The sequence below is a fragment of the Glycomyces amatae genome, assembly GCF_020991375.1.
GTDB classification, from domain to species: Bacteria; Actinomycetota; Actinomycetes; order Mycobacteriales; family Micromonosporaceae; genus Glycomyces; species Glycomyces amatae.
In genome coordinates, this window is record NZ_JAJLQZ010000004.1 from 1 (window position 1) to 448,002 (window position 448,002).

General features: G+C 72.2%; 401 protein-coding genes, 3 tRNA genes, 3 pseudogenes and 2 riboswitches. Of the genes and pseudogenes, 200 read left to right on the forward strand and 207 right to left on the reverse strand.

The annotated features are described in order from the left end of the window. Positions 1-116: 116 nt before the first annotated feature. The 6 genes from msrA to LO763_RS07250 all read left to right on the forward strand — a co-directional run bounded on the left by msrA (position 117) and on the right by LO763_RS07250 (position 5,796). Positions 117-722 (forward strand): peptide-methionine (S)-S-oxide reductase MsrA, encoded by a 606-nt coding sequence (gene msrA, locus LO763_RS07225; RefSeq protein ID WP_230601298.1) that lies wholly within the window; start codon positions 117-119, stop codon positions 720-722. A 102-nt stretch (positions 723-824) separates the two neighbouring features. Beyond that, a complete protein-coding gene (gene sigK, locus LO763_RS07230; protein WP_439650274.1) occupies positions 825-1,442 on the forward strand; it encodes an ECF RNA polymerase sigma factor SigK in 618 nt (205 codons plus the stop codon). After that, positions 1,439-2,206 (forward strand): anti-sigma factor, encoded by a 768-nt coding sequence (locus LO763_RS07235; RefSeq protein WP_230601300.1) that lies wholly within the window; start codon positions 1,439-1,441, stop codon positions 2,204-2,206. Before sigK ends, LO763_RS07235 begins: the two co-directional genes overlap by 4 nt. Positions 2,207-2,339: 133 nt before the next feature. Then, positions 2,340-3,836, forward strand: coding sequence for a molybdopterin-dependent oxidoreductase (locus LO763_RS07240; RefSeq protein ID WP_230601301.1), 1,497 nt, complete (start codon positions 2,340-2,342; stop codon positions 3,834-3,836). A gap of 57 nt (positions 3,837-3,893) precedes the next feature. Further along, positions 3,894-4,532: a fasciclin domain-containing protein gene (locus LO763_RS07245; RefSeq protein WP_230601302.1), complete on the forward strand. Its 639-nt coding sequence runs from the start codon at positions 3,894-3,896 to the stop codon at positions 4,530-4,532. Between the two features lie 76 nt (positions 4,533-4,608). Continuing rightward, on the forward strand, positions 4,609-5,796 hold the full coding sequence (locus tag LO763_RS07250; RefSeq protein WP_230601303.1) for a cryptochrome/photolyase family protein: 1,188 nt from the start codon (positions 4,609-4,611) through the stop codon (positions 5,794-5,796). On the opposite strand, the gene LO763_RS07255 is transcribed toward LO763_RS07250, so the two are convergent. Further along, entirely contained in the window at positions 5,772-6,278 is a 507-nt protein-coding gene (locus LO763_RS07255) for a MarR family winged helix-turn-helix transcriptional regulator (RefSeq protein ID WP_230601304.1), read from the reverse strand. The genes LO763_RS07250 and LO763_RS07255 overlap by 25 nt on opposite strands. A gap of 108 nt (positions 6,279-6,386) precedes the next feature. Between LO763_RS07255 and LO763_RS07260 the strand changes: the two genes are divergently transcribed. From LO763_RS07260 to LO763_RS07280, 4 genes are all read left to right on the forward strand, one after another. Next, entirely contained in the window at positions 6,387-8,465 is a 2,079-nt protein-coding gene (locus LO763_RS07260) for an MMPL family transporter (RefSeq protein WP_230601305.1), read from the forward strand. Between the two features lie 140 nt (positions 8,466-8,605). Next, entirely contained in the window at positions 8,606-8,854 is a 249-nt protein-coding gene (locus LO763_RS07265) for a hypothetical protein (RefSeq protein WP_230601306.1), read from the forward strand. A 21-nt stretch (positions 8,855-8,875) separates the two neighbouring features. Then, positions 8,876-12,028 carry an AAA family ATPase gene (locus LO763_RS29360; RefSeq protein WP_304608799.1) on the forward strand — a complete coding sequence of 1,051 codons (3,153 nt, stop codon included), beginning with the start codon at positions 8,876-8,878 and terminating at the stop codon, positions 12,026-12,028. A gap of 785 nt (positions 12,029-12,813) precedes the next feature. Next, positions 12,814-14,337, forward strand: coding sequence for a multicopper oxidase family protein (locus tag LO763_RS07280; RefSeq protein WP_230601307.1), 1,524 nt, complete (start codon positions 12,814-12,816; stop codon positions 14,335-14,337). A 115-nt stretch (positions 14,338-14,452) separates the two neighbouring features. Here LO763_RS07280 and LO763_RS07285 read toward each other — a convergent pair whose 3' ends face one another. From LO763_RS07285 to larB, 4 genes are all read right to left on the reverse strand, one after another. Further along, on the reverse strand, positions 14,453-14,827 hold the full coding sequence (locus LO763_RS07285; RefSeq protein ID WP_230601308.1) for a PH domain-containing protein: 375 nt from the start codon (positions 14,825-14,827) through the stop codon (positions 14,453-14,455). Between the two features lie 141 nt (positions 14,828-14,968). Beyond that, positions 14,969-15,343 carry a PH domain-containing protein gene (locus tag LO763_RS07290; RefSeq protein WP_230601309.1) on the reverse strand — a complete coding sequence of 125 codons (375 nt, stop codon included), beginning with the start codon at positions 15,341-15,343 and terminating at the stop codon, positions 14,969-14,971. A 40-nt stretch (positions 15,344-15,383) separates the two neighbouring features. Continuing rightward, complete coding sequence (gene larC / locus LO763_RS07295) at positions 15,384-16,772, reverse strand: nickel pincer cofactor biosynthesis protein LarC (protein WP_230601310.1); 1,389 nt, start codon at positions 16,770-16,772, stop codon at positions 15,384-15,386. Then, on the reverse strand, positions 16,769-17,485 hold the full coding sequence (larB, locus tag LO763_RS07300) for a nickel pincer cofactor biosynthesis protein LarB (RefSeq protein ID WP_230601311.1): 717 nt from the start codon (positions 17,483-17,485) through the stop codon (positions 16,769-16,771). Before larB ends, larC begins: the two co-directional genes overlap by 4 nt. A 152-nt stretch (positions 17,486-17,637) precedes the next feature. Here larB and LO763_RS07305 point away from each other — a divergent pair, with 152 nt between their 5' ends. From LO763_RS07305 to LO763_RS07315, 3 genes are all read left to right on the forward strand, one after another. Beyond that, a complete protein-coding gene (locus LO763_RS07305) occupies positions 17,638-18,369 on the forward strand; it encodes a glycerophosphodiester phosphodiesterase (RefSeq protein WP_230601312.1) in 732 nt (243 codons plus the stop codon). Between the two features lie 115 nt (positions 18,370-18,484). Beyond that, positions 18,485-18,886, forward strand: coding sequence for an ATP-binding protein (locus LO763_RS07310; RefSeq protein ID WP_230601313.1), 402 nt, complete (start codon positions 18,485-18,487; stop codon positions 18,884-18,886). A gap of 270 nt (positions 18,887-19,156) precedes the next feature. Then, on the forward strand, positions 19,157-20,464 hold the full coding sequence (locus tag LO763_RS07315; protein ID WP_230601314.1) for a glycosyltransferase family 87 protein: 1,308 nt from the start codon (positions 19,157-19,159) through the stop codon (positions 20,462-20,464). Positions 20,465-20,578: 114 nt separating this feature from the next. On the opposite strand, the gene dnaB is transcribed toward LO763_RS07315, so the two are convergent. Next, on the reverse strand, positions 20,579-22,015 hold the full coding sequence (gene dnaB, locus LO763_RS07320; protein WP_230601315.1) for a replicative DNA helicase: 1,437 nt from the start codon (positions 22,013-22,015) through the stop codon (positions 20,579-20,581). A gap of 324 nt (positions 22,016-22,339) precedes the next feature. On the opposite strand from dnaB, the gene LO763_RS07325 reads away from it, so the two are divergent. Then, positions 22,340-22,729 carry a hypothetical protein gene (locus LO763_RS07325; protein ID WP_230601316.1) on the forward strand — a complete coding sequence of 130 codons (390 nt, stop codon included), beginning with the start codon at positions 22,340-22,342 and terminating at the stop codon, positions 22,727-22,729. 267 nt (positions 22,730-22,996) lie between these two features. Here LO763_RS07325 and rplI read toward each other — a convergent pair whose 3' ends face one another. The 4 genes from rplI to rpsF form a co-directional block, all read right to left on the reverse strand. Next, positions 22,997-23,458 carry a 50S ribosomal protein L9 gene (gene rplI, locus LO763_RS07330; RefSeq protein WP_230601317.1) on the reverse strand — a complete coding sequence of 154 codons (462 nt, stop codon included), beginning with the start codon at positions 23,456-23,458 and terminating at the stop codon, positions 22,997-22,999. 15 nt (positions 23,459-23,473) lie between these two features. Then, on the reverse strand, positions 23,474-23,719 hold the full coding sequence (rpsR, locus tag LO763_RS07335) for a 30S ribosomal protein S18 (RefSeq protein ID WP_030160643.1): 246 nt from the start codon (positions 23,717-23,719) through the stop codon (positions 23,474-23,476). Positions 23,720-23,780: 61 nt separating this feature from the next. Beyond that, entirely contained in the window at positions 23,781-24,293 is a 513-nt protein-coding gene (locus LO763_RS07340) for a single-stranded DNA-binding protein (protein ID WP_230601318.1), read from the reverse strand. A gap of 38 nt (positions 24,294-24,331) precedes the next feature. Further along, complete coding sequence (gene rpsF, locus LO763_RS07345; protein ID WP_230601319.1) at positions 24,332-24,622, reverse strand: 30S ribosomal protein S6; 291 nt, start codon at positions 24,620-24,622, stop codon at positions 24,332-24,334. Between the two features lie 284 nt (positions 24,623-24,906). Here rpsF and LO763_RS07350 point away from each other — a divergent pair, with 284 nt between their 5' ends. Further along, on the forward strand, positions 24,907-26,568 hold the full coding sequence (locus tag LO763_RS07350; RefSeq protein ID WP_230601320.1) for a fumarate hydratase: 1,662 nt from the start codon (positions 24,907-24,909) through the stop codon (positions 26,566-26,568). 67 nt (positions 26,569-26,635) lie between these two features. Then, complete coding sequence (locus tag LO763_RS07355) at positions 26,636-27,037, forward strand: hypothetical protein (protein ID WP_230601321.1); 402 nt, start codon at positions 26,636-26,638, stop codon at positions 27,035-27,037. 494 nt (positions 27,038-27,531) lie between these two features. Here LO763_RS07355 and LO763_RS07360 read toward each other — a convergent pair whose 3' ends face one another. After that, positions 27,532-27,987, reverse strand: coding sequence for a MarR family winged helix-turn-helix transcriptional regulator (locus tag LO763_RS07360; RefSeq protein WP_230601322.1), 456 nt, complete (start codon positions 27,985-27,987; stop codon positions 27,532-27,534). A gap of 363 nt (positions 27,988-28,350) precedes the next feature. Between LO763_RS07360 and LO763_RS07365 the strand changes: the two genes are divergently transcribed. The 3 genes from LO763_RS07365 to LO763_RS07375 all read left to right on the forward strand — a co-directional run bounded on the left by LO763_RS07365 (position 28,351) and on the right by LO763_RS07375 (position 31,697). Continuing rightward, positions 28,351-28,752 (forward strand): hypothetical protein, encoded by a 402-nt coding sequence (locus LO763_RS07365; protein WP_230601323.1) that lies wholly within the window; start codon positions 28,351-28,353, stop codon positions 28,750-28,752. Between the two features lie 783 nt (positions 28,753-29,535). Continuing rightward, positions 29,536-30,585, forward strand: coding sequence for a serine hydrolase domain-containing protein (locus LO763_RS07370; RefSeq protein ID WP_230601324.1), 1,050 nt, complete (start codon positions 29,536-29,538; stop codon positions 30,583-30,585). Positions 30,586-30,905: 320 nt separating this feature from the next. Continuing rightward, a complete protein-coding gene (locus LO763_RS07375; RefSeq protein WP_230601325.1) occupies positions 30,906-31,697 on the forward strand; it encodes an MHYT domain-containing protein in 792 nt (263 codons plus the stop codon). Between the two features lies 1 nt (position 31,698). On the opposite strand, the gene LO763_RS07380 is transcribed toward LO763_RS07375, so the two are convergent. Continuing rightward, entirely contained in the window at positions 31,699-32,910 is a 1,212-nt protein-coding gene (locus tag LO763_RS07380; RefSeq protein WP_230601326.1) for a DUF418 domain-containing protein, read from the reverse strand. 125 nt (positions 32,911-33,035) lie between these two features. On the opposite strand from LO763_RS07380, the gene LO763_RS07385 reads away from it, so the two are divergent. Beyond that, positions 33,036-33,776: a TetR/AcrR family transcriptional regulator gene (locus tag LO763_RS07385; RefSeq protein WP_230601327.1), complete on the forward strand. Its 741-nt coding sequence runs from the start codon at positions 33,036-33,038 to the stop codon at positions 33,774-33,776. A gap of 66 nt (positions 33,777-33,842) precedes the next feature. Here LO763_RS07385 and LO763_RS07390 read toward each other — a convergent pair whose 3' ends face one another. From LO763_RS07390 to LO763_RS07415, 6 genes are all read right to left on the reverse strand, one after another. Then, complete coding sequence (locus tag LO763_RS07390; RefSeq protein ID WP_230601328.1) at positions 33,843-35,039, reverse strand: glycosyl hydrolase family 18 protein; 1,197 nt, start codon at positions 35,037-35,039, stop codon at positions 33,843-33,845. A gap of 172 nt (positions 35,040-35,211) precedes the next feature. Next, positions 35,212-35,619: an ArsR/SmtB family transcription factor gene (locus tag LO763_RS07395; RefSeq protein WP_230601329.1), complete on the reverse strand. Its 408-nt coding sequence runs from the start codon at positions 35,617-35,619 to the stop codon at positions 35,212-35,214. Continuing rightward, positions 35,616-36,260, reverse strand: a complete 645-nt coding sequence (locus LO763_RS07400) for an SRPBCC family protein (RefSeq protein WP_230601330.1) — start codon at positions 36,258-36,260, stop codon at positions 35,616-35,618. The genes LO763_RS07395 and LO763_RS07400 overlap by 4 nt, the downstream gene beginning before the upstream one ends. A gap of 64 nt (positions 36,261-36,324) precedes the next feature. Continuing rightward, positions 36,325-37,689 (reverse strand): cystathionine beta-synthase, encoded by a 1,365-nt coding sequence (locus tag LO763_RS07405; protein WP_230601331.1) that lies wholly within the window; start codon positions 37,687-37,689, stop codon positions 36,325-36,327. A 74-nt stretch (positions 37,690-37,763) separates the two neighbouring features. Next, a complete protein-coding gene (locus LO763_RS07410) occupies positions 37,764-38,003 on the reverse strand; it encodes a DUF397 domain-containing protein (protein ID WP_230601332.1) in 240 nt (79 codons plus the stop codon). After that, positions 38,000-38,860, reverse strand: a complete 861-nt coding sequence (locus LO763_RS07415) for a helix-turn-helix domain-containing protein (RefSeq protein WP_230601333.1) — start codon at positions 38,858-38,860, stop codon at positions 38,000-38,002. Before LO763_RS07415 ends, LO763_RS07410 begins: the two co-directional genes overlap by 4 nt. A 228-nt stretch (positions 38,861-39,088) precedes the next feature. Between LO763_RS07415 and LO763_RS07420 the strand changes: the two genes are divergently transcribed. From LO763_RS07420 to LO763_RS07440, 5 genes are all read left to right on the forward strand, one after another. After that, entirely contained in the window at positions 39,089-39,406 is a 318-nt protein-coding gene (locus LO763_RS07420) for a hypothetical protein (RefSeq protein WP_230601334.1), read from the forward strand. A gap of 210 nt (positions 39,407-39,616) precedes the next feature. Next, positions 39,617-40,075: a GNAT family N-acetyltransferase gene (locus LO763_RS07425; RefSeq protein ID WP_230601335.1), complete on the forward strand. Its 459-nt coding sequence runs from the start codon at positions 39,617-39,619 to the stop codon at positions 40,073-40,075. A 175-nt stretch (positions 40,076-40,250) separates the two neighbouring features. Continuing rightward, positions 40,251-41,681: an NADP-dependent phosphogluconate dehydrogenase gene (gene gnd / locus LO763_RS07430; RefSeq protein WP_230601336.1), complete on the forward strand. Its 1,431-nt coding sequence runs from the start codon at positions 40,251-40,253 to the stop codon at positions 41,679-41,681. Between the two features lie 185 nt (positions 41,682-41,866). Beyond that, complete coding sequence (locus tag LO763_RS07435) at positions 41,867-42,643, forward strand: alpha/beta fold hydrolase (protein WP_230601337.1); 777 nt, start codon at positions 41,867-41,869, stop codon at positions 42,641-42,643. A 60-nt stretch (positions 42,644-42,703) separates the two neighbouring features. Beyond that, entirely contained in the window at positions 42,704-43,366 is a 663-nt protein-coding gene (locus LO763_RS07440) for a TetR/AcrR family transcriptional regulator (protein WP_230601338.1), read from the forward strand. Here LO763_RS07440 and LO763_RS07445 read toward each other — a convergent pair. From LO763_RS07445 to LO763_RS07480, 8 genes are all read right to left on the reverse strand, one after another. After that, complete coding sequence (locus LO763_RS07445; RefSeq protein WP_230601339.1) at positions 43,342-43,860, reverse strand: NUDIX hydrolase; 519 nt, start codon at positions 43,858-43,860, stop codon at positions 43,342-43,344. The genes LO763_RS07440 and LO763_RS07445 overlap by 25 nt on opposite strands. Next, the gene (locus LO763_RS07450) at positions 43,857-44,378 is read right to left on the reverse strand and encodes an NUDIX domain-containing protein (RefSeq protein WP_230601340.1); all 522 of its coding nucleotides are present in this window, start codon (positions 44,376-44,378) and stop codon (positions 43,857-43,859) included. The genes LO763_RS07445 and LO763_RS07450 overlap by 4 nt, the downstream gene beginning before the upstream one ends. Next, positions 44,375-44,941: an NUDIX hydrolase gene (locus LO763_RS07455; protein ID WP_230601341.1), complete on the reverse strand. Its 567-nt coding sequence runs from the start codon at positions 44,939-44,941 to the stop codon at positions 44,375-44,377. The genes LO763_RS07450 and LO763_RS07455 overlap by 4 nt, the downstream gene beginning before the upstream one ends. Before the next feature lie 58 nt (positions 44,942-44,999). Continuing rightward, positions 45,000-45,251 carry a hypothetical protein gene (locus LO763_RS07460; protein ID WP_230601342.1) on the reverse strand — a complete coding sequence of 84 codons (252 nt, stop codon included), beginning with the start codon at positions 45,249-45,251 and terminating at the stop codon, positions 45,000-45,002. Positions 45,252-45,298: 47 nt separating this feature from the next. Next, positions 45,299-45,835, reverse strand: coding sequence for a hypothetical protein (locus LO763_RS07465; RefSeq protein WP_230601343.1), 537 nt, complete (start codon positions 45,833-45,835; stop codon positions 45,299-45,301). A 313-nt stretch (positions 45,836-46,148) separates the two neighbouring features. Next, positions 46,149-46,394 carry an NUDIX hydrolase gene (locus LO763_RS07470; RefSeq protein ID WP_230601344.1) on the reverse strand — a complete coding sequence of 82 codons (246 nt, stop codon included), beginning with the start codon at positions 46,392-46,394 and terminating at the stop codon, positions 46,149-46,151. Between the two features lie 87 nt (positions 46,395-46,481). Further along, on the reverse strand, positions 46,482-46,901 hold the full coding sequence (locus tag LO763_RS07475; RefSeq protein WP_230601345.1) for a DUF6220 domain-containing protein: 420 nt from the start codon (positions 46,899-46,901) through the stop codon (positions 46,482-46,484). Beyond that, complete coding sequence (locus LO763_RS07480) at positions 46,894-47,847, reverse strand: carboxymuconolactone decarboxylase family protein (protein WP_230601346.1); 954 nt, start codon at positions 47,845-47,847, stop codon at positions 46,894-46,896. The genes LO763_RS07475 and LO763_RS07480 overlap by 8 nt, the downstream gene beginning before the upstream one ends. Positions 47,848-48,139: 292 nt before the next feature. Here LO763_RS07480 and LO763_RS07485 point away from each other — a divergent pair, with 292 nt between their 5' ends. Together LO763_RS07485 and LO763_RS07490 are read left to right on the forward strand one after the other, a co-directional pair. Continuing rightward, positions 48,140-49,288 carry a sensor histidine kinase gene (locus LO763_RS07485; protein ID WP_230601347.1) on the forward strand — a complete coding sequence of 383 codons (1,149 nt, stop codon included), beginning with the start codon at positions 48,140-48,142 and terminating at the stop codon, positions 49,286-49,288. Next, the gene (locus tag LO763_RS07490) at positions 49,285-49,947 is read left to right on the forward strand and encodes a response regulator (RefSeq protein ID WP_230601348.1); all 663 of its coding nucleotides are present in this window, start codon (positions 49,285-49,287) and stop codon (positions 49,945-49,947) included. Before LO763_RS07485 ends, LO763_RS07490 begins: the two co-directional genes overlap by 4 nt. 110 nt (positions 49,948-50,057) lie before the next feature. Here LO763_RS07490 and LO763_RS07495 read toward each other — a convergent pair whose 3' ends face one another. From LO763_RS07495 to LO763_RS29650, 5 genes are all read right to left on the reverse strand, one after another. Beyond that, positions 50,058-51,062: a YihY/virulence factor BrkB family protein gene (locus tag LO763_RS07495; protein WP_230601349.1), complete on the reverse strand. Its 1,005-nt coding sequence runs from the start codon at positions 51,060-51,062 to the stop codon at positions 50,058-50,060. Between the two features lie 59 nt (positions 51,063-51,121). Further along, entirely contained in the window at positions 51,122-51,562 is a 441-nt protein-coding gene (locus LO763_RS07500; RefSeq protein ID WP_230601350.1) for a DUF7144 family membrane protein, read from the reverse strand. 117 nt (positions 51,563-51,679) lie between these two features. Beyond that, complete coding sequence (locus tag LO763_RS07505) at positions 51,680-52,270, reverse strand: anthranilate synthase component II (protein ID WP_230601351.1); 591 nt, start codon at positions 52,268-52,270, stop codon at positions 51,680-51,682. A gap of 27 nt (positions 52,271-52,297) precedes the next feature. Next, positions 52,298-52,603, reverse strand: a complete 306-nt coding sequence (locus LO763_RS07510) for a hypothetical protein (RefSeq protein WP_230601352.1) — start codon at positions 52,601-52,603, stop codon at positions 52,298-52,300. A 1-nt stretch (position 52,604) separates the two neighbouring features. After that, on the reverse strand, positions 52,605-53,843 hold the full coding sequence (locus LO763_RS29650; RefSeq protein WP_230601353.1) for a class E sortase: 1,239 nt from the start codon (positions 53,841-53,843) through the stop codon (positions 52,605-52,607). Positions 53,844-54,244: 401 nt separating this feature from the next. On the opposite strand from LO763_RS29650, the gene LO763_RS07520 reads away from it, so the two are divergent. Beyond that, complete coding sequence (locus LO763_RS07520) at positions 54,245-54,505, forward strand: cell division protein CrgA (protein ID WP_230601354.1); 261 nt, start codon at positions 54,245-54,247, stop codon at positions 54,503-54,505. 139 nt (positions 54,506-54,644) lie between these two features. Here LO763_RS07520 and LO763_RS07525 read toward each other — a convergent pair whose 3' ends face one another. Together LO763_RS07525 and LO763_RS07530 are read right to left on the reverse strand one after the other, a co-directional pair. After that, positions 54,645-55,802: a thiolase family protein gene (locus tag LO763_RS07525; protein ID WP_230601355.1), complete on the reverse strand. Its 1,158-nt coding sequence runs from the start codon at positions 55,800-55,802 to the stop codon at positions 54,645-54,647. After that, complete coding sequence (locus LO763_RS07530; protein WP_230601356.1) at positions 55,795-56,313, reverse strand: YbhB/YbcL family Raf kinase inhibitor-like protein; 519 nt, start codon at positions 56,311-56,313, stop codon at positions 55,795-55,797. Before LO763_RS07530 ends, LO763_RS07525 begins: the two co-directional genes overlap by 8 nt. A 360-nt stretch (positions 56,314-56,673) precedes the next feature. Between LO763_RS07530 and LO763_RS07535 the strand changes: the two genes are divergently transcribed. Continuing rightward, entirely contained in the window at positions 56,674-57,768 is a 1,095-nt protein-coding gene (locus tag LO763_RS07535; RefSeq protein WP_230601357.1) for an aminotransferase-like domain-containing protein, read from the forward strand. Positions 57,769-58,150: 382 nt separating this feature from the next. Here LO763_RS07535 and LO763_RS07540 read toward each other — a convergent pair whose 3' ends face one another. Continuing rightward, positions 58,151-58,513: a hypothetical protein gene (locus LO763_RS07540; RefSeq protein WP_230601358.1), complete on the reverse strand. Its 363-nt coding sequence runs from the start codon at positions 58,511-58,513 to the stop codon at positions 58,151-58,153. A gap of 116 nt (positions 58,514-58,629) precedes the next feature. Here LO763_RS07540 and LO763_RS07545 point away from each other — a divergent pair, with 116 nt between their 5' ends. Together LO763_RS07545 and LO763_RS07550 are read left to right on the forward strand one after the other, a co-directional pair. Continuing rightward, positions 58,630-59,142 (forward strand): peptidylprolyl isomerase, encoded by a 513-nt coding sequence (locus tag LO763_RS07545; protein WP_230601359.1) that lies wholly within the window; start codon positions 58,630-58,632, stop codon positions 59,140-59,142. Positions 59,143-59,152: 10 nt separating this feature from the next. Next, complete coding sequence (locus LO763_RS07550; RefSeq protein WP_230601360.1) at positions 59,153-60,076, forward strand: rhomboid family intramembrane serine protease; 924 nt, start codon at positions 59,153-59,155, stop codon at positions 60,074-60,076. Between the two features lie 340 nt (positions 60,077-60,416). On the opposite strand, the gene mobA is transcribed toward LO763_RS07550, so the two are convergent. Beyond that, a complete protein-coding gene (gene mobA / locus LO763_RS07555) occupies positions 60,417-61,031 on the reverse strand; it encodes a molybdenum cofactor guanylyltransferase (RefSeq protein WP_230601361.1) in 615 nt (204 codons plus the stop codon). A 151-nt stretch (positions 61,032-61,182) separates the two neighbouring features. Further along, positions 61,183-62,163 carry a DUF4192 domain-containing protein gene (locus tag LO763_RS07560; protein WP_230601362.1) on the reverse strand — a complete coding sequence of 327 codons (981 nt, stop codon included), beginning with the start codon at positions 62,161-62,163 and terminating at the stop codon, positions 61,183-61,185. A 117-nt stretch (positions 62,164-62,280) separates the two neighbouring features. Here LO763_RS07560 and LO763_RS07565 point away from each other — a divergent pair, with 117 nt between their 5' ends. Both LO763_RS07565 and dnaE read left to right on the forward strand, forming a co-directional pair. After that, positions 62,281-62,481 (forward strand): hypothetical protein, encoded by a 201-nt coding sequence (locus tag LO763_RS07565; protein WP_230601363.1) that lies wholly within the window; start codon positions 62,281-62,283, stop codon positions 62,479-62,481. 95 nt (positions 62,482-62,576) lie between these two features. Next, entirely contained in the window at positions 62,577-66,119 is a 3,543-nt protein-coding gene (gene dnaE, locus LO763_RS07570; RefSeq protein ID WP_230601364.1) for a DNA polymerase III subunit alpha, read from the forward strand. A 237-nt stretch (positions 66,120-66,356) separates the two neighbouring features. Here the strand turns inward: dnaE and LO763_RS07575 are convergent, their stop codons facing one another. Next, positions 66,357-67,214, reverse strand: a complete 858-nt coding sequence (locus LO763_RS07575; protein ID WP_230601365.1) for an oxidoreductase — start codon at positions 67,212-67,214, stop codon at positions 66,357-66,359. Between the two features lie 105 nt (positions 67,215-67,319). Between LO763_RS07575 and LO763_RS07580 the strand changes: the two genes are divergently transcribed. Together LO763_RS07580 and LO763_RS07585 are read left to right on the forward strand one after the other, a co-directional pair. Beyond that, the gene (locus LO763_RS07580; RefSeq protein ID WP_230601366.1) at positions 67,320-68,201 is read left to right on the forward strand and encodes a LysR family transcriptional regulator; all 882 of its coding nucleotides are present in this window, start codon (positions 67,320-67,322) and stop codon (positions 68,199-68,201) included. A gap of 92 nt (positions 68,202-68,293) precedes the next feature. Beyond that, positions 68,294-68,764, forward strand: coding sequence for a carboxymuconolactone decarboxylase family protein (locus LO763_RS07585; protein ID WP_230601367.1), 471 nt, complete (start codon positions 68,294-68,296; stop codon positions 68,762-68,764). Between the two features lie 49 nt (positions 68,765-68,813). On the opposite strand, the gene LO763_RS07590 is transcribed toward LO763_RS07585, so the two are convergent. Continuing rightward, positions 68,814-69,161, reverse strand: a complete 348-nt coding sequence (locus tag LO763_RS07590; RefSeq protein WP_230601368.1) for a DoxX family protein — start codon at positions 69,159-69,161, stop codon at positions 68,814-68,816. 145 nt (positions 69,162-69,306) lie between these two features. On the opposite strand from LO763_RS07590, the gene LO763_RS07595 reads away from it, so the two are divergent. Further along, positions 69,307-69,951 (forward strand): formylglycine-generating enzyme family protein, encoded by a 645-nt coding sequence (locus LO763_RS07595; RefSeq protein WP_369431945.1) that lies wholly within the window; start codon positions 69,307-69,309, stop codon positions 69,949-69,951. 72 nt (positions 69,952-70,023) lie between these two features. On the opposite strand, the gene LO763_RS07600 is transcribed toward LO763_RS07595, so the two are convergent. From LO763_RS07600 to LO763_RS07620, 5 genes are all read right to left on the reverse strand, one after another. Then, positions 70,024-70,824, reverse strand: a complete 801-nt coding sequence (locus LO763_RS07600; protein WP_230601370.1) for an ECF transporter S component family protein — start codon at positions 70,822-70,824, stop codon at positions 70,024-70,026. Continuing rightward, positions 70,808-72,436: an ABC transporter ATP-binding protein gene (locus tag LO763_RS07605; protein WP_230601371.1), complete on the reverse strand. Its 1,629-nt coding sequence runs from the start codon at positions 72,434-72,436 to the stop codon at positions 70,808-70,810. Before LO763_RS07605 ends, LO763_RS07600 begins: the two co-directional genes overlap by 17 nt. Further along, complete coding sequence (locus tag LO763_RS07610) at positions 72,433-73,581, reverse strand: CbiQ family ECF transporter T component (protein WP_230601685.1); 1,149 nt, start codon at positions 73,579-73,581, stop codon at positions 72,433-72,435. Before LO763_RS07610 ends, LO763_RS07605 begins: the two co-directional genes overlap by 4 nt. Before the next feature lie 2 nt (positions 73,582-73,583). Continuing rightward, positions 73,584-74,237: a hypothetical protein gene (locus tag LO763_RS07615; protein ID WP_230601372.1), complete on the reverse strand. Its 654-nt coding sequence runs from the start codon at positions 74,235-74,237 to the stop codon at positions 73,584-73,586. 353 nt (positions 74,238-74,590) lie between these two features. After that, on the reverse strand, positions 74,591-75,964 hold the full coding sequence (locus tag LO763_RS07620; protein WP_230601373.1) for a prenyltransferase/squalene oxidase repeat-containing protein: 1,374 nt from the start codon (positions 75,962-75,964) through the stop codon (positions 74,591-74,593). An 81-nt stretch (positions 75,965-76,045) separates the two neighbouring features. Further along, positions 76,046-76,252, reverse strand: a riboswitch (cobalamin riboswitch). A gap of 126 nt (positions 76,253-76,378) precedes the next feature. Between LO763_RS07620 and LO763_RS07625 the strand changes: the two genes are divergently transcribed. Continuing rightward, on the forward strand, positions 76,379-77,014 hold the full coding sequence (locus LO763_RS07625) for a TetR/AcrR family transcriptional regulator (RefSeq protein ID WP_230601374.1): 636 nt from the start codon (positions 76,379-76,381) through the stop codon (positions 77,012-77,014). Here the strand turns inward: LO763_RS07625 and LO763_RS07630 are convergent. From LO763_RS07630 to LO763_RS07650, 5 genes and pseudogenes are all read right to left on the reverse strand, one after another. Beyond that, a pseudogene (locus LO763_RS07630) lies at positions 76,942-78,201 on the reverse strand (MinD/ParA family ATP-binding protein); the annotation flags it as partial. The gene LO763_RS07625 and the pseudogene LO763_RS07630 overlap by 73 nt on opposite strands. 192 nt (positions 78,202-78,393) lie before the next feature. Then, positions 78,394-79,605 carry a UvrD-helicase domain-containing protein gene (locus LO763_RS07635; RefSeq protein ID WP_230601376.1) on the reverse strand — a complete coding sequence of 404 codons (1,212 nt, stop codon included), beginning with the start codon at positions 79,603-79,605 and terminating at the stop codon, positions 78,394-78,396. Positions 79,606-79,856: 251 nt separating this feature from the next. Beyond that, positions 79,857-80,096, reverse strand: coding sequence for a MoaD/ThiS family protein (locus LO763_RS07640; protein WP_230601377.1), 240 nt, complete (start codon positions 80,094-80,096; stop codon positions 79,857-79,859). Between the two features lie 2 nt (positions 80,097-80,098). After that, positions 80,099-81,124 (reverse strand): GTP 3',8-cyclase MoaA, encoded by a 1,026-nt coding sequence (moaA, locus tag LO763_RS07645; protein ID WP_230601378.1) that lies wholly within the window; start codon positions 81,122-81,124, stop codon positions 80,099-80,101. Between the two features lie 17 nt (positions 81,125-81,141). Next, positions 81,142-82,047, reverse strand: a complete 906-nt coding sequence (locus LO763_RS07650) for a fructosamine kinase family protein (RefSeq protein WP_230601379.1) — start codon at positions 82,045-82,047, stop codon at positions 81,142-81,144. A 79-nt stretch (positions 82,048-82,126) separates the two neighbouring features. On the opposite strand from LO763_RS07650, the gene LO763_RS07655 reads away from it, so the two are divergent. After that, positions 82,127-83,320, forward strand: a complete 1,194-nt coding sequence (locus tag LO763_RS07655; protein WP_304608800.1) for a sulfotransferase family protein — start codon at positions 82,127-82,129, stop codon at positions 83,318-83,320. 146 nt (positions 83,321-83,466) lie between these two features. Here LO763_RS07655 and serC read toward each other — a convergent pair whose 3' ends face one another. The 3 genes from serC to LO763_RS07670 form a co-directional block, all read right to left on the reverse strand. Continuing rightward, positions 83,467-84,582, reverse strand: a complete 1,116-nt coding sequence (gene serC / locus LO763_RS07660; RefSeq protein WP_230601380.1) for a phosphoserine transaminase — start codon at positions 84,580-84,582, stop codon at positions 83,467-83,469. Between the two features lie 100 nt (positions 84,583-84,682). After that, positions 84,683-86,713, reverse strand: coding sequence for a PIG-L family deacetylase (locus LO763_RS07665; RefSeq protein WP_230601381.1), 2,031 nt, complete (start codon positions 86,711-86,713; stop codon positions 84,683-84,685). A gap of 141 nt (positions 86,714-86,854) precedes the next feature. After that, a complete protein-coding gene (locus LO763_RS07670; RefSeq protein WP_230601382.1) occupies positions 86,855-87,943 on the reverse strand; it encodes a citrate synthase 2 in 1,089 nt (362 codons plus the stop codon). 341 nt (positions 87,944-88,284) lie between these two features. Between LO763_RS07670 and LO763_RS07675 the strand changes: the two genes are divergently transcribed. The 9 genes from LO763_RS07675 to ddaH all read left to right on the forward strand — a co-directional run bounded on the left by LO763_RS07675 (position 88,285) and on the right by ddaH (position 96,789). Then, positions 88,285-89,196: an aldose 1-epimerase family protein gene (locus tag LO763_RS07675; protein ID WP_230601383.1), complete on the forward strand. Its 912-nt coding sequence runs from the start codon at positions 88,285-88,287 to the stop codon at positions 89,194-89,196. 230 nt (positions 89,197-89,426) lie between these two features. Beyond that, positions 89,427-90,638 carry a septum site-determining protein Ssd gene (gene ssd, locus LO763_RS07680; protein WP_230601384.1) on the forward strand — a complete coding sequence of 404 codons (1,212 nt, stop codon included), beginning with the start codon at positions 89,427-89,429 and terminating at the stop codon, positions 90,636-90,638. Continuing rightward, complete coding sequence (locus LO763_RS07685; RefSeq protein WP_230601385.1) at positions 90,635-91,798, forward strand: TadA family conjugal transfer-associated ATPase; 1,164 nt, start codon at positions 90,635-90,637, stop codon at positions 91,796-91,798. The genes ssd and LO763_RS07685 overlap by 4 nt, the downstream gene beginning before the upstream one ends. 262 nt (positions 91,799-92,060) lie before the next feature. Then, positions 92,061-92,738: a type II secretion system F family protein gene (locus tag LO763_RS07690; RefSeq protein WP_230601386.1), complete on the forward strand. Its 678-nt coding sequence runs from the start codon at positions 92,061-92,063 to the stop codon at positions 92,736-92,738. Then, positions 92,738-93,337, forward strand: a complete 600-nt coding sequence (locus tag LO763_RS07695) for a type II secretion system F family protein (RefSeq protein WP_230601387.1) — start codon at positions 92,738-92,740, stop codon at positions 93,335-93,337. Before LO763_RS07690 ends, LO763_RS07695 begins: the two co-directional genes overlap by 1 nt. 414 nt (positions 93,338-93,751) lie before the next feature. Then, positions 93,752-93,946 carry a DUF4244 domain-containing protein gene (locus LO763_RS29655; protein WP_369431946.1) on the forward strand — a complete coding sequence of 65 codons (195 nt, stop codon included), beginning with the start codon at positions 93,752-93,754 and terminating at the stop codon, positions 93,944-93,946. Positions 93,947-94,428: 482 nt separating this feature from the next. Continuing rightward, on the forward strand, positions 94,429-94,746 hold the full coding sequence (locus LO763_RS07705) for a TadE family type IV pilus minor pilin (RefSeq protein WP_230601389.1): 318 nt from the start codon (positions 94,429-94,431) through the stop codon (positions 94,744-94,746). 116 nt (positions 94,747-94,862) lie between these two features. Then, on the forward strand, positions 94,863-95,219 hold the full coding sequence (locus LO763_RS07710) for an Rv3654c family TadE-like protein (RefSeq protein ID WP_230601390.1): 357 nt from the start codon (positions 94,863-94,865) through the stop codon (positions 95,217-95,219). Between the two features lie 721 nt (positions 95,220-95,940). Then, positions 95,941-96,789 (forward strand): dimethylargininase, encoded by an 849-nt coding sequence (gene ddaH, locus LO763_RS07715; protein WP_230601391.1) that lies wholly within the window; start codon positions 95,941-95,943, stop codon positions 96,787-96,789. Between the two features lie 221 nt (positions 96,790-97,010). Here ddaH and LO763_RS07720 read toward each other — a convergent pair whose 3' ends face one another. Then, the gene (locus LO763_RS07720; protein WP_230601392.1) at positions 97,011-97,784 is read right to left on the reverse strand and encodes a hypothetical protein; all 774 of its coding nucleotides are present in this window, start codon (positions 97,782-97,784) and stop codon (positions 97,011-97,013) included. A 184-nt stretch (positions 97,785-97,968) separates the two neighbouring features. Further along, positions 97,969-98,514, reverse strand: coding sequence for a hypothetical protein (locus tag LO763_RS07725; RefSeq protein WP_230601393.1), 546 nt, complete (start codon positions 98,512-98,514; stop codon positions 97,969-97,971). A gap of 224 nt (positions 98,515-98,738) precedes the next feature. Between LO763_RS07725 and LO763_RS07730 the strand changes: the two genes are divergently transcribed. From LO763_RS07730 to pstB, 8 genes are all read left to right on the forward strand, one after another. Further along, positions 98,739-99,905 (forward strand): thiamine pyrophosphate-dependent dehydrogenase E1 component subunit alpha, encoded by a 1,167-nt coding sequence (locus LO763_RS07730; protein ID WP_369431938.1) that lies wholly within the window; start codon positions 98,739-98,741, stop codon positions 99,903-99,905. Beyond that, on the forward strand, positions 99,902-100,876 hold the full coding sequence (locus LO763_RS07735) for an alpha-ketoacid dehydrogenase subunit beta (protein ID WP_230601395.1): 975 nt from the start codon (positions 99,902-99,904) through the stop codon (positions 100,874-100,876). Before LO763_RS07730 ends, LO763_RS07735 begins: the two co-directional genes overlap by 4 nt. A gap of 10 nt (positions 100,877-100,886) precedes the next feature. Further along, positions 100,887-102,203, forward strand: a complete 1,317-nt coding sequence (locus LO763_RS07740) for a dihydrolipoamide acetyltransferase family protein (protein ID WP_230601396.1) — start codon at positions 100,887-100,889, stop codon at positions 102,201-102,203. A 451-nt stretch (positions 102,204-102,654) separates the two neighbouring features. After that, positions 102,655-104,049, forward strand: coding sequence for a hypothetical protein (locus LO763_RS07745; protein ID WP_230601397.1), 1,395 nt, complete (start codon positions 102,655-102,657; stop codon positions 104,047-104,049). A gap of 219 nt (positions 104,050-104,268) precedes the next feature. Then, positions 104,269-106,071: an NHL domain-containing thioredoxin family protein gene (locus LO763_RS07750; protein WP_230601398.1), complete on the forward strand. Its 1,803-nt coding sequence runs from the start codon at positions 104,269-104,271 to the stop codon at positions 106,069-106,071. A gap of 118 nt (positions 106,072-106,189) precedes the next feature. Continuing rightward, positions 106,190-106,387: a hypothetical protein gene (locus LO763_RS07755; protein ID WP_230601399.1), complete on the forward strand. Its 198-nt coding sequence runs from the start codon at positions 106,190-106,192 to the stop codon at positions 106,385-106,387. Positions 106,388-106,737: 350 nt separating this feature from the next. Continuing rightward, positions 106,738-107,589 carry a DUF6042 family protein gene (locus tag LO763_RS07760; protein ID WP_230601400.1) on the forward strand — a complete coding sequence of 284 codons (852 nt, stop codon included), beginning with the start codon at positions 106,738-106,740 and terminating at the stop codon, positions 107,587-107,589. 190 nt (positions 107,590-107,779) lie between these two features. Then, the gene (gene pstB, locus LO763_RS07765; protein WP_369431947.1) at positions 107,780-108,598 is read left to right on the forward strand and encodes a phosphate ABC transporter ATP-binding protein PstB; all 819 of its coding nucleotides are present in this window, start codon (positions 107,780-107,782) and stop codon (positions 108,596-108,598) included. A 61-nt stretch (positions 108,599-108,659) separates the two neighbouring features. Here the strand turns inward: pstB and LO763_RS07770 are convergent, their stop codons facing one another. Then, positions 108,660-109,601, reverse strand: a complete 942-nt coding sequence (locus LO763_RS07770; RefSeq protein ID WP_230601401.1) for a resistance to Congo red protein — start codon at positions 109,599-109,601, stop codon at positions 108,660-108,662. Between the two features lie 178 nt (positions 109,602-109,779). Then, a complete protein-coding gene (locus LO763_RS07775) occupies positions 109,780-111,225 on the reverse strand; it encodes an aldehyde dehydrogenase family protein (RefSeq protein ID WP_255671992.1) in 1,446 nt (481 codons plus the stop codon). A 159-nt stretch (positions 111,226-111,384) separates the two neighbouring features. Between LO763_RS07775 and LO763_RS07780 the strand changes: the two genes are divergently transcribed. Continuing rightward, complete coding sequence (locus tag LO763_RS07780; protein WP_230601403.1) at positions 111,385-112,050, forward strand: hypothetical protein; 666 nt, start codon at positions 111,385-111,387, stop codon at positions 112,048-112,050. A 248-nt stretch (positions 112,051-112,298) separates the two neighbouring features. Here the strand turns inward: LO763_RS07780 and LO763_RS07785 are convergent, their stop codons facing one another. Both LO763_RS07785 and LO763_RS07790 read right to left on the reverse strand, forming a co-directional pair. After that, complete coding sequence (locus LO763_RS07785; protein WP_255671994.1) at positions 112,299-112,571, reverse strand: DUF3073 domain-containing protein; 273 nt, start codon at positions 112,569-112,571, stop codon at positions 112,299-112,301. A gap of 298 nt (positions 112,572-112,869) precedes the next feature. Next, a complete protein-coding gene (locus LO763_RS07790; RefSeq protein WP_230601405.1) occupies positions 112,870-113,940 on the reverse strand; it encodes a Glu/Leu/Phe/Val dehydrogenase dimerization domain-containing protein in 1,071 nt (356 codons plus the stop codon). Between the two features lie 150 nt (positions 113,941-114,090). On the opposite strand from LO763_RS07790, the gene LO763_RS07795 reads away from it, so the two are divergent. The 4 genes from LO763_RS07795 to LO763_RS07810 all read left to right on the forward strand — a co-directional run bounded on the left by LO763_RS07795 (position 114,091) and on the right by LO763_RS07810 (position 117,200). Next, entirely contained in the window at positions 114,091-114,927 is an 837-nt protein-coding gene (locus LO763_RS07795) for a DUF8083 family protein (protein ID WP_230601406.1), read from the forward strand. Between the two features lie 205 nt (positions 114,928-115,132). Continuing rightward, positions 115,133-115,354: a BldC family transcriptional regulator gene (locus tag LO763_RS07800; protein WP_230601407.1), complete on the forward strand. Its 222-nt coding sequence runs from the start codon at positions 115,133-115,135 to the stop codon at positions 115,352-115,354. Positions 115,355-115,830: 476 nt separating this feature from the next. After that, on the forward strand, positions 115,831-116,334 hold the full coding sequence (locus tag LO763_RS07805) for a hypothetical protein (RefSeq protein WP_230601408.1): 504 nt from the start codon (positions 115,831-115,833) through the stop codon (positions 116,332-116,334). After that, positions 116,334-117,200 carry a PrsW family intramembrane metalloprotease gene (locus LO763_RS07810; protein WP_230601409.1) on the forward strand — a complete coding sequence of 289 codons (867 nt, stop codon included), beginning with the start codon at positions 116,334-116,336 and terminating at the stop codon, positions 117,198-117,200. The genes LO763_RS07805 and LO763_RS07810 overlap by 1 nt, the downstream gene beginning before the upstream one ends. 527 nt (positions 117,201-117,727) lie before the next feature. On the opposite strand, the gene LO763_RS07815 is transcribed toward LO763_RS07810, so the two are convergent. Continuing rightward, positions 117,728-118,630: an iron-sulfur binding domain-containing protein gene (locus LO763_RS07815; RefSeq protein WP_230601410.1), complete on the reverse strand. Its 903-nt coding sequence runs from the start codon at positions 118,628-118,630 to the stop codon at positions 117,728-117,730. A gap of 283 nt (positions 118,631-118,913) precedes the next feature. On the opposite strand from LO763_RS07815, the gene LO763_RS07820 reads away from it, so the two are divergent. Continuing rightward, positions 118,914-119,585 (forward strand): hypothetical protein, encoded by a 672-nt coding sequence (locus LO763_RS07820; protein WP_230601411.1) that lies wholly within the window; start codon positions 118,914-118,916, stop codon positions 119,583-119,585. An 88-nt stretch (positions 119,586-119,673) separates the two neighbouring features. Here the strand turns inward: LO763_RS07820 and disA are convergent, their stop codons facing one another. Continuing rightward, positions 119,674-120,696 (reverse strand): DNA integrity scanning diadenylate cyclase DisA, encoded by a 1,023-nt coding sequence (gene disA, locus LO763_RS07825; RefSeq protein ID WP_369431948.1) that lies wholly within the window; start codon positions 120,694-120,696, stop codon positions 119,674-119,676. Positions 120,697-120,975: 279 nt separating this feature from the next. Next, positions 120,976-121,569, reverse strand: a complete 594-nt coding sequence (locus LO763_RS07830) for a hypothetical protein (protein WP_230601413.1) — start codon at positions 121,567-121,569, stop codon at positions 120,976-120,978. Between the two features lie 461 nt (positions 121,570-122,030). On the opposite strand from LO763_RS07830, the gene LO763_RS07835 reads away from it, so the two are divergent. Continuing rightward, the gene (locus LO763_RS07835; RefSeq protein ID WP_439650275.1) at positions 122,031-122,693 is read left to right on the forward strand and encodes a hypothetical protein; all 663 of its coding nucleotides are present in this window, start codon (positions 122,031-122,033) and stop codon (positions 122,691-122,693) included. Between the two features lie 339 nt (positions 122,694-123,032). Here the strand turns inward: LO763_RS07835 and LO763_RS07840 are convergent, their stop codons facing one another. From LO763_RS07840 to LO763_RS07865, 6 genes are all read right to left on the reverse strand, one after another. After that, positions 123,033-124,628: a glycoside hydrolase family 13 protein gene (locus LO763_RS07840; RefSeq protein WP_230601415.1), complete on the reverse strand. Its 1,596-nt coding sequence runs from the start codon at positions 124,626-124,628 to the stop codon at positions 123,033-123,035. Continuing rightward, a complete protein-coding gene (locus LO763_RS07845) occupies positions 124,625-125,962 on the reverse strand; it encodes a Gfo/Idh/MocA family protein (protein WP_230601416.1) in 1,338 nt (445 codons plus the stop codon). The genes LO763_RS07840 and LO763_RS07845 overlap by 4 nt, the downstream gene beginning before the upstream one ends. 5 nt (positions 125,963-125,967) lie before the next feature. After that, positions 125,968-126,843 (reverse strand): carbohydrate ABC transporter permease, encoded by an 876-nt coding sequence (locus LO763_RS07850; protein ID WP_230601417.1) that lies wholly within the window; start codon positions 126,841-126,843, stop codon positions 125,968-125,970. A 280-nt stretch (positions 126,844-127,123) separates the two neighbouring features. After that, positions 127,124-128,107, reverse strand: coding sequence for a carbohydrate ABC transporter permease (locus tag LO763_RS07855; RefSeq protein ID WP_230601418.1), 984 nt, complete (start codon positions 128,105-128,107; stop codon positions 127,124-127,126). After that, a complete protein-coding gene (locus LO763_RS07860; RefSeq protein WP_230601419.1) occupies positions 128,104-129,480 on the reverse strand; it encodes an ABC transporter substrate-binding protein in 1,377 nt (458 codons plus the stop codon). Before LO763_RS07860 ends, LO763_RS07855 begins: the two co-directional genes overlap by 4 nt. Positions 129,481-129,645: 165 nt before the next feature. Next, on the reverse strand, positions 129,646-129,996 hold the full coding sequence (locus LO763_RS07865; RefSeq protein ID WP_230601420.1) for a hypothetical protein: 351 nt from the start codon (positions 129,994-129,996) through the stop codon (positions 129,646-129,648). 254 nt (positions 129,997-130,250) lie between these two features. Between LO763_RS07865 and LO763_RS07870 the strand changes: the two genes are divergently transcribed. Then, positions 130,251-130,583 carry a YnfA family protein gene (locus tag LO763_RS07870; RefSeq protein ID WP_230601421.1) on the forward strand — a complete coding sequence of 111 codons (333 nt, stop codon included), beginning with the start codon at positions 130,251-130,253 and terminating at the stop codon, positions 130,581-130,583. Between the two features lie 77 nt (positions 130,584-130,660). Here the strand turns inward: LO763_RS07870 and LO763_RS07875 are convergent, their stop codons facing one another. The 4 genes from LO763_RS07875 to LO763_RS07890 form a co-directional block, all read right to left on the reverse strand. After that, complete coding sequence (locus LO763_RS07875) at positions 130,661-130,990, reverse strand: nucleoside triphosphate pyrophosphohydrolase family protein (protein WP_230601422.1); 330 nt, start codon at positions 130,988-130,990, stop codon at positions 130,661-130,663. A gap of 139 nt (positions 130,991-131,129) precedes the next feature. Further along, positions 131,130-133,364 (reverse strand): hypothetical protein, encoded by a 2,235-nt coding sequence (locus LO763_RS07880; RefSeq protein WP_230601423.1) that lies wholly within the window; start codon positions 133,362-133,364, stop codon positions 131,130-131,132. Continuing rightward, positions 133,361-134,053, reverse strand: a complete 693-nt coding sequence (locus LO763_RS07885) for an ABC transporter ATP-binding protein (RefSeq protein ID WP_230601424.1) — start codon at positions 134,051-134,053, stop codon at positions 133,361-133,363. The genes LO763_RS07880 and LO763_RS07885 overlap by 4 nt, the downstream gene beginning before the upstream one ends. Positions 134,054-134,184: 131 nt before the next feature. After that, positions 134,185-134,541 carry a hypothetical protein gene (locus LO763_RS07890; RefSeq protein WP_230601425.1) on the reverse strand — a complete coding sequence of 119 codons (357 nt, stop codon included), beginning with the start codon at positions 134,539-134,541 and terminating at the stop codon, positions 134,185-134,187. 274 nt (positions 134,542-134,815) lie between these two features. On the opposite strand from LO763_RS07890, the gene LO763_RS07895 reads away from it, so the two are divergent. Further along, complete coding sequence (locus LO763_RS07895) at positions 134,816-136,489, forward strand: hypothetical protein (RefSeq protein ID WP_230601426.1); 1,674 nt, start codon at positions 134,816-134,818, stop codon at positions 136,487-136,489. A 134-nt stretch (positions 136,490-136,623) separates the two neighbouring features. On the opposite strand, the gene LO763_RS07900 is transcribed toward LO763_RS07895, so the two are convergent. After that, positions 136,624-137,910, reverse strand: a complete 1,287-nt coding sequence (locus tag LO763_RS07900; protein ID WP_230601427.1) for an adenylosuccinate synthase — start codon at positions 137,908-137,910, stop codon at positions 136,624-136,626. 126 nt (positions 137,911-138,036) lie between these two features. On the opposite strand from LO763_RS07900, the gene LO763_RS07905 reads away from it, so the two are divergent. From LO763_RS07905 to LO763_RS29660, 4 genes are all read left to right on the forward strand, one after another. Then, entirely contained in the window at positions 138,037-138,864 is an 828-nt protein-coding gene (locus LO763_RS07905) for a diacylglycerol kinase family protein (protein ID WP_230601428.1), read from the forward strand. 117 nt (positions 138,865-138,981) lie between these two features. After that, a complete protein-coding gene (locus LO763_RS07910; protein ID WP_230601429.1) occupies positions 138,982-140,943 on the forward strand; it encodes a beta-galactosidase in 1,962 nt (653 codons plus the stop codon). 385 nt (positions 140,944-141,328) lie between these two features. Continuing rightward, positions 141,329-142,090, forward strand: coding sequence for an SGNH/GDSL hydrolase family protein (locus LO763_RS07915; protein ID WP_230601430.1), 762 nt, complete (start codon positions 141,329-141,331; stop codon positions 142,088-142,090). Positions 142,091-142,423: 333 nt separating this feature from the next. Further along, a complete protein-coding gene (locus LO763_RS29660; protein ID WP_230601431.1) occupies positions 142,424-143,503 on the forward strand; it encodes a DUF4253 domain-containing protein in 1,080 nt (359 codons plus the stop codon). Positions 143,504-143,513: 10 nt separating this feature from the next. On the opposite strand, the gene LO763_RS07925 is transcribed toward LO763_RS29660, so the two are convergent. After that, the gene (locus LO763_RS07925; protein ID WP_230601432.1) at positions 143,514-144,305 is read right to left on the reverse strand and encodes a TetR/AcrR family transcriptional regulator; all 792 of its coding nucleotides are present in this window, start codon (positions 144,303-144,305) and stop codon (positions 143,514-143,516) included. 81 nt (positions 144,306-144,386) lie between these two features. On the opposite strand from LO763_RS07925, the gene LO763_RS07930 reads away from it, so the two are divergent. Both LO763_RS07930 and LO763_RS07935 read left to right on the forward strand, forming a co-directional pair. After that, positions 144,387-145,343: an ATP-binding cassette domain-containing protein gene (locus tag LO763_RS07930; protein WP_230601433.1), complete on the forward strand. Its 957-nt coding sequence runs from the start codon at positions 144,387-144,389 to the stop codon at positions 145,341-145,343. Continuing rightward, positions 145,340-146,176, forward strand: coding sequence for an ABC transporter permease (locus tag LO763_RS07935; RefSeq protein ID WP_230601434.1), 837 nt, complete (start codon positions 145,340-145,342; stop codon positions 146,174-146,176). The genes LO763_RS07930 and LO763_RS07935 overlap by 4 nt, the downstream gene beginning before the upstream one ends. Here the strand turns inward: LO763_RS07935 and LO763_RS07940 are convergent. From LO763_RS07940 to LO763_RS07950, 3 genes are read right to left on the reverse strand one after another with little or no spacing between them, the layout of a single operon-like run. Continuing rightward, positions 146,173-146,532 (reverse strand): hypothetical protein, encoded by a 360-nt coding sequence (locus LO763_RS07940; protein WP_230601435.1) that lies wholly within the window; start codon positions 146,530-146,532, stop codon positions 146,173-146,175. The two genes, LO763_RS07935 and LO763_RS07940, sit on opposite strands and share 4 nt — an antisense overlap. Beyond that, the gene (locus tag LO763_RS07945) at positions 146,525-146,791 is read right to left on the reverse strand and encodes a hypothetical protein (protein ID WP_230601436.1); all 267 of its coding nucleotides are present in this window, start codon (positions 146,789-146,791) and stop codon (positions 146,525-146,527) included. The genes LO763_RS07940 and LO763_RS07945 overlap by 8 nt, the downstream gene beginning before the upstream one ends. Further along, on the reverse strand, positions 146,791-147,153 hold the full coding sequence (locus LO763_RS07950) for a hypothetical protein (RefSeq protein WP_230601437.1): 363 nt from the start codon (positions 147,151-147,153) through the stop codon (positions 146,791-146,793). Before LO763_RS07950 ends, LO763_RS07945 begins: the two co-directional genes overlap by 1 nt. Before the next feature lie 389 nt (positions 147,154-147,542). On the opposite strand from LO763_RS07950, the gene LO763_RS07955 reads away from it, so the two are divergent. Together LO763_RS07955 and LO763_RS07960 are read left to right on the forward strand one after the other, a co-directional pair. Beyond that, positions 147,543-148,448 carry a helix-turn-helix domain-containing protein gene (locus tag LO763_RS07955; RefSeq protein ID WP_230601438.1) on the forward strand — a complete coding sequence of 302 codons (906 nt, stop codon included), beginning with the start codon at positions 147,543-147,545 and terminating at the stop codon, positions 148,446-148,448. Then, the gene (locus tag LO763_RS07960) at positions 148,445-148,675 is read left to right on the forward strand and encodes a DUF397 domain-containing protein (protein ID WP_230601439.1); all 231 of its coding nucleotides are present in this window, start codon (positions 148,445-148,447) and stop codon (positions 148,673-148,675) included. The genes LO763_RS07955 and LO763_RS07960 overlap by 4 nt, the downstream gene beginning before the upstream one ends. Positions 148,676-148,750: 75 nt before the next feature. Here LO763_RS07960 and LO763_RS07965 read toward each other — a convergent pair whose 3' ends face one another. From LO763_RS07965 to LO763_RS08005, 9 genes are all read right to left on the reverse strand, one after another. Continuing rightward, positions 148,751-148,987, reverse strand: a complete 237-nt coding sequence (locus LO763_RS07965; protein WP_230601440.1) for a hypothetical protein — start codon at positions 148,985-148,987, stop codon at positions 148,751-148,753. Continuing rightward, positions 148,984-149,805: a DddA-like double-stranded DNA deaminase toxin gene (locus LO763_RS07970; RefSeq protein ID WP_230601441.1), complete on the reverse strand. Its 822-nt coding sequence runs from the start codon at positions 149,803-149,805 to the stop codon at positions 148,984-148,986. Before LO763_RS07970 ends, LO763_RS07965 begins: the two co-directional genes overlap by 4 nt. Before the next feature lie 206 nt (positions 149,806-150,011). Continuing rightward, a complete protein-coding gene (locus tag LO763_RS07975; RefSeq protein WP_230601442.1) occupies positions 150,012-151,910 on the reverse strand; it encodes a beta-propeller domain-containing protein in 1,899 nt (632 codons plus the stop codon). 100 nt (positions 151,911-152,010) lie between these two features. Then, a complete protein-coding gene (locus tag LO763_RS07980; RefSeq protein WP_230601443.1) occupies positions 152,011-152,853 on the reverse strand; it encodes a carbohydrate ABC transporter permease in 843 nt (280 codons plus the stop codon). Further along, positions 152,850-153,854, reverse strand: a complete 1,005-nt coding sequence (locus tag LO763_RS07985) for a carbohydrate ABC transporter permease (RefSeq protein ID WP_255672000.1) — start codon at positions 153,852-153,854, stop codon at positions 152,850-152,852. Before LO763_RS07985 ends, LO763_RS07980 begins: the two co-directional genes overlap by 4 nt. Then, a complete protein-coding gene (locus LO763_RS07990; RefSeq protein ID WP_230601445.1) occupies positions 153,836-155,116 on the reverse strand; it encodes an extracellular solute-binding protein in 1,281 nt (426 codons plus the stop codon). Before LO763_RS07990 ends, LO763_RS07985 begins: the two co-directional genes overlap by 19 nt. A gap of 328 nt (positions 155,117-155,444) precedes the next feature. Continuing rightward, a tRNA-Gly gene (locus LO763_RS07995) sits at positions 155,445-155,515 on the reverse strand. A gap of 88 nt (positions 155,516-155,603) precedes the next feature. Next, positions 155,604-156,413, reverse strand: coding sequence for a S1 family peptidase (locus LO763_RS08000; protein ID WP_230601446.1), 810 nt, complete (start codon positions 156,411-156,413; stop codon positions 155,604-155,606). Positions 156,414-156,678: 265 nt separating this feature from the next. Continuing rightward, positions 156,679-157,155: a GNAT family N-acetyltransferase gene (locus tag LO763_RS08005; RefSeq protein ID WP_230601447.1), complete on the reverse strand. Its 477-nt coding sequence runs from the start codon at positions 157,153-157,155 to the stop codon at positions 156,679-156,681. Between the two features lie 470 nt (positions 157,156-157,625). Here LO763_RS08005 and LO763_RS08010 point away from each other — a divergent pair, with 470 nt between their 5' ends. Further along, positions 157,626-158,729, forward strand: coding sequence for a PP2C family protein-serine/threonine phosphatase (locus tag LO763_RS08010; protein WP_230601448.1), 1,104 nt, complete (start codon positions 157,626-157,628; stop codon positions 158,727-158,729). A gap of 152 nt (positions 158,730-158,881) precedes the next feature. Here the strand turns inward: LO763_RS08010 and LO763_RS08015 are convergent, their stop codons facing one another. Then, positions 158,882-159,022: a hypothetical protein gene (locus tag LO763_RS08015; protein ID WP_230601449.1), complete on the reverse strand. Its 141-nt coding sequence runs from the start codon at positions 159,020-159,022 to the stop codon at positions 158,882-158,884. A 331-nt stretch (positions 159,023-159,353) separates the two neighbouring features. On the opposite strand from LO763_RS08015, the gene LO763_RS08020 reads away from it, so the two are divergent. Then, positions 159,354-161,192, forward strand: a complete 1,839-nt coding sequence (locus tag LO763_RS08020) for an acyl-CoA dehydrogenase (RefSeq protein WP_230601450.1) — start codon at positions 159,354-159,356, stop codon at positions 161,190-161,192. 471 nt (positions 161,193-161,663) lie between these two features. Here LO763_RS08020 and LO763_RS08025 read toward each other — a convergent pair whose 3' ends face one another. Beyond that, positions 161,664-161,996, reverse strand: coding sequence for a hypothetical protein (locus LO763_RS08025; RefSeq protein ID WP_230601451.1), 333 nt, complete (start codon positions 161,994-161,996; stop codon positions 161,664-161,666). Between the two features lie 34 nt (positions 161,997-162,030). Continuing rightward, a complete protein-coding gene (locus tag LO763_RS08030) occupies positions 162,031-163,587 on the reverse strand; it encodes a hypothetical protein (RefSeq protein WP_230601452.1) in 1,557 nt (518 codons plus the stop codon). A 215-nt stretch (positions 163,588-163,802) separates the two neighbouring features. Between LO763_RS08030 and LO763_RS08035 the strand changes: the two genes are divergently transcribed. The 5 genes from LO763_RS08035 (at position 163,803) to LO763_RS08055 (ending at position 166,749) form a co-directional block, all read left to right on the forward strand. Beyond that, the gene (locus LO763_RS08035; protein WP_230601453.1) at positions 163,803-164,126 is read left to right on the forward strand and encodes a hypothetical protein; all 324 of its coding nucleotides are present in this window, start codon (positions 163,803-163,805) and stop codon (positions 164,124-164,126) included. A gap of 10 nt (positions 164,127-164,136) precedes the next feature. Further along, positions 164,137-165,327, forward strand: a complete 1,191-nt coding sequence (locus LO763_RS08040; protein ID WP_230601455.1) for a hypothetical protein — start codon at positions 164,137-164,139, stop codon at positions 165,325-165,327. 357 nt (positions 165,328-165,684) lie between these two features. Then, complete coding sequence (locus LO763_RS08045; protein WP_230601456.1) at positions 165,685-165,990, forward strand: putative antibiotic biosynthesis monooxygenase; 306 nt, start codon at positions 165,685-165,687, stop codon at positions 165,988-165,990. 49 nt (positions 165,991-166,039) lie between these two features. Further along, positions 166,040-166,540 carry a DUF2975 domain-containing protein gene (locus tag LO763_RS08050; protein ID WP_230601457.1) on the forward strand — a complete coding sequence of 167 codons (501 nt, stop codon included), beginning with the start codon at positions 166,040-166,042 and terminating at the stop codon, positions 166,538-166,540. Beyond that, complete coding sequence (locus LO763_RS08055; RefSeq protein ID WP_230601458.1) at positions 166,540-166,749, forward strand: helix-turn-helix domain-containing protein; 210 nt, start codon at positions 166,540-166,542, stop codon at positions 166,747-166,749. Before LO763_RS08050 ends, LO763_RS08055 begins: the two co-directional genes overlap by 1 nt. Positions 166,750-166,802: 53 nt before the next feature. Here LO763_RS08055 and LO763_RS08060 read toward each other — a convergent pair whose 3' ends face one another. After that, on the reverse strand, positions 166,803-167,474 hold the full coding sequence (locus tag LO763_RS08060; RefSeq protein ID WP_230601460.1) for a hypothetical protein: 672 nt from the start codon (positions 167,472-167,474) through the stop codon (positions 166,803-166,805). Positions 167,475-167,613: 139 nt separating this feature from the next. Here LO763_RS08060 and LO763_RS08065 point away from each other — a divergent pair, with 139 nt between their 5' ends. Beyond that, positions 167,614-170,388, forward strand: a complete 2,775-nt coding sequence (locus tag LO763_RS08065; protein ID WP_230601461.1) for an AfsR/SARP family transcriptional regulator — start codon at positions 167,614-167,616, stop codon at positions 170,386-170,388. Between the two features lie 68 nt (positions 170,389-170,456). On the opposite strand, the gene LO763_RS08070 is transcribed toward LO763_RS08065, so the two are convergent. The 7 genes from LO763_RS08070 to mqnB form a co-directional block, all read right to left on the reverse strand. Beyond that, positions 170,457-171,461 carry a hypothetical protein gene (locus LO763_RS08070; protein ID WP_230601462.1) on the reverse strand — a complete coding sequence of 335 codons (1,005 nt, stop codon included), beginning with the start codon at positions 171,459-171,461 and terminating at the stop codon, positions 170,457-170,459. A gap of 292 nt (positions 171,462-171,753) precedes the next feature. Next, positions 171,754-171,996, reverse strand: a complete 243-nt coding sequence (locus LO763_RS08075; RefSeq protein ID WP_230601463.1) for a hypothetical protein — start codon at positions 171,994-171,996, stop codon at positions 171,754-171,756. A gap of 22 nt (positions 171,997-172,018) precedes the next feature. Further along, positions 172,019-172,465: a membrane protein insertion efficiency factor YidD gene (gene yidD, locus LO763_RS29665; protein WP_369431939.1), complete on the reverse strand. Its 447-nt coding sequence runs from the start codon at positions 172,463-172,465 to the stop codon at positions 172,019-172,021. A gap of 556 nt (positions 172,466-173,021) precedes the next feature. Continuing rightward, complete coding sequence (gene larE, locus LO763_RS08090) at positions 173,022-173,903, reverse strand: ATP-dependent sacrificial sulfur transferase LarE (RefSeq protein ID WP_230601464.1); 882 nt, start codon at positions 173,901-173,903, stop codon at positions 173,022-173,024. Positions 173,904-174,077: 174 nt separating this feature from the next. Beyond that, positions 174,078-174,476 carry a cold-shock protein gene (locus LO763_RS29365; RefSeq protein ID WP_369431940.1) on the reverse strand — a complete coding sequence of 133 codons (399 nt, stop codon included), beginning with the start codon at positions 174,474-174,476 and terminating at the stop codon, positions 174,078-174,080. 126 nt (positions 174,477-174,602) lie between these two features. After that, positions 174,603-175,412 carry a 1,4-dihydroxy-6-naphtoate synthase gene (locus tag LO763_RS08100; RefSeq protein WP_255672070.1) on the reverse strand — a complete coding sequence of 270 codons (810 nt, stop codon included), beginning with the start codon at positions 175,410-175,412 and terminating at the stop codon, positions 174,603-174,605. Between the two features lie 14 nt (positions 175,413-175,426). Then, positions 175,427-176,041, reverse strand: a complete 615-nt coding sequence (mqnB, locus tag LO763_RS08105) for a futalosine hydrolase (RefSeq protein WP_230601466.1) — start codon at positions 176,039-176,041, stop codon at positions 175,427-175,429. A gap of 154 nt (positions 176,042-176,195) precedes the next feature. On the opposite strand from mqnB, the gene LO763_RS08110 reads away from it, so the two are divergent. Then, positions 176,196-176,975: a DUF3027 domain-containing protein gene (locus tag LO763_RS08110; RefSeq protein WP_230601467.1), complete on the forward strand. Its 780-nt coding sequence runs from the start codon at positions 176,196-176,198 to the stop codon at positions 176,973-176,975. Between the two features lie 186 nt (positions 176,976-177,161). Here LO763_RS08110 and LO763_RS08115 read toward each other — a convergent pair whose 3' ends face one another. Then, positions 177,162-177,491 (reverse strand): DUF2530 domain-containing protein, encoded by a 330-nt coding sequence (locus tag LO763_RS08115; RefSeq protein ID WP_230601468.1) that lies wholly within the window; start codon positions 177,489-177,491, stop codon positions 177,162-177,164. Between the two features lie 221 nt (positions 177,492-177,712). On the opposite strand from LO763_RS08115, the gene sepH reads away from it, so the two are divergent. From sepH to dacB, 6 genes are all read left to right on the forward strand, one after another. After that, complete coding sequence (gene sepH / locus LO763_RS08120) at positions 177,713-178,732, forward strand: septation protein SepH (protein WP_255672003.1); 1,020 nt, start codon at positions 177,713-177,715, stop codon at positions 178,730-178,732. A gap of 426 nt (positions 178,733-179,158) precedes the next feature. Continuing rightward, positions 179,159-180,421 carry an MFS transporter gene (locus tag LO763_RS08125; protein ID WP_230601470.1) on the forward strand — a complete coding sequence of 421 codons (1,263 nt, stop codon included), beginning with the start codon at positions 179,159-179,161 and terminating at the stop codon, positions 180,419-180,421. Between the two features lie 300 nt (positions 180,422-180,721). Further along, complete coding sequence (thpR, locus tag LO763_RS08130; RefSeq protein ID WP_230601471.1) at positions 180,722-181,387, forward strand: RNA 2',3'-cyclic phosphodiesterase; 666 nt, start codon at positions 180,722-180,724, stop codon at positions 181,385-181,387. Positions 181,388-181,475: 88 nt separating this feature from the next. Further along, the gene (locus LO763_RS08135; protein ID WP_230601472.1) at positions 181,476-183,392 is read left to right on the forward strand and encodes an outer membrane protein assembly factor BamB family protein; all 1,917 of its coding nucleotides are present in this window, start codon (positions 181,476-181,478) and stop codon (positions 183,390-183,392) included. 136 nt (positions 183,393-183,528) lie between these two features. Further along, entirely contained in the window at positions 183,529-185,397 is a 1,869-nt protein-coding gene (glmS, locus tag LO763_RS08140) for a glutamine--fructose-6-phosphate transaminase (isomerizing) (protein ID WP_230601473.1), read from the forward strand. A gap of 368 nt (positions 185,398-185,765) precedes the next feature. Continuing rightward, the gene (gene dacB / locus LO763_RS08145) at positions 185,766-187,331 is read left to right on the forward strand and encodes a D-alanyl-D-alanine carboxypeptidase/D-alanyl-D-alanine endopeptidase (RefSeq protein ID WP_230601474.1); all 1,566 of its coding nucleotides are present in this window, start codon (positions 185,766-185,768) and stop codon (positions 187,329-187,331) included. A gap of 73 nt (positions 187,332-187,404) precedes the next feature. Here dacB and LO763_RS08150 read toward each other — a convergent pair whose 3' ends face one another. Further along, positions 187,405-188,571: a DUF418 domain-containing protein gene (locus LO763_RS08150; protein ID WP_230601476.1), complete on the reverse strand. Its 1,167-nt coding sequence runs from the start codon at positions 188,569-188,571 to the stop codon at positions 187,405-187,407. Positions 188,572-188,647: 76 nt separating this feature from the next. On the opposite strand from LO763_RS08150, the gene LO763_RS08155 reads away from it, so the two are divergent. The 3 genes from LO763_RS08155 to LO763_RS08165 all read left to right on the forward strand — a co-directional run bounded on the left by LO763_RS08155 (position 188,648) and on the right by LO763_RS08165 (position 191,221). Then, positions 188,648-189,256, forward strand: coding sequence for a TetR/AcrR family transcriptional regulator (locus LO763_RS08155; protein WP_230601477.1), 609 nt, complete (start codon positions 188,648-188,650; stop codon positions 189,254-189,256). 95 nt (positions 189,257-189,351) lie between these two features. Beyond that, a complete protein-coding gene (locus LO763_RS08160) occupies positions 189,352-189,723 on the forward strand; it encodes a holo-ACP synthase (RefSeq protein WP_369431941.1) in 372 nt (123 codons plus the stop codon). 28 nt (positions 189,724-189,751) lie between these two features. Next, positions 189,752-191,221 (forward strand): NAD(P)H-hydrate dehydratase, encoded by a 1,470-nt coding sequence (locus tag LO763_RS08165; RefSeq protein WP_230601480.1) that lies wholly within the window; start codon positions 189,752-189,754, stop codon positions 191,219-191,221. Between the two features lie 1,804 nt (positions 191,222-193,025). On the opposite strand, the gene LO763_RS08175 is transcribed toward LO763_RS08165, so the two are convergent. Further along, the gene (locus tag LO763_RS08175; RefSeq protein WP_230601481.1) at positions 193,026-193,616 is read right to left on the reverse strand and encodes a cysteine dioxygenase; all 591 of its coding nucleotides are present in this window, start codon (positions 193,614-193,616) and stop codon (positions 193,026-193,028) included. Between LO763_RS08175 and LO763_RS28805 the strand changes: the two genes are divergently transcribed. Next, positions 193,600-193,722: a hypothetical protein gene (locus LO763_RS28805; RefSeq protein WP_255672005.1), complete on the forward strand. Its 123-nt coding sequence runs from the start codon at positions 193,600-193,602 to the stop codon at positions 193,720-193,722. The genes LO763_RS08175 and LO763_RS28805 overlap by 17 nt on opposite strands. A gap of 267 nt (positions 193,723-193,989) precedes the next feature. Continuing rightward, a complete protein-coding gene (locus LO763_RS29670; protein WP_230601483.1) occupies positions 193,990-194,949 on the forward strand; it encodes a C40 family peptidase in 960 nt (319 codons plus the stop codon). Positions 194,950-195,042: 93 nt separating this feature from the next. Here LO763_RS29670 and LO763_RS08185 read toward each other — a convergent pair whose 3' ends face one another. Together LO763_RS08185 and LO763_RS29370 are read right to left on the reverse strand one after the other, a co-directional pair. Further along, positions 195,043-197,070, reverse strand: a complete 2,028-nt coding sequence (locus LO763_RS08185; protein ID WP_230601484.1) for a SpoIIE family protein phosphatase — start codon at positions 197,068-197,070, stop codon at positions 195,043-195,045. 187 nt (positions 197,071-197,257) lie between these two features. After that, the gene (locus tag LO763_RS29370) at positions 197,258-198,511 is read right to left on the reverse strand and encodes an LPXTG cell wall anchor domain-containing protein (RefSeq protein ID WP_304608802.1); all 1,254 of its coding nucleotides are present in this window, start codon (positions 198,509-198,511) and stop codon (positions 197,258-197,260) included. 248 nt (positions 198,512-198,759) lie between these two features. On the opposite strand from LO763_RS29370, the gene LO763_RS08195 reads away from it, so the two are divergent. The 6 genes from LO763_RS08195 (at position 198,760) to LO763_RS08220 (ending at position 207,440) form a co-directional block, all read left to right on the forward strand. Then, on the forward strand, positions 198,760-203,205 hold the full coding sequence (locus LO763_RS08195) for a HAMP domain-containing protein (protein WP_230601485.1): 4,446 nt from the start codon (positions 198,760-198,762) through the stop codon (positions 203,203-203,205). After that, the gene (locus tag LO763_RS08200) at positions 203,202-203,756 is read left to right on the forward strand and encodes a response regulator (protein ID WP_230601486.1); all 555 of its coding nucleotides are present in this window, start codon (positions 203,202-203,204) and stop codon (positions 203,754-203,756) included. The genes LO763_RS08195 and LO763_RS08200 overlap by 4 nt, the downstream gene beginning before the upstream one ends. Before the next feature lie 303 nt (positions 203,757-204,059). Then, on the forward strand, positions 204,060-204,509 hold the full coding sequence (locus LO763_RS08205) for an STAS domain-containing protein (RefSeq protein WP_230601487.1): 450 nt from the start codon (positions 204,060-204,062) through the stop codon (positions 204,507-204,509). Then, positions 204,506-205,861: a PrsW family intramembrane metalloprotease gene (locus LO763_RS08210; protein WP_230601488.1), complete on the forward strand. Its 1,356-nt coding sequence runs from the start codon at positions 204,506-204,508 to the stop codon at positions 205,859-205,861. Before LO763_RS08205 ends, LO763_RS08210 begins: the two co-directional genes overlap by 4 nt. 471 nt (positions 205,862-206,332) lie before the next feature. Further along, positions 206,333-206,839, forward strand: coding sequence for a tRNA adenosine deaminase-associated protein (locus tag LO763_RS08215; RefSeq protein ID WP_230601489.1), 507 nt, complete (start codon positions 206,333-206,335; stop codon positions 206,837-206,839). 16 nt (positions 206,840-206,855) lie between these two features. Further along, positions 206,856-207,440 (forward strand): nucleoside deaminase, encoded by a 585-nt coding sequence (locus LO763_RS08220; protein ID WP_230601490.1) that lies wholly within the window; start codon positions 206,856-206,858, stop codon positions 207,438-207,440. Between the two features lie 282 nt (positions 207,441-207,722). Here the strand turns inward: LO763_RS08220 and LO763_RS08225 are convergent, their stop codons facing one another. Continuing rightward, a complete protein-coding gene (locus LO763_RS08225; RefSeq protein WP_230601491.1) occupies positions 207,723-209,882 on the reverse strand; it encodes a (Fe-S)-binding protein in 2,160 nt (719 codons plus the stop codon). Between the two features lie 211 nt (positions 209,883-210,093). On the opposite strand from LO763_RS08225, the gene LO763_RS08230 reads away from it, so the two are divergent. Next, positions 210,094-213,108 (forward strand): FG-GAP repeat domain-containing protein, encoded by a 3,015-nt coding sequence (locus LO763_RS08230; protein WP_230601492.1) that lies wholly within the window; start codon positions 210,094-210,096, stop codon positions 213,106-213,108. Positions 213,109-213,198: 90 nt separating this feature from the next. On the opposite strand, the gene LO763_RS08235 is transcribed toward LO763_RS08230, so the two are convergent. From LO763_RS08235 to LO763_RS08255, 5 genes are all read right to left on the reverse strand, one after another. Then, complete coding sequence (locus LO763_RS08235) at positions 213,199-214,281, reverse strand: LacI family DNA-binding transcriptional regulator (RefSeq protein WP_230601493.1); 1,083 nt, start codon at positions 214,279-214,281, stop codon at positions 213,199-213,201. Between the two features lie 32 nt (positions 214,282-214,313). Then, positions 214,314-215,795: a GH1 family beta-glucosidase gene (locus LO763_RS08240; RefSeq protein ID WP_230601494.1), complete on the reverse strand. Its 1,482-nt coding sequence runs from the start codon at positions 215,793-215,795 to the stop codon at positions 214,314-214,316. After that, the gene (locus LO763_RS08245) at positions 215,795-216,727 is read right to left on the reverse strand and encodes a carbohydrate ABC transporter permease (protein WP_230601495.1); all 933 of its coding nucleotides are present in this window, start codon (positions 216,725-216,727) and stop codon (positions 215,795-215,797) included. The genes LO763_RS08240 and LO763_RS08245 overlap by 1 nt, the downstream gene beginning before the upstream one ends. Continuing rightward, the gene (locus LO763_RS08250; RefSeq protein ID WP_230601496.1) at positions 216,724-217,656 is read right to left on the reverse strand and encodes a carbohydrate ABC transporter permease; all 933 of its coding nucleotides are present in this window, start codon (positions 217,654-217,656) and stop codon (positions 216,724-216,726) included. Before LO763_RS08250 ends, LO763_RS08245 begins: the two co-directional genes overlap by 4 nt. Positions 217,657-218,005: 349 nt before the next feature. After that, complete coding sequence (locus LO763_RS08255; RefSeq protein ID WP_230601497.1) at positions 218,006-219,349, reverse strand: ABC transporter substrate-binding protein; 1,344 nt, start codon at positions 219,347-219,349, stop codon at positions 218,006-218,008. A gap of 519 nt (positions 219,350-219,868) precedes the next feature. Here LO763_RS08255 and LO763_RS08260 point away from each other — a divergent pair. Further along, a complete protein-coding gene (locus LO763_RS08260; RefSeq protein WP_230601498.1) occupies positions 219,869-222,481 on the forward strand; it encodes a glycoside hydrolase family 48 protein in 2,613 nt (870 codons plus the stop codon). 219 nt (positions 222,482-222,700) lie between these two features. Here the strand turns inward: LO763_RS08260 and LO763_RS30250 are convergent, their stop codons facing one another. Next, positions 222,701-223,702: a DUF1349 domain-containing protein gene (locus LO763_RS30250; protein ID WP_439650273.1), complete on the reverse strand. Its 1,002-nt coding sequence runs from the start codon at positions 223,700-223,702 to the stop codon at positions 222,701-222,703. On the opposite strand from LO763_RS30250, the gene LO763_RS08270 reads away from it, so the two are divergent. The 9 genes from LO763_RS08270 to LO763_RS08310 all read left to right on the forward strand — a co-directional run bounded on the left by LO763_RS08270 (position 223,688) and on the right by LO763_RS08310 (position 234,645). After that, entirely contained in the window at positions 223,688-224,122 is a 435-nt protein-coding gene (locus LO763_RS08270; RefSeq protein ID WP_230601500.1) for a hypothetical protein, read from the forward strand. The two genes, LO763_RS30250 and LO763_RS08270, sit on opposite strands and share 15 nt — an antisense overlap. A 208-nt stretch (positions 224,123-224,330) precedes the next feature. Continuing rightward, positions 224,331-226,169 (forward strand): molecular chaperone DnaK, encoded by a 1,839-nt coding sequence (gene dnaK / locus LO763_RS08275; protein ID WP_230601501.1) that lies wholly within the window; start codon positions 224,331-224,333, stop codon positions 226,167-226,169. Next, on the forward strand, positions 226,166-226,996 hold the full coding sequence (locus LO763_RS08280; RefSeq protein ID WP_230601502.1) for a nucleotide exchange factor GrpE: 831 nt from the start codon (positions 226,166-226,168) through the stop codon (positions 226,994-226,996). Before dnaK ends, LO763_RS08280 begins: the two co-directional genes overlap by 4 nt. Positions 226,997-227,056: 60 nt before the next feature. Further along, positions 227,057-228,172 carry a molecular chaperone DnaJ gene (gene dnaJ, locus LO763_RS08285; RefSeq protein WP_230601503.1) on the forward strand — a complete coding sequence of 372 codons (1,116 nt, stop codon included), beginning with the start codon at positions 227,057-227,059 and terminating at the stop codon, positions 228,170-228,172. 151 nt (positions 228,173-228,323) lie between these two features. Continuing rightward, positions 228,324-228,776, forward strand: a complete 453-nt coding sequence (locus tag LO763_RS08290; RefSeq protein ID WP_304608808.1) for a heat shock protein transcriptional repressor HspR — start codon at positions 228,324-228,326, stop codon at positions 228,774-228,776. Between the two features lie 128 nt (positions 228,777-228,904). After that, the gene (locus tag LO763_RS08295; protein WP_230601504.1) at positions 228,905-230,275 is read left to right on the forward strand and encodes a hemolysin family protein; all 1,371 of its coding nucleotides are present in this window, start codon (positions 228,905-228,907) and stop codon (positions 230,273-230,275) included. Further along, a complete protein-coding gene (locus LO763_RS08300) occupies positions 230,272-231,294 on the forward strand; it encodes a hemolysin family protein (RefSeq protein WP_230601505.1) in 1,023 nt (340 codons plus the stop codon). The genes LO763_RS08295 and LO763_RS08300 overlap by 4 nt, the downstream gene beginning before the upstream one ends. A 138-nt stretch (positions 231,295-231,432) precedes the next feature. Next, positions 231,433-232,755 carry a coiled-coil domain-containing protein gene (locus LO763_RS08305; protein WP_230601506.1) on the forward strand — a complete coding sequence of 441 codons (1,323 nt, stop codon included), beginning with the start codon at positions 231,433-231,435 and terminating at the stop codon, positions 232,753-232,755. Positions 232,756-233,028: 273 nt separating this feature from the next. Continuing rightward, the gene (locus LO763_RS08310; protein WP_230601507.1) at positions 233,029-234,645 is read left to right on the forward strand and encodes a beta-N-acetylhexosaminidase; all 1,617 of its coding nucleotides are present in this window, start codon (positions 233,029-233,031) and stop codon (positions 234,643-234,645) included. A 189-nt stretch (positions 234,646-234,834) separates the two neighbouring features. Here LO763_RS08310 and LO763_RS29675 read toward each other — a convergent pair whose 3' ends face one another. Beyond that, positions 234,835-235,776 carry a C40 family peptidase gene (locus LO763_RS29675; RefSeq protein WP_230601508.1) on the reverse strand — a complete coding sequence of 314 codons (942 nt, stop codon included), beginning with the start codon at positions 235,774-235,776 and terminating at the stop codon, positions 234,835-234,837. A gap of 9 nt (positions 235,777-235,785) precedes the next feature. Further along, positions 235,786-235,952, reverse strand: a riboswitch (cyclic di-AMP (ydaO/yuaA leader). Between the two features lie 190 nt (positions 235,953-236,142). Between LO763_RS29675 and LO763_RS28820 the strand changes: the two genes are divergently transcribed. From LO763_RS28820 to LO763_RS08335, 4 genes are all read left to right on the forward strand, one after another. Further along, entirely contained in the window at positions 236,143-236,484 is a 342-nt protein-coding gene (locus LO763_RS28820) for a metal-sensitive transcriptional regulator (protein WP_255672006.1), read from the forward strand. A gap of 15 nt (positions 236,485-236,499) precedes the next feature. Next, complete coding sequence (locus LO763_RS08325) at positions 236,500-236,712, forward strand: heavy-metal-associated domain-containing protein (protein ID WP_230601509.1); 213 nt, start codon at positions 236,500-236,502, stop codon at positions 236,710-236,712. Positions 236,713-236,799: 87 nt separating this feature from the next. Beyond that, positions 236,800-236,982, forward strand: coding sequence for a hypothetical protein (locus LO763_RS08330; RefSeq protein WP_230601510.1), 183 nt, complete (start codon positions 236,800-236,802; stop codon positions 236,980-236,982). 39 nt (positions 236,983-237,021) lie between these two features. Then, positions 237,022-237,624 (forward strand): hypothetical protein, encoded by a 603-nt coding sequence (locus LO763_RS08335; RefSeq protein ID WP_230601511.1) that lies wholly within the window; start codon positions 237,022-237,024, stop codon positions 237,622-237,624. Here LO763_RS08335 and LO763_RS08340 read toward each other — a convergent pair. Genes LO763_RS08340 through LO763_RS08350 form a run of 3 tightly spaced genes read right to left on the reverse strand, consistent with a single transcriptional unit; the run spans position 237,582 to position 241,293 of the window. Then, positions 237,582-238,472 carry a sugar ABC transporter permease gene (locus tag LO763_RS08340; protein WP_230601512.1) on the reverse strand — a complete coding sequence of 297 codons (891 nt, stop codon included), beginning with the start codon at positions 238,470-238,472 and terminating at the stop codon, positions 237,582-237,584. The genes LO763_RS08335 and LO763_RS08340 overlap by 43 nt on opposite strands. After that, positions 238,469-240,010, reverse strand: coding sequence for an ABC transporter permease subunit (locus LO763_RS08345; RefSeq protein ID WP_230601513.1), 1,542 nt, complete (start codon positions 240,008-240,010; stop codon positions 238,469-238,471). The genes LO763_RS08340 and LO763_RS08345 overlap by 4 nt, the downstream gene beginning before the upstream one ends. Positions 240,011-240,051: 41 nt before the next feature. Further along, positions 240,052-241,293 (reverse strand): sugar ABC transporter substrate-binding protein, encoded by a 1,242-nt coding sequence (locus LO763_RS08350; RefSeq protein WP_230601514.1) that lies wholly within the window; start codon positions 241,291-241,293, stop codon positions 240,052-240,054. A 153-nt stretch (positions 241,294-241,446) separates the two neighbouring features. On the opposite strand from LO763_RS08350, the gene LO763_RS08355 reads away from it, so the two are divergent. From LO763_RS08355 to LO763_RS08370, 4 genes are all read left to right on the forward strand, one after another. Further along, positions 241,447-242,445, forward strand: a complete 999-nt coding sequence (locus LO763_RS08355) for a LacI family DNA-binding transcriptional regulator (protein WP_230601515.1) — start codon at positions 241,447-241,449, stop codon at positions 242,443-242,445. A gap of 14 nt (positions 242,446-242,459) precedes the next feature. Next, a complete protein-coding gene (locus tag LO763_RS08360) occupies positions 242,460-244,022 on the forward strand; it encodes a glycoside hydrolase family 13 protein (RefSeq protein ID WP_230601516.1) in 1,563 nt (520 codons plus the stop codon). 120 nt (positions 244,023-244,142) lie between these two features. Next, positions 244,143-244,379, forward strand: a complete 237-nt coding sequence (locus LO763_RS08365; protein ID WP_230601517.1) for a FitA-like ribbon-helix-helix domain-containing protein — start codon at positions 244,143-244,145, stop codon at positions 244,377-244,379. 30 nt (positions 244,380-244,409) lie between these two features. After that, positions 244,410-244,766, forward strand: coding sequence for a type II toxin-antitoxin system VapC family toxin (locus tag LO763_RS08370; protein ID WP_230601518.1), 357 nt, complete (start codon positions 244,410-244,412; stop codon positions 244,764-244,766). Positions 244,767-244,822: 56 nt separating this feature from the next. Here LO763_RS08370 and fbaA read toward each other — a convergent pair whose 3' ends face one another. Continuing rightward, positions 244,823-245,845: a class II fructose-bisphosphate aldolase gene (gene fbaA, locus LO763_RS08375; RefSeq protein ID WP_230601519.1), complete on the reverse strand. Its 1,023-nt coding sequence runs from the start codon at positions 245,843-245,845 to the stop codon at positions 244,823-244,825. Positions 245,846-246,031: 186 nt separating this feature from the next. Between fbaA and LO763_RS08380 the strand changes: the two genes are divergently transcribed. Beyond that, positions 246,032-246,232, forward strand: a complete 201-nt coding sequence (locus tag LO763_RS08380) for a hypothetical protein (protein ID WP_230601520.1) — start codon at positions 246,032-246,034, stop codon at positions 246,230-246,232. Positions 246,233-246,360: 128 nt separating this feature from the next. Here the strand turns inward: LO763_RS08380 and LO763_RS08385 are convergent, their stop codons facing one another. After that, entirely contained in the window at positions 246,361-248,433 is a 2,073-nt protein-coding gene (locus LO763_RS08385; protein WP_255672008.1) for a S9 family peptidase, read from the reverse strand. A gap of 150 nt (positions 248,434-248,583) precedes the next feature. Here LO763_RS08385 and LO763_RS08390 point away from each other — a divergent pair, with 150 nt between their 5' ends. After that, the gene (locus LO763_RS08390; protein WP_230601522.1) at positions 248,584-249,726 is read left to right on the forward strand and encodes an ATP-binding cassette domain-containing protein; all 1,143 of its coding nucleotides are present in this window, start codon (positions 248,584-248,586) and stop codon (positions 249,724-249,726) included. Next, on the forward strand, positions 249,723-251,582 hold the full coding sequence (locus LO763_RS08395; protein ID WP_230601523.1) for a YhgE/Pip family protein: 1,860 nt from the start codon (positions 249,723-249,725) through the stop codon (positions 251,580-251,582). Before LO763_RS08390 ends, LO763_RS08395 begins: the two co-directional genes overlap by 4 nt. 198 nt (positions 251,583-251,780) lie before the next feature. On the opposite strand, the gene LO763_RS08400 is transcribed toward LO763_RS08395, so the two are convergent. After that, the gene (locus LO763_RS08400) at positions 251,781-252,530 is read right to left on the reverse strand and encodes a TetR/AcrR family transcriptional regulator C-terminal domain-containing protein (RefSeq protein ID WP_230601524.1); all 750 of its coding nucleotides are present in this window, start codon (positions 252,528-252,530) and stop codon (positions 251,781-251,783) included. 81 nt (positions 252,531-252,611) lie between these two features. Here LO763_RS08400 and LO763_RS08405 point away from each other — a divergent pair, with 81 nt between their 5' ends. Then, a complete protein-coding gene (locus LO763_RS08405; protein WP_230601525.1) occupies positions 252,612-253,025 on the forward strand; it encodes a VOC family protein in 414 nt (137 codons plus the stop codon). 375 nt (positions 253,026-253,400) lie between these two features. Here the strand turns inward: LO763_RS08405 and LO763_RS08410 are convergent, their stop codons facing one another. Next, a complete protein-coding gene (locus LO763_RS08410; protein WP_230601526.1) occupies positions 253,401-254,648 on the reverse strand; it encodes a glycoside hydrolase family 27 protein in 1,248 nt (415 codons plus the stop codon). A gap of 239 nt (positions 254,649-254,887) precedes the next feature. Here LO763_RS08410 and LO763_RS08415 point away from each other — a divergent pair. From LO763_RS08415 to LO763_RS08425, 3 genes are all read left to right on the forward strand, one after another. Further along, positions 254,888-254,964, forward strand: a tRNA-Phe gene (locus tag LO763_RS08415). A gap of 1,030 nt (positions 254,965-255,994) precedes the next feature. Further along, on the forward strand, positions 255,995-257,485 hold the full coding sequence (locus tag LO763_RS08420) for an AAA family ATPase (protein WP_230601527.1): 1,491 nt from the start codon (positions 255,995-255,997) through the stop codon (positions 257,483-257,485). 414 nt (positions 257,486-257,899) lie between these two features. Then, a tRNA-Phe gene (locus LO763_RS08425) sits at positions 257,900-257,967 on the forward strand. A gap of 153 nt (positions 257,968-258,120) precedes the next feature. On the opposite strand, the gene LO763_RS08430 is transcribed toward LO763_RS08425, so the two are convergent. Beyond that, entirely contained in the window at positions 258,121-259,047 is a 927-nt protein-coding gene (locus tag LO763_RS08430; protein ID WP_230601528.1) for a hypothetical protein, read from the reverse strand. A gap of 214 nt (positions 259,048-259,261) precedes the next feature. Continuing rightward, positions 259,262-260,215, reverse strand: a complete 954-nt coding sequence (locus tag LO763_RS08435; RefSeq protein WP_230601529.1) for a DMT family transporter — start codon at positions 260,213-260,215, stop codon at positions 259,262-259,264. A gap of 72 nt (positions 260,216-260,287) precedes the next feature. Between LO763_RS08435 and LO763_RS08440 the strand changes: the two genes are divergently transcribed. Then, on the forward strand, positions 260,288-261,202 hold the full coding sequence (locus LO763_RS08440; RefSeq protein ID WP_230601530.1) for a LysR family transcriptional regulator: 915 nt from the start codon (positions 260,288-260,290) through the stop codon (positions 261,200-261,202). A gap of 348 nt (positions 261,203-261,550) precedes the next feature. Here LO763_RS08440 and LO763_RS08445 read toward each other — a convergent pair whose 3' ends face one another. Next, a complete protein-coding gene (locus LO763_RS08445; RefSeq protein WP_230601531.1) occupies positions 261,551-262,540 on the reverse strand; it encodes an NADP-dependent oxidoreductase in 990 nt (329 codons plus the stop codon). A gap of 139 nt (positions 262,541-262,679) precedes the next feature. On the opposite strand from LO763_RS08445, the gene LO763_RS08450 reads away from it, so the two are divergent. The 3 genes from LO763_RS08450 (at position 262,680) to LO763_RS08460 (ending at position 264,126) form a co-directional block, all read left to right on the forward strand. Further along, complete coding sequence (locus tag LO763_RS08450; RefSeq protein ID WP_230601532.1) at positions 262,680-263,390, forward strand: LysR family transcriptional regulator; 711 nt, start codon at positions 262,680-262,682, stop codon at positions 263,388-263,390. Continuing rightward, the gene (locus LO763_RS08455) at positions 263,390-263,554 is read left to right on the forward strand and encodes a hypothetical protein (protein WP_230601533.1); all 165 of its coding nucleotides are present in this window, start codon (positions 263,390-263,392) and stop codon (positions 263,552-263,554) included. Before LO763_RS08450 ends, LO763_RS08455 begins: the two co-directional genes overlap by 1 nt. A gap of 266 nt (positions 263,555-263,820) precedes the next feature. Then, positions 263,821-264,126 carry a hypothetical protein gene (locus LO763_RS08460; protein ID WP_230601534.1) on the forward strand — a complete coding sequence of 102 codons (306 nt, stop codon included), beginning with the start codon at positions 263,821-263,823 and terminating at the stop codon, positions 264,124-264,126. 463 nt (positions 264,127-264,589) lie between these two features. Here the strand turns inward: LO763_RS08460 and LO763_RS08465 are convergent, their stop codons facing one another. The 3 genes from LO763_RS08465 to LO763_RS08475 form a co-directional block, all read right to left on the reverse strand. Further along, positions 264,590-267,481, reverse strand: a complete 2,892-nt coding sequence (locus LO763_RS08465; protein WP_230601535.1) for a DEAD/DEAH box helicase — start codon at positions 267,479-267,481, stop codon at positions 264,590-264,592. Between the two features lie 574 nt (positions 267,482-268,055). Continuing rightward, a complete protein-coding gene (locus LO763_RS08470; RefSeq protein WP_230601536.1) occupies positions 268,056-268,946 on the reverse strand; it encodes a hypothetical protein in 891 nt (296 codons plus the stop codon). A gap of 287 nt (positions 268,947-269,233) precedes the next feature. Further along, positions 269,234-270,196 (reverse strand): toll/interleukin-1 receptor domain-containing protein, encoded by a 963-nt coding sequence (locus LO763_RS08475; protein ID WP_230601537.1) that lies wholly within the window; start codon positions 270,194-270,196, stop codon positions 269,234-269,236. A gap of 406 nt (positions 270,197-270,602) precedes the next feature. Here LO763_RS08475 and LO763_RS08480 point away from each other — a divergent pair, with 406 nt between their 5' ends. Beyond that, on the forward strand, positions 270,603-270,908 hold the full coding sequence (locus LO763_RS08480; protein ID WP_230601538.1) for a hypothetical protein: 306 nt from the start codon (positions 270,603-270,605) through the stop codon (positions 270,906-270,908). Between the two features lie 78 nt (positions 270,909-270,986). On the opposite strand, the gene LO763_RS08485 is transcribed toward LO763_RS08480, so the two are convergent. The 6 genes from LO763_RS08485 to LO763_RS08510 form a co-directional block, all read right to left on the reverse strand. Then, entirely contained in the window at positions 270,987-274,172 is a 3,186-nt protein-coding gene (locus tag LO763_RS08485) for a tetratricopeptide repeat-containing S1 family peptidase (RefSeq protein ID WP_230601691.1), read from the reverse strand. Positions 274,173-274,198: 26 nt separating this feature from the next. Continuing rightward, positions 274,199-274,513 (reverse strand): trypco2 family protein, encoded by a 315-nt coding sequence (locus tag LO763_RS08490; RefSeq protein WP_230601539.1) that lies wholly within the window; start codon positions 274,511-274,513, stop codon positions 274,199-274,201. Positions 274,514-275,223: 710 nt separating this feature from the next. Then, the gene (locus tag LO763_RS08495) at positions 275,224-275,643 is read right to left on the reverse strand and encodes an arsenate reductase ArsC (protein ID WP_230601540.1); all 420 of its coding nucleotides are present in this window, start codon (positions 275,641-275,643) and stop codon (positions 275,224-275,226) included. A gap of 23 nt (positions 275,644-275,666) precedes the next feature. Next, positions 275,667-276,773, reverse strand: coding sequence for an ACR3 family arsenite efflux transporter (gene arsB, locus LO763_RS08500; protein WP_230601541.1), 1,107 nt, complete (start codon positions 276,771-276,773; stop codon positions 275,667-275,669). Further along, a complete protein-coding gene (locus tag LO763_RS08505; protein ID WP_230601542.1) occupies positions 276,770-277,141 on the reverse strand; it encodes an ArsR/SmtB family transcription factor in 372 nt (123 codons plus the stop codon). The genes arsB and LO763_RS08505 overlap by 4 nt, the downstream gene beginning before the upstream one ends. Positions 277,142-277,251: 110 nt before the next feature. Next, the gene (locus tag LO763_RS08510; protein ID WP_369431949.1) at positions 277,252-278,745 is read right to left on the reverse strand and encodes an FAD-dependent oxidoreductase; all 1,494 of its coding nucleotides are present in this window, start codon (positions 278,743-278,745) and stop codon (positions 277,252-277,254) included. A gap of 116 nt (positions 278,746-278,861) precedes the next feature. Between LO763_RS08510 and LO763_RS08515 the strand changes: the two genes are divergently transcribed. Beyond that, positions 278,862-279,221, forward strand: a complete 360-nt coding sequence (locus LO763_RS08515) for an ArsR/SmtB family transcription factor (protein ID WP_230601544.1) — start codon at positions 278,862-278,864, stop codon at positions 279,219-279,221. Between the two features lie 159 nt (positions 279,222-279,380). Here LO763_RS08515 and LO763_RS08520 read toward each other — a convergent pair whose 3' ends face one another. Continuing rightward, positions 279,381-279,695 (reverse strand): ArsR/SmtB family transcription factor, encoded by a 315-nt coding sequence (locus LO763_RS08520; protein ID WP_230601545.1) that lies wholly within the window; start codon positions 279,693-279,695, stop codon positions 279,381-279,383. 63 nt (positions 279,696-279,758) lie between these two features. On the opposite strand from LO763_RS08520, the gene LO763_RS08525 reads away from it, so the two are divergent. Then, positions 279,759-280,835, forward strand: a complete 1,077-nt coding sequence (locus tag LO763_RS08525; protein WP_230601546.1) for a flavin-containing monooxygenase — start codon at positions 279,759-279,761, stop codon at positions 280,833-280,835. Positions 280,836-280,839: 4 nt separating this feature from the next. Then, the gene (locus LO763_RS08530) at positions 280,840-282,084 is read left to right on the forward strand and encodes an MFS transporter (RefSeq protein ID WP_304608803.1); all 1,245 of its coding nucleotides are present in this window, start codon (positions 280,840-280,842) and stop codon (positions 282,082-282,084) included. Between the two features lie 170 nt (positions 282,085-282,254). On the opposite strand, the gene LO763_RS08535 is transcribed toward LO763_RS08530, so the two are convergent. Further along, positions 282,255-282,818: a MarR family winged helix-turn-helix transcriptional regulator gene (locus tag LO763_RS08535; protein WP_230601547.1), complete on the reverse strand. Its 564-nt coding sequence runs from the start codon at positions 282,816-282,818 to the stop codon at positions 282,255-282,257. A gap of 17 nt (positions 282,819-282,835) precedes the next feature. Here LO763_RS08535 and LO763_RS08540 point away from each other — a divergent pair, with 17 nt between their 5' ends. From LO763_RS08540 to LO763_RS29685, 3 genes and pseudogenes are all read left to right on the forward strand, one after another. Continuing rightward, positions 282,836-283,243 carry a VOC family protein gene (locus LO763_RS08540; RefSeq protein WP_230601548.1) on the forward strand — a complete coding sequence of 136 codons (408 nt, stop codon included), beginning with the start codon at positions 282,836-282,838 and terminating at the stop codon, positions 283,241-283,243. Positions 283,244-283,250: 7 nt separating this feature from the next. Then, the gene (locus LO763_RS29680; RefSeq protein ID WP_230601549.1) at positions 283,251-283,847 is read left to right on the forward strand and encodes a YdeI/OmpD-associated family protein; all 597 of its coding nucleotides are present in this window, start codon (positions 283,251-283,253) and stop codon (positions 283,845-283,847) included. 216 nt (positions 283,848-284,063) lie between these two features. Beyond that, a pseudogene (locus tag LO763_RS29685) lies at positions 284,064-284,279 on the forward strand (ATP-binding cassette domain-containing protein); the annotation flags it as partial. Positions 284,280-284,495: 216 nt separating this feature from the next. Here the strand turns inward: LO763_RS29685 and LO763_RS08555 are convergent. Genes LO763_RS08555 through LO763_RS08565 form a run of 3 tightly spaced genes read right to left on the reverse strand, consistent with a single transcriptional unit; the run spans position 284,496 to position 289,131 of the window. Then, positions 284,496-286,409, reverse strand: coding sequence for a serine hydrolase domain-containing protein (locus tag LO763_RS08555; protein ID WP_230601550.1), 1,914 nt, complete (start codon positions 286,407-286,409; stop codon positions 284,496-284,498). Between the two features lie 47 nt (positions 286,410-286,456). Next, complete coding sequence (locus LO763_RS08560; protein WP_230601551.1) at positions 286,457-288,391, reverse strand: FtsX-like permease family protein; 1,935 nt, start codon at positions 288,389-288,391, stop codon at positions 286,457-286,459. Beyond that, on the reverse strand, positions 288,391-289,131 hold the full coding sequence (locus tag LO763_RS08565) for an ABC transporter ATP-binding protein (RefSeq protein WP_230601552.1): 741 nt from the start codon (positions 289,129-289,131) through the stop codon (positions 288,391-288,393). Before LO763_RS08565 ends, LO763_RS08560 begins: the two co-directional genes overlap by 1 nt. Positions 289,132-289,236: 105 nt before the next feature. Between LO763_RS08565 and LO763_RS08570 the strand changes: the two genes are divergently transcribed. The 7 genes from LO763_RS08570 (at position 289,237) to LO763_RS08600 (ending at position 294,830) form a co-directional block, all read left to right on the forward strand. Then, positions 289,237-289,818 carry a helix-turn-helix transcriptional regulator gene (locus tag LO763_RS08570; RefSeq protein ID WP_230601553.1) on the forward strand — a complete coding sequence of 194 codons (582 nt, stop codon included), beginning with the start codon at positions 289,237-289,239 and terminating at the stop codon, positions 289,816-289,818. 342 nt (positions 289,819-290,160) lie between these two features. Further along, positions 290,161-290,688 carry a hypothetical protein gene (locus tag LO763_RS08575; RefSeq protein ID WP_230601554.1) on the forward strand — a complete coding sequence of 176 codons (528 nt, stop codon included), beginning with the start codon at positions 290,161-290,163 and terminating at the stop codon, positions 290,686-290,688. 167 nt (positions 290,689-290,855) lie between these two features. Then, positions 290,856-291,587, forward strand: a complete 732-nt coding sequence (locus LO763_RS08580; RefSeq protein WP_230601555.1) for a DsbA family protein — start codon at positions 290,856-290,858, stop codon at positions 291,585-291,587. A 106-nt stretch (positions 291,588-291,693) separates the two neighbouring features. Further along, the gene (locus LO763_RS08585; RefSeq protein ID WP_230601556.1) at positions 291,694-292,230 is read left to right on the forward strand and encodes a hypothetical protein; all 537 of its coding nucleotides are present in this window, start codon (positions 291,694-291,696) and stop codon (positions 292,228-292,230) included. A 118-nt stretch (positions 292,231-292,348) separates the two neighbouring features. Next, on the forward strand, positions 292,349-292,885 hold the full coding sequence (locus tag LO763_RS08590) for a copper chaperone PCu(A)C (protein WP_230601557.1): 537 nt from the start codon (positions 292,349-292,351) through the stop codon (positions 292,883-292,885). 5 nt (positions 292,886-292,890) lie between these two features. Further along, positions 292,891-294,075, forward strand: a complete 1,185-nt coding sequence (locus LO763_RS08595) for a Dyp-type peroxidase (RefSeq protein ID WP_230601558.1) — start codon at positions 292,891-292,893, stop codon at positions 294,073-294,075. Between the two features lie 518 nt (positions 294,076-294,593). Continuing rightward, a complete protein-coding gene (locus tag LO763_RS08600) occupies positions 294,594-294,830 on the forward strand; it encodes a hypothetical protein (RefSeq protein WP_230601559.1) in 237 nt (78 codons plus the stop codon). A gap of 44 nt (positions 294,831-294,874) precedes the next feature. Here the strand turns inward: LO763_RS08600 and LO763_RS08605 are convergent, their stop codons facing one another. The 9 genes from LO763_RS08605 to LO763_RS08645 all read right to left on the reverse strand — a co-directional run bounded on the left by LO763_RS08605 (position 294,875) and on the right by LO763_RS08645 (position 303,830). After that, entirely contained in the window at positions 294,875-295,417 is a 543-nt protein-coding gene (locus LO763_RS08605; RefSeq protein WP_230601560.1) for a hypothetical protein, read from the reverse strand. A 24-nt stretch (positions 295,418-295,441) separates the two neighbouring features. After that, positions 295,442-296,074, reverse strand: coding sequence for a MarC family protein (locus LO763_RS08610; RefSeq protein WP_230601561.1), 633 nt, complete (start codon positions 296,072-296,074; stop codon positions 295,442-295,444). Between the two features lie 64 nt (positions 296,075-296,138). Next, the gene (locus LO763_RS08615) at positions 296,139-297,338 is read right to left on the reverse strand and encodes a hypothetical protein (protein WP_230601562.1); all 1,200 of its coding nucleotides are present in this window, start codon (positions 297,336-297,338) and stop codon (positions 296,139-296,141) included. After that, positions 297,335-297,880: a SigE family RNA polymerase sigma factor gene (locus LO763_RS08620; RefSeq protein WP_230601563.1), complete on the reverse strand. Its 546-nt coding sequence runs from the start codon at positions 297,878-297,880 to the stop codon at positions 297,335-297,337. The genes LO763_RS08615 and LO763_RS08620 overlap by 4 nt, the downstream gene beginning before the upstream one ends. A gap of 255 nt (positions 297,881-298,135) precedes the next feature. After that, positions 298,136-298,951: a PH domain-containing protein gene (locus LO763_RS08625; RefSeq protein WP_230601564.1), complete on the reverse strand. Its 816-nt coding sequence runs from the start codon at positions 298,949-298,951 to the stop codon at positions 298,136-298,138. 13 nt (positions 298,952-298,964) lie between these two features. Then, on the reverse strand, positions 298,965-299,129 hold the full coding sequence (locus tag LO763_RS08630; protein WP_230601565.1) for a hypothetical protein: 165 nt from the start codon (positions 299,127-299,129) through the stop codon (positions 298,965-298,967). 441 nt (positions 299,130-299,570) lie between these two features. After that, the gene (locus LO763_RS08635; RefSeq protein WP_369431942.1) at positions 299,571-300,230 is read right to left on the reverse strand and encodes a TrmH family RNA methyltransferase; all 660 of its coding nucleotides are present in this window, start codon (positions 300,228-300,230) and stop codon (positions 299,571-299,573) included. A gap of 252 nt (positions 300,231-300,482) precedes the next feature. Next, entirely contained in the window at positions 300,483-302,405 is a 1,923-nt protein-coding gene (locus tag LO763_RS08640; protein ID WP_230601567.1) for an acetoacetate--CoA ligase, read from the reverse strand. 117 nt (positions 302,406-302,522) lie between these two features. Then, complete coding sequence (locus tag LO763_RS08645; RefSeq protein WP_230601568.1) at positions 302,523-303,830, reverse strand: MFS transporter; 1,308 nt, start codon at positions 303,828-303,830, stop codon at positions 302,523-302,525. Between the two features lie 252 nt (positions 303,831-304,082). Here LO763_RS08645 and LO763_RS08650 point away from each other — a divergent pair, with 252 nt between their 5' ends. Further along, a complete protein-coding gene (locus LO763_RS08650; RefSeq protein WP_230601569.1) occupies positions 304,083-304,751 on the forward strand; it encodes a FadR/GntR family transcriptional regulator in 669 nt (222 codons plus the stop codon). An 80-nt stretch (positions 304,752-304,831) separates the two neighbouring features. Continuing rightward, complete coding sequence (locus LO763_RS08655; RefSeq protein ID WP_230601570.1) at positions 304,832-305,293, forward strand: RrF2 family transcriptional regulator; 462 nt, start codon at positions 304,832-304,834, stop codon at positions 305,291-305,293. 12 nt (positions 305,294-305,305) lie between these two features. Here the strand turns inward: LO763_RS08655 and LO763_RS08660 are convergent, their stop codons facing one another. Together LO763_RS08660 and LO763_RS08665 are read right to left on the reverse strand one after the other, a co-directional pair. Continuing rightward, positions 305,306-305,758: a type II toxin-antitoxin system VapC family toxin gene (locus LO763_RS08660; protein ID WP_230601571.1), complete on the reverse strand. Its 453-nt coding sequence runs from the start codon at positions 305,756-305,758 to the stop codon at positions 305,306-305,308. Further along, positions 305,755-305,991, reverse strand: a complete 237-nt coding sequence (locus LO763_RS08665; RefSeq protein WP_230601572.1) for a ribbon-helix-helix protein, CopG family — start codon at positions 305,989-305,991, stop codon at positions 305,755-305,757. The genes LO763_RS08660 and LO763_RS08665 overlap by 4 nt, the downstream gene beginning before the upstream one ends. 78 nt (positions 305,992-306,069) lie before the next feature. Here LO763_RS08665 and LO763_RS08670 point away from each other — a divergent pair, with 78 nt between their 5' ends. Next, complete coding sequence (locus LO763_RS08670) at positions 306,070-307,005, forward strand: YihY/virulence factor BrkB family protein (protein ID WP_230601573.1); 936 nt, start codon at positions 306,070-306,072, stop codon at positions 307,003-307,005. A 61-nt stretch (positions 307,006-307,066) separates the two neighbouring features. Here the strand turns inward: LO763_RS08670 and LO763_RS29375 are convergent, their stop codons facing one another. The 3 genes from LO763_RS29375 to LO763_RS08690 all read right to left on the reverse strand — a co-directional run bounded on the left by LO763_RS29375 (position 307,067) and on the right by LO763_RS08690 (position 312,487). Further along, the gene (locus LO763_RS29375) at positions 307,067-310,792 is read right to left on the reverse strand and encodes a rhamnogalacturonan lyase family protein (protein ID WP_304608804.1); all 3,726 of its coding nucleotides are present in this window, start codon (positions 310,790-310,792) and stop codon (positions 307,067-307,069) included. Positions 310,793-310,946: 154 nt separating this feature from the next. After that, on the reverse strand, positions 310,947-312,014 hold the full coding sequence (gene cds1 / locus LO763_RS08685; RefSeq protein ID WP_230601574.1) for an L-cysteine desulfhydrase Cds1: 1,068 nt from the start codon (positions 312,012-312,014) through the stop codon (positions 310,947-310,949). Next, entirely contained in the window at positions 312,014-312,487 is a 474-nt protein-coding gene (locus tag LO763_RS08690; protein ID WP_230601575.1) for an Lrp/AsnC family transcriptional regulator, read from the reverse strand. Before LO763_RS08690 ends, cds1 begins: the two co-directional genes overlap by 1 nt. Positions 312,488-312,714: 227 nt before the next feature. Here LO763_RS08690 and LO763_RS08695 point away from each other — a divergent pair, with 227 nt between their 5' ends. The 3 genes from LO763_RS08695 to LO763_RS08705 all read left to right on the forward strand — a co-directional run bounded on the left by LO763_RS08695 (position 312,715) and on the right by LO763_RS08705 (position 317,006). After that, complete coding sequence (locus LO763_RS08695) at positions 312,715-312,930, forward strand: BldC family transcriptional regulator (protein ID WP_035748422.1); 216 nt, start codon at positions 312,715-312,717, stop codon at positions 312,928-312,930. Between the two features lie 503 nt (positions 312,931-313,433). Continuing rightward, positions 313,434-314,870, forward strand: a complete 1,437-nt coding sequence (locus LO763_RS08700) for a glycoside hydrolase family 6 protein (protein ID WP_304608805.1) — start codon at positions 313,434-313,436, stop codon at positions 314,868-314,870. Positions 314,871-315,236: 366 nt separating this feature from the next. After that, positions 315,237-317,006, forward strand: coding sequence for a glycoside hydrolase family 6 protein (locus LO763_RS08705; protein ID WP_230601576.1), 1,770 nt, complete (start codon positions 315,237-315,239; stop codon positions 317,004-317,006). A gap of 197 nt (positions 317,007-317,203) precedes the next feature. Here the strand turns inward: LO763_RS08705 and LO763_RS08710 are convergent, their stop codons facing one another. Then, on the reverse strand, positions 317,204-317,860 hold the full coding sequence (locus LO763_RS08710) for a TetR/AcrR family transcriptional regulator (RefSeq protein WP_230601577.1): 657 nt from the start codon (positions 317,858-317,860) through the stop codon (positions 317,204-317,206). A 14-nt stretch (positions 317,861-317,874) separates the two neighbouring features. Next, the gene (locus LO763_RS08715) at positions 317,875-319,473 is read right to left on the reverse strand and encodes an MFS transporter (protein ID WP_230601578.1); all 1,599 of its coding nucleotides are present in this window, start codon (positions 319,471-319,473) and stop codon (positions 317,875-317,877) included. A 395-nt stretch (positions 319,474-319,868) separates the two neighbouring features. Here LO763_RS08715 and LO763_RS08720 point away from each other — a divergent pair, with 395 nt between their 5' ends. Next, a complete protein-coding gene (locus LO763_RS08720) occupies positions 319,869-321,338 on the forward strand; it encodes a menaquinone biosynthesis decarboxylase (RefSeq protein WP_369431943.1) in 1,470 nt (489 codons plus the stop codon). A gap of 51 nt (positions 321,339-321,389) precedes the next feature. Then, complete coding sequence (gene mqnP, locus LO763_RS08725) at positions 321,390-322,274, forward strand: menaquinone biosynthesis prenyltransferase MqnP (RefSeq protein WP_230601580.1); 885 nt, start codon at positions 321,390-321,392, stop codon at positions 322,272-322,274. Positions 322,275-322,334: 60 nt separating this feature from the next. Here the strand turns inward: mqnP and LO763_RS08730 are convergent, their stop codons facing one another. Next, the gene (locus LO763_RS08730) at positions 322,335-323,051 is read right to left on the reverse strand and encodes an NAD(P)-dependent oxidoreductase (RefSeq protein ID WP_230601581.1); all 717 of its coding nucleotides are present in this window, start codon (positions 323,049-323,051) and stop codon (positions 322,335-322,337) included. Between the two features lie 102 nt (positions 323,052-323,153). On the opposite strand from LO763_RS08730, the gene LO763_RS08735 reads away from it, so the two are divergent. Together LO763_RS08735 and LO763_RS08740 are read left to right on the forward strand one after the other, a co-directional pair. Beyond that, complete coding sequence (locus LO763_RS08735) at positions 323,154-323,819, forward strand: TetR/AcrR family transcriptional regulator C-terminal domain-containing protein (RefSeq protein ID WP_230601582.1); 666 nt, start codon at positions 323,154-323,156, stop codon at positions 323,817-323,819. A gap of 159 nt (positions 323,820-323,978) precedes the next feature. Then, positions 323,979-325,427: an AAA family ATPase gene (locus LO763_RS08740; RefSeq protein WP_230601583.1), complete on the forward strand. Its 1,449-nt coding sequence runs from the start codon at positions 323,979-323,981 to the stop codon at positions 325,425-325,427. Positions 325,428-325,509: 82 nt separating this feature from the next. Here the strand turns inward: LO763_RS08740 and LO763_RS08745 are convergent, their stop codons facing one another. Further along, entirely contained in the window at positions 325,510-326,250 is a 741-nt protein-coding gene (locus LO763_RS08745; protein ID WP_230601584.1) for a GntR family transcriptional regulator, read from the reverse strand. A 356-nt stretch (positions 326,251-326,606) separates the two neighbouring features. Between LO763_RS08745 and LO763_RS08750 the strand changes: the two genes are divergently transcribed. Together LO763_RS08750 and LO763_RS08755 are read left to right on the forward strand one after the other, a co-directional pair. Next, positions 326,607-326,957, forward strand: a complete 351-nt coding sequence (locus LO763_RS08750) for a hypothetical protein (RefSeq protein WP_230601585.1) — start codon at positions 326,607-326,609, stop codon at positions 326,955-326,957. A 2-nt stretch (positions 326,958-326,959) separates the two neighbouring features. Continuing rightward, positions 326,960-327,277: a hypothetical protein gene (locus LO763_RS08755; RefSeq protein ID WP_230601586.1), complete on the forward strand. Its 318-nt coding sequence runs from the start codon at positions 326,960-326,962 to the stop codon at positions 327,275-327,277. Here LO763_RS08755 and LO763_RS08760 read toward each other — a convergent pair. Beyond that, a complete protein-coding gene (locus LO763_RS08760; RefSeq protein WP_230601587.1) occupies positions 327,216-329,207 on the reverse strand; it encodes a serine hydrolase domain-containing protein in 1,992 nt (663 codons plus the stop codon). The genes LO763_RS08755 and LO763_RS08760 overlap by 62 nt on opposite strands. A 438-nt stretch (positions 329,208-329,645) precedes the next feature. Between LO763_RS08760 and nuoK the strand changes: the two genes are divergently transcribed. The 5 genes and pseudogenes from nuoK (at position 329,646) to htpX (ending at position 336,704) form a co-directional block, all read left to right on the forward strand. Continuing rightward, positions 329,646-330,083, forward strand: coding sequence for an NADH-quinone oxidoreductase subunit NuoK (nuoK, locus tag LO763_RS08765; RefSeq protein ID WP_230601588.1), 438 nt, complete (start codon positions 329,646-329,648; stop codon positions 330,081-330,083). Positions 330,084-330,265: 182 nt separating this feature from the next. Then, a pseudogene (locus LO763_RS30255) lies at positions 330,266-331,228 on the forward strand (NADH-quinone oxidoreductase subunit 5 family protein); the annotation flags it as partial. A gap of 1,063 nt (positions 331,229-332,291) precedes the next feature. Then, positions 332,292-333,821: a complex I subunit 4 family protein gene (locus LO763_RS08775; RefSeq protein WP_439650276.1), complete on the forward strand. Its 1,530-nt coding sequence runs from the start codon at positions 332,292-332,294 to the stop codon at positions 333,819-333,821. 54 nt (positions 333,822-333,875) lie between these two features. Next, positions 333,876-335,495 carry a proton-conducting transporter transmembrane domain-containing protein gene (locus LO763_RS08780; RefSeq protein WP_230601591.1) on the forward strand — a complete coding sequence of 540 codons (1,620 nt, stop codon included), beginning with the start codon at positions 333,876-333,878 and terminating at the stop codon, positions 335,493-335,495. Between the two features lie 345 nt (positions 335,496-335,840). Further along, the gene (htpX, locus tag LO763_RS08785) at positions 335,841-336,704 is read left to right on the forward strand and encodes a zinc metalloprotease HtpX (protein WP_230601592.1); all 864 of its coding nucleotides are present in this window, start codon (positions 335,841-335,843) and stop codon (positions 336,702-336,704) included. 88 nt (positions 336,705-336,792) lie between these two features. On the opposite strand, the gene LO763_RS08790 is transcribed toward htpX, so the two are convergent. The 10 genes from LO763_RS08790 to LO763_RS08835 form a co-directional block, all read right to left on the reverse strand. After that, positions 336,793-337,104, reverse strand: a complete 312-nt coding sequence (locus LO763_RS08790) for a DUF2516 family protein (RefSeq protein WP_230601593.1) — start codon at positions 337,102-337,104, stop codon at positions 336,793-336,795. Positions 337,105-337,148: 44 nt separating this feature from the next. Beyond that, positions 337,149-337,250 carry a 30S ribosomal protein bS22 gene (locus LO763_RS08795; RefSeq protein ID WP_081687713.1) on the reverse strand — a complete coding sequence of 34 codons (102 nt, stop codon included), beginning with the start codon at positions 337,248-337,250 and terminating at the stop codon, positions 337,149-337,151. A 144-nt stretch (positions 337,251-337,394) separates the two neighbouring features. Then, positions 337,395-337,598, reverse strand: a complete 204-nt coding sequence (locus LO763_RS08800) for a helix-turn-helix domain-containing protein (protein ID WP_091031906.1) — start codon at positions 337,596-337,598, stop codon at positions 337,395-337,397. A 198-nt stretch (positions 337,599-337,796) separates the two neighbouring features. Beyond that, positions 337,797-339,509: a hypothetical protein gene (locus LO763_RS08805; RefSeq protein WP_230601594.1), complete on the reverse strand. Its 1,713-nt coding sequence runs from the start codon at positions 339,507-339,509 to the stop codon at positions 337,797-337,799. Between the two features lie 118 nt (positions 339,510-339,627). Next, entirely contained in the window at positions 339,628-340,548 is a 921-nt protein-coding gene (locus LO763_RS08810) for a proline dehydrogenase family protein (protein ID WP_230601595.1), read from the reverse strand. Positions 340,549-340,731: 183 nt separating this feature from the next. Then, complete coding sequence (locus LO763_RS08815; protein WP_230601596.1) at positions 340,732-341,346, reverse strand: hypothetical protein; 615 nt, start codon at positions 341,344-341,346, stop codon at positions 340,732-340,734. Further along, the gene (locus tag LO763_RS08820; protein ID WP_230601597.1) at positions 341,343-342,680 is read right to left on the reverse strand and encodes a glycosyltransferase; all 1,338 of its coding nucleotides are present in this window, start codon (positions 342,678-342,680) and stop codon (positions 341,343-341,345) included. Before LO763_RS08820 ends, LO763_RS08815 begins: the two co-directional genes overlap by 4 nt. Further along, the gene (locus LO763_RS08825) at positions 342,670-343,209 is read right to left on the reverse strand and encodes a hypothetical protein (protein ID WP_230601598.1); all 540 of its coding nucleotides are present in this window, start codon (positions 343,207-343,209) and stop codon (positions 342,670-342,672) included. The genes LO763_RS08820 and LO763_RS08825 overlap by 11 nt, the downstream gene beginning before the upstream one ends. Further along, positions 343,206-344,402 (reverse strand): glycosyltransferase family 4 protein, encoded by a 1,197-nt coding sequence (locus LO763_RS29690; protein ID WP_230601599.1) that lies wholly within the window; start codon positions 344,400-344,402, stop codon positions 343,206-343,208. Before LO763_RS29690 ends, LO763_RS08825 begins: the two co-directional genes overlap by 4 nt. Continuing rightward, positions 344,399-345,943 carry a glycosyltransferase family 4 protein gene (locus tag LO763_RS08835; protein ID WP_230601600.1) on the reverse strand — a complete coding sequence of 515 codons (1,545 nt, stop codon included), beginning with the start codon at positions 345,941-345,943 and terminating at the stop codon, positions 344,399-344,401. The genes LO763_RS29690 and LO763_RS08835 overlap by 4 nt, the downstream gene beginning before the upstream one ends. Before the next feature lie 222 nt (positions 345,944-346,165). Between LO763_RS08835 and LO763_RS08840 the strand changes: the two genes are divergently transcribed. Further along, positions 346,166-346,774 (forward strand): acyltransferase, encoded by a 609-nt coding sequence (locus LO763_RS08840; protein WP_255672038.1) that lies wholly within the window; start codon positions 346,166-346,168, stop codon positions 346,772-346,774. Continuing rightward, positions 346,771-347,859 (forward strand): non-hydrolyzing UDP-N-acetylglucosamine 2-epimerase, encoded by a 1,089-nt coding sequence (gene wecB, locus LO763_RS08845; RefSeq protein WP_230601602.1) that lies wholly within the window; start codon positions 346,771-346,773, stop codon positions 347,857-347,859. The genes LO763_RS08840 and wecB overlap by 4 nt, the downstream gene beginning before the upstream one ends. A 103-nt stretch (positions 347,860-347,962) precedes the next feature. Here the strand turns inward: wecB and LO763_RS08850 are convergent, their stop codons facing one another. From LO763_RS08850 to LO763_RS08865, 4 genes are all read right to left on the reverse strand, one after another. Beyond that, positions 347,963-349,246 (reverse strand): nucleotide sugar dehydrogenase, encoded by a 1,284-nt coding sequence (locus LO763_RS08850; protein ID WP_230601603.1) that lies wholly within the window; start codon positions 349,244-349,246, stop codon positions 347,963-347,965. Between the two features lie 34 nt (positions 349,247-349,280). Then, complete coding sequence (locus LO763_RS29695; RefSeq protein WP_230601604.1) at positions 349,281-350,297, reverse strand: Gfo/Idh/MocA family protein; 1,017 nt, start codon at positions 350,295-350,297, stop codon at positions 349,281-349,283. Next, positions 350,294-351,397, reverse strand: a complete 1,104-nt coding sequence (locus tag LO763_RS08860; RefSeq protein ID WP_230601605.1) for a DegT/DnrJ/EryC1/StrS family aminotransferase — start codon at positions 351,395-351,397, stop codon at positions 350,294-350,296. The genes LO763_RS29695 and LO763_RS08860 overlap by 4 nt, the downstream gene beginning before the upstream one ends. A 120-nt stretch (positions 351,398-351,517) precedes the next feature. After that, positions 351,518-352,318, reverse strand: a complete 801-nt coding sequence (locus LO763_RS08865; RefSeq protein WP_230601606.1) for a sugar phosphate isomerase/epimerase family protein — start codon at positions 352,316-352,318, stop codon at positions 351,518-351,520. Positions 352,319-352,405: 87 nt separating this feature from the next. Between LO763_RS08865 and LO763_RS08870 the strand changes: the two genes are divergently transcribed. Further along, complete coding sequence (locus LO763_RS08870) at positions 352,406-353,239, forward strand: DUF3109 family protein (protein ID WP_230601607.1); 834 nt, start codon at positions 352,406-352,408, stop codon at positions 353,237-353,239. Between the two features lie 49 nt (positions 353,240-353,288). Here the strand turns inward: LO763_RS08870 and LO763_RS08875 are convergent, their stop codons facing one another. From LO763_RS08875 to LO763_RS08925, 11 genes are all read right to left on the reverse strand, one after another. Next, positions 353,289-355,001, reverse strand: a complete 1,713-nt coding sequence (locus tag LO763_RS08875) for a CDP-glycerol glycerophosphotransferase family protein (RefSeq protein WP_230601608.1) — start codon at positions 354,999-355,001, stop codon at positions 353,289-353,291. A 35-nt stretch (positions 355,002-355,036) separates the two neighbouring features. Next, entirely contained in the window at positions 355,037-355,732 is a 696-nt protein-coding gene (locus LO763_RS08880) for a phosphocholine cytidylyltransferase family protein (protein WP_230601609.1), read from the reverse strand. 104 nt (positions 355,733-355,836) lie between these two features. Further along, positions 355,837-356,994 (reverse strand): glycosyltransferase family 4 protein, encoded by a 1,158-nt coding sequence (locus tag LO763_RS08885; RefSeq protein ID WP_230601610.1) that lies wholly within the window; start codon positions 356,992-356,994, stop codon positions 355,837-355,839. Between the two features lie 16 nt (positions 356,995-357,010). Next, positions 357,011-358,141 carry a glycosyltransferase gene (locus tag LO763_RS08890; RefSeq protein WP_230601611.1) on the reverse strand — a complete coding sequence of 377 codons (1,131 nt, stop codon included), beginning with the start codon at positions 358,139-358,141 and terminating at the stop codon, positions 357,011-357,013. A gap of 136 nt (positions 358,142-358,277) precedes the next feature. Then, the gene (gene ispD, locus LO763_RS08895; protein WP_230601612.1) at positions 358,278-358,991 is read right to left on the reverse strand and encodes a 2-C-methyl-D-erythritol 4-phosphate cytidylyltransferase; all 714 of its coding nucleotides are present in this window, start codon (positions 358,989-358,991) and stop codon (positions 358,278-358,280) included. Positions 358,992-359,063: 72 nt separating this feature from the next. Beyond that, entirely contained in the window at positions 359,064-360,740 is a 1,677-nt protein-coding gene (locus LO763_RS08900) for a glycosyltransferase family 2 protein (RefSeq protein ID WP_230601613.1), read from the reverse strand. Further along, entirely contained in the window at positions 360,737-362,032 is a 1,296-nt protein-coding gene (locus tag LO763_RS08905; RefSeq protein ID WP_230601614.1) for a glycosyltransferase, read from the reverse strand. Before LO763_RS08905 ends, LO763_RS08900 begins: the two co-directional genes overlap by 4 nt. A 97-nt stretch (positions 362,033-362,129) precedes the next feature. After that, positions 362,130-364,895, reverse strand: a complete 2,766-nt coding sequence (gene topA / locus LO763_RS08910) for a type I DNA topoisomerase (protein ID WP_230601615.1) — start codon at positions 364,893-364,895, stop codon at positions 362,130-362,132. Between the two features lie 165 nt (positions 364,896-365,060). Continuing rightward, positions 365,061-367,385, reverse strand: a complete 2,325-nt coding sequence (locus LO763_RS08915; RefSeq protein ID WP_230601616.1) for a sodium-translocating pyrophosphatase — start codon at positions 367,383-367,385, stop codon at positions 365,061-365,063. A 200-nt stretch (positions 367,386-367,585) separates the two neighbouring features. Then, positions 367,586-368,104: an ATP-binding protein gene (locus LO763_RS08920; RefSeq protein ID WP_230601617.1), complete on the reverse strand. Its 519-nt coding sequence runs from the start codon at positions 368,102-368,104 to the stop codon at positions 367,586-367,588. Beyond that, positions 368,101-368,460 (reverse strand): STAS domain-containing protein, encoded by a 360-nt coding sequence (locus LO763_RS08925; RefSeq protein ID WP_230601618.1) that lies wholly within the window; start codon positions 368,458-368,460, stop codon positions 368,101-368,103. Before LO763_RS08925 ends, LO763_RS08920 begins: the two co-directional genes overlap by 4 nt. A gap of 193 nt (positions 368,461-368,653) precedes the next feature. Here LO763_RS08925 and LO763_RS08930 point away from each other — a divergent pair, with 193 nt between their 5' ends. Further along, the gene (locus LO763_RS08930) at positions 368,654-370,984 is read left to right on the forward strand and encodes a DEAD/DEAH box helicase (protein WP_230601619.1); all 2,331 of its coding nucleotides are present in this window, start codon (positions 368,654-368,656) and stop codon (positions 370,982-370,984) included. A gap of 97 nt (positions 370,985-371,081) precedes the next feature. Continuing rightward, positions 371,082-371,660 carry a hypothetical protein gene (locus tag LO763_RS08935; RefSeq protein ID WP_230601620.1) on the forward strand — a complete coding sequence of 193 codons (579 nt, stop codon included), beginning with the start codon at positions 371,082-371,084 and terminating at the stop codon, positions 371,658-371,660. 120 nt (positions 371,661-371,780) lie between these two features. On the opposite strand, the gene LO763_RS08940 is transcribed toward LO763_RS08935, so the two are convergent. Then, entirely contained in the window at positions 371,781-372,371 is a 591-nt protein-coding gene (locus LO763_RS08940; protein ID WP_230601621.1) for a nitrobindin family protein, read from the reverse strand. Positions 372,372-372,522: 151 nt separating this feature from the next. On the opposite strand from LO763_RS08940, the gene LO763_RS08945 reads away from it, so the two are divergent. Beyond that, positions 372,523-373,308 carry an HAD-IIA family hydrolase gene (locus LO763_RS08945; protein ID WP_230601622.1) on the forward strand — a complete coding sequence of 262 codons (786 nt, stop codon included), beginning with the start codon at positions 372,523-372,525 and terminating at the stop codon, positions 373,306-373,308. 10 nt (positions 373,309-373,318) lie between these two features. Beyond that, positions 373,319-373,720 carry a DUF3263 domain-containing protein gene (locus LO763_RS08950; protein WP_230601623.1) on the forward strand — a complete coding sequence of 134 codons (402 nt, stop codon included), beginning with the start codon at positions 373,319-373,321 and terminating at the stop codon, positions 373,718-373,720. Here LO763_RS08950 and LO763_RS08955 read toward each other — a convergent pair. The 3 genes from LO763_RS08955 to mdh all read right to left on the reverse strand — a co-directional run bounded on the left by LO763_RS08955 (position 373,717) and on the right by mdh (position 376,805). Continuing rightward, entirely contained in the window at positions 373,717-374,952 is a 1,236-nt protein-coding gene (locus LO763_RS08955) for an APC family permease (protein ID WP_230601624.1), read from the reverse strand. The two genes, LO763_RS08950 and LO763_RS08955, sit on opposite strands and share 4 nt — an antisense overlap. A 36-nt stretch (positions 374,953-374,988) precedes the next feature. Beyond that, a complete protein-coding gene (locus LO763_RS08960; protein WP_230601625.1) occupies positions 374,989-375,735 on the reverse strand; it encodes a phosphatase PAP2 family protein in 747 nt (248 codons plus the stop codon). A 119-nt stretch (positions 375,736-375,854) separates the two neighbouring features. Beyond that, positions 375,855-376,805 carry a malate dehydrogenase gene (mdh, locus tag LO763_RS08965; protein WP_230601626.1) on the reverse strand — a complete coding sequence of 317 codons (951 nt, stop codon included), beginning with the start codon at positions 376,803-376,805 and terminating at the stop codon, positions 375,855-375,857. Positions 376,806-377,174: 369 nt separating this feature from the next. Between mdh and LO763_RS08970 the strand changes: the two genes are divergently transcribed. The 8 genes from LO763_RS08970 (at position 377,175) to LO763_RS29700 (ending at position 383,472) form a co-directional block, all read left to right on the forward strand. Further along, positions 377,175-378,080, forward strand: coding sequence for a sulfite exporter TauE/SafE family protein (locus LO763_RS08970; RefSeq protein WP_230601627.1), 906 nt, complete (start codon positions 377,175-377,177; stop codon positions 378,078-378,080). A 479-nt stretch (positions 378,081-378,559) separates the two neighbouring features. Then, a complete protein-coding gene (locus LO763_RS08975; protein WP_230601628.1) occupies positions 378,560-379,237 on the forward strand; it encodes a hypothetical protein in 678 nt (225 codons plus the stop codon). Between the two features lie 534 nt (positions 379,238-379,771). Continuing rightward, on the forward strand, positions 379,772-381,007 hold the full coding sequence (locus LO763_RS08980; protein ID WP_230601629.1) for an NsdA family TPR-like regulatory protein: 1,236 nt from the start codon (positions 379,772-379,774) through the stop codon (positions 381,005-381,007). Beyond that, positions 381,004-381,366: a hypothetical protein gene (locus LO763_RS08985; protein WP_230601630.1), complete on the forward strand. Its 363-nt coding sequence runs from the start codon at positions 381,004-381,006 to the stop codon at positions 381,364-381,366. Before LO763_RS08980 ends, LO763_RS08985 begins: the two co-directional genes overlap by 4 nt. 106 nt (positions 381,367-381,472) lie before the next feature. After that, on the forward strand, positions 381,473-381,946 hold the full coding sequence (locus tag LO763_RS08990) for an NUDIX domain-containing protein (RefSeq protein WP_230601631.1): 474 nt from the start codon (positions 381,473-381,475) through the stop codon (positions 381,944-381,946). Positions 381,947-382,041: 95 nt separating this feature from the next. After that, positions 382,042-382,902: a DddA-like double-stranded DNA deaminase toxin gene (locus LO763_RS08995; RefSeq protein WP_230601632.1), complete on the forward strand. Its 861-nt coding sequence runs from the start codon at positions 382,042-382,044 to the stop codon at positions 382,900-382,902. Then, the gene (locus LO763_RS09000; protein WP_230601633.1) at positions 382,899-383,141 is read left to right on the forward strand and encodes a hypothetical protein; all 243 of its coding nucleotides are present in this window, start codon (positions 382,899-382,901) and stop codon (positions 383,139-383,141) included. Before LO763_RS08995 ends, LO763_RS09000 begins: the two co-directional genes overlap by 4 nt. A gap of 103 nt (positions 383,142-383,244) precedes the next feature. Then, positions 383,245-383,472: a tyrosine-type recombinase/integrase gene (locus LO763_RS29700; RefSeq protein ID WP_369431950.1), complete on the forward strand. Its 228-nt coding sequence runs from the start codon at positions 383,245-383,247 to the stop codon at positions 383,470-383,472. Between the two features lie 121 nt (positions 383,473-383,593). On the opposite strand, the gene LO763_RS09005 is transcribed toward LO763_RS29700, so the two are convergent. Beyond that, positions 383,594-384,760, reverse strand: coding sequence for an acyl-CoA dehydrogenase family protein (locus LO763_RS09005; RefSeq protein WP_230601634.1), 1,167 nt, complete (start codon positions 384,758-384,760; stop codon positions 383,594-383,596). Positions 384,761-385,105: 345 nt separating this feature from the next. Between LO763_RS09005 and LO763_RS09010 the strand changes: the two genes are divergently transcribed. After that, positions 385,106-386,500 (forward strand): UDP-glucose dehydrogenase family protein, encoded by a 1,395-nt coding sequence (locus LO763_RS09010; RefSeq protein WP_230601635.1) that lies wholly within the window; start codon positions 385,106-385,108, stop codon positions 386,498-386,500. A 228-nt stretch (positions 386,501-386,728) separates the two neighbouring features. Here the strand turns inward: LO763_RS09010 and LO763_RS09015 are convergent, their stop codons facing one another. Both LO763_RS09015 and LO763_RS09020 read right to left on the reverse strand, forming a co-directional pair. Continuing rightward, a complete protein-coding gene (locus LO763_RS09015; protein ID WP_230601636.1) occupies positions 386,729-386,980 on the reverse strand; it encodes a hypothetical protein in 252 nt (83 codons plus the stop codon). 18 nt (positions 386,981-386,998) lie between these two features. After that, positions 386,999-387,619, reverse strand: coding sequence for a UbiX family flavin prenyltransferase (locus tag LO763_RS09020; protein ID WP_230601637.1), 621 nt, complete (start codon positions 387,617-387,619; stop codon positions 386,999-387,001). Positions 387,620-387,671: 52 nt separating this feature from the next. On the opposite strand from LO763_RS09020, the gene LO763_RS09025 reads away from it, so the two are divergent. Next, the gene (locus LO763_RS09025; protein WP_230601638.1) at positions 387,672-388,559 is read left to right on the forward strand and encodes a polysaccharide deacetylase family protein; all 888 of its coding nucleotides are present in this window, start codon (positions 387,672-387,674) and stop codon (positions 388,557-388,559) included. A 4-nt stretch (positions 388,560-388,563) separates the two neighbouring features. Here LO763_RS09025 and LO763_RS09030 read toward each other — a convergent pair whose 3' ends face one another. The 5 genes from LO763_RS09030 to LO763_RS09050 form a co-directional block, all read right to left on the reverse strand. Next, positions 388,564-389,013: a hypothetical protein gene (locus LO763_RS09030; protein WP_230601639.1), complete on the reverse strand. Its 450-nt coding sequence runs from the start codon at positions 389,011-389,013 to the stop codon at positions 388,564-388,566. A gap of 105 nt (positions 389,014-389,118) precedes the next feature. Next, a complete protein-coding gene (locus tag LO763_RS09035; RefSeq protein WP_230601640.1) occupies positions 389,119-391,104 on the reverse strand; it encodes a CDP-alcohol phosphatidyltransferase family protein in 1,986 nt (661 codons plus the stop codon). Further along, positions 391,101-391,961 carry an ABC transporter ATP-binding protein gene (locus tag LO763_RS09040; protein WP_230601641.1) on the reverse strand — a complete coding sequence of 287 codons (861 nt, stop codon included), beginning with the start codon at positions 391,959-391,961 and terminating at the stop codon, positions 391,101-391,103. The genes LO763_RS09035 and LO763_RS09040 overlap by 4 nt, the downstream gene beginning before the upstream one ends. Before the next feature lie 143 nt (positions 391,962-392,104). Then, positions 392,105-392,437: a hypothetical protein gene (locus LO763_RS09045; protein WP_230601642.1), complete on the reverse strand. Its 333-nt coding sequence runs from the start codon at positions 392,435-392,437 to the stop codon at positions 392,105-392,107. After that, positions 392,434-394,947, reverse strand: coding sequence for a glycosyltransferase (locus LO763_RS09050; protein ID WP_230601643.1), 2,514 nt, complete (start codon positions 394,945-394,947; stop codon positions 392,434-392,436). Before LO763_RS09050 ends, LO763_RS09045 begins: the two co-directional genes overlap by 4 nt. Before the next feature lie 163 nt (positions 394,948-395,110). Between LO763_RS09050 and LO763_RS09055 the strand changes: the two genes are divergently transcribed. Together LO763_RS09055 and LO763_RS09060 are read left to right on the forward strand one after the other, a co-directional pair. Beyond that, positions 395,111-396,610, forward strand: a complete 1,500-nt coding sequence (locus tag LO763_RS09055) for a glycosyltransferase family 2 protein (protein ID WP_230601644.1) — start codon at positions 395,111-395,113, stop codon at positions 396,608-396,610. A 7-nt stretch (positions 396,611-396,617) separates the two neighbouring features. Further along, complete coding sequence (locus LO763_RS09060) at positions 396,618-398,066, forward strand: glycosyltransferase family 2 protein (RefSeq protein WP_230601645.1); 1,449 nt, start codon at positions 396,618-396,620, stop codon at positions 398,064-398,066. On the opposite strand, the gene LO763_RS09065 is transcribed toward LO763_RS09060, so the two are convergent. Beyond that, positions 397,980-399,101: a glycosyltransferase family 2 protein gene (locus LO763_RS09065; RefSeq protein WP_230601646.1), complete on the reverse strand. Its 1,122-nt coding sequence runs from the start codon at positions 399,099-399,101 to the stop codon at positions 397,980-397,982. The genes LO763_RS09060 and LO763_RS09065 overlap by 87 nt on opposite strands. A 340-nt stretch (positions 399,102-399,441) precedes the next feature. Here LO763_RS09065 and LO763_RS09070 point away from each other — a divergent pair, with 340 nt between their 5' ends. Then, positions 399,442-400,749, forward strand: a complete 1,308-nt coding sequence (locus tag LO763_RS09070) for a nucleotide sugar dehydrogenase (RefSeq protein WP_230601647.1) — start codon at positions 399,442-399,444, stop codon at positions 400,747-400,749. Positions 400,750-400,930: 181 nt separating this feature from the next. On the opposite strand, the gene LO763_RS09075 is transcribed toward LO763_RS09070, so the two are convergent. Together LO763_RS09075 and LO763_RS09080 are read right to left on the reverse strand one after the other, a co-directional pair. Continuing rightward, a complete protein-coding gene (locus tag LO763_RS09075; RefSeq protein WP_230601648.1) occupies positions 400,931-401,692 on the reverse strand; it encodes an ABC transporter permease in 762 nt (253 codons plus the stop codon). 2 nt (positions 401,693-401,694) lie between these two features. After that, positions 401,695-402,663: an ATP-binding cassette domain-containing protein gene (locus tag LO763_RS09080; RefSeq protein WP_230601649.1), complete on the reverse strand. Its 969-nt coding sequence runs from the start codon at positions 402,661-402,663 to the stop codon at positions 401,695-401,697. Positions 402,664-402,836: 173 nt separating this feature from the next. Here LO763_RS09080 and LO763_RS09085 point away from each other — a divergent pair, with 173 nt between their 5' ends. The 3 genes from LO763_RS09085 (at position 402,837) to LO763_RS09095 (ending at position 407,002) form a co-directional block, all read left to right on the forward strand. Further along, entirely contained in the window at positions 402,837-403,508 is a 672-nt protein-coding gene (locus LO763_RS09085; protein ID WP_230601650.1) for a PadR family transcriptional regulator, read from the forward strand. Between the two features lie 172 nt (positions 403,509-403,680). Beyond that, the gene (locus LO763_RS09090; protein WP_230601651.1) at positions 403,681-405,495 is read left to right on the forward strand and encodes an ATP-binding protein; all 1,815 of its coding nucleotides are present in this window, start codon (positions 403,681-403,683) and stop codon (positions 405,493-405,495) included. A 70-nt stretch (positions 405,496-405,565) separates the two neighbouring features. Beyond that, positions 405,566-407,002: a GuaB1 family IMP dehydrogenase-related protein gene (locus tag LO763_RS09095; protein WP_230601652.1), complete on the forward strand. Its 1,437-nt coding sequence runs from the start codon at positions 405,566-405,568 to the stop codon at positions 407,000-407,002. A 444-nt stretch (positions 407,003-407,446) separates the two neighbouring features. On the opposite strand, the gene LO763_RS09100 is transcribed toward LO763_RS09095, so the two are convergent. Continuing rightward, positions 407,447-408,088 (reverse strand): response regulator, encoded by a 642-nt coding sequence (locus LO763_RS09100; RefSeq protein WP_230601653.1) that lies wholly within the window; start codon positions 408,086-408,088, stop codon positions 407,447-407,449. Further along, a complete protein-coding gene (locus LO763_RS09105) occupies positions 408,085-408,975 on the reverse strand; it encodes a sensor histidine kinase (protein WP_230601654.1) in 891 nt (296 codons plus the stop codon). Before LO763_RS09105 ends, LO763_RS09100 begins: the two co-directional genes overlap by 4 nt. A 118-nt stretch (positions 408,976-409,093) precedes the next feature. On the opposite strand from LO763_RS09105, the gene LO763_RS09110 reads away from it, so the two are divergent. The 3 genes from LO763_RS09110 (at position 409,094) to LO763_RS09120 (ending at position 411,843) form a co-directional block, all read left to right on the forward strand. After that, positions 409,094-409,837, forward strand: a complete 744-nt coding sequence (locus tag LO763_RS09110; protein WP_230601655.1) for an ABC transporter ATP-binding protein — start codon at positions 409,094-409,096, stop codon at positions 409,835-409,837. After that, positions 409,834-410,586, forward strand: a complete 753-nt coding sequence (locus LO763_RS09115; protein ID WP_230601656.1) for an ABC transporter permease — start codon at positions 409,834-409,836, stop codon at positions 410,584-410,586. Before LO763_RS09110 ends, LO763_RS09115 begins: the two co-directional genes overlap by 4 nt. Positions 410,587-410,832: 246 nt before the next feature. Next, positions 410,833-411,843 carry an L-type lectin family protein gene (locus LO763_RS09120; protein ID WP_230601657.1) on the forward strand — a complete coding sequence of 337 codons (1,011 nt, stop codon included), beginning with the start codon at positions 410,833-410,835 and terminating at the stop codon, positions 411,841-411,843. Positions 411,844-411,895: 52 nt separating this feature from the next. Here LO763_RS09120 and LO763_RS09125 read toward each other — a convergent pair whose 3' ends face one another. Next, positions 411,896-413,281 carry an NAD(P)H-quinone dehydrogenase gene (locus LO763_RS09125; protein WP_230601658.1) on the reverse strand — a complete coding sequence of 462 codons (1,386 nt, stop codon included), beginning with the start codon at positions 413,279-413,281 and terminating at the stop codon, positions 411,896-411,898. 61 nt (positions 413,282-413,342) lie between these two features. Here LO763_RS09125 and LO763_RS09130 point away from each other — a divergent pair, with 61 nt between their 5' ends. Beyond that, on the forward strand, positions 413,343-413,786 hold the full coding sequence (locus LO763_RS09130; protein ID WP_369431944.1) for a gamma-glutamylcyclotransferase family protein: 444 nt from the start codon (positions 413,343-413,345) through the stop codon (positions 413,784-413,786). A 157-nt stretch (positions 413,787-413,943) separates the two neighbouring features. Here LO763_RS09130 and LO763_RS09135 read toward each other — a convergent pair whose 3' ends face one another. Together LO763_RS09135 and LO763_RS09140 are read right to left on the reverse strand one after the other, a co-directional pair. Further along, the gene (locus LO763_RS09135) at positions 413,944-415,134 is read right to left on the reverse strand and encodes an amidohydrolase (protein ID WP_439650277.1); all 1,191 of its coding nucleotides are present in this window, start codon (positions 415,132-415,134) and stop codon (positions 413,944-413,946) included. A gap of 554 nt (positions 415,135-415,688) precedes the next feature. Further along, positions 415,689-417,275 (reverse strand): acyl-CoA mutase large subunit family protein, encoded by a 1,587-nt coding sequence (locus LO763_RS09140; RefSeq protein WP_230601661.1) that lies wholly within the window; start codon positions 417,273-417,275, stop codon positions 415,689-415,691. Between the two features lie 180 nt (positions 417,276-417,455). Here LO763_RS09140 and LO763_RS09145 point away from each other — a divergent pair, with 180 nt between their 5' ends. Both LO763_RS09145 and LO763_RS09150 read left to right on the forward strand, forming a co-directional pair. Next, entirely contained in the window at positions 417,456-419,432 is a 1,977-nt protein-coding gene (locus LO763_RS09145) for a serine/threonine-protein kinase (protein WP_230601662.1), read from the forward strand. Positions 419,433-419,488: 56 nt separating this feature from the next. Beyond that, entirely contained in the window at positions 419,489-421,162 is a 1,674-nt protein-coding gene (locus LO763_RS09150) for a phospho-sugar mutase (RefSeq protein WP_230601663.1), read from the forward strand. Positions 421,163-421,214: 52 nt separating this feature from the next. On the opposite strand, the gene LO763_RS09155 is transcribed toward LO763_RS09150, so the two are convergent. Together LO763_RS09155 and upp are read right to left on the reverse strand one after the other, a co-directional pair. Further along, entirely contained in the window at positions 421,215-422,177 is a 963-nt protein-coding gene (locus tag LO763_RS09155; RefSeq protein WP_230601664.1) for an RpnC/YadD family protein, read from the reverse strand. A 179-nt stretch (positions 422,178-422,356) separates the two neighbouring features. After that, positions 422,357-422,989: a uracil phosphoribosyltransferase gene (upp, locus tag LO763_RS09160; RefSeq protein WP_230601665.1), complete on the reverse strand. Its 633-nt coding sequence runs from the start codon at positions 422,987-422,989 to the stop codon at positions 422,357-422,359. A 94-nt stretch (positions 422,990-423,083) separates the two neighbouring features. On the opposite strand from upp, the gene deoC reads away from it, so the two are divergent. The 6 genes from deoC (at position 423,084) to LO763_RS09190 (ending at position 429,613) form a co-directional block, all read left to right on the forward strand. Next, positions 423,084-423,998 carry a deoxyribose-phosphate aldolase gene (gene deoC, locus LO763_RS09165; RefSeq protein WP_230601666.1) on the forward strand — a complete coding sequence of 305 codons (915 nt, stop codon included), beginning with the start codon at positions 423,084-423,086 and terminating at the stop codon, positions 423,996-423,998. Continuing rightward, complete coding sequence (locus tag LO763_RS09170) at positions 423,999-425,417, forward strand: aldehyde dehydrogenase family protein (RefSeq protein ID WP_230601667.1); 1,419 nt, start codon at positions 423,999-424,001, stop codon at positions 425,415-425,417. Then, positions 425,410-426,285: an aldehyde dehydrogenase family protein gene (locus LO763_RS09175; RefSeq protein WP_230601668.1), complete on the forward strand. Its 876-nt coding sequence runs from the start codon at positions 425,410-425,412 to the stop codon at positions 426,283-426,285. The genes LO763_RS09170 and LO763_RS09175 overlap by 8 nt, the downstream gene beginning before the upstream one ends. Positions 426,286-426,426: 141 nt before the next feature. After that, positions 426,427-427,263 carry a SatS C-terminal domain-containing protein gene (locus LO763_RS09180; RefSeq protein ID WP_230601669.1) on the forward strand — a complete coding sequence of 279 codons (837 nt, stop codon included), beginning with the start codon at positions 426,427-426,429 and terminating at the stop codon, positions 427,261-427,263. A gap of 314 nt (positions 427,264-427,577) precedes the next feature. Then, positions 427,578-429,128 carry a hypothetical protein gene (locus tag LO763_RS09185; RefSeq protein WP_230601670.1) on the forward strand — a complete coding sequence of 517 codons (1,551 nt, stop codon included), beginning with the start codon at positions 427,578-427,580 and terminating at the stop codon, positions 429,126-429,128. Then, positions 429,125-429,613, forward strand: coding sequence for a roadblock/LC7 domain-containing protein (locus tag LO763_RS09190; RefSeq protein WP_230601671.1), 489 nt, complete (start codon positions 429,125-429,127; stop codon positions 429,611-429,613). Before LO763_RS09185 ends, LO763_RS09190 begins: the two co-directional genes overlap by 4 nt. On the opposite strand, the gene LO763_RS09195 is transcribed toward LO763_RS09190, so the two are convergent. Genes LO763_RS09195 through LO763_RS09205 form a run of 3 tightly spaced genes read right to left on the reverse strand, consistent with a single transcriptional unit; the run spans position 429,597 to position 432,426 of the window. After that, positions 429,597-430,946, reverse strand: coding sequence for a hypothetical protein (locus LO763_RS09195; RefSeq protein ID WP_230601672.1), 1,350 nt, complete (start codon positions 430,944-430,946; stop codon positions 429,597-429,599). The genes LO763_RS09190 and LO763_RS09195 overlap by 17 nt on opposite strands. Further along, positions 430,943-432,100, reverse strand: coding sequence for a hypothetical protein (locus LO763_RS09200; RefSeq protein WP_230601673.1), 1,158 nt, complete (start codon positions 432,098-432,100; stop codon positions 430,943-430,945). Before LO763_RS09200 ends, LO763_RS09195 begins: the two co-directional genes overlap by 4 nt. Beyond that, entirely contained in the window at positions 432,100-432,426 is a 327-nt protein-coding gene (locus LO763_RS09205) for a type VII secretion target (RefSeq protein ID WP_230601674.1), read from the reverse strand. The genes LO763_RS09200 and LO763_RS09205 overlap by 1 nt, the downstream gene beginning before the upstream one ends. Before the next feature lie 644 nt (positions 432,427-433,070). Between LO763_RS09205 and LO763_RS09210 the strand changes: the two genes are divergently transcribed. Further along, on the forward strand, positions 433,071-434,948 hold the full coding sequence (locus tag LO763_RS09210; protein WP_230601675.1) for an HNH endonuclease signature motif containing protein: 1,878 nt from the start codon (positions 433,071-433,073) through the stop codon (positions 434,946-434,948). Between the two features lie 467 nt (positions 434,949-435,415). On the opposite strand, the gene LO763_RS09215 is transcribed toward LO763_RS09210, so the two are convergent. The 6 genes from LO763_RS09215 to LO763_RS09240 form a co-directional block, all read right to left on the reverse strand. Beyond that, positions 435,416-436,582, reverse strand: a complete 1,167-nt coding sequence (locus LO763_RS09215; RefSeq protein ID WP_230601676.1) for an FAD-dependent monooxygenase — start codon at positions 436,580-436,582, stop codon at positions 435,416-435,418. Between the two features lie 17 nt (positions 436,583-436,599). Further along, positions 436,600-437,166, reverse strand: coding sequence for a TetR/AcrR family transcriptional regulator (locus LO763_RS09220; RefSeq protein ID WP_230601677.1), 567 nt, complete (start codon positions 437,164-437,166; stop codon positions 436,600-436,602). 211 nt (positions 437,167-437,377) lie between these two features. Beyond that, positions 437,378-437,965, reverse strand: a complete 588-nt coding sequence (locus LO763_RS09225; RefSeq protein ID WP_255672043.1) for a GTP-binding protein — start codon at positions 437,963-437,965, stop codon at positions 437,378-437,380. Between the two features lie 6 nt (positions 437,966-437,971). Further along, positions 437,972-438,349 (reverse strand): DUF742 domain-containing protein, encoded by a 378-nt coding sequence (locus tag LO763_RS09230; RefSeq protein ID WP_125249874.1) that lies wholly within the window; start codon positions 438,347-438,349, stop codon positions 437,972-437,974. Positions 438,350-438,567: 218 nt separating this feature from the next. Continuing rightward, entirely contained in the window at positions 438,568-438,966 is a 399-nt protein-coding gene (locus LO763_RS09235; protein ID WP_030161947.1) for a roadblock/LC7 domain-containing protein, read from the reverse strand. 45 nt (positions 438,967-439,011) lie between these two features. Beyond that, on the reverse strand, positions 439,012-442,179 hold the full coding sequence (locus tag LO763_RS09240; protein WP_230601679.1) for a sensor histidine kinase: 3,168 nt from the start codon (positions 442,177-442,179) through the stop codon (positions 439,012-439,014). Positions 442,180-442,812: 633 nt separating this feature from the next. Here LO763_RS09240 and LO763_RS09245 point away from each other — a divergent pair. From LO763_RS09245 to LO763_RS09265, 5 genes are all read left to right on the forward strand, one after another. After that, positions 442,813-443,622 (forward strand): MHYT domain-containing protein, encoded by an 810-nt coding sequence (locus LO763_RS09245; RefSeq protein WP_230601680.1) that lies wholly within the window; start codon positions 442,813-442,815, stop codon positions 443,620-443,622. Between the two features lie 80 nt (positions 443,623-443,702). After that, entirely contained in the window at positions 443,703-444,767 is a 1,065-nt protein-coding gene (locus LO763_RS09250) for an MHYT domain-containing protein (protein WP_230601681.1), read from the forward strand. 350 nt (positions 444,768-445,117) lie between these two features. Beyond that, positions 445,118-445,441, forward strand: a complete 324-nt coding sequence (locus tag LO763_RS09255) for a hypothetical protein (protein ID WP_230601682.1) — start codon at positions 445,118-445,120, stop codon at positions 445,439-445,441. Between the two features lie 20 nt (positions 445,442-445,461). Continuing rightward, positions 445,462-446,169, forward strand: coding sequence for a hypothetical protein (locus LO763_RS09260; RefSeq protein WP_230601683.1), 708 nt, complete (start codon positions 445,462-445,464; stop codon positions 446,167-446,169). 2 nt (positions 446,170-446,171) lie between these two features. Continuing rightward, positions 446,172-447,815: a WXG100 family type VII secretion target gene (locus LO763_RS09265; protein ID WP_230601684.1), complete on the forward strand. Its 1,644-nt coding sequence runs from the start codon at positions 446,172-446,174 to the stop codon at positions 447,813-447,815. Positions 447,816-448,002 lie beyond the last annotated feature (187 nt).

Sequence of the window (448,002 nt, forward strand, 5' to 3'; positions counted from 1 at the left end):
CCGCCGCCGGGGGGGGGGGGGGCGCCGCGGGGGCGCCCTGGGGGCCCCCCCCGCCGCGGCCGCGCGGCCCGCCTCGTCGCGTGGACGGGGCGGGCCGCGCGTGACAGACTGGCCCGATGAGCATCACGCACCCGGTCCTCAAGCACCCCATCGAAGGCTCCCCCGGCCCCGGCGCCGGCATCGCGTACTTCGGCATGGGCTGCTTCTGGGGCGCCGAGCGGCTGTTCTGGCGCGTCCCCGGCGTCTGGACCACCTCCGTGGGCTACATGGGAGGCAAGACCGAGAACCCCTCCTACGAGGAGGTCTGCACCGGACTGACCGGCCACGCCGAGGTCGTCCGGGTCGTCTACGAACCCGAGAAGGCCGCCTACGAGGACCTGCTGAAGGTCTTCTGGGAGAACCACGACCCGACGCAGGGCATGCGGCAGGGCAACGACATCGGCACCCAGTACCGGTCGGTCGTCTTCACCACCACCCCCGAACAGCAGGTCGCCGCCGAGGAGGGCAAGGCCGCGTTCGCGCCCGCCGTCACCGCGGCCGGGCTCGGCGCCATCACCACCGCGATCGTCCCGGCCGGCGCCTACTGGCTCGCCGAGGACTACCACCAGCAGTACCTGCACCGCAACCCGAACGGCTACTGCAACCACGGACCCAACGGCCTGACCTGCCCCGTCGGGGTCGCCAAGGCCCAGGTCGAGGTCGAACGGCCCAGCGCCGGCTGACCCCTCGCGACGGGTGAAAAACCCCGCCGCCGCGACCCATCCGCTCCCCCTGCGGCTCCGAACCCATGTCGAGAACGCCGTTCGATCGCCGGGAGCGCGATGATGTTTGACCAGGGCGCCGAAGCCCATCGCCGACAGGACCAGCCGCGCCTGTCCGTCGTGGCGGGCGCCGACCCCGCCACGCCCGAAGCGCTGCTGCACCGCACCGCGCTGGGCGAGGACGACGCCTTCGCCGCGCTCTACGACCTCGTGTCCGGGCGGGTCTACGGGCTGTGCCTGCGCATCGTCCGCGACCCGGCCCAGGCCGAGGAGGTCGCCCAGGAGGTCCTCGTCGAGGTGTGGCGCACCGCCACCCGCTTCGACGAGCGCCGCGGGTCCGCCACCGCCTGGATCACCACCATCGCCCACCGCCGGGCCGTGGACCGGGTCCGGTCCGCGCAGGCCGCGGGGGAGCGGGAGCGGCGCGCCGCCGCCGAGTCCGCCGAACCCGAGTACGACCAGGTCGCCGAGGCCGCCGCCGGGCGCCTGGAGCACCGCCAGGTCCGCCGCTGCCTCAAGACCCTCACCGAGCTCCAGCGGCAGGCGGTCACGCTCGCCTACTACGGCGGCCACACCTACCGGCAGGTCGCGTCCCTGCTGGATGCGGCGGTGCCCACCGTCAAGTCGCGCATCCGCGACGGGCTCATCAAGCTGCGCGACTGCCTGGAGGTGTCCCGATGACCACGGACGAGCACACCCTGATCGGCGCCTGGGCCCTCGACGCGGTCGACGCGGGCGAGCGCGAGCTGGTCGAGCGCCACCTCGACTCGTGCGCCTCGTGCGCCCAGGAGGCCGCCGAACTGCGCGAGGCCGTCGCCCGCCTCGCCGACGTCACCATCGCCGAGCCGCCGCCGCGCCTGCGCGACAGCGTCCTGGCCGAAGTGCGCCGCACCCGCCAGGAGGCGCCGGTCGCGGCCCCCGGCGAGGCGCCCGAATCCGCCCGGGACCGGCGCCGCCGGGCGCCGCGGTCCCGGTCCGGGACGCACCGGGCGCACCGCCTGCGCCTGGCCCTCGGCGCCGCCGCCCTGGCCGTGGTCGCGGCCTTCGCGGGGGTCTTCGCGACCTGGTCGGTCATGCAGCAGCCCGGCGGCGAAGGGGACGGCAGCCCCATCGCGGCCGTGCTCGAGGCCCCCGACGCCGAGGTCGCCTACAAGGAGGCCGACGGCGGAGGCCGGGTCACCGTGATCTCCTCGGACTCGCTCGACGACGCCGTCGTGGTCGTCTCCGACCTCGCCGCCGTCGGCGACGACCGCTCCTACCAGGTGTGGATGGTCGACGAGGCCGGACAGGTCTCGGCCGGGGTCATGGACCCCGGCGACTCCTCCGCCACGATGCTCGTCGAAGGCCTCGGCGACACCCAGGTCATCGGCGTCACCAACGAGCCCGCGGGGGGCTCCGCGGCGCCGACCCTGCCGATGGTCGCCGACGTCGCACTGGACGCGTAGGCCGCCGCTGAGGACACGGCGCGGACCGGGCGAAAGCCCAGTCCGCGCCGTGTTTCATGCCCGTCCACGAAATTCCTCCTGATTTTTTCGCCACCGGACCCATCCGCACGCGGCCCGGCCCCGAATCAGGGGCATGAACGGCAGACCGATCGCAGCCCTCGCCGGGCTCGCCTGCGCAGGCGCCGCCCTCGCCGCGGCCCAGCTGGCGGCCGCGGCAGTGGCCCCCGGCAGCGCCCCGGTCGCGGCCGTGGGCGCCGTCGTCGTGGACGCCGTGCCCGAACCGGTCAAGGCCTTCGCGATCCGCACCTTCGGGGCCTACGACAAGCTCGTCCTGTTCATCGGCATCGGGCTCGTGCTCGCGGCCGCCGCGGCCGTCGTCGGCGTGCTCTCGCGCCGGCGGGTCGCGGTCGGCTACACGGCCCTGGCGCTGCTCGGCGCGGCGGGAGCGGCAGCCGCCCTCTCCCGGCCCGCGGCCGGGCCCGCCTGGGCCCTGCCCTCCCTGGTCGGCGCCGCTGCGGGGGCGCTCGTCCTGTGGCTGCTGTACCGGCGACCGGCCGCCGCGGAGCCCCCGGTGCCCGGCAGGGTCGTCGACCGGCGGGGGGTGCTGCTCGCCCTGGCAGGGGCGGGCGCGGTGGGAGCGGCCGGATGGCGCCTGGGCGGCACGGGGGAAGTGGAGACCGCCCGGGACGCCGTCCGGCTGCCCGAACCCGTCGACGCCGGCCCCGCCGGGGAGGGCCTCGACGTCGAGGGGATCACCTCCTACCTGACGCCCAACGCCGACTTCTACCGCGTCGACACCGCCCTGGTGCTCCCGCAGGTGCTCCCCGACGACTACGTCCTGCGCGTCACCGGCCGCGTCGACCGGCCCCTCGAGTTCAGCTACCGGGACCTGCTCGAACGCGACCTGGTCGAACGCGAGATCACCCTCTCGTGCGTCTCCAACGAAGTGGGCGGAACCCTCGCCGGGAACGCCCGCTGGCTCGGCGTCCCGCTCGCCGAGCTCCTCGAGGAGGCCGGCGTCCAGGACGGCGCCGGCCAGGTCGTCGGGCGCTCCTCCGATGGCTGGACCGCCGGGACGCCCACCAGCGCGTGCACCGACGGGCGCGACGCCCTCGTCGCGGTCGGCATGAACGGCGAGCCGCTCCCCATCGAGCACGGCTTCCCCGTCCGCATGATCGTCCCCGGCCTGTACGGGTACGTGTCCGCGACCAAGTGGCTCGTCGAGATCGAGCTGTCCTCCTTCGCCGACTTCGACCCCTACTGGGTCCGCCGCGACTGGGAGGCCGAGGCCCCGATCAAGACGTTCTCCCGCATCGACACGCCGCGGCCCCTCAAGACCGTCCCGGCGGGGACGACCCCGGTCGCCGGGGTCGCCTGGGCCCAGCGGCGCGGCATCGAGCGCGTCGAGGTCCGCGTCGACGAGGGCCCGTGGGAGGAGGCCGAGCTCGCCCCCGTGATCGGCCCCGACACCTGGCGCCAGTGGCTGTGGCAGTGGGACGCCGCGCCCGGGCGCCACAAGTTGGAGGTCCGCGCCACCGACGCGGACGGCGAGACCCAGACCGAGGAGCGGGTCACCCCGTTCCCCGACGGTGCGACCGGATGGCATTCCGTGATCGTCACCGCCGAATGAACCGAAGCGAGACCCCGGGGGCGACCGCCCCCGGAACCGAATGAGAGAGGCACGACCATGCAGAACCGACTCCTGACCCGCGCCGGGGCCATCGCCGTGGCCGCCGGATGCGCCATCGCCCTGGCCGCCTGCTCCTCCGACGAGGGCGGCGGCGACGACTCGACCGAAGAGGACGCGCAGTCGTCGGAGACGACCGAAGAGGAGACCACCGAGGCCGAGATGGCCTCGGGCGAGTTCGGCGCCGCGTGTTCGGCCGTCCCGGCCGACGGCGAGGGCAGCTTCACCGGCATGGCCGACGACCCGGTCGCCACCGCCGCGAGCAACAACCCGGTGCTGACCACGCTGGTCGCCGCCGTGGGCGAGGCCGACCTGGTCGACACCCTGAACTCCGCTGAGAACATCACCGTGTTCGCGCCGGTCGACGACGCGTTCGCCGCGATCCCCGAGGCCGACCTCGAGGCCGTCATGGCCGACCAGGAGATGCTCACCGGCATCCTCACCTACCATGTCGTGGGCGAGCGGCTCGCTCCCGAGGACCTGGCCGGCGAGCACACGACCCTCCAGGGCGACACCCTCGAGGTGACCGGCTCCGGCGAGGAGTTCATGGTCAACGACGCCGCGACCGTCGTCTGCGGGAACGTCCAGACCGCCAACGCGACCGTCTACATCATCGACACGGTGCTCATGCCCGCCTAAGGCCGAGCCCGCTCCGGCCGGGGCCGCCCGCGCATCCGCGGGCGGCCCCGGCCGCACGCACGAGGAGGAACCACCGGTGGGAACCGCCGTCATGCTGTTCACGCGCGACCTGCGCGTCCACGACAACCCGGCGCTGGCCGCGGCCTGCGGGGCCGAGGCGGTCGTGCCGCTGTACGTGGACGACCCGGCCCGGGCGGCGTCCCCGGTGCGGCGGCGCTTCCTCGCCGAGTCGCTCGCGGACCTGCGCGGGTCGCTGCGCGGCCTCGGCGGGGACCTGCTGGTGCGCCGCGGCGACACCGTCCGGGAGGTCGTGCGGGCCTGCGCGGACGCCGGCGCGGCGAGCGTGCACTGCGCCGACGACTTCGGGCGCTTCGAGTCCGGGCTGCGCGAGCGGCTCCGGGAGGCCTGCGATGCGGCGGGCGTCGTGCTGCGGACCGCGCCCGGCGTCACGGCCCTGGCGCCCGGGGCCGTGCTCCCCAGCACCGGCGGCGACCACTACAAGGTCTTCACCCCGTACTGGAGGGCCTGGTCGCGGGCTCCCCGGCGCCCGGTCGAACCGGCGCCCGAACGCGTGCGCCTCCCCGAGGGGGTCACCGGGGGCGACCCCGCCGCGGTCCTCGGGCCCGTGCCCGGGGCGAACCCGGCCTTCCCCGGCGGCGAGGCGGCCGCGGCCGACCGGCTCGACCAGTGGGCCCCGCGCGCCGAGGACTACCCCGAGCTGAGCGACGACCTCGCCGCCGACGCCACCTCCCGGCTGAGCCCCTACCTGAGCTTCGGGTGCCTCTCGCCGCGCGTGCTCGCCGCCGACCCGCGCCTGCCCGACGCCTTCGTCCGGCAGCTGTGCTGGCGCGACTTCCACCACCAGGTCCTGGCGGCCTTCCCCGACCTGGCGCGCGACGCCTACCGCGGCGACGGGGACTGGGCCGAGGACCCCGCCGCGCTCGACGCCTGGCGGCGCGGCGAGACGGGGATCGCCATCGTGGACGCGGGGATGCGCCAGCTGCTGGCCGAGGCCTGGATGCCCGGCCGCGCCCGCCTCGTCTGCGCCGCGTACCTCACCAAGACCCTCGGGCTCGACTGGCGGCACGGCGCCGCCTGGTTCGCCGAGCGCCTCGTGGACCTCGACGAGGCCAACAACGCCGGGAACTGGCAGTGGACCGCCGGGACCGGCAACGACACCAAGCCCTACCGGCGCTTCAGCCACGAGCGGCAGGCCGCCCGGTTCGACCCCGACGGGGCCTACCGGCGGCGCTGGGCCCCGTGAGGCGGCTCCCACTCGGCGCTGACGGCCCGCATCGCCTCGGTGCTGACTTCGAGGAACCGGGCGACGACCTCGCGTTCGGCGGCGCCGAACCCCTCCCATGAGGCGGCGAAGGCCTGCGCCAGCGGGATGAACATCTGCCGCCCCTCCTCCAGTCCCGCCTCGGGGACGGTGAGGGCGACGCGGCGCCGGTCGCCCGCGGAGCGCTCGCGCTCCACGTGCCCGACCGCCTCGAGGCGGTCGATGAGCGCGGTCGTCGCCGAGGGGCTGAGGCCCAGCTCCCTGGCGAGGACGGACGGCGACATGGGCTCGCCGCGGCGGGCCGCGGCGAGGATGAGCGCGAGCGCGTTGGCGTCGGTGCGGTGGAGGCCGTGGCGGGCCCCGAACCGCTCGGCGTACCGGTCCGACTCGACCGTCAGCGTCTGGAGCAGCCGGGTGAGGTCGCGGTCGGTGGGCGCGGCCTCGCCCTCGGTGTCGCGGGTCATACGCGCCTTTCTCTCCACGGGCAAGGTCGGTCTGTAGTCTACTGTTTCGATCATCGAATTATCCGCCGATGGAACCATCGGTCGCCGCGACGCGAGGAGACCCGCACCATGGCCCCCGAACGACCGCACACCGTACCCCGCCGGCGCTGGCTGCTCCCTGCGCTCCTGGCCCTCGCCTGGCTCGCCCTGGGCGCCTTCGCGGGGCCGTTCGCCGGGAAGCTCAGCGAGGTCGCCGTCAACGACGGCTCGGCGTTCCTGCCGTCCTCCGCCGAGTCCACCGAGGTGAACGAGGCGCGCGCCGCCTTTGACGAGACCGACGCGGTCCCGGCGATCGTCGTCGCCGAACGCCCCGGCGGGCTCGAGGCGGCCGACCTCGCCTACCTGGAGGACGCGGCCGCGGCCCTGGCGGCGCTGCCGTTCAACGCCGGCCCGGCGATCCCGCCGCAGCCCTCCGAGGACGCCGAGGCCGCGCAGCTGATCGTCCTCATCGGCGCGGACGCCGACGAGTCGGACGCGGTCGCCGAGATCCGCTCCGTCCTCGAGGACGGCAGCCCCGACGGCCTCCAAGTGCTCGTCACCGGCCAGGCCGCGCTCGGCGCCGACCTCGGCGAGGCCTTCGGCGGCGTCGACGGCCTGCTGCTGCTCGTGGCCGCCGCGGTCGTCGCGGTGATCCTCGTGCTCGTCTACCGCTCCCCGCTGCTGCCGCTGCTGGTGCTCCTGTCCTGCGGGTTCGCCCTCGCCGCCGCCAGCGCGGCCGTCTACTTCCTGGCCGACGCGGGCCTCATCGACCTCAACGGCCAGAGCCAGGGCATCCTGTTCATCCTCGTGTTCGGCGCCGCCACCGACTACGCGCTGCTGCTGGTCGCCCGCTACCGCGAAGAGCTCGGCGCCGGCCTCGACCGCTTCGCCGCCGTCCGCCGGGCCCTGCGCGCCACGATCGAGCCGATCGCCGCCTCCGCCGGGACCGTGATCCTCGGCGTGCTGTGCCTGCTGTTCAGCCAGCTCGAGTCGAACCGCGGCCTCGGCCCGGTCGCGGCCATCGGCATCGCCGCGTCGTTCCTGGCCGCCACGACGTTCCTGCCCGCCGTCCTCGCCCTGTTCGGGCGGGCCGCGTTCTGGCCCCGGCGCACCCGCACCGGCCCGTCGCGCTCGCGGCTGTGGTCCGGCACCGCCGGGCTCATCGCCCGCCGCCCCCGCGCGGTGTGGCTGGTCACCGCCGCGGGCCTGGTCGTCGCGGCCGCGTTCATGACGCAGCTGAAGGCCGACGGCACGACGCAGACGGACGTGTTCCTCACCGACGTCGACTCCGTCGCGGGCCAGGAGGTCCTGGCCGCGCACTTCGACGCCGGGTCCGGCGCGCCCGCCGTGATCGTCGCCGACGCCGACTCGCTCGACGCGGTGCTCGCCGCGGCCGAGGTCGAGGGCGTCGCCGAGGTCGCGGCGAAGACCGACGCCTCCGGGCAGGTCGTGGAGGCCGAGGGCCTGGTCGAGATCGAGGCGGTCCTGGAGGACGCGCCCGACAGCGACGCCGCGATGGCCGCCGTGGAGCGCCTGCGCGAGGCCGTGCACGCCGTCGACGGCGCGGACGCCCTGGTCGGCGGGCCCACCGCGATCCAGCTCGACACGCTCCACGTCTCCGAACGCGACCGCGCGGTCATCATCCCGATCGTGCTCGCGGTGATCCTCGGCGTGCTCATGCTCCTGCTCCGGTCGATCCTGGCGCCGCTGCTGCTGACCGCCACGGTGGTCCTGTCCTTCGGCGCGACCATGGGCGTCTCGGCGCTCGTGTTCAACCACCTCTTCGGATTCCCCGGCGCCGACCCCACTGTGGTCCTGTTCGGCTTCGTCTTCCTGGTGGCCTTGGGGATCGACTACAACATCTTCCTGATGACGCGCGTCCGCGAGGAGTCCGCGCGACTGGGCACCCGGGCGGGCACGCTGCGGGGGCTGGTCGCCACCGGCGGGGTCATCACCTCGGCCGGGGTGGTCCTCGCGGCCACGTTCTCGGCCCTCGCGGTCCTGCCGATCCTGTTCCTGGCGCAGATCGCGTTCGTGGTGGCCTTCGGGGTGCTGCTCGACACCGTCATCGTCCGGTCCCTGCTGGTCCCGGCGCTCACCTTCGACCTCGGGAAGGCCGTCTGGTGGCCCTCGCGCCTGTCGCGGGTAAGGCCCCTCAGCCGTGAGTAAGGGGTTTCGGCGGCGAAGGCCCGAGAACTAAGGCGGGCGAGGCCCGGCCCGACGCGGACTCCCGATGCGTCGGGCCGGGCCTCAGCACGAGCATTGATGTCAGGCCGGAGACACCGGCCGGCGACATCGAAGGAACCGCGATGACCATGAACGACTTCGACTTCCACTACATGCACTACGCCCGCTCCGAGGAGCTCCTCCGGGACGCCGAGAACGAGCGGCTCGCCCGCAGCCTCATCAAGGCCGCCAAGGAGACCCGCCGCGCCCGCGCGCAGGTCCGCCACGACGGCGTCGCCCGTCGCGTCGCCCGCGCCCTCGGCCGCAGGGACCGCTCCGAGGCGGACCGGGCCGAGCCCCGCACCCGAAATGAACACACCGCCGCGTCATAGGGGCATGTCATGATTGCTGACATGCCGCGCCTAGGTTCCGATCTCCCCCTCTTCGCCCGCGACGGCGAGTTCGCCGCGCTCCGCGACGCGCTCGCCGCCGCGAAGAGGGGGCGACCGGCCACGGTGCTCGTCTCCGGCGACGCGGGGGTCGGGAAGACCCGGCTCCTCCACGAGTTCAACGACGGCGCCGGTGACGGTGTCCTCACCGTCACCGGCCACTGCCTCGACACCGCCGACTCCGCCCTCCCCTACCTGCCCTTCGCCGAGATCATCGGCGCCCTCGCCCGCGACCACCCCGGACTCGCCGCCGACCACCCGGGCCTCGGCCCCCTCCTCCCCGGCCACCCCGTCGCCGCCGACGGCGACCTCGGCCGCCTCGGCCTCTTCGAGGCCCTCCACGCCGCCCTCGCCGACCTCGCCGCCACCCGGCCGGTCGTCCTCACCCTCGAAGACCTCCACTGGGCCGACCGCTCCAGCCGCGACCTCCTCGCCTTCCTCACCTCCCGCCTCACCGGCCAGCGCCTCCTCATCCTCGGCAGCTACCGGTCCGACGCCCTGCACCGCGGCCACCCCCTGCGCCCGCTCCTGGCCGAGCTCGTGCGCCTCCCCGCCGTCCAGCGCCTCCACCTCGACCCCTTCGACGCCCAGCACGCCACCGTCTTCGTGCGCGAGCTCAACGCCGGGCTCGACGAGGAGACCGTCGCCAAGATCGCCGCCGCCTCCGAGGGCAACGCGTTCCTCGCCGAAGAGCTCGCCGCCGCCGAGACCCACACGGTCACCTTCGAACTCGCCGAGGTCCTCCTCGCCCGGCTCGAGCGCCTCCCCGACGCCGCCAAGCAGGTCGTGCAGCTCGCCTCCGTCCTCGGCAGGCGCTTCACCCACCGGCGCCTCAACGCCGCCGCCTGGTCCCTGCTCGACGAGACCGGCCTGCGGCACGAGCGCGAACTCGACCAGGCCCTGCGGGCCGCGATCTCCCACGGCATCATCGTCCAGAAGAGCGCCGACACCTACGCCTTCCGCCACGCCCTCCTCAGCGAGGCCGTCTACAACGACCTCCTCCCCGGCGAGCGCATCCGCTACCACCAGAAGATCGCCGAGTCCCTCGCCGACGACCACGGCAAGGGCGCCGAAGCCGAACTCGCCCACCACGCCCACGAGTCCGGCGACCTCCCCTGCGCCCTCGCCGCCTCCGTGCGCGCCGCCGACGAGGCGGTCGAACTCGCCGCCCCCGCCGAGGCCCTCCTCCACCTCGAACGGGCCCTCACCCTCTTCGGCCGCGTCCCCGCCGCGCGGCGGCCCGAAGGCCTCACCGAGCTGCGCCTGACGCTCCGGGCCGCCGCCAACGCCGAGGCCTCCGGCGAGATCAAACGCGCCCAGTCCTACTCGGGCGACGCGGTGCGCCTCGCCGACGCCTCCGGCGACAGCGTCCAGGGCGCCTACACCCGCCGCAAGTACGCCAAGAACCTGCTCATCATCGAGGGCAACGAACAGGAGGCCCACCGGATCGCCTGGGAGGCGTGGGAGCTGGTCAAGGACGAGGAGCCCCGCGCCGTCAAGGCCTGGGCCCAGGCCATGGTCGCCCGCACCACCAACGGCCTCTGGCAGTACGAGGAGGCCGCCCGCTGGTGCGCCCGGGCCATCGCCACCGCCGACGCGGTCACCGCCGCCGGCACCGCCGAAGCGGACGAGGGCCACCTCGCCGCCAAGGCCGACGCGATGCTCACCGACGGCATCGCCGCGTTCCGCCGCGGCGCCCTGTCCTTCGAGGAGGTCGTCGCCCGCAACGAAGCGGCGCTCGACCTCATCCGCGGCAAGGGCTGGCACGAGGTCGAGCTGCGCGCCCACTTCAACAAGGGCCTGGCGCTCACCGAGGCCGCCCGGCTCCCCGAGGCCCTCGTGCACTTCGACCGCGGCGCCGAGCGGGCCCGGCGCACCGGCGACAAATGGAGCGCCTTCGGCCTGGAGATCGCCGTCCGCCAGGTCATCTGCAACTACATGCTCGGCCGCTGGGACGCGGTCGACGCCAACGGGGAGATGGCCTCCAGCGTCCTGCCCGGCGTCGTGCTCACGCGCCTCGCCGCCGCGGTGCTCCTCGTCGACGTCGCGCGCGGGCGCTTCGAGGCCGCCGACCGTCGCCTCGACTACCTCGCCGACCGCTGGCAGCTCGACGGCCAGGTCCTCGCCCTGGCCTCCCTGTGCGGGGCCGAACTCGACCGCTGGCGCGGCCGCCCGGCCGAGGCGCTCAAGCGCGTCGAGCGCGCCACCGCGAAGATGACGCGCCAGCGCGGCTACTACCTCGCGGGCATCTCCGTGTGCGCCGCCGGGATCGGCGCCGCCGCCGACCTCGCCCAGCAGGCGCGCCACGGCGGCGACGCCGCCGCCGCGAAGGACGCGGTGGCCGCGGGCGAGCGCCTGGCCGAGCGGGCCCGGTTCTTCCTCGAACACGGCCGGCCCCTGTCCGGGACGCTCGGCCCCGAAGGCCGCGCCTGGGTCGCCGAGCTCGACGCCGAGGAGTCCCGCCTCTACGGCGAGGGCGACCCCGAACTGTGGCGCGCCGCCGCCGAGGCCTTCGACTACCGCAACGCCGGCGATGGGGTCGGCGCCGAGAACACCACGGCCGCAAGCGAGGTCGCGGCCCTCGGTGAGCAGGACCGGCTCGAGCTGGCCCTGCGGGACCCGGTCGCCTCCGAGGCCTTGGCGCTGCTGGAGCGCACCGGCAGGAGCGACACCGGCGCGATCCCGGTCGGCGCGATGGCCGGCGGGGACTGGGCCGAGCCGTACCGGCAGGCGTACGCGCAATGGCGCCTCGCCGAGGCGCTGCTGGCCGCGCCGGGCGGCGAGTCCCGGACTGAGGCGGCCGAGGTGCTGACCGAGGCGAAGACCACCGCGATCCGCCTGGGCGCGGCCCCGCTCGCCGAGGCGCTGTGCGAACTGGCCGAACGGGCCCGGCTCGACGCGGCGGTGCCCACCACCACGCCGCTGACCCCGCGCGAGCTGGCGGTCCTGCGGCTGGTGGCCCGGGGCCTGACGAACCGGCAGATCGGCGCCGAGCTGTACATCTCGGAGAAGACGGTGAGCGTGCACCTGTCGCGGGCGATGGCGAAACTCGAGGTGGCGGGCCGCGCCGCAGCGGTCAACGCCGCCCACCTCCGCGGCTACCTCACCGAGGACTGACCGGCACCGAGAAAAAAGCAGGCCTCCTCTGCTGCTGGTCGCCGCTCGAGAGACAGTGGTTGGCTGGGCCGGAGCGGCTGATGCCCGCCTCCGCGGTTACCTCACTGAGCACTGACCGGCGCCGAGGCGGGGGAGCGGGCCTCCTCTGTTGCTGGTCGCCGATCAGGAGACAGCGGTTGGCCGGGACGAGGCAGGGCGGGGTGGCTGATGCTGTCCGTCTCCGCGGTTACCTCACCAAGGACTGACCGGTGCCGAGTTGGGTGCGGGCCTCCCCGTTGCCGGTCGCCGCTCGAGACGGCGATTCGCCAGGGCCGCGGCGGCCGATGCCCCCCCCGCCTCCGCGGCCACCGCACGGGCATCGACCGGCTCGATCGGTCGTGAGCCGCGGCGCTCGTGGTTGCAGTGACCGTTCAGGTTGCGGTGCGGGTACTGCTGTTTCCAATGGGCGATCGGCTCAGGCGTGCCGCCTCCCAACGGCCTGTCCGCCTTCATCGGAGGCCGTCCGCCACCGGCATACCGGCCCGGTCGGGGCGGCGTGCGCTCGTGCGGCGACCGCCGTGAGCGGGGTCGCATGCCCGTGCGCTGCCGCTCCGCGCCCCGCTCGCCGAGGACCGCCCCCGGGCCCGGCGCCGCCCCGGCGGCCCGACCTGGGCCCTCGCCCCCGCGCCCCCAGCTTCACCGCTACCCGGGGTTGACGCCTCAGACCTGCGTAATCCCGCAGTGGTACGCCGATTGCCTTCCTGCGCCCGATGTACGGGCCCCGCCTCCGCACGAACATTGCCCCCATGAAGCGGCGAACAGCACTCAAGTGGTCCCTCATCGGTGCCGGGGGCGCCGGCGCGCTCGTGCTCGGCGGCGCCGGCACCGTCGCCTACTTCTGGGCCGACGCGCGGCTCGACACCGTCGGCAAGGTCGCCTTCGACACCCCCCTCGCCGTCCCCCCGCTCGCCGAGTCGACGCGGGACGCCTCCGGCGCGCGCCGGTTCGACCTCGAGATCCAGTCGGGCACCGTCGCGTTCAAGGACGGCCGCGAGACCGAGACCTGGGGCCTCAACGGCGCCTTCCTCGGCCCCACCATCCGCGCCGAGCGCGGCGAGGAGGTCGCGTTCGCCGTCCGCAACGGCCTCGACGAGGGCACCTCCATCCACTGGCACGGGATGCACCTGCCCGCCGTCATGGACGGCGGCCCCCACCAGGAGGTCGCCCCCGGCGGCGACTGGGCTCCCCAGTGGACTATCGATCAGCCCGCCGCGACCCTCTGGTACCACCCGCACCCCCACGGGCGCACCGCCACACACGTCTACCGGGGCCTGGCCGGGATGTTCATCATCGACGACGACGCGGACCTGAACCTGCCGCGGACCTACGGCGTGGACGACGTGCCGATGATCGTCCAGGACCGGAAGTTCAACGACGACAACCAGTTCGACGACACCAACACCTTCCTGAGCAGCCAGGGCCTCCTCGGCGACGAGATCATGGTCAACGGCACGCTCGGCCCCTACTTCGACGTCACCACCCGCCTGGTGCGCCTGCGCCTGCTCAACGGCTCGCTCTCGCGCCTCTACAACTTCGGCTTCGGCGACGGCCGGCCCTTCTCGCTCATCGCCACCGACGGCGGCCTGCTGCCGTCCGCGTGGGAGACCGACCGCCTCCAGCTCTCACCTGGTGAGCGGGTCGAGATCGTCGTCGCCTTCGAACCCGGCGAGACCGCCGTCCTCCGCTCCCACGCGGCCGACGAGGGCTACACGGGCCCGCTCGGGCGCCTCAACGGCGGCGACGACACCCTCGACATCTGCGAGTTCCGCGCCGCCGCGAGCCTGGACGACGCGACCGAGGTCCCTGAGACCATGGGCGCCGCACCGGACCTGGCGGACGCCGAGCCCGCCGAGGAGCGCTCGTTCACGCTCACGGGCTTCAACCAGATCAACGGCGAGTCGATGGACATGCAGCGCATCGACTTCGGCGTCCGCGAGGGCACCGTTGAGGTCTGGGAGGTGAAGAACGGCGACGGCTACCTGCACAACTTCCATGTCCACGACGTCCAGTACCAGGTCATCAGCGTCGACGGCGAGGAGCCGCCCCCGCGCCTGCGCGGCTGGAAGGACACCGTCCAGCTCGTCCCGCAGCGCCGGTACCGGCTGGCCATGCGGTTCACCGACTACACCGACCCCAACCTGCCGTACATGTACCACTGCCACATCCTCGCCCACGAGGACTCGGGGATGATGGGCCAGTTCGTGGTCCTCGGCGAAGGCGAGTCGATCGGGGAGGTCCCGGTCGTCGACTCGGCGCACTCCCACGGCTGACGCCGCGGGGGAGCGCCGTCCCCCCGGACCCCCTGTCCGGGAAACGGCGCGGCACCGGGCGGGCCCGCCCGTAGGCACCACGTGAGGGCCCGTCCGGTGCCGTGTTGCCGAAGTCCTAGAGCACGTACACGCCGATGAGGTTGGAGAGGGTCCTGATGTCCACTTTGCCCTTGAACTCGAAGCGCACCTTCCCGAGGCCGCTGTACCACAGGTCCAGTTCCGCGTCGAGGTCGAAGTGGCCGGACGTCTCGACCGAGAACGCCTGGACCTTGCTGTAGGGCAGGGAGGTGTAGTCGCGCTTCTTGCCGGTGATGCCCTGGGCGTTGACGGCGATCACGCGCTTGTTGGTGAAGGCCACGTAGTCGCGCACCCCTTTGAAGGCCGACACCAGCTGCTCGCCCTGCACCAGCAGCGGCTGCAGTTCGGCGGCGATGCTCCCGGGGTCGATCTGCTGGAGTTTGAAGAGTGAGCCGTTCGAGAAGTCGATCATCCGCTCATCGTAATGACCCGCGGGGGACCGGTGGGTGCACTGTGGAGTCGGCGGGGCGGGAGGGGTGCGGCGCCGGGCGCCTCGATCGGTCCTCGCCGCCCCGCGCGACGCAGTCGCCTTGCGGGGGAGGCGGATCCGGGGTCAGAGGGTGCTGTTGGCGATGTGCTTGGCGATCGCGGGGAGGTCGACGTTCTCCTTGAACTCGAAGCGCACCCTGCCGAGCCCGGAGAACCACATGTCCAGTTCGCCGTCGTTGTCCATGAGGCCGTCGGTCTCCACCGAGTAGGCCTGGATCTTGCTGTAGGGCAAGGACGCGTAGTCCTTCTTGCGGCCGGTCATGCCCTGGACGTTCACCGCGATGACCCGCTTGTTGGTGAAGACCACGAAGTCGCGCACGCCCTCGAAGGTCATCGCGACCACTTCGCCGTCGGCGAGCAGCGGCTGCACCTCGTCGCGGAAGCCGGGGTCGTCGGTGAGCTTGAGCTTGAAAACCGAGCCGTTCTTGAAATCGATCATGCGGGCAGGATATCGGTACCGCACCCGCGCCGCGGTCCGCCTAATACCGTTCGGCCGCAATCGCGGTCGCCTGCGCCATGACCACTTTGAGCGGCCGGCCCAGGGCCGCCGCGGCGGCGGCCGCGTCCTCGTACTCGACCGAGGCGTTCACGACCTCGCCGCCCTCCAGGGCGAGCTTCACCCCGATCGCATGACCGTCCACAGTGATGTGAACGTACTGCCGTTCCAGGGCGTACTTGTCGATCGCGTAGGAGCGCATGCCGATCGTCGTCGTGTGCCGCACCAGCGCCGAACGCACCGCCTCGACCGCCTCGCCGCGGCACAGCACGTGCACCGTGTGGGCCGGGCGGCCCTTCTTCATGAGGATCGGCGTCAGCCACGCGTCCGAGGCCCCCGCGTCCAGGAGCGCCGCGAGCGCCGCGGGCCACAGGCGCGGGTCGAGGTCGTCCACGTTCGTCTCGACGACGACCGGCGTCCCCGTGCCGCGGGCCGCCGCTTCATGTCGGTGCCCGTGGGGTTCCGCGCCCGCACCGGGAGCGCCGTGCGCGTGGGACCCGTCGGGGCCGCCCCGGGGCTGCTCGCCGCCCGTCCGGTCGGCGCCCTCGTGATGGCGGGCGCCGCCCGGCTCAGCGGCGTGGCGGTGAGGCCCACCGCCCGCAGCCGCGGCGTCCCCCTGGTGGTGGTGCGGACGGGGCGCTGGCCGGACCGCGCGCCCGACGACGATCCGCAGCAGGTTCGCCCGCTCCTGCGGGTCCCGCCCGCCCGCGCCGACGCCGACCCGCTCGACCACCATCTCCGGCAGGGGACCGTAGTCCGCGGCGGCCGCCGCGACGAGCGCCGCGCCCGTGGGCGTGCACGCCTCGTACGGCACCGCCCCCGCGACCGGGGCCTCCGCGTCCGCGAGCACCCGCAGCACGGCCGGGGCCGGCAGCGGGATCGACCCGTGCGAGCCCCGTGTGGCGCCCCCGCCGACGGTCACCGTCGACGCCGTCCACTGCTCCACCCCCAGGGACGCCAGCCCGGCCGCCGCCCCCACGATGTCCGCGATCGAGTCGAGCGCCCCCACCTCGTGGAAGTGCACCTCCTCGACGTCGATCCCGTGCGCGGCCGCCTCGGCCGCCGCCAGGCGCCCGAACGCCCCCAGCGACAGCGCCCGCACCCCCTCGTCCAGGTCCGCGCCCTCGAGCATGGCCCGGATCGACCGCCAGCGCCGGTCCGTCGCCACCTCCGGCGCCTCCACGGCGACCAGCGTCGCGGCCAGGCCGTGCCGCGCGACCCTGCCGGCGCGCAAGCGGACCGGCTCGGTCCCGAGCGCGTCCACCGCCGCCTGCATCACGTCGAGGCCGACCCCCGCGTCCGCCAGGGCGCCCAGGAACATGTCGCCGCTCGCGCCCGCCCCGCAGTCCAGCCACCCGATCGACGCCGTCACCGCTCCGCCTTCACGCCGAGGATCCGCACCGCGGCCATCGCCGCGCCGAACCCGTTGTCGATGTTCACCACGGTCACCCCCGGCGAGCAGGAGTTCAGCATCGTCAGCAGCGGCGCGAGCCCGCCGAACGCCGCCCCGTACCCCACCGAGGTCGGCACCGCCACGACCGGGGCCGACACCAGGCCGGCCACCACGCTCGGCAGCGCCCCGTCCATCCCCGCCACCACGACCACGCACGCCGCCTCCCGCAGCTCGGCGACCTTGTCGAGCAGCCGGTGCAGCCCCGCCACGCCCACGTCCGCGACCAGGCGCGCGTCGATCCCGTTCGCCCGGGCCACCAGCTGCGCCTCGAGCGCCACCGGCAGGTCCGAGGTCCCCGCGCACACCACCGCCAGCGGCCCGGCCTCCGCCTCCGGGAACGCCCCGACCGCGCACACGCCCGACTCGACCAGCACCGGGTCGGCGCCCTCGAACGCCTCCCGCACCGCCGCGGCGCACGCCTCGCCGCAGCGGGTCGCGACCGCTACCCGCCCCGGGTGGGCCTGGCGCAGCGCTTGCAGCGCCCCGACGACCTGCTCGGGGGTCTTGCCCGCCGCGTACACGGCCTCGGCCGTCCCGGTCCGGGCCGGGCGGCCGGTGTCGATCTTGGCCCACCCCAGGTCCCGGTAGGCGTCCCCGGACCCGGCGAGCCCCGCTTCGCGCTGGTATTCCACGGTCCGATCCTTTCACCCGCGGCGCCCCGGCGACCACTCGAACCGGGCCCGTCCCAGTCCGCGACGGCCCTCCTCGGGCCCTCCGCGCCCACCGTCCGGACCGGATGCCGCGGTGCGGCCGCGGCGTCGGCCCCACCGTCTAAGGTCAAGGGGTGTCCCAGCCGCTGATCGCCGCCCACCGCGGCGCCAACGAGTTCCTCCCCGAGCACTCCATCGCCGCGTTCAGGCAGGCCATCGTCGAGGGCGCCGACGCGTTCGAGTTCGACATCCGCCTCACCGCCGACGGGCACCTCGTCCTCCACCACGACCGCACCGTCAAGCGCACCGCGGGCGCCAAGGGCGCAGTGGCGGACCTCACGCTCGACCAGCTCCGCGAACTCGACTTCGCCCACCTCTACCCCGCGTGCGCCGGCAACCCCGAGGCCGAGCGCATCCCCACCCTCGAGGACCTCTTCGCGCTCGTCGTCGACTCCGGCAAGGACATCAAGCTCCTCGTCGAGGCCAAGCACCCCTGCAAGTTCGGGCCGCGGCTGGAGCTGCGGCTGTGGGAGACGCTGAAGCGCTGGCCGGGACTGGACGTGACCGTCATGTCGTTCTCGCGCGCCGCGCTGAAGACCTGGCGCGGCCTGGACCAGGACACGCCGCTGGTGTGGATCTTCGAGTACCCGTTCCGGCGCCCGCCCGAGGGCGTCCAGGTGCTCAGCTCGCGGGTCGACTACGTCGACTCGACGCCCGATTTCGTCGAACGCAGCCACGACGCGGGCTACGAGGTGTACACCTGGACCGTCAACGACGCCGACACCGCGCACCGTATGGCGGGGCTGGGGGTCGACCTCGTCTTCACCGACCGGCCCGCCGCGATCCGCCAGACCCTGGCGGGGTGAAACTCCCCACTTTACGACGGACTCGGGGTCCGACGGTAAAGCTGGCGTTGCGACTTTTGAACAGGTAGGTTGCTGTATAGCCTCCCCACGGCACGTCGGAAGGAAGGGGAACGCCATGCCTGCCGCGATACCGGCACCAGAGCGACTGCGCGTCCCCCACCAGTCCGGGGCGCCCGGCCAGGTGCGCCGGTGGCTGCGCGACCTGCTTCCCGACCTCCCCGAGGAAGTGCGCGACGACCTGCTGGTGTGCGCCACCGAGCTGGTCTCCAACGCGGTGCGCCACGCCCGGCCGCTGCCGGGCGGGGACCTGTGCGTGGTCTACACGATGGGCCCGGGGGACGTGGAGGTCCGCGTGGTCGACGGCGGCTCGCGGACGCACCCGCACGTGGTCGCGGTCAACCTCGACTCGGCCCACGGGCGGGGCATGTTCATAGTGTCCAAACTGTCCCTCGACTGGGGAGCGCGGACCCTCGGCGACGGCACGCAGGAAGTCTGGGCCCGCATACCGGTCCGCTGAGGCGCCGCCGCCGGTCCCCGAATGTCGGACCCCCGTGTCACCCTTCTATCGGGGGCGCTGCGATACGAGCCTCTGGCGAGTCACCCCTGCCCTGCAACGGGGACCGCCTCTTTCGACCGAAACCGCCCCGATGCCGCGCCGGCCCCGGCACCGCCCGCCTGGATTGTCGGACCCCCGTGCCACCCTCGTATCAGGGGCTCGCGGTACGCGCCCTCGGCGCTTCGACCCTGCCCTCAGGTCCGGGTCGACCGGTCACCGTACGCTGTCCGGGTGTCCAACCGTCCGCTCATCATCGACGTCGCCCTCTACACCCTGGCCGCGCTCTTCGCGGGCGCGACCGCGCTGTGGACGACCCTCGACTCGCACGCCCATTGGGGCGCGATCGCGTTCGGCGGCTACCTCCCCGCGGCCGTCTGCGCCGGCATCCTGCTGACCCAGCCGGGCGCGGTCTGGCGCCGCCGGGCCATCGTCGCCGGGGCCACCGCGGTCGCCGTCGCCGCGATGCCCTTGGCGTTCATGGCGGTCGACCGCGCCGCCGACCTCCCCGGCCGCGCCCAGGAGGAGGTCCTCGTGGTCGAGGCCTCCGGCGCGCGGCTGCTCGAGACCGGCAGCCCCTACCTCCACGCGGACGCGATCACCGCCCTCTCCGAGCCCCTGCTCGGCTACAACCCCTACCAGCCGGGCATGGCCGTCTTCGGCGTCCCGGCCGCGCTCTTCGGCCAGCACTGGTGGACCGACGCCCGCTGGTACTTCCTCATCGCCGCGGCCGCCTGCGTCCTCGGCGCCCTCCGGCTCCTGCGCGGCGGCGCCGCGGACGACCTCCGCGCCGGCAAGGGCCCGCTGCTGCGGGCCGTGCAGGCCACGTTCGTCTTCCCGGTGTGCGCGTTGACGTTCGCGACCGGCGGTGACGACATGCCCGTGGTCGCGCTCATGGTCCTCGCACTCGCCTTCGCCCACCGCGAGCGGTCGCTCGCCGCGGGCCTGGCGGTCGGCGCGGCGGCGTCGCTCAAGCTCTTCGCCTGGCCCGTCGCCGTGGTCCTCGCGTTCCTGCTGTGGCGGGGTGGAGGCCTGCGCCGCTACCTCGCCGGGTTCGCCCTGCCGGTGGCGGTGACGATGCTGCCGGTCCTGGCGACCGACGCCCGCGGTTTCTTCGACAACGTGGTCGCGTTCGGCCTCGGGCACGGCGTCGTCACCTCGCCCGCGCAGTCGCCGCTGCCCGGATACCTTGTGGCGCAGCACCTCCCGGGCGGCGACCTGATCGCCCCGGCGCTGCTCGGCCTGGCCGCCGTGGTGATCGCGTGGCTGCTGTGGACGCGCCCCCCGGCCTCCGCCGCGTCGGCGGCGCTGTGGTGCGCCGCCGGGCTCTCGACGGCGTTCATGCTCATGCCCGCGACCCGCTTCGGGTACCTGCTGTACCCCGTGGTGCTGCTGGGCTGGTGGCTGCCGCTGCGCGACGCGATCGCGGGCTCGGCCGTGGGCACCCTGTTCGCGGGGCTCCCCGAGGACGACGAACTGGTCGACGACCTCGAGCACGAGACCGGCCCCGGCCCGTCGCTGGTCGTGGAGTGGTGGCGCTAGCGGTGCGAGCGTGGTGCTGCGGCCGCCGATGATGCGATCGGGGCTCGCGTGCGGTGTCGCCCCCGGTTCGATGATGACGCGGGGTGCGACATCGCCGCGGCGGTGCGCTTCGCGCTAGACCGCCATGTCCACGAAGCGCGAGAGGTGCAGCTGGGCCGCGACGGTGATCGTGTCCGTCGCGCCGTTGCGGTGCTTGGCGACGATGAAGTCGGCCTCGCCCGCGCGCGGCGACTCCTTGTCGTAGTAGTCCTCGCGGTGCAGCAGGATCACCACGTCCGCGTCCTGCTCCAGCGAACCCGACTCGCGCAGGTCCGACAGCTGCGGGCGCTTGTCGGTGCGCTGCTCGGGCCCGCGGTTGAGCTGGGCGACCGCGATCACCGGGCACTGCACCTCCTTCGCGAGGAGCTTGAGCCCGCGGGAGATCTCCGAGACCTCCTGCTGGCGCGACTCGACCTTCTTGGGCGAGGTCATCAGCTGGAGGTAGTCGACCACGATGAGCTTGAGGTCGTGGCGCTGCTTGAGGCGCCGGGCCTTGGCCCGGATCTCCATCATGGTCATCGACGCGGTGTCGTCCACGAACAGCGGCGCCTCGGAGATGTCGCCCATGCGCTTGGCCAGGCGCGTCCAGTCGTCGTCGGACAGGTCGCCCGAGCGCAGGACGTGCATCGGCACCCGCGTCTCGGCGCTCAGGAGCCGCATCACGATCTCGAGCTTGCTCATCTCGAGGCTGAACAGCGCGGCGGCGTGGCGGTGGTGCAGCGAGGCGTGCCGCATGAAGTCCATCGCGGCGGTGGACTTGCCCGCGCCCGGGCGCCCCGCGACGATGATGAGCTGCCCGGCCTGGAGGCCCGAGAGCAGCCGGTCGAGGTCGGCGAAGCCGGTGGGGATGCCGGTCATGACGCCCTGGTTCGCGCCGATCGCCTCGATCTCGTCCATCGCGGGCTGGAGGAGGTCGGACAGGACCGCGAAGTCCTCGCTCTGGCGGTTGTCGGTGACCTCGTAGACGGCCTGCTGGGCGAGGTCGACGAGGTCGTCGATGTCGCGGCCGCCCTGGCCGCCGCCGTAGCCGTACTGGACGACCTTGGTGCCGGCCTCGATGAGGCGGCGCAGGATCGCCTTCTCCTTGACGATCTTCGCGTAGTACCCGGCGTTCGCGGCCGTGGGCACGGCGTTGAGCAGGTCGTGGAGGTACGGGCCGCCGCCGATCTTGCCGAGGTCGCCGGTGTCGGCGAGGGCCGCGGCGATGGTGACGGCGTCGGCGGGCTCGCCGTTGCCGAACTTCTCGATGACCGCGTCGAAGATCATGCCGTGCGAGGGCTTGTAGAAGTCGCCGGGGCCGAGGACCTCGATGACGTCGGCGATGGCGTCCTTGCTCATGAGCATGCCGCCGAGGACCGACATCTCGGCCTGGAGGTCCTGGGGCGGGGTCCGCTCGAAGGTGCGGGCGCCGCCGCCCCCGCCGAAGGGGTCCTCCGGGGGGCTGTCGAAGTAGGAGTTGTTCGCGCCGTTCGCCCCTCGCGAGTAGGCGCCGTCCGTCGACAAGTCGGTCATGCCGTCCACCCCCTCGGTCACCGTACGTTCATGGAGAATGTACCGCCCGCATACGACAGAACAGCGGCCTCAATGACGCTATGTCGCGCCGGGCACGGTTGCAAACGGGCCTGTGGACAACCTGTGGACAAGGCTGTGGATAACCTGTGGATAACCGGGTCCGAGCCTGTGGACAACCTGTGGACAAGAACGTGATTCGGGCTCGGATCAGGGCCGTCAGCAGCGCCGACGCCGTCCACTGCCTGTGGACGGAAATTCGTTCGTGCCAACTTGGCACTACAGTGATGGGCGACCCCCGGCACACGTCAGAGGAGAGAACGGCTCATGACCGCTCCCCAGCGCCCCGAGCGCAGGCCCCGGCTCGACCCCGAAGGAGACGACCGCCCCGGCGAGCGCGCGTTCACGCCGACGCTCCTGGTCACCCTCGCCTGGTACGCGGTGCCCGCGCTGGCCTACCTGGCGTGGGTGCTGTCGCAGGCCCCGGTGGACGCGAAGTGCGCCGAGACGGGGTGCACGGCGGCGGCGCGGATCGGCACCGCGGTCTCGGGCGGCTGGGCCTGGACGCTGTCGTCGCTGACGGCGAGCCTGCTGGTGGCGGTGCTGCTGCGGCTGCCGCGGGCCGGGTGGCGCGCGGGCGTGGCCGGCTCGGCCGCGGCGATCCTCGGCGCGGGCCTGGTGACGGTGGTGCTGCGGACCGCCGGCTGGGTGATCTGAGCGCCGGCGCGAAGCGGAGGCACGGGCGCGGCCCCGAAGACGTACGGGCGGCCCCGAGTGCCCGCCCACCCGTCACCCGCCGCCACCCGAACCGGACTGAAGGCCGCTCGCAGAGAACCCACTGCGCCGCTACCGAATGAAAAAGACCACCCCGTCACACGGGTACGACACCGCCTTGTTCCAGGAGAGCGGCAACCGCCCCGACGGGGGCACGGCGAAGGCCCGCGACCGGTGACGGTCGCGGGCCTCGTCGCTTGGCGCGGCCTACTACTTCTTGCGGCGCTTGGCCGGGGTGACCTGAAGCTTGAACTTCGCGGTCACCTCCGGGTGCAGCTTCACGGAGATGTCGTAGGTGCCGACCGACTTGATCGCCGAGGCCAGCTCGACGCGGCGGCGGTCGATCTTCGGACCCCCGGCCTCGTCGACGGCCTTGACGACGTCCGCGGCGGTGATCGAACCGAAGAGGCGGTCCCCGTCGCCGGTGCGGGCGACGATGTGGGCGTCCGTCTGCTTCAGCTGGTCGGCCACCGAGCGGGCCTTGTCCAGGTCGTGGATCTGGCGGGACGCGCGCGCCCGCTGGATCGCGTCGACTTCCTTCTGACCGCCCTTGGTCCAGGCGATCGCCAGGCCCTGCGGCAGGAGGTAGTTGCGCCCGTAGCCGGGCTTGACCTCGACCACGTCACCGGCCGAGCCGAGGTTGGGCACCTCATGAGTCAGGATGATCTTCATAAGCGCGCTCCTTCCTTATCGGGTCTGGCTGGTGTACGGGAGCAGGGCCATCTCGCGGGCGTTCTTGACGGCCGCGGCGATCTGGCGCTGCTGCTGGGTGGTCACGCCGGTCACTCGGCGGGCACGGATCTTGCCGCGGTCGGAGATGAACTTCCGCAGCAGCGCCGTGTCCTTGTAGTCGACGTACTCGATACCCTCTTTTTCAAGCGGGTTCGGCTTCTTCTTCGGCTTCCGCAGGGGAGCCGATTTCGGGTTGGCCATGTCTTGCCTTGCCTCTTACTCGAGATCGTTCCGGGCCGTGCTGTTCAAGAACAGTTCCCGGTTAGAACGGCGGGTCCTCGTCGAAGCCGCCCTGGCCCGCTCCGGAGGAGCTGGCCGGCGCTGCCGAGGCCCAAGGGTCGTCGGGCGCGGAACCGCCGGAGTTGCCGCCGCCGCCGCCGAAGGAACGACCGCCGCCACCGCCGGAACCGCCGCCGGTCTTGTTGAGCTTCGCGGTGGAAAAGCGCAGCGCGGGGCCGACCTCCTCGACGTCCAGCTCGAAGACAGTGCGCTTCTCGCCCTCGCGGGTCTCGTAGCTGCGCTGCTTGAGCCTGCCCTGCACGATCACGCGGGTGCCGCGCGACAGGGACTCGGCGACGTTCTCGGCGTACTGGCGCCAGACGCTGCAGGTGAGGAACAGGGCCTCACCGTCTTTCCACTGGTTCGACTCGCGGTCGAACGTCCGCGGAGTCGATGCGATACGGAACTTCGCGACGGCGGCACCGGACGGCGTGTAACGCAGTTCGGGGTCGTCGACGAGGTTGCCGATAACCGTGATGACTGTCTCTCCTGCCATGACCTGTTCTCCTAAGGTCTCGCAGTTGCTAGGTCGGGTTACCGAAGCTCCGGTCGCAGCACCTTGGTCCGCAGCACCGACTCGCTGAGCCGCAGCTGACGGTCCATCTCCGCGACGGGACCGGGCTCGGACTGCAGGTCGACGACGGCGTAGATGCCCTCGTTGCTCTTGTTGATCTCGTAGGCGAGACGGCGCCGGCCCCAGACGTCGATCTTGTCGACGGCTCCCCCGGCGTCCTTGACGCCCTTCAGGAACTTCTCCAGCGTCGGGCTGACCTGGGCTTCCTCGAGGTTGGGTTCGAGGATGACCATCAGTTCGTAATGCCGCAAGATCGCTCCACCTCCTTTGGTCTCGATCGGCTGCGGTCTCTCCGCAGCAGGAGGAATCACTTGCGCGTGCCGCCCCGGGACCCGAGCGGGGCTCGGAGCGGACAACCGCGCAATCGTACCTGCTTGCGGGCGGTGCGGCCGCGCCGCGCCACCCGGATGTGACGCTACCGCCCGGGTCCGACACTCCGGTGTTCGACTCCCGCCCGCCGCGGCGGCGCCCGCGGGCGGCGACTGAGCTCCGCCTCACATCGGGGCCGACCGCGCCCCGCGCTAAGTTGGAACGCGTGACATCGGAGTTCCACTACACCGACCTGCTTCCCATCGGACCGGACGACACCGAGTACCGCCTGCTCACGAAGGACGGGGTGAGCACGGTCGAGGCCGCCGGGAGGCGCTTCCTCACCGTGGAGCCCGAGGTCCTCACGCGGCTCGCGGCCGAGGCGATCAAGGACATCTCCCACTACCTGCGCCCCGCGCACCTCGCCCAGCTGCGGTCGATCCTGGACGACCCCGAGGCCAGCGGCAACGACCGCTTCGTGGCGATGGACCTGCTCAAGAACGCGAACATCGCCTCCGGGATGGTCCTGCCGATGTGCCAGGACACCGGCACCGCGATCGTCATGGGCAAGCGCGGCCGCCACGTCCTGACCGACGGCCGCGACGAGGAGCACCTCTCCCGCGGCGTCTGGCAGGCCTACCGCGACCTCAACCTGCGCTACTCGCAGATGGCGCCGGTGACCATGTGGGACGAGAGGAACACCGGCTCCAACCTGCCGGCCCAGATCGAGCTGTACGCCGAGGGCGACGACGCCTACAAGTTCCAGTTCATCGCCAAGGGCGGCGGCAGCGCCAACAAGTCGTTCCTGTTCCAGGAGACCAAGGCGATCCTCAACCCCGACGCGATGATGCGGTTCCTGGAGGAGAAGCTCCGCCAGATCGGCACCGCCGCCTGCCCGCCCTACCACCTGGCGGTCGTCATCGGCGGCACCAGCGCCGAGTTCGCGCTCAAGACCGCGAAGTACGCCTCCACGAAGTACCTCGACACGATGCCCACCGAGGGCTCGGCGCTCGGGCACGGCTTCCGCGACGTCGAACTCGAGCAGCACGTGCTGGAGCTGACCCGCCAGTTCGGGATCGGCGCCCAGTTCGGCGGCAAGTACTTCTGCCACGACGTGCGCGTCATCCGCCTGCCGCGCCACGGCGCCTCCCTGCCGGTGGCGATCGCGGTGTCCTGCTCGGCCGACCGGCAGGCGAAGGCCAAGATCACCGCCGAGGGCGTGTTCCTCGAGCAGCTCGAGACCGACCCGAGCCGCTACGTCCCGGACGTCCAGGAGGACGACCTCGACGAGGACGTGGTCCGCGTCGACCTGAACCGGCCCATGGACGAGATCCGCGCCGAGCTCTCCAAGCACCCGGTGAAGACCCGCGTGTCCCTCACCGGGACGCTCGTGGTCGCCCGCGACATCGCGCACGCGAAGATCCGGGAGCGCCTCGACGCGGGCGAGCCCATGCCGCAGTACCTGCGGGACCACGCGGTCTACTACGCGGGCCCGGCCAAGACCCCCGAGGGGTACGCCTCCGGCTCGTTCGGGCCGACCACCGCCGGGCGCATGGACACCTATGTGGACCGGTTCCAGGAGGCGGGCGGCTCGTTCGTCATGCTCGCCAAGGGGAACCGCTCGCAGCAGGTGACCGACGCGTGCCAGAGGCACGGCGGGTTCTACCTCGGCTCCATCGGCGGCCCGGCCGCCAAGCTCGCCCAGGACAACATCAAGTCGATGGAGGTCCTGGAATACCCCGAGCTGGGCATGGAGGCGGTCTGGAAGATCGAGGTCGAGGACTTTCCGGCGTTCATCGTCGTGGACGACAAGGGCAACGACTTCTACGCCGACACCCGCAAGCCCGTGCTCACCGTGGGCCGCAAGCCGAAGATCAGCATCGGCTAGCGGGCGCCGCCTACGCTCGGTGCCGGGGCCGGACGTCCGGCCCCGGCACCGTCCGCGAAAGGCCCGCATGAAGATCCGAACGCCGCTCTGGATGCCGCCGGCCATCGCTCCCGTCGGCGTCGTGGGCGTGCTGCCGATACCGCTGGTCGAGCCGGACGCGGGCTACGCCGAGCCCGGACTGTGGCTCCTGGGCGCCCTCGTCTCGGTCCTCGTCATGGTCGCCGGCTTCATCGTCGCCTGCTTCCCCGGCATGAAGTTCGAAGACGAGCGGTTCCTCGTCCGCGGCAAGTACGGCTGGGACGTGAAGCAGGTGCGCGAGGAGGGCGAGCGCTGGGTCATCGCAGGCGACCGGCTCTGCCTCCAGCGGCAGGACGGCTCACTGGTGAGCCTGGGCGCCCCCAGGTGGATGGTCCGCCGGGGCGACTGGCGACGCCTCGAGGCGTCGCTTCCGGTCGTCGACGCGGCCTGACCGCTTACGCAGTACGGAGCGGGCGGGCCCCGGTGGCATCGTCACCGCGGGCCGGCCCTGTCGTCGTGGCGGGAAGGCGACTCGGCCACCGCAGTCGCGTCGGACGGCGTCCCAGACGCGGACGGCTTCGGCGACGATGAGCTCGTCGTCGGCGGCGGCCCGCCCTGTCGTAGTAGCCGTCGGACTGTTCGGTCAGGTCGGGTTCACCTGGACGGGGTCGGGGTGATCGCGCGTTTCGGCCTACCGGCTCGGGCTGGTTTCGGCGTACGCTGACTGAGACCATAGGAGGGTTTCCTTCCTCGGTTGGAAGGCGGGTCGTTTCTGGAGGCCGATCGAGAGAGCGACGTATCGGTTCATTGAGTTGTGCTGAAGTCCGCCCACTGAGCGGCTCTTCAAGGCTGGCACGGCCGTACGACGGTTTCCACTCGCGACACTCTGAACGTGCAGCACCGTCTAGTACCGAGGCAGTCGACTTTCGACCCTCCTCCGCTTCCTCATTCGCCTCGCTGCGACGAAGGCCCGAACCCGGTCATCACGGACAGGGCGTGACGCAGGGCGGCCACTTCGGCGGGACCGAGATCGGAGGTGAGGGTCGCGTCGATCCGTTCGGCGACCTGGTCGCAGGACTCGAGGAGCGCCGTGCCCTCAGCGGTGAGGGCGAGCTCCTGGCGACGGCGATCGCCGGGATCGCGCTCGCGGGTGATGGCGCCGAGGTCCTGGAGCTGGTCGGCGAGGCGGACGAGAAGGCTCGGCGCGACCCCCATGGTCTCGGCGGCTTCCGCTTGCGAGCGTGCGCCCTCTCTCGCGAGGAGCGCAAGGAGGCCCGCGTGCTTCGGTTTCAGGCCCAGCGGGGCGATCCGGGTGGCGAACAGGTCGGTGACGGTGGCGCCGAGGACGCCGATCTGGAACGACAGGGCCGAGGTCAGCGCAGCGGACGGGTGTTCAGTCATGGCCGCAATGATACATCACGTAAATGATTCAAGGTGTGAATTACTTGGTCTGCCCATCAAGCGGGCTGGCGGGCGTTCGACCGCGGCGCGAGCGAGCGGTTCCTCCGCTGCGGCGATGAAAGCGCTGTGCGCTGCTTGCGCGACCGCTCGCGGAAGCGGACTCCGTCAAGGCCCGGTTAATCCCAATACTGTTTATTTAGGAGGGTTGGTCTTGGGCCTTCGGTCGGTGTCAGGCACTCGGTGGCGGAATGGTGAGAGGTCTTCGTAAGGGTTCGCCGGGCCGGGGCAGTCTGCCGGGGTCGGGTCGGTGCTCGCGTGGGGTGCAGGCGGCGGCGACGGTGTGGCGGAGGGGTCGGTCCTGCGGTGGTCGCCGGGGCCGGGACGGTGTGGGTGGCGCCGGGATCGAGCGACGGTGTTCCGGCGGCGGTGGTGGTGGGGCCGGTGGTTGCCGGTGCGGTGGCGGCTCGGCCGGTCGTCGGTGGTGCGGTGGAGTTGCTGCCGGTCGTCGCTGCGGTGGCGGTGGTGTCGGTGGCTGCCGGGTTCGGCCGGGCAGTCTGCCGCTGGGCGGCCTGGTGTGCGGCGGGTGTCGCAGGAGTCGCGGTGCAGGGCATCGTGGTGGTTGTGGTGGTCGTGGTGGTCATGGTGGGTTCACCTCCTCCCGGGGGTGTGGTCGCGCACGCATGGGCGCGCGGTGGTGGTCGCGATGGTGGTCGCGTCGCCTGGCGGCGCCGTCTCGCAGCGGGGTCTCGCATCGCTGTCGAGTAGTCGCCGCCGTGCGGCCGTGGCCTGCCGGCCCCGCCGGTTCTCACTGGCGTGTGGACCTATCGTCCTGTCGGGCCTGCCGGTCTTGTTCCTCCGGCTCGTCCTGTCCTTCCTGCCGGTGGTGGTGGTCGGGTGGGTGTGCTGGATACGCCCGGGGTGTGTGCGGGACTCCGACTGTGCTGGCCGGCGGTACCTCCTCAAGGAGGCCGCACTCCCGTCACATGCCCGTAGACCGCGGTGACGGTGGTACCAGCGCAGGACCGAAACGCGGGACAAACAATCCCCGTCCTAGCTGCGAGGGCGGCCCCGACACCAGTGGGCGGTACGAGCGGCCAGAGGCTGTCGTAGTCTGCATTAATTGAACACATCTCGTTCGCTTGCACTGATTCCGTAACCCTGTACGTACCACCAATCATCCCCCCACCAGCCCCAGGCCGGCAACACCCACACGGGTAGAGAACCCTCATGTTTCCACCGGTGCCCCTGTCCCGCAACGACACCGCCCACCGGATCCACAATGGCGCCCCGCCCGCCCGACCCTCCACTACCTCGGGCCCGCCAACCGACCCCAGCCCTCCACACACCTCTTCGTCGCTGCCGCCTTTATGGACCTTGACCGTCCACCAACCCCGGGCCCGCCGACCGACCCCAGCCCTCCACCCTCCCCACCGTCGCCGCCGTCTGAAGCCGGACCCCGCCCCCTACCGCTACCGCCACCGATTTGACTGAACGGCATTGCGGTTAATCCGGTTGCCCGCGCCGCGATCCCGCACCGATACTCCCAGGATGCGAACCGACCGACTCGACGCCGAGCTCTCCCGCCTCCACGCCGAACAGGACTTCTCCGGGACCGTCCTCGTCACCGCCTCCGGCCGACCGGTCTTCGAAGCCCATGTCGGCCTGGCCGACCGCGCTTGCGGCGTTCCGATCGGGTCCCGCCACCGCTTCGCGCTCGGATCGGTCACCAAGGTCTTCACCGCCGCCGCGGTCCTCTCCCTCGTCGCCGAAGGCGCCTTCACGCTCGACGACCCCCTCGCGCCGATCCTCCCGCCCGACCGCCGCCCCGGCACCCTCCGCCCCGACGTCACGGTCCGCCACCTCCTCGCCCACACCTCCGGCATCGCCGACTACTTCGAGGAGGAGACGGCCACCGAGGCGTGGGCCGAGGAGTTCGCCGCGCTCTGGCACGACCGGCCCGTCTACCGGATGCGCGAGCCCGCCGACTTCCTCGGCCTCTTCGGCGACCTGCCGCCCTACCGCGGTCCCGGCGAGCGCTTCCAGTACTCGAACGCCGGCTACATCCTGCTGGGCCTGCTCATCGAGGAGGCCGCCGGGACCGGGTACGCGGCGGCCGTCGACGCCCGCGTGTTCGCGCCCGCGGGCATGGACGCCAGCGGCTGCTTCGCCGCCGACGAGGTCCGCCCGGACGTCGCCGTCGGGTACCTGCGGCCGAGCGCGCCGGGGGAGCCGTGGCGCACGAACGTCTTCGCCGTCCCGGCCGCGAGCGGACCGGACGGCGGCTCGTTCGCCACCGCCGCCGACCTCGACCGCTTCCTCACCGCCTACGCCTCGGGCGGACTCGTGCCGCCGCCGCTCCTGGACGAGGCCCTGCGCCCGCACGGGGACATCGACGAGGACGCGGCCATGGGCCTGGGCGTCTACCTCCTCGGCGCGGGCGAGGACCGCGCGATCGGCGCGGAGGGCGCCGACCCCGGCGCCGAGGCGCTCATCCGCCACTACCCCGCCAAGGGCGTCAACACCGTCGTCCTGTCGAACGTGAACGACTCGGCGTGGACGGTCGACGCGGTACTGCGCGACATGGTCACCGGGTCCTGACGCAGCGGTGCCGCCGCCGGGCGACAAGTCGCCTCGGGCCCGCGGCGCGGTGATTGTCCGGATCGGTGCGCGCGGCCATTTCTCACCCGCCGCACGGGGTAGCACCGCGCAGCGGTGTGACCGGTAATGCGGGCGTTCGTCTGCTTTCGACACTGCCCCTCGGGTCCGCGAAGGACGGTGCCGATGCGGCATCGGTGCAGGTAAACGGCAATTCAGGAAAATCGCGAGGCCCCCCGGGGACACCTGGCGCGGATACGATTCGCGGACCCGTACCGACAGGTACGCCGGCTCCCGTCCCGCCTCCTACCCGGAGCCCCGCCATGATCGAACACTTCACCCAGGCCTACGTCACCCTGCCGGTCGCCTTCCTCGTCTCCATGACCGGCTCGGCCCTCGGGCTCCTCATGGCGCGCCACGCGCGCCGCCACGACCGGCCCGGGCGGCGCGCCCTGTGGCTGGCCGTCGCCGCGTTCGCCATCGGCGGCACCGGCATCTGGGTCATGCACTTCGTCGCCATGCTCGGCTTCGCCGTCACCGACGTGGAGCTCCTGTACGACCCGGCGCTGACCGCGCTCAGCGCCCTCGTCGCCGTCGCGGCGGTCGCCTGCGGCCTGGTCTTCATCGGACTCGGCCGCTACTCGCGGGTGAAGCTCGCGTTCGCCGGGCTGTTCACCGGCGCGGGCATCGCCGGCATGCACTACATGGGCATGGCGGCCCTCAGCGCCGAGGTCGAGCTCACCCACCGGACCGGCTACGTGGTCGCGGCCACCGCGATCGCCGTCGGCGCCGCCACTACCGCGCTGTGGCTCTCGTGGCGCCTCGAGCGCACCTCCGCGATCTGGCTCGCGGCGGTCGTGATGGCCCTGGCCGTCAACCTCATGCACTACACGGCCATGTTCGGCGTCCAGGTCGGCGGCGACGCCGCCGAGGACGCCCACGGCGCCCACTCGATGGACCTCATCTTCCCGATGGCCACGCTCACCGCGATCGTGCTCCTGGTCCTCATCTTCGCCGTGGTCACCGTGCCCACCGACGAGGAGATGCAGACCGAGGCGCGCATGACGACGATCGAGCGGGAGCTGCGCCCCGGCGTGGAGCGCAGCACCCGCTGACCTAGCGGCGGCCGTACACCAGGCGCCGCAGCAGGGTCTCGGCCGGACCGCGGAGGCCCTTGCGGCGCATCAGCTCCGCCCCGGCCACGCTCACCAGCCACACCGCGGCGGCGCAGGCGCCCGAGACCAGCAGCGGCGAGCCGACGCGCTCGTCGAGCGCGAGCGTGAACGGCATCGCCAGGAACAGCCAGGCCACCGACTGGAACAGGTAGCCCGTCAGCGAGCGCTGCCCGAGCGCGGACACGGCCTTCGCCACCGGGCCCGGCCCCGCGCCGCGGCGGGTCAGGGCGTGCGCGAGCAGCCCGAACAGCGCCACGTAGCCGACGCCGCCGAAGAACCCGGAGGTCTCGTACAGCATCCGGACCGGGCCGGCCGCGTCCGCGCCCACCGCGACGAACCCGCCCGCGTGCAGCGCCATCGGCAGCCCGGCCGTCACCGCGATCGCGAGCCCGCCCGCCGCGGCCCAGCCCAGCAGCCGCAGGTGCCGCGCGGGCTCCTCCAGGACGCGGTGCCGCGCGGCCCACGAGCCGACCCACACCATGAGGATCATCGCCAGCAGCGTCAGCGTGTGGGCCGGCCACTCGGCGAGGCGCTCCCGCACGGAGTCCGCATAGGTCGCGGCCTCGACCGACGGGAACGGCGTCACCGAGACCGCCGCGCCGCCCGCGCCCGACCCGAGGGCGGCGAGGGCCATGGCGGCGAGCACCAGCACGTAGACGAGGCCGACCGCGAGGTACCACGGCGCGAAGCGGTGCACCTTGTCCGAGCGCTGGAGCAGCAGCAGCGTGAACGCGATCCCGATGAGGCCGTAGGCGCCCAGGAAGTCGCCCGAGTACAGCAGGAGGCCGTGGACGGCGCCGAACGCGAGCAGCCAGGCGTTGCGGCGCAGCAGCACCGACCGCACCTGCCGCGGCGCCGCCCCGGCGCGCTCCTGGCGGCGGGCGAGCTGGACGAGGCCGTAGCCGAACATGATCGCGAACAGCGGGAACGCCCGGGCGTGCACGAACTCGACCATGAGGAAGTTGTAGTAGCGCTCGAGGCCGCGCGGGTCGGTCGCGACGCCGGGGGCGCTCGCCAGGAAGTACCCGGCGGCGTTGGCGAGCGCGATGAACAGGAGCATCGCGCCGCGGGCGAGGTCGGGCGCGAGGGCCCGCTCGGCGGCTTGGACGGGCCCCCGCGCGACGCGGGGCGGGGATTGCAGGTCGGCGGTCATGCCGGCACCTCCGGTGACATCAGGGAATATTTAATATCCCAAGGATAGTATCCTAGAGATACTAACTGGGTGTGCGATGATGTGCCCGCCGGGAGTCGGCCGGGGTGCGGAGGTGGCGGGACGAGATGGACGAGGCGGAAGTGCCGGTCGAACTGGCGCGCCTGTGGCGCATCGCACCGGAGTCGCGGCTCGGGCGTCCCGCCCGGCTCGACGTCGGCGCCGTCGTGGACGCCGCGGTCGCGCTCGCCGACCGCGACGGCCTCGCGGCCGCGACCCTCCCGAAGGTCGCCGAAGCCCTCGAGGTCACCAAGATGTCCCTCTACCGCCACGTCGGCTCCAAGGACGAGCTGCTGGTCCTCATGCGCGACGCGGCGCAGGGGCCACCGCCCGCGTCGCTGGAGGGGACCGGGCCCTGGCGCGAGCGCCTGCGCGGCTGGGCCGAGGCGCAGGCCGCGGTCCTGGAGCGCCATCCGTGGCTCGTCCGGATGCCGGTCACCGGCCCGCCGAGCGGCCCCAACGGGATCGCCTGGTTCGACGCGGGCCTGCGGGCGCTGCGGGAGACCGGCCTCGACTGGGGGGCGAAAGTGGGCGTGGTGATGCTGGTGAGCCAGTACGTGGGCGGCGCCGCCGAACTGGCGCAGGGCCTGGCGGCCGGCCGCGGCACGGGCCTCGACCAGGCGGCGGCCGAGCAGTCCTACGGCCGCGCGATGGCGGCGCTGGTCGACCCCGGGCGCTTCCCCGACGCGGCGGCCCTGTTCGGCTCGGCGACCTTCGAGGCGACCGGGCCCGACACCGGCGGGCACGACTTCCGCTTCGGCCTGGAGCTCGTCCTCGACGGCGTGGCCGCCGCCGTCGAACGGGCCTGAGACGCGGGACCGGCCCCGCTCGAGGCGAGCGGGGCCGGTCCACCTGCGGGGAGAGGGAAGCCGGGGTCAGCCGACGGTGTTCGCGAAGTTATAGCCGTTCGTGGCGTCCCAGTTGATCGACCAGGTCATGGCCCCGCCGATGCCCGGGTAGGCCTGGTCGGGGACGAAGTCGCCGCAGCCCTGGAGGGTCTCCAGGCAGCGGATCGCGTCGTTGACCATCGACGGGTCCACATAGCCCGACCCGGCGGCGCTCGGCACGGCCGGCAGGCCCAGGCCCACCTGGCTCGGGTCGAGCCCGGCCTCCAGCTGGATGCAGGCCAGGCCGGTCAGGAAGTCGATGTCGCCCTGGCCGTACACCTGGCCGTCGCAGCCGAGCATGGTGCCCGAGTTGTAGTACTGCATGTTGACGATCGTCAGGATGTCCTTGGTGTTCACCGCGAGCTGCGCGTAGCTGCCCTGCGCGGACTGGAAGTCGATCGTCTGCGGCGCCATGGTGTAGGTGAAGCCCGGCTTCGCGCCGCTCACCGAGCGCAGCGCGGTCTCCATGGGGCCGGGGTTGATGCCGTGCTCGAGGTCGATGTCGACCCCGTCGAAGCCGTACTCGTCCATCAGGCCGATGATCGAGTTCGCGAAGGCCGCGGCGGTGGCGCCGTCGTTGACGGTGACGGTGCCGCGCTCGCCGCCGACCGAGATGACGACCTTCCGGCCCTGGGCCTGGATCGCGTCGATGTCGGCCTTGAAGGCGGCCTCGGTGTAGCCGGCGTTGGTGAGGCTCGAGTCCAGGGCGAAGTCGACCTGGCCGGGGGTGGCGGTGGACTCGGCGAAGGCCACCGCGACGATGTCGTACGCGGCGGGGATCTCGCCCAGCTCCATGACGCCCGAGCCGTTGTCGAAGTTGTGCCAGTAGCCGGTGAGGAGCACGTCCTCCTGGCCGGGGCCGCCGGTGGGCGGGTCGGTGGGCTCCTCGGTCGTGGGCGGGTCGGTCGGGCCGGTGCCGTCGCAGGCACCGAGGTCCTCCCAGACGCCCCACTCGCCGGTGGTGCCGGGGGTCTCGCCGGTGGTCCACCACTTGGCGCGGTACTCGTGGCCCTGGTGGCTGACGCGGTCGCCGCCGACGTAGATCGCGCCGGACTCCCAGGCCGCGCTGGCGCAGGCGGCCTGGGCGGAGGCGTTGTAGGCGAACGTCATCGGCACGGCGACGGCGGCGCCCGCCGTCGCGAGTGCGGCGGCGGCGATGATCGCGGCTCTGCGGGTGGATCGCACGGGACCTCCAATATATTTAAGGATTCTTAAATGTATCTCCCTCATGTTGTCCTCGGGTCGCGCGAATGTCAAGACCGCCGGACATGAAAAAATCCGACTCGTCCGGTTTGCGGGCGGACTTCGCCACTCCCGCAACCGAACGAGTCGGTGTCCTTACTATTGGTGCCGCGCCTCAGGCGGCCCCGCGGCGCCCGGTCCCCTCGCGGCCCCGGCCCGGCCGCTCCGCGAGGCGCCGCTCGCGCCTGCCGCGGGCGAGCTCGGTCTCGAGCGCGTCCAGCGGCCCCGCGAACGCGTCCGCGAACCGCTCCAGCCAGGCCCGGACGGCGGCCAGGCCCTCCTCGTCCACGCCGTAGACGCGCCTGGTCCCCTCGGCGCGCACCGTCACCAGCCCGGCCTCGCGCAGGACCTTCAGGTGCTGGGAGACGGCGGGCTGGGAGATCCCGCCGCGCCCCTGGGCGGCGAGCCGCTCGCCCAGCGCCGCGGCCACCGCCCCGGCGGGGCGCTCGCCCTCGCCGAGCAGCTCCATGATCCGGCGGCGCACCGGGTCGCCGAGGGCGTCGAAGGCCGCCTCGGCGCTCACTCCTGCGGCGGGACGGTGTAGAACGCGACGACCGCGTCCCGCGCGGCCCGGGCCTGCCCGGGGTCGTCGCCGTCGGCGACGGCGGCCTCGGCCCAGGCGTCGGCGAGGACCCCGGCGTACTCGACACCGGCGGGGCTGGTCATGAACGCCTCGAACTCGGCCGCGTCGAGGGGCTCGCCGGTCTCGAGGTAGACGCCGAGGCCGTGCACGCTGCCGTCCCAGCCGACGCCGACCGCGCCGGGCCCGTACTGGCGCCACATCTCGGGGTCCACGGGCGCCTCGTGCACGAGCTCGAGGACGGTGCCGCCCTCGCTCTTGCTCAAGCGCACTTCGACCCAGGACATGCCGCCGCCGAACTCCCAGGTCACCGCCAGGGAGTCGGGGGCGTCGCAGCGCTCGACGAGGCCGCCGGCGTTGCCCTCGAACTGGTACCGGCCGCCGACGGCGAGGTCGCCGCTGACGGGCAGGAACCAGCGCGGCAGCCGCTCGGCGCTGGTGAGCGCGTCCCAGACGTCGGCCTGCTCGGCGCGGTAGGTCCGGCGCGCGACGAGGACCTTCGTGGCGGCCCCGTCGCGCTCGCCGGTGCGGATCGAGCGCGCCACCAGCCCGGCGGTCGCGATCGGGTCCTTGGGATCGGTCATGACACCCTCCTAATATAAGTCAAAACTTATATTAGGAGGGTGCGGCGCCGATGTCAAACGGGCGTCAGCGCTCCACGTAGCCCAGCAGGTCCTGCCTGGTCAGCACCCCCACGGGCTTCCCCTCGGCGAAGACCATGAGCGCGTCCCGGTCCCGCAGGGCCGCGACGGCCCGCTCGACCTGCTCGCCCGAGCCGATGGTCGGCAGCGCCTCGCCGACGTGCCGCTCGACCGGGTCGTGCAGCGTCGCCTCCCCCGAGAACAAGGCGTCCATGAGGTCCCGCTCGGCCACCGCCCCGGCGACCTCGCCGCTGGTCACCGGCGGCTCGGCCTTGAGCACCGGCATCTGGCTCACCCCGTACTGGCGCATGATGTCGATCGCCTCGCGCACCGTGTCCTGCGGGTGCACGTGGACCAGCTCGGGGATGTCGCCGCCCTTGCCCGCGAGGACCTCGCCCACAGTGGTCTCGCCCGAGCCGCCCATGAAGCCGTACTCGGTCATCCACGCGTCGTTGAAGATCTTCGACAGGTAGCCGCGCCCGCCGTCGGGCAGGATCACCACGACCACGTCGCCCGGGTCGGCGTCCCGGGCCACCGCGAGCGCCCCGACCACGGCCATCCCGGCCGAGCCGCCGACCAGGAGCCCCTCCTCGCGCGCCAGGCGCCGCGTCATCGCGAACGACTCCGCGTCCGTGACCTCCACGATCCGGTCGGCGAGCGTGCGGTCGTAGTTCGCGGGCCAGAAGTCCTCGCCCACGCCCTCCACGAGGTAGGGCCTGCCGGTCCCTCCCGAGTAGACGGACCCCTCGGGGTCGGCGCCCACGACCTGGACCCTGCCGCCGGAGACCTCCTTGAGGTACCTGCCGATCCCGGTGATGGTCCCGCCGGTGCCGACGCCCGCGACCAGGTGCGTGATCCGCCCGTCGGTCTGGCGCCACAGCTCGGGGCCGGTCTGGTGGTAGTGGGAGGCGGGGTTCGCCGGGTTCGAGTACTGGTCGGGCTTCCACGCCTTGTCGATCTCGCTGATGAGGCGGTCGGAGACCTTGTAGTAGGAGCGCGGGTCCTCCGGGTCCACGGCGGTCGGACACACCACGACCTCCGCGCCGTAGGCCTTGAGGACGTTCCGCTTGTCCTCGGAGACCTTGTCGGGGCACACGAACACGCACTTGTAGCCGCGCTGCTGGGCGACCATCGCGAGGCCGACGCCGGTGTTGCCGCTGGTGGGCTCCACGATCGTGCCGCCCGGCTTCAGGGCGCCGGAGGCCTCGGCCTCGTCGATCATGCGCTGGGCGATGCGGTCCTTGATGGACCCGCCGGGGTTGAGGTACTCGATCTTGGCGAGCACGGTCGCCTGGGCGCCGTCGGTGACCGAGTTGAGCTTCACCAGCGGGGTGTCGCCGATGAGGTCGAGGACCGAATCGTAGTACTGCATACGTCCAGCCTAGGCCCGCAGATCGCGGGGAGGCTGGAGTCCCGGCCGCGTGGCCGGGAGCCGGTGCCCGAGGGTTAGTCGGAGAAGTCGAACTCGCCGTCTCTGGCGCCGGCGAGGAAGGCGTCCCATTCGGCGCGGGTGTAGACGATGACGGAGCCCTCGGGGTGGTGGGAGTGGCGGACGGCGACGCGCCCGGAGCCGTCCGCGAGGGGACCCGCTTCGACGCACTGGCCGCCGCCGCTGCTGCTGCGGCTGCTGACGCGCCAGCGGATCCCAGCCAGCTCGCCTTCAGTGAGCTGCTGTTCGGTGCTCATCGAATCTCCTTCAGACGCTTGGCGATCAGGTCGACCGAGCGCTTTTCGGCGAGGGCCGCCCGATCAAGATCATCCCACACGACCTCGAAGTTGCTCACCTTCGGTGCTTCGAGGTAGAGCGACCCTCCTGTGGTCTCGACATAGGCGACGGCAGGGTACGGCTCCGGCATCGAGAACAGTTCGAAGCTGCCGTTGAGTCCCGCGTGCGGCCCGTGCTCGGTGGGGATGATCCGGATGGTGATACCGGGCCGGTCGCTGGTGTCGAGGAGCCGCTGAAGCTGCCCGCGCATGACCTGAGCGGAGCCGACGGTCCGGTGCAGTACCGCTTCTTCAAGTACGAGATCGATTCGCGGTGCGCTGTCCGCTTCGAGGATCTGCTGGCGCTCTATCCGCAGATCGATCCAGCGGTCGATCTGCGCCGCCGATGCGCGGTCGTGCTCCAACCGGTTGATCACCGCCTCGGCATAGGGCCGGGTCTGGAGCAGGCCGTAAACCAAGAGGTGCTGGTAAGTGCAGATCCGCTCAGCGCGGCTCTCCAGCCAGGGCACATCGATGAACTCCGTGCCAAGATCCTTCCGGTGCTCGTCCCACCAGTCCTTGCGCCAGGCCTCATCGCAGATTTCCAGAAGACCGTCTCGAAGCTTCTCGTCATCGACTCCGTAGAGCGTGAGCAGGCCGAGCACATCGACACGGCGAAAGGGAAAGATGCCGTTCTCGTAGCGGCCCAGCATCGTGGCGTCGCGTTGGATGTAGTCGGCGGCATCGGCTTGCGACACCCCGCAGGCCTTTCGCAGGTCGCGCATCTTCTCGCCGAGCCACTGCGAGCGGAGGTTCGGTTCGGTCTTCGTCTTCGCCATGCCATCCTCCACGGTTCGCCCGAAAGATCCAACTCAGGATTAGTGCAGACTTGCACTGATCCTGACCGTATGCCATGATACCAACAAGGCGTGAGAGTTCCATCACGGGATTCCGGGGAGAATGTCCGCTCGGGCGGATATTTCGCGCCATCGCATAAGCCGACCGGGGCGGGGCCGAAGTTTGGAAGCCCAGGCCCGCCCCGGTCTTGAGACATCGGAGGTAACACCGTGTCCGGACCCATTGTCGCCGAATCGGCCGGGAAGGCCAACCTCGATCCGCCGACCGAGCCGCAGTCGTTCACGATCCGCTGCGCCGAGTGCGCCGACGAGCGCAACTCGCATCTGCCCCACTGCCCCGGCGTCGTCGCCGCCGGGTACGACTCGCCCGGCCTCGGCGCGTTCTCCAGCACCGTCTACCCCAGCGTGGGCGGGAACTTCTGCAAGCACGAGAGCGCCTTCGGCGCCCTCCGCTTCTACGCGATCTGGGGGCCGGTGGAACTCCACCTCGAAGACGGCAGGGTGATCGCCTTCGACGACCTCCACTGAGCGCATCGAAACGATCAAGGCCGACCGGGCTTTCGCCGTCGCGCTCGACCCGGAGCCGAAGCGGTCGGAGTGCCGCAGTCGCATTGCGGCGCAGCCACTCCGACTGCTTCGGATGAGCGCAGCACATGTCGGGCGACGAGCGAAGTCACAGCGTCCCTTCGCAATCCTGGTAATGTCCGCGGCAAGAACGGCCTGATCGATCGGAGCGGCATGACGGCGACCATTGCGGACGAATCGTGGGACGGCGAGGACGGTCTGCGCCTACGCGGCGCCATGGAGGCCGAACTGGCCGCCCGCTACAACATTCCCGACCAGGAGACCGACAAGCCCACCGCGGAGACCGTCACCGCCTTCGTGGTCGCCCGTGATGCGAACGGCGCCGCCACCGGCTGCGGCGCCCTGCGCCTGCTCGACGACGGCACGGCGGAGGTCAAGCGGATGTACGTGGTGCCGGAGGCGCGCGGCACCGGCGTGGCGACCGGCGTCCTGCGCGCGCTGGAGGACCACGCCCGGCGGCTCGGGGTGGACGCCATAGTGCTGTCGACCGGCGTGAAGCAGCCCGACGCGATCCGGTTCTACGAGCGCGAGGGGTACCAGCGGACCGACGGGTACGGCCCGTACGTCGGCCACCCGATGGCCAGGTGCTTCACCCTGCGGCTCGACCGGTGACCCGGAGCCGCTGAACGGCCCGAGGCAGGACCGCCCGCGGAGGGCGGTCCGCGCGGCGGCCGCGATCGCGAACGCCGGTCCCGCTGCGTGGATACGATCGGCGGTGGTGCCTCCCGTGCCGGGCCGACCGGCGAGAATCGGGGGCGCAACCGCTATCGCAACGTTGGGAGACCGTATGAGCACCGCCGACATCGGCGTGGTCGGGCTGGCCGTCATGGGCTCGAACCTCGCCCGGAACTTCGCCCGCAACGGCTTCACCGTCGCGGTCTACAACCGCACGTACGCCAAGACGACGGAGCTCATCGAAGAGCACGGCGGCGACGGCGACTTCGTCCCCTCCGAGGAGCTGGCGGACTTCGTCGCCTCCCTCAAGCGGCCCCGCAAGGCCATGATCATGGTCCAGGCCGGCCCCGCCACCGACGCCGTCATCGACCAGCTCGCCGCCCTCATGGAACCGGGCGACATGATCATCGACGGCGGCAACGCCCACTTCGAGAACACCCGCCGCCGCGAAGCGGCCCTGCGCGACAAGGGCCTCCACTTCGTCGGCACCGGCGTCTCCGGCGGCGAGGAGGGGGCCCTCCTCGGCCCCGCGATCATGCCCGGCGGCTCCGAGGAGTCCTACGAGTCCCTCGGCCCGATCCTGGAGGCCATCAGCGCCAAGGCCCCCGACGGCACCCCCTGCTGCACCCGCCTGGGCCCCGACGGCGCCGGGCACTTCGTCAAGATGGTGCACAACGGCATCGAGTACTCCGACATGCAGCTCATCGGCGAGGCCTACGACCTGCTGCGCCGCGGCGTCGGCATCGAGCCGGCCGAGCTCGCGCGGATCTTCTCCGAGTGGAACGCCGGCGACCTCGACTCCTACCTCATCGAGGTGACCGCCGAGGTCCTCGGCCACACCGACGCCGTCACCGGCAAGCCCCTCGTGGACGTCATCGTGGACCAGGCCGGGCAGAAGGGCACCGGGCGCTGGACCGTCCAGAACGCCCTCGACCTGGGCGTCCCGGTCACCGGCATCGCCGAGGCCACCTTCGCCCGCGCCCTCTCCTCGGGCGTCAAGCAGCGCGAAGGCGCCGTCGACCTGCTCACCGGCCCCTCGGAGAAGGCCGAGATCCCCGAGGGCTTCGTCGAGGACGTCCGCCAGGCGCTCTACGCCTCCAAGATCGTCGCGTACGCGCAGGGCTTCGACCAGATCGCCGCCGCCAGCGCCGAGTACGACTGGGGCATCGACCTGGGCTCGTGCTCGGCCCTGTGGCGCGCGGGCTGCATCATCCGGGCGCGCTTCCTCGACCGCATCACCGAGGCGTGGCGCTCCGACCCCGACCTGCCGACGCTGCTGGCGGCCCCGGAGTTCACCAAGATCGTGACCGACGCACAGGACGCGTGGCGCCGCGTCGTGGCCACCGCGGCGTACGCGGGCATCCCGACCCCGGGCTTCTCGTCGGCGCTCGCCTACTACGACGGGCTGCGCTCGCGGCGCCTCCCGGCCGCCCTCATCCAGGGGCAGCGGGACTTCTTCGGCGCGCACACCTACAAGCGCGTCGACCGCGAGGGCACCTTCCACACCGACTGGTCGGGCGACCGCACCGAGCAGGAACTGTAAGGGCCGCAAGGCCGTCGAACGGCGCCGCCCCCGCTCGTCTCGAGCGGGGGCGGCGCCGTCTCGCGTGCGGGAGGCCACACTCTTGAATACACTCCTTGGTTTCCTTTGGGGCCGGGTCGGTGTACCCTCAAATTACACCGACTGGTTTCTATAGGAAACCAATGAGTTTCTACAAGGAGGCACCCATGCCCGCCATCACCGTCGGCGCCGCCAAGGTCCACTACGACACCGCCGGATCCGGGCCGCGCCTCGTCCTCGTCCACGGCACCGGCTCCGGCGGCGCCGAGATGGTCTGGGGCGGCATGCTCGACCACTTCGCCACCACGCGCACCGTCGTGCTCCCCGAGCTGTCCGGATCGCTCAAGACCGTCGACGACGGCGCCCCGCTCACCGTCGAAGGCCTCGTCGCGCAGGTCGCCGCCGTCATCGAGGCGACCGGGGACGGGCCGGTCGACGTCGCCGGGTTCTCCCTGGGCGGCACGGTGGCCGCCGCGCTCGCCGCGCTCCGCCCCGAGCTGGTGGCCCGCGTCGTCCCCATCGCGGGCTGGGCCCGCAGCGACCACCCGGCCTTCCAGCAGACGTTCGCGCTGTGGCGCTCCCTCGCCGACGACCCGCGGCGCTTCGGCGAGTTCGCGACGACCACCGTGTTCAGCTCGACGTTCCTCGGCCGCTTCGACGACGCCTCCCTCGCCACGGTCAACGCCACGATGGTTCCTGACGAGGGCACCCTGCGCCACATCGACCTCGACGTGCGCGTGGACATCCGCGCGCTCCTGCCGAAGATCCAGGCGTCGGCGCTGGTCATCGGCAACGCCCACGACGCGTGCGTCCCGGTCGGCCTCCACCGTGAGCTCGCCGCCGGCATCGCGGGCGCCCAGTACCGCGAGCTCGACAGCGGCCACATCGGCTTCGCCGAGCAGCCCGAGGCGTTCCTCGACGCCATCGACCGCTTCCTGGCGTGAGCGGCGGGACCCCCTCCCGCCACTAGACTGGCCCCCGACACCGGCACGGGAAGGGGCACCATGGGCTCGGAGGCCACGGCGGCGCGGCGCGGCCGCCCCGACAAGCGCGAGGCGATCCTCCGCGCCGCGAGCCGCGTGTTCGGCCGCGAGGGCTACGCGCGGGCCACGGTCGACGCCATCGCCGCCGAGGCCGGCGTGTCCAAGAAGACCATCTACAACCACTTCGAGGACAAGGCCGAGCTGTTCCGCACGGCCGCGATCGAAGGCGTCCGCGACGTCTCGGAGCGCATCAGCGTCCTCGTCGACCGGCACCTGTCGAAGATCCTCGACCTCCAGACCGACCTGACCGACTTCGCGGTCGACCGGGCCGAGGCGATCCTGGACGCGCCCGACGAGCACACCGCGTTCAGCCGCACCATCCGCGCCGAGGTCACGAGCCTGCCGAGGCCCGTGATCGACGAGTGGCTGCGGGAGGGGCCGCTGCGGTCGCAGCGCGAGATCGCCGCGAAGTTCCGGGCGATGGCCGACCGGGGCCTATTGGCGCTCGACGACGCCGACAAGGCCGCCGAGCACTACACGCTGCTGAGCTTCACCCCGATCAGCGACCGCACCTTCTTCGGGGCGCTGCCGATCGGCGGGGACGAAGTGGCGGCCCTGGCTGCCGAGGGCGTGCGGATGTTTCTGCGCCTCTACGGCGCTCAGTCGCCGAACCGCGGGGAGTAGGCCCCGCCGAGGTCGACCGGCTCGGCGGGCCGGTCGCCGTCGCGCAGGCGCTTGACGAGGGCGACGAACCGCTCGGGGCCGATGGAGCCGTCGGAGGCGCCGCACCGCTCGGCGGGGAGCCATCCGAAGCCGAGCCGCTGCTCGTAGGCGATGCCGCTGGACATGCGGGGTGCGAAGCGGTCGACGCGGTGGAAGAAGTACCAGTTCTTCTGGACCAGCAGGCGGCCGTGCGGGAACGCGGCGAAGACGCCGTAGGCGACCGGCGCCCCCAGCGCCCCGGGCTCGAGCTCGAGCCCGGTCTCCTCGGCGACCTCGCGGACGGCGCCCTCCGCCGGGGACTCGCCGGGGTCGAGGCCGCCGCCGGGGACGAACCAGCGGACGACCCCGTCCAGGCACGGGTTGCCGCCGATGTGGAGGACCGCGCCGTGCTGGTCGAGGAGGAGGACGCGGGCGGCGACGCGCAGGACCGCGCCGGTCTCGGCTTCGATGCTCATCGCAGGCTCGCGCGGTTCCCGGCGGGCTCGAGCTGCACCGGCTCGGTCGGCACGTCGCCGCCGATGAGACGTTTCACCAGGTCCACGAGCGAGTCGATGGGGCGGTCGAACCCGTCGGCGGCGTCGAAGGCGTCGGCGGCGATCCAGGTGAACTCGAAGTCCTGCTCGTAGGCGTCGCCGCCGCTGACGCGCGGCTCGAAGTGCTCGACGCGGACGAAGAAGAAGTGGTTCTCCTGCGTGAACGGGCCCTGCGCCCGCAGCGCGTGGTAGTGCTGGCGGGCGACGGGGCCGGTGAGGTCGGACGGGTGCAGGCGCAGCCCGGTCTCCTCGAACAGCTCGCGCGCGGCGGCCTCGGCCATGGCCTCGCCCTGGTCGATGCCGCCGCCGGGGAGGAACCAGCGGGCGGGGCGCTCGGCGGTGGCGTTGCGGCCGGTGAACAGGACGCGGTCCTGCTCGTCGATCACGATGCAGCGCGCGCCGTGCCGGTCGATTCGGGTGGTTTCGTTCTCCGCGGTCACCGGTCAAGTATGGCGGCACGCTCTGTAGGCGTCCAGTCTCTATCCGCGTCCCACAGCCAGGCGCCCCACGGAAGCCGAACGGGCGGAACGGGTTCGGCGCCGGCCCGCACTCCTTTGAGCAGGCAGGCGATCGGCGCGGGGAAGACCAGGCCGTCGGCGGCGGCCAGCTCGGCGGGACCGAGCCAGCGCGCCGCGGTGAACTCCTGCCGCTCGACCTCCTCGAGCCGGTCCCGGACCGGCTCGAAGTGCGGCACGCGCAGGAAGAAGTAGGCGTCCCGGGAGTGGACGACCAGGTCGGGGGCGTCAGACCAGGCCCCTTCGGTCTCGGCCACCACAGGGCCGAGCGAATCGGGCGCGACCTCGAGGCCGGTCTCCTCGAACACTTCGCGGACGGCGCCCGCCTCGAGGGTCTCGCCCGGGTCGAGGCCGCCGCCGGGGGTCACGTAGTACTCGACGCCGGGGCCCATGTAGTCCCTGCTGTGGAACAGCAGCACCCGGTCGTCCTCGTCCACCAGCAGCACCCGCGCGCACCGGCGGCGCACGATGCGGGGTTCGATGCTCATGGCCCCGAGTATGGTCCCGCCGCGGGGCGCCGGCAAGGCGCCGGCGCCCCGCCGGCGTTCAACCCAGGATGTCGGCGACGGTCGGCGCCACGCCGCCGCGTTTGAGCCAGACCGCGAGCTGCGCGGGGTCCTGGCACTGCTCGATGCGGCGGCGCTGGTTCTCGGTGAGGTGCAGCCCGCGCCCCTCGATGACGAGGATCAGCGCCCGGGCCTCGCCCCGGGCCTCACCGCGGGCCTCGCCGCGGGCCTCGCCGCGGGCTTCGCGCTCGGCGAGGAGCTTGCTCTGGTACGGGTACGTCTCGCTGCTCATCAGCGCCTCCAAGATCGTGGCCCCGAGGTGGTGCGGGCCCGCTCGATTCAGGCGACCGCGCGCGTGAGCGCTTCCCGCTCGCTCTCGGGCAGCCGCCGCTGCAGCCGCCGCGCACGGAGTGTCGCGTCAGCGACCTCGCAGATCCGGGCGATCTCCACATCGGCGGGCGACACCTCGGCCAGGCCGTGCTGCTCCAGCCACATGGACACCTCAGCCCACGAGTACAGGCTCACGCGCGGCCGCGGGATCCGCGGCTCGGGGAACCCGCCGGGACCGCGGCGGCCAGTGGTCCAGTGGTCGACGGCTGCGAAGGTCCTGTTGGTCCGCTCGGCTATCTCGGGCAGGGCGACCAGGTCTTCAGAGACGCCGAGGAGGTCGACACCGGCCTTCCGGCCCTGCCGGATGGCCGACGCGACAGCCTGGACCGCCGAGGGGGCCTCCCGATCGAAGACCGCCGACCCTTCGCCGCCTGTGGCCGGTTCGAAGGCGACCAGGGCGTCGCCCCAGCCCGCTTCATACAGCGCGTCGATGACATGGTCGCCGGGCGGAGCAGAAAAGTGCAGTTCGAACGCGTAGACAGTCACCGTTTCATGGTCCCTTCTCGATATCTGTGCCCAAACCGTGGGAACACCGGTCGGCCAGTTTCCGCAGTCGCTTGGCGAAGTCTTCCGGTGATGTCGGTGTCGACCAGATCGATCTCGGTGGTCGACAACCTTCCTCGCCGCCGGGGCAGTACGCCTTCCCCCATGCGTGTCCTGCCGGTACTGCGATCTTCCAGCCCTTCGCCTCCATGTACTCGACCGCCGCGCGGATGTGCTTGTCGGGATGTCTCGGCATGTATCAATAACACTACATCCTCGACGTGAAGCCCGGCAGCGACACGCGGGGCGCCTTGCGTCAGCGTGCGCTCCGGTCCGCCCAGGGCGGCTCGATCGGGCCGTCCGGGCGCTCTCCGGCGAGGAGCCGCTCGAGGACTCCGGCCAGGCCGACCGGGAAGACGACCGCGTCCGTCGCGGCCAGGTCCGCCTGCGAGAGCCACTCGTAGCGGCTGATCTCGCGGTCCTCGCCGTCCTCCAACCCGCTGAAGTCGGGTTCGCAATGGGCCGTGCGCCGGAAGATCAGGCCCTCAGGGGTGGTCGCCATGCGCGCCGGCGTAACCCGCCGCAGCGGCGGCGCCCCGGGCGCAGAGCGGGCCCGCGGCGCTGCGCCGCGGGCCCGGGTTCCCTCGGTTCAGGCCGCGGCCGGCTCCACCGCCTTCTCGGCTGTCCCGCGGTCGGCGATGAGCCGCTTGGCGAGCCGCCCCGACGCCTCCGCGACGCCCATGATCATCAGGGCGTTGATCGCGTGGAAGCCGAAGACGATCTGGCCCGGCACCGTCCCGGCCACGCTCACCACCGCGATCAGCGACTGGAGCACGACCAGGCCGAACGTCGCCGCGGCCAGGCCCGTGAGCTTCCCGCCGGAGCGGGCCAGCGCCGCGAACAGGATGCCCAGCAGCGCCACGGCCGCGATGAGGCGCCCGTTCATGATGTGCAGCGAGAACGACTCGTCGGGCGAACCGGTCCCGAGCGAGCCGTACCCGGCGAGGAAGAACTGGACGCCGATCAGCACGTGCAGCAGCATCGTCCAGACCCGGTAGACCTTAAGCATCGATGCCCCCCGTTGCCGCGCTCTCCGACGCGATCTCGTCCTGGACCGCGTCGACAGCGGTCATCGCCCCGTACGCCAGCAGGTAGACCACGCAGTGGTCCGAGAACACCTCGCCGCGCCACTCCTCCACATCGGACTCCTCTACCGCGTCGGGGGCCAGCGCCGCCGACACCGCCAGCCGCGCCCCCAGCGCCGCCTGCGACGGCAGGTCCGCCGCGCCCGCCAGCGCCGGCGGCCGCGCCCCCAGCGCCGAGGCGCCCGCGCCCACCGTGCGCGCCACCGCGTCCGCGGCCTGGTCGCTCAGCAGCATCGACCCGTACCCGGCCATCGCCCGCACCGTCCCGTACGCCCGGCCCACCGGCGAGCCCGCGGCCCACGCCGGCTCCCGCACCTCCAGCTCCCGCACCCAGTCCGGCAGGTCCTCCAGCAGCGGCAGGCTCGCCCCCGGCGCCAGGTCCGCGGCCACCGCCTCCCGCACCAGCCGCGACGCCACCTGGCGCCCCAGCCGCGTCCGCGTCACCGGGCTCGGCGACTCGTTGTCCGCCAACGCCTTCACCAGGCGCGTGATCAGCTCGAACACCAGCGCCGTCCCGATGAACCGCGCCGCCGCCTCCGCTGGGAACGGCCCCTCCGGGCCCGGCTCCAGCGCCCACTCGGCCAGCGCCGCCCACTGGGGCGGCATCCGGCCCGAGCGCACCGCCTCCGCCGCCTCCGACTCGCCCGCCGCGTGCAGCATCATCGCGTGCGCGTCCGTGCAGAACCGGCACTCGTTGCGCACCGCGATCACCATCGCCACCACCTCCTTCGCCTTCCGCTCCTCGGGCCCGCCGACCAGCAGCGACTCGCGCAGCAGCGCCCACACCGGCGCCAGCAGCTCCGGCGCGGGCGACAGCATCGTGATCGCCGGGCCGATCACGCCCAGCTCGGACTCGACCTGCCGGTACACCGCGGCCAGCAGGCCATCGGCGTGCTTCGGAGCGACAGGGGTGACATGTCTGACTCCAGGGACTGTGCCTGTCAAGGCCATGGGGGTCGCCTCTCCTCGATTCGGTCCGGCGGCAGCGGCCGCCGCACGCCTCCAGGCTCCCCGCCGCCGGGCCGCGCGTCGTCGTCCCGCCGCCGACATTCGCGGCGGCGCCGAGCGCAGCACCGGGCCTCCCCGCGTACACCCTGGGCGGTACGCCCGGCCTGCACCGCGAGCCGACGCCGCCGCGGCCGGGCCGCCATAGGATGGGGGCATGTCGGCTCCCCCCACGTCCCGCCTCACCGGCCCGCGCCTCGACCTGGCCGTCGCCGCCCTCCTCCTGGCCGACACCCTGCTCTCGGGGGTGTTCAAGGCCATGGGGGACGGCCTGCCCCTCTACGCCTGGCCGCTGCTGGTGGCCGGCCCGGCCCTGTTCCCGCTGTGGCGCCGCCACCCGCGCGCGGTCATGCTCCTCAACGTCGTGGTCCTCGTCGTCATCGGCCACCTCCACCTCGGCCCGCTCAGCGCCCTCCCGGCCCTGGTCGCCGTGGCCGTGTGCATGTACGCCGGGCACCGCCGCCTCACCATCGCCATGGTGCTGATCCTGTCGACGTTCACCTTCCTCGGGAACTGGCAGACCGCCGGCTTCCGGCTCACCGGCAACGTCCTGGAGCAGTCCATGCTCGTCATCGGCTGGCTCCACGTCGCCCTCATCTCCGGCGAGTCGCGCCGCCAGCGGGACGCCTACATGGCCGAGGCCGAGCACACCCGCGAGGAGGCGGTCAAGCGCAAGGCCGCCGACGAGCGCGTCCGCATCGCCCGCGAGCTGCACGACTCCCTCACCCACTCGATCTCGGTGATCCGCGTCCAGGCCGGCGTCGCCCTCCACCTGGCGCGCAAGCGCGGCGAGGAGCCGCCGCCCGCGCTCGTCGCCGTCGAGGAGGCCGCCAAGGACGCCACCCGCGAGCTGCGCGAGACCCTCACCATGCTGCGCGACGACGACGGCCACCGGCTCTCCCGCGTCACCGACCTCGTCGACCGCTACCGGGGCCTGGGCTTCGCCATCGAGATCGCGTGCGCCATCGACGACCACGCCGAGGTCGGCGAGGAGGCCGACCACGCCGCGTACCGGATCGTCCAGGAGGCGCTGACGAACGCCGTCCGCCACTCCGGCGGCGACCGCGTCCGGGTCCGCGTCGCCCGCACCGAGGAGGCGCTCGTCGTCGAGGTCGCCGACAACGGCGGGACCGCCGCCGTCGTGCCCGGCCGGGGCCTCACCGGGATGCGCGAGCGCGTCGACGCCCTCGGCGGCACCCTCGACGTCGGACCCGGCGAGTACGGTTTCACCGTCCGCGCCGAACTGCCCGACGCGGCGCCCGCGCCGACGGCCGAGGCCGCGGCGGCCCAGGAGGCCGCGCGGTGATCCGGGTGCTGCTCGCCGACGACCAGCCGCTCATGCGCGGCGGCTTCCGCGCCCTCATCGACGCCGAGGACGACATGACCGTCGTGGCCGAGGCCGCCGACGGCCCCACCGCCGTGCGCCTCGCCGCCCAGGTCCGGCCCGACGTGGCCCTCCTCGACGTGGAGATGCCCGGCGGGGACGGCATCAGCGCCGTGCGCGCCATCGCCGCCGACGCCGCGCTGGACGACCTCCGCGTCGTCATGCTCACCAACTACTCCTTCGACGCGTACGTCTTCGACGCGCTGCGGGCCGGCGCCGCCGGGTACCTCGTGAAGGACACCGAACCCGAGGAGCTGCTGCGGTGCGTGCGCGCCGCGGCGGCGGGGGAGACGCTCCTGTCGCCGCAGATCGCGGCGAAGCTCGTCGCCGAGTACGTCGCCCACCCGCCCGCGCGCCTGGCCGGACGCGTCGAGGGCCTCACCTCCCGCGAGACCGAGATCGTGGCGCTGGTGGCGCGGGGCCTGACCAACGGGGAGATCGCCGAGCGCCTGTTCATCAGTCCGGCGACGGCCAAGACCCACGTGCACCGGGCCATGATGAAGCTCGCCGTCCGCGACCGCGCGGGCCTGGTCGTCTTCGCCTACGAGTCGGGCCTGGTGCAGCCCAAGGGCGGCGCGTGAGCGGCCGCCGCCGTCACGCTTCCGGGTGACACGGGCGCCGCGGGGCCGCGTTCTTGTCGGACCCGAGCGGGAGAGTGGGCCCTACCTTTCCCCTCTCGGGAGGGCGGGGGCTAGGGATGGCCGCGGCGGTCCCCGGCACCGGTGCCACCGCCGCCCCCGAGGCCCCTGCCGCCGTCGTCGTCCTCGACTTCGACTTCGCCGTCGCCGTCGCTCCCGTCACCACCGGCACCGTCACGGCCCTCCCCGCCGTCCCCGGCCGCGCTCGGCTCCCCCGCCTCGCCCTCGGCGGTGCCCGCCGTGCCGGCCGCCGGTTCGGCGGTCGCGTTGAACTCCGCCCCGAACAGCAGGACCGCGTTGGTGATCCACAGCCACACCAGGAACACGATCATGCCGCCGAGCGCGCCGTACGTCTTGTCGTAGTTCCCGAAGTTCGCCACATACAGTCCGAACAGGACCGACACCGCGATCCACAGCACCACCGCCAGCGCCGCCCCCGCGGCCCGCTCGCCGAACCGCGAGCGCCTCGACGGCGCCAGCCAGTACAGCAGCGCCACGATCGCGATGACCAGTACGACGATCACGGGCCACTTCACCCACGCCCACACCGCCACGGCCGTGCCGCCCGCACCGAGCGCGCCGCCGATCGCCCGCGCCACCGACCCCCCGGTCGCCGCCACCACCGCGCACACCGCCGTCAGCGCCCCGACCACCACTGTGAGCACCACCCGCACGATGAGCACCGTCCACCACTTGCGCGTCTCCCCGGTCCCGTTGACCTCGTTCAGCGCCCGCGAGAACGCCGCCACGTAGTTCGAGGCCGCCCACAGCGCCGCCACCAGGCCCACCAGGGCCATGAAGCCCGCCGTGGCCGGGTTCATCTGGAGGCGCGCCACGGCGTCCTCGATGATCCGCATGGTGTCCTCGGGGGCCACCGAGGCGATCCCGTCCAGCAATGAAGCGGTCGCGTCCTCGTCGAGCAGCCCGATGAGCGAGGTGCCCACCAGGATCGCAGGGAACAGCGACAGCACCGAGTAGTACGTGAGGGCCGCCGCGTCGTCGCCGCGGCTCTCCGAGCCGTACCGCTTAGCGGCCTTGATGATCGATCGTCCGCTCATCACTCCACCGTGCCAGGTCCGGCCGCCCCGCGGGGGCGAACGACCGACCCGGTTGCGGGCTAACGGGTGTAGCGCTGCTCCTCGCCGCCGCCGGTGGGGCGCGGGCGCGTGGTGAGGTCCCAGATGACGAAGACGTCCACCGCGATCACCAGCGCCGCCCACAGCGGGTACTGGGGCGCGAGGAAGAACTGGTTCATCGCCGAGACCACCGCGACCAGGAGCGCGGGGGCGACGCTGCGCCGCAGCCGCCCCAAGACCCGGCCCGGGCCCAGCTGCGCGAAACCGATCACGATGGCGGCCAAGCCGATCGCGATGTTCACCCAACCCCACCCGGTGTTGTCGGCCCGGTACCAGTAGCCGCCGCCGGTGAAGGCGAACACCTCGCCGCCCGCCACGGCGTACCCGATGAACACCTGCCAGGCGCCGACCAGCAGCAGCAGGACCCCGGCGAACGCGGAGCCGCCGGGCTCTCGGCGAGGATTCCAGTCCTCTTGCGTCATGTGGGGTCCCCCGGATGCCGGACGGCTTCGGTACCGCCGTGCGCGAGCCTCAGCTTAAGCGACGGGCCGCCGGGCCCTCGGCTTCGACGCCCGCCCAACGGCCGCGAACCCTCACCGCTAGGCGCCCTTGGCGTCCCCGACGCGGCGCAGCCAGTTCCCCAGCAGGGCGCTGCCGTCCTCGGTGAGGATCGACTCGGGATGGAACTGCACGCCCTCGACGTCGACCGCCCGGTGCCGCAGGCCCATCACGGTCCCGTCCTCGCTGGTGGCGCTCACCTCCAGCGGGTCGCGCACGCTCGCGGGCTCGACCGCCAGCGAGTGGTACCTGGTGGCGGTGAACGGGTTCGCGAGCCCCGCGAACACGCCCGAGCCGTCGTGGCGGATCGGGGAGGTCTCGCCGTGGCGCAGCTCGGCCGCCCGCGAGACGACCGCCCCCCAGTGCTCGGCGATCACCTGGTGCCCCAGGCACACCCCGAGGACCGGGACCGCGCCCGCGAAGCGGTCGAGCAGCTCGTGGCCGAGCCGGGCCTCGTCGGGGCGGCCCGGCCCCGGCGACAGCAGCAGCCCGGCCGGGCGCAGGCGCGCCGCCTCGTCCACGTCCGTCCGGTCGGAGCGGCGCACGTCGACCCTGGCGCCCAGCGCCCGCAGATAGGAGACGATGGTGTGGACGAACGAGTCGCGGAAGTCGACGACCAGCACGCTACCCATCGGGGTGTTCCACGGTGTCGGGCGGGCTCAACCGTCGTCCTCGTCCGACTCGCCGCCGGGGGACTCCGCGGTCTGCCAGTCCTCGGGGTCGAACCCGGTGCCCTGGCAGTCCACGCCGGGCGTGCACGTGGGCGACTCGGCGTCGCCGCCCTCCTCGGGCTGCTCGACGTTCACCCCGCCCGCGGGGTCGACGTTGCTCCAGGGCATGTGCGGGCGGACCGCCGGGAAGAGCACGAACCACAGCAGGGCGACGGCGCCGGCGCCGAGGGCGAGCGAACCGGCGATCTTGCCGGGCACGCCCCCGGGGAGCCTGCTCCAGATCCACGAGTACACGTCAGACCTCCGGGTCGATGGCCGCGTCGGGCAGGTCGCCCTCGGGGTCGCGCGGGACGGTGTCCACCAGCTGGCTGTAGACGACGTACCGCTCGTAGTTGTCCCACAGCGGATGGCAGGTGAACAGGGTCAGCCAGTAGTCCTCGTCGCCCGGCTCGGTGCCCGGCTCGCCGGGCACCGGCGCGGTGATGTCCACTTGGGTCTCGTTGACGACCTCGTGCTCCTGGACCTCGTAGACGTAGAAGTTCTCCTTGGTCTCGATCACGACCTTGTCGCCGGGTTCGAGGTCGCGGATCTTCTGGAAGATCGCGGGCACGTTGTGGCCCGCGAGGGTGAAGTTCCCCTGGTCGCCGGGGTAGGCGCCGTCGAGGTACCGGCCGGGGGCGTACTCGATGTCGGCCGGCTCGGTGCCCTCGACGAGGGTCCAGGACTCGGCCCGGATGTCGGGCGCCCACATGCGCGCGAAGGCGTCGCCGAGCTCGGGGACGGGCGCGCCGTCGACGCCCTCGTCCGCGACCTCGCCGCTCCAGATGGTGTCGAGGTCGCCCGAGAGGGTCTCCTGCTCGTTGTTGATCTCGCCGGAGACGCCGAAGACCTCGTACCCGGCGTAGAGCAGGACGACCGCGCCGAGGGTGATGAGCGCTTCGCCCAGGCCGCGGACGGTGCCGCGCAGGCCCCCTTCGCCGCGGTGGCGCTTGACCGAGCGGTTCTTGCGGGCGGCGCTGTCGGCGCCGGGCGGGGCGGGCGTGTCGTCGGCGGGGATCACCGGGAGGATCGCGGTCCCGTCGGGCTCGGGCACGAGGGAGGCGCGCTCGGCCCGGGCGAGGGAGGGCGGGCGCAGCGCGGTGGTGGTGTCGAAGTCCGGTTCGGCCGGGGGCGGGGCGGTCGCGGCGGCGGGGGGCGGGGAGGACTGCCGGGGCGGGGAGTAGGGGGGCGCGGGGGTGCGCGGGCCGGGGGAGGGCCGGGCACTGTTGGAGCGGGCACTGTTGGAGCGGGCACTGTCGGGCCGGGGCGGGAGCGAGCCCGGCGGCGAGGGCGCGGCAGGGGGCCCGCCCCCCGCGTCGGGGCCGGGAGCGGGGACCTTCGCCTGCCCGCTCGAACCGGGGACGCCGGCGCGGCCGGGGCCGGGCGCGGCGGGGGGCCGCGGCGGCGACGCGGGCGGCGGCCCGCCCTCGCCGGGCCCTTGCGGCGGCCCCGATCGCGGCTCGTTCGCGAAGGGGGACCAGTCCTGATCGCTCACCTGGAACTTCCCCTCCGTCGTGCCGGTGTACTCAACGCCTGGATGATGTCGTAACCATAACGCGCGAGGCCATCCTAGAGATGCACCGCGAACGCGAGTATCGCCCGAACGGGCACCGCCCCGACCTGTTCGAACACCCGCCCGCCCGGAATGTCGCACCCGCAGGGCGCCATGGTCGACCGGGGGCCCGTCCCCAGGGCCCGTGAGCCGCACGCCCCTGCCCGCCGCACCGGTCCCTCCGCGGCCCCGCCACCGCGGCCGCCGCGCTCCCGCCGGGCGCGCAGGGGAGCGCTCCAGCAGCTCACCCGCGGAGTGTGAGCTACGCGATGCCGCGCGGACGGCGCGTCACCGGCGGACGGTACCCTGGAAGCCGGACATGTCCCTCAGTTGGAGAGTCGTCGATGCCGAAGTCACGCGTGCGCAAGAAGAAGGTCTACTCGAGCTCCACGGGCGCGAGCTCGACCTCGGGCGAGAGTTACGAGCCGAGCCCGACATGGGTGCCCATCACCGCCGTCGCCCTCATCGTGATCGGCATCGGCTGGCTGACCCTGTTCTACCTCTCGGGCATGGCCTACCCGGTCGCCGCCTGGGGCTACTGGAACCTGGCCGTCGGCTTCTCCTGCATGGTCGCCGCCCTCCTCGTCCTCTCGAAGTGGCGCTGACCCGGCTCCCCCGCACCTGAGAACCCCTCGCGTCTCCCTGCGCGAAGCAAAAATGTCGGACCCCCGGCGTATCCTTCACACCAGGGGTCCCTAAGGGCGGATTTATCAGGATATTTCCTGATTCATCCGCTTTCTCGGTTCACAGGAGCTCGAAGACCGTCGCGTTCGCCATCCCGCCGCCCTCGCACATCACCTGCAGGCCGCGCCGCGACCCGGTGTCGCGCATGTAGTGCAGCATCGTCGCGGCCAGCCGCGCCCCCGACGCGCCCAGCGGATGCCCCAGCGCGATCGCCCCGCCCCGCGGGTTGAGCCGGTCCTCGTCCGCGCCCGTCTCGGCCAGCCACGCCAGCGGGATCGCCGCGAACGCCTCGTTCACCTCGAACACGTCGATCTCGTCCAGATCGAGCCCCGTGCGCCGCAGGATCCTCGCCGTCGCCGGAATCGGCCCGTCCAGCATGAGCACCGGATCCGACCCGACCGCGCACGCGCCCGCGATCCGCGCCAGCGGCTGCACGCCCAGCCGCTTCGCGTGCTCGTCCGTCGTGACCACCAGCGCCGCGGCCCCGTCCGAGATCTGCGACGACGACCCGGCCGTCACCGCCCCCTCCGCCGTGAACGCCGGCCGCAACCCGGCCAGCTTCCCGATGCTCGTGTCCCGCCGGATCCCCTCGTCGACCGAGGCCCCCGCGACCGGCGCGATCTCGGCCGCGAACAGGCCCTCGTCACTCGCCGCCGCCGCCTTCTCATGGCTCGCCAGCGAGAACGCGTCCATCGCCTCCCGGCCGATCCCGTACCGACCCGCCACCAGCTCCGCGGCCACACCCTGGTTGAACGGCACCGCCGCCTCCGCGTCGACGCTCGCCGCGTACCGCAGCCGCACCGCCGGACCGTACGGCTCCCCCGCGCCCGCACCGACGCTCGACCCCATCGGGACGCGCGTCATCGACTCCACCCCGCCCGCCACGATCACATCGGCGTGCCCCGCCAGGACCGCCGCGGCCGCGAACGCGACCGCCTGCTGACCCGACCCGCACTGCCGGTCCACCGTGGTCCCCGGGATCGCCTCGGGCCAGCCCGCGGCCAGCACCGCGTTGCGCGCCACGTTCCAGGACTGCTCCCCGACCTGCGAGACGCAGCCGAGCACCACGTCGTCGACCGCGTCGGGACCGATCCCCGACCGCAGCAGCGCCGCGTTCATCGCATGCGCGGCCAGATCCACGGCGTGGACGCCCGCGAGCACCCCGCCGCGGCGCCCCAGCGGCGTCCGGGCCGCGGCGAGCACCACCGCCTCAGTCATTGCGGTACACCGGCGCGATGACCGCCCGCGCGATCGCGTTGAACGTCAGATGGAACGCCCCCAACGCCATCGACGACGCCGGATCGACCGCCACCGGCTCCCGCAGCGCGTGGACGGCGAACAGGTAGCGGTGGTCGGGATCCCCCGGCGGCGGCGCGGCGCCCGCGAACCCGACCGAACCGGAGTCGTTGCGCAGCTGCACGGCACCGCCCGGCGGGGCGTCGGCCGCCCCGGTCGCCAGCTCGGTCACCGACGCGTCCAGGTTCAGCAGCATCCAATGCCACCAGCCCGAACCGGTCGGCGCGTCGGGGTCGAAGCAGGTCACCGCGAACGCCGCCGTCTCGTCGGGAAACCCCGACCAGGTCAGGTGCGGGGACACGTCCTGCCCGGCGACCTGGGCCGGGTCCAGCGCCGCGCCGTCGGCGACATCGTCCGAGGCCACCGTGAACGACGGCAGCGGGGGAAGGAAATCGTAAGGCCACGGGGCCCTCGTGCGGTCGAGCGACGTCATCGTCCTCCTCCTTCAGGGCCCGCCGGCGGCGCGCGGGGCGCGGCCGCCGCCCGTCCTCAGGGCGGACGCGGCGGCTCTCCGCTTGCGGGACCGCATGTGCTACAGAACCTCAAGAACTCATCGCGGGCCCGGAAGCCCACCCGTGCACCGTATCGCGGCGCCCGCCCCGGCGGCGGCCAGGATCGCGGACGCGCACCGCCCCGAGGCCCCGCGCACCCCGCCGGCGAACACAGCCGGGACCGGCCGCCGCACCGTGCCGGCACGTGACCGCCCCTCACCCGCAGTGCCGCCGGATCGGCGCGGCCGACACCGCGCTCATACCGCTCGACGCCCGCTCCCCGGGCCGCTTACGCTGGTGTCATGCCGAACACCGACGTCATCTCTTTCTCCCGGGGCGCCCCGTCGCTCGACATCGTCGACACCGAAGGCCTCAAGGCCGCCGCCGTCGCGGCCCTCGACGCCGATCCGGCCGGGGTCACCGGCTACGGCACCTCCGTGGGCTACGGCCCGCTGCGCGAGTGGATCGCCGCCAAGCACGGCGTCCAGACCGAGAACGTGCTCATCACCAACGGCTCGATGCAGGCCGACGCGTTCCTCTTCGACGAGCTCGTCAAGCCCGACTCGCCCGTGATCGTCGAACGCCCCACCTACGACCGGACCCTCCTGGGCCTGCGCAACCGCCGCGGCGAACTGCACCCCGTCCGCGTCCAGGCCGACGGCCTCGACGTCGACGAACTCGAAGCCCTCCTCAAGAGCGGCGTGCGGCCGACCCTCGCCCACATCATCCCGAACTTCCAGAACCCGGCGGGCGTGTCCCTCTCCGGCGAGAAGCGCACCCGGCTGCTCCAGCTCGCCGGCGAGTACGACTTCACGATCTTCGAAGACGACCCGTACTACGACATCCGCTTCCGCGGCGAGCAGCACCCGACCATGCTCGCGCAGGACGACGACGACCGCGTGGTCTACGCCTGCTCGTTCTCCAAGACCGTCTGCCCCGGCCTGCGCACCGGCTACCTCGTCGGCCCCGCCGACCTCATCAAGACCATCGCCGCCGCCGCCACCAACACCTACATCGCGCCGAACATGTTCGCCCAGGCCACGATCCACCAGTTCGCGGCCTCCGGGGCGCTCGACCGGTCCATCGCCACGGTGAAGGCCGCGCTCGAGGAGCGCGTCGACCAGCTCGCCGCCTCCCTGCGCGCCCACCTGCCCGGCAGCGAGTTCGTCGTCCCCGACGGCGGCTACTTCCTGTGGGTCGACCTCGGCGAGGGCGTCGACTGCGCGAAGGTCGCCCCGGCCGCCGCCGAAGAAGGCGTCCAGGTCGTCAAGGGCACCGACTTCGTGCTCGAAGGCGGCGAATCCTGCCTGCGCCTGGCCTACTCCGCCGTCAAGGCCGACCGGATCGACGAAGGCGTGCGCCGCCTCGCCAGGGCCGTCGAGGCCACCCGCGCCTGAACGATCCACAATCCGTCACCACCGGGGAACGGAACGTCGACATCGGATGGCGGTTATGCGACATGGCGTATAACCGCCACCGCGGCGCCCTTCCCAGAACCCGCATGGGACGCGAGAATCGTTCCGTGACCGCGGCACCGCCGCGGACAGGTCGTTATCCCGCCCCCATGAACGCCGGATCGGTGAACTCGCCCACTCCCCCCGAGGCGAGGCACCGGTCCGGCGTCGCGTTACCCACGATCACAGGGGCCCGCGCCACGCGCGGACCCCCGATGCGCAAACGACCTGACGTGCGATCGCACCGCCAGGCCGTACTGCCGGCCCCGGACGGCGCGGACGCCGACCGGAGACCCGATATCCACTTCGCCGAAGGAGCGGGCCCCTACCGCGAGACGCTGTCGACCAGCTCCTCAGAGAGCGCCCGGTCCTCGATCCCCGGGTCGTCGAGCAGCTCGTCCGCCAAGAGCGCCTCACCGATCGACTCGGTGCGCTGCCGGTACCACATGTAGAACGCCGCCCCGCCCAGCGCGAGCCCCGCCCCGATCGCCCCCGCCACCCACGGCCACTTGCGCGCCGGGGGCTTCTTGAGCCCGACCTTGGCCAGGACGACGTTGACCCGCGGCGCCGCGGCGTCCCGCGTACCGCGCGCGGCCACGGCCCCCGCATGCTTGAGCGAGGTCACACCCTGCGTGAAATGGTCCGCGGCCTCCCGGGCGGGAGTCGTGGAATGTCGGCTGAAGCCCATCGTGAATGCCTCCTCTAGGTGCCTGTCCCCATCATCGTGCACCGACCCGTGACACCGGTCGAGGGAAACGGGGGAGAAAGTTGGACTAACCTCAGCCGTCTGGCACCATTGACGCCATGACGAAGGCGACGCTGAAGACCAATGCCGGCGACATCACGATCGAACTGCTCGACAACCACGCGCCCAAGACGGTGGCGAACTTCGTGGGTCTGGCCGAGGGCACCAAGGAGTACACCGACCCCGAGACCGGCGCCCCCGGCTCCGGCCCGTACTACGACGGCGTCATCTTCCACCGGGTCATCGGCGGCTTCATGATCCAGGGCGGCGACCCCACCGGCACCGGCCGCGGCGGCCCCGGCTACAAGTTCGCCGACGAGTTCCACCCCGACCTCCACTTCGGCGAGCCCTACCTCCTCGCCATGGCCAACGCCGGACCCGGCACCAACGGCTCCCAGTTCTTCATCACCCTGGGCCCGACCCCGCACCTGAACTTCAAGCACACCATCTTCGGCAAGGTCGCCGACGAGGACTCCAAGTCCGTCGTCGACCGCATCGGCAAGACCGCGACCGGCCCGATGGACCGCCCGGTCAACGAGATCGTCATCAAGTCCGTCGTCATCGAGAAGTAACGACGCCTCGATGAGCGAAGAGCAGTCGGCCCCGGTCTGCTATCGCCACCGGAACCGCCAGACCTATCTGCGCTGCGTCCGCTGCGACAAACCGATCTGCGCCGACTGCCGCATCGACGCACCCGTCGGGTTCCAATGCCCCGACTGCGTGGCCGAAGGCCGCCGGACGATGCGCCGACCGCGCTCCTCGTTCGGCGGCGGGGCCCGGGCGGGCGCGGCCGGCACGGTCACCAAGGTGCTCATCGGCGCGAACATCGCGGTGTTCGCGCTGGCCATCATCTCGGGCGGCAGCATCGACGCCCTGATGTCGTCGGTGCTGACCCCCATGCACGCCCTCGGTGCCGAGATCGGTTACCTCCCGGGCTACTCGAGTGTGCGGGTGGACCTGTTCGGCATCGAGATCGTGGCTCCGATGATCGCCGCGGGCGGGTACTACCGCATGGTCACGGCCATGTTCCTGCACTACGGCCTCATCCACCTGCTGTTCAACATGGTGGTGCTGTGGATGCTCGGCCGCGTCCTCGAGCGCGACCTCGGCCCGGCGAGGTTCCTCACCGTGTACATGCTGTCGGGCCTGGCGGGTTCGGTCGCGGTGTACCTGTTCTCGCCCGAGGTCTGGACGGCCGGCGCCTCCGGCGCCGTCTACGGCCTGTTCGGCCTGCTGATCATGGTGAACCGGAAGCTCCGGCGCGACAACCAGGGCATCTACGTGCTGCTGGGGTTGAACCTGGTGCTGACGATCATCTCGGGGTTCAGCCTCGCCGGACACGTCGGCGGCCTCATCGGCGGCCTGATCTGCGGTGCGATCCTCACCTTCACGCCGCGCGAGCGGCGCTCGATCCACTGGGTCGGCTTCGCCGTGTTCCTGGTGGTGCTGGCGGCGATCACGTTCTTCCAGACCGGGGCGATCGACAACCGGTACGACGTCGTCTAGGCCCGGGCCGCCGCCAGGCGGCCCGGACGCATCGATTCCGCCCGCCGCTCGCGGCGGCCATCGGCCCGAGCGGCTTCCGCTCGGGCCGCCCGGTGTCCAGGGCTTGACATCCGGAGGCCGGGAGGATTCGCTCGGTGCTCGGTGCCGGACTTGTTGGCGCTTGGGATGCTGCGGTTTTCGTTTTTGGAGCCTCGTTGGGGGCCTCCCCCTCCCCCCCCGCCCCACCCACCCCGCGCCCGCCCGGTTGTTGTCGGTGTGCATCGTCGTGAGGGCCGTCGCCTCGGCGACTGGCCGGCGGTCGGCGTTGACCGTCCTTGCGGACCGGCCTTCGCCGGTGCCGCTATTTCATGTCGGCGGCCCAGGTGCGGGCCTGTTCGAGATCGGCCGGAGTGTCGCAGTCGAACCACGGGGGCGGACCCGCCGCGTCCCAGTGGACCGTCTCGACCTCGATCCCGGTGAACAGGCGCCTCGCCGGCGCCCCCGGCTCGACCCCTGCCGCGTTGCGGCGGATCAGGGCCGTCGGCCACAGGCCGCACAACCACTGCCGGCGCCCCGCATCGTCGCAGAAGACCGCGCCGGCCTCCGCACCCGCGGCATCGGCCTTGCCGCGCAGCAGCTCCAGCGCCTCCGCGGAGAGGAACGGCAGGTCGCCGCCCAGGATCGCCACCCGCTCGCACTCGTCCGGCACGATCGCCAGACCCGCCGCGACCGACCTGGCCGGGCCCGAGCGCGGCGGATCCTCCAGCACCTGGAGCACCCCCGCCGGCAGGGGCTTCGCGTCGGCGGGCCGCGCGCCCACGACCACCCGCGCCGCCGCGTCCCCGGCGGCGGACAGTATCCGCTCCAGGATCGTCTCGTTCTCGACGACCAACTCGCTCTTCGCGCACCCGGCGAACCGTCGGGCCCTGCCGCCGACCAAGAAGATCGCGGCGTAACTGCTCGGTAGGTCAGCCATGCCCCCAGACTAGCGATCACTCCGCGATCACGGGGTGCCGCTGCGCGACCGGCCGCATCTCGTCCCCTGGTTCTCCGGCTGGTCATCTCGCTCCTTTCCCTTCGGCTTCATCGGTGTTCTTTGCTCGCGGCGGGTATTCGGCGGGCGGGGCTCAGCCGTTGACCTCCGAGGCCTCCCGGTCTCCGTAGCCGATCCGCGACAGCGCGCCCGGCGGGATGCCCGCCTGCAGCGCCGCCATGAGCATCTGCGCCAAGCGGTAGTGCGGACTCACCCGCAGCGCCAGCTCCAGCGCCTCGAGCGCGAGCACGCCGTTGCCGAAGCGGTAGGCGGCGAAGCCCGCCACCGCGGCGGCCGGGGCCACCAGGTCCTCCTCCATGTGCCTGGCCACCCAGATCCACAGATCGACCCGGTTGCCCTCGAACTGGCCGGAGTTGATGCGCCGCAAGGCGTAGTCCCGGATGTCCAGATCACCGAGCGCCAGGCCCACCGCGGCGATGTCGCCCGTTCCCGGCAGCGCGCCCGCGCTCATCCAGTGGTCGATCGCGTGGAGGTCGCGCGAGCGCTGCGACGCCCAGTCCATGTCCGCTTCGGCGGTGAGGATCTCGACCACCGCCGAGGCCACCGCCGCCCGTTTGCCGATCGGGGCCGGGGTCAGCTGGTCGGCGACCGCGGACCGGTCGGTCAGCGCGTACCCGCCCGCGACCGCGACCTCGCAGGACGCCGCCGTGGTCTCGGGGACCGGCAGGCCCTCGGGCGGGCAGCAGGGCTCGTCGCAGGTGAGGCTGAACCAGCGGCCCGCCGCCACGCGCAGCCGGTCGATCGGCGTGATCCCCGCGGCGTCGAGGCGCGCCGCCGCGCGTTCGATCGCCGCTTCCCCGACCTCCTTGTCGCCGTAGGCGATGATCACGCACTCGTCGCATTCGCTGTTGCTGAGCTGGGCCGTGAGGTCCACCAGGTGCTCCATGTGGTCGGCCGAGCCGGGAAGGTCGACGCGGAACGTGCACTGGAGTTCGCCGCGGAGGAGGCCCACCGTCACGAGGCTGTGCTCCGGATGGAAACCCAGGAGCAGCGGAGTGGTGGTGATGAGGTCTACGGGCCCGTTGATGCGGATTCTTGCTTGTGTCATGTTCATACGTCAACTGTCCGTGACATGCCCATTACCCGCAAGAATTATTTTTTGGCCTGTGGATAACCGAATCGGGCCTGTGGATTATCGGGTGCCGAATGTCCGTTGTGGTAATGGGTTTCGGTGCGGACGCCTTCCGGCGACCCCACCTTCTTCACGCGGCCGCGAGGCGGCGCGCCGCGCGACGTCTCCGAGTCGGCCGTGGAGCTGTTCTTCCCGCTCGACGAGGCGACCGCCGCGGTGTTCGGCGAGGCCGCCGCGGGGGGCGAGACGGACGGCATCGCGGGTGCGGAGTCGGCGCGGCCGCCGGGCCCGGGGGACTAGTCTTGAAAGTCTGGACCCGGCCGCCCGCGCCCGTGTCGCGCGGGCCCGCGCCGGGCTCGCCCGGGAACAAAACCACAGGTCAGCGGGAGTAAAGCGTGTCGAATCAGTACGTCCACCTGCACGTGCACACCGAATATTCGATGCTGGACGGGGCCGCGAAGCTCAAACCCCTGTTCGCCGAGGCGGAGCGGCTCGGGCAGCCCGCGATCGCGATGACCGACCACGGGAACATGTACGGCGGGTACGCGTTCTACCAGGAGTCGAAGAAGACCGGGATCAAGCCGATCATCGGCATCGAGGCGTACATCGCGCCGCAGGACCGGTTCCACAAGAAGCCCGTCTTCTGGGGCGAGCCGAGCCAGCGCGGCGACGACCTCTCCGGCGGCGGCTCCTACACCCACATGACGATGGTCGCCAAGAACTCCACGGGCCTGCGGAACCTGTTCAAGCTCTCCAGCACCGCCTCGTTCGAGGGCTACTACTACAAGCCCCGCATGGACCGCGAGCTCATCGCCCAGCACGCGGAGGGGATCGTCGCCACCACCGGCTGCCCCTCCGGCGAGGTCCAGACCCGGTTCCGCCTGGGGCAGACGAAGGAGGCCTACCAGGCCGCCTCGGACTACCGCGACATCTTCGGGCCGGAGAACTTCTTCCTGGAGATCATGGACCACGACAACCAGATCGACATGCGCGTCAAGGACGAGCTGTACGAGCTGGGCCGGAAGATGGGCATCCCGCCGCTGGTCACCAACGACTCCCACTTCGTGACCGAGGACCAGAAGTCCACGCACGCGGCGCTGCTGTGCGTCCAGTCGGGCACGACCCTGGACGACCCGAAGCGGTTCAAGTTCGACGGGGAGGGCTACTTCCTGCGCTCGGCCGAGCAGATGTACGGCATCAAGAGCGACGACCTGTGGCAGGAGGGCTGCGCGAACACGCTGCTCGTCGCCGAGATGGTCGAGTCGTACGACGAGATCTTCGCCGTCCAGGACCGGATGCCGGTCATCGAGGTCCCCGAGGGCCACGACCAGGGCACGTGGCTGCGCGAGCAGGTCGCGGCCGGCCTCAAGGAGCGGTTCCCGGGCCGGGACGTCCCGGCCGAGTACCTCGAGCGGGCCGAGCTCGAGCTGAACGTCATCATCAACGCCGGGTACCCCTCGTACTTCCTGGTCGTCGCCGACCTCATCTCCCACGCCCGGTCCGTGGGGATCTACGTCGGCCCCGGCCGCGGCTCGGCCGCGGGCTCCCTGGTCGCGTACGCCATGAAGATCACGAACATCGACCCGCTCGAGCACGGCCTGCTGTTCGAGCGGTTCCTCAACCCTGAGCGCGTCTCGATGCCCGACATCGACATCGACTTCGACGACCGCCGCCGCGGCGAGATGATCACGTACGCGACCGAGAAGTACGGCAAGGAGTTCGTCGCCCAGGTCATCACGTTCGGCACCATCAAGACCAAGGCCGCGATCAAGGACGCCGCGCGCGTCCACCACGGCCAGCCCGGCTTCTCGATCGCCGAGCGCATCACCAAGGCGCTGCCGCCGCCGGTCGCGGCCACCGACATCCCCCTGTCGGGGATCATGGACCCCGAGCACCCGCGCTTCAAGGAGGCGGGCGAGGTCCGGGGCCTGATCGAGAACGACGGCGAGGTCCGCCAGATCTTCGACACCGCGCTCGGCCTGGAGGGCCTGATCCGGAACGCGGGCGTCCACGCCTGCGCGGTCATCCTCTCCTCGCAGCCGCTGGTGGACTGCATCCCCATGTGGGCCAGGCCCGACGGGTCGATCATCACCGGCTGGGACTACCCGTCCTGCGAGGACATCGGCCTGCTGAAGATGGACTTCCTGGGGCTGCGGAACCTCACCGTCATCGGTGACGCGATCGAGGCGATCAAGCTCAACAGAGGCATCGACCTCGACCTGGACACGCTCGCCACCGACGACGCGAAGACGTACGAGCTGCTCTCCCGCGGCGACAGCCTCGGCGTGTTCCAGCTCGACGGCGGGGCCATGCGCGAGCTCCTCAAGCGCATGCAGCCCACCGAGTTCAACGACATCATCGCCGTGAACGCCCTGTACCGGCCGGGCCCGATGGCCGCGAACTCGCACAACAACTACGCCGACCGCAAGAACAAGCGCCAGGACGTCGTGCCGCTGCACCCCGAGCTCGCGGAGGCCCTGGAGGAGATCCTCTCCGAGACGTACGGCCTCATCGTCTACCAGGAGCAGATCATGCGCATCGCGCAGAAGCTCGCCGGTTTCACGATGGGCCAGGCCGACATGCTCCGCAAGGCCATGGGCAAGAAGAAGCTCGACGTCCTGGAGAAGCAGTTCGCGTCGTTCGAAGCGGGCATGCAGTCGAACGGGTTCTCCAAGGAGTCCATCAAGACCCTGTGGGACATCATGCTCCCGTTCGCCGGGTACGCGTTCAACAAGTCGCACGCCGCCGGCTACGCCCTCGTCGGGTACTGGACGGCCTACCTGAAGGCGAACTACCCCGCCGAGTACATGGCGGCGCTGCTCACCTCGGTGGGCGACTCGAAGGACAAGGCCGCGGTGTACCTGTCGGAGTGCCGCCGCATGGGCATCACCGTCATGCCGCCGGACGTCAACGAATCGCGGCACGTGTTCCACCCGGTCGGCAAGGACATCCGCTACGGCATGGGCGCGGTCCGCAACGTCGGCGCGAACGTGGTCGCCGGGATCATCGAGGCGCGCGAGGAGAAGGGCGCCTACACCGACTTCAAGGACTTCCTCCAGAAGGTGCCGGCGCCGGTGTGCAACAAGCGCACCGTCGAGTCGCTCATCAAGGCGGGCGCGTTCGACTCCCTCGGGCACGCGCGGCGCAGCCTCGCCGAGGTGCACGAGAAGGCCATCGACGCGATGGTGTCCATCAAGAAGGAGGAGGCCCGCGGCCAGTTCGACCTGTTCGGCGGGATGATGGCCGATACGAGCGAGACGCTCGGGGTGGACCTGACCATCGGCGACGACGAGTGGGAGCGGCGCGACAAGCTCGCGTTCGAACGCGAGATGCTCGGCCTGTACGTCTCCGACCACCCGCTCAACGGCTTCGAGCGGCTCCTGTCGTCGAACGCGGACCGGCCCGTCGCGGCCCTGCACGGCGAGGAGCTGCCCGACGGCGCGAACGTGCGCGTCGCCGGGATCCTCCAGAACGTCGCCAAGCGGGTCACCAAGCAGGGCAAGCTGTGGGCGTCGGCCACACTGGAGGACCTGGCCGGGTCCATCGAGGTCCGGTTCTTCCCCAACACGTACGAGCTGGTGTCGGAGTCGCTCGCCGACGACCTCGTGTGCTGCGTCAAGGGCAAGCTCGACCGGCGCGACGGCACCGCCCAGCTCATCGCCCAGGACCTCGCCGTCCTCGACACCTCCAGCGGGCCGGAGGCGAACTCGGCGCCGATCACCCTCGCGCTGCGGGCCGCGTCGGTCAACCCGGCGCTCATCGAGAAGCTCTCCGACACGTTCAGGACCCACCGCGGCGAGGCGCAGGTGCGCGTCCAGCTCGGCAACGGGCCCAAGACGACGCTGCTGGCGTTGGGCGACGCGTGGCGGGTGCGGCCCTCCATCGAGCTGTCGGCCGACCTGAAGGCGCTGCTGGGGGCCGGCGCCCTCATCGGATAGGCGCCCGCACCGGCACCGGGCCCGGCCGCTGTACAGCGGCCGGGCCCGGTTTCGCCTCCCCGCAGCGGATCCGGCCGCCGGATCCGCTGCGTCTGGACTGCCCCGCCTGGACTGCCCCGCCCGTGCGGGCCTCGGCCGCGCTGCGCGCCCTGACGGCCGCCTCCGGGTCCGCTGCTCACGGGCGCCGATGCCGCCCGGCCGCGACGGGGGTATGACGGCATTGCCGCCGTACCACCGTCACGCGTCGAAGTCGGTGCCCCGCGCGACCGGCTCCCACGCGGTGAACTCGGCCTGCTGCGCCGCGAGCTCCGCGCCGATCGCGTCCGCCGCGTCGGCGCCGAGCACCAGGCGCAGCGGCACCTCCTCGGCCGCGAGCGCCTCGAGGATCGCCGTGGCCGCCTTCGCCGGGTCGCCCGGCTGGGTCCCGTCCGAGTCGGGGAACGCGGTCCTGAACGGCCCCACCGTGTCCTCGTATCCGGGGACCGGCGCCGACTGGGAGTGGCCGGTCCCGTTCAGGCCGGTGCGGAACGCGCCCGGTTCGACCACGAGCACGTCCACGCCGTGCGGCCGGACCTCCGCGGCGAGCGCCGCGCTCAGCCCCTCCAAGGCGTGCTTGCTCGCCGAGTAGGCGCCCACGCCCGGGAAGGACATGCGCCCGCCCATGCTGCTGATCTGCACGATCGCGCCCGACCCTCGGGCCCGCATGTGCGGCAGGACCGCCCGGACCAGCGCGGCCGGGCCGAAGAAGTGCAGGTCCATCAGGGACCGCAGTTCGGCGTCGGTCGACTCCTCGACCGCGCCGACATGGCCGCGCCCGGCATTGTTGACCAGGACGTCGATGCGGCCGTACCAGAGCACGGCCTCGGCCACGACCGCGCCCGCCCGGTCGGGGTCGGTGACGTCCAGGGCCACCGGGACCGCCCGGCCCGGGTGGGCGGCGGCCAGGTCCTCCAGGGCCTCGGGCCTGCGGGCCGTCGCGATCACGGTGTCGCCCGCCTCCAGCGCGGCCTCGGCGACGGCGCGGCCGAAGCCCGAGGAGGCGCCGGTGACGAGCCAGACGCGGCCCTGGGCGGTGCGAACGGGGTTGTCGCTCATGGTGTTCCCTTCAGCAGTGGTGTCCGCTCCTTTATCCCCCGGGCGCCGCGGGGCCGTCCAATACCGTTCTTCGACCGCGCCATAAACGCGACTTATGATCGCTGCATGGAACTGCGGCAGCTCCGGTACCTGGCGGCGATCGGCGAGCACGGGAACCTCGGCAGGGCCGCGAAGGCCCTGTACGTGAGCCAGCCGGCGCTCTCGTACGCGCTGGGGCGCCTCGAGTCCGAACTGGGGGTGCGCCTGTTCGACCGCATCCCGGCCGGGGTCGCCGCGACCGAGGCCGGGCGGGAGGTCCTGCGCGCCGCCCGGGAGGCGGTCGCGGCCGCCGACCGGGTCCGGGCGGTCGCCGAGCGGCACCGCCGCAGCGAGGACGGGGTGCTGCGCGTCGGCTTCGAGGCCAGCGGCGCCGGGGACCTGACGCGGCGGGCCCGCGCCGAGTTCTCCCGCCGGCACCCGCGCGTCCGCGTGGAGCCCAAGCGGTTCGACTGGGGCGGCGAGGCCGCCGCCGTGCGCGAGGGCCGGGTCGACGTCGCGTTCGTGTGGCTCCCGGCCGACCTCGACGGGTGCCGCAGCGTCCCGGTCCACACCGAGCCGCGCGTCGTCGGCCTCCCCGTCGGGCACCGCCTCGCGGACCGGCCGAGCGTCAGCGTCCTCGACACCAACGAGGAGCCGCTCATGTGGACGACCGCGGCGCCGCGCGCATGGGTCGACTGGTGGGCCGTCAACCCCCGCCCCGACGGGTCCGAACCGCGGTGGGGGCCCGAGAACGGCAACGTCGAGGAGATGCTCGAACAGGTCGCCGAGGGCGCCGCCGTGTGCTTCGCCCCGCAGAGCATGGCCGCCTACTACGCCCGGCCCGACCTGGTGTGGGTGCCGATGCACGACGTCGAGCCGCTGCGCGTGGTCCTCGCCTGGCCCCTCGACGCCGAGACGCCGCTGGTGCGCGGCTTCGCCGAGGTCGTCCAAGAACTCGCCGACCTGTGACCGAGGACGCAGCCGATGCCGGTCCGGGGCGGTCACACCCGTGGCGCGGGGCCCGTCATGACGGTGAAGCACCAATCGAAGGGAACACCGCCATGAGCACCTACCCCCGCATCGAGAACCCCGGTCGGCACCTGCCCGTCGTCAACGAGATCGCCGCGGCCGTCAACAAGGTGAACGCCGAGGGCGTCCTCCCCAAGACGCTCGTGACCCTCGTGCAGCTGCGCGTCGGCCAGATCCTCGGCTCCAGCTACTTCACCGCCCGCCAGCTCGGCGACGCCGAGGACACCCCCGAGCGGCTCGGCGCCGTCGCCACCTGGCGGACCTCGCCGTACTTCACCGACGCCGAGAAGGCCGCGCTCGCGCTGGCCGAGGCCGTCCACACCCCGAACCCGAGCGGCGAGCGTGTCAGCGACGAGCTGTTCGACGAGGCCGGGAAGCACTTCAGCGACCAGGAGATCGTGGCGCTCATCGGGGTCCTCGGGCAGATCGGGTTCTTCATCCCGCTGGCCCTCATCGGCAACCCCAAGGTCGGCGTCTCCTTCGCCGAGCAGTGGAGCCGGTAGCGGCGTGACCGAGGGGCCCGCGCCCGGCGCGGGCCCCTCGGCCGCGGTCTCAGGCGAGGACGCCGAGGACGAGCGCGGCGGCGGCCGGGACCAGGTACATGACCGGGTAGGCCACGGTCTTGTACGAGCGGGCCCGCAGGACCGTGACGACCGCGCCGGTGAAGTAGAGGACGACGCCGATCGCGGCGGCCACGCCGACGACCGGGACGAACAGGCCGACCAGGAGGCCCAGGGCCCCGGCCGCCTTCGCGGCGCCGAGCCAGGGCCACCACGACCGCGGCACGCCGTACTCGGTGAGCGGTTCGACCACGAACGCGGCCCTGGTCAGGATCGAGTAGGCCGAGAAGCCCACCCAGAGCGCGGCGGCGACGGTGACGATGATGTGGGCGAGGGCCATGGGAGTGCTCCGGTTCGTTTCGCGGTGAGGCTGACATCCGGTTGAACCGCGGGCCGCCGGGAGTGTGACGGCCGGACCGCGAACGTGTCCGCAGTCACGGGGCTCCGGTCGGGGCGGCCCCGCCTAGGATGCGGTCATGGAGACGATGCGGGCGATCGAGGCCGGGAGCGCGACGCTCACCGACCGGCGCACCGAACGGAGCTGGACCGTCGAGGTCGCGCCGTTCCGGCTGTCCGCCTTGCAGGTCACGCGCCGCGCCGTCGCCGAGGCCGCCGGGGCCGCCGCGGACGGCGACGAGCTGCTGCCGGCGGTGGACCTCTCCTGGTTCGACGCCGTCCGCCACTGCAACCGGGTCTCCGAACTGGAGGGCCTGCGCCCCGCCTACGGCCTTCCCGAGACGGACGACGGCGACGCGGTCGTGTGGGACCGGGCCGCCGACGGCTACCGGCTCCCCACCGAGGCCGAGTGGGAGTACGCGTGCCGAGCCGGGACGACCGGCCCTCGCTACGGCGACCTCGACGCGATCGCCTGGCACCGCGGCAACTCCGGGGAGCGCCCCCACCGCGGCGGCGGGAGGCTCCCGAACGCCTGGGGCCTGCACGACATGATCGGCAACGTCTGGGAGTGGTGCTGGGACGTCTACGACGCCGAGGTCTACCGGGACTACCGGGTCATCAAGGGCGGCGGCTGGTTCGACGAGCACTGGTCGTGCCGGGCCGGGGTGCGCCGCCGCACCATGCCGTCCCTGGCGATCGACGACCTCGGGTTCCGGCTGGCGCGCAACGCGTGAGCGCGGGCCGGCCCCGAGGTGATCGCCGCCGGGCTCCGGGACGTCGTCGCCACCCTCGAGGAGTGAGCGGCCTCAGGCCCAGTTCGCGCGCCGCGCCGCCCGCCGCAGCACCCGCAGCAGCAGCGGCCCGGTCAGCAGCACCAGCGCCACCGTGGTCGCCGCCCGCCCGACGTCCCAGCCCAGCGAGGTGGCGAGCGTGTACGCCAGCAGCCGCGACAGGTTCTCCTCCACGCCCCCGCCCGGGACGTACGACAGGTTCCCCTGCGTGATCGCGAACGGCCAGAACGACAGGTTCAGCAGCAGCCCGTACGCCAGGGACGACACCGCGCCGTAGGCCGCCAGCAGCGCCAGCTCGGCGGCGCGGCCCGCCCGGGAGCCCCCCGTGCGCGGCAGCAGGCCCGCGCCCAGGCCCACGAACGCCGCCGCGAACATCTGGTACGGCATCCACGGGCCCACCCCGCCCGTGAGCAGCGCCGACGCGAACAGCCCCGTGCAGCCCAGGAGGAACCCGAACCCCGCCCCGAACACCCTGCCCGCCAAGACGATCAGGAAGAACACCGTCTCCACCCCGGCCGCGCCCGCCCCGAACGGGCGCACCGCCGCGACCACCGCCGACATGACGCCGAGCATCGCCACCGCCCGCGCGTCCAGGCCGCCGTCCGCGAGCTGGACCAGCACCGACGCCGTCACCAGCGGCAGCAGCAGCGCGAACAGCCAAGGGCCCGACGTGGTCTCGGTGAGCGCCCCGCCCGGCGCCGCCAGCAGCGGCCACGCCATGGCGACCAGCCCGAACCCCGCCGCCAGCGCCAGCGCGAGCGCCGCCCGCCACCGCACCGGCGGCCGCGGCCGCACCGCCTCAACCTCCCGCGGCATCGCCGGTCCCGTCCGCTTCGCGTTCGAGCGCCGCGGCGACCTCGCCCACGGTGAGCCGCCCCGGCAGGACCTTCGCGACCTGCGGGGCGAACATCGGCGACGCCGCCACGATCTGCCGGGCCGGGCCGTCCGCCACCACCGCCCCGTCGGAGAGGATCACGACCCGGCTCGCGAACTCGGCGCAGAACTCGACGTCGTGGGTCGACACGACCACGGCGTGCCCGGCCGCCGCCAGCGCGGCGAGGCGCGCGGCGAGCGCGGCCTTGCCCGGGTGGTCCAGGCCCCGCGTCGGCTCGTCGAGCAGCAGCAGCGGCGGCGCGGCCGTGAGGGTCACGGCCAGCGCGAGCGCGAGGCGCTGCCCCTCGGACAGGTCCCGCGGATGCGTCCCGGCGCCGAGCCCGTCCACCAGGTCGGCGAGGATCTTCGCGCAGGTGCCGCGCGGCGCGCCCCCGTCCTCGTCCGCGCCCTCGCACTCGGCCTCCCACGTCTCCGCGTACAGCAGGTCGGCGGGCTCGGCCGGGACCAGCCCGGCGAGCCGGCGCCGCTCGCCCGGCTTGAGCGACGCGGGGTCGGTCCCGCCGATCGCGACCCGCCCGCCCGAGCGCCGCCCGGTGCCCTGGAGCGCCCACAGCAGGCTCGACTTGCCCGAACCGTTGCGGCCCATGAGGGCGATGCGCTCGCCGCGCCCGGCCGCGAGGTCGACGCCGTCGACGGCGCGCACCCCTGGGTGGTCGACGGTGACGCCGCGGGCCTCCAGCAGCGGCGGCCCGGCGGCCTCGACGGGGGCCGCCGGCTCCAGCCCGGCGAGCCGGTCCCGCAGCCCCGCGGCGTGCCTGCGGGCCTCGCGGATGGTCACGGGCGGGCCCGGCCACCCGGCGAGGCGGCCCAGCTCGACCACCGGCGGGGCGACCGGGGAGGCCGCGAGGACCTCCGCGACCGGCCCCCACACCGCCCTGCCGCCGTTCAGGAGCAGCGCCGAGTCGGCGTACTGGGCGACGCGCTCGAGCCGGTGCTCGGCCAGGAGCACCGTGACGCCGAGGTCGTGGACGAGGCGGTGGAGCGCCGACAACACCTCGTCGGCGGCGGTCGGGTCGAGCGCCGAGGTCGGCTCGTCGAGCACCAGCGCCGCGGGCCCGGCGACCAGGGCCGCGCCGATCGCGACCCGCTGCCGCTGCCCCGAGGAGAGCCGGGCGAGCGCGCGCCCGCGCACGTCGGCGAGCCCGAGGAGGTCCACGATCTCGGTGACGCGCTTGCGCATCGCCGCCGGATCGACCCCGAGCTGCTCGGCGGTGTAGGCGAGCTCGAGCTCGACCTCGTCGGTCACGAAGCCCGCCAGCGGGTCCTGCCCGACGTAGCCGACGACGTCGGCCAGGTCGGCGGGGGCGGCGCCGCGGACCTCGCGTCCGGCGACGCGCACCCGGCCGCTCATGGTCCCGCCGGTGAAGTGCGGGACGAGCCCGTTGACCATCTTCAGCAGCGTCGACTTGCCCGCGCCCGTGGGGCCCACGAGCAGGCAGAACTCGCCTTCGGGAAGGTCGAACGACACGTCGTCGAGGACGTTCGCGCCCGCGTAGGCGAAGGAGACGTGCTCGAAGGCGATCCCGCTGCTCATGGTGTTCCCTTCGGCGGCAGTGGTGTTGGCGAGGGGCCTGACGGGGCGAGGAGCGCGGGGGCGGCGGCGAGGACGATCCCGGCCGCCGCCCACAGCGGCAGCTCAGGGACGCCGAGCGGGTTCGTCGCGGGCCACAGCGCGGCGGGCTCGAGGACGCCCGAGAGGACGGTCCCGGCCGTCGCCGCCGCCCCCGAGGCGAGCACCGCCCAGTCCAGGGCCCGGAAGCGGTCGGGCCGGTAGCGGGTGTGCGGGACCCGCTTCGAGGCGAACGCGATCCCGAAGACCGCCGCGGCGGCGCCCACCGCGAGCAGCGACCAGGCCAGCGGGGCCGGTGTCGCGGTGCCGAGCAGCGCGTACGCGCCCGCGCACAACCCCAGGAGCCCGATGAGGAGGGACGCGCCGGTGGCGCGGCGGGCCGGGGCCGGGACGCCCGCGGCGCGGCCGTACCCGCGCGAGGCCATCGCGGCGGCGAGCGCGAGCGACCGGTCGAGCGCGTCGTGCAGGACCGGCGCGACGACGGTGCGCATGAGGTTCGCGGGACTGCGGCCCGTGTTGCCGCGCAGGGCCCGGGCCCTGCGGACCCGGCCGACGCTCTCGACCAGCTGCGGCGCCACCGACAGCGCGACGACGACCGCGACGCTCACCTCGTACAGGGCGGCCGGGACCGACCGCAGGAGGCGCCGCGGGCTCGCGAGCGCGTTCGCGGCGCCGACGCAGACCAGCAGCGTCGCCAGGCGCAGGCCGTCGTAGGCGGCCGCCAGGGCGCCCTCGGCGGTGACGGCCCCGCCGAGCCGGAATCCCGCCGCCCAGTCCGGGAGCGTCACCGACGGGAGCGTGAACAGCACCGTGGGGCCGTCGGACCCGCCGAAGACGACATAGAAGGCCATGCGGACCGCGACCGCGCTGAGCCCGATGAACAGGAAGACCCGGTAGGCCCCCGACCACGGCTCGTCGCCGCGGCACCAGGTCACGACCAGGCCGGCGACGGCGGCCACGAGGAGCAGCAGCCACGGGTTCGCGGTGCGCCCGGCCGCGGTGGCGAGCAGGAGCGCCCAGCCCCACCAGGCGGCGGGGTGGACCGCGGCCCGGACGGGCGCGCGGCGCGGGAGGACCCGCGGGGCTTCGCTCGGCGCGGCGGGAGGCATGGTCACGCGCGCCGGCCGCGGCGGCGCCAGACGACGAGCCCGGCGATGACGGCGAGGACCGCGACGGCGGCGAGCCAGGTGAGGGAGCCGCCGGAACCGTCGTCGGCGTTCGCGTCGGCGGCGGGGGCGGCCGCGTCGGCGGGGGCGATCGCGGGCGGCGAGGCGCCGTCGCCGAAGACCCAGCCTTCGACGTCGCCCGCGCCGGGGGAGGCGTAGGCGCCGCCGACGGGCGAGTAGGTCCACTCGGCGTCGCCGGTCTCGGCGTGCCAGTACGACCAGTACTCGTCGGCGGGCGGCGCGCCGCCGCAGTCGGTCTCGGGGAGCTCGTCGATCCGGCAGACCATGCCGCGGATCGCGGCGACCTCGGTGACCGCGAAGCCCGCCTGGGCGAGCGCGTCGAGGCCGTCGGCCGGATCGGCGGCGCACCCGGTCGCGGGCTCGGGGGCGAGCGGGCCGAAGTCGACCACCACGGTGACGCCGGAGCAGGACTCCTGGGCCGAGGCCGGAGCGGCGGACAGCGGGACGAGGGCGAAGGCCGCCAGGAGCGCGGCGGCCAGGGCGATGCGCCGGGACCGGATCGCGGCGGGCAGCCCGGAAGCCCTGAGGAGCCGGTGCCGAGCGCCCCCAGTCGCAAGGGTGACACGGGGGTGCGACATGGCTCGGCTGCTCGGCCGCGGTTCACGGGCCGCCGTGATCGCGGGGGTGCGCGGAACGGCTCGGAGCAGTCCGAGCGGCGATCGCGGATGCGCGCGGCCATCGAAGCGGCGGGAAGGCGCGGCACCGACGCGCCGCGCCTCCGCCGGCGCACCCGGTCGCCGCGCGTTTCGGACAGCCCGGAAGCCTTGAGGTGCCGGTGTCGAGCGCCCCCGATCGCAAGGGTGACACCCGGGTACGACATCGTCCGGGGACCGGCGCCCCGTTCGGCCGCCGGTCCCCGCGAGGCGCGCGCAGCGCCCGCCGTTCGGGCGGGCGCTGCGCGGGAAGTGCTCGGCGCGGGTCATGCGCGGGGCTACCGCTGTTCCCGGTCGTCGCCGGACCCGTCGTCGCCCTTCGGCTCCGCATTCGGCCCGGCGTCCGCCTCAGCGTTGTCCGATTCGGCGTCCGCCGCAGTGCTCTTCGATTCGGCGTCCGCCGCAGTGCTCTTTGATTCGGCGTCCGCCTCGGCGCCCGCGGCCGGGGCCGAGCCGACGACGGCGCCGTCCCGGTCGCCGCCGCGGCGGCTCCGCAGCGCGAACGCGACGACGAGCGCGGCCAGCACGAGCACCGCCGCGCCGATCGCCCACGGCAGCCACGACGCCGAGTCCTCGTCGGACTCCTCGGCCGCGGTCGTCCCGGCGACTTCGCCCTCGCCGTTCGCCGCGCAGGCGTCGCCCGGCACCTCGGCCGCGATGTTCGAGGCGTCCAGGTCGGCCAGGTTCTGGCCCGCTACGGGGACCATGGCCTGCGCCGTCGCCAGCAGGCGCGTCGCCTCGCCGAACTCGGGGTCCTCGGGGTCGGTGTACATGAACGCGCCCGGAGCCGCTTCGGTGCAGTCGAACTGGAGCTCCAGGAGGAACGCCACGGCCCCCTCGGCCGCGTCGTCCCGCCCCGCCGCCAGGAGGGCCTGCGCGGCCATCGCCGTCGAGTTCGCGTTCTCGCCGAAGCCGTTGTCGAAACCGCCGCCCTCGGTCTGCGCCGACTCCAGCCAGGACACGGCCGAGTCCAGCGAAGCCGCCGCGGCCTCGCCCGGCAGCGTCGCCAGCGCCGAGACGACCAGGCCCGTCGAGTCCGGGTCGGAGAGGCAGTCCTCGCCGCCGTCGACGTCGCCGAAGCTGAAACCGCCGTCGGGGCACTGGATAGCCGCGAACCCCGCCGCCGCCTCCTCGCCCGCGGGGGCGTCGGTGCGCGAGAGCCCGAGCACGGCCCACGCCGTGGTCAGCGCCGTCCCGTCGCCGTACGTGCCGTTCTCGGCCTGCGCGGACCCCACCTCGTCGGCGAGCCTGATCCCCGCGAAGTCGGTCGGGTCGCCGCCCGCGGTCGCGACCGCGTACATGGTCTTCCCCGCCGCGCCCGCGCTCAGGACCGGCTCGGTCACGCCCTCGGCCGTGGGGTACACGTACGGTGTGAGCGTCTCGGTGTCGTTGAGCCACTCGAGCGCGGCCTTGACCTGGTCGCCGCCGACGCCGGCGGCCTGGAGGGCGATGACCGCGTCCAGGGAGGTCGACACGTCGCCGGCCGACCAGAAGGGGCCCTCGGACTGGGCGACGAGCCAGCCGGCGGCGGCCTGGGCGGGCGCCTCGAACGACTCGGATTGGGCCTGGGCCGGTGCGGCCGAGGCGAAGACGGAGATGGAAACGGGCACGACCGCGGCGGCGGCCAGCAGTCGACCGGACAGGTGGCGCATTGCCTGACCTTTCCTAGAGCGAGTGGGTCTTCGGGCAGGCGGCGGCGCCGCAAGCGCCTGTAGACCACGACAGGCGTTGACAAGACGGGTTCGGCGCAGACGGGTATTCGGGCTCACGCGGGTGGGCCGAGCTTCGGAAGGGTGCTCGGCATTCGTTCGACCGTGTCTACTGCAAACGTCGAACCGCGACTACCGTTGCGGGTCAGCGCCGGCCTCTCACCGGACTTCCCCCGCCTCGCGCCTGTTCAGTTTGGGCTCATTCTCGCGGTCGGCTCCGCCGGGTGTCAAGGCGGGAGCGCACCCAGTGCGACCGTTCACTCGCGTCCCGCGAGTGAACTCCCGCCTTCCGGTTATTGACCCGTAGCACCGGGTATCGATACGGTGCACAACGTGAGCAGAAATAAGAACGCCGATTTGGACAGAGTCCTTCGGGCTGCGACACGGGTCTTCCTGGAGCGCGGGTTCTCCGCGACGTCCATGTCGGACCTCGTGGCCGCCACCGGCATGAACCGGGCCGGACTCTACGCCGCCTTCGGCTCCAAGCACCAGCTCTACATCACGGCCCTGGGCCGCTACCGAGAGGACACCGAACCGGAACTGCGCGCGATCACCCGCCGGGCCCTCGACCGGGCGGAGGGCGAGCGGGTGGACGCCCCCCGGGTCGTCGCCGACCTCCTCGACGTGGTGGCGCGCCACTCCAAGGAGGGCGGCTTCGTCGTCCGCGCCGCCGTGGAACTGGCCGACGACCCGGCCACGATGCGCCGCGTCCAGGAGGCCTGGACCGAGCTCGAACGCGACCTGGCCGCGATCCTGGCACGGGCGGTCGAGCGGGGCGAGATGGACGCCGCGGCCGACACCGACCGCCTGGCCCGCACCGCCCTCGTGTTCGTCCAGGGCGCGCTCGTCACCGGCCACGCCGACGAGGACGACCGCCGCCTCGCCGACGCCGCGGCGGGCCTGGTCGACCTCCTGTCGGCTCACAGGCCCTCGGCGACCGCCGAGGAGATCCGCAGCCAGGCCCCCGACGACGCCTTGCTCAACGAGTCGTAGCGGATCGGCTCCCCCGAGTCGAGGAGCTTCTCGTAGGGCGCCAGCAGCACCGCCCTCGTGCGGGCCGCGAAGTGCCGCTGCACCGCGGGCAGGTCGACGTCCTTGCGGTGGGCGGGCATCGAGACCACCGACACCGCCCCGCGCACCAGGTCCCGCCTGCCGGTCTGCTCCAGGTGGTCGAGCATCCTCGCCGCCGTCTCGGCCGAGTCGTTCCGGGCCGACATCGTCACCACCAGCTGGTCGGTCGCGTCGATCGCCGCCTGCCAGTTCGCCGCCCGCACGTTGTTGCCGGTGTCGACCACGATGAGCTTGTAGAACCGCGAGACGGCCTCGCGCAGGTCCCCGAAGGACTGCGAGGTGAGCATCTCCCCGGCCGTCGCGGACTCGTCGGAGGCGAGCACGTCGAACATCGCCCCGCCCTGGGCCCGCACGTACTGCGACAGGTCGCCGATGCGCCCGGTCGGGCCCCGGAAGTGGTCGAGGTCGCGCAGGAGGTCGCGGACGGTGCGGACGTGGAAGTCCTGCTGGGCCCGCATCCCCAGCGTCCCCTGGGTCTCGTTGTTGTCCCAGGCCAGGACGTAGCCGCCGCGGTGGCGGCCGAAGGTCATGGCGAGCATGAGGACCGCGACGGTCTTGCCCGCCCCGCCCTTGGGGTTGACGACGGTGATCTGGCGCAGGCCCCCGAAGTTGCGGCGCACGGTCTCGACCGCGCGCTGGCGGGCGCGCTCGCGCGGGCCGGGCGGCAGGGCGACGATGCCGAGGCTGAGGCGGTGGAGCGCCCCGCGCAGACCGGTCTCGGCCACGGGCGGGCGCGGCGGGACGACGCGGCGGGAGGCGAAGTCGTCGGCGGTGACGCCGACGCGCTCGAGGGCCCCGGCGTGGTCGGGAAAGGCGGGGACGGGCAGGTGCCCCGCCTGAGGCGGCCCCTGCGGCTGCTGACCGGGCGAGTGCTGCGCCGGCGGGTACTGCTCCGCGGGTGCGGCGGGCGGCGGGGCGGGCCAGCCGTCGTCGACCGGCTCGAACGGCGCGGCCGGTGGTGCGAGCGACGCCGCATCGGGCTCGGCCGGGGCCGCCTCGGGGCCGGGCATCGGCGTCCCCGGGGGCGGCGGCTCGCTGGGCACGTGGTCGCCGCTGCGCGGATGGCGCACCGGCTCCGGCCCCGCCGGATACGGCTGCGGCTCCTGCGGGGCGGCGTACTGCCGGTTCAGTTCCGGCGGCGCGAACGGTGACCAACCTGGAGCGTCGGGCCGGTGCAGAGGCATGGTGTCCTCTTCGGTGTGCTCCATCGGGACTCCCAGCGTGAGACGTCGGTTACCCGCCTATTGTGTCCCATCCCTCCGCGGTCGCGTGGGAACTCCGCGTGGCCGGTGCGCGCCGCGCTACAGCAGTCGCGGCTGCTCAGGACCCGAACGCGGACACGGGACCATCCCGAAAGGACTGAACAGTCCTTGGTCCACATCGGCCAGCAGGGGCGAACCCGCACCGGTGTGGCTGACGTAGGCCAGGTCCCTGGTGCGTCCGAGCGCGACGTAGAGCTCGCGGCGAGCGGCGGGCGTGTTCGGCCAGTCCTCGGCGGTCACCCCGGTGAGGCACACCACGCGGAACTCGCCGTCGGCGGCCTCGGCGACCGACATGCCGTCGGGGCCGACGACCGCCAGGTCCTCGGCGGCGACGCCCAGGTCGGCGAGCCGCTCGGTCAGGTCGGCCACGAAGCGCTTCTCGTCGTCGGCGTCCACGGCGAAGTAGCGGCCTATCCCCGAGCCCTCGAGCGCGGGCCGCTCGGGCTGCACGAGCCGCCCCGGGACGCGGCTGATCGGCTCGATCACCTGGGAGGCGGCGACCAGGACCGCGGCGGGGCTGCGGTGGTTGCGCGACAGGCGCATGACGTGGGCCTGCGTGAACTGCTCGCCGAACGCGCCGAACGCGGCCGGGTCGCCCTGGCACAGCGCCGAGTCGGGGTCGCCCGTGGCGGTGACGTCCGCTTCGGGTCCGCGGTGCTCGGTGAGCCGGCGGAACAGCCGCAGCGGCATGCGCGGGAGGTCGTCGATGAAGAGGTGGCCCAGTTCGAGCAGGTGGCCCGGTTCGGACGCCGCCGTGAAGTCGTCGAACTCGGCGACGGTGATCGCGGCGGCCTCGCGGCCCATGATCGCCCCCAGCTCGCGGCGGATGCGGGCGGCGCCCGGCGCGGCCGCGGCCAGGACCAGGCACTGCCCGGCGGGCACGCCCAGCTCCTGCACGAGGTAGGCCACGCGGCGGATGAGCAGATGCGTCTTGCCGGTGCCGGGGGAGGCGTTGATGAGCAGCGGGCCCGTCCCGGCGGAGGCGGCGACGCGCTGCATCGCGTCCAGGGAGTCGAGCAGTCCCGCGCCGACCTCGTCCATGCCGGTCAGCAGGGGGGCGGAGTCCAGCCACGGGTCGGGCGTCCGCGTCGTCAGCGCCGGTTCGGGCATGGGCACCGCTTCGCGGTCGTACTTGGAGTGGGTCCGGCCCGACGACCGGCGGCGCCGCTCGGCGGTGGCCCGCATGTCGTCGGAGAGTTCGAACAGCGGGGACGCCACCTGTGGTTGCTTGCGTTCATCAGGACGGCGCACCCCTGCATCCTCGCAGATCGGCGACGCCCGCGAGCCAGCGGCTCCCGCATCTGCGGACGCTCCCGCCGAACCCGAGTCGCTCTCGCATCGCGCCGGAGGCGAACCCCGCCCGCCGCCGCATCGCGTCGGACCCCCGACGTACGGTCACGGCAAGGGGATCGCTCGAGGGACATATCCGGAATATCAGGATTGCAGGGGCTTCTCGCGGCCCTCGTCCCGCTCGCGCGCCGCCGGGCCGCGCCCCGGCGGGTTCAGCCGCCCGCGAACGGCGGCAGCACCTCGACCGTGGACCCCGCCGGGAGCGCGGTCTCCGGGTCCTTCGCCGCCAGGCCGTCCACCAGCAGCGTCGCCACCGACAGGACCTTGTCCAGCGCCGGGCCGTGCCGCCGCGCCAGGACCGCCCGCAGCTCGGCGACGTCCGCGGCGCGCACCTGCTCCTCGCCGCGCCCGGCGGCGGCCTTCGCGCCGGCGAAGTACCTCACGGTCACCACGGTCAGCCTCCGATCGCCGACATCGGCCGGGCGGGTTGCAGGAACGACGGGTCGTCGATGCCGTGCCCGGGCAGCTTGCCCCACATGGCCTCGCGCCAGCGGTCGGCGAGCTCGGCGTCGGACGCGCCCGAGCGGGCGAGATCGCGCAGATCGGTCTCGCCGCGCGCGAACAGGCAGTTGCGGACCTGCCCGTCGGCGGTCAGCCGGGTCCGGTCGCACTCGCCGCAGAAGGGGCGCGTGACCGAGCCGATCACGCCCACCGTGGCGGGGCCGCCGTCGACCAGCCAGGTCTCGGCCGGGGCCGAGCCGCGGTGGGCCGGGTCGGGGGCCAGGTCGAACTCGGCGCGCAGCGCCGCGAGGATCTCGGCGGCGGTGACCATCTCCTCGCGCCGCCACACGCCGGCGGCGTCGAGCGGCATCTGCTCGATGAACCGCAGCTGGTACCCGTGCTCGAGCGCGAAGCGCAGCAGTTCGGGCGCCTCGCCGTCGTTGACGCCGCGCATGAGCACGGTGTTGATCTTGACGGGGGCGAGCCCGGCCTCGGCGGCGCCCGCGATGCCGCGCAGGGTCGCGTCGAGCCGGTCCCGTTTGGCCAGGTCCTTGAAGGTCCCCGGGCGCAGCGTGTCGAGCGAGACGTTGACGCGGTCGAGCCCGGCGGCCACGAGCGGGCCCGCCAGGCGCTCCAGGCCGATGGCGTTGGTGGTCAGGGAGATCTCCGGGCGCGGCTCCAAGGCGGCCGCGGCCTCGACGATGCCGACCAGCCCCGGGCGCAGCAGCGGCTCGCCGCCGGTGAAGCGGACCTCCCGGACGCCGAGGTCGCGCACGGCGATCCCGACCAGCCTGACGACCTCCTCGTCGGTCAGCAGGGTGGGTCTGGGCAGCCACGGCAGTCCAGCCTCGGGCATGCAGTAGGTGCAGCGCAGGTTGCAGCGGTCGGTGAGCGAGACGCGCAGGTCGGTCGCGGTGCGACCGTGGCGGTCCCGCAGCCCGGCCGACGCCCCCGCGGCAGAGGAGGTCGGTGCCAGCATGGTTCGAGCGTAGTTCGTCAATATGACAGTTTCGTAAAGTGGGACACGATTCCCATCAATTGGTCACGGAAGGCGCGGCCGTAGAGGGTGGTGTGGACCAGCAGCGGGAACAGCTGATGGAGCCCCGTGCGCTCCTCCCAGCCCGCCGCGGGCGGGCCGACCTCGGCGTACCCGTCGAAGATCGCCGCCAGCAGCGGCGTCCCGCCCCACAGCCGCAGGTTCGCCAGGTCGGTCTCGCGATGCCCGCCGTGCGCGGCCGGGTCGATCAGCCACGCCCGCTCGGCGCCCCACAGCACGTTCCCCCACCACAGGTCGCCGTGCGTCCGCGCGGGCGGCTCCTCGGGCCCGGCCAGCTCCGGCAGCCGCGCCGCCAGCCGCTCGACCGCGGCGGCGTCGGCCGCGTCGAGGGCCCCGTTGTCGCGCGAGGGCCCCAGGTAGGGCGCGATCCGCCTGGCCGCGTACCACTCGGCCCAGGTCCCGCCGGACGGCTCGTTGTCCATGAACGCCTCGCCGATGTGGCCGCGCCAGGGCGCGCCGAACCGCTCGGCCCCGGCACGGTGCATGAACGCGAGCTGGCGGCCCAGCTCCCGGGCGTGCTCGGGGGTCGGCCCGGTCGGCTCGATCCAGGGCTCGACCAGGAGCCGGTCGTCGGCGTAGCGGACCTCGACCACGGCCTCGCAGGCCTCGCCGAGCCACCGCAGCCCGTTCGCCTCGGCGGCGAGGTGGCCGGGCCGCGGGTCCTCCGCGATCTTCGCGAACAGGCTCGAGCCGTCGTCGAACGTCAGGCGCTGCGCGGTGGCCGAGCCGGCGCTCGCCGAGGCGAGCGGCATCGCGAAGTCGTTCGCCTTCACCGGCGTCGTGCGCACCCGCTGGTGCTCGATGAGCTCGGGCAGCAGCCGCAGCCGCTCGTGGACGTCGTTCACCGCTCCAATGTAGCGGAGCGCGCCCGGCCCGCCCGACGTGAAAAACTCTTCGTGTTCACCCCCGCGCCGAGGAGGCCCCATGCGCCGCACCGCCCGCTGGCTCACCGCCGTCAACGCCCTCGGCGCCCCCAGGGTCGCGGCGCAGCGCGCCCGCGCCGACCGGGTGTTCGACCGCATGGTCGACCGGGCCCAGCACCGGGCCGAGGCCGACGCCGCGCTCGCGTCCGAGCTCATCGACTCCTATCGCTTCCTGTTCAAGGAGGTCGCCAAGGAGGAGACCCTCTCGATGGTCGGCTGGCAGGGCTTCGTCGACGACCTCTCCCGCCGCATGACCAACCACCTGCGGGTCGAGCGGCTCATCGCCGAGCACCCCGAGATCGCCGCCGAACCGGTCGAGCGCCCCGTCGTCGTGGTCGGCCTGCCGCGCACCGCCACCACCCTCACCCACAAGCTCCTCGTCCAGCCCGAGGGCAACCGCGCCCCCCTCATGTGGGAGCTCATGAACACCCACCGCGGCGACATCGACCCGAAACTGCGCGACGCGCTCGTCAAGGACGCCCAGACGATGGCCGACCTCGCCGCCAGGGCCTCGCCCGTGTGGGACCTCATCCACCCGATGAACGCGCTCCAACCCGAGGAGTGCGTGTTCGCCCTGCCCCACGGCTACCAGTTCATAACCCGCGCTCGGATGCCCGCCTACCGCCGCTGGGTCGACGAGCGCGACTGCACCGGCGACTACCGCCACCTCAAGCGCGTCCTCCAAGTGCTCCAGTGGAACCGGCCCCGGCGCCGGTGGGTCCTCAAGTCGCCGTTCCACCTGTTCAACCTCGACGTGCTCCTCAAGGTCTTCGAGGACGCGACGATCGTGTGGACGCACCGCGACCCGGCCGCGGTCATGGGCTCGTGGTGCTCCCTCGTGGAGACCGGCCGGGCCCTCCACCACCGCGCCTACGACGCCGCGGCGATCGGCCCCGAGTGGCTCGACCTCTTCGGGAAGGGCGTCGCGGCCGCGCGCGCCGTCCGCTCGACCGCCCCGCGCGAGCGGTTCGTCGACGTGCCCTACCGCTCGCTGACGGCCGACCCGCGCGCCTGCCTGCCGGAGCTCTTCGCGCGACTCGGCATGGAGTGGACCGCGAAGGAGGAGGGGAACCTCGAGCACGTCCTGGCCCGGCCCCGCACGCGCCGCGGCCACGAGTACCGCCTGTCGCGCTACGGGATCGGACCCGACGACGTCGAGGAGGCCTTCGGCGACTACGGCCGCCCGGGGCGCTGAGACGCGACGGGCCCCGGCCGAACGGCCGGGGCCCGTGTGGATTGTCGGTGGGCGGCGCTACGTTGGTCTCGGTCGGGCGGCGCGGCATGCGGGTGCCGCACCGCCCGACCGGCCGAAGTCCACAAGCGCCGATCGAGAGGGGGTGGTCAGGAGAGCCGCTCCACCACGTAGTCGATCGCCTCGGTCAGCTTGGCCGCGTCCGAGGGGTCCACGGCCGGGTACGTCGCGACGCGCAGCTGGTTGCGGCCCAGCTTGCGGTACGGCTCGGTGTCCACGACCCCGTTGGCGCGCAGCACCTTCGCGATCTCGGCCGCGTCCACGCCCTCGAAGTCGACGGTGGCGACCACGTTCGAGCGCAGGGCCGGGTCCGACACGAACGGATTCGCGAACGGGCGCGACTCCGCCCACGAGTACAGGGCCCCGGCCGACTCGGCGCAGCGCTTCGCCGCCGCGTCCAGGCCGCCCGCGGCGTTGAGCGCGTCCACCTGCTCGGCGGCGAGGACCACGGTGGCCACCGCCGGGGTGTTGTACGTCTGGTCCTTGCGCGAGTTGTCGATCGCGGTCTTCAGGTCCAGGAACGCCGGGATGTAGCGGCCCGAGGCGGCGATCCGCTCGGCGCGCTCGATCGCGGCGGGGCTCATGACCGCGATCCACAGGCCGCCGTCCGAGGCCAGGCCCTTCTGCGGCGCGAAGTAGTAGCAGTCGCTCTCGCGCAGGTCCACCGGCAGGCCCGCGGCGGCCGAGGTCGCGTCGTGCAGCATGAGCGCGCCCTCGTGGGCGACGCGCCTGACCTCCACGGCCACACCGGTCGAGGTCTCGTTGTGCGGGGTGGCGTAGGCGTCGACGCCGTCCTCGAAGGACAGCTCCGCGGCCGAGCCGGGCTCGGCGGTCACCACGGTCGGCTCGCCCAGGTGCGGGGCGGCCTTGATCGCCTTGGCGAACTTCGAGCCGAACTCGCCGAAGCTGGCCGCCTGCGCCCGGTCCTCGATGAGGCCGAACACGGCGACCTCCCAGAACGCGGTCGCGCCGCCGACGCCCAGCACCACCTCGTAGCCCTCGGGCAGCGAGAAGAACTCGGCCAGGCCGGCGCGCAACCGCCCGACCTGCGACTTGACGGCCTTCTGGCGGTGGGAGGTGCCCATGACGGACCCGCCCAGACCGGCGAGTGCGCTCATCGCCTCGGACGGCACTTTGGAGGGGCCTGCGCCGAAGCGCCCGTCGGCGGGCAGCAGCGCTGCGGGGATGGTGATCGGGTCGGCCACGTTCGGCTCCGTTCTCGTCGGTCCTCGGGGCCACTGTAAACCCGGCGTCTCCGAACGTGACGGCGCGGGCCCGGGACGGCCGCCGAGTGGGATCGGCGGCTCAGACCGCGGGCTCCCAGCCGGTCGGCGCCGCCGCGCCCGGCTCGGCCGCGGCCGTCCACACCTCGCCGTCGGCGGCCACCGCCCACAGCCGCAGGGCCCCGTCGGACCCGAACGCGGCGGCCGGGCGCTTGACCACGGTGACGTCGCCCCGCGACCACGGCCGCGACAGCAGCGCGATCTCGCCCGCGGCGGCCGCGAGGTCGGCGAGGCCGAGGACCAGCACGGCGGGGGCGCCGGTGCCGTCGTCGCAGGCCACCGCCAGCGCTCCGTCGGGTCCGAGCGCGAGCGCGGGGGCGAGGACCCCGCCTTCGAGCGGCACGAGCACCCCCGTCCACGTCTCGCCCCGGCCTATGTGGAGTACCACGTCGCTGGTCCCGGCGGCGCGCGAGCCGATCACGAGGCGCCCGTCGGGGGTCTGGACGGCGGTGACGGCGCCGGCGGGCACGTGGGTCTGGCCGCCGGGCCCGGGCAGGCCGAGGGTGCGGTTCGTCCATGTGCCGCCGTCGCCCTCCCACACGGCGGTGTCGACGGGGGTGGCGGCGACGACGGTGAAGGCGCCGTCGGCGGCGAGCGCGACGGGGGCCGCGTGCACGGCGGGCCCGTCGAGGGCCGTCCACTCGCCCCACGGGCCGCCTTCGGGGCGGGTGCGCGCGGACAGGCCGCCTTCGGGCCCGCGGACGCAGACGAGGGCGGTGCGCCCGTCGTCGGCGGCCGCGACCTGCCCGACGGTGCGGGCGGCCGGGCCGGCCCCGGCGGGGTTCCCCAGGGACCGCCACTGGCCCGAGACCAGGTCGAAGCAGTGCACGTCCCGTTCGTGGGCGGCGGGGTCGTGGGTGTGGCGGGCGCTCACGGTGTAGAGCCCGGTCCCGGCGCGGACCAGGTGCGGCAGGGCGTCGGGCCCGCCGAGGCCCTCCCAGCCGTCGTCGCCGAGCGCCTCGATCCGGGTGCCGCGCACGGCGACGGGGCGCAGGTGCCCGTCGACCTCGGCGGCGGCGAGCGCCGCGGTGTAGCGCGGATGGGTGGCGTGGCCGTACGTGGTCCCCGCGCCGGGGCCGCTGATGAGGCGGTCGCCGCAGCCGCTGCGGGTGGCGCAGTCGGCGCCGTCGACGCCGTCGGCCCAGGAGTAGACGTCGATGGCGCCGCCCTTGGTCTCCAGGTCGGCGGGGCCGAGGTTCCCGGGCCAGCGGCGGTTGTAGTAGCCGCGCCAGGACTCGACGGCGAGGGCCCCGCCCCAGGCGGCGACGGCCTCCCAGGCGAAGAGGGCGGCGGCGGTGTGGTCGATGTGGTCGGAGTAGCCGGCCTGCTCGGCGCCGAGCCGCTCGCCGACCACCGGGTCGGGGTCGGGGTCGAGGGTGTTGACCACGGCGGGCCGGTAGCGGCCGAGGAGCTCGAGGAGCGTGGCCCGCACCATGTCCTGGTCCACGGTGGACTGCGAGGTGAGGGGCGAGCCGGTCGGGGGGAGGACCGCGGCGGCCTCCAGGCGGCCCTCCCACAGGGCGAGCAGGCGCGTGAAGTCGCCGGTGAGGCGCCCGAGGTTCGTCCACAGCGAGCAGAACACGAGGTGGACCTCGGGCTTGTCGCGCAGGACGCACAGTTCGACGTCCTGCCCCGAGTCGAGGGCGGCGGTGTACCGGTCCCAGGGCGCGTCGGGGTCGCCGAGGGCCATGTGGGCGTAGGCGCGCCGCAGGCCGCTGTCGCGGGCGGCGGCGTACCCGGCGTAGTCGGCGGGGGCGGCCCCGTCCCAGGTGTTCTGCCCGCCGGCCTCGCCGGCGGTGAGCACGACCGTGCAGATCCCGGCCCCGTCGTGCAGGACGCGGGCGACGCGGGGGTTGACGAAGTAGAGGCAGTCGTCGGGGTGGGCGACGATCTGCATGTGGACCGGGCCGGCGCCCGTCGGGCCGGGGAAGTCGCCGCCGGCGGCGGCCTCCCGCAGGGACCAGGCGCTCTCGGCGACCGCGGCGGTCACGGCCAGTCCGGCGAGGCCGCCGACCAGGAGGTCGCGGCGGCGCAGCGGCGCGTGGGAGGGCATGGCGGTCTCGTTCGGGTGGTGCGGGTTCCGGTCCCAGATCCTATCGGGGGCCCGCCGGTTCGCGACGGCCCCTCGTGTCGAGGCCGGACGCGAAGCGGCCCGCGTCGGTGACGCGGGCCGCCGTCGGCGTGTGCGGGGCGCCTACTGCCAGCCCTCGACCTCGTCGAGGCCGCGCGGGCCCGGGCCCACGTAGGTGGCCGAGGGGCGCACGATCCGGCCGAGCTTCTTCTGCTCGAGGATGTGGGCGCTCCAGCCGGCCACGCGGGCGCAGGTGAAGATCGGGGTGAACAGGTCGGCGGGGACCTCGGCGAAGTCGAGGAGCACCGCGGACCAGAACTCGACGTTGGTGGCGAGCACGCGGTCGGGCTTGCGGGCCTTGAGCTCGGCCAGCGCGGCCTGCTCGAGGGCCTCGGCGACCTGGTAGCGGGGGGCGCCCAGCTCCTTGGCGGCGGCGCGCAGCACGCGCGAGCGGGGGTCCTCGGCGCGGTAGACGCGGTGGCCGAAGCCCATGAGGCGCTCGCCGGAGTCGAGGAGGTTCTTGACGTAGGCGTCGGCGTCGCCGGACTTCTCGACCCCTTCGATCATGTGGAGGACGCGCGAGGGGGCGCCGCCGTGGAGCGGGCCGGAGAGCGCGCCGATGCCGGAGGAGATCGCGGCGGCGGCGTCGGCCCCGGTGGAGGCGACGACGCGCGAGGTGAAGGTGGAGGCGTTCATGCCGTGCTCGGCGGCGGACATGAGATAGGTGTCGACGGCCTTGACGTGGGCGGGGTCGGGCTCGCCCCTCCAGCGCCGCATGAACCGCTCGGTGATGGTGCCGGCCTTGTCGATCTCCGACTGCGGGACGGCGGGGCGGCCGGATCCGCGGGCGGACTGGGCGATGAACGACAGGGTGGTGACCGAGACGCGGGCGAGATCGTCCCGGGCGGTCTCGTCGTCGATGTCGAGCAGCGGCCGGAGGCCCCAGAAGGGGGCGAGCATGGCGACCGCGGCCTGGGCGTCGACGCGGGTGTCGCCGGAGGAGACGGGCACCGGCACGGGCTCGGCCGCGGGCAGGCCGTTGCCGAATCTGCCGTCGACGAGGAGGCCCCATACGTCGCCGTAGGTGCTCTGGCCGACCAGGTCCTGGATATCGACGCCGCGGTAGCGGAGCGATCCACCCTCTTTGTCAGGCTCGGCGATCTCGGTTTCGAAGGCGACGACGCCTTCGAGGCCGGGCTTGAACTCAGACATCGTTGTACTCCTGAGTGTGTTGTCCCTGTGGTTGCCGACCGGGGGCTTCCGGGAGGCGACGGTTCGTAGTTATCTGGAAATGGTGCCTCAACCCCGCGGCGGACGGAAGTGCCCTCGGGGCGGGGGTGATCCTGAATGCCGGTACTCCAGCCGCGCAAAATATGAGACAACCGACGTGAGCCTAGTTATTTGTCCAATTTTGCACTTTTTGATGGGAGGGTTTCGATAATGGGTCTTGTTGGTTTCAACGGTTTCCTGCGATCTCGCCCACATCGACACGCGTGCCGCAGGTCATCCGACATGAGCTAACGTCAAAGCACATCCCGCCCAGCGATAACGACATGGAGGTACCCCCTATGGCGCTGTCCGGCGAGCAATGGGTGATCGCCTACAACGACCACGAGGCCACCATCGTCGCTGTCGGCGGCGGCGTGCGCTCGTACACCTACCGCGGCCGCCCGGTCGTCATGACCTACGCCGACGAGGAACTCGCCCCCGGCTGGTCGGGCCACGTGCTGGCCCCCTGGCCGAACCGGGTCCGCGACGGCAAGTACGCCTACGACGGCACCGAGTACCAGCTGCCGGTCAACGAGATCGAGACGAACACCTCCCTCCACGGCTTCGTGGCCTGGGCCGAGTGGAACGCCGTCGACGTGACCGACACCTCGGTCACGCTCGAGTGCCGGCTGCCCGCGCGCCTGGGCTACCCCTGGACCCTGCAGCTGCGCACCCGCTGGTCGGTCGGGCCCGGCGGCCTGCGCGCCGCCCACACCGTCTCCAACCCCGGCCACAAGACCGCCCCCTTCGGCCTGGGCACCCACTCCTACCTCATGCCCGGCTCCCTGGAGCGGATCGACGAGGCGACCCTGCACGTCCCGGCGGGCAAGAAGCTCAAGCTCGACAAGCAGAGCATCCCCGTCGGCTCCGGCCCGGCCGACTTCGGCGACCCCACGGTCCTCAAGGACATGGTCATCGACGACTGCTACGGGGACCTCGAGCGCGGCTCCGACGGGACGGCCGAAGTGCGGCTGGCCGACCCGGTCTCGGGGCAGGCGGTGACCGTGTGGATGGACGACTCCTTCGGGTGGGTCCACATCTACACCTCGGACGGCCTCGAGGGCGAGCGCAAGCGCGGCGCGGTGGCGATCGAGCCGACCACGTGCCCCCCGAACGCCCTCGCCACCGGCGAGGACCTGATCGAGCTCTCGCCGAGCGAGGCGTGGTTCGGCGTCTGGGGCATCCGCCCCGAGTAGGCCGGCAGACTCGCGCGAGGGACCGCCCCGACGGGGCGGTCCCTCGCCGCGTCCGCGCCCGAACACCGCTCGCCTTCACTGCGCCGGGTCGTCCACACGCCGCCCACCAGGCAATGTGTCCACTCCTCACGGAGTTATCCACAGGCGCAAAAGTTCTCCTTGCCGACTTCCCCCGCCGTCGGTCACGGTTACTCCTAGGCACGTGAACACCACGCAACGTAGGAGCAGCCATGGCAGCGACACTCGACCGCACCACCTCGACCCGCGGCGCCGCGAGCGGCCGCGGCGACCGGGCCCCGGCCGCCACGGCGGCCGAATCCCTGCTCATCACCGGCGACGACGCCCTCGCCGAGGTGATCGCGCCGCTCGCCGCCGCGGCCGGGCACCCGCTCCACCGCGTCACCCACCCGCTCGACGCCGCCGCCCTCTGGCAGCGGGCCCCGATGGTCCTCGTCGGACCCGACCTCGCACCCGACTGCGTCGCCTGCGACTTCCCCTCCAGGGACCACCTCGTCCTGTGCACCACCATGGCCTGGCTCGGCGCCGACCCCGCCGACACCTCGATGCTGTGGCCCCTCGCGATCCAGATGCGCGCCACCGGCGTGGTCGCCCTCCCGGACGCACGCGACTGGCTCATCGACCTGTTCACCCGGACCGTCCGCGACGTCGCACCGGCGCCCGTCATCGCCCACGTCGCCGGGCACGGCGGCGCCGGGGCCTCCACACTGGCCCTCGCCTCGGCCGCCGACGCCGCACGGGACGGCGGCAGGACCGTCCTCATCGACCTCGACCACACCGGCGGCGGCATCGACGCCGCCGCCGGGCTCGCCGCCCAACCGGGCTGGCGGTGGCCCTCCCTGGCGAACGCCGGCCTGCTCGAACCCGAGGGGCTGCTCGCCGGCCTCCCCCGGCGCGGCGGCCTCCACGTCGTCGGCCCCGACCCGCGCAACCCGGCCGAAGTGGACGCCGAAGCGTTCGAGCAGGTGCTGCGCGCGGCCCGCCTCGCCGCCGACCTCGTCGTGATCGACCTGCCGCGCACCCGCACCCCGGCCGCCGCCCGGGCCGCCGCGGCCGCCCGCGCCGTCGCGGTCACCCTCGGGCCCGGCCCGCGCTCCTGGGAGGCCGCCCGCAGCGTCACCGCCGCCTACGGCCTCCACAACCCCAACCTCGGCGTGGTCCTGCGCGGCGAGGCCGACGCGCCCCCCGCCTCCGCCTGGGACGGCCCGCGCGAGGCCGACTGGACCGACCCGCCGGTGTGGGGCGCGGTCCCGACCGACCGCAGGCTCCCGGCCCTGCTGCGCCAGGGCCGGATCCCCCGCGGCCGCCTCGGCCGCGGCCTCCGCGAACTCGCGGCCGAGCTGGGCCGCGTCCGGCCGCGCGGCCAGCTCATCGGAGCCGGCGCCGGCGGCGACCGCTTCGACCGGGCCGGTGGGGCCCGATGAGCCTCGAACTGCTCGACAAGGTCCGCCGCCAGCTCGCGGCCCAGGCCCGGCCCGGCACCGCCCGCGAAGGCGGCTCGGTGAAGGCGGACATCGTGCGGGCCCTCCGGGCCGCCGGGGCCGCACCGCCCGACCAGGACTCGCTGCTGCGGCTCTCCGGGGCCCTGCGCGACGACCTCATCGGGGCCGGGCCGCTCCAGCCGCTGCTGGACGACCCCGCCGTCACCGACGTGGTCGTCAACGGCGCGGCAGGCGCCTGGGCCGACCGCGGCGAAGGCCTGCGGCCCGCCGACGTCCGCCTCGGCGGGCCCGACGCGATCCGCTCGCTCGCCTGCCGCCTCGCCGCGGCGGCGGGACGGCGCCTCGACGCGGGCAGCCCGTACGCCGACGTGCGACTGCCGGACGGCACCCGGTTCCACGCGGTCCTGCCGCCGGTCGCCGCCGCGGGACCCTACCTCTCCTTCCGCACCCACCGGTCGCAGGCGTTCACGCTCACCCAGCTGGTCGAGGTCGACACGCTCACCGCCGACATGGCCGACCTGCTGCTGCGCATCGTCAAAGCCCGGCTCGCCTATCTCGTGACGGGCGGCACCGGCACCGGGAAGACCACGCTCCTGGCGAGCCTCCTGTCCACCGCGCCCGCCCAGGAGCGGATCGTCATCGTCGAGGACGCCGCCGAACTCGCGCCCGACCATCCGCACGCCCTCACGCTCGAATCGCGCCCGGCGAACATCGAAGGCGCGGGCGAGGTCGACCTCGCCGCGCTGGTGCGCCAGGCCCTGCGGATGCGCCCCGACCGGATCATCGTCGGCGAATGCCGCGGCGCCGAGGTGATCGAACTGCTCGGCGCGCTCAACACCGGCCACGAGGGCGGCGCGGGCACGCTCCACTGCAACGCGGCCGCCGACGCGCCCGCCAGGCTCGAAGCGCTCGCGCTCCCGCACGGACTGCCGAGGGCCGGGCTCCACGCCCAGCTCGTGGCGGCCCTGCGCGTCATCGTCCACCTGCGGCGCACCGGCACCGGACGGCAGGTGACGGAGATAGCCCTGATCGGACCCGGCCCCGGCGAATCGGGACTGCGGGTGTCCACCGCCTGGACCCGCCAGGGCCCCGGCTCCGCCGCAGGCCTCCTCGAACGCCTCCTCCGGGAGCGATCCGCATGAGCAGCGCCGCCGCCTCCGCCCTGCCGCCGCCGCGCCGCTGCCGCACCTCCAACCGCCTCCGGCGCCCGCCCGCAGCCCGCCGGCCTCTGCACACCGCCCCGCCCGCGGACACCCGCCGCACCGGGAACCGCCGGACACGCGCGACCGCCGACCGGAGGGAACGCCTCCGCATGCGCCCCAACGCGACCGACCGGCCGATGGCCGCCGAGTCCACCGGCCGGCGACCGACCCGGCCCGACCACCACCGGAAAGGAGCCCGAACATGACCGCCGTAACCCGAGCCCTCGTCGCCCACCGGCCGAAGACCGCGGCCGCCTGCGCCGCACTCATCGCGGCAGCAGCCGCCGCCTGGCTCGCCGGGTACCGCCACAACGGCGGACTCGGCCTCCTCGCGGCGGCCGGAGCCGGAGCCGTCGCCGCCGTCTACACCGCGGCCGCCGTGACCGCATGGCATCGCGCCCTGCACCGCAAGCGGCACCGCGAAGCAGGCCGCGCCGCCGCCGACACGATCGCCTACCTGGCGGCCGACCTCGCCGCGGGCACCGACCCGGCCCGCGCCGTCGCCGCGGCCGAACCCGACTGGCCCACCGAGGCCGCCGCCACCGCGAAGCGCCTCAGGGCGGCACTGCGGATCGCCGCCGAACTCGGCGCCCCCGCGGCCGAACTGTGCCGGCGCCTCGCCGAGCACCTCCGCGAGGACGAGCAGGCCGCCGCCCGGACCCGGGCCCAGACCGCCTCGATCCGCGCCACCGCCGCGCTCCTCATCGCACTGCCCGCGGCCGGTGTCGCCCTCGGCGAAGCGCTCGGCGTCGACGCCGTCGCCTTCCTCTTCGCCGGCCCCGCGGGGCTCGGCGCGGCCGCCGCCGCGATGGGCCTCCAGGGCATGGGGCTCGCCTGGACGGGCCTGCTCATCCGATCCGTCGACGCGGGAGGTGCGTGATGGCGCGCCGACTCCTGGGCCCGCTCGCGGGCGTCGCGGCCGCCTTCGCGATCGGCGGCCCCACCGGGATCGTCCTCGGCTTCGGCACCTGGTGGCTGGTCGCCCGGCTCCTGCGGTCCGATCCCGACCGCACCGAGCGGACCGCCGCCGGGCGCCTCGCCCCGGCATGGCCCTGGACGCTCGACCTGCTCGCCGCCGGGATGCGCGCCGGGGCGCCGTTCCCGCAGGCCGCGTTCGCGGTCGCCGACGCCGACGACCCGCGGATCGGCGAACGGCTGCGCCGCTTCGCCGGAGCGATCCACCTGGGCGCCACCGCGACCGAGGCGCTGCCTGAACTCGGGCGCCTGCCGGGCGCCGCCCGCCTGGCCCGGCAGCTCGACCGGTCCGGCGACTCGGGGGCGGCGATCGCGGGGGGCCTCGAGCAGCTGGCGGCCTCGCTCCGGTCGGAGCTGCGCACCCGGGCCGAGGAGCGCGCCGGACGCGCCGCCGTGGCGCTGGTCGGACCGCTGTGCCTGTGCTTCCTGCCCGCCTTCGTGATCGCCGGGATCGGCCCGGTCGTGTTCGGCATCGTCGCCGACACCCTGACCGCCGGCCTGTGACCGCGACCTTGAACCACTCTGTCCGACAACCGAAGAGAGGAAACCGCAATGAACGCGAACACCGAGACGACCATCGCCCTCCCGACCCGCCGGGCCCGCCGGGCCCCCGGCAGGCCCGACCCGCGACCGGCCTCCTGCCGCCCCGGCGACCGGCAGCGGCCCGGCTGCAGGGCCGCCAGCGCCTGCCGGAGGCCCTCGTGCGACCAGGCGCGGGCCCCGCGCAGCGAACCGGCCGAGCAGCCGGCCGCCGACCGGCGGACCGCCGGGGCCGCCCTCGAATCCCGCTGGTCGCCGGGCGCCAACCGGTCCAGGCCGCCGATCACCGCGGGCCCGCCGGCGGTGCCCGACGACCGCCCGGCCCCGGCGAAGCCGAGTCCGAACCCCCGGCAGGAGGACGAGTGGAGTCCGGGCCGGATGCGGGGCGTGACCCGACCGGGCTGGGGCGGGAGGTTCGCCGCGAAGATGCGCGGCGAGAGCGGCATGAGCACCGCCGAGTACGCGGTCGGCACCCTCGCGGCGGTCGCCTTCGCCGGGGTCCTGCTGAAGGTGGTCACGTCGGGGCCGGTCCAGAGCGCGCTGAGCGCCCTGATCGAGAAGGCCCTGGGATGACCGCGTCGATCCGGCAGGCCCGGAAGCCCCGTCGCCGCCGATCACCGGAACCGGGCACCGCTCTGGACGAGTGGGCCGTGAACCGCCTGGTGGCGACCGGCATCGCACCGCGCTCCGCTCAGGGAGGCCGGGCTCCGGCCTGGCGGGCCGCTGCGGGCGACACCGCACCGGACACGGTCCCGAACAGGCAGGCCCCGGCCCGGTCGGCGACGAGCAGCGCTGCACCGCACCGCGCTCGAGGAAGTAGGGTCCCGGTCCGGGCCGCGACCGCGGACGGCACCTCGCCGAAGACCGTCCCCCGGGGTCGGGCTCCGGCCCGGTGGGCGGTGGCGAGGCGCATCTCGCCGTACACCGCCACCGGGAAACGGGTCCTGTCGCGACAGGGAGCGGATCCGCCGGCGAGCCCCGGCACGGGGGAACGCGCGCCGCGGCGGCGGTTCGGCCGCCGGGCGCACCCCGGCGACCGGGGCCAGGGCGGGTTCGTGACCGCCGAGATGGCGGCGGCGCTCCCGGCCGTGGTCGCGGTGCTGGCGCTGGGCCTGTGGGCGGTGGCGGCGGTGGGCATGAAGGTCCGCGCGATCGACGCGGCGAACAGCGCCGCGATCGCCGCCGCCAGAGGGGAGGACGCGCAGGCGGTCGCTGCGGCCTATCTTCCCGAGGGCGCCTCGGTCGCCGTCTCGACCGACGGCGAGGTGGCGCGGGCGAGGGTCACGGCCCCGACCCGGCCGCTGGGTCCGCTGACGCCGCCGCTGTCGATCACCGCCGAGGCCGCGGCGCCGCTGGAACCGGGTCTGCCGTGATGCGGCCGCCGAAGCCGGTCGGGCGGGCCGCGGCCGCGAGCGGACGGTCCGTGGGCGGTGCGGCAGGTCGCCGTCAGGCCGGTGGCGGAGCGGACCGCGGGCGGCCCGGCCGGGTCGTGAAGAGCGACCGGGAGCGGGGCTCGGCGACGGTGCTGGCGGCCGGGGTGGCGGCGGCGCTGGTGGTGATGGCGGTGGCGTTCACCGCGGTCGGCCAGGCGAGCGCCGCCCGCCACCGGGCCCAGGGTGCGGCGGACGCCGCCGCGCTGGCGGGCGCCGCGAGGGTCCTGTTCGGAGACGGGGAGGCCTGCGGCGCGGCGAGGGCGATGGTGGAGGAGGCGGGCTCTGCGTTGGAGGGCTGCGAGGTGGACGGCGTGGAGGTGACGGTCGCCGTGAGCGAGGTCCCGGCGGGCATACCGGCAGCCTTCGGTCCGGCCCGAGCGGTCTCCCGGGCGGGCCCGGTCATGGTGGAGTAGGACGAGCGAACACCGGTCCCGGCGGCCGAGGCCAGGCCGCCGGGAACCGAAAACAGCAAGACAGGTCTTCAGCGTTGCTATTAGGTGTGCTGGTAGGCGGAGGGTGGGCACGGGGGAGGGGGAGGGGCCCCGGAAGATCTCCGGCCGATCCGGCTGAAGGCCCCGGCAGGCCCGGTTCTCGCACCGCCCGCGGCTCTTGCGCTATCGCAAGCCGTGTTGGATCATCTGGCCCGCCGCCCGCCGATGCGGGGCACCGGCCTTCGAGGGCTGACTGCCGACCGCTGAGGTTCGAACACCGTTAGCCGCTCGCCGAACGGCCCGGTCTTCGCGGCGTCGACCCGCGGCGGCTCGCGCTGGACGGTCGGTGTGGGCCGCCCGCAGCGTGCACCAGTCTTCCCGCTCGGCCGCCTCGAGAGGCGAACCGACCGATGCGGCGTCCGCCGCCGGGCACTCGCGCGCCGAATCGCCGTGCGCCCTTTCGCAATTCCCGGCCGACGACCGCGGCCCGATGCGGCGCCCCGCCCACCGCTGACCGCTGCCGGACGCCCGCGCGTCAGCTCGCCGCAGGGCGCCTCGCGGCTCGCGCGAGGCGTGCTGGCCGCTTCCTCGCCACCCCCATCTCTCCCTGGTCGACCCCCGGCCGAGGCGGCTCGGTCACACTCCGGGGTGTCGCGGGCCCGCGGATGATGCGCGCGGGCCCCGGGCTGTCTACACTCGCGACATGGAGAAACACCGTTCTTCACCTGACTCGGCGCCCGCGACCCGGTCGCCGGGCCGCCGCACATTCCTCATGTGCCGCCCCGCCTACTACGCGGTCGAGTACGCCATCAACCCTTGGATGGACACGACCGCGCCCGTCGACACCGAACTCGCCTGCGCCCAGTGGGACGAGCTCGTCGACGTCTACACCCGCCTCGGTCACGACGTCATCCGCATCGAGCCCGAGCCCGGCCTGCCCGACATGGTCTACGCCGCCAACGGCGCCTTCGTGGTCGACGGCATCGCGTACGGCGCGAGCTTCCGCCACCCCCAGCGCCGCCCCGAAGCCGACGCCCACGAGAAGTGGTACCGCACCGGCGGCTGGACGTACGCCGAGCCCGAGTTCGTCAACGAAGGCGAAGGCGACTTCACCTACCTGCCCGGCCGCGAGCTCATCCTCGCCGGCTGGGGCTTCCGCACCGACGCCCGCGCGCACGCCGAGGCCGCCGACGTGTTCGGCCGCCAAGTCGTCTCGCTGCGCCTGGTCGACCCCTGCTACTACCACCTCGACACCGCGCTCGCGCCCCTCGACGACGAGCGCATCGCCTACTACCCGGAGGCCTTCGCCCCCGGCAGCCGCCTGCTGCTCGAACGGCTCTTCCCCGACGCGGTGATCGCCGACGCCGAGGACGCCGCCGCGTTCGGCCTCAACTTCGTCTCCGACGGCCGCAACGTCGTCGTCAACGCCGAGGCGACCGGCATGGCCCGCAAGCTCCGCGACGCCGGGTACGAGCCCGTCCCGGTCGACCTCTCCGAGCTCAAGAAGGGCGGCGGCTCCGTCAAATGCTGCACCGCCGAACTGCGCCGGTGACCGCCGACCGGTGAACCTCCGGTCTCGGACGCCTTGATCGGACGCCCTGAGACGCAAGGGGGGCGGGTACTCCGGCTTCGCCGGGGCACCCGCCCCCCTTCATCGACCGCGGGTCGTTCTCGAGGATGCGGGCCGCGTCCTGCCAAGGCGCCCCCGCGGCGCCCGCGCGGTCCGCATCCCGGCCGGTCGCGCCGGTCGGCGGCGCGGCCGGGCTCAGGGCCTCAGGCCGCGGCCAGCGTCGGCCCGAATCCCTGCGGCTGGGCCGCCGACCGCGCCTGCGGGTACGGCGCGGGCCGCGGCGGCGCCGGCGGGCGCGCCCGGTCCGCCTCCTGCGTGGGCCGCGGCGCGGGCACCGCCACGTGGTCGAGGGCCATGGTCGGCTCCTCCACGACCGCGGGGCGGGTGCGGTCGGCCACCACCGACGCCGGATGGCCGGTCCCGGCGGTGAACACCGCCGCCAGCGGCGCGGTGAAGGCGCCGCCCGCGCCCTCGAGCGGGCTCTGGAGGACCTCGGGGCGCGCGGGCCGGGGCGCGTTCACAGGCCTGGCCACCGCCTTCGGGCGGCGGAACGCCCGGGCCAGGAGGGCGTCGATCCGCCAGACGCGCTTGGCGTGGCTGGCCGGCAGCCAGAAGTGCCAGCGGTGCGGCTCGGCCGCGTCCGGTCCCTCCAGGGCGGTGAAGTTCAGTTCGACCCCGGGCCCGGCCGGGTCGGCCGACCACCGGAGGTTCTCGACCGCCGCCACCGGCGCGTCGAGGCACAGGCGCACCCGGCCGAGCAGCCGCGACTGGCGCGTCACGACCAGCCGCTCGCCGGTGAGCATGAGGACGTGGTCGCCGCTGCCGAGGCCGTCGGAGCCGACGCACCTGCTCAGCAGGGACACCTGGTCGCCGGCGCGGATGTTGCGGCGAAGGATCGGGACGTGCCGGGACAGGGCCGTCGTGGTCAGGCCGGCTTCTGCCGAACAGGCGAGCATCGTGCGTGAGAAAAGATCCATCTGCGTGTACCCCACCAGGTATCCGTGTGCGTCCGTCACTGTGCGACGCGCTCTCACTAGGGGTAACGGCAATCCGCATGTGCAGGTTACGGCTGCGGCGTGTCCTTGCCCACAACTCACCCCTTCGGGCGAGCATCCGTCGGAACCGCCCGCGGTCCGGGGCCGGGTCGGCGGGGGAGCGGGGTCAGTCCCACTCCGGCAGTTCGATCGCGTCGAACTCCGGGCGCAGCCGCGGGTCCTCGCCGTCCGGCCGCCACTCGTAGTCCCAGTCCGGGACGCCGGCCTCCGCGTCGGGCGGGCACCAGCTGCCGTCCTCCTCGACCGGGACGAGCTCCGGGTCGCCCCCGCCGTCCTCGGCCTCGCCCTGCTCGACCGGGGCCGCGGGCTCCTCGGGGGCCTCCTCGGCCGGCTCGGGCTCGGCGTCGCCCCTCGGTTCCGCCTGCGGCTCGGCCGGGCTGGAGTCGACCTCGGCGGGGCCCCCCGGCTCGCCGGTCCCCTCCGCCCCGGGGTCCTCACCGGACTCCTCGGCGGGGTCCTCCTCGGCCTCGATGACCACCGTCCCGGACTCGAACTCCAAGGGCTCGGCGGCCTCCACGCCGCCGTACAGGCTCCTGGTGAAGGTCCACCCGATCAGGGCGAAGGACGTCACGGTCCCCGCGCTCACCCCCACCAGGGCGAACCACACCCCCGCCGGCCAGTGTCCCCCCTGGTCGCCGCCAGTGCCGTGCACCGCGCCCCCTTCCCGCCACCCCCGTGCGACGAAACGGCCGTTCAGGACCGATGATGTCGAGGATCCGGCGCCCTCGGCGCCGCTCGCGAACCGCAGACCAGTCCAGTTCAACTACTCAGTGTCAGACTTCAACCCCGAATGGTAATCGGGGACCGGCTGTGACGCGCACCGCCCAGGACTTTGGGATGCTAGGAGCACCGGAACACGAATATGAGGAGGCAACAATGGGCGGCCAACCGCGTCCAGCCAAGAAGACGGCCAAGAACCGTCCGAAACCCGCCTCAACGAACGAACCAGAGTTCGTGCAGCTGCTGACCCCCGAGGGCCGGCGGATCGACCATCCCGACTACGACCTGAACCTCACCGACGACGAGTACCGCGGCCTCTACCGCGACCTCGTCGTCACCCGCGAACTGGACGCCCAGGGCACCGCCCTGCAGCGCCAGGGCCAGCTCGGCCTGTGGCCGAGCCTGCTCGGCCAGGAGGCCGCCCAGGTCGGCTCCGGCCGCGCCCTGCGCCCCCAGGACACCGTCTTCCCTGCCTACCGGGAGCTCGGCGTCCAGTGGTGCCGGGGGCTCGACCTGATCTCGTCGTTCGCGCTCTTCCGCGGGACCGACCTCGGCGGCCGCGACGTGGCCGCCGACCGCTTCAACATGTACGCGATCGTCATCGCCTCCCAGACCCTCCACGCCGCCGGCTACGCCATGGGCGTGGCCATGGACGGCGCGGTCGGCACCGACGACGGCGAGGCCGTCGTCGTCTACCACGGCGACGGCGCGACCAGCGAGGGCGACTTCAACGAGGCCCTCGTCTGGGCGGGCGTGTTCAACGCCCCGCTGGTGCTGTTCTGCCAGAACAACCAGTACGCGATCTCCGAGACCAACGCCCGCCAGTTCCGGCTCCCGCCGTACCGCCGGGCCGAGGGCTTCGGCGTCCCCGGGACCCTCGTCGACGGCAACGACGTCCTCGCGACCTACGCCGTCACCCAGGGGGCGCTCGACCGCGCCCGCCGCGGCGAGGGCCCGAGCCTCATCGAGGCCTACACCTACCGGATGCAGCCGCACACCACCTCCGACGACGCCACCCGCTACCGGGACGAGGCCGAGCTCGACTTCTGGCGCGCCAAGGACCCGATCGTCCGCTACCGCAAGTGGCTGGCGGCCGAGCAGCTCGCCGACGAGTCCTACTTCGCGGGCGTGGACACCGAGGCGGGCGAGCTCGTCCGCGAGCTGCGCGCCCGCGTCATGGCCCTGACCGACCCGGAGATCGCCGAGATGTTCGACAACGTGTACGCCGAGATGCCCCCGGGCATCGCGGCCCAGCGGGCGGAGGCCCTCGAGTTCCAGGCCTCGCTCGACGACGCCACGACCGAGGGGAGCGAGGCCCGATGACGACCATGACCATGGTGAAGGCGCTCAACGAAGGCCTGCGCCGCGTCCTCGAGGACCAGCCGAAGTCCCTCGTGATGGGCGAGGACGTGGGCCGCCTCGGCGGCGTCTTCCGCGTCACCGACGGCCTCCACAAGGACTTCGGGTCCGACCGCATCATCGACACCCCGCTCGCGGAGTCCGGCATCATCGGCACCGCGATCGGCCTCGCGCTGCGCGGCTACCGGCCGATCTGCGAGATCCAGTTCGACGGCTTCGTCTACCCCGCCTTCGACCAGCTCGTCTCGCAGCTCGCGAAGATCCCGAACCGCTCCGGCGGGCGCGTGCGCCTGCCCGTCGTGGTCCGCATCCCCTACGGCGGCGGCATCGGCGCGATCGAGCACCACTCGGAGTCCCCCGAGGCGTACTTCGCGCACACCGCCGGCCTCAAGGTCGTCACCTGCTCCGACCCGGCCGACGCCTACTGGATGATCCAGCAGGCCGCCGCCGGCGACGACCCGGTGATCTTCTTCGAGCCCAAGCGCCGCTACCACGCCAAGGCCGAGGTCGATACCGGCGCCGCCGGACTGGACCTCTACCGGGCCCGGACCGTCCGCGAAGGCCGCACCGCGACCCTCATCGCCTACGGCCCCACCGTGGACGTGGCCGTGAACGCCGCCGCCGCGGCCGCCGAGGAGGGCCTCGACCTCGAGGTGATCGACCTGCGCGCCCTCTCCCCGATCGACTGGGAGCCGCTGTTCGCCTCGGTCCGCAAGACCGGCCGGGCCGTCGTCGTCCACGAGGCCCCCGGCAACGTGGGCATCGGCGCCGAGGTCGCCGCCCGGGTCACCGAGGAGTGCTTCTACTCCCTGGAGGCGCCCGTGCTGCGGGTGACCGGCTACGACGTCCCTTATCCGGCGAGCCGCCTCGAAGACGACTACCTTCCGAACCTGGACCGGGTGCTCGACGCCGTCGACCGGTCCCTCGAGCACTGAGGAGCCGGACATGGGTCAGAAGATCACGTTCAACCTGCCCGACCTCGGCGAAGGGCTCACCGAGGGCGAAGTCGCCGCCTGGCTCGTCGAGCCGGGCGGGGAGGTCAAGCTCAACCAGCCGTTCGTGGAGGTCGAGACCGCCAAGGCCCTCGTCGAGGTGCCCAGCCCCTACGACGGGGTTCTCGCCGAGCACCACGCCGAGGCCGGGGCCACCGTGGACGTCGGCAAGCCGCTCGCGACCTTCGAGGTCGAGGGCGCCGAGGCGCCCGCCGCCCCGAAGAAGGAGGAGCGCACGCCCAACCTCGTCGGGTACGGCGCGCGCGAGGCCGGGTCCAAGCGGCGCAAGCGCCGCCCGGGCGCCGCGGCCCCCGAGGCCGCGCCGACGCCGCCTCCCCCGCCGCCCGCGGTCGCCCCCGAGCCGCAGGCCGAGGAGCCGCCCCCGGCCGCGCCGGCCGGCCCGGTGCTCGCCAAGCCGCCGGTCCGCAAGCTCGCCAAGGACCTCGGCGTCGACCTCGCGCAGGTCGCGGCGACCGGCCCGAACGGCACGGTCTCCCGCGCCGACGTGGAGGCCGCCGCGGGCCGCGGCTCCGGCGGGTCCGCACCGGTCCGCGTCCAGGCCGCCGCCGAGGACCAGCGCCTCCCCATCAAGGGCGTGCGCAAGCTGACCGCGCAGAACATGGTCGCCTCGGCGTTCACCGCGCCGCACGCCACCGTGTTCCTCACCTGCGACGTCACCGGCATGATGGAGACGGTCAAGGAGTTCAAGGGCCGCAAGGAGTTCGCCGACGTCAAGGTGACCCCCCTGCTGTTCGTGGCCAAGGCGGTCCTGCTGGCCGCCCGCCGCCACCCGATGATCAACGCCCAGTGGGACGAGGCCGCCCAGGAGATCGTCGTCAAGCACGACGTCAACCTCGGCATCGCCGCCGCCACCCCGCGCGGCCTGGTCGTCCCGAACGTCAAGGCCGCCCAGGACCTGAGCCTGGTCGACCTGGCCGAGGCCCTCACCGCGCTGGCCCGCACGGCCCGCGAGGGGAGGACCTCGCCGGCCGACATGGCCGGGGGCACGATCTCGATCACCAACGTCGGCGTCTTCGGCATGGACACGGGCACGCCCATCCTCCCGCCGGGGGAGTCGGCGATCCTCGTGTTCGGCGCGGTCCGGCCGCAGCCGTGGGTGCACGAGGGCGAGATCACCGTCCGGCAGGTGACCACGCTCGGGCTGTCCTTCGACCACCGGCTCATCGACGGGGAGCTCGGCTCGCGGTTCCTCGCCGACGTGGGCGCGTTCCTCCAGCACCCGGGGGAGACGCTCCTCGCCTGGACGTGATCAAGGGCACCGACGATTCGTTGGCGGAACTCGGCGTTCGGTGTTGTAATTGAGGCACGGAAACAACGGGGAAACATGACTTCGAAGTTTCCGAACGTCTCGGATAACTGAGACCGCGAACTTTATCTCCTCCCAACTGGTGCGGCGGACAGCGCCGAGTCCCCGCACCGCGGAGACCCTCTCCAGGGGGTTCTCACACCGGCCGGTCGCCGCGTTTGCCATGAGGGGTGGGCAACCGCTGGCGGCCGGCCTTTCTCATGCCCTCGATCGCCGCCCCGCCTCCCCTGCCGCTGACGCTCTGTCGCGGGTTCCTCGCCGCACCGCCGCCCGCCGCGGCGCGCTGCCCTGCCGCTTAACCCTGTCGAGTGACCGTGAGCGCCGCTGCGGTACCGTGTTGCCGTCTGGCGTGCCCCCAAGACGCCAGGCCGGAAAGCAGCATTGAGGAGCAGCCGTGACCTCCGAGCAAGGCAACACGCCAGCCAAGGGCGAGAACCCCGACGACCGGGCCGCCGAGACCGACGCCGCCGAGGCCCCGAGTCCCGCCCCCGAACCGGCGAGCCCCGACGCTGCCGACGACAGCGCCCCCTCGACCGCGCCCGCGGACGAGCGCGCGCCCGAGGCCGCCCCGGCCGAGGACCCGGAGGCCCCCGCGGCGACCGCTCCCGAACCCGAGGCGCCGGCCGCTCCCGCCGAGCCCGAGGCACCCGCCGCGGACGAGGGCGCGACCGAGTCGGTCCCGGCCGCCGCGGCCCCCGACGTCCCCCCGGCGCCCATGGCCGACGGCGCGCCCGAGGCCCCGCCGGCCCCCGCCGTCGAGGAGGGCGCCACCCAGTCCCTGCCGACCACCGCGGCCAACGAGATCGAGATCCCGGTCGCCCCCGCCGCGGACGCCGCGCCCGAGCAGGTCGCGCCCGCCGCTCCCGAGGCCCCCGCCGCGCCGCAGGCGTCCCCGCCGGGCCCGCAGTTCGACGAGGACGGCACGCAGATCCTGCGCCTGGGCCCCTCGTCCCCGCCCGCCGCGCCGCCCGCTCCCGACGTGGCCGAGGAGCGCACCGAGGTCCTCCCGCCCCAGGGCGTCTCGGGCTTCAACGCGCCGCCGCCCCACGGCGACCAGCCCCCGGCCCCGGCCCCCTCGCCGGCCTCGGCCTGGCCCTCGCCGCCGCCGAACCCGCTCGCGAACCAGCAGCAGCCCGTGAACCCGGCCGCGGCGCCGCCGCCCCCGCCCGCCGCGCCGTACGCGCCGCCCGCCTCGGCCTACCAGCCGCCGCAGGGCGCGCCGCAGCAGCCGGCCCAGTCGGACGACACCCAGAAGCTCATCATCGGCCCGCACAACCCGCACAGCGAGCCGCCGCCCGCGCCGGCCTCGGCCTACGCGCCGTCCGCGCAGCCGGGCCAGTCGCAGCCGCAGATGGCGCCGCAGTACACGCAGCCGGGCATGCCGCCCGGCTCGGTCCCGCCCGGCCAGTACCCGCCCCAGCCGGCCCCCGGCGCCTCGGGCGGCGGCCGCAAGAAGGCGCTCGTGCCGATCCTGGCGGGCGTGGCGGCCCTGGTCGTGATCGCCGCGGCCGTGGGCGTCTACTTCCTGCTGTTCGCCGCGCCGAAGTTCGAGGAGGGCGGCTGCGTCCGCCACACCAGCGGCGACCAGGCCGAGGCGATCGACTGCGCCGACGCCAAGGACGGCGAGGACTACGAGATCGTGCAGCAGGTCGGCGACGGCCAGGAGTGCGCCGACGCGGGCCGCGAGACCCTCACCGTCGGCGAGGACGTCTACTGCCTGAGCCTCCTCGGCGCCCCCGACGAGGGCGAGGGCGGCGAGGACGCCGCCGAGTCCCCCTCCGAGGAGTAGTCGAACCCCCTCAAAGGCTGATAAATCACGATATATCCGGCCTTAAGGGACCCCTGGCTCAAAAATATACCCAAGGTACGACATGCCTCCCGGGGCCGACGGACACGCGCCGTCGGCCCCGGACCACTATGCGAGACCTCCTCGGAAACGGGGGTCGCGCTCGTCTCCTCCGAGCCCGCCGCGCCGCCCCTGACCTCGGGTCCGGGCTAGGCTCGCCCGATGGCACAGTCTCGCGTGCGCGCGGCCCCGCTCACCGGCCGCGGCTGGCTCAACACCGGCGACCGGCGGCTCGACCTCGCGAGCCTGCGCGGCAAGGTCGTCGTCCTCGACTTCTGGACCTTCTGCTGCATCAACTGCCTCCACGTCCTCGACGAGCTGCGCCCCCTCGAGGCCAAGTACGGCGACGCACTCGTCATCGTCGGCGTCCACTCCCCGAAGTTCGAGCACGAGCGCGACCCCCGGGCTCTCGCCGCGGCCGTCGAGCGCTACGGCGTCGAGCACCCCGTGCTCGACGACCCCGACCTCAAGACCTGGGACGCCTACGCCGCCCGGGCCTGGCCCACCCTCGCCGTCATCGACCCCGAGGGCTACGTCGTGTCCACGATGGCCGGCGAGGGCCACCTCGAGGCCCTCGACGCCGTGATCGGCGACCTCGTGGCGACCCACGCCGCCCGCGGGACCATCGACCCCGAGGGCAGCCCCTACGTGGCCGTACCGCCCGCCGAGACCCTCCTCCGCTTCCCCGGCAAGGCCGTCGAGCTGCCCGGCGGCGACGTCCTCGTCACCGACTCGGCCCGCCACCGCCTGGTCCGCCTCGCCCCCGACCTGGCCACCGTCACCGCCGTCATCGGCACCGGCGAGCGCGGTCGCACCGACGGCCCCGAGCCGCGCTTCAACGAACCCCAGGGCCTCGTCCTGCTCCCCGAGGCGGTCGCCGCGGCGGTCGGCTACGACGTCGTCGTCGCCGACACCGCGGGCCACCTCCTGCGCGGCGTCGACCTCGCCGCCGGCACCGCCGTCACCGTCGCCGGGACCGGGCGGCAGTGGCGCATGGACCGCGGCTCGGACGCGGCCCTCGACGTCGACCTCTCCTCGCCCTGGGACCTCGCCTGGTTCGAGGACCGCGTCGTCGTCGCCATGGCCGGCATCCACCAGCTGTGGTCCTTCGACCCGGTCGCGGCGACCGCGGGCCCCTACGCCGGGACCACCGTCGAGAGCCTCAAGGACGGCCCCCTCGACCAGGTCTGGATGGCCCAGCCCTCCGGCCTCGCCGTCGGCCCCGCCGCGAACGGCGGCGAGCGCCTGTGGCTGGTCGACGCGGAGACCTCCGCGCTCCGCTGGGTCGAGGGCGGCGAGATGCGCACCGCCGTCGGCCAGGGCCTGTTCGACTTCGGCCACGTCGACGGCCCCGCCGCCGAGGCGCTCATGCAGCACCCGCTCGGCCTCGCGGTCCTCCCCGACGGGCGGATAGCCGTGGCCGACACCTACAACGGGGCCCTGCGCGTCTTCGACCCGGAGACCGGGCGCGTCGCCACCCTGGCGTCGGGCCTGGCCGAACCCAGCGACGTCGTCGTCCTGGGCGGCCGCGTGCACGTGGTCGAGTCCGCCGCGCACCGCCTGACCGCCCCCGACCTGGACGAGGCCGCCGTCGGCGGGCGGCACCACCGGGTCGCCCGCAAGCGCACCAAGGTCGCGCCGGGCCCGCTGCGCCTCGAAGTGCTCTTCGAGCCGGCCGCGGGCCAGAAGCTCGACCACACGTACGGCTCGCCGATCCGGGTCGCCGTCGCCGCCGACCCGCCCCAGCTCCTCGCCGAGGGCGCGGGCGCGGGCGAGGAGCTCGGCCGCGGCCTCGTCCTCGCGGACGGGATCGACCGCGGCGTCCTCCAGGTGGTGGCCCAGGCCGCGACCTGCGACGCCGAGGCCGAGCACCCGGCGTGCCACCTCACCCGCCAGGACTGGGGCGTACCGGTCGAGGTCGCCGAGGACGGGGCGCGGACGCTGCGGCTGGTGCTGCGGTCCTGAACCGGCCCGGCTATTTCACCCGCCGGGCGCGTGTCACGGATCGGCGCCGCGCCCGCCGCGCATTACGTTGTCCCGAGCAGACCGCATTCCGAAGCACGGCATACAGGGAGGACCCGTTGTGACCCCAGAGGCGCAGGTCGAAGGACGCTACGCGGACTACGAGCACTGGCTGGTGCTCAACGCCGCCGACCAGATCGTCACCGTCGGCAGGCTGCTGGAGCAGCAGGTCCGCACCCTCGAGTACCTCACCCCCGACGCCGCGGCCGGCCTCGCCGCGTTCGAACCGGACCTCACCGGTATCCGGCTGAACGGCTAGCCGAACCCGGCCGGACAGCCGAGCCCCGGCCGTCCTCATCGGAGTAACGTCGGCCCCCACGCGAGGGGCGCGTCCCCCCGCCCGGCGGCGCCCCGCCTCCACCCCGGAGGCGCGAGCGGCCCGCGGCGGGGCCGGCGAGCCCCGACGCGCGACGGCCGTCCCGGGGCCGGCCCGCGCCGCGCACCGGGTCCTCGACCCGGGCGGGCGGGCCGTCGATCGGGCACTCAACGGGCACTGAGCGATTCCCGGCATCACCGGCGCCGGGACGGCCTTCCCCGCACCGCTACGCTGACAGCGAAGTCGCGGCACAGCGGCGCTGGGGCGTCGCCCCGCGCTGATACCGTCGATGGGTGGAATCTTTCGAGAGGCCCTTCGGCGACGAGTCCGGCCCCGTCCAAGCCCCGATGCACCCCGCGTGGATCCGCATCATGCCGTGCAGCATCGAGTTGTTCCGCACCGTCCCCTCCGTGAACCCGTTCCCGGCCGGCTGGTGGGCCGAGGCCTTCCCCGACGACGACATCTGGAACGAGCCGGTCTGGTGCGACCCCGGCGACGTCGACGACTGGATCGCCGAGGCCTCCGAGCACCACCTGGGCGCCTCCCCCGAGGTCATCGAGAAGGAGGCCCGCGAGGAGTACGACCGGGCCACCGCCGAGCGCAGCGAGCGCATCGACACCTTCACCACCCACTGCCGCCGCGCGGGCCTGCCCGTCCCGCACACCGTCCGCGACCTGCTCGAGTTCCTGCTCGCCCTCGGCCTGTACCGCTCCGAGATGCGCGACGGGAAGCTCCTGGTCGCCCCGCAGCTGTACATCAACCCGTTCGACGTGCTCGCGTTCGACAAGGTCGAGGCCGTCGAGGAGGCCGCCGACCAGCGCGGCGACCTCGAGGAGCTGACGGCGATCGCGATCCGCCGGGTCGGCGGGGTCGACTACGAGTTCGACGAGGAGGGCCAGTTCACGCTGCCGGGCAACGCCAAGTCCGCCACGGTCACCGTGAGCCTGGCCGCGCTCGCCGAGGACGCGGGCGTCCCGGCGCCGGTGATCCGCGGGATGCTCATGGAGCTGGCCGAGGACGGCGACGTCGCCGGGTCGGTCGACCTGGGAGCGGTGCCGGTGTCCGAGGAGTTCACGCTCACCGCCTCCGACGACCTGCTCGGCGGCTACCCGAACGACGAGCTGCTGCCGCCCGAGCACGCCTGACCGCCGGTCACGGGGCCGCGTGAGCGGGCCCGCACCCCATTCACCCCCAGTTCACCTCCGCGTCCACTGCCGTGCACCTCGATGGCGTTCCATGAGGGCAGGACACGTTAACGGCGGTTGACATTCGGTGATTGGAGTTCGCGTGAGCGTGAACGAGACTGGTACCCGCGCCAAGGCGCCCTTCACGGGCATCGCCCCCCAGGCCCGCGCGGGCGCGGCCGCGCCGGCCGCGACCGAGACGGTCATCGAGCTCAAGGGCGTCGACATCCACTACGGGAAGGCCCACGCGGTCCGCGGCGTCTCCCTGCCGGTGGCGCGCAACCAGATCACCGCGATGATCGGCCCCTCCGGCTGCGGCAAGTCGACCGTGCTGCGCTCGATCAACCGCATGAACGACCTCATCCCCGGCGCGAGGGTCACCGGCGAGGTCACCTACCACGGCCAGGACATCTACGGCCCGGGCGTGGACCCGATCGCGGTGCGCCGCCACATCGGCATGGTCTTCCAGAAGGCCAACCCGTTCCCCAAGTCGATCTTCGACAACGTCGCCTACGGCCTGCGCATCAACGGCATGAAGGACGACCTGGCCGACCGGGTCGAGCGGGCCCTGCGCGGCGCGGCCCTGTGGGACGAGGTGAAGGACAACCTCAAGAAGAGCGCCCTGGCGCTCTCGGGCGGCCAGCAGCAGCGCCTGTGCATCGCCCGCGCGATCGCGGTCCAGCCGGAGGTCCTGCTCATGGACGAGCCGTGCTCGGCGCTCGACCCGATCGCGACCGCGCGCATCGAGGAGCTCATGAACGAGCTGGTGCGCGAGTACACGATCGTGATCGTCACCCACAACATGCAGCAGGCCGCGCGCGTCTCGGACGCGACCGCGTTCTACTCGGCGGCGATCGACGACGCGGGCGAGCGGTACGGCTTCCTCGTCGAGTTCGACGAGACGCAGCGGCTGTTCTCCAACCCCTCGGACAAGCGCACCGAGGACTACATCACGGGCCGCTTCGGCTAGCGCGGACACGGCGAAGGGGGGCGGCCTCGGGCCGCCCCCCTTCGCCGTGTCCGCCGCCCGGCTACAGGTCGTTGGCGCACAGCAGCGCCAGCACGTTGTCCTCGAAGTCGACGATGGAGAAGTACCAGTCGGTGCCGCAGCTCAGGCCCTCGGCGTCGAGCTCCTCCTTGCTCATCGGGACCGGGTCGTCGTAGGTGACGGTGCTCTGGACCTCGTAGAGGGCCGAGCCCGAGCCGCAGTCGACGGTCCACCACGAGTCGCTGTCGTCGAAGCAGTCGCCGGTGTCGGGGATGACCGGCGTCTTGTCCGGGTCCTCCGGGTCGGCGGCGCCGGTCGCCTCGTAGCAGTACAGGGAGTCCAGGACGCCCGAGGAGTACACGGTGTGCCAGGTCTGCCAGGCGCCGCCGGGGTAGACCGCGCCCCATCCGGCGCCGCACAGGTCGTAGGCGACCTGCGAGTCGACGAGGTTGCCTTCGGCGTCGACCTCGGCGTCGACGTCGTAGGACTGCGCGGTGATGGTCCAGAACGCGGTGGCGTCCGAGCAGTCGACGAGCGCGAGGCCGTCGCCGGCGATGGTCGGCGAGTACGGCAGGCACTGGCCGACCTCGGAGCCGGCCGCCTCCTCGGTGGTCGGGTCCTCCTGCGGGGAGGTCGCCTCCTCCGAGGCCTCTGCCGACGAGGTCTTCTCGCCGCCGTCGGCGATGTCCTCGCCGTCGCCGCGCAGGTTCAGCGTCACCAGCAGGACCGCGCCGAGCACGAGCACCGTGGCGCCGACGACGATGCCGCCGATGAGGCCGAGGTTGCGCCCCGGCGGCTCGGGCGGCAGGACCGGCCCGCCCCCGTAGGGCGAGGTCGGCTGCCCGTACGGCTGGCCGCCGCCGTAGGACGGCTGCTGCGGCTGGCTCCCGTACGGGGTCTGCCCGCCGCCGTAGGGCGACTGGTATCCGTAGCCGGGCGTCTGCGGCTGGTCCGGCGAGGGACCGTAGTTGGGAGGGACAGTCATAGGGCCACGCTATAGCGCCGCGTCAACATCGCCCACCCGCAGGACCGGTCGATCGTAAGCGACATCGCAGCTCAGGGCGGTGTTCGCGGCCGGTGTGCGCCGCATGTCGCGAGTGCGCCGGGACACGCCGCCCGGCGGGTTCGGGCCCGGTCGCGGCCCCTGGGCCCGCCTGCCCGGATCAGAGCGTGTCGGGCAGGACCAGGACGCGCTCGACCGTGTAGTCGTCCATGGCCGAGCGCACGCCCTCGCGTCCGACGCCGGAGGCCTTGACGCCGCCGTAGGGCATCTGCTCGGCCCGGAACGAGGGCACGTCGCCGATGACGACGCCGCCGACGTCGAGGGTGCGGTGGGCGAGCATCGCCTGCGGCAGGCTCTCGGTGAACACGCCGGCCTGGAGGCCGTACCGGGAGTCGTTGACCGCGTCGAGGCCCTCCTCGAAGCCGTCGACGCTGGCGAGCACCAGCACCGGCCCGAAGACCTCCTCGCGCAGGACCTTCGCGTCGGGGCGGACGTTCGCCAGGACCGTGGGCTCGACGAGCGCGCCCGAGCGGGGGCCGCCGCCGCACAGGACCTTCGCGCCCTCGTCGACGGCCTCCTCGATCCAGGAGGCGACGCGCGCCGCCGCCGCCTCGCTGATGAGCGGCCCCACCTTGCAGGAGGGGTCGTTCGGGTCGCCGGAGGGCAGGGCCTTGACGCGCTCGACGATGCGCCCGGCCATGTCCGCGAACGCGGGCGCCTCGATGAAGACCCGCTGCACCGCGATGCAGGACTGCCCGGCCTGGTAGTTGCCGAACATCGCGATCCGCTCGGCCGCCCAGTCGCGCCGGGAGTAGTCGGCGGCGACCAGGGCCGCCGCGTTGCCGCCCAGTTCGAGCGTCACGTGCTTGTCGGGGACGCGCCGCAGGATCCGCCTGCCGACGGGCCCGGACCCGGTGAAGGAGACGACGGGCAGCCGCGGGTCGTCCACGAGCTGCTCGGCCCGGTGGTCGGGGACCGGCAGCACCGACAGCATCGCGGGCGGCAGGTCGGTCTCGGAGAACAGGGCTCCCAGGTGCAGGGCCGACAGCGGCGTGGCCGGGGCGGGCTTGAGCACGATGGGGCAGCCCGCCGCGATCGCTGGGGCGACCTTGTGCGCCACGAGGTTCAGCGGGAAGTTGAACGGGGCGATGCCCAGGACCGGTCCGCGCGGGAAGCGGCGGATGAGGGCCATGCGGCCCTCGGCGGCCGGGTCGGTGTCCAGGCGCTGCGCCTCGCCGCCGAAGCGGCGGGCCTCCTCGGCGGCCCACCGGAACGTCGAGACGGCCCGGTGCACCTCCGTGCGGGCCCACGCGATCGGCTTGCCCGACTCGGCGGTGATGAGCTCGGCGCACGTCTCGGCCTCCTCGTCGAGGCGCCGGCGCACGTGCTCGAGCGCCTCGGCCCGCACGTGCGCGGGCAGGCCCGCGCATTCGCGCGCGGCGCCGGCGGCGGCCGCCACGGCGGCCTCGACCTGCCCGGAGGTGGCCCAGGAGGTGGCGCCGACGGGCGACCCGTCGAAGGGGTGGGTGACGAAGAACTCCTCCTCGCCGTGCTGCGGACGGCCTGCCACCCAAATGGGCGAAACGGGACGGAGACGTTGGGACATGCCTCCAGCCTACGGGTTCGCGCGCCTGCGCCGCTGCGGTTGGGGCCCGCGAATCCTCCCGTTCCGCCCGGCGCGCCGAGGGGCCCGCGGCCGCTCGCGCCGCGCACCGGTTTCACCACCCGGATGCGTTCATTTGCCTGCCCAAGGCATGATGAGGGCATGAGTGAACAGCAATCAGGTGCGGGCTATCCGCAGCAGCCCACTTCCGGCCAGCCACAGCAGGCCTACCAGCAGGCGTACGCCTCCCCGCAGGCCCAGTACCAGGCGCAGCAGCAGTACGCGGCCTACGCCCCGCCGGCCCCGTCGCTGTTCGACAAGCTCGGCGTGCCGTCCATGCCCGCGATCCTCGGCCTCTCCGGCCTGGGCGCCCTGGCCCTGTCCGGCCTCATCACCGGCACCAGCGACGGCACCGACCTCCAGGGCGACGTGGCGGGGAACCTGTACGGCTTCCCCTCGGTCCTGACGGCCGTCATCGTCGTGTTCGCGTTGGCGCTGTTCACCGGTGAGAAGCTGCGGTCGCTGTGGAAGGCGCTGACCGTGGCGGGCGCCGGCGTGTTCCTGGCGACGTTCCTGTACGAGCTCCTGTCGCTGCCGGACGGCAGCTCCGCCTCGGACGCCTCGGCCTGGATCGGCGCGCTCCTGCTCCTGGGCGCGTACGCCCTGTTCGTCGCGGGCGCGCTCCTGGTCCCCGGCACGGCCGCCGCCGCGCCCGCCGCCCCGGCCTACCCGACCGGGCAGCAGCCCGCCGCGCAGCCGCAGGCGCCGCAGGCCCAGCAGGCGCCCCAGACGCAGCAGAACCCGTGGCCGCAGGCGCCGCAGCAGTAGACGACCTGTCGCAGACGGCGAAAGCGGCGGCGAGACCGAGGTCTCGCCGCCGCTTCACTGCTGTCGGTTGTGGATGTCGTGTCCGCGCCGTGTCCGAAGTCCTCGCTCCAGAGAGCCGCGCCCGCGGCGCGCCCTCGGTCGAGGGGGAGCGGTTGCGGATACGGGGTCGCCGAGGCGCCGTCGCAGGCGCCTGCTCGCACTGGATATGGAGATCGCGGGTATCGGTCGGTCGGGCCCGCCGGGTCGGTTCACGGCCGTGGGCCGCGAGGCCGTCCGGTTAACTGCTTCTTCGGCGGGAGCCAGTCATCTTCACGGAGGTCGTCTTCGTCTCCGTCGTACCGATCGTCGGCGTAAGCGTCGTACGGGTCCGGCTCCTCTTCAGGAGTGTCGGGCTCGACGTCCACGTCCTCGCGACCACTTCCCAGCTCGCGCTCGAGCGCGCGCAGGTCGGTGTTCGGAGCATGGTACTTGAGCTTCCGGGCCACTTTGGTCTGCTTCGCCTTAGCTCGGCCGCGCCCCATATGGCTCGACCCCCTCGCACAGAAATCATCGGGGCAGCCGTTAAGGCGCCCCGGAATGCTTGCAATCTCTTCGTGGCTCCTACGGTACAACCTCGCGGCGCCCGACTGCATCCCGGCCCATGAGTTGGATGCCACAGATTACCGGCGATGACCACCAGATCGGCACGAACATCCGCCCGAAAAATGAGACTCATTCTCACTATGCGGAGCCGTAAGGCCACGTAGCGCCCCTCCCGGCATGCGGGACCCGGCCCCCGCGGCGGCCGCCGCGGCAGACCGGGCCCGAAGCGGGGACCGCCTAGCGGAACACGCGCAGCCGCTGGAGGCGACCCACGGCCGCCATCCGCTCCTCGGCGAGCGCGTCCGCGGCAGCGACGGGGGTCGTGCCCTCGCCCTTGGCGCGCTCCAGGATCCGCGCCGTGGTCGCGAAGATCCCGGTGGTGCGGCGCTCGGCCCGCTTGAAGTCGAACGCCCCGTCGTACTCGTCGGCGACCTGGATGACCCCGCCGGAGTTCACCACGTAGTCGGGGCAGTAGAGGACGCCGGCCCGCTCGAGCTCGTCGGCGATGCCCGGCTCGGCCAGCTGGTTGTTCGCGGCCCCGCAGACGATCTCGGCGTCGAGGGTCTTCAGCGACCGCTCATTGAGGACCCCGCCGAGCGCGCACGGCGCGTACACGTGCACGCCGGAGGCGACCAGCTCCTCGGCGTCGGCGACCAGGCGCACCCGCGGGAAGTGCTCGGCGGTCCAGGCGAGCGCCGCCGGGTCCACGTCGCAGGCGACGACCTCGGCGCCGGCCTCGAGCAGGTGCGGGACGAGGTGGCGCCCGACCTTCCCGAGCCCGGCCACGCCCACCGTCCGCCCGGTGAGGTCGACCGCGCCCCAGCGGTGCTGCGCGGCCGCGCGCATCGCCTGGAACACGCCGAACGCGGTGAGGATCGAGGAGTCGCCGGCGCCCCCGGCCTCGGGGCTGCGCCCGCTCACGTGGCGGGTCTCGCGGGCGATGTGGTCCATGTCCTCGACGTAGGTGCCGACGTCGCACGCGGTCACGTAGCGCCCGCCCAGCGACTCGACGAAGCGGCCGTAGGCCCGCAGGAGCGCCTCGCTCTTGTCGACGCCCGGGTCGCCCCAGATGACGGCCTTGCCGCCGCCGTGGTCGAGCCCCGCGATCGCGTTCTTGTAGGCCATCCCCTCCGACAGGTGCAGCACGTCGGTGAGGGCCTCCTCCTCGGACGCGTAGGGGTAGAAGCGGGTGCCGCCCAGGGCCGGGCCGAGCGCGGTGGAGTAGATCGCGATGATCGCCCGCAGTCCCGACTCGGGGTCGTGGCAGAACACGACCTGCTCGTGGCCGCTGGCGTCGAAGATGCTCATGGCTTGGTCTCCAGTTCTTCTTCAGGGGTCGGGCCCGGGCGCGGGGCGCCGCGAGGCCCCGCCCCGGGGGCGGCCGGGTCTCGGCCGACTCACTCTCGTAGCGCGGGTATGCCTACGCCCCCAGCATATGACTATGGAAGTATCTGCCTCGTGTACGCACCGAACGCGTCCTATCTGCGCGTCTACGAGCCGGCGGGCGCCTTCGTCGACGCCGACTACTGGCGCGCGTACGCCGCTTCGGGACGCGCGGTCGACGCCCTCGAGGGCCCGCGCCTGCGCCGCGAGGCGCTGTACGAGCGCATCGGCTGGCCCTGGCGCGGCGTCCCCGCGTTCGGGCGGGACGCGTACGTCATCGACCGGGGCCGCGAGGCCGATCCTCTCGTATGCCCCTGGAACCTGCGCTACCGGATCGCCGCCTCCGCGCTCGAGGTGAAGCGCCTGACGCCCGAGGCGGTCGCCGAGGCGCTGTTCCCGCCGGAGTTCCTGGCCTCGGCCGCCGAGGTGGTCGCGCTCGACGACGGGGCCGACCGCCACGACGCCCCCGCGGACGCGCACGAGCACGTCGCGTCCTGGTCGGTGCCGCTGCGCTGGTTCGCGTGCGTGCGGCCCGAGGACCGCGAGCTGGTGATCCAGCCCGGCCACGCGCAGCTGCGGTACCGGACGCCGATCGCCAAGTCCCGCACCGGCCTCGTGGTGGCCCGCAACCTGGTGCGGGCCGAGTTCGGGGAGGGCGCCGACCTGGGCGAGGCCCTCGCGGAGACGGGGCGGTGGCTCGACGGGTTCCACCGCGACTCGGTGGTCGAGCTCGACTACGGCGGCCTGGTCTCCAGGATGGACGCCGCGGAGCTGCGGGACGAGGACTCGGTCGACCTGACCTGGCAGGCCCTGGACCACCTGGGCGCCTCCGAGCCGGAGGACGCGCAGGAGTGCTATGCGCGCCTTGTCGACCGATGGCGTGATCATCGTCTCGCCGAACGGCTGAACTGAGCACTCTTCGGATCCCTTCGCAAGCCCGCTGCCAGGTAGTTCGCTTGTGGACTGATCACTCGGCTGAGTGAACCGAGCGGAAAGTCCAAGCAAAATCGGCCGTTCGGCCTATGTCGGACATCTACGACAGGCCGGACGATTGCAGAAGGAACGAATCAAGGCTCGGCGCCGGTGATTCGCAGCCCGTCTGTGGAGGAGAAGAACGATGACGACAGAGCTGAACCTTCCGGTGGAGTCCGAAGCCCTGCTCACCCCGTCCGAGGTCGCCGCGATGTTCCGCGTCGACCCCAAGACGGTCACCCGCTGGGCGAAGGCCGGGAAGATCTCGGCGATCCGGACCCTCGGCGGCCACCGCCGCTACCGCGAGTCCGAGATCCGCGCCCTCATCAACGGCGAGATCCCGGCCCAGCGCGTCGCCGCGGAGTAGCCGCGGCGCAGGCGCCCCCGACCAGGCGCCGACGCAGCAGTGACACGACGGCGTCGCCACCGCCCCAGCGCGGCGGCGGCGCGAGGAACCGAGGCCGGACCACCCTTCCGGCCGCACCGCCCATGGGAACCGCGGATGTCGGCGCCGCGGGCCCTGCGACGACGAGGCAGCGGGCCCTCCCTCAGGGCCCGCGCCCCCGAACGCCCACCGGTGCTCCGGCCCCGACCTTGAAGACCCGCTGCAAGGCGGGTCTTTCTCGTGTCCGCGGCGATGTCGGACCCCTGTGCCGGGGTTGTCGAACAGGGGGCCCGCCGTTCCGGGTCTCGCTTCACGCCGCCCTCACCGCGGTCCGGCGACCGCGGCTCCCGGCGACCGCGCCCCGGCGGCCCCGTCCCGGTCCCCAGGCGCGCATTCCCGATGCGCCGCCGGGGAGCACGTGCCACGCTTGAGGCGTGTCGCGCAGGAGGAGCCTCGCCGTGGCCACCGCCGTCGCCGCGGTGGTCCTCGCCTTCGCCCTCGCCGTGCCCCTGATCAACAAGGCCGTCTCCCCCACGGTCGACGTCGGCGGCGACACCTTCGTCCTCGAAGGCGTCACCGTCACCGCCCCCGACGAGGTCCGCATGCGCCCCGGCTACTACCAGCCCGAGTCCGGCAGGGCCGCGTTCCTCGTGGGCGACGCCGAGGTCGACATCGCCGTGGCCGGGCCGTACGACTTCGACGCCGAGTACCTGGCCGACGAGATGGCGCGCCTCCTGGAGGTCCAGCCCGGCGTCCGGCTCACCGAGCCGCGCGACTGCGCCGCCGACGGCGTCGAGGGCGCCGGCCGCAGCTTCGTCACCGAGACCGGGGCCGGCTTCGCCTGCGCGTTCGTCCACGACGAGATCCGCGCCGAGGTCACGGCCACCGGCGCCTCGCTCGACAACGCCACTGTGGACAGGATCGACGCGCTCATCGCCCAGCTGTCCTTCGGGGCCGCCTGATGCGGCCCGACCCCGCCTCCCCCGTCCAGTGGACGGCCGCGCTGCTCATCGGCGCGGCCGCGATCCTGCTGCTGCACAGCACCCTCCCGGTCGCGCTGGCCTACCCGAGGGCGGGGACGACCGCGCTGGTCCTGTTCTCGCTCTTCGCCGTCCCGTTCGCGATCATGCGGCGGCGCCTCGCCGCGTGGCTCGCGCTGCCGGTCCCGGCGCTCGCCCTCGGCCTGGCGTGGGGCGCGACGGTGGCGGTCATGACCTCGCTGTACGGCTCGCGGGCCCTGCACGGGCTCATGGCGACCGCGTGGGGGCCGGCGTGGGCCGAGCGGTGGGCGCCGGTGCTGGCCGCGCCGGTGGTCGAGGAGGTCGTCAAGGCGGCCGGGGTGGTCCTCGTGGTCGCCGTCGCCTGGGGGCGCGTCCACGGCGTGCTCGACGGGATCGTGCTGGGCGCGTTCTGCGGGGCGGGGTTCCAGATCGTGGAGGGCTACGCCTTCGCCATGTCGAGCACGGTCCTGAACCGGGCGGGCGACGTGGTGGAGCCGGTGGTCGCGGTGTTCATCGTGCGCGGGGTGCTCGCCGGGCTGTGGAGCCACGCGATCTTCACGGCGATCGTGGGCGCGGGGGTCGCGTACGCGGCGACGCGGCGGACGCGCCGCTCGGTGTGGGCGGCGGCCGGATCGCTGGCGGCGGTGATCGCCCTGCACGCGCTGTGGAACTCGCCGCTGCTGCGTGACGGCCTCGGGCTGGGCGCCGCGGCGGTGCTCGCCGGGGTGATGGTGAAGGGCCTGCCCGCGGTGCTCATCGTGTGGTGGCTGGTCCGCTGGGCCAAACGCGAGGAGGACCCGGTGGGGCGGCCGCTCGAGGCGGCCTGAACGGCCCGGGCGGGAGCCGGACCAAGACGAGGGCAGCGCGAAGCGAAACCCGGAACGGCGGGCCCCCCGTTCGACAACCCTGGCACGGGGGTCCGACATTTCGGCGGGCGGCGGCAGACGCGAGGAAGGCCCGCTTCTCGGCGGGCCTTCCGGGGTGGTCGGGGAACGCGTAGCAATGCCGCCCGGGTCTGAGCGCGCGGCACCCCGGCGGCATTGCAGTTGCCCGGTTGCGACCGCCGTGAGGCGTCCGCTCCCGCCTGGGCCCCTTGTCGTGCGTCCGGTCCGCGGTCGACGCGACGGTGGTTGGCGCGAGCCGCGTCGTCGTGTTCCTGGCCGGCCGCTCGGGGCGGCCCTGCGGTAGGCGATTCGGCCCTGGCACCGGTGGTGAGTCGGACTCTGGAGTCCGTCCGGTGCCTCACTTGGTGACCAGTGAGGTTCGACCCAGGGCCGCCGATTTTCGGTATCGGCGCCGACCGAGCATCGTGAAGTTCTCTCAATTCAGACGCTACCAGCGGCCGATGGGTTTGTCACCGACTCGGCAGTTCGAATCGCCCGGCTTCGTCGGTCTCGACCAGGCCTTCGGCGATGAGCTGCGCGACGGCCTCGCCGAGCATCCTCGCGTCCGGCCACACCGCGTCGACCCGGTCCCGCTCGACGGGGCCGTCGGCGTCCCTGAGCAGCGCCATCACCTCGCCGCGCACATGCCGGTTGGTGCCTTTGTACCGCTGGCGCTTGCGGCTGGGCCCGGCCGGGACCTCCTGGCCGGAGAACCCGCACGCGTCGCTCACCGGGCAGGTCCCGCACTCGGGCTTGCGGGCGGTGCACACCAGCGCCCCGAGCTCCATGAGCGCCAGGGACAGGCGGGCGGCGGTCGGCGCGTCCGGCGGCAGGAGCGCCTCGGCGGCGGCCAGGTCGGCCCTGGTCGTGGCGGTGCCGGCGTCGCTGCGCCCGCCGAAGCGGGCCACGACGCGGCGGACGTTCGTGTCCACGACCGCGTGCCGCCCGCCGTAGTGGAAGACCGCGACCGCGGCGGCCGTGTAGACGCCGATGCCGGGCAGGCGCTCGAGCTCGGCGGGGTCGGAGGGGACGACGCCGCCGTGGTCGGTCGCGACGATCCGCGCGCACTCCTGGAGGCGCAGGGCCCGCCGCGGGTAGCCCATGCGGCCCCATTCGCGCAGGACGTCGGCGGCGGGTGCGGCGGCGAGGTCGGCGGGTTCGGGCCAGCGCGCCATCCAGGCCTCCCAGACGGGGGCGACGCGGGCGACCTGGGTCTGCTGGCTCATGACCTCGGAGACGAGCACGCCCCAGGCGGTGGTGCCGGGGCGGCGCCAGGGGAGCTCGGTGCGGTTGTGCGCGTCGAACCAGGGGAGGAGCCGTTCGGCGAGCAGGTCGGGCGAGGGGAGGGCCTCGGGTGTTTCCACGGCGCGCATCCTCTCATTGTGGGCGCGGGGCCGGACGGCCGGCGGGGAGGGCCCCGCCGGTGTGCGGCGAGCGCTTGCGGATCGGGTCGAGGGCAGCGCGAAGCGGACGGCGGATCGCTGGGCCCCCGGTTCGACAACCCTGCCACGGGGCTCCGACATTTCGGTGGGCGGCGGTCGACGCGAGGAAGGCGCACTTCTCTGCGGGTCCTGCGGGGCGGGCTTCGGCCCGGCCGCGGGACGCAGGGGCGTGTAATTCCGCTGGTGCGGCGCTCGGCTGCGTTAGCGTCCCGGCGTGGAGGGTTTCAAGGGCAGGTTCGTGAAGGGGTCGGAGCCGGAGTCGGTCTACTGGCGGCGGCGGGCGATCGTGGCCGGGGCGGTGCTCGCGCTCGTGCTCCTGGTCGTGTTCGGCCTCAGCGCACTCGGCGGCGACGGGGACGAGCGGGAGGCCGCGGCCGACGCGTCCCCCGGCGAGTGGCAGCCGCCCTCGCCGTCGGGCACCTTGCAGCGCCCCTACTTCCCCGAGACGCCCACCGCCGAGGCGTCCGCCGAGCCCACGGAGGCCGAGACCTCGACCGCCCCGCCGGTCGCCGCGTGCCCGGCCGAGGACCTCATGCTCCAGGTGGTCGCCGCCTTCGGCGAGGCCCGCTCGGGCTCGGAGGTCCCGGTGAGCGTGCTGGTCGCCAGCGGCGCCGACACCGCGTGCACGGCCGACCTGCGCGAGGTCGCCGTCGAGCTCGCCTCGGGCGCCGACGTCGTCTACTCCACCGCGCACTGCGAGACCTCGAAGGGCGAGGAGGTCGAGCTGAGCGGCGGCCAAGGCCAGACGGTCGAGTTCGCCGTCGACGGCCTGGCGTCCGAGGAGGGCTGCCGCGGCGCCCGCCGCGAACTGCCCGCCGGGGAGTACGAGCTGCGCGCCCGCCTGGGCGAGGCCGTCTCGGCCCCGACGGTCCTCCGGCTGACCTGAGGCTCGTGCGACCGGCCTGGACCTCGCGACCGGAGCGTGCGCGAGTGCCGGGCGACCGGCGCGGAGGCGGTCCCGGGCCGTGCCGGCCTCAGATGTAGCGGTCGAGGATGGAGACCTCGGCGAGCCGCGTGAGCGACTCGCGGATGCTCTGGGCCCGGCCGGGGCCGACCCCGTCCACGTCCTGGAGCTCCTCGACGGTGACGCCGAGCAGCTCCGGCAGCGCCCCGAAGTGCCCCACGACCCGCTCGATCACGGCCTCGGGGAGCCGGGGGACCTTCGCGAGCATCCGGTACCCGCGCGGGCTGACGCGCCGGTCCAGCACGTCCGGCGAGTTCGGGTAGCCCAGGGACCGGGCCACCGCGGTGAGGTCGAGGAGCTCGGGGGAGCCCATCCCGTCGACGACGCTCATGGCCTTGGGGTAGTCGCCGCCCTCGGGCAGGTAGTCGCGGACGATCAGCTCCCGGTCGGCCTCGACCCCGGCCATGAGCTCGTCGAGCTGGAGCGCCAGCAGCCGCCCGTCGGTGCCGAGCTCGATGACGTGCCCCTCGACCTCGTCGGCGATGTGGCGGGCCATCTCCAGGCGCTGGAGCACGGTCACCGCGTCCCGCACGGTCACGAGGTCCTCGATCTCCAGGCTGGAGAGGTTCCCGGCGACCTCGTCGAGGCGCAGCTTGTACCGCTCGAGCGTGGCCAGGGCCTGGTTGGCGCGCGAGAGGATCTGCGTGGACGGCTCCAGCAGGTGGTGGATGGCGCCCATGTACAGCCCGATGGTGTGCATCGACTGGCTGACGGAGATCACGGGGAAGCCGGTCTGGATCGCGACGCGCTCGGCGGTGCGGTGGCGGGTGCCCGACTCGTTGGAGTGGATCGAGGGGTCGGGCATGAGGTGGACGCCGGCGCGGACGATCCGCGAGCCGTCGGTGGTCAGCACCACCGCGCCGTCCATCTTGCACAGCTCGCGCAGGCGCGTGGCGGAGAACTCGATGTCGAGCTCGAACCCGCCGGTGCACAGCTCCTCGACGAGGCCGTCGCAGCCGACGACGATGAGGGCTCCGGTGCGGCCCCGCAGGATGCGCTCCAGGCCGTCGCGCAGTGCGGTGCCGGGCGCCATGGTGGCCAGTGTGGCCCGCAGGCCCTCGTCAGGTTTCGACACCACTGGTACCCCCCAATGCTGGATGGTCCGCCGGCGTGCCTGCCGGGCGGTGGACGCGACCTCGCGCCAGGGGCTTGGGCGCCGGGTCGCCTCCAGTGTACGGATCGACTGCGGGAGGCAGGGGGCGGCATTTGGGGCAAGCCGTGCATCCCGTGCGGTGAGACCGAGGTCATGCCCCGGGCGGTGTGCGGAGAGTGGACGTTCGCTCACGGCGCCGCCCGCGGCGGGCGGGCGCGCTCAGAGCCGGTCGACGACCTGGACGTGGCCGGGCGCGTACGAGGTGAGTCGCGCCAGGAGCTGCTGCGCCTCGGGTGCGAAGTCCTTGCAGCGCACGGCCAGGTCGAACCCGGCGACGAGGCCCTCGGTGGCGCGGTTGGCCTCGCGCAGGACCGAGCGGCCGATGAACCCGGGCCGGTCGGAGCCGCCGCGCCCGAGGTAGACGTCGGCGGCGAAGAGGAGGTACGAGGTGCCGCGGCGGCGGGACCCGACGTGGATGGCGGCGAGCTCCTCGACGTTGCTCCAGGGGATGAGCAGGCTCTTGCCGAAGCTGGGGCGCACGCGCAGCCCGAAGTGGTTGACCATGAGCCGCGGCGGGCGCACGAGCGGGACGAGGAAGCAGGCCGCCCCGAGCAGGGCGATGACCGTGAAGAACCCGGGCAGGGCGGCGACGGGGTTCGGCTCGCCGGAGTCGAGGGTGCCCGGCTCGGTGCGGACGAGGCCCACGAGCGCGCCGATCACGGCGGCGCACGCGAGCGAGTAGAGGACGAGGGAGGAGATGCGACGGGTGGGTGAACTGCGCTCGACGACGACCCATTCTGAGCTCCTGCGCACTGCTCACCTCCGACACGCAACTGTAGTCAGCTCCGCCGCGTCCCGCTACGCCTGAGGACGAGTCGCGGCGGCCGGGGGCGGCGGAGTGCGCCGCCCCGTCCGTTGCGACCGAGGCGGACGCCCGCGTGATCATGTCGTGCCCGGTACCCGGTACCCGGTGCCCGGTGCCCGGTGCCCGGTGCAGCGGTCGGTGCTGCGGCCTGCGGCCGCGCGATCGCCCCGCGCCCGAGAACCGGTCCTGCGGGCGGCCGGGCGCCCCGCGACCGAGCCGTCGCGTGTGAGGCGGACGAACCCCGCGCCAGAAGCGGGCTCGCGATGCGGCGCCCGCGGAGCCCGCCGGACCGCGATCCGCCTGGCGGCCGCGAAGCGCCCGAGGCAGTATGGACGGCGGCCGGTGCGCCCCGCTCCGCCGCTCCCGCGGCACCGCCGCGGCCATGGAGGCACACGACGTGAACGAGCCCATGACCTCAGCGCCGCACTGGCCGGACGCCGCGACGCTGCGCGAACGCCTGCGGCACGTCTACTGGATCGGCGGCGGCAGCGGCGCCGGGAAGTCCACCGTCGCCGCCCGGCTCGCCGACCGGCACGGCCTGCGCCTGTACTCGACCGACGCGACGATGGCCGACCACGCCCGCCGCACCACGCCCGAGCACGCCCCGCACCTGCACGAGTTCATCGCCATGGACATGGACGAGCGCTGGGTGCACCGCTCCCCTGAGACGATGCTCGGGACCTTCCACTGGTTCCGCGGCGAAGGCTCCCACCTCATCGTCGAGGACCTGCTCGCGCTGCCCGAGGGGACCGGCGTGGTCGCCGAGGGCTTCCGGCTCTTGCCGTCGCTCGTCCGGCCCCTCCTGGCGGACCCGGCCCGGGCCGTCTGGCTCCTGCCGACGCCGCGCTTCCGCGAGGCCGCCATCCGCAGCCGCGCCTCCCCGGACGACGGCTTCCTCCAGCGCACCAGCGATCCCGAGCGGGCCGCCCGGAACCTCGCCGAACGGGAGCGGATGTTCACCGAACACCTGCGACGCGTGACCCGGGACCTCGGACTGTCGGTGGTCGACGTGGACGGCACCGCGACCGAGGACGAGTCGGTCGAGCGCGTGAGCGCGATGTTCGGACTCTGACGGCCCGTCCGCACCTCCGGTGGCGGGGCCCATGACGTGGGCGACGACTTCGGCGGTGAGCGCTCCCCGGCCGAGTGCGAGGGCGGGCGGCCACAGCGCGCGAAGGCCTCGACGCCGAGCGGCCCCCGGTCCAATGCGGAGGCGGGCACCCGGGTCCCGCCCGAAGGCGCTGCGGCCCTGAAGCGGGCGGGATCGCAGAGGCCGGCGGGGCCGGGTTCCGGGGCAGCGCGAACACCCGCCGCGCCGCTGGGAAAGGGCCCCCGGTTGCAAGCGTGCCCCAGGGGTCCGACAAAACGGCGCCCGCTGTGGTCTGCGGCACGAGCGCCTTCCCGGCGCCGGTCAGTTCCCGGTGCGCAGCCAGACCGCCGCGTCCGGCGGGAGCCTCGCCGGCCCCGCCGCCGCCTCGCCCAGCTCCGCGCTGGCCACCAGCGGCGCGCCCTCGGGGAGGTCGACCTCGCGGCGGGACAGGTTCACCACGCACGTGAAGCCCGGGTCCCGCTCGAAGGCGAGCACCCCCTCCCCGCTCTCCAGCCAGCGCATCCCCCCGTCCCCCAGCGCCTCCTCGTCCCGCCTGACGCGCAGCGCCAGCCGGTACAGCGACAGCATCGAGTCCGCGTCGCCCAGCTGCCTCGCCGCCGTCAGCTCCCGCCACTCCCGCGGTTGCGGCAGCCACGCGCCGCCCGCCCCGAACTCGAACGGCGGCGCCTCCCCGCCCCACGGCAGCGGCACCCGGCACCCGTCCCGGCCCAGGTCCAGCCCGGCCGTGCGCCGGAACACCGGGTCCTGCCGCGCCTCCTCCGGCAGGTCGAACACCTCCGGCAGCCCCAGCTCGTCCCCCTGGTACACGTACACCCCGCCCGGCAGGGCCATGCTCAGCAGCGCCGCCGCCCGCGCCCGCCGCGTCCCCAGCCCCAGGTCGGACGGCACGCGGTGCAGCCGCCCCGTGAACGCGGTGTCCTCGCGCCCGTACCGGGTCGCGTGCCGGGTCACGTCGTGGTTCGACAGCACCCACGTCGGCGGCGCGGCCACCTTCGCGTGCGTCGCCAGGGTCCGGTCGATCACGTCCCGGAGCGCCCCGGCCTCCCACGCGCACTTGAGGAACGCGAAGTTGAACGCCGTGTGCAGCTCGTCCGGGCGCAGGTACCGCGCGAACCGCTCGGGATCGTCGAGCCAGATCTCGCCCACGAAGCACCGCTCGCCCCCGTACGAGTCGAGCACCCGCCGCCAGTCGCGGTAGATCTCGTGCACCTCGGGGCGGTCCTTGTCGGCGGCGGGCTTCCCGTCGGCGAAGGACGGCAGGTCCGGGTGCTCCTCGGGCTTGTCCGGCAGGCCCTGCTGCTTGACGAGCCTGGCGGCCACGTCGATGCGGAAGCCGTCCACGCCGCGGTCCAGCCAGAACCGCAGGATCGAGGTGAACTCGGCCCGCACCTCGGGGTGGTCCCAGTTCAGGTCCGGCTGGGTCGAGTCGAACAGGTGCAGGTACCACTGCCCGTCGTCCACTTGGGACCAGGCCGGGCCGCCGAAGCGGGACTGCCAGTTGTTGGGCCAGTTCCGGAAGTGGAACCGCTCGCGCTCGGGGGAGCCCGCGCCCGCGCGCAGCGCCTCCTGGAACCAGGGGTGCCGGTCGGAGGTGTGGTTCGGCACGATGTCGACGATGACCTTCAACCCGTGCTGGTGCGCGGCGCCGATGACCCGCTCGGCGTCCTGAAGGGTCCCGAACGACGGGTCGATCGCCCGGTAGTCGGCCACGTCGTAGCCGCCGTCGGCCATCGGCGAGTCGTACCAGGGGCTGAGCCACAGCGCGTCCACGCCGAGGTCGCGCAGGTACGGCAGCCGCGCCTCGAGCCCGGCGAGGTCGCCGACCCCGTCGCCGTCGCCGTCCGCGAAACTGCGCAGGTACACCTGGTAGATCGCCGCGTCCCGCCACCAGCTCATGCCGCCTCCCAAGCGATCGTGCGTCCTTCGAGCCGCGACCGCTCGGCCGCGAACGCCATCCGGTGGCCGTCCAGAGAGGACTCCAGGCTCGTGCCCGGGTCGCCCCCCGGCGCGGTCAGCGCCGTGATGAACGCGTCCACCAGCGCCTCGTCGCCGCCCGAGTGCCCCCGGTGGTCCGGCTCCCCCTCGGCGTCGACGGGGCCCGAGCGCACCTCCACCGCCTGGTGCCCCATCGGCGCCCGCGCGAAACGCCGGACGACCCGCGCCTCGGTCAGCACCGGCAGCACCGCCGCGGGGGAGAACAGGTCCACTTCGAGCGCGCCGGTCCGCAGGTTCCCCGCGATCTCCCCCGCCGTGCCCGTCAACCGCACCGTCCGGGTGTTCTGCCCGGTGAACGCCGAGGTCGAGAGGGTCGCGGTGAGGCCGCCGGGGAAGGCGACCACGGTCTGCTGGTGGTCGACGACGTCGTTGTCCGAGCGGAACACGCACCGCCCGTACGGCCCCTCCCGCAGCGCCGCCATGCGGCCCTCGGGCGTCAGGTCGTCGCCCAGCAGCGCCACCGGCCACGCGTCCGTGTCCGCCAGGGCCTCGACGTAGTAGCGCGGCGCGTAGAACGGGCACGAGTCGGCCGCCGGGCACCCGTCGAGGCAGCGGTCCGGGGCGCCCTCGGGCGCGTGCTCGGGCCGGAAGTACCGCAGCGAGCCCGCGCTCGCCACCGACGCGGGGGCCTCGCCGGCGAACCAGCGGATGACGTCGAGGTCGTGGCAGGTCTTGGCGAGCACCATCGGGCTGGCGGTCGCGAGATTGCGCCAGTTCCCGCGCACGTAGGAGTGCGCGTAGTGCCAGAAGCCGATGTTCTCCTCGACGCGCATGGTCACGAGGCGCCCGATCGCGCCGGAGTCCACCACGGCCCGGATGGTGCGCCAGAACGGCTGGTACCGCATGACGTGGCTGATCCATATACGCGCCTTGGACTCCCGTGCGGCGGCGGCGAGGGCCTCCAGGTCCTCGGGGGTGGTCGCGGCGGGCTTCTCGAGCAGGATCGGCAGCCCGGTCCCCACGGCGGCCAGCGCGGCGTCGAGGTGGAGCCGGTCGGGCAGGGCGATCACGAGGGCGTCCAGGCCGATCGACGCGGCGTCGGCGACGAGGTCCCGCCAGTCGGGGTAGCGGTGCGCCGCGGCGACACCGGCCTCGTCGGCGAGCCGGTCCCGGCGGCGGCGCAGCGGGTCGGCGACCGCGGCGACCGCCGCGCGGTCGGGGTGCTCGAGCGCCCAGCGCCCGTACGCGCTGGAGCCGCGCGCCCCGGTTCCCATGATGCCCAGTCGGATCGCCATGCGCCTCAGCCTTTCTCCGCGCCCGACGTCAGGCCCGTGACCAGGAGCCGCTGCGCCAGGAAGAATCCCGCGACCACCGGGACGGTGATCGCGATCGAGCCGGCCATGAGCACCGTGGTCGGGACCGAGAACTCGGTGAGCTGCGCGATGCCGAGCGAGACCGTCCAGCGGTCGCGGTCGGCGACGAGGAACAGCAGCGCGAACAGGTACTCGTTCCAGGCGATCATGAACACGTACAGGGCGGTCGCGGCCACGCCGGGGAGGGCGAGGGGGAGCACGACGCGGCGGATGAGCCCGAGGCGCCCGCACCCGTCGATCATCGCCGCCTCCTCCACTGAGGATGGTACGGCGACGAGGTAGGTGCGCAGCATGTACAGCGCGACCGGGACGGTCTGCGCGACGTAGACGAAGACGAGGCCCACCAGGCTCCCGGTGAGGCCGACGCGGCTGAGCAGCACGAACAGCGGCACGGCGAGCACGATGCCGGGGAGGAGGTAGACGCCGAGGAAGACGACGTTCACGGTGCCGCGGCCGAGGAAGCGCAGGCGCACCGCGGCGTAGGCGCCGAGGACGCTGAGCACGATCGCGAGGGCGGCGGTGGCGAGCGCGACCTGGAGGGAGTTCCCCATGTTGCCGCCGAGGCCGTACTCGGCCATGGCGGTGGGGTACGCGTCGAAGGTGATCTCGTCGGGCGAGGGGAGGAGGCGCAGCGGTTCTGAGACCACGGACTGGAAGGGGCGCAACGAGAGGAGGACGCCGTAGAGGAGCGGTCCGGCGGTGGCGACGACGGCGCCGGCGATGACGACCAGGCGGAGGACCCCGAGGACGCGGTCCTCGCCGCTGCGGCGGGTCCGGCGGCGGGCCTGCGGGCGGGCGCTCATGACGGCACCTGCTCGGCGGTGCGGCGGGCACGCCGGCGGTCGATCGGGGCGTCGGGGAAGGGCCCCCGGTTTCCACGATGCCAGGGGGGTGCGACATTTTCGGTCGGAGGGTGGTGCGGGCCACGCCGGGGGCGGGCTGGAGGGCGGGCCGGGGGGCGGGCCGGGGGGCGGGTTCCGGATCGAGGGCAGCGCGAAGCGGATCCCAGAACGCTGGGCCCCCGGTCAAAACCCTGACACGGGGGTACGACATTTTCGGGACGGACTCGATTGCGAGTAGTGCTCATGCCTGCTCCCGCTTGATCATCCGGGCGTAGACGGCCACCACGACCAGCAGCATCGCGGTCATGAGCAGGCCGGTCGCGCTGGCGGTGCCGATGTTCGCCCGCACCACCAGTTCGGAGTAGACGCGCACCGCCAGGACCTCGGTGCCGCCCGCGCCCCCGGTGAGCAGGTAGATGTCGTTGAAGTTCTGGAAGGACCACAGGAACCGCAGCACCGCCAGCAGCGCCATCACCCCGGCCAGCTGCGGCAGCAGCAGGTGCCGGAACACCCGCGTCTTCCCGGCGCCGTCGATCTGGGCCGCCTCCTCGATGTCGCCCGGCACCACCTGGAGCCTGGCCGTGATGAACAGGAACGCCAGCGGGAACGTCTTCCACACCTCGAACGCGATCACGCACAGCAGCGCCACCGGCACCTCGAGCGGCCCGAACTCCCGGCTCGTGGTGGTCAGGAACGCGATCGGCTCCGCCCACCCCAGCCACTCGACCCCGACCGCGTTCACCAGGCCGTACCCGGGGTTCAGGAGGGTCTTCCAGATCGTGGTCGCGGCGACGACGGGGAGCACGTACGGCACCAGCACCAGCGCGCGGACCAGGCCCCGGCCGCGGAACGGCCGCCGCAGCGCGAGCGCCACCGCGAGCCCGACCAGCACCGCCCCGGCCGACGACGCGCCCGCGTAGACGACGGTGGTCCCCGCCGCCGACCAGAACCGGGGCGAGCCCCACACGGTCGCGAGGTTCTGCCCGGTGAACTCGAGCTCGTCGAGGTAGAGGCGGGGGATGTCGACCAGGCGGACGTCGAGGAACGCGAAGAGGACGACCGCGAGGAACGGCAGCACCGCGAACCCCAGCACCACGAGCACCGTGGGCGCCACCAGGAGCCGGCCCTGGAGGTCCTCCCGGCGCGACAGCGTGAGCGGCCTGCGCCGCCGCGGGCGGGGCGCGCCGGCGGGGGCGTCGCGGGGATCGGGGCCGGGCGGTCTCATCCGCCCAGGTCCTGCTGCGCCGACTCGACCGCCGCCGCCATCGCGGCGGCCACCTCGGACGGCGGCGCGCCCTCGAACAGCGCCTCCGCCTCGGTCGCCAGCAGCGTCTGCGAGAACACGATCCCGGCCAGCTCGGCGTCGTCCGTGCCCCAGCCCCAGCGCGTGAACTCCTCCGCCCCGGCCGCCAGCCGGTCCACCAGCTCGGGCCCGTAGACCTCCGCGATGGACCGGTCCTGGGACTCGTCGTTGCCGAACCGCAGCTCGGACCAGTCGTCCAGGTACTCGGTCGACCCCGCCTCGGGCCCCGGCCGCACCGGGATGCGCCCCTCCGTCGCCGAGGCCAGATTGTCCACATAGCCCTCTGAGAGCATGAACGTCACGAACGCCTCGGCGTCCTCGGTGTTCGCGCCCACCGGGATCCCGTAGTTCGTGGTCTGCCCGTACTCGACGGGCGCCTCGCTCCCGGTGCCGGTGAACGTGGTCAGGTACGCCGTGTTCTCGGCCAGGAAGCGCGGATCCTCGGCGCACTCGGGGCAGGTCACCGGGTTGTCGACGTCGAGCCCGGCCACCTCGTCCACGATGTGCGAGGAGAACAGCACCATCGCCGCCGCGCCTGAGAGGTACGCGGCGCGGGCCGCCTCGACGTCCATCTGCGCGGGCCCGGCCGCGGCCGCGAGCCGCTGGTAGTGGGCGAGCCCGTCGACGCACTCGGGCGAGTCGAGGGCCACCTCCCCGTCTACGGCGAGCTCGCACCCGAACGGCAGGAGCATCGACTCGATGCCCTCCTGCGTGTACACGTCGCCGGGGGTCGTGCCGATCGCCATGCCCGCCAAGCCGTCCGCTTCGAGCGCCTCGGCGGCGGCCGCGAGGTCGGCCACCGACTCGGGCGCCTCGACGCCGGCGTCCGCGAACAGGTCGGTGCGGTAGGCGACGGTGTGTCCCCAGCCGTCGGAGGGGACGGCGTGCAGCGCGCCGTCCACGGTCACCATGTCGAGCGCGCCCCGGCTGAACGTGTCCGCCCCGAGCTCGTCCACGATCGCCTGCGGCGCTTCGTCGTCGAGCAGCCCCTGCGAGGCCCACGCGGCCGTGGAGGAGGGGTTGTGCGCGATGACGTCGGGGACCTCGCCGGAGGCGGCGGCGGTGACGAGGGTCTGCCCGGCCTGCTCGGGTTCGAGCGGGACCATCTCGACCTCGATGCCGGTGGCCTCGGTGAACGCGTCGATCACCGGCTGCTGCAAGGCGATGCGCTCGGGAGTGGTGTAGGGGGTCCAGAAGACGATCGAGCCGTCGCCCTCCTCGGACTCGTCCGGGCTACAGGCGGATGCGGTGATCAGCAGCATCGCGGCCGCTGCGCAGGTCGTCATTGTCCTCATAGCCGCTCCTAAGGGGCGAATCGGCGCGAACAGCGTCCAACCCGCACTATAGCGGCCTTGTGTGGTCGAACGGTACCCCTGCGTCGCGGCGAACCGGCGGCCCGCACCGCAGGCCCGGGGAGCGGGCCGCCCGCGGTCAGCCGGTGCGGGCCGGAACCGGCCCGGTCAGACCCACCTGAAGCTCAGGAAGAGGACCGCGGTGTCGGAGGAGAGGACCAGCGCGCCGACCGCGATCGCGACCGCGGCGAAGCAGGCCGCGGTGGCCTTCCTGCCGAACCGCCATGCCAGCCAGGCGATCACGACGGGCCCGGCCATGAAGGCGGCCACGCCCGCCAGGGCGAGCAGCGAGACGGCCCGGCCCTGCGCGACGGTGATGTGGTGGTCGTAGGAGGAGAAGAGCCGCATGCTCGTGAACCAGCAGGCCGCCGAGACCGCGAGCCAGACGATGAGGCCCAGCGGGACCAGCTCGGCCCGCCACGGGCTCACGCGGTCCGCGTCCTGAGAGGGGTGGCTCATGCGCCGGATGCTACTCGAGCCCGTCGGCGGCGGACGGGACCGGCCCGCTCGCCTCGGGGACGGCCGCCCGCCGGTCCGCCGCGAGCCGACGGGCCATGCGAGGGCCCCGGGGCACGGGTTCGCGGTGGGGCCGCTCCGAGCGAGGGCGGCCGGGAGGCGGACGCGCACCCGGGCGGGCCCGCGCGGAGCGCCCGCCGCCCCGCCCCGCGGTTTCGGCCGGGTCGCGGCCGGGCCCGATTGCTAAGGTCGCGCGCATGGACCTCGCCCGCTCGATCCTCCTGTTCGCCCTCGCCGCGCTCGCCGAGATCGGCGGCGCCTGGCTCGTCTGGCAGGGCGTCCGCGAGCACCGGGGGGTGCTGTGGATCGCCGCCGGGATCATGGCCCTGGGCGCCTACGGCTTCGTCGCCACCCTCCAACCGGACGCGGACTTCGGGCGCATCCTCGCCGCGTACGGCGGCGTCTTCGTCGCCGGGTCCCTCGCCTGGGGCATGGTCGTGGACGGCTTCCGCCCCGACCGCTGGGACGTCGCCGGCGCCGCGATCTGCCTCGTCGGCGTCGCCGTGATCATGTACGCCCCGCGCGACTGAGGGCCGCGCCGGGGCCCGCCCGCGAACGAACCGGGCCCGCCGGGGCGCCCATGCGGGCGCCCCGGCGGTCGGGCGCCCTAGCGGTCGTCGCCGCTGCCGCCGAGCACCCCTCGCCGCTGCCGGTCGGCGAGCTTCGCGATGTTGTGCTTGGCGACGTCGTCGAGCGACAGGTCGAAGTGGTCCGCGATGACGGCGAGGTACCAGAGCGTGTCGCCGAGCTCCTTCTCGACGTCCTCGGTGTCCCACCGGGAGAAGTCGCTGTCCTGGTCGCGGACGATCTTCTTCGCCTTCTCGGCGATCTCGCCGGTCTCGCCCACGAGGCCGAGCAGGAGGTGGAACAGCTCGTTGCGCTTGTCCCGCGGGGCGGCGGTGCGCAGCGCCGCCTGCTGGTACTCGTCCATGTTCATGGCCCCGATCATATGGGCCGCCGCGGCGCGGGCCTCCGAGCGGACGCGGACGGCGCGGCGGCCGCGCCCGCACCGGGCCCGGGCCGGAGTACCGGGCGCCTGCGGGGCCGGGCCGCGAGCCGTCCCGGCGCAGGCCCGGTCAATCGCCCCGCCCCGGCCGCCACCGCGACGCCTCCGCGACCATCGCGGCGGCCGCCCACCACCACATGAGGGCGCCCACGACCAGGACCAGCCCGCCGCACACCAGGACCAGTTCCGGCGTGACCAGGTTGAGGCTCATCGCGGTCATCGGCCGCGTCACCCACACGCCCACCGCGAAACCGCCTACGGCCGCGACGAGCAGCGGCGTCCAGACCGCGAGCCCGGCCATGCCCCGGAACACGGCGAACCCGCCCGTCACGGCCGCCAGCGGCGACAGCGCCCGGCTGTGCCGGATGAACTCGCCGGCCCCTCCCACCGCGGCGACGCCCGCCAGCAGCACCAGCCCGGCCGCCCCGAACAGCCCGGCCCAGCGGGACTGGTCGCGCAGCGGCACGCCCGCCGACAGCGAGCGGCCGCCCGGCGCCGAGACGATGACGCCCATCGTGAACGCCTTCCCGGCGGACTTGACCTCGGCGACCGGCACGTCTCCGCCGCCGGGGTCGAAGACCAGCAGCATCGTCTCCTGGTCGGCCGCCGCGAACACGGCCGAGGGGGAGGCGTTCGCCACCGTCACCGTCGCGTCGCCGTACCAGGACTCGTCCAGCCAGTGCGCGAGCCGATCGTCGGCGACGGCCCCCGACAGCTCGGTCGCCGCTCCCGGCGCGGGGCACGGCAGGCCGAGGGCTTCGAGGTCGCGGCACTCCCCCGCGATCTCGACCGAGGCGGCCTCGGGGCCGATGGGAGCCTCCACGGACACGACGTCGACCTTGCCGCTCAAGGCGTCGAGGAAGTCCGCCGTCTGCGCTTCGGTCGCGGTGCCGTTCGCGCCGACCTGGGCCACCCGGTACCCGTACCGGTCCAGGTACCGCTCCGCCTCCACCGCCTGCTGGGAGAAGGCCCCCTGGTAGGCGAGGGTGAGGCAGAGGAGGACCGCACCCGTGGCCACGCCGGTGATCTGCCTGGCGACCGCGCGCGGATGTGCGGCGATGCGGCGCCCGACGACCAGCAGGGCGGGCCTGCCCCGGCGGCGGCCGAAGCGCTCGATTCGCCGCGCGCACCAGGCCGTGGCGACCGCGACGGCCGCGGGGAGCGTCACGACCACGCCGACCACGCCGACCAGGTTCGACAGCGGATACCCGGGCGTGTGCGCGAAGAACCGCGGCACGACCGCCCCGACGAAGAGGAACACCGGGCACAGCGCCGCCCACGCCAGGAGCACGCGCGGACGCCATGCCGGTCGCGGCCGTGTCGAGCGCCGCCCGGTCGCCCGCGCGCCCAGCAGCGCGGAGGCCAGCAGGACCGCCGCTCCGGCCGCCGCGGGGCAGGCCGCGAGCAGCCACCATCCACTGAGGAGGTCGCCGTGCGCGATGACGAAGCCGGTGTAGGGCACGTGGAACTCGGTGAGGCTCGCGGCCCCGATCGCGACGGCGGCCAGGGCGGCCCCGGTCGCGGCGGGGAGCGCCGACTCGCCGAGCGAGATCAGGAACCGGCTGCGCCGACCGCCGCCGAGCACGGTGACCAGGTGCTCCCGGCGGTCGCGCAGCTCGGCGCCGGTGCGCACGGCGACGACGGTCAGCAGGACCGCGGGGAGCAGGAGCATGGCGAGCGCGATCGCGACCAGCCCGCCGACGGAGAAGTCGTGTTCGACGGCGAGCCAGTGCACGCCCCGCGCGTGGGCGGGGTCGCCGCCGGTCGCGAAGCCGGTCACGTGCATGGCGCTCGCGCGCTCGGCGTCCAGCGCCGTGTCCGACCGGACGTACGCCAACTGCTCGCCCGGGTCGGCCAGCGAGTCGGGGTCGATCAGGCCCGCGAACTCGCCGTACCGCTCGGCGATCCCCTCGTCCGCGCCCTTCTCGGCCAGCCGGGGCGAGAGGTAGACCTGCCCGGGCTCGGGCCACCGGTCGAGGCCCGGCGGCAGCGGCGCGCCGGGTCCGAGGGGCTCGAGGTAGAACACCTGGAACTGGCGGCCGTCCCGCAGGTCGTCGAACGCGGGGCTCATGAGCAGCGTGTCCGATCGGGGGGCTTCGGTGTCCGCGAGGACGGGGACGCCCGCGCCCGCGCGGTCGAGCCTCGCGCTCTGGGCGAGGCCGATCGCCGCCACGGCCGCCAGCGCGAGCGACAGCGCCGCCGCGGCGGCGGCGAGCGACGCGAACCGTATCCGCCCGGCCTCGGCGCGGCGCCCGGCGGTGAAGCCGACGGCCAGCAGCCGCCGGGCGAGCCCGGGCGCGCTCACCGGCCGGTCCCGCCGCGGGCCGCGGGCCGGAGCGAACCGCCGGTGATGGCGAGGACGCGGTCGGCGCGGTAGGCGACGGACCGGTCGTGGGTGACGACCAGCAGCGCGCAGTCGCGTTCGGCGGGAAGGGCGAACAGGAGCTCGGCGACCTTGTCGCGGTTCTCCTCGTCCAGGGCGCCGGTGGGCTCGTCGGCCAGCAGCAGGCGGGGCTCGTTGACGAGGGCCCTGGCCACGGCGACGCGCTGCCGCTCCCCGCCGGACAGCGTCTCGACGGTGGCGGCCTCGGGGACGCCGAGGCGCCGCAGGAGGCCGGCGGCGCGGTCGTGGACGCCGGTCGTGTCGGCGCCCGCCAGCATCGCGGCCAGGGCCACGTTGTCCCGCGGGCTCAGTTCCGGGAGCAGCTCGCCGAACTGGAAGACCATGCCGACGGCGCGGGCCCGCAGCCGGGCGCGGGCACCCGCCCCCAGCCCGCCGAGGTCCTCGCCGTCCACCGACACGGTGCCCGAGTCCGCTTGGAGCAGGCCGAGGATCATCGAGAGCAGTGTGGACTTGCCGGAGCCGCTGGAGCCCAGGATCGACACCGACTCGCCCGCGGCGAGCGCGAGGTCGAGCCCGTCGAAGAGCACGCGGTCGCCGATCGCGTACGACAGGCCGCTGATCGCGAGGGCGGGGGGCGGAGGTTCGGGCATGGGGGTCTCTTCCCGTCGGGGCCGCCGTCCGGTTCGGACGGCGCCGGTCTCAGTGTGCCATCGGCTCGGCGCGCCCGCGGGCCCGCGGAGGCCCCGGTCCCCGGTGCCGCAGCGGCGCAACGCGACGGGCTTCAGCCGAGCCAGTCGCCGATGCCGTCCCAGGCCCTGTCCACGCGGCGCTCGATGCTGCGGTCCGCGTACTCCTCGTACGCGCCCCTGCCCGTCGCGATCGCCTCGGCGCGGCCGAGCACCGCCTGCATCAGGGGCACGCCGCCCCGCCGGTCGAGCTCCCCGCCGATCTCGCGGACGGCCGCCTCGCCCGCCCCGAGCGCGTCGGGGCCGAGGTCGGCCAGCCGCCGCGCCACGGCCTCGAGGTCCGGCGGCAGCGGCGGGTTCCGCGCCTGGACCGCGCCCGCGCGGGCCCGCATCGCCTTGTGGACGAGCTTGAAGTCGCGGCGCCCACGGCGCCGTTCGAACCACTCCCGCATGATCGCCTCCCCATTCGTGGACGCCGTCGGCGTCGGTCCGCACGCGGCACCAGGCGTCGCAGGAGCACCGCTCGTCGCTTCGGGAAGCCGACGGGACGAGAGGGGTGCTCGAATACCTGCCCGAACGCCGTGGTCCGAGTGTCAAGGACGCGGCCCGGGACCGGTCCCGGGCCGGGCGCGGGGCCCCGCGGTCGGTGGCGACGCCTCGTTATCGTGAGATGACCCAGGCCGCTTCGCCCGGCGGCCGCGTCCCCGAGAGAACCGGAACTCTTCCATGACCGCGTCCCCCGAGCCGCCGTCCACGCCCGACGGCGGCCCCGCACCGTCCTCCCGACCCTTCGCCGCGCCCGCCCCGCCTCCCGGCGGCGGCCAGGCCGCGCTCGGCTGGGGCCTGCTCGCGGTGGCCTTCATCGCGCTGCTGTTCGCGTACGTCCTCCCGACCGTCCGCACCGCCGCCGCGAGCACCAGCTCCGCGACCTTCCTGAGCGCGGGCGAGTTCGTCGGCGGCGAGAACTACGCGAACCTGCTCGGCGACAGGGCGTTCACCGAGGGCTTCGCTGCGGCCGCGCTGCTCGCGCTGGGCTGGGCGGTCGGCGGCGGGGCCGTGGCCTTCCTCGTCGCCTGGTGCGTGCACCTCGCCGGGCGCGGCGTCCGCCTGGCCGCGCGGATCACCGCCGTGCTCGCGGCGGTCGCCTTCGCGCCCGCCGCCTGGTCCATCGCGTCGCAGGCGGCGCACATGGAGAGCTGGAGCACCGGGGGCGCCGCGTCGCAGCCGAGCTGGTCGGCGTGGACCGCGATCGCTTCCGGGACCGTGTTCGGCATCGGCCTCCTCGTCGGCCTCGCCGCCTTCCGCGGCGGCGCCGAGACCGGCCGCCGCGCCCGCACCGTGCTCGCCGCCGCCGGGCTGACCGCGCTCGCGCTGCTCGCGGCGGGCCTCCAGTCGTTCGCGTACGGCGTGGCCACGGCCGTCCAGCCCGCGAGCCCGAACACGCACCTCTACCGGATCGCGTTCCTGATGGCCGACTCCGGCACCGCCGCCGCGGCCTCCGTGATGCTGCTGGCCCCCTTGGCGCTCCTGGGCATCGGCGCGGGGCTGGTGGTCGCGCTGGCGCGGGTGCGGATCGACGTCCCCCTGGGCGCGTCCCGGTCCGGGCCGCTCCAGGCCGACCTGCGGTCCGGCTCCCGCGAGCCGCACGGCTTCCGGCCCGGGCCCGGCGTCGGCGCGATCGCGCTGCTCGGGCTGTTCGCCGCCGGGGCGCTCATCAACCTGGAGCCGTGGCTGTCCCGCGTCGCGGACGGCCCGGGGGCGTCCTCCGGCGCCGTCGCGGCCGTGGCGAACACGTGGGGGTCGGCGCTGGTGACCACCGCGGTCGCCCTGGCCTCGGCCTTCGCGGGGGCCTTCGCGATCGGGGTGGTCCGGCCGCTCGGCGACCGGTCGCTGTGGCTGCTGCTGCCGTTCTCGCCGTGGCTGTTCGTCGGCACCGGGCCGCTCGTGCTCGAGCACTACGAGGCGCTGATCGAGGCCGAGGGCCACGGGACCTTCCTGGGCATGGCGCCGCGCGCGTGGATCGCCGTGCCCGCGCTGTTCCTGCTCACCGCGCTGCTGTGGGGCGTGGAGTCGCGGCGGCGCGAGGCGGTCGCCTCCGGCCTGAGCCCCGAGGCGGCCCGCGGGGCCGCGGTGCGGGCCGCGTGGCCGCTCGCCGCGCTGATCGGGCTCGGCGTGCTGATCGCCAACGCGCAGGACACCTACTGGCAGTTGGTGACGGGCACCCCGGACCGCGCGAGCGCCTGGAGCGCGATGGCCGCGCCGCTCACCCAGTACGGCGCCGACGCGCAGGTGGACGTGGGCATCGGGTACCCGCTGTGGCTGCTGGTCCCGTTCGCTGCGGCCGCGGTGTGCGCGGCGGTCTGGTCCCTGCCGAAGGCCGGCATCCGCACCGGGCGTTGAGACCGCGCTGCACCGCCGTCGACGTCGCCGCAGGCCGCACCGGCGCCCCGCGAAGGACCCGGCCGCCGCGACCGCCGACATGAGACGAGGAGGGGCCCGCCGGTAGGCGGGCCCCTCCTCGTTCGCTTGTGCCGCTAGACCATCGGGTGGCGGATGATGTTCTCCTCGCGGCCCGGGCCCACGCCCACGACGCTCACCTGGGCGCCGCACAGCTCCTCGAGCCGCTCGATGTAGCGCTGCGCGTTCAGCGGCAGCTCGTCGAACTTGCGGCAGTGGGAGATGTCCTCGAACCAGCCGTCGTGGTACTCGTAGACCGGCTTGGCGTGGTGCACGTCGGTCTGCGTCATCGGCATCTCCTCGACGCGCTCGCCATCGACCTCGTACGCCACGCAGATCGGGACCCGCTCCAGCTCCGAGAGCACGTCCAGCTTGGTCACGAACAGGTCGGTGATCCCGTTGACCCGCACCGCGTACCGGCCCAGGACCGCGTCGAACCAGCCGCAGCGGCGCCGGCGCCCCGTGGTCACCCCGTACTCCCCGCCCTTCTTCAGCAGGAACTCGCCGAACTCGTCGAACAGCTCGGTCGGGAACGGGCCCGACCCGACGCGCGTCGTGTACGCCTTGATGATGCCGATCGAGGTGGTGATCTTGTTCGGCGCGATGCCGGTGCCGACGCAGGCGCCGCCCGTGGTCGGGTTCGAGGAGGTCACGAACGGGTAGGTGCCGTGGTCCACGTCGAGCATGGTCGCCTGGGCGCCCTCCAGGAGCACGTTCTTGCCCGCGTCGAGCGCCCGGTTGAGGAGCAGGCGCGTGTCGGCGATGTACGGCTTGAGGCGCTCGGCGTAGGCCAGGTACTCCTCGACCACGGCCGCCGGGTCGATCGCCTTGCGGTTGTAGACCTTCACGAGGATCTGGTTCTTCTCGCGGAGGATCTGCTCCAGCTTGATCGAGAGGATCTTCGGGTCGAGCAGGTCCTGCACGCGGATGCCCTGGCGGGCCACCTTGTCGGCGTAGGCCGGGCCGATGCCGCGGCCGGTGGTGCCGATGCGGGCGCCGCCCAGGTAGCGCTCGACCACGCGGTCGAGGGCCCGGTGGTGGGGCATGATGAGGTGCGCGTCGGCCGAGAGCTTGAGGTTCGAGACGTCCACGCCGCCGGCGGTGAGCTCGTCCAGCTCCGAGATGAGGAACTTCGGGTCCACGACCACGCCGTTGGCGATCACCGGGACCACGCCCGGGGTCAGGATGCCCACGGGCACCAGGTGGATGGCGTACTTGGTGCCGTCAGGGGTCACCACCGTGTGGCCCGCGTTGTTGCCGCCCTGGTAGCGGACGACGTAGTCCATCTCGGCGCCGAGCAGGTCGGTGACCTTGCCCTTGCCCTCGTCGCCCCACTGCGTTCCGACGACCGCGATCGCTGGCATCTGCCCATCCTCCCGGGAAGTTGATCACCCGATTACCTGGTAAGCCTACTTGCATTCATTTATCAGGGGTCTCAGCAGGGCTGAGCACCATGAATCGGGTCTCCGTCACACCGTATGGTGGCGGCTGTGAACGTTGTCGTGTTGACACTCGTCGAAGCGGGCTGCGCCAACCCCGGACCGCGCACCCAGACGCTGCACCTGGTGGACGAGCTCAAGTCGCGGGGCGCCGCCGTGCGCACCGTGGAGGCGGCCGCCGCCGACGAGATCGACCCGGTGCTCGACGACCCGGACGAGCGGATCGTGCTCGCCGCGGACACGGACGAGCAGGTCAACGCCGTGGTGGCGCGGTTGCTGCGGCGCACCCTCCCGGCGGCGAGCAAGCGCCCCGACGACCTCCCCGCCGGGCGCACGGTCGCGGACCTGCCCGCGCTCGCGGTGCTGCCGCTGAGCGGGACGCCCGGGATCGTGCGGCGGCTGGGCCTGCCCGAGAAGCCGGCCGAGGTCGCCGAGGCGGTGGCCTCCGGCGCGGTGCGCCGGACCGACCTGATGCGCCACGACGGCGGCGGCGTCGCCGTCGACGGCGTGCGCCTCGGCGGCGGCGACCGGCCCTGGCGCGGGGTGGTGAACCTCGACGACGTGGTGCTGGCGGACGGGAGCGAGCAGATCCTCGCGTGCGTGGTCGCGAACGCGGACGGGTACGCGGCCGCGGACGACATGGTGCTGGCCGAGCCGGACCCCGCGGACGGGAAGATCGACGTCGCGGTGGCGGTGCCGGTGACGGTGGGCCGCCTGCGCAAGCGCCTGCGCATCGAGGTGCGGCGGGCGCGGGGCCGGGCGGTCGCGGTGCACCCGGACGACTCGGTGACGTTCGTCCAGGACGGCCTGGTGGGGGAGCTGGGCCGCAAGCGCACCTGGTGGGTCGAGCCGGGCGCGGCCGGCTGGTACGCGGCCTGAGCCGAGACCCGCGCCACTTATGCGAACGGTGTGAAGAAGCGGGTCGCGAGGGTCGACGTGGCAAACGCTTTACCGTAGCCTTGGGGCCCCGATCCCCGTTCGAGAAGGAGCTCCCCCATGGCCATCGTCTACGGCGGCGACTACAACCCCGAGCAGTGGCCCCGCGAGACGTGGGCCGAGGACATGCGGCTCATGCGCGAGGCGGGCGTCAACCGCGTCAGCGTCGGCATCTTCTCCTGGGCGAAGCTCGAACCCGAGGAGGGCCGCTACGACTTCGGCTGGTTCGACGAGGTCATGGACCTCCTCGCCGCCAACGGCGTCGAGGCGTGCCTGGCCACCCCCACCGCCTCCCCGCCGCCGTGGTTCGCCGCGACCTACCCCGAGGCCGTCATGGTCGACGCCGGCGGCCGCCAGCTCACCCACGGCTCCCGCCAGGGCTTCGACCCCTCCTCGGACGTGTACCTCGCCAAGGCCCTGAACATCACCGAGCAGATCGCCCGCCGCTACGCCGAGCACCCCGCGCTCGCCCTCTGGCACGTCCACAACGAGTACGGCTGCCACAACGCCCGCTCCCACACCAAGGCCGCGGCCGCGAAGTTCCGCGTGTGGCTGCGCGACCGCTACGGCGACCTCGACGGCCTCAACGCCGCCTGGGGGACCGCGTTCTGGTCCCAGTCCTACTCCGCGTGGGACCAGGTCCAGGCCCCGCTGCCGACGCCGACGATCCCGAACCCGGGCCAGGTGCTCGACTGGAAGCGGTTCTCCTCCTGGCAGCTGAAGCAGAACTACCTCGCCGAGGCCGCCGTCATCGGGAAGTACTCCGACAAGCCGATGACCACCAACTTCATGACCGGCTCGCACCCCGACATCGACCTGTGGGAGTTCAGCGACGTGGTCGACGTCGTCGCCACCGACCACTACCTGGTCGGCGAGGACCCGCACGTCAACCTCGGCTTCGCCGCCGACTACGCCCGCTCGCTCGGCGCCGGGAGGCCGTGGATCCTCATGGAGCACTCCACCTCCGCCGTCAACTGGCAGGGCCGCAACCGCGCCAAGGCCCCGCGCGAGATGATCCGCAACTCGTTCCAGCACTTCGCGCGCGGCGCCGACGCGATCATGTACTTCCAGTGGCGCGCCTCCCGCCAGGGCGCCGAGAAGTGGCACTCGGGGATGGTGCCGCACGCGGGCACCGACTCCAAGATCTGGCGGGAGGTCTGCGAGCTCGGCGCCCGCCTCAAGGAGCTCGCCGAGGTCGAGGGCTCGCGCGTCCACGCCGACACCGCGATCCTGTGGGACTTCCCGAACCGCTGGGCCCAGGAGCACGAGGCGCGCCCCACCACCGACCTGGAGGCGCAGGCGGTCTTCGACGAGTACTACGCGGCGCTGTGGCGCGCCGGGATCACCGCCGACGTGGCCGAGCCCGAAGGGGACCTCTCGGGGTACCGGCTCGTGGTCGTGCCCGCGGTCTACCTGCTGTCGCGCAAGGGTGCGGCGAACCTGCGGCAGTTCGTGCACGGCGGCGGCACGGTGCTCGTGACCCCGTACTCAGGTGTAGCCGACGAGACCGACACGGTCTACCTCGGCGGCTACCCGGGCGCGATCCGCGACGTCCTCGGAGTGCGGACCGAGGAGTTCCACCCCCTCCTCGACGACACGGTGGCGCTGGCCTCGGGCGGGACCGGCCGGATCTGGAGCGAGGCCGCCGAGTCCACCGGCGCCGAGGTGCGCGACACGTACGTCCTCCCGTCGACCGCCGCCCGGACCGGAGCGGACGCCCCGGCGGGGACGGCGACCCCGGCCTGGCTGGTCAACCGCTTCGGCGAGGGCACCGCGCACTACCTGACGACGTTCCCCGACGACGCCACGCTCGACCGGATCGTCGCCGCCGCGGCCGAGGACGCCGGGGTCGCCCCGGCGGCCGAGGCGCCGGTCGGCGTCGAGGTCGTGCGCCGCGCGCACGAGGACGGCCGCAGCTGGCTGTTCTGCATCAACCACACCGGCGCCGACGCGAAGGTCAAGACCGCCGACGCCGTGGTCGACGTCCCCGCCGGAGAGGTCGTGGTCCACCGCGAGCACTAGCCCGCGGCGACGCCGAAACCGTCGCACCCCGCGCGCGGCGTCGCAGACGGGGGTCCCCCGATATCCGATTCGCCGGGACCCTCCGTTCATCTTTCGGCCCGGGGCGCCGTGTCGGACCCCGGCCGTAATGTTGTGAACGGGGGGTCCCCGGGTGTCCGATTCGCCGGGAACCTCCGTTCACATTTTCACACCGCGAACCTTGAAGCGGCCGAAGGGAAAACCCTCCTTCGGCCGCCCCTGCGTCCCATGTCACCGGACGTCTGTGGCCATGCTCGCCACCTGATCGAAATCGGATCGTTATCTAGGTGAGGCATGCTGGTCAGCGCCCACGCGGAAGTCCGGCGCGGGCGCATCGCAGCGGAACGGCGACATGGAGGGGCGGGGCATGGCGGCGGAGTACTCGAGTTTCGTGGCCATCGGCGACAGTTTCACCGAAGGGGTCGGCGACCCGGACCCCGACAGCGACCGCGACCGCGGCTGGGCCGACCTGTTCGCCCACCGCGCCGCCGAGCAGTGGCCCGGCTTCGCCTACGCCAACCTCGCCATCCGCGGGCGCCTGTTCGACCGCGTCGTCGACGAGCAGGTCGTCCCCGCCATCCGGCAGCGCCCCGACCTCGTCTCCTTCGCGGCGGGCGTCAACGACGCCCTGCGCCCCAGCTACAACCACGTGCAGCTCGCCACCCGCGCCCACGAGGTGGTGCGCCTCCTCAAGGCCTCCGGCGCCGAGGTCCTCCTCTTCACCTGCTGCGACATCTCGCCGCACATCCCGGGCATGGCGATGATCCGCAAGCGGTTCATCGCCAGCAACGAGGACTACCGGCGCATCGCCAAGCGGCACGACGCGATCCTGGTCGACCTGTGGGCCGACCGGGCCTTCGAGGACCCGCGGCTGTGGGCCGAGGACCGGCTGCACCTCAACACCCTCGGGCACCAGCGCGTCGCCTACGACGTGTGCAAGGCGCTCGACGTCGAACCCGACCCCGCCTGGCTCGACCCGCTCCCCGACCTGCCGCGCCCGCGCCGCGAGATGAACGGCGTCAAGTGGGCCGGGAAGCACCTCGCGCCGTGGGTCAAGCGCCGCCTCACCGGCAAGTCCAGCGGCGACGCCCTCAACCCCAAGCGCCCTGAGCTCACCAAGGTGAAGTGATGCGCCGCCCGAACCCTACCGAGGAGCGCTGTTGATGCTCGTGTTCAAACTCCTGGCCGTCCTGGTCATCATCCTGACCTGCGCCTTCTTCTTCGGCATCCTCTTCCGCAAGGGCCGCGGCCGCTAGCGGGCCGTCAACTCCGACCCGTCGCGCCGCGCCCCCGGGCCGCGGCGCCCTGCGCGCATTCCTCAGTGGGAAGTCGTCCCAGGTGTTCCGGATCCTCCGGAAACGAAACGCCGGGGCGGGGTTTGATCTGTCGCAGGGACAGGGCATCATGGAGAACTGTGGGACTTCTCCAGCGTCTGTTGGGGCGCCGGGACACACCTGATTCAGTGCCAGATCCCGCCGCCCAACCCCAACCTGCCACCGAGCCCGACACGCCAGCCGACAGCGGCGCCTCCTCGGGCGCCCTCGACGATGCCGCCCCCGAGACCAGCCCGGCACCCTCACCGGAGGCTGAGGAGGAGGACAGCATCGCTACCCGAGTGACCGGCCTGCGACTCGTGCCCGAGCTCGAACCCGAGCCCGAGCCCGACGGCGACGACCCCGTCGACGCCGCGGCGCCCGAGCCCGCCCCGCCGGACGAGATCTTCGTGCCCGAGCGCCCCCGCCGCGAGCTGCTCAGCCTCGACAAGCCCGAGCCGCCCCGCCCGGCCGGCACCGGCCGCGACGAGATGATGCCCCGCATCGACGGCGAGGAGCTCGACATCGCCGGCTCGCCCCGCGCCGACCTGCGCGCCGCCGGGCTCGCCGTCCCCAAGATGCACCGGCTCGTGCGCCGCGGCGACACCGCCATGTGGGCCTTCGGCGTCCGCGCCTCCGAGGCCCTGCGCTGGTGGCTCGACATCCGCCAGTCCGCCGAGTCCACCGGTTGGATGCCCGTCCTCCTCGGCGCGCCCGAGGAGTGGCGCGACAACGGCGAGGCGATCATCCACGAGGGCGACGACGAGCTCGCCCGCGCCGACGAGATCGACGCCGCCGCGCTCCTGCACGACAAGGCCGCCGAAGCGGGCGAGCCCGCCCGCGGCGTCCCGATCCTGCCCCGCCGCGGCGACTCCGACTTCGCCACGCCCCAGCGCGAGGGCCTGCTCGGGCTCGTCGCGGTCGACGCGGGCTGGAAGATCCCGGCCATGTTCCCCTGGAAGGGCTCCACCAACTGGGAGCTGTACGGCGCCGAGCACGCCGCCGTCCTGCACAGCTGGAACCGCCGCTTCGAGGCCGAGCTGGTCGCCATGACCTACGACGTCATCGAGCTGTACGTCCCCCGCCCGCCCACGCCGGAGGAGGCCATCGCGGTCGCCTCCGAGGCGTACGCGTACTGCCCGGACCTGCTCGACTCGGGCGTGCCGACCTTGGAGGACCTGGCCGAGCACATGATCCGGTCCAAGGCCTGGTACTTCCGCTGGACGTAGGCCCGGGGGGCTACTCCGGCCGGAGCCTGGCCCCCCGCCGGCGGCTGGCCTCCATGCGCGGGGCGATCCCCTCCAGGTAGGCGTCGAGGGCGTGCCGCACCGCGTCCTCGGCGGTCAGGTTCCACGCGTCCTCGTGCTCCATCCGCGCCATGCGCGGGTACCGGCCCGACTCCATGGCGCGCTGGAGGTACGGCAGCTGCACCTCCCACCACTCCTCCTCGGTGCTGACAGGCCCGCCCTGGTCGGCCGGGGCGTCCTGGATGAGGTAGGACAGCGCGATGCCGGTGGCGATCCCCCACACGGCCGTGATGATCAGGATGGCCTCGCGGTCGGTGACGTCGTGGTCGTCGAAGGCCCCCAGCGCGAAGTCGAGGCTCCACAGGGACCCGGGGCCCATCACGGGCCGACGCTGGTTGACCTCGAGCATCCACGGGTGCTCGCCGTAGAACGCCAGGCTGCCCGTCGCGATGTGCTCCAGGACCTCCCGCCAGTCCATGCCCGCGGGGTCGGGCTCGTCCTCGCCCGGGGAGCTCACGGCGTCGACCATGAGGTCGAGCAGCTCGCCCTTGCCGGGCACGTACCGGTAGAGGGTCATGGTGCCCACGTCGAGCTCGGCGGCGACGTTGCGCATGTTCACCGCGCCGAGCCCCTCCCGGTCGGCCAGGGCGATCGCGGCCGCGACGATCTGCTCGACGGTGAGTCTGGGCTTGGGTCCCGGTCGGCTCTGCGCGGGCTCGAACTCCCGCCACAGCAGCTCTGAACTGCGCTTGGGGTCGCCCGCCCCCGTCTGTGATGTCGCCATATCGGCCTCATGATACGCGCTTGCTAACCGGGTACGCCGTATGCTATTACTGGGTACAACGTACCCGATTAAGGGAGACCCATGACCACCACGACCGTCGAGGCCGTGAACCTCGGCAAGCGATTCAAGGACACCGCCGCGCTGGACGGCTTCGACCTCAGCGCCCGGTCCGGCACCGTCCTGGGGCTCCTCGGCCCCAACGGCGCGGGCAAGACCACCACCGTCCGCATCCTCACCACCCTGCTGCGCTTCGACACCGGCAGCGCCACCGTCGCCGGGTTCGACGTCGCCCGCGACGCCCGCCAGGTGCGCCGCCGCATCGGCCTCACCGGGCAGCAGACCGCCGTCGACGAGGTCCTCACCGCCAGGCAGAACCTCGTCCTGTTCGGACGGCTCTTCCGCCTCACCAAGGCCCGCGCCCGCGAGCGGGCCGACCGGCTGCTCGACCAGTTCGGACTCCAGGACGCCGCCGACCGCCAGGCCAAGGGCTTCTCCGGCGGCATGAAGCGCCGCCTCGACCTGGCCGCCAGCATGATCCTGGCCCCGCAGGTCCTCTTCCTCGACGAGCCCACCACCGGCCTCGACCCCGCCGGGCGCCGCGAGGTCTGGGACGCCGTCTCCGGCCTCGCCGCCGACGGCACCACCGTCGTCCTCACCACCCACTACCTCGACGAGGCCGACCGGCTCTGCGACCGCATCGCCGTGATCGACCACGGCCGCAACCTCGTCGACGACACCCCCTCGGGCCTCAAGCGCCGCATGGGCGCCGACCGGCTGGAGATCGTCGCCGCCGACCCCGCCGACCTGCCCGCCCTGCACGCGATCGTCGCCGCCGTCGCCGACGGCGAGACCGTCACCGACGAGGCCGCCTCCAGCGTCTCGGCCCCGGTGAAGGAATCGGTGGCCGCCCTGACCGCCGCCGCGACCAGCGTGCGGGACCAGGACCTCACCGTCGCCGACATCGGTCTGCGGCGCCCGACCCTCGACGAGGCCTTCCTCGAACTCATCGGCACCGACACCAAGGAGGAACGGCGATGACCGCCCTTGCCCCGCTTCCGGACGAGACCTTCGCGGGCCGCGTGAAATGGACGCTCCACGACTACCGGACCATCGTCGGCCAGGAGTTCACCCACCTGTGGCGCCAGCCCGTCAACTTCCTGTGGCAGCTCGGCTTCCCGATCGTCATGGTCCTGCTGTTCGTGTACGTCTTCGGGTCCGCGATGGACGTCACCGGCCAGGGCGCGGGCGTCGACTACGTCGCCTACGCCATGCCCGGCCTGTTCGCCATGACCATGGCCTTCGGGTTCATGAACACCGCCTGGGCCGTCGCCGAGGCGAAGGAGAAGGGCTTCGTCGACCGGGTCCGCTCCATGCCCATGGCCTCCTCGGCGGTCGTGGTGGGGCGCAACATCGCCGACACCCTCCACGCCGCGATCGACCTGCTCGTGCTGTTCCTCATCGCCCTGGCCATCGGCTGGCGCAGCGAGGGCACCTTCTGGGAGACGCTGGGCGCCTTCGTGCTCCTGCTGTGGCTGCGGTTCGCCCTCATCTGGGTCGGCGTCTGGATCGGCCTGCTGGTCAAGAACGTCGAGCAGGCCGGGAGCCTCTTCGCCCTCGCGTTCCCGTTCGGGATGGTCTCCTCGGTGTTCACCCCGCCCGAGCTCATGCCCGGCTGGCTCGGCGCGATCGCGGCGTGGAACCCGGTCTCGGCCACCGCGACCGCGATCCGGGAGCTGTTCGGCAACCCGGTCGCCGCCGGGAACTCCTGGCCTGAGCAGCACGCGCTCATGGCGGCCCTGATCTGGCCGGTGGTCATCACCGCGATCTTCCTGCCGCTGGCGGTCCGCCGGTTCCGCAACCTCGGCCGTTAGGACCTGAAGGAAACAGGGACGGGCCCGCACCGCCACCCGAATTGCGGTGCGGGCCCGGTTTTCCCCTGCGAAGGGCCGACCTCCGGTAATCTGCCTCGGGCGATGGCGCGGGCTTCGGTTTCGATGCCGGGGCTCATCCGGTCGCCTGCCCAGGCGGGTCGCCACACGGTCGGGTCGGCGGCGGGTTCGGTGAAGACGGCGACGAGGTAGGGACCGTTGCCAAGGTCCTCGTCGCAGCGGATGCGGTGCACGGCGTGGTCGGTGAGCGAGCGCTCGACGAGGAACCGGATATGGGCGCCCATGCCGATGCCGCGGGTGAACTCGCCGAGGTGCGTCCAGGACGTGGTGTCATCCATGCCCGCGCTCCAGGTACCGCGGAAGGAAGAAGGCGGCGAGGGCGGCGCGGTCGTGCTCGGTCCATTCGCCGTGGTGGGACGGGTGGATGGTGACCTGGCCGGTGGCGCTCGCGATGACGCCGATGTTGGCGGGGCGGCCGGGGTAGAGCTGGCGCAGGATGATGGTGCCGGGTTCGGCCGCGTGCAGGTAGCCGCTGATGGCGCGTACGCCGACGACTTCGGTGCCGATCTTGGTGATCGGGTCGGTGTCGGTGGCCATCAGAGGGCCGCCACGAGGTCGGTGAAGCCGAGGGCCGTGAGCGGGTTGGCGGGCGATCGGTGACGCGGGTGCGGGCGGGGTCTGCGGCGGTGGCGGGCCGGGACGGACCGGCGCAGCCGGAGGTCGTCGGCGGTGAGGTCGTCGGAGTCGAGCGCGGCCTGGCGCTGGGCGGGGCTGGCGGTGTAGAGGAAGACTCGGGCAGCCGATTCCCGGGAGGAGCAGCCGTGACGGCCCCACGCCTCGCCGCACCAGTCGCAGCGCAAGCGACCGAAACCGAGCCAAGTTCGGTAAGGCTGGTGGAGTTGCAGGTCGATCTTGGCCCAGGCGGGCACGGGATCGGCAGGTACGCTCAGAAGACCCATGAGAAGCCTCGCTTTCTCTAGGTAGCGCGGCCCGCCGGTGAACTCGCCAAAGTTTCTAGTCCGGCGGGCCGCTGTCTGTGTGCGGCCGTATGAAGTTGGTGTGTGGTGGTAAACGCCCGCCCGGCCCGGCTGCGCCGGTGATGTGACATCACCGGACCGGGCGGGCCGGTTCGGAGAGGCGGCTGGGATCTTGCCCCACCGCAGGACCCCAGCCCTGCAAGTCAGCCCCACCCGAACCCGAGGATCAAGCATTCGTGACTGTCTGCCGCTGTTTCGGTCACTTCATGAGTATCAACATTGCGCAATGCTGTGTCAAGCTTCTCAAGTGAGAATATTCTCGTGGCGATGAGATTATGTCACCGTGAAGGACATTCTGAAGGTGCCGTAGGATGTGGGCAACCGACTCGGAGCAGGAGGGCAGGATCGAGATGGCGGAGCCGAAACGACCGACTTGGCGAGCTCGTTGGCTCGGGCAAAAGCTCCGTGAGCTGCGAAAGAACAAAGACCTCTCGATCAGCGAAGTCGCAGAGCGACTCGGGAACAGCCCTGCGACAGTCAATCGGTTCGAGTCGGGGGTGTACCCGATCGAGAACGATGAGCTTCGACTGCTCATGACCATGTACGGGGTTTCGGATCAAGCCGACCGCTCGCAGCTCATGCAACTGGCCCAGGATGTCGCCCAGCGCGGCTGGTGGGAAGGCCTCGTCTCGAACCAGAACTTCGCCGACTATGTCTGGGCCGAGAGCAACGCCAGCGAAATCGACAGCTTCCAGCTCACGATCTACCCCGGACAGATTCAGGCCCCGGAGTTCGCCGAGACCCTGATCAGACAAGGTCCGGAGAGCCGAAGCAAGGTGGAGATGGAGAAGCTCCTCGAGGTGCGCTTGACACGCGGGCAGATGCTCCGAAAGTCCAACGCCCCAATCGCCAGGTTTCTGCTCTACGAGGGGGTTCTCCGGCAGCGCCTCAATACCTTCGAAGCTCGTCACTACGCGGCGCAGTTCCGGCACTTGCTCGATGTGGTCGAGTATCCGAATGTCGAGCTTCGGTACCTGCCGTTGGACACGAGTGTCCAGGCGCTCGGTGATGTCAACGCCGGGTTCACAGTCCTCAAGATGAAGGATGAGTGGCCGACCCTGGTGCAGGTGGAAACCCCTGTCGGCGCAGTGGTCGCGGAAACCCCAGACATAGACTGGGCGGTAGCCGCCTTCGAAACCCTCTGGAATGAGGGTGCTCAAGGGGAGCGGCAGACTGTCGACTTTGTGGTGAAAATGTTGAAGGAAGTGGAGAAATGACGCACGAAGCCTACAACCGTGGCGTGTGGGCTCGCGCCCGGTTCCGCAAGAGCAGCCGCAGCAACGGCGGCTCAAGCGGCAACTGTGTTGCGGTCGCCGTCTCCGGCGGCGAAGCCGCAGTGGGCGACACGAAGTCCCCTGTCGCCGACAGCTACGCGAATCTCCGCGTGAGCGTCGCCGACCTCGGCGGCCTGCTCGCCGGGATCAAGTCCGGCTCGATCGCCTAGCCCACCCGGCCCACAAGACCCGGCGCGTTCCCCACTGCAAGGGGGAGCGCGCCTTTCTCCTTCACGCCCAGCCCGTCAGTCCTCGTCGGAACGCAGATCCCACACCAGCAGCCCTTCGGAGTCGAAATCCTCGCCAGGCGGCCAAGTGAGCACCAGCGGCGGATCGAAGTCCTCGCCGTACCCAGGCGGATAGAGACCGAGCGAGTGCGCGAACTCGGTAAGCTCACGGCTTGACAGCTCATCGGCGCGTTCACGCAGCCGCGCTTCTAGGGCGGAATCGGTCGTTGCCACCGGCATGTCGGGGTTGCTCACTTGATCGCCTCTCCGTTGCCTCGGTAGATGTACCTGGTTCGCGAACCGTTCTCGCTGATCTCCCACACGTACAGGGTCGTGTTCGTGGGGAGGATCTTCTCCAGGTTAGCGTCGCACCGTTTGGGGTCCCTGTTGGACCGCCCGCACGGCGGGATGTTGATGTACAGGGCGTGCTCGCCGCCGCCCATGCTGCGGATGTCGGCCGCGGCGTCGGATTCGGCGTGCCAGGTGGACGTCAACTCCGGGTCGGACGCCCACGGTGCTCTGAGGTCTGACCGCACAGGGGCCTCACCTCTCTTGTAGGCGCGGTAAGGGGTCTCGCGGACCCGTCGCCCCTGCTGGTCGTACAGGTGACCTCGGGCCGAGGTCTTTCCTTCGGCGTTGGTGGGCCACCCTTCGCGCCTGAGCTGGTCGACAGGTTCCCGATGGAGTCGCTGCGGCGAGAATCCGTCGATCGGAGGTCCGAACGGCTGCAACGGCTCGGGCTCCGGAGTTGAAGGCGGCGTTGCGCCGGGCGGTTTCCTGCCAACGCCACCTCCTGAAGACCCGCCGCCGAGCAGTGGGCCCGCGATGTACCTTTCCCAAGACTGATTGCCGGCCTCCAGGAGCGCTGCGGCTTCGTCGATCTTGCCCAGTGCGGCCTGCAACTGCCCGTCGCCCTCGGCAACCAGCGGGCTGTCGGATCCCACAGTTGCCGCACGCACTTGTTCAAGTGAGCCCTCGACCTGGTCTCGCGCGGCCCGGATCGCGCCTGCGGATTCGCGGGCGGCGTCGACGAGCGCGCGCAGGGACGCGATCAGCTCAGCGAGCAATGACACGCCATGAGCTCCGTATCAGCGGGGGCAAGGGCTGAATGAGCCTACTTTGTCCCAGGCCCCCATGGGGTCCGCGAATACAGGTGAGATCGCCTGGCCTGTCCGGCCTGCAAGACACGGCGCGCTCCCCCTTGCAGTGAGGAGCGCGCCCTCGCATGAGCGGGCCCGCACCGCCACCCGAATTGCGGTGCGGGCCCGGTTTTCCCCTTCTACCAGGCCGTCCAGGCGGCGACCGCGTAGTCGCCGCCCAGCTCGTTGGCCTGGAGCCCCTGGTCCGAGACCGTCCACAACTGATCGCCGATGACGAGGCTGCGCAGGATCTGGCCCGTGTACGGGTCCCCGGTCGCCTCGGACTGGGTGATCCAGGCCGCCTCGCTCAGCGAGTCCTCGCCGACCTCCAGTACCACCGCACCGGTCTCGAACTCGTCGCCGTACTCGCCCCACTCGGTCGCCGGCACCACCGCGATACCGCTGTCCTCCCAGTACAGGAACGCGTGCGGCTCCCACTCGACGCTCGACTGCGCCCCCTCCCGCTGATACTGGTCCACCACGGTCGCCTCGGCTGCGCCCGTGTCGAACAGGCTCACTTGAAGGCCCGTGGTCCGCCCCTCGCCAGTGGCCTCCTGGCCGACACCCAGGAGCCGACCGGGGCCGACCGGATGCAGGTACGCCGAGTACCCGGTGATCTTCAGCTCCCCGGTGACCACCGGGTTCGCTGGGTCGGACAGGTCCAGCGTGTACAGCGGGTCGGTCTGGCGGAACGTCACCACGTAGCCGGTCTCGCCGATGAACCTGACCGCGTAGATCTGCTCGTCCACCCCGAGGTCGCTCACCGACCCGGTCTCCTCCAGCGCGTCCTCGCCGACCGAGAACACCGTGACCGTGGACTTCGAGGGCTCGGCGACCTCCCCGGACCCGCCGCCCCAGACGCACATCGCGTCCATCGGGCAGCCCCAGCCGGGCGTCTCGGTCGTCGCCACCCGCAGGTGCCCGTCGTACTCGCTCAGCGAGTACTGGTTCAGCAGGGTGCCGGGGACGGCCGCCTCGCCCGCGAGGCGCGGCGCTCCGTCCGCGAACGCGAACCGGTAGATCTCCGTCTCGGCCTCGGCCTCCCCGCCGGTCCACGCGTGGTCGTAGTGCGCCAGGTAGAGGCTGTCGGCGGTGCCGTGCACCGTGGTGCCGTCGGCCATCACCACGTGGGGCTCGACCATGGGCCACGCGCCCTCGGCCGGGAGGGCGAACACGCTCACCGAGGAGCCGCTGAAGCGCTCGGGGTGGGCCACGTCCCCGCAGTCCACCCGCCCCGCTTCGCCGTTGACGCTGTACTCGGGCAGCCAGTCCTCGATCTCGGTGTCGCGCACGGCCGCCGCGAGGTCGCCCTCGTCGGCCTCGCCGGTCCACAGCAGGTCCCACACCGGCTGCATCCGCGGCTGGGAGGACACCGCCAGGCGCACCTCGCCGTCCACCATGCGAGCGTCGACCATGGCGCCCTCCATGGTGAACCGGTCGAGCACCTCCAGGGTCGCGGGGTCGAGGCGCTCCAGCGTGAACTCGCTGTAGTAGTCGTCCTCGGTCTGCACGTCCTGCGCGTACATCAGCAGGAGCGCGTCCTCGGCGAGGAACAGCCGCTGGTCCCAGGCGTACTCGTCCAGGTCGCGCTCGGCGACCACCTCGGCCGTGCGGGTGTCCACCGCCCGCACGGCCCCGCCCGCGGCACTGTAGACGAAGGTCCCGTCGGTCTTGACCAGGTCCGGCTCGTCCACGCCCGCGACGGCGTTGTTGGTCTCGGAGTGGGCGCCGGCGTCGGCGGTGGCGCCCGCGGCGCCCGAGAACTCCTCGGCGGCGACGGCGCCCTCGTCCGCCCGGGCGAACTCCTCGGCACCGCCGTAGAAGCCATGATCGTTCCAGCCGCTCAAGACGGTGATCGCGGCGTCCTGGATGCTCTCGAGGGCCTCGTCGCAGGACTGGTAGGACGCGAGCTGCGCCGAGACCGGCACCCACGGGACAGAACCGGGTGCCACATCGACGTTGGTGGAAGGGGAGGTGCACGCGCCCGCGCCTATGAGGGCGGCGGCCGCGGCGAGCGCGGTGAGGAGTCGGGGTCTCATGCCTCATCGGACGCCGGGGCCCCGCGTCCGGTTCCCTCCGCACGAGGACGGGCCCGGGGCGTCCCAATGCGCTCCCCGGGCCCGTCCGTCGTCCGGGCGGCTACCCCTTGGTGCCGCCCGAGGTCAGGCCGCTGATGAGGTGGCGTTCGGCGAACGCGTAGAACACCAGCGCGGGGAGCATCGCGAGCATGACGAACGCGAGCACCTTCGCGGTGTCCGAGGCGTACTGGCCGCTGAACTGGGTGACGCCGAGCGGCAGCGTCCACCAGGTCGACTTCTGGAGCACCACCAGCGGCAGCAGGAACGAGTTCCAGGAGCCCACCAGCGCGAGCACCGAGACGGTGGCGAGCACCGGCCGCGCCATCGGCAGCAGGATGCGCACGAAGAACAGCCACGGGCCCGCGCCGTCGATGGTCGCGGCCTCCTCCACCTCGCCGGGGATCGAGCGGAAGAACGTGCGCAGGATGATGATCGTCAGCGGCAGGCCGAACGCGGCCTGCGGCAGGATCACCCCGAGCGGGCTGTTGAGCAGCTCGAAGGTGCGCAGGATGATGAACAGCGGCAGCACCGCCACCGCGAACGGGAACATCATGCCGGCCGCGAAGAGCGTGAACAGGCCCTCGCGCCCCCGGAAGGCGAAGCGGGCGAACACGAACGCGACCATCGCCGAGCAGGCCACGACGATGAACGTGGTGATGAGCGCGATGAAGATGGAGCTGAACGTCTGCTGCCAGAACGCGCCCGAGGAGAGCACGTCGGTGTAGTTCTCGACGTTCCACGGGCTCGGCAGGCCCAGGGCGTTCTCGCGCAGCTGCTGGTTGTCCTTGAAGCCGCCGAGGAGCGCGAACAGGATCGGCGTGGCCACGAACGCCGTGGTGAGGAACGCGGCGATGTAGAAGCCGGTGTGGCGCAGCAGGTGCGCCCGGCGCGTGATGACGCTCATGACCGGTTCCCTCCGGCGTTGGTCAGCGAGCCCTGCAGGTCGCGTTTGAGGACGAGCCGCTGGTAGAACAGCGCGAAGACGAGGCTGATGAGGAACATCGCGATCGACAGCGCCGAGGCGTACCCGATCTGGTTGCGCTGGAAGCCCTGCTCGTACATGGTGATCGCGAGGGTCTCGGAGGCGTGGAACGGCCCGCCGCCGGTGAGCACGTACACCAGGTCGAACAGCTGCACGGTGCCGATGACGGACAGGAACACGATCATCCGCAGGGTCGGGCCCATGAGCGGCAGCGTGATGTTGCGGAACGCCTGGGACCTGGTGGCGCCGTCGATCTCGGCGGCCTCGTACAGCTCGTCGGGGATGTTCTGGCGCCCGGCCAGGAACAGGATCATGTGGAAGCCGAAGAACTTCCAGGTCAGGATCCCGAAGATGACGAACATGATGATGTCGCGGTCGGACAGCCAGCCGATCTGGGCGTCGATGCCCAGGTTCGCCAGGAACGAGTCGGCGAAGCCGCGCCGGGGCGAGAACACCAGGCGGAACAGGACCGCCGTGACCGCCTCGGTGAGGACGTAGGGCACGAAGAACAGCAGCCGGAACGCGGTGCGCCCCGGGAAGCGCTGGTGCAGCAGCATGGCGAGCCCGAACGAGAGGGGCAGCTGCACCACGAGGGAGAGGACCACGATCAGGCCCAGGCGCCACAGGTCGCCGAGGAAGACGTCGTCCTGGAGCAGGTTCCGGAAGTTCTCGAGACCGACGAAGTCGGTCGGCACGCCGCCGAGGCCGTTCCACCGGAAGAACGCCACGTACGCGGCGAATAGGACCGGCAGGATCACGAACAGCAGGAACAGCACCAGGCCGGGCGCGATGAACGAGGCGAGGACCCCCGCGCCGGGGCGCCCGGACCGCCGGCGGGGGTTGCCCCCCGCGCGACGGTCCGGGCGCCCCACGGCAGGGGAGCCCTGCGGCGATGCCTTGACGGTCACGCCTCGGCCGCCCATGCCTCGTTGACCATCGCCACGAAGTCCTCGGCCGTCAGCTGGCCCAGCAGGAGGCCTTCGGTGGCCTCGTTGATGACGCCGCCGATGGCGGGCGGGTACGCCTGGTCGAGGTAGAGCTGCGTGCCGGTGGCCGTCGCGAGCGCGTCGACGACCTTCTGGCTGTCGGCGTTCAGGTCCGGCGCGACCGCCGCGGTGTCCACGGCGACCGGGGTCAGGTTGCCCTCGGTGATGGCGCGGGCGTAGTTCTCGGGCTCCATGAAGTTGCACAGGAAGTCCAGCGCCTCGTCGGGGGCGTCCGCGGCGACCGCGTAGCCGTTGCCGCCGCCGAGCCACTCGGTGGTCGTGCCGACGCCGCCCTCGACCGTGGGGAAGGGGAAGAACCCGAGGTTCTCGGGCCCGTCGGTGCCGGAGTTGTCGCGCTGGGCCTGCGGGGCCCACTGGCCCATCAGCTCCATGGCGGCCAGGCCCTCGCCCATGACCGCGGACTGGCCGTCGGCCTCGCCGTAGGTCGCGGACTCGAAGCCGGGCTGGAACGGCTCCATGGCGGCCAGTTCGGCGACCATGTCGCCGGCCTGGAGGAAGCCCTCGCCGGAGAAGTCGCCGGCCTCGGCCGCGGCCTCGAGGCCGTCGAGGCCCACGATGCGCATCACCAGGTAGGTCCAGTAGTAGTGGCCGGGCCACTGGTCGGCCCCGGCGAGGGCGATCGGGGCGATGCCCTCGTCCTTGAGCGCCTGGACGGCGGTGAGGAACTCGTCCCAGGTGGCCGGGGGCTGGTCGATGCCCGCCTGGGCGAAGAGGTCCATGTTGTACCAGAACCCGACCACGCCGGCGTCGAACGGCATCCCGTAGAGCTTGCCGTCGATCGTGTACGGCTCCAGGGCGATCGGGTTGATCTGGTCGATGCAGTCGAGCTTGCCGGTGAGGTCCTGCACGAGGCCGGCCTCCACCTGCTGGGCGAGGACGCCGCCGCCCCAGGTGTGGAAGATGTCGGGGACGTCGCCGGACTGCGAGGCGGTGGCCATGCGGTCCTTGAACGCCTGGTTCTCGATGGGCTGGACGTCGAAGGTGAGGTCGTTCGCTTCTCCGAAGTCGTCGGCGTACTCCTGCCAGGTGGACATGAGGGGGTCCTGGTTCTGGATGTGCCACCAGGTGATGTCGGCGTCGCTCTCGCCGCTGTCGCCGCAGGCGGCGGCGGTCAGCGCGAGGGAGGCGGCGGCACCGGCGGCGAGGGCCGCCCGGAGCCGCCTCAGGGGTTTGCGCATCGGAGTCGTCCTTTCGAGGGATGTGGTGTCCGAAGTGGCCGGTAGCGCCGGGTCCGCTCGCTGGTCGCGAGGTTCGCCCAAGGGAGGCAGCGCAGCCGAAACTTTCGGAACAAGTATCGGAAACTTTCGATGCGGTCATAGTACCTGTGACCTCTGGGAAAGTGAAGAGGGTCTCTATTTCCACCTGGCGCGCGCGAGTGACCGAGAACATAGGCAGGTCATGGGGGAGCGGTGCGGTGCGGAGCGGGCCCGGGGACGCCGAAACGGCCGCCCCGGAGCCGGGACGGCCGTGCAAGGTGTTGTGGAACCGCAACATAAGCGGTGTCGGAGCGGGTGACGGGAATCGAACCCGCTTCTCAACCTTGGGAAGGTCGCATTCTACCAGTGAACTACACCCGCGGACTCCGACGAACGGAGACGCACGAAGTATACAAGGCCGCGGCGGCGGGGCCCGGCGGCCCCGCCGCCGGGCCCCGCCGCGCGGTCCCTACAGCGCGGCCAGAGCGGCCTCGATGTCGTCGTGCAGGAGTCCGACGTTGGCGTAGACGCCGGGTTTGCCCGCCTCGGCGCAGCCGTAGCCCCAGCTGACGATGCCGACCAGGACGCCGTCGGCCGAGACGAGCGGGCCGCCCGAGTCGCCCTGGCACGAGTCGACCCCGCCGTTCTCCAGGTCGCCGGCGCAGATCATGGTGGCCGCGTCGAACTCGGAGCCGTAGGCGCCGGAGCAGTCGGCGTCGGCGATGTACGGGACGTCGACGTACAGCAGCGCGTCGGAGAGCGAGCCGCTCTCGGTGGTGCCCCAGCCGGCGACGGTCAGGGTGCCCCCCTCGGTGTCGGCGTCGGCCAGCGGGACGGTCGGGGCCCCGGCGATCGGCTCGGCGAGCCGCACGAGCGCCCAGTCGTTCGCCATCGTGGCGCCGTCGAAGCCCTCGGCGACGTGGACGGCGGCGACCTCGTGGACGTCGGTCTCGGCGATGTCGGTGCCGCCGTGGCGGACCACCACGTCCGAGGCGGCCGAGCCCTCGGTGCAGTGGGCGGCGGTGAGGACGACGTCCGGCTCGATGAGCTGGCCGCCGCAGTAGTTGTAGGACGGGTCGTTCGCGTCGGCGAGGGCGACGATCCAGGGGAACTGGCCCTCCGCGGCGGGCTGTCCGCCGATGATCTGGGCGTCGAAGTCGCCGCCGGGGGCGGCCTCCTCGGCGTTCGCGCCGGTGGTGCCGAGGGCCAGGGCCGCGGCGCCGAGGCCGGCGGCGGCGACGGCGCCGAGGCGGGTGAGGGTCTTGTTTCGGTCGTGCACGCGCGTGTTCCTTCCGTAAGGGTGGTCAGGAAGCGGCGGTGTGTTGCCTGCCGTTCAGGAGCCTACGGTAAAAACACTCATATTTAAATAATCCCGGCGCAAGCGGTATTTCACTGAATAACGCCGAATAACTTACTTATCCCCACCAATAAGGACGGACCGCCTGCAAGCGTCCATTTCGATCGGGCCATTGGGGACGGGAGACCGGTCCTGTGCGGACGAAAGGGCCGGGCGGCACCGCCGCCCGGCCCCGCCGCTTCATGGCCTACACGCCCGCGGTGCGCTCGCTGCGCAGCTCCTTGCCCAGGTGGATCGAGCCGTCGGCCGCCGCGTAGTGCCCGAAGGGCGTCACCGGCAGGTACCCCATCGCCCCGTACATCGCGACCGCCTCGGGCTGCCGGGGCCCGGTCTCGAGGATGACCCGCCGGCGCCCGGCCGCGGCCGCCGAGGCCTCCACCGCCGCCACGAGGCGCCGGGCCAGGCCCCGCCGCCGGGCGTGCTCGCGCACGTAGACGCGCTTCATCTCGGCGTCCTCCTCGTGCGCGCGCCAGCCGCCGCAGCCGAGCGGCTCGCCCGACTCGTCGTAGGCCACCAGGAAGTCCCCGTTCGGCGGGTCGAAGTCGCCCGCCTCCAGCACCGTCTGGTCGCCGTCGCCGTAGCGGCGGACGTACTCGGCCTGGATCTCGGCGCAGAGCAGTTGCGCCACAGGGCTGTCGAAGGGGGTGCGCGAGAGCTTTTCCACGTCCTCAACTCTGGCACGGCGCCCGGCCGCGGCGCCAGCGCGATGCGTCACGCCGGGCCCGCCCGGGGCCTTGCCGCCGCGCCTCCCCGCACTGCTCGGGACGGTCCGGCACCGGCCGAACAGCTGAGACCGGGGCAGTCCTTTCGGCGTCACGGACCGGCCGAACGCACAGACTTCGCCGTCACCCGTCCGACAGGCTCCTCCACGCCCGGTAGCGCCGCGCGGACCATTACGATCTTCACATCGGCGATGCGCGAGTCGGGTCCGGCGCTCCGGGCATATCCATCGACGACGGTCGAAGTCCGGTGCCCTGATCCCCGCGCCGCTTCGCCCGGACCGCTCGCGGGCGAGACGCTCCCTACCAGCCACGGCAGGGCGCGCCCGCGCCCGAACGGGGCCCGCCCCCGCGGTCCGTCTCGACACGCACGGGGACCCGGCCGCGATCCGGCAGGAAGGAGGCACGCAACCACATGCGCGCGACGATGCACCGCAGGCCCGCCGCGGCCCGCGCCGACCGGTGGCACGGCTGGTCGGCACCGTCGGTGCGGTCGGCGTTCACCGCCGCCTTCGCCGTCGTGGTCGTCCTGGTCGGGCTCCGCCTGACCGTGCGGGACGACTCGCACGCCGTCTCGTGGCTCGCGCTGCCCCCGCTGGCGGCCTCGGCGTTCCTGCCCTGGCGCTGGGTGGCCGGGGTCGGCCTGGCGAGCATGGCCGGGGCCTTCGTCTACCTGTGGATCCTCTACGACTTCGCGATGGGCGACGTCGCCGACCACGGCGTGGACTTCCTGGTCGTGGCCGTGGCCGTGGTGATCTCGGCGGCCGTGTCGATCGTGCGCGAACGCGACGACGAGCGCCTGCGGCGCCTGACGCAGCTGGCCTCGGTGGTGCAGCAGGCGATCCTGCGGCCCATCGGGGAGCGCATGGGGCCGTTCGACATCGCGGCCCGCTACGTCTCGGCGCGATCGGGAGCGGAGATCGGCGGCGACCTCTACGAGGCCCTCGACACCGACTTCGGGGTGCGGATCATCATCGGCGACGTGCGCGGCAAGGGCCTGGACGCGGTGCGCCTGTCCTCGACCGTGCTCGGCTCCTACCGCCACGTGGCGTTCGAGCGGGCCGACCAGCGGTGCATGATCACCGACCTCGACCACGCGGTGGCCCGCAACGCCGGCGACGAGGACTTCGTGACCGCGATCCTGCTCCAGGAGCGGGGCGGGACGCTCGAGATCGTCAACTGCGGGCACCCGCCGCCGATGCTGGTGCGCGACGGCGTCGCGACCTACCTGGAGCCCGAGTCGATGGCGCCGCCGCTCGGCCTCAACCCCTCGGCGCGGGAGCTGACGCTCCGGCTCCAGCCGGGGGACCGGATCTTCCTGTACACCGACGGCCTGGCCGAGGCCCGCAAGGACGGCGAGTTCTTCCCGATCCGCGAGCGGGCCTGGAGCCTCATCGGCCACGGGAACGTGGGCGACGGCCTGGCCTCGCTCGAGTCGGCGCTGCGGCGCTGGGTGGGCGGGCCGCTGACCGACGACATCGCCCTGCTGCTCCTGGACTACCGGCCCGACTCGGACTGACCCGCGGGCCCGCTCACCGGCGGCGCCCGGCGCGGCAGCGCCGCAGGGACCGCAGCCGCGGGAACGCGCGGCGGCGCTTGGTGAGCCGCGCCGGCGCGGACCGGCCGGGGCTCACGACGCGGCCTCCGTGACGCGGCCTTCGTGACGCGGGCTCACGACGCGGCCTCCTCGACCGGGACGGCGGGCACGGGCGCCCCGAAGACGCGCTGGAGGACGGGTCTGGCGCGGCGGTGGCGGCCGACGTACGCCGGGCGGGCGCGGGCGGCGAGGCGGTCGGCGACGGCTCGGATCATGGGGGCGCTCCTGGTGTGATCGCACAGGCGGTCTGTCTCCCGGTTCAACGAGACACGGGTGCGCCGGTTACGGCGCCGCGGGCGAACCCGTCCGCCGCTCACCCGATCGAAGGACGCGCCGGGGCGGCCCGGGCGCCGGATCCCGGGGCGCCGCGGCGGCCGGCGTCCGCCGGCCGCCCGCTCTGAGGTCTAGAGTCGGTTTCGCGGCTTTCGACGAACGGCGGCGGCGACGGAAATCCGACACGCGCCCCGGCTCGCCAGGCGGGACGCTCGACGTACCTACTCGCGGGTAATATGATGGGGGTTACCACCGAGTAATGGAGGACCCGCAATGACGCACTTCCGCCACAACCTCCGAGACCTGGAGTTCAATCTCTTCGAGGTCTTCGGAGCGGACGAGATCCTCAAGCACGAGGCCTTCGCGGACCTGGACGAGGCCACCGCCCGCGAGGTCCTGCGCGAGCTCGCGCGCCTGTCCGAGGAGGAGCTCGCCGCCAGCTACGTCGAGGGCGACCGCAACCCGCCCGCGTTCGACGCCGCCACCGCCTCGGTGACGCTCCCCGAGGCCTTCAAGAAGTCCTACAAGGCGTTCATCGACGCCGAGTACTGGCGCCTCGACCTGCCCGAGGTCCTCGGCGGCACCGTCGCCCCCCGCATGCTCTGGTGGTCCCTCGCCGAACTCGTGCTCGGCGCCAACCCGGCACTGTGGATGTACGCCGCCGGCTCCTCGTTCGCGCACACCGCGCACCTCGAGGGCACCGACGAGCAGAAGGAGTGGGCCAAGCTCTTCGTCGAGAAGGGCTGGGGCGCCACCATGGTCCTCACCGAGCCCGACGCGGGCTCCGACGTCGGCGCGGGCACCACCAAGGCCTACAAGCAGCCCGACGGCTCCTGGCACATCGAGGGCGTCAAGCGGTTCATCACCTCGGGCGACCAGGACATGACCGACAACATCATCCACTACGTGCTCGCGCGCCCCGTGGGCGAGGAGGGCGCCGGCGGGCCCGGCACCAAGGGCCTCAGCCTCTTCATCGTCCCCAAGTACGAGTTCGACCCGGCCACCGGGGAGCTCGGGGAGCGCAACGGCGTCAAGGTCACCAACATCGAGCACAAGATGGGCCTGAAGGTCTCGGCCACCGCCGAGCTCACCTTCGGCGAGAAGGCCCCCGCGAAGGGCTGGCTCCTCGGCGAGAAGCACGAGGGCATCCGCCAGATGTTCCTCATCATCGAGTACGCGCGGATGATGGTGGGCACCAAGGCGATCGCCACCCTCTCCACCGGGTACCTCAACGCGCTCGACTACGCCAAGAGCCGCATCCAGGGCCCGGACCTGCTCCAGTCCGCCGACAAGGCCTCGCCGCGGGTCCCGATCATCAAGCACCCGGACGTGCGCCGCTCGCTGCTGATGCAGAAGAGCTACGCCGAGGGCCTGCGGGCGCTCGTGGCGTACACCGCGTCGTGGCAGGACAAGGCGCGCCTGGCCGAGCTCGAGGGCGACGAGGAGGCGGCCGAGACCGCCAAGAAGATCAACGACCTGCTGCTGCCGCTGGTCAAGGGCTGCGGCTCGGAGCGGGCGTACGAGCTGCTGAGCGCCGAGTCGCTCCAGACGTTCGGCGGCTCGGGGTACCTCCAGGACTACCCGCTCGAGCAGTACGTGCGGGACGCGAAGATCGACACGCTCTACGAGGGCACCACCGCGATCCAGAGCCTGGACTTCCTGTTCCGCAAGATCATCAAGGACAACGGCGAGTCGCTCATGGCCGTCGCCGCGGAGATCATGGCGGCGACGCAGGACGGGCACGCGGAGCTGGAGGAGACGCGCGGGAAGGTGCTGCGCGCGCTCGGCGACGTGCAGGGCGTCATCGAGGCGCTCCAGCCGGCGCTCATGGGCCCGATGTCGGGCGAGCCGCGCGAGCTGTACAAGGCCGGGCTGCACTCGCGGCGGCTGCTGCTGGCGGTCGGCGACCTGATGGTCGGGTGGCTGCTGCTGCGCCAGGCCGAGGTCGCGCAGCGCCGGCTCGACGAGGGCGCGGACGACGACTTCTACCGCGGGAAGGTCGCCTCGGCGAAGTTCTTCGCCAAGGAGGTGCTGCCGCGGCTGACGGCCGACCGCAAGGTCGTCGAGGCCGCCGACCTGACCGCGATGGACCTCCCGGACGAGGCGTTCTAGCCGGCGCGGCCGGGCCCGCGGCGCGATCCCGCCTCGGCGGCGCGCCCGGCCCCCGGCGGTGACGCGGCCGGCGCCGCGGCGTCCGCGCCCCGGCCGCGACACGATCGGGTGAAAACGAGCGACCCGGGCCCGAAACGGCCCGGGTCTTGTCGTACCCGACCGGAACGATCGAGCGGCGCGACAGTGTCTTCCCCTCCAGTGGCGGGTGGGGGTTGGGGACGGCCGGTGCGATGCGGGCCGGTGCGGCGCGGGCCGGTGCGACCGGGTCGGCCTCCGGTCTCCCGGCGCCCTGGCCCGCCCTCGGCAGGCCTCCTGACCCGGGCGGTCCCGAGGCCTCCCGGTACGCGAGCCGCCGGCCCGCGCGTCGGCGGCCGGGCCGCCCGGACCCGGACTCGAACGCGTCGCCGCTCAGGTGCGTGCCGCACGCGCCGCCGCGCCTCGCGGATCCTCCGACCGAACCCTCCGGTCCGCTCAATCGCCCGGTTCCGTCGCGGCCTCGCCCGGGGTGCCGAACCGGAAGTAGAACCCGACCTCCTCCTCACCGCTGGTGGCCGCGCCCAGCGCCGCCTCCATGCCGTGCAGGGTCCCCCGCAGGTACTGGAGGTTCCGCCAGGCGGCGGCGTGGAACTCCAGGTACCGCCCCGCCGCGTCGGCCGCGCCCGGCGCGGTCCCGAACGCCGGGGCCCGGCTCAGCGTCCCCGTGCCCAGCACCGGGATCACCTCGCCCTCCAACTCGTCCAGCAGCTCCAGCACCAGCTGCCGGTACTCCTCGACCGCCTCGGGGTCGAACACGCGCTCGCCCATGCGCCCTCCTTCGCTCGTGAACGGCCTGCGCCGGTCAGTTGTACAGGTCCTCGTTCGGTTTGACGTAGCCCCAGACGTTCCCGGTCTCGCGCCGGGCGAGGTCCTGCGGGCCCTCGTCCTCCTCCGCCTCGTCCTCGTCGTCGGTCTTGCCGCCCTTGCCCGACGCGCCGCCCTGCTGCACCGGCGCCATGCCCGGCCGGGCGCCGCCCGCGCCGCCCCCGGCCCCGCCGGTCGCCCCGGCGGGCCCCGCGGCCGGCACCGGCGCCGTCACCGCCGGACCGAACAGCCCCTGCGGCACGCCCCCCGCCCCGCCCGGCCCCGGGAGGCCGCCCGCGCGCGTCGTCCCGCCGCTCGCGCCGAACACGCCGCCCGGGCCGCCGCCGGGCCCGCCGGAGGCGAGGCCGCCCGAGACCTCGCCCTCCTCCTCGTCCTCCCCGTCCGCTCCGTCCTCCCACGCGGTCTCGTCCTCGGCGCGCGAGGTCCCGTCGCCGCCGGGCGGGACCGGGGTCGGGTCCTGCGTCGCCTGCGGCGCGACCGGCGGTGACGGCTGCTCCGCCTCGGGCGCCGCCAGGTCCATGTGCGCCGCGTCGGCACCGCCGGGCAGCGGCCGGTCCCCGCCGGTGGGGCGCAGCGCCGTCAGCTCCTGGCTCTGCCCGTCCCGCTTCGCCGCGATCGCCTCGTCGACCGCCGCCTGCCGCTCGCGGTAGGCCGCCAGCTCGGCCGCGACCCGGTCCGCGAAGACCTCCTTGGCCTCCTCGCCCGCGAGCGCCCGCACGTCCGCGACCAGCGCCCCGAGCCCCGACAGGCCCGCGCCGACCCGCTCCTCGACGAACTCGCGCACGTCGGTCGCCAGCCGCGGGTCCGCCCCGGCCAGCTCGAGCGCCCGCTCGGCCTCCTCGCAGCTCATCCGGATGCAGTCGCCGTGCCACCAGGCGGGCCGCAGGTGCAGCGAGACCAGGTTCGACCACTCGCCCTCCACGCCGACCATCGGCGCGGGGTAGGGGATCTCGCCCGAGTCGCCGCCCTGGAGCGTGTAGATCGCCGCCTCCCGGCCCTCCAGTTCGGCGACGGTCGCCTCGATGTCGTCGGCCAGGCCCTCCACGAGCGCGCGCGCCTGGTCGGCCTGCTCCGCGAACGCCTCGAAGTCCTCCCCGGCCCAGCCCTCCGCGAGCGACGACAGCCGCGACTTCAACCGGTCCGACCACGACCCGATCCGCGCGCCCACCTCCTCGGTCCAGCCGGTCCGCAGGCGCTGCATCGCGAACGCGTCGGCGTCCTCGGGCCTGACCGCGGCGATCGCCGCCCGGAAGTCGTCCTCGGTCGGGTAGGCCATGCCCTCGCAGCGGGGCTTGAACCGGCCCGGCTGCCCCTCGACCGGCACCGCCGACGCCAGCTGCACCCAGTCCTCCTCGGCGGGGTGCGCGACCGGGTGCGGGCAGGCCGCCGAGGAGCACCCGGCGCGCTCGCCGCCGGAGGCCGCGGTGTCGCCGAAGGCGAGGGTGAACTCGAACGTCGGCACCTCCACCGTGAAGTGGAGGCCGCCGTCCTCCTCGGCCGCGTCGCCGTCGCTCGCGAACAGGCTGTCGGTCATCGCCAGCGTCCTCCTCCGGCCCGGGCCCGCGGCCCGCGCCCTCTGCTCCGTGTACGCCGTTGCGCGTGCCGCCCATGGAAGACCGCATCGTCACGAATCCGTCATGGCCCGGTCCCCTCTGGAGCGGGACCGTCCCGTGACGGCGGGCGCGACAGTATGCGGGACGCCGCCGGGCGTCCGCCCTGACGGGCGCAGGCACCTCGAAGGAGGACCCCATGACCGTGCACATGGACGTCGACGGTGTGCGAGCGGGCGGCTCCGGCCTCCGCGACTTCGCCCCCGTCGCGCGGAACGCGTCGCAGCGGACCGAGCTGCCGGCGCAGACCGCCGCCGACCGCAACCCCGGTTTCGCCACCGGCGGCGCGGGGCGCCGGTGGCAGACCGCGCTCGCGGCCGTGACCGACGGGGTCGAGCGGCGCCTGGCCTGGCAGGGCGAGCAGGTCGTCGGCGCCGCCGACGACCTCGACACCGCCGACCAGGAGGCGGGCGACCGCTTCGGCGGCATTCAATCGGACGTCCCCGCCGGCGCGACGCGATAGGAGAGCACCCATGCCCAGCTACCAGGAAGCGCTGTCGGCGGACGCCACGGCCTTCACCGACCTCGCCGCGGAGATCACCGAGGCCTCCATCGAGCTGACGGCGTACCAGATCGACTACGGCTCCAAGGTCACCGAGATCAACACCCACTGGGAGGACACCGCGAACGAGGCGTTCAACGGCGAGGTCGGCTCGGTGAACGACCACCTCTCCCAGGTGATCGCCGAACTGGACGCCGCGGCCGCGGGCCTCAAGGCGGCCGGCGACCGGATGTTCATCGACTGCAACATGATGACGCTCGTGGACGCCTCGTGGAAGGCGGCCGGCTTCGACGTCCTGCCCACGCCCATGGTCGTGCTGAGCGCCGCGCAGCGGGCCATGATCGCCTCGGCGGGCCCCCTCGCGGGCCTCCTGGAGGCCTCGCTCCAGATGCAGGCGGGGGAGGGGACGCTGCGGCTGGAGACGCTCCTGGGGCTGATCAACTCGTCGGACGCGACGGGGAGCACCGCCCTCGACCAGTCCTCGGCGCTGCTGCGGCCCCTGGACGACAAGACCGGCGGGACGCCGGCGCCCCCCGCCCCCGAGGAGGAGGGCGGGGCGCCGGGCCAGGAGGAGGGCTCGGCCGAGGAGGAGCAGCCGGAAGAGGAGCCCGCCGAAGAAGAGTCCACTGAGGAGGAGGATTCGGAGGAGCCGCCGCAGGAGGACGGGGAGGACCCCGCGGCGTCCGACCGGCAGCAGCCCGAGACGCCGCAGGCACCGCAGATGCCGCAGTCGCCGCAGACTCCTCCGGGCCTGGAGGACCTCGCGCAGCCCGACCTCCCCGAGGTCCCCGAGCGTCCCTGGGACGCTCCGGCCGACCCCGACGACCTCACCGGGGGCCTCGCCTCCGGCGGCGGTCTCGGCTCGGGAGGCGGGCCCGGCGCCGGCGGCCTGGGCGGCGGACTCGGCTCCGGCGTCCCGGGGGCCGGCGCGGGCGCGGTGCCGACGGGCGGCATGGGCGGCGCGATGACCGCCCCGGTGGCGGCGGCGAACGCGGCCGGTGCGGGCGCCAGGCCGGGCGCGCCCGGCATGATGGGCGCCGGGGCGGGCGGCCGGGGCGCCGGAGCCGGGGACGACGAGGACGGCGGCCGCGAGTCGAACCTGACGGAGGACGACGAGGACGTCTGGGGCATCGTCAAGGCCGCCGACGACCCCTACGAGTAGTGCGGCGGGGTCGCATCGGCGGACGGGCGGGCCGCGGTGCCCGCTGCGGACGGGGCGCCTCATCGCCGCCCGGACCGGACGGCGCCTGACGCGGGCGAGGTGCCGGGCTCCGCGGAAGGCGTCATGCCTCGGTCTCGTCTGACTCGTCGCCGCGGAACGCGCCGGCCCCGCGGAAGGCGCCCATGCCCTCCCGCATCCCGCGCCCGGCGCGAGCAAGGTGCGGGGGCCGTACCGGGACCGGGGACGTCGGTCCGCTGCGCGGCGCGGGGGCGCCTCGCAGCGGGAGCGCCGGGTGCGACGGGGGGATCGCGCCCGCCGCCGCGGCGGCGCCTTGCGCCGCTCTGCGATCATGGAGCCATGCCAGCAGCGAATCCCCCGATCGAACTGTGCTGCCTGCTCCGGGCGCGCCCCGGGGCCGAGCAGGCGATGACCGCCTACGAGGACCAGGTGCTCGCGCTGGTCCCCGGGCACGGCGGCGAGGTCGTCTCGCGCGCGATCGGCGACGGCGCCGAGGGCCGCCCCCACGAGGTCCAGCTCTTCCGCTTCCCCGGCCAGGCCGCGCTCGACGCCTACATGGCCGACCCCCGCCGCCTCGCCCTCGCCGGGGAGCGCGACCGCACCGTCGCCGACACGATCCTCTTCCCGGTGGCCGTCGTGAGATAACTCTGCAAGACCTATTGACTTTCGATAGATATCTATCGAGAATCGATGCATGCATCGTTTCTTCATCGCCGTGCTGCGCCTCGGCATCATCGCGGTCCTCCTGGTCGGCCTCTTCGGCCAGGTCCTCGTCATCCCCAACACGGCGGCCAACGAGGTCGAGAACTTCCCGCCCTACGAGCCCTTCGCCGTCCCCTACGCGACCGCGGCGATCCTCGGCGTCGCCTGCGTCCAGGTCGCGCTCGTCGCGATGTGGATGCTGCTGGGCATGATCGGCCGCAAGGCGATCTTCACCCCGCGGGCCTTCCGGTGGGTCGACGTCGTCATCGGCGCCACCGTCGTCGCGACCCTCATCGCGCTCGGCGTCGTCGGCCACCTCATGTTCTGGCACGTCCCCGAGCCCCCCGGCCAGGACATGGCCCTGCTCGGCGCCTTCGGCGCGGCCGTCGTGTGCGCCGGCGCCGGAGCCGCGTTCGCCATGGCCGTGGTCATCCTGCGCGGCCTGCTGCGCAAGGCGGCCGACCTCGAGGCCGAGATGGCCGAGGTCGTCTGATGGGGATCGTCGTCGACCTCGACGTCCAGCTCGCCCGCAGCGGCATGTCCGTGGGGGAGTTCGCCGTGGCCGTGGGCATCACGCCCGCCAACGTCGCCGTCCTCAAGAACGGGCGCGCCAAGGCCGTCCGCTTCACCACCCTCGACGCGATCTGCCGCGTCCTCGACTGCCAGCCCGGGGACGTCCTGCGCCGCGTCCCCGACGAGTAGCGGCGGGCCCTGCCCGAGCGGCGCCGCCCGCGGTGCCGCTCCGGCCCGCCGCCCTACCCGAGCGCCTCCGACAGCAAGGTGTGCAAGCGCGCCGCGGCCCGCTCCTGGGCCGTCCGGATCGTCGCCGCCGCCCGCTCCGACAGCTCCCCGCACTCGGTGTCGAGCGTCGCGTTCGGCACCAGGAACCGGAACCCCGTCAGCCGGCCCTCCAGGTTCACCTCCGCCGAGCACAGGTCGTCCTCCGTGGTGTGCTCGAACCGCTCCGCGCTCTCGGCGACCAGGTCCCGGAGCTCGTCGCCGCGCCGGTCCGGCACGCGGGCGGCCACCAGGTCGGCATGGCTGCGCTCCAGGCGCAGCACGTGCTCCGAGCGGGCCGCCTCGGCCGCCGTCCACGCCGCCCCGACGGCGTCGGCCACGGCCCGGTTGCTCAACCGGTCCACGGTGGGGCTCAACGCGAGCGACACCAGCTTGCCGGTGTAGTCCAGGCGCAGCCACGCGACCCGGCCGGCGTCCGTGCCGTCGAACCCGCGGCGCGTCAGGTCCTCGATCAGCGCCCCGGCCCGCTCGGCGAGCGCCGCCGCCCGCTCGTACCGCTCCCTGGAGGGGGCCGCCTCCAGCGCCCGGTGCACCGCGTCGCGCACCGGCCCCGCCGGGAGCCGCGCCGCCGCCCGCCGCCCCTGGGCCACACGGTCCTCGTAGTCCTCGGGGAACTCCATCCGCTCCATCGGTCCGCCTTCCACTCCGCTGGGGGACCGATCCTCGGCGCGCCGCTCACGGATCGGTCACCGATCGGTCATGTTCGCGTCGAGCGCCCCGCACCACCTTGTGGGACACTGGAAACCCCTAGTACCGAAGGCGGAGGACATGCCCGGTCTCGACGTGCGGCTGCTCGGCCCCCTCACGGTCCTGGTCGACGGCCGGCCCGCCGCGATCCCCCGCGGCAACGCCGCCGCCATCCTGGCGATCCTCCTCGACGAGGCCAACAACGTCGTGCCGCTGAAGGACCTCGTCCGCGCCGTCTACGGCGTCGACGTCCCCCAGGACCCCGAGACGCAGATCCAGAACACCGTCGGCGTCCTCCGCCGCCGACTCGGACCCGCCCGCGGCCGCCTCGACACCGTCGGCAGCGCCTACCAGTTCATCATCGACACCGGGGAGCTCGACCTCCTGCGCTGCAAGGCGAAGGACAACGAGGCCCGGCGCCTGCGGGCCGAAGGCGACCTCGCCGGGGCCGCCGCCGCCCTACGCGAGGCCCTCGACGAGTGGCGCGGCCCCGCCCTCGCCGACCTCTCCGGCGACGCCGTGGACGCGATCCGCCGCCGCCACGACGACTACCGGCTCGCGCTCCTGGAGCGGCGCGTCGACCTCGACCTCGGACTCGGCCGCCACACCGAGGTCGTCGAGGAGCTGCGCCAGATCGTCGCCGTCCACGACACCCGGCAGCGCTTCACCGCCCTCCTCATGCGCGCCCTCCACGCCTCCGGCCGCGCCACCGAGGCCCTGGAGGCCTACGAGGCCCTCCGTGTCCGGCTCGTCGACGCCCTCGGCGCCGACCCCAACCGGGAGCTCCTCGAACTCCACCTGAAGATCCTGCGCGACGACGAGCCGCCCGCCGCCCCCGCCGTCGAACCCGCCCCGCCCCGCCGCGTCCCCACCACCCTCCCGCGCGCCAACACCCGCTTCACCGGCCGCGAGCAGGAGACCCGCCTCCTCGACGGCCACCTCGACGCCGCCGACGGCGAGGCCGGGCTCGCCGTCGTCACCGGCATGGGCGGCGTCGGCAAGACCGCGCTCGCCGTCCGCTGGGCCCACCGGGTCGCCCACCGCTTCCCCGACGGGCAGCTGTACGTCAACCTGCGCGGCTTCGACCCCGCCGCGCCCGCCGCCGACCCGGCCGCGGTCCTCGGCGAGGCCCTGGCCGCCTTCGGCGTCGAGGCGCACCAGCTCCCGGCCGGACTGGACGAGCGCGTCGGCCTGTACCGGACGGTCCTGGCCCACCGGAAGGTCCTCCTGGTGCTCGACAACGCCCGGGACGCCGCCCACGTCCGGCCGCTCCTGCCGGTCGCGCCCGGCAGCTTCACCCTCGTCACCAGCCGCGACCGCCTCGCAGGGCTCGACGCGGCCGAAGGCGCCGACGTGGTCCGCCTCGGCGTGCTGCCCGAGTCCGAGGCGTGGGCGCTGCTGGTGCGGCGCATCGGCATGGAGCGGGCGCTGGCCGAGGAGGAGCCGGTGCGCCGGATCGTGGCCGCCTGCGACCGGCTCCCGCTCGCGCTGACCCTCATCGGCGCCTGGGCCGCCGCCAACCCCAACCTGCCGCTCGCCGTCCTCAGTGAGCGGCTCGAGCGGGCCACCAACGTCTTCAAGGTCCTCGCCCACATCGACCTCGCCTCCGACCCGCGCTCGGTGTTCGCCTGCTCCTACCAGGCGCTCGGCAGCCGCGCGGCGCAGGCGTTCCGGCTCTTCGGCCTCCACCCCGGGCACGAGCTGACCACCGCGGCCATGGCCAGCCTCATGGGCGTGCCCCCCGGCGACGCCGAGACGGCCCTGGCCGAACTGGTGGGCGTGAACCTCGTCGAGCAGCCCGCGCCGGGCCGCTACACCATGCACGACATGCTGCGCGCCTACGCGAAGGAGCGCTTCGCCGAGGAGGTCGCCCCCGAGCGGCACCGCGCCGCCGAGGAGCGGATGCTCGACTACTTCGTCCACTCCGCGCAGGCCGCCAACCGGCTGCTCACCGTGCACGGCGGCAACCCGCCCCTCGAGGGGCCGGCCCCGGGCGTCACCCCCGAGCCCGTCCGCGACCTGCGCGCGGCCATGGCGTGGTTCGCCGCCGAGTACGACGTGGTCCTCGGTCTGATGCGCCGCGGGCCCGCGCTCGGCGACGACCGGGCCTGGCGCCTGGGCTGGTGCCTCGCCGACTACATGCTCGGCCGCAGCCGCGACCTGCGCGAGGTCCAGACCGCGGCCCTGGCCGCCGCCGAGCGCAGCGGCGACGAGTTCGGGCAGGTCGTCTCCCTCGGGTACCTCTCGGCGGCGCTCCTGCTCACCGGCGACGGCGACGCGAGCGCCGCCTACCTCGACCGCGCGGTGGCGCTCGCCGAGGCGACCGGCCAGCCCTGGGCCGGCGGATTCGTCCATTTCGGCCTGACGGTGCAGGCGGGCCGGCAGGACCGCCACGCCGAGGCGCACGCGGCCGCCCGCGAGGCCCGGCGGCTCTTCGCCGAGGTCGGGGACCTGGTGTGGGAGCTCCGGTCGGTGTGGGCCGTCGGATGGCACGCCGCCCACCTCGGCGCGTTCGCGGAGGCCCGGGCCTGCTTCGACGAGCTGCTCACGGCCTCCGAGCGGATCGACGCGGCGATCGGCCTCGCCAACGTGCACCTGGGGCACGGCCTCCTCGCCCGGCTGGAGGGGCGGTTCGACGAGTCCCTCGACCGGTTCGAGCGGTCCCGGCGCCTGTTCGCCGAGCTCGGGATGGAGCCCACGGTCGCGTTCGTGCACGAGCAGACCGGCGACGTCCTGGAGGACCGCGGCGAGAGGGCGCGGGCCGCGGCCGAGTGGCGCACCGCCGAGCGCGGCTACGAGGAGTTCGGCAACCTCCTCGAGCTCTCCCGGGTCCGCGCCAAGCTCGGCGCCCGCTGAACGGCGAAGGGCCGCGCCCCGGGAGGCGCGGCCCTGACGTCTTCGCGGCTAGCGGTCCTCGAGCACCCCTAGGCGGTCTCGGCGTCGAAGTCGGTCGCCAGGAGCGCGTCGACCGCCGGGGCGTACGAGGCCGTGGCCGACTCCGAGACGCTCGCGACCCCGATGAAGCCGTTCACGCCGTCGACGTCGACCACCAGGATCGCCGTGTCCTCGTACAGGTCGGTCGTGTACTCGCCCGCCGACGTCCACGAGTTGCGCCACTCGGCCAGCACGCCGGGGCGCCCGTCCACCTCCACCTCGGTGTAGGCGATCTCGCCCTGCTCGTAGCCCTCCGTGGAGTCGAACGCGCCGTCGAGCCACACCGCGGCGGCGCTCTCGGCGCTCGCGTTCAGGTCGGCCGGGTCGAAGGCGGCCGCGGCGCTCGAGTAGAGGCCCACGCCCAGGTAGGAGATCCAGTACTCGGTGTGCTGGATGGTGTAGATCTCGGCGTCGGCCATCAGCTCGTCGCTGGCGCCGGGCCCGGCCGTGTAGACCCACTCCTCGCCGGGGATCGGCGTGAGCGAGCCGATCGACGGCACCGTGAGCGAGGTCCCGGACGGGGCGGGCGCAGACTCCTCCTCGGGCGCCTCCTCGCCGTCGGACCCCTCCTCGGGCGCGGCCTCCTCGGAGGTCGCGGTCTCGTCGGAGGCAAGCGAGCCCTCATCGTCGTTGCCGAGCAGGAAGTAGCCGCCGACCCCGCCGGCCGCCATGAGCAGGACCACCACGATCACCAGGACCGCGGTCCCGCCGCCGCCCCTGCTGGTGGCCTGCACCGGCGGCGGGCCGTACTGCCCGTACCCCGCCGGGCCGACCGAGGGGTCGTAGGGCTGCTGGTGGTAGGCCGCGTTCGGGTCGGGCTGGTACTGGTAGGCGGGCTGGGTGTAGCCGCCGGGCTGGTACTGCGGGGCCTGGTACTGCGCGTCGGCGCCGACCTGCCCGGGGGCGTAGCCCCCCGCCGGGGGCTGCGGGCCCGGCTGGGACTGCCCGTACTGGCCGCCGCCGGGGGCGCCGGGGTCTTGCGGGGGGTACGTCATGGACCGATCGTAACCGGCGGGAACGACCCCCGTCCCCCTCGCGCTCCCTCAGAAAACGCTAAACCGGGACGGGTGCCGCACCCGCCCCGGTTTCAGGGATCCGAAACTAATCCCTAGTATTGCGGCCCTGTCAAGGCTGGATTCGTGAGCGAATCGATACCGTTCAGCCGACGAGCGCGGCGACGGCCCGGCCAGGCGCCGCGGGCGACCGCGGCCGCCTCGAACGCGCCCTCCGGGCCCGCCGGGCCGAGCCGCACCGTGATCGCGCCAGGCGCCGCCGCGGCCGGTCGTCCTAGTGGCGCTCGTCCTCCAGGATGCGCGTGGCGATCGGCTTCGAGGGCTCGTAGTAGACGGCGCTGACCGGCAGCGGGAAGACCGCGCCGCCGAACGGGGAGGAGGCGCCGATGTGCCCGGAGGTGAACTCGCCGATCTCCAGGTGTCCCGGCTTGACCTGGCGGGAGCGGGTCTTGACCGCCTTGCCGTCGCGGGCGGGTTCGTCGTCGGACTGCCATTCGGCCGTGTTCACGTCACTCATGCCCCGGATTTTATCGGTCGCCTCAGGGGCCGGGAACGGGATCACGGGTGCCGGGTGTCACGCCCGGGCGGCAGCGCAGGACGCGGCCGAGCGCCAGGCGGCCGCCCACCCACAGGCCGTACCGGGACACCGCGCGGTAGCCGAAGCCCGAGCAGGTCGGCGTGAACCGGCACTGCACCTGGACGCGGGAGGAGAGGTGCCGCCGGTACCAGGCGATGAGGCGCAATCCCAGGCGCCGGGGCCCGGGCCGGTGGTGCGCCCGGGCGCGGGCGAGCCGCTCGGGGGTCAACCGTCCGAACCCGAAGGCCGCCGAGGCGAACGTGTGGAAGGGGCCGGGGTCGGTGGCCCCGCCGCAGGCCGCTGCGCAGGTGTTGCAGGGCCCGCCGGGGTTGCAGGCGGCGGCGAGGGGCGCGCCGCACCCGGCCGAGCACCCCGGCTGATAGGCGCCGGCGCAGCCTGAAACGTCCACAGGACTGTTCTACACGCCGGCCGCGGCCGCGGTGAGCGCCCGGCGGGCGTCCACCGCTCCCCAATACTGTCGATTGGGGATGGTTGATGCCGAACAATGACCAATTTGTACACACTTCCCGTTATGAGTCGAACACCCCTGTATCAGGGAATTGCCAGGAACGGCTCAGGACCCGCTCAGGCTCATGTCCCACGGTGGGGGCCTCGGGGAATGAGGGGTTCCCGAGGGGTTATGGACCCGGTGAGGCGGTTCTTCGGACTCATCCTCCACTGACGATCGCCGCTGGCCCGTCTCACCGGGCACTCTCGACCGAGCGCGGCCGTGAGCAGCCCCCGAGAACACCACGGGTCCACCGACCGCGACGCCGACCGACGCCCGCGCGAACCCTCCACCCGACCCCGCAAGGCCGCACCCCCGCCACGGCACGCCCCGCGAAGCGGCCATTGCCGAGCCCCACTCGCGAACCCCGACATGTCGGACCCTTAGGGCAGGGTTGTTGAACCGGGGGCCCATCGTGCGGAACATATCCGGAATATCCGGATAAAAGGCTGCGCTCTCAGCGGTACCGCTCCGGATCCGGCAGCAGCTCGTTCATCGAACCCGACCGGAAGCCCCGCTCGTCGAGCCGCACCTCCGCGAAGCCCTCCACCGCCGCGAGCACGCCCGGGCGGCCGGCGACCGCCGCCACGGACTCGGCGTCGAGCTCCACCTTCGCGGTGTCGTCGCCCATGTCCCGCACCCGCAGGTTCCGCACCGGGATCGCGGCCGCGGCGAGCGCGCCGCGCAGCGCCTGCTCGGCGGCGGCGACCCGCTCGAGCCCGGCCGCGGTCACCTCGACGCCGTAGGCGATGCGGCTGGCGAGGCACGCCGCCGCAGGCTTGTCCCAAGTGGCCAGTCCCCAGGCCTTGGAGGCCGCGCGGATCTCGGCCTTGGCGAGCCCGGCGTCGGCCAGGGGCGTGATCGCCCCCGCGTCGGCGGCGGCGCGGATGCCGGGCCGGAACCCGGCCACGATGTCGTCGGCGTTGGTGCCGGTGGCGACCGCGGCGATGCCGCGCTCGGCGGCGAGCGGGCCGACGACGCCCATGAGCTCGGTCTTGCAGAAGAAGCAGCGGTCCCCGGCGTTGGCGCGGTAGCCCTCGCGGGAGAGCTCGTCGGTCGCGGGCGCGTGGTGCGCGACGCCGAGCCCGGCCGCGAACTCGCGGGCGCGGTCCAGTTCGCTGCGCGGCAGCGACGGCGAGACGGCGGTGGCCGCCTCGACGCGCCCGGGGCCGAGCGCGCGGACGGCGGCGGCGAGCAGGAACGCCGAGTCGGCGCCGCCGGAGAACGCCACCATGAGCGACGGGAGCGAGGAGAGCCGGTCGAGCAGGGCGCCGACCCGGTCGCCGGGGGTGCTGACGGTGTCGATCGCCTGGGGAGCCGCCTGGGCCTGGGAGGTCACGCACCGAGCCTATCCCGGCCCGGGCGACCGACCTTTTTCGACGGACATTCCGGATATGTCCCTACCGATGGGCCCCCGGTTCAACAACCCTGCCCTGAGGGTCCGACATGCCGGGGATCGCGAGCGAACCTCACTCGGAGGGGTGCCGGGCTGCCCGGGGTCGCTCGCGACGGGCTATTCGAGGTCGCTCGCGACCGCGCGGAGCATCTCGGCGATCTTCGCGCCCGTCTTGCGGTCCGGGCGGCGGCCCCGTGAGAGCGGCGGCATGATCTGCTGCTCGAGCACGCCGATCATGTCCTGCAGCAGGCTGTTGAGCTCCTCGGGCGAGCGCTTCGCCGTCTCGGCGGCCGGGACGGCGCCGGTCTGCGGCGCGGCGATCACGTGCAGGCCCATCGCCTGCACGCCGCGGCGGGTGTCGATGATGCTGTACTCGACCTTCGTGCCCTTGGCGAGTTCTTCGACGCCCTCGGGCAGCGCGTCGCGGTGCACGAAGACGTCCTTGCCGCCGTCGTCGCGGGAGACGAATCCGAATCCCTTCTCGGCGTCGAACCATTTCACTCGACCACTGGGCACCGCTGAACCTCGAACTTCTCGTCTGCTGGGAACTGATGAGTCCGTCAAGCCTAGCCTGGCACGGCCCGAACGGCTCCGATCGCCCGGGTGACGGGACGGCCACGCACCGCCGCCTCGGCGCGCCCCCTAAGGGATCGGGACGGTGAGCCTCGGGACCAGGCCCAGTTCGGCCGCGCCGCCCAGGAGCCGCTCGACCGCCGAGCGGCCCTCCTCGCCCAGATCGCGCGAGAACTCGTTCACGTACAGCTCGATGTGCTGGCGGCACACCGCCTCCGACATCTCCTGGGCGTGCTCGGCCACATAGGTGCGGCTCGCCTCGGGATGCGCCCACGCGTAGTCGAGCGACGCGCGGATCGCGTCGGTGATCCCGTCCGTGTCGAGGTGCGCCTTGGCGACGATCGCGCCGAGCGGGATCGGGCAGCCGGTGCTCGACTCCCACCACTCGCCCAAGTCCACCATGCTGTCGAGGCCGTACTCGCCGTACGTGAACCGGGCCTCGTGGATGACCAGCCCCGCGTCGAAGCGCCCTTCCCGCACCGCTGGCATGATCTGGTCGAACGGGACGACCTCCCACGTCACGTCCGGTCCGCCGAGATCGCGCAGCCACAGGTTGAACAGCAGGAACGCGGTGCTCCTGTCGGAGGGGACCGCCACGCGCCTCCCCGCCAGGTCGCCGAGCCCCCCGCGGGTGAGGACGAGCGGCCCGCAGCCGCGCCCGAGTGCCCCGCCCGCGGGCAGCAGCCGCCACTCGTCGCCCAGGTGCGGCAGGGCCGCGTACGAGACCTTCGCGACGTCGAACTCGCCTCGCGCGCAAGCGGTGTTGGTGACGTCGATGTCGGCGAACGTCAACCGCGTGGCCGGTCCGGCGGTGAGGCCCGAGGTCCACGCGTGGTAGATGAAGGTGTCGTTCGGGCACGGCGAGTGCGCCAGGTGCAGGGTCTCCACGGGCCTCACAGCTCCCGGACCGCGGCGGTCAGGGACTTCAGGGCCGCGTCCCAGTCCCAGTTGCCGACCTCGCGGTCGCCGATGTAGTTGGACACGGTGCGGATCTCGGCGAACGGCAGGCCCGCCTGCTGCGCGGCCGTGGCCACGCCGAAGCCCTCCATGGCCTCCCCGACCGCGTCGGGGTAGCGGTGGGCGAGGTTCGCGGCCAGGCCGTCGGAGCCGGTGATCGACGCGAGCGTGAGGATCTCGCCGCGCACCCCCTCGACGGCGACGGTCAGGACCGTGTTGCAGCCGATCCGGTTGGTGCCGAAGCCGATCTCGTCGATCGGCTGGAACCGCCACGGCAGGGCGACCCCGAGTTCGGCGTGGACCGAGTCGGTGGCGATGAGCACGTCGCCGATCCGGGCGCGGCCCTGGAAGGCGCCGCAGATGCCGGCGTTGACGACCACGTCGTAGGCGCGGCCCATGTGGCTGTTGTCGGCGATGGTCCGGGCGGTCGCCGCGGCCGCGGCCGCGGGGCCCACGCCGCACACGAGGACGTCCAGCTCATGGCGGAGGGAACGCCCGGCCTCGACCGCCTGGGCCTCCTCGGCGACCGCGCACACGACCAGTATTCGCATGGCGTCGAATCTACCGGGTGCGGCGCGGCCCCGGCCGCTGGAGGACGGTGGCGTGCGACTCGCGACCCGGGCCGGCCGGGGTGTGGCGCATCCCGCTCTCGTCGCGGCGCACCGACCGGCGGGCGCGCACCGGCGCTGACCTATGCTTGAGAGCGTGCCTGACAGCTCTACCGCCACCGCCAAGACCCGCACCCGCAAGCCGAAACTGGACCGGGTCCTCGCCGACGCCCTCGACCTGGCCCGGGAGGCCGCCGAGGAGGCCGGCGACGGGATCGGCGAGCACCTGAGCGTCGAAGCCGAGACCGACCGGGTCGTCACCCACTACTTCGAGTGCACCCTGCCGGGCTACCGCGGCTGGCGCTGGGCCGTCGTGCTCACCCGCGCCCCGCGCGCCCGCGTCGCCACCGTCTCCGAGTCCGCGCTGCTGCCCGGGCCCGACGCGCTCCGCTCCCCCGCCTGGGTGCCGTGGGCCGACCGGCTCCAGGGCGGCGAGGTCGGCACCGGCGAGGTCCTCCCCACCGAGGACGACGACGACCGCCTCATGCCCGCCTACCAGCTCTCCGACGACGACGCGGTCGAGGACATCGCCTTCGAGCTCGGACTCGGGCGCGAACGGGTCATGAACCGCGAGGGCCGCGCCGAGGCCGCGCAGCGCTGGTACGACGGCGACCGGGGCCCGACGGCGCCGATCGCCGAGGCCGCCCCCGCGCCGGCCCGCTGCGGCACCTGCGGGTTCTTCCTGCCGCTGGCCGGCTCGATGCGCCTCGCCTTCGGCGCCTGCGCGAACCTCTACTCCTCGGAGGACGCCCGCGTCGTCTCCGCCGACCACGGCTGCGGCGCCCACTCCCAGATCAGCGAGTTCGTGGACACCACCCCGCAGGGCGTGGACAAGTCCGAGATCGTCTACGACGACGAAGGCTCCGAACTCCTCTAGGAGTTCGCGGACCCCCGGTCTCGAGAGCCCCGACCCGCAGGCCCCGAATCGCCGGACCCCGGTGCCGGGGTTGTCGCCTCTGCCGAATTGCGGCTCGCAAGCATCGCCGCGACCGGGGCCCGTCGACTAGTCGGGCGACCCGAGGAAAAAGTCCCGCTTTGCCCTGCGCTGCAACAGGACCGCGCTTCAGTCGCGGTCGCGCGCGCCTTTCCCGAAGTGCCGCTTGTCGGCCAGCGCCATGGCGGCCGTGCCGACCACGCCGAGGATCACACCCGTCAGCGCGCACGCGGCCCACCACTCGCGGCCCGCGGCCGCCAGGTCGTCCTTGAACAGCTGCGTCAGGATCAGCGCGATCGCCCACAGCACTGTTCCGGCGACGGCGATCGGCGTCATCCGCAGCTTCACCGAGTCGGGGGCGGGGAGCTCGGGGGACCGCTTGACCCGCTGGTACGCCTCGCGCGGGGTCGCCGACGAGCCGGACGCGGCCGGGGGCTGGGAAGTTCCGTCGGTGGACACGCTGCCAATGTACGCTGCGTCAGTCGCCGCGACAATCGGTCACGCCGATCCTGAGTACGGGTCGCGTCACTGGGAACAGGGTGCGGGAGGCCGCTCTCTTGTTCGGGCGGGGGCGATCCGCTATAGGCACCCCGCCGGTTGTGGCTCGCCGGTAGGGTTGGGCGTACGCTCGGATGAGCTGGCGATGCGGCGCTGACGACGACACGCGAGGGGTGGTAGGCATGAGGCCGGTACGGTTCGTAGCCCTCTCAGAGGACGGTCATGCGCTGGTGCTCGCCGACGAACTCGGGAGGCTGCTGGCGCTGCCGCTCGACGAGCGCGTCGCGGCGGTGGTCGACGTCCCCGAGAGCGGCAAGGCCCTCAGGGCCAAAGGCGAAGGCGCGCAAGGCAAGGCCGAGGCGCCCCGGCGCCCGGTCCCGCAGCGGCCCGCCGCCGTCAACCTGTCCCCGCGCGACATCCAGACCCGCATCCGCGCCGGCGAGAGCGCCGAGGACATCGCCGCCTCCGCGCAGGTCGCGGTCGACCGCGTCCTGCGCTACGCCGGGCCGGTGCTCCAGGAGCGCGCCATGCTCGCCCAGGCCGCCCGCCGCTCGCGGCTGGCGACCTCCGAGCGCGGCGAGCGCATGTCCAATGTGGTGGACGTGAAGCTCGGCACGCACGGGGTCGACCCCGAGGCGGTCTCGTGGGACGCGTGGCGCACCGAGGACGGCTCGTGGCTCGTGCAGGCGTCGTGGTCCTCGGGCAAGACGACCGCCAGGGCGCGCTGGAAGCTCGACCGGGCCCGCCAGACGGTGACGCCGGACGACGAGATGGCCCAGTTCCTCTCGACGCCGCTGCCGCAGCAGGTCCCCGGCCCCAAGGAGGCGGTCCCCGACACGGGGATGCGCCCGGGCGACCCGGTGCGGCCCTCGCGCGACCCGATGCACGGCCTGCTCGAGCAGGACGAGTCGGGCCGCCCCGACCCGCTGCGGCGCGACCGCCTGCGGGAGGTCCTCGAGCGCCCGCTCGACGACATGCAGGGCCGCGGGAAGCGGACCTCGCAGCTGGGGCTGCCGGGCACGTCCGCGCCGGAGCAGCGCGAGACCCCCGAGGTCCCGTCGCTGGCGGTGCTGCGACCGGGCAAGCGCTCGGTGGCCGACGACGACCTGAACGGCCCGCCGCTCGCCGCGGCCGGGTCGAAGCCGCGCAACCAGCTCCCGGGCTGGGACGACGTCCTGTTCGGGAGCGCCGGCAAGGATTGAGCGATGCCTTCGCGGCGGGGCGGGCCTTCGGGCCCGCCCCGCTTCGCATTCGGGTCCGGTGCGCCGCGGGGCGGCGGGGGTCCGAGGGCAGCGCGAAGCGGGCGGCGGATCGATGGGCCCCCGTTCAACAACCCTGACACGGGGGTCCGACAGTCCGGCGGACCCGAGACCGGCTCGCGCTCAGGGGGAGGGCCGGTGGAGGTGTGGCGGGGGTTCGGGGCAGGGCAAAGCCGGACTTTTTTCTCGGGTCGCCCGACTAATCTGCGGGCCCCCGGTTCAACAACCCTGGCATGGGGGTCCGACGATTCGGATTGTTGCGAGGGGTGTTCGGGTTCGGAGGGGCGGGGGTGAGAGGGTTCGGTTTCGGGAGAGAAGTCGGTCATAATCACTGGCTTGCCGACCGGTAAGTAAATATGATTGCATGCGATGTCCCCGGTCATTGCCTCCCAGCTGCAGCGCACGTTCCGTGCCCTCGCCTATCCCGGATTCCGCGTGTACGCCGCCGGGCAGCTCGTGGGCACCCTCGCCTTCTGGCTCCAGACCACCGCCGTCAGCTGGCTCGTGCTCGAGCTCTCGGGGAACTCCGGCACCGCCCTCGGCCTGACCCTCGCCCTCCAGTTCGGGCCCTACCTCCTCTTCGGCCTCCAGGGCGGCAAGATCGCCGACAGCTTCGACAAGCGCCGCATCCTGCTCCTGTGCTCCCTCGGCTCGGCCAGCGTGACCGCCGTGCTCGGCGCGGTCGTCCTCACCGGACACATCGAGCTGTGGATGGTCTACCTCGGCATGTTCGCCTTCGGCTCCGTCGCCGTCGTCGAGGGCCCGGCCCGCCAGGCCTTCTACTCCGAGCTCGTCGACCTCGAGGCCCTCCCCAACGCCGTGGGCCTCGGCAGCGCCATCTTCAACACCAGCCGCATCGCCGGCCCCGCCCTCGCCGGGGTGCTCATCGCGCTCACCTCCACCGGCGCGGTCATCATCTCCTGCGCCGCGGTCTTCCTCGGCCCCGCGATCTCCTGCGCCGTGCTCCTGCGCCGCCGGCTCACCAACCCCGTGCGCCGCGCCGCCGACGCCGGCGGCATCCGCGAGGCCCTGCGCTACACCGCCGCCCGCCCCGACATCATCGCCGTCCTCGTCGTCTCGCTCCTGGTCTCGGGCTTCACCTTCAACTTCGCGCTGACCCTCTCGATGCTCGCCCGCACCGAGTTCGACACCGGCGCCGACAGCTACGGCCTGCTCCTGACCGCCCTCGCGGTCGGTGCGCTCGCCGGGTCGCTCGCCTCCGGCCGCCGCTCCGGGCGCCCGGGCCTGAACACCATGCTCGTCGCCTCGGGCCTGCTCGGCGTCGGCACCCTGCTCGTCGGCCTCGCCCCCACCCTGTGGGGCGCCATGCTCCTGCTCGGCCCCACCGGCTTCGCGATGGTCTACTACGCCCAGGCCGCCAACCAGCGCGTCCAGATGGGCGTCCGCGCCGACTACCGCGGCCGGGTCCTCAGCCTCTACATGCTGGTCTTCCTCGGCTCCACCGCGATCTTCGCGCCCCTGGTCGGCTGGTTCATGGAGCAGTACGGCGCCCGCTCGGGCCTGTGGCTCGGCGGCCTCGTCGCCATCGTCACGCCCGCCGCCGTGGCCCTCGCCAAGCGCGCCCAGATCCGCCGCCGCGCCGCCGCCCTCACCGGCAAGGCCATGCCCTGACCCGGCCCCGCCGGACCCCGCATCCCACTGGTTGAACCCCGCCTCACGGGCGGTCCCCACGTGTCGCCCGAGTCCTCCCGGACTGCCGGGAAACTCCTGCGTCCCCCCTGTCTCCCCAGTGCACACGAGCGTTACTTCCACGAAATTACTGTCCCGTCCCTTGGGATTTCACTGAATTAACTCCAGGTGTTGCTGCGAGGATAGGTCACATCGTGACAGCCCCCGACCACGCCGCGACGACACACCACTCGCCGCGGGCGCGTGTCACTCACCCCGAGTAGAGCCCCTGGAGGGAATCCAGTGAGCGCCTCCGCCACCGCAGTCCAGCACGCCGCACCCCAGGTGCGGACCGAGCGCCTCTTCGCCGCGCTCCCGCTCCCCGACAACGCCGTCGCCGACCTCGCCGAGGTCGTCTCCGACCTCAACATCGCGCGGCGCGGCACCCCCAGCAGACCGGGAGCGGTGGGCCGCAGGCCCGCCTCCGGGCGGCTCGTCCGCTCCGAGAACTGGCACCTGACCCTCGCCTTCCTCGGCGAGGTCCCCGTCGACCGGTGCGCCGACACCGCCGAGGCCATCGCGGCCGCCGCCCGCGAGGCCGGGCCGATGCGGCTGTGCGTCTCCGGCGGCGGCAGGTTCGGCCGCGGCCGTTACTCGGTGGTCTACGCCGGGCTCGACGGCGACGTCGCCGCCCTCGTCGACCTCGTCCACCGCATCAGGGCCGGGCTCATCGCGGGCGGGCTGCCCGTCGACCAGAAGCAGTACCGGCCGCACGTGACCCTCGCCCGCCCCGGCGACCGCGTCACCAACCAGCAGGCCGCGCAGGACCTGCTGGTCCTGCGCCGCTACTACGGCCCCAGCTGGACCGCGAACGAGGTCGTGCTCTACAAGTCCGACTTCGGCAAGGGCCCGGTCGGCGCGCAGCCCGACTACACGCCCGTCGCGACCGCCCCGCTCGGCGGCCCCTGAGCGCCCGACCGCCCCCGAGGGCGAGAAACCGGCTCGCGATCTGCGCGAAAGCCCGGAAGGCGGCCGTGGCGACCGGTAAAAAGAGTGCATGTCCCACAGCGCCTCCGGCACCGGCCGCCACCACATCGACGCGGTCGGGGCGCCTCCGGGCCGCCCCGGGACGCCCGCGAAGCGCCCGCTCGCCCGGGTGTTCCTGCGCACCTCGGGCCTCACCGCCCTCGTCTGCTGGGCGGTGCTGCTCGTCTGGGCCGCCTTCGGCACGGACGCGGGCACCGGCTCCTCCGGCGTCTACATGATCATCGGGACCGTCGCCTCGGTCCTCATCGTCGCCGCGCTCATCGCGACCGCCGTCTCCCGCGCCGGGCTGCGCACCATCGTCGCCGCGCTCCTGGCCGCGGTCTTCGCCGCCGCGGCCGGCTGGGCCGTCTTCTCCTCCATGCCCGAGGCCGGGCCCGGCCAGTTCATCACCCACCGGGCGGGGATCGCGACCCTCGCCTACGGCTTCGGCGTCGTCGGCGGCGGCCTCCTGGCCCTGTCGGAGTTCGTCGTCGAGGGCTACGCGGGCGCGCGCACCCCGGCCCCCAGGCGGCTGCGCCGCAAGGTCGCGGTGTTCGCCGCCGCGGTCACCGTGTTCGCGGCCGCCGCGCTCGCCCCCGCCATGTCGCTGTGGGCCGAACTGGCGAACCAGGACGTGCGGGTCAGCGACGCCGCCTCCGAGACCGGGCTCGACGGCCTCGCCGACCTCGCCGGCGTCGAGCGCTTCACCGTCACCCCCTACGGGTTCCTGCGCACCGACCACCCCACCGAGCGGACGCCGCAGGCGGTCACCATGCTCGACGCGACCACCGGGGCCGCGATCTGGTACCACCGCCGCTGGAACTGGATCGCCGCGCAGCAACCGGTCCTGTCGCACGCCCAGGACCTCGTGGCCCTCTCGGGCCCGCGCGCCGACCACGCCGCCGACTACCAGACCCGCGTCCTGCGCGCGCGCGACGGCGAGGAGGTCGCCACCGCCGACTTCGACGGCAGCCCCGGGCGCCTGCTCGCCCTCACCGAGGACCGGCTGCTCTACGCCGAGCCGGACCGCGCGGTCTTCCACGTCCACGACTTCGACGGCGAGCTGCTGTGGGACGCCGCGCTGCCCGACGGGTGCGCGGGCACCGCCGCCCAGGTCGCCGGCTCGCGGGTGCTCCTGCTCGCCGACTGCATGCCCGCCCCGGACCGGCTGGTCGCCCGCGACCTGGTGCTCGCCTTCGACCTCGACGACGGCGACGCCGCCTGGAGCCGCGAACTCGACCGCCGCGCCGAGGTCGTCCCCGAGTCCTTCCTGGTCGCCGAGAACGCCGTGGTCTTCGACAGCCGGATCGAGCACCGCGTCAGCGACGGGCCGTTCTCGGCGCGCCGCTTCGAGCACGAGCTCATCGCCCTCGACGTCGCGGACGGCGACGAGCGCTGGCACGTGCGCGACCAGAGCTTCGGGTCCACGAACTCCTCGGCCTGCGGTGGGACGCTGCACCTGTCGCGGCCGACCACCGAGCCGACCGCGGGGGTCGCGGCCACCGGCGACGCGAAGCCGCAGGCGCCCGAGGCGCAGCGGCGCACCGTCCAGGTCATCGAGTGCTTCACCGCCGAGGACCGCGAGGGCTCCTCGCTGGGGGTCATGGCCTACGACGCGGACTCGGGGAAGCTCCTCCACAGCGCCGCGGTGGAACTGGGCTACACGCCGCTCGACCCCGAGGCCGTGCGCGGCTGGGGCACGGTCCTGCCCGACAACCGGGCGCTGCTGGCCGCCGACCGCTCGCAGGACCCGAACCAGCCCGACTGCCGGCTCTACCAGGTCGAGGGCGACGAGGCCGCGCCCCTCGAGTTCGCGGCCGAGCGCGCCGACGGGACGCCGATCCCCGCGGACTGGTGCCACGAGGCCCAGCTGAGCGCCGTCGGCACCGGCGGGGCCGTCAGCTACGTCAACGACGACGGGACGCGCGGCATCGCCGTCGTCTCCTGACCGCCGCGCGAGCACCGGGAACGCGCGGCGTCCGGGAGGTGGACGGCGCCCGAACCCCGAGAATGATCAATCACTGTGATCGATTACCTGGACTCTGCGCATGAGTGATGCGCAAAACTAGGGTAGGGTGCTTCGCATGTGTGGAATCGTTGGATACGTCGGCCGCCGCGGCGCCGTCGACGTCGTGCTGGACGGCCTGCGCCGTCTCGAATACCGCGGCTACGACTCGGCGGGCGTCGCCCTCGTGCACGGCGGCGGGCTCGAAGTCGACAAGCGCGCCGGGAAGCTCGCGAACCTCGAGGCGGCCCTGGCCGACCACCCGCTCCCCGAGTCGTCCTGCGGCATCGGGCACACCCGCTGGGCCACCCACGGCGTGCCCTCCGACCGCAACGCGCACCCGCACCGGTCCGCCGACGGGAGCATCGCGCTCATCCACAACGGCATCATCGAGAACTTCGGGCAGCTGCGCACCGAGCTCGAGGCCGCCGGGATCGAGTTCGCCTCCGATACCGACACCGAGGTGGCCGCCCACCTCCTGGGCCGCGAGTACGCCGTGGACGGCGACCTCACCGAGGCCATGACGCGCGTGTGCGCGCGCCTCGAAGGCGCGTTCACGCTCCTGGCCGTCGCCGCCGACGACCCCGACACCGTGGTCGGCGCCCGCCGCAACTCCCCGCTCGTGGTCGGCCTCGGCGAGGACGAGTACTTCCTCGCCTCCGACGTGGCGGCCTTCATCGCCTACACCACCGACGCGATCGAGCTGGGCCAGGACCAGATCGTGACCATCTCCCGCGAGGGCGCGGCGATCCGCGGCTTCGACGGCGCCCCCCGCGAGGGCAAGCACTTCAGCGTCGACTGGGACATCGCCGCCGCCGAGAAGGGCGGCTTCGAGACGTTCATGCGCAAGGAGATCCACGAGCAGCCCGCCGCGGTCGCCGACACCCTGCGCGGGCGCATCGACGAGGCCGGGCAGATCGTCCTCGACGAGGTCCGCATGTCCGACCAGGACTTCCGCGACATCGACAAGGTCTTCATCATCGCCTGCGGCACCTCCTACCACGCGGGGCTGGTCACCAAGTACGCCATCGAGCACTGGACGCGCATCCCCTGCGAGGTCGAGCTCGCCAGCGAGTTCCGCTACCGCGACCCCGTGCTCGACCGCTCCACGCTGGTCGTCGCCATCTCGCAGTCCGGCGAGACCATGGACACGCTCATGGCGGTGCGCCACGCCAAGGACCAGAAGGCCCGCGTCCTGTCCATCTCGAACACCGTCGGGTCCACCATCCCGCGCGAGTCCGACGCGGTGCTCTACACCCGCGCCGGCATCGAGGTCGCCGTCGCCTCCACGAAGGCGTTCCTCACCCAGCTGGCCGCCTGCTACCTGGTGGGCCTGCACCTCGCGCAGGTGCGCGGCATCAAGTACGCCGACGAGGTCTCGGCCGTGCTCGACGAGCTCGTGGCCGCGCCCGGCAAGATCGCCAAGGTCATCGAGCACCTCGAGCCCGTCCGCCAGATGGCCCGCGACATCGCCGCGAAGATCGGCGCGGCCGCCGGGACCGACCGGGTCCTGTTCATCGGCCGCCACGTCGGCTACCCCGTCGCCCTCGAAGGCGCCCTCAAGCTCAAGGAGCTCGCGTACCTGCACGCGGAGGGCTTCGCGGCCGGGGAGCTCAAGCACGGCCCGATCTCGCTCATCGAGGACGGCACGCCGGTGATCGCGATCGTGCCGAGCCCGCGCGGGCGCTCGCTCCTGCACGACAAGATCGTCTCCAACATCCAGGAGGTCAAGGCCCGCGGCGCCCGGGTCATCGCGGTGTGCGAGGAGGGCGACCGGATCACCTCGGCGCACGCCGACCTCGTCATCGAGACGCCCGCGTCGCCGACGCTGCTCGCGCCGCTGCTGACCGCGGTCCCGCTCCAGGAGTTCGCGGCCGAGCTCGCCACGGCCCTGGGCCGCGACATCGACCAGCCGCGCAACCTCGCCAAGTCCGTCACGGTCGAATAGGCACGGTCGAATAGGCACGGCTGCATAAGCACGGCCGGAGAGGCACGCTTGGAGAGGCACTCTTGAAGCGGCACGGCCGAATAAGCGCCGCCGAATAAGCGCGGCCGGTCGTCGCCGCCGAGCAGCGATGCCGACCGGACCCGTTGCGGCGCAGACGCACCGCGTGCGCCGCTCGGCCGGCCGCCGCCCACTCGCCCGACCGCTTCGCCGCGCCCCCTTCGGGAGGCGCGGCGAAGTCGCGTCCGGGCCCGGACCGGCGGGTTCGCCGCGCTCGTCCCTTCCGCGCCGATCGCACTGCGCCGCTGGATATCCGGTGCTTCATGTCCTATGAGTGGAATGTTCGGGCCCGGTGTGCCTACACTCGCGCGGTGAAGCAACGCACCCTGATTTCGAGCGCCGTCGCGGTCACCGCGGCGGGCGCGATCACCCTCGCGGGCACCATGGTCGCCCAGGCCGAGGAGACCGGCGACGCCGCCCTGGCCGCCGCCATCGACGCCATCCTCAAGGACAACCGCCTCACCGACTCCCAGGCCGGCGTCGTCGTGGCCGACGCGGAGACCGGTGAGGTCCTCTACGACCGGGGCGGCGACAAGCGCGCCATCCCCGCCTCCAACGACAAGCTCTTCACCACCGCCGCCGCGCTCGAGCAGCTCGGCGGCGACTTCACCTACGCCACCGAGGTCACCGGCGACCGCCCCGTGGACGGCGTCGTCGCCGGCGACCTCTACCTGCGCGGCGCCGGCGACCCCACGATCCTCGAGGCCGACTACGACCGCCTCGCCGAGGACCTCGCCGACCTCGGCGTGTCCACGATCGACGGTGACCTGGTCGCCGACGACACCGCGTTCGACGCGGTCCGCTCCGGCGCCGAATGGGGCTGGTCCGACCTCCAGTACGTCTACGCCGCCGAGATCTCCGCGCTCACCGTCGCCTCCGGCGACGACTACAACGCCGGCTCGGTCCGGGTGTACATCGAGCCCGGCGCCGCCGAGGGCGACGCCGCGACGGTCGAGATGGTCCCCGCGAACGACTACGTCGAGATCGTCAACACCGCGACGACCGGCGCGAGCACGAGCATCAGCGTCAACCGCGACCCCCACGACAACGTCATCCGCGTCAGCGGCACCGTCGCGGCGGGCGGCGACGGCACCTACGCCACCCGCTCGGTCATCGAGCCCACCCAGCTCGTCGCCGACGTCTTCGCCGACTCGCTCGCCGACGCCGGGATCACCCTGAACGGCGACCTCCGCTTCGGCGAGGCCACCCCGCAGGGCGGCGAGCTCCTCGCCTCCCACGAGTCCGCGCCGCTGTCGGAGCTCACCGCCGACGTCCTCAAGCCCTCCAACGCCTCCATGGCCGAGGCGCTGTTCAAGACCCTCGGCTACCACGACAGCGGGCAGGGCACCTTCGCCTCCGGCAAGGCCGCCGTCTACGACGCCCTGCGGCCCTACGGCGTCGACGACGGCCCGGTCCGGATCGCCGACGGCTCCGGCATCTCCCGGCACAACATGCTCACCGCCGGCACGATCACCGACCTCCTGTCGGGCGTGAAGGACGCGTCCTGGTTCGGCACCTGGTACGACGCGCTCCCGATCGCCTGCGAGGACGGCACGCTCGCGAGCCGCATGTGCGGCACGCCCGCCGAGGGCAACGCGCGCGCCAAGACCGGGTCGATGACCAGCGTGTCGGCCCTGTCCGGGTACGTCACCGACGCCGACGGGCGCGAGCTCGTCTTCGGCGTGGTCTTCAACGACTTCCTGTACTCCACGGTCAAGGACATCGAGGACAAGATCGCCGCCGCCCTCGCCGGGTACAGCGCCTCCTCGACCGAGGCCGAGATCACGACGTTCGCGAACGTCGAGGAGATCGACATGCCCGAGGAGGACCCGAACGACCGCCTCGAGTGCAGCTGGGTCGAGCCGAGCGTCTGCTGACGCCCTGAGCGGCAACCGCACTCGAAGGGCCCGGACGCGCCGCGTCCGGGCCCTTCGCGTTCTCGAGGCGCTCCTAGGCGCGGCCGTAGGTGAGGCGCCGCAGCAGCACCTCGAACGGGCCGCGCGCCCCGGCCCGGGCCATCCAGGCCGCGAGGACCACCGTGGCGGCCCAGACGAGCACCGCGACCCCGGAGGCCGCCGCGTCGCCCAGCCGCGTCCCCAGGCCCCCGGCCGGCGGCGTGAACAGGGCGACGAACGCCACCGACTGGAGCAGGTAGCAGGTCAGTGACCGCTGCCCGCAGGCGGCGAGGGCGTTCGCGACCGGACCCGCGGCCCGGCCGGAGCGGGCGGCGGCCAGCGCGATGAGGGCCGCGTAGCCGAGGCCGGCGGCGAGCCCGGTGACGCTGTGGAGGACGTACACGGCGACGCCGTCCACGGCGCCCGGATGCCACAGCCGGGTGTCGGCGAACATGAGCGGCAGGCCGCCGACCACGCCGATGCCGATGCCCCACAGGGCGGTCCGCCGCAGCAGCGGCAGGTGCGAGGAGGGCTCGTCGAGGACGCGGCGGCGGGCGGCCCAGATGCCGAGCGCGAAGGCCGGGAGGACGCTGACGATGTAGAACGAGGACGTCATCGCGCTCCATACCGAGAGCCGCATGAACACGGCCTCGAGCGGGTCCTCGACGATGGTCGGCATCGCGTTGGCGTGGCCCGCGGCCTCGGCGGAGGCGCCGAGGGCGGCCACGACGACGAGGTGCGCGGCGGCGGCGATCCAGGCGGTGCGCACCAGCACGCGGTCCCGGCTCCACAGCAGACCGGCGAAGACCAGCCCGATGAGGCCGTAGGCGGCGAGGATGTCGCCGAAGAACAGCAGGAGCGCGTGACTGAAGCCGAAGGCGAGGAGCCAGGCGCTGCGGCGGCGCACGAGCCGCTTCACCAGCCGCGGCTCCACGCCGGCGCGCAGGCGCCGGTCGGCGAGGCGGGCGAGGCCGTACCCGAAGAGCGCGGCGAACATCGGCAGGGCCCGGCCGTCGACGAAGAGGACCTGGATCCCGGCGACGACCCGGTCGAGCGCGGTGCCGTCGACGGCGTAGCCGCGGAAGCCCGTGGTCTCGTGCGCGAGGAACATGTGCGCGTGGGCGAGCGCGATGAGCAGGAGCATGAGGCCCCTGGCCAGGTCGGGTGCGAGGGAGCGTTCGCGCAGCGGCGTGCTCATAATGGCGGGCGGGGCGAGTGACATCTCGTCTCCAAGTTTTAGGTACACGACTGTATCTAAAACTTTAAGATACACGATTGTAGCTAATGACGGGGGTCCCATGTCCGCAGAATCGACCGCGGGCCGCACGCGCCGGCGCGGCCAGGCGCTGCTCGACGCGATCTACACCGCCGCCGTCGAGGAGGCCGCCGACGCCGGGCCCGGACGGCTCACCATGGACGCCATCGCCAAACGCGCCGCCACCGCCCGCTCCACCCTCTACCGCCGCTGGAACGACCCCCGCGACCTCCTCCTCGACGCCCTCGCCGCCCTCCACCCCGTCGAGCAGCCCGCCCCCGGCGCCGACGACCTCCGCGGCGACCTCATCGCCTCCCTGCGCCTCATGTGCGACTGGGCCTTCAGCCCCGCCGGGCGCGCCGTCATGGCCATCGTCGCCGACCCCGGCCGCGATCCCGCCGCCGTCGAGGCGCTCTACGAGCACGTCTTCGCCAAGCGCGGCGGCACCTTCACCCGGACCGTGCTGCTCCACTACGCCGAGCACGGCCGCATCGCCGAAGACCGCCTCACCCCCGTCGTGCTCGACATCGGCGAGGCCCTGGTCACCAAGCGGCTCATGGACACCGGCGCCGACCCCGGCGACGCCTACCTCGCCGCCGTCGTGGACCAGGCGATCCTCCCCGCCGTCGGCCTCGCCCCCGGGACCGCCTGACACCGGCGGACACCGGGCGGCCGCGCCCGGTCACCCGCCGCGGTGAACCGTCCTGAAAGAGGGCGGTACGCCCGATCCCGTGGCACTCTTGACGGGTGATCGTCGCCGTGGGCATAGACGTAGTGGCAGTGGACCGCTTCGAGCGCGTGCTCGAACGCACCCCCCACGTGGCCGACAAGCTCTTCACCGAGGCCGAGCGCCGCGCCCCCGACGGGCGCGCCCGCCGCACCGAGTCCCTCGCCGCCCGCTTCGCCGCCAAGGAGGCCGTGGCCAAGGCCCTCGGCGCCCCCGGCGGGATGCACTGGGCCGACTGCGAAGTGCTCTCCCTGCCCGACGGGCGGCCCTCGCTCTCCATCACCGGATCGGTGGCCGCCGCCGCCGCACAGCGTGGCGTCTCCCGCTGGCACGTGTCGCTGTCGCATGATGGCGGTATCGCGACAGCGGTGGTGATCGCCGAGACGGCATGACGGCCTTCGCGGCCTGAGAGGGACAGCCATGAACGGTGCCTGGTCAGCAGCGGCGGTCCGCCGCGCCGAAGCCCAGCTCATGTCCCTGCTCCCGCCGGGCGCGCTCATGCAGCGCGCCGCCGCCGGACTCGCCGCCGAGTGCGCCCGGATCCTGCGGCAGCGCGGACCCAAGAGCCGCAACCGGACCGCGATCGGCAGCGGCGTGTACGGCGCGACCGTGACCGTCCTGGCCGGACCCGGCGACAACGGCGGCGACGCCCTCTACGCCGCCGCCCTCCTCGCCCGCCGCGGCGCCCGCGTCTTCGCCGTCCCCGTCATGGGCGACCGCGTCCACCCGCTCGCCGCCGCCGCGCTCACCCGCGCCGGGGGCCGCCTCGTCGCCCGCCCGCCCGACCACTGCGACCTGCTCCTGGACGGCGTGCTCGGCATCGGCGGCCGGCCCGGCCTCCCCGGACGCGCCATGGACCAGCTGGCCCGCATCGAGGCCGGCACCGTCGTCGCCGTCGACGTGCCCTCCGGAGTGGACGTCGACACCGGCGCCGTCCCCGCCGGGGCCGTCACCGCCGACGTCACCGTCACCTTCGGCGCGCGCAAGCCCTGCCACGTCCTCGGCCGCGCCTCGCTGCGCACCGGCCGGACCGTGCTCGTCGACATCGGACTCGGCCCGTACCTCGACCCGCACCCGGCGGTGCGCGTCGCGGAGGGGGCCGACATCGCCCGCTGGTGGCACGAGCCGGGACCCGAGGACGACAAGTACACCCGCGGCGTCGTCGGCGTCGCGGCCGGCTCCGAGCGCTACCCCGGCGCGGCCGTGCTCGCCACCGACGGGGCCCTCGCGGGCCCCACGGGGTACGTGCGCTACGCGGGCGCCGCCGCCGAGGCGGTGCGCCGGCGCCACCCCGAGGTCGTGTGCACCACGGCGGTCAAGGAGGCCGGGCGGGTCCAGGCCTGGCTGGCCGGGCCGGGCCTCGGCACCGACGAGGCCGCGCTCGCCGAGCTGCGGGACGCGCTCGCCTCGCCCGCGCCGGTCGTCCTGGACGCCGACGCGCTGACGCTCATCGGGGAGTACCCGTCGGTGCTGACCCGGCGGGAGGCGCCGGTGGTGCTGACGCCGCACGACCGCGAGTACGAGCGGCTGTACGGCTCGGCGCCCAGCGAGGACCGCGCCGCCGCCGCGGCGGCGCTGGCGAAGCGGCTCAACTGCACGGTGCTGCTCAAGGGCCACCACACGGTGGTCGCCGGGTGCGACGGCGCGGTGTGGGCCAACCCGACCGGGCGCCCGCAGCTGGCGACGGCCGGAGCGGGGGACGTGCTCGCGGGGTTCATGGCCTCGCTGCTGGCCTCGGGGATGGACGAGGTGCGGGCGGCGGTGGCGGCGGCGTTCCTGCACGGCCGCGCGGCCGGGACCGCCGCCGCGGGCCACCGCACCGTGACGGCCTCCGACGTGGCCCGCGCCCTGCCCGGCGCGGTCGGCGCGGTGCTGTCGGCGCACGGTTAAGAGCGATGCCGTTCGGTTAGGGGAGTCGGTCGCCGGTAGGTCGCCGGGGCCGGGTCGATCCTCGATTAGGGCTCGAGCAATCAGCGACGGTGTGGAGCACAGGGTTTGGGTGCATCGCCGAGGCCGGGTCGGTGCGCGGGTGGGGTTCCGGCGGCGACGGGGCCGTGGAGGCCGGGGCCGGGGTGCGTCGCCGGGGTCGGGCTGGTGCGCGGGTCAGGTTCGGGCGGGCGGCGACGGAGGCGTGGAGGCCGGGCTGGGGCGGGCTGCCGGGGCCGGGCGGGTTCTCGAGTGGGGTTCAGGCCATCAGCGACGGTGTGGCGGAGTGGCCGGTCCTGGGTGGGCTGCCGGGGCCGGGGCGGTGTGGGTGGCGCCGGGAACGGGCGGGCGCTCCGGTGGTGGTGGCGATGGTGTCGGTGAGTGCCGGTGCGGTGGCGGCTCGGCCGGTCGTCGATAGTGCGGCATGGCCGGTGCCGGTCGCCACCGCGGTAGCGGTGGTGGGGTCGGTGGCTGCCGGGTTCGTCGCAGCGGCCTGCCGCCGGGCGGCCTGTCGCCGGGCGGCCTGGTGCGCGGTACGTGCCGCAGGAGTGCTCGCACAGAGTATCGTCGTGGTCATGGTGGGTTCACCTCCTTCCAAAGGCGTGGTCGCGGGCACGCGGTCGTGAGCGTGCTGCTCGGTGGGGTCGCTGGGCAGTGCCGTCTCGCAGCGGGGTCTCATAGCGCCGCAGTAGATACCGGTTCCGCCGGTTCTCCCTGGCGTGCCGGACGATCATCGTCCTGTCGGGCCTGCCGGTCTTGTTCCTCCGGTTCGTCCTGTCCTTTCTGGTGGTGGTGGTCGGGTGGGTGTGCTGGATACGTGTGGGGGTGTGTGCGGGACTCCGACTGTGCTGGCCGGCGGTACCTCCTCAAGGAGGCCGCGCTCCCGTCACATGCCCGTAGACCGCGGTGACGGTGGTACCAGCGCAGGACCGGAACGCGGGACGAGCAACCCCCGTCCTCTATTGCGGGGGCGGTCCCGACACCAGTGGGCGGTACGAGCGGCCAGAGGCTGTCGTAGTCTGCATTAAGTGAACACATCTCGTTCGCTTGCACTGATTCCGTAACCCTGTACGTACCCCAATTCTCCTCCCATCAGCCTCCTGGCGGCAACACCCACATGGGTAGAGAACCCTCATGTTTCCACCGGTGCCCCTGCGCCGCAACGATATCCACACCCCACACCGACGCCCCGCCCGCCCGGCCCACACCGGCCCCCGGGCCCGCCAACGGACACCGGCCCCGCACACACCGCTTCGTCGCCGCCGCCCTGACCACCACCTCCGCACCACCGGCAACCCACCAACCCACCTCCGGTGCCGTCCTGCCTTCTCGTCGCCGCCGCTTGAAGCCGGCCTGACCTCCTACCGGCACCGACTCCAAGCCCATGACTCCGGCCACGGCGACTCCGCAGACCGGCCCGTACCCGTGGCGGCCCCCACCAGCGATCACCTCCCCGAACACCCGCCACCCGCGCCGACGCCGACGCCCTGACTGAACGGCACTGCGGCCAAGTGCGGGCGGGTCCGCGGAACGGATCATGGACGCTCAGAGCATCGACCGTCCACCAACCCCCGGCCGCCAGGAGAGGGAAGGGCACTGTCGCGCCGCTCGATCCTTCCGCCGGGGCCCGACGGGAATCGGGCCTCCGGCGCCCTCTCGGCGGGAATGCCACCCGAACGTGGGCCTCCCGGCTCCACCGGGATCCGTGCGCTGACCGTATCTCCTCGGTGACACCGGACGTCCCCGCCGCTCGGTGCTCAGAGTCCGCTCACCAGTCCTCGCCCGCGCGCTTGATCCGCGACGGGGCCAGGCCGGTCTCGTCGAGCAGGTAGGTCCGCATGGCCTCCAGGCCCGGCGAGTACACGTGCAGGCTCACCGCCGGCGCGTCCGAGTCGTTGCGCATCGCGTGCACCGTGCGGTCGTCGACGACCGAGACCTCCCCGGCCGCCAGCGGCTTGCGCCGCAGCCCCGGGAAGTCGCCCGGCCGCACCGTGTACTCGGTGAGCAGCCCCGACACGACCGCCACGGCCGCCGCCGCGGGCAGCGCGACGCCCCCGTGGTCGTGCAGGTCGGTGCCCTGCCCCGGCAGCCACGCCAGGAGCCAGGCCTCGTGGCCGGGCCCGGCCAGCACCCGGCGGGCCCACCGGCTGCCCTTCGTGAAGCGCGGGCGCAGCGTCAGGTTGGCGGCGTAGCAGCCCGCGAGGGCCGCCAGCCGCTCGCCGCCGAGAACGGCACTGTCGCGGACGGCGCTGTCGTGGACGGCACCGCTGTGGGCGGCACCGCCGAGAACGGCGCCGGCGGGAGCGGAATCGAGGAGGCGGGCCGCCGGAGACGGCGCGGCCGTGGTGATGATGCTCATCGAGCGGAAGACCTTCGGTGTGTCGGAACGGTTGTCGGAACTGGGCGCGCCGAGCGGCGACGAGCAGCTCAGCGCTGGTGACAGCGGCGACAAGGACACGACGTGAAGGCCATACGCCGCATGATACCAATTCACAGGCAACTCACAGCGGCGACACACCTTCGGTGGAACGCTCGCTACGCTGCGAATTTGTCACGGCCGGGGTCTTCCCGAGCCCCATCCGGCGCGCTAGGCTCATGTTCGGCCTCCCGGCACCCCGGGTCCGCGCGCCTCCCCGGTGATCTCGCGGACCTCCGCCCGCCGAGGGGCCCCGCGCCCGAACGCAGCGCAGTGTGCACCCCGACCTCCCGGAATCCGAAGGAGCACCCTCCTCGTGAAGCAGTCGTCTGTCCGACGCAAGTGGACGTCCGCCGCCGTCGTCGGCGGCCTCCTGGTCGCCTCGGTGGGGGGCGCCCCCGCCTGGGCCCAGCGCGACACCTCGGAGATCAACGACGAGATCGACGCCGCCGACGAGGACCTGGGCGCGGCGGTCGAGGAGTACAACCAGCTCGCCCAGCAGGTCGACGACAACAGGGCGCTCATCGAGGACACCGAGGCGTCCCTGTCCGTCGCCGAGGAGGACCTCGACGCCCTGCGCGACCAGCTCGCCGACTACATCAACACCACCTATGTGGAACAGGGCATCGGCGACGCGGCGATGCTCCTCGAGTCGGGCTCCCCGGACGCGTTCGTCGAGCGCCTCGACCGGCTCAACTCGGCGAACCTCTACAACTTCGCCCTCATGGACGACCTCAAGGCCGCCTCCGAGGAGTACACGACCCAGCTCGACCTCCTCAACGACCTCCAGGCGGACCTGGAGACCGAGGAGGCCGAGCTCCAGGCGACCGCCGACGAGCTCACCCAGCGCATGGACGACCTCGAAGAGGAGTGGAAGACCGCCGCGGGCGAGGAGGTCGTCGAGTACGACCTGCCGCACATGACCGATGAGCAGTGGGCGGTCGTCGACTTCGCCCTCGACCAGCTCGGCGAGCCGTACGTGTGGGGCTCGGCCGGCCCGAACTCCTGGGACTGCTCCGGCCTCATGCTCGGCGCCTACGCGCAGATCGGCATCAGCCTGCCGCACAACGCCGCCGCGCAGAACAACCTCGTCGCCAGCATCAGCGAGGACGAGCTCCAGCCGGGCGACTTCGTGTTCTACAACAACCTCGCGCACGTCGGCATGTACATCGGCAACGGCCTGATCGTCCACGCCCCCAACTCGACCACCGTCGTGAAGATCGTCGAGCTCCACCACGGCAACGTCTACTACGGCGCGGGCACGCTCCTGCACTAGACCCTCAGCGAGAACGGAGGCCCTGCGAGCGATCGCGGGGCCTTCGCCGTGCCGGCGGCCGGCGCCCGGCCGCGTTCGGTCAGGCGCGCCCGGTCACTTCGGGTCGCAGCGGACCACGAGGATCGCGATGTCGTCGCGCGGGGACTCCGGCGAGAACGCCTCCACGGCCTCCAGGAGGGCCGTGGCGACCTGCCGGGCGCTCTTGCCCGCCGCGTCCCGCACCGCCCGCTCGATCCGCTCGTGGCCGAACATGGCGGCGCCGTCGCGCCGCTCGGTCACGCCGTCGGTGAAGAACACCAGGGCGTCGCCGGGCTCGAGCACGACCCGCTCGGGGTTGACCTTGACGTCGGGGAACAGCCCGACCGCCGTGCCCTCCCGGCCGACCCAGTCGGCGGTGCCGTCCGCGCGCAGCAGCAGCGGGCGGTCGTGCCCCGACAGGCACAGGGTCGCGGTCAGCGTCCCGGTCTCGCCGCGGTCGAGCAGGGCCGAGGCGATCGTGGCGTAGCGCATGTCGCCGGGCTGCTCCAGCAGCGTCGCGTTGAGCAGCTCGAGCGCGCGCGGCAGCGGGCGGCCGTCGCGGGCCATGACCCGCAGGACGTCCCGGACGACGCCGGTGACCGCCGCGGCCTGGGCGCCCTTGCCGCACACGTCGCCGATCGCCACCCACAGCCGGTGGTCGGGCAGCTCGGTCGCGTCGTAGAAGTCGCCGCCGACCTCGGTGCCGATCACCGGGCCCGGGCCGGACCCGGGCAGGCGGCGCGCGGTGGCCGGCAGGTACTCGGCCGCGAAGGACACCCCGGCGACGTCCGGGAGCGACCCGGGCATGAGGGCGGACTGGAGCTCGTGGGCGACCGCCTGGCGCTCGGCGTGGATGCGGGCGTTGTCGAGCGCCAGCGCCGAGCGCTTGGCGAGGTCGGCGACGACCGCGCGCTCCTCCGAGGAGTGGTGGCGTTCGATGTGGCGTCCGACGGTGAGGACGCCGATGGTGGAGCCGCGCGCCGACAGGGGCACGGCGATGCCGTCGAGGCCGCGCGGCACGGGCAGCTCCATGCCCGTCCACCCGTCGGTGGCGAGGGCGGCGGCCAGCGGCGGGGCGGCGTCCTCGAGCTTGCGGCGCAGGTGCTCGAGCTCGGACTCCTCGACGTGGGTGAGGGCGGCGGCGCGCAGCTCCCCGGCGTCGCCGGTGAGGTGGACGGCGGCCCAGCGGCCCAGCTGGGGGACCACGAGCTGGGGGATGAGGGCGACGGTGAGGTGCTCCTCGAGGGAGTGGGCGAGGAGCTCGCCGGCCTCGGCGAGGTAGGTGAGCCAGCCGGAGCGGCGCTGCTCGTCGGTGCGCATGCGGTCGATCTGGACGGCCAGGGCGATGCGCTCGGCGACGAGCTCGGCGAGGGGCCGCCAAGAGGGCAGCGGCTCGCCGGCGAGGAGGAGCTTGCCGGTGGCGGGGGCGGTGAGCGGGAGGGGGACGGCGAGGGCGATGTTGCCGACGTCGCCGAACTTGGCGAGGATCTGCGCGCCGGTGCCGTCCCCGGCGTCGTACTCGATGGCGCCGCCGCCGGCGGCGGTGGCGTCGTGGCAGCGGGCGAGCAGCTCGGTGACGAGCTGGTCGAGCGGCAGCCGCGACTGGAGGGCGGGGGCGACGGTGAGGAGCGCGGCGAGCTGGCCCAGGTCGGGGAGGGCGGTGTCGGCGTCGGCGTCGACCGCGGGGCGGGGCGCGGGCGGAGCGTCGGGGTCGCGGTCGATGCGGAACCAGATGGACTTGCCGGTCGCGTCGTGGGTGGTGCCCCAGGAGGACGCGAACCGGTCGACCAGGAGCAGGCCGCGGCCGCCCTCGGCGGTGACCTCGGGCATGGCCGCCTCGACCGGGTCGATGCCGCCGGAGCGGTAGTCGGTCACGGTGACCCGCACGCCGATGGGGTCGGCGGCGACGGTGAGGTTGATGTCGGTCCCGGCGTGCACGACGCCGTTGGTGGCCAGCTCGGTGGTGAGCAGGAGCGTCTCGTCGAGCAGCTCGGAGAGCCCGGCCTCGGACAGGACCGCGCGGACGGCGGCGCGTGCGGCTGCGGGTGAGCGGTCGTCGGCCGGCAGCCGCAGCCGGCGAGCGGCCCTCTCGGGGTACGTCACCGGCCCAGTGTATGCCCGCGCCGCCGCCGCCCGACGCACCCGTTCGGCGGGTGCCGCCAGCTCACGGGCCGCGGACGGCGGCGGCCGCCCCGGTCCGGTGGGGGCCGGGGCGGCCGCGGTGCGATCGAAAGGGCAGTCGCCTTGGGGCGCTTGCCCGCCCGCCGTTCGGGCGGGAGCGGCGGGAGTGCTACTCCCAGCTGGCCGCGGTCTTGCGGCGGCGCATGACGTAGAACACGGCGGCGCCGGCGAGGAGCGCGGCGGCGGCCGAGGAGACCAGGACGATCGAGGAGTTGCCGGTGGTGGGCAGCTGCTCGGAGGCCTCGCCGTCCGTTTCGTGTCCGGGGAGCCCGTCGACGTCGTCGATGTCGGCGAGGAACAGGAACAGGCCGTAGCCGATGTAGAAGTCGCCGTTCTCCGACGGCTCGGTCTCGACGAGGCTCAGGAGGTTCGCGTTCTCGTTGTAGTCGAGGCTGATGCCGGTCGCGTCGAGGAAGTCGCCGAGTTCGGCATCGTCGAGGTCCTCGGCCCAGTACGCGGCGACGTCGTCCTCGGTGACGCCTTCGTCGGTGACGGCGAAGGTCAGCGGCGACTCCGCGGCGAGGCCGTAGGTCGCTCCCTCCTCAGGGGCGAAGTCGATCAGCAGGCAGGTGACGCCCCACTCTGTGACATAGCAGTTGTCGTAGTAGACCTCGGCGTATGCCCGGTGGCTGTTCTCCCAGTCCTCGGAGGCGATCGATTCGAGGCTGATCGAGTCGGTGAAGGTGACGACGGTGGCGACGCGGTTCTCCTCAGGCGCGTCGGCGACGTGGAACTGCGGGTCGGCGTTGACGGTCGAGCCCGGGGCCGCGTCCTCCAGAACCTGGTCGAGGAACGTGTACGAGTAGTGCGCGCCCTCTCCGGGGAGCTCAGGCTCCTGAACGCCGCCTGGGTCCTCGCCCTCGGGCGCCTCCTGGTAGTCCTCGCCGACCTGGACCTGCCCTTCGATGCCGACCTCGTCCTCACCGTTGACGAGGGCCGTGACCGTGTAGGGGATCGTGTCCCCGGGGGCACCGGCGTCACCGAGGCTCATCTCGAAGTGCATGAACGTGCCGGCGATGTCGCTGGAGCCGTCGTCGACGCAGACGAGGCGGTCAGCGGCGAATTCGCAGCGGTCGTCGTAGGGGACGACGAGCTCGATCGCCCCCGGGGCGGCGGTGAAGTCGACCTCGTACTCGATGCGGTCGCCCTGGCTCGCGTCGGGGCCCTCGATGGACAGGTAGCCTTCCTGACCCTCGTATTCGAGCGAGGCGAACTGCTCGTCGGTCTCGGATGAGTTGAACCAGACGGCCAGGTACTCGTAATCCGTTTGCGCGAAGGCCGGGGCTCCGGCCGCGAGCGCGAGGGCCGCCGCGGCCGTGCCGGCGCCCGCGGTGCGCAGACCGGTCTTGATGAAGGGGGACATGGATCTCCTGTGGGGTCGTTGCGGGGGGTACGCGCCTCCGCGGTCCTCCACTGATCAGGACTCGCCCGTGGAAGCGCTGCGCCATGCACACGCGCCCCAGTGGACAACGGTTGCGAAATTCCGTCAGTTCCATGTCGATCACGTCACGTGACCGAGTCGGATGCCTTGAGTAACCTGCCTTCACGTTTGGCCGCTCGGTGTGACAACCTGGTAGCCAAGCCTGTCTCCGCAGCTGAGGAACCCACGCCATGACGGACACCGTTTCCCGTACAGCGAACCCGACCGACGAGTCCGACCTGCTCCGAAGCCTGGCCGACGCGCTGGGCGCCGTCGAGCTGGGCGACTTCTCGGTGCGGTTGCCCCGCGGGGAGGGCCTGGCCGGGGAGGTGGTCGACCGGTTCAACGCCGTGGTCGAGCAGGCCGACCGGCAGACCCGCGACCTCGCGCTCATCGCCCGCGCCGTCGGGCAGGAGGGCTCGTGGAACCACCGGCTGGTCATCGAGCACCTCAACGGGGGCTGGTCCGAGGGCGCCGCGAGCGTCAACCGGCTCGTCGAGGACCTGGTGCGGCCCACCACCGAGCTGGGGCGCGTGCTCGAGGCCGTCGCCGCGGGCGACCTCTCTCAGGAGGCGGCCCTGGAGATCGACGGCACGCAGCTGCGCGGCGAGTTCCGCCGCCTCGGCGAGACCGTCAACCGGATGGTCGGGCTGCTGCGCTCCTTCGCGGGCGAGGTCACGCGCGTGGCCCGCGAGGTCGGGACCGAGGGCCAGCTGGGCGGCCAGGCCGACGTCCAGGGCGTCTCGGGCACCTGGCGCTCGCTCACCGACGCGGTGAACACCATGGCCTCGAACCTGACCGAGCAGGTCCGCTCGATCTCCACGGTGACGCAGGCCATCGCCTCGGGCGACCTGAACCAGAAGATCACCGTCAAGGCCTCCGGCGAGGTCGCCGAGCTCGCCGACACCATCAACGCCCTCACCGAGACCCTCCAGGTCTTCGCCGGCGAGGTCACGCGCGTCGCGCGCGAGGTGGGCACCGAGGGCCGCCTGGGCGGCCAGGCGGACGTGCCGGGCGTCTCCGGCACCTGGAAGGACCTCACCGAGTCGGTGAACGACATGGCCTCCAGCCTCACCGACCAGGTCCGCGACATCGCGAAGGTCACCGGCGCGGTGGCGCGCGGCGACCTGAACCAGAAGATCGCCGTGTCCGCCCAGGGCGAGATCCTGGAGCTGAAGACCACCGTCAACACCATGGTCGACCAGCTGTCGAACTTCGCCGACGAGGTCACGCGCGTCGCCCGCGAGGTCGGCACCGACGGGCGCCTGGGCGGCCAGGCGCAGGTGTTCGGCGTCTCCGGCACCTGGCGCGACCTGACCCAGAACGTGAACCAGCTGGCCGCGAACCTCACCGAGCAGGTCCGCAACATCGCGAAGGTCACCAGCGCGGTCGCCGCGGGCGACCTGGGCCAGAAGATCACCGTGGACGCCAAGGGCGAGGTCGCCGAGGTCAAGACCACCGTCAACACCATGGTCGACCAGCTCTCGCGCTTCGCCGACGAGGTGACCCGCGTGGCCCGCGAGGTCGGTTCGCAGGGCCGCCTGGGCGGCCAGGCGGACGTGCCCGGCGTCTCCGGCACCTGGAAGGACCTCACCGAGAACGTCAACCTCATGGCCTCGAACCTGACCAGCCAGGTCCGGAACATCTCCTCGGTCGCCACCGCCGTCGCCGCCGGCGACCTGAACCGGCAGATCACCGTCGACGCGCAGGGCGAGATGCTGGAGCTGAAGTCGACCATGAACTCGATGGTCGCGCAGCTGTCGCAGTTCGCGGACGAGGTCACGCGCGTCGCGCGCGAGGTCGGGACGGACGGCAAGCTCGGCGGCCAGGCGAACGTGCAGGGCGTCTCCGGCATCTGGGAGGCGCTGACGGACAACGTGAACTCCATGGCCTCGAACCTGACCAGCCAGGTCCGGAACATCTCCTCGGTCGCCAGCGCGGTCGCCCGCGGCGACCTCAAGCGGCAGATCACGGTGGACGCGCAGGGCGAGATGCTGGAGCTGAAGTCGACCATGAACGCGATGGTCGACCGGCTCTCCTCGTTCGCGGACGAGGTCACGCGCGTCGCGCGCGAGGTGGGCACCGAGGGGCGCCTGGGCGGCCAGGCCACCGTGCCCGGCGTCTCGGGCACCTGGAAGGACCTGACCGACAACGTCAACTCGATGGCGACCAACCTGACCCTCCAGGTCCGCAACATCGCCGAGGTCACCACCGCGGTCGCCCGCGGCGACCTCACCGGGCAGATCACCGTCGACGCCCAGGGCGAGTTCCTGGAGATGAAGAACACCGTCAACACCATGGTCAACCAGCTGTCGAGCTTCGCCACCGAGGTCACGCGCGTGGCCCGCGAAGTGGGCGTCGAGGGGAACCTCGGCGGCCAGGCCGAGGTCGCCGGCGTCTCGGGCACCTGGCTCGCCCTGACCCGCAACGTGAACTCGCTCGCGGCGACCCTGACGCTCCAGCTGCGGGCCATCGCGAACGTCGCCCACGCCGTCGCCCGCGGCGACCTGACCCAGTCGGTCGACTTCGAGGCCGCCGGCGAGATCGCCGACCTCACCGAGTCGATCAACCAGATGATCACCGCGCTGCGCGACAAGACCCGCCAGAACACCGACGCGGACTGGCTCAACTCGAACCTCGCCCGCATCTCCTCGCTCCTCCAGGGCCGCCGCGGCGTCGAGGAGGTCACCCGGATGGTCCTCGACGAGGTCACGCCGCTGATCGACGCGCAGACCTCGACGTTCTACGTCCGCCACGAGGACGTCTCGGGGCACGTCACGTACCGGCTCAACGCCGTCTACGGGCACCCCAGCCCCGGCGAGAAGAAGGTCATCGAGGACAACGAGGGCATGGTCGGCCAGGCCGCCGCCTCGAAGCGGACCATCCACCTGCACGACATCCCCGAGGGCTACCTGGAGATCTCCTCCGGGCTCGGGCAGGCCACCCCCACCGACCTGATCATCCTGCCCGTCCAGTTCGGCGACAAGGTGCGCGGCGTCATCGAGTTCGCCTCGTTCAACACCTACTCGGGGCTCCACAAGCGGTTCCTGGACGCGCTGGCGCCCAACGTCGGGGTCACGCTCGCGACCATAGAGGGCAACGCGCGCACCGAGGTGCTGCTGCGCGAGTCGCAGCGCATGGCGCAGGAGCTGCGGGCCCAGTCCAACCGGCTCCAGGAGACGAACGTGGAGCTGGAGGAGAAGGCGCAGCTCCTGTCGGCGCAGAACCGCGCGATCGAGCTGAAGAACGACGAGGTCGAGACCGCCCGCAAGGACATCGAGGAGAAGGCCGAGCAGCTCGCGCAGGCCTCGAAGTACAAGTCGGAGTTCCTCGCGAACGTCTCGCACGAGCTGCGGACGCCGCTGAACTCGCTGCTGCTGCTCGCGCGGCTCCTGTCGGAGAACTCGGACGGGAACCTCTCGGACCGCCAGATCGAGTTCGCGCGCACCATCTACAACGCCGGCACCGACCTGCTCACCCTCATCGACGACATCCTGGACCTGTCGAAGATCGAGGCGGGGCGCATGGACGTCTCGGTGCACCCGGTCGACCTCGCCGAGATCCTCGGGGACATCGAGGCCGCGTTCCGGCCCCAGGCCGAGGACAAGGGCCTGGAGTTCGCCGTGGACGTCGGCAAGGGCGTGCCGCAGCTGATGCAGACCGACGGGCAGAAGTTCCAGCAGGTGCTGCGCAACCTCCTGTCGAACGCGGTGAAGTTCACGCGGGTCGGCTCGGTGACCCTCGCCGTGCGGCGGGTCCCGGCGGACCTGCGCTTCGACGCCCCGCACCTGAACGCGGCCGCCGAGCGGCTCTCGTTCAGCGTCGTCGACACCGGCATCGGCGTCGCCGAGTCGAAGAAGGCCATCATCTTCGAGCCGTTCCAGCAGGCCGACGGCACGACGCGGCGCACGTTCGGCGGCACCGGCCTGGGGCTGTCGATCTCGAAGTCGCTGTCGCTCATGCTCGGCGGCGACGTGTACATCGAGCACACCGGCGACGCCGGCTCGAAGTTCACGTTCGTGGTCCCGGTGGAGATCGACGCGGACGGCGACTTCGCGCCCGTGCGCTCGGACCTGCCGCTGACCTCGGCCGAGCCGGTTCCGGGCATCCTGACCGGGGCGCCCGAGACGCCCTCGTCGTCGGCGGCGGCCCAGCGCATGGAGGGCGCGACCGTGCTCATCGTCGACGACGACATCCGCAACGTCTTCGCGCTCACCGCGGCCCTGGAGCTGCACGGCATCGACGTGCACTACGCCGAGAACGGCGCGGACGGGATCGACGCGCTCCGGGAGCACCCGGGCATCGACATCGTCCTGATGGACTCGATGATGCCGGGCATGGACGGGAACGAGACCACGCGCGTGATCCGGCGCATGCAGCAGTTCGAGGACCTGCCGATCGTGTTCCTGACCGCGCAGGCCCTCGCCGAGCAGCGGGAGAAGTCCGTCGAGGCCGGGGCGAGCGCGTACCTGACCAAACCGGTCGACCTCGACCTGCTGCTCGACACGATGTCGCAGTGGATCGGCGGGGGCGGCGCCGCCGGGGCGCGAGGGGCCGCACAAGGGGCGGCCCCCGCGGAGGCGGACGGCGGCGCGGAGCGGGACAATGGCGAACCGACTGATGGAGGAAACGCATGAGCACCGCCCGCGTCCTGCTCGTTGACGACCGATCCGAGAACCTCCTCGCCCTCGAGGCGATCCTCCAGGGTCTGCCGGTCAACACCATCGCGGTCACCTCCGGGGAGGAGGCGCTCAAGCGGCTCCTGTCGGAGGACTACGCGGCGATCCTCCTGGACGCGCAGATGCCGGGCATGGACGGGTTCGAGACCGCGCGGCACATCAAGCAGCGCGAGAAGACCCGGCATACGCCGATCATCTTCCTGACGGCCGCCGACCGCGACGCGCACCTGGCGATGCGCGGGTACTCGGTGGGCGCGGTCGACTACATCACCAAGCCGTTCGACCCGTGGATGCTGCGCACGAAGGTGAAGGTCTTCATCGACCTGTGGGCGCAGGGCCAGGCGCTGCGCCAGAACTCGGAGCGCACCAAGGACCTGCGCGAGCGGGAGGGGCACCTGACGCGGCGCCTCGACGAGGTCCGCGACGCCCTCGCCTCGTGGCAGGACGGCCGCGACGCCGACCCCGAGATCGAGCGGATCATCGCCCTGCTGGAGGCCGGACCGGCGTAGCCGGGCGGTCTCCGGGCAGCGCGAAGCGGACGGCGGATCGATGGGCCCCCGGTTCAACTACCGTGACACGGGGGTCCGACACCTGCTCGCGGGCGGGTTCGAACAGAAGGCGAGTGTTTCGCGGGTTCGGGGTTCGGGGCAGCGCGACGCGGGCCGCGGATCGATGGGCCCCCGGTTCAAAAACCATGCCATACGGGTACGACACTGGCTTCCGGGCGGTTTCGAACAGCGGGGCCGCCAATGATGCGGGTTCGTGCCGCCGCCGAGACCGCTGCGGGCCGCGAAACCGGTTAGGGTTGTTCCGTGGCGCACCAGAAACTCGACATCTCGGTCCACCGTGAAGCGAACGAGACGATCGTGGTGCTGACCGGCGAAATCGACCTGCACACCGCACCCCGGCTCACCGGCGCGGTCGACGAGGCGCTCGCCGAGGCCCCCGTGCGCGTCGTGCTCGACATGAGCGGTGTGACCTTCTGCGACTCCCGCGGCCTGGGCACCCTCGTCATCCTCGCCCGCGCCGCCTCCCGCTCCCGGGCCGTGCTCGTCCTCGCCAACCTCGGCGACTTCCTCAAACGCCTCCTCGCCGTCTCCGGCATCGGCGAGCACTTCGTCATCCGCGAACCCGAGGCCGACCGCGAGGACGACCCCGCACTCGGGCTCAGCGACGTCGAGGCCCACGGCGTCGACAGCACCGAGGCCGCCGGCTCGCAGACGGCCCGGCGCGACGACCCCGACCAGGAGCGCGACCGATGACCCTCGCCCTCTCCACCACCACCCTCACCCTCGGCGTCTCGGGCGTCCTCGCCGCCGCCGGCGTCGCCCTCGCCTGGACCGGGCTCGCCAAGCGCGTGCGCGCCCTCATCGTCACCGGCACCCTCCTGCTCTTCGCGGGCGGCGCCGCCGTCCTCGCCTGGGCCATCATCGACGGCGCCGGGGCCCGGGCCGCCGCGGTCGGCCTCGTCGCCGCGCTCCTGCCCGCTCCGCTCCTGGTGGCCACCTTCCTGTGGCTCGGCCGCTACCGGCGCCGCCCCTGGCTCGTCCTCGCGTTCTGCTTCGGCTGGGGCGCCTGCGTCGCCACCGCGATCTCCCTGGGCGTCAACACCGGCGTCGCCTACCTCCTCATCGACAACGACCTCGACCAGAACCTCGCCGCGGTCGTCTCGGCCCCCGTCATCGAGGAGATCGCGAAGCTCCTCGGCCCGCTCCTGGTCTACTGGTTCGCCCGCCGCCACCTCACCGGCACCCTCGACGCGATCGTCTACTGCGGACTCGCGGGGGCCGGGTTCGCCGTCGCCGAGAACGTCCTCTACGCCTCCGGCGCCTACGTCACCGGCGCCCAGTCCCTCGACGACGCCGCCGGCATCGCCCAGGTCACCATCCTGGTCCTCTTCCGCGGCCTCGCCACCATGTTCGCCCACCCGCTCATGACCGGCCTGTCCGCGATCGGCCTCGGCAAGGCCGCCCGCCGGCCCGGCCGCAAGGGCCTCCAGGCCACCTGGATCATCGGGATGCTCTTGTGCGGCATGGGACTCCACGCCCTGTGGAACGGCTCGTCCCTCCTCGGGGTCGCCCTCGACCTCCCCGGCCTGTGGTTCGCCCTCTACCCGGCGTTCCTCGCGCCGCTGTTCTTCACCATGGTCGGCGCGGCCCTGTGGCTGCGGTCGGCCGACGCCCGCCGCACCCAGACCGCCCTGGCCCCCATGGTCGCCGCCGGGCAGCTCTCCCCGCCCGAGCTCGCCTCCCTCGCCAGCTTCTCCCGCCGCGCCGCCGCCCGCGCCTGGGCCCGCCGCCACGCCGGGAAGCCCGGCGAGGCCGCCATGCGGGACTTCCAGCGGGCCGCCTCCGACGTCGCCGAGCAGTACGACCTCGCGGCCATCGGCGCGCCCTGGGACGCGCGCGCCATCGAGCACGGCGCCCACCGCATGAACGCCGCCCGCGCCGCCTACACCGGGCGCGACCCCCGCACGCCCCAGGCGCTGTGGGACGGCCGCCGCTACCACGTGGTGTTCCCCGACGGCCGGTCCCGGCCCGTCGAGGCGCCCGCCCAGCCGGTCATGCCGCTTCCCCTGCCGCCGCCCCCTGCGTACCCTGTCACGTATGCATGAGGGACCCATCGGGCCCACCTCCTGGGCCGGTCCCGGTGCGCCGCCGCGGCGCACCGGCAGGCCCCGCTGGAGGGAGCCCCACCCCGTCCGCGTCGGCCCCACCGCCGCCGGATCGGTCCTGTGCGCCCTCTGGGTGCTCATGTGGCTCCTGGCCTACGCCAGGAGCACCGGCGGGGCCCCTCCTACAGGGGCGGGCTTCGCCTGGGCGACTCTGGCCGCGAGTACGATCGGGGCTGTCGCCGCGGCAGTGCTGGCGCGTTACGGCGACCGCGGGGCCGCGGTCGGCGTTGCGGCGGTCGCAGGGACGGCCGCTGGGGTCACGGGGCTCTCATGCGAGCTGTATCTTTTGCTGACCGGCGATTGGATCCTGTGGTTACATCGACCGCGGGTCGCCGCATCCTTCAGTAGGTCGTTTCGAACAGCTGCTTTCCGGGCCGCTGGTTCCATTGAGTGAGAAGACGGGGACGGATCGTGTCGTATTTCGCTGTGGCTGTGGGCCGCGAGGGCGACGAGTGGGAGGCCGCGGAGGTCGACCTCGACGCTGTTGCCGACGTCGAGGACGCGGCCGAGGTCATGCGTGAGGCTTTCCCTGACGCCGACCTGACGCTGCTCTTCGTCGACGCCGACGACGAGTACTTGACGGTGATGCGCCTCGACAACGGGGACGACCTGCGCACGTTCGGCTCCGACGCCGAGTACGCGTCGCAGTCGCGCCTGGGCGAGGCCCTTCTGGGCGATCTCGAGCCCGAGGACACCGAGGAGATCGACACCGAGGACGAGGAGTCGATCTCGGCCCGCCCGACCGAGCTCGACGCCGAGCCCGTCGGCGAGGCGGACCTGCTGGGCGACCTGGGCGTGCCCGGCTCGACCCTGCTGGCCCTGTGCGCCAAGGAGGGCATGATGCCCTCCGACGTGGTCTCCGAGGTCGCCGGCGCGATCGGCTTCGCCGAGGCCATGGAAGACGCCACCGGAGCCTAGGAGCGCCCGGCCCCCCATGCAGCCCCGCCGCGAGGTCCACGAACGGTGGATGCGCCGCGCCCTGGAGGTCGCGCGCACCGCGGGCCTCCCGGCGGGCGAGGCGGCGCACCCCCGGCCCGGCAGCCCGGCACGCCAGGCCGACCGCCGCGAGGCCCCCGACGAGCCCGGGGCGCGCCGGTCCGGCCCGCCCTCCCGGCCCCGCGCCGACCTGCCGGTCGGCGCCGTCGTGATCGGCCCGGACGGGCGCGAGCTCGCGGCGGCGGCGAACGCCCGCGAGGCCCTGGGGGACCCGACCGCGCACGCCGAGGTGCTCGCGCTGCGGGAGGCCGCCGCCGTCCACGGGGACGGCTGGCGGCTCGAGGAGTGCGCGCTGGTGGTCACCCTGGAGCCGTGCACGATGTGCGCGGGCGCGGCGGTGCTCGCCCGGGTGGGCGAGATCGTGTTCGGCGCCTGGGAGCCGAAGACGGGGGCGGTCGGCTCGCTGTGGGACGTGGTGCGCGACCCGAGGCTCAACCACCGGCCCGACGTGTACGCGGGCGTGCTCGAGGCCGAGTCGGCGGCGCTGCTGCGCGCCTACTTCGGCCGCGACCCGAACGCCTGACCTCTCGGGCGCTCCTCGGCGCCCGCCTGCAGAACGGACACCCGGGGGACCCCTGATCGCAACGATGCCCGAAGGGTCCGACAGTCCGGTCCCGCGTGGGGCGTTCCTTAGCACCGGCGTGCGGAACGGGCATCGGGAGGACCCCGGCTGCGGCCATGCCCCAGGGGTCCGGCAGTCCGCCGCGGTCTCGGGCGCGTCCCGGCGCTTCCCTGCGGATCGGACAAGCGAAGGACCCCCGATGCCAAGGGCGGCACGGGGGTCCGACAGCGGTCCGGCTTCGGGCTAGTCGCCCGCCGCGGCGGCCTCGGCCGTCTCGGCGCGCTTCTCCTGCGTCCTGGCCAGCAGCTGGGCGATGTCGATGACCTCGACGTCCTCGCGGCCCGCGTCGGCCACGCCGTCCCTGAGCATCGTCGAGCAGAACGGGCAGCCCACCGCGACGGTGCCCGCCCCCGTCGCCACGGCCTCGTCGGCCCGCTCCCGGTTGACGCGCTTGCCGATCGGCTCCTCCAGCCACATCCGGGCGCCGCCCGCGCCGCAGCAGAACGACTTCTCGCTGTTGCGCGGCATCTCCGTGACCTCCGCGAACGAGCCCAGCAGCTCCCGCGGCGGCGTGAAGACCCGGTTGTGGCGGCCCAGGTAGCACGGGTCGTGGTAGGTCAGCTTCCCGTCGTGCTGCTCCACCGGCGTGATCTTCCCGGCGTTCACCAGGTCGTTCAGCAGCTCCGTGTGGTGCACGACCTCGTAGTTCCCGCCGGCCTCGCCGTACTCGTTGCCGATCGTGTTGAGGCAGTGCGGGCAGGTCGCGACGATCTTGACCGCGCCGACCTCGTTGAGCGCCTCCACGTTCTGCTCGGCGAACATCTGGAACATGAACTCGTGCCCGATGCGCCGCGCCGGGTCGCCCGTGCAGGTCTCGGCCTCGCCGAGCACCGCGAACTTCACGCCGGCGTCGTGCAGCAGCGTCGCCACCGCGCGGGAGGTCTTCTGCGCCTTGGGGTCGTACGCGCCCGCGCAGCCGACCCAGTACAGGTACTCGAACTCGGTGCCCCCGTCGGCCACCGGCACCTCGAAGTCGAGGCCCTCGGCCCACTTGAGGCGCTGCGCGGGGTTCTCGCCCCACGGGTTGCCCTTGTTCTCGAGGTTGCGCAGCATCGTCTGCGCCTCGGAGGGGAACGCCGACTCGATCATCGTCTGGTGGCGGCGCAGGTCCATGATGTGGTCGACGTGCTCGATGTCGACCGGGCACTGCTCGACGCACGCCCCGCAGGTGGTGCACGACCACAGCACGTCCGGGTCGATGACCGAGCCGATGATCGAGATCGGCTCGATCTGGGCCCCGTCGCCGCCGCGCTCCTTCGCGGTCGCGGCGGCCTTCAGGTACGGCGCCTGCTCGTAGAGGTGGTCGCGCAGGTCGGTGACGAGCTTCTTCGGCGACAGGGGCTTCCCGGTGTTCCACGCGGGGCACTGCGACTGGCAGCGCCCGCACTCGGTGCAGGTGGAGAAGTCGAGCAGGCCCTTCCAGGAGAAGTCGGTGATGACGTCGACGCCGAACGGCTCGGTCTCGGGGTCGGCCTTCTCGAAGTCGGCGGGCGCGCCGTCGATGAGCATCGGCTTGACCGAGCCCAGCGAGACGGCTCCGTCGGCGTGGCGCTTGAAGTAGAGGTTGAAGAACGCGGTGACGCGGTGCCAGCCGATGCCCATCGCCGGGACCAGCGCGAGCATGAGGAAGAACGTCCAGGACACCAGGATCTTGACCCCGGCGGTGACCGTGACGAGGGTGTGGAGCGCGTCCTCGGACAGCCCCGAGAAGAGCCCGGCGAGCTGCGAGGAGACCGGGGAGGCCCAGGTCTGGTCGATCGCGCCCAGGGCCCACTCGGCGGAGCGGATCGTGAAGAAGCACAGGACGATCGCGAGGATCGTCGCCTCGATGTAGAAGGCCTGCCACTGCCGCGAGTTCTCGAACCGCGACGAGGAGTCCCGCTGCCCGGCGTCCGAGGCCTCGCCCTGCGGCGGGACGGGGTGGGCCTTGGGCTGGTTGAACATGCGGATGCCGAACAGGGCGAGGATGCCCAGGCCGGTCAGGGTCGCCATGACCTCGGAGACGAGGAGCCAGGGGCCCCAGTGGCCGAGCCAGGGGATCGACCAGGTCGGGTTCAGCGTCTCCAGGTAGGCCTGGGCGAGGATCGGGAACAGCGAGAAGAACCCGAAGAACACCGCCCAGTGGGCGAGCCCGACCCAGGTCCACTGGAGCATCCTGGTGTGCCCCAGGGACTCCCGGAGCATGGTCTTCACCCGGGCGCCCCGGTCGCCCTGGCGCGTCCTGTCGGGCGTGCCGAGCCGGACGAGCGCGAGCATCCCGAGCCCGGCGCGGACGAACAGCCCGATGGCGAGCGCGGTGTACGCGAACGCGATCGTGGCCGTGACGATTTGGACGACTCCCATGGCGACCTCTCGACGGTTCGGTGTTGCCGATCACGATACATGTTACTGATCAGTAGCCACCTTGTCGAACCGGCATCCGCCATTCACTGAAACCGCCTCCGTCGGGAATGCAACCGGTTCCATGAACGGCGCGTGTACACGGTGCCCGAGTCCGCCGCCGCCCCGCGGCCGAGTCGTGCCTTCCGAAGACGCAAAATGAACAAGGAGCCCCATGTCCCTCGTTTCCCCTCGAGCGGGACGCTTCGGCGCGCGCCTGACCGCCGGTACGGCGGCCGGGCTGGTCGCGTCGGCAGCGCTCGCCGCTCCGGCCTGGGCCGAGATACCCGGCATCGACGACCCCGCCGCCCACCTCTCCCTCGCACCGACGGTCACCGCGGGCGCCACCGCCCCTGGCTCGATCGGGGTCGAGTACACCCACGCCGGAGGCCAGGAGGACGCGACTCACGCGGTTGTCGCCGAACTCGCGTTCGACGGCAGCGTCGGCGTCCTGGAGCTCGCCTCCGCCGACGAGGCCTGCGAGGTCGCCCCGAACCGGATCGTCTGCTCCGCCGACGCCGGGCCCTCCAGCGCCTTCGCGTTCGACCTCACCGCCGCCGCGAGCGCCGAGGACGAGCGCTTCGGCTACGACTTCACGGTGACCATCGACGGCCACGAGGTCGCGAACACGACCGGCACCCTGGACGTCGAGTCCACCTACGACGTGCACAACCCCTACGCCCACGGGTCCGTCGCCGCCACGGGCGTCGAGGCCGGCGCCACCGCCGAGGTGAACCCGGTCTTCCACCAGGAGTTCGCGCTCGCGCCCACCGCCGCCGCGGTGGTCGTCGCCTTCAGCGACCCGCTCCCCAAGTACGGGCTGGACCCCACCGGCCTGGCCGAGGTGGTCGCCGACTACGACAACTGCGTCGACGACCCGGACCTCCGCGACGCCGCCGTCGCCTGCGTCATCACCGAGTTCGAGGACGCGCCCGGCCAGGCCTTCACCCTCAGCGACCCGGTCGCGTACGCGATCGGCGCCGACGTGGCCGGCCCGTTCGACGTCTGCTCCTGCAAGTACACCGTGTCGACCGTGAACGCCGCGACGCTCGAGTCCGACTTCGGCGGGGTCTTCTGGGACGAGTCCTCCGCGAACCTGCTCGGCCTCGCCCCCGCCGACGGCTGGGACGGGTCCGAGGACTCCATCGCCTTCTACTGGGGCCCCGTCGACCTCACCACCGCCGACAACCCCTACGACCTGATCGTCGAGGACATCGAGCTGGAGGGCAAGGTCGGCGACACGACGACCGTCACCACCACCATCGCCAACCGGGGCTCGGCCGCGGCCGACGACCTCTTCCCCGCGAGCGACTCCTACCAGCTCCGAATGCAGCTGCCCGAAGGCGTCGAACTGGTCGCGATCGACAGCGACGGCACCGGGTCCTGGGAGTGCGCCGACGAAGACGCGCTCGAGTCGATCTACGAGTCCGCGGCCTGGACGAACCTCGAATGGTTCGACCTGGTCTGCACCGCCGACCGGTTCGACGCGGCCACCACGGTCGACTTCGCCTTCACCGTGAAGCTCACCGACACCTCCGCCTACCAGGGGGCGATCGAGATCGGCGGCATCTACCACATCGCCGACGAACTCGAACGCGACCTGTCCAGCGACTTCGCGCTCATCGCCAACCTCGCCACCGAGGTCCGCTACGACTACGACCAAGACGGCTACGAGGACCTCCTCGTGATCCGCAAGTCCGACGGCGTGCTCCGCTTCTACGCGGGCACCGGCGACGGGACCTACGCGACCGCCGTCACCGTCGGCCCCGGCTGGGGCAAGATGGACATCGTCATGGCCGGCGACCTCACCGGCGACGGCGTGCCCGACTTCATCGCCCGCGACAACAGGACCGGGATCCTCTACACCTACCCCGGCGACGGCGAGGGCGGCCACGGCACCCGCATCGCCCTCGGCCCCGGCTGGGGCAAGATGGGCCAGATCTCCGTCGGGAACTACGACGGCGACGGCCACCCGGACCTCCTCGCCACCGCCCACTCGACCGGGACCATGTACTACTACCAGGGCCTGGGCGACGGCACGTTCGCGGCCCGCGAGCTCACCGGCGAGCAGTGGCAGGGCTGGGACGTGATCACCTCGCTCGGCGACCTCGACGGCGACGGCTTCGACGAGTTCCTCAGCCGCTGGAACTACGACGGGCGCTACTACGTCTACACCTCCACCGGCGACGTCCACGAGGTCGACCAGTCCATGTACGACTGGGTGTACACCCGCCGCTACGACCAGGTCGTCGGCGTCGGCGACCTGAGCGGCGACGGCAAGCCCGACATCGCCTCCACCGACCTCGAGACCGGGCAGCTGGTGCTGCGGTACTTCGACCCGGAGCAGCCCACCACCGTCACCGGCAGGGTCATCGGCAACAGCGGCTGGAACGGCGTCCGCCTCCCCGTCACCCTGCTCGACCGCACCTACGACTACGACTACGACGGCTACAGCGACTTCGTCGCCCAGCGCGAATCCTCCGGGGACCTCTTCCTGTACTGGGGGACCGGCACCGGACACGGCGACCGCTGGAACATGTGCGACGACTGCGACGGCATCACCATGACGGCCGCGGGCGGCGACTACAACTCCGACGGCCGCACCGACCTGGTGTACCGCGCGTACACCGGTGAACTGTTCGTCGCCCCCGGGCTCGACACCGGCGAGATCGGCTTCACCTCTGAGATCCGCGTCGGCCCCGGCTGGAACTCGATGGACAACATCACCGGCGGCCAGGACTTCAACAGCGACGGCAGGGACGACCTGATCGCCCGCAAGAAGTCCACCGGGATCCTCTACCTGTACCCGGGCAGGGGCGACGGCACCTTCGGGTCGCGCATCGAGATCGGCCCCGGCTGGAACTCGATGCGCGAGGTCACCTCGGCGGGCGACCTCGACCACGACGGCCACGCCGACATGCTGACGGTCAAGAAGTCCGACAACTGCCTGTACTTCTACGCCGGACGCGGGAACGGGACCTTCAAGTCGCGCGTCGAGATCGGCTGCGGGTGGACCCGCTACGACCAGGTCACCGGCGTCGGCGACTTCAACCGCGACGGGCACGCCGACTGGCTGGCCCGCCGCAACTCCGACGGCGCCCTCTACCTGTACCGGGGGAACGGCGCGGGCAGCTACTCCACCCGCGTCCAGATCGGCACCAGCTGGAACTCCATGAGCTCCCTGGGCTGACCCGAGGAGCCGGGCCGCGTTCGCGGCCCGGCCCGAGACCACGGCGAAAGGGCCCGGCTCCATCTGGAGCCGGGCCCTTTCGCTTGCGTCTCAGGCGGACTGGCGGACGACGATCCTCGTGCCGAGGATCGTCACGAGCGGCCCGGCCTCCTCGCCGCGGATGCGGCCGCACAGGAGGCGGGCCATCTCGCGGCCCATCGTCTCGGTCGGCTGGTGCACCGTCGTCAGCGGCGGCTCGGCCACCTCCGCGAGCGGCGAGTCGTCGAAGCCGATGAGCGCCAGGTCCTCGGGGACCCTGATGCCCCGCTCGCGCGCCACGCGCATCGTCGCGATCGCGAGCGGGTCGGAGTTGGCGAAGACCGCGTCCAGGTCCCCGGCGGTGTCGAACAGGTGGCGGGCGGCCTTGATGCCGCTCGCCTCGTCGAACCCCTCCGCGACCGAGACCAGGCCCTCCTCGACCGGCAGCCGGTGGCCGCGCAGGCCGTCCCGGTAGCCGTTGAGGCGGTCGACGCCCACCGCCATGTCCTGCGGGCCCGCGATCAGGCCGATGCGCCGGTGCCCGTGCCCGGCCAGGTACTCCACGGCCTGGCGCGCGCCCGAGCGGTTGTCGCAGTCGACGTACGCGATCGGGCGGAAGCCCACCGGCGTGCCGCACAGGACGATCGGGATGCCCGCGTCCTCCAGCCGCTCGGGCAGCGGGTCGCCCGAGTGGCTGGAGACCATCATGACGCCGTCGACGTGCTGGCCCATCAGGTACGACTCCAGGTCGGCGCGGTTGCCGTCCCGGGGCGCGAAGGTCAGCATCAGCCGCATGTTCTCCTCGGCGAGCTGCTCGGTGATGCCGCGCAGGACGCCCGCGAAGAACGGCTCGCTCCACAGCCACTCCTGGGACTCCGTGACGACCAGCGCCACGGTGTCCGTCCGCTGCGTCACGAGGGTCCTGGCCGCCTGGTTGGGGACGTACCCCAGCTCCTTGATCGCGGCCAGGACCGCCGCCCGGGTGTCCTCGGCGACCTTGGGCGAGCCGTTGATGACGCGAGAGACCGTGCCCCGCCCGACGCCCGCGTGCCGGGCCACGGTGTCGAGCGTCGGACGGCCGCCGCTGCGCCTGCGGCCGCCTCGCCCGGCGGCCGACGCCGGCTCGTCGGGGACCTCAGTTCGGGTATCGGTCATCGTGCATCACCTCGGGCATCGTCTGCGTGGAACTATTCTGCCTCACGATTCGAACGGGCGCGTCGCACCAGGTCGCCGTACCAGCGACCGGAGTCCTTGACCGTGCGCTCGCCGGTCTCGAAGTCGACGTATACCAGTCCGAACCGCTTGGTGTAGCCCCAGGCCCACTCGAAGTTGTCGGCCAGCGACCAGGCGAAGTAGCCCACGAGCGGGACCCCGGCCGCGACCGCGTCGGCGCAGGCGGCCACGTGGCCCTGCACGTACTCGAGCCGCTCGGGGTCGTGCACGCGCCCGTCCTCGAGCTTGTCGGGGAAGGCCGCGCCGTTCTCGGTCACCGCGAGCGCCACCTCGGGGTAGCCGGCGTGGAGGCGCGTGAGCATCTCGGTGAGCCCGGCGGGCTCGATCTCCCAGCCCATGTCGGTGACCGGCAGGCCCGCGGGGACGAACCCGATGTGCTCGTTCGCCGGCCACGCCGAGCCCGCGCCGGTGGGCGCCGCGGACGCGGAGGTCGCGCCGCCGTTGCCGGTGACGGTGAAGCGGCTGTAGTAGTTCACCGACAGGACGTCGACGGGCGCGTGGACGGTCTCCATGTCGCCGTCGAGGATGAACGAGAAGTCGGTGACGGCCTTGAAGTCCTCCACGACGTCCTCGGGGTAGGCCCCGCGCAGGGCCGCCTCGGTGAACCAGCGGTTCTGGACGCCGTCGACCCGGCGCGCCGCGTCGAGGTCGACGGGGGCGTCGCTGGCGGCGTGCACCGGGTAGAAGTTCAGCCCGATGCTCACCGTCGACTGCGGGTCGGCGACCTTGATGGCGCGCGCGGCGAGGCCGTGGGCGAGCATGAGGTGGTGGGCCGCCGCGATGGAGGCGGCCGGCTCGCGCCGCCCGGGGGCGTGCTCGCCCGAGGAGTAGCCGAGGAACGCCGCGCACCACGGCTCGTTGACGGTGATCCAGTGCTTGACGCGGTCGCCGAGGGCCCGGTGCGCGATGCGGGCGAACTCGCCGAAGCGCAGCGCGGTGGCGCGCTCGGGCCAGCCGCCGGCGTCCTCCAGGGCCTGCGGGAGGTCCCAGTGGTAGAGGGTGATCCAGGGGGTGATGCCCTCGGCGAGGAGGGCGTCGACGAGGTCGGAGTAGTAGGCGAGGCCCCGCTCGTTGACGCGGTCGTCCCCGTCGGGGCAGATCCGGGGCCACGACAGGGAGAACCGGTAGCTGTTGAGTCCGAGCGCCTTGATGAGGGCGATGTCCCCGGCGATGTTGCGGTAGGAGTCGATGGCGGTGTCGCCGTTCGACCCGTCGACCACCCGGCCCGGTTCGTTGACGAACGCGTCCCAGATGGACCGGCCGCGCCCGTCGGCCTCGGTGGACCCCTCGACCTGGTAGGAGGAGGTGGCCGCCCCCCAGGTGAACCCGGTGGGGAACCGGGTGTGCAGCGGAGGCGCGGACGCCTCCGGTTCGATCCGTGGACCTGATGTTGGTTGCGGGGCCGCGAGCGCGGCCCCCTCGATGTCGTTGCTCATTACTTGGTGGAACCTTCCATGATGCCGCCGACGATCTGTCGTCCGAACACGACGAACAGGATCGCGATGGGAATGATCGAGATCAGCGTGCCGGTGAAGATCATCGACAGGTCCGCTGACCACGTCGCGGTGGACAGCTGCCGGATGGCGAGCTGGATGGTCGGGTTCTCGCCGCTGAGCACCATGAACGGCCAGAGGAATTCGTTCCAGTTGAGCATGAAGGTGAGCAGGGCCAGCACCACCATCGCCGGTCGCAGGGCCGGGAGGACGATCCGCCACCAGATGCCCAGGGTGGTGGCCCCGTCGATGCGGGCGGCCTCGATGATCTCGTCGGGCACGGCCTGCTCCACGTACTGGCGCATCATGAAGATGCCGAACCCGTTGATGAGGAACGGCAGGATCACGGCCTGGAGGGTGTCGAGCCATTCGAGCTCGACCATCACCATGTACAGCGGCACGATGCCGAGCTGCTGGAGCGGGACCATCATCGAGAACAGGACCGTGGCCATGAGGACCTTGGAGCCGCGGAACCGGAGCTTCGCGAACGCGAAGCCGCCGAGGGTGGAGATGAGCACCACCGAGAACGTCACGATGCCGGTGATGATCAGCGAGTTCCGCAGGCCCAGGAGCAGGTTCGCCTCGGGGTCGGCCAGCGCCTGCCGGAGGTGCTCGCCGAGGTTGCCGCCGGGGATCAGCGCGGGCGGGAAGCCCGAGGCGTTCGACGTGGAGGTCGAGGCGATGACGATCATCCAGTACAGCGGGAAGATCGACAGGACGCTGACGGCGATGAGGCCGATCCGGGTGAACACGGTGGGCGCGTAGACGCCGTCACCGGACTCGACGGGGCGCTTCCTGCGCTGCTTCCGCGGCGGCTGCGGCGCGGGCCGGGGGGCGGGCGTCGGGACGTTGCGGGAGGCCGTTGCGGTGCTCATTTGTTCCCCTGGATGCGGTTGACGACGAGGAAGTTGACGGCCGCGACGATGCCGATGACCAGGAACAGCAGCCATCCGGCGGCGGCGGAGATCCCGTAGTTGCCGTGCGTGCGGAGGATGTCGACCAGGACCATCGCCGTGGTCTGGAACTGGCCGTCGGTGCCGCCGCCGAGCCTGCCGGAGCCGAACATCATGGGCTCGACGAACAGGGTCATGCCGCCGACGGAGGAGACGAAGACGGTGAAGATGATGACGGGCTTGAGCTGGGGGACGGTGATCTTCCAGAACTGCTGGCGCTGGGAGGCGCCGTCGACGGTGGCCGCCTCGTAGAGGTTGCGGGGGATGGTCTGCATGGCGGCGAGGAAGATGAGCGCGTTGTAGCCCATCCAGCGCCAGTCGACCATCGAGGCGATGGCGAGCCAGGAGGAGAACCGGCCGGCCTGCCAGTCGATCTTCTCGATCCCCACGAGGTCGAGGAAGCCGTTGACCATGCCGTACTCCTGGCCCCAGATGCGGGAGAAGATGACGCCGACGGCGACGACGGAGGTCACGATGGGGGCGAGGACGAGCATCCGCCACAGCATCGGGCGGCGCAGGCGCTTGTTCAGGGCGTTGGCGACCATCATGGCGCACACCAGCTGCGGGACGGTGGCGAGGATGAACATCCCCAGGGTGTTGACGACCGACCAGTTGAAGCGGTCGTAGTCGAACAGCAGGAACTTGAAGTTGTCCAGGCCCACGAACTCGCGGTCGTCGTAGCCGAGCTTCCAGCTGTGCATGGAGGCGTAGAGCGTGTACCCCATGGGGAACAGCCCGAACAGCGCGAAGAGGATGAAGTAGGGGGACACCAGGGCGTAGGGCGTGGCCTTCATGTCGGCTCGGGAGAGCCGTTCGCGCCAGGTGCGGCGCGGTGCGGTGTCAGTGGTCATATGGGTCTTTCCTTTCCGTCACGGCGAGCGTTTGCGGAGCCGTGGTTCCGTACGGCCGGTTCGAAACAAACGTCTGCGGAGCCGTGGACCGGCGGGCCGACACGTGCGAGAGGGGGAGCCGGCCCGCCGCGGGTTGGGGCGCGGCGGGCCGACACGGTGCCGCCGAGAGGGGTGTGGGACCGGTCCTGGGGCGGAGGCGTCGAACGGATGCTGGGTCCGTTCGACGCCGGTCCCGGCTCGGCGGCACTGGGTCTAGCGGCGCGGCGCGGGTGCGCCGTCGCTACCGGACCGGGGTCGGCCCCGGCGGCGGCAGGTGCCGCCGGAGCCGACCCGCGGGGGGAGTGCCTGGTTACAGGCCCGAGCCCGCGAGTTCGATCGCTTCACCGGCGTCGGCCTCGATCTGGTCCCAGACGTCGCCGGGCTCGAAGGTGCCGGCGACGACGCCGTTGAGGACGTTCTCGACCGCGGCCTTGACCGGCGGGTGGTAGTACGAGTAGTCCAGCGGCGGGAAGCCCTGCACCGAGGCGGTCAGGATCTGACCGGTCGGGGCGTCGTTGAAGTACGCGTTGGTCGCGTCGGCCACGGCCGGGTCGGCCTGCGCGGCGGGCGAGGACGGGAAGTTGCCCACGGCCTGGAAGACCTTGACCTGCTGCTCGGGGGCGCTCAGCCACGCGGCCAGCTCGGCGGCCTCCTCGGGGTGCGGGACGCCCTCGGGCACGGCCAGCCAGGAGCCGCCCCAGTTGCCGCCCACGCCGGGCGCGGCGGCCATGTCCCACTTGCCCGCGTTGTCCGGGCCCGCGTTGGGCTCGATCACGCCGGAGGTCATCCAGCCCGGGCACGGCATGACGGCGTAGCCGCCCTCGGCCTGGGCCGCGATCCACTCCTCGCTCCAGGAGACGAAGTTGCCGATGGCGCCCATCTCGTTGAGGTCGAGGATGGTGCCGACCGACTCCTGGACCGCCGGGGCGTCCATGGTCAGGTTGCCTTCGGCGTCCACGTACATCTGGCCGTCGCCGTTGCCGGCGAGCTGGCCCAGCAGCATGTTCTGGAGCTGGGTCGGGCCGTCGAGGAAGGCCGCGTCCACGTCGGAGTCGACGAAGGTCTGGGCCACGGACTTGAAGCCCTCCCAGTCGGCCCACAGGGCCGCGACCTCGTTGCGGTCGGTCGGGAGGCCGGCCTGCTCGAACAGGTCGGTGCGGTAGCACATGCCCATGCCGCCGACGTCGGTGCCGAAGCCCACGAGCTTGCCGTCGGGGGTGTGCCCGAGGTCCCACTTCCACTCGACGTAGTCGGCGGCGCGCTCCTCGTGGCCGTACTCGCCCAGGTCGGTCCAGTGGTCGCCGTTGCTGAAGAGCTGGACGACGCCCTGCTCCTCGACGCCGACGACGTCGCCGTTGACCGAGCCGGTCTCGAGGCCGGTCTCCAGGGTGGGCCGGTACTCCTGCTCCCAGTTGACCCCGTCGCCTTCGATCACGACGTCGATGTCGTCGTGGAGGGCCTCGTACTCGGCCTCCAGCCCGGCCTCGGTGTACCCGAAGGTGCCGAAGAGGGAGACGGTGAGCTGGATCTTGCCGTCCTCGGTGAGGCCGGCGTTCTCGTCGTCGCCGCCGGAGCAGGCGGCGGAGAGCGTGAGCGCCCCCGCGGCGGCGGCCGCGAGGGCCACCCTGCCGTGCTGTCGTTTGAGGAGATGCATCGTTGCTGGTTCCTTCCGGGCGCCTCGGCGGCGCCATGGGTTTGCAGAGGGGTTTTGAGGGACTGTGTTGTCGTGCAAGGCGGCTTGGACGCGGGCCGCCAGGCGTGCGCGGCGGCCCGCGGACTGAAACCGCCGAGGCGATCGCTCTTGGGAGCGATACCAGGATCGTACGGGAGCGTGTTCCATGGCGCAAGTCCGGGTGTGAGTGTCGTTACTTGCTTGTGACCCTGCCGGGCGGCCGGTGAAAATCGAAGGTCGCAGATCTGTAACTGTGAATCCGGATCAAAACGACGCTGAGCTGGAAAAATATTTGCCAAAAGGCACTGATTCGGCAGGTCCACGCAGAAATTTAGAGATGTCAATGTATTGACATAGCGGGACGAAGCTTGGGAGCATGGCCTGGGAGCGCTTCCGCATCAAGGTCCGTTTCGTTCCACTCGTGCGATTCAATGGCTGCGAGCCCGGCACAAGCGCTCCCACGAAAACAGACATAACCACCCATTCTCAGGAGTAGCGATAATGGATCTCGACAACCTGGCCCCGCCGCGGAAGCGCCGCCGATGGCGCCGCGCCGCGGCGGTGACGCTGCCGGTCGCCCTCGTGGGCACCTTCGCGGCGGTGGCCGCCCCCCAGGCGTTCGCCGCCGAGTACTGCGGCGGCTTCGAATACAAGGTCGTCTCCACTTGGGGCTCAGGCTTCCAGGCGAACGTCATCCTCACCGCGGGCGACGCCGGCCTCAACGGCTGGGACCTCGAATGGGACTTCCCGTCCGGCACCACCGTCTCCAGCGCGTGGAACGTCGACTGGAGCCAGAGCGGCACCGCCTTCTCCGGCTCCGACGTCGGCTGGAACGGCGCGGTCGCCGCCGGGCAGACCCGTGAGGTCTTCGGCTTCATCGGCGCGGGCCCGGCCACCGCGCCGACGAACGTCACCGTCAACGGCGAGTCCTGCGACGGCTCCGAGGAGCCGGTCGAGCCCGAGCTCGAGGTCTCTCGCGCGAACGTCGTCGTCGACGCGGGCTCGACCGCCTCGATCGACGTCGGCTTCTCGGCCGCCACCACCGCCGCGACCACCGTGACCACGGCCCGCACCTCCGGCTCCACCGACATCTCGGTGGCCTCGGGCGGCTCGCTCTCCTTCGCGTCCGGCGACACGGCGACCAAGCCGGTCACCTTCAGCGCGACCGAAGACGCCGCGGCGGCCGACTCGGCGACCTTCACCGTCTCGGCCCCCGGCTACGACCCGCTCGAAGTGGTCGTCACCGTCGCCGACCTCGGCGAGGTCACGCAGAACGAGGAGCGCTTCCTCGCGATGTACGACCAGCTCGCCGGGCCCGACTCCCCGTACCTGCACGAGACGGGCGTCCCCTACCACTCGGTGGAGGAGCTCATCGTCGAGGCGCCGGACTACGGCCACGAGACCACCTCGGAGGCCCTGAGCTACCTGATGTGGCTCGAGGCCGCCTACGGACAGGTCACCGGCGACTGGTCGGGTTACAACAACGCCTGGGAGGTCACCGAGGACTACGCGATCCCGGACCTCAACCCGACCAACTACGACCCGAGCTCCCCGGCGTCCTACGCGCCCGAGTCCGGCGACGTGACCGACTACCCGACGCAGATCGACTTCGACGCCCCCGTGGGCACCGACCCGCTCGGTGCGGAGCTGCGCTCCACCTACGGGGACAACCAGATCTACGGCATGCACTGGATCCTGGACGTGGACAACGCCTACGGCTTCGGCGAGTGCGGCGACGGGACCACCGAGCCCGCGTACATGAACACGTTCCAGCGCGGCTCGCAGGAGTCCACGTGGGAGACGATCGCGCACCCGTCGTGCGAGACGTTCGACTTCGGCGGCCAGAACGGCTTCCTCGACCTGTTCGTGGGCGACGAGCAGTACTCCCAGCAGGAGCGCTACACCGCCGCCCCCGACGCCGACGCGCGCGCCGTCCAGGTCGCGTGGATGGCCCAGCAGTGGGCGTCCGAGCAGGGGCAGGAGTCGGCGATCTCCGGTTCGCTCGACAACGCCTCCAAGATGGGCGACTACCTGCGGTACGCCATGGCGGACAAGTACTTCAAGCAGATCGCGGGCGACTGCATCGGCATTGAGAACTGCGCCGACGGCACCGGCAAGGACTCGTTCCACTACCTCATGAGCTGGTACTACTCGTGGGGCGCCGGCATGAACGGCGACTGGTCCTTCCGCATCGGCGGCTCCGGTGTCCACCAGGGCTACCAGAACGTCATGGCCGCGTACGCCCTCTCCGAGGGCGGCCTGGAGCCGGACTCGCCCACCGCGGCGGACGACTGGGCCCAGAGCCTCGACGCCCAGCTGGACTTCCTGGAGTGGCTCCAGGTCCCGGCCGGGTCCGAGGGCGCGGGCGCCCTGGCGGGCGGCGCGACGAACAACTGGGGCGGCAACTACGGCTCCCCGACCACGTCGGCCGAGCACGAGGGCCTGTACTACGACGAGCAGCCCGTCTGGCACGACCCGCCGTCGAACCGCTGGTTCGGCTTCCAGGCCTGGGGCATGGACCGCACGGCCCAGCTCTGCCTGGAGACGAGCGACGCCCGCGCCTGCGACATCCTCGACGCCTGGGTCGCCTGGGCCCTGTCGGAGAGCGAGATCAGCGCGACCGACTACAGCATCCCCGGCGACCTGGAGTGGAGCGGCGAGCCCGGCGCGGGCCTGTCCGTCTCCGTGAGCACCATGTCGCAGGACCCCGGCGTGGCCGGCGCGTTCGCGAAGATCCTGATGTACCACGCCGCCGCCACCGGCGACACGGCGTCGCAGACGGCCGCCTCGAACCTGCTGGACGCGCTGTGGGCCGTCAACGACGGCATCGGCGTGACCCAGACCGAGGCCCGGGCGGACTACTGCCGCTTCGGCGACGAGGTCTACATCCCCCAGGGCTGGACGGGCACCATGCCCAACGGCGACGTCCTGGAGAACGGGGTCACCTTCATCGAGACCCGGTCCTTCATGACCGAGTTCGAGGGCTGGGACCAGGTCCAGGCGTACATCGACGGCGGTTGCACGGGCGACGCCCCGGAGTTCGACTACCACCGCTACTGGCACCAGGTCGAGGTCGCGACGGCCTTCCAGACCTACGCCGCGCTCTTCGAGTAGATCCCCGGTGCGGCGCCCCTGCGACATCCGGGCGCCGCACCCGATACGCGCATGAAACGGGGCGACCGGCCGCAGCAGCTGCGGCCGGTCGCCCTCGTCTTGCGCCCCTTGCGGTTCGCTGAGCACACAGGTCGGGTCCGCCGGGTCTCCTCGGAGACGCGCCCACCGGGAACGACCTCTATGCTCAGCGCCTCCGGCCCCCGGCCGGCGCGCTGCGGTTCAGTCGACGTCGATGTCGAGGTCCTGCGCGGCGTCCCAGAAGCTCTCCGAGACGGGCCGGGTGCTGGCGATGCCGGCCAGCGCGGTCACGCCGCCGGGCAGGTAGGTCGAGGCGATGGTGGTGTAGTCCATGCCGTCCTCGGCGTGGGCGACGCTGATGGTGCCGCCGCTGCGGATGAGCCGCAGCCAGATCTCGTCGGACTCGGTGTCCACCGGCGACAGCGACCAGTCGGTGCGATCGCGGGTGGTCACGGTGGTGACGAGGTGCTGGCCCCCGAGGTACTCGGCGCCGGACCGGATCCAGTTGTACTCGTCGATGCGGATGGTCAATGAGGCCTCGGCGTGCTGGTGGCGGTGCTCGGGCCGGAACCGCATGGCGATCTCGCCGTCGCCTTCGAGCGTGAGGCCGTAGATGTAGACGTGGTCGCGCTGGTGCTCGCTTCCGGCGCTGCGACTGAAGGTGGTCTTCGTTTCGAAGTAGGGAGTGATCAATCCACCGTCAACCGTCCATTGTACTTCTTCTGAAGGAGACTGCATCATCCAATGATGCCACACGTGAAACGACCATTTTCCGACAAAACGGTCACGGTAACCCAAAGTTAATCCACTCTTCGGCTTCGTCACGAGCTTGAAACCCCAGCTCAATCCAGCTCTGATGCAGCGAGTGCGGCTTCCGTTACGCTTCTTGGAGAACGCGCGTCCAAGCTCGACGGAGCGCCTGCGGTCGAAGGCCGCCGGCCGGCGCGCGGCGCGGGAGGGGCCGATGCGGACCAGGCTACCCCGGCCGCGCCCGTTCCACGCCCCCTCGGCGCCGCCCGTCCCGCCCGCGTGTGACCCCCGCCGGACCGCGGGTTCGCCCCTGCCGCCCCCGGGACCTGGTGTCCTAGAGTGCCGGGGGCCCCGACCCGTGTCCTCCCCGGCCGCTCGACCGTTAGACCGGATGGACGAGTACGCAGGCACGGGAGCGAAGGCGAACGAGGAGATAGCGTGAGCATGCAGCATTCAGCGAGGCCGGCGTCGCATGACACCGATGCGCCCGAAGGGGGCCGAGGCCTGCCGCGCCAGGATCGCGCCGCCCCGCCTCGCCGCTCGCGGCACACCGCCGACGCCGCCGCGGCCGCCGACCAGTCCTCGATGGTCGTGCCGATCCCCGCGCGCTCGCGTCGCTCGCGGCGCGAGGAGCCCTCGAAGCTCTTCTCCCTGGAGGAGCCGCCGCCGCTGGAGGCGCCCGCGGGAATCACCGAGATCACCGGCTGGGCCCTGGCCTCGGCGATGTGGCGCGGCCACCTGCCCGAGCAGCTGCTGGGCATCGACTGCGGCTCCTGCAAGCAGGCCTGGCCGTGCGACACCTGGAAGATCGCCGACGACCTGCTCACCGAGTGCTGCGAGGCCGCCGGGGTCGTGCCGGCCGGGGCCCGCTAGGCTCGCGACGCGTCGAAGTTGAGTCGACCCGACTCAACTTTAGTGTATTTCATCACAATCGAGCCGTTCGACTTGACAGCCGTCACCGCCCGACTGAACATTGAGTCTATCCGGCTCAACTTGGTTCGGGGTTCCCGCCCGGCCGCTTGAGGCAGCGATCCGCCTCCGATTCGCGGGGGCATCTGTTCGGCTACGCAAGGAGATCAACATGGCACGTGCGGTCGGCATCGACCTCGGCACGACGAACTCCGTGGTCAGCGTCCTCGAAGGCGGGGAGGCCACGGTCATCACCAATGCCGAGGGGGCGAGGACCACCCCGTCCATCGTGGCGTTCGCCAAGAACGGCGAGGTGCTCGTCGGCGAGGTGGCCAAGCGCCAGGCGGTCACCAACCCGGACCGCACCATCCGCTCGGTCAAGCGCCACATGGGCACCGACTGGACCGTCGACATCGACGGCAAGTCGTACACCGCGCAGGAGATCAGCGCGCGCATCCTCATGAAGCTCAAGCGCGACGCCGAGGCGTACCTGGGCGAGAACGTGACCGACGCGGTCGTCACCGTCCCGGCCTACTTCTCCGACGCGCAGCGCACCGCCACGAAGGAGGCGGGCGAGATCGCCGGGCTCAACGTCCTGCGCATCATCAACGAGCCGACCTCCGCGGCCCTGTCCTACGGCCTGGACAAGGGCGAGGAGGAGCAGACCATCCTCGTCTTCGACCTCGGCGGCGGCACCTTCGACGTGTCCCTGCTGGAGATCGCCGACGGCGTCATCCAGGTCAAGGCCACCTCGGGCGACAACCACCTCGGCGGCGACGACTGGGACGACCGGATCATCCAGCACCTGGTCAAGACCTTCAACGGCCAGTACGGCGTGGACCTGTCCAAGGACAAGATGGCCATGCAGCGCCTCAAGGAGGCCGCCGAGAAGGCCAAGATCGAGCTGTCCAGCGCCACGCAGACCTCGATCAACCTGCCGTACATCACCGCCGGCCCCGACGGCCCGCTGCACCTGGACGTCTCGCTCTCGCGCGCCGAGTTCGAGCAGATGAGCTCCGACCTCCTCGACCGCTGCAAGAAGCCGTTCGAGCAGGCCGTCAAGGACGCCGGGATCAACGTCGCCGAGATCGACCACGTCATCCTCGTGGGCGGCTCGACCCGCATGCCGGCCGTCTCCGACCTGGTCAAGCGCCTCATCGGCCGCGACGCGCACAAGGGCGTCAACCCCGACGAGGTCGTCGCCATCGGCGCGACCCTCCAGGCCGGCGTCCTCAAGGGCGAGGTCAAGGACGTGCTGCTCCTCGACGTCACGCCCCTGAGCCTGGGCATCGAGACCAAGGGCGGGATCTTCACCAAGCTCATCGAGCGCAACACCACGATCCCGACCAAGCGCTCGGAGGTCTTCACGACCGCCGACGACAACCAGCCGTCGGTGCTCATCCAGGTCTTCCAGGGCGAGCGCGAGATCGCGGCCTACAACAAGAAGCTCGGCACCTTCGAGCTCACCGGCCTGCCGCCGGCGCCGCGCGGCGTCCCGCAGATCGAGGTCACCTTCGACATCGACGCGAACGGCATCGTGAACGTCTCCGCGAAGGACTCGGCCACGGGCAAGGCCCAGTCGATGACCATCAGCGGCGGCTCGAGCCTGGGCAAGGACGACATCCAGCGGATGATGTCCGAGGCCGAGGAGCACGCCGAGGAGGACCGGCAGCGCCGCGAGGAGGCCGAGGCCCGCAACATGGGCGAGTCGCTGGTCTACCAGACCGAGAAGCTGCTGGCCGAGTCGGGCGACAAGATCCCCGAGGACCTCAAGGGCCGCATCAACGAGGCCACCGGCGACCTCAAGGGCGCCTTGGGCGGCAGCGACATCGAGGCGATCAAGACCGCCACCGAGGAGCTGTCGAAGGTCAGCCAGGAGGCCGGTCAGGCCATGTACGCGGCGGCGCAGGCCGAGCAGGGCTCGCAGCCGACCGGTGACACGGGTGCGGCTCCGGGCGCCGACGACGTCGTCGACGCCGAGATCGTCGACGACGACAAGGACCAGAAGTGACGGACGAGGGCAACAAGGACGCCGAAGACCGCCAACCGCCCGAGCCCGAGGAGGGCGACGAGGAGCTCACGGTCGACGACATCCTCGCCGCCGCCTCGGACGACGGCCAGGCCGCGGACGACGCGGTGACCGTCCTCCAGGCGACGCTCGAGGAGCGCACGCGCGACCTCCAGCGGATCACCGCCGAGTTCCAGAACTACCGCAAGCGGGTCGAGCGCGACAAGGCCCGCTCCGGTGAGCTGGCGACGGCGGCGGTGCTCCAGAGCCTGCTGCCGGTGCTCGACGACCTGGACCGGGCGCGCAGCCATGGGGACCTCAACGGCCCCTTCGGCTCCGTGGCCGAGCAGCTCACGGGCGCGCTCCACAAGCACGGGCTGGAGGCCTTCGGGGAGAAGGGCGACCCGTTCGACCCGCAGCTGCACGAGGCCGTGGCGCACATGCAGATGCCCGACGTGGACGGTCCGACCTGCATCGACGTGATGCGTTCGGGCTACCGCCTGGGCGACAAGCTGCTGCGCGCGGCCCTGGTGGCCGTGGCCGAGCCGCTCGACGAGCCGGCCGCGCCCGCCGCCGAGGAGGCCCCGGCCGAGGACGGCGCCGCCGATGACGGCGGCACCGGTGAAGGCGACACCGCCGAGGGCGGCACCGCCGACGCCGCGGGCGGCGCCGGCGGGGGCGACACCGCCGGGACCGGGGCCCCGGAGGCCGACGCGGCCGAGGGGGCCGACGAGCCGGGCGGGTCCGCCGCGGCCCCGGAGGCCGAGTCCGACGACGAGGCCGACGGCAAGGGCAAGAAGAAGAAGCACAAGGGCGGCAAGGACTCCTAGTCCCGGACTCCCGGCCCCGGGAGTCCCGCCCTGCAACGAGCACCGTGAAGGAGGCGTCCCGTGGCATCGCAGGAATGGCTTGAGAAGGACTTCTACGCCATACTCGGCGTGCCGCAGGACGCCTCCAAGAAGGACATCGAGCGGTCGTACCGCAAGCTCGCCCGCGAGCTGCACCCCGACCACAACCCGGACCCGGACGCCGAGGAGCGCTTCAAGGGCGTCTCCGAGGCCTACTCGGTGCTCCACGACGACAAGGCCCGCGCCGAGTACGACCAGATCCAGCTGATGAAGTCCGGCCGCGGCGGCTTCGGTGGCATGCACGCGGGCGGCGGCGGCGTCAACTTCGAGGACCTGTTCGGCGGCGGCAGCGGGGGCGGGTTCTCCGACCTGTTCGGCGACCTGTTCTCCCGCGGCGGCTCGCGCCGCGCCGGGGCGCAGCGCGGCAACGACCTGCGCACCCACGTCACCCTCGACTTCGCCGACGCCGTGCAGGGCACCACCACCGAGATCCGGATGCGCGCCCCCGGCGAGTGCGAGACCTGCCGCGGCTCCGGCGCCCGGCCCGGGTCCGCCCCGACCACCTGCCCCCGCTGCAACGGCAGGGGACTGGTCACCGAGAACCAGGGCGCGTTCAGCTTCGCCCAGCCCTGCCCCGACTGCGAGGGCACCGGCACCGTCGTCACCGACCCGTGCCCCGACTGCGGCGGCACCGGCGCGACCACCCGGGACCGCGTCATCACCGTGCGCGTCCCCGCCGGGATCGGCGACGGCCAGACCATCCGCCTCGCCGGGCGCGGCTCCCCAGGGGAGCGCGGCGGCCCGGCCGGGGACCTGCTCGTGCGCGTGGGCGTGCGCGCCCACCCGCTGTTCGCCCGCGACGGCGACCACGTCACGCTGCGCCTGCCGGTGTCCTTCCCCGAGGCCGCCATGGGCGCCAAGGTGAAGGTGCCGACCCTCGACGGCCCCGTCACGCTGCGGATCCCCGAGGGCACGCCCACCGGGCGCGTCCTGCGCGTCAAGGGCCGCGGCGTCCCGAGCAAGGGCGACCTGCTGGTCACCGTCGACGTCGAGGTCCCCTCGTCGCTGACGGCCGACGCCAGGGAGGCCCTGGAGCGCTACGCGGCCGCCGCCCCCGCGGCCGACCGCTCGAAACTGGAACAGCTGACGGGCCAGTGACGTTGCACAGTTCGAACGTCCCGCGCGCGGCCGCGCGCGGCACCGCACCGCGGACGGGGACCCCGCCCGCGGGCGGCCGGAGAGGCACCAGGGAGGAACCGTGACCGCCTCGGACCGCACCGGCGGCCCCGCCCAGGGCCGCGGCCCCGACATGGGCGGGAACCCGCGGGTGCGCATCGAGATCGCCTTCCGCCAGCGCGTCCCCGGCGGCGAGGAGATCGACTTCGACGCCAAGATCCTCGCGATCTCCGCGGCCGCCGAGATGGCCGGGATGCACCCGCAGACCCTGCGCCAGTACGACCGGCTCGGCCTCGTCGAGCCCGCCCGCACCCCCGGCGGCGGCCGCCGCTACTCGGCCCGCGACGTCATGCGGCTGCGGGAGATCCAGCGGCTCAGCCAGGACGAGGGCGTCAACCTCGCCGGGATCAAGCGCATCATGGACCTCGAACGCGAGGTCCAGGCCGTGCGCACCGAGGCCGCCGCCCGCATCGAGGGGCTCGCCGAGGAGCTCCAGCGGGTCCGCGCGCAGCTCGCCGAGCTCCACGCCGTGACCGGTCCCTTCGGCCGCACGACCGACATCGTGCTGTGGCGGGGCGAGCAATGACGACCGCTTGCCATCGGTGCCGGTTTCGTTAGGATCGATCCCATGCGACGCAGACGACGACGGCACCGAAGTCCCCGGCCCGGCAGCGGCGGGCTCCGCGGATCGGAGCCGGCAAGGAGGCGTGAGCGTTGCTCATAGCCATCGGGCTGGTCATCATCCTGGCCGTCACCGCCGCCACGGGCTTCTTCGTGGCGCTCGAATTCGCGTACACCGCCGTCGACCGGTCCAAACTCGAGGACCTCGCCGCCGGGCCCGACCCCAGGCGCGCCTCCCGGGCCCGCCGGGCGCTCCAGATCTGCTCCCAGCTGTCCTTCGCGCTCTCGGGCGCGCAGCTGGGCATCACCGTCACCGCCCTGTTCGTGGGCTTCTTCGCCGAGCCCTACCTCGGCGAGGGCCTCGCGCAGCTCTTCGGCCTCGCCGGGGTCCCCGCGGTCGTCTCGGCCGCGGTCGGCACGGTCGTGGCCTTCGTGATCGCCAACGTCGTCCAGATGATCCTCGGCGAGCTCGGCCCCAAGAACCTCGCCATCGCCCGCACCGAGGCCCTCGCGCTGGGCCTGGCCGCCCCCACCCGCGTCTACCTCACCGTGTGCGGCCCCATCATCCGGTTCTTCGACACCGCCTCCACGCGGCTCCTCAAGCTGCTCGGGATCCAGGCCGTCGAGGAGCTCGAGCACAACGCCACCCCCGAGGACCTGCACCGCATCATCGACGTCTCCCGCGACGAGGGCGCGCTCGAGAAGGAGCTGTCCGAGCTGCTCGACCGCGGCCTCGACTTCTCCGTCACGACCGCCGAGCGGGCCATGACCCCGCGCGTCAACGTCCACACCCTGTCCGCGGAGGACACCGTGGCCGACGCGGTCGAGGCGCTCGCCGGGGGCCACTCGCGCTTCCCGGTCGTCGGCGACGACGTGGACGACCTGCGCGGCGTGGTGGGCATCGGCCAGATCATCGCCGTGCCCCGCGCGGAGCGCGCCGCCGTGCGCCTCGCCGAGATCGCCGACCCGGCCATGCTCGTGCCCGCCTCCCTGCCGCTGCCGCAGCTCTTGGAGCAGATGCGCGGGCGCCACCGCCAGCTCGCCTGCGTGGTCGACGAGTTCGGCGGCTTCGCCGGGATCGTCACCCTCGAGGACCTCGCCGAGGAGCTCGTCGGCGAGATCCGCGACGAGCAGGACCGCTTCGAGGCCGTCCCGGTCGCCCTCGCCGGCGGCGCCTGGCTCATCCCCGGCCGCTGGCGGGTCGACGAGGTCGCCGACGCCACCGGCGTCCAGCTGCCCGAAGGGGAGCACTACGAGACCATCGCCGGCCTGGTCATGGCCGAGCTCGGCCGCGTCGCCCACCCCGGCGACACCGTCGAGGTGGCCCTCGCCGACGAGACCGCCTACGAGGACGACGGCGGGGACCCCGTCCCGCGCAGCGTGCGGCTCGTGGTCGTCTCGTGCGCCCGCCATGTGCCGCAGGCGATCGAGCTCCACCCCCTGGCCGAGGAGGCGAACGCGTGAGCACCGGTCCCGCGCTGCTGATCTCCGTGGTCCTCCTGGCCGCCAACGCGTTCTTCGTGGCCGCCGAGTTCGCGCTCGTCGCCTCGCGCCAGCACCGGCTCGAGCAGGACGGCTCCGCCGCCGCCCGGGCCGCCCTGCGCGGCACCAGGAACCTCTCCCTCATGCTCGCGGGCGCCCAGCTGGGCATCACCGCGTGCACCGTCGGCCTCGGCGCGCTGGCCGAGCCGGCCCTGGCGCACGCCATCGAGGTCCCGCTGGAGCACCTCGGCCTGGAGGCGGCCGCGCACCCGATCGCGTTCGCCGTCGCCCTGCTGGTCGTGGTGTTCCTCCACATGGTCGTGGGGGAGATGATGCCCAAGTCCTGGGCCATCACCCACCCCGAGGCCTCGGCGATGGCGCTCATCTGGCCGTTCACCGCCTACGTGTGGGTGACCAGGCCGATCCTGCTGGGGCTCAACCACGGCGCCAACGCCATGCTGCGGCTGTTCAAGGTGGAGCCGGCCGACGAGAAGGCCCAGGCCCACTCGCCCGAGGAGCTGCGCTACCTGCTGCGGTCCTCGGCCGAGGCCGGGATGCTCGGCGAGCCGGAGCACCAGATGCTCACGCACGCCATCGAGGTGCAGCGCCGCGGCGTCGGGGAGGTCGCGATCCCGTGGGACGCGGTCGTCACGATCCCGGACGACGCCACCGCCGCCCTCGCCGAGGAGCGCAGCCGCGCCACGGGCCGCTCCCGCCTGGTCGTGGTGGACGGGGAGGAGCGGCCGGTCGGGCTGGTCCACGTCCGCGAGGCCGTCCAGGCCGGGCCGGACGTCCCGATCACCGACCTGGCCGCGGCCCCGCTACTGGTCACGGCCGACACGACCGTGGCGGCCGCGGTGGCGCTCATGCGGCGCCAGCGGGCCCAGCTCGCCCTCGTGACCGGTCCCGACCGCGAGGTCACGGGCCTGGTCGCCATGGAGGACCTCCTCGAGGAGATCATGGGCGACTTCGAGGACGAGACCGACCGGGCGCAGGGGTAGCCGCGCGGCGCAGGGCCGGTCCTGCGCCGCGCTGGACGAAATCGCGACGACACGCGGTCCGGGCGTGTTCGTCGCCGATTTCGGGGTCTACAGGCGTGATCATGATTCATCAACCGTTTCCTGTGACTCTGGAAGACCATGTCGAAATTCTTCGAGGAATCCGGGCCCGAATTCGCCGTCTCGATGCGCGGCTACGACCGCCACCAGGTCGATGAGTTCGCCTCCCGGCTGTACCAGAACATCAAGTCCCACGAGCAGCAGCGCGACGAGGCCCAGCGCGCGCTGGACGCGGCCGAGCAGCAGCTGCGCCGCGCGGAGGAGCGCATCGGCGCGCTGGAGCGGCACGTGGCCGACCGAGCCACCCAGATCGCCGAGGCCGAGCAGCCGACCCTGGCGGGGCTCGGCTCCCGCGTCGAGAAGATCCTGCGCGCCGCCGAGCACGACGCGGGAGTCCAGAAGGCCGAGGCCAAGCGCCAGGCCGCGGCCATGATCGGGGAGGCCCGCGTCGAGGCCGAGACGATGATCCGCTCGGCCCACGCCGAGGCCGCCGAGACCGCCGCGACCACCGAGCAGGACGTCACCGAGATCCGCGGCCGCGCGGTCAACGAGACCACCGAGCTGCGCGAGAACGCCCGCCGCAACCACGACCTGGCCATCGCGGACGCCCAGCGCGAGGTCCAGACCGCCGCGGGGCAGTCCCGGACCGAGGCCGAGAAGACCCGTTCGCAGGCCGAGCGCGAGATTGCCGTCCTGCGGGCCACCGCCGAGCGCGAGGTCACCGAGCTGCGGGCGCTCGCCTCGCGCGAGGCCGACGAGCAGCGGGGCGCCGCCGGGCGCCTCCTGGCCGAGGCCGCCGAGCACCGCAAGCGGCGCACCCAGGAGCTCGCCCTCGCCGAGGCCGACCGGCGCGAGCGGGCCCAGAAGGAGGAGGCCGACCGCCACCAGCAGGCGATCGCCACCGCGCAGCGGATCGTCGCCGAGGCCGAGGACCGCCTGGCGCTCGCCGAGGAGCGCGCCCGCAGCGCCGAGAACCGGGGCCTGGAGCGCCGCGAGGAGGCCGAGCAGCACGCCCGGGACGCCGTGAACCGGGCCGCCGAGCAGGCCAAGGCGGTCACGGCCGAGTCGGTGAAGGAGGCCGAGCGGCTGCGCCGCGCCGCCGAGGAGCGCGCCGCCGAGCGCGTCCAGCCGCTCGCCGAGGAGGTCGAGGCGCTGTCGCGCCAGCGCGACAGCGCCGGTTCGAACCTCACCGACCTGCGCCGCCAGTTGGGCCTGCTCGCCAAGGAGGACGAGCCGACGATCTCGCAGCCGCCGAGCGACCTGGTGTTCCCCTCGACCGGCAGCGGGTTCGACTCGCCGTCCGCGAGCGGGGTCTTCGCCTCCGAGTCCGCGCCGGTGCCGATCAACCGGCAGCGGGACGGCTCCGACGCCGACCGGACCCAGCAGCTCCCGGTGATCCGCTAGGGGATTCCCGGACGCCCCCCCCGAGGCAGATCGGCACACCGCGCCGCGGTCGGCCGTGCGAGTGACGGAATCGTTCGAATCCGTGCTCGGCACTGGCCGACCGCGGCGCGGCCCTATATTATAAATAAACTGAACTAATTCGGTGGGGGCGGCTCGTCGCCCTCCGCACACCCCGGAGCGGCCCGCACCCGCGGACCGCGAGGCCGACCACGGCAAGCGGTTCACCGCCGCGGCCCGACCCTCCGCAACACCGACCACAGGAGCCCCCGCACTATGCAGCGCCGCATCTCGCTGATCCCGCAACCGCAGCAGCTCACCGCCGCCGACGGCGACCTCGACCTGAGCACCCTCGACGCCATCGCCGCCGACCCGGAGCTGCATCCCCTCGCCTGGCTCCTGTCCGACCTCCTCAACCGGGGCACCGGACTGCGCCTGGCGGTGACCGGCCCCGCCGACGGCCCCGTCCTGCGCCTGCGCCTGGACGGCGACCGGCCCGCGGACCTCACCACCGCCGCCGAGGCCTACCGCCTCGACGTCACCCCCGGCGGCGTCGACCTCGCCGCCGCCCACCCCGCGGGGATCGCCCGCGGCCTCGCCACCCTCCGCCAGCTCCTGCCGCCCGACGCCCTCCGCGAGGCCCCCGCCGCCGCGCCGGTCGTGCCGCTCGTGTCGATCCGCGACGAGCCGCGCCTGCGCTGGCGTGGCGTCATGCTCGACGTGGTCCGCCACTTCCAGCCCAAGGACTTCGTCCTCAAGATGATCGACCGGGCCTGGATGCACCGGCTCAACGTCGTCCACCTGCACCTGACCGACGACCAGGGCTGGCGCTTCGAGGTGCCCTCGCGCCCGAAGCTCGCCGAGATCGCCTCCTGGCGCGCCGAGACGAAGGTCGGCCACGCCCGCGACGAGTCCGAGGGGTACGACGGGACCCCGCACGGCGGGTTCTTCTCGGTCTCGGACCTGCGCGAGATCGCCTCCTACGCGCGCGAGCGCCACATCCTCATCGTCCCCGAGGTGAACCTCCCCGGGCACGCCCGGGCGGTCCTGGCCGCCTACCCCGAGCTCGGGGCGGGCCAGGACCAGCCGGTGTCGCCCACGTTCGGCGTGTTCGAGGAGGTCCTGGAGCCGACCCCGGAGGCGCTCGACTTCGCGCTCGAGGCGTACACGGCGATCGCCGAGTTCTTCGAGGGCCCGTTCGTCCACATCGGCGGCGACGAGGTCCCGATGACCCAGTGGGAGCAGTCCCCGGTCGCGCGGGAGCTCATGGAGCGGGAGGGCATGGAGGACGTGCGCGGCGTCCAGGCCTGGTTCACCAAGGCCTTCTGCGACCGCCTCACCGCGATGGGCAAGCGCGTCATCGGCTGGGACGAGATCCTCGACGGCGGGGCGCCCGCCGAGGCCGCGGTCCACGTGTGGCGCAACGAGGCCTACGTCAAGAAGGCCGTCGCCGCGGGCCACCAGGTCGTCGCCTCGCCCGAGCCCTACGCCTACTACGACCACTACCAGTCCGACGGCGAGGACGAGCCCCTGCGCATCCACGGCCTGGTCCCGGTCGAGCGGGTCGCCGGCTGGGACCCCGTCCCGCAGGGCGTCGACGAGTCGATGATCCTCGGCGTGCAGTGCCAGCTGTGGTCGGAGTACCTGCCGAACCCGCGGGACGTCGAGTACTCGGCGTTCCCGCGCCTGTCGGTGCTCGCCGAGGTCGGCTGGACGAACGTGGACGTGCGCGAGGCCAACCCGGTCATGGACCGCCTCGGCGACCACCTGGAGCGGCTGCACGCCATGGGGATCTGGTACCGCCCCCTCGAAGGGCCCGCGCCTTGGCAGCGCGGCGGCACCGGCTCGCGCAAGCGCTTCGCCTGGGAGCACCGGGGGCACCCCGCCGAGTAGCCCGGCGCAGGACGGGGGAAACCCTCGCGGGAGCACCCGCGAGGGTTTCCTTACGATGGGGGCCCCGGCGGCGGCGCTGGCTTATTGCGGGGTCAGCAGCAGGGTCAGCAATATGGGAGCGCCCGCCCCGTCGCCGGGGAGTCGTTGCGCCGGGCCCCTGAGGCCCGGCCGCGACCGGGTGGATGCGGCCTAGGGACGCCCGTAGCCGTCGATGGACATGATGCCGATGTCGGCGATCTTGACCACGGTCGTCGAGTTGGGGGCGTGGATGATCTGGTTGTCGCCGATGTAGATCGCGACGTGGCTCAGTCCGTTGTAGAACACGAGGTCGCCCTCCTGGAGCTCGTCGCGGGAGATCCGCGCCGTCTCGTTCCACTGCATCTGGGTGTTGTGCGAGAGGCTGACGCCCACCGCGCCCCACGCGCCCTGCGTCAGGCCCGAGCAGTCCCACGAGTCCGGGCCGGAGGAGCCGTACACGTACGGGTCGCCGAGCTGGTTGTACGCGAACTCCACCACGCCGGAGGAGCCGGAGTAGTCGCCGCCGCCGTAGGTCGGGGGGTTCTCCTCGGCGTACGCGTCCGCGTACTCGTCTTCGAGCGCCGCGATCTCGTCCTCGATCTCCTCCTGCTGCTCCTCGATGTCCGCGAGGATGTCGTCGGCGCTCTGCTGGAGCGCCTCGAGCTCGGTCCGGCGGGTCTGGAGCTCCTCGACGCGGGCGAGGTTGGCCGCCAGGACCTCGTTCTCGGCCGAGCTCAGGTTCTCGAGGTACATGAGGCGGTCGGCGAAGTCGGTGGCGTCGCCGGACAGGACCGAGTTGACCATCGCGAAGTCGCCGCCGGTGTAGGCGGTGGCCGCGAAGTCGGCGAGCGCCTCGGTGGCCTCCGCGGAGGCGGCCTCGAGCGAGGGCAGCTCCGCCTCGATCTCGGCGATGAGCGCGTTGGCGTCGTCGAGCTCCTCGCGCTTGGCGTTGTAGTCCTCGATGACCTTCTCGAGATCGGAGTGGCGGTCGTCGATCTCCGCCTGGATCTCCTCGCTCGTCTGCGCGGACGCCTGCGAGGCCGTGAGCAGCGAGGCCGAGACGGGCAGCAGTGCGGCGGCCGCGACGGCGGCGGCGATACGCCGGGTACGCACCAAGGGAGGTGCTCCTTCCTCTGGCCGCCTACCGGGTTAGCTGTCGGGTTCGGGCGGAAGGAAGGGTCGCCCTACGCGCCCGCGGACGCGATTCACCCCGTCGGCCCTGAGGGCGCCGACTGCTGGTTCCCCGGTTCGGCCCGGGGGGTCCCCGGCCGACTCGGCGGTGCCGCGCGGCGGATGCGGGGTGCACCCGAGTTTCCGACGCGACGGGTTCACGTTAGAGGGGCCTTCTCCGCCTTGACAAGGGCGGGGGGAGAATTTCTCGCACAATGGCACGGAATACTACGGGCCGCTGCTCGGGGCTGACAAGCAGTTGCCGGGATACCCCTGAGGGGTATACACTGACGACCGGAGGGAAGCGACATGGCGAGCGATCAGACCGACTGCGGGTCGGCGCACGGCGACACCGGCGAGGCCCGGCACTACTGGTACCACGGCGACAAGGCCGCGCTCACCCGCCGCCTCAAGCGCATCGAGGGCCAGATCCGCGGCATCCAGCGGATGGTCGACGAGGACGAGTACTGCATCGACATCCTCACCCAGATCTCGGCGTCCACCAAAGGACTCCAGGCCGTGGCGCTCAACCTCCTCGAGGGCCACCTGGCCCACTGCGTCGCCGAGGCCCAGACCTCCGGCGACGAGGCCGCCGCGCAGGCCAAGGTCAAGGAGGCCTCGGACGCGGTGGCCCGCCTGCTCAGAACCTGACCGACAGGAGTCGACATGGAAACCGTGTACGTCGTCAAAGGCATGACCTGCGGGCACTGCGCCGGCAGCGTCACCCAGGAGCTCACCGCCCTCCCCGGGGTCGAGGGCGTCGACGTGGCCCTGGACACCGGCAGGGTCACCGTCAAGAGCGGGGCCGCGCTCTCCCAGGACGCGGTCCGCGAGGCCGTCGACGAGGCCGGCTACGAGCTCGTCGGCGTCGCCGAGTAGCGCCTTCCCGGCCCTGGACGCCTGTTCGCCAGGTGTTCAGGGTCTCGTCGTTGCCGCGGCGGGGCGCCCCTGACGTAAAGTCGGGGCATGGCAGTCTCCGACGACGACCGTTCCGTCGAACTCGACGAGGACTTCTCGGTGCTCCCGGACCAGACCTCCGACGACACCGACCGCGGCTGGGGCGAGGCGGTCCCCGAGCGCCCCGCCCGCTCCGGGCTCTCGGCCCGCGACCTCGACCTCCTGGCCGAACGCCCCCCGCACTGGTCCTAGGGACGTCCGGCGTTGCCGCGCCCCCTTACGGTGTCCGGCATGACGACCGCTCCCGCCCGGACCAGACCCTCCCGGAAACCTCCGGCGGTCATCGCCGCCACGGCCGCGATGCTGGGCGCGATCGCCTTCGACATGGTCACCGGGGCGCTCGGCGGGCTCACCCTCTTCGGGCTCGACTGGGCCGAGGCCGACGGGAAGAACATCGAGATCCCGCAGTACACGCGAGACGTCCTGCGGCTCGGCTTCTGGCACCCCGCCGTCTGGATCCTGCCGCGCTGCGTGCTCGCATGGCGCCTCCACAAGGGCTCCGCGGCCGGAAGGGCCGTCACCATCGCGGTCGAGGCGCTCGCCGTCGCCGCCTGGGCGCCGACGCTGTTCATATGGGTGGACGGCGGCTACGGGGTCGTCCAGAGCTACGACTTCGGCCCGCTCCGCGTCTGCGCGGCCGTCTGCGCGGCCGCGTCGATCGCGGTCATCGTCCTCCTCTGCACCCCCGCCGTGAGGGCCTGGTGCGCCCGCCGACCCGCACCGCAGGGCCCGGGCCCCGGCGCCTGCCCTTGCGGGGCAGGCATACCGTGTCGAGCAGCAGGCTCTCGTACTCAGCCCTTCACGGCGCCTCCGGTCAGCCCCGAGACGATGTAGCGCTGGAGGCTCATGAACACCGCGACGGTGAGCACCGAGGTCAGGAGCGTCCCGGCCGCGAAGATCCCGAAGTAGCTCGCCGGGGAGTTCTCCGCCGTCAGCGTCTTCAGCCCCACCGCGAGCGTCATCTCCGGCCGGTCGGTCAGGAACAGGCTCGCCAGGATGAAGTCGTTCATCGTCCCCACGAACGCCAGGATCCCCGAGATCGCGATGATCGGGGCCGCCAGCGGCAGGACCATCCCGAAGAAGATCTGCGCGTGGCCGGCGCCGTCGATGGTCGCCGCCTCGTCGAGCTCCTTCGGGATCGTGTCGAAGAAGCCCTTCATCAGCCACGTCGAGACGCCCAGCGCCCCGCCCATGTACACCAGCATCAGGCCCAGCTTCGTGTTCAGGCCCGCTACCGGGTAGAAGTCGCCGATGGTGCCGAAGATCAGGTACAGCGCCACCACGGCCAGGAACGCCGGGAACATCTGGATCAGCAGCAGGAACAGCAGCATCGGGCGGCGGCCCTTGAAACGGAACCGGCTGAACGCGTACGCCGCGAGCGAGGAGATGAAGATCGAGATGAACGCGGCCGGGACCGCGATCACCAGCGAGTTGAGGAACCACTGCCCGAACGGCACGTTCGGCTCGGTGAACAGCTTCTCGAAGTTGCTCAGGCTGAATCCGGTCGGCAGCAGGCTCGTCGAGGACAGCGTCCCGTTCGGGTTGAACGCCGCCGAGATCACGTACACGATCGGGACGAGCCCGAACGCGAGCACGGCGAGGGCGACGAGGTGGCGCCAGCCGGTGTCGCCGGCCCACTTCGCGAACGGGTGCCTGCCGGGGCGCTTCACGGGAACCGTCATGCGTACACGTCCTCCTGGTTGCGGGTGAAGCGGAACATGACCGCCGAGATCGTGGCGACGATCAGGAAGATGAACACGCTGATGGCGCTCGCGAAGCCGTAGTCGGCGCTGGAGGACCCGAAGGCCTGCCGGAACGCGTAGGTGATCAAGAGGTCGGTGCCGCCGACCGCGTCCCCGGCCCCGAACGGATGGCCGCCCGAGAGCAGCTCGATCGCGTTGAAGTTGTTGAAGTTGAACGCGAACGAGGAGATCAGCAGCGGCGTCAGCGCGATCAGGAGCAGCGGCAGCGTGATCTTGCGGAACGCGGTCACCCCGGTGGCCCCGTCGATCCTGGCCGCCTCCAGCGAGTCCGAGGGCAGGGCCTGGAGCGCGCCGAGCGAGATGAGGAACATGTAGGGCCAGCCCAGCCAGGTGTTGGCGATGAGGACCATCGCCCGCGCCGACCAGGTGCCGCCGTACCAGTTCACGTTCAGGTTGAACAGGTCGTTGACGAGGCCGAAGTCGCGGTTGAACATCTGCGCCCACACCAGCAGCATCGCGAAGGACGGCATGGCGTACGGCAGGATCATGATCGTCCGGTAGACCTTGGTGCCGCGCATGTCGGGCTTGTTGAGCGCCATGGCGGTGCCGAGGCCGATCGCGAACGTGAGCAGGACCGATCCGGCCGCGAACATGACGTTCCAGGCGAAGATCCCGAGGAAGGGGCCGCGGATGTCGGGGTCGGTGAGGACGGCGAGGTAGTTGTCCGCGCCGATGTTCACGCGCCAGCCCACGAGCGCGGCCTGGCCGTCCTCGGTGAGGAAGCTGCCGGTCTCGTCGTCGGCGTGCCAGACGGTGCCCGTGGCGGTGTCGGTGATGCAGTCGCAGCCCTCGTCGTAGGAGCGCGTGGAGTGGCCCTCGAACGCGGACAGGCCCTGGACCTTGATGCCGGACTCGGGCCCGGTCGGGACCGCGAGCTCGGTGAGTTCACCCTGGCGCTCGCCCAGTTCGGCGAGGGTCCACACGGTGTAGTCGGGGGCGGCGGTGACGCGGCCGGTGGCGTCGACGGTGGCCCCGTCGAGCTCGGTGAGGCCCTCTTCCGTTCCGGCCCAGGTGGAGCCGTCGGCCTCGTCGGTGAGCAGGAGGGTGAGCTCCCCGGCGGCGGACTCGCCGACCGCGAGGAGGTAGGTGGCGCCGCCGGGGGTCTGCTGGACCCCGGCGGCGATGATCGCCTCGGTGGCCTGCTCCTTGTCGACGCGGTGCCCGTCGCCGTAGTTGGAGAAGGAGGTGCCGATGGTCAGCACGACCGGGAGGATCTGGAAGGCGATGAGCAGCAGGGTGCCGGGGACGAGGTACTTGAGCTGGATCGCCCGGCGCTGGAGGTAGACGTAGAAGACGACGGCGACCACGGCCGCCTCCAGCGCCAGGCCCCACCAGGCCTCGGCTGCGATGAGCGGCATCGCCGCCCAGACGGCCAGCGCGGCGACCACCGCGAGTACGCCGATCTTGATGATCAGGCCCGCGGCGGTCGCAGAGCCTTGGGGCCGTTGGTCGAGCACAGTGCGATCCTTCGCTCGTCGAGGCTTACCGGGGGGCGCCGCTAGGAGCCGGCGACGGCGTCGCGGATGGACTGCGCGGCGGTCGCGGCGGCTTCCTCACCGGTGGAGACGCCGTCGACGGCGTCGGCCTGCGCGCGGCCGAAGGGCTCCCAGACGGCGTTCATCGCGGGGATGTTCGGCATCGGGACGGCGTCCTCGCCGGCGGCGGCGAAGCCCTGGACGTCGGTGTTGCCCTCGGAGTAGGTCTCGGCGGCGGCGGTCAGCGCCGGGAGGCGCCCGCCGGCCTCGGCCAGCTTGAGCTGGAGGTCCTCGGCGAGGACGTAGTTGGTGACGAACTCCTGGGCGAAGACGGCGTTCGCGGCGGTCGCGGAGACGTAGAAGCCCTGGACGCCGAGGAACGGCGCGGCCGGGCCCTCGCCCTCGAAGCCGGGGATGGCGGTGACCTCGTAGTTGAGGCCCGCGCCCTGGACGTCGGTGAGCGCCCACGGGCCCGAGATCATGAACGCGGTCTTCTGGTCGACGAAGAACGGGATCACGTTCGAGGCGTCGTAGGTGGTCTTGAGGACGCCCGCGGCGCCGAGCTCGGCGAACTTCTCGAACGCGGCGATGCCGCCCTCGGAGTCGACGCCGACGTCGTTCGGGTCGAGGGTGCCGGTGCCGTCGTCCTTGAACAGGTAGCCGCCCATGGAGGAGAACAGCGGGTAGGCGCTGTAGGCGTTGCCGTCGACGCCGACCTCCATGGTGAGGACCTCGTCGGTGCCCGCGGCCTCGCCGGCGGTGACGAGCTCCTCGAAGGTGGCGGGGGCGGTCGGGGCCAGGTCGGTGTTGCGGATGAGGGCGAGGTTCTCCAGCGCGTAGGGGACGCCGTAGACGTTGCCGTCGACGGTGAAGGCCTTGACGGAGGCCTCGCTGAGGGCGGCCTTCTTGTCGTCGGCCAGGGTGACGGGGGAGATGACGCCGTCGGCGGCGAACTGCCCGGACCAGTCGTGCGCGCCCACCACGATGTCGGGGCCCTGGCCCTGCTCGGCGGCGGTGAGGAAGTCCTCGCGGAGGGTCTCCACGTGCTCCTCGACGGTGACCTTCACGCCGACGGAGGTCTCGAAGTCCTTGACGAACTCCTTGAGGACGGAAGTGCGGGTCTCGTCGGCCCAGATGACCAGCTCGCCGGAGAACGCGCTCGTCTCCTCGCTCGACGAGTCGCCGCCGTCGTCCGAACCGCAGGCGGCGGCCGCGCCGAGAGCGGCGGCCGAGGCGGCGGTGATACCCAGGGTCCTTCTACGCATGTCTTCTTCTCTCCTCATTGAGGGGCCCCGGGGCGGGGGCCGACGGCCCGGGACTCGCGTCCCGACTCCACCACACATTAGCAAGATGTTTCAGAATCAGGAAAGCCTTGCAACCAAACTGTTGCCAACTTTCAGATAGGCTAGTCTGTCATCATGCGGCTTCGACTCTCTGACATCGCCCGGCAGGCCGGGGTCAGTGAGGCAACGGTGTCCCGGGTGCTCAACGACAAGCCCGGGGTCGGTCAGCAGACCCGACAGTCCGTCCTCACTGCCCTCGACGTGCTCGGCTACGAACGCCCCCAGGCACTTCGCAAGCACGCTATCGGCCTGATCGGCCTCGTCGTGCCCGAACTGGAGAACCCGATCTTCCCGCTCTACGCGCAGACGATCTCCAACGTCCTGGCCGGTTCGGGGTACACCCCGGTGCTCTGCACGCAGACCCCCGGCGGGGTCTCCGAGGACGAGTTCGTGGAGATGCTCCGTGAAAGGGCCGTCGCCGGCATCATCTTCGTCTCAGGGCTCCACGCCGACACCGCCGCGAGCACTGAGCGGTACCAGGAACTCAAGGACAAGCGCTTGCCGGTCGCGTTCGTCACCGGCCACCCTGCGGGGGTCGAAGCCGCCTCCTTCTCCTGCGACGACACCGTCGCCGCCCGCATCGCGGTCGAGCACCTCGCCGGACTCGGCCACGAGAAGATCGGCCTCGTGTCCGGCCCCGACCGCTACTGGCCGGTGCGCCGCAAGATCGCCGGCTACCGCGCCGCCATGCAGGAGGTCGGCCCCGAGCTCATCGAGCTCACCCTCTTCGGCGAGCAGGGCGGCCACGCCGCCGCGTCCCGCCTCATCGACCGCGGCGCCACCGCGGTCGTCTGCGGCTCGGACATGATGGCCCTCGGCGCGATCCGCGCCGCCGAGGAGCGCGGCCTCGCCGTCCCCGCGGACTTCTCCGTCGTCGGCTACGACGACTCCCCCCTCATCGCGCACACCAACCCCCCGCTCACGACCGTGCGGCAGCCGGTGCGCGACATCGCCACCGCCGCCGCCCGGACGCTGCTCGACGAGATCGCCGGGCAGCCCACCCCCTCGTCGGAATACCTGTTCCGGCCCGAACTCGTCGTACGCGGTTCCACCGGTGCGGCGCCCCGCGATTGAAAGGGAACTGCCCGATGAGTGAACACTGGTGGCGCGACGCGGTCATCTACCAGGTGTACCCGCGCTCCTTCGCCGACGCGAACGGGGACGGGATGGGGGACCTGGAGGGCATCCGCTCCCGCATCCCCTACCTCGCGAAGCTCGGCGTCGACGCCATCTGGCTGTCGCCGTTCTACGCCTCGCCCCAGAAGGACGCGGGCTACGACGTGTCCGACTACCGCGCCATCGACCCGCGCTTCGGCGGCCTCGACGACTTCGACCGGATGCTCGAGGCCGCCCACGAAGCGGGCATCCGCCTCATCGTCGACCTGGTCCCCAACCACACCTCCTCCGAGCACGTCTGGTTCCAGGCGGCCCTCGCCGCGGCCCCCGGCTCGCCCGAACGAGAGCGCTACCACTTCCGCGACGTCGACCCGCAGGCCCCGGACACCCCGCCGAACAACTGGCAGTCGATCTTCGGCGGCCCGGCCTGGACGCAGACCCCCGACGGCAAGCAGTGGTACCTGCACCTGTTCGACGCGACCCAGCCGGACCTGAACTGGGACAACGCCGAGGTCCACGAGGAGTTCAAGTCGGTCCTGCGCTTCTGGCTCGACCGCGGCGTCGACGGCTTCCGCATCGACGTCGCCCACGGCATGGTCAAGGCCAAGGGCCTGCCCGACACCGGCGGCGACGGCACCATCGAGATGATCGGCACCACGCAGGCCCCGTTCTTCGACCAGGACGGCGTCCACGACATCTACCGCACCTGGCGCCCCATCATCGAGGAGTACGAGGGCGACCGGATCTTCGTGGCCGAGGCCTGGACCGACTCGGCCGAGCGCCGCTCGCTCTACCTGCGCCCCGACGAGCTCCACCAGGCGTTCAACTTCGACCTGGTGCTGGCCCCGTTCAGCGCGGTCGACTTCCGCAAGGCGATCGACTCCGAGATCGCCAACAACGCGGGCGTGGGCGCGCCCTGCACGTGGGTGCTGTCCAACCACGACGTGCAGCGCCACGTGACCCGCTACGGCGGCGGCGCCCAGGGCCTGGCCCGCGCCAAGGCCGCGACGCAGCTGCTCCTGTCGCTGCCGGGCGTCGTGTACGTCTACCAGGGCGAGGAGCTGGGGCTCAACGAGGTCCTCGACCTGCCCGCCGAGGTCCGCGAGGACCCCACGTTCTTCCGCACCAACGGGGAGCAGATCGGCCGCGACGGCTGCCGCGTCCCGCTGCCGTGGGCGAAGGACGGCGCCTCGCTGGGCTTCGGCCCGGCGGGCGAGCCGTGGCTGCCGCAGCCCGCGGACTGGGCGGACCTGTCGGTGGAGGCCGAGGACGGCGCCGAGGGCTCGACCCTCGAGTTCTACCGCGCGGCGATCAACCTGCGCAAGGAGCTGCGCGCCGGGGTCACCGGCCTGACCTGGCTGGCCGACCCGGGCGAGAACGCCTTCGCGTTCGACAACGGGGCCTTCGTCGCGGTCGTGAACTTCGGCGACGAGCCGGTCCCGGTAGCCGAGTACGACACCGAGGTCCTCCTGGCGAGCGCCCCGCTCGAGAACGGGAACCTCCCGGGCGGCGCGGCCGTCTGGTTCGCCAAGTAGCGCAAGGCGAACGAAGGGGCCCGGAGCGTACGTTCCGGGCCCGCTGCCATTGCATTCCGCACCGGACGACACGCCACGTCGAAACATGAAATCCGACGACAGGTCGCCTAGCATTGCTCTATGGCAACCGTAGAAGTCCATGACCTGTCGGACGCACTCGTGGCGAAACTGCGCGAGCGTGCAGAGCGTTCGCATCAGTCCTTCGACGCCTATCTCAGGAGCATATTCGAGCGTGCGTCCCAAGTCATCAGTGTTGAAGAGGCCATCGCCCGAGGGCGGGAAATCTCGAAGGGCAGCGGTGTCACGGCCGACGATGTGGTCGCCGCCCTCGAAGAGAGCCGGGCAGCGCGCGAGTGATCGTCATCGACACATCGGCGATGGTCGAGTTTGCTCATTGGCGAGGACGAACGGGCCGAGAAGGCCCGCGAAGCCGTCACGGGCGAGGCGCTCGCGGCACCGCATGCGATCGACCTCGAGTTCACGTCGGTCCTCCGCGGCATGACCATCGGTCGAAAACTCTCCGAGGACAAGGCCGAAGCGGCTCTCTCCACCCTTGAGCAGCTCGATCTGCGAAGGTACGACCACACGTGGTACCTGCCCCGGATTTGGGAGCTGCGAGCGAACATGTGGCCGTACGATGCGGCGTTCATCGCGCTTGCGGAGGCTCTGGGGATTCCATTGCTCACCGCCGACAGGAAGTTCGGCGGAGTCCCGAAGACCGGATGCGCGGTCATCACGGTCTGAGGAGACGACAGGGCCCGGAGCTTTTGCTCCGGGCCCCTTCGTTCGCCTTGCGGCGCTTACTTGACCTTGTTGCCCGCGGAGCGGAGCTGCTGGCAGGCCTCGACGATGCGGGCGGCCATGCCGGCCTCGGCGAGCTTGCCGTAGGCGCGCGGGTCGTAGGCCTTCTTGTTGCCGACCTCGCCCTCGACCTTGAGCACGCCGTCGTAGTTCTTGAAGATGTGGTCGACGATCGGACGCGTGAACGCGTACTGCGTGTCGGTGTCGATGTTCATCTTGATGACGCCGTAGTCCACCGCGTCGGAGATCTCCTGCGCGGTCGAGCCCGAGCCGCCGTGGAAGACCAGGTCGAACGGCTTGTCCTTGCCGAGCTCCTTGCCGAGCTCGTCCTGGATCTCCTTGAGGATCTCCGGGCGCAGGTGCACGCCGCCGGGCTTGTACACGCCGTGCACGTTGCCGAAGGTCAGGGCGGCCATGTAGCGGCCGTTCTCGCCCGAGCCCAGGGCCGCGACGGTGGCGCGGGCGTCCTCGACGGTGGTGTAGAGCTTCTCGTTGATCTCGGCCTCGACGCCGTCCTCCTCGCCGCCGACGACGCCGATCTCGACCTCGAGGACGATCTTCGCCTTGGCGGTGCGCGCCAGGAGCTCCTGGGCGATCTCGAGGTTCTCCTCGAGCGGCACGGCCGAGCCGTCCCACATGTGCGACTGGAACAGGGGCTCCTCGCCGCGGGCGACGCGCTCCTCGGAGACGGCCAGCAGCGGGCGGACGAAGCCGTCGAGGTGGTTCTTCGGGCAGTGGTCGGTGTGGAGGGCGACCTTGACCGGGTAGTTCTTGGCGATCTCGTGGGCGGCCGCGGCCAGGGCCACCGCACCGGTGACCTTGTCCTTGATCGTGGGGCCGGAGAGGTACTCGGCGCCGCCGGTGGAGACCTGGACGATGCCGTCGGACTCGGCCTCGGCGAACGCGGCCAGCGCGGCGTTGAGCGTCTGGGTCGAGGTCACGTTGATGGCCGGGTAGGCGAAGGAGCCGGCCTTCGCCCGGTCGAGCATCTCGTTGTATTCCTCGGGTGTTGCGATGGGCATGCTGCCTGCTCCTTAGACAAGTCGTTGAATGCTCCCCGACCGGGGGCGGTGCTCAGACGCCGCTGTCTGATGGCCTCGAACCGTTGCGTCGGGGTGAAGTATTGCCCACGACCGTGTGAAGGCCCTCCTCAGGCTACCTGTTGGTTCGCAGGCCGCACGGGCACGGGCGCGTCTACGGTGGGTTATATGAACTATCACCAGGAATGGGCGGACGAGTCCGACGAGTTGTCCGAGTTCGATCTGGCGAACTCGGCGGACCCGCCGGACGAGGGCGACCCCGAGGAGAACGTGACCGAGGACGAGGGCGTCGCCCCGGACGAGGCCGACCCGGCGGACGCGGCCGAGCAGCGCCGGGTGATCGTCGAGGACGAGGAGGAACCCCGGTAGGGACGGCACCGGGCCCGTCCCCGCGTTCGCGGTGACGGGCCCGGTGGTGCTTCAGGCGGCCCGGGCCGCGCCCAGCTGCTGTGCTTCAGACAGTCGAGGCTGCGCCCAGCTGCTGTGCTTCAGGCAATCTAGGCTGCGCCCAGCTTGTCGAGCACCCACGCCAGGTTGAAGGCCTCTTCCTCCCAGGCGTCGTAGCGGCCCGAGCGGCCGCCGTGCCCGGCCTCCATCTCGGTCTTGAGCAGCACGTCGGACTCCGGGCTCTCGTGGCGCAGCTTCGCGATCCACTTGGCGGGCTCGTGGAAGCCCACCCGGATGTCGTTCAGGCTGGTCACCGCCAGGATGGACGGGTAGCGGACGCTCGTGACGTTCTCGTAGGGCGAGTACGACTTCATGTACTCGTAGACCTCCGCCGACTCCAGCGGGTTGCCCCACTCCTCCCACTCGCCGACGGTGAGCGGCATGGTCGGGTCGAGGATCGTGTTGAGCGCGTCCACGAACGGCACGTCGGCGAGGATGCCGGCGAACCGCTCGGGGGCGAGGTTGGCGACCGCGCCCATGAGGAGGCCGCCGGCCGAGCCGCCGCGGGCGACGATCCGGTCGGGGGCGGCCCAGCCCGCCTTGACGAGGTGGTCCGCGCTGTCCACGAAGTCGGTGAACGTGTGCTTCTTGTGCAGGAGCTTGCCCTGCTCGTACCACTGCCGGCCCATCTCGCCGCCGCCCCTGACGTGCGCGATCGCGAAGACCACGCCCCGGTCGAGGAGGCTGAGGCGGGCGATGGAGAAGTACGGGTCGATGGAGTGCTCGTAGGAGCCGTAGCCGTACAGCAGGCACGGCGCGGTCCCGTCGGGTTCGACGCCGGCCTTGGCGACGATCGAGATCGGGATCCGGGTGCCGTCGGCGGCGGTGGCCCACTCCCGGTACTGGGCGTAGTCGGCCGGGTCGAACTCGCCGAGCACGGCGGTGCGCTTGCGCAGGTGCAGCTCGGCGGTGTCGATGTCGTAGTCGTAGACCGACGGCGGGGTCACCAGCGAGCCGTAGCCGATGCGCAGCTGGCGCGAGTCGTAGTCGGGGTTCTGGCCCAGGCCGACGTCGTAGAGCGGCTCGTCGAAGGCGATCTCGGTGAGGCGGCCCTCCGCGTCCAGCAGGGCGACCCGGGGGAGGCCGGCGCGGCGCAGTGAGACGACGGCGTGGCCGGCGAAGGCCTCGACGGACTCGAGTCGGACGGCCTCGTCGTGCGGGATGACCTCGTGGAAGCGGGTGGTGTCCTCGACGGGGGTCCAGCCGAGGGCGAAGTTCTCCGCGTCCTTGTTGTGCAGCACCCAGAACCGGTCGCCCTGGTGGTCGATGACGACCTCGACGCCCTGCTCGCGCCCGTTCCCGAAGACGGTGAACTCGCCCGTGGGGTCGTCGGCGTCGAGGTAGCGGTACTCGGTGGTGGTCGAGGAGCCCGAGTAGACCACGAGGTAGCCCTTGGAGCGGGTCAGGCCGATGCCGGTGCGGAACCGCTCGTCGTCCTCCTGGTAGACGAGCACGTCCTCGGTCTCGCCGAGGACGTGGCGCCACACCTGGTGGGGGCGCCAGGCGTCGTCGACCTTGGTGTAGAAGAACACCGAGCCGTCGGCCGACCACGCGCCGCCGTAGAAGACGCCCGCGATCTCGTCGGCGAAGACCTCGCCGGTGCGCAGGTCCTTGAACCGCAGGGTGAACCGCTCGTCGCCGGAGTAGTTGACGGCGAAGGCGAGGAGGTTCCCGTCGGGGGAGACGTCGTAGATGCCCAGGGAGAAGAAGTCGTGCCCTTCGGCGAGGGCGTTGCCGTCGACGAGGACCTCCTCGCCCTCGACGGCGGCGCCCGCCTCGATCTCGGGCGGCGTGTCCCCGGCGGCCTTGAGGCGGCACTGGATCGCGTACTGCTTGCCCTCTTCGGTGCGCCCGTAGTACCACCAGCCGCCGTCCCTGACGGGGACGGACAGGTCGGTCTCCTGGGTGCGGTCCTTGATCTCGCCGAAGATCGCCTTGCGCAGGCCCGCGAGGTGGGCGGTGCGCGATTCGGCGTAGGCGTTCTCGGCGTTGAGGTAGTCCCGGGTCTGGGGGTCCTCGGGGTCCTTGAGCCAGGAGTAAGGGTCGTTCACGGTGTCGCCGTGCTGAATGCGCGAGTGGTCGCGGCGAGGGGCCGCGGGTTTAGCGGGTTGCGTTTCCGACATGCCTCAACTGTAAGGGCCGCGCGCGGGACGCGCCGGTCACAGCGCGCCCGCCTCCTCCGGACCACAAGTTACTCGTGGGTAATATCGACGCGGTCAGCAACCCGCGAAAACGCCCGAAACGGGGCGCATCGGCCTGTGAGGATGGTCCCCATGAGCGACAGGAGCGACGAGACCGGTCCAGCGCCCGAAACGTCCGGAGGCGACGGTGCGGCGGGTCCGTCGCGGGCCGATCCCGAACCGCCCGGTGTCGGCCTCCCGTCTACGGCCGGAGTCTCCTCCGAGCCGCCCCCGGACCGCCGCGGCGCCCCGCGCGACACCGGGGCGGACCCCCAGGAGCCGCGGCGGGCGCTGCCCGACCGGGACGCGACCCGGGCCCTTCCCGCGGCCGACGCGGCCCCGTCCCCTCCCCGCCCCGACGCGACCCGGACGCTCCCCGCCGCCGACACCGCGCCCGCCGACAGCGCCCCGGACGACAGTGCTCCGGACGACAGCGCTCCGACCGACAGCGCCCGCAGCGCCGAACGGCCCGACGCGGACGCCGTCCCGAACCGCCACGGCCACACCGCCGACTTCGACCACCCCAACGGCCGCCCCTTCCTCCGCGCCCGAGGACTCACCGCCGCCGGCCGCCAGGGGCCGATCTTCACCGACGTCTCGCTCACCGCGAGCCTCGGCCAGGTCGTCGCCGTCTGCGGCGACGGCGGCGACGGCCGCTCCTCCCTCCTCCTCGCCCTGTCCGGCCGCTTCCCCCTCCGCGGCGGCACGCTCGAAGTGGACGGCCAGACCCGCCCCGGCCAGATCCGCCGCCGCTTCACCGTCGCCCAGGCCGGACCCCCGATCCGCTTCGACCCCTACCACACCGTCGCCTCCTGCATCAAAGAGACGATCGCCGTCTCCAAAGGCGCCGCCACCCGCGCCAACGTCCACGCCTGGCTCGACCGCCTCGCCGTCGGCGTCGACACCGGCGACACCTTCGGCTTCCTGCCCCGCATCGACCAGGTCCGCTTCGCCGTCGCGTGCGCCGCCGCCTGCCGCACCCCCGCCGTCGTCGTCGACGACACCGACAGCGGGCTCGACACCTCCGGCTCCGAACGCGTCTTCGAGGCCCTGCGCACCGTCGCCGACGCCGGGCAGCTCGTCATCGCCGCCTGCACCCGACCCGACCCGCCCGCCGACACCGTCGTCGACCTGCGCTGCCAGCACGAGACCGCGGCCCCCGCGCGCCGCCGCGGCGACCACGCCGCACCCCGCCGCCACCGCCGCGAGGACGACCGAAACGGAGGCCCCCGATGAGCCCGTTCCAACTCGCCGCCGCCGAACTGCGGCGCTTCCGCGGCCACCCCCTCCGCACCGCCGCCCTCGTCGCCATCGTCCTCATCCCGCTCGTCTACGGCGGCCTCTACCTCTGGTTCGCCTGGGACCCCTACGGCGAACTCGACCGCATGCCCGTCGCCGTCGTCAACGAGGACGCCGGCGCCACCGTCGACGTCGACGGCGAGGCCACCGCCATCAACGGCGGCGACCAGCTCGTCGACCAGCTCAAGGAGGACCGTATCTTCGACTGGCGGTTCACCTCCGCCGACACCGCGGGCCAGGGCCTGCGCGACGGCGACTACTACATGGTCATCACCGTCCCCGAGGACTTCTCGACCCGCCTCGCCAGCCTCTCCGGCACCGACCCCGAACAGGCCACCGTCGAGTTCGACCTCAACGACGCCAACGGCTACGTCGCCGGCGTCATGGCCTCCACCGTCGAGGCCGAACTGCGCAACCAGATCAACACCGCCGTCTACGTCACCTTCGCCAAGAGCATCTTCGGCGACCTCACCGAACTCAACCAGGGCCTCACCGACGCCTCGACCGGCGCGGGCGACCTCGCCGACGGCGCCGCCACCGCCCAGGCCGGCGCCGCCGACCTCCAGACCGGACTCGGGGACCTCGCCACCGGCGCCGAGCAGGTCGCCGACGGCGCGGACCAGGTCAGCGACGGCGTCGACCAGGCCGTCGACATCGCCCAGCCCGTCGTCCAGACCCTCGCCGACAACTGGACCCGCATCCAGACCGGCGCCGCCGCGGCCGCCGACCTCGCCGACCGGGCCGGCACCGACCTCGACGCCGCCTACGCCGGCCTGTGCGCCGACGACCCCGACGCCGACCCCGACGCGTGCGCGCGCCTCCAGGCCTTCATCGACGAGGCCGACCAGGCGGGCGCCGACATCCAGGACGCCGACGCCACCGTCCAGGGCACCTCCGCCGACACCCTCGACCAGGCCTCCGAGGACCTCACCGCCCTCCAGACCGGCGCGGCCGACGTCGCCACCGGCGCCCGGCAGGTCGCCGACGCCGCCGCCACCGCCCAGACCGGCGCGGGCGACCTCGCCGACGGCCTCACCGGCCTCCACGACGGCGCCGAGACCCTCGCCGCCTCGCTCGCCACCGCCGCCGAATCCGTGCCCAGCACCAACCCCGCCGAAGACGCCGGCAACGCCGAGGCCTACGGCAGCCCCGTCGCCATCGCGGAGGACAACCTCAACCCGGCCGGGACCTACGGGCGCGGCCTCGCCCCGTTCTTCATCGCGATCGCACTGTGGGTCTTCGGGCTCATGGCCTACCTCGTACTGCGTACGGTGAACAGCCGGGCGCTGGCAGGACCGCTGCGCTCCGTCCCGATCGCCCTCGGCGGCTGGCTCCCCGGCGCGATCCTCGGCGTGGTCTCGGCCCTCGTCCTCTACCTCGCGGTCGAACTCGGCCTGGGACTCGACCCGAAGGACGCGCTCGACACGGTCGGACTCTCGATCCTGGTCATCCTCGCGTTCTCGGCGATGGCCCACCTCTGCAAACTCGCGTTCGGCACCGCCGGGAGCCTGATCCTGGTCGTGCTCCTCATGCTGCAGCTGACGAGCGCGGGCGGCCTCTACCCGGTGGAGACCACACCGGGGTTCTTCCAGTTCCTCCACCCGCTGCTGCCGATGACCTACGTGGTCGACGCCCTCCGCGTCACCATCAGCGGCGGCGACGGCGGCCACGTCGTCAGGGCCCTGGTCGTCCTGGCGGCCTACCTGATCGGCGCGCTCGCCCTGTCCTCCCTGGTCGTCGCGGCACGGCGCCGGTGGAACCCGGACAGCCTGAACGAACCGCTCCGGGTCTGAAAGCGACCGGAGCCGAACCGCCCGGCCACCGGCCGCCGCGGCGCGGCGGCTGTCCGCGTGCCCGCATCGCCGCGGCGTCGGCGCTCCGGAGACGACACCGGTATCCGGAGCGCCGACGCCTGCCGCCTTGCGGCCGAACCGACTTGCGGACTCGGATGCCGCCACTACCGACCGGAACAACATCCCCGGACATCACGCCTAGGACCGGATGAGCGCGCCCAACCCGTCGAGCGTCCGCTCCAGCCCGAACGCGAAGGCGTGCTCGGCGTCGTACGCCGCGTCGTGGGCCTCCCCGGCCGCCTGCCCGACCCTGACGGCGGTGGGGAAGCGCTCGGTGTCGAGGACCTTCGCGAGCAGGGGCCCGTTGGCCTCCCACCACTCGTGGTCGCTCATGGCGCTGGAGGCGCGCTCGGCCTCGGACTGGGCCGCGTCCTGGGCGGCGGTGCGGACGAACGCGAGCAGGTAGGCGAGCGCGTCGTCCATCGCGACGTCGTCGAGGCCGAGACCTTCGAGGGCCCGCAGCTCGCGCTCGTACTTGGCGCACTGGCCCGGTCCGAGGGGCGGGCGGCTCGGCGAGGCCGCGGCGGCCCAGGGGTGCGCCCGGTAGAGGGCGTAGTTGTCGCGGGCGACCGCCGCCAGCCGCTCCCGCCAGGGCCGGTCGGCCGCGGGAGTCGGGTCCATGCCGGCGAACAGCGAGTCGAGCATCAGCGCGACGAGCTCGGCCTTCCCCGGCACATAGGTGTAGAGCGTCATGGGGGCCTTGCCGAGCGACTGGGCCAGGCGGCGCACGGTGACCGCTTCGAGCCCTTCGGCGTCGGCGAGGCCGATCGCGGCCGCGACCACCTCGTCCACGGTCAGCCCCTTGCGGGGGCCGCGGCCGGTCTCCGGCGCAGCCCTCCAGAGCAGTTCGAGCAGGTGCGGCTTCGGCGTCTCAGTGGCGGTACTCACGCGCAAACCCTATCCCACAAAGTTGTACGGCGTACATCGTACGTTGTACAATATACAACGTACAAAGAAAAGGAGCCGCTCATGCACATCACCGCTTCCGCCGTCTCGCTCAACGTCGCCGACCCGACCGCCTCGGCCGAGTTCCTCAAGCGCCACTACGGCTTCGCCGAGGACATGTCCGCTGAAGGCTTCGTCGCCCTCTCGCGCCCGGACGCCGGCTTCAACGTCATCTTCCTGAAGACGGGTCTGTCGACCTTCAAGCCCGAGAGCGCCAAGGGGCACGCCGACGGCCTCCTCCTCGCCTTCGTCGTGGACGACATCGACGCCGAGTACGAGCGCGTCCAGAGGGAAGGCGTCGCGATCACCACCCCGATCGAGACCGAGCCGTGGGGCGAGCGCTACTTCCAGACCGCCGACCCCAACGGCGTGGTCATCCAACTGGTCCAATGGATGACCGACCCGGAATCGGCCGCGGCCCAGTCCGGAACCGAATAAGAAACCGAGTCCCGCTCACCAGCCGCGCCGCCATCACCGACAGGCCAGAAAAAACCATCCACACCCAAGTGACCAGGCAAAATAATTAATCCTCGCAAAGTTATCCACAGGCAGGAAAACGATGCTTGGCAACCGATACCGGGCATGTGATGGTTGGTGGATAAAAAACGTCTCCTTCGCCGGTGGTGGTGGCAGTGCGGAGTGGCGGCTCGGTCCTGGCGGGACTGGCGGTGCATGAGGGAATCCCCGGGGGCCGCCCCCGAAGTCCGCGTGCGGGTGCACCCGCGCGCGGCTCCTGCCAGGACACCTCGCGAGGTACACGCGGGCGCACCGGCAACCAGCCGGTGCGCCCGCACCCACAAGACCGGACCGCGACTACGACAGGCGGTACAGGGCCGCACTGTGCGGCTGGAGCTTCACGCGCAGATGATCGCCCGGCACGATGTCCGAACGGCTCCAGCAGTCCCGCACCTCGCAGGGCCGCGCCAACCCGAGCGCCGCCCACGGCAGCTGGAGCTCCGCGACCTCGGGGCCGCGGTTGAAGACCGCCGCGAAGGCCCCGTCCTCGGAGGCCCAGGCCACCTGCCTGCCCTCGCGCCAGACCTCCCGGGCGCCCACCTCATGGCACTGGGCCGCCAGGACCTCGGGGTTCGTCAGCAGTTCGATCGTTTCAGCGCTGGAGGCCGGCAGATCGGCGCCGACCATGAGGGGCGACCGGGCGATGCACCACAGGGTCAGCATGGTCCGCTGCTCGTCCGGGGTCAGCAGGCTCTCGCGCGGCTCGCCGACCTCGGCTCGGACGCCCATGCGCCCCAAGGGGAGCATGTCCGCGTCCGGCCAGTGCCCCGGCCCGCCGTAAGGGGCCCATTCGCGCAGGAGGTCGAACTGGGCGTCCACGTCGCGCCAGCGGTCCCACAGGTCCGCCGAGATCCGCCACAGGTGCGAATGGGCCTGTAGATGCTCGGCGTGGTCGGTCGAGAGGTTCACCCCCGGGGAGAGGCTGAGCACGATGTCGCGGTCCGCCCGCTGGACCGCGTGCGCGAACGCCTCGACCTCGTCCTCCCGGTACGGCGCGATCATGTCGTCGGCCTTGATGTAGTCGACGCCCCATTCGGCGAACTGGCGCACCAGCGAGTCGTAATAGGCCTGGCCGCCGGGGTGGGAGTGGTCGATGCCCCAGTTGTCGTCGATCCACCCGGCGATGCGCTCCCGGTCGGGGATCTGCGCCGCCGAGTACTCGCTGCCCTTGATCGGCGTGTCGGCCGCGACGGCCTGCCGCGGCACGCCGCGGAGGATGTGGAGCCCGAACTTCAAGCCGAGCGAGTGCACGTAGTCGGCCAGCGGTCCGAACCCGGCGCCGCCGGCGGCCGAGGGGAAGCGGTTCGGGGCCGGCTGGGGCAGCCCGTACTCGTCGAGCACCAGCTTGGCCCCCGAGTTGTAGCCTCCCGGTCGGGCCGCGGGGTCGTACCACTGGATGTCCACGACGACGTACTCCCAGCCGTGCCCGGCCATGTGCTCGGCGAGGAACTCGGCGTTGGCGCGGGTCTCGGCCTCGGTCACCGAGGTCCCGAACACATCCCATGAATTCCAGCCCATAGGGGGCGTGGCGGCGAGTCGGGTCACAGAAACCTCCTCGGGGGTTGAGTGCCATGTACGCTACCCGCGCTCACCGACGAACACGACCGGCCCTTCGAAAGCGATTGCAGCCCTTGAGCTCACCTTGCGGCGGCGGCCGTGGGCGCCGCACCGGCCCGCTGGGTGCCGGAAAGGGGCGGCCATCACGTTCGCGTCAATACCGCATCGAGCCCGCCTCCGGTGGTGCTGTACAGTGTTGACGGCGATGCGCTCAGGAAGCGCATCCTGGCCAGGTAGCTCAGTTGGTACGAGCGTCCGCCTGAAAAGCGGAAGGTCGCCGGTTCGACCCCGGCCCTGGCCACCATCACCACCAGGCATTTCGCCCCGTCTACCAGCATGAATACTGGAAGCCGGGGCTTCCTCATATCCGGCTCCGACCGGCTGGACCCGGTGTTTTCCGGCCCGTTTCCGGCCCCACAGTGGTCCAGTCATTTAGGGCAAATAGTATTAATCGGAAAATCAGTCATTTCGAACATGAGGATGGCACCTCCTGAAGGATGATTTTTCCGCCTGAAGATCAAGCGGTGTCAGCCCCGGATCTATGCCTTGCGGCGGTTCAGAACGGACCCCACCCCCTTGGCGCCCAGATGCTTCGACGCCCTCCATGTAGCGGGCCGGCTGTTCGGAGGGGAACACGGGCGCGGCGGGCATGGTCGGCAGGTCCTGGAGCGGATCGATCGCGGCGGCGTGGCCGCGGGCCCACTCGAGCCATCGGAGGGCCGATTCTCGTTCCGGGAGGGCGGTACCGGCTGCAGCGATCCGCTGTTCGAGCTCGTCGCAGTATGCCGAAATAGCACGTGAACGCGCGAATGCTGCCACCTGCTGATGCAACGTCTCGGCCAAGAACTGCTGCAGGGCCCGGGATTGAGCGTCCGTTTCGGCCTTCTCGTGAACGCGCTGCCGCTTGGCAGCCTCCCGCGCCTCGGCTGCGGTGCGCTCGCGATCCTCTGCCCCCGCGTGGCGAGGCCATCGAGGACTTTTGGCAGACGGTCTTCCAGCATGCCGGTCTTGCGGTCGGCCCACCGCCGCCGGCCCCCCGACTTCGCACGAGACAGCTCGATCTTGAGCGTCTGCGACTTGACCGCATCGAGCGTCTGCGGAAACTCCTGATCGATGGTGACCGGGTACGAGTACCCATCGATCAGGACCCAGACCCAACCCTCACGTGCTCCGGCTGCCGGACACGCCCGCTGTAGTGCAGCTCGGGTTCGGACGAGCGGTCGCTAACCTGCCAGCCACGGCTCCGATTTCGGCCCGGTGGCCGCTCCCGTGGCTCCCGAACTCTACTAAACTACGTATTACTAAAATGTGGTTTAGTGAAAATGGAGGTCATCATGGAGAAGCCGGCGTCCGTGTTCGATCGACACCAGGAGTGGGCCGGGCTCGCGGACTTTCTGCCCGCGACGGGGTCCGCGATGGGAGGAGCGACGCTCGGCGTCGTCTCGGGTCGCCGTCGCCAAGGCAAGAGCTATCTGCTCCGCGCTCTTGCCGAAGCCGCTGAAGGGGTGTACTTCGGCGCGACCGAGGCCACCGAAGCGGAGTCGATCCGCCAGTTCACGCGCAGCATCTCCCAGCAGACCGGCCACGTGCCCCAGACTGACGTCCACACCTGGGACGAGGCGGTTCGCCACATGTTCACCAGCATTCAAGGCAGCCCTCGCCCAGTGGTGATCGACGAGTTCCCGTTCCTGACCGCAGCGTCGCCCGCGCTGCCTTCGATACTGCAGCGCGAACTCGGACCCGGCGGTTCCGGCGCAGACAGCAGCGCCCGCCTGATCCTCTGCGGCTCGGCGCTGTCCGTCATGGGGAAACTGCTGTCAGGAACCGCCCCGCTGCGCGGCCGCGCCGGACTGGAACTGATCATCAGGCCGTTCGGCTACCGCGACGCCGCCGAATTCTGGGGCATCGGCGATCCGCGTCTTGCATTGCTGGTTCATTCGGTCGTCGGAGGCACTCCCGCTTACCGGTATGAGTTCAATCGCGGCGACGTGCCGACCGGCTTGGAGGACTTCGACGCCTGGATCGTCCGGACCGTGCTCAACCCGCAGGTGCCCCTGTTCCGCGAAGCGCGCTACCTTCTCTCCGAGGAACCCGATATCCGGGACCCGGCCATCTACCAATCAGTATTGGCCGCGATCGCCGCGGGTGACTGCACCAACGGAGGCATCGCCAACTACGTCGGACGCAAGTCCGCCGAGATCGCCCACCCGCTTCGGGTGCTCGAAGACTGCGGCCTCATTGAGCGCCAGCCGGACGCCTTCGGCGCCAAGCGGGTCCAGTACCGCATCAGCGAGCCGCTGATCACCTTCTACGAAGCGATCATGCGGACCCGATGGACGGCACTGGAGTCCGGCCGGGCTTTCCAGGTCTGGGAATCGGTGCAGCACACCTTCAAGACTCAGATTCTGGGCCCGCATTTCGAGGGTGTCTGCCGATCTTACGTGCGGGACCGCGACCTGGAGATCTTCGGCGAGTTCGCGGATCAGGTCGGAAACGCCGTCCTCAACGACCCGGTCTCTCGCCTCCAGATCGAGATCGATGTTGCGGTGACCGCCGCCGAGTCCGCAGATCGGCGCCGGGTCCTGGCCTTGGGCGAGGCGAAATGGGGCGAGATTATCGGCACCGGCCATCTCGACAGACTCCGCAGAGCTCAAAGTCTCCTCAATGGAAAGAAGTTCGACACCGCCGACGCCCATCTCATGCTCTTCAGCGCAGCGGGATTCACCGATGGAATCCAAGCGGTGGCCGCATCGGAACCGCGCCTCCACCTCGTCGGCCTGGGGCGGCTTTACCAACGCGATGGGATCCAACCTGTCGCAGCATGATCATGCCGACAGGCCGCATCGATACCGGCTTGGCAGCTGCCAGAGCCCTCCACTGGTGCCGCCTCAGCGATCAGCGATGCGAAGGTACATGCATCAGTAGAAGATCCAGAACGCCGACATCCTCAACGGTGTGGAACGGACTGCCGGTGGCCATCGGACGTAGCCGGCCCGGGGGCTGCAGAACACCTCCACGGACGTGGAGGTGTCTTGCTTGCCCAACGGATCGACCGGCTCCAGGTCCTTATCGCCCGTCTTATGGGACGGCGGTCCGAAACGCTCCGCTGGCCGGACAAGGCCGTTGCCGGTCGGACGTCCTGTGGGCCATGCGTTCGTCCGGTAGGCCCGCAGCGGCCCCATAGCGGTTCGGATCAAGAGCGACCTTTTCGTACCGGCTTGAAAATGCTGCTCAGCCTAGGCGCTTGACAATAATGCGCGTCCGCCTGAAAAGCGGAAGGTCGCCGGTTCGACCCCGGCCCTGGCCACCGTCAACACCAGGCGAAACACCCCGTCTGCCAGGAACAACACTGGAAGGCGGGGTTTCCTTTTATCTGGCTCCGACCGGTGAAATCCGGCCCGTTTCCGGCCCCACAGTGGCCCAGGCATTTCAGTCAAATCTCATTAATCAGTTAAAACTGTCAGTTTAAACATGAGGATGCCACCTTCTGAAGGATGATCTTTCGGTCTGAAACTGAAGCATCGTCAGGGCGGGATCCAGGTTTGGCGACGATGCCGAACGGGGCCGATCCTGCTGCGGCGCAGAGGATCCGGCATTTCAGATGGGATGCCAGTTGTTCGGCGGTGAACGCGGGTGCGGCGGGCATGGTCGGCAGGGTCTGGAGCGGATCGATCTCGGCGGCGCGGCTGCGGGCCCATTCGAGCCACTCGGCGGCAGATTGCAGCTCTGGGGTGGCGGGATCAGCCGCGGCGATCTGCTCTTCGACGGCGTCACAGTATGCCGAAATCGCCCATGCACGCCCGAATGCTGACACCTGCCGGTACAGCGTCTCGGCGTAGAAGCGCTGCAGCGCCTTGGATCGAGCATCCGTTTCGGCCTTCTCGCGGGCGCGCTGCCGCTCGACGGCCTCCCGCGCTTCGACCGCGGTGCGCTCGCGCTCTTCTGCCGCCCGAGCGGCGAGGCCCTCCATGATCTCGGGAAGGCGGTCTTCCAGCAGGCCGGTCTTGCGGCCGGCCCACCGCCACCGGGTCCCCGACTTCGCCCGGGGCAGCTCGATCTTGAGCGACTGCGATTTGACCGCATCGAGTGTCTGCGGGAGCTGCTGATCGATGGCGGCCGTGTACGAGCACCCGTGGACCTCCACCCAGATCCAGCCCTCACGGTGCTCCGACTCTCGGCGGATCCCGCTGTAGTGCGGCTCGGGCTCGGCCGAGCGCTCCCGGACCTGCCAGCCGCGTTCTTCAGCGGCCGCGGCGAGCGCCTGCAACAGCAGCAGTGACCGGTGCCGCAGCCGCTTCGCCATGGCGAGCTCGCTGAGATCATTCCCGTCCCCGATCAACCGCAGCGTCGAGCGCTGGCGGTCGTTCAGTTGCGAAGCCCTGCCCATCGCCGCTCTCGGCACTCAAGACGCTCGCTGCCAGGCGACAGCAGCGCAGGCTCCCATGCTCGCAGCATGCCGCATCTTCGGGCATGCTTTGCGGGCGCGCGTGTCGGCCCCATGACGTGCGTGGTTCAAGAGCTGCGGTATTCGGTGCTGTGGTGGTTGCGGGCGTGATGCCCCTCTCGCCCGGTCGGCGAAATCCGCGTCGTGTACTCCCGGATCACGGCCTCGCAGAGGTCCTGGTGATGATGCCGTTCGCGATGGCGACGCTGACGAGCACGATCGCCACGCCGAGGAGTTGCAGGCCGTTCGGATGCTCGCCCAGGGTGACCGCCGCCAGACCCAGTGCCAGGACGGGTTGGATCAGCAGCAGTCCGGCGGTCGTGGTCGGTGCGAGCCGGGCGCTGCCGTGGTGGACGAAGAGCCATGCGAGGACCTGACCGATCACGGCCAACGCCGCCAACAATATCCAGGATCGGGCCGGGATGGCCCCGAGGTCGATGCCGCCGGACAGCGGTGAGACCGCCGCCGCGCTGACCCCTGCCGCCGTCGTGGCCCAGGTGAGCGGTTGGACGACGCGGCCGGGGGCGAGTCTGCCGGCACGTCTGGTGATGAACAGGTAGCACCCGTACCCGGTGCCTGCGAGCACGCCGAGTGCGGTTCCGGTGAGGATCTGCGGGCTGGAGGCGGTCGCCTCCCAGAGCCCGCCGACGAAGCTGATGCCGATGAGCATCAGCGGCAGCGCCGCCAGGAAGTGTGCGGAGATCCTCTCCCCGTCGATGAGGAAGGCCAACAGCGGGAGCACGATGACTTGCACGTTCACCAGGACCGTGCTGATCCCGGCGCCGACCTGGTAGATCGACGCCGCCCATGCCGCGTAGTCGATGCCCAGCGCCGTCCCTGCGACCAGTGCCCACGCGATGCCTGCGCCCGAGAGCGGTCCGCGCCGTGCCCGCTCACGGAGCGCAAGCGGCACCAGGATGAGGACGGCGATCGCGCAGCGCAGCAACGCTGTCGTGGCGGCGTCGACGCCCGCGAGCTTGACCAGGATCGCCGAGGCCGACAGGCACGCCGCGCCGGCGAGGACCGCTGCGGCGGCGGGTGCCCGGCTCGGTATCGCCTGGCGGGACGCGTTCGGCGCCCCACGTGGGAGGAAGGATTCCGGCAGTGGCATATCGCCGACGGTAACCGGATCTACTCGTAACCACTACTTCTCATTTTTCACCAGTAATGGTAAGCATGGGTTATGAATGTCGAGTGGAGCAGACTTCGTGTGCTCGACGCCGTGGCTCGAGCCGGATCGGTGACCCGCGCGGCGGCGCTGTTGCACATGACCGGTCCGGCCGTGTCGCAGCAGTTGCGCCGAATCGAAGCCGAAGCGGGCGCCACGGTGGTGGAACCCGACGGGCGCGGGGTCCGGCTCACCTCCAAGGGCAAGCTCCTGGCCGAGTATGCGCACCAGGTCGCGGAACTGATGCAGCAGGCCGACAACGACCTCCACCGCGACGAGGCACAGGTCGCCCACCTCCGGATGGCGGCGATCGCGTCGGTCATCCGCGACCTGGTGACGGCGCGTCTGCCCGCGTTCCTGCGCACGCATCCCCGCGTCCGCGTGAGTATCGAAGACGGGGAGACCAGCGACCACCTCGAGCAACTGGCCGCGGGCCGATTCGACCTGGTCCTTGCCGAATCCTGGAGCACGGCACCACTGCGCCTGCCCGCCGGAATCCGCGCTCGGCAACTCTACCGCGAACCCCTCTACCTCGCCCTCCCCGCCGACCATCCGCTCGGCGACCGCAGGCGGCTCGATATCCGAGATATGGGCGAGGAGCGCTGGGCGACATGCGCCCGTGGATCGGACGCGCACACCGCACTGGTCCAGGACGCACGACAACACGGCATCGAGCTCGACATGAGCTACCACGTCGCCGACCCCATCACTCAGCTCGCGCTGGTACGAGCAGGCTTGGCCGTCGCGTGCCTCCCCGGGCCGAGCGGCCTCGCCGACGAGCCGGGCGTGGTGTATCGCCCGCTGAACCCGGCGACGCATCGCGACATCGTGCTGCTGACCGACGACAGGACCGCCCCGCTCGCGCTCGAAGCCCTCATGGCACATCTCCGTGAAGGACGCCCCGAGACCCCCGCCTCAGCGGCACCCTGACCATCGCGGCCGACAGCGGCTCATCGAAGAATATCCCGGCGGGGCGTTCGGAGGGACCTCGCCGCGCAGTACTCGATCGGCCTTTCCAGCGTGAAGACGATCCTGCGCGAGGCCGGAGCCCGCAAGTACGCGACGCGGACGTGAACAACCGGCGTTGGTCCTCTGCGCGGTCCCGCGCGGAGAACAGCACCGACATCGCGGTCAGTCCGCGGCGGGTCGTCGCCGTCGGGCATCTTTGAACATGCCGCCGTGCTCGGCGAAGTCGAAGGCCTCACCTCGCCGGCAGACAACCGTTTGCTGACGAGACAGAGACCAACGACTTTCGCAACAAGGTTCAGTTTCACGCCTCTATCGGAGACGCACCAGCATCTTTCCTGTGTTCTCGCCGCGGAGCATGCCGAGGAACGCCGATACGGTGTTCTCGAAGCCGTCCACGATCGTCTCGTCGCTGACGATCTCCCCGCGCTGGAGGAGCGGTACGAGCCGCGATTCCATCTCCTCGCGGGCGTCCAGATGGTGTCGCACCATGAATCCCTGGACTCTGAGGCTCTTGCCCAGCACCTCGTCGATGTTGCGCAACTGCCGCGGTTCGCCGTTGTAGCCGGAGATTCCTCCGCACCAGGCGATGCGCCCGAATTCGCGCAGGTTCGCGATCGCACCTTCCATGTGGTCGCCGCCGACGTTGTCCAGGTACACATCGATGCCCTCAGGCGCGGCCTTCGCCAGCTGGGCGCCGACCGGGCCGTCGTGGTAGTCGAAGGCGGCGTCGAAACCGAGGTCATCGACGAGATGGCGGACCTTGGCGGGGGAACCGGCGCTGCCGATGACGCGCCCGGCACCTAGCAGCCGCGCGATCTGCCCGGCCGCAGTGCCGACGCCGCCAGCGGCGGCCGAAATGTACACGGTCTCACCGGGACGCAGGTCCGCGATCCGGGTGAGGCCGACGTACGCGGTCAAGCCGGTGCCGTTGCCGAGGAGGGCCAGGTGCGCGCTGAGCGGGACGCCCGGGGACTCGAGCACTGGCTGGACGTCCTCGGGACGGACCAGCGCGTGGGTGCGCCAGGCGTTGCGGTGGCGGACGATGTCGCCGACCGCCAGCCGGTCGTCGGCGGAGGCGATGACCCGACCGAGCGATCGGCCTTCCAAGGGCGTGTGCAGGTCCCAGCCGCCGTCCATGAGCTGGCGCATGTACGGGTCGACCGACACGTACAAGTTCTCGACCAAGGCGGTGCCCGGTTCGAGCCGCGGCAGCGGCGCGTCCAGGAAGGCGAAGTCGTCGGCCGAGGGGAAGCCGCTGGGCCGGTTGACGAGGTGGATGTACGTCATGCGATCGGTCATGACGCATGTCTACCCGCCGTCCGGGCCCGTATACAGAGGTCCGCATGGATGGAACCGGCGCTTCCATGAACGGTGCTCATGGAAGCGTGTCGGAGTCCCGTGGTTGCCGCGTCGGCGCGCGCGGGGCTAGATTCACTCCGTGAGCGACCTTTCCCCCATCGAGCTGCGCGTCTTGGTCGCCGTTGCCGAGGAGCAGAGCTTCACCCGTGCGGGCGTGAGCCTGGGCATGTCCCAGTCGGCTGTTTCGCATGCGGTGCGCGCCGGCGAGCGCAAACTCGGGGCGGTGCTGTTCGACCGCGGACGCCAAGGCGCCCAAGCCACCGAGGCCGGAGTTCGGGCCAGCACGCAGGCCCGGCACATCCTCCGCCTCCTCGACTCGATGGGCTCCGAGACCCGCGGCGCGGCCGAGCGGACCGTCACCGGGACGGTCAGGATCGCCGCATTCCGCTCCGCGGCGGCAGGGTTGCTGCCTCAGGTCCTCGACCGGCTCGCCGCCCTGCATCCTGGGCTCCACCCCCAGGTGAACATCGTCCGCGACGTCGGCCGCGGCAGCGCAGGAGCAGTACTCGACGCCACCGCCGACCTGGGGATCACCACCGTCCCGCCGACCTCGACCGTCCCCGACGGCCTGATCTTCAACCGGCTCTACGAAGAGCGATACTTGCTCGCCGCCCCCGTCAAAGCGCTCGACCCGCACCGGCTGCCGCTGCTCGACTGGTCCGAGAACTGCTCGAGCTACACCCGCCAATGGTGGACCGAGCAGGACTGGCTCCCCGAGCGCCGCATCATGGTCGAGGACGACAGCGTCGTACTGTCCATGGTGGCCGCGGGCATCGGCGTGGCCGTGTGATGCCGCACCTGACGCTCGCTACGCCGCCCGAAGGCGTGAGCGTCACCGATCTGGGTTCGACCGCCCCGACCCGCCACCTGGGCTACGTCACCACTCCCGCCCTCGCCCAGACCCTTCCGGTCCGCGCCCTCATCCGCGAGCTCCGCGCCGCCCACGCGCGCTGAACCGATGGAAGCGACTCCGTTCGGCCGGGCCCGGAGCTGAGGCGATCGCTGACCGCGGACGAGCTGTCCAGGGCACGGACGCGCAGGTCACATGAGTTCCACAGCAGTGCAGGTAAACGACGACAGCGATTGCGCTTCATCATCCACAACGGGACATCACGGAGCGACTGACCGGCAGGGCAGATTTTCGGCGATCTCATGGTTCCAAGAACAAACATGAGCGGTCATCAACTTGATGACCGCTCATTTATCGAATATCTGATTCTGTGGAGGTACTGAAAGATTATTCGGACATGTTTCCGCTGGTCAAAGCGTTGCGATCCGACCTGGCGAACCATGCGAAACCCGACAAGAAAAGCCAGGAACGCAGTTCAGGCCTGAAATCTTCTGTTCGGACGGCACCGCGTCCGCTCCGCAAGCGGCTGGCCCCCAAGGACCGGCAACGACTCATCGCAGACTACCTCGCCGGGGCGATGCAGAAGGAACTCGCCGCGCGGTACGACATCGGACTCTCTAGCGTCAAGACCATCCTCCGCGAGGCCGGCGCCAGAAAATACATGGCCCGCACCTAGCGTGCCCAGCGGCGAGTGCTCACGGTTCTGAGCGCTCGATGCTGTTGCATCGACCGGACGCACCCTGCTCGATGTCTGAGCCCGGACAGGCGCGCTCTGCGGTGGCCCTCGATTCTGTCGGTTCCGCGGGCTTGTCGCAGGAGCACCCAGGTTCAGATCGCTTGCGTGTGACCCGCAGGCAAGGGCCCGTTCCTGTGCGGACCGGCCAGGTCAAGAAGGATCTGCGCGATCATATGCTGATCGATGTTCTCCCGCACCTCGCTGGTCACTCGGATGAGGCGCCGCTTCCTCGCCATGTGCGTTCCCCGTTCTCTGGAATCGGGCGAGGGACACTGCACGCCTCCCCAAATCGCGAGAAATCGGCCAGCATGCGTTTGACCGAGGCACCCAAGATACTCGCAACCCCAGCGAACTGGGTCACACTTCACTCCGATCACCTGGTTGATCCCTGTCGAAGGCATGCTCATTCGCTGCACCAGACCTTCAGTGGTGCTTTGATGGTCGTCCTGAGATAGGTCTCGGTCGACGCCAGGAGATCGAGCTGGCGGGGAGTCGCGCCCGAGGCCGACAAGCCGGGTTGGACAATCACCATCTCCATGCGGCGTCGCAGCACCCGAGCACGTTCCTGAATCTCAAACAGCTTCTTGAGATCGCCTGACATGAACGGACTTATACCTTGTCGTTTGTGCTTCTTGGCGGCTCGGTCACCGAGCGCTTCGAAGAACGGGTCGAGGCTGCTTCGCCGCCAAGAGACTGACTTCTGCGTCTGCCCGCAGACCTCGTAGAGGTCGGCGACCCGCGCCCCTGCCGAGTTGCCGTGGGCGTATTTGCAGTGTACGAGGCAGATGAGCAGTTCGTCGTTCTGAATCCGTATGGCGACGATGTCGGCGATCTCGCCGGTCCCATCGTCGTCCAATACGATATCCCAACCCTCGGCACCGCGCTGTAGCTCTGCGATGGCGCGGAACTGGATTGACTCTGGCCTACGCTCGCGCCCTTGCGATTCGACCCTGAAGTTAGTGCCCGTCCAGTCCAGGGGAACGAAGTGCGATGGATCGAACGGAGGCTTCTTCCACTTAGGTTTGTACAGCATGTCATCGACGATGATCCTGTCGTCGTCGAGAATGAGGCCGACGCCGTTGGCGTTCAGCCAAGCCGAGAGCGGGTGCTCGGAGCGTGTCCGCACCACTGTGGCCTCTTCGTCGGCGAGGCAGCGGTAGCGCAGGTGGCCGTCGACCATCTCGGCCTCGTAGGGCACCGTCCAGGCTTCAGTCTTCACCGCGAATCGGAACGGCCCCGAGGTCGAGTCGGTGTCGGGAACCAGATCGGTGTAGACGAGCTCGTAGGAGATGTCTTGGTGGGTAAGCTTGAGGTTTTCGGATTGGAGGGTGTGGACGAACCAGGGCCACTCTACCGCCAAGAGCACGCCTTCGGGTCGTTCTTTGAGGTCTTCGGGCAGGAGGAACTGTCCGATGACATGCTCAATGCTGATCGTCTCGTCGAGCAGTTTCGTACCGATGGTGTCGCACCAGTCGCGCCATTGCTTGACGCTATCGGCTGCGGTGGGAGTCCAGATTCGGCCTTTCGCCGAGGCACTGATATTGACCCGTTCGCCGTCGCGGAAGCCGCTGCCGGAGATGTTGGTCTGCGATTTGGTGCTGGCCTCGCTGTCTGAGAAGCTGGCGGTCACGTCGGAGCCGACGTGCATCGAGAATCGTCGGAATCGATCGTGGGCGTCGAGGACGCCGACGTTAGTGGGGACGAGCCGGGTGATGTCGGCCATGACCCGGTAGACCGTCGGCCCTTCGAAGCGCTCCGCGCCGGGTCCGAGGACTGCGGCGGCGAGTTCCTTGAACACGCCGTCGTTTGCGGAGTTGTTGATGTAGAGCAGCCGCCGCTCTTCGTCGAAATAGAGAAGGTACAGCTCGTAGGTGTGCTCGGCGATGGTTTTGAGTGTTCCCCAGCGGACGTGGTCGTGTTTCTCGACCACGCACCACGCGACGCCGGCCTTCATGTTGAGCCCGATGGGGTGGGTGTACAGGTTCCCTTCGCCGAAGTACTCGACGAGGTTCTGTGGTTCCCAGTGGTTTGCCGGCGCCTGGTAGACCACCGTGGTGAGCTTCGGCTTGAGGCTGCGCAAGCTCACCTCTTCAGGCAGGTTGGTGAACTCGTTCTCGAAGTCGCTGATGTCCTGTTGTTCTTGCACGACAGTTTCGGTCAGCTCACGCAGGATGCGGTTCCAGTCGGCGTCCTCCGCGTAGAGGGTGCGGAGTCGCGGATCTGATTCGACCCCATTTCTTGCAACGAAAGCTGAGGCGGTGCCGAAGGTCCCCTTGTCTGATGTTCGCGCGAAGCGGCCGATGAACTGGAGGGTGACGCCGAGGCTCTTCTGCGAGCTGTGCACGGCTGCGATCTTCAGAGCGGGCAGGTCGAAGCCCTCTCCAAGCATGTTGACGCACACGATGATGCGGGAAGTCCGTTCGCGAAGTGCTGCGAGTGCCTCGCGCTGCTGCCGTTTGGGCATCTGGCTGTTGATGATCACCGGCTGAAGGTCGGGCGCCAATTCCTCGTAGTAGATGACGACCTCCTTCGCTCGTTCGATGCTCCTGACGCGAGCCATCAGGACGTGGTCGTACCCCTCTGCTAGATCGGACCGCAGTCTGGCGACGCTCTGCGTCGCGACGGCGCGATCGGTGTCCATGTAGTCGAACACGGCGGTGTAGTCGATCTGCGAGAAGTACTTCTGTTCCTGTGCTTCACGCAGCGGGAACGCGTAGACCATGCGTCCTTGGAGGTGCTTCCCGTCCTCCCGGAACGGCGTCGCGGTGAACTGGACGACTGCCTTGCGGTCGAAGGCCCGGCGGATATCAGACCACGTCGTCGCTCTGACATGGTGGGCCTCGTCAATGAACAGATGCGTGCAGGAGGTAAGGAGCTCTTCTCGAGCATCGGCGTTGCACGCGTTGATCGACTGCGGCGTTGCAACGATGACATTGCACGACATCGCATACGCTGTCGTTGCCTCCACAGTCTTGAATCCGTGGCACAGCCGACCGACCACCGGACGAAGTGCGGTGCTCGAGACGATGCCGAGCTGCTGAAGCACGCCGAGCTGCTCGAACTTTACTGCGACCTGATCCCGCAGGGCGTCCGAGGGGACGAGGACCAGAAGGCGCTCAGGGCGAGCGGCGACCAGCAGGGCCAGCATCGTCTCCGTCTTGCCGGTTCCGGTGGGCATCACCACCGTTGCCGGGGTCTTCGTATTGGTCGTCCAGTACCCCAGCACTGCATGCAGCGCACCGAGCTGCGGGCGCCTGAGACCGGGGCGGCCTGCAGACTCTTCGTTGAAGGACATGGCATCCCGATACGAATTCAAGACCTCGCCGGGCGATTGCCGGGCAATCGAAGCTGGTCGGTGCCAGTTGGCACGGTCGAGGCGGTCTCCGCCGCGCGCACCAAGGGGCAATTTGACCCAGAGACCGTCCTTGCCTAGCGGTCGATCGGGCGTCGAAGCAGGCCAACTACCGAAGTGATTCCGAACCTCGAGTCCCTGTCCCGTGTTGTGAACGGTATCGAAGACTCCCGAGGGAACCTGCAACTGCCGCACCGGATTACCTTCGAACAGCTCCTCCCTTGCCCAGACCTCCCCACAGGTCCAACCTGTTGATGACTTCGAGTCCGCGTCAAATCTACCCGTCATCTTCGTAGTGTCTCCCTCAATGTCCTTCTGTGACATATGACTTTGTGGAGCACTGCCTATTCGGATCAGAACCTCGACCGAATGGATTAGCCCGAAAGGCTGAACGCCCAGACACGGAGCAGCGGTCGCGGCGAACGAACCGGTCGGACATCCATGACAAGGCGGTCTCCCAGGACCGAGAGCCGTGTGGTCGATGATCTGGGCGAGCAGGCTCGCGCTGGGGATGCGCTCACCGACCGGTGAGTAAGTGAGTCTCCGGAAGGTATCCGCGAGATCTTGCTGCCCTGATCCAATCCTTGATGGTGGGCTCCGGCCTGTCGAAGTAGTTGGCCAGGCGACGCGTGAGGCCGCGACCGCTTGGGAGCTCGCGCAGGTACGCTTCTGCCACCGCTTTGAGCAAAGCATCGTCAATTCGTGGACGTCCGCGCTGTGGCAGCTTCGCAAGCTCGTTCGCGCTTGTCAGCGCACGTGCCGTGTGCTCGGGGACCTTCCCCGGTTCATGATCGGGTCCCATCAGCACCTTGATGCCTTCGATCTCCCAAGACCGGTCCGCAAGACCGTGCTGCGCCTTGGCGATGATCTCCCCGATAGGGATGCGACGGAGGACATCGCTGGTGATCCCGACGCGACGGGAAGTCCCTGGTTCCTTGCTCTCGTGCCGATCCTTCTCGCGCTGAATTTGTGCCTGTTCTTCGGGATCATCTATAAAGCACCCGTAGCTGTCCCAGTGTCCCCATCTTTCGCGCCAGATCTCGAGCTCGCACACTTCAAGACCGAATCCGAAGTTGGCGAGAATCCCGTAAACGGTGACAGGGAGGTCCTCGGACCGGTACAGGAAATCGGCGACGTACCCCGTACCCCGTGACCGTTCCTTGACGAACAATTCCAAGGCTGGCCCTGCGATCGCGTCATCCGGCAAGTCCTCTGGGCCTGGGTAGGCTTCGAGGGGATCGACTTCCATCCAGAAGAGCGCGCCCTTCATGAGGTCGATCCTCTTGCGCAGGCGACTTACGTCGTACGAAAGGTCTCGAACCTCCCAATGGCTGGATTTGATTCGCCGTTCGCCTTCAGGGGCATCGGGGTTTTCAAAGTCGTCTTCAGAGAATATGGGCTTCGGCATGACTCGAAGGTAGCCGACCGATCAAGGGAAGTGAAGGGACAGCGGGGATGAGTAAAGGCGCGAGCTAAGTCAGCCCAATATGGGTGCTCGCGGTAATGAAATCCAGGCACTTGCTCCACTGAGATAGCCCGTCCAGGACCGCCGCCCCCATCTACCTTGGCGTGTAACGGTGGATTCGGCCGTCAAAGAACTTGGACTTGAGGGCTGGATCCAATGGAGCCCTTCATCCCGCGTCTCACTCGCGTTCGCACCGGCCCGGCTCCTTGTTCTCGGGCCGGTGGGCCGGTTCAGTCAGGTGGGTCCTCGGACTGCGGACCGAAAAGCGCGGTGACCATAGGAGGAATGAAGTACCGAAACTTGATCGCGGCTTCGCCGCTGCCTTCTCGCGTGTGCACCTCGTCGACGAAGACGGCGGCCCAGTAATCCTGCTGGTTGCGCAGGACTGCGGCATCGCCGACCTTGATGGTGCGGGCTCGAGAGGATGCATCGTAGGCAGATGCGTCGCCGATGTCCGCAGGGTCGTTCACTTCGGGGACCAACGCGACCGTCTTGATGTCCACGGGGTCGTGGTAGATGTAGATCGATCCGCGTCCTGCTTCAGAGAAAGCGAGGGTGAAGGTGCGCTCACCTGCACCGATTCGAAAGCGGCCGTCGTTGTTGGTGTAGTCGAAGACGACTTCGCCTTTGAGCTCGGGCATCACATAGCGCGCTGGATCGTGTCGCAGGGCAGGAGCGATCTCCCGCGCCGTCAAGGTGGTGAAGGGATTCGTGCCGAGGGGCGGTTTCGGTGTGGCCTGGAGTCCGTGGAGTTCGTGGAGCAACTCGAGGTAGTTCTCCTCGAAGCGCTCGTCATCGTCGAAGTCGATGTACTTCGCGGCGCCAAGGAATCGTGGCAGTTCCTTTTCTGGGTTGTTACGGAGGATCGGGACGATCCGATTCTCCCGCAGGCCCTTCATCAAGCTCGGTGTGATCACTCTGCGCTCGTACCCGACTCCGCCTTCCGCAGCGTCGGCCTTCTGGACGTACTGGGTTGAGACGATGGCCAGGACTCTGCAGCCGGGGTCCGCAGCGCGCTCCATGAACAGGCTAAGGTCGCTGCCGAGCTCGGTGTCCCAGCGGTCTAGCACCGCATCGATCCCGTTGCTGCGCAGTCGGGTCGCGAGAGCAAGCACCCAGGATTGATGGTCGGCAGGACCCCAGGAGTAGGAGACGAAGACGCGCGGCGCATTGACTTCGGCAGTGCTCGCCACCAGCATTCCTCCAACGACACAACCCTGCCGCTCTGGCAAGGGGGAGATGAGCAGCTTACCGAAGGCATCATCGCGGGCATGATCTTGACGTGTACGGGACGCGCCTCTACATCTTCCGCGACCTCCTTGCGCTCGGCCAAAGCGATGAAATGAACACCCCCTATAACATCGACAGCCGGCGGCTCGCATGGATCTACCGTGCCGAAATGGACCTGACAACGTCTACGCCTTGTGCTGCGGCACCTTCGCCGCGCCCCTGTGCGCCCTCGCCGAACTCTCCAACCCGCAGCACAGCGGCTGCTGCTGGCAGGGCTGCGTGGAGCAGGTTCTGACCCTCGTTCACCCTTGAGGTAGCAAAAAGCGGTCATCAACCCGATGACCGTTCATGTATCCAATGTCCGATTCAGTGGAGGTGCTGAAGGATTATTCGGACACGTTTGCGCTGGTCAAAGCGTTGCGATCCGATCTTGCGAACCATGCGAAACCCGACATGAAAAGCCAGGAACGCAGTGCAGGTCGCAAATCTTCTGGTCGGACGGCACCGCGTCCGCTCCGCAAACGGCTAGCCCCAGGGGACCGGCAACGACTCATCGAACAGTACCTCGCAGGGGCCTTGCAGAAGGAACTCGCCGCGCAATACGACCTCGGCCTCTCGAGCGTGAAGACCATCCTGCGCGAGGCCGGGGCGCGAAAGTACGCGGCTCGAGCATAGGAAGTGGGGCGCTCGGCCTCATGTCGCGTCTGCGTCGCGGGCCGGGCGCTCAAGGCGTTGGGGGAATGGGCGGTGTTTTCAGTTGGCGGGGTCGGGTCGAGTCATGGCTGCGAGGTCGATACGCAGGGCCTGGACCGTTTCCAGGAGGGGCGTGAAGGCGTCGGGCTCGGAGGCGGCGAGTTCCTGGTACAACGCGATTGCCTGCTCGCACCATTCGATACCGGCGGCGACGTCCGCTTCCTGCCCGAGCACCCGACGCACATACGCGGCCGTCCAGTATGACCTGGCCAGGTCGGGCAGGTAGGCGGCCGGGTTCTGCGCGGCGAGTTCCTCGTAGAGGTCGACCGCGCGCTGGGCCGCGGCCAGGGCCTCGGGTCGCTGGCCCGCCTCGCCCAGGCGGACGGCGAGGTTGTTCACGCTCGCCGCCAGGTCGGGCAGGTGCGCGGCGCGGTTGTCGGCGGCGAGTTCTTCGCGCAGGTCGACCGCGCGTTGGGCCGCGGCCAGGCCCTCCTCCCGCCGACCCGCCTCCGCCAGGCGGATGGCGAGGTTGTTCACGCTGGTCGCCAGGTCGGGCAGGTAGGCGGCCGGGTTCTGTGCGGCGAGTTCTTCGCGCAGGTCGACCGCGCGTTGGGCCGCGGCCAGGCCCTCCTCTCGCCGACCCGCCGCGCTCAAGTAGACGGCGAGGTTGTTCACGCTGGTCGCCAGGTCGGGCAGGTAGGCGGCCGGGTTCTGTGCGGCGAGTTCTTCGCGCAGGTCGACCGCGCGTTGGGCCGCGGCCAGGCCCTCCTCTCGCCGACCCGCCTCGGCCAAGTGGACGGCGAGGTTGTTCACGCTCATGGCCAGGTCGGGCAGGTGCGCGGCGCGGTTGTCGGCGGCGAGTTCTTCGCGCAGGTCGACCGCGCGCTGGGCCGCGGCCAGGGCCTCGGGGCGTTGGCCGTTGTCGCTGAGCCAGTTCCCGAGAGTGCCCGAGGCGGTAGCGATCTGGGCGGTGTCGTGGCCGCGTTCGGTGTGGGCGAGGGCGCGGCGGGTGAGGGTGACGCCGAGTCCGGTCAGGCCCGGGTGCGGGTAGGGCAGGGCCAGGTAGACCTCGGCGGCGGCGTGGTCGATGTCGTGTTCGCGGTCGGCGGCGGGCAGTTCGAGCGCGGCGGCGAGTCGGCGGGCGGGGGTCAGGTCCTGGTCGGTCGCGGCCGCGACCACTGCCGTGACGAGCGCGTCCAGATGGTCGGTGAGGAGGCCGGCCAGAGAGGCGGTGCCGGTGGCGTTGATGAGGTCGGTGAGGGCGTCGGCAAGGTGGGTCCTCAGGTCGGTACCGATCTCGGGGTAGTCCTTCGAGGCCAGGGCGAGGGCGCCGATCATCTGGGCCCGGTAGGCCGGGTGCTTCGCGACGATGTCGGAAGCGACCAGGCGTTTGATCAGGTCGGTCCGGCCTGGGGTGGTCGCGAGGAGGTGCGCGGCGATCAGGTCCGGCTCCACCGGCGACACATGAGGCTCAGACTGGGTCTCGCCCTCGACTCCGGTGTCGGTCCCGAAGCAGTCCATGAGGGTGTCGGCGGCGGTGACGGTGTTGGCGTTGCTGCCCGGTCCGAACGCTTCGGTCAGCGCCAACAGAGCAGGGAGATCACTGCGTGCGGGGGTGGTCAGTGTGGTCACGCAGAGCGCTTCGCGGACTTCGCGAGCGCTGGTGAACACTGGTCCGCCGTCTTTGCCATCGTCATCGCGTCGCAGTCGCCGCAACCGGTCGATCTCGGCACCGATCAGGTCATCGAGCAGCCGGCCTTGATTGGTGATCACCGGACCCGCCCCGGCGGCATCTCCTTCGACAGGCCCGTTCTGGGTCAGACGCCATGCGGCGAGGAGCGCCGCAGCGTGCACCAGCAATGGCCGGTCCAGCACGTGCTTCCCGCGCGCCGCGAATGCTGGGCGCTCCTTGTTCGTGAGGTCGAACCCGTCGCAGAACGCGGAGTAAGCCGCCTCGGCATGCCGGTCTCGCGCATCGTCACTGAACTCGCGTGTCCCGAGCGCGATGCGGTGGTCGATGAGCTGGTCGAGGTTCTTGCAGTTGGTGCGGGCGCGTTCGAACCACGACCGCTCATCACGTGCCACCAGCACCACCCGCACCGGCGCCTGCAGCACCCCGTTCCGCCGGGCCTCATGAATCTCCTTGATGAAGCTGCCGACAGCCTCAGGGTGCCGTTCGGGATAGTCGACCACCACCACCGTCGGCACGGCCGGCACCGGTGCGGTGACGAGTTTGGTGTGGTCGGCGAACCCGACCTGCCACCACGGCTCTCGGGCCTTGAGCTGGTCGCAGATCTCGGCGGCCAGGCGCGACTTCCCCACCCCCGCACGCCCCGTCACCACCGCCACCTTCACATCAGGGCGGTCGCCGGTCGCCCGGACCCAAGCAAGAGCGTTCTCGACGTGTTTGCGGCGGTCGCCGTCGGCGATGAAGTCCACCACCCGGTACTTGAACTGCAGCGCATCGAACAACGACTCCCCACGCAAGTCCCTCATCCGCGCCGGGAACTTCGAGTGGTCGAACAGCGGGTCCTCGCCCGCCTCCTCGACCACCGGCATCTCCAGCAGTGGCGCCAACTCGGGGTGCTGATCGATCCGGACGGCGATAGCCTCGGTGACCTTCGCGATCGGAACGACGGCCAGCCGGTCCTTCCACTTGACCTGGACATCGACGAGGACGCCAAGCAGCCGGTTCTGGGCGTCGACTACGCCCGAGCCTGACAACCCGCCCCAGTCCGCTTCTTTGCGTGCGGGTGGGGTGTCGACGCGGACGGTAATGCGTCCGCTCGCGGTGCCGCTGACCGGTAGCAGCGAGACGCCGACGTACTCGGGTCCAACCGTGGTGTCCTGGTGTGCGGCTTTGGGGTAGCCGACCATCCAACACCCCGGTACCGGCTGCGACGTGGTGAACCGAGCACCCACCATCGCGGTGCCGGCGACCGGCTCGAGACCGGGCACGATCAGCACCGCCACATCCACACCCGAGGCCTCACCGAGCACGATCACCTGCGAGGCCGGCAGACTCACTCCAGTACTCGGCCCCGTCGCCGCCCGCACCCGCAACGCCGCCACCGGGTAGTCGCCGTTGACCTCTTCACTGTCGCGCCACAGCACGTGCCGTGCGGTCAGCACCAGGCCCGGAGCGATGAGGTAGCCCGAGCCGATCGTGCCCACACCGGACTCGTCGGCGACCTTGATCTTCACCACCCGCGCCAACCGCGGATCGAATGACGCGGGGCTGTTCACTTCAGCCAAGACTCGGTCCCGTGTGGCTAGTCGTCGTCGCGCATGGGCGCCGAGCCGACATGGAAATCGCCGGTATTGCCCTGGTCGTCGATCTCCTTGGGCTCGATCGTCAACGAGAGCTGATGGGTCCGGCTACGCGCATGCTCCGCGCTCACCTTGCCGGTCACCACCGACCAGATCGAGCCCTTCACCTCACCTGAGGCCGTCGTCTCAACCTCCAAGGAGAGGTCGAGCTGAATCGCGGTGATCTTCAGCTTCAGATTCGGGTCCGCCGAGAGCTTCGCGTCACGCAGTTCGTTGCGCAGGTCCGACAGTGCTTGCGAGAGGGGGAGGTTCGCCATCACCCCAAACTACCGGACCGGCTCCGGTCCCACGTCCCCCGAACAGACCGCACCACCCGAACGAGCAGACCAGAGCACCGACACACCAGACACAAGCGACCGACCGCAACAGCGATCACTCACCACCACCGCCCAGCCGCGGGCGTTAAGGACCGGGCGAGGCCCCAAGGCGCCGTGACGGACGTCGGCGGTGAGCCAAGCAAGACGATTGCCACCAGCTTGGCAGAACCGGACCCTTGAAAGTCCGAAACCGAACCCTAAGGTGACGAAGTTTCGGACTTGTTTCACCAGCTCAGGGTCGGTGTCAATCAAAATGGTGGAGGTAGCGGGATTCGAACTCGTGGCTGTTGATGGCGAGACAATTTCGGGCTCGAAGTGATTCCGCTGGTAGGTGAGTTTCTGAGCGACTAGAGCGGGCGTCCGTCCGATAAGCGGAAGATCGCCGGTTCGACTCCGGCCACCATCGCCACCGGGCATTGCTCCCCGTCTACCGGTACGAACACTGGAAGGTGAGGATGCTTCGTTTCCGGCTTCGGGAGGGCGGGATCGGCCACGGCGATCCGTTCCTCGCGGTGGGCCGGCCGACCTCGAGCGTCTGGGGAAGCTCCTGGACGGTGACCGGGTACGAGCGCCCGTCGACCCTCGTGCGGATCAGGCCCTCGCGGTGCTCCGAACCCGGGCCTCGCCGGTGACGCCGCTGATCGCGGTGGTCACGCCTCGGCCTCGCCTTCGGGGAAGAGCTCTTCGAGCAGGCCCTCGACGCGGGTCTTGATCTCGTCGCGGATGGACCGGACGGCCTCGACGCCCTGCCCGGCGGGGTCGTCGAGCTTCCAGTCCAGGTAGCGCTTCCCGGGGAAGACCGGGCAGGCGTCGCCGCAGCCCATGGTGACGCACACGTCGGAGGCCTCGACCGCGTCGTAGGTGAGGACCTTCGGTGACTGCGTCGAGATGTCGATGCCGACCTCGGCCATCGCCTCGACGGCGGCGGGGTTGACCTCGGCGGCGGGGGCCGACCCGGCGGAGCGGACTTCGACGCGGTCCCCGGCGAGGTGGGCGAGCCATCCGGCGGCCATCTGGGAGCGTCCGGCGTTGTGGACGCACACGAACAGGACGGACGGTCTGGTGGACATGGCGGTTCCTTCGCTGTCGTCGGTCATGATCGTGCTGCTCGGAGTTCGGGAGTGCGGAAGAACCGCCGGGCCCAGAGGCTGACGTAGACGAGGCCCACGAGGACGGGGACTTCGATGAGCGGGCCGACGACACCGGCGAGGGCCTGGCCCGAGGCCGCGCCGAAGGTGGCGATGGCGACGGCGATGGCGATGGCGAGCTCGAAGTTGTTGCCCGCGGCGGTGAACGCGAGCGTCGTGGTGCGTTCGTAGCCCAGGCCGACGCCCTTGCCGAGGGCGAACGACCCGGCCCACATGAGGCCGAAGTACACCAGCAGCGGGAGCGCGATCCGCACGACGTCCAGGGGCTGGGCGATGATCGCCTCGCCTTGGAGGGCGAACAGCACGACGATCGTGAAGAGCAGTCCGTAGAGCGCGAACGGCCCGACCCGGGGCAGGAACCGGTCCTCGTACCAGGCGCGGCCCTTGCGCTTCTCGCCGAGGACGCGAGTGAGGTACCCGGCGGCGAGCGGGACGCCGAGGAAGACGGCGACGTTGAGGGCGATCTCCCAGCCGGAGACGTCGAGTCCGGCGGTGTCGAGGCCGAGCCGGCGCGGCAGGGCGTCGAGGTAGAGCCAGCCCAGTGCGCCGAACGCGACGACCTGGAAGACGGAGTTCAGCGCCACCAGGACGGCCGCGGCCTCGCGGTCGCCGCAGGCGAGGTCGTTCCAGATGATGACCATGGCGATGCAGCGGGCCAGGCCCACGATGACCAGCCCGGTCCGGAACTCGGGGAGGTCCGCGAGGAAGACCCAGGCGAGGGCGAACATCAGGGCCGGGCCGACGAGCCAGTTCAGCACGAGCGAAGAGAGCAGCAGCCGCTTGTCGGCGGTGACGGTGTCGAGGCGGTCGTAGCGGACCTTCGCCAGGACCGGGTACATCATGACCAGCAGTCCCGCGGCGATCGGGAGGGAGACGCCGCCGATCTGGACCGCGTTCAGCGCCTCGCCGACGAGCGGGACCCATTGGCCGAGCGCGATGCCGGCGAGCATGGCCGCGCCGATCCAGACGGGGAGGTACTTGTCGAGGGTCGACAGCCGCCCGCGCGCGGCGTCGCCGGCGACCGAGGTCGCCGTGGCATCGGGGCGGCTCATGCGGCGGCTTCGGCGGGGGCGGCGAGGAGTCCGGAGAGCAGGTCGAGGGCGGCCCGCTCGGCGCGGTAGTAGACCCAGGTGCCGCGGCGGTCGGCGGTGACCAGGCCGGTGGCCTTGAGGACTTTGAGGTGGTGGGAGATGGTGGGGGCCTTGAGGTCGAAGGCGTCGGTCAGGTCGCAGACGCACGCCTCGCCGCCTTCGTGGGAGGCGATGAGGGACAGCAGCCGCAGCCGGACCGGGTCACCGAGGGCCTTGAACGCGGGCGCCAGCCCCTCGGCCTGGTCGGCGGTCAGCGGCTCGGCGACCAGCGGGACGTGGCAGTCCGCGGCCCGGGTCCGCTCGAGGAGCGGCAGGAGCTGTTTCGACATGCGTCTAGTTTGACAAGCATCGAAACAAGCGGCAACCCCGGCCGGCGGGTACCTGAGGTCGGCGGGGCGGGCGGCCTCGCCCGCCCCGCTCATCGGGCGCTCGGCGGCGGTCAGCCGCAGCAGCCCCCGCCGGTCTTCACCTGCGGGAGCTCGGTCCGCTGACCGGCCCGGCCGTGCAGGACCCCGGTCGCCAGGCCGCGCGCGGGCACGGTCACCGGCTCCTCGACCGCGGTGCCGCAGCCCGAGGACGCGGTGCCGCAACCGGACTCGGCGGCCTCCGCGGTCGCGCCGCAGCACCCGGACGCTTCGTCGGCGTCGGTGATGCTGGTGGCGTCGAGGGCCCTGGAGGAGGAGCAGACGCCGGTCTCGGGCAGGTCGAGTTCGACCCGCTCGGCCGCCTCCCGGTCCCCGGCGAGGGCCGCGGCGATGGAGCGGACCTGCTCGTACCCGGTGGCGAGCAGGAACGTCGGGGCGCGCCCGTAGGACTTGACCCCGGCGATGTAGAAGCCCTCGTCGGGGTGGGCGAGATGGGCCTCGCCGTGGGCCGGGACGGTGCCGCAGGAGTGGAAGTTCGGGTCGATGAGCGGCGCGATCCGCGCCGGGGCCTCGACCACCGCGTCGAGGTCGAGACGGACCTCGCGCAGCATCGCCAGGTCGGGCCGGAACCCGGTCGCGGCGGCGACGTTGTCGACTTCGAGTTCGACCGCGAGGCTCCCCGTCGCGCCCTGAACCGCCACGGACCCGTCGGGCCGGGTGGCGAAGGCGCGGATGGTGAAGCCGGTGACCAGCTCGACCGCGCCGGACTCGACCAGGGACTTGAGGCGGGTGCCGATGGTGCCGCGCGCGGGGAGCGCGTCGGCCGAGCCGCCGCCGTAGACCTTGCCCGGGTCGGTGCCCCGGATCGCCCACATGACGGTGGTGCCCGGTTCGGATTCGGCGAGTTCGGCCAGCAGCAGGAGCGTGTTCGCGGCGGAGTGCCCGGCACCGACGACCAGGGTCCGCTTGCCCGCGAACCGGGCCCGGTCGGTGCCGAGGACGTCGGGGAGCGGTCCGGCCTGCCACGGCGCGTCCGGGGCCTCGCCCGCGGCGGGCAGGCCGTGCGCGCCGAGCGGGTTGCGGTGGGCCCAGACGCCGGAGGCGTCGACGACCGCGTCCGCGATGACGTCCTCGGTCTCACCGGTGGGGGTGAGCGTGCGCAGGAGGTAGGCGCGCCCGTCGCGGTCGAGGGTGTTGGTCTTGTCCACCCCGAGGCGGGCGACGCCGGTGACGCGGGTGCCGTAGCGGACATGCTCGTCCAGGGTCTTCGCCAGCGGCGCGAGGTAGTCGGCGATCAGCTCGGCGCCGGTGGGGAGGCGGTCCGCATCGGGGGCGCTCCAGCCGGCGGCCTCGAGGAGGCGGCGGGCGGCGGGGTCGATGTCGAACCGCCAGGGCGAGAACAGCCGGATGTGCCCCCACCGGCCGATCGCCGCGCCCGGGCCGTCTCCGGCTTCGAGCACGATCGGGGTGAGTCCGCGCTCGAGCAGGTGCGCGGCGGCGGCGAGGCCGACCGGGCCCGCGCCGATCACGGCGACGGTCCGGACGGGGCGGGCGGTGCCGTTGGACATGGCAGACTCCTGGGTTCGTCGGTCCGAGGCGACCGCGCCGAGCGCGGTCGCATCAATAGAACTCATTAATACCAACATATACTGTTGATAGCAAGCTCTGTGGTTTAATTGACTCCATGAGCCGCACCATCGAACTCACCTTGACCGACGTGGCCGCCGGGCACTCGGACGCCTCGGTGATCGCGCACGCCAAGGACCTCGCCCCGCAGTTCAAGGCCCTGGCCGACGAGAACCGGCTCGCGATCGTGCTGCTGCTCTCGGAGCGCTCGCGGACCGTCCGCGAGCTGACCGAGGCCACGGGCCTGGCCCAGACCCTCGTCTCCCACCACCTGGCGCCCCTGCGCGAGCTCGGCCTGGTCTCGGTGACGCCCAAGGGCCGCAGCAACGTCTACTCGATCTGCTGCGACGCCTTCTCCGCGCCGCTGCGCGCCCTCGCCGGGCTGTCGACCCCGGTCGAGGACGCCTGCTGCGACTAGCGGCCGCCGCCCGTCTCATCGGCGTCGCACTCGACCGACGGACGCGGGCGACCGGTCGGCAGGAGGATCCTCGTCTCCGGGCCGGTCGGCGGGAACCTCGTCGGGCTCGACGGCGACCAGGGCGCGACCTTCGTCCGTCCGATGTGAGCGCGGCCGGTGTCAGCAGCAGCCGTCGAGGAAGCCGCGGAGGCGGTCGAGTGCGGACCCGATCCGCTCCTTGTCCGCCCGGTAGAACACCGTCTTCGCCTCCCGGCGGCTGGTGAGCAGGCCGCCGTCCTTGAGCTGCGCGAGCTGCTGGGACGCCGTCGACTGGCCGATCCCCAGCCGCTGGGCCGCCTCGCCGACGCTCAGCTCCGCGCCGTCGGCGAACAGCAGCATCGCCTGCTGGCGGGCCTCGCTCGCCAGGGCCTTCAAGAACCGGCCCGTCGCCTCGTCGGGCACCGGCGGGGCCGGATCGGTCGTCGCTGTCGCCATGGGGTCCAGCCTAACCTCACACCGTCATTTCATGAAATCACGAAATGACGATATGATCTTGCCGTGGACCTCATCGACACCCTCGTCATCGGCGCCGGCCAGTCCGGACTCGCCACCGCCCGCGCCCTCCTCGCCCGCGGCCTCGCCCCGGTCGTCCTCGAAGCAGGCGAGGCCGCGACCGGGTCCTGGCCCCGGTACTACGACTCGCTGACCCTGTTCTCCCCGGCCCTCTACTCCTCCCTGCCCGGCATGCCCTTCCCCGGCGATCCCGATCGCCACCCGCACCGCGACGAGGTGGTCGCCTACCTCGCCGCGTACGCCGAGCGCCTGGACGCCGACATCCGCACCGGCCACTACGTCAGGGCCGTCGAACAGGCCGAGGGGATCTTCACTGCGCGCCTCGCCGACGGCCGCACCCTTCGGGCTCGCACGGTCGTGGCCGCGACCGGCGGCTTCGCCAACCCCTACCGGCCCGGCCTGCCGGGTCTGGACACCTTCACCGGCACGGTCCTGCACGCCGCCGAGTACACCCGGCCCGAGCCCTTCGCGGGGCAGCGGGTCCTGGTCGTCGGCGGCGGCAACACCGCCGTCCAGATCGGCGTCGAACTCGCCCGACACGCCCAGGCCACCGTGGCCACGCGCGGGAGGCTCCGCTTCGCACCCCAGCGGCCGCTCGGGCGCGACCTGCACTTCTGGTACACGATCACCGGCCTCGACGCCGCCCCTGTCGGCCGCCTCCTGACCCGCCCGCCCACGGTCCCGGTCCTGGACGACGGCCGCTACAGAGCCGCCGTCGCCGCAGGCCGCCCCGACCACCGACCCATGTTCACCCGCCTCGACGGCGACCGCGTCCACTGGGGCGACGGCACCACGGAGACGGTCGACGCGGTCATTCTCGCCACCGGGTACCGGCCCGCCCTCGACTACCTCACCGGACTCGACGTCCTCGACGCCGACGGGCACCCCCGCCACCGAGGCGGCCTCGCCACGGCGGTCCCGGGCCTGGGGTTCGTCGGCCTCGAATGGCAGCGGAGCCTGTCCTCGGCGAGCCTGCGCGGCGTCGGGCGCGACGCCGCGCGCGTCGCCAAACCCCTGGCCGCAATGGTGTTGAACGCCCGCAACGGCATCGGGTACACCTGACCTCATGCCCGACCCCGCCGCATCCGAGACGCCGGACCGAACCGACATCGGCGCACCCGTGCCGCGCCGCGTGCTCATCGCCTTGTGCACCACGCAGATCACCAGTTGGGGCGTGCTCTTCTACGCCCTGCCGGTCCTGCTGGGCGACCTCACCGCCGACACCGGGTGGTCGACCGCGGCGGTCATGGGCGCCTTCTCGATCGGGCTCGCCGCCTCCGCGCTCGCCGGGATCGGAGTCGGACACGTCCTCGACCGGCGCGGGCCCCGCCTGGTCATGACCGCAGGGTCGATCCTCGCGGTGCTCGCCGTCGCCGGAATCGCGACCGCGCCGAACCTGTGGTGGTTCACCGCCGCGTGGGTCCTCTCGGGCATCGCCCAGGCCGCCGTCCTCTACAAGCCCGCATTCGCCGCCATCACCGCCTGGTACGGGCCCGCCCGCGTCCGCGCCCTGACCGTCGTCACCCTCGCCGGAGGACTCGCCTCCACCGTCTTCGCGCCCCTGACCGCCTTCCTCACGGGCCACTTCGACTGGCGCGGCGTCTACCTCGTCCTCGCCGCCGTCCTCGCGATCGTCACCGTCCCCGCCCATGCCCTCGCCCTCGATCCGCCCTGGCCCGCCCCGGCCCACGACAGCGCCGAGCCGGCGTCGCAGGGCCTGGACCGGCGGCGGATCGTCACCTCGCCGGCGTTCATCGCCCTCGCCGCCGCCATCGCCCTGGCCGGGTTCGCGATGGGCGCCTCGAACCTCTACCTCGTCCCCCTCATGACCGACCGCGGCATGGACACCGCCACCGCCGCCTGGGCCCTCGGCCTCTGCGGGGCCGGCCAGCTCCTCGGCCGCATCGCCTACGCGCCCCTCGCGCTGCGCACCGGACCGACCACCCGCGCCGTCGCCATCCTCGCCGTCGGGGCCGCGATGCTGCTCGCCACCGCGCTCGTCGACCGCCCCGTGATCCTGGTCTTCGCCGTCGTCATCGTCCTCGGCGCCGCCCGCGGCGCCTTCACCCTCCTGGACGCCACCGCCATCACCGACCGGTGGGGGCCGAACGGGTACGGCACCCTCCACGGCATCCTCACCGCACCCGCCACCATCGCCCTCGCCCTCAGCCCCTGGGCCGGTGCTCATCTGGTCGCCTGGACCGGCGGACACCCCCAGATGTTCGCCCTCCTCGCCGCGCTCACCCTCGCCGCCGCGGTCGCGATCGCGGCGGAGCGGACCGCGCGCCGAGGCGTCCGATCGCCGCCGTGATCCGGTCGTCGGCTGCGCGAAGCGGGTTCGCTGACTTGAGCGGGCGTCCGTCCGAGCAGCGGAAGGTCGCCGGTCCGGCCCCGGCCCCCACCGGTACGAGCACCTGGGTCCTCCACTTCCGGCCCGATCGTCGGCGATCCGGCGACGTCGACCGCCCGCCCTGCGTCGCGCTAGCTCGTGGCCTCGTTGTGGACCGGGCAGTCGCCTTCGCCTCGGCCGCACGCGGCGAAGTCGCAGAGGCGGCACAGCCAAGGCCGGGGGCGGTCATCGGTGCGGGCGGAGCGCTCCTCGGCTCTGACGCGGGTCAGCGCGGTCAGCATCGTGTCCAGCGCTGCCGCGAGATGGTCGGCCTCGTCCGAGGACAGCGCCGACAACACGCTCTCCAGCGACCGCTCGCGCGTTCGCAGTATCCGCTCGGCCGTGTGGCGGCCCCGTGCGGTGAGGACGACGGAGACGGCCCGTCCGTCCGGTGCGCCGACGCGCTCGGCGAGACCCGCGGCGGCGAGGCGGTCGACGAGCCGGACGGTGCCCGAGTGCGTCAGGCCGAGTGCGGAGCTCAGCTGCGTCACCGATCCGCCGTCGAGGAACTCGTGCATCGCCACGAGGGCGGCCGGGGCCGAGGGGCCGAGCCCTGCGACCGCCTCGACGGCGGTGTTCATCCGGTCGGCCACGACGAGGCTCAAGGCGCCCAAAGCATTGGCGGTGTGCCGGCGGCTTGACAAGGGTTGCGTCATGGCTCTAGTTTATATGCATGAGTCATACACAATCTACGGCAGAGCACGGAGTATCGACGGCGACGCTGGCCATGGTCAACATCGACAGCGCCGACCCGGCGAGGCTGGCGCGCTTTTACGCGGCCGCACTGGGCTGGGAGGTCACCTACAGCGACGAGAACTACGGGATGGTCGAAGGCGACGGCGTCAAGATCGGCTTCGGCAAGATCGAGGACTTCCGGCCCGCGCCGTGGCCCGACGAGGACGGCGCCAAACGCTTCCACCTCGACCTCCAGGTCGACGACCTCGACGAGGCGACCGCGAGCCTCTGCGCGATCGGCGCCAGCCGACCGGACTTCCAACCCGGCGCCGAACGCTGGCGAGTGCTGCTCGACCCCGACGGCCAGCCGTTCTGCCTGAGCCCCCGTCCCCAGGCCGCATCGTAGCGACGCCGTGTCCGATCTCGAGGAGCTGCTCGTCCCGGACGCCGAGGCCTGGCACGCCTGGCTCGACGGCCGTCATGCCGACCACCCCGGAGTCTGGCTGGTACTGCACAAGAAGGGCGGGCGGACTACGACCCTGACCTACGCCCAAGCGCTTGACGAGGCGCTGTGCTTCGGCTGGATCGACGGGCAGATCGGCCGACGCGACGACGAGAGCTACCGCCAGCGCTTCACCCCCCGCCGACCGAACAGTCCCTGGTCGGCCAGGAATGTCGAGTACGTCGCCCGCCTCACCGAGGCCGGACGGATGCGGCCGGCCGGGATCGCCGCCGTCGATGCCGCAAAGGCGCAAGGACGGTGGCAGACGGCCTACCGCGGGCAGGCGGACATGCAGATCCCGCCCGATCTCGCCGAGGCGCTGGCGGCCGATCCCGCCGCGGCCGCGACGTTCGAAGGGCTGGGCGCCGCCGACCGGTACTCCATCGTCTACCGGCTCAACGCCGTCAAGCGCCCCGCGACCCGGGACCGCAAGCTGGCCGAGTACATCGACATGCTCGCCCGCGGCGAGTCCCTCCACGCCCGCAGGGCGCCGAAGGGCCGGGGGTGACCGCCCGTCTCGCCCCGGGGACCACCCCGGCCTACGAGGAGTCGCAGTCCCGCGCCTGAGCCCGAGCGCCTGTGCGAGTCGGTCAGGAGGCCGTCGGCGCGGCGATTCGTCCGTGGGCGGCCCGGTTCGGCGAAGGTCTCGACCTCGGCGGGGAGGCGGCCGTGTTCCTGACTTTCGGCAGTGCCGACGGGCCGCGCGCGCGGCGACCATGGAGCGGTGATCGTATTCGAGGAAGCGACGAAACGCTACGGCGCGAAGACGGCCCTGGACGCCTTGACCGTCCAGGTCCGCAGCGGACATGTGACCGGCCTGCTGGGTCCCAACGGCGCCGGGAAGTCCACGGCGATGCGGCTGCTGCTGGGCCTGGACCGCCCGACCCGGGGCCGCGTCGAGATCGACGGGGCGCCCTACGCGCGCCTTCGGCATCCGCTGCGGACGATCGGCGCGCACCTGGACGCGCGCTCGTGCCACCCGCGGCGAAGCACGCGAGCACCTACACGGCCGCCGGAGGCGTACCGGGGCGGACTCCTCGTGCCCGGCAGCGACGACGCCTCCTGGGACGTCAGCCCGGTCGAACCGCCGACCGCCCTGATCCGCCTTCGCTGCGGTGCCCTCGTCCTCCCCGCTCGCGACGGCGGCCGCGGGGCGTCAGAGATGGCCGATGGCGGTGAGGTCGTAGTAGCTCGCGACGGTGAAAACGGCCGCCGCGCCCGCGAAGACGGCGGTGAGGTGGACGGCGCCCCGGACCCGGCCGCCGCGGCGAAGCCATGCCCGGACGACCAACCCTGCCGAACCCGCCAGCCCGAGCGCCGCGAACGCGGTGGCGGCGGCCAGGACGCCCGCGCCGAGGCCGGAACCTGCGGCCCCGGCCGCGCCCGCGGCCCCTGCGAGCGCGAGGACGGCGAAGGCCGAACCGCCGACCGCCAGCCGCGTGACGGCGCCCCACCGGTCCGAGGCGCGGCCTCGGCGACGGCGCCCGATGGCGAGCACGGGCCACGCGAGGGCGCTCAGGATGAGCAGTCCGCCGACGCCGAGCACGGCCAGGTGGAGCCCGAGGGACTCGTACCAGCCGATCCGCTGGAAACCGAAGTGGTAGAAGCCGTACGACGTCGCCGCGAGCACGGGGCGGCCGTCGCGGTCGGTGTCGAACGTCAGGTATTGCGAGCCTCCCCGGAGGCGGAACCGGTCGGCGCCCGCGGCGTCCCACCGCTGACCCAAGCCGTCCGCGTCCGTCGAGAACCCCTCGGTGACGAGCCCGCCGCCGGGAGCGGCGCTGACCTTCAGGTCGGCGGGCACCGAGAGCAGTGCGAACAGCCGTGCCGGGTCGTCCCCGTCGAGCTTCGTCCAGCGGTAGGTGCCGGCGAACCGCTCGGCCGAGGGCGCCGCCGGGTCGTCCTCTTCTGACTGGGGCGGCGAGGCCAGCTCCGCGACGAGGGCCGCCTTCAGGTCGGACCGCGCCCGGTAGGCGCCGGGGAACAGTGGGTTGCTCCCCGTGCCGTCGCCGTTGTAGGTGGCGAACAGGCCGATCCCGCACTGCGGAACCAGTATGAGCATGCTGTGCGTGCCCGGGCCTTCGCCGCTGTGGCCGAGGAGCCGGAGGCCGTCGCGGTGCTCTTCGGCGAACGGCAGCGCCAGGCCCGGCGCGTGCGGCGTCTGCCGGAACCGGGTCGAGTGCATCAGGTCCACAGTGGATGATTTGAGGATCCGGGCGCCTCCGGCCTCCCCGGTGAGCTGGGCGGTCATGAAGGTCGCCATGTCCGCCGCCGTCGAGACGACGCCGACGCTGGGCGCCAGGCTGGTGCGCCCGCGCTCGGCGGGCCGCAGGCCGTCGCCGGACGCCTCGTACCCGACCGCGAGGTCCTCGTCGGCGCCGGTCGCGAACCGGGTGTCCGACATGCCGAGCGGTTCGAGGACATTGATGTGCACGTACTGCTCGTAGGGCATGCCGGACACCGCCTCCACGATGTGGCCGGCGAGGTCGAACCCGTAGTCCGAATAGGAGTGCACGCCGCCCGGGGGGCGGACCCGTTCGGGCCGGCGCGACTCCACGTGCGCGCCCAGGCCGGTGTCGGCGTCGGGTTCGATCAGGGCGTCCTCGAAGCCCGAGGTGTGCGTCAGGAGGTGCTCGAGCGTGATCGGGCGGCCCGGGTAGGCGTCCTCGATCTGGAACGACGCCAGGTACCGGTTCACGTCGGCGTCCAACTCGAGTTCGCCCCGCTCGAACAGCTGCATGACGGCCGTCGCGGTGAAGACCTTGGACACGGAGTCGATGTGGAACGGGGTGTCCGCGCCGTCGAACGCCCGACCGCCGCTGACCTCGGCGAGCCCGAACCCCTCGGCGAGCACCGTCTCCCCTTCCGCCGCCAACGACACCGCCGCGCCCGGGATCGAGAACCGCTCCAGCTGGTCTTCCACCGTCCGGCCGATCGCGGACCGGACGGTGTCGCCGTCGAGCTCGCGGCATGCCGCGGGGTCGGCGGCGGCCCGGGGCGCCGGGGCGATGAAGACGGCGGCCATCGCGATCGCCGTCGCGGCGACCGTTCCCGGCAGGTACTTGCGCATGATCACTCTCAATCGTCGGACGGGCGGCATCGGCGCGGACCGCGGGATCACTCCCGGGCGGCGGCGACCGTGATGGGGTCGGTTCGGGTGACCAGCGCCGCGACGAGGGCGGAGACCGCGACGGCCAGTCCGAGCGATCCCGCGGCGGTGGCGGTCAGCAGCGTCCAGGGGATCTCGACGACGGCCGAGCCGACGCTGCGGCGGGCGGCGAGCGCGATCCCGAGGACGGCGCACGCGGCGACGGCCAGTCCGAGGACGAGGCCGGTGACGGCAGTGACGGCCGCTTCGAGGGCGGTGGCGGCGACGACCTGCCTCCGGGTGAGGCCGGAGAGGCGGGCGACGGCGTGCTCGCGGCGCCGCCCGGTGCCGGCGATGACGACGGCGTTGGCGACGGCCATGACGGTGTAGAGGCCGGAGAGGGCGAGGAGCACCTCGAGGGTGGCGTCGTTGGTGCGCTGCGCCGCCTCGGTGCGGGCGGTGATCCACTCCTCGACCGCGGCCGTGTCGCCGTAGGGTTCGGCGGCCGCCCGCACGGCGGCGACGTCGTCGTGCGAGCGGGCCTCGACCAGGACGTCGGTGGGCGCGGTGTCGAGCAGGTCGTCCGGTACGAGGTCGCGGTGCAGGAGGATCTGCTGCCCGGTGGAGAGCTGCTCGGGGAGGATCGCCGCGATCCGGACGGGGACGGTCTGCGCGCCGACGGTGACCGTCGCCGGGTCGCCGAGCTCGAAGCCGATGCCGTCGGTGGGGCGCTCCATCACGGCGATGTGGTCGCGGTCGAGGTCGGCGAGGCTGCCGGCGACAGGGGCGACCGGGTGGAGGGCGGCGTAGCCGGCCGGGTCGACGACGGCGTAGCCGTCGAAGCGGCGTTCGGTCTCGATGCCGCCGCCGGTGCGCTGCGGAAGGTCGATGAACAGGTCCGGGGTGGATTCGGGCGAGGCCGCGGCGACGCCGGGCAGCGCGGCGACCACTGCGGCCTCGGCGCCGGTGGTGGTGACGACGAGGTCGGCGTCGATGCGGTCGCGGGCTTCGACGGCGGTGGCCGTCGCCGTCGCGGCGAGCGCGCTCGTGACGCTGACGACGAGGGCGACCAGGACGATGACCGGGGCGGCGGTGGCGGCCGAGCGCTGGACGCCTTCGCGTCCGTTGGCGTCGACGAGGGAGCCCAGCGCCGTCGGGCGCAGCGGCGCGCCCAGCGCCCGGGCGGCGAGGGGCATCACGGCGGGGGCGAGCCGGCTTGCTGCGATCGCGCCGGTGAGGGCGACGCCCATGCCGAGCGCGAGCGCGACGACGAGGCCGACGCGGGCCGCGGCCGCGATCTGCGCGGCCGTGGCCAGGAGCATGAGGACGCCGACGGTCCAGCGTCCCGCCGTCATCGTCCGGTCGCGGGCGCCGCCGCCGCGGACCGCCTCGAGCGGCGGCACCAGCGAGGCCCGGCGGGAGGCGGCCAGCACGCCGAGGAGGGCGACCGCGACGCCGACGCCGCCGGCGGTCCACAGCGGCCACGAAGGGCGGCCGAGCTCGAATCCGCCGGGGACGAAGTCGGCGCGCCGCAGCAGCCACATCTGGGCCGACACCGCCGGCCCGGTGAGCGCCAGCCCGATGGCGGAGCCGGCCGTCCCGAGGGCGAGGGCCTCGCCGAGGAGCACGAGGCGCACCTGCCCGCGTCCGGCGCCGAGCAGGCGCAGGAGCGCGATGTCGCGGCGGCGCTCGGCGACCGCGAAGGCGAAGGTGGTCGCGACGATGAAGACCGTCAGCAGTCCGGTCAGCATGGCGCTGATGATCATGATCGCCGCGACGGCGTCGAACGCGTCGCGCACCGCGAACGCCTGCCGCTGGTCGAGCCCGGCGAGCCCGGGCCGCGTCGCCGAGTCGGCGACCGTCATCGCGGAGGCCAGCAGGGCGGTTCCCGCGGCGACGCTGAGGAGCGCGCCGAGCAGCAGGGGCCACCGCTCCCGGAGCCCGGCCAGGGTCAAGGCGGACATCAGGACTCCAGTCCGGTGAGCACGGCGGCCACGGTCGCGGCGCCGGCCCCGTCGAGCCGGTCGACCAGCCGCCCGTCGCGCAGGAACAGGACGCTGTCGGCGCATGCGGCCGCGACCGGGTCGTGGGTCACCATCACGACGGTCTGCCCGGCCTCGACCATCGAGCGCAGCAGCGCGAACACCGCCTGCGCGGACGAGGTGTCCAGCGCGCCGGTCGGTTCGTCCGCGAACAGCACCTTCGGGCGGGTCGCGATGGCCCGCGCCAGCGCAACGCGCTGCTGCTGGCCGCCCGAGAGCTGCCCGGGGCGGTGCCGGAGGCGGTCGCCGAGTCCGACGGCGTCCAAGGCGGCGCGGACCTCCCCGCGAGCGGGGCGCGCACCCGACAGCCGCAGCGGCAGCGCCACGTTCTGGGCCGCGGTGAGCGAGGTGACGAGGTTGAAGTTCTGGAACGCGAATCCGATCGCGGTCCGCCGCAGCCGGGTCAGTTCCGCGTCCGAGGCGGCGGTGATGTCGCGCCCGTCCAACGCCACCCGGCCCGCGTCGAGGCGCTCCAGACCCGCGAGGCAGTGCAGCAAGGTCGACTTGCCCGACCCGGACGGGCCCATGACGGCGGTCCACGACGAACGCGGCACCGCGATCGACACCGCGTCCAGCGCCCGCAGCGCGGTCTCGCCCGACCCGTAGGTCTTCGTTCCCTCGGCCATGGCCGACACGGCGCCCGAGGCCGTCTCCGTGTTCATGTGCCCGATCCAACCCGCCGGGCGCCGTCCCCGGTATGGGCGCAGACGCTACTTCGCGCCGTCCGCGGCAGGAGTAGTGCGCACGCTACCTATACCGTGGAGCCCATGAGTCAGTCAGGCATCGGCACGGTCCCCCGGCGGGCCCCCGGCTCGGGGGGCGCCGCGACGCTGCTGGCCGGGGCGCTCGCAGCCGCCGACCTCGCGGCGCTCCTGCTGGTCGTACCCGTCCCCGCCGTCCTGGCGCTGGCCCCGCTCCTGGTCCGCGGCGACCAGGTCGATCTCGGCTTCGCACGGATCGACACCCCGCTGGAGGCGTGGCCGGCGGCGGCCCTGGGCTCGATCCTGCTCGTCGCCATCGCATCGGGGACGCTGAAGGCCGTCCGCGCGCAGCGGGCCTGGATCGACCGGCAGTTCCCGCAGCCGGGACCCGCCCCCCGGGCCGCCGGACCCGCGGACCCGACCGCCACCCGCTTCCAGGGGCTCACCGAGCGCGAGACCCAGGTGCTCGAGCTGATGTCCCGGGGGTTCACCAACGGCGCGATCGCGCAGCGGCTCTTCATCAGCGAAGCCACCGTCCGCAAGCACGTCGGCCGCATCTTCGCCAAGCTCGACATGGACACCACGGACAAGGACCGGCGCGTGACCGCGGCCCTGACCTTCGCCGGGCACGCCGACGACCGGACGTAGCGCCCCCGCCGGGGCGCGGTCCGCCGCCGTCCGCATCGGTCTCCGGCCCGGCGCCCGACCGGCGGCCGGGTAAGGCGGGACTTCGCTGATGCAAGTAATTTGCAAGAGTAAGGTTGTGGCGTTAGCGGTGCCGCGCCGCGAGCGGTCCCGTGGGATCGTGGACGTGCGGGCCGCGGACGCCTCGGCGTTCCGACAGACGCGGAGGGCGCCGATCGCCCTCCCCGATCCTTTGCCGCGAGGCGAGGGTGATTCCAAGACGGGGCCGACCGCGCCTGAACACCGCGGTCGGCCCCGTCGCCGTGCGACCACGCACGGCACCGGCGGTCATGCGAGGATGTCTCGGTGCATGTCGGTCGGCCGTTGTTCCGCGGGCTGCGGGCCCTGGTGTTCGCGCTGGCCTGCGCGGCGGTCTCGGCCGGACTGCACGTCGTCGCCGACGGCGGCGCGGTCGGCGCCGGCCCCTTCGCCGCGGCGGTCGCCGCGCTCGCGCCCGTCGGCTTCGTCTTCGGCGGCGCCCAGCGCGGACCGCTGTCGCTGCTCGCCCTGTGCGGTACCGCGCAGGCGGCCCTGCACGTCTGGTTCAGCGCCGGGCACCTGCACCACCTGATGCCCGAGCCCTCCATGCTGCTCGTGCACCTGCTGGCCGCCGCGGTCTCCGCGGCGTGGCTCGCCCGCGGCGACGCGGCGCTCGCGGCGTTCATCGACGCCGTGGTGCTGCTGCTCGCCGCCCCGCCGCCGCTCCGCGGCCACACGCCGCAGGCCCCGGTCCGCACCGGGCCCCCGCCGTCGCGCACCGCGGCCCCCGTCATCGAGCCGCTGGTCTCGGCCGTCTCGCTGCGCGGCCCGCCGCGCCCGCTCCGTTCCCACTGATCCCGCCTGCGGGCGCGCGCCTTCGCGTGCGCCCGTCCCCGGCCGTGCGCGCCCGCCGTCGGCGCGCCGCCGCAGGCCCCGCCGCGCACGCCGGACCGGGGCCTCCTCCCGCATTCGCTCGCACCGCCGGGCCGCGAACCCGGCGAACACAGAACGGAACCACCACCATGGGCAAGTCCAACCGCGCCGGCCGCAAGGCCGCGATCGAGGCGCTGCGCCGGCAGCAGGCCGCCGAGGCCCGCCGCAGGAAGATCGTCTTCGGCGTCGCCATCGGCGCCGCCGTCCTCCTCATCGGCGGACTCCTCGGCCTCGGCATCTGGATGAACCGCGACGTCGAGTACGACGTCAACGAGCCGGCCGCCGCGACCACCGGCGACCACGCCGTCCGCCTCGGCGACGGACCCGTCGAGATCGACCTCTACATCGACTACATGTGCCCGGCCTGCCGGCAGTTCGAGGCGACCCACGCCGCCGACCTCCAGGGCTGGCTCGACGACGGCTCGGTCACCGTCGACTACCACCCGATCGCGATCCTCGACCGCCTCAGCCAGGGCACCGAGTACTCCACCCGCGCCGCCTCGGCCGCGGTGTGCGCCGCCGACGCGGGCGAGCAGCCGTTCCTCAACTACACGACGGCGCTCTACGCGGGCCAGCCCGCCGAGAACACCACCGGCCTGACCGACGGGGAGCTCAAGCGGATCGGCGCCGACACCGGCCTCGACGGGGACTGGGAGCAGTGCGTGGACGAGGAGACCTACTACGGCTGGGTCCAGGAGGGCACCGCCTCGGCGACGGACGGGCAGGGCGTCTCCAGCACGCCCACCGCGGTCGTCGACGGGAAGCGGGTCGACTCGCAGGACTTCGCCGACACGGTCGAGGCCGCCATCGCCGCGGCCTGACGCCCCGCCGCGCGCCCGGGACCCGGGCGCGCGGCGCCGCATCGCGGGCGGCCGCGAGTCGGGAGCCTGACAGTCCGAAGGCGGCCGGTCATGCGAGAATCGCTCCGTGCACATCGGCCGACCGATCATCCGAGGGTTCCGCGCCCTCGTGTTCGCGGTCGCCTGCGTCCTGGTCTCGGCCGGACTGCACTTCACCGCCGGCGGCGCCCCGATCTCGTGGGGCGCGTTCGCCGCCGCGGTCGGCGCGGTCGCCGCGGCTGCCTACCTGCTCGCCGCCGCCCAGCGCGGCCCCCTGGCCCTCCTGCCCGCCTGCGCGGCCGCGCAGGCCGGGCTGCACGCCTGGTTCACCGCCAGCGCCGGGCACCTCGAGCACCTCGTGCCGAGCCCCGCGATGCTCCTCGTCCACGCCCTGGCCATGGCCGTCAGCGCGGTCTGGCTCGCCCGCGGGGACGCCGCGCTCGCGGCCTTCCTGGAGCTGCTGGTCCTGTGGACGGCCGCCGTCCTGCTGCTGCGGCTGCGCAAGGCCGCGCCGGTCCGCCTCCCGCGCGCCCGCGCCGGGCGCGTGCTCGCGCCGCCGGTGCTGCGGCTGCTCGCCACGACCGCCTCCCGGCGCGGTCCGCCTTCGCCCGCGTTCTCCCACTGACCTTCTGACGTCGGCGGCGCCCCTGGCAGGGCGGTCGCCGCGAGCCCGCGCACCCGTGAACCGACGCGGTCCCCGCGTCCGGAGTGCCGCGCGCTCGCATCCGGAAACGAGAGCGAACATGCGAAAGACCCGACACACCCCGACCCTTCCCGCCCGCACCGCCGCGGCCCTGCTCGGCCTCGGCCTGCTCGCCGCCTGCGGCACCGAACCCGACGCCGACGAGGCCGCCGAGACGGCCGAGGCCACCGCCGCCGAGTCGGTGGTGATCACCGACGCGTGGGTCAAGACGACCGAGGAGGACATGACCGCCCTCTTCGGCGTCCTGGAGAACGCCTCCGGCACCGAGGCCCACCTGGTCTCGGCCGAGAGCGACCTCGGCACGGTCGAACTGCACGAGGTCGTCGAGGCCGGCGGCGCGATGGTCATGCAGGAGGTCCCCGACGGCTTCCTCGTCCCCGCCGAGGGCGAGCACGAGCTCACCCCCGGCGGCGACCACATCATGCTGATGGGGCTCGCCGCACCGGTCGTCGCCGGCGACGAGGTCGCCGTGACCCTCCGCTTCGAGGACGGCTCCGAGCTGGCGGTCACCGCCGTCGCCAAGGACTTCGAGGGCGGCGACGAGGAGTACCGGCCCGGCGGCACGGACGGCATGTAGGGCCGATGGAACCGCAGCGCAAGCGCCTGAACCGGCGCGGACTGCTCGGGGCGGCCGGAGGGGTCGCCGCGCTCGGCGCCGCCGGCGCCGGGGCGGCGGCCCTCGCCGGCGGCCCGGACGGGCCCGCCCCCGAGGCCGCACCCGCGACCACCGTGCCGTTCCACGGCGCCCACCAGGCCGGGATCACCGGCGACGCCCCGTCCCGCACGGTGCTCCTGTCGCTCGACCTGGGCGAGGAGGTCGACGCCGACCGCTTCGCCGCGGTCATGCGGCTGCTGACCGACGACGCCGCGCGCCTCACGCAGGGCGAGGCGGCGCTGGCCGACGCCGACCCCGAACTGGCCGCCGAGCCCGCACTGCTCACGGTCACGTTCGGCTTCGGCCTCGGCCTGCTGGAGCGCCTGGGCCTGCCCGCGCCGCCCGGCGCCGGGCCGCTCCCGGCGTTCTCGGTGGACCGGCTCGAGGAGGCGTGGTCGGGCGGGGACCTGCTCGTCCAGGTGTGCGGCGAGGGCGACCTGGCCGTCAGCCACGCGATCCGCATGCTGGTCAAGGACTCCCGGTCCTTCGCGACGGTCCGCTGGGCCCAGCGCGGCTTCCGGCAGCGGCCGGCCGGGGGAGGGACGCCCCGCAACGTCCTCGGCCAGGTCGACGGGACGAGCAATCCCGACCCGTCCACCGGGGACGGCGGCGAGGCCGTCTGGCTCGGCGAGGACGCCGGGCCCCTGGCGGGCGGCACCGTCATGGTCGTGCGGCGGATGCGCACCGACCTCGACGAGTGGGACAAGCTCGACGCGGTCGGCAAGGACCGGGTGATCGGCCGCCGCGTCAGCGACGGCGCCCCGCTCACCGGCGAGCGCGAGGACGACCCGGTCGACCTCGAGGCGCGCGAGGACTCGGGGCTCCCGGTCATCCCGGCCGGGGCCCACGTCCGCCGGGCCATCGACGCGGGGACGACGATCCTGCGCCGCTCCTACAACTACGACGACGGCCCCGGGCCCGCGGGGGAGTCGGACACCGGGCTGGTGTTCGTCTCCTACCAGGCCGACATCGGGCAGTTCATCGCCATCCAGGAGCGGCTGGCCGAGTCCGACCTGCTCAACGACTACGCCGTCCCGATCGGCTCGGCCGTGTTCGTCCTCCCGCCGGGGTGCGACGAGGACGGCTGGATCGGCCAGGGCCTGTTCGATTAGACCCGGTGGCGGGGGGGGGGCCCCCCCCCCCCCCCCCCCCCCCCCCCCCCCCCCCCCCAAACAAACACAAAAACAAAAAAAAAAAAAAAAAAAAACACGCAGACCCCCACCCCCCCGCCCCCCCCCCCCCCGCGCCCCCCCCCCCCCCGCCCCCCCGCCGCCCCGGCCCCCCCCCGGGGGGGGGGGGCGCCCCCCCCCGGGGGGGCCCCCGCCCACCGCCGTGCTGTCGGGCCCCTCGGGCACGCTCGAATCGGGGGCGCCTCGGCACGGCGCCGCGGACCGTCGCCCCTGCCCGCCGAACGGCGCCACCGGAGATGTCGGGCCCCCGCGGCGCCCTTGTCGTCGGGGGCGCCGCGCACCGGCGCCCGGGGCCTCGCCCCTGCCCGCCCATCGCCTCAAGATGCGAGCGGGCACCGCGATCGCCTGGTTTGTCGGACCTCTCGGGCACCCTTGTCGTTCGGGGGCGCTTCCGAGCGGCTCCTCGGGGCCTTCCCTCTGCCCGGCGTTAGGCTCTCCCCATGAGCGACCCGTCCGACAGCAGCGGCTACCAGGGCCCGCCCGCGAGCGTGCCGCCTCCTCCCGGCTGGCGGGTCGAGGCCGTGGCCCTCCCCGGCGAGCCCCGGCGCCTCCCGGCGCAGGACCACGCGGCCATCGACGCCGCCGAGCAGCGGGCCCGCCTGGTCACCCACTGGCTCGCCCTCGCCGCGGTGGCGCTCATGTTCACCGTCCTCATCACCGGCCTCCTCAGCAGCTGAGCGGACGGCGAACGGTCCCGGCCGGGACCGCCCCGCGGCACGCCCTACCGGACCGTGCCGCCCCAGACCATCTCGGCGCCGGTGTGCCCGGTCCGGTAGAGCACCCAGGCCGCCATCAGCAGCAGCGCGAACGCGATCAGGCCGATGATGAACATGAGGACCTTGCGCCCGGTCGCGGCGGGGTCGTCCGAGCCGGACGCGCCGTCCTCGCCCGCGGCGGGCGCGGGCGCGTCGGCGTTGCGCAGCAGCGCGGCCCGGCGGCCCCGGTCGAGCCCGGCGAACAGGAACCACACCGGGATCAGGGCGACGAGCGTCCACAGGAGCCAGTAGCCGTTGTCGTGGTGCTGCTGGACCGCCTCGGGCCAGCCGTCGGGATAGGTGTAGTCGGCGAGCTGCTCGCCGCTGAAGACCGAGCCGTACGCGGCGGCCGGGCCGACCAGCACGAGGATCGCCACCGCCCAGCCGACGAAGCGGCGCAGCGGCGGGACCAGGAGGTAGGCGAGGCCGAGCAGCACCAGGAGCGCGACCAGGATGATCGGCGCGTGCACGGCCAGCGGGTGGAGGGGCAGGTCGAGAATCGTCGTCATGAAGTTAATTGAACCCTAAAGTGATCACCAACCGGTAGCCCCGGCAGAACTTTCGAAGAGTTCGACGTAGCCCATGACGGCGTCCGCGATCAGCTGCACCGCGATCGCGGCCAGCAGCACGCCCGCGATGCGGGTGAGCACCTCGATGCCCCCGCGCCGCAGGACCTTCACCAGGAATCCCGAGAAGCGCATGACCAGGAAGATCGCGGTGTGGATGACGACGATCGCCAAAGCGATCCACAGGTAGTCCACACTGGATGACGCCTGCTGCACGAACAGGATCACCGCGACGATCGCGCCGGGCCCGGCCAGCAGCGGGGTGCCCAGCGGCACGAGCGCGATGTTCGACGTGGCCGCCTCGTTCGGGTCGTCGGCCTTCCCCGTCAGCAGCTGGAGGGCGACCAGGAGCAGCAGGAGCCCGCCCGCGCCCTGGAGCGCGGCGAGGTCGATGTGCAGGTAGCTGATGATCTGCTGCCCGAGCAGCGCGAACAGCGTGATCACGCCCAGGGACAGGCACGTCGCCTGGAGCGCCGCCCGGCTCCGCTGGCGCTGGTCCATGGTCCCGGTCAGGGCCAGGTAGATCGGCACGATGCCGGGCGGGTCCATGATGACGAACAGCGTCACCGCGACGGTCAGAAAGTACTCGAGTCCACCCACGCAGCGAGTATGTCAAGTCCGCCGGGTCACAGCCGGTGATCGGGACACTCGTGTTAGGTGCGGCTCAACCGTGCCGGGGCATTCCGGATAAGACGTAGCTGAGCACCGGCATGATCGCCCCCGGCGGCGGGGTGAGCTCGGACAGGAACGGCTCCTCCCCGGAGTCGTCGAGCAGGAGCCACGTGTCGTCGGTGCTGTCGCCGGTCAGCTGCCAGCGCAGCATCGGATCGGTCCACAGGCCCGTGGAGTCCTCGTACCGGTCCTCGTACTCGCCGAGGTCGAAGCCCTCCACGAGCGGGTACCTGTAGCTCCGATCGACCTGCTCGACGGCGCTCCGGGCCCGCTCCACGGCCTCGCCGTCGGCCGCGGCCCTCGCCAGCTCCTGCTGGATCGCGTCGGACCCGATCGACCCGCACTGCTCGCCCGGCGCGGCGAGGCCCGTGCCCGGCGCGAGGTCGGCCACGCAGACGAAGTCCGGATCGGTGATGTCGACGACGACCAGCGCCTCGAAGCCGGCGGTGCCGACCGTGGTGAACCCCCAGTCGTACTCCTCTTCGAACCAGTAGGGCCCCTCGTTGCCGCCGGTCGTGGAGTGCAGGTCGCCCGAGAAGAAGGCGGTGCTGTCGCTCCAGTCCTGGAGGGTCAGCGCGTAGTCGGTGGTGAAGACGGCGGGCGCTTCGCCGAGCTCGTCGAAGGGGGCGTTCAGCAGCTGGTACTCCTCCCGGGTGTACTCGGCGGTCGGGGAGACGACCGCGAGCTGCGTGCCGCCGGTGTTGGCCTCGATGTACGTCTCGGGGGTCGGCTTCTCGTACACGAGCGGGGCGGCGCCGTCGAGGGGGGTGAAGCTCACCGCGGTCTCGGTCTCGGTGGCGTAGGCGTCGGCGAGGCGGTAGACGCTCGCGGGCTGCTCCTCGCTGATCGGGACGGACTCGCCCGCCTCGTTGAGGACCTCGTACTCGCCGTTCTCGGCGAGCACGACGAACTCCATGTCGAGTTCGAGCTGCGCCTCGGTGGCGCTCGTGTCCGAGGCGATGAGGTCGCCTTCGGGGCCGGACCCGACCCAGGGCTGCCACACGAACACGGCCGCGCCGAGCACGAGCAGGCCCGCGCCGCTCGCGGCGGCGGCCTGGCGCCTGCGGCGGCGGATGCGGCCGGCCCCGGCGATCGCCAGTTCGGCCAGCCCGGGGTCGTCGTCGGTCAAGGGCGCGGCGCGGGCCCTGTCGGCCATCTCGCTGCGCAGAAGGGATTCCAGATCCCCGCTCACGCGGCCTCCCTGGAGTCCATCGCGATGCCGAGCGCCGCCGCCGGGGTGCCCAGGCGCTTGCGGAGCCCCGCGAGCGCGCGGGAGGCCTGGCTCTTGACGGTGCCGACCGAGATGCCGAGGACCTCGGCGATCTGCGGGTCCGAGCGGTTCTCGTAGTAGCGGAGGACGAGGACCGCGCGCTGGCGTTTGGGGAGGGCGGCGATGTGGCGCCACATGGCGTCGCGCACGGCCGAGTGCTCGGTGAAGTCGCGGGAGGTGTCGGGGCGGTCCTCGAAGATCTCGGTGGGCTTCTCGCGGTTGGAGCGCTTGCGCCACCAGGAGGCGTTGGTGTTGTACAGGATCCGGCGGGCATAGGCGTCGATCGAATCAGTGGTCCTGATCCGTCCCCATGCCAGGTAGGTCTTCGTCAAGGTCGTCTGCACCAGGTCCTCCGCTGTCGCCCAGTTCCCCGTGAGGAGATACGCCGCACGATGCAGCGCGGCCGAGCGCGCCGCCACGTACTCGCGGAACTCCTCGTCCTGGGACGATTTGGTCTCGCTCACGCGTCTCCCTGGAGGGGTCGAACAACAGACGACATACCCCCGGAGGAAAGTTGCCCCGCAGGGCGGAATTCTGCCAAAAGATGGGTGTCGTCGGCAACCGAGGGTCGGTAGAAGGTGAGTATACGAAGTAGGTGCAACCGGGTGGGTCCCGGCATCGCGGGGCGCAGCGGGCGTCACGTCGGCACCGGCGCCCAACACGCGAAACACCCGCCGACGCGTCGGCGGGTGTCGGTGGTCGAGGGGGACCCGGCGGGGTCAGACGTCGGCGTCCTTGCGCACCGGCTCCTCGGGGATGAGGTCCTCCTCGGGTTCGGCCTCGCGCTCGTCGACGGCCTCGGGCTCGTACATCTCCTCGCACATCTGGAGGTAGAGCTCGTTGGGGTTCGGCAGGTGCGGGACGTTGCGCAGCGCCTGGTCCTGGCCCGCGGACTCGATGATGAACTCGCCGTAGTTGAGCATGCGGCCCATCGGCGACTGCGAGTACTTCATGTCGGTGACGCGGCCGAGCGGCATCATGGCGACCGAGCGGGTGATGACCCCCTGGATGAGCATGATCCGCTTGTTGGTCAGGATGAAGCGGTCCATGTACCAGTCGAGGATCTTCCAGCCCACGAACCCCAGGATGAGCAGCCAGACCACGACGGTGACCGTCAGGGCCGTGTCGCGGCTCTGGGACTCCCACTTGGTGAGCATCCCCGAGGCGAGCCCCATGATGAAGGTCGAGAGGGTGCCGATGATGTACCAGGGCATGAGGTGGACCCAGTGGCGGCGCCACTCGCCGCGGTACTTCTCGGTGGGGAAGAGGTAGCGGGCGGAGATGGGGGACGGGACGTCGGGGACGGTGGGGGCGCGCACTCCGGACAGGAGGCCGACGCCCGCGCCGTCGTCGAAGCGGACGCCGTCGATGTCGCTCGCGGCCGCCGCCGGGGCGGTGCCGGCGGGGAAGGCGTACTCGCGGGTGGGGGACTCGGCGCCCGGGGCGGGACCGTCGGAGGGGGCGCGGGGACTGGGGGGTTCCAGCGGCTCGGTGTCCTTCTTGTCCCCCGAGCCGCCTGCACCGGAATCGGTCATGCTGCCGTCGCCGTCAGGTCACGAGGTTCGTGAAGAACGCCGCGAAACCGTTCGCGGCATCGAGGATTCCGCCTGCGAGGTTCCCGACCACATCGCTGGCTTCGCCTGGCCTGAAGGCTACAAAGAACACCAGGAACGCAAGTCCGCCCCAAGTCAGAAACTTCTTCAACTTCCTCACCCCTCCCGTCAAGGGTCCTGGCCGATCGTTCGTCTGGCGCAGGCTGGCACGAGTCTACCGTACGAGCATGACTCGGCTTTCAGTTTTGCAGTGGGCCCCATCGGTGCGAACCGAGCGGCCGGTGCCGGGAGCCAGGGTCGCCGGGCGGTGTCGATATGCCCGGCTCCGCCTGTCTACCAGCGGAACAACCTATTCGCTTGTACCAACGGGGAGCTTACCGCAAGTAGCCTTCCATTGGCTCAATGTAGGCGCATCGCCGCCGCAGTCCCAGGGAAGCGTCAGCTATCCGACACCGTTCGTTCGCGTACGCGCCCTGCGGGTGCGAAGCGTCGACGCGGCGCCGCGACCGGCACGGCGCCGGGCCGGTGCGCACCCTTCAAGGGTGCCACCGGGGCACGGCGTTCGGGGCCCCCGGGGGCGTCGGATTTCGGACGGATCGCGCTAGCCGGCGCGGCGGGCGGCGGGGCCCTGCCCGAAGACGTGCTCCCTCACCCACGCGTGCATGGCGATCCCGCTGGCCACGCCCGCGTTGATGGAGCGGGTCGACCCGAACTGGGTGATCGAGCAGACCATCGAGCACACCTCGCGCACCGGCTCGGACAGGCCGGGGCCCTCCTGACCGAAGACCAGGACCGCGTTGCGCGGCAGGGAGGTCGTCTCGATCGGCACCGAGCCGGGCAGGTTGTCGACGCCCACCACCGCGAGGCCCTCGGCGGCGACCCGGTCGACGAACGCCTCCACGGTGGGGTGGTGCTCGACGTGCTGGTAGCGGTCGGTGACCATCGCGCCGCGCCGGTTCCAGCGGCGCTTGCCGACGATGTGGACCGCGGCGGCGAGGAACGCGTTCGCGTTGCGCACGACGGTGCCGATGTTGAAGTCGTGCTGCCAGTTCTCGATGGCGACGTGGAAGTCGTGGCGGCGCTCGTCGAGGTCGGCGACGACCGCCTCGCGGCGCCAGTACCGGTAGCGGTCGACCACGTTGCGGCGGTCGCCCAGGCGCAGCAGCTCCGGGTCGTACTCCGCGCCCTCGGGCCAGGGGCCCTCCCAGGGGCCGACGCCCACCTCCGCGGCGGCCAGATCCTCGTCAGTCACGCCGACCATTGGAGCACAGCCGCCGGGGGCGGCCCGTGCCCGCGGCGGCGGGCGGGCATGGCGCCGCCCCGGCGGCTACGGGGGAAACCGACCGGGGCGACGCGTTGCATACTATCTGCCCGACGGTTGCGATCGGGCACACACCCTTTTGAATTCCCTTGCCGCAGAAGGAAATCGGGTCTTTATACGCCCCGCGTCACTCAGGTTTCGCAACAGTCCCGCCGGCACGGCCGTCCACACTGCCCCCTCCCGTGCGGCGGCTCACCGCAGGAAGGCCCTGAGCGCGTCCGGATCGGCCAGCGCGTCCCGGGCGATGGCCTCGTCGGGCGCGACGCCCTTGAGGATCTTCTTGACCGGGACCTCCACCTTCTTGCCGCTGAGGGTCCTGGGGATCGCCGGGACCTGCCGCACCTCGTCGGGCACGTGCCGGGGCGAGAGCTGCTCGCGCAGGGCCGCCCTGATGCGCCCCTGCATGGCCTCGTCGAGCTCCGCGCCCTCGGCGCAGGCCACATAGAGCAGGAGGCGGTCCTGGCCGGGGTCGTCCAGGTGCACGACGAGGGAGTCGGCGACGCCCTCGATCGCCTCGACGACCGCGTAGAACTCCGCGGTGCCCATGCGGACGCCGCCGCGGTTGAGGGTGGCGTCGCTGCGCCCGGAGATGACCGCCGAGCCGCGGTCGGAGATGGTGATCCAGTCGCCGTGGCGCCAGATCCCGGGGAAGTCGGTGAGGTAGGTGTCGCGGTAGCGGTGCTTGAGCGGGTCGCCCCACAGGCCCACGGGCATCGACGGCATCGGCGAGGCGATCACCAGTTCGCCCTCGCGGCCGATCCCCGGGCGCCCCTCGGGGTCGAAGGAGCGGACGTCGGCGCCCAGGCAGCGGCAGGAGAGCTCGCCGCGCCACACCGGGACCGTGGGCGCGCCGCCGATGAAGCCGGTGCACAGGTCGGTGCCGCCCGAGAGGGACTGGAGCTGCGCGGTGGGGCTGACGGACTCGTACACGTAGTCGAAGCCGACCGCCGGGAGCGGGGCGCCCGTGGAGCCGATGCCGCGGAGGCGCGACAGGTCGGCCTCCTCGCTCGGCTTGACGCCGCGGGAGCGGCAGGCCATGAGGAAGGGAGCGCTCGTGCCGAAGTAGGTGGTGCCGGACTCCTCGGCGAGGCGCCACATGCCCGCCGGGTCGGGCAGGCCGTCGAACATGACGATCCCGGCGCCCACGATCGGCGCGGACATGAGGTAGTTCCACATCATCCAGCCGGTGGTGGAGTACCAGAAGAACCGGTCGCCGACGCCGAGGTCGTGGTGGAGCGAGTGCATCTTCGCGTGCTCGAGCGCCATGCCGCCGTGCGAGTGGACGATCGCCTTCGGCAGGCCCGTGGTGCCCGAGGAGTAGAGGATGTAGAGCGGGTGGTCGAAGGTGAGCGGCTCGAACGCGATCCCCTCGTCGTAGGCGCAGAAGCGGTCCCAGGTCTCGCCCTCGACCTCGTCCGAACCCAGGTAGGGCAGGGTGACGAGCGCGCCGAGGCCCTCGATGCCGCGGGCGACGCGCCGCAGGTCGTCGGTGCGGTCGATCGACTTGGGGCCGTATTTGTAACCGTCGACGGCGACCAGGACCTTCGGCTCGATCTGCGCGAAGCGGTCGAGGACCGCCTTCGCGCCGAACTCGGGGGCGCAGCTGGAGAAGACCGCGCCGAGGCTCGCCGAGGCGAGCATGAGCGCGAAGGTCTCGGGGATGTTCGGCATCCAGGCGGCGACGCGGTCGCCGCGGTGCACCCCGTGGGCGACCAGCCCGGCGCGGGCGCGCGCGACCGCCTCGCGCAGGTCCGCGAGGGTCCACTCCACCGTCTCGCGCGTGTCGGAGTAGGCGCGCACGATGACGTCCTCCTCCCCCACGCCGGGGGCGGTGAGGACGGCGCGCGCGTAGTTGAAGGTCTCGTCGGGGAACCACACGGTGTCGGGCATCGACTCGTCGGCGAGCACGCGGTGCTCGGGGACGGTCTTGCCGAGGCCGAAGTGCTCCCAGACCGCGCCCCAGAACGGCCTCAGGTGCTCCACCGAGTACTGCCACAGCGCAGGGTAAGAGGTGAGGTCGCGCTCCTCTCGGCGCGACAGCCACTGGCTGAAGCGCCCGATGTTGGTGGTCTCCACCGCATCAGGCCGCGGCAGCCACAGCACCTCGTTGGTCACGATCGCCTCCCGATTTCCACGACGGTGTGGTCCACAGCACTATCGTGGCATGTCTCGGGTTTACGCCTGGGACCGGGGGATCGTTTGCCCCCGTTCGTCCGCTATCCAGGGAGTTCATTATGTGGGACGGAGCTCGTCCTCGATGAAGCGCTCGCGCGTGACGTACAGGCCCGCGAACAGCAGGAGCGCGGTCAGGACCGCGATGAGCCCGAAGGGCACGCTCCACGAGCCGGTGAGGCCGAAGACCCAGCCGACCGCGAGCGGGCCGGCCCCGGCGATGAGGTAGCCGCCGGACTGGGCGAACGAGGACAGCGCGCTGGTCCCGGCGGGCGTGCGGGCCCGGAGCCCGAACAGGGTCAGGATCAGCGGGAACACCGAGGTGCCGATGCCGAACAGGACCATGGCGGCCCAGGTGAGCGGGCCGCCGCCGTCGAGCCAGAGCGCGGCGAGGGCGGGCGGGTAGCAGGCCATGAGGACGAGGAAGACCGGGCGCGGACCCCACCGGACGGTGAGGATCGGGACCACGACCGAGACGGGGATCTGCACGACGGTGAGCACGCCGAGCATCGACCCGGCGGCGGCCGCGTCCATCCCGTCGGAGGCCAGGATCGTCGTCGTCCAGCCCATGAGGATGTAGGCGATGGCCGACTGGCAGCCGAAGGCGGCCAGCATCATCCAGGCCAGGCGCGAGCGGCGGACGCCGCGGAGGCCGTCGATCGGGGCGGCGCCGGAGGCCGCGGCGGCCGGGCGCCACAGCAGCCACGGGACGATCGCGACGAGCGCCGGGAGGGCCCAGACCGCCAGCGCGACGCGCCAGTCGTCGACGAGGTGCTCGATCGGGGCCGTGGCCGCGGCGGCGACGGCGGTGCCCACGGCGAGCGTCGTGGAGTAGGCGGTGGTCATGGCGCCGATGCGGTTCGGGAAGTAGCGCTTGACGATGACCGGGACCGCGACGTTGCCGATGGCCCCGGCGGCGAGCGCCAGGAGGCTGCACAGCAGGAAGACCGCGGTGCTCGGGGCCCAGGCGCGGGCGACGAGCCCCAGGCTCATGACCAGGAGGGCGCCCGTGAGGAGCAGGCGCGGGCCGAAGCGGCGGGCGAGGCGGGGCGCGAGGGCGCCGAGCCCGGCGAAGGCGAGGACCGGGAGGGTGGTCAGGAGGCCGGCGACGGTCTCCGACATGCCGAGGCCGGTGCGCAGCTCGGCGAGGATCGCCCCGACGCTGGTGACGGCGGTGCGGAAGTTGAAGGCGGCGAGGACGACGCCGGCGACGAGCATCCAGCCGGCGGCGGCGGCCTTGGCGGCGGGCGCGGGGTCGGCGAGCTCGGCGCGGGGCGTGGGGGCCGGGTGCTCGTCGGGGTGGTCGGCGTCGGGTCCCCGCTGGGCGGGCCCCTCGGCGGTGCCGGCGGGCGCGGCGTCGGTCGTCACGCGTGGCTCCTACCAGATTCGGGTGCGGGCGGTGGTCCGGCGGGGTGGAAACCGTTGTCCGGCTGTTTCGGGCGCGACTTGGTGCGTCGTGAGCAGCCGGGATAGAATCGAGTCAATTCATGGGATGAATTGGCGGCCTGTCAACGGTATCGCGTCGGCTGTCTGCTTTAATCCTCCTAGTGTTGGGAAACACGCACCCCATGGCGGGCCCCCGCTGGCCGTGGAAGCGATCCGGAGAGGTCAGGTCCGCCAGTGGCATTGCAGTCGACACGCAAGTCCGCCCTCGTCGATCAGGTGATCGAGCAGCTGCGCCGCCAGATCAGCGACGGCGAGTGGACCCTGGGCTCGCGCATCCCCACCGAGAGCGAACTCGCCGAGCTCCTCGGCGTCGGCCGCAACACCATCCGCGAAGGCGTCCGGGCCCTCGCCCACGCCGGGCTCCTGGAGATCCGCCAGGGCGCCGGGACGTTCGTCGTCGGCCGCTCGGAGGTGACCGCGGCCGTGCGCCGCCGCATCGCCGCCAGCCCCGCCCTGGACGTCATGGAGGTCCGCCGGGGCCTGGAGGTCGAGGCCGCGCGCCTGGCCGCCCACCGCCGCGACGAGGCCGACATCACCCGGCTGCGCATCCTCCTGGCCGAGCGCGAGGCGACCCACGAGGTCGGCGACACCGAGTCGTTCATAGCGGCCGACATCGCCCTCCACCAGGCCGTGGCCGAGGCCAGCCACAACAAGCTCCTCGCCGAGCTGTACACCGAGCTGGCCGACTCGCTGCGCGAGACCGTCCGGGCCGGGCTCGGGCCGGTCCTGGCCGAGGAGCCGCACATCGACCACACGCGGGCCGTCGAGGCGATCATCGCCGGGGACGCCGACCTGGCCGCCATCGAGACCGCCGCGTACCTGCGCCTGCTCATCGACGACTGATCGTCCGGGGCCGCCGGGGCAGACGCTTTCAAGAGATAGAGTCGGTAGGGCCCGCCCACAGCGAACCGCGAGGAGTCCCCATGCGCCTGTCCGCCCGCGTCGACTACGCACTGCGAGCCGCCGTGGCCCTCGCCGGGTACGGGGACCGGTGGGTGTCGGCCGAGCAGATCGCCGAGGACCAGGGCATCCCCCGGAAGTTCCTGGAGTCCATCCTGCTCCAGCTGCGGCGCGGCGGCATCGCCACGTCCAAGCGCGGCTCCGAGGGCGGCCACCGGCTGGCCCGGCCCGGCGACGAGATCAGCCTCGCCGACGTCATCCGCGCCGTCGACGGCCCGCTGGTGGGCGTGCGGGGCGAGCGGCCCGAGCAGGTGTCCTACACCGGGACCGCGACCGCGCTGACGAACGTGTGGATCGCGCTGCGCGTCTCCGAGCGCCACATCCTCGAGTCGGTCTCCCTCTCGGCCGTCGCGGGCGACGACCTGCCGACCTCGGTCACCAAGCTGCTCGAGGACCCCGACGCCTGGGTCGTCCGCGGCGCCTGACGCGTCGCGGTCTCAGAGGTCGGTCGGGAGGATCTGGAAGTAGTCGAACCCGGCGCCCCCTCCCGGGAGCGGCGCCAAGCGACGGAAGTCGCCCTCGTCAAGGGTGAAGATCCGGTTCGTGTCCCAGTCTCGCGCCAGGGCCACCGCGAAGCAGTCGGCCAGGTCGAGTTGCATGTCGTCGTATCTCTCACGCAGATCGCGCGCCGCGAAGTAGTCCTCGATGTTCAGCTGGCCCAGGTAGTCCGTGGCATTCGGCCCGGAAACCCGGTCGAGGATGTCGCAGAACGCCTGTTTGGCCGCCTTGTAGTGAACCCGTTCCCGGATGAGGTGGTCAAGCTCGGTGATGACCAGCGGGGAATACACGAAACCACCGATCTCGTGGTACAGCGCATCGCAGCGCCCGTGATCGCGGTCGTCGGGGTTGAAGACGGCGAGCAGTGCGGAGGTGTCCGCAACGATGATCACCGGCGGTCTGCCCGCCGCTGGTAAGCCTCGTCGATGATCCGGCGGCGCTCCTCACGATCGACGGGCCCCCCGAAATCGAAGGTCGACACCCGCTTCGGGCGAACCGAACGGCCGCTGAGGAGGTCGGCGACGAGTTCGTGAAGCAGCGCGGCACGAGAGATTCCCCGCGCCTTCGCGAGCCGGTCGAGCTGCGCCATCTCCTCAGGGGTGAGGTACGTAGATGCTTGTTTCATAGTTTGTATGGTAACAAACTATCCTTGTCGCCCTCCTGTCTGCGGGCACGCGTGCCGAGGCTTTGGCAGAATCGGGTCGTGAAGTTCCCAGACCTGGGGGCCTGGTGGGACCGCGTGCTCCTGGCGGCCCGGAAGCGGTCCAACCTGGTGGACCACACGTGGCGCGCCCAGGAGCGCTACTTCGAGGTCCACGGCGGCCAGCTGGCCGCCGCGATCTCCTACTACGCGTTCTTCGCGGCGTTCTCCATGTCGCTCCTGGCGCTGGCGATCTTCGGCTACCTGCTCAACGTGCCCGAGGTGTACGACTCGGTCGAGACGTGGCTCGAGACGAACCTGCCGGTCATCGACATCGGGGTCCTGGAGGACTCGCGCGGGTCGGTGACGGTCTTCGCGGCCGTCGCGCTCGTGGTCGCCGGGGTCGCCTGGGTCCAGTCGGTGCGCGCGGCCATCCGGCAGGTGTGGGCCATCGAGGCGCAGCCGGGCAACCCGTTCCTGCGCTGGGGCATCGACCTGCTCATCCTCATCGGCCTCTCGCTGCTGGTGCTGGTCACCATCGGCGCGACCGCCGGCGCCGAGGTGGTCCTGGCCTGGCTCGAGCTCGACGAGGTCACCGGGAACCCGGCCCTGCTCGTGCGGGGCGTCTCGGTCGTGGTGGGCCTCATCGCGAACGCGGTCCTGGCCACGGTGCTCCTCCAGGCCCTGCCGCGGGTCGTGATGCCGCTGCGGCGGGTCTTCTGGGCGTCGCTGGCGGTCGCGATCGGCATGGAGGCCCTCAAGACCGTCGGCCGCATCTACGTCCTCCACGTCTCCGACCGGCCCGCCTACCAGGCGGTGACGACCGCCGTCGGCCTGCTGGTGTTCCTCTACATCTTCAACGTGATGCTGCTGCTGGCCGCGGCCTGGACCGCGACCTCCCTGCGCGGCAGGGCGATCGACCTGTACGAGCGCGCGGCGATCCCCAACGGCATCGGCCGGCTCTTCAAGCCCGACCGGGGCGAGGAGGCGTCGAAGTGAGTGGACGTGAAGCGGCCCGGGCGCTCTGCGCCCGGGCCGCCGTTCCCTATGGAGTTCTCGGTCAGGAGACCACGCAGACCTGGCCGTTCAGGAGGAACATGCCCGGGTCGTGCGGGTCGCCGGTGCCCTGGAAGCCGATCTGCTTCGTCCGGCCGGGCCCCAGCGGGAAGTTCCAGAACGCCGGGTCCGCGGCCATCGCGTCCCCGTCGACCGCGATCTCGCCGCCCCAGTCGACCACGACCGACTCGACGCCGCCGGACCTCCACCGGAGGTCCCACTCGCCGATCGCGTCGTCACCGGTGTTGGTGACCTTGACCTGGACCACGAAGCCCGAGCCCCAGTCCGCGACCACGTCGTAGTCGACCTCGCACGAGGCGGCCGCGTACGGCGCGGCCGCCGCGTCCCGGGTGGACTCGGCCGCGATCGGGCGCCACCGGGGCGCCTCCGAGCCGAAGCCGAGGAAGAAGCTCGGCCACGGCGGCTGGTTGTACGAGGTGTTCTGCCACGCGACCGCGAGGCGGTACTGCGGGTCCTGCATCAGCGTCGGGATCGAGTGCTCGGTCTCGATCACGGTGGTGAAGATCCGCACCCCGTCGTTCGACTCCTTGCGCAGGATCACCTCCTCGCGCCAGTCGCCCATGAGGTCGGCGGTCAGGACCGGGTTGCCCTTGGTGCCGTTGTTCGTCTGGACCCCTTCGGGCGTGAAGACCTCCTCCTGGGTGCCCGTCTCGGGGTCCCACTCGGCGATGAACGGGCGGATCGGGACGTAGTTCGGCTCGTCGAACTCGTGGTCGAGGATCTCGCGGCCGAGGTCGCCGTCCCACCAGACCATGAAGTTCGCCGAGGGGATCGTGTTCCCGATGAGGGTGCCGTCGGCGGCGCGCAGCTCCCCTTCGCGGGAGTCCCACGCGCCGGTGGCGCTGACCGCCCAGCACTCCGCCCCCGGGTAGGCCGGGTCGATGTCGCCGCACGTGCCGCGGCCGGTGTCGCGCGTGCCCGGGATGGACCAGAGCACCTCGCCGGTCTCGGCGTCGCGGAACGCGGCGGCCCGGTTCCCCGAGGCGCCCATGCTCTCGAACGGGCTGAACACCTCCAGTCCCTCGCGGGACGGGTCGAGGTCCGAGACGTGCAGCGCGTCGCCGTGGCCCAGGCCCGCCGACTGGAGGACCGTGCCGTCGTCGTTGAGCGTCAGCGACCCGTACACGATCTCGTCGCGCCCGTCGGCGTCCACATCGGCCACCGACATGTTGTGGTTGCCCTGGCCCGCGTACTGCGCGCCCCACTCGGTGGAGCGGAAGGACCAGCGCTCCGACAGCGACCCGCCGTCGAAGTCCCAGGCGGTGAGCTCCATCTTGGTGTAGATGCCGCGGGCGGTCACCAGCGACGGCGTGTTCCCGTCGAGGTAGGCCACCGCCGCCATGAGGCGGTCGACGCGGTTGCCGTAGCCGTCGCCCCAGTCGGCCGCCTCGCCGCGGTCGGGCTGGTAGGCGACCGAGTCGACCGCCGCGCCCGTCTCGCCGTCGAAGACCGTCAGGAACTCGGGGCCGGTCAGGATGTACCCGCCGTCGTTGCGGTGGTCGGCGTCGGCGTCGCCGATCGCGTTCCCCGCGCCGTCCACCGTGCCGTCGGCGGTCTTCAGCGCCACCTCGGCCCTGCCGTCGCCGTCCATGTCGTAGGCGGTCAGGGTGGTGTAGTGCGCCCCGGCGCGGATGTTCACGCCCAGGTCGATGCGCCACAGGCGCTCGCCTTCGAGGGTGTACGCGTCGACGTAGACGTTCCCGGTGTGGCCGCTCTTGGAGTTGTCCTTCTGGTTGGACGGGTCCCACTTCTGGATCAGCTCGTAGACGCCGTCGCCGTCGAGGTCGGCGGTGGTCGCGTCGCCGGGGCTGTAGGTGTAGGCGACGCCGTCGGGCGTGGTCCCGCCCTCGGGGCGGTCCATGTCCACGTCGACGTACTGCTCGCCGAGCACGGTGAACGCGTCGGTGTAGCCGGTCTCCACGCCGTCCTCGACGGTGGCGATCCAGTACGTCGAGTTCGGCGTGCCCCCGGTGTCGGTGAGGTTGGTGGTCGCGGTCGGCTCCCGGGTGAGGAGCGCGCCGTCGCGGTAGACGTTGAACGCCAGGTCGGCGCCGTCGGTGGCGAGGCTGCGCCAGCCGACGTAGACCCCGTCCCCGACGGCGACGGCCACCGGCGCGCGGTCGAGGTCCTCGACCGCGGCCGCGCAGTCGGCGCACGGCTCGTCGGGGCCCTCGCCCCCCGAGTCGGGCACGTCGCCGACGCGGGTGAGCTCCAGGCCGTTGAGGTGCCCGGTCTGGCCCGAGACGTTCACATTGAGTTGCCCGTCCTCGACGATGACGCCCTCGAAGTCCTTGACGAGGACCGACCGGGAGCCGGCGTTGGCCGCCCCGAAGTCGACGCCCTCGAACTCGAGGTTCGAGCGGGCCGAGCCGACGTAGTCGCCGACCGAGACGCGCGCGGTGTACAGGCCGTCGGCCAGGTCCACCGCGAAGTCGTAGCCGCCGCCGAACCAGGCCACGAAGTCGCGGCCCACCGGGTCGTCGTCGCCGCCGCGGTCGCGGTCGATGGCGCTGCTCATGTCGGTGGTGAAGCCGTAGCCGAGCTCGGCGGTGTAGGCGGTGCCGCGATTGACCTCGGTGTAGCCCTCGGCGACGACCTGGGAGGCCGGGCCGAAGTCGAACTTGAAGCCGGCGCTGGCGGTCGTCACCTGGAGGGGCGCGGACCGCTCCGACTCGCCCCTGCCGTTGACGGCGGCGACGGCGAACTCGTAGGCGGTCTCCTCGGCGAGGCCGGCGACGCGGCCGACGCCGACGGTGGCGGTGGTGCCCAGGCGCCACTCGCCGCCCGTCTCGCGCACGTAGACGCGGTAGACGTCGGCGTCCTCCTGGTCGGTCCAGTTGAGGGTGACGCTGGCGTTGGACACGGTCGCGGCGGTGAGCCCGGTCGGCGCGGCCGGGACCTCGTCCGGGGGCGCGACGTCGACCACGTGCTCGGACAGCGGGAGTCCGAGGGTCGCGGTCTCCTCGGCGACCAGGCGGGCCATCTGGATGGCGCCGTACTCCTGGAAGTGGGTGTCGTCGGTGGTCCCGTTGGGGCGGTTCGGGTAGACCCCGGCCGGGACGTGGAGGAACACCGACTCGGCGGCTTCGGGGCCGATCTCGTTCAGGTAGGCGCGCGAGGAGGCCGAGAGGTCGACCATCGCGACGCCGGTCTCCTCGTGCAGCTCGTGGACCTTCTCCACGTATTCGGGGAAGGAGACGTTGAACTCGCCGGTGTCGGCGTCGAAGCTGCGGCGCGACACGGGGGTCACGAGGACGGGCACGGCGCCCTTCTCGATCGCGCCCGCGATGTAGTGGTCGCGCAGGTACGTCTTGTAGTCGTCGGGCGAGGTGTAGCGCTCGGGGACCGAGGCGGTGGCGTCGTTGTGCCCGAACTGGACGAACAGGTAGTCGCCCGGCTGGATGACGTCGAGGATCGCGTCGAGGCGGCCCTGCTCGACGAAGGAGCGCGAGGAGCGCCCGCCGATCGCGTGGTTGGCGATCGTGACCTCGTCGTCGAAGTAGCGGTCGATGACCTGCCCCCAGCCGGCCTGCGGCTCGTAGTAGGGGTCGTAGGTCTGGACGGTGGAGTCGGAGGCGAGGTAGACGGTGACGCCGTCCTCGTCCTGGGCTTGGGAGGGGGCGCCGGTGGCGAGGACGCCCGCGAGCGCGGTCGCCCCGGCCGCGAGCACCGCGAGGGTGCGGCGCCACCGACGGCGTGGAGGAGTCATGGGCCTCATGTTCACTTCCGGTGAGGAGGAGGGGGCTTGCGCGACAAGCGGGAGTGAATCGTTTCAATTCTGCGGCCGATTGTTGGGCAAGCGTTTACTAACAAGGGGACGGTACCGATCCGACCGCGGAAAGTCAATACATGTCGATGTCTGGTCAGTCGGGCAGCAGCGGGGCGAGCCGCTCCGCCGCGGCCTCCAGGTCGATGCCCTGCCCGGCGACCCAGTCGTCGTCGAAGTAGGTGGCGCCGTAGCGCGCCCCCGAGTCGCACAGCAGCGTGACGACGCTCCCGCCCTCCCCGCGCCCGCGCATCTCCGCGATGAGCAGGAGGGCCGCGACGAGGTTGGTCCCGGTCGAGCCGCCCAGGCGCCGCCCGAGCCGCTCGGAGGCCCAGCGCAGGCACGCGATCGACTCGGCGTCGTCCACGCGGACCATCCGGTCCACCAGGGACGGGACGAACGAGGGCTCCACCCGGGGCCGCCCGATCCCCTCGATGCGCGAGCCGTCCGCGGTCGCCTCCGGGTCGCCGTCGCGCCAACCGGCGAAGAACGCCGAGTGCTCGGGGTCGACCACGCACAGGTTCGTGGCGTGCCTGCGGTAGCGCACGTAGCGGCCGATGGTCGCCGAGGTGCCGCCGGTGCCCGCGCCGACCACGACCCAGGCCGGGACGGGGTGGCGCTCGAGCCGCATCTGCTCGAACACCGACTCGGCGATGTTGTTGTTGCCGCGCCAGTCCGTGGCCCGCTCGGCGTAGGTGAACTGGTCCATGAAGTGGCCGCCGGTCGCCGCCGCGAGCCGCTCGGCCTCGGCGCAGACGCCGGCCGCGTCGCGCACCAGGTGCGCCTTGCCGCCGTAGCGCTCGATCTCGGCGATCTTCGAACGGCTGGTCGACTCCGGCATGACCGCGGTGAACGGCAGCCCGAGCATCCGCGCGAAGTACGCCTCGCTCACGGCGGTCGAGCCGCTGGAGGCCTCGATGACCGGCGTGCCCTCGTCGATCCAGCCGTTGCAGATCGCGTAGAGGAACAGCGAGCGCGCGAGCCGGTGCTTGAGCGAGCCGGTCGGATGGGTGGACTCGTCCTTCAAGTAGAGGTCCACACTCCACTCCGGCGGCAGGGGGAACGGCAGCAGGTGCGTGTCGGCCGAGCGGTTCGCGTCGGCCTCCACTGTGGTGATGGCCCAGTCGGTCCAGCGCCGGTCCCGGGTGCGGTCGATCGAGTCCATCAGCCCGCTCCGGGTCCGTCGCCGTCCGTGGGGACCTGCTGCGGCCGGTCCTCCCACTTGGTCGACAGGGTGATGGTGGTGCGGGTCTGGGCGACGCCGGGGATGGCGCCCACGCGGTGGATGAGCCTTTCCAGATCGCCCATCTTGGGCACGCGGACCTTGAGCTGGTAGCACTCGACGCCGGCGAGGAAATAGCACGACTCGATCTGCGGAATGGCGCGCAGGCGCTCGCAGATGTCGAGGTGGTCGGCGGAGTTGTCGGGGATGATGCCGATGAGCGCGGTGATGCCGAGGCCTATGGCCTCGGAGTCGATCACCGCCTTGTACCCGGTGATGACGCCGTTCTTCTCGAGCTTGGTGACCCGGTCCTGCACGGAGGGCGCGGTGAGGCCGACCCGGCGCGCCAGCTCGGCGTAGGAGGTACGCCCGTCGGTGCGCAGGAGGTTCACGATGGTCTGGTCGATCTCGTCCACACTGTCGAGGATAACCAGAGTTGCCACTTGCGCCCTGTGCCTACCTCATACCCGGGAACTCCTAGAGCGCCGGAATCGGCTCAGAGCGCCGTTGACATACGCGTGGTACTTTCAGGCAAAACCTACCGACCGAAAGTATGTCCAAGAACTCATGGCAGGTTTGACTGAATAGTGGTGTAATGGGTTTAACGCACGAAGTGAGTCTTCATCACGGGGAGGAAGAAATCATGGAGACCGAGGACCGCCTACTGACACCCGGCGAAGTGGCCTCGCTGTTCCGCGTCGATCCGAAGACCGTGACGCGCTGGGCCGCGGCGGGCCGGATAGGCAGCATTCGCACACCGGGCGGGCATCGCCGGTTCCGCGAATCCGAGGTCCGCGCCCTGCTCGAGGGCGACGCCGGCGCGCAGGCCGCCTTCGAGACCGGGAACGCCCAGCAGTAGGATCCGCGGCCGCGAGGCCGATCCACGATCGGTCCCCCAAGCCGACGCCGCGAACCGCACACCGTCCGGCACAAGCCGGTCCCGCACCGCCCCCGAAGCCGCACACGGCCGGGCAGGACGCACCGGGGACCGGCTTCTTGCGTGTCCGGGGCCGTTCGACCGTGCCGTTCGACCGTGCCGTTCAACCACCGAGTACGCCCGCGCCGCCGATCCAGGGATCGGCGGCGCGGGCTTTCGTCATTCCATTTCGGAGTTGATTTGTTCCTTTTAGGGCAATTGTCCACGCTACGGAGTCGGACCAATACCCTGTGTCGATATCTAAGCCGCCAATCGGAATTTTCTGGATTCTCCGGTCGCGAGACTCTTGACACCACACCCAGGCATAGGCAAACTTCGATGTTATCCGGATTCGTCCGGTACGTCTGGGAGCGCTTCCGCCGTCCAAACCCGGCATCTGCGGAGGGGTCGCCCGGATCGTCAGCCTCACGAGCAAGGGAAGGCACATGACGCTCAACCGAAGCAAGCAGACCACCAGGAGCAGGCGCGGGCGCCTGGGAGCGCTCGCAGCCGCGACGCTCGCGGCCGCCGTCGTCAGCTCCGTCGCGGTGAACACCGCCGGCGCCGAGGAGAGCCCCGACGAGGGGGCCGAGGCCGCGCAGGCGAAGGTCGACAACCCCTACGAGGGCGCGCAGGTCTACGTCAACCCGACCTGGTCGGCCAACGCCGCCGCCGAACCCGGCGGCGAGGCGATCGCCGACCAGCCCACCGGGGTGTGGCTCGACCGCACCAGCGCGATCGAGGGCAACGACTCCCCCACGACCGGTTCGATGGGCCTGCGGGACCACCTCGACGAGGCCGTGGCCCAGGGCGCCGACGTCATCCAGATCGTCATCTACAACCTGCCCGGCCGCGACTGCGCCGCCCTCGCCTCCAACGGCGAGCTCGGCCCGGACGACATCGAGGCGTACAAGAGCGACTACATCGACGAGATCGTGGCGATCCAGGGCGACGCGGCCTACGCCGACCTCCGGATCGTCAACGTGATCGAGATCGACTCGCTGCCGAACCTCATCACCAACGTCTCACCGCGCGAGACCGCGACGGACAACTGCGACGAGATGAAGGCCAACGGCAACTACGAGGACGGCGTCTCGTACGCCGTCGCCGAGCTGGGCGCGCTGCCGAACACGTACAACTACATCGACGCGGGCCACCACGGCTGGATCGGCTGGGGCGACACGAACGAGCAGTACGACAACTTCCACGCCTCGGCCGAGCTGTTCGGCTCCCTCATCGGGCAGAACGGCATGACCGCGGACCACGTCCACGGGTTCATCTCCAACACCGCGAACTACTCGGTGCTCGAGGAGCCGTACTGGGCGGTGGACGAGAACGTCGGCGGGCAGCCGCTGAACCAGAACCCCGAGCTGCCGTGGGTCGACTGGAACGACTTCAACAACGAGAAGGACTTCACCGAGGCCTTCCGCGAGGAGCTCGTCTCCAACGGCTTCAACGACGACATCGGGATGCTCATCGACACCAGCCGCAACGGCTGGGGCGGCGACTACCGCCCGACCGGCCCCTCGTCCTCGGACGACCCGGTGACGTTCGTGGACGAGTCGCGGATCGACCAGCGCTTCCAGAAGGGCAACTGGTGCAACCAGGCCGGCGCCGGCCTCGGTGAGCGCCCGCAGGCCTCGCCGGAGGCCTGGATCGACGCCTACGTGTGGATCAAGCCCCCGGGCGAGTCGGACGGCGCCTCCGAGGAGATCCCGAACGACGAGGGCAAGGGCTTCGACGAGATGTGCGACCCCGACTACGAGGGCAACATCCGCAACGGCAACAACCCGAGCGGCGCCCGCGACGACATGCCGATCTCCGGCCACTGGTCCTCCGAGCAGTTCCAGGAGCTCCTCGAGAACGCCTACCCCCCGCTCTAGGCGGGTAGTGCAAGGGCGGACCGGCACTCCGCCGGCAAGGGACGGCGGGGCCGCGCGGCAGCGCGGCCCCGCTGCCGTGCGCCCGGGGCGCCCGTGCGGCGGGCCGGAAGGGCGAAGAAGTTTTCCTAAGGGACCCGTCCGGTTGTTGCGGGAGCGTTTTCACTGATTCAAGCGCTTGCCGAACGGCCGGTCGCCTTCGAATCAACCGTCCAGATCGTCCTGACGCTGGAAATATCCTGGCGAACCCCTTGACAGTCCATCTATATATCGGAGATTATCAATGCACATCTTGGGAGCGCTTCCCTGGATGGTCACCCGCTCCGGGCCGCTTCGCCGCGGCCCTTCAACCCCGAAGGACATCGAATTATGCAAGTAACTCGAAGGCGAAGGAGACTGGCGCTCACGAGCGTGGCCGTCGGCGCGCTCGCCGCCACCGGGCTGACCTTCGCTTCGGCGAACCAGGCACTCGCCGAAGAAGGTTGCCAGGTCGACTACAACATCGTCAGCACCTGGGGCGGCGGCTTCCAGGCCAACGTCGTCATCAGCGCGGGCGAGGCGATCAACGGCTGGGAGGTCGAGTGGGACTTCCCGTCCGGCACGACCGTCTCCAGCGCGTGGAACGTCGACTGGAACCAGAGCGGCAGCCACTTCACCGGCGGCGACGTCGGCTGGAACAGCTCGATCGCGGCCGGCCAGTCCAGGGAGGTGTTCGGGTTCATCGGATCCGGCTCCTCCACCGCGCCGGGCCAGTTCTCGGTCAACGGCGACGTCTGCGGCGAGGTCACCGAGCCCCCGACGACCGACGACCCGGACGACCCGACCACCGACGACCCGGACGACCCCGGCGACCCGGGTGACAAGGTCGACAACCCGTACACCGGCGCCAACGTCTACGTGAACCCGCAGTGGTCCGCCAACGCCGCGGCCGAGCCGGGCGGCGACGCGATCGCCGACCAGCCCACCGGCGTGTGGCTCGACCGCACCAGCGCGATCTACGGCAACGACTCGCCGACCACGGGCTCGATGGGCCTGGAGGACCACCTCGACCACGCGGTGGCCGAGGGCTACGACGTCATCCAGGTCGTCATCTACAACCTGCCGGGCCGCGACTGCGCCGCCCTCGCCTCCAACGGCGAGCTGGGCGCCGACGAGATCGACGCGTACAAGAACGACTACATCGACCCGATCGTCGAGATCCAGGGCCAGTCGAAGTACGCCGACCTCAAGATCGTGAACGTCATCGAGATCGACTCGCTGCCGAACCTGGTCACCAACGTCTCGCCGCGCGAGACCGCGACGGACAACTGCGACGAGATGAAGGCCAACGGCAACTACGTCGACGGCGTCTCCTACGCGGTCGCCGAGCTGGGCGGCCTGTCCAACACGTACAACTACATCGACGCGGGCCACCACGGCTGGATCGGCTGGGCGGACACCAACGCCCAGTACGACAACTTCAACGCGTCCGCGGCCCTGTTCGGCTCGCTCATCGGTGAGAACGGCATGACCGCCGACGACGTGCACGGCTTCATCTCGAACACCGCGAACTACTCGGCGCTGGAGGAGCCCTACTGGGAGGTCGACCAGAACGTCGGCGGCCAGGCGCTCAACCAGAACGCGAACCTGCCGTGGGTCGACTGGAACGACTTCAACAACGAGAAGGACTTCACCGAGGCCATGCGCGAGGAGCTCATCGCGAACGGCTTCAACGACGACATCGGCATGCTGATCGACACCAGCCGCAACGGCTGGGGCGGCGACTACCGGCCCACCGGGACGTCGACCTCCTCGGACCCGGTGACGTTCGTCGACGAGTCGCGGATCGACCAGCGCTTCCAGAAGGGCAACTGGTGCAACCAGGCCGGCGCCGGCCTCGGTGAGCGGCCGCAGGCCGACCCCGAAGCCTGGATCGACGCCTACGTGTGGATCAAGCCCCCGGGCGAGTCGGACGGCTCCTCGGAGCTGATCGACAACGACGAGGGCAAGGGCTTCGACGAGATGTGCGACCCCGACTACGGCGGCAACATCCGCAACGGCAACAACCCCTCGGGTGCTCGGGACGACATGCCGATCTCCGGCCACTGGTCCTCCGAGCAGTTCCAGGAGCTCCTCGAGAACGCCTACCCCCCGCTCTAGGCGGGTACGGCGCGAAGTGAGTTCAGCGGGCCCGGCGATCCGGGAGGCGGATCGCCGGGCCCCACAGACCTGATCCTCGGTTCCTTCCGGTGACCGGGCCCCGCGGGACGGCGGGGCCCGGTCTTTAACCGACGATGGTCAAGACGCCGAGGGCCCCGGCCGGTCAGCTGACCGGCCGGGGCCCTTCGGTGCGCCCGTCAGGCGGCCCTGGCGTCGCAGAGCGGGCCGCCGATGCCGCGCAGCAGGTTGTCGACGATCTGCTCGGCGGTGCCGGACCGGTTCAGCTCGCCGTACTGCCCGTAGACGAAGATCGTCAGGAGCGGGCTGATGAACATGGCGACGGCCAGGTCGAGGTCGACGCCCTCGGCGAGTTCGCCGCGCTCGGCCCAGTAGGCGAAGGTGTCCCGGACGAAGAGGCGCCGGTGCTCGACCATGCGGTCGTGGTGGCGCTTGTACTCGGGTTCCTTCACCGCGGTCATCATGCACTTGAAGACCTTGCGGTCCCTGGCGCCGAACCGCTTGCGCATGTTGTCGGCGATGTGGAGCAGGTCGCCGCGCAGCGAGGCGCGCGGCATGGCGGCCGGGATCGGGGCCTTGAGCCGCTCGACGGCGGTGACGATGAGCTCCTCTTTCGAGGACCAGCGCCGGTAGATCGTGGCCTTCGAGACGCCCGAGCGCTCGGCGACGGCCTCGACGCTGACCTCGGCGATGGTCCCGTGCTCGGCGATGAGGTCCAGGACGGCCTCGATGATCGACTGGCTCACCGCTTCGCTGCGGGGCCGGCCCTTGGCGGGGGCCGGCCCGGCGGACTCGTCGGGGCCGGTCGTCGTCACTTCGCTGAGCTCGGGAGGCATGGCTCGATTGTCCCTCAGACCTCGGCGAGGGCGGGCTCGGGAACGCGGTCCGCCGGCGTCTGCTCGGTCTCACCGCGCCGGCGGCCCGGGAAGAACGCGGCGATCACGATCAGGCCCACCACGCCCACGGCGATCGCGGCGAACGCGGTGGTGTGGAGCGAGGTGATGAACGAGGCGTCGGCGGCCTGGGTGACCGGGCCGACCGCCTCGGGCGGGAGCAGCCCCGACTCGAGCGCGCCGTAGGTGGAGGCGTAGGACTCGCGGGCCGCGTCCGGCAGCTGCGGGGCGGCCTCGGCGACCTCGGAGCGGTAGGACTGGGCCATGACCGTGCCGAGCACGGCGACGCCGAGCGCGCCGCCGACCTGGCGCAGGGTGTTGGCGAGCGCCGAGCCGACGCCGGCCTGCTCCCTGGGGACCGAGGCCATCAGCGTGTTCATGGCGGGCGGCATGAGGTTGGCCATGCCGGCGCCGGTGATGGCGAACAGGACGATGACGACCCACACCGGGGTGTCGGCCTCGAAGACCGTGGCGGTCACGACGAAGTTGGTGATCACCAGGAGCATCGCGACGACGCCGACGGCCTTGGCGCCGAAGCGGTTCACCAGCGAGTTCGACATCGGCGCGAAGACGAGCATGGCGGCGCCGAACGGCAGGAACAGCAGACCGGTCTCCAGCGGCGAGTAGCCCTTGAGCAGCTGGAGGTAGAAGGTCATGAAGAACATCAGGCCCATCATCCCGAAGAAGGTGAGGACGATGATGGCCGAGGAGGCCGAGAAGCGGGTGTTCTTGAACAGCTTCATGTCGAGGGAGGCGTGCGGGATGCGCCGCTCCCACAGGACGAAGGCGACCAGGACGGCCACGCCGAGGGCGATGGTGCCCCAGACCTCGACGCCGGCCCAGGATCCGGCGTCCCCGGCCTCGATGATGCCGTAGGTGAGGCTGACGAGGCCGACCATGGACAGGGCCATGCCGAGGAAGTCGGCCTTGGTCTTCCCGCCCGTGGACTCGGGGGCGAGGACGGCGATGGCGATGAGGCCGAAGACGACGATCGGGACGTTGATGAGGAAGACCGAGCCCCACCAGAAGCGCTCCAGAAGGGCGCCGCCGACGATGGGGCCGATGGCGCCGCCGATGCCGACCGCGCCGGTCCAGATGCCGAGGGCCTTGGGGAACTCCTTGGCGGAGAAGACGTTGCGCAGCAGCGACAGCGTCGAGGGCATCATGATCGCCGCGCCGGCGCCCATGAGGGCCCGGTACCAGATGAGCTGGTCGGGGGTGGTGGCGTAGGCCGAGAGCAGGGAGGCGACGCCGAAGACGACGAGGCCGGCCAGGAGCATCCGCTTGCGGCCCAGGCGGTCGCCGATGACGCCGGAGGCGAAGAGGAGGCCCGCGAAGACGAGCGTGTAGGAGTTGATCATCCAGGCGAGGTCGCTCTGGCTGGCGCCGACGCCCTCCTCGGGGTCGGCGAGGGTCTTCATGGCGACGTTGAGGACGGTGTTGTCGAGGACGACGACGATGAGGCTGATGACCAGGACGCCGAGGATGGCCCACCGGCGGGGGTGGCCTCGGTCTTCCGGCGCCTCGGGGGCGGGGACGGAACGGGTTTCGCTCACAGTGCGTTTCCAATGCTGTTCTGGTGCGCGGCGGACGGACCTCCCGTCCGCGCGGATGCCCGGCGCCGCGGCCTGCGGCGCGCTGCGGCGTCGCAGGCCGGGGCCGTGCCCGGTGGTGTTCCCCGCCGCGGCGCCGACCGCGGCGGTGTCGTGGTGATGACGCGCGGCGGGCGGCGGAAGTGACGCGGGCCCGGGGCGCGATGCTCGGGGAAGCGGTGGGCTTCAGCGAGCGTTGTGGTGTTGGGGATCAGCCTATGCCATTCCGAAACGATACGGTACCGTATCGTAATGCGGGTCACAGGAAATCGTACCGCCGGGCACCGACACTCCGCCCGGGCAGGACCGCGTTCACTCCCCGTCAGGGGCCGGGGCCGGTCCGCACCCCGGGTGATTGAATGGGTCGCGTGGCACCCAAGTTCCCCTACGACGACCTCCAGTCGTTCCTGGCCGCCCTCGAGGCCGACGGCGACCTCAAGCGGATCTCGGCCGAGGTCGACCCGCACCTGGAGATCTCCGAGATCACGCAGCGGGTGATCCGCGAGGGCGGACCCGCGCTGCTGTTCGAGAACCCCTCCGGAAGCGGCATCCCCGTCGCCATCAACCTCTTCGGCACCGAGGCGCGCACGGCCAAGGCCCTCGGCGTCGCGAGCCTGAACGAGATCGGCGACCGCATCGGCGAGCTCGCCAAACCCGAGCTGCCCGTCGGCTGGGCCGGCATCCGCGACGGGCTCGGCAAGCTCATGCAGCTGAAGTCCGTGCCGCCCAAGAAGCTCCGCAAGGCCCCGTGCCAGGAGGTGGTCTTCACCGGCGACGACGTGGACCTCGACATGCTGCCGGGCCTCCAGGTCTGGCCCGGGGACGGCGGCATCTTCCACAACTTCGGGCTCACGCACACCAAGCACCCCGAGACCGGCAAGCGCAACGTCGGGCTCTACCGGCTCCAGCAGCACGATGAGCGCTCGATCGGCCTGCACTGGCAGATCCACAAGAACTCCACCGGCCACTACGCCGAGGCCGAGCGGCGCGGCGAGCGGCTGCCGGTCGCGGTCGCCATCGGACCCGACCCGGTGATGGCCTACGCGGCGACCGCGCCCCTGCCGCCGGACATCGACGAATACCTGTTCGCGGGGTTCCTGCGCGGCGAGCGCGTCGAGATGGTCGACTGCCTGACCGTGCCGCTCCAGGTGCCCGCGAGCTCGCAGATCGTGCTCGAGGGCTGGGCCGAGCCGGGCGAGCGCCTGCCCGAGGGCCCGTTCGGCGACCACACCGGGTTCTACACGCCGGTGGAGCCGTTCCCGGTGATGCGGGTCGAGGCGATGACCATGCGCCGCGACCCGGTCTACCACACCATCATCACCTCGGCGCCGCCCCAGGAGGACCACGGCCTGGGCAAGGCCACCGAGCGGACGTTCCTGCCCCTCGTCAAGATCATGATCCCCGAGATCGTCGACTACGACATGCCCGCGGCGGGGGTCTTCCACAACTGCGTCATCGTCTCGATCGACAAGAAGTTCCCGAAGCAGGCGCAGAAGGTCATGAGCGCCATCTGGGGCCTCCAGATGATGAGCCTGACGAAGCTCATCGTGGTGGTCGACGCCGACTGCGACGTGCACGACTACCGCGAGGTGGCCTGGCGCGCGCTGGGCAATGTGGACTACTCGCGGGACCTGCTGCTGACCGAGGGCCCGGTGGACCACCTCGACCACGCCTCGTACCACCAGTTCTGGGGCGGCAAGGCCGGCATCGACGCGACCGCGAAGTGGCCCGAGGAGGGGTACACGCGCGGATGGCCCGAGATGATGCGCATGAGCGCCTCGGTGAAGGCCATGGTGGACAAGCGGTGGAAGGAGTACGGGTTCGGCTGAGACGCCGCCCGCCCGCCTTCCCCGCCCCCTTCCCGAACCGGAGTGAACACCGTGCCGACACTCGCCCAGCGCCCGAACCACGTCAAGGACTTCCTGAAGCTCGTCGCCTTCGAGCACTCGGTGTTCGCGCTGCCCTTCGCGTACCTGTCCACGCTCACGGTGATGCACCTCGAGGACGCCTTCAGCTGGCGGGTGCTGGCCCTGGTCACGATCGCGATGGTCGCCGCGCGGACGCTCGCCATGGCGGCGAACCGGATCATCGACCGCAAGATCGACGCGAAGAACCCGCGCACGGCCCGGCGCGAGCTGGTGACCGGCGCGGTCTCCCTCAGGACGGCCTACGTCGGCTGCGCGGTGAGCCTCGCGGCCCTGCTCGCCTCCGCCGCGCTGCTCAACCCGCTCTGCCTGGCGCTCAGCCCGCTCGCGGTGGCGCCGCTGATCGTCTACCCGTACGCCAAGCGCTTCACGGACTACCCGCACGCGATCCTGGGCCTGGCCCAGATGGTCGCCCCGGTGGGCGCCTGGCTCGCGGTGACGGGCACGTTCGAGGGCTCGGGCCCGGCGATCGTCCTCGGAGCCGCCGTGGGCCTGTGGATCGGCGGGTTCGACCTCATCTACGCCTGCCAGGACACGGCGGTCGACCGCGAGATCGGCGTCCGCTCGACCCCGGCCCGGTGGGGCGTGCGGGTCGCCCTGCACGCCTCCACCGTCACGCACGTCGTCGCGTGGGCGGCGTTCGCGTGGTTCGGCGCGATGACCGGCTACGGCCGGGTGTACTGGATCGGCCTCGGCGTGGTCGCCGTGGCGCTGGTCTACGAGCACGCGGTGGTCAAGCCGCACGACCTGTCGAAGGTGAACCGGGCCTTTTTCACCGCGAACGGCTTCGTCGCCGTGGCGCTGTTCGCGTTCGCCCTCGCGGACCTGCTGCTGCGCTGAGGCCTCCGGCGGCCGCCTCGACGGATGCGAGCGCCGGTGCCCGTTCGGGGTCCTCAGTGCTTATTCGCGCTCGCCCGCATGGGCGAGCGCCGACGGGGTGCGGCAGCCGACGATGGCGGGCGCCTCGTGCACGAGGGCGTCGTTCTCGGCGGCCTCGACCATGAAGCGCGCGAAGTCGGTGCGGCGGGTCATGTTGCTCGCCAGGACCGGGTCGCCCACGTGGCGGCTCCACACCGGCAGTCCTTCGGCGGGGCCCTCCTCGAGGTCGGAGCCGCGCACCAGGGTCCACCGGGTGTCGCTGGCGAAGATCAGGTCGGCGGCGCGGTACTGGTCGTCCATGTCGAGCAGGCGCGTGAACCGCAGGAGCCTCGCGAAGGCGACCGCCGCCTTGATCTTCCGCGGGTACCGGTCCTGCCCGTCGCGGCTGATGTGCCAGCCGCAGGAGAAGACGAGGCGGGCGCCGGGCTCGGCGGAGTCCATGACCGCCCGGGCCGTGCCCGAGGAGTAGTCGCGGACGCCCCAGGGCACGAGGACGGCGAGGACGGCGGCGCAGCCCTCGACGGCCCGGGCGACGGCCTCGCGGTCGTTCGTGTCGGCGCCGATCACGGTGATGCGGCCGGCGAAGTCGTCGAGCTTGGGGACGCTCTGCTCGCGGCAGACGCCCACGACCTCGTAGCCGCGGTCCAGGGCGTGCCGGACCATGTGGCGGCCGAGCTTGCCGGACGCGCCGACGATGCAGATCCGCTTGCCGACGCCGGCCTGCGGGATGGGTTCCATGACGTGCTCCTCGTTCGAAGGGTACTTGCTCCTTTACACTGTACAGGAAAACTGTACGGTGTAAAGTACGGTGATGACCGAGCCGATGGACAGGACCCGCACGTGACCGCCGAGCCGACCCGCCGCGGCACCCTCAACAGGGAGAAGGTCCTGCGCGAGGCGGTGGCGATGGCCGACGAGGCGCGGGGGGCGGTGCCGAGCACCAGGAAGCTGGCCGAGCGGCTCGGCGTGCGGGCCATGGCGCTGTACCACCACTTCCGCAACAAGGACGAGCTCCTCGACGGGATGGTCGACGCCGTCTTCGCCGAGGTGGCGCTGCCGGAGGACGGGGTCGACTGGCGGGAGGCGATGCGGCGGCGGGCCGCCTCGACGCGGGACGCGCTCGTGCGGCATCCGTGGGCGATCGGCCTGATGGACTCGCGGCCGAACGCCGGGGAGGCGACGCTGCGCCACCACGACGCGGTGATCGGGTGCCTGCGCGGGGGCGGGTTCACGATCGCCGGTGCGGCGCACGCGTTCTCGGTGCTCGACAGCTACATCTACGGGTTCGTGATCCAGGAGCTGGCGCTGCCGTTCGACTCCCCCGGCGGACTCGAGGCGGTCGGCGAGGGCCTCATGGAGCGGATGGCCGGGGGCGCGTACCCGCACCTGACCGAACTGGCGGTCGAGCACGCCCTCAAGCCCGGCTACGCCTACGCCGACGAGTTCGCGATCGGCCTGGACCTCGTCATCGACGGCCTCGAACGCCGCCGCGAGGAGTGGCGCTGACCGGGGCCGCATTCGCAGGCGGGACTGCTCAGACCCGTGGGCGCGCCAGGGCGGCGGCGCTCGCCGAAGGCATCGGCGCACCTGGGGTCGATTTCATGTAACTACGGTTCATGCAAGTACACTTACATGAACCGTAGTTACATGAAATGGAGGCAGGACGTGGACAAACCGCCGGCGCTGTTCGACCGCGATCGGGAATGGCGGGCCCTCGACCGGTTCGTCAACGGCGGAGCGCCCGGACTGACGCTCGGGATCGTCAGCGGACGCCGACGCCAAGGCAAGACCTTCCTCCTCCAGGCACTGGCCAGGGCCACCGGCGCCTTCTACTTCGCCGCGGAGGAGGCGACCGAGCGCGAATCGCTCGCCCAGTTCGGCAAGGCCCTGGCGCACTACCTCCGGACCCCGGGCACGTTCGACTTCTCCTCCTGGAAAGAGGCCTTCGACCAGGTCTTCGAGCACTGCGGCGGGCGTCTCGTCATCATCGACGAGTTCCCCTACCTGCTCAACGCCTCGCCGTCGCTGCCGTCGGTGATCCAGCACCAGGTCGACTCCCGGGAGCAGCCGTGGAGCGAGGGCGGCCCCACGCGGCTCATCCTCTGCGGTTCGGCGATGTCGGTCATGGGGGGGCTGCTCAGCGGCAACGCGCCGCTGCGCGGTCGGGCGTCCCTGGAGTTGATCGTCCGGCCCTTCGACTTCAAGACCGCCGCGCGCTTCTGGGAAGCGGACAGTCCGCGCCTGGCCGCGCTCCTGCACGCGATCACCGGCGGCACCCCCGCTTACCGCACCCGATACGTCGACCACCGGGCACCGGCCTCGCTCGAGGACTTCGACAGATGGGTGGTCGAGCGGGTGCTCGACAACCAGTCGCCGCTCTACCGCGAGGCTCGCCACCTGATCGCCAGCGAGGGAGGCATCCGGGACGCCTCGCTCTACCACGCGGTGCTCGGAGCGATCGCGGCCGGACGCCATACGCGCAGCGGCATCGCGGAGCACTGCGGCCGCCAGGCGTCGGACCTCACCCATGCGCTGTCGGTGCTGGAGGACTGCGACCTGATCCGCGTCGACCCCGACGCCTTCAAGGCCAACCGGCACCTGTTCCGCATCAACGAACCGCTGATCGTCTTCTACGAGGCGATCATGCGCCCCGCCTGGTCCCGGCTCGAACTCGGCCAGGCCGACGCCGTATGGCGCGAAAGCGCCTCGAAATTCACCAGCCAGGTCATGGGCCCGCATTTCGAGCAACTCTGCCGCACGTACACGATGGCGGGCGACCGGTTCGGGGGCTTCCCCTCCGAGGTGTCCTCAGGGGTCATCACGGACAAGACCGCCCGGTCCCCCATCGAGGTCGACGTCGTCGCGACGAGCGCGCTCGAGGCGAACCGGCCGAAGCGGGTGCTCTGCCTCGGCGAGGTGAAGTGGGGCACGCGCATGGACATGCACCACCTGGCCCGGCTCGCCCGGGTCAGGGACCTGCTGGCGAAGAAGCAGGACACGGCCGACACCGCGCTGGCGTGCTTCAGCGCCGCCGGCTTCAGCGACGACCTGGCGGCGGCCGCTTCGGGCGACCCGCGCATCCACCTGATCGAACTGGACGACCTCTACCGCTGAGCACTCCGGCTCTCGCCCGATCTGGAAAGGACCGGTCGAAGACGGTCTCCCCCGCAGACGACCGAGTCGTCGCGAGCGGGTCTCAGATCTCGGTGCGGTACTCGAGTTCGTAGGCGCTGCTGTCGAGGATCATCTCGGTGACCTCGACGCAACGGTCCTCGGCGTCGAAGGCGGTGCGGGTGATCGCGACGACCGGGGTGCCGCCGGGGAGTTCGAGTGCGGTCGATTCGGCGGGAAGCGGCATCCGCGCCCGCAGCCGCTCGACGAAGCGGACCGGCGCGTGCCCGATCTCGGCGAGCCGGGCGTAAACACCGCCGGGCCCGGTGTCGGTGTAGACGATGCGGGTTCCGTGCGCGAGTTCGCGCGGGTAGTACGAGTCCGCGAGCTGGAAAGGTCGTTCTTTCGAAATGAACCGGCGTGAGCGATGGACAACCGGTTCGCCGACTTCGACGCCGAATACCGAGGCGACGGCCTGGGTTGCGGCGGCTTCGCCGATCGTGACTTCGACGACGGATTGCGGCGACTTGTTGCTGTCGGCATCTTGAATCGCCTGACCGGTCTGCCAAACCGCCAAGCGGCCTGGAAACGACCGCTGAATCGGTTCGAAGGTGCGCACATAACTTGCAGACCTGGGCTTGGTGAGGACCAGCCCGGCGTTGCGGAGTTCAGCGATCACGCGAGACGCGGTCCCGCGATCGATGCCGAATTCATCAGCGATTGCGGTGGCGCTAGGCATTCGATCCCCTGGCGCGTAAGTCCCGTCCAGGATTCGTTCGCGCAGCGTCTCGGTCGCGAATCCCGCTGAGCCTGGCTTGCGGGTCATGCTGATGTTCCCTCCCTGGCCGGGTGCGGAACTCAGCCTACCCATCCAGCTCTCGGCGATTTGCGGGAGAAGCCGCCCTATTCTGAAGGTTCAGGCATTGTCTGAAGCCATCAGATATGTTTTACTGAACAAGGCCTGATTCGGGATCGCTCGACAATGCGGTGCTGACTCGCAGGCCGCCGGGTTCGGTGGGGATTCGGTGGCATTGCCGCACGGCGATCCCTGCCCGCCCCGCATCTGCGGGTTCGGGGCGGGCAGCCTTCCAACTTCATACGGCCGCGCAATGACTGCGGCCCGCCGAGAAAGCTTGGAACCTAGACCGGCGGGCCGCGTACTCCACGAGAAACGGAGTTCCCATGGCACTTCTGACCCTACCTCGTGACTTGGTCCCAAGCTGGGCCAAGATCGACCTGCAACTGCATCGACCCGTCCGCGCCTGGTTCGGCTTCGGGCGCCTGCGCTGCGACTGGTGCGGCGAGCGCTGGGGCCGCCACGGCTGCCCCATGCGCGAATCCGCGGCCCGGCTGTTCGTCTACACCGCCAGCCCCGCACAGCGGCAAGCCGCACTCGACTCCGGAGACCTCGCCGAAACCGACCTCCGACTCCGACGCTCCCGACCGGCCGGACACCGCCGCAAGCCCAGGCCTTACCGGGAGCACGGCACACCCGGGCACTGCCCGGCCCCCGCGTTCGCCCAAGCGGGGTGACCATGGTCGATCACGCTGCGGCCGACCGCTCGGTCATGATCCGGCGCGGCGGGCACTGCTTCCGCTTCATCCCCGACCTCGACGCCGCCGAAGTGCGCATCACGCTGCTCTACAGCGCCCGAACCGCGCCACTCGGCCTCGTCAAGTCGCTTCGCGACGCACCCGCGATCGAACTGGAGGAGGGCTGCCCCGCCGAGCTGCGCGCGGATGCGCTGCGGATCGCGAGAACCGTGTTCTTCCGCGCCGATTACCAGCAGTTCAGCTTCGACCAGGCCATCGCCGGCATTCGAGCGCGCGCGAATCGGACCGGACCCGCATGAGGCCCGGCGGCCTGCGGGCCGCCGGGCCCCGCCATAAGAACGCGGCGAGGTTCAGGGCGATGAGCACCGCGGAGAACGCCGCTCCCCCGGCGACCACGAGGCCCTGGCCTACCGCGGCCTTCGGGCTCCACTGGCGCTTGAGGCCGGCGATGGCGTAGACGACCGCGGTGACGACGGTGAGCCCCACCGCGGCGACCGAGAGCCCGAGTGCCGCGGTGAGCACGCCCGAACCGGTCACGACCTGCTGCGTCAACAGGTTCGCGTCCGCCACGGCCGCCATGAGGAGCGCCAGGACGGCGAGCGCGACGCCGCCCAGGAGCCACGAGGACCAGGCGTTCACGATGCGCCAGGCGGGCCGGCGGGGCCGGCCGCGGATCAGCCGGACCGCGGCCGTCAGCGTCAGCGCCAGGAACCCGGCGGCGAGCACCAGGGCGCCGAAGGCGAGGCCCGCGAGGTGGAGTCCGGCGCCGTCGTACCAGGGCACGGGCTCGTAGGCGACCGTCGGGTCCGCACTGCTGAGCAGGACGCCGTCGGCGGTGAAGGCGATCGTGGCCCCACCGTCGCGCTCCTGGAAGCGGCCGTCGCCGACGGGAACCCACTGCTGTTCGCGCACTTCGGGATCGAGGGAGAGACCGGTGGTGGTCAGCCCGCCGTCGACCGCCTCCACGGTGACGGGGGCGAAGACGCGGGTGATCTCGGTGAAGTCCGACCGCGTGGTGCGGGTGCTGACGTACTCGCCGGCGTACCGGTCGAGGTCCCCCGCCCCGCCCGGTTCGAGGGCCGCGGCGCCGGGGAGGGCGCCGAGCGCGTCGAGCACGTCGCGCGCCAGCTCCTGCGCCGCGTGGATGGTCGCACCGGCGGAGGCGCCGTCGCCGTTGAACACGACGTGGAAGGCGACGCCCTGCGCCGGCGCCACGACGAGCGCGTTGTGGAAGCCGGAGACGTCGCCGCCCTTGAACCAGACGCCGCCGCCGGGCCCGGCGAACTCCTGGAAGCTGAAGCCCATCCCGGGCATGTCCTCGTCGATGCCGAACTGGCGTGTGGTCATCTGCTCGGCGACGCCCTCGCCGAGGGCGGGGTCGCCGTCGAGGAGCGCGGTCATGAAACGGCCCATGTCCTCGGCGGTGGTGAGGCCGCCGGGCCCGGCGGGCGTGCCCGGGGAGAGGCGGCCCTCGGTCGGGACCTGGCCGTCGGCGTACCGGTAGCCCTCGGCGGCCCCGACGCCCGTGGCCGGCTCCTCGCGCACGACGCGGGTGCCGTCCATGCCCAAGGGCGCGAAGACGTGCTCGGCGACGTAGTCCGCGTACGGCTGCCCGGAGGCCGCTTCGATGAGGACGCCGGCCAGGACCATGTCGTAGTTGTTGTAGGTGACGAGGGTGCCGGGTTCGCGGAGGCGCTCGGGCAGCTGCTCGGCGGCGAAGTCGGCGAGGGAGGGCATCTCGCCGGCGTCCCAGGCCGCCCACCCGCTGATGCGGTCCTCGAACCCGGAGGTGTGGGTGAGCAGGTGCCGCAGGGTGATCGGCTCACCGGGGTAGGTGTCGGGGACCGCGAAGCCGGTGAGGCGGTCGTTGACGTCGGCGTCGAGGTCGAGGGCGCCTTCCTCGACGAGCTGGAGGGCGGCGGCGGTCGTGAAGAGCTTGGCGATCGAGCCGGTGTGGAAGGCGGTGCCGGTCGCGAAGGGGACGCCGTCCTCGACGCCATCCTCGATAACGGCGTCGCCGTAGGCGCGGGCGTCGACCGTCTCGCCGTCCGCGATGAGCGTCGCGGCGGCGCCGGGGATCCGCTGCTCGTCGAGGATCTCGGCGATGCGGGTGTCGATGAGGTCGGCGACCGCGGCGGGGCCGGGCTCGTCTTGGGCTTGGGCCGGTGCGGCGCCGAGCACGGCGCCGAGGGCCAGGGCCGGCACCAGGAGGAATGCGGGCTTGTTCATGTGTTGAACGGTATTGGGACGCAGGGTTTCTCCCAATGGGGAAGCCTGGCGGACGCATGGTGGGGCCAGCCTCACCCCGCGGCCCGGACGGTCCTTTCGTGGCGGGGCGCGACCGGGTCCGTCGTGGTCCGGACGGTCCTTTTGCGCCGGTCGCGGATCTGGGGCTCGAGCAGGCGCCGCGACGCGGCCCGCGGCCGCCGTCAACCCCCGCCCCGCAAGGAGGGACGCAGCTGGGCCGACGTGCGCGGCCCGCGGCCCCGGCAGCCCCCGCGGCGGTGTCCGGCCGGGCGGTCCACCGGGAGGAGCGCCCGCGGCGGCGCGCCGAACGGATCGACGAGTATCAACACGGTCTCGACGCTGGACTTCCGGGTGCCCGGTAGTCCAAGATGAGGCCATGTGGCCCCGATCGACCGATCTCCTCCCTCCGGGGAGGCCACCGTGCATCCACTGATCGGGTTCCTGATCGCCGTGGGGCTGTTCGCGATCGGCCTCTACGGAGTCCTCACGCGCCGCAACGCCGTCATGCAGCTGGCCGCCGCCGAGCTCATGCTCGGCGGCGTGCACCTGGTCCTGGTCACCGCCGACCTGGTGCACGCCTCGCTCACCGGGCAGAGCTTCGCGCTGTTCATCGTGGTCATCGCCGCCGCCGAAGTCGGGGTCGGGCTCGCGCTCATCCTCAACCTGTGGCGCGAGCGCGCCACGATCGACACCGACGGCCTGCCCGAGGAGGCGCCCGGTCCCGGAGTCGAACCCCACACTTCAGCTCCCCTTCAGGAAGCCCCCTCTACGGTTGCGACCGGGGGCCCTTCCCCGGCCGCGGGCCGCGCTCCCGGCGTGCCCGCCGAACCGCCGCCCGACGCCCGGAGCGGCCCGTGACCCTCGCGCTGCTCCTCGTCGCCTGCCCCGCCCTGGCGGGCCTGGCCGGGCTCCTGGTCCGGCACCGGAACGCCGCCCGGTGCCTCGCGGTCGCCGCACCCGCGCTCGCGCTGTGCCTCGCGGCCGCGTGCGCCGCCGCCGACCCCGTGGGCGCGTTCACCCTCGCCGACTTCGGGACCGTGCGCGTCTCGGTCGCCTTCGACCTCTCCCCCGCCGCCGCGGCCGTGGCCCTGGCGGCCGCGTTCGTGACCTTCCTGGTGCAGCTGTACTCGATCGCGTACCTGCGCGGCGACCCGCGCTACGCGCCCTACGCCGCGCAGGTCAACCTGTTCTGCGCCGCGATGCTCCTCGTGGTCGCCGCCGACGACCTCGTGCTGCTGCTCATCGGCTGGGAGGTCATGGGCGCCTGCTCGTACCTGCTCATCGCCCACTACGCGGCCCTGCCGAAGGCCCCGGGCGCGGCCGCGAAGGCGTTCCTGGTGACGCGCTTCGGCGACGTCGCGTTCGTGCTCGGCGTGATGTGGATCGGGACGGCCGCCGGGACGTTCCGGATCAGTGAGATCCAGGAGCCGCCCGCGGGCGCCGGGGCCGCGATGCTGCTGATCCTGTTCGGCTGCATCGGGAAGTCCGCGCAGTTCCCGCTCCAGATCTGGCTGCCGCCCGCGATGGCCGGGCCCACGCCGGTGAGCGCGCTCATCCACGCCGCCACGATGGTCGCGGCCGGCGCGTACGTCCTCACCAGGCTCCTGCCGCTGTGGCCCGCGGAGCTGCTGCTCGTGGTGGCGCTGGTGGCGGCGGTGACGATGGTCGGGGCGGGCCTGTGCGCGCTGGCGGCCCGGGACGTCAAGGGCGTCCTGGCGTGGTCGACGGTGAGCCAGGTCGGGTTCATGTTCGCGGGGGTCGCGGTCGCGGCCGGCGACGCCGCGCTGTTCCACCTGGTCTCGCACGCGGCGTTCAAGGGGCTGCTGTTCCTGGCGGCCGGGGTCGTGATCGCGCTGGCCGGGACGGACGGGTCGCTGCGCGCGACGCGGCTGCGGCCGGGCGACTCGCCTCCGGCGTTCTGGGCCATGACGATCGGGCTCGCCTCCATGGCGGGGCTGCCGCCGCTGGGCGGGTTCTACAGCAAGGAGACCGTGCTGGGCGCGGCCTACGAGGCGGGGACGCCGTCGGGCGTGATCGTGTTCTGGGCCGGGGTCGTCGCGAGCATCCTCACGGCGGCGTACGCGGCGCGGCTGTGGCTGCTGCTGTTCCGGCGCGGCCGGGGCGCGCGGGAGCGGTCGGCGGTGCCGGGGCTCGAGGCGTTCAGCCTGTGGGCGCTGATCGCCGCGACCGCGGGCGTGGGGGCGCTGTACTACGCGGGGCCGTTCACGGTGCCGGCGCTGCACCTGGACCTGATGGCGCTGCTGCTGCTCGCGACGCTCGGCGGCTTCGCCGTCATCGGCGACTCGTGGTGGCGCGACCGGCCCCGGTCGGGCAGGCGGGTCGCCGACCGCGACCCGGCGCGCGTCCTCGGGCGGGCGCAGTCCGCGCTCGCCGAGGGCCTGTACGCGGAGCGGCTGGCGGCCAGGGCGACCCGGACGGCGGCGGGCGCGGCCGGGGCGGCGGCGCGGGCGCTGGACGAGCGGCTGGTGGACCGGACCGCGGTGGAGGGGTCGGCGCGGGCGACGGTCGCGGCCGCGCGGGGGACGGCGGCCGGGCACCGGGGCGGCCTGGCCGTATACCTGCGGTTGAGCGCGGCCGGGACGCTGGTGGTCGCGGCCGTGGCGATCGGGGTGAGCCTGTGGAGTTGACGAGGCGCGAAGCGGAGGCGGCGATCTGCGCGATCGGCCGTGCGCCGGAGCGGCGGGCGCGACCGGGCGGCGCGGATGCCGCGACGAGCCGCGCCGCGGGCAGTGCCATGGGTGCGAACCAATGCCCGCTTCGGAGCTGCGACACCGCGGACGCCGGGGCGATGCACGCCCCGGGCGGCCGTTCGACGCTCGGCGGGCATGCCTGCCCGCTGTCGGCCGGAGTGGTCGCTTCGGCGGAGGACGGAGCGGACCGATGAGCATCCTTCTTCTTGTGGCCGTTGCCGTCCCGCTCATCGGGGCGGTGCTGGCGTGGGCGTGGCGGCACCGGGGGTTCGCGCACTGGATCGGGGTCGCGGCGGCGGCGCTGTCGCTGGCCGCGGTCGCGCTGCTGCCGATCGGGCGGCCCCCCGAGGGCAGCATGGTCGTCGGCGGCCGCCTCACCGGCGGCTGGTGGCACGAGTTCGAGGCCGCCTGGGCGCCTCCGCTGCACCTCGACTTCTCGCTCGCCGTCGACGGCGTCTCCTGGCCGCTGCTCCTGCTCACCGCGCTCCTGGGGCTGCTGTGCTGCGCCCACAACGCGCTCGGCGCCGAGCGCCGGTCCGCACCGAGAGCCGAGAGCCGCGCGGCGGTCCCGCATGCGACCGCTGCCGGTGCCGGTGGTGTCGCCGTTTCGCCGACAGCGGAACGCGCTTCAGCTCCCCTTCAGGTCGCCCCCGCTACGTTGGAAACCGGGGGCCCTTTCCCAACGGCGGACCAGGCCCGTGGCGTGCCCGCCGGACCCGGCCACGCCGCCGACCCCGCTACCGACCCCGCCGCGCGACCGTCGCCGACCCTGACCGCACTGCTGCTCGCCGTCCAGGCCGCCTCAATGCTGGTGTTCCTGTCGGACAACCTGATCCTGTTCTTCATCGCCTTCGAAGCGGTCCTGCTGCCCATGTGGGCGATCATCCACCGCTACGGCGACCCCGCCGCCCGGCGCCACGCCGCCGCCAAGTTCGCGCTGTTCACCGTCGCCGGCTCGCTCCTCATGGCCACCGGCCTGTTCGTCGCCGTCGCCGACACCGGGACCGCCGACCTCGGCGCGATCATCACCGCCGGAGGCGTCTCCGAGCCCGTCTCGCTGCTCGTGTTCGCCCTGCTCGCCGTCGGCTTCGCGGTCAAGGCCCCGCTGTGGCCGCTCCACTCGTGGCTGCCCGACGCGCACACGGCCGCGCCCACCGTCGGCTCGGTCCTCCTCGCGGGCGTCCTGCTCAAACTCGGCACCTACGGCCTCGTCCGCGTCGCCGGGGGCCTCGCCCCCGACGGGGCCGTCGCGGCCGCACCGGTGCTGGCGGTGCTCGCCGCCCTCGGCATCCTCGTCGCCGGGCTCGTGTGCCTGGGGCTGCCCGAGCTCAAGCGCCTCATCGCGTACTCCTCGGTGGGCCACATGGGGTTCGTGGTCCTCGCGTTCGCGACCGGGACCGAGGCGGGCTTGCGGGCGGCGCTGTTCGGGAACCTCGCGCACGGCCTGATCACCCCGCTGCTGTTCTTCCTCGTCGGGGCCCTCAAGGCCCGCACGCGCACGGGCAGGCTCGACGACCTCGGCGGCCTGCGCCTGGCCGCGCCCGCCCTCGCCGGGCTCCTCGGGTTCGCGGCGCTCGCGTCGCTGGGACTGCCGGGGCTGGCCGGGTTCTGGGGCGAGGCGTTCACGGTGTACGCCGCGGCCGAACGCGGCGGGGCCTGGCTCGCGCTCGCCGCCGCGGCGGCCTTCGGGGCGTTCCTGGCGGCCGCGTACCTGCTGCGGATGCTCAAGCGCGTCAGCCACGGGCCGGTCGCGCCCGCGGCGGCGGGCATCGGCGACGTCTCGGCGGCGGAGGCCGCGGTGTGGGCGCCGCTGGTGGCCGGGACGCTGCTGCTCGGCCTCGTGCCGGGGCCGCTGCTGGACCTGTTCGCGGGAGGGCTGCTGTAGATGGACGGCGAAGCGATCGGGCACCGCGCGTGCGGGAACGCGGGGGCGTGAACCATGCGGGTGCAGGAGATCGACCACGCGGCGCTGCTGCCGCTGTACCTCGCGGCGGGCACCGCGGCCGCGGCGCTGTTCGCGGGCCGGTTCGCGAAGGCCGCCATGATGATCGGGCTCACCGCCTCGGGTGTCGCCGCGGTGTGGGTCGGCATGGGCCCCGACCGGGCGACGTTCGCCGTCGGCGACTGGCACTCCTATGCGGCCGACGACCCGGCGATGGGCGCCGCGGCGCTGTTCGCCGCCCTCGCGGTCCTCGTCGCGGGGCTCAGCGGCCGGCAGGCGGGCGAGTACTGGTTCCTGCTGTCGGCCTCGGCGGCGGGCGGCGTCGCGCTCGCGGGGTCGCGCGACCTGATCTCGCTGATCGTGGCGGTGGAGACGCTCACGGTGCCGCTGTACGCGCTGGTGGCGAAGCCGGGCCGCGACGGGGCCGAGGCCGGGGTGGCGTTCCTGATCGCCTCGGTCACCGCCTCCGCGACGGCCCTCATGGGCGCGGCGCTGCTGTACGCCGCGGGCGGCACGGTGCACCTGGGCGGCCTCGCGGCCGGGCTCGGCGACGCGCACGCGGGGCTGACGGCCGCCGGGCTGGCGCTGCTGCTCGGCGGGCTCGCGTTCAAGCTGGCCGCCGCGCCGCTGCACGCGTGGGCGCCGCTGGTGCTCGAACGCGCGCCGCTGCCGGTCGCGACCTACCTGGCGAGCGCCTCCAAGCTCGGCGGCGCGCTCGCGGTCGTGTGGGTCGTCCACTTCGGGCTCGCGCCGGGCGCCTTCGGTTCGTCGGAGCCCCCGGAGGGGTTCGCGGGCGGCTCCGGGGCGCAGCAGAGCGCGGGGATCGTGCTGGCGGTGCTGAGCGTCGCGTCGATCGCGGTCGGGAACCTCGGGGCGCTGGCGCAGCGCAGGACGGTGCCGCTGCTGGCGTGGTCGGGCGTGGCCCACGCCGGGTACGCGCTCGCGCCGCTCGCGGTCGTCGCCACGGCCGCGGGCCGGTCGGAGGCCGGGGCCGCGGCTTCGGCGGCGCTGGCGTACGCGGTGTTCTTCGTGCTGCTGGAGGCCGGGGCCTTCGCGGCCCTGACCGCGGTCCGCCCCGGAAGCGGAAGCATCTTCGCGTCCCGAGAACGTCAGACCCCCGAGACAGCATTGGAATCGGGAGGCTCCCATGAGTCCGATTTGGACGTACGCGGGGTGGTCGCGGCCGATGTCGGGCGGCGCCGGGCCGTCGAGGCGCAGTCGGCCGCCGGAGGCCATCCGGCGCGCGGCGTCGGCGAGGGCGGCCGTGTCGCGGAGCTGACCGGGCTGTGGCGCGCCGCCCCGCTCCCGGCGGCGCTCCTCCTCTTCTCGGTCGTGGGGCTGGCGGGGCTGCCGCCCGCGCTCGTGGGGACGTTCGCGAAGGTCGCGGTCCTCGAAGTGCTCGCCTCCTCGGCCGTGTGGCTCGCCGTCGTCGTCGCCGCGGGGGCCGTCGTGGGCCTCGCCTACTACCTGCCGCTCGCCCGCACCGTGCTCCTCGGGCGCCCCGCCGCCCGCACCAGGGGCCGCTACGCCATCGGCGTCGCCGCGATCGGCCTGGCCCTCCTCGCGGTCTCGCTCGCGCCGCAGCTCGTGCTGGCGTTCACGTCCCTCGCGCCGTGAGCCGCCACCGGCCTGGGCAACCGAAGCGGCCCGTCGGGTCACGCCGCACTGCGCGGCGGGTGCAGCGCTTCCATCCCGCCCCGCGGGCCCGCGGGGCGCCCTCACCTAGGCCAGCGCAATCGGCCGCTGGGGCGGCGTGAGCCTTCGCGGGCGCGGGAGGGCCGCGCGGACCCGCCCGACCGGGGCCGGTAACCGTCTTCCGCCGCCAGCCTCCACCATTCGCCGCCCGCTGCGACGCGCGTTACGTCACGCTTGGCCCCGAATTCAGCAGATTCCCAGCCCGCGGGGAAATACTGGCCGTGACCAGGATGTTGCTTTTCCCATCAGGAGGGAAACCCAACCACCATGAAGCACCACAACGGCCTCAAAACGGCGGTGCTGCTGGGCGCGATGTCCGCGCTCGTCATCGCCGTCGGCTACGCGCTGGGCGGCTCGACCGGCATCGTCATCGCCGCAGGTATAGCCGTCGGCATGAACGCCTACGCCTACTTCAACTCCGACAAGATCGCCCTGCGCGCCATGCGGGCCCGGCCCGTCACCGAGGCGCAGGCCCCGCAGCTGTACGCCATGGTCCGCGAGCTGGCGCAGCGCGCCGGGCAGCCGATGCCGCGCCTCTACGTCGCGCCCACGCCGCAGCCGAACGCGTTCGCCACGGGCCGCAACCCCGAGAACGCCGCCGTCGCCGTCACCGAGGGCATCACGCGGCTGCTCACGCCCGCCGAGCTGCGGGCCGTGATCGGCCACGAGCTGTCGCACGTCTACAACCGCGACATCCTCATCTCCTCGGTCGCCGGGGCGCTCGCCGGCATCATCACCATGCTCGCGAACCTCGCGATGTTCCTGCCGTTCTTCGCCTCCGACGACGAGGACCGGCCCAACCCGCTCGTCCTGCTGCTCACGATGATCCTCGGCCCCCTCGCGGCCGGGCTCATCCAGATGGCCGTCTCGCGCTCGCGCGAGTACGAGGCCGACGCCTCGGGGGCGCGCCTCACCGGCGACCCCCTCGCCCTGGCCAGCGCCCTGGAGAAGATCTCCGCGGGCGTCGACCGGTTCCCGGCCCGCGCCGACAGCCGCGTCGCCGAGCAGTCGCACCTCATGATCGAGTCGCCGCTGCGCGGCGGCGGCCTGGCGAGCCTGTTCTCGACCCACCCGCCGACGGCCGAGCGCGTCAGGCGCCTGCGGGAGATGGCCCGCGGCGTCGTCCGCTGAGGCCCCGGGCACGCGGAAAGCCGCACCGGCGAGGCCGGTGCGGCTTTGCGCTGAAGTCAGAAGTCGCCGCGTCGATCGCGACGCCGCGTCAGTAGGCGCTGCCCCCGATGTCCTTGATGCCCGTGCGGACGTCCAGCAGGTACACCAGGGCGGCCGCGATGGAGACGAGGGTGAACAGGATCATCCGCCCGCCGAAGAGCAGCGCCAGGAGCATGCTGATGGCCAGGAGCCCGATCCAGGCGCCCTTCGAGAGGGTGCCGACCGCGCTGAAGACGTCGGGTTTCTGCACCGCGCAGTGGATGCAGGCGATCAGGGACAGCAGCGCGCCCCCGTATCCGATGATCATCGAGACCACGCCGCGCACCTCGAAGGCGAACGCGACGGTTGCGAACTCTGGCATGTGGCCCAGCCTACCCGCAGGCGCCCGGAAGCCGGTCGCCTCGGCTACTTGCCGAGCTTGCGACGCTGAACGCGGGTCTTGCGGAGCAGCTTGCGGTGCTTCTTCTTCGCCATGCGCTTGCGCCGCTTCTTGATGACCGAGCCCATAGAGCTTCCTCACAGATGTTCACTAGACAATGTTTCGAGCCCGACCAGCCTAGCTCGGCCCGCCGGCGGCCCCCTCGCCGGGCGAGTCCGAGCGAAGGCCCCGTCACAGCTCGCGCGTGGCGGGGCCGGCCGGGACGAGCGGGGTCACTCGTCGGTCTGGAGGGCCTCGGAGAGGTAGGTCTTCACGGCGCTCTCGGGGACGCGGAAGGAGCGCCCCACCCGCACCGCCGCGATCTCACCGTTGTGGACGAGCCGGTACACCGTCATCTTCGAGACGCGCATCAACTCGGCCACTTCCGTCACCGTCAAGAACTTGACCTCGTCGAGGAGGTCCCCGGGTTCGCTCATGTGTCTCACCGTTCTGTCGAGGGCTGTTGCGAGCACTTATGCAAGGACGTGGGGTTGTGTGATGTATTAGAGGTGCGGTGGACGCGAATGCCCATATGAACCGAAACAAGTCGGTCGTCACTAAGCGTGACGTTGATGTATTTCGATTGGGATGTTGCTCATGTTACGGCAGTCCGCGCCACCCGGCAACACCCGATCTCAGACGGTCTGGGCGATGAACGCCGTAATCTCCTCCATCAGATCCGCATAGCTCTTGCCGTAGACGGTCTCGGCCGCGTCGACCGCCGGCGTGCCCTCGCGCGCGGTCAGCCCGAAGAACTCGGCGAACTGGTCGACCCCGTACTCCTCGATGACGTAGTGGACCCCGAGGAACCCGCAGCCGTACTTGCCGGAGCCGGCGAGCGTGTCGTCGTCGGCGTCCGGCGGGAGGATGTCGGTCTCGCAGCCGCCCTGGTCGACGTAGTCGCGCACGTCCCACATCCGGTCGTAGTCGTCCAGGGCCCGGTCGCCGTGGTCGATGTACTCGGCGACGCCCTCGACCATCCACCAGGTGTCGTCGGCGTAGCGCTCGGACGGCGAGGCCCACAGGGTCACGGCGTGGCCGAGCTCGTGGCGGATGACGCTGGTGAGGCCCTCGCCCCAGCCGGTGCGGTCGACGCCCATGACGGTGGCGTAGGTCGAGGGCTGGCGCTGGCCGTCGATGGTGCCGGTGAGCGGCAGGGCGAAGCCGAGGACGTCCTCGGAGTCCCAGCCGCTGCCGAACCAGGTGTCGAACTCCTCGTCCGAGGCGATGTAGATGACGTACCGGTCGGGCTTCTCCCAGTAGGCCCACTCGTCGGCGTTCTCGGCGGCGGCCTCGGAGATCGCCAGGGCCTCCTCGAGGCGGGCCTCCATCCCGACCGGGACGGCGGTGACGGTGCGCTCGCCGACGGCCGCGACCAGGTCGGTGACCTCCCACGGGTGGGGGCCCTGCCCGAACTCGGAGTCGCCGACCTCGATCATGACCATGCCGTCATCGCCCGCGCGCCAGCGCGTGTCGAAGACGATGTCGGCGGCCTTGCAGGTCTCGGCGGGCTCGACGAAGCAGTAGGAGAGCGCCACCGAGATGTCGTAGAGCGGGACCGCGCCCGAGGAGTCCTCCAGCGGGCCCGAGGTGATCTGGTAGTCGAAGCGGGAGACCTGCATGGAGGTGAGCGACTCGTACCGGCCGGTCATCTTCTCGTGCAGGGTGGGGTCGTAGGCGGCGAGCCAGCCCTCGAGGCTGGCGTTGAGCAGCGACTCGGACTGTGCGTCGAGGGTGAGCTGGGCCTGCTCCTTGAGGTAGGCGAGGATCTCCGACTCGGGCGCGTTCGGTCCGGGGCTGGGGACGGTGCCCTCGCCGGGCTGGACCGCGAGGCCCTCGATGGTGCCGGTCTCGGCCGAGGGCGCGGCCGGGCGCCAGCCGTTGACGAGGGCGCCGGCGAAGACGGAGGTGGCGACCAGGAGGACGACGATGAAGACGGTGGCGAGGCGGGAGCGCCCGCGGTCGGGCCGCGGCGCGTAGTAGGCGAGCGGCCGGGCCGGGCCGGGCCAGGGGGGCATGGCGCTGACCGGGATCGGGCCGGGCGGGACGGGGCCCTGCGGCGGCATCGGGGCGTGCCCGGGGTGGACGGTGCCGGGCGGGGCCATCTCGACCGGGAGCGCCGAGGGCGGGGCGGTCGGCTCGGGGAGGGGCGGGCCCGGCGGGGAGGCCTGGGGCATGGCCGCGCCGCCCGGGGCGGCCTGCGGGAGGACCGGTTCGTGCGAGGCGGCGCGCGGCGCCTCGGGCGCGGACCGCTGGCCGGGCACCAGCGGAGCGGCGTCGGACCGGGGTTCTCCGGTGGGGCCGCGCTCGGAAGAGTCCGGGGTGAAGTCCTCGGGGGCTTGAGTCACGCTCGCAACTGTAGTCCCCGATCGCTACCCGCGCGAGACGCGAGGAGGGCTGGTGCGCTGGGCGTCCATGCCGCGGCGGCGGGCCGGGGAGCGGTCCCCGGCCCGCGCCGGGCGGCCGCTAAGACTTGGTCCACAGTGACCGGGCGAAGACCGCCAGGTTGGCCGGGCGCTCGGCCATGCGGCGCATGAGGTAGCCGTACCACTGGTCGCCGTAGGGGACGTAGACGCGCATCCGGTAGCCCTCGGCCGCGAGCCGCAGCTGCTCGGCGGGGCGGATGCCGTAGAGCATCTGGAACTCGAAGGAGTCCTTGTCGCGGTCGTACCAGCGGGCGCGGTCGATGCCGATCTCGATCAGGCGCGGGTCGTGGGTGGCGAGCATCGGGTAGCCCTCGCCGGCCATGAGGGCGTTGATGCAGCGCACGTAGGAGCGGTCGACGTCGAGGCCGCGCTGGTAGGCGACGGACTCGGGCTCCTTGTAGGCGCCCTTGCACAGGCGGATGCGCGACTTGGGGGCCGCGTGGGCCTTGCAGTCGTCCTCGGTGCGGCGCAGGTAGGCCTGGAGCACCGCGCCGGTGGACGCGTGGTCCTCGCGGAGGCGCTGGACGATCTCCAGGGTGGAGTCGGTGACGGTGTGGTCCTCCATGTCGACGGTGACCGTGGTCCCGGCGTCGGCGGCGGCCTCGCAGATGTCGCGGGCGCGGTCGTAGGCGAGCTCGGCGTCGATGCGCTGGCCGAGGGCGGAGAGCTTGACGCTGACCTCGGCGGACGCGGACAGGCCCTCGTCCTTGAGCGCGGCGAGGAGGCCCAGGTACTCGTCGCGGGTGGCGTCGGCCTGCTCGACGACGACGGTGTCCTCGCCGAGGTAGTCGAGCGTGGCGAGCAGCCCGTCCGCGGCGAGGCTCCGGGTCGCGGCGACCGCGTGGGCCGTGGTCTCCCCCGCCACGTAGCGGCGGACGAGCGACCGCGTCACCGGCGCGGTGCCGACGAGCCGCTCGATCTTCGACGACCGGGCGGCGGCGAGAATGACAGAACGCAGCATGAGTGCAGCGTAACCGCCGCCCGCCGGATATCAGGTCACGGTGGCATAACACGTGCGCCGCGACATTGGAAACCAAGCCTTGGAAGCAGAGTGATGCTCTGCTTCCAAGGCGGTTCCTCCATGGCACCCGCGTTCTCCCCGGCCGAGAGGCGGGTTTCACGGGGTTCGCCCCGTTCGGCCGGGCTACAGCGTCGCGTACCGCCGGCTCCCGGCCGCCGGGGGCCCGTCCGGGGCCGCGACCGGCCGGTCCTCGTAGACGCGGCGGTCCGCGGCGCGGGTGACCTCCAGGCCCGGGTACCGCTTGGCGATGGCCCAGCCGAGCGGGATCGCCGCCTCGTCCATGCAGATGACGCGGGCCGCCCCGGCCAGATCGAGGCGGCCGAGCCGCCGCACCGCCACCGGCGTGAGCACCTGGTGCCGGAGGGGCCGGTAGACGCGCCAGAACACGTGCTTGCGGAGCTTCCCGGCGACCTTGCGGTGGACCCGCGCCGCCGAGCCCGCCCCGGGGACGCGCCCCTGGAGCCGGCGGAGCAGGCCGCCGGGGAGCCGTTCGACGAGCGCCACGTACGCCCACAGGAGCGGGAGCCGGTTCTCGGCGCGGCCGAGCGAGTACACGTCGATCGACGGGTGGAGCCTCGGCGCCCGGCGCCAGCCCTGGCCGTCGGCGACGACCGCCTGGACCTCGACGCCGCGCTCGCTCACGTACTCGGCGTAGCCGTTGGCGCGCGTGACGCCCGAGGTGCGGTACAGCAGCAGCACCACCCGCTCCGGCGGGGCCGCGGTCGGTGCCGTCGTCACTGCCCGCTCCTTCCGGCCACCAGATCGCGGCAGCGCCGTTCGAAGGGCGCCAAGGCCCGGTAGCGGGTGAAGGAGGCCGCGTAGCGCCGGGCCTCGGCGGCCGCGTCCGGGTCGGCCTTCCTGGCGGCGTCGCCGGCCTCGGCCATCGCGGCGGCGACCTCGGCCGGGTCGAGGCTCGCGGGGGCGAACCAGAGGGGGTAGTCGCGCAGCAGCTCCTCGGCCGCGCAGCCGCGCTCGTGCACCGAGACGATCGGCCGCCCGGTGGCCATGTACTCGAAGATCTTCCCCGAGGTCACGTACTTCGAGCCGCCGGCGAGGAACACGAGCACGTCGCTGTCGGCGTAGGCGCGGCCGATCTCGGCCTTGGAGACCGGGCCGCGGATGCGGACGCCGTCGGGCAGCTCGTCGAGGCCGAGCCGGCCGCGGAGCCGGGACTCGGAACCGGAGAAGAACCCGATGTGGCCGTAGAGGTCCAGGCTGCTGCCCGCGTGGCGGGTCTCGCGGTTGACGCGGTCGAAGCCCTCGACCATGGCCTCGATGGGCTGCGCCCCGGTGAGCGTGCCGACATAGGCGAAGGAGAGGGGGCGGTCCCCGTCGGCGGCCGCCGCGGGGACCTCCGGCAGGACGTCGGGGTCCCAGCCGTTGAGGACCACGTGCATCCGGTCGGCGGCCTTCGGGTAGCGCTCGGCGTGCCAGGAGCGCAGCGCCTCGTTGACGAACAGCGCCTCGGCGGCGCCTTCGAGGAGGCGCCGCTCCCACTTCCAGGCCCGGTGGCCCCTCGGGAACGCGTCGGCGTTGGCGAACAGGTCGAGCGTCCACGAGTCCCGGTAGTCCACGATGTACGGCACGCCCGTGCGGCGGCCGAGCTCGTAGGCGGCGCCGAACGCCGCGAACGGGTTCCCGGTGGCGATCACGAGGTCGAACGGGCGCTCCGCGTGGAGCCGCAGCCCCTCCGCCGCCGCGGCCTCGCCCCAGGAGGCGTAGCGGTCGGGGAACGCGAAGCGCTGCCTCCACTCGTGCCAGCGCTTGGCCAGGAACGGGAAGTTGCCGCGGAAGCGGCCGAAGGCGCGGATGTCGGTCTCCCACGGAAAGTTGTCGAGTTCGGGGCTGACGGTGCGGATCCTCGGGTCCACGGTGGCCTCCAGCTCGTCGTCGGTGGAGCCGACGACGTCGGTGAGGAACCACTGCGGAGCGCGCGCCACGGTCACGTCCCAGCCGGCCTCCGCGAAGTAGTTGGCGGTCGCGCGGGCCCGGTAGACCCCGCTCGCGCGCGATGGCGGGAAGTAGAAGGCCAGGTAGAGCACCCTGGGTCTGGTCGGCTGCTCATCGTTCATCGGTACCGCCTCCGATGGGCTCGTATGCGTAGGTGGTGCGGGTCCGGGGCCGCTCCGCGAGGAAGTCGGGGACGAAGTCGACGGCGAGCTCGAGGGCCGACGGTTCGCACAGGACCAGCCAGTCCGGCGCCGACGATCGCAGCGCGTCGCGGACGCGGTCGAGCCGGTACGGTTCGCGCAGCGCCTCGGTCGCGCGCTTGCGGCGGCGTTTCAGCGGGTTGACGACGATCCGCTTCCAAAGGCGGGCGGCCTTCGCGGCGGGGCCGCGCAGCGGGCCGCGGCCGAGGCGGCGCAGGACGCCGAGGGGAAGGCGGCGGGTCAGGAGCGCGGTCGAGCGGCGTTCGGGGACGACGATGGCGTTCGCGCGGAGCCATGCGACCTCGACGCGGGGGTCGAGGTCCCAGCCGTCCCGCTTCGTCCCGGCCTCGGCGACCAGGAGCACCCGGTGGCCGTCGGCGAGGGCGCGGCGGGTCTCGACCGCGACGGCCCGCTTCCGCTTGGCGCGCGGCGCGATGAAGAGGACGTTCACGGGCGGTCTCCGAACCAGATCCGGTGGTGGTGGGCGGCGACGGCCTCGTAGGAGTACTTGGCGCGCACGTGCTCCCGGGCGGCCTCGAGGTCGACCTTGTGCGGGTACCGGTCGCGCAGCGACCAGTAGGCGTCGGCGAAGGCGGCGGGGTCGTCGACGACGTCGACCAGCTGCCCGGCGTCGTCCTCGATCCCGGAGAGGACCTGGTCGGAGCCGCCCGAGCGGGACACCAGCACCGGAGTGCCCGCGGCGAGGGCCTCGACCACGACCACGCCGAACGTCTCGTGGCGGCTGGTGTGGACGAGCAGGTCGTGGTCGGCCATGAGCGAGGGGATCTCGCCGGGGTCGACCGCGCCGACGAAGTCCACCGCGTCGTCCACGCCCAGTTCGACGCTGAGCGCTTCGAGCGGGCGGCGCAGCTCGCCCTCCCCGGCGATGGTGAGGGTGAGCGCGGGGTCCCCGGCGCGGCAGTCCGCGAAGGCGCGCAGCAGGTGGTCGATCCGTTTGCGTTCGATCAGGCCCGCCACCGACAGCCACCGGCGCAGCTCGGCGGGTCGCCGTTCGCGGCGCGAGGAGAAGTCGATCGGGTTGGCGATGTAGGAGAGCTTGCCCGCGTGGTGCGGGAAGACCTCGCCGATGAGCCGGTGCAGCGGTTCGCCGACGACGAAGAGCCCGGCGGTCCGGTGCAGGATCTCGTCGTAGAGGGCGCGCGCGTCGGGCTGGTCGAGCACCTCCTGCAGGAAGGAGGAGTGCTCGGTCATGTAGACCTCGGTGCCGGGCAGGCAGTGCTCCAGGGCGGCGTAGCCGCCGAGCATCGGGACGTGCGCGTGGATCACGTCGGCCTCGATCGGCCTGCCGCCCAGGGCGACACCGAGCCATTCGGCGTACCTGCGGGAGTGGAGGGCGTGGTCGGGGTTGCGTTCGACGGCGGCCGGCACCCGGTACAGGACCGCTCCGGCCACGGCGGGGGCCGGGGCGAACGCGCGCTGCAGCAGCCTCCGGTGGAGGTCCCTGACCCGGCGGAGCCGCTCGGGCTCCCCGGTCACGGCCCAGCCGTCGACGTGGTAGACGTCGACGCCGTCGAGTCCGGGGGCGACGGCCTCGACCATCGCCTGCACGAACGAGCCCCGGTAGGGGCGCTGGGCGTCGGGGTACCAGGGCGTCACCACCGCCACCCGGCGCCCGGCGCTCACGCGTCCACCGCCGGCCGGCCGATGAGCCCCTCGTAGACGCCGGCGAGGACCTCGGACTGGCGCCGCCAGGTCCACGCGTCCAGGGGCACCCGGTCGCGGTAGGCCGCGCGGTAGCGCTCGGGCTCGGCGAGGACCTGCTTGACGGCGCGGACGAAGTCCTCGGTGTCCTCGGCGCGGAACACCTCGCCCTGGCCGGTGCGGCGGACCTCGGCGGCGATGGTCTTCACGTCGGAGACGACCATCGGCAGCCGCGCGTGCGAGTAGTCGAAGAACTTGGTGTTGAGGGAGATCTCGTGGTTCTGGTGGTGGTGGTTCGGGCTCACGCCGATGTCGGCCGCCGACACGAACTCGACCACCTGGTGGTGCGGCACGTGCGGCAGGATGTGGACCCGGTCGGCGACGCCGAGCTCCTCGGCGCGGGCGGCCATGTCGCGCACGTACTGCCACTGGGGCTTCGAGACCACCAGGGCCGCGTGCACGTCCGGGAGCGCCGGGAGCGCCTCGACCATGATGTGGATGCCGCGCTGGACCAGCGGGACGCCGCTGTAGACCATCAGCGGCGTGTCCTTCTCGACGCCGCACTGCTCCCGCAGGTCCGGGACCGGCTCGTCGTCCTCGCCGCCGCGCTCGTCCAGGTCGGGGGTGTTCATGACGACCGCGGGCCGCTCGGTCAGGCCGTGCTCCTCGACCAGCAGGTCGGCCAGGGGCTCGGAGACGGTGACGACGGCGTCGGCGTACGGGGCGTACTCGCGCTCGTGGGCGAGCTGCGCGGCGTGCCACCACGGGTGGGGCTTCCACGGTTTCATGCCGGGCAGGAACTCGTGGGCGTCCCACACGAGCTTGACGTCGCGTCCGGCCGCGCGGGCGCGGCTCTTCGCGCGGGCGCCGACGCCGAGCATCTGGAAGTCGTTCGCGTGGATGAGGTCGGGCTCGATCCGGTCGATGACCGGGCCGAACGCCAGCTCCAGCTCCCACAGGGCCGGGTCGAGCCGGCGCCAGGCGCGGTCGCCGAGCAGCGCCTTCCAGAACCGGAAGGCGAGGCGGTCCACGGGCGCGGCGGCGCCGGCGCGCGCCTCGCGCACGCGGCGGCTCGCGCGGACGCGCGCCCGGGTCCACAGCGCCGCGGCCCCCGCGGCCGCGGTCGCGGCGGCGAGCGCGGCCCGGGGCAGGGCCGTCGCCGCGGCCCCGCGCCGCCGGGTCTCGGCCGCCAGGCGCGCCCTGGCGTCCGCGATGTCGGCGCGGCGGGCGGAGACCTGCCGGCGCCGGTACTCCTCCAGCGGGCCGGGCGGGTACGCGAGAGGGCTGCGCAGCCAGGCGCGGCGCACCTCGTGGCGGCGCCGGTCGAAGGCCCTTCCCGTGGGCACCAGGCGGACCGCGGCGCCACCGAGCTCCCACTCCCGGACGCGCTTGCCGTCGGTGCGGCCCAGCAGGGTCACCTCCCATCCCGCCGCGGCGGCGGAAGCGGCCTCCTTCTGCACGCGCGAGTCGCCGACGACGCCGTTCTGCACCAGCATCACGATGCGCCCCGGGGGGTTGCCCATGGTTCCTCCGAATATCGCGATCGGCCGCGTCCCGGCCGCCGTTCAACGCCATATCGTACGAGACGGCATCGTTCACATACCGTTCTCTCGCAGTTTCCTTCGCGTACGGAACCGGGCCGAAAGGAATTCGCTTCGATCCGTTGTGGTCGATGCGGCGACGGCAGTCCGCGATGCCGCGGGCGCGCCCGCGCCGGCTCCCGTCGAATGAGTTGAAAGCAGCGAATGGGTTACAGGATTCAGGAATCCGCTCAGGTGCACGAGACCGCGAGCATCGGCGACCACTCCTCCATATGGGACCTCGCGCAGGTGCGCGAGGGCGCGGTCCTGGGCGACCACTGCACGGTCGGCCGGGGCGCGTACATCGGCACCGGCGTCCGCGTCGGGGCCAACGTCAAGATCCAGAACTACGCCCTGGTGTACGAGCCGGCGCGCCTGGCCGACGGCGTGTTCGTCGGCCCCGCGGTCGTGTTCACCAACGACCACCGCCCGCGCTCGGTCGGCCCCGACGGGACCCTCAAGGGGGCGGCGGACTGGGAGCCCGTCGGCGTCGACGTCGCCGAGGGCGCCTCCATCGGCGCCCGCGCGGTCTGCGTCGCGCCCGTGCGCATCGGACGCTGGGCCATGGTCGCCGCCGGGGCCGTGGTCACCCGGGACGTGCCCGACTTCGCGCTCGTCATGGGCGTGCCCGCCGAGCGGGCGGGGTGGGTCGGGCGCACCGGCTCGCGCCTGGAGGCCGACGGGGACCGCCGGTGGCGCTGCCCCGACACCGGGGCGCGCTTCGCCGAACGCGACGGGGCCCTGGTCGAGATCGAAGCGGAGGAGGCGGCATGAAGGTCGTCAGCATCGTCGGCGCCCGACCGCAGCTGGTCAAGCTCGGGGCGGTCGCGGCGGCGTTCGAGGGCACCGGGCACGAGCACCGCGTGGTCCACACCGGCCAGCACTACGACCCCGAGCTGTCCGACGTGTTCTTCAGCGAGTTCGGCATCCCCGACCCGGACTTCCACCTCGGCATCGGGTCGGGCACCCACGGCGCCCAGACCGGGGCGATGCTCGCCGCGATCGACCCGATCCTCGACGCCGAGCGCCCCGACTGGGTCCTCGTCTACGGCGACACCAACTCCACGATCGCCGGGGCCCTCTCGGCGGTCAAGCAGCACCTGCCGGTCGCGCACCTGGAGGCGGGCCTGCGCTCGTTCAACCGGCGCATGCCCGAGGAGCACAACCGCGTGCTCACCGACCACTGCGCCGACCTGCTGCTGGCCCCCACCGAGGAGGCCGTGCGGCACCTGGCGGACGAGGGCCTGGCCGACCGGGCCGTGAACGTCGGCGACGTCATGGTCGACGTCTGCTTCCGGACCCGCGACGCCGTGCTGGCCGCGGGCGGGCGGCCGGACCTGCCCGAGGGGATCGACGCCGACGCGCCGTTCCTGGTCTCGACGCTGCACCGCGCCGAGAACACCGACGACCCCGAGCTGCTCGCCGCGCTCGTGGGCTCGCTGGCGGCACTGCCGGTCCCGGTGGTGCTGCTCGCGCACCCGCGCCTGCGCGCCAAGGCGGACCAGTACGGGCTCAAGCTCACCCAGGGCTCGCTCACGGCGGTCGCGCCGCTGCCCTACCGCGGCCTCGTCGCGACCGTGCTCGCCTCCTCGGGCGTGGTCACCGACTCCGGCGGGCTCCAGAAGGAGGCCTACCTGCTCGGCCGCCCGTGCACCACGCTGCGCACCGAGACCGAGTGGGTCGAGACCCTCGACGGCGGCTGGAACCTCCTGGTGCCCCGCCCCGACCGGCTCGACGCGGCCGAGTGGCGCGCCGTCGCCGCCCGCCCCGCCCCGGCCGCCGCGCAGGGGACGCCGTACGGCGACGGCGCGGCGGGCCGCGCCGTCGTGGCGACGCTCGAACGGCACCTGCGCCGGTAGCGCGGCCCGGACCGGCCCCGCGGCGGCCGGTCCGGAACGTCGAGGGGGCCGGTGCGCGCGCACCGGCCCCCTCGGCGTCGCCGCGCCCTCCCGTGGAAGGCCGTCAGCCGCCGAGGACGATGTGGCGCGTCCCCTGCCAGCGGGCCGGGTCGGTGACGCGCCGGCCGTCGAGGAGCACCTTCACACCGGGCAGGTCCCCGGGGGCGAGGCGGCGGTACTCGGCGTGGTCGGCCTGCACGACCGCGGCGGTCGCGGACTCGCCGCGGTGGGCGGGCAGGCCCTCCTGCTCGAGTTCCTCGGCGGTGTACATGGGGTCGGCCACGTACGGCACCGCGCCCTTGTCCCGCAGGGACGCCACGAGCGGGAACACGCCGGAGAACGCGGTCTCCCTGACGCCGCCGCGGTAGGCGGCCCCGAGGACGAGCACGGCGGCGCCGGTCAGGTCCCCGTAGGCGGCCTCGAGCACGTCGACCGCGTAGGACGGCATCGCCCGGTTCGCGTCGCGGGCGGCCCGGACCACCGTGGCCTCGGGGTCGTTCCACAGGTACATCTGCGGGTAGATCGGGATGCAGTGCCCGCCGACGGCGATGCCGGGCCGGTGGAGGTGGCTGTAGGGCTGGGAGTTGCAGGCCTCGATGACCTTCATGACGTCCAGGCCCCGCTTGTCGGCGAAGCGCGCGAACTGGTTCGCCAGCCCGATGTTGACGTCCCGGTAGGTCGTCTCGGCGAGCTTCGCCATCTCGGAGGCCTCCGAGGAGCCCAGGTCCCACACGCCGTTGGGCCGGGGCAGGTCCTCGCGCTCGTCGAAGTCGAGCACGGCCTCGTAGAACGCGGTGCCGGCCTTCGCGGAGGCGTCGTCGATCCCGCCCACGAGCTTGGGGTAGCGGCGCAGGTCCGCGAAGACCCGCCCGGTCAGGACCCGCTCGGGGCTGAACACCAGGTGGAAGTCCTTGCCGGCCTTGAGGTCCGATCCGGCCTCGAGCATCGGGGCCCAGCGCTCCCGGGTGGTGCCCACCGGGAGCGTCGTCTCGTAGGAGACGAGCGTGCCGGGCCGCAGGCCCTCGGCGACGGCCCGCGTGGCGGCGTCCATCCACCCGAAGTCCGGGACGCCCCCGGCGTCCACGAAGAGGGGGACGACGATGACGACGGCCTCGGACTCGGCGACCGCGGCGGCGGTGTCGGCGGTGGCGCTCAGCCTCCCGGCGGCGACGGCCTCCGCGAGCCGCTCGCCGAGCAGGTGCTCGCCCGGGAACGGCTCCTCGCCGGCGTTCACCAGCTCCACGGTGCGGGCGTTGACGTCGGCGCCGATGACGCGGTGGCCCTTGGACGCGAACTGGACCGCCAGCGGCAGCCCGATCTTGCCCAGGGCGACGACACAGATGTTCACAGGATGGATCTCCTCGGTTCGGGTTGCGGCCGCTTCACGATCGGGCGGGGACGGCGTCGGCGAGCACGACCGTGCGGCCCAGCTCGGCCGAGCGGAGCATCTGCTCGGACACCTCGACGGTGGCCAGGCCCTGGCGCAGGTCGACGATGTCGGCCTCCCGTTCGAGCACCGCGTCGCGGAAGTGCTCGTGCTCGACCAGGAGAGGCTCGCGCTTGCGGATGGCGTACCGGACCATGTCCCCTTCGGACACGCCGCGGAAGGCGCGCAGCGCCTCCCACTCGGTGTTCTCGACCCCGTTGGCGTAGAACGTGAGGTCGGCGGTGAGCGTGTCGGCCACGAAGCAGCCGCGGTCGCCGGTGACGACGGCGGTGCGCTCCTTGAAGGGGCTCAGCCAGTTCACCGAGTGGTTCGCGACGGCCCCGCCCGAGAGCTGGCCGACCGCCGAGACCAGGTCCTCGTGCTCGCGGCCCGAGCGCGAGACCGTCTGGGCGCTGACGGTCCGGTACGACTGGCCGGTGACGAAGCTGGTGAGGTCGATGTCGTGGGTGGCGAGGTCCTTGACGACCCCGACGTCGGCGATGCGGTGCGGGAAGGGGCCCTGGCGCCTCGTCACCACCTGGAGGACCTCCCCCAGCTCGCCGGCCTCGAGCCGCGCGCGCAGGGACAGGACGGCCGGGTTGTACCGCTCGATGTGGCCCACGCCCGCGACGAGGCCACGCGACGCGAAGGCGGCGGCGAGGGCGGCGGCGGCCTCGGCGGTGTGCGCCAGGGGCTTCTCGATGAGCGCGTGGACCCCGGCCTCGGCCAGCGCGAGCCCCACCTGCTCGTGGTAGGCGGTGGGGCAGGCGACCACGGCGTAGTCGAGGCCGAGCGCGATGAGGTCGGTGACGTCGCCGACGAGGGGGGCTCCGCCGGGGACGGCGTCGGCGTCGGCCACCAGGTCTGCGACGCCGACCAGGTCGACGCCGCCGAGGGCGTGGAGGACGCGGGCGTGGTTGCGGCCCATGGCGCCGAGGCCCACGAGGCCGGCGCGGAGGCGTTCGGTGCTCACAGCCGCCCCTCCAGCCCGGTCACGGCCTCGACGATCCGGTCGAGGTCGTCGCCCGTCAGCGACGGGTGGACGGGCACGGACAGGACCTCGGCCGCCGCCCGGTCGGTCTCGGGGAGGTCGGCGCCGCCGGCCGCGTAGGGGGCGAGCCGGTGGATGGGGGTCGGGTAGTAGACGGCGCTGCCGACGCCGGCCTCGCGCAGGAGCTCCTGCGCCCGGTCGCGTCCCGAGTGGACGCGGATCGTGTACTGGTGGTAGACGTGCCGGACTCCCGCGGCCACCGGCGGCGCGGTGACGGCCGCGGCGTCCGCGAACGCGCTGTCGAAGCGGGCCGCGGCGGCGCGGCGGGCCTCGGTCCACTCCTCCAGGCGGGTCAGCTGGACCCGGCCGATGGCCGCGGCCACGTCGGTCATGCGCATGTTGGCGCCGACGATCTCGTTCGCGTAGCGCTGCTCCATGCCCTGGTTGCGCAGCAGGCGCAGGGTGCGGGCGAGCCGGGCGTCGTCGGTGGAGACCATGCCGCCCTCGAGGGCGTGCATGTTCTTGGTCGGGTAGAAGCTGAAGGCGCCGGCCGCGCCGAAGGAGCCGACGGGCTTCCCGTCGATCTGGGCGCCGTGGGCCTGGCAGGCGTCCTCGAGGACCGCCAGCGAGTGGCGCTCGGCCAGCGCGGTGAGGCGGGCCATGTCGGCGGGGTGGCCGTACAGGTGGACCGGCATGATCGCGGCGGTCCGGGGGCCGATGAGCGCGGCGACCGAGTCGGGGTCGATGCAGAAGGAGTCGGGCTCGATGTCGGCGAAGACCGGGTCGGCGCCGACGAGGCGGACCGCGTTGGCGCTCGCGGCGAAGGAGAAGGAGGGCACGACGACCTCGTCGCCGGGGCCGACGCCCATGGCCGTGAGGGCCAGCTGGAGGGCGGAGGTGCCGGAGTTCACGGCGACGCAGTGCGCGGTCGCGGCGACCTTCGCGAACGCGTCCTCGAACGCGGCCACCTCCGGTCCCTGGACCACCATGCCGCTGCGCAGGACCGCGACCGCCGCTTCGATCTCGTCCTCGCCGATGTGCGGCTTCGCCGCGGGGATGAACTCTCGGGTTGGTTGTGGCATGCGTCCTCGCTTGCTGTACTCGGATCACTCGGTGGCGACGCGGCCGGGGCCGTATCGGTGACCAGTAATCTTCAGCAAACGGGCGTGAATACCGAGCGAACGCGAACCGAAGTGTCGGTGTCAGTTCGGGGTGGAGCCGCCGAGCGCGTCCCGGGCGAACTTCAGGGATTCGTACAGGTCGTCGGCCCGCCTGGTGCGGTTGCCGCTCTTGCGGGTCGAGACCTCGAGGGTGATGGACCCCTCCCAGCCGGAGGCGCCGAGCGAGCCGAGCAGCTCGGCGCACGGCTGCGTGCCGCGGCCGGGGACGAGGTGCTGGTCGGAGCCGGGCTCGGTGCCGTCGCACAGGTGGATGTGGCGCAGGCCGTCGCCCATGCGCTCGGCCATGGCGAGCGCGTCGGCGCCGGAGGCGGCGCAGTGCGACAGGTCGAGGGTGTAGGCGTCGTAGCCGTGGCGGGTGGGGTCCCAGTGGGGGCGGTAGGGCACGAGGTTGCGCCTGCCGACCTTGAGCGGGAACATGTTCTCCACGGCGATGGTGACCTCGGGGTAGCGGGCCTTGAGCCCGTCGAGGACGGTGGAGAACTTCGCCGCGTAGTCGCGCTGCCAGGAGAACGGCGGGTGGATGACGACCGTGGGCGAGTCGAGGTACTGGGCGGCCTGGACCGAGCGGCGCAGGCGCGTCCACGGGTCGGCGCTCCACACCCGCTGGGTGACCAGGAGGCACGGGGCGTGGACGGCGCCGATCTTGACGCCGTAGTGCTTGGCGAGGCTGGCCGCCGCCGACGGGTCCTGGGAGACCCGGTCGGTGAAAACCATGAGTTCGACCCCGTCGTAGCCGAGCTCGGCGGCGAGTTCGAAGCCCACCGCGGTGGGCTCCGGGTAGACGGAGGTGGTCGACAGCAGAACCGGGACGGACTGGGTCACGGGGACAAGGGTACGCCGTGCCGGTTCGGGGCCGGAGCGGTGCGGCGCGCACCGGTCCGGGAGCGGTGCGGCGGGTACCGTTGACGGATGACCGACGAGGTGGCCGCGGGTTTCGACCGCGAGTGGGTGGAGTTCCTCGACCCGGCCGATCAGGACACGATGGTCCGGGCCGATCTGACGTGGCTCCTTTCGAGGTGGGGGTGCGTGTTCGGGAGGCACCCGAGCGAGGGCGGGTGCCCCGGGATCGAGGCGGACCGCCCGGCCGACGGGTGCTGCCTGCACGGGGCGTTCTACACCGACGAGGCCGACATCGCGCGCACGAAGCGGATCGTCAAGAAGCTGACGCCCGAGACGTGGCAGCTGCACCGGCGGTGGAAGGACACGATCGTCGACGACACCCTCGAGAACGACGAGGGCGAGGAGGAGCCGGCGAAGAAGACCGCGGTGGTCGACGGCGCGTGCGTCTTCCACAACCGGGAGGGCTTCCCGACCGGCTCGGGCTGCGCCCTGCACCAGCAGGCGATGCGCGACGGGGTCCACCCGATGGAGTACAAGCCCGAGGTGTGCTGGCAGCTGCCGGTCAAGCGCGACTTCAAGACCGAGCACCACGCCGACGGCACCAGCGTGGAGGTCACCCTCATCACCGAGTTCGACCGGGCCTCGTGGGGCCCGGGCGGGCACGACTTCGACTGGTGGTGCACCGGCTCGCCGCTGGCGCACACCGCGGCCGAGCCGGTGTACCTGTCGTACGCGGTGGAGCTGACCGAGCTGCTCGGCGCGCCCGCGTACGAGAAGCTCGCGGACCTGTGCGCCGAGCGCGACCGGCGCGGCCTGGTCGCGCCGCACCCCGCGAGCGCTCGGGCACCGGAGCGCCTGCCGATACCGCTGCGCCGGCGGGCGGGCGCGGCCCGCCCGAACTGAACGCGCGCAGGGCCCCGGCGCGGCGCGCCGGGGCCCTGACGGTGCGGTCTCAGGCGACGGGGGCGGGAGGCAGCGCCGACTCGCCCGTCGCGACCTTGCGGACCGGGTGGGCGTAGGTGGCCTTGACCTCCTTGGCGAACAGCGGGATCAGCTCGTCCGGCGCGATGTCGCCCAGGTAGTACTCGCGGACCTCCGCCCGGAGCTCCTCCTTCGAGTCGGTCAGCAGCAGCTCGTCGAGGACCTGCTCGATGTTCCCGGCGTCGGGGTCGAGCAGGTACGCGGCCTTGGCCAGCGGGAACTCCTCCAGGTACGAGGGCCCGAACCCCTTCGGGTCGGTCATGGCGAACGGGCGGCCGCTGTAGAGCCAGTCCGAGGCGGTGCCGCTGATGTCCGAGATCGCCACGTCGGCGGCGTTGATGCACTCGGTGAGCGTCACCTCGGTCTCGGCCTGCGCGCCCCACAGGTGCGGGCGGCCGGTCCTGGCCGCGTCGGCGGCCACGATCGCCTTGATCTCCTCGGCGAGCGCGAAGTAGGCGGCGTTGGTGCGCGTGTAGGGGTGGGTGCGGAAGATCAGGTCGACGCCGCGTTCGAGCAGCGCCTCCACGATGGCCTTGCCCTCCCGCAGGGACGAGTAGTTGACGTCGGCGGTCAGGCCGGTCCAGGTGGGCGTGTACAGCACCGTCGGGCGGGCCTCGGGCAGGCGCTGGCGCCGGCCGACCTGGAGGTCGTGCAGCTGCGGGCGGCCGATCTTCTTGAACTTGTAGTTCGGGATGTCGACGCCGTGGCGGTGGTAGCGGTCGACGCCGGCCTGCCCGGCCACGAACACCCGGTCGTACATGAGCGAGACGGGGCTGCGGCTGATGGCCTTGTCGGAGTCGCCGTGCATGAGCTGCACGTGGAGGTAGTTGTCGAGCTTGATCAGCTGCGCGTTCTTGACGGCGTGGTTGACGTAGTAGCAGGCGCGGACGCTGTCGGGGAGGATCGTGTCGAGCACCGACTGGGCGGGCACGAGCACGATCGGGGCGCGGGTGAGGGCCGCGATCCCGTCGAAGAGGTACCGGTCGCGGATGATGACCATGTACGGGTCGCCCACGCGGTCGAAGTACGGCAGCCACATGGCGAGCTGGTACTCGGACTCGCGGCCGCCCGCGAAGTGGATCACGAACCTCGGCCGGAGGCGCTCGACGGCGTCCATGACGCGGCCGTCGATCGGGTGGGACACGCGGCGGCGCTGCAGGTAGCCGCGGAGCACGGCCCGGCCGATCCAGCCGAAGCCGACGATGGCGAGCACCAGGAGGGCCAGGTCGGTCGTGAACGCGCCCGGTCCCGAGTGGATCGCGGAGAGCACGTACAGGACCGCGAGGACGTTGGTGAGGTGCCCGATCATGGGCGGGGTCGACCACCGCTCGCCGGTCGTCCGCTCGACGTCGAGGTTGACCGACTGGAGGTACTCGACGTTGAGGCCCTTGCTGGCGACGTCGGCGACCGCGAAGAAGCAGGTGACGAGCATGCCGGCGGCCAGGAGCGGCCAGCGGTCGAACCCGCCGGAGTACCAGACCTCGATGAGGATGGCGAAGGCGGTGAGGATCCGCGCGATGCGCAGCGCCTGCACGCCTTCGCGCCGCCAGGCGATGATGCCGTAGACCGCCAGCGCGAGCCCGAGGGTCACCCAGGTCATGTGGTGGGCCGCGACGGCGGTGGCGGCCGCGGCGATGGCCAGCAGGTTGAGCCGGATGGCCCAGGAGTTCAGCAGCTTCTTCAACGCGTCGTGCCTCGGTTCGGTCGGGGGTCGACGGCTTACTTGAAGGTCTGGTTGACGTTGTTGAGGTCCTCGGCGAAGTCGACCTCGATGACCTGGTGCTGGGAGATGTCCACGGCCTCGAACTTGACGCCGTCCTTCTCGATGGCCAGCTCGATGCCGCCCTCGAAGTAGTCCTGGTCGTCGACCTCGGCGAGGCGCTTGGCGACGAGCGCGCGGTCGTCGGCGGAGACGTAGTTGATGCCGACGGCCTCGCCGAGCGCGCCGTCGGAGACCTTCTTGGAGAGCTTGTTGATGTAGCCGTCGGCGCCGAGGGTGTACTTGACCTCCTCGTCGGAGACCTTCGCGGTGTTGACGGCGATGAACGAGTGGTCCATGGCGATGTGCGGCAGGAGCACGTCGAGGACCTGCGGGTCGAACACGACGTCGCCGTTGAGCCACAGGACGCCGCCGGGGCCGAGGATGTTGAAGGCCTTCAGGAGGCTCTTGGAGGTGTTGGTGTCGCCGTAGGCCTGGTTGTAGATGAAGCCGACGTCGGGCACCTCCTCCATGATCATCTCCTTCTTGTAGCCGACCACGAGGTGGATCGAGTGGCGGCTGAACCGCGAGGTGAGCAGGCGCAGGCTCCGCCCGAGGATGGTCTCGCCGGTGTTCAGCGTCGTCAGCGACTTGGGGTGGGGCTTGCCGAGGCGCGACCCGACCCCGGCCGCGAGGATCACAATGTTCGTGGACATGGCGGCTGCCACCTCATTCGTCTTAGGGTGCTCGATGGGTGCAGTTTACCTATTGTCCATCGGTTGCTTCCGCCTCCCGCCCGATGAGCGGAGCCATGTCACCTTCAGTCGCCGGCGAGGACGTCCCGCCACCGGCCGACCACGCGGGAGGGCTCGAAACCGGCGGCGGTGGCCCTGCCCGCCGCGGCGAGCTTGTCGCGGAGCCCGGGGTCGCCCATGAGGCGGTCGAGGGCCTCGGCCATCGCGTAGACGTCCCCGACCTCGACGAGGAGGCCGTTCTGGCCGGGTTCGATGATCTCGCGGGGGCCGTGGGGCGCGTCGGCGGCGATCACGGGCAGGCCGGCGGACATGGCCTCGACGAGGGTCAGGCCGAAGCTCTCGTGGCGGGAGGGGACGACGGCGACGGCGGCGCGGCCCCACTCGGCGTCGAGGGGCACGGGAGAGCCGGCGAGCTCGACGCGGCCCTCGGTGCGGGTGTCCTCGATGAGCTGCTGGAGTTCGCGCTTCTGGCCGCCCTTGCCGTAGATGCGCAGCCGCCATTCGGGCCGGCGGTCGGCGACCTTGGAGAAGGCGCGGATGAGGACGTCGAAGCCCTTCTCCTTGACGAGGCGCCCTGCGGCCATGACCACGGGGCCGTCCGCGTCCGCGCCGCCCTGGCCGGGCTCGACGGCCGGGACGAGGTTGGGGATGGCGGCGACGGTGCCCTTGAAGCCGCCGAGCGCCTCCCGGTAGGCCAGGGCGTCGGCCTCGGTGCCGGTGACGATCGCGTCGAAGCGGGGGTAGTCGGCGAGGATGCGCTTGCGGACGGCGGCCTTGTGCCGGTCGAGGTAGGCGTGCTCCCAGGCGATGAGGCGCGTCTCGGGGCGCGCGAACGCGGCGAGGCGGCGGTTGACCCCGGGGTGGGTGCCCACGACGGCGTCGGCGTCGGTGCGACGCAGCCAGCGCGCGAGCCGCTTGTCGAGGAGCGCGGAAGAGCCGGCGCCCTCCATGTCGAGGTCGCCCCCGAGCGGGGAGGGCCGGCCCGCCGCCAGGCGGTCGAGCCCCAGCCGGCGGTGGCCGCCCTGGTCGGGGGCGCGGGTGTCGACCAGGTCGACGACCTCGATGCGGCGGTCGTGCTCGAACAGGGGCTGCTTCCGGTTCCGGACGCAGGAGACGACGGTGACCTGGTGGCCGGCGTCGGCGAGCGCGGCGGCCGTGTTCAGCGCGGCCTTGATGGTGCCGCCGAGGCCCCAGATGTTCCGGACGACGAATGCGATGCGCATGGGAGTTCCTTCCGGGTCAGCGACGGCCTGCGACGAGGCGCTCGAAGAGGGCGGCGTGCTGCTGGACGACCTGGTCGGGCTCGTAGCGGCGCGCGGTCTCGCGGCCGCCTTCGGCGAGCTTCGCGCGCAGGCCGGGGTCGCCGATGAGCCGTTCGAGGGCGGCCTGGAGCGAGCGCCAGTCCTTGGACTTGAAGAAGACGCCGTTGACCTCGTCGTCGACCAGCTCGATCGGGCCGTTGGGGACCTTGGAGCAGATGAGCGGGGCGCCCGCGCCCATGGCCTCGATCACGGTGAGCCCGAAGGACTCGAAGTGCGAGGGGACGACCGCGATCGCGGCGTTCGCCCATTCGGGCCCGATCGGCATGACCGCCCCGGGGAATTCGACCTTGTCCTCGACCCGGAGGTCCTCGGCGAGCTGCTCGAGCCGCTTGAGGTCGGGGCCGCGGCCGCAGATGCGCAGCCTCCAGTCGGGGCGGCCGTCGGCGACGCGGGCGAACGCGCGGATGAGGGTGTCGAAGCCCTTGCCCGGGGAGATGCGCCCGGCGCCGACGATCACGTTCGGGACCTCGGCGGGCCGGGGGGCGCCGCACGCGGGGATCGAGTTCGGCACGCATTCGATGAGGCCGCGGTAGCGGGGCATGGCCTCGCGGTAGCGGCGGGCGTCGATCTCGGTGGTGGTGACGACGGCGTCGAGCTTCCGGAAGGACCGGGTGAGGCGCCGCTGGCGCGCTTCGGGGTAGAGGTCGAAGTACAGGTGCTCCTGGGCCACGCGGACCGTGTCGCGGCGGCCGTACTCGGCGAGGTAGAGGTTCAGTCCGAGGTTGGTGCCGACGACGACGTCCGCGTCGGTGGTCCGCAGGTAGTCGCGCACGCGGCGGTCGGTGAGCGCCGACTGCTTGGCCGAGCCCGGGACGTCCCAGGTCTCGAGCAGCGACGTCGACTCGGCGAGGGCGCGGTCGGCGGCGTCGAGCTCCTCACCGCCCTCCTCGACGGGGCGCTGGTCCCACAGCGTGAGGACTTCGATCCGGGGGTCGATGGCGAAGTCCGGCACGGCCTTGTTGCGTCCCACCGTGGCGATCCTCACCTGGTGGCCCAAGTCCGCCAAGGACTCCGCGGTGTTCAGGGTGGTGCGGATGGTCCCGCCCATCCCCCACACCGTCCGAATCAGAAAATCAACCTTCACGAAATCCAAGGTTAACGGTCGGTCTCCACCGCCGCGAGAGGGGGACGGCGTGTCCCGCCGCGTCGCGGACGGCGGCGTCCTCCTCCGCAGCGTCGCCGCCTCAGGTGCGCAGCAGCGCCTCGGCCACCGCGAGATCGTCCGGTCCGGTCACCTTCAGGTTCCGCTCCGAACCGGGGACGGTGAGCACCGGGACCTCGGGGCGGTAGCGGAGCACCACCGAGCAGTCGTCGGTCGGGGTGAAGCCCGGATCGGCGGCGGCCGCCTCGTGGGCCTCGGCGATGAGGCCCAGGTGGAAGCCCTGCGGCGTCTGGACGCGGCGCAGGAGCGCCCGGTCCGGGACGGCGGCGATGCGCCCGTCCTCGACCTGGACCACCGTGTCGGACGACGGGATCGCCGCCGTGGCCGCCCGGTGCCCGTCGAGCGCGGCGGCCACCTCGGCGATGATGCGCCCGCTCACGAGCATCCTGGCGGCGTCGTGGAGCAGGACCCGCGTCGCGGGCCCGATCCCTGGCCGGGCCTCGATCCAGCGGATCGCCGCGAGCGAGGAGGCGGCCCGAGTGGCCCCGCCGCCGATGACGGCCTCGAGTTTCGTCGCCTTCGCGGCCTCGGCGACGGCCCGGGCGGCCTCGTGGTGGCCTTCGGCCATGACCAGGACGATCCGGTCGACCGCCGCACTGGCCTCGAAGGCCTCCAGGGTGTGCTGGAGGACCGGCTTGCCGGCCACGTCGAGGAACTGCTTGGGGACCGCGGCGCCCATGCGGGAGCCGGTCCCGCCGGCGAGCACCGCCGCGAACGTCAGTGGCGCGTCCGTCACGAGTGTCCTCCCGGTCGTCCCTGTGCGAGCGGGGTCAATCTACCGGCCGGGACCGGGCCCGGCGCGCCCCGGTCACCGCGAGCGCAGCGACCGCAGCTTCGCGCGCGACCTCCCCGCCGCCGCGGCGGCGCGGTTGCGGACCGAGCGCACCGGCCGCTGCCAGGCCCAGGGCCGCAGCTCGATCGCCATCCGGCCGCGCATCTGCGTGAGGTACCGCTGCCCGACGGGCTTCGTCCCCTGCTCGTCCCGGACCGCCAGGTCGAAGGCGGTCTGGCGCCGCTCCAGGTCCCGCGTCGCGCAGAGCGGCTCGTCGACCGCGTAGTCCTCGAACGCGACCCGCAGCAGGAGGTCCCACTGCCGCCCGCGCCCGGGAGCGGCCTCCAGCAGCGGCTCCAGGGGCAGCTCGGCGGTGAACCGGCCCTCGTCGAGCGCGACCGGGACCGGGACCTCGGTCGCGGTCCCGCGCAGGCGCGCCACGAGCACTGCCTCGAGCCGGTCCTTCGGGACGTGCGCGAACCCGATGTGCCCTTCGAAGACGAGCGCGCCGTCCTGCTGCGACTCCTCGGCGACCTTGACGCGCACGGGGAACAGCTCGGTGACGTCGACGGCCCAGCGCTCGAAGTCGGCGGCGCCGCCCTCGCCGGTCCACTCCGGCAGCGCGGCGTACACCCGGCCGCGCACGCCGGTCATGGCCACGTCGTCGAAGCGGGCGGCGAGCGCCCCGATCTCGTCGATCGTCGCCGTCGGCAGCGCCCGGTACAGGACCTGCGCGGCGGGCTTGAGCTGCCGCATCGTCGCAGGGGTGGCCCATTTCGCGACCACGTCCTTGATGCGGCCGTGGATCTCGGCGCGGACCTGCGGGTCCTTGATGCGGCGCAGGTAGCGGACGGCGCTCTTGCACTGGAGGTGCAGGAGCCGCTTGAACAGGTAGCCCTCCTGGTGGGGGCCGAGGCGGAAGCCGCGGATCGTCTCGCAGGTGACGTCCACGGTGTTGATCCACTGCTTCGCGGCGCCGACGGGGTCGGTGGTGCCGAGCGCGGTGACGTTCCCGCCGTCGTCGCGGCGGCGCAGGTGCAGGTACGGGTAGTCGGTGAGGATCGAGATCGCCCCGGCGTGCAGGAACGCGGCGGTCACGAACACCGAGTCCTCGCCGAAGAGCATGTCGGTGGGGAACCGCAGGCCGTGGTCGCGCAGCAGGGAGGTGCGGAACAGCTTCCAGGGGCCGACGCTCCAGAACGCGTACGAGTCGAAGACCGTCGTGCGCGGCAGGTGCTTCACGAACGCCTGCTTCTTGTCGGGGCGGCCGTTCGTCCCGACGACCTTGCCCATGACGACGTCCGTGCCGTTCTCGCGGGCCGCCGCGACCATCCGCTCCAGGGCCTCGTCGCCGATCCAGTCGTCGGCGTCGAGGAAGAACACGAACTCGCCCCGGGCGTCGGCCAGGCCGCGGTTGCGGGGCCCGCCGGGCCCGCCCGACGCCTCCTGGTGGATCACGCGGGTGTTGTCGGCGTGCTCCTCGGCCCAGCGGTCGAGCAGTTCGCCGCTGCCGTCGGTGGAGCCGTCGTTCACCAGCAGGTGCTCGATGCGCTCGCGCCCGATGGTCTGCCGCTGGACCGATTCGAGCCCCTCGCGCAGGTAGTCCGCGGCGTTGTAGACCGGGGTGATCACGGTCACGAGCGGCGGTGCCGACGCGGCGTCCCCGCGCGGCGACGGCACGGCGGCCGCCGTGGGCGATGGTTCGGGTTTCATGGTGTCTCCCCACCGTTCTTCATGGAATGGGATGCGTGCGCGGCCCGGCGTCCCCGCACCGTGAGGGCCCGCTCGAACAGTTCAAGGTGTCGCTCGACGATCCGGTCGGGCTCGTACCGCGAGGCGGTGCGCCGCCCGCCCGCGGCGAGGCGGCGGCGCAGGGCCGGGTCGGACATGAGGCGGCGCAGCGCCTCGGCGAGCGGCTCGGCCCGCTTCGGCGGCACGAGCAGGCCGTTCTCCCCGTCGTCGACCAGCTCCAGCGGCCCGTGCTTCACGGCGGTGCACACCACCGGCAGCCCGGCCGCCATGGCCTCCACGATGACGAGGCCGAACGGCTCGTACCGCGACGGTATCGCGGCGATCGACGCCCGCCCCCACTCGGCGTCGAGCGGCGCGACCGCGCCGGGCAGCTCCACCCGGCCCTCGAGCCCGCGCTCGGCCACCATGGCCCGCAGCCTCGCCTCCTCCGGCCCGCGGCCGTAGATCCGCAGCCTCCACTCCGGGAAGTCCGCGGCGAGCAGGTCGAACGCCTCGATGAGGACGTCGAGGCCCTTCATGCCGGTGAGGCGCCCGGCGGCCATGACGACCGGCTCGGTCAGCGCCGAGGGCGCCGCGGCGGGCGGGATCGAGTTGGGGACGCACCGGACCCGGTCGGCGCATTCGGGCAGCGCCGCGCGGTAGGCCGCGGCGTCGGCCTCGGTGACCGTGGCGATCGCGTCGAACCGGGGATAGGCGGCCAGGATGCGGTCGCGGACGGGCGCCGGGTAGCGCTCCAGGAACAGGTGCTCCTGGGCGACCATGGCGTAGCCGGGGCGGCCGTACTCGGCCATGTAGAGGTTGGTGCTCACCTGGGTCCCGACGAGGACGTCGGTGTCGAGCCCGCGGAGGTAGCCCGCGACGCGCCGGTCGAGCAGCCGCGAGGACTCCGGCATGTTGTTGACGCGGTCCGCGTCGAGGAACGAGGGGCGCCTGGACCGGACGAGGTCGGCCGGCGAGAGCCACTCGCCGCCGTGGCGGCGCCGGCGCCGGTCCCAGAGGTCGACGACGCGGACGCGCGGGTCGAACGTGAAACCGGGTGCCGTCCAGGAGCGCACGCACGAGGCCAGGGTCACCTCGTGGCCGGCGTCGGCCAGGGCCTCGGCGGTGTTCAGCGTCGTCTTGATGGTGCCGCCGATGCCCCAGAGGTTCCGGACTAGGAAAGTGATGCGCACCGCGTGGAGTACCGCCTTCGAGGATTCGGCGGGCGCCGCCGCGGCGCCCGGGGTGCGCGGCAGCGCCGCCCGTAGAGCCATGACGCCCGAACCCGCGGGTGCGGTTGCACCCGGGAGGCCTCGAGTTTACGAAGGGTTGAACGGGCGGTGCCCGGGCGGTGTCCGATGTGGTCCGCCGTCACTCCCCGCCAGGGGGTGCGGACTTCTTGGCGGCCTTCTTCGCCGTCTTCTTCGCGGCGGTCTTCTTGACCGCCTTCTTGGCCGCGGTCTTCTTGGCGGTCGCCTTCTTCGCCGTCGCCTTCTTCGCGGTCGTCTTCTTGGCCGCCTTCTTCGCGGCCTTCTTGGCCGGGACCGCGCCCGAGGCGACCTTCTCGCGCCGCTCCGCCAGCAGCTCGGCGGCCCGGTCGATGGTCAGGTCCTCGATCGAGTCGGTCTTGCGGATCGACGCGTTCGTCTCCCCGTCGGTGACGTACGGCCCGAACCGGCCGTCCTTGAGCGAGACCTCCTTGCCCGTCACCGGGTCCGGCCCCAGCTCCTTGAGCAGGGTCTGCGACCGCTGCTGGCGCCCGCGCGACTTCGGCTGCGCCAGGAGCCGCTCGGCCTGCTCCAGCGTCAGCGTGAACAGCTGCTCCTCGCTGTCGAGGGACCGGAAGTCGCGGTTCTTCTTCACGTAGGGGCCATGCGGGCCCAGGCCCGTGCGGATCTCCTCGCCCTCGGCATCCTTCCCGACCAGGCGCGGCAGCGTCAGCAGCCGCACCGCGTCGTCCAAGGTCAGCTCCGAGAGCTTCTGGCCCGTCAGCAGCGACGAGGACTTCTCACCCGAGGTGACGTACGGTCCGTACCGGCCGGTCTTGGCGTACACCGGCTCCCCCGTCTCGGGGTGGGTCCCCAGCTCGCCCTCGCCGGAGCCGAGCTCGTACAGCTCCTCCACCTTCGCGGGCGTCAGCTCGTCCGGCGCCAGCGACTGCGGGATCGACGTGCGCTCCCCCGGCTCGCCCTCCGCCTGCGACGGGTCGGTCCGCTCCAGGTAGGGCCCGTACCGGCCGACGCGGACGACGACCTTGCGGTCCTTCTCGTCGGTGTACAGCGGGATCGAGTTGATCCCCCGCGCGTCGATCTTGCCGAGCTCCTCCTCCACGAGGTGCCGCAGCCCGCCCGAGGCGGCCACGGTGCCCTCCCGGTCCCGGCCGCCGAAGTAGAACTTGCGCAGGAACTCCTCGCGCTGCTCCTGCCCGGCGGCGACCTCGTCGAGCTCGTTCTCCATCCCCGCCGTGAAGTCGTAGTCCACCAGCCGCGGGAAGTGCTGCTCCATCAGCCCGATCACCGCGAACGCCAGGAAGGCCGGCACCAGCGCCTGGCCCTTCTTGAACACGTACTCGCGGTCCTGGATGGTCTGCATGATCGACGCGTACGTCGACGGGCGCCCGATCCCGCGCTCCTCGAGGGCCTTGACCAGGCTCGCCTCGGTGTAGCGGGCGGGCGGCTGCGTCGTGTGCCCCGCGGCCTCCAGGCCCCGCTCCGTCAAGCGCTGGCGCTCGGCCAGCTCCGGGAGGCGCTTCTCCGCGTCATCGGCGTCGCCCTCCTCGATCGACTCGACGTAGGCGAGCAGGAAGCCCGGGTTGGTGATGGTCTTGCCCGAGGCCGCGAAGTCGGCCTGCTCGCCGTCGGCGGTGGCCGCCCGCGTCCGCACGGACGTCGAGTTCCCGGTGGCGTCGACCATCTGCGAGGCGAGCGTGCGCCGCCAGATCAGCTCGTACAGCCGGTGCTCCTCGGCCGACAGCTGGCTCTTGAGCTGCTGCGGGGTCTTGAAGCGGTCGCCGGAGGGCCGGATCGCCTCGTGCGCCTCCTGCGCGTTCTTCACCTTGCGGGCGTAGTGGCGCGGCTCCGAGGGCACGTACTGGGCGCCGTAGAGCTCGGCGGCCTGGGCCCGCGCGGCGTTGATCGCGGTGGCCGACAGGTTCGTCGAGTCGGTCCGCATATAGGTGATGTGGCCGTTCTCATAGAGCCGCTGGGCGACCCGCATCACCTGCGCGCTGGAGAGCCGGAGCTTGCGCCCGGCCTCCTGCTGGAGCGTCGAGGTGATGAACGGCGCGTAGGGCCGGCGGCGGTACGGCTTCTTCTCGACCTTGACGACGGTGAAGTCGCGGCCCTCCAGGCGCCGGGCCAGCCCGCGGGCGCCCGCCTCGTCGAGGTGCACGACGTTGCCCTTGGCCTTGCCGGTGGCGGCGTCGAAGTCCTTGCCGGTGGCGACCCGGTCGCCGTCGACGGCGATGAGCGTGGACTTGAACACCTGGTCGTCGGCAGTGGCGAGGGTGGCGGTGACGTCCCAGTAGTCGGCGGCGCGGAAGGCCATGCGCGAGCGCTCGCGCTCGACGACGAGGCGGGTCGCGACCGACTGGACGCGCCCGGCCGACAGGCGCGGCATGACCTTCTTCCACAGCACGGGGCTGACCTCGTAGCCGTAGAGGCGGTCGAGGATCCGGCGGCCCTCCTGGGCGTCCACCAGGTCCTGGTTGAGCTCGCGGGGGTTCGCGGCGGCCTCGGCGATGGCCTGCGGGGTGATCTCGTGGAAGACCATCCGCTTGACCGGGACCTTCGGCTTCAGGGTCTCCAGGAGGTGCCAGGCGATGGCCTCCCCCTCGCGGTCCTCATCGGTGGCGAGGAAGAGCTCGTCGACCTCGGCGAGGTAGCCCTTGAGCTTCTTGACGTGCGCGGAGCGCTCGGGGTTGACGATGTAGAGCGGCGTGAAGCCGTTGTCGACGTCGACGCCCAGGCGCGACCAGGCCTTGTCCTTGTACCGCGCCGGGATCTCCTTGGCATTGCGCGGCAGGTCACGGATGTGCCCGAGCGAGGAGTCGACGATGTAGCCGGGGCCCAGATAAGCGGCGATCGTCTTCGCCTTCGCCGGAGACTCGACGATGACCAGGCGTTTGATGTCCGGCACTGCTCCCACCGTTCACTCGGAAAATGCACTCGATTCGTTACGTTAGCTCACGCTTCCGCATTGCGTCCCCTGAGTATGGGCGTGCCCCGGCCGTCGGGCTGCGGTGCGACGCGCGCACTTCGCCGAAAAACGGCCGGGGCACTCCTTCGTGATCGTCCCGTTCAGCTAGCCGACCTCGACCGACTCACGCTGCTCCGGGGCGTGGGCTTCCCCCGACTCCACCAGCGCCGAGCGGCGCTTGGAGACGACGATCGCCACCACCAGCACGGCCACCGCCACGGCGGCGATGATCCAGCGGACGGGCCCGTCCTGGCCGTCGCCGATGGTGTAGACCACCACGGCCGGGGCGATGATGAGGCTGACCAGGTTCATGACCTTGATCAGCGGGTTGATGGCCGGGCCGGCGGTGTCCTTGAACGGGTCGCCGACGGTGTCGCCGACCACGGCCGCGGCGTGGGCCTCGGAGCCCTTGCCGCCGTGGTTGCCGTCCTCGACGTCCTTCTTCGCGTTGTCCCAGGCGCCGCCCGAGTTCGACAGCATGACCGCCATGAGCACGCCGCAGGCGATCGCGCCCGCGAGGTAGGCGGCCAGCGGCCCCACGCCGAGGCCGAAGCCCACCGCGATCGGGGCGGTGACGGCCAGCAGGCCCGGGGTGACCAGCTCGCGCTGGGCGTCGCGGGTGCAGATGTCGACCACGCGGCCGTACTCGGGCCGCTGGGTGCCCTCCATGATCCCGGGGAAGCGCGCGAACTGGTCGCGGACCTCGTTCACGACCGCGCCCGCGGAGCGGGCGACGGCGTTCACGGCGAGGCCGGAGAACAGGAACACGACGGCCGCGCCGATGATGAGGCCCACGATGTTCTTCGGGTCGGCGATGCTGAGCGCCTCGAACAGGGCCGAGCCGATGAGGCCGTCGTCGCCCTGGCCGACCGCGTCGGTGTAGGAGCCGAACAAGGCCGTGGCCGCGAGGACCGCGGTCGCGATGGCGATGCCCTTGGTGATGGCCTTGGTGGTGTTGCCCACCGCGTCGAGGTCGGTGAGGGTGCGCGCGGCGTCCCCTTCGACGTCGCCGGACATCTCCGCCACGCCCTGGGCGTTGTCGCTGATGGGCCCGAACGTGTCCATGGCGACGATGACGCCGACGGTGGTGAGCAGGCCGCAGCCGGCGAGGGCCACGGCGAACAGGCCCACCAGGAGGACGCCGCCACCGAGGAGGTAGGCGCCCAGGACCGCGGCGGCGATGAGCAGCGCGGTGTAGACGGCCGACTCCAGGCCGAGCGAGAAGCCCGAGAGGATGTTCGTGGCCGCGCCGGTGCGGGTCGAGGCCGAGACGGTCTTCGTGGGCTTGTAGCGGGTGTCGGTGTAGTAGCCGGTGAGGCTCATGATCGCCGCGGCGAGCGCGATGCCGATGACGACGGCGACGATGGCGAGCACCTGCGGGTTCACGGGGATGTCGGCGGCGTCGACGCCGCTGCCGAGCTCGTCCCAGCTGGAGGGCACGTACATGAACACGGCGACGGCGGTGAAGGCCGCCGCGATGACCGCGGAGATGTAGAAGGCGCGGTTGATCGCGGTGAGGCCGGAGGCGTCGGAGGCGCGCATGCGGGTGATGATCACGCCGATGATGGCGCAGACGATGCCCACGGAGGCGACCAGGAGCGGCAGGACCAGGCCGGTCTCGCCGAAGGCGGCGCGGCCGAGGATGAGGCTGGCGACCAGGACGACCGCGTAGGACTCGAAGAGGTCGGCGGCCATGCCGGCGCAGTCGCCGACGTTGTCGCCCACGTTGTCGGCGATGGTGGCCGGGTTGCGCGGGTCGTCCTCGGGGATGCCCTGCTCGACCTTGCCGACGAGGTCGGCGCCGACGTCGGCGGCCTTGGTGAAGATGCCGCCGCCGACGCGCATGAACATGGCGAGGAGGGCGGCGCCGAAGCCGAAGCCCTCCAGGACCACGGGGGCGTCGCCGTTGTAGACCAGGACCACGATCGAGGCGCCGAGGAGGCCGAGGCCGACGGTGAGGAACCCGACCACGCCGCCGGTGCGGAAGGCCAGGTGCATGGCGTTGGTCGGCTGGCCGTCGCGGGCCGCGGCGGCCACGCGGACGTTGGCGCGGGTCGCGAGGTTCATGCCGGCCCAGCCGATGAACGAGCTGAACAGGGCGCCGACGATGAAGAACAGGCTCCGTCCGATGCGGACGTCGTTCCCGGCGTCTCCCACGGGCAGCAGGAACAGCAGGACCACGGCGATGACGACGAAGATCCCCAGCGCCTTGAACTGGCGGCTCAGGTAGGCCGAGGCGCCCTCCTGGACGGCGCCGGAGATCTCGCGCATCTTGTCGGTGCCGGTGCCTGCCGCGAGGATGCTCTTGACGAGCGCGGCGGCGCCTCCCAAGGCGACCAGTGCGAGCGCGGCGGCGACCACGACGAGGCTCAGGTTCGAGCCCGCGAGCTGGCCTACGCCCTCGTCGCCGTTGGCGAGCAACGTATGCATGTAGTTCCTCCAAGCAGTGGCACGGACGCGCGGTGGACGCGCGTCCGGCTGACGCAAACACAAAGGGGCCGCGGGACCGGGTAGGACGGGTGCGGCCGAGCCGGGCCCGACGGTCCGGCAGACATAACGTGCGGAGTGTAACGATGTGAGGGCTTTAGGAGTGGGGTCGGTCACGGGCGGGGGCGGGGGTGTGGCAGGCCTCAGTGGTCGGCCGCGGAGCCGGATCCGGGCAGGGGCCAGCTCATGCTGACGGTGGTGCCGCCGTCGGCGGCGGGACCGGTCACGACCAGGTCTTCGACCAGTCCGCCGAGGACGATGAGGGTGATCTCCTCGGAGAGGGTGTCCTCTTCGATCGCTTCGTGATCGTTCGCTCGCGCATCGCCGCCGGGGACGCCGGCGCCGACCCGGCCCGTGGAGCGTGCGCGCAGATCCTGCGCGTTGTCGGTGATTTTCGCAACAAAACGATCACCGATCGAAAATTCTACGCGCACGAGTTCGTCGATGCCCCGGTCGCGATGCCGCAGGACCGCGCGCGTGCACGCCTCGCCGACGGCCTGGCGCACCTCGTCGAGGAGGCTCGCGGCCACGCCGGCGTGGGCCGCGACGTCGGCGGCCACGAGGCGGGCGGCGCGGACGTAGGCGGCGGCCGGGGTGAACGCGAACCGGACGGTGGCGGGCTCGGCCCGTCCGCCCGCGCGGTCGTGCTTGGAGCCGTTCACTCGCCGGGCACCGCTTCCCGGACATCGAGCACCTTGTCCAGTCCGGTGAGGTCCAGGAGCTTCCTGATGCGGGGGTTGGCGCAGACGACGACCAGGCTGCCGCCCGCGTCCGAGAGGCGGCGGCGCGCGCCGATGAGCACGCCGAGGCCGGTGGAGTCGCAGAACTCGGTGGGCGTCAGGTCGATGGCGACCCGCATCCGGCCCTCGGAGGAGAGCTGGCGGACGGCCTCGCGCAGCTGCGGGGCGGTGTACATGTCGATCTCGCCGGTGACGCTGATGACCGCGTACTCGCCGACCGTGGAGAGGCCGAGCCCCAGTTCGGGCTCGGCCGCGCCGTCGCCTGATGTCCCTCTCACGCCGTCTCCCTCACCGGTGGCGGGGCTCGGGCCGGGGCCCGGGCCTGTCTGTGCTGTCCCTCGCGGACTCTGTGTCTTGGCCCATAAGCGTACTGCGTTCCGGGTGGAGGGGAGCCGGGAGCGTATGACCGAATTGCGGCGGCGGCCGCGAGCGGCGGGGGCGGTTGTCGGGGGGCTGCGGCATCATGGGGACGTGCCGACCGACCGTCCCACCGAGCAGCTCCTGGCCGCCCTCGAGAGCGAGGACGGCGGCCTGCGCCATCTGCGCCGCCTCCCGGCGCGGCGCGCGGTGCGCGCCGACTGGCCCGAGTGGGTGCCCGCGGAGGTCCGCGATGTCTTGGGGGACAACGGGATCACGCTGCCGTGGCCGCATCAGGCCGAGGCCGCGACCCACGCGTTCGAGGGCCGCGACACGGTGATCGCCACCGGCACCGCCTCGGGCAAGAGCCTCGCGTACCTGCTGCCGCTGCTCACCGAGGCGGCCTCGGGCGGGGAGGGCCGGACGCTCTACCTCGCGCCCACGAAGGCGCTGGCGGCCGACCAGGCCCGCGCGGTGGGCGAGCTCGCGGTCCCGGGGCTGGTCCCGGCGATCGTGGACGGCGACACCCCGTTCGAGCACCGCCAGTGGGCGCAGCGCTTCGCGAACCTCGTCCTGTCCAACCCCGACCTGCTGCACCACTCGCTGCTCCCCCGCCACCGCATGTGGCGCTCGCTGCTCAAGAACCTCAAGTACGTCGTGGTCGACGAGTGCCACGTCTACCGGGGCGTCTTCGGCGCGCACGTGGCCCTGACGCTGCGCCGGCTGCTGCGCCTGGCCGAGCACTACGGCGCGGACCCGACGGTGATCGCGGCCAGCGCGACGGCGGCGGACCCGGCCGCGTCGCTGTCGGTCCTCACCGGACGGCCCGCGGCGGCGGTGACCGAGGACCGCTCGCCGCACCCGGGCGCGACGGTGGGCCTGTGGGAGCCGGTGGCCTACGAGGTCGACGGGGAGCCGCGGCAGGCGAGCACCCTGTCGGAGACCGCGCGGATGCTCGCGCAGCTGGTGCGCCGGGGCGTGCGGACGCTCGCGTTCGTGCCCTCGCGGCGGGGCGCGGAGATCGTCGCGGCCGAGGCGCGCTCGCGGCTGGGGGCCGATCCGGCCGCGGGCCGGATCGCGGCCTACCGCGCGGGCTACCTGCGCGAGCACCGGCGCGACCTCGAATCGGACCTGCGGGAGGGGCGGCTGCTCGGGGTCGCGACGACGAACGCGCTGGAGCTGGGCATCGACGTGACGGGCCTGGACGCGGTGCTGCTGTGCGGGTACCCGGGCCGCCTGGCCTCGTTCTGGCAGCAGATCGGGCGGGCCGGGCGCGGGGACACCGAGGCGCTCGCGGTGATGCTCGCGAAGGACGACCCGCTCGACACGTTCCTGGTCCACCACCCCGAGGCGATCTTCGACCGGCCGGTCGAGGCGAGCGTGTGCGACCCGTCGAACCCGTACGTGCTGGCCGGGCACCTGTGCCTGGCCGCCGAGGAGCTGCCGCTCAAGGAGTCCGACCTCGCGTCGATCCCCGGCAGCCGGGAGGTCGCCGAGCAGCTGTGCGAGCAGAGGCTGCTGCGCAGGCGGCCGGGCGGGCGCTACTACTGGGTCGGGGCCGAGCGCCCGGAGGTGACGCTGCGCGGCTCGGGGCCGATGGGCGTGGACATCGCGGAGACGAGCACGGGCCGGCTCATCGGCACCGTGGACGCGGCCGCGTCGCACCGGCTGGTGCACCAGGGCGCGCTGTACCTGCACCAAGGCGAGTCGTACCTGGTGGACGACCTCGACCTGGAGGAGGGCCTGGCGCTGGTGCACGCGGCGAAGCCGCCGTGGACGACCACGACGCAGGAGATCACCCACCTGGAGGTCCTCTCGATGCGCGAGCGGCTCGAGATGGGCGAGGCGGCGCTGAGCCTCGGGGAGGTCGAGGTGACCTCGTGCGTGATCTCCTACCAGCGGCGAAGGCTCCCCTCGGGCGAGGTGATCGACACGCAGTCGCTGGACCTGCCGCCGCAGACGCTGCGCACGGTCGCGGTCTGGTGGACCGTCGACCCCGAGTCCCTCGACGGCCTCAAGGACCTCGCCGGGTCGCTGCACGCGGCCGAGCACGCCTCGATCGGGCTGCTGCCGCTGGTGGCGACGTGCGACCGGTGGGACATCGGGGGCCTGTCGACGGCCGCGCACATGGACACGGAGCTGCCGACGGTGTTCGTCTACGACGGGCACCCCGGCGGGGCGGGCTTCGCCGAGCAGGCGTTCCGCAGGTGGAGGGAGTGGCTGGGCGCGACCAGGGACGCGATCACCGGCTGCGAGTGCGGGACGGGCTGCCCCAGCTGCATCCAGAGCCCCAAGTGCGGCAACGGGAACGAGCCGCTGAGCAAGCGGGGCGCGGTCGTCCTGCTGGACAAGGTCCTCAAGGCGGGTGAGGGCCCGGTGAAGACCGTGGCGTTCGCCGCGGAGCCCGAGGCGAAAGAAGACGACCTCTGGCCCGGCGACTTCTGATAACAGTGAGTGATTCTCATGCAGCGAGCCGTGAAACCACGGTGCGTCTTTCGCTAAACTGAGCGCCGACCCTCAGCCGAAGGAGAACCTCCCGACCATGTGGCACGCCTATGTCGACGAGTCCGAACACCTCAGGGACGGCGACGCCCATACTTACATCTTGGCGGCAGCCCTCGTCGCCGACGATGAGTGCGAGGAGGTCCGGCACCAGGTGCGGGCGTTGCACCGCAGCGGCGAACCGAAACTTCACTGGTTCCGGCTGACGGACTCAATGAGGGAACGGATGGCGAAATCGGTTGCGGCGCTGCCCGCGCTGCATATCGTCGTCGTCCGGGTCACCGAGCACTGCCGCGACAGTGAGCGGGCGCGCCGCAAGACCTTTGCGCGACTTCTGTACGAACTGGAAACTCGCGGAATCGACCGAGTCACCGCCGAATCACGGCAGCGTAAACAGAATGATCGCGACGTCGCCTTCGTCCGCGGCCTTCGAAGCTCCCAGCAGATCGGTATCGACGTTCGGCTGGAACACGTGTCGGGCCCTGCCGAACCGCTGCTTTGGGTGCCTGACATCGTGGCGGGTGCGATTCTGTCCGCAACGCGGGGCGATGACCGGTACCGGGAGACGCTCACCTCGGTCTTGGACCTGGTGACCTTGGAGAACTTATCCAGAAAATGACGCGGGCCCTGGACACCGCGATACCGAGGCGACTCCAACAGGGCCCACTTCCACTCCCGTTCGCAAACGGGCGGCTGATGTCGCAACTATAACACATTCAGCGCGTCCCGTCGCAAACCGTCACCCCGCGACGCGGTTGAGGCTCGCGCTCAGGTGGGGGCTCATGGGGTGGCCCTCGGCGGCCATCTCCTGCGCGTACATGAGGGCGCCCTCGACGAGGCCGTAGAGGCGCTTGCCCGCGGTGACCTCCTTGGCCTGGGGGCTGCGCACGACCGCGTCGGTCGCGATCTCGATCCTGGTGCCGTCCACGTGCCCGTAGTAGAGGTCGAGCACCCCGGTCGGGTGGGCGAGGAGGACCTCCACCTCGGGCCGCTTGGGGTCCTCGCCCTGGACCACGCGCCACCAGCCGGTCTCCCGGGCGGCGGGCCGCACGGGCTTCCCGTCGGCGTCGATGATCCAGGAGCGGGCGCTGTAGCGCAGGAACGGGCGCCCGTCGTGCGTGAACTCGAGCTCCTGGGCGTACAGGAAGTCCTCGGTGCCGGGGTAGCCGCCCTGCCCGCGGCCCCTCCAGCGCCCGACCAGCGGCAGCAGCGGCAGCAGGTCGTCGTGGAGGTTCGGCCCCCGGCGCAGGTCGTCGGTCTCCTCGAACGGGTAGGGCTCGACCTTCTCGAAGGTCGAGGCGAACTCCGCCGGTACTTCGCGCTCGCTCATTTGCTCCTCGCGGTTCGAATCGTCCAGTAGCCGAGCGCGCCCGCCATGGCGCCTGCGGCGATGACGAGCACGGCTGTCAATGCCGTCTCCACGGCCCCCACTTTACGTGCGCTCCTCGTCGTTTCCTCCGAGCGATGGCAAGATGTTGTGCATGACTACACCTGGACCCTTCGACAGCTGGCTCTCGGACATGGACGGCGTGCTCGTCCACGAGGGGGTGCCCGTCCCCGGCGCGAACAAGCTCATCGAGAAGCTCCAGTCGGCGGGGAAGCGTTTCCTCGTGCTGACGAACAACTCGATCTACACCCCCCGCGACCTGCATGCGCGCCTGAAGAACTCAGGGCTCGAGGTCCCGTCCGAGAACATCTACACCTCGGCGATGGCGACGGCCGACTTCCTGCACTCGCAGCGCCCGAAGGGGTCCGCGTACGTCATCGGCGAGGCGGGCCTGACCACGGCCCTGCACGAGATCGGGTACGTGCTCACCGACTACCGGCCCGACTACGTGGTGCTCGGCGAGACCCGGCGGTACGACTTCGGGGCGCTCACGACGGCCTCGCGGCTCATCAAGGCCGGGGCGCGGTTCATCTGCACCAACCCGGACACGACCGGCCCCTCGCTGGAGGGCATCCTCCCGGCGTGCGGCGCGGTTGCGGCGATGATCACTGCGGCGACCGGCGCCGAGCCCTACTTCGTGGGCAAGCCGAACCCGCTGATGATGCGCAACGCGTTGCGGCGCATCGGGGCCCACTCGGAGTCGACGGTGATGATCGGCGACCGGATGGACACCGACGTGCTCTCGGGGCTCGAGGCCGGGCTCGAGACGGTCTTGGTTCTGTCGGGGGTCACTGACACACTGGAGGCAGTCGAGCGGTACCCCTTCCGTCCGAACCACGTGAAGGATTCGGTGGCGGACCTGATCGATTGGATCGAGTAAGGAGTTCCCCATGCCTCCAGGCCAACGCCCCGCCAGGTCAGTTCAGCGCGCGCGCCAGGAGGAGGACCCGGCGCCGCGCCCCGTGCGCGGCCCGCAGCAGGAGGCCCCCCGCCGCTCGCGGGAGGCGCCGAAGCCGCCCGCGCGCCAGGGCCAGGCGGGCCCGGAGCCGCGGCGGCGCGAGGCGGAGCCGAAGCTCAGCTCGCTGGAGTCGCGCATCCTGTCGTTCGAGGCGCGCTGGTGGCGGGCCTCGGGCGCGAAGACCCAGGCCATCAGCGACGAGCTGGAGCTCACCCCCGAGCGGTACTACCAGCACCTGGCGCGGCTCATCGACCACCCCGAGGCCGCCAGGGAGCAGCCGGCGGTGGTCCGCCGCCTCAGGGCGGCCCGGGACGAGCGCCGCGCGGCCCGCTAAGAGGAGGTGCGGCGCTCGGTGAGCGCGTACCAGACGGCGCCCGCGGCGAGCACCGCGAGGCCGCCGAGCACCGACGCGGGCGGGAGGCTCGCGGCCACGAGCAGGCACCCGGCGAGGCCGACCCACGGCAGCGGCGCGCGCCGGTCGAGCGTCGCCGCCGAGGCGTTCGCGACCGCGTAGTAGACCAGCACGCAGAAGCTGGAGAACCCGATCGCGGCGGTCAGGTCGAGGACGGCGACGAGCACGAGGACGAGGGCGCTCGCGGCGACCTCGGCGGCCCACGGGACGCCGAATCGCTCGGAGACGGCTGTCAGCGGGCCCGGGAGCCGGCCGTCGCGGGCCATGGCGAGGGCCGTCCGGCCGATCCCGGCCAGGAGGCTCAGGAGGACCCCGGCGACCGCGACGCCGGCGCCGATCACCACGAGCGGCCGGATGGCGGGCGCGCCCGCCGCGGCGAGGTCGGACAGGGGCGCGGTGGACTCGGCGAGCGTCCCGGCGCCGAGGACGCTGAGGGCGGTGACCGCGACGAGGGCGTACACGCCGAGGGTGACCGCGAGGCTGGCGGTCACCGCGCGCGGGATGGTCCGCTCGGGGTCGGCGACCTCCTCGCCGAGGGTCGCGACGCGGGCGTACCCGGCGAAGGCGAAGAAGATGAACCCGGCCGCGGTGAGCATCCCCCAGAAGTGGGTGTCGCCCAGGGGCCGGGCCGCGACCGGCCCGGTGAGCCCGGCGACGGCGACGGCGCCGATCACGAGCAGGGTGACGCCCGCGAACACGGCGGAGGCGAGCGCGGTCTTCTTGACGCCCAGGAGGTTGACGGCGCAGAACGCCGCGACCGCGGCGGCGGCGAGCGCCCGGGGGTACTCGGGCAGCAGGTAGGCGCCGAGGGTGAGGGCCATCGCGGCCCCGGAGGCGGTCTTGCCGACCAGGAAGGCCCATCCGGCGGCGAACCCGGCGGCCGGGTGGAGGCGGCGCGTCCCCCAGACGTAGGCGCCGCCGGACTGCGGGTGGAGGGCGGCGAGGCGGGCCGAGGAGCGGGCGTTGCAGTAGGCGATGAGCCCGGCGATCGCGAGGGCGGCGAGCAGGCCGGGGCCGGAGCCGGCGGCGCGCGCGGCCGGGCCCCAGACGGCGAAGACGCCCGCGCCGAGCATGGAGGCGAGGCCGATGGCGATCGCCGACGGGAGGCCGAGGCGGCGCTGGAGGGGCGGCCGGTCTCGCTCGGGGGTGGGCATGCTCTGAAGATACCGTGCGGTCCTCGCGGCGCGCCGCTAGCGATAACGCCGTTCGGGCTCAAGCCATATCGGTAGTTCCATTGTGTCCCAGGAGACGCGTTGGACGGTGCGGAGGATGACCATGCCGATCAGCAGGCCCCCGGGGGTGTCGGTGAACCAGTGGAAGGCGACGTAGGTCGTGGAGAGGATGACGATCACGGGCGGGGCCAACCGCAGCAGCCCCCGCTGCCAGGGCCGCATGTGCGCGCCGACGAGGAAGACGATGAACCCGTACCAGACGATCGTGTTGAGCACGTGCCCCGACGGGTACGCGCCGGAGGGCTCCAGGGCGGTGAACAGGACCGCTTGGGCGGCTTCGGCGTAGGGGCCGGGCTCGGGGCGGGGCCAGTGCGGGTAGACGCGCGGGAGCGCGTACTTGAGGACGAGCACGGCGCCGGCCATCCCGTAGGCCGCGAGGAACGCCAGCAGCGGCCGGACGCTGCGGCCGCGCCAGGCCAGGCCCGCGGCGAGCGCGAGCGCGAGCCCGCCGAGGATGCCGCCCTGCCCGAGCCGGTTGGTCTGGACGGCGATGAAGTACGCCCACGCGGGCCGGTTGGCGTCGGCGAGGTCGCGGATCCAGATGTCGAGGTCGACGAGGGGGCTGGGCCAGGCCAGGGGGATCGTGATCGCCACGAACGCCGCGGCCATGACGGCCTCGGGCGCCCACGACCGCGGCCGCTTGAGGACGAAGGGCCGCCAGGCCCTCGCGGGGGCCCCGGTGCGGCGCTGGTCTGCGGCGATCACGGGCGTAAGCCTAGCGAGCGGCGCGAACCGGCCGAATCCGATCCCGCCGGGGCCGCGCAGCGGTCCGGCCCGGGGCGTCCGCGAACGGACGCCCCGGGCCGGAGCCGTGGGTCGCTCTGCTACAGGTCGGCGACGTCGGCCTGCTTGGCGCGGACGGCCTCGGCGGCCTCCTTGAGGTTCGCCAGCTCGGTGTCGGTGAGGGGGGTCTCGACGACCTCCTTGACGCCCTCGGCGCCGATGCGCGCGTTGACGCCCAGGTAGACGCCTTCGATGCCGTACTCGCCGTCGACCCAGGCGCACACGGGCATGACCGCGCCGGAGTCCTCGGCGACGGCCTTGGCCATGCGGGCGGCGGCGGCCGAGGGGGCGTAGTAGGCCGAGCCGGTCTTGAGCAGCGCGACGATCTCGGCGCCGCCGCCCCGGGTCTTGGTGACGAGCTCCTCGACCTTCTCGGCGGGCAGGAGGTCGGCGAGGGGCTTGCCGTCCACGGAGGACTGGCTCGGGACCGGGACCATGGTGTCGCCGTGGGAGCCGAGGGTCAGGGTGGTCACGGAGGCGACCGGGACGTGCAGCTCCTCGGCGACGAAGTTGGTGAAGCGGGCGGTGTCGAGCATCCCGGCCTGGCCGAGGACCCGGTTCTTGGGGAAGCCGGAGGCGAGCTGCGCGAGCGCGGTCATCTCGTCGAGGGGGTTGGAGACGACGATGATGACGGCGTTCGGGGAGTGCTTGACGAGGTTCTCGGTCACGCCGCGGACGATCTTGGCGTTGACCTCGAGGAGGTCCATGCGGCTCATGCCGGGCTTGCGGGGCAGGCCCGCGGTGATGACGATGACGTCGGAGCCGGCGGTCTTCTCGTAGCCGTTGCCGTCGTTGTCGGTGGTCGCGCCGACGACCTTCGTCTCGAAGCCCTCGATGGTGCGGGACTGGTTCATGTCGAGGGCGAGGCCCTCGGGCTTGCCCTCGACGATGTCGGTGAGGACGACCTCGTCGAAGACGTCGTACTCGGCCAGGCGCTGGGCGGTGGTGGAGCCGTAGAATCCGGCGCCGACTACCGTGACTTTCTTACCCATCGAATGCTCCTCTGCATTAAGGCTGCCTGTGTGATGCGCAGGCCCTCGCTGTGGTCGGCGACGCGTGCGGCGCCGAGGGTTCGCCAGGTGAATGGCGGGCTACGCGAGCGTAACCAGGACTGTTCCTCCACGCTATGACCCCCGTCTCGCGGAGCGCATCCGGCCCCTGACCGCGTGGCGGAGGCCTCCCGAAAAGCGGGCGGCGGGCCCGGGGTCGGACGGCGCGGCGACGGTGGGGGAGGATGCGGGGAGGCGTCCTGTCGGATATCCGTCGCGCCCCGCCGTCCCGAACCGTGGGCATTCGTTGACATGTCCTATGGATTTAGTGGACTATTCTGAGGCCGCCTGAATCCGAGGGAGCCGCGCGCGATGATCGCGACCACCGTCTTCTCCGCCGTCGCGGCGGGCTTCATCGCCCAGCTCGTCGACGGCAGCCTCGGCATGGGCTTCGGCACCATCACCATGACCTTCCTGCTGGGCCTGGGCATCGCGCCGGCGGCCGCCTCGGCGTCGGTGAACGTGGCGACGATCGCCACCAGCGCGGTCAGCGCCGCCTCGCACGCGAAGCTGCGGAACGTCCACTGGCCCACCACGCTCCGGCTCGGGATCCCCGGCGCGGTCGGCGGCTTCGCGGGCGCGTGGGCGCTCGCCTCGCTCACCCGCCTGGACGCGGCCACGCCGGTCACCAGCGCGATCCTCATCGCGCTCGGCGGCGCCATCGTGTGGCGCTTCGCGTACGGGAAGGGGACGGGCACCGGCCCGGTCCGGACCGGTTTCGCGGCCCCGACGGGCCTGGTGGGCGGGTTCCTCGCGGCCGTGGGCGGGGGCGGCTGGGGGCCGGTGACGATGCCGATCACGCTCTCGACCTCGCGGCTGGAGCCGCACCGGGTCGTGGGCTCGGTCTCGACGGCGCAGCTGTTCGCGTCGTCGGCGGCGGTGCTCGGGTTCTGGCTCGCGGTGCCGCACACGCTGACCGTGGTGTGGCCCTTGGTGGTCGGCATGGCCGTGGGCGGGATGGCGGCGGCGCCGCTGGCGGCGTGGCTGACCCGCAGGATCCCGACCGCGAAGCTCGGTTCGACCATCGGGATGCTCGTGGTCGCGCTGAACCTGCGGACGCTGCTGGGGAACTTCAGCCTGCCGTGGCCGGTGGTGACGCTGCTGTACCTGGCGCTGGCGGCGGTGTGGGCGGCGGCCCTGGTGGGCCCGAGCCGGGCCGCGGCCCGGGCGCGGGAGGCCGAGCCCGAGCGGGTGGCGCCCGAGGCGCAGCAGGCCTGAGCGGCGCGGGCCTGAGGCGGTGCGGGTTCGAGGAAGCGCGGGTTCGAGAAAGTGCAGTCGTGCTGCGGGGCCCGGACCATTCGGTCCGGGCCCCGTTCGCTGCGAATCCCGCGTGAAGCGCTAGAACGCCTTGCCGCGTTGGAGTTCGCGGGCGATGACGATGCGCTGGATCTGGTTGGTGCCCTCGTAGATCTGGGTGATCCCCGAGGAGCATCGGCCCCACCAGCGAGAATCCCAAAACTTGCACGTTCACCTGCGAAAACACTTCCCTGAGGATCACCCGGTTACCGGCGATTTTCAACATCTGGCAGAACCAAGGCAGAACTGGCCCAGAATCAGAAGAGGGCGGAGCCGGGCAGGTTCCGCCCGGACAGACCTCCGATCGAGGGACCCCCATTGAACGGCACTTGTGTTTAGATCTCAGGTACCGATCGCCCCGTGGTCAACCGGGGTGCCCCCTTCCCTTGATCGGAGAATCAATGCAGCTCCAGCCTCGAAGCGCGGCGGAAGTCGGCAGAGACTTCCCATACGAGATGAAGACGCTCTGCTACATCGAGATTCATAAGGACGGGCGGGTCACCCACGGCACGGATCAAGGAACCTACCAGCGGGCTAAGAGCGGGGACTCAACGCTCTACGCCGTCTGGCCCGGCGACTACTCAAGCCATCTGTTCATCATCGATGATCTTGACCAGTACGCCGGTGCCCTCGGCATCATCCATGACCAGGAGCGAACGGGGCTCGCGGATCATGACCATGATGTGAACTGGCAGGTCTCGCCCTACGAGAAGAATCCGAGCGGTACTTACATCAGCGTCCAAGTGGAGCTGCTGTGCGGGTGCAAGATCAACAACATCAAGGCCTTCGCCGAACAGATGCGCAAGCAGAAGGGCTGGAACGTCACGACCTCAACGGGTTGGAGCGGTGGTGGCGCGATCGACGGTATCCGTACCTACACGGTAGGAATCCGCCGCCGGAGCCTCGAAAGCCAGCTCGGGTTTTGTTGCCTTCGCCCTGCTTCGTTCTCGGCCAGTCTCAGCCTGAGCGCTGGCCCGCAGGGCCAACGAACCCTATCGCCGCGTTCCCTCGAACACTTCGCGCAAAACTCCCCGGTCCAACCGTCTGGACAGTGGCCCGCAATAGATTCAGCCCGCTGAAATTCGTGGTGCTGTTCCAACTCACCCATACCTTGCTCGTCCCCTCCGTCTGGCTACCCGAACATGAAGGGAGCCCCGCCCCCACCAAGGCGGGGCTCCCGATCTGACTGTCGAAGAACTGCGAGTCCACCGCCGAGCCAGTCAGCACACCCAGCGGCCAGAATCAAGCTGTAAGAGGTTCAGCCTGTGCACATGCGCCCGTCGCGCTGCGCCGCGCTCAGCAACCGCACGCGGCCCTCGATGTTTGCGGTCAGTGGGTCCGGATACGGCGACCGACCAGCAGGCCAGAGAACTGCCACAGCCCCGTCTTCGTTCGGCTGCGTGGTCGCAATGGTGGTCCGCGTGCTTCCCCGCTCCTCCTCAATCTCGTGACGGCTGGGGAACCAGTCCATGCGGACGGGGGTCCGCCCATCCCAGAAGCTCACAAGCAGCAGTTTCCATGAATCGGCCATACAGATAGGCTCGTGTCAGGACATGCTCACTCGGGAGACGCGGACCGTTGCCGGTCTGTTGCGGGTTTAGGGAGCAACACCCATGGACTTCGGCGCGATGATGCGAGAGCAGTTGCGGACCAACGGATGGACACTCCGTGCCGCCTGCAAGGCCATGTCTCGAGACCAGGCGTACCCAAGCCGGGTCATGAACGGACACGAGCCACCATCACAAGAACTTGCTCGGGATCTGGATAGGCTTTGCCAGACAACGAAGTTCACCAAGGCATACAAGGCCTTGAAGCGTGCCAGAACAGCGGCCAAGACCGCACCGCCCGAAGGGAGGATCGATCCCATGTTGCGTCGAGAAATCCTCAGGCTGGCAGGCGCAAGCGCAGTCTCCGCTCTGGCATGGGACTCGATGCCGACTCAACCTTCAAACGCTACAGAGCTCCAGTTCACCGACCATAAGGCGATCGGCTCCTATCTTTGGCGGCTGTACGGCAGGCTCGAATCCAAGTCAGAGATTCTGCCCTCAGTCACCGAGCATCTTCAAGGGCTCCAAGAGACCCTCTCGGCTGGAGCCAACCAAGAGTCCATGCGTCTGCTCTGCTCCCTCAACAGCGAAGCGCTACAACTCGCCGGTGAAGTCTTCTTCGATGGGGGCGCATACGACGACGCCATCAACGCCCACCTCCTGGCCGCCTCAGCAGCCAAGGAGGCTGACGAGTATGACCGTTGGGCTTGTGCCCTCACCCGATATGCCTTGGTACTCAACACGGAAAAGCGCTGGAAGGACAGCCGCAACCTGCTTGAGGCAGCGGAGAAGGTCGCTCTTCGTGGGGACTCGCAGCTACCGACCCGGCAATGGGTCGCTTCGGTACGAGCAGAGGTGGCCGCAGCTACCGGCGAGCGTTCAGAAGTCGAGCGAGCGTTGGACCAAGCGAACACTGTCCTGGATCTGACCGGACCTGTGGGCAACGGCGGCTGGCTCCGGTTTACCGGGGACAGGCTCCCTGAGCAGCGGGCTTCCGCTTATCTGTCGCTAGGTCTCTACGAACAGGCCGAACAGCAACTCTCCATCGCCCTGAGCGCGTCGCTCACACCTCGACGCTCGGCCGCCATCCTCATAGACCGCGCGCGGCTGGCCCTTCACCAACGGGCCCCAGAGGCGGCCCGAGAGCATGTCGAAGCAGCAGCAGAAATCGCCACCCGAACCGGCTCAACCTACATCGTCGGAAAGCTGGCTCAGCTCCATGCCGAACTCATCGCAGCGGATGATCCGAGCACAACCGAACTGATCGAAGCTCTCAGCGAGGCAACGAAAGGAAACTCATGACGGACAGCGGACGCGCCTTCCGACAAGCCTGGATAGACGGCGTCACCAAGCACTTCCCTGGCGATCCGAAGCCCGGCTATGTCACGCCTTGGGAGGAGATGTCGGAGTGGGAGCAAAACTCAGCTACCGCCGTCTACAACCAGGTAGCCGCCTTCGTAAGAACCAGCGACGGCGCAACAGCCAAGCTCAGCCGCGAGCAACGTGGCAGGTTCGTAAGCATCTGCTGGAACGCCCAGATCTTCAAGCACTTCGAGTCTCCAAAGCCCTCCTACGTCGCCGACTGGCCAGACCTCCCCGCCTGGCAACAGGAGACTGACTCCGACATCTTCGACGCGATCGAGCAACAAGTCGCTTTCTGACTCATCACCTGTTGGGATATTGGAAGGCAGCCAAATATCTTCGTGAACAACTGCGCCTCTACTTCCGGTACGACGATCCACATGTACGTGCGGTCAGACTAGGGCCATGAGACACGTCCGCCTGCCAGCGCCCGTTCTGCGGGCGACGGCCCCACTGCTTCGCACCTGGTGGAAGATCCGTCAGCCTTCCACCTTCGGAGTCAAGGTCCTGCTGCTTCACCCTGCAGAGCCCGGCCGGTTCCTCGTGGTCCGGCATTCGTACTCCGACCCGAACAGATGGGGCCTGCCTGGCGGCGGGTATCGGCCGAGCCGTGAAACGCCCCAGGAAGCAGCCTCACGCGAGATCGCAGAGGAGTTGACGCTGACTGCCGCCCCAGGGGCGTTCGTCGTGCTAGAGACGCTGGAGACGACGCTGGAAGCCAAGCGGGACACGTTGACGATCCTGCGAGTCCTCGCGCCTTCGACCGATGTCGTGCCATCACCGGAGCTGGCCGAGGCACGCTGGATCAGCAGTGTCGAAGAGCTGGGCGATGCCCCGGTATCTTGCTGGCTGACAAGAGCTCTCGCGCACAAACGCTAGATCCACCGTCTGGGGTCGACACCAGGGCGGCGGTACGGAGTTGCAGCACTACAACGAGTTTCGTAATCTGCAATCCCCCACGGTGAGGACCCCCTATGGCATCCATCGGCGACGTAGCCGCCGAGCTGCGCGCGGCAATCGCGATGGCCGAAGAGGCGGCAGAGCATGCCAAGGCGGCTGACGATCGGATCGAAGCCTCACTCTCGAACTTGCAAGCCGCGCTGTACGACTCCTCCAACCATCTCGCCCAAGAGGGCTTGAGCCAATGGGGCCAGGCACGCGAACAGCTCGCCGAAGCGCTCGCACTGCTCGCCAGCGGCAACAAGACCATGAGCGGATACGTAGCATCGATCGCAGGCGGCGGCAGTGGCGGCTCGTCGCCCTCCGCTCCTCACGCGACCGGCGCGAGTGGCGGCCAACCGCCAGTACCTCCGGCATCAACCAAGCCGGTTGCGCCGAACCCGGAACCCCGACGACGGCTTGAGGGCTTCAATCCGAAGCGCTCGCATCCCAAGGCGATCGAGGCGATTCGCCGGGTCGGTTACCCCAGGAATGCCGAGGGGAGGACTTCGGCGCGCGCGTTCGCCTACACCGCCGACGGCGACCAGCTCACAGCGGAGCCGCTGAAGCCCTACCGCAAGGGTGAGGCGCCTGTGCGGCAGGAGCTACGGGAGCCATGGGCTTCTTCGGAGGACATGTCTACGACGTGGCATGTCGAAGGCGACGCGGCGGCATTGATCCGAGAAGGCAGTCTCAAGGACGCGGCGTTCTACCTCAACGTTCCCCTGTGCGGCTCACGGCAGGCCGACACCGAGCTTCCCGACCCGAAGGGATGTGCTGAGAACTTCCGGCATATCCTGCCTCGCGATACGGTCGCGTACGTCCATGTCGTGCGCGAAGGCCGAGTGCCCTACCGTCAGAAGATCACCGGGACTGGAGAGGGGATCAAGGAATGATCGACTACGACCGACCTGTCGAGGCGGCCCCCGAAGTCCTGACCGAGTTGTGGCGACGCTTCGACGACGACTTGGACTCACGCGGCCTCGCGGCCTATGCCCGTGAACTCGGCGTGGAACCGCCGGCCGAACCCGAGGGCTACCGAGGGTGGGAAATCGTCGAGGCATATCCGAACGACGACTTCGAACACGGCGTCCTCTACTGGCTGGGCCCCCAGGAGGACCACGCCGACGACTGAGCGGGCACTTTCCACCGGAAATCACGCCGCCAACGCGGCGCTTACAGGGCACCGACAATGACTGAAGGATAGGTAGGCGGGGGCCGGGACCCTCTTCTCGGGAATCGGATACCGCCGCGTCGTATCCCACCGGCTTCGCCACTACTACGCAAGCACCACGCTCGCGGCTGACGTCTCGATCACGGAGCTGTCGGAGTACTCGGGCCATCGTGACCCGGCGTTCACCCTCCACCAATACACGCACCTGTTGCCGGACTCATTCGAGCGGGCGCGCGAGGCGATCGATCGGCGCATGGGATTCCCGCGCGTCGCGATGGCGACAGCCGCCTGAACTTTTCGCCGGGCAGAACTGAGGCAGAACTGGAGCTCTTCCAGTTCTGCCTCTTTGCTCTTCACCGAGCTTGATTTTCAGATGCTCGGCTTGTAAATGTGGTCCTTTACCGGCCCAAACGTTAGAACGCCTTGCCGCGCTGGAGCTCCCGCGCGATGACGATCCTTTGGATCTGGTTGGTGCCCTCGTAGATCTGGGTGATCTTGGCGTCGCGCATCATGCGCTCGAGGGGGAAGTCCTGGGTGTAGCCGTAGCCGCCGAGGACCTGGACCATGTCGGTGGTGATCTGCATGGCCGCGTCCGAGGCGAAGCACTTGGCGGCCGCCCCGAAGTAGGTGAGGTCGTCGTCGGTGCGCTCGGACTTGGCGGCGGCCGCGTACGTGAGCTCGCGGGCGGCGCTGATCTTCATCGCCGCGTCGGCGAGGAGGAACTGCACGCCCTGGAACGCCGCGATCGGGCGGCCGAACTGCTCGCGCTCGGCCGCGTAGCCGGTGGCGGCGTCGAGCGCGCCCTGGGCGATGCCGAGGGCCTGCGCCGCGATCGTGACCCGCGTGTGGTCGAGCGTGCGCATCGCGAGGGAGAAGCCCTGGCCCTCCTGCCCGATGAGGCGGTCGGGGCCCAGGCGCACCCCGTCGAAGTAGACCTCGGCGGTCGGGGAGCCCTTGACGCCGAGCTTCTTCTCGGGCTTGCCGAAGGAGACGCCGGGGTCGGACTTCTCGACCACGAACGCCGAGATGCCCTTGGCGCCGGCGCCCGGCTCGGTCACGGCGAAGACCGTGTAGTACTCGCTGACGCCCGCGTTGGTGATCCAGCGCTTGACGCCGTCGAGGACCCAGCCTTCGCCTTCACGGACGGCCCGGGTGGTCATGGAGGCGGCGTCGGAGCCCGCCTCGGGCTCGGAGAGGCAGTAGGAGAACATCGCGTCGCCCGCGGCGACCGGCGGCAGGTAGCGGCGCTTGAGGTCCTCGGAGCCGTCGAGCAGGAGCGGCAGCGAGCCGAGCTTGTTGACCGCGGGGATGAGCGAGGACGAGGCGCAGGCGCGGGCGACCTCCTCGATGACGATCGCGGTGCCGAGCGCGTCGATGCCGGCCCCGCCGTACTCGGCGGGGATGTGCGGGGCGTGGAGGTCGGCGGACCTGAGCGCCTCGTAGGACTGCTCGGGGAAGGTCGCGGTCGCGTCGGCCTCGGCGGCGTGCGGGGCGACCCCCGCGTCGCACACGTCGCGGGTCGCGGCGCGGATGTCGGCGTACTCTTCCGGCAGCTGGTAGGGGCTGAACCCAGTGGACATCAGCGGTCACTCCTTTTCGGGAAGCGGGCGGACGGGCGCCGGCGGCCCCCAGCAGTTGTTACTCCTCAGTAAGATAGGGCGAGTGTAACGTACGCGCGACCGTTCCGGTGACGGCCGCCACCGCGAATTTCCCACGGCTTTTCCGCAACGTCACTGGACGTTCATACGTGAAGTTGAATATACGATGGCGCAGGCCATAGGCATGCTCACGTACAATTCGAAGTCGCCGCGCCGACGGCCTGCGGGCAAGCGGCGCTCGAGCGCCAAGAGCACGAACGAGCGCGCACTGCCGAACCGGTGCGCCATCCAAGCACCGCCGGACGACACAGACAGGGCACGCACCAGATGGCCAACGCGATCCAGAACCCCTCGCAGAACACCACGACACGGCCCCGCATCGCCTTCCTGGGCTGCGGCTACCTCGGAGCGACCTACGCGATCTGCTTCGCCGAGTTGGGGTACGAGGTGATCGGATACGACGTCGACACCGCCAAGATCGAGTCCTTCAACACCGGGGTGCTCCCCATGCACGAGCCGGGCCTGCCCGAGCTGCTGAAGAAGAACCTCGAGTCCGGGCGCCTGCGCTTCACCACCGAGATCCAGGACGTCGCCGACTTCGCCGACGTGCACTTCATCTGCGTGGGCACCCCGCAGCGCAAGGGCGAGCCGGGCGCCGACCTGTCCTACATCGAGGCCTCGGTCGTCGACCTCTCCAAGCACCTGAGCCGCAAGGTCCTCATCGTCGGCAAGTCCACCGTGCCCGTCGGCACCGCCTCCTGGGTCCAGGAGCTCGTCGACCGCCACGCCCCGCAGGGCCTGGGCGTCGAGGTCGGCTGGAGCCCGGAGTTCCTCCAGGAGTCGAACGCGATGCACGACGTCCTGCGCCCCAACCGGATCGTCTACGCCGCGCAGTCCGAGTGGGCCTCCGACCTGCTCCGGGACGTCCACCGCGGCATCCTCGAGCTCGCCGCGGTCGAGGACCGCGAGGTGCCCGTGGTCGAGACCGACCTGGCCACGGCCGAGCTGGTGAAGGTCGCGGCGAACGCGTTCCTGTCGACCAAGATCTCCTTCATCAACGCCATGGCCGACCTGTGCGAGGTCACCGGCGGCGACGTCGCCGACCTGGCCAAGGCCATCGGGTACGACCAGCGCATCGGCAACAAGTTCCTGCGCGCGGGCATCGGGTTCGGCGGCGGGTGCCTGCCCAAGGACATCCGGGCGCTCTCGGCGCGCGCGGGCGAGCTGGGCGTGGGCGAGTCCTTCCGGTTCCTCGACGAGGTCGACGCGGTCAACACGCGGCGCCGCTCGCACACCGTGCGGTCGCTCGCGAACCTGGTGGGGCGCACGCCGGGCCCGAACGGGCCGGACCTGTCGGGCGTGCGCGTGGCCTACCTGGGCGCGACGTTCAAGCCCGACACCGACGACATCCGCGACTCCCCCGCGCTCGACATCGCCCGGCGGCTGCGGGCCGCGCGCGCCGACGTGGTCGTGTACGACCCCGAGGGGCTGGAGAACGCCAAGGCGCACGCGCCCGAGCTGAGCTTCGTGAAGACCCTCGCCGAGGCCGTGGCGGGCGCCGACGTGGTGTGCGCGATGGTCCCGTGGGAGGAGTTCCGCACGCTCGACCCCGAGGCGCTGGGCCGGCAGGTCGCCGAGCGGCGCATCCTCGACGGCATGAACGCCTTCGACCCCGAGCGCTGGCGCGACCACGGCTGGACCTACCAGGGCATCGGCCGCTAGACTACGGGTCGCGAAATCCCCCGAACCGCCCGGCGCGAGCAGCGCCGGGCGGTTCGCCGTCTCCGGACGTTCCTGTCGAAGGCCCGCAAATCGGTCATCCGGGGGTCCCCCCGTTCGCAACGACGCCCGCCGGGTCCGACAGACCCGCTTTCGATCAGGCCGCGAGGCCGCTTCGCGACCGGCGCCTTCCACGGGGCCGCGAAGACGGCTCGCGATCGATGCCACCGGTCAGGTCGCGAGGTGCACCCGGGTGAACGGCCAGGCGTGCGGGGGGCGGTCGACGAGCTCCTCCGGGGGGTCCGGCAGGCGCCGCGGCGGGCGCTCCCCCACCGCGATCACGACCACCCGGTCGCCCGCGACGAACACCTCGGTGCGCACCGCCGGGTCCGCGACCGCCCGCACCCCCTCGTCCAGGGCCCAGCGCAGCAGCTCGGCCCCCCGGCCCTCGGCGGCCTTGGCCTCCCACATCAGCGTGTCCACCGCTGCCCCTCCCTGCCCTCAAACGACCCCGCGCCCGGATAACTCCGGGCCCGGGTCCGCGGCGCCCTCGCCGCCCGGCCCCAGGCCCTTCCAGCGCTTCGCCTTCGCGCTGTCGAGCCCGAACTGGTCGAGCGTCCTGGCGACCACGTGGTCGACGATGTCGTCGATCGTCTCAGGAAGGTTGTAGAACGCGGGCACCGGCGGCAGCACCACCGCGCCCATGCGCGAGAGCGCCAGCAGGTTCTCCAGGTGGATCTCCGAGAGCGGGCTCTCGCGGGCCAGCAGCACCAGGCGGCGGCGCTCCTTGAGCGTCACGTCCGCGGCCCGGCCGATGAGGCCGTCGGTGTAGCCGGTGCGCACCGCCGCGACGGTCTTCATCGAGCACGGCGCGATGATCATCCCGTCGGTGCGGAACGACCCCGAGGAGATCGGCGCGGCCTGCTCCCCCGGCCCCCAGCTGTGGTCGGCCAGGCCGGCCACCTCGGACGGCGAGAACGGGGTCTCCAGCCGGAGCGTCGTGCGCGCCCAGCGGCTCATGACCAGGTGCGTCTCGACGCCGTCGATCCCGCGGAGCGCCTGGAGCAGCCGCACGCCGAAGATCGCGCCGGTCGCGCCGGTCATCCCGACGACGAGTCGCATGGGTCCTCCTCGAATACCGTGTCCCCTGGGCCGGGACGCTTACAATCACCGGATGAAACGCCACCACCTGGGCCTGGCCGCAGCGCTCGTCGCACTGCTCGCGCTCGCCTGGCTGTGGCCCGAGGGCGACGAGCCGCCCGCGGGGGCCCCGACCGCGACCGAGCCTACTGCCTCCGAGGCCCCCGCGACGCCGGGCGAGGACGCCGGCGAGGCCGGGACCACCGCCCCCGGCGGCGAGGCGACCGGCGGGACCGAGCAGAGCGCCTCGGCGTCCGCGACGCCCGAGGCGACCACCGGCGCGCCGTCCTCGGCGCCGCCGTCCCCGCCTGCGGCGGCCGCCTACGACGGCCCCCTGGGCACCCGCAACCACACCGGCACCGACGCCATAGCCCTCACCTTCGACGACGGGCCCTCCCCCGAGTGGACCCCGAAGGTCCTCGAGATGCTGCGCGAACGCGGCATCAAGGCCACGTTCTGCGTCATCGGCGCCTACGCGGAGGCCTACCCCGAGATCGTCGCCGACATCGTCCGCGAGGGCCACACGCTGTGCAACCACTCGTGGTTCCACGAGTTCGACCTCGGCACCCGCGGCGACGCCGAGATCAGGGCGAACCTCCAGCGCACCAACGACGCGATCAGCAAGGCCGCGCCCGGCGCGACCGTGGCGTACTTCCGGCACCCGGGCGGCCAGTGGACCGACCGGGCCATCGGCGTCGCCGCCGACATGGGCATGGAGTCCCTGCACTGGGCCGTGGACCCCTCCGACTGGGACAACGCGACGACCGAGGCGCAGATCCGGGACCGGGTGATGGACCGCACCGAGCCCGGCGGGATCGTGCTGCTCCACGACGGGGCCTCGAACCAGCAGGACATGTGCGGGGCGCTGACGACCATCCTCGACGAGTTCGAGCGCCGCGGCTACACGTACGTCGCGCTGTAGGGGGTCAGCGGAGGTCGGCCGGCATCCTGCGGCCCGGCAGCAGCGCCAGGAACGCGAGCGCGAGCAGGCCGACGCTCATGCCCGCCTGGACCGGGAAGGCCAGGCCGAGGATGCCGTCGGAGTCGTTCTCGCTGCCGACCGGGCCCGCGCTCGGGGAGGCGCCGTCGCCCGAGGGGCCCGCGTCGCCGTCATGGCCGTCGCCGTCCCCTCCGCCGTCCTCGCCCTCGCCGCCGTCGGGGTCCGAGGTGCCGTCGCCGTCGTAGCTGGGGCTCGGGGTGGGCGAGCCGGGCGGGATCGGGTAGGTCTCGTCGGCGTTGACCCAGTCCACTTGGGAAACCGCGGTATCGGGACCCGCGTCCGAGTCGGCGTCCGCGTACCAGGGCAGCGAGAGTACGCTCACCGCCCCGACCACGGCCGCGGCGAGCACCAGACGCTGGAGCCGACACTTGCGCACACGTACACCTTAGTCGCGGCGAACCATCGGCGTGCGCCCGTCGGGGCATGTGGCCCGAACGAGTTCTGTTGACAGTCTTGACAGTCCGTTCGCGACCGGTCGCGGTCAGGCCGCGGCGGCGCGCGAGGCGCGGACCGTGCCGGCCACGACGGCGCCGACGAACACCGCGGCGACGTACACCGCGAGCGCCGCGTAGACCGCGGTGGCCACGGCCGGGACCGTCGCCGCGGCGACGGCGGCCGCGCTGATCGCGATGAGGCCGCGCGCGGGCCAGCCGAGGCCGAGGTCCCGGCGGGCCACCGGCGAGGCGGCCTTGTCGAGCCCCGCGGCGAGGTCGTAGAAGTAGAGGGCGATCACGGTCATCAGGGCGTACAGGACCGGCCAGGAGACGCCCGCGGCGATCCCGGACGCGCCGACGACGCCGAGCTCGACCGCGCGGAGCCCGGCGGGGATGAACCAGTCGAGCAGGCCCTCGTGGTCGGTGCGGGCCACGGAGGCGGCGAGCACGAGCGCGAGCCCGGCGAGCCCGAACGGGACCCACGGCGGGGTGCCCAGGGCCGCGGCGAGCACGGCCGAGGCGGCGGCGAGGACCGCTGCGGCGGTCGCGGCGAACGGCGTCATGTCACCGCCCACCGGGGAGCGCGGCACGAGCCGGGCGAGGGGCCCGTCGTCGCGGTGCGCGGCCCGGTCGGGGCGGCGCAGGGCGGCGGTGCGGGCGGCGAGGGAGCGGAGCGTGCGGCCCGCGGTCGTGTAGCCGAGGGCCAGCAGCTGCCAGCACAGGAGCGCCGCGATCGCGGGCAGGGGCCCGAAGGCGGCGGCGACGACGGCCAGGAGCAGCCAGCGTTCGCCGACGGGGGCGACGATGGTGCGCTTGGCCCAGTACAGGGGCGTGCGGTGCGCGCCCATGACCTGCTCGGAGGCCGATCCGAGGCGCTGCCCGAGGTGGGCGGCGCGGCCCGCGGGCGGGGCGGACTCGCGCCGCCGGGCCTGGCGGACCACGGCGGTGTCGAGCAGGACGGCGTACCAGGTGTCGGCGGTGTGCCGGACGGTCTGGGTGGCCATGGCGGCGATCGCGACGCCCCACGCGGCGGCCGCGTCGGCGCCGCCCGCGACGGCCCCGGCGGCGAGGCCGGCGTAGAGGACGAACTCCTTGGAGCGGTCGGCCATCATGTCGAGCCAGCCGCCGAAGGACGAGAAGTTCTGGGTGTAGCGCGCGAGCTGGCCGTCGACGCAGTCGAAGACGAAGCTGAAGTACATGAGGGCGGCCGCGGCCAGGTACAGCGGCAGGGAGTGGCCGGCGGCGAAGATCGCGGCGGCGCCGAGGGCGAGGGCGATGGAGACCCAGGTGATCGGGGTGGGGGTCCAGCCCAGGCGCGCGCTGAGCTTCACGAGCCGCGGGGACCAGGTGGAGACGGCGTAGGTCGCGAAGAGGTCGTCGTCGTGCTTGACGGCGTTGCCGAGGCGCCAGGCGTCCATGTCGACCGCCTCGAAGGCGGCGATGACCTCGCGGGCCTCCGCGGCGCTGCCGACCTGGCGGTGCTCGAGGCCCTTGGTGCCGTAGGCGTTCACGGGGATCGCGCGGGCCTGGAGGGCGGCGATCGCGGACGCGAAGGCGTCGCCGTCGCTGCGGCGCGGCCAGTGGCGCCTGAGGCGGGCGAGGTGGGCCGCGGAGATCTTGGCGAGGCCCCCGAGGCGGGCCGGGCCGGGCCCGGGGCCGGTGACCAGGCCGCGCTCGACGGTGACGGGGGCGGCGGCCGGGTCGTCGGCGCCGACCAGGACGCCCGAGCGGCGGGAGGAGTCGGACAGGACCGCGGCGACGGTGGCCTGGGAGGCCACCAGGTCGGCGCAGACCACGTAGAGCGCGCCGTCGCCGGCGAAGGCGAGTTCGCCGAGGTGCTCCAGGTCGGCGTCGGCGTCGGCCGACTCGATCTGGGAGGCCTTGACGGGGCGGTCGGCGCCGGGCCGGGAGAGGACGGTCACGTCGTCGCAGCCGGCCTCGCGGATCTGCGCGATGAGCCGGTCGAGGACCGTGCGGTCCGCATCGAGTTCGGCGTGGCCTCCGGGAGCCGGCAGGATGACGGCTCGACTCACCTGGCCGCCTCGACGGGGCCGGGGACGAGCGCGGGGGCCGCGGCGGCGGCCTTCTCGGCGGCCTCCTTCTCCGCCTGCTGGCGCTTCTTCTTCTCGGCCTTGATCTTCGCGTCCCGGTCCTCGGCCTCCTTGTAGGAGTCCAGGGCCTCCTGGACGGTGCCGTCGGTGACGAGGGTGCCCGCGTCGAGGAAGATGCCGCGCTCGCAGTACTTCTTCAGGTCGCCCTCGGAGTGGGAGACGAACACCAGGGTCCGGCCCTGGTCGAGCAGGCCGCGGATGACCCCGTGGCACTTGCGCTTGAAGGCCGCGTCGCCGACGGCGAGGGCCTCGTCGACCAGGAGGATCGGGTGCGGCAGCTGCGTGATGACGCCGAAGCCGAGGCGGACCTTCATGCCCGAGGAGTAGTGCTTGACGGGCGTGTCGATGAAGTCCTCGAGCTCGGAGAAGTCGACGATCTCGTCGAACTTCGACTTGATCTCCTTGTTGCTCATGCCGTGCAGGGCGCCCACGAGGTTGACGTTCTCGCGGCCGGTGAGGTCGCCGGAGAAGCCCGCGGACAGGGCGATGAGCGGGGCCACGCGGCCCTCGCGGCGCACGTAGCCCTCGTCGGGGATGAGGACGCCGGTGATCAGGCGCAGCAGCGTGGACTTGCCGGTGCCGTTGCGGCCGATGATGCCCACCGAGTCGCCGGGGAAGATGTCGAAGTTGACGTGGCGCAGCGGCCAGAAGTCCTGCGCCGCGGCGCCTTTTTTGTTGGCGGCGCGCCGCACGAAGAGGTCTTTGACCCGGCCTTTCTTCTGCTTGCCTTTCGCGAAGCAGATCCCGAGGTCGCGAGCCTGGATGATCGGCTCTTCCATGGGGGCGGCCCTCCCGGAACAGGTGGTTGCGGTGCAGCGTGTAGATGGCGCGCCAATAGTACCGCCCGGCCGTTCCGGCCCTCTGACGGCCGATCCGAGAGCTTCCTCATGGCCGCGGCGCCGCGCGGCCTCCCGGCACGGCCTCAGGCGGCGCGGTCGACCTCGCCGGCGTGGCGGCGCTCCGCGGCCAGGCGTTCGACCTCGAACGCGGCCAGGATGCGGCGGTAGGTGACCTCGGCCCGCTCGGCCGAGGCGCGGGCCTCGAGCCGGGCCCGGCGGCTCTCGTTCCACACCAGTCCCAGCGCCCCCAGCGTGACCAGGCTCATGATCGATGAGGCGGCCCACACCAGGCGCTGGTCGCCGAGGAGGGCGACGGCGAGCAGGGCCGCGGCGGCGAGGAGGCCGAAGGCCGCGGCGAGGTGCGGGAGCGGGGGCCGGCCGAGCCGGACGTAGACGGCTTTGAGCTTCGATTTCATCGGACGAGCGCGGCCTTTCGGTCGATGGGGTCGGCCAGCAGGTCCGACACGAGTCTGCGGTACGAGTCGTGGCTGAACCGCTCGCGCACCCGCTGCTGGGCGAGGGCGCTGCGGGCCAGGAAGCGGTCGGGGTCGGCGTAGTGGGCCTCGACGAGCCCGGCCACCTCGGACGGCTCGCAGTACAGGGCGGCGTCGCCGAACGTCGGCTCGAAGCGGGGCGGCAGCACGGTCACGCACCCGGCCGCGAGGGCCTCCAGGACCGCCCGCCCGAAGGCCTCGTACTGGTTCGGGTGGGGGAAGTAGATCCAGAAGTCGAGCTGGTACAGGAACGAGTCGACGTCGGTCTCGTTGAAGCCGTAGCAGGTCCACGCGGGCGGCGGGGCCTGGCCGGTGATGCGGGCGACGGACTTGACCCCGCCCATGACCCGCACGTCCCAGCGCCCGTCCCCGGGGTAGATCAGCGGCAGGTCGGCGGCGGCGGGCCATTTGGTCGCGTCGTCGCGGGAGTGGCGCCCGACCACGGGCAGGACCGACCGGAAGCCGGTGCGGGCGGGCGCGATCGCGGCCGTGTCGAGGATGCCGGGCATGTCGAAGTCGGCGAGGCGGCCCGGGGACAGGTCGCCGAGCGCCTCGCGGACCTGCGGGCCCTGCGGGACCCACAGCGGCTCGACGCCGAACATCTCGGTCGCGTTGTCGTGGCAGGCGTCGGGGATGTAGCGGATGTCGGAGCCGTCGCGCTCGGCCGGGGCCTGGTTCGCGAGGACCACCATCCGCTCGGGCCGCACGCCGGAGCGCTCGCCGGAGCGGAACTGGAGGATCGGCGGGTATCGCAGGACCAGCAGGTCGCACACGACGTCGTCGGTGACCAGGACCTGCTCGAGGGTGTTGCCGGCGACGCCGTCGACGCCGTCGTTGATCCACCGCTGGATCGGCTCGCAGTAGAGGCGGTCCTCGGAGGTCATGTGCCGCCACGACTCCAGGTGCATGACCGCGACGGACCTGCCCTCGGCGCGCAGCGCCCGGATCTCCTCCATGGTGGACTTCTGGGGGCCGCCGAAGGGCCGCCAGTCGAGGCAGAACACGACGTCGAAGCGGCGCTGCCGCTGGTCGGCGCGGGCCACCGCGGTGTGCTGCGGCGCCCAGAACGGGCGCGGGTGCGGGCGCCGCGGCAGGTGCGGGTCGGCGCCGTTCGCGGCGATCCGCCGGTGCCACAGCGGATAGGAGGACTGGTAGGCGCGCCGCGAGGGGTGCTTCCAGCCGGGCCCGAACTCGTCGCGCGAGAGCGAGCCGGGGGCCTGGCGCATGAGCGTGTCCCACACGCCGCGGAGCCGGCGCACCGATCCGGCGCCGAACGCGGCCGAGACCCGTTGCAGGAACTCGGTGTCGGCGCCCTTGCGGACCTCGTCGTAGTAGCCGATCCGCTCGATCACGCCGCGGCGGAACATCATCGAGGCCGTCGAGACGGTGGTGACGACGCGGCCGGGGCGGGTGACGGTGAGGTCCTCGTTGAACAGGAACGCCTCGCCGTGGGTCAGCTGGAGCCCGGGCTCGGCCAGCAGCGGCGCGATCGAGCGGGCGAGGCGGTCGGGGGCGGCCCAGTCGTCGGCGTCGAGCCCGGTGACGAAGTCGCCCGCGCCGCCCTCCTCCAGGATGCGGTCGAACGCGGTGTTGCGGGCCGCGAAGGTGCCGCCGTTGACCGGCTCGCGGATCACCCGGACGCGGTCGTCCAGGGCCGCGGCGGCGTCGAGGACCTCGTCGTAGGCCTCGCCCGAGGCGTCGTCGACGACGAGGACCCGCAGGTTCCGCCAGGTCCCCTCCAGGAGGGACCGGACGGCGGTGAGCAGGGCCCGGTCGGGCCGGAACGCGGTCATGACGACCCAGATGCGCGGCCCCGCCTCGATCGGCGGCCCCGCGTCGGCGCGGAGGCGGTCGAACCAGGGCAGGTCCCGGTCGGGGTCCAGGCGCAGGGAGGGCTGGCGGCACAGCGCGCCGAGGCGCTTGACCCAGGCCGCCTCGTCGCCGCCGCGCAGCGGGTGCGCGAGGTCGGCGGCGAGCCCGCCGCGCTCCAGCGGCGCCATGCGCCTGCCGTAGCGGCGCAGCAGGTGCCGGGTCTTGTCGAGGTCGCCCAGCGCGTAGGCGAGCTGGGCGTGGACGGCCGCGTCCCGGGGGCCGATGCGCCGCGGCCCGCCGCGTGCGAGCGCGAGGTCGAACAGCGCCAGGGCGTCCCGCCGGTCCGCCTCGCCGCCGGTCTGGAGCCCCACGACGCCGGCCAGGGCGCACAGCGCCCCGATGTTCACCTCGGCGTCCGTACCGCCGCGCCGCGCGGCCTCCAGCAGTTCGGGGAGGGTGAGGCCGGGGCAGGCGGCGCGCGCGAGCAGGTGGCGGGCCCCTGGTGAGCGGGTGCGCAGCGCGGTGGCGGCGAGCGTCCCGGGCGGCCGGGCCTTCGCCCGCGCCAGGTAGTCGTCGGTGAGGCGGGCGGGATAGCGCGCGGTCTCGTCAGCTGCGATCATCTCGTCCGTTCATCTCCAGGTTGCATTCCGCCCAGATCTTCGCGTGCCCAATGGCAATAAGGTTGAATTGAAAGCGAACAAACGTCCTCACCTGTGTAAACAGCTGTTGAACTGGGAAGCCGGTCAATACCTGCGGGGGTCGCCGGGATATCGTGGGCGCGAAATGAGCGACTCACCGAAACGCCCGCGCATCGTCCGCAACGACTATAGGGCCCTGCACCCTCCGAAACAGGGTGATTGGCGGCCGAGCCTCGCGGTGAGCGTCGTCGTCCCGGCCTACGGGGCACAGGACAAACTGGACCTGACACTGGCGGCCCTCGCGGCGCAGAGCTACCCGTCGGACCTGATGGAAGTGGTCGTCGTCGACGACAACTCCGCGCCGCCGCTGCGCCTGCCCGAACTGCGCCCCGAGCACACCCGACTGGTCGCCACCACGGCCGAGTCGTGGGGCTCGGCGCACGCGGTGAACACCGGCGTGGCCCACGCGGACGGCCAGGTCGTCCTGCGCCTGGACGCGGACATGGTGGCGTTCGGCGACCACGTGGAGGCGCAGATGCGCTGGCACCACGCCGCCGACTACCTGGCCGTGCTGGGCCACAAGCGGTTCGTGGCCTGGGAGCCGGGCGCGATGACCCCCGAGCAGGTGCACGAGAAGGTGCGGTGCGGGGAGGCCGCGGCCCTGTTCGCGGTCGAGGACTCGCGCCCCCACTGGATCGAGCGGACCATCGCCGACACCGACGGCCTGACCGTCCACCACCCCAGCAACTTCCGGGTGTTCATCGGCGCCACCGGCTCGGTCCACCGCGACTTCTGGAAGACCGCCGGCGGCCTCGACACCGAGCTGCGCCTGGGCTCGGACACCGAGTTCGCCTACCGGCTCTCGCAGGCGGGCGCGGTGTTCGTCCCCGAGACCGCCTCCTCGGCCTGGCACCTGGGCTTCCCGCAGATGCAGGAGCGGGAGCGGGAGGGCCGCCTCCAGCGCGTGCCCCACATCGCGCAGCGCGTGCCGCTGCACGGGATGCGCCGCACCGCGCCGCCGCGCGCGTGGCGGGTCCCGCTGGTGGACATCGTGATCGACGTGAAGGACGCGACCGTGGCCGACGTGGACGCCTGCGTCGCACCGGTGCTCGGCGGTCCCGACGGCGACGCCCGGATCACCCTCGTCACCGGGCGCGGCCCCGCGCCGCACGACCGCGAATCGATCCTCGCCGGGGAGGGCGCGCAGCTGCGGCTCATCGAGGAGCAGTACGCGGCCGAAGCGCGGGTGCGCGTAGCCGCGCAGGCCCCCGACCCCGACCCGGCCGTCCCCTACCGGCTGCTCCTGCCCAAACCGGTCCCCTTGCGGCCCAAGAGCATCGGGAAGCTCCTGGCGGCGACGGAGCGGGTCGACGCCGGCCTGGTCCTGGCCGACCTGCCGGGCGGGCCGCCCGCCCGGTTCGAGCGCACCGCGGCCTTCGCCCGCGCCCGCCACATCACCGGCGGCGGCGGGCTCGACCAGGTCGTGGCCGGGATCTGGGGCGCCACCCGGTACGAGGGCCTGGCCGCGGACGAGGCCGAGGGCACCGCCTTCGCGCCGCCGCCCGCGAGCCCCGCCCGGCGCTTCGCGCGCCGGTTCCTCAACGCGCGCCAGCGCGCCCGCCTGCGCGAGATGCTGAGAAAGTGAGCAGCCGATGAACGCGGCCAACGGACCGGTCCTGCGGCGCAACGACTACGGCCCCCTGGAGCCGTACGAGGGCGAGCCGCGGCTGAGCGTCAGCGTCGTCGTCCCCGCCCACGGGCACCAGGACAAGCTCGACGTGACCCTGGCGTCCCTCGCGGCCCAGACGTACCCGTCCGCGCTGCTCGAGGTGGTCGTGGTGGACGACGGCACCGAGCCGCCGCTGCGGCTGCCGGAGATCCGGCCCGAGCGGACCCGGATCACGGCCCCGCTCGCGGGCGGCTGGGCCTCGGCGCACGCCACCAACTCCGGTGCGGCGCAGAGCGACGGCGACGTGGTGCTGCGACTGGACTCGGACATGCTCGTCTTCGACGACCACGTCGAGTCCCAGATGCGCTGGCACCACGCCGCCGACTACCTGGCGGTGCTGGGCCACAAGCGGTTCGTGGACTACAAGACGCTCGACCCGGCCGCGGTGCACGAGGCGGTGCGGGCGGGCGAGGCCGCGTCCCTGTTCGACCGCGACGCCTCGGAGCCGCAGTGGATCGAGCGGATCATCGACGCCACGGACGGGCTCCGCGAGGCCGACCACCGGGCGTTCCGGGTGCTCGTCGGCGCCTCGTTCTCGGTGCCGCGCCGGCTCTTCGAAGCCTCGGGCGGCATGGACGCCGACGTGGTCCTCGGCTCGGACACCATCTTCGGCTACCGGCTGCACCAGGCCGGCGCGGTGTTCGTGCCCGACGGCGGCTCCTCGTCGTGGCACCTGGGCCCCAGGCAGATCAGCACCCGCGGCGACCTCGCCAAGCGGTACCGCAGGCCGCACATCGCCAACCGGGTCCCGGAAGTGGACCTCAAGCGGCCCAGGGCCGCCCGCGCCTGGGACACGCCGCTCGCGGACGTGCTCGTCGACGCCGGCCCCGGAGCCGAGTCCTGTGTGGATGCGCTCCTGGGAGGCACGACCGCGGACCTGCGCGTGACGCTCCTCGGCGAATGGCCCGAACCCGAGACCGGACGCCATGCGCCCCTTGACGACCCGCAACTTGAGGCCCGGCTCCTCCTGGAGTCGTTCAAGGGCGAGGGCCGCGTGCGCTTCGCCGCCGCGGCCGCAGAGGACCGGCGCGTGCCCTACCGGATCCGCGTCCCCGCCGCGGCCCGGCCCCGCCCCGAAGCGGTGGCCGCCCTCGTGGCCCACGCGAACGAGCACCGGCTCGGACTGGTCGAAGTGGACCTGCCGGAGGGGACGGTCCGCCTGGAGCGCACCGCCGCCGCGGCCAGGGCCGCGCACCTGGGGGTCGCCGTGGCGGACGTGTGGGGCGCCGAGCGCGTCGCCGACGGACCGCTCACCGCGGCGTTCGGGGCCGCCCCGGCAGGACCGTCAGGGCCGCGAGGCGCGCGTGGAGGCCGGGAGCGTGGGCTGGGCGGGAAGGCCCGCCGCGTCGTCCGGCGCGTGCTGGGCCCCTGAGGACCCGCCCGCGGGGGCCGGGGCCTTCGCGGCCTCGGCGCCGCGGACCCTCCGGCCCAGCCGGTAGACGTGGCGCAGGGCCTCGTAGCCGAGATAGGCGCGGGCGGCCAGGAGCCGCTGCTTGAGACCGGTGACGCCGTCGGCGGGCCGCCACGCGTCGGGGCCGGGGTGGTAGCGGCGGTACAGCTCGGAGGTGCGGCGGAAGAACTCGCGGCGCTTGCGCGGGTCGACCCGCTCGGTGTTGCCGATGACGAGCAGCAGGTGCCAGACCATGTGGTTGAACAGGGCGACGCGGACCCCCGCGTCCTCGACGCCGGCGAAGTCGTCCCAGGTGCGCCGCCACTGGGTGAACACGTCGAAGTGGCGGTCGTCGCGGGTGCGGGTGATCGAGGACCCGGCCCGCTGGCGCCACTGGTAGCAGCACTCGGTGACCACCGCGATCCGCTCGGCGCGGCGCAGCAGCCCGTAGGTCCAGGGGATGTCGGTGTACCAGCCGGCGGGGAAGTCGAGGTCGATGCCGGCGAGGAACGCGCGGCGGGAGACCTTCGTCCACGGCGTGTGGGTGTAGTCGACGATCCCGGGCCACTCGGCGAGCGTGAAGCCGCCCGGGTCGACCGGGCAGGCCGCGGCCAGTTCGGCGAGTTCGCCGGTCTCCACGACGCCGGTGTCGCGGCGCTTCTCGTGCTGGACGAGGACCACGTCGGGGCGCCCGTCGGCGACGGCGGCGAGGACCCGCTCGACCGCGCCGGGCTTGAGCTCGTCGTCGGCGTCCACGAACCACACGTAGTCGCCGGTCGCCTGGGTGAGGCCGAAGTTGCGCGCCGGGCCGGACCCGGCGTTCACGGGAGTGGTGACGACGCGCATCCGGGGGTCGGCGCGGGCGTACCGCTCGGCGACGGCCCGCGAGCCGTCGGGAGAGCAGTCGTCGACGATGACGACCTCGAGCCGGTCGCCGCCGCCCGCGATGGTGTCGAGGCAGCCGGCGAGGTAGTCCTCGGCCTCGTAGACGGGGATGACGATGCTCAAAGACGGCATGTCCCGATGGTAGCCCCAGAGGACACGCGGCATCGGCCGCCGAATGGGACCCAGGTCACCTTCACGATCGGCGTTTTCCCATGTGAAAGGCGAATCGGCGCGCCCGCTGCGGCGAATGCGCGCCTTATCCGCGACATTCGGGCAATGGTGAACTCTTCTTGAGCACTCGGTGAACAAACAGGCCGGACGACCAAAGCATTGACACCACATGTACGGTACTTGAACCAATGACCAACACCATTCGACGTTTGCCCTGGTCAAGATCGTGCAATTCGCCATTGCTAATCTCGATTCCAGTACCCCTCCGACCCCGACCGCCGATAACGCAAAGGACTCCACTGTGTCTTCCAACGCCGTGCTCCCCGACGACGCGGCCTCCGCTGCGCAGGCCGGGGCCCCGGTCGACCTGGTCGTGGTCGGTCAGGGCTACGTCGGCCTGCCGCTGGCCCAGGCCGCGACCGCCAGGGGCCTGACGGTGGTCGGCCTCGACCGCTCCCAGCCGGTGGTCGACGCCCTCAACGCCGGCTCCAGCCACATCGACGACATCGCGGACGCCGAGCTCGCCGTCATGCTCCGCGAGGGCTACACGGCCTCGACCGACGCCGCCGTGCAGGCCCGCGCGAAGGCGATCGTCATCTGCGTGCCGACGCCGCTGGGCGAGGCCGGCGGGCCCGACCTGGCCGCCGTCACCGGCGCGGCCCGCACCGCCGGGCGGCACCTCCGCGAGGGCGTCCTGGTGGTCCTGGAGTCCACGACCTACCCGGGCACCACCGAGGAGGTCGTCGCGCCGATCCTGCGCGAGGAGTCCGGCCTGGAGCCGGGCGTCGACTTCCACCTGGCGTTCTCCCCCGAGCGCGTCGACCCGGGCAACCCGGTGTACGGGATCGTCAACACCCCCAAGGTCGTCGGCGGTCTCACCGCCGAGTGCACCGCCGCGGCGAAGGCGCTCTACGGGCGGTTCGTCGACACCGTCGTCGAGGCCAAGGGCACCCGCGAGGCCGAGATGGCGAAGCTGCTGGAGAACACCTACCGGCACGTCAACATCGCCCTGGTCAACGAGATGGCGGTGTTCTGCCGGGAGCTCGGCGTGGACCTGTGGGACGCGATCGGGCTGGCCAAGACGAAGCCGTTCGGGTACCAGGCGTTCTATCCCGGGCCGGGCGTCGGCGGGCACTGCATCCCGATCGACCCGAACTACCTGTCCTACAAGGTCCGGACCCTCGGCTACCCGTTCCGGTTCGTGGAGCTGGCGCAGGAGATCAACAACCGGATGCCCGAGTACGTGGTCTCCCGGGCGATGGCGAAGCTGAACGCGGACGGCCTGGCGCTGTCGCGGGCGCGCGTGCTGCTGCTGGGCGTGACCTACAAGCCGGACATCGCCGACCAGCGCGAGTCGCCGTCGACGCCGGTGGCGCGCAAGCTCGCCGAGGCGGGGGCGGAGCTGGCCTACCACGACCCGCACGTGCCGTCCTGGTCCGTCGGCGGGCACGAGGTGGAGCGGGTCGACGACCTCGCCACGGCCAAGGCCGATCTGATCGTGCTCCTGACGAACCACGCGGAGTACCGCTCCGACGCGCTCCCGTCGGGGGTGCCGGTCCTGGACACGCGGGGCGCGCTGCGCGGCGCGGAGGGCGTCGAGACGCTCTGAGTCCGCCGGCGGCCCCGCAAGGCAGCCCCCCGCCCTCCCGAGGGGGGCGTCCCCATGTCAAGTCTCCTGCGCGGGTCCGACGGAAAACCGCCGTTCTCACGGCCGCAAGGAGCAATGCCGCCCGAAAGAGTGAAGGGCCGCCGCGCACCCGCTGGTGCGCGGCGGCCCTCGGTCTCCCGGTTCAGGCCACCGCTCGGGCGAACTTGCGGCTGGCCCACCAGACCAGCAGCACCGCCAGGCCGCCGATGAAGACCGCGGCCTGCCACACGGCGTTGTTCCCGAAGTCCCCCGCGAACAGGGACCGGGCGGCCTCGACCGCGTAGTAGAACGGGTTGAAGTCGGCGACGTTCTGGAGCCACGCCGGGGCCAGCGCCATCGGCAGCATGATGCCCGACAGCAGCATGATCGGCTGGACCACGGTGTTGAGGACCGGCGCGAGCGTGTCCTCGCTCTTGAGGACCATCGCCACGCCGTAGGAGAGCGCCCCCAGCATGAACGAGGTCAGGATGATGATCCCGAACATGAGCGTCACGCCGCCCCAGTCGATCCGCAGGCCGCCGATCAGCGCGGCGAGCACGATCAGGATGAGCGCCTGGATGACCGTGGAGGTGACCGTCGAGAGGGTCCGCCCGATGAGCAGGGCCACCCGGCTGACGGGGGTGACGCGCATCCGCTCGATGACGCCCTGGCGCAGCTCCGCGATGAGGCCGAAGCCGACGAACGTGGAGCCGAACAGGGCCATCATGATGATCAGCCCGGGCACGAAGGTCTCCATCGCCCCGGCCTCGAAGCCGGGGGTGCCCTCGAGGCCGTCGAGCAGCGGCGCGAAGAAGATCAGGAAGTACAGCGGCTGGATGAGCATGACCACCAGCCACACCGGCTGCTTGAGGTTGAGCTTCATCGCCCGCGAGTAGACGAGCCAGGTGTCGCGCAGTGCCTTCATGGTCACTTCTCCTCTCGCAGCGACCGGCCGGTCTGCTTCAGGAACACGTCGTCGAGGCTGGGCCGGTGCAGCTCGATGGAGGCGGGGGTGATCCGGGCGCCGTCGAGGGCGCGCAGGAGCTCGGGCAGGGCGGCGGCGCCGTCGTCGACGTACAGGCGCAGCAGCGCGACCCCCGTGGCCGGGTCGGGCTCGCCGGCCTCGACCTCGCGGACGAAGTCCTTGCCGCTCAGAAGCGGGTGCGCCTCGGCGTGCCGGTCGCCCACGCCGATGACGACGACGTCGCCGGCGACCTCCTTCTTGAGCGAGAGCGGCGTGCCCTCGGCGACGACCTCGCCGTGGTCGATGATGGCGAGCCGGTCGCACAGGGCGTCGGCCTCGTCGAGGTAGTGGGTGGTCAGGAAGATCGCGGTGCCGCGTTCCCGGAGGGCGCGCACCTCGTCCCACATGTGGGCCCGCGACTGCGGGTCGAGCCCGGTGGTGGGCTCGTCGAGGAACAGGAGCTTGGGCTCGTGCATGACGCCCAGGGCGATGTCGAGGCGGCGCTTCTGCCCGCCGGAGTAGGTCTTGACCATCCGGTCGGCGAACTCGTCGAGCTGGAAGGACTCCAGGACGACGGCGGCGCGGGCGGCGGAGTCGCGTTTGGACCTGCCGTAGAGGCGGCCCTGCATGATGAGCTCCTCGCGGGCGGTGACCTCGCCCCAGGTGCCGCCCTCCTGGCCGACGAAGCCGATGTCGCGGCGGACGGCGGCGGGGTCGCGGGCGAGGTCGTGGCCGCAGACGCTCACCTGGCCCTCGGTGGGCTCGATGAGGGTGGAGAGCATCCGCATCGTCGTGGTCTTGCCGGCGCCGTTGGGGCCGAGGAGTCCGAAGATCTCCCCCTCCTTCACGGACAGGTCGACGCCGCGCACGGCCTCGACGGACTTGCCGCGGGACTTGAAGGTCTTCTTCAGTCCCCTGGTCTCGATGAGCATGGGTACCTCGCGGGTGGGTTCGTTGACGCTGGCCGCGTCCGGCGGCTCGGGGCCGGGTGTGCGGAACGCGACCGGTTTCCTTGTTCAACTTTGACTATATACACGGTCGGCTGTGAGCAACAACCAGGTATAGGCGCTTCAGCGAGATTAGTCAAAGGTATAATATGGGGGGTATGTGGAGCACGCGTCTGATCGTCCTCGGCCTGGTCAGGTGGCTCGGCCCCGTCCACGGCTACCTGGTCCGCCGCGAGATCGACTCGTGGCGGATGCCGGGCGTCTCCGAGATCGGCGCGGGCTCGATCTACCACGCGCTCAAGAAGCTCACCGCCGACGGGCAGATCGAGGTCGTGGCCACCGAGTCGGTGGACGACCGGCCCGCCAGGACCACGTACCGGATCACCGCGCGGGGCGAGGCCGAGTTCCAGCGGACCCTGCGCGAGAAGCTCTGGGAGGTCGCCGGGTCCGACGACCCCTTCCACACCGCCTGGTCCTTCGCGACGGTGCTCACCCCCGCCGAGAACGCCGCCATGCTCCGCCAGCGCGCCGAGGTCCTCTACGGGCGCATCGAGTCGGTGACGGTCCTGCTCGCCGCGACCTCGCCGGAGTTCACCGAGGGCGCCGAGGCCTCGTTCGTGCCCCCGCACGCGAGGGCGCTGCTCAAGCGCCAGACCGACCTGTGGAACGCCGACGCCGAGTGGTGCGAGGACACCGCCGGGCGGATCGAGTCCGGCGACCTCGCGCTCGGACCCGATCCCGACGCCGACCAGGCCGCCCATTGGCGCGAGTCGATCCGCTCCGAGCGCTTCGCCGAGGAGTCGGCCCAGTGGCACTCCGTCTTCGAGTGACGGCGCGCGCGACCGGCGTCCACCTGAACGATCGTTTAATAGATCACTCTAAAAAATCGACAACCCGTGTTGTGGAGATCCCATAAATAAGGTCCGGTTCATACCGGTTCATCCGGGCCTTCGGTGACGGCGTCCACCCGGTCTCGGATACGCGGCCACTACACTGCGGGACGTGCGCAAGGTTTTGATCGCCAACCGCGGCGAGATCGCAGTGAGAGTCATCCGGGCCTGCCGGGACGCCGGGTACGAGTCCGTCGCCGTCTACGCCGACGGCGACCGCGACGCACCCCACACGCTCCTGGCCGACGAGGCGTTCGCCCTCGACGGGCTCACGGCCGCCGACACCTACCTGCGGATCGACAAGCTCCTGCGGGTCGCCGAGCGGTCCGAGGCCGACGCGGTCCACCCCGGGTACGGCTTCCTCTCCGAGAACGCCGAGTTCGCCCAGGCCGTCATCGACGCCGGGCTCACCTGGATCGGCCCCACGCCCCAGTCCATCCGCGACCTCGGCGACAAGGTCACCGCCCGCCACCTCGCCATGAAGGCCGACGTGCCCCTGGTGCCCGGCACCAAGGACCCCGTCAAGGACGCCTCCGAGATCCTCGCGTTCGCCGACGAGCACGGCCTGCCCGTGGCGATCAAGGCCGCCTTCGGCGGCGGCGGGCGCGGCCTCAAGGTCGCCCGCGAACGCGACGAGATCCCCGACCTGTTCGAGTCCGCCGTGCGCGAGGCCGAGGCCGCCTTCGGCCGCGGCGAATGCTTCGTCGAGCGCTACCTCGACCGGCCCCGCCACGTCGAAGCCCAGGTCCTCGCCGACACGCACGGCAACGTCATCGTCGTCGGCACCCGCGACTGCTCCCTCCAGCGCCGCCACCAGAAGCTCGTCGAGGAGGCCCCCGCGCCGTTCCTGAGCGACGAGCAGCGCGCCGTGATCCACAACGCCGCCAAGGCCATCTGCAAGGCCGCCGACTACCACGGGGCCGGCACCGTCGAGTTCCTCGTGGCCGTCGACGGCACCATCTCCTTCCTCGAGGTCAACACCCGCCTCCAGGTCGAGCACCCCGTCTCGGAGGAGACCAGCGGACTCGACCTCGTGCGCGAGCAGTTCCGCATCGCCTCCGGTGAGACCGTCCCGCTCACCGAGGACCCCGAGCCGCGCGGCCACTCCATCGAGTTCCGCATCAACGGCGAGGACCCCGGCCGCGGGTTCCTGCCCGCCCCGGGCGCGGTCACGAAGCTGCGGCTCCCGGCCGGGCCGGGCGTGCGCGTCGACACCGGCATCGAAGAGGGCACCGTCATCGACGGCAACTTCGACTCGCTGCTCGCCAAGGTGATCATCACCGCCCCCACCCGCGAGGAGGCCCTGCGCCGCTCGCGCCGGGCGCTCGCGGAGATGGAGGTCGAGGGCCTCGCGACGGTGCTGCCGTTCCACCGCGCCGTCATCGACGACCCCGCGTTCGCCGAGGACTTCACGGTTCACACCCGCTGGATCGAGACCGAGTGGGACAACACCCTGGAGCCGTACGGCGCCGGGGCCGACGCCGGGGGCGACGCCGAAGAGCGGACGAGCCTGGTCGTCGAGGTCGGCGGCAAGCGCCTCGAGGTGTCGATCCCCGCGGGGCTGCTCAACCCCGTCGCGTCGAGCAAGCCGAAGAAGCGCAGCGCGAAGAAGAAGGCCGACGCCGGGCCCGCCATCGGCGGCGACTCGCTGCCCTCGCCGATGCAGGGCACCATCGTCAAGGTCGCGGTCGCCGACGGCCAGTCCGTCGTCAAGGGCGACACCATCGTGGTCCTCGAGGCCATGAAGATGGAGCAGCCCATCGAGGCGCACAAGTCCGGCACCGTGTCGGGCCTGGAGGTCGCCATCGGCGACGTCGTGGCAGCGGGCGCCCCGATCTGTCACATCTCCGACTTACAGGCGGGCCCCCGGCGAGAGATGATGGAAGTCGCTGTGCGTAGCACCACAAGCACGGCCACTGCCGACTGAAAAACGGTTAGAGTGCCCGGCGGCGGCAATCCACCGTCGGTACTCCACCACTCCCTACAGGGGGCCTGCCATGCGCTTCATCGACGGACCACCGGAGCACGACCTCACCTACTCGGACGTGTTCATGGTCCCCAACCGGTCGAACGTGGCCTCGCGGCTCGACGTCGACCTGTCGACCCAGGACGGGACCGGGAACTCCATCCCGATCATCGCCGCGAACATGACCGCGGTCTCGGGGCGGCGCATGGCCGAGACGCTCGCGCGGCGCGGCGCCCTCGCCGTCATCCCGCAGGACATCCCCGTCGACGTCGTCGCCGACGTCATCGCGCGCGTCAAGTCCCGCCCGCTCGACTGCGACGCGGCCCTGACCCTCCCGCCGACCGCCACCGTCGCCGAGGCGATCGCCCTGTTCCCCAAGCGGGCCCACGGCGCGGTCATCGTCGTCGACTCCGAGCACCGGCCGCTGGGCGTGGTCACCGAGGCCGACTGCCGCGGCGTGGACCGGTTCACCCAGCTCGAGCAGGTCGCCTCCGACCGGCTCGTGACCCTCCCGGCCGGGATCTCGGACGCCGAGGCGTTCAAGGTCCTCGAGGAGGCCAAGGTCAAGCTCGCGCCCGTGCTCGACGGCAAGGGCCGCCTGCACGGCGTGCTCACCCGGGCCGGGGCCCTGCGCAACACCATCTACCGGCCGAACACGGACGCGGACGGGAGGCTGCGGGTCGCCGTCGCGATCGGCATCAACGGGGACGTGACCGGCAAGGCCGGCGCCCTGGTCGAGGCCGGGGCCGACGTGATCGTCGTGGACACCGCGCACGGCCACCAGGAGAAGATGCTCGACGCGCTCAAGCTCGTGCGCGACGCGGCCCCGCACCTGCCGATCGCCGCGGGCAACGTGGTGACCGCCGAGGGCGCGACCGACCTGATCAACGCGGGCGCCGACATCGTCAAGGTCGGCGTGGGCCCGGGCGCGATGTGCACCACCCGGATGATGACCGGGGTGGGCCGCCCGCAGTTCTCGGCGGTGCTCGAGTGCGCCGCGACCGCGCGGCGCCACGGCAGGCGCGTGTGGGCCGACGGCGGTGTGCGGCACCCGAGGGACGTGGCCCTGGCGCTCGCGGCGGGGGCGTCGAACGTCATGATCGGCTCCTGGTTCGCGGGGACCCACGAGTCGCCCGGCGACATGCACTACGACGCGGACGGGCGGCCGTTCAAGGAGTCCTTCGGGATGGCCTCGGCGCGCGCGGTGAAGGCGCGCAGCGCGGGCGAGTCGTCGTTCGAGCAGGCCAGGAAGGCCCTGTTCGAGGAGGGCATCTCGACGGGCCGGATGTACCTGGACCCGAAGCGGCCGGGGGTGGAGGACCTGCTCGACTCGATCGTGGCGGGGGTGCGCTCGGCGGCGACGTACGCGGGTGCGACGAACCTGGAGGAGTTCCACGAGCGGGCCGCTGTCGGCATCCAGTCCGCGGCGGGCTACACCGAGGGCGCGCCGGTCCCCAGCAGCTGGTAAGCGGCACAGGCGAGATCGCGGGCGCCCGCGGTGCTGTGCGCACCGCTGGGCGCGCGTGCTGGACGTGCGCGCGCTCGGCGCGGGTGCGCGGTGCGCACCGGCCGGCGTTCGTGTGGTGCGGGCGCACCGGCTGGTTGCCGGCGCGCCCGCGTGTACCTCGCGAGGTGTCCTGGCAGGAGCCGCGCGCGGGTGCACCCGCACGCGGACTTCGGGGGCGGCCCCCGGGGATTCCCTCATGCACCGCCAGTCCCGCCAGGACCGGATCGCCACTCCGCACTGCCACCACCACCGGCGAAGAAGACGTTTTTTATCCACCAACCATCACATGTCCGGTATGGGTTGCCAAGCATTGTTTTTCCGCCTGTGGATAACTTTGCGAGGGTTGGTTGTATTGCCTGGTCGAGGGCAGTGTCGACTCGGGGTGGGGATGGGGGTGGGGGTGGTTCAGCCTCTCGCGTCCCTGGCGAGCATCGCCGCTTGGACGCGGTTGGCGCAGTCGAGCTTCGCGAGCACCCGGCTCACGTAGGTCTTCACCGTCGCCTCGCTCATGTGGACCCTCCCGGCGATCTCCGCGTTGGACAGGCCCTCCGCCACCAGTTCCAGGACCTCCCGCTCCCTCGCGGCCAGCCGCGCGACGCGTTCGACCGCGTCCCTGCGGCGGGGCACCGACTCGGGGGCCACCAGGCCCAGCACCATCCGCGTCACCGCCGGCGACAGGTACGCCTCCCCCGCCGCCACCGCCCGCACCGCGGTCACCAGCTCCTCGGGCGCGCAGGTCTTCAGCACGAACCCGGCCGCGCCGCCCTCCACCGCGGCCAGCACGTTCTCCTGGTCCCCGAACGAGGTCAGCACCAGCGCGCGCGTCCCCGGCGACGCGGCGGCCAGCCGCTCGACCACCTCCAGGCCGCCGAGGCCCGGCATGTGCAGGTCCACCAGGGCCACGTCCGGCCGGTGCGCGGCCACCGCCGCGACCGCGTCGCGGCCGTCGTGCGCCGCCGCGGCGACCGCGATCCCGGCCGCCTCCAGGACCGTCCGCACCCCGGCGACCACCAGCGGTTCGTCGTCGGCGATCACCACGGCGGTCATCCCTGCACCCCCGCGACCGTGGTCAGCGGCAGCATCGCGAGCAGTACTACGACGGTCGCGAACGCCGCGGCCCGGACCGGCCGCGGCAGCAGCGCGCCCGCGAGCGACGCCCGGGTCGCGGTCCGGGGCAGCATGGCGCTCAGGCGGAACCGGCCGTCCTCGACGCGGCAGTCGAGCAGTCCCCCGGCGGCGTCCATGCGCTCGCGCAGGCCCACCAGGCCGTGGCCGCCCGGGCCCGCGGGCCCGGCGGACCCGGCGACCTCGTTCTCGACGGCGACCAGGAGCGCGTCGTCCTCCCAGGTGACGGTGGCGGTGATCGGCCGTCCGGGCGCGTGCTTGGCCGCGTTCGCCATGCCCTCCTCCAGGACCGCGTAGGCCGCGCGGGCCCCGGCGGCGGGGACGGGGCCGGGTTCGCCGCTCTGGCGCAGCTCGACGGCCACGCCCGCCTCGACGAACTGCGCGGCCAGCGCGGCGACCGCCGCGGGGTCGAGCAGGGGTCCGGTGTCGGCGGGGGGCCCATCGCCTCTGAGGACCGCGACGAGGCCGTGGAGGTCCTCGACGGCGGCGCGGACGGTGTCGCCGACCTGCCTGGCCTCGGCGCGCCGCTCGGGGTCGGTCTCGCGGACCTCCAGGGCGGCGGCCTGGAGCGCGGCGAGGCCGAGGCGGCGGCCGATCCGGTCGTGCATGTCGCGGGCGAGCCGCAGCCGCTCGCGGTGGACGGCGGCCTCGCGTTCGCGGATCGACCGCCGGTACCGCTGCCACAAGGCGACCACGACGGCGGCGGCGAGCAGCGCCAGGATGCCGGCGGGCACGGGCCCGGCGGGCACGGCGGCGAGGACGGTGAACTCGGCCAGGACCACCGCGATCGTCGCGAGGAGACCTCTCATACGGCCAGGGTACGCATCGGCCCGGGCGGGCGCGGGGAGCGGCGCGTTCACTTTCGTCGCCGGTTCGGGCGACCTTCGGCGACTGTCGCCCGCGCGGCGGGATTTCTACGGTTGCAACGTGATCGAAGTGAGCAATCTGACCAAGCGGTATCGCGGCGGCATAGCCGTCGACGACCTGTCCTTCACGGTGGAGCCGGGCCGCGTCACCGGCTTCCTCGGCCCCAACGGCGCGGGCAAGTCCACCACGATCCGGCTGATCCTGGGCCTGGACCGTCCTACGGCCGGGCGGGCCGCGATCGGCGGGCGCCCGTACGGGTCGATCGAGCGGCCCCTGACGGCGGTCGGGACGCTGTTGGAGGCCGGGGACCTGCATCCGGGCCGCAGCGCCCGCGCGCACCTCCAGTGGCTGGCCCGCAGCAACGGCATCGGGGCGCGGCGGGTCGAGGAGGTCCTGGAGGCGACCGGGCTCGCCGCCGCGGCCCGCAAGAAGGCCAAGGCCCTCTCGCTGGGGATGAAGCAGCGGCTGGGGGTGGCGGCGGCGCTGCTCGGGGACCCGGGCGTCCTGATCCTGGACGAGCCGGTGAACGGCCTCGACCCCGAAGGGGTGGTGTGGATCCGGAACCTGATGAAGCGCCTGGCCGCGGAGGGCCGCACGGTGCTGGTCTCGAGTCACCTCATGGCCGAGATGGCGTTGACGGCCGAGCACCTGGTCGTGATCGGCCGGGGCCGCCTGCTGGCGGACCTGCCGACGGAGGCGTTCATCGCCTCCCATGCCGAGTCCGGTTCGGGGGCGAGCCTGGAGGAGGCGTTCATGCGGTTGACGAGCGGAGCGGTCGAGTACCGGTCGGGAGGTGCGCGATGAGCGCGTTCGGGCAGGCCGCGGCGGCGGAGTGGGTGAAGCTGCGGTCGGTGCGGTCGACGGCGGTGACGTTGGCGGCGTTCGCGTTCACGGCGGCGGCGCTGGGGTGGGCGGCGAGTTCGTCCGTCGGTGAGGGGGATCTGGACGATCCGCTCGTGGCGGTGGCCATGGGGCTGCTGGTGGGCCAGTTGCTGCTCATCACGTTCGCGGTGACGGTCGTGGGCTCGGAGTACTCGACGGGCACGATCCGGGCCTCGTTGGCGGCGGTGCCCTCCCGGGGGCGGTTCTTCGCGGCGAAGATGGCCGCGGTCGGGCTCGCGGTGGGGGGCGCGGCGCTCGCGGTGGAGTTGGCGGTGTTCGCGCTCGTGCAGGCGGTCGTGGGGGACCTGGCGGTCGAGTGGACCGCGTGGTCGACGATCGAGATGCTGCTGGGCTCCTGGATCCACTTGACGCTGCTGAGCGTGTTCGCGGCGTCGATCGCCGTGATGGCGCGCAGCACCGTGTGGCCGCTGGCGATCCTGCTGCCGGTGCTGTTCCTCTCGGGTCAGGGCCTGGGGAACCTCGAGGCGGTCAAGCCGGTGGTGCAGTACTTCCCCGATCAGGTGGGCCAGGTGATCATGCACATGACGGTGCCGGGGGACCCGCAGTTCGGCCGTCCGTACGGCCCTTGGGAGGGCATCGCGATCCTGGTGCTGTGGACGGCGGCGGCGCTGGCGGGCGGCTGGCTCAGCATGCGCCGCCGGGACTCCTGAGGGAACCGGGAAGGCGGCGGCCGGGGCGGGCCCCGGCCGCCGCCGCGTCCGCACGGGCGCGGCGCCGCCGCGAAGCACCGGGCCGCCCGGTGTCCACATGCGCGTCCGCAATCGGCGGAATCGCCCACTCGGCAGCGGGTTCTCGTATAACTTCGCCCTAGCCGGCCTTCGTTTCCGGGGCCGCCTTCCAAGCAGGCGCCGTCCGGAGCGGGCGGCGCTCCGCGCGACAGGATCGAAGGAGCATTCGTGAAACACCTGGCCATGTTCGGAGCGGGCTCGATGATGCTCGCCGCCGTGCTCGCGGGGGCGCCGGCCGCCGCGCAGTCCCCGCCCGCCGAGGCGAAGACCCTCCTGGTCGACGAGCCCTTCACCGGCAGGACCGTCGAGGACGATCACTTCGCCTCGCTCGGCGCCTGCCTCACCGCCGCCGAGTCGGGCGGCGCGAACGGGTTCGGCTCGTGCGCCGGCGAGGCGACCGGCCCGGTCCCCGCCGCGGGCAGGCAGCCCGGGTACCTCCAGCTCACCGACGCCGACACCTACGAGACCGGCGGCATCGTCTACAACAAGGCCCTGCGCTCCGCGAAGGGCATCGAGGTGACCTTCGCGCAGTTCCAGTACGGGGGCACCGGCGCTGACGGCATCTCGTTCTTCCTCGTCGACGGCGCGACCGACCTGGCCGGCACCGGCGCCTGGGGCGGCAGCCTCGGCTACGCCCAGTTCGACACCGCCGACGCCACCGAGCCGGGCGTCGAGGGCGGCTACCTGGGCCTGGGCCTGGACGCGTGGGGGAACTTCTCGGCCGACACCGAGGGCCGCGGCGGCGGCTGCCCCGAGGACCAGCGGGCCCCCGCGCACCTGCGGACCGCGGGCAGCCGCGCCCCGGACAACGTGGTGCTGCGCGGCCCCGGCCAGGGCATGGAGGGCTACTGCCTGCTGGCGACCTCCGCCACCGACGAGAAGGTCGGCACCTCCCCTGACGGGGAGGACCTGTACGGGACGGTGTTCCCCGAGGAGCTCAACGTCGGCGAGCGCGCCGACGCCAAGCGGCTCGTGAAGCTGAAGGTCGTGGGCGAGGGCGACGGGGCGGCGGTCACCGTCGACGTCAAGTTCGACGAGGACGGCGAGTGGGACCGCGCCCTGGAGGCCGCGGTGCCCGAGGCGCTGCCGGAGACGTTCAAGTTCGGGTTCGCCTCCTCCACCGGCGGGGCGACCGACGTGCACCTGATCCGCCACCTGCGGGTCGAGTGCTTCGAGTAGGGCTCGGACGCGAGCGGGGCCCGGGGCGTGCGCCCCGGGCCCCGCTCGCGTCCTAGTACTCCATGAGCTGGCGGGCGGCCTCGGCGACCGAGCCGGACAGCGACGGGTAGATCGTGAAGGTCCGGGCGACCTGCTCGACGGTGAGGCGCTGCTCCACGGCGAGCGCGATCGGGGTGATGAGCTCGGAGGCGCGGGAGCCGACCACGACGCCGCCGGCGACGATCCCCGAGGAGTTCCACGCGAAGAGCTTCACGAAGCCCTCGGTGCGGTCGACCATCTTGGCGCGCGGGTTGGACGCGAACGGCAGCAGCACGCCGCGGCAGTCGACCTTGCCGGAGTCGACGTCGGCCTGGGTGACGCCGACCGAGGCCAGTTCGGGGTCGGTGAACACGTTCGCGGCGACGTGGGCGAGCTTGATGGGGCGCACGGCCTCGCCGAGGGCGTGCCAGATCGCGATGCGGCCCTGCATGGCCGCGACCGAGGCGAGGGCGTGGACGCCGGTGACGTCGCCCGCGGCGTAGACGCCGGGGACGTTGGTGCGCGAGACCTTGTCGACGGGGAGGAACCCGCGTTCGTCCACGTTGACGCCGTAGGCGTGCAGGCCGAGGTTGTCGGAGTTGGGGATCGAGCCGACGCAGATGAGGGCGTGGCTGCCCTCGATGACGGTGCCGTCCTCGAGTTCGACCTCCACGCCGGTGTCGGTGCGGCGGGCGGCGGCGGCGCGGGAGTGGTTGCGCACGTCCATGCCGCGGCGCACGAAGACGCGCCCGACGGTCTCGGCGGCCTCGGCGTCCTCGTGGGGCATGACGCGGTCGCGGGAGGAGATGAGGGTGACGGCCGAGCCCATGGCGAGGTAGGCGGAGGCGAACTCGGCGCCGGTGACGCCGGAGCCGACGACGATGAGGTGCTCGGGGAGCTCCTTGAGGTCGTAGAGCTGGCGCCAGGTGAGGATGCGCTCGCCGTCGACGGGCGCGGAGGTGAGGGTGCGGGGGGTGGCGCCGGTGGCGATGAGGACCACGTCGGCGTCGGCGTCGTAGGGCTCGCCCTCGAGCGGGACCACGTGGAGTTCGTGGACGTAGTTGTAGCCCTTGTCGACGCGCAGGGCCCCGCGGCCGTAGACGATGTCGACGCCGGCGTTGACGAGCTTCTGGGCGATGTCGGCCGACTGCTGGGTGGCGAGGCGCCGGACGCGGCCGTTGACCGCGCCGGGGTCGGCGGTGGCCTCCTTGGTGCCGATGCCGAGTTCGCTGGACTCGTGGATCTCGGTGAGGACCGCCGAGGCGGCGATGAAGGTCTTGGAGGGGACGCAGTCGGAGAGGACGCACGCGCCGCCCGCCCCGGTGGCCTCGATGAGGGTGACGTCGGCCCCGAGTTGGGCCGCCACAAGGGCGGCCTCGTACCCGGCCGGGCCTCCGCCGATGATCGCTACTCGTGCCACGGACGCGCCTTTCGAGGTTCGGATGCTTCAGTGCGGGCTCGTTTAAGGGTATCTTCGAGGCGTGCATCTCTATGCCGCGTATGGCTCGAATCTCGACCCTGCCCGCATGCGCGCGACATGTCCGCGCTCGCCGCTGGTGGGGACGGGCTGGCTCGAGGGCTGGCGCCTGACCTTCGGCAACGCCGACATGGGCTCGGAGACCGCGGTCGCGACGGTCGTCGAGGACCCGGGAGAGCGGGTGTTCGTGGCGCTCTACGACCTCGACCACGCCGACCGCCAGGTGCTCGACGAGCTGGAGGGGCTGAACTCGGGGCTGTACCGGAGGATGCACACCCAGGCGGCGACGCTGGAGGCGAACCGGCAGGTGTGGCTGTACGTCTTCGAGGGCTTCGAGGGCGGCATGCCGAGCCAGTGGTACCTCGACGAGATCATGCGGGCGGCCGAGGCCGCGGGCGCGCCGCAGGACTACGTCGAGACGCTGCGGAAGCGCCCGACCGCCGAGTAGGCGCGAGTCCCGCTCCGGTCCGGGGCGCCTGTCGCACCCCGCGGGTACGTTCGCGTACGGGGGCGCTCGCGATGTCCGATTCGTCTGGACGCGCCGTTCACGTTTCCGCGGCGCCGAAAAGGGCGGGACGCCGCGCGCCCCGCCCCTACCCGCGTTCTCAGAAGGCCGGGCTCTGGGCCGCGGCCAGGACCGTGTGGGTCATGACGCGGACGCCGTGCGCCAGCGCGGCCTCGTCGATGTCGAAGTCGCCCTGGTGGATGTCCAGGCGCTCGTCCGGGCGGCCGACGCCCAGGCGCGCCATGGCGCCCGGGATCTGTTCCAGGTAGTACGCGAAGTCCTCGCCGCCCATCGACATGGGCGCCTCGGCCACGGCCTCGTCCCCCAGGGCGGCCGCGGTCGCGCCGGCGAACATCGCCGAGGCCGCGCGGTCGTTGACCACCGGGGGCACGCCGCGGCGGTAGTCGATCTCGCATTCGACGCCGGAGGAGCGGGCCACCGACCGGGTCACCTCCTGCACCAGGTCGGGGATCATGTCCCAGGTCTCGCGGCCGTGCACGCGCACGGTGGCGCGGGCGAGGGCCTCCTGCGGGATCGCGTTGGCGGCCTCGCCGGCCTGGACCGCCCCGAAGACGATCGCGACCGACTGCCGCGGGTCGAGGCGGCGGTTCACCAGCGCGGGCACGTCGACCACGACGCGGCCGATCGCGTTGACCAGGTCGGAGGTCAGGTGCGGACGGGAGGTGTGGCCGCCGCGGCCGCGCATGCGGATCTCCATGACGTCGCACGCGGCGGTCAGCGGGCCGTTGCGGACGGCGACCTGCCCGGCCGGGAACTGCGGGTCGCAGTGGAACGCGAAGATCGCGGCGACGTCGGTGAGCGCCCCGTACTTGATCATCGTGGGCGCGCCCGAGGGGAACTGCTCCTCGGAGGGCTGGAAGATCAGGCGGAAGCGGCCCGGCAGTCCCTCGCGGCGCTCGAGTTCGGCGAGGACGCGGGCGACGCCGAGGACGATCGCGGTGTGGGCGTCGTGGCCGCAGGCGTGGCAGACGCCGTCGACGGTCGAGCGGTACGGGACCTGCTTCGGGTCGTGGATGGGCAGGGCGTCCATGTCGGCGCGGATCGCGATGACGTGGTCGCCGGTGCCGATGTCGCAGGTGAGGCCGGTGCCGTCGGGGATGAGCTGGGGCTGGAGGCCGGCTTCGGCGAGGCGGGCGGCCACGAAGTCCGCGGTGTCGTGCTCCTGGCGCGACAGGCGCGGGTTGGCGTGGATGTGGCGGCGGGCGGCGATGATCTCGCCGGCGTGCGCGCCGAGCCAGTCGTCGAGGAATTCGGGCAGCGATGTGAGCATGGCCTGCGGCTCCGTAGCGGTCTCGCCGGGTGAGGTGTCGAGGGTGGGCAGCGCGCCCGGTACCACGAGACGCTCATCGGGCGCGATCGCGCTCGGCAGGGGCTCATTGGATTTTGTGGCGGTACCCATCTCGACGACTTTCTCCGCAGTGAGCGTGTACATTCCTTCGCGCCTCGCAATTCCGTCCGAGGATCAAAGCCATTGGAGGCGATTCGGCAAGCTTAATCCGATCGCACTCCGTTGCGGCCAGCGCCGTGATTTGCGACGCCCGCGGGCCGGATTCGCGCCCTATCGGCTTCCGGCTCGCGAATGTCACCGAGGGATTGCTCACCCAGGGGTCACGGTCGCACGACCAACGGTTACGGCTCTTTGGCCGAACCCGCCGTCATGAGGCATAACGCTTGCCGAGCCGATAAGTTACGGCCGCGTCCCGGTTTTTCATACGGAACACGGACGCGTACCGGCTTGATGACGCGTCCGTGGACCAGTTTTTCCCCGATGGCCGGATCCGGCGACAGACGCGTTGTGCGCTTCGCCGATCGGTCACCGATCGGTCACCAGTTGTCGGTGGGGACGTATCGTCCCCATTCCCCGGCGAGTGCTCCGCATACCTCGCCCACGGTCGCGCCGGCGGCCAGTGCCGCTTTGAGCGGATACAGCACATTGTCCGTTCCCGCGGCGGCGGATCGCACACCGGCCAGTGCGTTCTCAAGCGTACTCGCATCGCGCCCGGCGCGATGCGCGGCGAGCCTGGCGACCTGTGCCGCCTCGATTTCAGGGTCCACTTTGAGCGGTTGATACGGCGCTTCGCTCCCATTGAGGGTGTAAGCGTTCACGCCGACGACGGTCTGCTCGCCTGCGTCGATGCGCTTGGCCGTCTCGTAGGCGCTGCGTTCTATCTCACGTTTCTGGAAGCCCTCCTCGATCGCGGCGACGGCCGAGCCGTGCGCGAAGACCGCGTCGATGAGCTGGAGCGCCTCGGCCTCGACGGCGTCGGTGAGGCTCTCGACGGCGTACGAGCCGGCGAACGGGTCGACCGTGTCGGTGAGGTCGGTCTCGGCGGCGATGACCTGCTGGGTGCGCAGGGCCAGGCGCGCCGACGTGTCGGTGGGCAGGGCGATGGCCTCGTCGTAGGCGTTGGTGTGCAGCGACTGGGTGCCGCCGAGGACGGCGGCGAGGGCCTGGATCGTGACGCGGGCGAGGTTGACCTCGGGCTGCTGGGCGGTGAGCTCGACCCCGGCGGTCTGGGTGTGGAACCGCAGCTTGAGCGAGCGCGGGTCCTTCGCGCCGAAGCGGTCGCGCATGATGTGCGCCCACAGGCGCCGGGCGGCGCGGAACTTGGCGACCTCGGTGAGCATGGCCGAGCGGGCCACGAAGAAGAAGGACAGGCGCGGCGCGAAGGCGTCGACGTCGAGCCCGGCCGCGAGGGCGCACTCGACGTACTCGATGCCGTCGGCGAGCGTGAAGGCCAGCTCCTGCGCCGGGGTGGCCCCGGCCTCGGCCATGTGGTAGCCGGAGATGGAGATGGTGTTCCACTTCGGGAGCTCGGCGGCGCAGTAGGCGAAGGTGTCGCTGACCAGGCGCAGCGAGGGCGCGGGCGGGAAGATGTAGGTCCCGCGCGCGATGTACTCCTTGAGGATGTCGTTCTGGATCGTCCCGCGCAGCTCGGCGGGGTCGACGCCCTGCTCCTCGGCGACGAGCTGGTAGAGCAGGAGGAGGACGGCGGCGGGGGCGTTGATGGTCATCGAGGTGGAGACCTCGCCGAGGGGGATGTCGGCGAAGAGGGCGCGCATGTCGGCGAGGGAGTCGACCGCGACGCCGACCTTGCCGACCTCGCCGAGGGCCTCGGGGGCGTCGGAGTCGTACCCCATCTGCGTGGGCAGGTCGAACGCGACCGACAGGCCGGTGGTCCCGGCGGCCAGGAGGTCGCGGTAGCGCCGGTTGGACTCGGCGGCGGTGGCGAACCCGGCGTACTGGCGCATCGTCCAGGGCCGGGAGGTGTACATGGTCGGGTGGACCCCGCGCGTGTAGGGGAAGGACCCGGGTTCGCCGAGTCGCTCCGGGAGGTCCTTCGCGGTGTCGTCGGGGCCGTAGACGGGTCGGATCTCGATCCCGTCGCGGCCTTGCGGTGGCGGCTGCATGGCTGCCATCCTAGGGGTTGAACTGCGTCTTCGGGAAGCACCGACCCGTTCCCGGGGCGCGGCCGAGACGGGAGCGGCGCCTTCTTACGTCATCGTTGACGGATCGTTACGCAAACCCGGTACCGACTCGGTGGCCGGGACGCGGCAGACTAGTGTGGATCCCTCGCGAGGAGTGGCCGAATGACGTACTCATCTGACTACGGTCGCGGCGGTCCCGGCGCTTATGAGGACCCCCGGTCCGGTCGCGCGCCGTCACCGCGGCAACCCCCTGCGTCCCAGGAGTTCTCGGGCTCCCCGTACGGCTCGGAGCCGCGCGGGCGCGACCCCCACCCCTCCTTCGGCGGCCAGGCCTGGGAGCGGCCCGGCCCCGGATCCGAGCCTTCCGGGCGCCAGTCCGGCTACAACCGCGACCCCTACGGCGGCGACTCGTACGGCGACTCCTCCTACCGCAACAGCTCCTCGTACGGCAACTACGGGAACCTGGGGCAGAGCTTCGCCGTCGGCGACGACCAGGGACCGCGCTCCTTCGGCCCCGGCACCGGAGGGAGCAACCGGGCCGGACCCGGCGACCTGGTCGCCGACCGGTACCAGCTGGTGGACCTGGTCGGCAAGGGCGGCAACGGATCGGTGTGGCGCGCCCACGACATGGTGCTGCGCCGGGAGGTGGCCCTCAAGGAGGTCTTCCTGCCGCCGGACCTGCCGCCGGCCGAGCGCGCCCAGCTCATCGACCGGTCCCGCCGGGAGGCGCAGATCGCGGCGGGGCTCTCGCACCCGTCGGTCATCCGCGTGTTCGACGTGGTCGAGCACCTCGGGCTGCCGTGGATCGTCATGGAACTGCTCCAGGCGCGGAGCCTGGCCGAGATCCTGACCCAGGACGGGCCGCTGCCGCCGCGCGTGGTCGCCAAGATCGGCCTGGCGCTGGTCGGGGCGCTCCAGGCGGCGCACGACGCGGGGATCATCCACCGCGACGTCAAGCCCGGCAACGTCCTCATCTCCACCGACGGGCGCTGCGTCCTGTCGGACTTCGGCGCGGCCCAGATGCACCAGATGTCGGGCGGGACCACGCCGGGCAAGGTCCTCGGGTCGGCGCACTACATCGCGCCCGAGCGGGCCGTGGGCCACCCGGCCGCGCCCGCCAGCGACGTGTTCAGCCTCGGCGTGACCCTGTACGCGGCCGTCGAGGGGCGCCCGCCGTTCGACCGGGGCGACGCGGTCTCGACCATGCGCGCGGTCGTGCAGGAGCCGCCGGAGAGCCCGCGCCACGCCGGGCCGCTGACGCCGCTCCTGGGCGGGATGCTCGCCAAGGACCCGCAGCAGCGCGCGCCGCTCGCGCAGGTGCGCGAAGAGCTCGCGTCGCTCCTGGCCGGGCCGTTCGCCGCGCCGGGCGCGGCGGGGGCGCCCTCGCCGCCGCACCGGCAGGCCGCGGCCCAGAAGGACCACCTGGAGGGCTCGCCGCCGCGCACCGGCGCGCGCCCCCGCGTCCGCGAGCCCGAACCGGAGCCGGAGGGCAACCCGTGGAAGTCCGCGGCGGTCATCACCGTGTGCGCGCTGCTGGTGCTCGTGCTCGGCTGGGGCGCCTACCGGCTCCTGTTCGCCGACGACGACGGCGGCGGGGCCGCGGAGGGCCCGGACGCGTCGCAGAGCGCCGGCGAGGAGTCGGGCGCCGAAGGCGGCGAGTCCGAAGGGGACTCGGACGGGGAGGGCGGCCCGGCCTTCGAGACCGCGGTCCACGAGGGCGACGGGTTCAGCGTGAACTACCCGGCCGGCTGGAGCGAGGGCGAGAGCCGAGAGGACTTCGTCACGTACTTCAACCCCGAGGACGACACCCAGTGGGTGCGGTTCTACGCGGGCTCGGACCGGGGCGCCTCCGGTACCGAGGGCTACCTCGGGGAGTACTGGGACGGCCTGCCGAACGAGATGACGGACCTGGAGCAGGTCGAGTTCGGGGACGTCGAGATCGCCGGCATGAGCGGCACCGTGCTGGAGTACACCGGCACGAACCTCGACGAGGCGGGCGCCGACCGGCACTCGGTCTGGGCCATCGTGGACGCCGGCGACGGGACCACGTTCGGGGTGTTCATCTCCGGCGACGACGACGTGTGGGAGCTGTCGCGGCAGGTCTACGACGAGGCGGTCGCCTCGTTCCAGACCGGCTGAGACCACACCGCCCGCAACACCGGCCTCCCCGGTGGCGGATGTGCGACCATTTCCCCATGACGGAGTCTGCGCCTGCCAACGACGTGAACCTCGATGCCCTGCGGGCCCGAGTGCTGCAGTGGATCACCGACGACCCTGACAAGTCCTCCCGCGACGAGCTGTACCGGCTCCTCGACGCCCTCCCCGAGTCCGCCGGGGAGCTGGCCGACCGCTTCGCCGGGCGGCTCGAGTTCGGCACGGCGGGCCTGCGCGGGCCCCTGCGGGCGGGCCCGAACGGGATGAACCTCGCGGTCGTGCGCGCGGCCGCCGCGGGACTGGCGAACTGGCTGGACGCCAAGGGGGCCGCGGGCCCGGTCGTCATCGGCTACGACGCCCGCCACGGCAGCCGCGAGTTCGCGGCCGAGACCGCCCGCGTCGTCACCGGCTCGGGCCGCCGGGCCCTGGTCATGCCCGGGCCGCTGCCGACCCCGGTGACCGCGTTCGCGGTGACGCGGCTCGAGGGCGCCGCGGCGGTCCAGGTGACCGCCAGCCACAACCCGCCGCAGGACAACGGATACAAGGTGTACCTGGGCCGGGAGCTCGGCGGGGAGCTGGGCGCGGGCGCGCAGATCGTGCCGCCGGCCGACACCGAGATCGAGGCCGCGATCGAGGCGCTCGGGCCGCTCTCGGAGATCCCCCTGGGCAACGACGGCGAGGTCCTCGACGAGGCCGTCGTGGAGGAGTACCTGGCGGCGGTGGCCTCGGTGGTCGACCCCGACGACCCCAAGCGGCTCGCGTCGGTGGCGACCCCGATGCACGGCGTCGGCGGGCTCACCCTCGTCAAGGCCATGGAGCGGGCCGGGTTCCCCGCCCCGACCCTGGTGGCGCAGCAGGCCGACCCGGACCCGGACTTCCCGACCGTGGCGTTCCCGAACCCGGAGGAGCCCGGCGCGATCGACCTGCTGAAGGCGCTCGCGGTCGAGGAGGGCGCGGACGTGGCGCTGGCCCTGGACCCGGACGCCGACCGCTGCTCGGTGGCCGTCCCGGCCGGCGACGGCACCTGGCGCCAGCTCACCGGCAACGAGGTGGGCGTGCTCCTGGCCGACCACTGGATGCGCAAGGGCCGCAAGGGCACGTACGCGACGACGATCGTGTCGACCACGCAGCTCAAGGCCATGTGCGACAAGCGCGGCCTCAAGTACGACGAGACGCTGACCGGCTTCAAGTGGCTGGCGCGGGCCGGGGCGGACCTGGCGTTCGCGTTCGAGGAGGCGCTGGGCTACTGCGTGGCGCCGGAGTTCCTGCGGGACAAGGACGGGATCTCGGCGTCGCTGGTGGTCGCGGAGATCGCGGCGGGGCAGGCGGCGCGGTTCGCGACGCTCCAGGACCGGCTCGACGAGCTGGCCGAGGAGTTCGGGGTGTACGAGACCGGGCAGCTCTCGATCCGCGTGGAGGACCTGGCCGAGATCGACGCGTGCATGAAGCGGCTGCGGGCCAACCGGCCGCAGAGCCTGCTGGACGAGCCGGTCGCGGACTACGTCGACCGGCTGCCGGACGCCGACGTGGTGACGGTGACGACCGCGAACGCGAGGGTCGTGTGCCGCCCGAGCGGCACCGAGCCGAAGCTGAAGGCGTACCTGGAGGTGCGCGAGGACGTGGGCGGGGACCTGACCGCCGCGAGGGAGCGCGCCCGGGCGGGCGTCGAGGCCCTGCGGGCGGAGGTCGCCGCGATCCTGGGCGTGCCGCACTAGACGCTCAATGAAGTGGGGCCCGCGCAGAGCGCGGGCCCCACTTCATTCACCCTCAGTCCTCGCCGTAGAACATCCGCTGCATGTCGGGGTCGACGCCGAAGACCTCGTCGAGGTTGTCGGCGATCGCGGCGGCTACCAGCCAGGCCTGCAACTGGTCGAGGTCCCCGCAGGAGTCGATGAACTTCCGCGTCTCGGCGGTGACGGGCATCGAGCGCCGTTGCAGGACCGCGAGCAGCGACTTGCGCGCCTGCTTGAGTTGGCCCTCTTCGCGGCCTTGTTCGCGACCCTGTTCGCGCCCCTCCTTACGAAGGCTGTCGGTCCACTCCGAGTGGTATTCGAACTTGGTGGTTGCCATGATCGCCTCCAAGACTTTCGCGGACTCCTCGTTCAGCGCGGTGAAGACCACGCCGATACGGCAGCCCGCTTCCTCCTTGTCGATGGTAGCCAGTACCTGGTCGAGTGCGTTGAGGACCGCTACGCGGTCCGGTCCGTTTCCGTGGAAGATCGCCGACAGCATCGCGGTCCCGGCACTGGCGCCGGGGGCGTGGAGGTCGGTGATCGCGTGGACTTGCGCCGGCCCGATCGAGACGGGCCGGACCTGGGAGCCCGGTCCCATGCCGATCGGCTGCCGGGCCTCGGCGGCCACCTCGTCGCAATCGCTGATGACGAGCATGATCACCGGGCAGTCGTAGTCCTCGTAGAGCACCGCGACATCGGCGGCCCATTTGCGGCGGGCTTTCGCGACCAGCTTGGCCGGGTTCTGGTTGTTGCGGCGGTGCGCCTCTATCGGCACCAGGATCGGCCCGCCGTTCATGACGAGTCGAGCAACGAGATCGATCCGGCGTTCACGGGGGAAACGGCGGTTGGCGTTCTCGGAATCGGTTCGGGCTTCGGTGAGCTCCCCAGGGTCGTAGTCGATACCGGCGATCTTGAGCAGCTCCAGCGTGTCGGCCGGGTTCAAGCGTGCTACTTCGAGGATCGCCTCGTGCTGCGGTGTGATGCCGTCGCGGGCCAATAGGCCTCCTTCAGCACTCGAAAGGATGCGCTGTCAGCGCGGCTAACTCGTTCGCGTGAAGAAAGGTGACGGCAAATCCCCGAAAGATGGAGGAAGTCACATTCACGTAAGGAGCGGGCGTATCCGCGTAAACCGAAGGGCCCGATCGCTACGCGATCGGGCCCTTTCGTGTTCGTCTTCTAGAAGCGCCTGTAGGCGCCGAACTGGCGGTCTCCGGCGTCGCCCAGGCCGGGGACGATGTAGGCCTTCTCGTTCAGCTCGGGGTCGACCGCCGCGGTCGTCATCTTCATGGCGATCCCCGAGGCGTCCAGCTTCGCGATGCCGTCCGGCGCGCACAGGACGCTGATCAGGTCGATGTCGGTGCAGCCCCTGGCGGCGATCATCTCGCAGCAGCGCAGCAGCGAGCCGCCGGTGGCGACCATCGGGTCCAGCACGATCACGTGCCGCCCGGCCAGGTCGTCCGGCAGCGACTCCATGTACGCGTACGGCTCGTGCGTCTCCTCGTCCCGGGCCAGGCCCACGAACCCCATCGAGGCGTCCGGGATCATCGCCTGCGCCGCGTCGGCCATGCCGAGCCCGGCGCGCAGCACCGGGACGAGCACCGGCGGGTTCCCCAGCCGGTAGCCCTTCGCGGGGGCGACCGGGGTCCTGATCCCGTACTCGGTCACGGCCACGTCGCGCGTGGCCTCGTAGACGAGCATCATGGTGAGCTCGTGCAGGGCGGCCCGGAACCTCGGCGAGTCCGAGCGCTCGTCCCGCATGGCGGTGAGGCGCTCGGCGGCGAGCGGGTGTTCGACGATCTTGACATCCACGGTTCCCAACCTTAACGTCCAGCTCGCCGCGCTAATGTGAGCTGGTCACCACAGTCCGCATCCCGCCTGCCGGGAGTTTGGATACCATCGGGTCATGGGATCAATTTTGAGCGGCACTGAGGCCGCCTCCCTCGTCCGCGCCCTCCCCGGCGTCGACGCGGTCGGCCTCGAAGCGCGCGCGGCGGGGCTCGCCACCCGCTCGGTCAAGAAGGAGTCGAAGGCCAAGGCCATCGACCTCGCCATCAGCATGATCGACCTGACCACCCTGGAGGGCGCCGACACCCCCGGGAAGGTCCGGTCCCTCGCCGCCAAGGCCGCGCGGCCCGACGGCGACGCCCCCTCGACCGCCGCCCTCTGCGTCTACCCCTCGATGGTCCCCGCGGCCGCCGAGGCCCTCGCGGGCACCGGCGTCAAGGTCGCCTCGGTCGCCACCGGGTTCCCCGCCGGGCAGGTGCCCCTGGAGGTCCGCCTCGCCGACACCGAGGCCGCCGTGCGGGCCGGGGCCGACGAGATCGACATGGTCATCAACCGCGGCGCGTTCCTCGCCGGCGACCTCGACCTGGTCTTCCGCGAGATCAAGGCCGTCAAGGCCGCCGCGGGCGAGGCCCGGCTCAAGGTCATCCTCGAGACCGGCGAGCTCGCGACCTACGACGACGTGCGCCGCGCCTCCTGGCTCGCCATGCACGCCGGGGCCGACTTCATCAAGACCTCCACCGGCAAAGTGGGCGTCAACGCGACCCTCCCGGTCACCCTGCTCATGATGCAGGCCGTGCGCGACTACCGGGCCGCCACGGGCGTCCAGGTCGGCGTCAAGCCCGCCGGCGGCATCCGCAACACCAAGGACGCCATCAAGTACCTGGTGTGCGTCAACGAGGTCCTCGGCGACGACTGGCTGTCGAACGAGTGGTTCCGCTTCGGCGCCTCCAGCCTCCTCAACGACCTGCTCATGCAGCGCCAGAAGCTCAAGACCGGCCACTACTCCGGCCCCGACTACGTGACGGTGGACTAGATGTTCGAGTACGCGCCCGCGCCCGAGTCGGTGCGGCCCCAGATCAAAGAGCACTACGGCCTGTTCATCGACGGGGAGTTCGTCGACGGGCAAGCCGACTTCAAGTCGGTGGACCCGTCCACCGAGGAGTCCCTGTTCACGGTGGCCGAGGCCGGAGAGGCCGACGTCGCGAAGGCCGTCGCCGCCGCCCGCCGCGCCCACGAGACCGTGTGGGGCCCCATGAGCGGCGCCGAGCGCGGCAAGTACCTCTTCCGGATCGCCCGGCTCCTCCAGGAGCGGGCCCGCGAGTTCGCCGTCGCCGAGTCCCTCGACAACGGCAAGCCCATCAAGGAGACCCGCGACTTCGACGTCCCGACCGCGGCGCAGCACTTCTTCTACCACGCCGGATGGGCCGACAAGCTCGCCTACGCGGGCCTGGGGCCGGACCCGCGGCCGCTGGGCGTGGTGGGCCAGGTCATCCCGTGGAACTTCCCGCTGCTCATGCTGGCGTGGAAGATCGCGCCCGCGCTCGCGTGCGGGAACACGGTGGTGCTCAAGCCCGCCGAGACCACGCCGCTGACCGCGCTCATGTTCGCCGAGCTGTGCCAGGAGGCCGACCTGCCCCCGGGCGTGGTCAACATCCTGCCCGGCGCCGGGGCCACCGGCGCGGCGCTCGTCGACGCCGCCGTGGACAAGGTCGCGTTCACCGGCTCCACCGCCGTGGGCCGCGCCATCGCGAAGGCCGTCGCGGGCTCGAAGAAGAAGGTCACCCTGGAGCTGGGCGGCAAGGCCGCCAACATCGTCTTCGACGACGCCGCGATCGACCAGGCCGTCGAGGGGATCGTCAACGGGATCTTCTTCAACCAGGGGCACGTGTGCTGCGCCGGTTCGCGCCTGCTCGTGCAGGAGTCGGTGGCCGGCGAGGTCCTGGAGCGGCTCAAGGCCCGCGTCGCCACGCTGCGCGTGGGCGACCCGCTGGACAAGAACACCGACATCGGCGCGATCAACTCCGCCGAGCAGCTCGAGCGCATCACCGCGCTGGCGAAGGCCGGCGAGGAGGAGGGCGCCGACGCCTGGCAGCCCGCCTGCGACCTGCCCGAGCGCGGGTTCTGGTTCCGCCCCACCGTGTTCACCGGCGTGCAGCAGTCCATGCGGATCGCCCAGGAGGAGATCTTCGGGCCGGTGCTGTCGGTGCTGACCTTCCGCACGCCCGACGAGGCGATCGCGAAGGCCAACAACACCCCGTACGGCCTGTCGGCGGGGGTGTGGACCGAGAAGGGCTCCAAGATCCTGTGGGCGGCCGAGCGGCTGCGCGCGGGCGTGGTCTGGGCCAACACGTTCAACCAGTTCGACGCCGCCAGCCCGTTCGGCGGCCTGAAGGAGTCCGGTTACGGCCGCGAGGGCGGCCGCCAGGGACTGGAGGCCTACCTCGATGTCTGACCGTCTGCGCGTCAACAAGACCTACAAGCTGTACGTGGGCGGGAAGTTCCCCCGTTCGGAGTCCGGAAGGAGCTACCCGGTGAGCAGCCCCGACGCCACCGTGCTGGCGAACGCCGCCATGGCCAGCCGCAAGGACGCCCGCGACGCCGTGGCCGCCGCCCGCAAGGCGCAGCGGCCGTGGGCGGGGCAGACCGCGTACCTGCGCGGGCAGATCCTGTACCGGGCCGCCGAGATGCTCGAAGGCAGGGCGGGGCAGTTCGCCGAGGAGGTCGCCGAGGCCACCGGCGCCGAACCCCATGAGGCCCTGGGGACCGTGGAGGCGGCGATCGACCGGCTCGTGCACTACGCGGGCTGGACCGACAAGTACGCGTCGGTGCTCGGCGGGGCCAACCCGGTCGCCGGGCCGTACTTCAACCACACCAAGCCCGAGCCGCTCGGCGTCGTCGCGGTCGTCGCGCCGCAGGACGACCCGTTCCTGGGCCTGGTCGAGGCCCTCGCGCCGGCGATCGCGACCGGGAACACCGTCGTGGTCCTCGCGAGCGAGTCGAAGCCGCTGCCCGCGTTGAGCTTCGGGGAGGTGCTCGCCACCTCGGACCTGCCCGGCGGGGTAGTGAACCTGTTGAGCGGCAAGGTCGCCGAGGTCGCGCCGCACCTGGCGTCCCACGCGGACGTCAACGGGCTCGACCTGGGCGGCGTCGGCGACGCCGCGCTCGCCGCGGAGCTGGAGGCCGCCGCGGCCGGGACGCTGAAGGTCGTGCGCCGCCCCGGCCGGGCCGGCGCCTCGCTCGACCTGCTGCGGCAGTGGACCGAGTACAAGACCGTGTGGCACCCGGCCGGGATGGCCGCCGCCGCGGGCGGGGCGTACTAGCGGGGAAAGGGGCCGCATCGCGGCCCTTTTCCGTATTCCATTGAGAAAAGCGCATACCGGTTGCGACGCCGCATGCGGCGTGGTCGTAGGCTGTTCCCCAGCTAGACGACTCTATGTTGACGACTGCGGGAGGGACGCGACATGGCGGCCGAATCCAACGCCTCGGAGCGCAGCGCCGAGACCGACAAGCTCTGGAACGAGACCGGGGTGGACCCGGTGGAGCTCCACCTGGGCAAGGACTCCGGCTTCACCCTGCGCGCCTACCGGATGTCGGACACCCTGCCGGGCCCGAAGAACGCCCAGGAGTCCGAGGACGCCGAGGCGGAGGCCGTGGCGAAGGAGGAGGACGCCCCCGTGGAGGACGCGGAGGGCCGCCCCGACATCGCCGACGACGCCGAGGACGAAGACGCCCCCGAGCCCGACGCGGCCGACTTCGAGGACGACGAGGAGCCCGCGGCCGAGGCCGAGGAGGACGCCCTCGACGCCGAGCCCGAGGAGGTCCCGGTCTTCTTGACCCGCAAGGGGAAGCTGCTGGTCTTCCGGGAGGCGGAGGCGCTCGTCGCGTACGTCAGGGAGCACGACGACCACGACCTCGCGGCGATCGAGGAGTACGCCGAGCTCCAGGAGCGCCTGAGCGCCGACGACGTCGTCTGTGACGAAGCCGACACCTACGAGCTGGACCTGGTCGTGGCGAACCTGCGCGGCGGGCACGACACCTGGGAGCCCGAGCTGCTCATCAAGGCCGCCGAGGTCGGCCGCGACCTCGGCTACGCGCTCAAGAACGACTCGATCGTCGGCTCCCTCGCCTCCGGGTCCCCGCTCGACGACCTCGACGAGGCCTTCCGCGTCGTCGTCGAGGGCGGCCTGCGCGGGAAGCTCGCGAAGCGGCGGCTGCGCAAGAACGACGCCCAGCAGGCGGCGATCGCCTGGCGCGGCGTCATCGCGAAGGTCAACGACCATGTGGAATGGCGCGGATAGGACCGGACCCCATCGGCCGAACAGCCCATTCCGACTCGTACGCCCAGATCGATTCCCGGTGCCGCCGCACTGTAGTCGCGGCGGCACCACTGCGTTATTCCAATGTGGAATCCCCAGGTCAGGGCGGACTGGGAATTGACGCAAATGCCTGTTATGACCTTCCCGCCCTTCATGAACCCGCACTGGCTGTCCGGTTGCAGAACCGAGTATTCTGCGGAAAACTGATAACGGACTGGTAAAAACGGGCCGGGCGCAAGCCTCGCCGACAGGGAACGGCGCCCGGGCGGGCGCGCCCTACGAGAGGAGCTCCGCGGGTGCAAGTGTTCTGCGGCATCACCATCGACCAGCAGGTAGCGGGAGCCGGGCACGGCGACACGACCTGCGCGGTCGCCCTCGTCGCGGCCGGCGGCGGACTCATCGCCACCGACACCTTCGGCGACGATCCGCGCGGCTGGGTCCGCTTCAACGGGCTCCTCGCCAGATCGGCCCCCGGCCAGTCCGTCTCGGTGGCCGTCGACGCCGACGTCGTCCAGCTGGCCGAGTACGCCGCCGCCGCCGGGCAGCTCGTCGTCCGCGCCCCCGGCCGCACCTCGCGCTCCAAGGACGCGCTCGACGACGCCATCGCGATCGCCCGCGGCCTGGCCACCGGCGAGGTCTCGGGCCAGCCGTTCGCCGCGCGCCCTGAGATCAACGCTCTGCGCCCCATCCTGGACACGGTGGCCTCGGCCGCCAGGGCCCGCCACGACGCGTCAGAGGCGCTCACGTGCCTCCTGCGCGCGGTCTTCCCCGCGGCCCTGGCCGCCTGGGACGACCCGAGCGAGGCCAACGCCGTCGCGATCCTCACCCGGCTCCCCCAGCCCGGCGCGCTCCAGTCGATCTCGACCGAGGAGCTGGCCGCCGACCTGGCGACCGTGGCCGACCCCGGCCAGGTCGCGGCGATGGCCGGCGCGCTCACCGAGGCGATCCGCGAGATCGGCGGCGGGGACGACCCGTCCGTCGCCCCGTCCGTCTCGGCCACCGCCGAGGCGGTCTCGGCCTGGGACCGCTCGCTCGAGGGCCTCATCGGCCTCCTCCAGGCCAAGCGCCCCCGCCTCGACGCGCCCGCGCCCGCCGCGGCGCAGGAGCCGACCGAGGAGCGCACCTCCCCGCGCCGCCGCCGCGGCCAGGACACGCACACCACCGTCCGCCTCCCGGGCGACCTGCCGGACCGCCAGAGCCTGCGGGCCCTCGACCCGGCCTCGCAGCTCCACTCGCTGGTCCAGGCCGACCTCGAGGCGACCCAGGTGCTCCCGCCGGAGCCCCAGGAGCGCCAGACGGTCGACGGCGACCACCACACGCAGTCGATCCGGCGCCGCCGCCGCGCCGAGCCCGCCGAGCTCCCCCAGAACCAAGACGTCTTCCAGCCCAAGGAGCCGTACAAGCCCGACCCGGAGCCGCGCCGCCACCCGTGGCAGCCGAAGGAGGACGTCCGCATGGTGGACGTCGCGAGCCTCATGGACGACGACGGGCTGCTGATCATGGGCCAGGCCCGCAGCGCCTGGTTCAAGCGGCCCGAGAGCGAGGAGCCCGAGTCGGAGTCGTGGAACCTCCCCGGCGACGAGGGCTGGCGCACCGCCCGCACCGTCAACGAGACCCCTGCGACCGAGGAGCCGACCACCCCGACCGGCCTGCCGCGCCGCAAGCCCCAGGCGAACCTGGTGCCCGGCGCCGTGGTCGCCGACGAGCGCGACCGCTTCGACGAGCCGATCGAGCGCGACCCGGAGCTGCTGGCGCAGAACACCGCCGGTTACTTCAAGGGCTGGGGCCGCGCGCGCGGCGCGCGTCCCGGCACGGCCTCCCGGACGGAGAGGATGGCCGCCCGATGAGCGCCAACCTCGGCGTCTACGAGCGCTCCCTGAGCATGCTGCTCGGCTCGCTCGTGGCGCGCACCCCCGGCCTGTCGCACGCGGTCCTCGTCAGCGTCGACGGCCTGCCGCTGGCGGTCTCGGCAGGACTCCCGAAGGAGCGCGCGGACCAGCTGGCGGGCATCGGATCGGGCCTGCTCTCCATGGGCGAGGGCGCGGGCCGGTCGATGGACCACGGGCCGACCCAGCAGGTCATCGTGGAGATGGCCGAGGGCGTGCTCCTGGCCGCCCCGGTGGGCCCGCAGATCTGCCTGACGCTGCTGGCGGTGTCGCAGTGCGACCGCGAGCAGCTCGGCTACGAGCTGGGCCAGTTCACGATGCAGGTGGGGCCGCTGCTCAACGAGGCCCTGACGAACACGGGGTCGATCCCGAAGGTCGTCTTAACGACGCCGTCGCGCAAGGGCTCCGGGGCTCCCGCCTCGGGGCCCTTCACGCGTCGGGGGTGAGTTCGGCGCGGTAGCGCGCCAGCTCCCGGCCGGACGCGGCCGGGACCATCGCGATGCGGGCCATGGCGTCCCGGGCGACGGGCCGGTCTGCGCGCAGGTCGACCGCCATCGTCGCGGACGCCCCGCCGAGTTCGACGGCGGTGTCCGCGCCGGTGAGCACCGCCGGAGGCGGCGGTGCGGCGATGTCGACGCGGTGCGCGCCCGGCGCGAGCCGGTACTCGTTGACCCCCCACGCGGCCGGGACCGGTTCGCCGTCCACGGTGACCAGCGGGGCGTCGACCCACGGGCGGGCCTCGGGCGGGTACGCCTCCCCGAAGCGCTTCACGCGCGCCGCGGCCGCCTCCGCCTCGCGGGCGGGGTCGGGCCCGGGCGCGAAGGCCGAGCGGCGCAGGCGCCTGGGGTACTCCTCGCCGATGCGCGAGCGCATGTCGATCGGCGGCGCCTCGGGCACGTCCCGGGGCTGCGGCGACCGGACGAAGGTGAGGCCCAGCCGCAGCACCGCCATGCCGTCCGAACCCGCCGGCGCGGCCGTGTCGTGCGGGTCGATCAGGCGCCAGGAGCCGCCCGGGAACGGCTGCGGCGCATGGAGGGCCGCGGGGAGCGATCCGAGGCGGCGCTCGGCGCGGGCGACCGCGAGGCGCTGGAGGAGCCTCACGGCCCAGTGGCCCAGGACCGCACACACGACGCCGATCGCCAGGGCCGCGAGCAGTCCGAGGGCCGTCGGCGGGTCGAGCGGGGCCATGAGGGCCGCGCCGAGGACGACCCCGGCGACGAGCGCGAGGGCGGTGACGGGCACGTCGACCAGGTAGCCGATCCGGCGCGGCACCGCTCCCGTCGCGGTCATGGGGAACTGGCGCAGGAACGCCGCGCCGCGGAGCGAGGCGTCCGCGCGCTGCGGCACGAAGGACGAGACCGCGGCGTGGCCGCCCGGGCGCATCCGGACCGGGTGGTACCCGGCCGAGGCCCCCGCCTGGACCTGCACGAGGTGGTCCCCCGCCTCCAGGGTGACCAGGCCCCGGCCGAAACCGGTCGCGACCGGCTCGCCGTCGACGAGGACCACCGGCGTGAACGGCCGCGTGTCGTCGTGCTCGCCGATCGGGCCGAGCAGGTCGGACTCGAGGACCAGGAGGCCGCCGCCCTGCGGTGGCCGCGGCCCCGGACCGCCGCCGACGCGGACCGGCCGCGACCCGTACCGCAGGCGAAAGCGCCTGCGGCGCTTGGCGTAGTAGGCCTCGGAGAGCACCGGCCGGGTCGGGCGCCCGAGCGGGTGCGCCGCGATCTCGTACGGCGCCGCGCGGACGCCGCCGAGCGCGCGGATCCACGCCCAGTTCACTGGAAGGCCTGCTGGGCCACCCTGGTGCCGTTGACGATCGCGTTCTTGTGGGTCTTGAGGAAGTCGAGGACCGGGCGGATCTTCTCGAGGATCTCGGCGATGACGCCGACGACCTTCGCGGCGCCCTCGGCGATCCGCAGGACCTTCGCGATCGAGTTGAGCGCCTTCATGACCAGGGAAGCGACGCGGGCGATGCCGCTGGCGATCGCGGTGGCCACGGTGGCGCCGAAGGTGGCGATCCCGGCCGCGACCTGCGGGAGCAGGTTCGTGATCATCCACGAGACGCCCTTGGCGATGAGGTCGACGATGTCCTGCCGCAGCAGCTTCGCGAGGTCGGCCATCTGGAGCAGCAGCGCGTTCATGCCGATCGCCACGAACCCCATCACGGACACCGACCGGCCGAGCTCGTCGACGCGGGTGCGCGCGGCGTCGCCGTCCTCGCCGACCCAGGCCGCCAGCTCGGCGGCGCCGGTCGCGGAGATGTACTCGCCGGTCTGCTGGGCGCCCTCGGAGACCTTCACCCACATCTCGGCGGACTTGCGCATCCGGGTCTCGTTGCCCGAGACGACGCCGACCAGGTCCTCCAGGGGCTGGAACAGCTGGATGAGGAAGTCGATGACGGTGCCCGCCAGCCACTGCACGGGGTCGAACTTGGGGTCGGTGACGTGCTCGACGAAGGCCGCGTAGTCCTGGGCCATGTCCATGACCGAGGTGACGTCGCCGGCGAGGCCGGTGACGGCGGTGGCGATGCCGTCCCAGTCGCTGAGGCCCTCGATCTTGGAGAAGTTCTTGTACGTGTTGAGGCCCGCCGTGACCGGCGCGGTGGCGCTCTGGAGCATGTTCATGCCGCTGTTGGAGTGCTGGGAGCGGGCGTTGTAGAGGAGGTTCCCGTCCGCGTCGCGGCCGCTGACGCGGACGTCGGTGCCGACGGCGTCCCCGGCGCGGTTCTGGTGGGTGTCGCTCCCCGAGCCCGCCAGGCGCTGGTTCGCCCACTGGTGGAGCCCGGAGTGGGCGTCGTCGGAGGCGACGCCTCGGGAGCCCTTGCCGCTCACCGCGTCGTAGGCCTCCTGGGCCCCGGGGGTCCAGTCGTTGACGCCGGGCTGCTGCGGGAGGGCGCCGTCGTTCCAGGTGGGCTCCTGGACCTCGTCGGACATCAGTTGCCGCCCTTCATCTCGGAGCCGATCCGCTCCAGTGCGGCGGCGATCTCGGCGTCGTTGTCCTCGTGGTCGGCGGCGCACTCCTCGAGGCGCGAGCTCAGGCCCTCGACGGCTTCGGCGGCGTCCTTGAGCGCGGGGTGGAAGACCATCTCGCTGACGCCGAAGTACAGGCCGGCGAAGGGGATGCCGCCGAGGCCCCAGGTCCACCAGTCGGGGTCGGCCTCGTGGGCGTAGTCGGCGAGGGCGTCGACCTCGCCGGTGGTCTCGCGGAGCGCGGCGGCGGCGCGGCGCAGCTGCTCGGCGTCGACGTCGATCCAGGGCATGTCGGGTCTCCGTTCGGGGGCGGGCGGCCGGGCCGCCGGGGGCGCTTCGACCGTGCCCGCCGGGCTTCGCCGGCCCGGGCGGGCACGGTGACGAGCTTATGACACCGCTGCCAGCGCGGTCGGGAGCGCCGGGGGGTCGGACAGGCGGCGGGGTGCAGACGGTTCGGTTGAGTGCGACGCGGGAGGGCCCGGTCCGGTGTTCGGTGAACGCGCGGGGGCGAGGAGGTCGTTGTGGATCGGAGTGGCGATGAAAGCGCTCTGGCCGGGGCGGGTCGCGGTCAGAGCGGGCAGCGAGGGAGGAGTCCTCTCAGCCGGGGTGGGGATGTCGGATTCGGAGTGCGCGGGTGGTGGAGGTCAAGGCGGGCGGCGACGGAGGGGTGGGTGGATGCCGGGGCGGAGTGGCGGGCGTCGGGCCGCGGTGGTCGGAGTGGATGGTGGCGGGGCCGCGGTGGTCGGCGCGGACGGCGTCGGGGTCGCGGTCGGCCTCGCGCCGTAGCACCCCTGACTAAAGTTATGCCTGTTCAGGCAGGTTTTCATACCTTCGACCGATGACAGTCCGGAGTCAACCTGTCACCATTGATACAGCGTGAAAGAACGACAACCAGGCAAGTATTCGAGCACAGTGGAAAGGAGGCCAGGTCCCAATGAACACCTGCACCACCACCCCGGACGCCCCCTCCCTTATCGGCACCGCCGACCGGGCCGCTCAGGCCCGGGAACTGCGCGCCACCCTCGATACAGCGGCCGCCGGTATCAATGCCTTCCACGCCCAGGTGCTTTCCACAGTCATTGCGATGAAAGAACGGAACCTCCACCGCTCGGCCTTCGGGTTCTCGGCGCTGCGGGACTTGTTGCTGTCGCAGTTCGACTTCACGTTCAACACCGCCGGAGCGATCGCGGCGATCGCACGCCTGTCGGGCAAGTTCCGGATCCTCACCAAAGCAGCAGTCTCGGGGGAAGCCCGGATCGATCAGGTCGCCTACGCCGTCCGCCAACTCGACCAGACCCCGGCGATGCGCCTGTTCGCCCGCACCCCCTTCCGCGAAGCAGTCCCCTCCCCCTTCGACCCCGCCGTGGAGTGCGCGACTCCTGAGGCGATGGTGGCCCAGTACTGCCAGCACGCCCCCTTCAACGACCTCCAGCATCACCTCGAGGGGCTGTGGGCGGCCATCGCCGCAGAAACCGAACTGCTGGATGCGCTCGGGGAGCAGTCGTTGCAGCGCCTCGACCTGGTCGAGACCGGGAACGGCATGTGGCACCTCGAAGCCGAACTCACCGCCACCACCGGCAGGCTCCTCGACAAATACCTCAAGACCGCCTGCCCACCACCCCGCCAAGACGAGACCGACACTGACGGGGTCCTGCCCCCGCAAGCCAACCGCCACGCCGAAGCCCTGCACCAGCTCCTCGCCGGATACGGCGCCTCACCCGAAGCCGCCACCCGGCACGGACACACCGCGACCCTGAACCTGACCGTGGACATCGCGACCTTGCGCGGGGAGGACACCGGGCGGGTGCCCCTGCTGGACGGCGACCCGATCTCGCTCGCCCAGGCCCGGCTCCTGGCCTGCGAAGCCCTGACCATCCCCAGCGTGTTCAACTACGCCACCGGCGAAGCGGTCGAACTCGGCCGCGCCCTACGCCTCCCGAATGCCGCTCTGCGTAGGAAACTCGAGCTTGAACAGCCCGGAGGGTGTGTTTGGCACGGCTGCTCCCGGCCCGTCGCCTGGACCGAAGCCCACCACATCATCCACTGGGCCGACGGCGGCCCCACCAACGCCGCCAACCTGATCCTGGTGTGCCGGTTCCACCACGGCCGCCTCCACACCGAAGGCTGGACCGTCACCAAGACCGGCCCCGGCCAGGCGGTCATCACCCACCACGACCACCACACCAGCAGCGGCACTGGCACTGGCGCTGGCACTCACGGTCGCCGCGGGGGTGACGATGCCGGGTGCGGGTGTGCGGACTGGCGCACCGACGCCGACATGGACACCGAGCATCAGAGTTCGGGCTGGGATCTGTTCCCCACCGGCCTCTACCGGACCGAATGGTCCGAGACGTTGCAACCGGACCTCGACGGCCACGCCGCCATCATCGAAAGCGAACGCGCCCAAGCCGCCATGCGTGAAGCCCGCGCCAAAGCACGAGCACGATTCACCACCGGCAGCGCCAGCAGCGCCGACCGCAGCGATCACAGCCAACACGCCCCGGCCGCCACGCCGACGCCACCGGCCGCACCGACAGCCGAAGCCGAAGCATCATCACCAAAAGCGCCCGCCCTCGCGGGAACAGCCACCACGGCCAGGACGATCAAGACGGTCAGGCCAGTGACCCCAGCCGGGCCGGTCGGGCCCATCGACTACGGCGAACCACCGTTCTTACCCCGCCCCAGCAGGCGACTGCTGGGGGACACGAGGCCACACCACACCACTAGGCCCGCAGCCCGAACCCCCACGGGGCCGGGCCCCCCAGCATGCCCACACCCCGAAGACCGTCACCCCACCCCACCCCGACCATGACCCCACCCCGTCATCAACGCCCGCCCTCACCGCAACCCTCCACCACCCTGAAGCCGAAGTCCCCCAAGGAGGCAACCACCTCGTTGTCGCCGCCCGCCCTGACTCCGAGCCCCCACCAGCCTCGAACCCGAACACCCGCCCCGAGAAACAGCCACCCCTCCATCGCCGCCCGCCCTCACCTCACGTGCCTCCACACTCCGAAGCCGAAGTCCCCGCCTGATGCACGATCGTCCCGCTGTCGCCGCCGGTCCTGACCATGAGCATCCGCCGTCTGGAGGCCGAAGACCGACCTCAGGAAGCGACCACCTCTTGTCGCCGTCCGCCCTGGCCTCTCGCACCGGCCGCCCCGAGGTGCAAGTGCCCCGCTCGGGAGGGAACCGCCCCTTCACCGCGTCCGCGTCCGCGTCGGGTTCGAGCGAGCACTGCCCCCGGTTGGGAACCCGAACCCAGTACCTCGGCGAAGACTCTCAAGCGCTGAGTTCGGCGACGGTCCGATGGTCCTTCGGGAAGAGCGATCCGATCAGGAGCCGGTCGAGCCCTGGCAGGTTCATGGCACGGAACCCCCAGCGCCGCAGCAGGAGCTTGACCGCCGAGGTCGGCAGGAACCATTCGGTGACCCGGTCCCGGGCCGCCTCCTGCACCCCGCTCACGACCGGATGCCAGCGCGCCTCGTAGTCGGCGACGCCTTCGGCGACCGAGGAGGCCTGGGAAAGGCGCTCGGCCAGGATGAACGCGCCCGCGACGCCGAGCGAAGCGCCTTGGCCGGCTATCAGCGAGACCGCATAGGCGGCGTCGCCGACCAGGACCACCCGTCCGTCGTGCCACCGCGGCATGTCGATCTGGGCGACCTGGTCGTAGTAGACCTGGTCGGGCGGCGGGCACAGCTCCAAGGCGCGGTCGGCCAGGGCGCCCATGCCCGAGTACTCGCGGCAGAGGGCGGCGCGCGGGTCGGCGGGCAGGACCGGGTCGGTGGTGCGGTGCACGGTGAAGACCGCCACGCGGTCGCCGCCGATGCCGTAGAAGCCCATCTGGCGGTTCAGGGTCTCGGTGAGCACGAACCGTCCGCGGACCCGTTCGGCCGTCTCGCGGTCGGTGAAGGTGAACGCGCCGGTGTGCATGCCGAGGAAGCGCAGGTAGTCCTCCTCAGGGCCGAATGCGAGCGCTCGGACGCGGGAGTGGATGCCGTCGGCGCCCACGATGAGGTCGGCTTCGATGGCGGTGCCGTCGGAGAGCACGGTCTTGTCGCCGTCGATCCGGTCGATGGTGGTGCTGTAGCGGAGGTCCACTTCAGGGGCGAGCGACTCGCGCAGCAGGCGTTCGAGCTCGGGCCGCATGAGGCTGGCGATCTGGCCGCCCAGGGCCTTGGCGAACAGGTCGTAGTCGACGCGCACCGTGACGCGGTCGTGGCCGTCGACGTAGCGCATTTCGCTGACGGACCCGGCGGCCCGGTGCAGCGCCGACCGCAGGCCCATCGCGGTCAGGGCCTCGTAGCCGGGCCCGAAGAAGTCGATCATGTAGCCCTGGGTGCGGGGGCCGGGCGCGTGGTCGATGAGGTGCACGTTCCATCCGTGGTGGTGAAGGCGGTTCGCGAGGGCGAGGCCGGCGATGCCCGCACCGCAGATGACGGTTTCCATTCGTGTGTTCCTTCCCTTCAGGCTTCGACGACTCGCCGCAGGAGCGGCGCGATGCGGACGGCGGAGAGGTTCGGATCGAGGCCCTTGTGAAGCAGGAACCCGTCGATCACGGCCAGGATGAAGGCCGCGGCGTCATCCGGGGCGGGGTGGCCCGCGCGGTCGAGCGCCGCGGCGAGAACGCCGCGGAAGTCGAGCATGAGCGCCTGCATGCGCTCGTGCAGGAGCACGTCTCGGGTGGCGGCGAGGTACGCCTCGATGAACAGCAGCGACGTCGGATCGTCCCCGGTATGACCGTCGAGTCCGGACAGCACCGCGTCGATGCCCTCGGCGGGGTCCTCGGCGGCGGCGAGAAAGGCGGCGGTGCCGCCGAGCATGTCGCCCATCGCCTCGAGAACGGCTTGGCGCAGCAGCGCCTGGAGGGACTCGAAATGGTAGTGGACGAGTCCGGGACGGACGCCGGCGCGTTCGGCCAGAATGCGAGTGCTGACGGCGTTCCAGCCGATCTCGCCGATGAGGTCCCGGGCGGCGGCCAGCAGTCGTTCCCGCGCCACCCGGCCGCGTTCGATGTTGGTCGGCGCCGCCATCACCACTCCTTGGTCAATCGTATTGGACAATTGACCAAATATAGCTCGCGTCGACTCGCATGCCATCCGTGCGCGTCCGGCGGCGAGGCTTCCGGGTCGGCGCTGCGGCCCCCAGGGCACGCGAAGGGGCCCGAGGAATCATCCTCGGGCCCCTTCGCATGGTCCAGGTGGTTCGGGTCAGCCTAGACGGTCAGCGTCCGGTTGTGGGCACTTAGTGGACGCCGACGGTGCGGGTGCGGCGCATCGACAGCACGTACTCGACGAGCTTGATGAGCACCTGCTTGGTGGACTCCCGGTTGCGCGCGTCGGTGTACATCACGGGGACGTCGTGCGAGATCTGGAGCGCGTCGCGGATGTCGTTGAGCTCGTGGAGCTGCTTGCCGTCGAAGCAGTTCACCGCCACCAGGTAGGGAAGCTTGCGGTGCTCGAAGAAGTCGATCACCGAGAAGCAGTCGGCGAGACGGCGGGTGTCGACCAGGACGATGGCGCCGATCGCGCCGCGCACCAGCTCGTCCCACATGAACCAGAAGCGGGTCTGGCCCGGCGTGCCGAACAGGTACAGGATGAGGTCCTGGTCGATGGTGATACGACCGAAGTCCATCGCCACCGTGGTCGTCGCCTTGTCGGGCACCAGGTTGTTGTCGTCGACGCCCTCGGAGGCGGAGGTCATGATCGCCTCGGTCGTCAACGGGGTGATCTCGGAGACCGATCCGACCAAGGTCGTCTTGCCGACGCCGAAGCCTCCGGCGATGACGATCTTGGCAGAGGTCACACGAGAGGTGTCTGCGGGTGAGTTCATTAGGGTCTATAGCCTCCTGAGTCCACTGAGGACGCGCTCAAGGAGCTCGGTTCCGACCGACTCGTCGGCGCCGTCCGCGTCGAAGCCGGTGGGTTCGTGCACTGCCAGCAGTCCGTCGGCCGCCATGTCGGCGACCAGCACGCGGGCGACGCCGAGGGGCACCTCCATGCGCGCGGCGATCTCGGCGAGGGACTGGAGCCGACCGCCGCACAGGTCGACGATCACCTTCTGCTCCCTGCCGCCGAGGAACTGCCCGGACCTGCCTCGGGCGGTGGTCTCCACCAGCGCTTCGAGGGCGATCTCCAATTGGGGCCGCGTGCGGCCGCGCGTGACCGCGTACGGTCTGACGAGTGAGCCGGTCGGCTCATCACCACCGAGGACCATTGTTACCTCCAACCGCGGCTCGCAGATCCCACAATCGTTGTGCCGCAGTCTTGTCAGTTATCCATGTACCGAGTGCCAGGGGAGGCACCGGCCCGTCGCCTGGGGATGCGACGGAGGGGTAGGTTGTTCAGTTCGTCCCACTCTCGCAGCGCTGCGCTCGAATGGAGCCTACCGTGCCGCACGCCCGCGCGCCAAACGCGCACCGGCGGCGGTGCGGATCAGCTTCGGGCCGAAGGCGTCAACGCCTGGCCGACCCGGTCGACCAGGAGGGCCATCTCGTAGCCGACCTGGCCCACGTCGCAGTTCTTCGACGCCAGCACCGCGAACGAGGAGCCGTCGCTGATGGACATGAGGAACAGGAATCCACGGTCCATCTCGACCACCGTCTGGAGGACGGCGCCGCCCTCGAAGCAGCGGGACGCGCCCTGGGTCAGGCTCACCAGACCCGAGGTCACCGCCGACAGCTGGTCGGCCCGGTCCCTGGGGAGGTCCCGGGAGGACGCCAGCAGCAGACCGTCGGCGCTGACCGCCACGGCGTGCGCCACTCCCGGCACGCGTTCGGCGAAGCCGGCAAGCAGCCAGCCCAGGTCCTGGACCGAGGTTCCACCAGTGCTCATCGTTTGCGCTCCTTAGTAGCGTCTGCCGTGTTGCGGTTCAGCGACTCAGTTACCGTCATTGCCACGTCCTCGCTGCACCCCACGGTGATAGGCCGACAGCAGGCCCCGAATGCCCTCGGGGTTGCGCTTCTGCGCGCTGACGGTCTCCTGTGATTCCTCCACTGCGCCGGGAACCAGGCGGTCCATCGGCTTGCGCTTGGGGAGCCCCACCGAGGTCGTCTCGTCGACGACCGTGTCGGCGAAGGCGTTGTCGACCCGCGACCAGCCGTCGTCGGCGGCCGTGCGCCAGGCGTAGGAGCCGGACTCGGTCTCGGAGGCGGTGTTGAGGCGGCGTCGTTCCAGGCCAGAGGCCGCCGGCGACTCGTCGGCGGGCGTGGTCTGCATGGTCGGGCCTTCCGTGGGCTGCGGAGGGGAGGGCGGCGTCGCGTCCCAAGCCGTGGCGGTGGACTCGTCCGCACCTGATTGGTCAGCGTAACGCGGCGCCGAGGTCTCCGCCACCTCCGAGCGCGCACGGGGGGCCGGCCGCGGGGACGGGGCGGCGGGGGCCGCCTCGGCGGCGGCGCCGGAGGCCGGGGCCTCGTCCTCGACGGGCTTGGGCGCGGGCGTCACGGCCTTGAACCAGGCCGACTCGACCTCGCGGAAGATCGGCAGCTCCGTCGTCGCGTCCAGGGCCGACACGCGGTCCTTGCGGCGGGACTGGCGGGGCGCCTCGGTCCCGGCGGGGCCGGCGGCCACGTCGGGCCACGACGGCGGGACCGGCTCCGGCTCGGGGGTCCACGCCTCCAGCTGGATCTTCGGCAGGGCCACGTGCTCGGAGGAGACGATCTCCCCGGTCACCTCCATGACCTTGCCGTTGGCCTTGCGCTCGTCGGTGTTGCCGCCGGGGCGGAACATGAAGCCCGGCTCCTCGTCGGCCTGCGCCGGCTGCTGCGGCGGGACCTGCTGGCGGTGCAGCTGGTGCTCGCCCGTCAGCGGCTCGACCGGGTCGGGCTGCATCGGGGGCCGCGAGGGCATCGGCGGGGCGCTCGGCTGCCACGCGGGGGGCGTGGGCTGCGGCGGGGGCGGCGACTGCCGGTCGGCGGGCGGCATGTCGAACAGGCCCGCGGGGCTCTCGGGGACCCGCGGCAGGGCGCCGGTGGACTCCATGCCGGAGAGCAGCTCGCCGCGGGGGGCGCCGCCCTGGAGGGCGGCGGTCTCGCCGCCGTCGTAGGAGCCGCCCTCGAGCGGGACGCCGGAGCGCAGGCCGCGCTCGGGGAGCCGGGGCTCGGTCAGGACCGCGTCGCCCAGGATGACCTCGGCGACGGTGCCGCGGTGCTCGCCGGGGCGCAGCTCCACGCGCACGTCGTGGCGGTTGGCGAGGCGGGCGACCACGACCAGGCCCATCATGCGCGAGGACGCGAGGTCGATGGCGTCGGCCGACTCCGACAGCTGGCGGTTGATGTCGTCCAGCTGCGCGGGCGGCATGCCGATGCCGATGTCGTTGATGCGGACCCGGATCGCGCCCAGGGGGCTGTCGGCGGTGCGCATCTGCTCGGCCTCGACCAGGACCGGGGACTCCGGCGGGGAGAAGGCGGTCGCGTTGTCCATGAGCTCGGCGATGAGGTGCACGAGGTCGTTGACGGCGGCGGGGCGGATCTCCCGCTCGGCCTCCAGGTTCCCGAACTCGATGCGGGTGTACTGCTCGACCTCGGACTGGGCGGCCTGGAGGATGTCGCCGATCGGCGCGGGGTAGCGCTCCTGGCGGGTGGAGTCCGCGCCGGCGAGCACCAGGAGGTTCTCGTCGTTGCGGCGCATGCGGGTCGCCAGGTGGTCGAGCTGGAACAGCTCGGCCAGGCGGTCGGGGTTCTCCTCGCCGCGCTCCAGGTGGTCGAGGTGGCCGATGAGCCGGTCGACGAGGTTCTGGGAGCGGCGGGCGAGGTTGATGAACATCTGGGAGACGTTGGCGCGCAGGGCGGCCTGCTCGGCCGCGATGCGGATCGCCTCGGTGTGGACGATGTTGAACGAGTGGGCCACGTTCCCGATCTCGTCGCGCTGGTCGATGTCGATGACCGCGCCCGTGTCCGCCGCGACCTCGTCGGGCGTCCGGTTGCCGATGGTCTCGGCGTCGCGCATCTGGGCCACCGCCTGCGGCAGGCTGACGTGCGCGACGTCGAGCGCGCCCTCGCGCAGGCGCCGCAGGCCGGTCGCCATGTTGCGGGCGATGAGCAGGGCGATCACGGTCGCGATGACGAACGCCGCGAGGATGAGCACGGCTTCGAGCAGCAGCTGGAAGATCTGCGCGTCGCGGTCGCTGCGGGCGTCGTCGAGGACCTGCTCGGACTCGCTGGTGATGTAGTCCAGGCCGTTGTCGAGGATCGCGTTGTAGGAGTCGATGATCTCGGCGTTGACCGTCAGCGGCTTGTCGGTGCCGGCGGTGATCGCCGCGTTCTCGAACGTCAGCGCGGCCTCGGCCTCCTCGGTGTTGAGGCCGCCCGGGCTGAAGAAGAACGCGAGCTGCTCGTCGCGGTCGGCCACGGTCTTGAACTGGTCCTCGGCCGACTCGCGCAGCGAGGCGTAGGCGATGAAGTTCTGCCAGCGGGTGTTGTTGATGAAGTTCCGGTCGTTGCCGACGTTGATGGCGATCGAGCGCTCCTCCTCGAGGGTCTCGAGGATGGTGGTGGCGGCGGCGATGGCCTGGAGGTTCCTGGCGATGTCGGGGTCGTTGACGATGCGCGAGGAGATGTCGGTGATGGTCACCAGCTCGGCGACGAGCCGCTGGTACACGCGGGAGGTCGCGTCGACGGAGGTGCCGCCGGGGTTGTCGGCCGCGTTCTGGCGGATCTGGTTGAGGCTGTCGTACTGGGTGCGGACGGCGTCGATGCGGTTGTCGATGTCGTCGGAGAGCGACGGGAGCTGGTCGGCCTTGGCGTTGAAGTCGCTCAGGGCCTGGTCGGTCTCGGCCTGCTGGCCGGCCACCGCGGTCTCGTCGTAGAGGGACTTGTCGATGCCCTCGACGTGGTCCTTGTCCAGCCTCAGGTTCGTGACGACCAGCGAACGCTCCTTCTGGAGGTTGTACCGCAGGTCGGCGGTCACCGCGTTGAACTCCACGAGGCTCACCATGTCGGTGGACTCGAACACGCGGTCGGCCAGGTCGTAGAGGCGGAGGCTCGCGACGGCCACCAGCACCACGAGCGGCACCAGGAGGATCAGTCCCAGCTTTGACCGGATTCGCATGTCGGCGATGCGGGGCAGGCCGAGCGGTCCTCGTCGAGCCGCTGAACCCGTACGGTTCGAGCTGCGCTTGCTCACCTTGTCTAGCCTCCTGGGGTGGTCCTCTGTGTCAGACCGATGGGCCCGTGCCGGGCCGGGCTCGGTCGCGGGCCGACGGCGCGCGCCGGCTGCCGTCCGGCCGCCGGGGCGACGGGGGGCGGCATGTGAAGCCCAGCAGATTCCATCATGACGAAAGTGGGCCGCGAAATCCAGGGGCGTACTGGAGTACTGAACACGGGTCCGTATGGCTCCCTGTTACGGGGCGAACCTCAAGAAATGCTGATGTTTCGGACACATGCATACATGGTATTCGCCCATTCGGGCAAGAAGTCAGACCACTCGGACGGCCACGCCCACACCACACGGCCGATCGCGGGCACTGAACGCCGTCGGCACGAAAAGCGCCCTTGGACACACGCTCGGTGACGACCGTTTCGCCGGCTTAGTCCCGTGACCCAGGGCCACCTCGCGAACACGAACGGGGGACGGATCGGCCGTACGCTCCGCGGACTCCCGCGGAACTCGCACATGCTGTGCGACGGCCCGGGGCCTCCACTGCGGCACCGTTGACCCACAACGCCTCCAGGAGGTAGCCCCATGGACCTGCTCGCCGTCACGCTCGAGCACCGACACTTCACTTACGGCTGGCTCAATCCGGTGATGGGCCTCGCCTTCGCCGCGGCCGGGTCGTTCCTCGGCCTGTCCGCCTCCCGCTTCGCCCGCGCCGCCACCGCCGCGGGGGCGCGGTTCCGCTGGATCATGCTGGCCGCCTTGGCCATCGGCGGAATCGGCATCTGGATGATGCACTTCGTCGCGATGATCGGCTTCACCGTCACGGGTACCGACATCGCGTACGACCCCGAGCTCACCGCCGCCTCGTTCGCACTGGCGGTACTGGCGGTCGGCCTCGGACTGTTCGCCTCCGGCGGCGAGCGCGCCGGCTGGCCGCGCCTGGTCCTCGGCGGACTGGTGTGCGGCGCGGGCGTGGTCGGGATGCACTACACCGGGATGGCCGCGGTCGCGACCGGAGGCCGGGTCGTCTACGACCCGGCCCTGGTCGCGGCCTCGGCCGCCGTCGCGGTGGTCGCCTCCACGGTGGCCCTGCGGTTCACCGCCGTGGTCTCGCGGCGCGGCGGCATGGCCCTGGCCTCCGCGGTCATGAGCCTCGCGGTGGTGGGCATGCACTACACCGGCATGGCCGCCGTCCGGGTCGAGGGCCCGCAGACCGCCGGCGTCGCGGGCATCAGCCCGCTGGTGCTCCTGCTGCCGATCCTCGTCCTCGCCCTCCTCGCGATCGTCGGCATGGTGTTCGGGGTGCTGGCGTCGCCTTCGCTCGACCATGTCCCCGACGAGCGAAATGACCGTCCTAGTGCAACTGTCCGTCTTGCGGATGCCGCCGGACAGTAGTCGTATAAGTTTCGAATCGCGCAGATCACCATCGCGCGACATTCCGGATACGGGCCAGAGCCCGGGGAGGAAGACCAAGGGTGGAACACGTCAGTCACTTCACGTACGGCTGGATCAATCCCATCATGGCCTTCGGATTCGCCTTCGCGGGTTCGATCCTGGCGCTCATGTGCATGACCCAGGCGCGCAGGCAGGACGGGACGGTCAAGGCCTCCCGCAAACGCGTGCAGTGGATCGCCCTCGCGGCGTTCGCCTTGGGCGGCACCGCGATCTGGATGATGCACTTCACCGCCATGATCGGGTTCAAGGTCGTCGAGTCCGACATCGCCTACGACCCGCTGAAGACCTTCCTCAGCCTCGTGGCCTCGATCGGCGCCGTGTTCTTCGGCCTGCTCGTCGCGGGCACGGGCAGCAGGGGCACCGTCGGGAAGATCCTCATCGCCGGGCCGCTGACCGGCATCGGCGTGGTCATCATGCACTACTCGGGCATGGCGGCCATCAACGTCTCGGGGCACATCACCCACGAGCGCAACTACTTCATCGCCTCCGTGGTCATCGCCGTGGTCGCCGCGACCGCCGCGCTGTTCTGCGGGATGTACCTCGACGGCTGGCGCTGGCAGACCGCCGCCGCGGTCATCATGGGCATCGCGGTGTGCAGCATGCACTACACGGGCATGGCGGGCGTGCGGGTCACCGTCTACGACGAGGGCCGCAACGCCGTCTCGGGGATCGACCCGATCATGCTCATCCTGCCGATCCTCGGGGTCGCGACCATCGGCATCATCGTGCTGCTGTTCGCGCTCATGGGGGCGCAGCCGAAGGTGGTCACCAAGCGCGACCAGCTCGGGATCGAGGTGCGGGACGAGGAGGCGCTGCCGACGGCGACCGGCGCGATCCCGGTGGACCGCATGCGGAACCAGCGCCCCCGGCCGGGCGCGGGCAGGGTCCGCAACCGCACCCAGCGCGCGCCGGGGTATGTTCCGGATCAGCGCACGGCCCCCATCGCCGCACCGGTGGGCAGCCACGACGGCCCGGCGGTCGTCCCCGACCGCCCGGGTTCGCGCTCGCAGCGCTCGTTCCAGCAGGCGGACCTGGGCAAGAGCGCCGAGCACTTCGACGCCACGCGGCACAGTCCGCGCCAGTAACCGCACTTCAAGCAGCGCGAACGGCCTCCGCCCGATGGGCGGGGGCCGTTCCCGTCCCATGCCTTATATATAGGGTCCGTCACGCACCGCAGCGCGAAGCGCGCTCCAGGAGCGGGCGGGTCCGATCCGGATTCACCGCGGCCGCCCTTCTCTCCTTGCACTGCAAGGAGAACGCGTGCGACAAGCAAGCCGACCTCCCTCGCTGTGAGTGATCGATCTTGCACCCGTCGGGCATCACCGGGCCTTGAGCTGGGCTGGTTTCGCTGTACCACATGCGCGGTGACAATCCGTTAGCATGAAGAAGCCGTGCTAAACCAGCCCAAAATGATCTTCCCGAGAAGGACCCCTCTATGGCCCAGCGCGTTCTCGACCCTGCCTACCTCGAGGCGTTCCGCGATGAACTCGTCGCCCGCCTCAACTTCGTCACCCGACTGACCGAGAAGTTGCAGACCGGCAACGAGCTGGGCGTCGAGCCCGGGTTCGGCCTCCTCGACTCCTCACAGCAGGCCCGCGCCGACTACTCGCTGGCGCACGAGGAGATCTGGAACAACCTCCAGAAGCTCCGGGCCGACCTGTACGGCGCGGTCGTCACGATCAACGAATCCCTCGGCCTGCACACGGACGCCGAAGAGCTGAACATCGTCGAGATGACCGAGACCAGCTCCGACATCTAGAACAGGACTTGACACCTCTCATGAAGCACACGCTCTGCAAGACCTTCGCCGCGACCGGCGCCGCCGCGCTCCTCCTGGCGGGCTGCAACTCCGGCGGCGACACCGACGACGCCTCGAACGACACCGGCGGCGAGGACCCCGTCTACGCCGCGATGTCCACCTGGAACGCCTGCGAGGTGCTGGACGACCTCCAGCCGATCACCGACGAGATGGGCATAGCCGGCTGGGGCGGGGCCACCGCCGAAGGCGGGGCACCCGGCGACTCCGAACTCGGCAACACCCTCGACCCCGAGGCCATCGGATGCAACGGCCTCATCAACCTCGGCGAGAACGAGGGCATGGGCGGTGGCGGCGAAGTCCAGGTCAAGATCATCCCGACCGCGAACGAGGAACAGGCCGCCGCCGCCTACGAGGACCGGGTCGCCTCGGCCGAGACCGAGTCGGCCCAGTGGACCGACACGCAGTCGGAGGAGTTCGCCGACCCCTGGGACCAGGGCACCCTGGTCTCCTGGACCGGCGACACCGAGCAGCCGCACGTCGAGGTCGTCGCGCGCGACGGCCAGTGGGTCGCCCACATCGTCGTCTACCACACGCAGGACTTCGGACTCCGCGGCGGCGATGAGCCCTCGCTCGCGTTCACCACCGGGGAACTCAACCGGTGGTTCGTGGACACCTATCTGCCGCAGGTGAACCAGACCGTCAACGACGAGATAGCGGAGGTGCGGTAGCCATGGGCGATGAGATCCGGTTCGCCGGGGAGGCCTATTCGGGCATGGAGGGGTCGGAGGCGATCGACGGCCAGCAGACCGCCGCCGACGGCGCCTTCCTCAACGGCGACCCCTGTCCCAACGGCAGCTGCACCAACACCTCGACCGAGGCGGAGACGGCCTGGATCAAGCTGGTCTCGGCGATACCGGTCGCCGATCAGGTCCGGAGCTTCAAATGCGTGGCGGCCGGGATCGCCGCCCCCACGCCGGAGGAGGTCCAGTCGCTGGTCACCCAGGTCAGACCCGCGGACGATCCCGACCAGTACGCGCTCCGCACGATCTCCGAGAAGTGGCTCATGCTCGGGTTCGACTTCGCGGAGAACGACGGCGAGGCGGTGGCGAAGATCCTGAGGAATCGGCTCACCGAGCTCTCCAACGGCTGGCAGGGCACCGACTTCGACGCGTTCGCCGAGCAGATGGAGCAGGTCTTCGTCAACTGCGAGCAGCTCGCCGCGGACATCGGCGACACCGCGAGCGGCATCGCCGGACTCCTCGAGCAGAAGGCCTCGGAGATCTACGCCCTCCAGGGCGGCGACTCGCATGAGCTCCCCTACCCCGCCCCGCAGTACTGGGTCGAGGACGAGGGCGACATCTTCTCCGACCCCACGGTCCACACCCGGGTGCCGTTCCACTCGGGCGAGTGCGAGATCGCCTCGGGCTGCGCGTGGGACGGCGAGGACGACGCCGCGAAGGAGGCGATGGAACTGGGCGGGTTCAACGGCGAATACGCCGACGAGCTGAACCAGTACGTCACCGACCAGACCGAGTACCACCTCACCCGCCTCAAGGCCGACAACCCCGACACGCCCGAGGAGGAGCTGCGCGTCCAGGCGGCCGACCTCGCCGAGCAGGACGGCAACACACGGGCCAAAGAGGACTACGACTCCAGTTCGCAGGATTACGAGGCTCGGGCCCGCGAGCAGAACGACACGGTGCTGGCCCGCTGGCAGGACGCCGAGGTCTCGACTACGGAGTTCACGCCGACCGTGGAGCCCTCCGGGGAGACGACGTTCCGCGAGTCGGCGGGCGAGCTCGACGGGTCGGGGTACTCGCCGGTCTCCGGCGGCGACTTCAACGCCTCTCCGACCAGCTCGGGCACGACCGGCCTGAACCCTCCCGCCTCGACCTCGTCGTTCAGCGGCGGCAGCGGCCTCTCCACCTCCACCACCAGCGGGGCGAACCCCTGGGAGTCCACCGGCGGTGGCGATGACGACCTCTCGGGCGGTCTCGCGAGCGGCGGCGGCCTCGGCGCCGGCGGCATGACCGGTGCCGGCGCGGGAGGCGGTCTCGGCGGTGGCGCCGGGGCCGGAGGCGCCGGGATGGGTGGTGCGGGCCTGTTCGGTCCGGCCGTCGCGGGCGGCATGGGTTCGGGCGCGGGCGGCGGTCGCGGCGCGGGTTCGGGCCTGGGCAAGGGCCAGGGCCTGTTCGGCAAGACCGCGGGCGCCGGGACCGGTGCGCGCGGCGGGGCCGGGATGATGGGCGCGGGCGGCGGCCGCGGGGCCGGTGCCGGTGCCGAGGACGAGGAGGGCCGCGACACCTGGCTCACCGAGGACGAGGACGTCTGGGGCACCGCCCGCTTCAACGACGACGACGATCCCCTCGCATAGGGCCTGTCGAGCGGCTGCGCCGATTCGGCGCGGCCGCTCGCGCCCTGCGTGTTCGGCGGTCCGCACCCGACCGCCGGCCCGTGATCCCGTGCCCGCCCGGCTCCGTCGCAAACTCACGCGGGGCGGGCACGTCCCACCCTGAAGCGGCGGAACGCGGTCCGCCGCAGCGGGAAAGACGAAGCGCGGG

Excerpts from the sequence above, each read along its gene's own strand:
- LO763_RS09180 (WP_230601669.1), top strand. The coding sequence starts at position 426,427 with ATGGCGGCCGAATCCAACGCCTCGGAGCGCAGCGCCGAGACCGACAAG.
- LO763_RS09080 (WP_230601649.1), bottom strand. The coding sequence starts at position 402,663 with ATGCTCATCGAGACCAGGGGACTGAAGAAGACCTTCAAGTCCCGCGGC.
- LO763_RS08695 (WP_035748422.1), top strand. The coding sequence starts at position 312,715 with ATGGAGACCGAGGACCGCCTACTGACACCCGGCGAAGTGGCCTCGCTG.
- LO763_RS08540 (WP_230601548.1), top strand. The coding sequence starts at position 282,836 with ATGAGTCATACACAATCTACGGCAGAGCACGGAGTATCGACGGCGACG.
- LO763_RS08800 (WP_091031906.1), bottom strand. The coding sequence starts at position 337,598 with ATGAGCGAACCCGGGGACCTCCTCGACGAGGTCAAGTTCTTGACGGTG.
- LO763_RS09045 (WP_230601642.1), bottom strand. The coding sequence starts at position 392,437 with ATGAAATCGAAGCTCAAAGCCGTCTACGTCCGGCTCGGCCGGCCCCCG.
- LO763_RS08880 (WP_230601609.1), bottom strand. The coding sequence starts at position 355,732 with ATGTCCACGAACATTGTGATCCTCGCGGCCGGGGTCGGGTCGCGCCTC.
- LO763_RS08955 (WP_230601624.1), bottom strand. The coding sequence starts at position 374,952 with ATGCCCACCCCCGAGCGAGACCGGCCGCCCCTCCAGCGCCGCCTCGGC.
- LO763_RS08125 (WP_230601470.1), top strand. The coding sequence starts at position 179,159 with ATGTCCCCGGTCATTGCCTCCCAGCTGCAGCGCACGTTCCGTGCCCTC.
- LO763_RS07735 (WP_230601395.1), top strand. The coding sequence starts at position 99,902 with ATGACGACCATGACCATGGTGAAGGCGCTCAACGAAGGCCTGCGCCGC.
- LO763_RS07690 (WP_230601386.1), top strand. The coding sequence starts at position 92,061 with ATGACCGCCGTAACCCGAGCCCTCGTCGCCCACCGGCCGAAGACCGCG.
- LO763_RS09220 (WP_230601677.1), bottom strand. The coding sequence starts at position 437,166 with ATGGCGGCGCCGACCAACATCGAACGCGGCCGGGTGGCGCGGGAACGA.
- LO763_RS08385 (WP_255672008.1), bottom strand. The coding sequence starts at position 248,433 with ATGTCGGAAACGCAACCCGCTAAACCCGCGGCCCCTCGCCGCGACCAC.
- LO763_RS07415 (WP_230601333.1), bottom strand. The coding sequence starts at position 38,860 with ATGGCGAAGACGAAGACCGAACCGAACCTCCGCTCGCAGTGGCTCGGC.
- LO763_RS07810 (WP_230601409.1), top strand. The coding sequence starts at position 116,334 with ATGCGGCCCGACCCCGCCTCCCCCGTCCAGTGGACGGCCGCGCTGCTC.
- LO763_RS08605 (WP_230601560.1), bottom strand. The coding sequence starts at position 295,417 with ATGACGACGATTCTCGACCTGCCCCTCCACCCGCTGGCCGTGCACGCG.
- LO763_RS07325 (WP_230601316.1), top strand. The coding sequence starts at position 22,340 with ATGACCGCTCCCCAGCGCCCCGAGCGCAGGCCCCGGCTCGACCCCGAA.
- LO763_RS07410 (WP_230601332.1), bottom strand. The coding sequence starts at position 38,003 with ATGAGCACCGAACAGCAGCTCACTGAAGGCGAGCTGGCTGGGATCCGC.
- LO763_RS07340 (WP_230601318.1), bottom strand. The coding sequence starts at position 24,293 with ATGGCAGGAGAGACAGTCATCACGGTTATCGGCAACCTCGTCGACGAC.
- LO763_RS07455 (WP_230601341.1), bottom strand. The coding sequence starts at position 44,941 with ATGAGCATCGAACCCCGCATCGTGCGCCGCCGGTGCGCGCGGGTGCTG.
- LO763_RS09060 (WP_230601645.1), top strand. The coding sequence starts at position 396,618 with ATGAACGCGGCCAACGGACCGGTCCTGCGGCGCAACGACTACGGCCCC.
- LO763_RS07940 (WP_230601435.1), bottom strand. The coding sequence starts at position 146,532 with ATGGATGACACCACGTCCTGGACGCACCTCGGCGAGTTCACCCGCGGC.
- LO763_RS08065 (WP_230601461.1), top strand. The coding sequence starts at position 167,614 with ATGCCCGGTCTCGACGTGCGGCTGCTCGGCCCCCTCACGGTCCTGGTC.
- LO763_RS09115 (WP_230601656.1), top strand. The coding sequence starts at position 409,834 with ATGAGCGCGTTCGGGCAGGCCGCGGCGGCGGAGTGGGTGAAGCTGCGG.
- disA (WP_369431948.1), bottom strand. The coding sequence starts at position 120,696 with ATGGCGCCCGGCACCGCACTGCGCGACGGCCTGGAGCGCATCCTGCGG.
- LO763_RS08945 (WP_230601622.1), top strand. The coding sequence starts at position 372,523 with ATGACTACACCTGGACCCTTCGACAGCTGGCTCTCGGACATGGACGGC.
- LO763_RS08260 (WP_230601498.1), top strand. The coding sequence starts at position 219,869 with ATGGATCTCGACAACCTGGCCCCGCCGCGGAAGCGCCGCCGATGGCGC.
- LO763_RS08445 (WP_230601531.1), bottom strand. The coding sequence starts at position 262,540 with ATGACCGATCGCATGACGTACATCCACCTCGTCAACCGGCCCAGCGGC.
- LO763_RS08200 (WP_230601486.1), top strand. The coding sequence starts at position 203,202 with ATGAGCACCGCCCGCGTCCTGCTCGTTGACGACCGATCCGAGAACCTC.
- LO763_RS08030 (WP_230601452.1), bottom strand. The coding sequence starts at position 163,587 with ATGACCGACAGCCTGTTCGCGAGCGACGGCGACGCGGCCGAGGAGGAC.
- LO763_RS09025 (WP_230601638.1), top strand. The coding sequence starts at position 387,672 with ATGAAACGCCACCACCTGGGCCTGGCCGCAGCGCTCGTCGCACTGCTC.
- LO763_RS07470 (WP_230601344.1), bottom strand. The coding sequence starts at position 46,394 with ATGGCGACCACCCCTGAGGGCCTGATCTTCCGGCGCACGGCCCATTGC.
- LO763_RS07665 (WP_230601381.1), bottom strand. The coding sequence starts at position 86,713 with ATGCCCTCCCACGCGCCGCTGCGCCGCCGCGACCTCCTGGTCGGCGGC.
- LO763_RS08430 (WP_230601528.1), bottom strand. The coding sequence starts at position 259,047 with ATGGGCAGGGCTTCGCAACTGAACGACCGCCAGCGCTCGACGCTGCGG.
- LO763_RS09050 (WP_230601643.1), bottom strand. The coding sequence starts at position 394,947 with ATGATCGCAGCTGACGAGACCGCGCGCTATCCCGCCCGCCTCACCGAC.
- LO763_RS08330 (WP_230601510.1), top strand. The coding sequence starts at position 236,800 with ATGGCAGTCTCCGACGACGACCGTTCCGTCGAACTCGACGAGGACTTC.
- sigK (WP_439650274.1), top strand. The coding sequence starts at position 825 with ATGTTTGACCAGGGCGCCGAAGCCCATCGCCGACAGGACCAGCCGCGC.
- LO763_RS08760 (WP_230601587.1), bottom strand. The coding sequence starts at position 329,207 with ATGAACAAGCCCGCATTCCTCCTGGTGCCGGCCCTGGCCCTCGGCGCC.
- LO763_RS08490 (WP_230601539.1), bottom strand. The coding sequence starts at position 274,513 with ATGGCGAACCTCCCCCTCTCGCAAGCACTGTCGGACCTGCGCAACGAA.
- LO763_RS07900 (WP_230601427.1), bottom strand. The coding sequence starts at position 137,910 with ATGCCAGCGATCGCGGTCGTCGGAACGCAGTGGGGCGACGAGGGCAAG.
- LO763_RS07890 (WP_230601425.1), bottom strand. The coding sequence starts at position 134,541 with ATGCGGGAGTGGTTCGAACGGCGCCGTGGGCGCCGCGACTTCAAGCTC.
- LO763_RS08290 (WP_304608808.1), top strand. The coding sequence starts at position 228,324 with ATGGGCGGGAACCCGCGGGTGCGCATCGAGATCGCCTTCCGCCAGCGC.
- LO763_RS09255 (WP_230601682.1), top strand. The coding sequence starts at position 445,118 with ATGGCCCAGCGCGTTCTCGACCCTGCCTACCTCGAGGCGTTCCGCGAT.
- LO763_RS08570 (WP_230601553.1), top strand. The coding sequence starts at position 289,237 with ATGAGTCAGTCAGGCATCGGCACGGTCCCCCGGCGGGCCCCCGGCTCG.
- LO763_RS07850 (WP_230601417.1), bottom strand. The coding sequence starts at position 126,843 with ATGAGCGCCCGCCCGCAGGCCCGCCGCCGGACCCGCCGCAGCGGCGAG.
- LO763_RS07580 (WP_230601366.1), top strand. The coding sequence starts at position 67,320 with ATGGAACTGCGGCAGCTCCGGTACCTGGCGGCGATCGGCGAGCACGGG.
- LO763_RS08795 (WP_081687713.1), bottom strand. The coding sequence starts at position 337,250 with ATGGGCTCGGTCATCAAGAAGCGGCGCAAGCGCATGGCGAAGAAGAAG.
- LO763_RS08720 (WP_369431943.1), top strand. The coding sequence starts at position 319,869 with ATGGGTCGCGTGGCACCCAAGTTCCCCTACGACGACCTCCAGTCGTTC.
- LO763_RS08305 (WP_230601506.1), top strand. The coding sequence starts at position 231,433 with ATGTCGAAATTCTTCGAGGAATCCGGGCCCGAATTCGCCGTCTCGATG.
- LO763_RS07840 (WP_230601415.1), bottom strand. The coding sequence starts at position 124,628 with ATGAGCTGGTGGCGGGACGCGGCGATCTACCAGGTGTACCTGCGCAGT.
- moaA (WP_230601378.1), bottom strand. The coding sequence starts at position 81,124 with ATGCTGGCACCGACCTCCTCTGCCGCGGGGGCGTCGGCCGGGCTGCGG.
- mobA (WP_230601361.1), bottom strand. The coding sequence starts at position 61,031 with ATGGCTGACCTACCGAGCAGTTACGCCGCGATCTTCTTGGTCGGCGGC.
- LO763_RS08220 (WP_230601490.1), top strand. The coding sequence starts at position 206,856 with ATGCAGCCCCGCCGCGAGGTCCACGAACGGTGGATGCGCCGCGCCCTG.
- LO763_RS08515 (WP_230601544.1), top strand. The coding sequence starts at position 278,862 with ATGAGCCGCACCATCGAACTCACCTTGACCGACGTGGCCGCCGGGCAC.
- LO763_RS07460 (WP_230601342.1), bottom strand. The coding sequence starts at position 45,251 with ATGAGCAGCGAGACGTACCCGTACCAGAGCAAGCTCCTCGCCGAGCGC.
- LO763_RS09085 (WP_230601650.1), top strand. The coding sequence starts at position 402,837 with ATGTGGAGCACGCGTCTGATCGTCCTCGGCCTGGTCAGGTGGCTCGGC.
- LO763_RS08225 (WP_230601491.1), bottom strand. The coding sequence starts at position 209,882 with ATGGGAGTCGTCCAAATCGTCACGGCCACGATCGCGTTCGCGTACACC.
- LO763_RS08555 (WP_230601550.1), bottom strand. The coding sequence starts at position 286,409 with ATGCGCAAGTACCTGCCGGGAACGGTCGCCGCGACGGCGATCGCGATG.
- LO763_RS08885 (WP_230601610.1), bottom strand. The coding sequence starts at position 356,994 with ATGCGCATCGCATTCGTCGTCCGGAACATCTGGGGCCTCGGCGGCACC.
- LO763_RS07285 (WP_230601308.1), bottom strand. The coding sequence starts at position 14,827 with ATGATCGACTTCTCGAACGGCTCACTCTTCAAACTCCAGCAGATCGAC.
- LO763_RS08420 (WP_230601527.1), top strand. The coding sequence starts at position 255,995 with ATGGAGAAGCCGGCGTCCGTGTTCGATCGACACCAGGAGTGGGCCGGG.
- LO763_RS09205 (WP_230601674.1), bottom strand. The coding sequence starts at position 432,426 with ATGCCCTGGATCGACGTCGACGCCGAGCAGCTGCGCCGCGCCGCCGCC.
- LO763_RS08565 (WP_230601552.1), bottom strand. The coding sequence starts at position 289,131 with ATGAACACGGAGACGGCCTCGGGCGCCGTGTCGGCCATGGCCGAGGGA.
- LO763_RS08210 (WP_230601488.1), top strand. The coding sequence starts at position 204,506 with ATGACCCTCGCCCTCTCCACCACCACCCTCACCCTCGGCGTCTCGGGC.
- LO763_RS07540 (WP_230601358.1), bottom strand. The coding sequence starts at position 58,513 with ATGGGCTTCAGCCGACATTCCACGACTCCCGCCCGGGAGGCCGCGGAC.
- LO763_RS07775 (WP_255671992.1), bottom strand. The coding sequence starts at position 111,225 with ATGTCCCAACGTCTCCGTCCCGTTTCGCCCATTTGGGTGGCAGGCCGT.
- gnd (WP_230601336.1), top strand. The coding sequence starts at position 40,251 with ATGAGCACCGCCGACATCGGCGTGGTCGGGCTGGCCGTCATGGGCTCG.
- LO763_RS08975 (WP_230601628.1), top strand. The coding sequence starts at position 378,560 with ATGCAGCTCCAGCCTCGAAGCGCGGCGGAAGTCGGCAGAGACTTCCCA.
- ddaH (WP_230601391.1), top strand. The coding sequence starts at position 95,941 with ATGGAGAAACACCGTTCTTCACCTGACTCGGCGCCCGCGACCCGGTCG.
- LO763_RS08705 (WP_230601576.1), top strand. The coding sequence starts at position 315,237 with ATGCAAGTAACTCGAAGGCGAAGGAGACTGGCGCTCACGAGCGTGGCC.
- LO763_RS08530 (WP_304608803.1), top strand. The coding sequence starts at position 280,840 with ATGCCCGACCCCGCCGCATCCGAGACGCCGGACCGAACCGACATCGGC.
- LO763_RS07600 (WP_230601370.1), bottom strand. The coding sequence starts at position 70,824 with ATGCCGCGGGAGGTTGAGGCGGTGCGGCCGCGGCCGCCGGTGCGGTGG.
- LO763_RS08595 (WP_230601558.1), top strand. The coding sequence starts at position 292,891 with ATGGAACCGCAGCGCAAGCGCCTGAACCGGCGCGGACTGCTCGGGGCG.
- LO763_RS08995 (WP_230601632.1), top strand. The coding sequence starts at position 382,042 with ATGGCATCCATCGGCGACGTAGCCGCCGAGCTGCGCGCGGCAATCGCG.
- LO763_RS08810 (WP_230601595.1), bottom strand. The coding sequence starts at position 340,548 with ATGCTGCGTTCTGTCATTCTCGCCGCCGCCCGGTCGTCGAAGATCGAG.
- LO763_RS29360 (WP_304608799.1), top strand. The coding sequence starts at position 8,876 with ATGCCGCGCCTAGGTTCCGATCTCCCCCTCTTCGCCCGCGACGGCGAG.
- LO763_RS08510 (WP_369431949.1), bottom strand. The coding sequence starts at position 278,745 with ATGTCCAACGGCACCGCCCGCCCCGTCCGGACCGTCGCCGTGATCGGC.
- LO763_RS08915 (WP_230601616.1), bottom strand. The coding sequence starts at position 367,385 with ATGCATACGTTGCTCGCCAACGGCGACGAGGGCGTAGGCCAGCTCGCG.
- htpX (WP_230601592.1), top strand. The coding sequence starts at position 335,841 with ATGAAGCACCACAACGGCCTCAAAACGGCGGTGCTGCTGGGCGCGATG.
- LO763_RS07485 (WP_230601347.1), top strand. The coding sequence starts at position 48,140 with ATGTCGGCTCCCCCCACGTCCCGCCTCACCGGCCCGCGCCTCGACCTG.
- dnaK (WP_230601501.1), top strand. The coding sequence starts at position 224,331 with ATGGCACGTGCGGTCGGCATCGACCTCGGCACGACGAACTCCGTGGTC.
- LO763_RS07785 (WP_255671994.1), bottom strand. The coding sequence starts at position 112,571 with ATGGGGCGCGGCCGAGCTAAGGCGAAGCAGACCAAAGTGGCCCGGAAG.
- LO763_RS07875 (WP_230601422.1), bottom strand. The coding sequence starts at position 130,990 with ATGAACATGGACGAGTACCAGCAGGCGGCGCTGCGCACCGCCGCCCCG.
- LO763_RS08010 (WP_230601448.1), top strand. The coding sequence starts at position 157,626 with ATGCGCGCGACGATGCACCGCAGGCCCGCCGCGGCCCGCGCCGACCGG.
- LO763_RS08990 (WP_230601631.1), top strand. The coding sequence starts at position 381,473 with ATGAGACACGTCCGCCTGCCAGCGCCCGTTCTGCGGGCGACGGCCCCA.
- LO763_RS07595 (WP_369431945.1), top strand. The coding sequence starts at position 69,307 with ATGCGGGCGATCGAGGCCGGGAGCGCGACGCTCACCGACCGGCGCACC.
- LO763_RS07790 (WP_230601405.1), bottom strand. The coding sequence starts at position 113,940 with ATGAGCATCTTCGACGCCAGCGGCCACGAGCAGGTCGTGTTCTGCCAC.
- LO763_RS07400 (WP_230601330.1), bottom strand. The coding sequence starts at position 36,260 with ATGACCGATCCCAAGGACCCGATCGCGACCGCCGGGCTGGTGGCGCGC.
- LO763_RS07405 (WP_230601331.1), bottom strand. The coding sequence starts at position 37,689 with ATGCAGTACTACGATTCGGTCCTCGACCTCATCGGCGACACCCCGCTG.
- LO763_RS08340 (WP_230601512.1), bottom strand. The coding sequence starts at position 238,472 with ATGACGGTTCCCGTGAAGCGCCCCGGCAGGCACCCGTTCGCGAAGTGG.
- LO763_RS07780 (WP_230601403.1), top strand. The coding sequence starts at position 111,385 with ATGAGTGAACAGCAATCAGGTGCGGGCTATCCGCAGCAGCCCACTTCC.
- LO763_RS08890 (WP_230601611.1), bottom strand. The coding sequence starts at position 358,141 with ATGGGCGGGACCATCCGCACCACCCTGAACACCGCGGAGTCCTTGGCG.
- LO763_RS08070 (WP_230601462.1), bottom strand. The coding sequence starts at position 171,461 with ATGACGTACCCCCCGCAAGACCCCGGCGCCCCCGGCGGCGGCCAGTAC.
- LO763_RS07610 (WP_230601685.1), bottom strand. The coding sequence starts at position 73,581 with ATGCCTCCCGCCGCGCCGAGCGAAGCCCCGCGGGTCCTCCCGCGCCGC.
- LO763_RS08230 (WP_230601492.1), top strand. The coding sequence starts at position 210,094 with ATGTCCCTCGTTTCCCCTCGAGCGGGACGCTTCGGCGCGCGCCTGACC.
- LO763_RS08335 (WP_230601511.1), top strand. The coding sequence starts at position 237,022 with ATGACGACCGCTCCCGCCCGGACCAGACCCTCCCGGAAACCTCCGGCG.
- deoC (WP_230601666.1), top strand. The coding sequence starts at position 423,084 with ATGGGATCAATTTTGAGCGGCACTGAGGCCGCCTCCCTCGTCCGCGCC.
- LO763_RS08775 (WP_439650276.1), top strand. The coding sequence starts at position 332,292 with ATGGTCGTCGGCGGCCGCCTCACCGGCGGCTGGTGGCACGAGTTCGAG.
- LO763_RS07800 (WP_230601407.1), top strand. The coding sequence starts at position 115,133 with ATGACGACAGAGCTGAACCTTCCGGTGGAGTCCGAAGCCCTGCTCACC.
- LO763_RS08455 (WP_230601533.1), top strand. The coding sequence starts at position 263,390 with ATGCCGCACCTGACGCTCGCTACGCCGCCCGAAGGCGTGAGCGTCACC.
- LO763_RS08025 (WP_230601451.1), bottom strand. The coding sequence starts at position 161,996 with ATGGGCGAGCGCGTGTTCGACCCCGAGGCGGTCGAGGAGTACCGGCAG.
- LO763_RS07985 (WP_255672000.1), bottom strand. The coding sequence starts at position 153,854 with ATGGGCGGCCGAGGCGTGACCGTCAAGGCATCGCCGCAGGGCTCCCCT.
- LO763_RS08635 (WP_369431942.1), bottom strand. The coding sequence starts at position 300,230 with ATGGTCGGCGTGACTGACGAGGATCTGGCCGCCGCGGAGGTGGGCGTC.
- LO763_RS07945 (WP_230601436.1), bottom strand. The coding sequence starts at position 146,791 with ATGGCCACCGACACCGACCCGATCACCAAGATCGGCACCGAAGTCGTC.
- LO763_RS07240 (WP_230601301.1), top strand. The coding sequence starts at position 2,340 with ATGAACGGCAGACCGATCGCAGCCCTCGCCGGGCTCGCCTGCGCAGGC.
- LO763_RS08150 (WP_230601476.1), bottom strand. The coding sequence starts at position 188,571 with ATGTCACTCGCCCCGCCCGCCATTATGAGCACGCCGCTGCGCGAACGC.
- fbaA (WP_230601519.1), bottom strand. The coding sequence starts at position 245,845 with ATGCCCATCGCAACACCCGAGGAATACAACGAGATGCTCGACCGGGCG.
- LO763_RS07685 (WP_230601385.1), top strand. The coding sequence starts at position 90,635 with ATGAGCCTCGAACTGCTCGACAAGGTCCGCCGCCAGCTCGCGGCCCAG.
- LO763_RS28820 (WP_255672006.1), top strand. The coding sequence starts at position 236,143 with ATGGCGAGCGATCAGACCGACTGCGGGTCGGCGCACGGCGACACCGGC.
- LO763_RS09140 (WP_230601661.1), bottom strand. The coding sequence starts at position 417,275 with ATGCAGCCGCCACCGCAAGGCCGCGACGGGATCGAGATCCGACCCGTC.
- LO763_RS07730 (WP_369431938.1), top strand. The coding sequence starts at position 98,739 with ATGGGCGGCCAACCGCGTCCAGCCAAGAAGACGGCCAAGAACCGTCCG.
- LO763_RS09100 (WP_230601653.1), bottom strand. The coding sequence starts at position 408,088 with ATGACCGCCGTGGTGATCGCCGACGACGAACCGCTGGTGGTCGCCGGG.
- LO763_RS07355 (WP_230601321.1), top strand. The coding sequence starts at position 26,636 with ATGAAGATCCGAACGCCGCTCTGGATGCCGCCGGCCATCGCTCCCGTC.
- LO763_RS09095 (WP_230601652.1), top strand. The coding sequence starts at position 405,566 with ATGCGCTTCATCGACGGACCACCGGAGCACGACCTCACCTACTCGGAC.
- LO763_RS08600 (WP_230601559.1), top strand. The coding sequence starts at position 294,594 with ATGAGCGACCCGTCCGACAGCAGCGGCTACCAGGGCCCGCCCGCGAGC.
- LO763_RS07895 (WP_230601426.1), top strand. The coding sequence starts at position 134,816 with ATGACCGCGTCCCCCGAGCCGCCGTCCACGCCCGACGGCGGCCCCGCA.
- LO763_RS08790 (WP_230601593.1), bottom strand. The coding sequence starts at position 337,104 with ATGCCAGAGTTCGCAACCGTCGCGTTCGCCTTCGAGGTGCGCGGCGTG.
- LO763_RS09150 (WP_230601663.1), top strand. The coding sequence starts at position 419,489 with ATGACGGAGTCTGCGCCTGCCAACGACGTGAACCTCGATGCCCTGCGG.
- ssd (WP_230601384.1), top strand. The coding sequence starts at position 89,427 with ATGGCAGCGACACTCGACCGCACCACCTCGACCCGCGGCGCCGCGAGC.
- LO763_RS07380 (WP_230601326.1), bottom strand. The coding sequence starts at position 32,910 with ATGACCGCCGACCTGCAATCCCCGCCCCGCGTCGCGCGGGGGCCCGTC.
- LO763_RS08535 (WP_230601547.1), bottom strand. The coding sequence starts at position 282,818 with ATGACGCAACCCTTGTCAAGCCGCCGGCACACCGCCAATGCTTTGGGC.
- LO763_RS07260 (WP_230601305.1), top strand. The coding sequence starts at position 6,387 with ATGGCCCCCGAACGACCGCACACCGTACCCCGCCGGCGCTGGCTGCTC.
- LO763_RS08015 (WP_230601449.1), bottom strand. The coding sequence starts at position 159,022 with ATGATCCGAGCCGTCGCCGACCGCCTCGCCGCCCGCGCCCGCCCGGCG.
- LO763_RS09265 (WP_230601684.1), top strand. The coding sequence starts at position 446,172 with ATGGGCGATGAGATCCGGTTCGCCGGGGAGGCCTATTCGGGCATGGAG.
- LO763_RS07280 (WP_230601307.1), top strand. The coding sequence starts at position 12,814 with ATGAAGCGGCGAACAGCACTCAAGTGGTCCCTCATCGGTGCCGGGGGC.
- LO763_RS07620 (WP_230601373.1), bottom strand. The coding sequence starts at position 75,964 with ATGCGCCACCTGTCCGGTCGACTGCTGGCCGCCGCCGCGGTCGTGCCC.
- LO763_RS09240 (WP_230601679.1), bottom strand. The coding sequence starts at position 442,179 with ATGCGAATCCGGTCAAAGCTGGGACTGATCCTCCTGGTGCCGCTCGTG.
- LO763_RS07530 (WP_230601356.1), bottom strand. The coding sequence starts at position 56,313 with ATGACGTCGCTCGACCGCACGAGGGCCCCGTGGCCTTACGATTTCCTT.
- LO763_RS08980 (WP_230601629.1), top strand. The coding sequence starts at position 379,772 with ATGGACTTCGGCGCGATGATGCGAGAGCAGTTGCGGACCAACGGATGG.
- LO763_RS08655 (WP_230601570.1), top strand. The coding sequence starts at position 304,832 with ATGCGCCTGTCCGCCCGCGTCGACTACGCACTGCGAGCCGCCGTGGCC.
- LO763_RS07855 (WP_230601418.1), bottom strand. The coding sequence starts at position 128,107 with ATGAGACCGCCCGGCCCCGATCCCCGCGACGCCCCCGCCGGCGCGCCC.
- LO763_RS09200 (WP_230601673.1), bottom strand. The coding sequence starts at position 432,100 with ATGTCCGACGAGGTCCAGGAGCCCACCTGGAACGACGGCGCCCTCCCG.
- LO763_RS07290 (WP_230601309.1), bottom strand. The coding sequence starts at position 15,343 with ATGATCGATTTCAAGAACGGCTCGGTTTTCAAGCTCAAGCTCACCGAC.
- LO763_RS07445 (WP_230601339.1), bottom strand. The coding sequence starts at position 43,860 with ATGAGCATCGAAGCCGAGACCGGCGCGGTCCTGCGCGTCGCCGCCCGC.
- LO763_RS07990 (WP_230601445.1), bottom strand. The coding sequence starts at position 155,116 with ATGCGCAAACCCCTGAGGCGGCTCCGGGCGGCCCTCGCCGCCGGTGCC.
- LO763_RS07560 (WP_230601362.1), bottom strand. The coding sequence starts at position 62,163 with ATGAACATGACACAAGCAAGAATCCGCATCAACGGGCCCGTAGACCTC.
- LO763_RS07495 (WP_230601349.1), bottom strand. The coding sequence starts at position 51,062 with ATGAGCGGACGATCGATCATCAAGGCCGCTAAGCGGTACGGCTCGGAG.
- LO763_RS09000 (WP_230601633.1), top strand. The coding sequence starts at position 382,899 with ATGATCGACTACGACCGACCTGTCGAGGCGGCCCCCGAAGTCCTGACC.
- dnaB (WP_230601315.1), bottom strand. The coding sequence starts at position 22,015 with ATGACCGACTTGTCGACGGACGGCGCCTACTCGCGAGGGGCGAACGGC.
- LO763_RS08365 (WP_230601517.1), top strand. The coding sequence starts at position 244,143 with ATGGCAACCGTAGAAGTCCATGACCTGTCGGACGCACTCGTGGCGAAA.
- LO763_RS07575 (WP_230601365.1), bottom strand. The coding sequence starts at position 67,214 with ATGAGCGACAACCCCGTTCGCACCGCCCAGGGCCGCGTCTGGCTCGTC.
- LO763_RS09065 (WP_230601646.1), bottom strand. The coding sequence starts at position 399,101 with ATGCCGTCTTTGAGCATCGTCATCCCCGTCTACGAGGCCGAGGACTAC.
- LO763_RS08380 (WP_230601520.1), top strand. The coding sequence starts at position 246,032 with ATGAACTATCACCAGGAATGGGCGGACGAGTCCGACGAGTTGTCCGAG.
- LO763_RS08075 (WP_230601463.1), bottom strand. The coding sequence starts at position 171,996 with ATGAGTGACGTGAACACGGCCGAATGGCAGTCCGACGACGAACCCGCC.
- LO763_RS07535 (WP_230601357.1), top strand. The coding sequence starts at position 56,674 with ATGCCGAACACCGACGTCATCTCTTTCTCCCGGGGCGCCCCGTCGCTC.
- LO763_RS07955 (WP_230601438.1), top strand. The coding sequence starts at position 147,543 with ATGTGGGCAACCGACTCGGAGCAGGAGGGCAGGATCGAGATGGCGGAG.
- LO763_RS09105 (WP_230601654.1), bottom strand. The coding sequence starts at position 408,975 with ATGAGAGGTCTCCTCGCGACGATCGCGGTGGTCCTGGCCGAGTTCACC.
- rpsR (WP_030160643.1), bottom strand. The coding sequence starts at position 23,719 with ATGGCCAACCCGAAATCGGCTCCCCTGCGGAAGCCGAAGAAGAAGCCG.
- LO763_RS08250 (WP_230601496.1), bottom strand. The coding sequence starts at position 217,656 with ATGACCACTGACACCGCACCGCGCCGCACCTGGCGCGAACGGCTCTCC.
- LO763_RS08560 (WP_230601551.1), bottom strand. The coding sequence starts at position 288,391 with ATGTCCGCCTTGACCCTGGCCGGGCTCCGGGAGCGGTGGCCCCTGCTG.
- LO763_RS08240 (WP_230601494.1), bottom strand. The coding sequence starts at position 215,795 with ATGAGCAACGACATCGAGGGGGCCGCGCTCGCGGCCCCGCAACCAACA.
- LO763_RS08935 (WP_230601620.1), top strand. The coding sequence starts at position 371,082 with ATGTGGCACGCCTATGTCGACGAGTCCGAACACCTCAGGGACGGCGAC.
- LO763_RS07670 (WP_230601382.1), bottom strand. The coding sequence starts at position 87,943 with ATGTCTGAGTTCAAGCCCGGCCTCGAAGGCGTCGTCGCCTTCGAAACC.
- LO763_RS08750 (WP_230601585.1), top strand. The coding sequence starts at position 326,607 with ATGGCACTTCTGACCCTACCTCGTGACTTGGTCCCAAGCTGGGCCAAG.
- LO763_RS08495 (WP_230601540.1), bottom strand. The coding sequence starts at position 275,643 with ATGTCCACCAGACCGTCCGTCCTGTTCGTGTGCGTCCACAACGCCGGA.
- LO763_RS07265 (WP_230601306.1), top strand. The coding sequence starts at position 8,606 with ATGACCATGAACGACTTCGACTTCCACTACATGCACTACGCCCGCTCC.
- LO763_RS07845 (WP_230601416.1), bottom strand. The coding sequence starts at position 125,962 with ATGGCGATCCGACTGGGCATCATGGGAACCGGGGCGCGCGGCTCCAGC.
- LO763_RS07545 (WP_230601359.1), top strand. The coding sequence starts at position 58,630 with ATGACGAAGGCGACGCTGAAGACCAATGCCGGCGACATCACGATCGAA.
- LO763_RS07860 (WP_230601419.1), bottom strand. The coding sequence starts at position 129,480 with ATGAGGACAATGACGACCTGCGCAGCGGCCGCGATGCTGCTGATCACC.
- LO763_RS09225 (WP_255672043.1), bottom strand. The coding sequence starts at position 437,965 with ATGAACTCACCCGCAGACACCTCTCGTGTGACCTCTGCCAAGATCGTC.
- wecB (WP_230601602.1), top strand. The coding sequence starts at position 346,771 with ATGAAGGTCGTCAGCATCGTCGGCGCCCGACCGCAGCTGGTCAAGCTC.
- LO763_RS07885 (WP_230601424.1), bottom strand. The coding sequence starts at position 134,053 with ATGCCCGAACCTCCGCCCCCCGCCCTCGCGATCAGCGGCCTGTCGTAC.
- LO763_RS08325 (WP_230601509.1), top strand. The coding sequence starts at position 236,500 with ATGGAAACCGTGTACGTCGTCAAAGGCATGACCTGCGGGCACTGCGCC.
- LO763_RS07915 (WP_230601430.1), top strand. The coding sequence starts at position 141,329 with ATGGCGGCGGAGTACTCGAGTTTCGTGGCCATCGGCGACAGTTTCACC.
- LO763_RS08700 (WP_304608805.1), top strand. The coding sequence starts at position 313,434 with ATGACGCTCAACCGAAGCAAGCAGACCACCAGGAGCAGGCGCGGGCGC.
- LO763_RS07605 (WP_230601371.1), bottom strand. The coding sequence starts at position 72,436 with ATGAGCAGCGGGATCGCCTTCGAGCACGTCTCCTTCGCCTACGCGGGC.
- LO763_RS08440 (WP_230601530.1), top strand. The coding sequence starts at position 260,288 with ATGAATGTCGAGTGGAGCAGACTTCGTGTGCTCGACGCCGTGGCTCGA.
- LO763_RS07935 (WP_230601434.1), top strand. The coding sequence starts at position 145,340 with ATGACCGCCCTTGCCCCGCTTCCGGACGAGACCTTCGCGGGCCGCGTG.
- LO763_RS07675 (WP_230601383.1), top strand. The coding sequence starts at position 88,285 with ATGGAGGTACCCCCTATGGCGCTGTCCGGCGAGCAATGGGTGATCGCC.
- LO763_RS08235 (WP_230601493.1), bottom strand. The coding sequence starts at position 214,281 with ATGACCGATACCCGAACTGAGGTCCCCGACGAGCCGGCGTCGGCCGCC.
- LO763_RS07950 (WP_230601437.1), bottom strand. The coding sequence starts at position 147,153 with ATGGGTCTTCTGAGCGTACCTGCCGATCCCGTGCCCGCCTGGGCCAAG.
- LO763_RS08580 (WP_230601555.1), top strand. The coding sequence starts at position 290,856 with ATGGGCAAGTCCAACCGCGCCGGCCGCAAGGCCGCGATCGAGGCGCTG.
- LO763_RS07980 (WP_230601443.1), bottom strand. The coding sequence starts at position 152,853 with ATGAGCGTCATCACGCGCCGGGCGCACCTGCTGCGCCACACCGGCTTC.
- LO763_RS07740 (WP_230601396.1), top strand. The coding sequence starts at position 100,887 with ATGGGTCAGAAGATCACGTTCAACCTGCCCGACCTCGGCGAAGGGCTC.
- LO763_RS08050 (WP_230601457.1), top strand. The coding sequence starts at position 166,040 with ATGCATCGTTTCTTCATCGCCGTGCTGCGCCTCGGCATCATCGCGGTC.
- LO763_RS08155 (WP_230601477.1), top strand. The coding sequence starts at position 188,648 with ATGTCCGCAGAATCGACCGCGGGCCGCACGCGCCGGCGCGGCCAGGCG.
- LO763_RS08520 (WP_230601545.1), bottom strand. The coding sequence starts at position 279,695 with ATGGCGACAGCGACGACCGATCCGGCCCCGCCGGTGCCCGACGAGGCG.
- LO763_RS08755 (WP_230601586.1), top strand. The coding sequence starts at position 326,960 with ATGGTCGATCACGCTGCGGCCGACCGCTCGGTCATGATCCGGCGCGGC.
- LO763_RS07585 (WP_230601367.1), top strand. The coding sequence starts at position 68,294 with ATGAGCACCTACCCCCGCATCGAGAACCCCGGTCGGCACCTGCCCGTC.
- LO763_RS09175 (WP_230601668.1), top strand. The coding sequence starts at position 425,410 with ATGTCTGACCGTCTGCGCGTCAACAAGACCTACAAGCTGTACGTGGGC.
- LO763_RS07310 (WP_230601313.1), top strand. The coding sequence starts at position 18,485 with ATGCCTGCCGCGATACCGGCACCAGAGCGACTGCGCGTCCCCCACCAG.
- LO763_RS07930 (WP_230601433.1), top strand. The coding sequence starts at position 144,387 with ATGACCACCACGACCGTCGAGGCCGTGAACCTCGGCAAGCGATTCAAG.
- LO763_RS07770 (WP_230601401.1), bottom strand. The coding sequence starts at position 109,601 with ATGACTGTCCCTCCCAACTACGGTCCCTCGCCGGACCAGCCGCAGACG.
- LO763_RS08970 (WP_230601627.1), top strand. The coding sequence starts at position 377,175 with ATGATCGCGACCACCGTCTTCTCCGCCGTCGCGGCGGGCTTCATCGCC.
- LO763_RS08840 (WP_255672038.1), top strand. The coding sequence starts at position 346,166 with ATGGGTTACAGGATTCAGGAATCCGCTCAGGTGCACGAGACCGCGAGC.
- LO763_RS08745 (WP_230601584.1), bottom strand. The coding sequence starts at position 326,250 with ATGACCCGCAAGCCAGGCTCAGCGGGATTCGCGACCGAGACGCTGCGC.
- LO763_RS08870 (WP_230601607.1), top strand. The coding sequence starts at position 352,406 with ATGACCGACGAGGTGGCCGCGGGTTTCGACCGCGAGTGGGTGGAGTTC.
- LO763_RS09075 (WP_230601648.1), bottom strand. The coding sequence starts at position 401,692 with ATGAAGGCACTGCGCGACACCTGGCTCGTCTACTCGCGGGCGATGAAG.
- LO763_RS09230 (WP_125249874.1), bottom strand. The coding sequence starts at position 438,349 with ATGGTCCTCGGTGGTGATGAGCCGACCGGCTCACTCGTCAGACCGTAC.
- LO763_RS08390 (WP_230601522.1), top strand. The coding sequence starts at position 248,584 with ATGAGCGACAGGAGCGACGAGACCGGTCCAGCGCCCGAAACGTCCGGA.
- LO763_RS07435 (WP_230601337.1), top strand. The coding sequence starts at position 41,867 with ATGCCCGCCATCACCGTCGGCGCCGCCAAGGTCCACTACGACACCGCC.
- LO763_RS07440 (WP_230601338.1), top strand. The coding sequence starts at position 42,704 with ATGGGCTCGGAGGCCACGGCGGCGCGGCGCGGCCGCCCCGACAAGCGC.
- LO763_RS08350 (WP_230601514.1), bottom strand. The coding sequence starts at position 241,293 with ATGCGTAGAAGGACCCTGGGTATCACCGCCGCCTCGGCCGCCGCTCTC.
- LO763_RS07695 (WP_230601387.1), top strand. The coding sequence starts at position 92,738 with ATGGCGCGCCGACTCCTGGGCCCGCTCGCGGGCGTCGCGGCCGCCTTC.
- LO763_RS07235 (WP_230601300.1), top strand. The coding sequence starts at position 1,439 with ATGACCACGGACGAGCACACCCTGATCGGCGCCTGGGCCCTCGACGCG.
- LO763_RS09170 (WP_230601667.1), top strand. The coding sequence starts at position 423,999 with ATGTTCGAGTACGCGCCCGCGCCCGAGTCGGTGCGGCCCCAGATCAAA.
- LO763_RS07870 (WP_230601421.1), top strand. The coding sequence starts at position 130,251 with ATGGACCTCGCCCGCTCGATCCTCCTGTTCGCCCTCGCCGCGCTCGCC.
- LO763_RS08940 (WP_230601621.1), bottom strand. The coding sequence starts at position 372,371 with ATGAGCGAGCGCGAAGTACCGGCGGAGTTCGCCTCGACCTTCGAGAAG.
- LO763_RS07385 (WP_230601327.1), top strand. The coding sequence starts at position 33,036 with ATGGACGAGGCGGAAGTGCCGGTCGAACTGGCGCGCCTGTGGCGCATC.
- LO763_RS07910 (WP_230601429.1), top strand. The coding sequence starts at position 138,982 with ATGGCCATCGTCTACGGCGGCGACTACAACCCCGAGCAGTGGCCCCGC.
- cds1 (WP_230601574.1), bottom strand. The coding sequence starts at position 312,014 with ATGGACTCGATCGACCGCACCCGGGACCGGCGCTGGACCGACTGGGCC.
- LO763_RS08710 (WP_230601577.1), bottom strand. The coding sequence starts at position 317,860 with ATGCCTCCCGAGCTCAGCGAAGTGACGACGACCGGCCCCGACGAGTCC.
- LO763_RS07865 (WP_230601420.1), bottom strand. The coding sequence starts at position 129,996 with ATGAGCCACCCCTCTCAGGACGCGGACCGCGTGAGCCCGTGGCGGGCC.
- LO763_RS08435 (WP_230601529.1), bottom strand. The coding sequence starts at position 260,215 with ATGCCACTGCCGGAATCCTTCCTCCCACGTGGGGCGCCGAACGCGTCC.
- LO763_RS09055 (WP_230601644.1), top strand. The coding sequence starts at position 395,111 with ATGAGCGACTCACCGAAACGCCCGCGCATCGTCCGCAACGACTATAGG.
- LO763_RS07975 (WP_230601442.1), bottom strand. The coding sequence starts at position 151,910 with ATGAGACCCCGACTCCTCACCGCGCTCGCCGCGGCCGCCGCCCTCATA.
- LO763_RS08060 (WP_230601460.1), bottom strand. The coding sequence starts at position 167,474 with ATGGAGCGGATGGAGTTCCCCGAGGACTACGAGGACCGTGTGGCCCAG.
- LO763_RS07960 (WP_230601439.1), top strand. The coding sequence starts at position 148,445 with ATGACGCACGAAGCCTACAACCGTGGCGTGTGGGCTCGCGCCCGGTTC.
- LO763_RS07550 (WP_230601360.1), top strand. The coding sequence starts at position 59,153 with ATGAGCGAAGAGCAGTCGGCCCCGGTCTGCTATCGCCACCGGAACCGC.
- LO763_RS08165 (WP_230601480.1), top strand. The coding sequence starts at position 189,752 with ATGAACGGTGCCTGGTCAGCAGCGGCGGTCCGCCGCGCCGAAGCCCAG.
- LO763_RS08860 (WP_230601605.1), bottom strand. The coding sequence starts at position 351,397 with ATGCCACAACCAACCCGAGAGTTCATCCCCGCGGCGAAGCCGCACATC.
- LO763_RS09135 (WP_439650277.1), bottom strand. The coding sequence starts at position 415,134 with ATGCTCACATCGCTGCCCGAATTCCTCGACGACTGGCTCGGCGCGCAC.
- LO763_RS08590 (WP_230601557.1), top strand. The coding sequence starts at position 292,349 with ATGCGAAAGACCCGACACACCCCGACCCTTCCCGCCCGCACCGCCGCG.
- glmS (WP_230601473.1), top strand. The coding sequence starts at position 183,529 with ATGTGTGGAATCGTTGGATACGTCGGCCGCCGCGGCGCCGTCGACGTC.
- LO763_RS08465 (WP_230601535.1), bottom strand. The coding sequence starts at position 267,481 with ATGTCCTTCAACGAAGAGTCTGCAGGCCGCCCCGGTCTCAGGCGCCCG.
- LO763_RS08045 (WP_230601456.1), top strand. The coding sequence starts at position 165,685 with ATGCCAGCAGCGAATCCCCCGATCGAACTGTGCTGCCTGCTCCGGGCG.
- LO763_RS09210 (WP_230601675.1), top strand. The coding sequence starts at position 433,071 with ATGAACACCTGCACCACCACCCCGGACGCCCCCTCCCTTATCGGCACC.
- LO763_RS07505 (WP_230601351.1), bottom strand. The coding sequence starts at position 52,270 with ATGGGTAGCGTGCTGGTCGTCGACTTCCGCGACTCGTTCGTCCACACC.
- LO763_RS09190 (WP_230601671.1), top strand. The coding sequence starts at position 429,125 with ATGAGCGCCAACCTCGGCGTCTACGAGCGCTCCCTGAGCATGCTGCTC.
- LO763_RS29375 (WP_304608804.1), bottom strand. The coding sequence starts at position 310,792 with ATGACTCCTCCACGCCGTCGGTGGCGCCGCACCCTCGCGGTGCTCGCG.
- LO763_RS07720 (WP_230601392.1), bottom strand. The coding sequence starts at position 97,784 with ATGGATCTTTTCTCACGCACGATGCTCGCCTGTTCGGCAGAAGCCGGC.
- sepH (WP_255672003.1), top strand. The coding sequence starts at position 177,713 with ATGAGGCCGGTACGGTTCGTAGCCCTCTCAGAGGACGGTCATGCGCTG.
- LO763_RS09010 (WP_230601635.1), top strand. The coding sequence starts at position 385,106 with ATGGCCAACGCGATCCAGAACCCCTCGCAGAACACCACGACACGGCCC.
- LO763_RS08905 (WP_230601614.1), bottom strand. The coding sequence starts at position 362,032 with ATGGCTCTACGGGCGGCGCTGCCGCGCACCCCGGGCGCCGCGGCGGCG.
- mqnB (WP_230601466.1), bottom strand. The coding sequence starts at position 176,041 with ATGCGAATACTGGTCGTGTGCGCGGTCGCCGAGGAGGCCCAGGCGGTC.
- LO763_RS08835 (WP_230601600.1), bottom strand. The coding sequence starts at position 345,943 with ATGGGCAACCCCCCGGGGCGCATCGTGATGCTGGTGCAGAACGGCGTC.
- LO763_RS08360 (WP_230601516.1), top strand. The coding sequence starts at position 242,460 with ATGAGTGAACACTGGTGGCGCGACGCGGTCATCTACCAGGTGTACCCG.
- LO763_RS08310 (WP_230601507.1), top strand. The coding sequence starts at position 233,029 with ATGCAGCGCCGCATCTCGCTGATCCCGCAACCGCAGCAGCTCACCGCC.
- LO763_RS08625 (WP_230601564.1), bottom strand. The coding sequence starts at position 298,951 with ATGACCGATTCCGGTGCAGGCGGCTCGGGGGACAAGAAGGACACCGAG.
- LO763_RS29370 (WP_304608802.1), bottom strand. The coding sequence starts at position 198,511 with ATGTCCCCCTTCATCAAGACCGGTCTGCGCACCGCGGGCGCCGGCACG.
- LO763_RS07835 (WP_439650275.1), top strand. The coding sequence starts at position 122,031 with ATGACCTCAGCGCCGCACTGGCCGGACGCCGCGACGCTGCGCGAACGC.
- LO763_RS08950 (WP_230601623.1), top strand. The coding sequence starts at position 373,319 with ATGCCTCCAGGCCAACGCCCCGCCAGGTCAGTTCAGCGCGCGCGCCAG.
- LO763_RS09260 (WP_230601683.1), top strand. The coding sequence starts at position 445,462 with ATGAAGCACACGCTCTGCAAGACCTTCGCCGCGACCGGCGCCGCCGCG.
- LO763_RS08055 (WP_230601458.1), top strand. The coding sequence starts at position 166,540 with ATGGGGATCGTCGTCGACCTCGACGTCCAGCTCGCCCGCAGCGGCATG.
- LO763_RS07590 (WP_230601368.1), bottom strand. The coding sequence starts at position 69,161 with ATGGCCCTCGCCCACATCATCGTCACCGTCGCCGCCGCGCTCTGGGTG.
- LO763_RS08395 (WP_230601523.1), top strand. The coding sequence starts at position 249,723 with ATGAGCCCGTTCCAACTCGCCGCCGCCGAACTGCGGCGCTTCCGCGGC.
- LO763_RS07360 (WP_230601322.1), bottom strand. The coding sequence starts at position 27,987 with ATGACTGAACACCCGTCCGCTGCGCTGACCTCGGCCCTGTCGTTCCAG.
- LO763_RS07255 (WP_230601304.1), bottom strand. The coding sequence starts at position 6,278 with ATGACCCGCGACACCGAGGGCGAGGCCGCGCCCACCGACCGCGACCTC.
- LO763_RS07475 (WP_230601345.1), bottom strand. The coding sequence starts at position 46,901 with ATGCTTAAGGTCTACCGGGTCTGGACGATGCTGCTGCACGTGCTGATC.
- LO763_RS08820 (WP_230601597.1), bottom strand. The coding sequence starts at position 342,680 with ATGAACGATGAGCAGCCGACCAGACCCAGGGTGCTCTACCTGGCCTTC.
- LO763_RS09145 (WP_230601662.1), top strand. The coding sequence starts at position 417,456 with ATGACGTACTCATCTGACTACGGTCGCGGCGGTCCCGGCGCTTATGAG.
- LO763_RS09040 (WP_230601641.1), bottom strand. The coding sequence starts at position 391,961 with ATGGAAGAGCCGATCATCCAGGCTCGCGACCTCGGGATCTGCTTCGCG.
- LO763_RS08730 (WP_230601581.1), bottom strand. The coding sequence starts at position 323,051 with ATGGAACCCATCCCGCAGGCCGGCGTCGGCAAGCGGATCTGCATCGTC.
- rplI (WP_230601317.1), bottom strand. The coding sequence starts at position 23,458 with ATGAAGATCATCCTGACTCATGAGGTGCCCAACCTCGGCTCGGCCGGT.
- LO763_RS08035 (WP_230601453.1), top strand. The coding sequence starts at position 163,803 with ATGACCGTGCACATGGACGTCGACGGTGTGCGAGCGGGCGGCTCCGGC.
- LO763_RS08175 (WP_230601481.1), bottom strand. The coding sequence starts at position 193,616 with ATGAGCATCATCACCACGGCCGCGCCGTCTCCGGCGGCCCGCCTCCTC.
- LO763_RS09005 (WP_230601634.1), bottom strand. The coding sequence starts at position 384,760 with ATGTCCACTGGGTTCAGCCCCTACCAGCTGCCGGAAGAGTACGCCGAC.
- LO763_RS07750 (WP_230601398.1), top strand. The coding sequence starts at position 104,269 with ATGGCACAGTCTCGCGTGCGCGCGGCCCCGCTCACCGGCCGCGGCTGG.
- LO763_RS08900 (WP_230601613.1), bottom strand. The coding sequence starts at position 360,740 with ATGAAACCCGAACCATCGCCCACGGCGGCCGCCGTGCCGTCGCCGCGC.
- LO763_RS07370 (WP_230601324.1), top strand. The coding sequence starts at position 29,536 with ATGCGAACCGACCGACTCGACGCCGAGCTCTCCCGCCTCCACGCCGAA.
- LO763_RS08780 (WP_230601591.1), top strand. The coding sequence starts at position 333,876 with ATGCGGGTGCAGGAGATCGACCACGCGGCGCTGCTGCCGCTGTACCTC.
- LO763_RS09020 (WP_230601637.1), bottom strand. The coding sequence starts at position 387,619 with ATGCGACTCGTCGTCGGGATGACCGGCGCGACCGGCGCGATCTTCGGC.
- LO763_RS07815 (WP_230601410.1), bottom strand. The coding sequence starts at position 118,630 with ATGCGCGCCGTGGAAACACCCGAGGCCCTCCCCTCGCCCGACCTGCTC.
- LO763_RS08405 (WP_230601525.1), top strand. The coding sequence starts at position 252,612 with ATGCACATCACCGCTTCCGCCGTCTCGCTCAACGTCGCCGACCCGACC.
- LO763_RS07655 (WP_304608800.1), top strand. The coding sequence starts at position 82,127 with ATGCGCCGCACCGCCCGCTGGCTCACCGCCGTCAACGCCCTCGGCGCC.
- LO763_RS07615 (WP_230601372.1), bottom strand. The coding sequence starts at position 74,237 with ATGTCGCACCCCCGTGTCACCCTTGCGACTGGGGGCGCTCGGCACCGG.
- LO763_RS08245 (WP_230601495.1), bottom strand. The coding sequence starts at position 216,727 with ATGAGCACCGCAACGGCCTCCCGCAACGTCCCGACGCCCGCCCCCCGG.
- LO763_RS07245 (WP_230601302.1), top strand. The coding sequence starts at position 3,894 with ATGCAGAACCGACTCCTGACCCGCGCCGGGGCCATCGCCGTGGCCGCC.
- LO763_RS07500 (WP_230601350.1), bottom strand. The coding sequence starts at position 51,562 with ATGACGCAAGAGGACTGGAATCCTCGCCGAGAGCCCGGCGGCTCCGCG.
- LO763_RS08355 (WP_230601515.1), top strand. The coding sequence starts at position 241,447 with ATGCGGCTTCGACTCTCTGACATCGCCCGGCAGGCCGGGGTCAGTGAG.
- LO763_RS09215 (WP_230601676.1), bottom strand. The coding sequence starts at position 436,582 with ATGGAAACCGTCATCTGCGGTGCGGGCATCGCCGGCCTCGCCCTCGCG.
- LO763_RS07375 (WP_230601325.1), top strand. The coding sequence starts at position 30,906 with ATGATCGAACACTTCACCCAGGCCTACGTCACCCTGCCGGTCGCCTTC.
- LO763_RS08985 (WP_230601630.1), top strand. The coding sequence starts at position 381,004 with ATGACGGACAGCGGACGCGCCTTCCGACAAGCCTGGATAGACGGCGTC.
- LO763_RS07925 (WP_230601432.1), bottom strand. The coding sequence starts at position 144,305 with ATGGCGACATCACAGACGGGGGCGGGCGACCCCAAGCGCAGTTCAGAG.
- LO763_RS08020 (WP_230601450.1), top strand. The coding sequence starts at position 159,354 with ATGACGCACTTCCGCCACAACCTCCGAGACCTGGAGTTCAATCTCTTC.
- LO763_RS08505 (WP_230601542.1), bottom strand. The coding sequence starts at position 277,141 with ATGTCGAAACAGCTCCTGCCGCTCCTCGAGCGGACCCGGGCCGCGGAC.
- arsB (WP_230601541.1), bottom strand. The coding sequence starts at position 276,773 with ATGAGCCGCCCCGATGCCACGGCGACCTCGGTCGCCGGCGACGCCGCG.
- LO763_RS09245 (WP_230601680.1), top strand. The coding sequence starts at position 442,813 with ATGGACCTGCTCGCCGTCACGCTCGAGCACCGACACTTCACTTACGGC.
- LO763_RS07520 (WP_230601354.1), top strand. The coding sequence starts at position 54,245 with ATGCCGAAGTCACGCGTGCGCAAGAAGAAGGTCTACTCGAGCTCCACG.
- LO763_RS29655 (WP_369431946.1), top strand. The coding sequence starts at position 93,752 with ATGCGGGGCGTGACCCGACCGGGCTGGGGCGGGAGGTTCGCCGCGAAG.
- LO763_RS08255 (WP_230601497.1), bottom strand. The coding sequence starts at position 219,349 with ATGCATCTCCTCAAACGACAGCACGGCAGGGTGGCCCTCGCGGCCGCC.
- LO763_RS07525 (WP_230601355.1), bottom strand. The coding sequence starts at position 55,802 with ATGACTGAGGCGGTGGTGCTCGCCGCGGCCCGGACGCCGCTGGGGCGC.
- mdh (WP_230601626.1), bottom strand. The coding sequence starts at position 376,805 with ATGGGTAAGAAAGTCACGGTAGTCGGCGCCGGATTCTACGGCTCCACC.
- LO763_RS08665 (WP_230601572.1), bottom strand. The coding sequence starts at position 305,991 with ATGAAACAAGCATCTACGTACCTCACCCCTGAGGAGATGGCGCAGCTC.
- LO763_RS08135 (WP_230601472.1), top strand. The coding sequence starts at position 181,476 with ATGTCCCACAGCGCCTCCGGCACCGGCCGCCACCACATCGACGCGGTC.
- LO763_RS08470 (WP_230601536.1), bottom strand. The coding sequence starts at position 268,946 with ATGCCGAAGCCCATATTCTCTGAAGACGACTTTGAAAACCCCGATGCC.
- LO763_RS07425 (WP_230601335.1), top strand. The coding sequence starts at position 39,617 with ATGACGGCGACCATTGCGGACGAATCGTGGGACGGCGAGGACGGTCTG.
- LO763_RS09235 (WP_030161947.1), bottom strand. The coding sequence starts at position 438,966 with ATGAGCACTGGTGGAACCTCGGTCCAGGACCTGGGCTGGCTGCTTGCC.
- LO763_RS08195 (WP_230601485.1), top strand. The coding sequence starts at position 198,760 with ATGACGGACACCGTTTCCCGTACAGCGAACCCGACCGACGAGTCCGAC.
- msrA (WP_230601298.1), top strand. The coding sequence starts at position 117 with ATGAGCATCACGCACCCGGTCCTCAAGCACCCCATCGAAGGCTCCCCC.
- LO763_RS30250 (WP_439650273.1), bottom strand. The coding sequence starts at position 223,702 with ATGCTGCATGCTCACGCTATCTCCTCGTTCGCCTTCGCTCCCGTGCCT.
- LO763_RS08040 (WP_230601455.1), top strand. The coding sequence starts at position 164,137 with ATGCCCAGCTACCAGGAAGCGCTGTCGGCGGACGCCACGGCCTTCACC.